At 67.6% G+C, this 359,986-nt stretch carries 325 protein-coding genes, 5 tRNA genes, 3 pseudogenes and 1 riboswitch (1 of these 334 running past the window's edge); of the genes and pseudogenes, 131 read left to right on the top strand and 202 right to left on the bottom strand.

What is annotated here, in order from left to right:
* A partial coding sequence (locus tag B7R24_RS04260) for an HNH endonuclease signature motif containing protein (protein ID WP_147303957.1) occupies positions 1-773 on the top strand: 773 nt, incomplete at its 5' end.
* Positions 774-1,102: 329 nt separating this feature from the next.
* Here the strand turns inward: B7R24_RS04260 and B7R24_RS04255 are convergent.
* The 7 genes from B7R24_RS04255 to B7R24_RS04225 all read right to left on the bottom strand — a co-directional run bounded on the left by B7R24_RS04255 (position 1,103) and on the right by B7R24_RS04225 (position 8,991).
* Entirely contained in the window at positions 1,103-2,551 is a 1,449-nt protein-coding gene (locus B7R24_RS04255) for an FAD-binding oxidoreductase (RefSeq protein WP_253259925.1), read from the bottom strand.
* A complete protein-coding gene (locus B7R24_RS04250; protein ID WP_116417716.1) occupies positions 2,544-5,630 on the bottom strand; it encodes an AAA family ATPase in 3,087 nt (1,028 codons plus the stop codon). The genes B7R24_RS04255 and B7R24_RS04250 overlap by 8 nt, the downstream gene beginning before the upstream one ends.
* 2 nt (positions 5,631-5,632) lie before the next feature.
* Entirely contained in the window at positions 5,633-6,769 is a 1,137-nt protein-coding gene (locus B7R24_RS04245) for an exonuclease SbcCD subunit D (RefSeq protein ID WP_116417715.1), read from the bottom strand.
* A 60-nt stretch (positions 6,770-6,829) separates the two neighbouring features.
* Positions 6,830-7,351 carry a pyridoxamine 5'-phosphate oxidase family protein gene (locus B7R24_RS04240; RefSeq protein ID WP_116417714.1) on the bottom strand — a complete coding sequence of 174 codons (522 nt, stop codon included), beginning with the start codon at positions 7,349-7,351 and terminating at the stop codon, positions 6,830-6,832.
* Between the two features lie 97 nt (positions 7,352-7,448).
* A complete protein-coding gene (locus B7R24_RS04235; RefSeq protein WP_116417713.1) occupies positions 7,449-8,027 on the bottom strand; it encodes a hypothetical protein in 579 nt (192 codons plus the stop codon).
* Positions 8,024-8,332 (bottom strand): DUF7882 family protein, encoded by a 309-nt coding sequence (locus B7R24_RS04230; RefSeq protein ID WP_116417712.1) that lies wholly within the window; start codon positions 8,330-8,332, stop codon positions 8,024-8,026. The genes B7R24_RS04235 and B7R24_RS04230 overlap by 4 nt, the downstream gene beginning before the upstream one ends.
* A 56-nt stretch (positions 8,333-8,388) precedes the next feature.
* The gene (locus tag B7R24_RS04225; protein ID WP_116417711.1) at positions 8,389-8,991 is read right to left on the bottom strand and encodes a hypothetical protein; all 603 of its coding nucleotides are present in this window, start codon (positions 8,989-8,991) and stop codon (positions 8,389-8,391) included.
* Between the two features lie 89 nt (positions 8,992-9,080).
* Here B7R24_RS04225 and B7R24_RS04220 point away from each other — a divergent pair, with 89 nt between their 5' ends.
* Entirely contained in the window at positions 9,081-9,278 is a 198-nt protein-coding gene (locus B7R24_RS04220; protein WP_116417710.1) for a hypothetical protein, read from the top strand.
* Between the two features lie 47 nt (positions 9,279-9,325).
* Here the strand turns inward: B7R24_RS04220 and B7R24_RS04215 are convergent, their stop codons facing one another.
* The 6 genes from B7R24_RS04215 to B7R24_RS04190 form a co-directional block, all read right to left on the bottom strand.
* Positions 9,326-10,201 carry a PfkB family carbohydrate kinase gene (locus tag B7R24_RS04215; RefSeq protein WP_116417709.1) on the bottom strand — a complete coding sequence of 292 codons (876 nt, stop codon included), beginning with the start codon at positions 10,199-10,201 and terminating at the stop codon, positions 9,326-9,328.
* A gap of 55 nt (positions 10,202-10,256) precedes the next feature.
* Complete coding sequence (locus B7R24_RS04210) at positions 10,257-10,709, bottom strand: nuclear transport factor 2 family protein (protein WP_116417708.1); 453 nt, start codon at positions 10,707-10,709, stop codon at positions 10,257-10,259.
* An 11-nt stretch (positions 10,710-10,720) separates the two neighbouring features.
* Complete coding sequence (locus B7R24_RS04205) at positions 10,721-11,476, bottom strand: YidC/Oxa1 family membrane protein insertase (protein WP_116417707.1); 756 nt, start codon at positions 11,474-11,476, stop codon at positions 10,721-10,723.
* A gap of 77 nt (positions 11,477-11,553) precedes the next feature.
* Positions 11,554-11,916 (bottom strand): DUF6412 domain-containing protein, encoded by a 363-nt coding sequence (locus B7R24_RS04200; RefSeq protein WP_116417706.1) that lies wholly within the window; start codon positions 11,914-11,916, stop codon positions 11,554-11,556.
* A complete protein-coding gene (locus tag B7R24_RS04195) occupies positions 11,913-15,536 on the bottom strand; it encodes a TM0106 family RecB-like putative nuclease (RefSeq protein ID WP_253259262.1) in 3,624 nt (1,207 codons plus the stop codon). Before B7R24_RS04195 ends, B7R24_RS04200 begins: the two co-directional genes overlap by 4 nt.
* A gap of 98 nt (positions 15,537-15,634) precedes the next feature.
* A complete protein-coding gene (locus B7R24_RS04190; RefSeq protein ID WP_116417704.1) occupies positions 15,635-16,072 on the bottom strand; it encodes a VOC family protein in 438 nt (145 codons plus the stop codon).
* Between the two features lie 109 nt (positions 16,073-16,181).
* Here B7R24_RS04190 and B7R24_RS04185 point away from each other — a divergent pair, with 109 nt between their 5' ends.
* Positions 16,182-18,008 carry a thiamine pyrophosphate-requiring protein gene (locus tag B7R24_RS04185; protein WP_116417703.1) on the top strand — a complete coding sequence of 609 codons (1,827 nt, stop codon included), beginning with the start codon at positions 16,182-16,184 and terminating at the stop codon, positions 18,006-18,008.
* A 58-nt stretch (positions 18,009-18,066) separates the two neighbouring features.
* Here the strand turns inward: B7R24_RS04185 and B7R24_RS04180 are convergent, their stop codons facing one another.
* Both B7R24_RS04180 and B7R24_RS04175 read right to left on the bottom strand, forming a co-directional pair.
* Positions 18,067-18,969, bottom strand: a complete 903-nt coding sequence (locus tag B7R24_RS04180; RefSeq protein WP_116417702.1) for an NAD(P)-dependent oxidoreductase — start codon at positions 18,967-18,969, stop codon at positions 18,067-18,069.
* Positions 18,970-19,071: 102 nt separating this feature from the next.
* Positions 19,072-20,475 carry a dihydrolipoyl dehydrogenase family protein gene (locus tag B7R24_RS04175; protein WP_116417701.1) on the bottom strand — a complete coding sequence of 468 codons (1,404 nt, stop codon included), beginning with the start codon at positions 20,473-20,475 and terminating at the stop codon, positions 19,072-19,074.
* Between the two features lie 111 nt (positions 20,476-20,586).
* On the opposite strand from B7R24_RS04175, the gene B7R24_RS04170 reads away from it, so the two are divergent.
* Together B7R24_RS04170 and B7R24_RS04165 are read left to right on the top strand one after the other, a co-directional pair.
* Positions 20,587-21,216: an RNase H family protein gene (locus B7R24_RS04170; RefSeq protein ID WP_116417700.1), complete on the top strand. Its 630-nt coding sequence runs from the start codon at positions 20,587-20,589 to the stop codon at positions 21,214-21,216.
* 393 nt (positions 21,217-21,609) lie between these two features.
* Positions 21,610-23,211 carry an HNH endonuclease signature motif containing protein gene (locus B7R24_RS04165; RefSeq protein WP_172582697.1) on the top strand — a complete coding sequence of 534 codons (1,602 nt, stop codon included), beginning with the start codon at positions 21,610-21,612 and terminating at the stop codon, positions 23,209-23,211.
* A 755-nt stretch (positions 23,212-23,966) separates the two neighbouring features.
* On the opposite strand, the gene B7R24_RS04160 is transcribed toward B7R24_RS04165, so the two are convergent.
* On the bottom strand, positions 23,967-24,689 hold the full coding sequence (locus B7R24_RS04160) for an SDR family NAD(P)-dependent oxidoreductase (RefSeq protein ID WP_116417698.1): 723 nt from the start codon (positions 24,687-24,689) through the stop codon (positions 23,967-23,969).
* Positions 24,690-24,832: 143 nt separating this feature from the next.
* Here B7R24_RS04160 and B7R24_RS17520 point away from each other — a divergent pair, with 143 nt between their 5' ends.
* From B7R24_RS17520 to B7R24_RS17975, 6 genes and pseudogenes are all read left to right on the top strand, one after another.
* Positions 24,833-25,843 carry a helix-turn-helix domain-containing protein gene (locus B7R24_RS17520; RefSeq protein WP_172582696.1) on the top strand — a complete coding sequence of 337 codons (1,011 nt, stop codon included), beginning with the start codon at positions 24,833-24,835 and terminating at the stop codon, positions 25,841-25,843.
* 297 nt (positions 25,844-26,140) lie between these two features.
* Complete coding sequence (locus B7R24_RS04145; RefSeq protein WP_116417696.1) at positions 26,141-26,911, top strand: ABC transporter permease; 771 nt, start codon at positions 26,141-26,143, stop codon at positions 26,909-26,911.
* Positions 26,908-27,078 (top strand): hypothetical protein, encoded by a 171-nt coding sequence (locus B7R24_RS17515; protein WP_172582695.1) that lies wholly within the window; start codon positions 26,908-26,910, stop codon positions 27,076-27,078. The genes B7R24_RS04145 and B7R24_RS17515 overlap by 4 nt, the downstream gene beginning before the upstream one ends.
* Before the next feature lie 2 nt (positions 27,079-27,080).
* Entirely contained in the window at positions 27,081-27,857 is a 777-nt protein-coding gene (locus B7R24_RS04140) for an ABC transporter permease (RefSeq protein ID WP_147303956.1), read from the top strand.
* Between the two features lie 37 nt (positions 27,858-27,894).
* Positions 27,895-29,013 carry an ABC transporter substrate-binding protein gene (locus tag B7R24_RS17980; protein WP_253259260.1) on the top strand — a complete coding sequence of 373 codons (1,119 nt, stop codon included), beginning with the start codon at positions 27,895-27,897 and terminating at the stop codon, positions 29,011-29,013.
* A gap of 14 nt (positions 29,014-29,027) precedes the next feature.
* A pseudogene (locus tag B7R24_RS17975) lies at positions 29,028-29,813 on the top strand (ATP-binding cassette domain-containing protein); the annotation flags it as partial.
* 21 nt (positions 29,814-29,834) lie between these two features.
* Here B7R24_RS17975 and B7R24_RS04125 read toward each other — a convergent pair.
* Together B7R24_RS04125 and B7R24_RS04120 are read right to left on the bottom strand one after the other, a co-directional pair.
* Positions 29,835-31,859 carry an ABC1 kinase family protein gene (locus tag B7R24_RS04125; protein ID WP_116417692.1) on the bottom strand — a complete coding sequence of 675 codons (2,025 nt, stop codon included), beginning with the start codon at positions 31,857-31,859 and terminating at the stop codon, positions 29,835-29,837.
* A gap of 123 nt (positions 31,860-31,982) precedes the next feature.
* Positions 31,983-32,252 (bottom strand): GlsB/YeaQ/YmgE family stress response membrane protein, encoded by a 270-nt coding sequence (locus B7R24_RS04120; RefSeq protein WP_116417691.1) that lies wholly within the window; start codon positions 32,250-32,252, stop codon positions 31,983-31,985.
* A 394-nt stretch (positions 32,253-32,646) separates the two neighbouring features.
* Between B7R24_RS04120 and B7R24_RS04115 the strand changes: the two genes are divergently transcribed.
* Both B7R24_RS04115 and B7R24_RS04110 read left to right on the top strand, forming a co-directional pair.
* Positions 32,647-32,844, top strand: a complete 198-nt coding sequence (locus tag B7R24_RS04115) for a hypothetical protein (RefSeq protein ID WP_116417690.1) — start codon at positions 32,647-32,649, stop codon at positions 32,842-32,844.
* Between the two features lie 36 nt (positions 32,845-32,880).
* Positions 32,881-33,963, top strand: a complete 1,083-nt coding sequence (locus B7R24_RS04110; protein ID WP_116417689.1) for a dipeptidase — start codon at positions 32,881-32,883, stop codon at positions 33,961-33,963.
* A 140-nt stretch (positions 33,964-34,103) separates the two neighbouring features.
* On the opposite strand, the gene B7R24_RS18275 is transcribed toward B7R24_RS04110, so the two are convergent.
* The 8 genes from B7R24_RS18275 to B7R24_RS18270 form a co-directional block, all read right to left on the bottom strand.
* The gene (locus B7R24_RS18275; RefSeq protein WP_116417688.1) at positions 34,104-34,886 is read right to left on the bottom strand and encodes an ABC transporter ATP-binding protein; all 783 of its coding nucleotides are present in this window, start codon (positions 34,884-34,886) and stop codon (positions 34,104-34,106) included.
* Positions 34,886-35,806, bottom strand: coding sequence for an ABC transporter ATP-binding protein (locus B7R24_RS04100; RefSeq protein WP_116417687.1), 921 nt, complete (start codon positions 35,804-35,806; stop codon positions 34,886-34,888). Before B7R24_RS04100 ends, B7R24_RS18275 begins: the two co-directional genes overlap by 1 nt.
* Entirely contained in the window at positions 35,806-36,819 is a 1,014-nt protein-coding gene (locus B7R24_RS04095; RefSeq protein ID WP_216363605.1) for an ABC transporter permease, read from the bottom strand. The genes B7R24_RS04100 and B7R24_RS04095 overlap by 1 nt, the downstream gene beginning before the upstream one ends.
* Positions 36,820-36,821: 2 nt before the next feature.
* A complete protein-coding gene (locus B7R24_RS04090) occupies positions 36,822-37,820 on the bottom strand; it encodes an ABC transporter permease (RefSeq protein WP_301182457.1) in 999 nt (332 codons plus the stop codon).
* Positions 37,821-37,946: 126 nt separating this feature from the next.
* Positions 37,947-39,554 (bottom strand): ABC transporter substrate-binding protein, encoded by a 1,608-nt coding sequence (locus B7R24_RS04085; RefSeq protein WP_116417685.1) that lies wholly within the window; start codon positions 39,552-39,554, stop codon positions 37,947-37,949.
* Positions 39,555-39,625: 71 nt separating this feature from the next.
* On the bottom strand, positions 39,626-42,034 hold the full coding sequence (locus B7R24_RS04080) for a transglycosylase domain-containing protein (protein ID WP_116417684.1): 2,409 nt from the start codon (positions 42,032-42,034) through the stop codon (positions 39,626-39,628).
* Positions 42,035-42,131: 97 nt separating this feature from the next.
* Positions 42,132-42,554: a hypothetical protein gene (locus tag B7R24_RS04075; protein ID WP_116417683.1), complete on the bottom strand. Its 423-nt coding sequence runs from the start codon at positions 42,552-42,554 to the stop codon at positions 42,132-42,134.
* Positions 42,555-42,634: 80 nt separating this feature from the next.
* The gene (locus B7R24_RS18270) at positions 42,635-42,757 is read right to left on the bottom strand and encodes a hypothetical protein (protein ID WP_301182456.1); all 123 of its coding nucleotides are present in this window, start codon (positions 42,755-42,757) and stop codon (positions 42,635-42,637) included.
* A 115-nt stretch (positions 42,758-42,872) separates the two neighbouring features.
* On the opposite strand from B7R24_RS18270, the gene B7R24_RS04070 reads away from it, so the two are divergent.
* A complete protein-coding gene (locus B7R24_RS04070) occupies positions 42,873-43,982 on the top strand; it encodes an SGNH/GDSL hydrolase family protein (RefSeq protein WP_147303955.1) in 1,110 nt (369 codons plus the stop codon).
* A 22-nt stretch (positions 43,983-44,004) separates the two neighbouring features.
* Here the strand turns inward: B7R24_RS04070 and B7R24_RS04065 are convergent, their stop codons facing one another.
* On the bottom strand, positions 44,005-44,271 hold the full coding sequence (locus B7R24_RS04065; RefSeq protein ID WP_116417681.1) for a hypothetical protein: 267 nt from the start codon (positions 44,269-44,271) through the stop codon (positions 44,005-44,007).
* 70 nt (positions 44,272-44,341) lie between these two features.
* Here B7R24_RS04065 and B7R24_RS04060 point away from each other — a divergent pair, with 70 nt between their 5' ends.
* On the top strand, positions 44,342-45,637 hold the full coding sequence (locus B7R24_RS04060) for a GNAT family N-acetyltransferase (RefSeq protein ID WP_116417680.1): 1,296 nt from the start codon (positions 44,342-44,344) through the stop codon (positions 45,635-45,637).
* Between the two features lie 35 nt (positions 45,638-45,672).
* Here B7R24_RS04060 and B7R24_RS04055 read toward each other — a convergent pair whose 3' ends face one another.
* Positions 45,673-47,001, bottom strand: coding sequence for a hypothetical protein (locus B7R24_RS04055; protein WP_147303954.1), 1,329 nt, complete (start codon positions 46,999-47,001; stop codon positions 45,673-45,675).
* A 488-nt stretch (positions 47,002-47,489) separates the two neighbouring features.
* Here B7R24_RS04055 and B7R24_RS17505 point away from each other — a divergent pair, with 488 nt between their 5' ends.
* Positions 47,490-47,654, top strand: coding sequence for a hypothetical protein (locus tag B7R24_RS17505; protein ID WP_172582992.1), 165 nt, complete (start codon positions 47,490-47,492; stop codon positions 47,652-47,654).
* A gap of 195 nt (positions 47,655-47,849) precedes the next feature.
* On the opposite strand, the gene B7R24_RS04050 is transcribed toward B7R24_RS17505, so the two are convergent.
* The 3 genes from B7R24_RS04050 to B7R24_RS04040 form a co-directional block, all read right to left on the bottom strand.
* Entirely contained in the window at positions 47,850-48,347 is a 498-nt protein-coding gene (locus tag B7R24_RS04050; RefSeq protein ID WP_116417678.1) for a hypothetical protein, read from the bottom strand.
* Positions 48,348-48,664: 317 nt separating this feature from the next.
* Entirely contained in the window at positions 48,665-49,630 is a 966-nt protein-coding gene (locus B7R24_RS04045) for a GIY-YIG nuclease family protein (RefSeq protein ID WP_116417677.1), read from the bottom strand.
* Complete coding sequence (locus B7R24_RS04040) at positions 49,623-49,988, bottom strand: hypothetical protein (RefSeq protein WP_116417676.1); 366 nt, start codon at positions 49,986-49,988, stop codon at positions 49,623-49,625. Before B7R24_RS04040 ends, B7R24_RS04045 begins: the two co-directional genes overlap by 8 nt.
* A 93-nt stretch (positions 49,989-50,081) precedes the next feature.
* Between B7R24_RS04040 and B7R24_RS04035 the strand changes: the two genes are divergently transcribed.
* Together B7R24_RS04035 and B7R24_RS04030 are read left to right on the top strand one after the other, a co-directional pair.
* On the top strand, positions 50,082-50,348 hold the full coding sequence (locus tag B7R24_RS04035) for a hypothetical protein (protein ID WP_116417675.1): 267 nt from the start codon (positions 50,082-50,084) through the stop codon (positions 50,346-50,348).
* Positions 50,332-50,667 (top strand): hypothetical protein, encoded by a 336-nt coding sequence (locus B7R24_RS04030; protein ID WP_116417674.1) that lies wholly within the window; start codon positions 50,332-50,334, stop codon positions 50,665-50,667. Before B7R24_RS04035 ends, B7R24_RS04030 begins: the two co-directional genes overlap by 17 nt.
* Before the next feature lie 37 nt (positions 50,668-50,704).
* On the opposite strand, the gene B7R24_RS04025 is transcribed toward B7R24_RS04030, so the two are convergent.
* From B7R24_RS04025 to B7R24_RS04015, 3 genes are all read right to left on the bottom strand, one after another.
* Positions 50,705-51,316, bottom strand: coding sequence for a hypothetical protein (locus B7R24_RS04025; RefSeq protein WP_147303953.1), 612 nt, complete (start codon positions 51,314-51,316; stop codon positions 50,705-50,707).
* 8 nt (positions 51,317-51,324) lie between these two features.
* Complete coding sequence (locus tag B7R24_RS17255; protein ID WP_147303952.1) at positions 51,325-51,948, bottom strand: hypothetical protein; 624 nt, start codon at positions 51,946-51,948, stop codon at positions 51,325-51,327.
* A 179-nt stretch (positions 51,949-52,127) separates the two neighbouring features.
* On the bottom strand, positions 52,128-54,110 hold the full coding sequence (locus B7R24_RS04015) for a S53 family peptidase (protein WP_253259258.1): 1,983 nt from the start codon (positions 54,108-54,110) through the stop codon (positions 52,128-52,130).
* Positions 54,111-54,270: 160 nt separating this feature from the next.
* Between B7R24_RS04015 and B7R24_RS04010 the strand changes: the two genes are divergently transcribed.
* Positions 54,271-55,155: a 1,4-dihydroxy-2-naphthoyl-CoA synthase gene (locus tag B7R24_RS04010; protein WP_116417671.1), complete on the top strand. Its 885-nt coding sequence runs from the start codon at positions 54,271-54,273 to the stop codon at positions 55,153-55,155.
* A 7-nt stretch (positions 55,156-55,162) separates the two neighbouring features.
* On the opposite strand, the gene B7R24_RS04005 is transcribed toward B7R24_RS04010, so the two are convergent.
* Complete coding sequence (locus B7R24_RS04005; RefSeq protein ID WP_116417754.1) at positions 55,163-55,519, bottom strand: PRC-barrel domain-containing protein; 357 nt, start codon at positions 55,517-55,519, stop codon at positions 55,163-55,165.
* Positions 55,520-55,634: 115 nt separating this feature from the next.
* On the opposite strand from B7R24_RS04005, the gene B7R24_RS04000 reads away from it, so the two are divergent.
* The 5 genes from B7R24_RS04000 to B7R24_RS03980 are packed head-to-tail and all read left to right on the top strand — an operon-like array spanning position 55,635 to position 60,556.
* Positions 55,635-57,065: a flavin monoamine oxidase family protein gene (locus B7R24_RS04000; RefSeq protein WP_116417670.1), complete on the top strand. Its 1,431-nt coding sequence runs from the start codon at positions 55,635-55,637 to the stop codon at positions 57,063-57,065.
* Positions 57,062-58,444, top strand: a complete 1,383-nt coding sequence (locus B7R24_RS03995; protein WP_116417669.1) for an NAD-dependent succinate-semialdehyde dehydrogenase — start codon at positions 57,062-57,064, stop codon at positions 58,442-58,444. The genes B7R24_RS04000 and B7R24_RS03995 overlap by 4 nt, the downstream gene beginning before the upstream one ends.
* A gap of 56 nt (positions 58,445-58,500) precedes the next feature.
* Positions 58,501-59,211: a histidine phosphatase family protein gene (locus tag B7R24_RS03990; protein WP_116417668.1), complete on the top strand. Its 711-nt coding sequence runs from the start codon at positions 58,501-58,503 to the stop codon at positions 59,209-59,211.
* Between the two features lie 20 nt (positions 59,212-59,231).
* Positions 59,232-59,786: a DUF3090 domain-containing protein gene (locus B7R24_RS03985; protein ID WP_116417667.1), complete on the top strand. Its 555-nt coding sequence runs from the start codon at positions 59,232-59,234 to the stop codon at positions 59,784-59,786.
* A complete protein-coding gene (locus B7R24_RS03980; RefSeq protein ID WP_116417666.1) occupies positions 59,786-60,556 on the top strand; it encodes an SCO1664 family protein in 771 nt (256 codons plus the stop codon). Before B7R24_RS03985 ends, B7R24_RS03980 begins: the two co-directional genes overlap by 1 nt.
* Here B7R24_RS03980 and B7R24_RS03975 read toward each other — a convergent pair.
* From B7R24_RS03975 to B7R24_RS03955, 5 genes are all read right to left on the bottom strand, one after another.
* A complete protein-coding gene (locus B7R24_RS03975) occupies positions 60,553-62,613 on the bottom strand; it encodes a vWA domain-containing protein (RefSeq protein ID WP_116417665.1) in 2,061 nt (686 codons plus the stop codon). The genes B7R24_RS03980 and B7R24_RS03975 overlap by 4 nt on opposite strands.
* Complete coding sequence (locus B7R24_RS03970; RefSeq protein ID WP_116417664.1) at positions 62,606-64,006, bottom strand: AAA family ATPase; 1,401 nt, start codon at positions 64,004-64,006, stop codon at positions 62,606-62,608. The genes B7R24_RS03975 and B7R24_RS03970 overlap by 8 nt, the downstream gene beginning before the upstream one ends.
* A 116-nt stretch (positions 64,007-64,122) precedes the next feature.
* Positions 64,123-64,905 carry an SDR family oxidoreductase gene (locus B7R24_RS03965; RefSeq protein WP_116417663.1) on the bottom strand — a complete coding sequence of 261 codons (783 nt, stop codon included), beginning with the start codon at positions 64,903-64,905 and terminating at the stop codon, positions 64,123-64,125.
* Positions 64,902-65,354: a MaoC family dehydratase gene (locus B7R24_RS03960; protein ID WP_116417662.1), complete on the bottom strand. Its 453-nt coding sequence runs from the start codon at positions 65,352-65,354 to the stop codon at positions 64,902-64,904. The genes B7R24_RS03965 and B7R24_RS03960 overlap by 4 nt, the downstream gene beginning before the upstream one ends.
* Positions 65,354-66,502, bottom strand: a complete 1,149-nt coding sequence (locus tag B7R24_RS03955) for a thiolase family protein (protein WP_116417661.1) — start codon at positions 66,500-66,502, stop codon at positions 65,354-65,356. The genes B7R24_RS03960 and B7R24_RS03955 overlap by 1 nt, the downstream gene beginning before the upstream one ends.
* A 147-nt stretch (positions 66,503-66,649) precedes the next feature.
* Between B7R24_RS03955 and B7R24_RS03950 the strand changes: the two genes are divergently transcribed.
* The 5 genes from B7R24_RS03950 to B7R24_RS03930 all read left to right on the top strand — a co-directional run bounded on the left by B7R24_RS03950 (position 66,650) and on the right by B7R24_RS03930 (position 72,536).
* Positions 66,650-67,951 (top strand): ABC transporter substrate-binding protein, encoded by a 1,302-nt coding sequence (locus B7R24_RS03950; protein WP_116417660.1) that lies wholly within the window; start codon positions 66,650-66,652, stop codon positions 67,949-67,951.
* Positions 67,951-68,934, top strand: coding sequence for a carbohydrate ABC transporter permease (locus B7R24_RS03945; RefSeq protein ID WP_116417659.1), 984 nt, complete (start codon positions 67,951-67,953; stop codon positions 68,932-68,934). The genes B7R24_RS03950 and B7R24_RS03945 overlap by 1 nt, the downstream gene beginning before the upstream one ends.
* The gene (locus B7R24_RS03940) at positions 68,934-69,824 is read left to right on the top strand and encodes a carbohydrate ABC transporter permease (protein WP_253259257.1); all 891 of its coding nucleotides are present in this window, start codon (positions 68,934-68,936) and stop codon (positions 69,822-69,824) included. The genes B7R24_RS03945 and B7R24_RS03940 overlap by 1 nt, the downstream gene beginning before the upstream one ends.
* 69 nt (positions 69,825-69,893) lie before the next feature.
* Positions 69,894-70,826 carry a helix-turn-helix domain-containing protein gene (locus tag B7R24_RS03935; RefSeq protein ID WP_116417658.1) on the top strand — a complete coding sequence of 311 codons (933 nt, stop codon included), beginning with the start codon at positions 69,894-69,896 and terminating at the stop codon, positions 70,824-70,826.
* 87 nt (positions 70,827-70,913) lie between these two features.
* Positions 70,914-72,536 carry a hypothetical protein gene (locus B7R24_RS03930; protein WP_147303951.1) on the top strand — a complete coding sequence of 541 codons (1,623 nt, stop codon included), beginning with the start codon at positions 70,914-70,916 and terminating at the stop codon, positions 72,534-72,536.
* Positions 72,537-72,560: 24 nt separating this feature from the next.
* Here B7R24_RS03930 and B7R24_RS03925 read toward each other — a convergent pair whose 3' ends face one another.
* The 4 genes from B7R24_RS03925 to B7R24_RS03915 all read right to left on the bottom strand — a co-directional run bounded on the left by B7R24_RS03925 (position 72,561) and on the right by B7R24_RS03915 (position 75,066).
* Entirely contained in the window at positions 72,561-73,964 is a 1,404-nt protein-coding gene (locus tag B7R24_RS03925) for a protein kinase domain-containing protein (protein ID WP_253259256.1), read from the bottom strand.
* Position 73,965: 1 nt separating this feature from the next.
* A complete protein-coding gene (locus B7R24_RS03920) occupies positions 73,966-74,223 on the bottom strand; it encodes a DUF6458 family protein (protein WP_116417656.1) in 258 nt (85 codons plus the stop codon).
* Between the two features lie 54 nt (positions 74,224-74,277).
* A complete protein-coding gene (locus B7R24_RS17500; protein WP_172582694.1) occupies positions 74,278-74,442 on the bottom strand; it encodes a hypothetical protein in 165 nt (54 codons plus the stop codon).
* A gap of 90 nt (positions 74,443-74,532) precedes the next feature.
* Positions 74,533-75,066, bottom strand: coding sequence for a MarR family winged helix-turn-helix transcriptional regulator (locus tag B7R24_RS03915; protein ID WP_253259255.1), 534 nt, complete (start codon positions 75,064-75,066; stop codon positions 74,533-74,535).
* 89 nt (positions 75,067-75,155) lie between these two features.
* Between B7R24_RS03915 and B7R24_RS18265 the strand changes: the two genes are divergently transcribed.
* The 3 genes from B7R24_RS18265 (at position 75,156) to B7R24_RS03900 (ending at position 78,234) form a co-directional block, all read left to right on the top strand.
* Entirely contained in the window at positions 75,156-76,742 is a 1,587-nt protein-coding gene (locus B7R24_RS18265) for a serine/threonine-protein kinase (RefSeq protein ID WP_116417655.1), read from the top strand.
* Positions 76,743-76,814: 72 nt separating this feature from the next.
* Positions 76,815-77,669 carry an alpha/beta fold hydrolase gene (locus tag B7R24_RS03905; protein ID WP_116417654.1) on the top strand — a complete coding sequence of 285 codons (855 nt, stop codon included), beginning with the start codon at positions 76,815-76,817 and terminating at the stop codon, positions 77,667-77,669.
* Positions 77,662-78,234: a TetR/AcrR family transcriptional regulator gene (locus B7R24_RS03900; RefSeq protein WP_116417653.1), complete on the top strand. Its 573-nt coding sequence runs from the start codon at positions 77,662-77,664 to the stop codon at positions 78,232-78,234. Before B7R24_RS03905 ends, B7R24_RS03900 begins: the two co-directional genes overlap by 8 nt.
* A gap of 25 nt (positions 78,235-78,259) precedes the next feature.
* Here the strand turns inward: B7R24_RS03900 and B7R24_RS03895 are convergent, their stop codons facing one another.
* Genes B7R24_RS03895 through B7R24_RS03885 form a run of 3 tightly spaced genes read right to left on the bottom strand, consistent with a single transcriptional unit; the run spans position 78,260 to position 81,863 of the window.
* Positions 78,260-79,300, bottom strand: coding sequence for an ABC transporter ATP-binding protein (locus tag B7R24_RS03895; protein WP_216363604.1), 1,041 nt, complete (start codon positions 79,298-79,300; stop codon positions 78,260-78,262).
* Positions 79,300-80,820 (bottom strand): ABC transporter permease, encoded by a 1,521-nt coding sequence (locus B7R24_RS03890; RefSeq protein WP_116417651.1) that lies wholly within the window; start codon positions 80,818-80,820, stop codon positions 79,300-79,302. Before B7R24_RS03890 ends, B7R24_RS03895 begins: the two co-directional genes overlap by 1 nt.
* Positions 80,820-81,863, bottom strand: coding sequence for an iron ABC transporter substrate-binding protein (locus B7R24_RS03885; protein WP_116417650.1), 1,044 nt, complete (start codon positions 81,861-81,863; stop codon positions 80,820-80,822). The genes B7R24_RS03890 and B7R24_RS03885 overlap by 1 nt, the downstream gene beginning before the upstream one ends.
* Positions 81,864-81,956: 93 nt before the next feature.
* Between B7R24_RS03885 and B7R24_RS03880 the strand changes: the two genes are divergently transcribed.
* The 7 genes from B7R24_RS03880 (at position 81,957) to B7R24_RS03850 (ending at position 88,409) form a co-directional block, all read left to right on the top strand.
* Entirely contained in the window at positions 81,957-83,162 is a 1,206-nt protein-coding gene (locus tag B7R24_RS03880; RefSeq protein WP_116417649.1) for a sensor histidine kinase, read from the top strand.
* Entirely contained in the window at positions 83,159-83,827 is a 669-nt protein-coding gene (locus tag B7R24_RS03875) for a response regulator (protein ID WP_116417648.1), read from the top strand. Before B7R24_RS03880 ends, B7R24_RS03875 begins: the two co-directional genes overlap by 4 nt.
* A gap of 112 nt (positions 83,828-83,939) precedes the next feature.
* A complete protein-coding gene (locus tag B7R24_RS03870) occupies positions 83,940-84,695 on the top strand; it encodes an ABC transporter ATP-binding protein (protein ID WP_116417647.1) in 756 nt (251 codons plus the stop codon).
* Positions 84,692-86,116: an FtsX-like permease family protein gene (locus B7R24_RS03865; protein WP_116417646.1), complete on the top strand. Its 1,425-nt coding sequence runs from the start codon at positions 84,692-84,694 to the stop codon at positions 86,114-86,116. The genes B7R24_RS03870 and B7R24_RS03865 overlap by 4 nt, the downstream gene beginning before the upstream one ends.
* Positions 86,113-86,727 carry a VTT domain-containing protein gene (locus B7R24_RS03860; RefSeq protein WP_253259254.1) on the top strand — a complete coding sequence of 205 codons (615 nt, stop codon included), beginning with the start codon at positions 86,113-86,115 and terminating at the stop codon, positions 86,725-86,727. Before B7R24_RS03865 ends, B7R24_RS03860 begins: the two co-directional genes overlap by 4 nt.
* Positions 86,728-86,734: 7 nt before the next feature.
* Entirely contained in the window at positions 86,735-87,511 is a 777-nt protein-coding gene (locus tag B7R24_RS03855) for an ABC transporter permease (RefSeq protein ID WP_116417645.1), read from the top strand.
* A gap of 61 nt (positions 87,512-87,572) precedes the next feature.
* On the top strand, positions 87,573-88,409 hold the full coding sequence (locus tag B7R24_RS03850) for an undecaprenyl-diphosphate phosphatase (protein ID WP_116417644.1): 837 nt from the start codon (positions 87,573-87,575) through the stop codon (positions 88,407-88,409).
* Positions 88,410-88,461: 52 nt separating this feature from the next.
* On the opposite strand, the gene B7R24_RS03845 is transcribed toward B7R24_RS03850, so the two are convergent.
* The 3 genes from B7R24_RS03845 to B7R24_RS03835 all read right to left on the bottom strand — a co-directional run bounded on the left by B7R24_RS03845 (position 88,462) and on the right by B7R24_RS03835 (position 90,786).
* A complete protein-coding gene (locus tag B7R24_RS03845) occupies positions 88,462-89,229 on the bottom strand; it encodes a class I SAM-dependent methyltransferase (protein WP_116417643.1) in 768 nt (255 codons plus the stop codon).
* 109 nt (positions 89,230-89,338) lie between these two features.
* The gene (locus B7R24_RS03840) at positions 89,339-90,421 is read right to left on the bottom strand and encodes a cation diffusion facilitator family transporter (RefSeq protein WP_437123502.1); all 1,083 of its coding nucleotides are present in this window, start codon (positions 90,419-90,421) and stop codon (positions 89,339-89,341) included.
* Positions 90,418-90,786: an ArsR/SmtB family transcription factor gene (locus B7R24_RS03835; RefSeq protein WP_116417641.1), complete on the bottom strand. Its 369-nt coding sequence runs from the start codon at positions 90,784-90,786 to the stop codon at positions 90,418-90,420. Before B7R24_RS03835 ends, B7R24_RS03840 begins: the two co-directional genes overlap by 4 nt.
* 329 nt (positions 90,787-91,115) lie before the next feature.
* Here B7R24_RS03835 and B7R24_RS17495 point away from each other — a divergent pair, with 329 nt between their 5' ends.
* Together B7R24_RS17495 and B7R24_RS03830 are read left to right on the top strand one after the other, a co-directional pair.
* Positions 91,116-91,262, top strand: coding sequence for a hypothetical protein (locus B7R24_RS17495; RefSeq protein ID WP_172582693.1), 147 nt, complete (start codon positions 91,116-91,118; stop codon positions 91,260-91,262).
* 107 nt (positions 91,263-91,369) lie between these two features.
* Positions 91,370-92,257 (top strand): alpha/beta fold hydrolase, encoded by an 888-nt coding sequence (locus tag B7R24_RS03830; protein WP_116417640.1) that lies wholly within the window; start codon positions 91,370-91,372, stop codon positions 92,255-92,257.
* Here B7R24_RS03830 and B7R24_RS03825 read toward each other — a convergent pair.
* The 8 genes from B7R24_RS03825 to B7R24_RS03790 form a co-directional block, all read right to left on the bottom strand.
* Positions 92,232-92,990, bottom strand: coding sequence for an SDR family oxidoreductase (locus B7R24_RS03825; protein ID WP_172582692.1), 759 nt, complete (start codon positions 92,988-92,990; stop codon positions 92,232-92,234). The genes B7R24_RS03830 and B7R24_RS03825 overlap by 26 nt on opposite strands.
* Complete coding sequence (locus tag B7R24_RS03820; RefSeq protein WP_116417749.1) at positions 92,987-93,979, bottom strand: alpha/beta fold hydrolase; 993 nt, start codon at positions 93,977-93,979, stop codon at positions 92,987-92,989. The genes B7R24_RS03825 and B7R24_RS03820 overlap by 4 nt, the downstream gene beginning before the upstream one ends.
* Before the next feature lie 34 nt (positions 93,980-94,013).
* Entirely contained in the window at positions 94,014-94,772 is a 759-nt protein-coding gene (locus tag B7R24_RS03815) for an SDR family NAD(P)-dependent oxidoreductase (protein ID WP_116417638.1), read from the bottom strand.
* Positions 94,773-96,086, bottom strand: a complete 1,314-nt coding sequence (hisD, locus tag B7R24_RS03810; RefSeq protein ID WP_116417637.1) for a histidinol dehydrogenase — start codon at positions 96,084-96,086, stop codon at positions 94,773-94,775.
* A complete protein-coding gene (locus B7R24_RS03805) occupies positions 96,083-97,450 on the bottom strand; it encodes an MFS transporter (protein WP_116417636.1) in 1,368 nt (455 codons plus the stop codon). Before B7R24_RS03805 ends, hisD begins: the two co-directional genes overlap by 4 nt.
* Before the next feature lie 115 nt (positions 97,451-97,565).
* Entirely contained in the window at positions 97,566-99,047 is a 1,482-nt protein-coding gene (locus B7R24_RS03800) for an aldehyde dehydrogenase family protein (protein ID WP_116417635.1), read from the bottom strand.
* A complete protein-coding gene (locus B7R24_RS03795; RefSeq protein WP_116417634.1) occupies positions 99,044-100,009 on the bottom strand; it encodes an amidohydrolase family protein in 966 nt (321 codons plus the stop codon). Before B7R24_RS03795 ends, B7R24_RS03800 begins: the two co-directional genes overlap by 4 nt.
* Positions 100,006-101,604, bottom strand: coding sequence for an FAD-dependent monooxygenase (locus B7R24_RS03790; RefSeq protein ID WP_116417633.1), 1,599 nt, complete (start codon positions 101,602-101,604; stop codon positions 100,006-100,008). The genes B7R24_RS03795 and B7R24_RS03790 overlap by 4 nt, the downstream gene beginning before the upstream one ends.
* A gap of 104 nt (positions 101,605-101,708) precedes the next feature.
* On the opposite strand from B7R24_RS03790, the gene B7R24_RS03785 reads away from it, so the two are divergent.
* Positions 101,709-102,488, top strand: coding sequence for an IclR family transcriptional regulator (locus B7R24_RS03785; RefSeq protein ID WP_116417632.1), 780 nt, complete (start codon positions 101,709-101,711; stop codon positions 102,486-102,488).
* Between the two features lie 112 nt (positions 102,489-102,600).
* Positions 102,601-103,209 carry a VOC family protein gene (locus B7R24_RS03780; RefSeq protein ID WP_116417631.1) on the top strand — a complete coding sequence of 203 codons (609 nt, stop codon included), beginning with the start codon at positions 102,601-102,603 and terminating at the stop codon, positions 103,207-103,209.
* Between the two features lie 21 nt (positions 103,210-103,230).
* On the opposite strand, the gene B7R24_RS03775 is transcribed toward B7R24_RS03780, so the two are convergent.
* Together B7R24_RS03775 and B7R24_RS03770 are read right to left on the bottom strand one after the other, a co-directional pair.
* On the bottom strand, positions 103,231-104,307 hold the full coding sequence (locus B7R24_RS03775) for an amidohydrolase family protein (protein ID WP_116417630.1): 1,077 nt from the start codon (positions 104,305-104,307) through the stop codon (positions 103,231-103,233).
* 27 nt (positions 104,308-104,334) lie between these two features.
* Entirely contained in the window at positions 104,335-106,740 is a 2,406-nt protein-coding gene (locus B7R24_RS03770) for a transketolase-like TK C-terminal-containing protein (RefSeq protein ID WP_116417629.1), read from the bottom strand.
* Between the two features lie 88 nt (positions 106,741-106,828).
* Here B7R24_RS03770 and B7R24_RS03765 point away from each other — a divergent pair, with 88 nt between their 5' ends.
* Positions 106,829-107,377: an Lrp/AsnC family transcriptional regulator gene (locus B7R24_RS03765; protein ID WP_253259253.1), complete on the top strand. Its 549-nt coding sequence runs from the start codon at positions 106,829-106,831 to the stop codon at positions 107,375-107,377.
* Here B7R24_RS03765 and B7R24_RS03760 read toward each other — a convergent pair.
* The 3 genes from B7R24_RS03760 to B7R24_RS03750 form a co-directional block, all read right to left on the bottom strand.
* Positions 107,350-107,832, bottom strand: coding sequence for a hypothetical protein (locus B7R24_RS03760; RefSeq protein WP_216363603.1), 483 nt, complete (start codon positions 107,830-107,832; stop codon positions 107,350-107,352). The two genes, B7R24_RS03765 and B7R24_RS03760, sit on opposite strands and share 28 nt — an antisense overlap.
* Positions 107,829-108,677, bottom strand: coding sequence for a fumarylacetoacetate hydrolase family protein (locus B7R24_RS03755; protein WP_116417628.1), 849 nt, complete (start codon positions 108,675-108,677; stop codon positions 107,829-107,831). Before B7R24_RS03755 ends, B7R24_RS03760 begins: the two co-directional genes overlap by 4 nt.
* An 85-nt stretch (positions 108,678-108,762) precedes the next feature.
* The gene (locus B7R24_RS03750) at positions 108,763-109,470 is read right to left on the bottom strand and encodes a GntR family transcriptional regulator (RefSeq protein WP_116417627.1); all 708 of its coding nucleotides are present in this window, start codon (positions 109,468-109,470) and stop codon (positions 108,763-108,765) included.
* A gap of 113 nt (positions 109,471-109,583) precedes the next feature.
* Here B7R24_RS03750 and B7R24_RS03745 point away from each other — a divergent pair, with 113 nt between their 5' ends.
* From B7R24_RS03745 to B7R24_RS03735, 3 genes are all read left to right on the top strand, one after another.
* Entirely contained in the window at positions 109,584-110,195 is a 612-nt protein-coding gene (locus B7R24_RS03745) for a VOC family protein (protein WP_116417626.1), read from the top strand.
* A gap of 153 nt (positions 110,196-110,348) precedes the next feature.
* The gene (locus B7R24_RS03740) at positions 110,349-111,617 is read left to right on the top strand and encodes an MFS transporter (RefSeq protein ID WP_116417625.1); all 1,269 of its coding nucleotides are present in this window, start codon (positions 110,349-110,351) and stop codon (positions 111,615-111,617) included.
* 44 nt (positions 111,618-111,661) lie between these two features.
* Entirely contained in the window at positions 111,662-111,994 is a 333-nt protein-coding gene (locus B7R24_RS03735) for an NIPSNAP family protein (protein ID WP_116417624.1), read from the top strand.
* A 125-nt stretch (positions 111,995-112,119) separates the two neighbouring features.
* Here the strand turns inward: B7R24_RS03735 and B7R24_RS03730 are convergent.
* A tRNA-Glu gene (locus tag B7R24_RS03730) sits at positions 112,120-112,192 on the bottom strand.
* Between the two features lie 80 nt (positions 112,193-112,272).
* Here B7R24_RS03730 and B7R24_RS03725 point away from each other — a divergent pair.
* Positions 112,273-112,710, top strand: a complete 438-nt coding sequence (locus tag B7R24_RS03725; protein WP_116417623.1) for a hypothetical protein — start codon at positions 112,273-112,275, stop codon at positions 112,708-112,710.
* 46 nt (positions 112,711-112,756) lie between these two features.
* Here the strand turns inward: B7R24_RS03725 and B7R24_RS03720 are convergent, their stop codons facing one another.
* Positions 112,757-114,220 carry a CitMHS family transporter gene (locus B7R24_RS03720; protein WP_116417622.1) on the bottom strand — a complete coding sequence of 488 codons (1,464 nt, stop codon included), beginning with the start codon at positions 114,218-114,220 and terminating at the stop codon, positions 112,757-112,759.
* Between the two features lie 117 nt (positions 114,221-114,337).
* Here B7R24_RS03720 and B7R24_RS03715 point away from each other — a divergent pair, with 117 nt between their 5' ends.
* The 3 genes from B7R24_RS03715 to B7R24_RS03705 all read left to right on the top strand — a co-directional run bounded on the left by B7R24_RS03715 (position 114,338) and on the right by B7R24_RS03705 (position 117,752).
* Positions 114,338-116,242 (top strand): sensor histidine kinase, encoded by a 1,905-nt coding sequence (locus tag B7R24_RS03715; RefSeq protein ID WP_116417621.1) that lies wholly within the window; start codon positions 114,338-114,340, stop codon positions 116,240-116,242.
* Positions 116,239-116,988 (top strand): response regulator, encoded by a 750-nt coding sequence (locus B7R24_RS03710; RefSeq protein WP_116417620.1) that lies wholly within the window; start codon positions 116,239-116,241, stop codon positions 116,986-116,988. The genes B7R24_RS03715 and B7R24_RS03710 overlap by 4 nt, the downstream gene beginning before the upstream one ends.
* A 176-nt stretch (positions 116,989-117,164) precedes the next feature.
* Positions 117,165-117,752 carry a DoxX family membrane protein gene (locus tag B7R24_RS03705; protein ID WP_116417619.1) on the top strand — a complete coding sequence of 196 codons (588 nt, stop codon included), beginning with the start codon at positions 117,165-117,167 and terminating at the stop codon, positions 117,750-117,752.
* Here B7R24_RS03705 and B7R24_RS03700 read toward each other — a convergent pair.
* Positions 117,653-118,195, bottom strand: a complete 543-nt coding sequence (locus B7R24_RS03700; RefSeq protein WP_116417618.1) for a MarR family winged helix-turn-helix transcriptional regulator — start codon at positions 118,193-118,195, stop codon at positions 117,653-117,655. The genes B7R24_RS03705 and B7R24_RS03700 overlap by 100 nt on opposite strands.
* A gap of 66 nt (positions 118,196-118,261) precedes the next feature.
* Here B7R24_RS03700 and B7R24_RS03695 point away from each other — a divergent pair, with 66 nt between their 5' ends.
* Entirely contained in the window at positions 118,262-118,630 is a 369-nt protein-coding gene (locus tag B7R24_RS03695; protein WP_116417617.1) for a VOC family protein, read from the top strand.
* A gap of 25 nt (positions 118,631-118,655) precedes the next feature.
* On the opposite strand, the gene B7R24_RS03690 is transcribed toward B7R24_RS03695, so the two are convergent.
* Positions 118,656-119,564 carry a diacylglycerol kinase family protein gene (locus B7R24_RS03690; RefSeq protein WP_116417616.1) on the bottom strand — a complete coding sequence of 303 codons (909 nt, stop codon included), beginning with the start codon at positions 119,562-119,564 and terminating at the stop codon, positions 118,656-118,658.
* A gap of 74 nt (positions 119,565-119,638) precedes the next feature.
* Here B7R24_RS03690 and B7R24_RS03685 point away from each other — a divergent pair, with 74 nt between their 5' ends.
* From B7R24_RS03685 to B7R24_RS17955, 4 genes are all read left to right on the top strand, one after another.
* Positions 119,639-120,277: an MBL fold metallo-hydrolase gene (locus B7R24_RS03685; RefSeq protein ID WP_116417615.1), complete on the top strand. Its 639-nt coding sequence runs from the start codon at positions 119,639-119,641 to the stop codon at positions 120,275-120,277.
* 101 nt (positions 120,278-120,378) lie between these two features.
* Positions 120,379-120,702: a DUF4190 domain-containing protein gene (locus tag B7R24_RS03680; protein ID WP_116417614.1), complete on the top strand. Its 324-nt coding sequence runs from the start codon at positions 120,379-120,381 to the stop codon at positions 120,700-120,702.
* A 101-nt stretch (positions 120,703-120,803) separates the two neighbouring features.
* Entirely contained in the window at positions 120,804-121,676 is an 873-nt protein-coding gene (locus B7R24_RS03675) for an META domain-containing protein (protein WP_147303950.1), read from the top strand.
* Positions 121,677-121,748: 72 nt separating this feature from the next.
* On the top strand, positions 121,749-122,444 hold the full coding sequence (locus tag B7R24_RS17955; RefSeq protein ID WP_253259252.1) for a lytic transglycosylase domain-containing protein: 696 nt from the start codon (positions 121,749-121,751) through the stop codon (positions 122,442-122,444).
* A gap of 61 nt (positions 122,445-122,505) precedes the next feature.
* Here B7R24_RS17955 and B7R24_RS03660 read toward each other — a convergent pair whose 3' ends face one another.
* The 5 genes from B7R24_RS03660 to B7R24_RS03635 form a co-directional block, all read right to left on the bottom strand.
* Positions 122,506-123,165 carry a histidine phosphatase family protein gene (locus tag B7R24_RS03660; RefSeq protein WP_116417612.1) on the bottom strand — a complete coding sequence of 220 codons (660 nt, stop codon included), beginning with the start codon at positions 123,163-123,165 and terminating at the stop codon, positions 122,506-122,508.
* 131 nt (positions 123,166-123,296) lie between these two features.
* Positions 123,297-123,368 (bottom strand) — tRNA-Gln (locus tag B7R24_RS03655).
* 421 nt (positions 123,369-123,789) lie between these two features.
* Complete coding sequence (locus tag B7R24_RS03645; RefSeq protein WP_116417746.1) at positions 123,790-125,019, bottom strand: NAD(P)/FAD-dependent oxidoreductase; 1,230 nt, start codon at positions 125,017-125,019, stop codon at positions 123,790-123,792.
* 50 nt (positions 125,020-125,069) lie between these two features.
* Positions 125,070-126,671: a glutamate--tRNA ligase gene (gene gltX, locus B7R24_RS03640; protein WP_116417611.1), complete on the bottom strand. Its 1,602-nt coding sequence runs from the start codon at positions 126,669-126,671 to the stop codon at positions 125,070-125,072.
* Between the two features lie 124 nt (positions 126,672-126,795).
* Entirely contained in the window at positions 126,796-127,548 is a 753-nt protein-coding gene (locus tag B7R24_RS03635; RefSeq protein WP_253259251.1) for a TetR/AcrR family transcriptional regulator, read from the bottom strand.
* Between the two features lie 125 nt (positions 127,549-127,673).
* On the opposite strand from B7R24_RS03635, the gene B7R24_RS03630 reads away from it, so the two are divergent.
* Positions 127,674-128,051, top strand: a complete 378-nt coding sequence (locus B7R24_RS03630; RefSeq protein ID WP_116417609.1) for a VOC family protein — start codon at positions 127,674-127,676, stop codon at positions 128,049-128,051.
* 153 nt (positions 128,052-128,204) lie between these two features.
* Here B7R24_RS03630 and B7R24_RS03625 read toward each other — a convergent pair whose 3' ends face one another.
* The 4 genes from B7R24_RS03625 to B7R24_RS03610 are packed head-to-tail and all read right to left on the bottom strand — an operon-like array spanning position 128,205 to position 132,831.
* Positions 128,205-128,963, bottom strand: coding sequence for a fumarylacetoacetate hydrolase family protein (locus tag B7R24_RS03625; RefSeq protein WP_116417608.1), 759 nt, complete (start codon positions 128,961-128,963; stop codon positions 128,205-128,207).
* Positions 128,964-129,019: 56 nt separating this feature from the next.
* Positions 129,020-130,129: a branched-chain amino acid aminotransferase gene (locus B7R24_RS03620; RefSeq protein ID WP_116417607.1), complete on the bottom strand. Its 1,110-nt coding sequence runs from the start codon at positions 130,127-130,129 to the stop codon at positions 129,020-129,022.
* On the bottom strand, positions 130,126-131,232 hold the full coding sequence (locus B7R24_RS03615; RefSeq protein WP_116417606.1) for a 3-isopropylmalate dehydrogenase: 1,107 nt from the start codon (positions 131,230-131,232) through the stop codon (positions 130,126-130,128). The genes B7R24_RS03620 and B7R24_RS03615 overlap by 4 nt, the downstream gene beginning before the upstream one ends.
* Before the next feature lie 51 nt (positions 131,233-131,283).
* Positions 131,284-132,831 (bottom strand): MFS transporter, encoded by a 1,548-nt coding sequence (locus B7R24_RS03610; RefSeq protein ID WP_148667364.1) that lies wholly within the window; start codon positions 132,829-132,831, stop codon positions 131,284-131,286.
* Between the two features lie 131 nt (positions 132,832-132,962).
* Between B7R24_RS03610 and B7R24_RS03605 the strand changes: the two genes are divergently transcribed.
* Entirely contained in the window at positions 132,963-133,556 is a 594-nt protein-coding gene (locus tag B7R24_RS03605; protein ID WP_116417744.1) for a TetR/AcrR family transcriptional regulator, read from the top strand.
* Between the two features lie 44 nt (positions 133,557-133,600).
* On the opposite strand, the gene serA is transcribed toward B7R24_RS03605, so the two are convergent.
* Positions 133,601-135,190 carry a phosphoglycerate dehydrogenase gene (serA, locus tag B7R24_RS03600; RefSeq protein ID WP_116417605.1) on the bottom strand — a complete coding sequence of 530 codons (1,590 nt, stop codon included), beginning with the start codon at positions 135,188-135,190 and terminating at the stop codon, positions 133,601-133,603.
* 84 nt (positions 135,191-135,274) lie between these two features.
* Between serA and B7R24_RS03595 the strand changes: the two genes are divergently transcribed.
* Together B7R24_RS03595 and B7R24_RS17250 are read left to right on the top strand one after the other, a co-directional pair.
* Positions 135,275-135,673, top strand: coding sequence for a DoxX family protein (locus B7R24_RS03595; RefSeq protein ID WP_116417604.1), 399 nt, complete (start codon positions 135,275-135,277; stop codon positions 135,671-135,673).
* A gap of 14 nt (positions 135,674-135,687) precedes the next feature.
* A complete protein-coding gene (locus tag B7R24_RS17250) occupies positions 135,688-135,915 on the top strand; it encodes a hypothetical protein (RefSeq protein WP_147303949.1) in 228 nt (75 codons plus the stop codon).
* On the opposite strand, the gene B7R24_RS03590 is transcribed toward B7R24_RS17250, so the two are convergent.
* Positions 135,879-136,268, bottom strand: a complete 390-nt coding sequence (locus B7R24_RS03590; protein WP_116417603.1) for a hypothetical protein — start codon at positions 136,266-136,268, stop codon at positions 135,879-135,881. The genes B7R24_RS17250 and B7R24_RS03590 overlap by 37 nt on opposite strands.
* Positions 136,269-136,272: 4 nt before the next feature.
* Positions 136,273-137,160 (bottom strand): hypothetical protein, encoded by an 888-nt coding sequence (locus B7R24_RS03585; protein WP_116417602.1) that lies wholly within the window; start codon positions 137,158-137,160, stop codon positions 136,273-136,275.
* Positions 137,161-137,228: 68 nt separating this feature from the next.
* Between B7R24_RS03585 and B7R24_RS03580 the strand changes: the two genes are divergently transcribed.
* Complete coding sequence (locus B7R24_RS03580) at positions 137,229-137,606, top strand: hypothetical protein (protein ID WP_116417601.1); 378 nt, start codon at positions 137,229-137,231, stop codon at positions 137,604-137,606.
* 834 nt (positions 137,607-138,440) lie between these two features.
* Here the strand turns inward: B7R24_RS03580 and ilvC are convergent.
* The 6 genes from ilvC to otsA form a co-directional block, all read right to left on the bottom strand.
* Positions 138,441-139,466 (bottom strand): ketol-acid reductoisomerase, encoded by a 1,026-nt coding sequence (ilvC, locus tag B7R24_RS03570; RefSeq protein ID WP_116417599.1) that lies wholly within the window; start codon positions 139,464-139,466, stop codon positions 138,441-138,443.
* Between the two features lie 99 nt (positions 139,467-139,565).
* A complete protein-coding gene (ilvN, locus tag B7R24_RS03565; RefSeq protein WP_172582691.1) occupies positions 139,566-140,072 on the bottom strand; it encodes an acetolactate synthase small subunit in 507 nt (168 codons plus the stop codon).
* Between the two features lie 4 nt (positions 140,073-140,076).
* Positions 140,077-141,900 carry an acetolactate synthase large subunit gene (locus B7R24_RS03560; RefSeq protein ID WP_116417597.1) on the bottom strand — a complete coding sequence of 608 codons (1,824 nt, stop codon included), beginning with the start codon at positions 141,898-141,900 and terminating at the stop codon, positions 140,077-140,079.
* A gap of 75 nt (positions 141,901-141,975) precedes the next feature.
* Positions 141,976-143,670, bottom strand: coding sequence for a dihydroxy-acid dehydratase (gene ilvD, locus B7R24_RS03555; RefSeq protein ID WP_116417596.1), 1,695 nt, complete (start codon positions 143,668-143,670; stop codon positions 141,976-141,978).
* A gap of 29 nt (positions 143,671-143,699) precedes the next feature.
* Positions 143,700-144,539, bottom strand: coding sequence for a trehalose-phosphatase (gene otsB, locus B7R24_RS03550; RefSeq protein ID WP_253259250.1), 840 nt, complete (start codon positions 144,537-144,539; stop codon positions 143,700-143,702).
* Positions 144,536-146,071 (bottom strand): alpha,alpha-trehalose-phosphate synthase (UDP-forming), encoded by a 1,536-nt coding sequence (otsA, locus tag B7R24_RS03545; RefSeq protein WP_116417595.1) that lies wholly within the window; start codon positions 146,069-146,071, stop codon positions 144,536-144,538. The genes otsB and otsA overlap by 4 nt, the downstream gene beginning before the upstream one ends.
* A 124-nt stretch (positions 146,072-146,195) precedes the next feature.
* Between otsA and B7R24_RS03540 the strand changes: the two genes are divergently transcribed.
* On the top strand, positions 146,196-147,071 hold the full coding sequence (locus B7R24_RS03540) for a sugar phosphate isomerase/epimerase family protein (RefSeq protein WP_116417594.1): 876 nt from the start codon (positions 146,196-146,198) through the stop codon (positions 147,069-147,071).
* 76 nt (positions 147,072-147,147) lie between these two features.
* Positions 147,148-147,342, top strand: a complete 195-nt coding sequence (locus B7R24_RS03535) for a hypothetical protein (protein WP_116417593.1) — start codon at positions 147,148-147,150, stop codon at positions 147,340-147,342.
* A 29-nt stretch (positions 147,343-147,371) separates the two neighbouring features.
* Here B7R24_RS03535 and B7R24_RS03530 read toward each other — a convergent pair whose 3' ends face one another.
* From B7R24_RS03530 to B7R24_RS03510, 5 genes are read right to left on the bottom strand one after another with little or no spacing between them, the layout of a single operon-like run.
* Positions 147,372-148,190, bottom strand: a complete 819-nt coding sequence (locus B7R24_RS03530; protein ID WP_116417592.1) for a FadR/GntR family transcriptional regulator — start codon at positions 148,188-148,190, stop codon at positions 147,372-147,374.
* A gap of 9 nt (positions 148,191-148,199) precedes the next feature.
* Positions 148,200-148,973, bottom strand: a complete 774-nt coding sequence (locus B7R24_RS03525; protein WP_253259268.1) for a 3-oxoacyl-ACP reductase — start codon at positions 148,971-148,973, stop codon at positions 148,200-148,202.
* A gap of 46 nt (positions 148,974-149,019) precedes the next feature.
* A complete protein-coding gene (locus tag B7R24_RS03520) occupies positions 149,020-150,393 on the bottom strand; it encodes an aldehyde dehydrogenase family protein (protein WP_116417590.1) in 1,374 nt (457 codons plus the stop codon).
* Positions 150,390-151,187: a gamma-glutamyl-gamma-aminobutyrate hydrolase family protein gene (locus tag B7R24_RS03515; protein WP_116417589.1), complete on the bottom strand. Its 798-nt coding sequence runs from the start codon at positions 151,185-151,187 to the stop codon at positions 150,390-150,392. Before B7R24_RS03515 ends, B7R24_RS03520 begins: the two co-directional genes overlap by 4 nt.
* Positions 151,174-152,541: a glutamine synthetase family protein gene (locus B7R24_RS03510; protein ID WP_116417588.1), complete on the bottom strand. Its 1,368-nt coding sequence runs from the start codon at positions 152,539-152,541 to the stop codon at positions 151,174-151,176. Before B7R24_RS03510 ends, B7R24_RS03515 begins: the two co-directional genes overlap by 14 nt.
* Before the next feature lie 98 nt (positions 152,542-152,639).
* Between B7R24_RS03510 and B7R24_RS03505 the strand changes: the two genes are divergently transcribed.
* Positions 152,640-154,169 (top strand): amino acid permease, encoded by a 1,530-nt coding sequence (locus B7R24_RS03505; protein WP_116417742.1) that lies wholly within the window; start codon positions 152,640-152,642, stop codon positions 154,167-154,169.
* Between the two features lie 135 nt (positions 154,170-154,304).
* Positions 154,305-155,036, top strand: a complete 732-nt coding sequence (locus B7R24_RS03500) for a hypothetical protein (RefSeq protein ID WP_116417587.1) — start codon at positions 154,305-154,307, stop codon at positions 155,034-155,036.
* A gap of 216 nt (positions 155,037-155,252) precedes the next feature.
* On the opposite strand, the gene B7R24_RS03495 is transcribed toward B7R24_RS03500, so the two are convergent.
* From B7R24_RS03495 to B7R24_RS03440, 13 genes are all read right to left on the bottom strand, one after another.
* Positions 155,253-156,626 (bottom strand): glucose-6-phosphate dehydrogenase, encoded by a 1,374-nt coding sequence (locus B7R24_RS03495; RefSeq protein ID WP_116417586.1) that lies wholly within the window; start codon positions 156,624-156,626, stop codon positions 155,253-155,255.
* Positions 156,627-156,700: 74 nt separating this feature from the next.
* Positions 156,701-157,402: a hypothetical protein gene (locus B7R24_RS03490; RefSeq protein WP_116417585.1), complete on the bottom strand. Its 702-nt coding sequence runs from the start codon at positions 157,400-157,402 to the stop codon at positions 156,701-156,703.
* Positions 157,403-157,599: 197 nt separating this feature from the next.
* Complete coding sequence (locus B7R24_RS03485) at positions 157,600-159,051, bottom strand: GH1 family beta-glucosidase (protein WP_116417584.1); 1,452 nt, start codon at positions 159,049-159,051, stop codon at positions 157,600-157,602.
* Positions 159,044-161,311, bottom strand: coding sequence for an alpha-xylosidase (gene yicI, locus B7R24_RS03480; RefSeq protein ID WP_116417583.1), 2,268 nt, complete (start codon positions 161,309-161,311; stop codon positions 159,044-159,046). The genes B7R24_RS03485 and yicI overlap by 8 nt, the downstream gene beginning before the upstream one ends.
* 31 nt (positions 161,312-161,342) lie before the next feature.
* A complete protein-coding gene (locus tag B7R24_RS03475; protein WP_116417582.1) occupies positions 161,343-162,257 on the bottom strand; it encodes a carbohydrate ABC transporter permease in 915 nt (304 codons plus the stop codon).
* The gene (locus tag B7R24_RS03470) at positions 162,257-163,168 is read right to left on the bottom strand and encodes a carbohydrate ABC transporter permease (RefSeq protein WP_437123504.1); all 912 of its coding nucleotides are present in this window, start codon (positions 163,166-163,168) and stop codon (positions 162,257-162,259) included. The genes B7R24_RS03475 and B7R24_RS03470 overlap by 1 nt, the downstream gene beginning before the upstream one ends.
* Positions 163,169-163,265: 97 nt before the next feature.
* Positions 163,266-164,594, bottom strand: coding sequence for an ABC transporter substrate-binding protein (locus B7R24_RS03465; RefSeq protein WP_116417581.1), 1,329 nt, complete (start codon positions 164,592-164,594; stop codon positions 163,266-163,268).
* 112 nt (positions 164,595-164,706) lie between these two features.
* Positions 164,707-165,912: an ROK family transcriptional regulator gene (locus B7R24_RS03460; protein WP_116417580.1), complete on the bottom strand. Its 1,206-nt coding sequence runs from the start codon at positions 165,910-165,912 to the stop codon at positions 164,707-164,709.
* A gap of 90 nt (positions 165,913-166,002) precedes the next feature.
* Positions 166,003-166,131 carry a hypothetical protein gene (locus B7R24_RS18260; RefSeq protein ID WP_301182455.1) on the bottom strand — a complete coding sequence of 43 codons (129 nt, stop codon included), beginning with the start codon at positions 166,129-166,131 and terminating at the stop codon, positions 166,003-166,005.
* Positions 166,132-166,183: 52 nt separating this feature from the next.
* Positions 166,184-166,930, bottom strand: a complete 747-nt coding sequence (locus B7R24_RS03455; RefSeq protein ID WP_116417740.1) for a GAF and ANTAR domain-containing protein — start codon at positions 166,928-166,930, stop codon at positions 166,184-166,186.
* Between the two features lie 61 nt (positions 166,931-166,991).
* Positions 166,992-167,717 carry an ANTAR domain-containing protein gene (locus B7R24_RS03450; RefSeq protein ID WP_116417579.1) on the bottom strand — a complete coding sequence of 242 codons (726 nt, stop codon included), beginning with the start codon at positions 167,715-167,717 and terminating at the stop codon, positions 166,992-166,994.
* A gap of 127 nt (positions 167,718-167,844) precedes the next feature.
* Entirely contained in the window at positions 167,845-168,099 is a 255-nt protein-coding gene (locus B7R24_RS03445) for a DUF7882 family protein (protein ID WP_116417578.1), read from the bottom strand.
* 142 nt (positions 168,100-168,241) lie between these two features.
* Positions 168,242-168,317, bottom strand: a tRNA-Lys gene (locus B7R24_RS03440).
* 96 nt (positions 168,318-168,413) lie between these two features.
* On the opposite strand from B7R24_RS03440, the gene bcp reads away from it, so the two are divergent.
* Positions 168,414-168,896, top strand: a complete 483-nt coding sequence (bcp, locus tag B7R24_RS03435; protein WP_116417739.1) for a thioredoxin-dependent thiol peroxidase — start codon at positions 168,414-168,416, stop codon at positions 168,894-168,896.
* Between the two features lie 11 nt (positions 168,897-168,907).
* Here the strand turns inward: bcp and B7R24_RS03430 are convergent, their stop codons facing one another.
* Complete coding sequence (locus B7R24_RS03430; protein ID WP_216363602.1) at positions 168,908-169,345, bottom strand: hypothetical protein; 438 nt, start codon at positions 169,343-169,345, stop codon at positions 168,908-168,910.
* Between the two features lie 236 nt (positions 169,346-169,581).
* Here B7R24_RS03430 and B7R24_RS03425 point away from each other — a divergent pair, with 236 nt between their 5' ends.
* Positions 169,582-169,830, top strand: coding sequence for a WhiB family transcriptional regulator (locus B7R24_RS03425; RefSeq protein ID WP_104242899.1), 249 nt, complete (start codon positions 169,582-169,584; stop codon positions 169,828-169,830).
* Here B7R24_RS03425 and B7R24_RS03420 read toward each other — a convergent pair.
* On the bottom strand, positions 169,827-171,320 hold the full coding sequence (locus B7R24_RS03420) for a sensor histidine kinase (protein WP_116417577.1): 1,494 nt from the start codon (positions 171,318-171,320) through the stop codon (positions 169,827-169,829). The genes B7R24_RS03425 and B7R24_RS03420 overlap by 4 nt on opposite strands.
* Before the next feature lie 228 nt (positions 171,321-171,548).
* Here B7R24_RS03420 and B7R24_RS03415 point away from each other — a divergent pair, with 228 nt between their 5' ends.
* Complete coding sequence (locus B7R24_RS03415) at positions 171,549-171,956, top strand: Rv3235 family protein (RefSeq protein ID WP_116417576.1); 408 nt, start codon at positions 171,549-171,551, stop codon at positions 171,954-171,956.
* 175 nt (positions 171,957-172,131) lie between these two features.
* Here B7R24_RS03415 and secA read toward each other — a convergent pair whose 3' ends face one another.
* From secA to mtrA, 6 genes are all read right to left on the bottom strand, one after another.
* Positions 172,132-174,996, bottom strand: coding sequence for a preprotein translocase subunit SecA (gene secA / locus B7R24_RS03410; RefSeq protein ID WP_116417575.1), 2,865 nt, complete (start codon positions 174,994-174,996; stop codon positions 172,132-172,134).
* Between the two features lie 135 nt (positions 174,997-175,131).
* Positions 175,132-175,860 (bottom strand): ribosome hibernation-promoting factor, HPF/YfiA family, encoded by a 729-nt coding sequence (hpf, locus tag B7R24_RS03405; protein WP_116417574.1) that lies wholly within the window; start codon positions 175,858-175,860, stop codon positions 175,132-175,134.
* A gap of 64 nt (positions 175,861-175,924) precedes the next feature.
* Positions 175,925-176,881, bottom strand: coding sequence for a ComF family protein (locus B7R24_RS03400; protein ID WP_147303948.1), 957 nt, complete (start codon positions 176,879-176,881; stop codon positions 175,925-175,927).
* A 100-nt stretch (positions 176,882-176,981) separates the two neighbouring features.
* The gene (locus B7R24_RS03395) at positions 176,982-178,658 is read right to left on the bottom strand and encodes a GerMN domain-containing protein (RefSeq protein WP_116417572.1); all 1,677 of its coding nucleotides are present in this window, start codon (positions 178,656-178,658) and stop codon (positions 176,982-176,984) included.
* Entirely contained in the window at positions 178,655-180,328 is a 1,674-nt protein-coding gene (mtrB, locus tag B7R24_RS03390; RefSeq protein WP_116417737.1) for an MtrAB system histidine kinase MtrB, read from the bottom strand. Before mtrB ends, B7R24_RS03395 begins: the two co-directional genes overlap by 4 nt.
* Positions 180,329-180,513: 185 nt before the next feature.
* On the bottom strand, positions 180,514-181,200 hold the full coding sequence (mtrA, locus tag B7R24_RS03385) for an MtrAB system response regulator MtrA (protein ID WP_116417571.1): 687 nt from the start codon (positions 181,198-181,200) through the stop codon (positions 180,514-180,516).
* Positions 181,201-181,401: 201 nt separating this feature from the next.
* On the opposite strand from mtrA, the gene B7R24_RS03380 reads away from it, so the two are divergent.
* From B7R24_RS03380 to B7R24_RS03360, 5 genes are all read left to right on the top strand, one after another.
* A complete protein-coding gene (locus tag B7R24_RS03380) occupies positions 181,402-182,601 on the top strand; it encodes a hypothetical protein (protein ID WP_116417570.1) in 1,200 nt (399 codons plus the stop codon).
* A gap of 16 nt (positions 182,602-182,617) precedes the next feature.
* Positions 182,618-183,277, top strand: coding sequence for a DUF4129 domain-containing protein (locus tag B7R24_RS03375; protein WP_116417569.1), 660 nt, complete (start codon positions 182,618-182,620; stop codon positions 183,275-183,277).
* A complete protein-coding gene (locus B7R24_RS03370) occupies positions 183,274-184,596 on the top strand; it encodes a DUF4350 domain-containing protein (RefSeq protein ID WP_172582689.1) in 1,323 nt (440 codons plus the stop codon). Before B7R24_RS03375 ends, B7R24_RS03370 begins: the two co-directional genes overlap by 4 nt.
* 75 nt (positions 184,597-184,671) lie before the next feature.
* Positions 184,672-185,739 (top strand): AAA family ATPase, encoded by a 1,068-nt coding sequence (locus B7R24_RS03365; protein WP_116417567.1) that lies wholly within the window; start codon positions 184,672-184,674, stop codon positions 185,737-185,739.
* Positions 185,740-186,019: 280 nt separating this feature from the next.
* A complete protein-coding gene (locus tag B7R24_RS03360) occupies positions 186,020-187,327 on the top strand; it encodes a DUF58 domain-containing protein (protein ID WP_116417566.1) in 1,308 nt (435 codons plus the stop codon).
* A gap of 277 nt (positions 187,328-187,604) precedes the next feature.
* On the opposite strand, the gene B7R24_RS03355 is transcribed toward B7R24_RS03360, so the two are convergent.
* The gene (locus B7R24_RS03355; RefSeq protein ID WP_116417565.1) at positions 187,605-188,600 is read right to left on the bottom strand and encodes a stage II sporulation protein M; all 996 of its coding nucleotides are present in this window, start codon (positions 188,598-188,600) and stop codon (positions 187,605-187,607) included.
* Between the two features lie 17 nt (positions 188,601-188,617).
* On the opposite strand from B7R24_RS03355, the gene B7R24_RS03350 reads away from it, so the two are divergent.
* Complete coding sequence (locus B7R24_RS03350; protein ID WP_116417564.1) at positions 188,618-189,481, top strand: RDD family protein; 864 nt, start codon at positions 188,618-188,620, stop codon at positions 189,479-189,481.
* A gap of 127 nt (positions 189,482-189,608) precedes the next feature.
* Positions 189,609-191,150, top strand: a complete 1,542-nt coding sequence (locus B7R24_RS03345) for a YncE family protein (RefSeq protein ID WP_116417563.1) — start codon at positions 189,609-189,611, stop codon at positions 191,148-191,150.
* 436 nt (positions 191,151-191,586) lie between these two features.
* Here the strand turns inward: B7R24_RS03345 and ahcY are convergent, their stop codons facing one another.
* Together ahcY and B7R24_RS03335 are read right to left on the bottom strand one after the other, a co-directional pair.
* A complete protein-coding gene (gene ahcY / locus B7R24_RS03340) occupies positions 191,587-193,089 on the bottom strand; it encodes an adenosylhomocysteinase (RefSeq protein ID WP_116417562.1) in 1,503 nt (500 codons plus the stop codon).
* A gap of 109 nt (positions 193,090-193,198) precedes the next feature.
* The gene (locus B7R24_RS03335; RefSeq protein WP_116417561.1) at positions 193,199-193,411 is read right to left on the bottom strand and encodes a DUF3499 family protein; all 213 of its coding nucleotides are present in this window, start codon (positions 193,409-193,411) and stop codon (positions 193,199-193,201) included.
* Between the two features lie 61 nt (positions 193,412-193,472).
* Here B7R24_RS03335 and B7R24_RS03330 point away from each other — a divergent pair, with 61 nt between their 5' ends.
* Positions 193,473-193,913 (top strand): metallopeptidase family protein, encoded by a 441-nt coding sequence (locus tag B7R24_RS03330; RefSeq protein ID WP_116417560.1) that lies wholly within the window; start codon positions 193,473-193,475, stop codon positions 193,911-193,913.
* Between the two features lie 94 nt (positions 193,914-194,007).
* Here the strand turns inward: B7R24_RS03330 and B7R24_RS03325 are convergent, their stop codons facing one another.
* The 4 genes from B7R24_RS03325 to manA form a co-directional block, all read right to left on the bottom strand.
* Entirely contained in the window at positions 194,008-195,435 is a 1,428-nt protein-coding gene (locus B7R24_RS03325; protein ID WP_116417559.1) for a DUF5719 family protein, read from the bottom strand.
* Entirely contained in the window at positions 195,425-198,505 is a 3,081-nt protein-coding gene (locus B7R24_RS03320) for a glycosyltransferase (protein WP_116417558.1), read from the bottom strand. The genes B7R24_RS03325 and B7R24_RS03320 overlap by 11 nt, the downstream gene beginning before the upstream one ends.
* Before the next feature lie 106 nt (positions 198,506-198,611).
* Positions 198,612-198,980, bottom strand: a complete 369-nt coding sequence (locus B7R24_RS03315; RefSeq protein ID WP_116417557.1) for a WhiB family transcriptional regulator — start codon at positions 198,978-198,980, stop codon at positions 198,612-198,614.
* A gap of 199 nt (positions 198,981-199,179) precedes the next feature.
* Positions 199,180-200,418: a mannose-6-phosphate isomerase, class I gene (gene manA / locus B7R24_RS03310; RefSeq protein ID WP_116417556.1), complete on the bottom strand. Its 1,239-nt coding sequence runs from the start codon at positions 200,416-200,418 to the stop codon at positions 199,180-199,182.
* 212 nt (positions 200,419-200,630) lie between these two features.
* On the opposite strand from manA, the gene B7R24_RS03305 reads away from it, so the two are divergent.
* Together B7R24_RS03305 and B7R24_RS03300 are read left to right on the top strand one after the other, a co-directional pair.
* Positions 200,631-201,815 carry an acyl-CoA dehydrogenase family protein gene (locus tag B7R24_RS03305; protein WP_116417736.1) on the top strand — a complete coding sequence of 395 codons (1,185 nt, stop codon included), beginning with the start codon at positions 200,631-200,633 and terminating at the stop codon, positions 201,813-201,815.
* 89 nt (positions 201,816-201,904) lie between these two features.
* Positions 201,905-203,338 carry an O-antigen ligase family protein gene (locus tag B7R24_RS03300; protein WP_116417555.1) on the top strand — a complete coding sequence of 478 codons (1,434 nt, stop codon included), beginning with the start codon at positions 201,905-201,907 and terminating at the stop codon, positions 203,336-203,338.
* A gap of 22 nt (positions 203,339-203,360) precedes the next feature.
* On the opposite strand, the pseudogene B7R24_RS03295 reads toward B7R24_RS03300, so the two are convergent.
* From B7R24_RS03295 to B7R24_RS03260, 8 genes and pseudogenes are all read right to left on the bottom strand, one after another.
* Positions 203,361-204,104, bottom strand: a pseudogene (locus B7R24_RS03295) (ABC transporter ATP-binding protein); the annotation flags it as partial.
* On the bottom strand, positions 204,104-205,048 hold the full coding sequence (locus tag B7R24_RS03290) for an ABC transporter permease (RefSeq protein WP_116417553.1): 945 nt from the start codon (positions 205,046-205,048) through the stop codon (positions 204,104-204,106). The pseudogene B7R24_RS03295 and the gene B7R24_RS03290, both read right to left, overlap by 1 nt.
* 81 nt (positions 205,049-205,129) lie before the next feature.
* Positions 205,130-206,578 carry a glycosyltransferase gene (locus B7R24_RS03285; RefSeq protein WP_172582688.1) on the bottom strand — a complete coding sequence of 483 codons (1,449 nt, stop codon included), beginning with the start codon at positions 206,576-206,578 and terminating at the stop codon, positions 205,130-205,132.
* Complete coding sequence (locus tag B7R24_RS03280) at positions 206,575-208,206, bottom strand: glycosyltransferase (RefSeq protein WP_116417552.1); 1,632 nt, start codon at positions 208,204-208,206, stop codon at positions 206,575-206,577. Before B7R24_RS03280 ends, B7R24_RS03285 begins: the two co-directional genes overlap by 4 nt.
* Positions 208,203-208,472, bottom strand: coding sequence for a hypothetical protein (locus B7R24_RS03275; RefSeq protein ID WP_116417551.1), 270 nt, complete (start codon positions 208,470-208,472; stop codon positions 208,203-208,205). Before B7R24_RS03275 ends, B7R24_RS03280 begins: the two co-directional genes overlap by 4 nt.
* Before the next feature lie 7 nt (positions 208,473-208,479).
* The gene (locus B7R24_RS03270) at positions 208,480-209,067 is read right to left on the bottom strand and encodes a GtrA family protein (protein WP_116417550.1); all 588 of its coding nucleotides are present in this window, start codon (positions 209,065-209,067) and stop codon (positions 208,480-208,482) included.
* Between the two features lie 110 nt (positions 209,068-209,177).
* On the bottom strand, positions 209,178-211,001 hold the full coding sequence (locus B7R24_RS03265; protein ID WP_116417549.1) for a DUF4012 domain-containing protein: 1,824 nt from the start codon (positions 210,999-211,001) through the stop codon (positions 209,178-209,180).
* 87 nt (positions 211,002-211,088) lie between these two features.
* Positions 211,089-213,017 carry a glycosyltransferase gene (locus B7R24_RS03260; RefSeq protein WP_147303947.1) on the bottom strand — a complete coding sequence of 643 codons (1,929 nt, stop codon included), beginning with the start codon at positions 213,015-213,017 and terminating at the stop codon, positions 211,089-211,091.
* A gap of 110 nt (positions 213,018-213,127) precedes the next feature.
* Between B7R24_RS03260 and B7R24_RS03255 the strand changes: the two genes are divergently transcribed.
* The 11 genes from B7R24_RS03255 (at position 213,128) to B7R24_RS03205 (ending at position 226,928) form a co-directional block, all read left to right on the top strand.
* Positions 213,128-214,114, top strand: a complete 987-nt coding sequence (locus tag B7R24_RS03255) for a GDP-mannose 4,6-dehydratase (RefSeq protein WP_116417547.1) — start codon at positions 213,128-213,130, stop codon at positions 214,112-214,114.
* Positions 214,115-214,119: 5 nt separating this feature from the next.
* Complete coding sequence (locus B7R24_RS03250; protein WP_116417546.1) at positions 214,120-215,085, top strand: GDP-mannose 4,6-dehydratase; 966 nt, start codon at positions 214,120-214,122, stop codon at positions 215,083-215,085.
* Positions 215,086-215,120: 35 nt separating this feature from the next.
* The gene (locus B7R24_RS03245; protein ID WP_253259952.1) at positions 215,121-216,428 is read left to right on the top strand and encodes a glycosyltransferase family 4 protein; all 1,308 of its coding nucleotides are present in this window, start codon (positions 215,121-215,123) and stop codon (positions 216,426-216,428) included.
* Positions 216,425-217,282 (top strand): glycosyltransferase family 2 protein, encoded by an 858-nt coding sequence (locus B7R24_RS03240; protein ID WP_216363601.1) that lies wholly within the window; start codon positions 216,425-216,427, stop codon positions 217,280-217,282. The genes B7R24_RS03245 and B7R24_RS03240 overlap by 4 nt, the downstream gene beginning before the upstream one ends.
* On the top strand, positions 217,279-218,811 hold the full coding sequence (locus tag B7R24_RS03235; protein ID WP_116417545.1) for an ArnT family glycosyltransferase: 1,533 nt from the start codon (positions 217,279-217,281) through the stop codon (positions 218,809-218,811). Before B7R24_RS03240 ends, B7R24_RS03235 begins: the two co-directional genes overlap by 4 nt.
* Before the next feature lie 109 nt (positions 218,812-218,920).
* Entirely contained in the window at positions 218,921-220,132 is a 1,212-nt protein-coding gene (locus B7R24_RS03230; RefSeq protein WP_116417544.1) for a glycosyltransferase family 2 protein, read from the top strand.
* Complete coding sequence (locus B7R24_RS03225) at positions 220,119-221,594, top strand: hypothetical protein (RefSeq protein WP_116417543.1); 1,476 nt, start codon at positions 220,119-220,121, stop codon at positions 221,592-221,594. The genes B7R24_RS03230 and B7R24_RS03225 overlap by 14 nt, the downstream gene beginning before the upstream one ends.
* 11 nt (positions 221,595-221,605) lie before the next feature.
* Positions 221,606-223,501, top strand: coding sequence for a glycosyltransferase (locus B7R24_RS03220; RefSeq protein WP_147303946.1), 1,896 nt, complete (start codon positions 221,606-221,608; stop codon positions 223,499-223,501).
* The gene (locus B7R24_RS03215; RefSeq protein WP_116417541.1) at positions 223,494-223,748 is read left to right on the top strand and encodes a hypothetical protein; all 255 of its coding nucleotides are present in this window, start codon (positions 223,494-223,496) and stop codon (positions 223,746-223,748) included. Before B7R24_RS03220 ends, B7R24_RS03215 begins: the two co-directional genes overlap by 8 nt.
* Complete coding sequence (locus tag B7R24_RS17490; RefSeq protein WP_172582687.1) at positions 223,745-225,754, top strand: hypothetical protein; 2,010 nt, start codon at positions 223,745-223,747, stop codon at positions 225,752-225,754. The genes B7R24_RS03215 and B7R24_RS17490 overlap by 4 nt, the downstream gene beginning before the upstream one ends.
* On the top strand, positions 225,747-226,928 hold the full coding sequence (locus tag B7R24_RS03205) for a glycosyltransferase (RefSeq protein WP_172582686.1): 1,182 nt from the start codon (positions 225,747-225,749) through the stop codon (positions 226,926-226,928). The genes B7R24_RS17490 and B7R24_RS03205 overlap by 8 nt, the downstream gene beginning before the upstream one ends.
* 57 nt (positions 226,929-226,985) lie before the next feature.
* On the opposite strand, the gene B7R24_RS03200 is transcribed toward B7R24_RS03205, so the two are convergent.
* From B7R24_RS03200 to B7R24_RS03165, 8 genes are all read right to left on the bottom strand, one after another.
* Positions 226,986-227,306 carry a hypothetical protein gene (locus tag B7R24_RS03200; RefSeq protein ID WP_116417539.1) on the bottom strand — a complete coding sequence of 107 codons (321 nt, stop codon included), beginning with the start codon at positions 227,304-227,306 and terminating at the stop codon, positions 226,986-226,988.
* Positions 227,303-228,034 (bottom strand): glycosyltransferase family 2 protein, encoded by a 732-nt coding sequence (locus B7R24_RS03195; RefSeq protein ID WP_172582685.1) that lies wholly within the window; start codon positions 228,032-228,034, stop codon positions 227,303-227,305. Before B7R24_RS03195 ends, B7R24_RS03200 begins: the two co-directional genes overlap by 4 nt.
* Positions 228,031-228,684, bottom strand: a complete 654-nt coding sequence (locus B7R24_RS03190) for an HAD family hydrolase (RefSeq protein ID WP_116417537.1) — start codon at positions 228,682-228,684, stop codon at positions 228,031-228,033. Before B7R24_RS03190 ends, B7R24_RS03195 begins: the two co-directional genes overlap by 4 nt.
* Positions 228,681-229,301, bottom strand: a complete 621-nt coding sequence (locus B7R24_RS03185; RefSeq protein WP_116417536.1) for a phosphodiesterase — start codon at positions 229,299-229,301, stop codon at positions 228,681-228,683. The genes B7R24_RS03190 and B7R24_RS03185 overlap by 4 nt, the downstream gene beginning before the upstream one ends.
* Positions 229,288-230,055, bottom strand: a complete 768-nt coding sequence (locus B7R24_RS03180) for a glycosyltransferase family 2 protein (RefSeq protein WP_116417535.1) — start codon at positions 230,053-230,055, stop codon at positions 229,288-229,290. The genes B7R24_RS03185 and B7R24_RS03180 overlap by 14 nt, the downstream gene beginning before the upstream one ends.
* A gap of 26 nt (positions 230,056-230,081) precedes the next feature.
* The gene (locus tag B7R24_RS03175) at positions 230,082-232,226 is read right to left on the bottom strand and encodes a carbohydrate binding domain-containing protein (RefSeq protein ID WP_116417534.1); all 2,145 of its coding nucleotides are present in this window, start codon (positions 232,224-232,226) and stop codon (positions 230,082-230,084) included.
* Positions 232,223-232,813, bottom strand: a complete 591-nt coding sequence (locus tag B7R24_RS03170) for a hypothetical protein (RefSeq protein WP_116422246.1) — start codon at positions 232,811-232,813, stop codon at positions 232,223-232,225. The genes B7R24_RS03175 and B7R24_RS03170 overlap by 4 nt, the downstream gene beginning before the upstream one ends.
* Positions 232,814-232,968: 155 nt before the next feature.
* On the bottom strand, positions 232,969-234,771 hold the full coding sequence (locus B7R24_RS03165) for a hypothetical protein (RefSeq protein ID WP_116417532.1): 1,803 nt from the start codon (positions 234,769-234,771) through the stop codon (positions 232,969-232,971).
* 171 nt (positions 234,772-234,942) lie between these two features.
* On the opposite strand from B7R24_RS03165, the gene B7R24_RS03160 reads away from it, so the two are divergent.
* Together B7R24_RS03160 and B7R24_RS03155 are read left to right on the top strand one after the other, a co-directional pair.
* The gene (locus B7R24_RS03160; protein ID WP_116417531.1) at positions 234,943-235,881 is read left to right on the top strand and encodes an NAD-dependent epimerase/dehydratase family protein; all 939 of its coding nucleotides are present in this window, start codon (positions 234,943-234,945) and stop codon (positions 235,879-235,881) included.
* Between the two features lie 58 nt (positions 235,882-235,939).
* Positions 235,940-236,662 (top strand): glycosyltransferase family 2 protein, encoded by a 723-nt coding sequence (locus B7R24_RS03155; protein ID WP_116417732.1) that lies wholly within the window; start codon positions 235,940-235,942, stop codon positions 236,660-236,662.
* Between the two features lie 138 nt (positions 236,663-236,800).
* Here B7R24_RS03155 and rfbA read toward each other — a convergent pair whose 3' ends face one another.
* Both rfbA and B7R24_RS03145 read right to left on the bottom strand, forming a co-directional pair.
* A complete protein-coding gene (gene rfbA, locus B7R24_RS03150) occupies positions 236,801-237,664 on the bottom strand; it encodes a glucose-1-phosphate thymidylyltransferase RfbA (RefSeq protein ID WP_116417530.1) in 864 nt (287 codons plus the stop codon).
* 1 nt (position 237,665) lies between these two features.
* Positions 237,666-238,319 carry a dTDP-4-dehydrorhamnose 3,5-epimerase family protein gene (locus B7R24_RS03145; RefSeq protein WP_116417529.1) on the bottom strand — a complete coding sequence of 218 codons (654 nt, stop codon included), beginning with the start codon at positions 238,317-238,319 and terminating at the stop codon, positions 237,666-237,668.
* Positions 238,320-238,361: 42 nt separating this feature from the next.
* Between B7R24_RS03145 and rfbB the strand changes: the two genes are divergently transcribed.
* The 3 genes from rfbB to B7R24_RS03130 are packed head-to-tail and all read left to right on the top strand — an operon-like array spanning position 238,362 to position 241,468.
* Positions 238,362-239,351 carry a dTDP-glucose 4,6-dehydratase gene (gene rfbB / locus B7R24_RS03140; protein ID WP_116417528.1) on the top strand — a complete coding sequence of 330 codons (990 nt, stop codon included), beginning with the start codon at positions 238,362-238,364 and terminating at the stop codon, positions 239,349-239,351.
* Between the two features lie 37 nt (positions 239,352-239,388).
* The gene (rfbD, locus tag B7R24_RS03135) at positions 239,389-240,354 is read left to right on the top strand and encodes a dTDP-4-dehydrorhamnose reductase (protein WP_116417527.1); all 966 of its coding nucleotides are present in this window, start codon (positions 239,389-239,391) and stop codon (positions 240,352-240,354) included.
* Entirely contained in the window at positions 240,329-241,468 is a 1,140-nt protein-coding gene (locus B7R24_RS03130; RefSeq protein ID WP_116417526.1) for a glycosyltransferase family 4 protein, read from the top strand. The genes rfbD and B7R24_RS03130 overlap by 26 nt, the downstream gene beginning before the upstream one ends.
* Before the next feature lie 113 nt (positions 241,469-241,581).
* Here B7R24_RS03130 and purE read toward each other — a convergent pair whose 3' ends face one another.
* On the bottom strand, positions 241,582-242,094 hold the full coding sequence (purE, locus tag B7R24_RS03125; RefSeq protein WP_116417525.1) for a 5-(carboxyamino)imidazole ribonucleotide mutase: 513 nt from the start codon (positions 242,092-242,094) through the stop codon (positions 241,582-241,584).
* Between the two features lie 208 nt (positions 242,095-242,302).
* Positions 242,303-243,874: an acyl-CoA carboxylase subunit beta gene (locus B7R24_RS03120; RefSeq protein ID WP_116417524.1), complete on the bottom strand. Its 1,572-nt coding sequence runs from the start codon at positions 243,872-243,874 to the stop codon at positions 242,303-242,305.
* A gap of 139 nt (positions 243,875-244,013) precedes the next feature.
* Here B7R24_RS03120 and B7R24_RS03115 point away from each other — a divergent pair, with 139 nt between their 5' ends.
* Together B7R24_RS03115 and B7R24_RS03110 are read left to right on the top strand one after the other, a co-directional pair.
* On the top strand, positions 244,014-244,859 hold the full coding sequence (locus B7R24_RS03115; RefSeq protein ID WP_116417523.1) for a biotin--[acetyl-CoA-carboxylase] ligase: 846 nt from the start codon (positions 244,014-244,016) through the stop codon (positions 244,857-244,859).
* Between the two features lie 7 nt (positions 244,860-244,866).
* A complete protein-coding gene (locus tag B7R24_RS03110; protein ID WP_116417522.1) occupies positions 244,867-245,379 on the top strand; it encodes a PH domain-containing protein in 513 nt (170 codons plus the stop codon).
* 84 nt (positions 245,380-245,463) lie between these two features.
* On the opposite strand, the gene B7R24_RS03105 is transcribed toward B7R24_RS03110, so the two are convergent.
* Positions 245,464-245,991, bottom strand: a complete 528-nt coding sequence (locus B7R24_RS03105; protein WP_116417521.1) for a GtrA family protein — start codon at positions 245,989-245,991, stop codon at positions 245,464-245,466.
* A gap of 186 nt (positions 245,992-246,177) precedes the next feature.
* Between B7R24_RS03105 and B7R24_RS03100 the strand changes: the two genes are divergently transcribed.
* Positions 246,178-247,341 (top strand): 5-(carboxyamino)imidazole ribonucleotide synthase, encoded by a 1,164-nt coding sequence (locus tag B7R24_RS03100; protein WP_172582684.1) that lies wholly within the window; start codon positions 246,178-246,180, stop codon positions 247,339-247,341.
* Positions 247,338-247,574 carry an acyl-CoA carboxylase subunit epsilon gene (locus tag B7R24_RS03095; RefSeq protein ID WP_116417520.1) on the top strand — a complete coding sequence of 79 codons (237 nt, stop codon included), beginning with the start codon at positions 247,338-247,340 and terminating at the stop codon, positions 247,572-247,574. The genes B7R24_RS03100 and B7R24_RS03095 overlap by 4 nt, the downstream gene beginning before the upstream one ends.
* A 288-nt stretch (positions 247,575-247,862) precedes the next feature.
* On the opposite strand, the gene B7R24_RS03090 is transcribed toward B7R24_RS03095, so the two are convergent.
* The 4 genes from B7R24_RS03090 to B7R24_RS03075 are packed head-to-tail and all read right to left on the bottom strand — an operon-like array spanning position 247,863 to position 252,091.
* Positions 247,863-248,891: a hypothetical protein gene (locus tag B7R24_RS03090; protein ID WP_116417519.1), complete on the bottom strand. Its 1,029-nt coding sequence runs from the start codon at positions 248,889-248,891 to the stop codon at positions 247,863-247,865.
* The gene (locus B7R24_RS03085) at positions 248,888-250,126 is read right to left on the bottom strand and encodes a sensor histidine kinase (RefSeq protein WP_116417518.1); all 1,239 of its coding nucleotides are present in this window, start codon (positions 250,124-250,126) and stop codon (positions 248,888-248,890) included. Before B7R24_RS03085 ends, B7R24_RS03090 begins: the two co-directional genes overlap by 4 nt.
* Positions 250,113-250,784, bottom strand: coding sequence for a response regulator transcription factor (locus B7R24_RS03080; RefSeq protein WP_116417517.1), 672 nt, complete (start codon positions 250,782-250,784; stop codon positions 250,113-250,115). Before B7R24_RS03080 ends, B7R24_RS03085 begins: the two co-directional genes overlap by 14 nt.
* A gap of 41 nt (positions 250,785-250,825) precedes the next feature.
* Complete coding sequence (locus tag B7R24_RS03075) at positions 250,826-252,091, bottom strand: class I SAM-dependent RNA methyltransferase (RefSeq protein ID WP_116417516.1); 1,266 nt, start codon at positions 252,089-252,091, stop codon at positions 250,826-250,828.
* Positions 252,092-252,205: 114 nt separating this feature from the next.
* Here B7R24_RS03075 and B7R24_RS03070 point away from each other — a divergent pair, with 114 nt between their 5' ends.
* The 3 genes from B7R24_RS03070 to B7R24_RS03055 all read left to right on the top strand — a co-directional run bounded on the left by B7R24_RS03070 (position 252,206) and on the right by B7R24_RS03055 (position 259,360).
* Complete coding sequence (locus B7R24_RS03070) at positions 252,206-252,934, top strand: Maf family protein (protein ID WP_116417730.1); 729 nt, start codon at positions 252,206-252,208, stop codon at positions 252,932-252,934.
* Between the two features lie 79 nt (positions 252,935-253,013).
* Positions 253,014-254,813 carry an acetyl/propionyl/methylcrotonyl-CoA carboxylase subunit alpha gene (locus B7R24_RS03065; RefSeq protein ID WP_116417515.1) on the top strand — a complete coding sequence of 600 codons (1,800 nt, stop codon included), beginning with the start codon at positions 253,014-253,016 and terminating at the stop codon, positions 254,811-254,813.
* A gap of 395 nt (positions 254,814-255,208) precedes the next feature.
* The gene (locus tag B7R24_RS03055) at positions 255,209-259,360 is read left to right on the top strand and encodes a DEAD/DEAH box helicase (RefSeq protein WP_253259248.1); all 4,152 of its coding nucleotides are present in this window, start codon (positions 255,209-255,211) and stop codon (positions 259,358-259,360) included.
* Positions 259,361-259,434: 74 nt separating this feature from the next.
* Here the strand turns inward: B7R24_RS03055 and B7R24_RS03050 are convergent, their stop codons facing one another.
* Positions 259,435-260,754 carry a Vgb family protein gene (locus B7R24_RS03050; RefSeq protein WP_116417513.1) on the bottom strand — a complete coding sequence of 440 codons (1,320 nt, stop codon included), beginning with the start codon at positions 260,752-260,754 and terminating at the stop codon, positions 259,435-259,437.
* A 150-nt stretch (positions 260,755-260,904) separates the two neighbouring features.
* On the bottom strand, positions 260,905-262,338 hold the full coding sequence (locus tag B7R24_RS03045; RefSeq protein ID WP_116417512.1) for an NAD(P)H-quinone dehydrogenase: 1,434 nt from the start codon (positions 262,336-262,338) through the stop codon (positions 260,905-260,907).
* A gap of 94 nt (positions 262,339-262,432) precedes the next feature.
* Between B7R24_RS03045 and B7R24_RS03040 the strand changes: the two genes are divergently transcribed.
* From B7R24_RS03040 to B7R24_RS03030, 3 genes are read left to right on the top strand one after another with little or no spacing between them, the layout of a single operon-like run.
* Positions 262,433-263,269, top strand: a complete 837-nt coding sequence (locus B7R24_RS03040; RefSeq protein ID WP_116417511.1) for a purine-nucleoside phosphorylase — start codon at positions 262,433-262,435, stop codon at positions 263,267-263,269.
* Entirely contained in the window at positions 263,266-265,035 is a 1,770-nt protein-coding gene (locus B7R24_RS03035; RefSeq protein ID WP_116417510.1) for a phospho-sugar mutase, read from the top strand. The genes B7R24_RS03040 and B7R24_RS03035 overlap by 4 nt, the downstream gene beginning before the upstream one ends.
* Positions 265,032-265,901 (top strand): IclR family transcriptional regulator, encoded by an 870-nt coding sequence (locus B7R24_RS03030; RefSeq protein ID WP_116417509.1) that lies wholly within the window; start codon positions 265,032-265,034, stop codon positions 265,899-265,901. The genes B7R24_RS03035 and B7R24_RS03030 overlap by 4 nt, the downstream gene beginning before the upstream one ends.
* A 13-nt stretch (positions 265,902-265,914) precedes the next feature.
* Here the strand turns inward: B7R24_RS03030 and B7R24_RS03025 are convergent, their stop codons facing one another.
* The 5 genes from B7R24_RS03025 to B7R24_RS03005 all read right to left on the bottom strand — a co-directional run bounded on the left by B7R24_RS03025 (position 265,915) and on the right by B7R24_RS03005 (position 269,851).
* A complete protein-coding gene (locus tag B7R24_RS03025; protein ID WP_116417508.1) occupies positions 265,915-266,187 on the bottom strand; it encodes a PTS sugar transporter subunit IIB in 273 nt (90 codons plus the stop codon).
* A gap of 42 nt (positions 266,188-266,229) precedes the next feature.
* Complete coding sequence (locus B7R24_RS03020) at positions 266,230-266,670, bottom strand: PTS sugar transporter subunit IIA (protein WP_116417507.1); 441 nt, start codon at positions 266,668-266,670, stop codon at positions 266,230-266,232.
* 5 nt (positions 266,671-266,675) lie between these two features.
* Entirely contained in the window at positions 266,676-267,797 is a 1,122-nt protein-coding gene (locus B7R24_RS03015; RefSeq protein ID WP_116417506.1) for an adenosine deaminase, read from the bottom strand.
* A 108-nt stretch (positions 267,798-267,905) separates the two neighbouring features.
* Positions 267,906-268,646 carry an IclR family transcriptional regulator gene (locus tag B7R24_RS03010; protein WP_116417505.1) on the bottom strand — a complete coding sequence of 247 codons (741 nt, stop codon included), beginning with the start codon at positions 268,644-268,646 and terminating at the stop codon, positions 267,906-267,908.
* 8 nt (positions 268,647-268,654) lie between these two features.
* Positions 268,655-269,851, bottom strand: a complete 1,197-nt coding sequence (locus tag B7R24_RS03005; protein ID WP_116417728.1) for an adenosylhomocysteinase — start codon at positions 269,849-269,851, stop codon at positions 268,655-268,657.
* A gap of 79 nt (positions 269,852-269,930) precedes the next feature.
* On the opposite strand from B7R24_RS03005, the gene B7R24_RS03000 reads away from it, so the two are divergent.
* The gene (locus B7R24_RS03000) at positions 269,931-270,878 is read left to right on the top strand and encodes a nucleoside hydrolase (protein ID WP_116417504.1); all 948 of its coding nucleotides are present in this window, start codon (positions 269,931-269,933) and stop codon (positions 270,876-270,878) included.
* A gap of 141 nt (positions 270,879-271,019) precedes the next feature.
* Here B7R24_RS03000 and B7R24_RS02995 read toward each other — a convergent pair whose 3' ends face one another.
* From B7R24_RS02995 to B7R24_RS02960, 8 genes are all read right to left on the bottom strand, one after another.
* Positions 271,020-272,318 (bottom strand): thymidine phosphorylase, encoded by a 1,299-nt coding sequence (locus B7R24_RS02995; RefSeq protein WP_116417503.1) that lies wholly within the window; start codon positions 272,316-272,318, stop codon positions 271,020-271,022.
* Positions 272,315-272,746 (bottom strand): cytidine deaminase, encoded by a 432-nt coding sequence (locus B7R24_RS02990; protein ID WP_116417502.1) that lies wholly within the window; start codon positions 272,744-272,746, stop codon positions 272,315-272,317. The genes B7R24_RS02995 and B7R24_RS02990 overlap by 4 nt, the downstream gene beginning before the upstream one ends.
* Before the next feature lie 10 nt (positions 272,747-272,756).
* Positions 272,757-274,175: an ABC transporter permease gene (locus B7R24_RS02985; RefSeq protein ID WP_116417501.1), complete on the bottom strand. Its 1,419-nt coding sequence runs from the start codon at positions 274,173-274,175 to the stop codon at positions 272,757-272,759.
* On the bottom strand, positions 274,172-275,467 hold the full coding sequence (locus B7R24_RS02980; protein ID WP_172582683.1) for an ABC transporter permease: 1,296 nt from the start codon (positions 275,465-275,467) through the stop codon (positions 274,172-274,174). The genes B7R24_RS02985 and B7R24_RS02980 overlap by 4 nt, the downstream gene beginning before the upstream one ends.
* Entirely contained in the window at positions 275,464-277,011 is a 1,548-nt protein-coding gene (locus tag B7R24_RS02975) for an ABC transporter ATP-binding protein (RefSeq protein ID WP_116417500.1), read from the bottom strand. The genes B7R24_RS02980 and B7R24_RS02975 overlap by 4 nt, the downstream gene beginning before the upstream one ends.
* A 92-nt stretch (positions 277,012-277,103) precedes the next feature.
* Positions 277,104-278,216, bottom strand: a complete 1,113-nt coding sequence (locus B7R24_RS02970) for a BMP family lipoprotein (protein ID WP_116417499.1) — start codon at positions 278,214-278,216, stop codon at positions 277,104-277,106.
* A gap of 207 nt (positions 278,217-278,423) precedes the next feature.
* Positions 278,424-279,488: a BMP family lipoprotein gene (locus B7R24_RS02965; RefSeq protein ID WP_116417498.1), complete on the bottom strand. Its 1,065-nt coding sequence runs from the start codon at positions 279,486-279,488 to the stop codon at positions 278,424-278,426.
* An 87-nt stretch (positions 279,489-279,575) separates the two neighbouring features.
* Complete coding sequence (locus B7R24_RS02960; protein ID WP_116417726.1) at positions 279,576-280,697, bottom strand: mannose-1-phosphate guanylyltransferase; 1,122 nt, start codon at positions 280,695-280,697, stop codon at positions 279,576-279,578.
* An 88-nt stretch (positions 280,698-280,785) separates the two neighbouring features.
* On the opposite strand from B7R24_RS02960, the gene B7R24_RS02955 reads away from it, so the two are divergent.
* The 9 genes from B7R24_RS02955 (at position 280,786) to B7R24_RS02915 (ending at position 289,945) form a co-directional block, all read left to right on the top strand.
* The gene (locus tag B7R24_RS02955; RefSeq protein ID WP_116417497.1) at positions 280,786-281,937 is read left to right on the top strand and encodes a glycosyltransferase family 4 protein; all 1,152 of its coding nucleotides are present in this window, start codon (positions 280,786-280,788) and stop codon (positions 281,935-281,937) included.
* Positions 281,938-282,040: 103 nt separating this feature from the next.
* Positions 282,041-282,466 carry a succinate dehydrogenase, cytochrome b556 subunit gene (sdhC, locus tag B7R24_RS02950; protein WP_116417725.1) on the top strand — a complete coding sequence of 142 codons (426 nt, stop codon included), beginning with the start codon at positions 282,041-282,043 and terminating at the stop codon, positions 282,464-282,466.
* Positions 282,466-282,915: a succinate dehydrogenase hydrophobic membrane anchor subunit gene (locus B7R24_RS02945; RefSeq protein ID WP_116417496.1), complete on the top strand. Its 450-nt coding sequence runs from the start codon at positions 282,466-282,468 to the stop codon at positions 282,913-282,915. The genes sdhC and B7R24_RS02945 overlap by 1 nt, the downstream gene beginning before the upstream one ends.
* 25 nt (positions 282,916-282,940) lie before the next feature.
* The gene (sdhA, locus tag B7R24_RS02940) at positions 282,941-284,740 is read left to right on the top strand and encodes a succinate dehydrogenase flavoprotein subunit (RefSeq protein WP_116417495.1); all 1,800 of its coding nucleotides are present in this window, start codon (positions 282,941-282,943) and stop codon (positions 284,738-284,740) included.
* A gap of 3 nt (positions 284,741-284,743) precedes the next feature.
* Positions 284,744-285,502 (top strand): succinate dehydrogenase iron-sulfur subunit, encoded by a 759-nt coding sequence (locus B7R24_RS02935; RefSeq protein WP_116417494.1) that lies wholly within the window; start codon positions 284,744-284,746, stop codon positions 285,500-285,502.
* A gap of 38 nt (positions 285,503-285,540) precedes the next feature.
* Positions 285,541-286,731, top strand: coding sequence for a YihY/virulence factor BrkB family protein (locus tag B7R24_RS02930; RefSeq protein WP_116417493.1), 1,191 nt, complete (start codon positions 285,541-285,543; stop codon positions 286,729-286,731).
* 85 nt (positions 286,732-286,816) lie between these two features.
* Positions 286,817-287,683, top strand: coding sequence for an exodeoxyribonuclease III (locus B7R24_RS02925; RefSeq protein WP_116417492.1), 867 nt, complete (start codon positions 286,817-286,819; stop codon positions 287,681-287,683).
* Positions 287,684-287,850: 167 nt separating this feature from the next.
* The gene (trpS, locus tag B7R24_RS02920; RefSeq protein WP_116417491.1) at positions 287,851-288,870 is read left to right on the top strand and encodes a tryptophan--tRNA ligase; all 1,020 of its coding nucleotides are present in this window, start codon (positions 287,851-287,853) and stop codon (positions 288,868-288,870) included.
* 229 nt (positions 288,871-289,099) lie between these two features.
* Positions 289,100-289,945 carry a cytochrome c oxidase assembly protein gene (locus B7R24_RS02915; protein WP_116417490.1) on the top strand — a complete coding sequence of 282 codons (846 nt, stop codon included), beginning with the start codon at positions 289,100-289,102 and terminating at the stop codon, positions 289,943-289,945.
* 136 nt (positions 289,946-290,081) lie between these two features.
* Here the strand turns inward: B7R24_RS02915 and B7R24_RS02910 are convergent, their stop codons facing one another.
* The gene (locus B7R24_RS02910; protein ID WP_253259245.1) at positions 290,082-291,230 is read right to left on the bottom strand and encodes an FUSC family protein; all 1,149 of its coding nucleotides are present in this window, start codon (positions 291,228-291,230) and stop codon (positions 290,082-290,084) included.
* 123 nt (positions 291,231-291,353) lie between these two features.
* Here B7R24_RS02910 and B7R24_RS02905 point away from each other — a divergent pair, with 123 nt between their 5' ends.
* The 7 genes from B7R24_RS02905 to B7R24_RS02875 all read left to right on the top strand — a co-directional run bounded on the left by B7R24_RS02905 (position 291,354) and on the right by B7R24_RS02875 (position 299,555).
* Positions 291,354-292,115: a polyprenol monophosphomannose synthase gene (locus B7R24_RS02905; protein WP_253259244.1), complete on the top strand. Its 762-nt coding sequence runs from the start codon at positions 291,354-291,356 to the stop codon at positions 292,113-292,115.
* A 50-nt stretch (positions 292,116-292,165) separates the two neighbouring features.
* A riboswitch (FMN riboswitch) is annotated at positions 292,166-292,340 on the top strand.
* Between the two features lie 74 nt (positions 292,341-292,414).
* Positions 292,415-293,530 (top strand): bifunctional diaminohydroxyphosphoribosylaminopyrimidine deaminase/5-amino-6-(5-phosphoribosylamino)uracil reductase RibD, encoded by a 1,116-nt coding sequence (gene ribD / locus B7R24_RS02900; RefSeq protein WP_253259243.1) that lies wholly within the window; start codon positions 292,415-292,417, stop codon positions 293,528-293,530.
* The gene (locus tag B7R24_RS02895) at positions 293,511-294,146 is read left to right on the top strand and encodes a riboflavin synthase (protein WP_116417487.1); all 636 of its coding nucleotides are present in this window, start codon (positions 293,511-293,513) and stop codon (positions 294,144-294,146) included. The genes ribD and B7R24_RS02895 overlap by 20 nt, the downstream gene beginning before the upstream one ends.
* Positions 294,143-295,372: a GTP cyclohydrolase II gene (gene ribA, locus B7R24_RS02890; RefSeq protein ID WP_116417486.1), complete on the top strand. Its 1,230-nt coding sequence runs from the start codon at positions 294,143-294,145 to the stop codon at positions 295,370-295,372. Before B7R24_RS02895 ends, ribA begins: the two co-directional genes overlap by 4 nt.
* A gap of 25 nt (positions 295,373-295,397) precedes the next feature.
* Positions 295,398-295,919 (top strand): 6,7-dimethyl-8-ribityllumazine synthase, encoded by a 522-nt coding sequence (gene ribH, locus B7R24_RS02885; RefSeq protein ID WP_116417485.1) that lies wholly within the window; start codon positions 295,398-295,400, stop codon positions 295,917-295,919.
* A 162-nt stretch (positions 295,920-296,081) separates the two neighbouring features.
* A complete protein-coding gene (locus B7R24_RS02880; RefSeq protein WP_116417484.1) occupies positions 296,082-297,422 on the top strand; it encodes an MFS transporter in 1,341 nt (446 codons plus the stop codon).
* 144 nt (positions 297,423-297,566) lie between these two features.
* On the top strand, positions 297,567-299,555 hold the full coding sequence (locus B7R24_RS02875) for an ABC transporter ATP-binding protein (protein WP_116417483.1): 1,989 nt from the start codon (positions 297,567-297,569) through the stop codon (positions 299,553-299,555).
* 113 nt (positions 299,556-299,668) lie between these two features.
* Here the strand turns inward: B7R24_RS02875 and folD are convergent, their stop codons facing one another.
* From folD to topA, 12 genes are all read right to left on the bottom strand, one after another.
* Positions 299,669-300,532 (bottom strand): bifunctional methylenetetrahydrofolate dehydrogenase/methenyltetrahydrofolate cyclohydrolase FolD, encoded by an 864-nt coding sequence (gene folD / locus B7R24_RS02870; protein WP_116417482.1) that lies wholly within the window; start codon positions 300,530-300,532, stop codon positions 299,669-299,671.
* 68 nt (positions 300,533-300,600) lie between these two features.
* A complete protein-coding gene (gene purU, locus B7R24_RS02865; protein WP_116417481.1) occupies positions 300,601-301,506 on the bottom strand; it encodes a formyltetrahydrofolate deformylase in 906 nt (301 codons plus the stop codon).
* A gap of 94 nt (positions 301,507-301,600) precedes the next feature.
* Entirely contained in the window at positions 301,601-302,425 is an 825-nt protein-coding gene (locus B7R24_RS02860) for a TrmH family RNA methyltransferase (RefSeq protein WP_116417723.1), read from the bottom strand.
* Between the two features lie 107 nt (positions 302,426-302,532).
* Positions 302,533-303,129: an isochorismatase family protein gene (locus B7R24_RS02855; protein WP_116417480.1), complete on the bottom strand. Its 597-nt coding sequence runs from the start codon at positions 303,127-303,129 to the stop codon at positions 302,533-302,535.
* 94 nt (positions 303,130-303,223) lie between these two features.
* Positions 303,224-304,660, bottom strand: coding sequence for a D-alanyl-D-alanine carboxypeptidase/D-alanyl-D-alanine-endopeptidase (locus tag B7R24_RS02850; RefSeq protein WP_116417479.1), 1,437 nt, complete (start codon positions 304,658-304,660; stop codon positions 303,224-303,226).
* A 127-nt stretch (positions 304,661-304,787) separates the two neighbouring features.
* A complete protein-coding gene (locus B7R24_RS02845) occupies positions 304,788-305,771 on the bottom strand; it encodes a Gfo/Idh/MocA family protein (RefSeq protein ID WP_116417478.1) in 984 nt (327 codons plus the stop codon).
* Between the two features lie 76 nt (positions 305,772-305,847).
* Positions 305,848-305,920: transfer RNA gene (locus tag B7R24_RS02840), tRNA-Thr, on the bottom strand.
* A 35-nt stretch (positions 305,921-305,955) separates the two neighbouring features.
* Positions 305,956-306,654 carry a TetR/AcrR family transcriptional regulator gene (locus tag B7R24_RS02835; RefSeq protein WP_216363600.1) on the bottom strand — a complete coding sequence of 233 codons (699 nt, stop codon included), beginning with the start codon at positions 306,652-306,654 and terminating at the stop codon, positions 305,956-305,958.
* Positions 306,655-306,708: 54 nt separating this feature from the next.
* The gene (locus tag B7R24_RS02830) at positions 306,709-308,325 is read right to left on the bottom strand and encodes an alpha/beta hydrolase (protein ID WP_253259242.1); all 1,617 of its coding nucleotides are present in this window, start codon (positions 308,323-308,325) and stop codon (positions 306,709-306,711) included.
* Positions 308,322-309,485 (bottom strand): DNA polymerase III subunit delta', encoded by a 1,164-nt coding sequence (locus tag B7R24_RS02825; protein ID WP_116417476.1) that lies wholly within the window; start codon positions 309,483-309,485, stop codon positions 308,322-308,324. Before B7R24_RS02825 ends, B7R24_RS02830 begins: the two co-directional genes overlap by 4 nt.
* Before the next feature lie 9 nt (positions 309,486-309,494).
* Positions 309,495-310,154, bottom strand: coding sequence for a dTMP kinase (gene tmk / locus B7R24_RS02820; RefSeq protein WP_116417475.1), 660 nt, complete (start codon positions 310,152-310,154; stop codon positions 309,495-309,497).
* Positions 310,151-313,060, bottom strand: coding sequence for a type I DNA topoisomerase (topA, locus tag B7R24_RS02815; RefSeq protein WP_116417721.1), 2,910 nt, complete (start codon positions 313,058-313,060; stop codon positions 310,151-310,153). The genes tmk and topA overlap by 4 nt, the downstream gene beginning before the upstream one ends.
* Before the next feature lie 249 nt (positions 313,061-313,309).
* Between topA and B7R24_RS02810 the strand changes: the two genes are divergently transcribed.
* Complete coding sequence (locus B7R24_RS02810; protein ID WP_253259241.1) at positions 313,310-313,555, top strand: hypothetical protein; 246 nt, start codon at positions 313,310-313,312, stop codon at positions 313,553-313,555.
* A gap of 114 nt (positions 313,556-313,669) precedes the next feature.
* Here the strand turns inward: B7R24_RS02810 and B7R24_RS18365 are convergent.
* The 5 genes and pseudogenes from B7R24_RS18365 to B7R24_RS02785 all read right to left on the bottom strand — a co-directional run.
* Positions 313,670-314,089: pseudogene (locus B7R24_RS18365) on the bottom strand (Rv3654c family TadE-like protein); the annotation flags it as partial.
* Positions 314,086-314,439, bottom strand: coding sequence for a TadE family type IV pilus minor pilin (locus B7R24_RS02800; protein ID WP_116417474.1), 354 nt, complete (start codon positions 314,437-314,439; stop codon positions 314,086-314,088). The gene B7R24_RS02800 and the pseudogene B7R24_RS18365, both read right to left, overlap by 4 nt.
* An 11-nt stretch (positions 314,440-314,450) precedes the next feature.
* Positions 314,451-314,648, bottom strand: coding sequence for a DUF4244 domain-containing protein (locus B7R24_RS02795; protein WP_253259924.1), 198 nt, complete (start codon positions 314,646-314,648; stop codon positions 314,451-314,453).
* A gap of 249 nt (positions 314,649-314,897) precedes the next feature.
* On the bottom strand, positions 314,898-315,917 hold the full coding sequence (locus tag B7R24_RS02790) for a type II secretion system F family protein (RefSeq protein WP_172582682.1): 1,020 nt from the start codon (positions 315,915-315,917) through the stop codon (positions 314,898-314,900).
* Positions 315,910-317,076, bottom strand: coding sequence for a TadA family conjugal transfer-associated ATPase (locus B7R24_RS02785; protein WP_437123503.1), 1,167 nt, complete (start codon positions 317,074-317,076; stop codon positions 315,910-315,912). Before B7R24_RS02785 ends, B7R24_RS02790 begins: the two co-directional genes overlap by 8 nt.
* Before the next feature lie 453 nt (positions 317,077-317,529).
* Between B7R24_RS02785 and acs the strand changes: the two genes are divergently transcribed.
* Positions 317,530-319,524, top strand: coding sequence for an acetate--CoA ligase (gene acs / locus B7R24_RS02780; protein ID WP_116417470.1), 1,995 nt, complete (start codon positions 317,530-317,532; stop codon positions 319,522-319,524).
* A 144-nt stretch (positions 319,525-319,668) separates the two neighbouring features.
* Here acs and B7R24_RS02775 read toward each other — a convergent pair whose 3' ends face one another.
* Entirely contained in the window at positions 319,669-320,139 is a 471-nt protein-coding gene (locus tag B7R24_RS02775) for a RidA family protein (protein ID WP_116417469.1), read from the bottom strand.
* Positions 320,136-320,441 carry a hypothetical protein gene (locus B7R24_RS18500; protein WP_437123501.1) on the bottom strand — a complete coding sequence of 102 codons (306 nt, stop codon included), beginning with the start codon at positions 320,439-320,441 and terminating at the stop codon, positions 320,136-320,138. The genes B7R24_RS02775 and B7R24_RS18500 overlap by 4 nt, the downstream gene beginning before the upstream one ends.
* 110 nt (positions 320,442-320,551) lie before the next feature.
* Here B7R24_RS18500 and B7R24_RS02765 point away from each other — a divergent pair, with 110 nt between their 5' ends.
* The 3 genes from B7R24_RS02765 to B7R24_RS02755 all read left to right on the top strand — a co-directional run bounded on the left by B7R24_RS02765 (position 320,552) and on the right by B7R24_RS02755 (position 324,121).
* Positions 320,552-323,014, top strand: a complete 2,463-nt coding sequence (locus tag B7R24_RS02765; RefSeq protein ID WP_172582681.1) for a transglycosylase domain-containing protein — start codon at positions 320,552-320,554, stop codon at positions 323,012-323,014.
* Positions 323,015-323,021: 7 nt separating this feature from the next.
* The gene (locus tag B7R24_RS02760) at positions 323,022-323,990 is read left to right on the top strand and encodes a metallophosphoesterase (RefSeq protein WP_116417467.1); all 969 of its coding nucleotides are present in this window, start codon (positions 323,022-323,024) and stop codon (positions 323,988-323,990) included.
* Positions 323,991-324,047: 57 nt separating this feature from the next.
* Positions 324,048-324,121, top strand: a tRNA-Pro gene (locus B7R24_RS02755).
* Positions 324,122-324,249: 128 nt separating this feature from the next.
* Here the strand turns inward: B7R24_RS02755 and B7R24_RS02750 are convergent.
* From B7R24_RS02750 to B7R24_RS02730, 5 genes are all read right to left on the bottom strand, one after another.
* On the bottom strand, positions 324,250-324,867 hold the full coding sequence (locus tag B7R24_RS02750; RefSeq protein WP_116417466.1) for a thymidine kinase: 618 nt from the start codon (positions 324,865-324,867) through the stop codon (positions 324,250-324,252).
* 22 nt (positions 324,868-324,889) lie between these two features.
* On the bottom strand, positions 324,890-326,023 hold the full coding sequence (locus B7R24_RS02745) for an Rv2578c family radical SAM protein (protein ID WP_116417465.1): 1,134 nt from the start codon (positions 326,021-326,023) through the stop codon (positions 324,890-324,892).
* 160 nt (positions 326,024-326,183) lie between these two features.
* Positions 326,184-326,900 (bottom strand): copper resistance CopC family protein, encoded by a 717-nt coding sequence (locus tag B7R24_RS02740; RefSeq protein ID WP_116417464.1) that lies wholly within the window; start codon positions 326,898-326,900, stop codon positions 326,184-326,186.
* On the bottom strand, positions 326,897-327,685 hold the full coding sequence (locus B7R24_RS02735) for a YcnI family copper-binding membrane protein (RefSeq protein ID WP_116417463.1): 789 nt from the start codon (positions 327,683-327,685) through the stop codon (positions 326,897-326,899). Before B7R24_RS02735 ends, B7R24_RS02740 begins: the two co-directional genes overlap by 4 nt.
* 56 nt (positions 327,686-327,741) lie before the next feature.
* Complete coding sequence (locus tag B7R24_RS02730) at positions 327,742-328,356, bottom strand: hypothetical protein (protein WP_116417462.1); 615 nt, start codon at positions 328,354-328,356, stop codon at positions 327,742-327,744.
* A 255-nt stretch (positions 328,357-328,611) separates the two neighbouring features.
* Between B7R24_RS02730 and B7R24_RS02725 the strand changes: the two genes are divergently transcribed.
* Genes B7R24_RS02725 through B7R24_RS02715 form a run of 3 tightly spaced genes read left to right on the top strand, consistent with a single transcriptional unit; the run spans position 328,612 to position 334,397 of the window.
* Positions 328,612-330,717 carry a hypothetical protein gene (locus B7R24_RS02725; RefSeq protein ID WP_116417461.1) on the top strand — a complete coding sequence of 702 codons (2,106 nt, stop codon included), beginning with the start codon at positions 328,612-328,614 and terminating at the stop codon, positions 330,715-330,717.
* Positions 330,718-330,726: 9 nt separating this feature from the next.
* On the top strand, positions 330,727-332,448 hold the full coding sequence (locus tag B7R24_RS02720; protein ID WP_116417460.1) for a hypothetical protein: 1,722 nt from the start codon (positions 330,727-330,729) through the stop codon (positions 332,446-332,448).
* A gap of 2 nt (positions 332,449-332,450) precedes the next feature.
* Entirely contained in the window at positions 332,451-334,397 is a 1,947-nt protein-coding gene (locus B7R24_RS02715; RefSeq protein ID WP_116417459.1) for a glycosyltransferase, read from the top strand.
* Positions 334,398-334,491: 94 nt separating this feature from the next.
* Here the strand turns inward: B7R24_RS02715 and B7R24_RS02710 are convergent, their stop codons facing one another.
* The 4 genes from B7R24_RS02710 to B7R24_RS02695 all read right to left on the bottom strand — a co-directional run bounded on the left by B7R24_RS02710 (position 334,492) and on the right by B7R24_RS02695 (position 338,195).
* The gene (locus B7R24_RS02710) at positions 334,492-335,106 is read right to left on the bottom strand and encodes an endonuclease domain-containing protein (RefSeq protein ID WP_172582680.1); all 615 of its coding nucleotides are present in this window, start codon (positions 335,104-335,106) and stop codon (positions 334,492-334,494) included.
* 531 nt (positions 335,107-335,637) lie between these two features.
* The gene (locus B7R24_RS02705) at positions 335,638-336,438 is read right to left on the bottom strand and encodes an SDR family NAD(P)-dependent oxidoreductase (protein WP_116417457.1); all 801 of its coding nucleotides are present in this window, start codon (positions 336,436-336,438) and stop codon (positions 335,638-335,640) included.
* The gene (locus B7R24_RS02700) at positions 336,439-337,782 is read right to left on the bottom strand and encodes an FAD-binding oxidoreductase (protein ID WP_116417456.1); all 1,344 of its coding nucleotides are present in this window, start codon (positions 337,780-337,782) and stop codon (positions 336,439-336,441) included.
* Positions 337,779-338,195, bottom strand: coding sequence for a GtrA family protein (locus tag B7R24_RS02695; protein WP_116417455.1), 417 nt, complete (start codon positions 338,193-338,195; stop codon positions 337,779-337,781). The genes B7R24_RS02700 and B7R24_RS02695 overlap by 4 nt, the downstream gene beginning before the upstream one ends.
* A gap of 146 nt (positions 338,196-338,341) precedes the next feature.
* Here B7R24_RS02695 and B7R24_RS02690 point away from each other — a divergent pair, with 146 nt between their 5' ends.
* Positions 338,342-339,265: a decaprenyl-phosphate phosphoribosyltransferase gene (locus tag B7R24_RS02690; protein WP_216363599.1), complete on the top strand. Its 924-nt coding sequence runs from the start codon at positions 338,342-338,344 to the stop codon at positions 339,263-339,265.
* Between the two features lie 13 nt (positions 339,266-339,278).
* On the opposite strand, the gene B7R24_RS02685 is transcribed toward B7R24_RS02690, so the two are convergent.
* The 9 genes from B7R24_RS02685 to B7R24_RS02645 all read right to left on the bottom strand — a co-directional run bounded on the left by B7R24_RS02685 (position 339,279) and on the right by B7R24_RS02645 (position 349,339).
* Positions 339,279-339,851 carry a phosphatase PAP2 family protein gene (locus B7R24_RS02685; protein ID WP_116417453.1) on the bottom strand — a complete coding sequence of 191 codons (573 nt, stop codon included), beginning with the start codon at positions 339,849-339,851 and terminating at the stop codon, positions 339,279-339,281.
* Complete coding sequence (locus B7R24_RS02680; protein WP_147303945.1) at positions 339,848-340,876, bottom strand: GGDEF domain-containing protein; 1,029 nt, start codon at positions 340,874-340,876, stop codon at positions 339,848-339,850. Before B7R24_RS02680 ends, B7R24_RS02685 begins: the two co-directional genes overlap by 4 nt.
* A gap of 36 nt (positions 340,877-340,912) precedes the next feature.
* The gene (locus B7R24_RS18255; protein ID WP_116417451.1) at positions 340,913-342,067 is read right to left on the bottom strand and encodes a right-handed parallel beta-helix repeat-containing protein; all 1,155 of its coding nucleotides are present in this window, start codon (positions 342,065-342,067) and stop codon (positions 340,913-340,915) included.
* Positions 342,068-342,128: 61 nt separating this feature from the next.
* Positions 342,129-343,994, bottom strand: a complete 1,866-nt coding sequence (locus B7R24_RS02670; RefSeq protein WP_116417450.1) for an EAL domain-containing protein — start codon at positions 343,992-343,994, stop codon at positions 342,129-342,131.
* Positions 343,995-344,034: 40 nt separating this feature from the next.
* A complete protein-coding gene (locus B7R24_RS02665; RefSeq protein WP_116417449.1) occupies positions 344,035-344,280 on the bottom strand; it encodes a hypothetical protein in 246 nt (81 codons plus the stop codon).
* A gap of 121 nt (positions 344,281-344,401) precedes the next feature.
* Positions 344,402-345,709 carry an alpha/beta hydrolase gene (locus B7R24_RS02660; protein ID WP_116417448.1) on the bottom strand — a complete coding sequence of 436 codons (1,308 nt, stop codon included), beginning with the start codon at positions 345,707-345,709 and terminating at the stop codon, positions 344,402-344,404.
* A 10-nt stretch (positions 345,710-345,719) separates the two neighbouring features.
* Complete coding sequence (locus tag B7R24_RS02655; protein WP_116417447.1) at positions 345,720-346,322, bottom strand: helix-turn-helix transcriptional regulator; 603 nt, start codon at positions 346,320-346,322, stop codon at positions 345,720-345,722.
* Between the two features lie 159 nt (positions 346,323-346,481).
* Positions 346,482-347,963 (bottom strand): malate:quinone oxidoreductase, encoded by a 1,482-nt coding sequence (locus tag B7R24_RS02650; protein WP_116417446.1) that lies wholly within the window; start codon positions 347,961-347,963, stop codon positions 346,482-346,484.
* A gap of 65 nt (positions 347,964-348,028) precedes the next feature.
* Positions 348,029-349,339: a UDP-glucose dehydrogenase family protein gene (locus B7R24_RS02645; protein ID WP_116417445.1), complete on the bottom strand. Its 1,311-nt coding sequence runs from the start codon at positions 349,337-349,339 to the stop codon at positions 348,029-348,031.
* 865 nt (positions 349,340-350,204) lie between these two features.
* On the opposite strand from B7R24_RS02645, the gene B7R24_RS02640 reads away from it, so the two are divergent.
* Positions 350,205-351,074, top strand: a complete 870-nt coding sequence (locus B7R24_RS02640; RefSeq protein WP_116417444.1) for a polysaccharide lyase — start codon at positions 350,205-350,207, stop codon at positions 351,072-351,074.
* A gap of 18 nt (positions 351,075-351,092) precedes the next feature.
* Here B7R24_RS02640 and B7R24_RS17245 read toward each other — a convergent pair whose 3' ends face one another.
* The 6 genes from B7R24_RS17245 to B7R24_RS02610 all read right to left on the bottom strand — a co-directional run.
* Positions 351,093-354,149 carry a fibronectin type III domain-containing protein gene (locus B7R24_RS17245; RefSeq protein WP_147303943.1) on the bottom strand — a complete coding sequence of 1,019 codons (3,057 nt, stop codon included), beginning with the start codon at positions 354,147-354,149 and terminating at the stop codon, positions 351,093-351,095.
* A gap of 253 nt (positions 354,150-354,402) precedes the next feature.
* Positions 354,403-355,473, bottom strand: a complete 1,071-nt coding sequence (locus B7R24_RS02630; protein WP_172582679.1) for an acyltransferase family protein — start codon at positions 355,471-355,473, stop codon at positions 354,403-354,405.
* Positions 355,474-355,527: 54 nt separating this feature from the next.
* Positions 355,528-356,991, bottom strand: a complete 1,464-nt coding sequence (locus tag B7R24_RS02625; RefSeq protein WP_116417441.1) for a lipopolysaccharide biosynthesis protein — start codon at positions 356,989-356,991, stop codon at positions 355,528-355,530.
* Entirely contained in the window at positions 356,988-358,421 is a 1,434-nt protein-coding gene (locus B7R24_RS02620; RefSeq protein WP_172582678.1) for an O-antigen ligase family protein, read from the bottom strand. The genes B7R24_RS02625 and B7R24_RS02620 overlap by 4 nt, the downstream gene beginning before the upstream one ends.
* Position 358,422: 1 nt before the next feature.
* Positions 358,423-359,175 carry a putative nucleotide-diphospho-sugar transferase gene (locus B7R24_RS02615; protein ID WP_116417439.1) on the bottom strand — a complete coding sequence of 251 codons (753 nt, stop codon included), beginning with the start codon at positions 359,173-359,175 and terminating at the stop codon, positions 358,423-358,425.
* Positions 359,176-359,194: 19 nt separating this feature from the next.
* Positions 359,195-359,986, bottom strand: partial view of a glycosyltransferase gene (locus tag B7R24_RS02610; RefSeq protein ID WP_116417438.1) — the 3' portion only. It continues 264 nt past the right edge of the window; only the last 792 of its 1,056 coding nucleotides appear in the window; its start codon lies beyond the right edge, outside the window — the gene reads right to left on this strand; the stop codon is at positions 359,195-359,197.

Below are 359,986 nucleotides of genomic sequence, written 5' to 3'. Positions count from 1 at the left end.
TGACCTTGGTCACGGAGAAGACCGGGATGACGAAACTCACCGGCCTCCTCCCACCGACCGCCGCAGGTCATTTGCGGGCAGCCCTTGAGCCGTTCACGAGCCCCCGCATCCCCACCTTCACCGACCCTACCGACGATGATGCCGATGACCAGACAGACCCGCTGCTACGCGACGACCGCACTCGGGGTCAGAAGCTCGCCGACGGCCTCCTGCAACTCGTCACCACCGCGGCCGGCCTTCCGTCGATGCCGCGCCTGAACGGGGCCGCCCCCACCGTGAACGTGCACGCCACCCTCGACGACGTCATCTCCGGTCGCGGTATCGGTTGGATCGATGGTCTCACCGAACCCCTCCCCGCGAGCACGATCGAAACCCTCCTCTGCCACTCCGATGTCATCACGACCCTGTTCGGTGAGCACGGGCAGGTCATCCAACACGGCAAAACCCGCCGCCTGTTCACCGCCGCACAAAACCGCGCGCTGGCCGCCCGAGACGGCGGCTGCGTCTGGCCCTCCTGCGAAGCACCACCGTCCTGGTGCGAGTCACACCACGTCGAAGGGTGGCAAACGAAAACCCACCAACCCGGCCGCACCGACCTCGACAACGGCGCCCTCCTCTGCCACTTCCACCACTCCCATGTGCACAAGACGAAGTGGAAGCTGGTGATGCGAAACGGAACCCCACACCTCATCCCCCCCGACTGGCTCGACTGGCGACAAACCCCCCGACCCTGCCAACAAAACCGCGCCCGCCCACTCCCACAAACCGGGTAACCCGCAGCGCACACCAGGTCATTCGCAGCACACCGGCTCGCCCTCCTCCGTGCACCGGGCATCACCCTGCCGCGCACCGGACATCCCTCCGTCACACGCGCAGGAATCTGTCAGCGCGCACTCCCGGCCATCCAATCCAGCCACCTCCCGGACACCCAGAGCGCGACCGTCCAGCCACTGACCCAGCCATCCGCCCAACCCGCCCCATCCATCCCCGGCAAGCCCACAGGGCGCGGCAGCCCGAGCCTCCCGCCCACCGCACCCACCACATCCGATCCGCCCGCCGAGCCTGCAGGCAGCGAAGCAACCCGCAGCACTGCGCGGAACAGCTACGCCTCGTGGAACACCTTCCCCGGGTTGAGGAGGTTCTGCGGATCGAACAGCCGCTTCACCGATCGCTGCAGTTCGTATTGCACGTCACCGAGTTCCCGGCGCAGCCAACGCCGTTTGAGAATCCCGATGCCGTGCTCTCCGGTGATGGTTCCGCCGAGTTCGAGCGCTGTGGCGACCAGTGCGTCGGCCGCCGCCCATGCCCGTGGCGGGAGCTGTCCGTCGGCGTCGAGCTCACTGGTCGGGATGCGGAGGTTGGCATGTATGTTGCCGTCACCGATGTGCGCCAGGATCGTGATGACCACGCCGAACTCGGCGCTGATCGACTCGATGCGCCTCACCATCTCGACGAGCCTGTGTCGCGGCACCGCCAGGTCTTCGTTCAGTGTGATTTCTGGCCGCGGCGCCTGGTCCTGCGAGGTCCACCGGCGAATGTCGAGCATTTCCTGCTCACGCGCCGTGTCAGCGGTGACCTCGACATCACTGCCGGCCTGGGAGAGCACGTCGATCAGCAGCTGCGCCTCCGTCTCGGCAGCGAGCCCGTCGGTCTGCACGAGGAGCAGGCCAGCGCCTCTCGACCGGAATGTCGTACCGCGCCACTCGTCTATTCGTGCCAGGTGCACTCCGTCGATCAGCTCGAGCATGCTGGGGCGCACGCCGGTGCTGAACAGGGCCACACTGGCGGCCGTGGCCGCATCCGCTGTGGGGAAGAACGCAGCGACGGTTCGCGGCACCCCGAGCGGAACCGGCAGTAACCTCAGCGTCGCACCGACGACCACGCCGAGGGTGCCCTCCGACCCGACGAACAGCGCTGTGAGATCGTACCCGCTGACACCTTTGATCGAGCGGTGCCCGGTGTGGATGAGCTCCCCGCTTGCCAATACGACGTCGAGCGCGAGCACCGAGTCCCGCGTGACCCCGTACTTCACACAGCACAGGCCGCCGGCGTTCGTCGCGATGTTGCCTCCGATCGTCGAGATCGCGGCACTAGCCGGGTCGGGGGCGTACCTCAGGCCGAGCGGCCGTGCCGCCAGCGAGATGTCGGCAGTGACCACACCGGCCTCCACCTCGCAGACACCGCTTTCGGCATCGATCGAACGGATGCCCGTGAACCTCTCGAGCGACAGGATGATCGCGCCCGCTGTGGCGGTCGCTCCCCCCGCGTACCCGCTGCCACCGCCCCGGGCGATTACGGGAACACCGAACTCCGTGGCGACGCGGCAGACCTGCTGCACGTCGGACACCGTCGAGGCGATCACCACCGCGAACTCCACGTCACCGGGCAGGTGCCCTGAGCGGTCACGCGCGTAGGGCGCGACGTCTGCCGGGTCAGTGAGCACGACGGCGGCCGAGCCTGCATCCTGCTGCACCGCCCGCAGGTGAGCAACCGCACGCTCGAGCACGGCGCCGGCGCTGCCGCCGGGTTCCGCCGCACCTCCCTCAGACACGCTCCCGCACCTCCTCGATCTCGCTGTACCCCGCCGGGGTCACCGTGATGCGCAGCTTGGCGGTGATCTGCTCCTTCATCGAGTCGACGTGACTGATGAGGCCGATCGTGCGACCGCCCGTCCTCAGGCTGTCGAGCGTACTCATGGCGATCTCGAGCGTCTCGGCGTCGAGCGAACCGAACCCTTCATCGACGAAGAGCGTGTCGAGAGCGATGCCGCCGGCCTGGTTCGAGACAACCTCGGCCAGTCCGAGCGCGAGTGCCAGCGACGCCAGGAACGTCTCACCACCCGACAGGGAGTGGGTGGGCCGCGCCCGCCCGGTGTGCTCGTCGCGGATGCTCAGCCCGAGCCCCGATTCCACGTTGCGATACTGCAGCGAATCGTCGAGCTCGAGCGAATACCGGCCACCCGTCATCGTGCCGAGCCGAGAGTTGGCCGCCGCGATGATCTGCTCGAGCTGCGCCGCAAGAACATATGTCTCGAGGCGCATACGTTTGGTGTTCGACCCGGAGCCGGCCACCAGCTCGGCCAGCTCCCGCACGCGCCCCTGCTCCTCGATCAGGCCGGCGGATGCTCGGAAGAGCTCGCGCGCCTCCGTCACCTGCGCGCCCAGCTGCTTTCGCTCTGCAGCCAGCGCGCTCCGAACCGAGGCTGTCTCATCGCGGGAACCGGCTGCGGCGGCGAGGGCGGATTCGGTCGGCGCAAGGTCGATGCGCGCATCCGGCACCCCGCTGAGGTCGGGATCGGAGAGAACCCCGCCCGCCGCCGCTCGTTCGTCGCGATGCTTCTGCACGACGGACTCTCGCCTCGTCACCTCGCGGGCCGGGAGACGCGACGAGTCGACCGCGGCGTCGTCGGCGAACTGCAGTTGCGCGAGCTGGGCGGCCTCGGCGGCTCGGGCGCGGTCGAGCTGTTCCCGTCGATCCTCTGTGGCCTTCAGCGCCCGTTCCAGCGTGCGGGCCGCGTCGAGCTGCGCGTCGATCGCACGCACCCGGGCGGCCACAGACTCGAACGCGCCCTGCAGTTCGCTGACACGCAGGGCGATCAGGGCACGGTTCGTCTCGGTGGCCGTGAAGTCGGCCTGCGCAGCCGCGAGCTGGGCGCGCAGCTCGATGGTCTGTTCATCGGCCGCATCCCGTTCCGCCAGCAGCGTGGCTCGAGCGGCCTCATACCGATCGCGAAGCGCAGCCGCACTCTCGGCAGCGCGGACGAGGTCGTCGGCCTCCGCCAACTCCGCACGAAGCGCAGCCGCCGACCGGCCACCGGCCTCTTCACGGGCTGTGGCGAGCTGTTGCCGAAGCCTCGCAACCTCGGCATCGGCCGCCGCCAGCTCAGCCTGCCGTTCGCTTCTCCGCTCCTGCGCCTCATCGGTATCCCGTTCGGTGACGGGTTCGGCGTCGCTGGTGGCCGGCTCCGGATGCTCGACCGAACCGCAGACAGAGCAGGGCTCCCCCGCGACGAGCTGTGCGGCGAGCTCGACGGCGTGCCCGCTGAGTCGCCGGGCCAGAAGCTCGTCGACGAGTCGAGCGGCCCCGAGGTGCGCCGAACTGGCGGATTTCTGCGCGAGGAGCGCCTCCGTGAGTGCAGCCTGCTCCCGGTCGGCGCGAGCCGCGGCTTCGGCGGCGACGCTGACCGTCATGCGCCGGTCGATCGCCGCGGGGAGTGCGGCGGCGGAGAGCTGCGCTTCGGACAACCGGTCGGCCAGCTCGTCGAGCTCGGCGGGCAGGGCACGGAGCCGTTCACCGACGCGGTCAAGCAGAGCGGAGACTCTCTCACGCCGTCGGGTGTGGGCCTCGAGCTCGGTCGCGAGCAACGGAATGCGCTTCTCGTCGGCGACCGCGGAGTCGAGCGCACCCCGCTGAGCGACGAGCTCCTCCACCACGATGCGGAGACCCGGCGCGGTGGGCTGCGCCGTGGGCAGCACGGTGTGCGGCACTGTGGGCTGCGCGGTGGGCTGCGCCGGTGCGGCCTCCGCAGCCGTGTCGGCGAAGGGCACCCACGCCGCCCGGGCGGCGGTCTCTGCGGCCTCCGATTCGGCAAGACTCTGCTCGGCGGAACGTCGGGCCTCCACCTGCGGCCAGACCTGGGCGGCGCGGTTCGCGTCGGCGACGCTGACGGCGACCGCCTCGATGGCCTCTGACTCGAGGGCGAGCGCGGCCAGCACCTCAACAGCTGCGTCGCGCTTCAGCTGGCGACGCAGCAGGTCCTGGCGGGCTGCGTGGGCGAGCGCGGCTTCGGCAGCGACAAGCGACGCCGCATCCGCACGCTGGGCGGCCTCGAGATACCCGTCTTCGAGCTGCGCCTCGAGGGCGACGAACCACTCCAGGGTCGGTTCGAGAGGCACTTCGGCAGCAGCGGGCGCCTCTTCGCCACCGCCGACCAGCGCTGCTGCGTGACGGGCCCGCAGCAGGATGCTCTGCCGGGCATCCGCGACCTGCGTCGTCAGTGTGCGGCTCTGGTCGGCGAGGGACTTCTCGAATGCCTCGAAACGCGACGTTCCGAACAGCGTTCGCAACAGCGCGCGCCGCTCATCGGTTTTGGCGAGGAGGAACTGCTGGAACCGATTCTGCGCCAGCAGGATCACCTGGAGGAACTGGTCGGCTTTCAGCGGCAGGATGTCGGCGAGGTAACGCCCCACATCGACGGGCCGGGCCGCCACGCCGCGCCACCCCGCGCCTGCACCAGCGCCTGCATCAGCGCCAGACACCACCCCGCTCTCCCTGATCTCCAACCGCGCCTCGGGCGCCGCGAGGGTCGTGCCGGACCGACCCTTCTTCGGCCGGAGGTACGACGGGGTGCGATAGAGACGGTAGTCGTTGCCCCCGATGCCGAAGACGAGTTCGACGAAGGTCGGGTCGGTGGCTTCGGCGTGATCGCTCCGCAGCTGCGATTCACGGCCGTCGTACCGGGGAACGGAGGCGTAGAGGGCGAAGCAGATGGCATCGAGGATGCTCGACTTGCCGGCCCCGGTCTTACCGGTGATGAGAAAGATGCCGTCGTCGTCGAACAGCTCGAAGTCGACGGACTGCTCGTCTTTATACGGCCCGAACCCGGCGAGTCTGAGGTGCTTGATCTTCATGGCTAGGTATCGAGGGCGACGAGCGTCTCAGAGACCAGCTGCCGCTCGAAGTCGCTCGGTCCCGAACCGTTGCGCACGAACTCGACGAACCCGGAGACGATCTGCTGGTCGGACTTCTGCGTGACGCGCTCCGCGTAGGTCTCGGCGCCGGCGTCGTGCGTCACGGCCGGTCGGTGTTCGAGAGCGACGCAGTGAACGAAGCGCTGCTGGAGCCTGCGCATGCCATCGAGGGGCCTGACCTCGTCGGTCAGGACAGCCTTGATCCAGTGGCCTTCGTACGGCGCGAGCGACGCGTCGCCCAACAGGTCGTCGAGCGTGCCGGTGAGCTCGCGAGCGGCCCGAGGCACGGGGAAGTCGACCCAGGTCGTGTCGGTGAGCCCTGCGGCATCCAGCTCCACCAACCATCCGCCCCTCACACTGCTGCCCTCAGAGAAGGAGTAGTGCAGCGGGGCCCCGGAGTACCGCACCCGCTCGCTCAGCGTCGACCGCGAATGGATGTGGCCGAGCGCGACGTAGTCGGGGCCGTCGAAGACGCCGAGCGGCACGAGGTCGAGCCCGCCCGAGGTGATGTCGCGCTCGACAGTGCTCGCCTGCACACCCACGGCGAAGCAGTGCGCCAGCACCACCGACCGGCCCCCGCGGGCCTCCTGGTCTGCCCTGATGCGACCCATTGCGAAGCCGAGCGCCTGCTCGTGCGTTCGCAGGAGGTGGTCGGGGTAGTGGTGCCTGATGAGGCTCGGTTCGAGGTACGGGATGCCGTAGAAGTGCACCGGCCCGAACACGTCGCCGAGGGTGACGGGTTCGTGCAGCGCCTGGTGGCGGGTGATCACGTGTACGCCGGCGACCGCGGCCCACTCCGACTGGAAGCCGAGCCGGGTGGCGGAGTCGTGGTTGCCGCTGGTGACCACCACTTTCGCGCCGGTGGCCCGAAGCCCCCGGAGCGCCCGCGTCAGCACCTCGTACGACTCAGCCGACGGAACCGCCGAGTCGAACACGTCTCCGGCGACGACGACGACATCGACCCGCTGCTCACGCACGATGTCGGCCATCGCCTCGGCCACGCGCTCGAAGTGCGCCAGCGTCGAGTGCGCGTGGAACGTGCGCCCGATGTGCCAGTCCGACGTGTGCAGGATCTTCATGCCTTCGACGTTAGCCCTGCCCACCGACACGGGGCCGCGCGACGCCCGGACGAACCGCTTCTAGAGCTCGACCTTCTCGTTCTCTCCGCCGTCGAACGCCGTTCCGGTGACCTTCGACTTCACGAGGCTGAACACCGTCGCGACGCGTCCGCCGGGCGTGTCCCAGTACTCGGCGCCATCGCTGATGAACTTGATCAACGTCACGTTGGGGTCTTCGGGGCCGTTCGGGAACCAGGCCCCGACGGCCGTGTTCCACAGTTCCTTCACCTTCGCGTCGTCGTCGACCTGCTCGGCTACCCCCGAGACAGAGACCCAGGTGTCGTTCGAGGCGAACGAGACGTTCACGACCGGGTCAGCCGTGATCTCGGCGATCTCGTGCGAGTCCTTGGCCACAATGAACCACAGGTCGCCGTCGAATTCGACGTCCTGCACGGTCATCGGCCGGGCGACGAGCTTTCCATCGGCCGAGGTCGACGTGAGCATGGCAAAGCGGAAGCCCTTGATCAGTTCGGCGACCTTGGCGACGCCAGCAGCGTTGTCGGTCGAGCGCGCGGACGAGGTGTCGCTGGTGAGGTCGGTCATCGGAGTTCTCCTTCGAGGTTCATGCCTCCACTCTGCGCCCCGACACAGCCGCTGAACAGCCCCTTGACGCCGGCGCCAGCCCGCCGGTACCGGGCCCTCAGCGAATTCTGTCTGCGAGGGCCGGCAGATCGATCTCACGGAGGGCGAGCATCCGTCCCTCCCTCTCGGCCTCGTACTCGGTTGCGTCGCTCGGATCGACCGTCTCTGCGAGACGGCTCCGGATGACCGTGCCGAGTTCGGACCAGGCCCACTTCTGTGAAGACTCCACCGCCTCCTGCACAAAACCGTGATCGCCCTGCAGGCGACTGAGTTCAGACGAGAGGGCAGAGTAGACGACCCGTCGCTGCACGAGCAGGTGGTGGTCGCTGATGGTCTTCGACTTCGCCAGGCTCGGTGGAAACTCGACCATCAGCCGGCGCATGTGGGCGGCGAGGGCGGCCTGTTCGAGGGTGAGCTGCTGGAGCTCGCCCTGCACGAAGGCGGTGACCTCAGCGGGGTCGTAATGCCGGTTCAGCCGCACAGCGCCGACGATGATGTGGTTCATGGTGGCCATCGTGAGGGCGGTACGGCTCATCAGCACGCCCTCCTCGACGGCGCGTGCCACGAGTCCGGCATCGACCGGGAAGATGAGGGCCCTGCTGCGGGGAACGCGGGCAGGGGTGCGTTTCGGTGTCACACCCGGCTGGGAATGCTCGGTTCCGGGAGCAGGCGCAGGCCCGATCCGCTGTTCGCCACCGAGGTGAGCGCTTCGACCCAGGTGCGGTTCAGCGAAATCCCACCGCTCGTCTCGAACTCGAACTGCAGGGGAATGGCCGGATGGAGCCAGATGGTGTGGCTTCTGCCGGTGAGCTCGTCGTCCCACGACATCGCGAACTTCTCGTCGCGGCGCAGCTTGGCCAGCACGACGACGCGCACGTGCGCCAGGGTGCGATCGTCGAGCGGAATGTCGACTCCCGGTGACCCGTAGGTGAGAAGGCCCATGATTGTGTCCTGACTGAACACACGGGGTCTGGTGCGTCCGCGAGAAGTGTACTCGATCAGCGCGTTCGAACCCCGGCGCTTCGCAACTCGAGGTCGGCGAGTATCCGCACCACCAGCGGGTCGCCCGCGCGCCAGCCTGCGACCGGATCCGGCCCCACCGCCAGAACGACCGCGGACTTCTGCCCGGCGAGCGCTCGAAGCGCGAGGAGGTCGAGGCCCGCAGCGGTCGCCGAGAGGGAACGAACGGATGCCGCGTGCCGGGCGAATCGCAGCCTCGGCCTCAGCCACACCAGGAGAATCAGCAGCACCGGCAGCCCGGCGACGACGAGCCCCACGATCACGGCGGCGTTGCCCACCAGGTCCTGCTGCTGCTGGCCCGCGGCCGCCAACTGCTCGCCGGCCGTGCTCGCCGATTGGAACGAAGAACTCGCAGTCGCCCCGATGAGCGGCACGTCGCCCAGGGTGCGCGCCGCATCCGCCATGGTGTCGGCGAACCCGGTGCCGGCCTCCTGGATCTGCTGGCCGAGCGCGGCGAGCGAAGCGACGAGGGAGCCCGCGGCGATGCCGAGGGAGATGAAGGCCGCGATGGCTGCCAGTGCGACGATGTCGGCGACGATCTGCCACGCGCGTACCAGCGGGTAGTCGGAGTAGGGCTGCATGGGTCTACTCTCGCGCGGATCGCGTGCGGGTCTTGTCAAGGCGTGCGGTGGGGCGCGCGCCCATCAGAGGTGCGCAGTAGGGTTTTCGCATGACAGATCAGAGCAATCCCGCCAACGAGTATCCCGACTACGCCGGTTATCCCGACGGGCAGGGCATCGTCGGCAACGGTCCCACCACCGATGCGCCGCCCTCGGGCGTCGACCCGACCGTGGCAGACGAGCCCGAAACCGATTCTGCGTCGACCGACGAGTCGGCAGACGGCGACTCCGAGGTGAACGACGGCTGATTCGGCGCGGGCTGATTCGGCTGGGCTGGCCGGGCGGGCCGGGTCGGCTACCGCCCGCTGAGCGCCGACACCCGCGCGCCGTCGATGAAGGCGGCCGCGTCGGCGTTGGCCCGAACGACGGCCGCACGGATGTCGCTGCCGCTCTGCAGGCCGACCGCGAGCGCCGCGCTGAAGACGTCGCCGGCCCCGATGACGCTCCCGACCCCGCGGCGGTCGAGGGGATGTGCGTCCACCGCGGTGCGAACGCCCGCCTGAAAGTATGACGCGCCCCTGCGGTTCTCCGTCACGACGATGATGGTGCGGGGGAACTCGATCGACCAGCGCCCGGCGACCTCGAGCGCGTCATCCATGTCTTCGTCGGAGAAGACCGCGACATCGAACCGGGGCACGATGTTTGCGTACTCGTCGAACCGGCGTTTGCCCACCGACCCGTCGGCGGAGACCGAGCGCAGATAACCCTGGACGAGCAGCATCTTCAGGGCCTTCGCCGGGGCGAGCACGCTGTCGACGTAGTCGACGCCGAAGTTCGCGAGCAGCGGGCACACGACCACGATGTCGGCCCGCCCGAGCTCAGCCGCGAACCGCCCATCGATCGGCACCGGCCGGGCGTTCCAGGCGTTGAAGCACTCCTGCATCCGGATGTCGCCGTCGATGTGGTTGCGGTACAACAGCGTCGCACCGGCGCTCGCACCGTTCAGCAGCGGGAGTGCCGCGTCGACCTCGAGAAAGTCCGATCCGTGCGGAGCGATGACGGCGACGTCCACCCCCGCTACCGCCTGCAGCTGCCGGTTCATGAAGAAGGCCGGTGAACCGGGCACTCGCCGCGAGGGTCCCGACTCGCCGGTACCCGTGTTCTCGTCGATGCACACGTGACCGACGAGCACGACCGACCGCGCGGGGGGTTCGGCGGCGGGCGGGTTCACCAGCTCAACTTTATCAAGCCTCCGGCGCACCGGCGGCCACGATCGGGCTCCGGAGTCAGACGGTTGCAGGCGCGGGAACCGCTCCCTGCTCGGGCAGCCAGTGCTCGGCCGTGACGTCTTCGTGGTTGTGAACCAGGCGCCAACGGTCGGCGTCCCGGCGCCAGACGCTCGTGTTGCGCACCGACTGTGCGGGTGATCCAGTGCCCGGGTCGACGTCGAGGTGGTGCAGCAGCACGGCGGTGTCGCCGAAGATGCGCACTTCGGGCGCGATCGCCTCAATGCTCACGACGGGGTCGGCGGGGGTGCGGGGCGGGCGGGCATCCCGAATCGCGTCGAGCTCGGCTCTGCCGTGGATGAGGGGCAGGGCGTCACTGTCCCACATCGTGGCGTCGGGCGAGATGTTCGCGTCGCTGGCCGCGCGGTCGTCGTCGATGTACCCGGAGTAGATGGCGCGCATCGCCTGCCAGATGGAGTGCTCGTCGGTGCCGGGGGCGAAGTGTTCGGTCATGGTTGTCGATTCTAGGCAGCGCGCGGCGTGCGGATGACGCGGCGGAGCGCGGCGCGTTCGCCGAGTGTGAACGCGGCACTCGTGACGAGGTACAGCGCGGCCGCGAGCGGCGCGATCGCGGCGAACACCACGGTGACGAACGGGAGGATGCGGGCGAGAATCGCCATGCCCGGTGCGGACTGCGGCTGGCCCGTGAAATGCACCGCCGGAACGCCCGCCCACCTCGCATTCGCGCGTCGCGTCAGCTCCACCACTACCGCGAGCAGCACCAGCAGCGCCACAAAGGCCAGACCGTACGGGAAGGTCGCGCCCAGCGCCGCGAACAGGTTCGAGCCGAGCGGGATGCCGAGGAACGTCTGCCCGAGCAGTGCATTGGTGTGTCCGGCGAGCTGCGGGTGCACGAACAGGGCGTACACCGCCGACAGAACCGGTGCCTGGGCGAGCGTCGGCAGAACGCCCGCGATCGGTGACACTTTCTCGCTGGTGTACAACCGTGTCAGCGCCTTCTGCAGCGCCTCAGGCTTGTGTGCATACTTCGCTCGCAGCGCGGCGACTGCGGGCGCGAGCCGTCGCCGAGTGACTTCCGCCCGCACCTGCGACACCGAGACGGGAACGAGCACGAGGCGAACGAGGATGGTGAGCAGAACGATCGCCAGCATCGACGATGAGGCGCCGGCGAAGGGCTGCATGAGGTCGCCGAGGCCGACGACGAGCGCAGAGAGGCCGTTGAGCACGGCCGCGAACGGGGTGAATGTGGAGATGTCCATGAGACAGAGGAAACCTTTCGGGCAGAGCGGTCAGGGGAAGGGGAGTTCCGTCTGGCCGCCACGATGCCCGATGGGAGTCAGGCGGCCGGAAGCACGTCTCCCGGCGCCCGGGAGCGCACGTGCCCTGCCGCATCGGGGTGGCTCTGAGCGACGAGGGTGCTGAGATCGACATTGCGGGGCGCCGCGCGCCGTGCACGGGCTTCCCGCTCCGGAGCTGCGCCGGCACCCTGCGTCACCAGCACGATCGCGATCGCAATCGCGGCAGTCGCTGCGGCCCCGATGAACGCGCCGACCAGCAGTGCCGCGGTGCCGCCGCCGAACGCACTGCTGCCGGTGGCGCCCAGGATGCCTGACAGGCCGGCGAGCCCGGCGATGCCCGCCGCACAGAACCCGATGACCGCGCTGACGTACCGTGTCACGGCTGCCCTCTCGGCGATCATGACTCGACGCTACCATTCACCGGCCGCCTCTCGGCGGGCCGGGGCTCAGCGGCACCCGGCGCAGCGGCACCCGGCTCGACGAGGTCGATGAAGGCGCTCAGCTGGGTCAGGCCCGCCACCGATCCGGGCAGGTATTCGGTGAGCGCCGGGGAGAAGACGAGGTAGGAGGCCCACTGCGCGCGGGAGATCGCGACGTTCAGCCGGTTCGCCAGCAGCAGGAACTCGAGTCCGCGCGGCACATCGTCGGCACCCGAGGCGGCGAGGGAGATGATCGCGATGGCTGCTTCCTGCCCCTGAAAACGGTCGACGGTTCCCACGGGCACGTCGGGGTGTCCGGCAGCAGCGAGAGCCAGCCCGATCAGCTCCACCTGGGCGTTGTAGGGAGCGACCACGATGAGGTCTCTCTCGCCGAGCGGCCGGGTGACGCCCTCAGCGCTCCATGCCGACCCGAGGAGCCCGTCGATGAGCTCCACGACGGCCGCCGTCTCCTCGATCGACGCCGTCGAGTTGCCCCGGTGAGCGATCGGAAGCACGTGCAGCCCGGGGTCGACGCCCATGAGCATCCGGTCGGAGTCGTGCGAGAACAGCCTGCCCTCGTACGACAGCCTCGACACCGGGGCGCAGAGCGCCGGGTGCATGCGCCAGCTCGTGTCGAGGAAGTACCCGAACGGCTCGGGCAGCACCCCGTGCCCCGACGCGAGCCAGCCCAGGGCCGAGACGTCGACGGGCTCCGGATGCGTGCCCTGGCTGACCTGCGGAAGCTGCTGCGGGTCACCCAGCAGCAGTAGCCGCGACGCGGCGACCGACGAAGCAATGGTGCTCGCGAGCGAGAACTGTCCCGCCTCATCGATCACCAGCAGGTCGAGCGAACCGCGAGGGACGGTGTTGGCGTTCGCGAAGGTCCACTGCGTGCCGCCGAAGACATACCCGTTCGACTGCCCGACGAACCCGGCGACCTCGCCTGCGGTCAGCGCCGTGAACGAGCCCGGTCGTGCGTCGGAGTCCTTCAGCTTCTTACCCACCAGCTTCGGGTCGAGCCCCGCCGCGACGATCGCCTCGAGCATGTTCTCGACGGCGGAGTGCGACTGCGCGACCACCCCGACCTTCCACCCGTGGTTCGCCACGAGGTCGGCGATCACGTGCGAGCCGGTGTAGGTCTTGCCGGTCCCCGGCGGACCCTGCACGGCGATGTACGAACGGTGCAGGTCGAGCAGCGAGCTCCGGATGCTCGCGATGGTGCTCTCGCCCCGGACGAGCCCGGGCAGCGAGACCAGGCGCGGCGGTTCGCGGCGCAGAATGTCGAGCGCGGCATCCGGAATCATCGTCGCAGGAGTTCGTGGGTCTCCCGGCAGCAGCCCGCCCGGCAGCAACCCGCCCGGCCGCAGCCCCGCTAGCACCTCCCGGCCCCACTCCGCGATCGCTTCGGCGAGCTTGGCCGCACCGGGCGGCGACGCCGGTGTGACGGCAAGCGGCACCTCGTCGTAGGTCTCGCCGTCGGAGCTGAGCTTCTCGGTGAGGCTGTAGGTGCCGTCTCCCCGGTCGCGGAACGTGACGCGGGAGTGCGCCAGGCGGGTGCCCGGTTCGAACCGGCCCACCAGCGGCGGGAACGGCGGGTCGAACAGCACGAACGGCGAGTCACCACCGGTGAACCGGCTGCCGGGGGCAGCGGTACCCGTGACGACGAATTCCCGCGACAGGTTCCGCGCCCTCGGCCCCTCGAGCGACCAGTCCCGAACGACCCGGGCGGAGTCGATGACGAAGACGCCCCGGGTGTCGGCCCACTCGTCGACGGGGCTGCGCAGGCGGTCGAAGTGCTCCCACCAGAACGACTTGGCCTCGCGACGGTGGTAGTCGATCGCCGCCGATGCGAGGGCGATGGCCGTCTCGTCGGGGCCTCGCTCCGCGCCCAGGCCGCCCGCCCCATCGGCACCGCCGCCCGTGGCTTGGAGATATCCCATCAGCGCGGTGTAGACCGGATCGGGCTCCCGCAGCGGCATCGCCGCCAGCATCTCGACGGCCAGCGCGTCGTCGACCGCGGGTGTCACGCCCACCTCGGATGCCCGGGCCAGCAACCAGTCTCGGAGCCTCAGCGTCGAGACGCAGTCGTAGGTGTTGTACTGCTCGATGTCTGCCCGAACCGCTGCAGCGGCATCCGCCTCGCCCGTCGCCAGGAACTCGGTGTACCTCACATACTCGCTGATGGAGTCGGCCGCGTTGGCCGTGCCGTCGCGGCCCTCCTCCATGTAGAGCGGCTCGAGCTTCTTGAGCGAATAGCTGTGACTGCCGATGCGCAACCCCTGCCGAACGATCGGGTAGAGGTCGACGAGCACGGTATTGCGCAGCAGGTCGTCGATCTCCTCCTCCCCGACCCCGTGCCGGGCCGCAAGGGTGAGCAGGTGGGTGCGTTCGTAGGAGGCGTAGTGGTAGATGTGCATGCCGGGGTGCGCCGCCCGTCGTTCCCGCACGAACTCGAGGAACCGCACGAGCGCAACCTTCTCCTCGGCCAGGCTGTCGGCCCAGAAGGCGGTGAAGACAGCGTCGGTGTCGACCATTCCGAAGAGGTAGTCGAGCCCCCAGAGCTGCTGTTCCTCGTGCAGCGGGTCGCCCTCGAAGTCGAAGAACACGTCACCCGCATCGGGAGCGGGAAGCGCCGTCAGGGCGATCGGGTTCACGACCCGCCACGGCGGCGCCGACCCGGCGTCAACCTGCGCCGCCTCAACCTGCGCCGCCTGAACCTGCATCGACGCCTGGTCGCGGAGTGCGGCGAGGGTCGCATCCGACATTCCCTGCACCGGTTCGACGCGCACGGCCAGCTGCTCGGTCGTCAGCACCCCGGCCGCCCGCAGTTTGGCTCGCTGCGTCAACCGCATGCCCGCCACCTGCAGCACGTCGTGCGTGCGCTCCACCTGCTCGGCGCAGGCGTCGCAGCGGCCGCACGCCGAGTACCGCGGATCGCCCCACTTTGTTGCGCCCGAATCGGTGACCCGGTCATCCAGGATCTGCTGCAGGCGTGCGCGGCGCTTGTGATAGACCGGCAGGATGTCGGCGAGCCGGTGCGTGCTGATCTCGCCGGTGCCGAGCCAGAGGTGCACGTTCTCGCCGACCTCGAAGCCCAGCGCCTGAAGCTGGTCGCTGTAGGCCGCGAGCTGCAGCAGGGCGGTGATCTTCGCCTTGCGTGCGAGCTTCGTGTCGTAGACCTCGTAGAGCCCGTTCTCGCCCAGGATGACGAAGTCGGAGTAGCCGAGAAAACGCCCGTCGAAGAACGCCCCCTGGAAGACCACGTCGGCCCGCGCGTTCAGTGCCGCGATCGTGTCGGCGGTCGCCGATCGGATGCCCGCGAACGACCCGTCGCGAATGCCCGAGTCTTCGGGCCGCTCGATCTCGGCCACGGTGCGGGTCAGCTTCAGCGAATCGAGCACCTTCTTCTCGTGCAGGTCACCCAGACGCCCGGCACGTTTCAGCATGTCGTCTTCGACGAACGGCGGCTTCTCGATGCGACCGAGCATCCAGTCGAGTTTGCGCAACAGCGCCCACTCGCACGCCGAGGCCGCGCTCAGGTCGGTCGCCGAGTAGATGACGGTGGAGCTGCCTCCTGAGGCCGTGCCGCCTGCGAGTTGCACCGGTGCTCCTGTCGCTGTATCGCCCGACGCCTGTCGAGGTGCCGCAACACTAGCGCGACCCGCCGACATCCCGTGCGGAGTTATCCACAGGCCGGGCTTCACTCCTCCAGCACGAAGATGCAGAACGGATGCCCGGCCGGGTCGGCGAAGATCACGATCGCCTCCTCGGGATCGTCCGTGCTGTCTTCGAGCACGCTCGCCCCGAGCGACACGGCCAGCGCGTGCTGCTCCCGCAGATCATCCACGTTCTCTGCGACGAAGTCGAGATGCATCATCTGCGGCCTGGGGCCCTCCGGCCAGGTCGGCGGCAGCATCGACGCGACCCGCTGGAACGCGAGCACGCGAGCACCGGAGCCGTCGACGAGCACGAGCCAGTCGGGTGCGTCGGTTCCGCCCGCGGCACCCGGCTCGCCGCCCTCGATGTATCCCAGCCCGAGCAGCTGCCGGTAGAACTCAGCCAGCCCGAGCGCGTCCTCGGCGTCGAGCACCACCTGTCGGAGTCGTGGTGTGGATGATCGTTCCGGCGTTTCGCTCATGGCTTCAGTCTGGCGAAGCAGCGCCTGAGCGTCGAGCGCCGTCTGCCACCGTCCCGAACGCCGCGTCAAGGCCTCACGCCGGTGAGCGCGCCAGCGATTGAATGGACCCATGACTTCAGTGAGCGATTTTGTGATCCGGCGTGTGAAGGAATGGGGCGTCACCCGCATCTTCGGGTACCCGGGCGACGGCATCGGTGAATTCGATGGGGCACTCGGCAGAGCGGAGCGCCACGGCGATGGCATCCAGTACATCCGCCCCACCCACGAGGAGATCTGCTCGCTCATGGCGACCGCCCACGCGAAGTTCACCGGCGAGGTGGGCGTCTGCGTCGCGACTTCCAGCCCCGGCGCGTTCCACCTGATCAATGGCCTCTACGACGCCGCGATGGACAACCAACCTGTCGTTGCGATCGTCGGGCAGCAGGGCCTGGCCTCGCTCGGCACCTTCGTCATGCAGGAGTCGAACCTCGAACGCGTCTTCGCAGATGTCGCCTGCTACGTGCAGACGGTCGTCTCACCCGACCAGGTGCAGGCCGTCGTCGACACGGCGTTCCGCACAGCTCAGCTGCGCCTGCAGCCGGCCGTGATCATCCTTCCCCACGACGTGCAGGGGATGGACTGGTCGGAACCCTCACCCGCCAACTGGGTCGCACGATCGAGCTCCGCCGGACCCTCGACCGCCATCGTTCCACCCGAGAGCGAGTTGCAGAAGGCCGCCGACATCATCAACGCCGGAAAGAGGGTCACCTTCCTGGTCGGGGCCGGTGCGGCCGGCGCCACCGACGAAGTCATCGAGGCCGCCGGTCTCGCGGGGGCGGGCATCATCACCGCTCTCCGCGGCAAGCACGTCGTGCCGTCGGATGTTCCCCACCACACCCAGCAGCTCGGACTGCTCGGCTCGCTGCCGAGCCAGCACCAGGCCGAGAACTGCGACACCATCGTCTTCCTCGGCACCAATTACCCGTATGGCCAGTTCCTTCCGAAGACCGGCCAGGCCCGCGGCATCCAGATCGACCTGAAGCCCGAGCAACTCGGCGTGCGCTACCCGAACGAGCTGAACCTCTGGGGCGATGTGAAGATGACGCTCGAAGCCCTCATTCCGCTGCTCGATCCGAAGTCAGACCTCAGCTGGCAGGAGAAGATCGCCGGCGAGATGGCCGACTGGGAGCGCGAGATGGAGAAGCAGGCGATGCTGGTCTACCCCGACGGAGGCAACCCGCGGCGCGTCATCCACGAACTCAACAAGCGCCTGCCCGACGGCGTGATCGTCACCTGCGACGCCGGAACGACGGCGGACTGGTACGGCCACCACATCCGCCTGCGACGCGGCATGATGGGTGATCTCTCGGGTCGGCTCGCGACCATGCTTGCTGCAATGCCCTATGCGGTCGCGGCGAAGTTCGCCTACTCCGACAGACCGGTCGTCTGCACCATCGGCGACGGCGCCTTTCAGATGCTCGGGATGAATGAACTCATCACCATCAAGAAGTACCTCTCGACGTGGAAGTCGAAGACATTCGTGATCGTCGTGATGCACAACGACGATCTCACCCAGGTGTCGTGGGAGATGCGCACGGAGGACGGCAATCCGCTGTGGAACGCCGCCCAGGATGTCGAGTCCGTCGATTACGCGGGCTGGGCGCGCCTTCTCGGCTTCCGTGGCGTGACGCTCACGCGGGACGAGGATGCCGGCGCCGCCTTCGATGAGGCGTTCGCCCACGACGGGGTGACGCTGATCGACGCACACGTGTCGAAGAACGTGCCGCCGCTGCCGCCGCACATCACCCTCGAGTATGCCGCCAACACCGCGAAGGCACTGCTCACGGGCAACCCCTCCGAGCTCGGGGTCATCGTCGACTCCGCTGAGGCGTTCGCGTCCGAGCAGGTCGAGCGGGTGAAGGGCGCCCTGCACCTCGGCGATCGCGGGAAGGGCTGACGGCGGGGTGCGCGGGTCAGCGGGCGCGGGTCAGCGGGCGCGGGTCAGCGGGCGCGGGTCAGTGCGCTGAGTCGCCGAGTGCCGTGATCACGGCAGCGATGTCGTCACCCCCGTGGCCCGCCGCACTCGCCTGCGCGAACACCTCCCGCAGCGGCTCCAGGAGCGCCGTCGAAACATCCACACCCGACGCTGCGTCGAGCATCAGGGTGAGGTCCTTCTCCAATCCGTCGACCGCGAACGACGTCGTATAGTCGCCCGCGAGCATCATCCCGCCCTTCAGCTGCGCATACGGGGTGTTCGACGGGCCGCCGTCGATCGCACTCAGGAAGAGTTCGGGATCGACGCCGAGCGCCCGGCACAGCTGGATCGACTGTGCCGTCGCCGCGGTCAACGAAGCCACCCAGGCGTTGCAGGCCAGCTTCAGAGCGCTCGCCGCCCCGGGGCGTTCCCCCGCATCGACGGTCTTGGACCCGATGGCGTCGAGCACGGGCGCCAGGCCCCGGATGACCAGCGGATCACCGGCGACCAACACAACGAGCATCCCCTCTTCTGCAGGCTTCTTCGTGCCGACCATGGGGGCATCGACGAACGTCACCCCGTGCCGGTTCGCGAGGTCGGCCAGACGTTCGAGCCCCGCGACGCCGACCGTGGCGCTCTGCATCCACACCGCTCCGTCGCGCATCGCCCCGAGGAACTCCCGGGCCGTCTCTGCGACGGCCTCTTCGTCGAACAGAACGGTCAGCACGACGTCGGCCCCGGAAACTGCCTCGGCCGCTGTCCCGGTGACGGTCGCGCCGTCAGCGGCCAGGGGTTCGGCCCGCTCGCGGTGACGATTCCATGCGGTCACCTCGATGCCGGCGCGCAGCAGCGAGCGGGCGACACCAGCGCCCATGGTTCCGGTTCCCAGAACGGCTACGTGCATGGAGCTTCTCCTTGTGGGGATTGAGTGACGGGGGTTCATTCCCGGGCGGCGTGACGCCACCCCAGTCAACGCCCGCTAGCCCCTCGCCGTCACGGGCTTGACCCCGGGGCGGGAATGCGACAGCTGCCGGTCGGCGCGGGGCTACCGCGCAGAAGGCCCCGACGCCAGCAGGGAGCGGGCCGCCGCCCCGATCACGGCACTGTAGGTGGGGTACGCGAACCGCACGCTGGCGAGGGTCGAGACATCCACTCCCGCCGCCATCGCCGTGGTGACCGACTGGATCACCTCGACGGCGTTCTCGCCGACCGCGTGCGCACCGAGGATGAGCTCTCGGCGCCGGTCGGAGATCAGCTTGAGAAAACCGAGTTCTCGCCCATCGATCACGGCCCGTTCGAGCTGCGTGTAGGGCACCGAAGCCACAACGCACAACTCGTCGTGCCCGCGCGCCTGCTCCTCGGTCAGACCGACTCCCGCATAGTCGGGGTCGGTGAAGCCACCCGCGGGCAGAAGGTGGTGCGGAGTGCGACGGTTCGCACCCAGCACCGCATTCTCGGCGGCCGCTTCGCCCTCGAACTGGGCGGCCTGCACGAGCATGTCGCGGCCGTTCGAGTCACCGACAGCGAAGATGTGCGGCACGATCGTGCGAAAGTACTGGTCGGCGGGGATGGCCGACCGCACGACCTCGATGCCGGCGTTGCCCAGCCCGAGGTCTTCGACGTCGGCCGGCCAGCCGGTCGCCATGATGACGGCATCGACGTCGACGGTCTTCGAAGCTCCGGATGCTTGCCAGGCCACTCCGATGGAACCGTCTGCCCGGCGGGTGAGGCTCTCGACAGTCTCGATCCCGACCTGCACGTCGACACCCTGGTGCGCGAAGGCGGCGGAGACGACCTCGGAGATCGACGCGTCGGAGGCCATCAGCACCCGGGGCGCGACATCCAGCAGGGTGACCTGCGACCCGAACGAACTGAAGACGGTCACGAGTTGCGCTCCGGTGTTTCCCGCGCCGATCACGGCGACCCTGCGGGGGATTTCGGCGAGACTCAGCACGTGCTCCGGCACTGTCGCGAGCTCGGCGCCCGGGATGGGAAGGCGCCTGGAGTGACCTCCGACGCAGATGAGGATCGAGGTCGCCCTGATCAACCGACCGCTGTCGAGGACGAGGGTGGAATCATCCTGGAACCGGGCACGGCCCTCGCGGATGAGCGTGACGCCAGCCTCCTCGAAGCGCCCGATCTCCCGCTTGATGGAGCGCACGGCGTCGACGCGTTCGTTCACGCGCGCGACCGTCGCGGGCCAGTCGATCGTGGGGGTGCCCACGCTGACGCCGAAGAGGTCGGCGTGGTGCGCATCGCGGAGGAGGCGCGCGGTCTTCGCGAGCACCCGTGTAGGAACGCAGCCGGTGTTGACGCAGGTTCCTCCGACGCGGTCGGCTTCGAGCACGACCACGCGAGCGCCGAGCTCGGCGGCGCGCAGGGCGGCGGCGGTTCCGGCGGGGCCTGCGCCGATGATGGCGACGTCATAGGTGTCGGGTTCGTCGTTCATGGGTGCCTCTTCGTTCGGGGTCTGGGTGTTCGTGTGCTGGGGTGTTCGTGTGCGGCTAGCCGGAGTTTAACCGAGACGACTGACGATGGCCCGCCCGCTACCCTTGAAGCAATGACTATCACTGCATCCGCCGACGGCTCCGCGCTCGGCAACCCGGGGCCCGCCGGCTGGGCCTGGTACATCGACGACAACACCTGGGGCGCCGGCGGCTGGCCGCACGGAACCAACAACATGGGCGAACTGAAGGCCGTGCTCGAGCTCTTCCGGGCGACGGCGCACGTCGATGACGACCTGCACATCCTCTGCGACAGCCAGTACGTCATCAACACCGTGACCAAATGGATGCCCGGCTGGAAGCGCAAGGGCTGGCGCAAGGGCGACGGCAAACCGGTCATGAACCTCGACCTCATCAAGGAGATCGATGCGGCCATCGTCGGCCGCCGCTACCGTTTCGAATGGGTGAAGGGCCACGTCGGCCACGAGCTCAACGAGGCGGCGGATACCCGCGCACGAGGTGCCGCGGAGGCGTTCGCCCGCGGGCGCGCGCCCGAGGTCGGGCCGGGGTACCCGGGTGGGGTGAGTGGTTCGGCGGGAGCCGGTGCTGGTGGTGGTGGTGCGGGTGGTGCGCCCGTTGTGGCTTCTCTCGCGGCGCCTGTCGCGGCGCCGGGTTCCGGACGAGCCGCTGAGCGAGTTTCGACGTCGGCGGTATCGACGGCATCGACGGCAGAGACCCTCTTCTAGAGTCTTCGTCCTCTCCTCCACAACCTGCTGGTTCGACGGTTTGTCCACCGATTCCGGCAGTCTCCTTCGGGTGTCGGATGCCCGTGGTTGACTGTCTGCATGACCCGAGAATTGCTCACTGAACGACCGTTGGTCGGCGCTTCCACCCCGCCGCGGTTCGTCGACTCCGTCCCGACGCCGCCTCGGGCGGAGCTGCCGTCGAGGCCGGGCACGAGTGCACTGGGGTCGCCGTCGGGATCGCACGAGTCGCCGTCGGGATCGCCCGAGTCGCCGTCGGGATCGCACAGATCGCAGTCTGGATCGCACGAATTGCACGGATCGCACGAATCTCACGAATCTCAGCCTGGGTTATCAGAGTCGCGGCGCGAGCGTTTTGCAGCGGCGGTGACCGCGGTGCTGCAGAGTCACCGCCTGCTGGCTGCGGCGCAGGCGGAGCACGCGGCGCTGGTCGAGGAGGCCCGACTGGCGGGTGTGGGTCTGCACTCGCAGGACACGTTCCGTGGCGGCCCGCAGTGGTCGAGCCAGATGGTCGCAGAGCGCGAGGTCACCACCGAGCTCGCTGTCGCCCTGCACCTGAGCGAGGGCGACGCCCGCCGACTCCTGCACACCAGCGAGGGCCTCACCGGCGTGTTCAGCTCGACGATGACCGCCCTCCGATCAGGCACCATCTCCTACCGCCACGCTGAGAAGATCGTCGAATGCTCCCGAACCCTGCCCGCCGACTGCCTGCCCGCCTACGAGGCCGAACTCCTTCCCGCCGCCCGGAACGTTTCCGTGCAACGCCTCGAGAGGCTCGCGCGCTCAGCGGTCGAGCACGCGCAACCCGACACCGCGATCCAACGCCACACCGACGCCGCAGCCTGCCGCCGTCTCTACCTCGAACCCGCCTCAGACGGAATGGCATACCTCTCCCTCTACCTCCCGGCGGTCGAAGCGGTCGCGATCTACAATCGCGCCACAGAACTGGGCCGGTCAGCGAAGAACTCGGGCGACCCCCGCACCCTGACCCAGTTGCGCGTGGACACCCTCACCGACCTGATGCTCAACGCCGAGACCCAGATCCCCACCGTCACCCCCGGCATCCGCGCCCGAGTGAACATCACCGTCCCGGTCCTTGCCCTCCTCCCGGCCCTGCCGGGGCACCCCACGGCGTCAGAGGGCTGCCCTCCGATTCCGCCCGCCACACCGACAGCTGTCCTCGCCACATCGACAGCCGCGCCCACCGCACCGACATCCACGCCCGCCGCACCTCGAGCCACCCTCGCCACTCCGACATCCGCGCCCACCGCACCTCGAGCCACCCTCGCCACACCAACAGCCGCGGCCACCGCACCTCGAGCCACCCCCGCCACACAGACATCCACGCCCACCGCACCTCGAGCCACCCCCGCCACGCCGCCGACTACCACCGCCTCATCGACCACTGCTGACCCTCCCCCTGACGATCACGAGATCGACGGGCGGTTCGTGGCGCTTGTCGCCGGTCTCGACACCGGACGATGGGCGGAGCTGGAGGGCTACGGGCCCATCGACCAGCACACCGCACTCATACTCACCCGCGACGCACCCTCGCTCCGGCGGATCCTGACCGACCCGATCACCGGAATTCCACTCGCCTACAGACGAGAACGCTACAGACCCCCGGCTGACCTCGACGAGCTCATCCGCCTCACTCATACCGAATGCACCTTCCCCCTGGACTGCACTCCCTCCACCACCGCAGACCTCGACCACACCATCGCCTGGGAGGACGGCGGCACAACCGACCTCCTCAACCTGAGCCCACTCTGTACCAGCCACCACAAAGTCAAACACCACACCACCTGGACCATCGAGCAGACCCCCACCGGCACCATCACCTGGACGTCTCCCGCCGGCTTCGAGTACCACGTAGAACCCACACCCCCCACCCCACCGCGCCCCAGCTCGGCTGTACGACCCACCCCGCGCTTCACTACGCGCCACGAGGTCCGCGACACCACTCCACCCTTCTGACGACGGGAGGCCTTCTGACGCCGCTAGGCCTTCTGACGCCGCGAGGCCCTGTGGACACCCTCGACCCCTCACGGTCCAGCGACCCCTTTATGCGCGCTTCCGACTCCCTCGACTCCCCGCGGTCGCTCATCATCCGAGTGGATGTGAGAGCGGGTGGAGGCGGGAGGGTGGAGGTGGGTTCGTGGAGGTGGGAGAGTGGAGGGCGGAAAGTGGAGGGCGATGCACCTCACGACAGTTCGGCTGCTGCTCATACGAATCGCACCCGCGCTCGCTCGCCGGATCACTTCGGGCGAGTGGCCGGTTCCGTCGACCCGGATCGTTTCAGAGAGCGACCTATCCGCGGGCGACCGCGCTGGGTCGACGTCACGGCGCGACGGTGGCGGAGGCAGAAACCGACCTCGGAAACAGTGCTTCCCAGCGGGTGCTCTCGAAGGCGGGCCTGGTCCAAGTGCGGCGAGGAAATCACCTACCGCCGTTCACTCTGACGGAGCCGGGCCCTGGGGAGGCCGGGCCGGCCAGAGCGTGCGCCTCACGCAGGGCGTGCGCCTCCCGCAGAGGGCGCCGCCAGCAACAGCCCCAGCCCCAACCCCAGCCCGGCCCTCAGCTCCAGCCCGGCCCTCAGCTCCAGCCTGACCCCGGCCCCATCCCCAGCCTGGCCCTCAGCCCCGGCCCTCAGCCCCAGCCTGGCCCCAGCCCGAGCCCGGCGCCAAGCCCCCCGAAGCTACAGTCCCCCGAAGCCCGAGTCGGCCGGCCGCTCAGAACGCCGCGACGCCGGCGCGGTCGATGAAGGTGCCGGTGGGGCCGGTTCCGCCGCGGGTCGCGAGGTCGACGATGGCGTCGGTGCCCTCGGTGACGGTCTGGGGGCCGCTGTTCCCGTTGAGGTCGGTGGCGGTGTAGCCGGGGTCGGCGGCATTGATCCGCAGTTCGGGGAACGCCTTCGCGTACTGCACGGTGAGCATTGTGACGGCCGACTTCGATGCCTGGTAGAGCGGAGCGACGATCTGCGATTCGACTCGCTCCGGATCGAGCACTGAGGAGAAGGAGCCCATACCGCTCGTGACGTTCACGATGGTGGGTGCGGCCGAGGTCCGCAGCAGCGGCAGGAACGCCGACGTCATGCGCACGATGCTCACGACGTTGGTGTCGAACACCTCCAGAGCGTCGGCGCCAGTGAGGTCGGCGGGCGCGGCATGCGTCCCGGTGATGCCGGCGTTGTTCACGAGCACGTCGAGTCCGCCCGACGCGGCGATCGTTCGGGCCGCGGCAGCCACGGAGGCGTCATCGGTCACGTCGAGCTGCACGAAACGGCCGCCGAGGGCGTCGGCGGCAGCGCGTCCGCGGGCCTCGTCGCGAGCGCCCATCCAGACGGTGTGGCCTGCTGCGATCAGGCGGCGGGCGGTCTCGTAGCCGAGACCCTTGTTGGCCCCGGAGATGAGGGTGACGGATGAAGCGGATGTGGTGGAGGGTGAAATGGTCATGGCCCCAGTCTCGACCCGGCCGCCGGCACTGTCGTGGCCCGGCCGAGCGTGAGGTCGGCCCAGCGTGAGGTGCACCCAGCGTAGGGACTGGCGGTACCACCCAGAACCCGCCATTCCCGCCCGCGCACTGTCAAACTGAGGCGATGCAGGATGACCGGCACGGCGATCTGGGGGCGCTCCTGCGTTCCTGGCGCGACCGTCTCTCCCCGCTCGACGTGGGGCTGCCCGCCGGCGATTCCCGCCGGGCAGCGGGCCTGCGCCGGGAGGAGCTCGCCGCGCTGGCCGGCCTGAGCGTGGACTATGTCGTGCGCCTCGAGCAGGGTCGCGCCCGGCGTCCCTCCGCCCAGGTCGCCGCTGCCCTGGCGCGGGCGCTGCAGCTGAACGATGCCGAACGGGATCACCTCTTCGTGGTGTCGGGGCTGCTTCCACCCTCACCGCGCGAGGTCCCGTCGCACATCCCGCCCGGCGTGCAGCGACTCGTCGCCCGACTCGGCGAGACCCCTGTGGCGGTGTTCACCGCTGCGTGGGACCTCATCTCGTGGAGCCCGCTCTGGGCCGCGCTGCTCGGTGAGCCCGTTCGCCCCGCGACGGGCCGCCCCAACCTCGTGCGCTCGATGTTCACGGGCGAAGCCCTGCACAGAGACGCCGACGAGACCGGCATGGGCACCGGCATAGGCGCAGGCACAGGCACGGCCGCAGTCGCTGCCACCAGCCCAGCCGCAGGCACCAGCACAGCCACCGGCACAGGCACCGGCACCGGCACAGGCACAGCCACAGGCACCGGCGAATCCCGCATCGTGAGCCGCTCCGGAAGCCTCGACGCCTTCGGCGCCTCGCTCGTCGCCGACCTCCGCCGCGTGCAGGGTCGCTACCCCGACGACCGCAGGGTGAACGCGCTGGTGGCCGAGTTGCGGAGCGCGAGCGAGCGGTTCCGCGACCTGTGGGAGAGCGGTGCGGTCGGCGAGCACCAGTCCGAGCGCAAGGTCGTTCGAAGCCCCCTCGTCGGCGATCTCGAACTCGACTGCGATGTCTTCAGCGTCGCCGGAACCGACCTCCGCATCGTCGCCTACACCGCCGCCACGGGCTCGGAGGCGGCCGCGAAGCTCGACTTCCTGCGCGTGTCTGCGGTCAAGGCGGCCTTCCCGACCGTCTGACGGGTGGCGTATATCGACCCGGGGCCGTTCATCGACCGGCCTCCGGGGTGCGCAATCCAAAGGTTACCTCGCCGATATTCATGGGCTACACCGCGAACGTATGGTTCATCTCAGCACCCACCCGACTGCTGAGAGGCCCCTCGCGAATGCTCCGATTCATCAGCTCGAGACTGGTGCGAACCGCACTCACGATCTCATCGTGCTCTCGTTCGCATTCGTTCTCGCCCGCCTGACGGGGGACCCCGTTCGTCCGATGCTGCCGAACGACGCGACGCGACGCCACAGGATGTCGCCGACATGCGCACCTCCCTCGGGTTGAACGACTCGCTGGCCGGGCAGTACGGCCGCTTCCTGGTCGATGCGGTGCACGGCGACCTCGGCAACTCGATCCGGCAGTCGACCTCGTCGCTCGCTCTGGTGCTGCAGCGGCTCCCCGCCGCCCTGCAGCTCGCGTTCATCTCGTTCGCGGTGGGCTTCGTGCTCGCGATCGTCCTGGCCGTCGCCGGAGAACTGAGCACCCGGCCCCGGGTGCGTACCGCCATGCTCTCGATCGCGACCGTGCGCCAGGCCATCCCGCCGTACCTCTTCGGCATCCTGCTCATCCTCGTCTTCTCAGTCTGGGCGGGGCTGCTGCCGGCCCTCGGGATGAACTCTGCCCTCAGCTTCGTGCTCCCGGTCGCCACCGTCTCGACCTTCGAGATCGCCCTCTACCTGCGGCTGTTCAACGCCTCGTTCGCCGAGAGCCGCCGCTCCGACTACGTGCGCACGGCCCTTGCCAAGGGCGTGCCGCACTCGCGCGTGGTCATCCGCCATCAGCTGCCGAACGCGCTGCTGCCCATCATCACCGTCGCCGGCATCAACCTCGGCGTGCTCGTCGGCGGGCTCGTCGTGATCGAGATGGTTTTCAACTGGCCGGGGCTCGGTCGTCTGATCATCGAGGGCGTCACCCAGCGCGACTACCCGATCGTGCAGGCCGGCGTGGTCGTCATCGCGGTCGTCTTCATCGTCATCAACTTCATCGTCGACCTGCTGTACGCGGTTCTCGATCCCCGAGTGAGGCTCGCATGACCCAGACCACCCCCGTACAACAAGCGGTCGGAACGCCGACCCCGGAGAAGCTCGGCGTGCTCGGCGTGCTCGGCGTGCTCGGCGTGCTCGGCGTCGACGCAGCGATCTCGGGCGACAGGCCTCCCTCGAAGCGGGGCCGCTTCAGCGTCTCGTTCACGATCGCGTGATCATGCTCGCGATCGTCGCCGTGCTGGTGCTCGTCGTACCGTTCCTGCCCGGTTTCGACACCGACACCCAGGATCTCGGCGACAACCTGCTTGCACCCTTACAGAACCCCGCGCACCTTCTCGGCACGGATGCCCTGGGTCGCGACATCCTGAGCCGCCTGTCGGTGGCGGTGCGGGTCTCCCTGCTCGTGGCCTTCGGTGCCGTACTGATCAGTGCGCTCGTCGGAACGAGTGTGGGGCTGACCGCCGGGTACTTCCGCGGGCGGATCGACACCGTGCTCATGTCGATCGGGGACATCCAGCTCGCCATCCCGGTGGTGCTGCTGCTCATCGTTCTGGTTGCGACGCTCGGTTCGAGACCGTTGCTGCTCGTGGTGCTGCTCGGGCTCACGGACTGGGTCGGCTACGGCCGGGTCGTGCGGTCGATGGTCGTGTCGCTGCGGGAGCAGGAGTTCGTTCAGGCCGCACGGTCGGCCGGGGCATCCGGATTCTGGGTCATTCGCAAGCACCTGCTGCCGAATGTGCTCTCGCAGGTCGTCATTCTCGCGGCCTTCGAGATCGGCGTCGTCGTCACGATCGAGTCGTCGCTCAGCTTCATCGGCCTCGGCATCCAGCCACCCACGCCGAGCCTCGGTCTGATGATCAATGAGGGCCAGCGTTACCTGCAGTCCAACCCGTCACTCGTCTTCGTGCCGGCGCTGGCCATCTTCCTGGTCATCGGCGGCATCCAGTTCCTCTCCCAGAACGTGGGCGTCAGACGCTCACGTTCGACCACCTGACTCACCCGCACCCTTACCCGCACCCCCGGAGGCATTCATGAACACCACACCCCGCTCGCGCTTCAGGCAGAGATCGCTCGGCCTCGCGGCCGTCGTCGTCACGGCCGCCCTCGCCCTGGCCGGATGCGCCTCGTCATCGGGGGATTCAGCATCCGGTGACGCCGCGTCGTCGACCGTGACCGTCGCCCTGACCGACGAACCGTCGTCGCTCGACCCCCTTTTCGACACCAACCTGCCCGCGCTGAACGTCTTCTACAATGTGTTCGACCAGCTCGCCACGACCGACGCGACCGGCGCCGTCGTACCCCGCCTCTCCACGGCGTGGACCAAGAGCTACGACCTGAAGACATGGGTCCTCACCCTCCGTGACGACGCGAAGTTCTCCGACGCGACCGTCACCGGGCGACCGTACACCCTGACCCGCAACGACAGCTACTGGGGCACCAAGGGCGAGTTTCAGACCGTGGTGTTCACCCCGGTTCCGGATGAGACCACCCGTGCCAACTCGGTGCAGTCGGGCGACCTCGACATTGCGCTGCTCGGGCCGTCGCAGGTCAGATCGGTGAAGGCCTCCGGCACCGTCGACGTGGTGGAGCAGCAGAGCAACCGCGTTCTCTACACCGGCTTCAATGCCAAGGCCAAGGCCAAGTGGCTCGACGACCCGAACATCCGCACCTTCGGCTTCGACCACACCAACGCGGCCACGACGTTCGACCTCGCCCAGGCCAAGAGCCTGATCGCGGCATCCGGATACGACGGCTCGGCCATCCCGCTCTCGTACCCCACCACCGGCCTGCCCCAGATCGACCAGATCGCCCAGGCGATCGGCGGCTACCTCACAGCGGCCGGCCTGAACGTCACCCTCGACGGCGAGGAGTCGAGCACCTACAGCGGGGCCCGGTTCTCGGCCTCGCTGCCCGGCATCTTTCTCTTCGCCTTCGCTCCGTCGGTGATGGATGCCGACCTGCCGCTCACGATACTGCTCAAGACCGGCGGGCAGGGCTACATCTCCGACGCCGAGATCGACCGGCTGCTGACGGAGCAGGTCGGCGATGCAGACAACACGTCGCGCGCCGCCGACATCGCCTCGATCTCGAAGATCGTCAACGAGAACACGTACTACGCGCCGAACGCGACGGTCTCACGTCGGCGGTGATCGGCGTCGGCAACGTCGTCGAGCTGCGGGGTGTCACCAAGAAGTTCCCGGTGCGCTCGGCCCCGTTCCGGAAGGCTGAGCCGTTCACCGCCGTCTCCGACGCGACGTTCTCCCTGCCGCGGGGCAAGACCGTTGCCGTCGTCGGCGAGTCGGGATCGGGCAAGTCGACCACCGCACGCATGGTGCTGAAGCTCGAAGACCCCACCCGTGGCCAGGTGGTCTTCGACGGCGTCGATCTGGCGACGCTCGACCGCCGCGAGCTCTTCGAGTTCAGGCGCAGGGTGCAGCCCGTCTTCCAGAACCCCTACGGCTCACTCGACGCGCGGTACACCGTGGGCCGCAGCATTGCCGAGCCGCTGCAGCTGCACCGGATCGGCACGCGGGCGACCCAGGATGCCCGGGTGAACGAGCTGCTCGACCAGGTCGCTCTGCCGACCGCGCTGGCCAGCCGTCTGCCGCACGAACTCTCGGGCGGGCAGCGCCAGCGTGTGGCGATCGCCCGGGCCCTCGCGCTCAGCCCCGAGCTCGTGGTGCTCGACGAGGCGGTGTCGGCCCTCGACGTGATCGTGCAGGCGCAGATCCTCGAGCTGCTCGCCGAGCTGCAGGCCGAACTCGGGCTCAGCTACCTGTTCATCAGCCACGACCTCGCCGTGGTGCGGATGATCTCGCACGAGGTACACGTCATGCAGCACGGGCGCATCGTCGAGAGCGGCACCCCCGACACGATCTTCGATCAGCCGCAGCAGGAGTACACGCGGGCCCTGCTGGCGGCGATCCCCGGGTCGGAGATCGCGCGGTAGCGCCGGGCGGTCGGTGCCTGGCTACGGATGCCCGCCGGTGCGCCGCACCAGCGCGTTTCGCACCACCCGCATGACCCCGAGGAATCCGAAGAAGCCGATCGCTGCCCCGAGCAGGTCGAACAGGTGCAGGTTCGCCGCGAGGAGCGGCCCGCCGCCCGCCACCACGAGCACGATCGCGACGACGATGGCAGCGATCGACACGAATGCACCGACCACCTCGCCCACGATGCCGTCGATGAAGGAGCGGTCGGGGTCCGACGCGAAATGCCGCAGCCGCACCCCCAGGGTGCCGTGTTCGAGCTGCGTGAGCAGCGAATCGACCCGGCGCGGCAGGGTTCGGGCGTAGGCCGCCGTGTTCGACGCCTGTGCCTGGGCCGTCAGGGCGAGCCGCTTCGCGCTGAGCATCCGACCGAGGAGAGTGGGCACGCGATCGAGCGCGCTGCCCATCATGTCGAAGTCGCTCACCAGCACATGCAGGCAGCCCTCGAGCGTCGCGAAACTGCGGAACGCCGACGCCAGGGTAGAGGGAAGCGCGATGTGGTGCTGCCGGATGACGTCGAGCATCAGCGTGAAGATCGATCCCCCGGCGCCGCCTCCGCGGTGGTGCACGGTGGTGAGCACGATACCGATGTCGTGACGGAACGAGTCGATGTCGGCACCGGGTGGCACATCGACGATGAGCAGCAGAGCATCCGTCGCCGCCACGTCGTCTTCGTTCGACGCGGCGAGCAACAGGGTCGCGAGTCGCTCGCGCTGGCTGCGCTCGATCACGCCGATCGCTCCGAAATCGATGAGGCCGAGCGACCCGTCTTCGCGGAGGATGACGTTTCCGGGGTGCAGATCGGCGTGGAAGACTCCGTAGACCAGGATCTGCTCGAGTACCGTGTCCATCAGCCCCACGGCGAGGGCGTGGCGAGCGCCTGACGAAAGCAGGCCGAGACGGTCGGATGCACGGCTGAGCGGCACGCCGTCGACGAGGTCCATCGTGATCATCCGTTTGCTGCTCGCGTCGGCATAGACCGTGGGAACCGTGATGCTCGGGGCGCCCGAGCCCCCGCCCGAGTGCTCCGATATACGGCGGAGGGTCGAGCGGATCATCTCCGTGTTGTTGTACTCGATCGTGTAGTCGAGCTCATCGAGCAGCGTCGTCGTGAAGCCGCGCGCCACCGACTCCGCGCGGAGGTCGCGGCCCTGTTGCGTCTGCTCCTCGGCACGCCGGGCGAGACGGAGGATGATGTCGACATCGGCCTGCACCTGCGCACGCGCCGTCGGGCGCTGCACCTTCACGACCACCTCCGAGCCGTCGAGCAGGGTGGCCCTGTGGACCTGCGCCACCGATGCAGCGGCGAGCGGGGTGGGCTCGATTGCCGCGAACACCCCCTCGATCGGCCGGCCGAGTTCGCTCTGGATCGTCTGGCGGATCTCGGCCCGGGGCAGAGTGGTCGCCCCCGACTGCAGCGACGCGAGCGCACTGAGATACGGCTCCGGAATGAGGTCGCGCCTCGTCGAGAGCACCTGCCCGATCTTCACGAAGGTGACGCCCGACGCGTTGATCGTCGCGACGACCGCGTTGGCGCGCTGCTCTGCCGAACTGAGATCGGATGATCGGCGAGTACGGCCCGAGAAAACGAACCCTGCGCCGTGCCGCGACGCGATCTCGAGAATCTGGAAGTACCGGGCGGTGCGGCGGCGCTGGGCGATCGCGCCCCGGATCACGTCGACCGGGTTGGCGAGGGGCCGCGTCGGCAGCAGAACCTCCAGGCCCACCAGCACGGCCACACCGAGGGCGAACACCCAGGCCACACTCAGCACGATGACCAGGATGCCGACCAGCGAGGAGGTCTCGAAGGTGTGCGCGTCACCGGACACCGTTCCGCTCTGTTCGCCCACCCAGAGGGCGAACGGCAGACCGCAGAGAAAGACGAGGATGCCGACGATGATGCTCCGGGGCCAGCCGACCGGGCCGCCCAGCACACGCCTGCTGACCAGCCCGACGAGCACCGCCGAGACGATGCCGACGATGACCAGAACGACATCTGCGAGCATGCGCTCCTCCCCTCTACAGACCACAGCTTAACGAACGAAGGAACCGGGCCGATGCCCCGCGTGATGCGGAGGGCGCCGGCCCGGCTCCCGTCGTTCGAAGCGGCAGAGTGCCGCCGGAGACTGCTAGGCGCGACGGCCCTTCACGCGGGTGTAGATGAATAGCACGACGATGGCACCGATGATGGAGCCGATGATGCCGGCGGGCTGGAAGAAGCCGTCCATCGGGTCATGCTGGAAGATCAAGAACCCGAGAAAACCACCGACGAACGAGCCGACGATGCCCAGAACGATGGTCATGAGGATGGACATGCTCTGCTTGCCCGGGATGATGAGGCGCGCGAGTGCACCGGCGATCAGTCCGATGACGATGAGGCTGATGATGAGGCCGATCATGGCGTGAATCCTTTGCTGTGGTGTGGTGCTTCGATGCGGCACCCCTCGATGGAGGAGTGCCCTCAGGCCATCCCGTCTGGGGGTGACTGCGACCCCAAGCTTAGGATGTGCTGTCGATTTGGCTGACGGGGGTAGCGCCCAGCCCGGGAACGTGCAAGGTGCGGGTTCTGTGGGGCCGGTCATCCCCCTCGACCGGGGGTGACCCTTATGGGTGATGGCCTACGCTGTACACATTCGAGCGGCCTATCTTTGTGGCCGTGTCCCGGTGTCCGTTTCCTCGCAGTGGTTGACGTCCCCGTTTGTGAATGACTGGCCCACTGGGCCGTTCTGTCCCGTTTGTGAATGACTGGCCCACTAGGCCGTTCTGTGCGTTCTGCGCACGCGAGAGGAAACGATGAACATGCCCCACTGCGCTGTCTGCTCCTGCGCCGACCTCCCCGGCGATCAACTAATCGTCGCCCTCGGAGGCGGTCTCGGGCTCGCTGCAGTATGCGAGACCCATGGGGAGGCGATCCGGAGCGGTGCACTGCGAGCGCGTCCCGTGGGGTCGGAGCTGCAGTTCGTCGAGCTCGAACTGCTGCCTGCCGCCTGAACATCGCGGTACCGGCGGTTGCCGTAGCGTTGAACCATGACTGACAGCGACGCGCGCGCGACCGCCGCCTTGGCCCTGGACCTCTCCCCCGTCATCGACGGGCACAACGACTGGGCCTGGGAGTGCCGCCTCAACCGCGGGTACTCGGTCGACGGGCTCGAGGGCGGGCTCAGGAGCGACACCGACATCGCCCGTCTCCGCGCCGGCCGCGTCGGGGCGCAGTTCTGGTCGGTCTACGTCGAAGACACGCTGCCCGGCGCTGACGCTGTGCAGGCGACGCTGGAGCAGATCGACTGGGTGTACCGCCTCATCGCCCGGTACCCCGACGACTTCCACCTCGCCCGCACCGCCGGCGAGGTGGAGTCGGCCCAGGCCTCCGGCCGTATCGCCTCCCTGCTGGGCGCGGAGGGCGCGCACAGCCTCAACGACTCCCCCGCCGTGCTGCGCATGCTCGCACGCCTCGGGGTTCGCTACCTCACACTCACCCACGTGCACAACACGTCCTGGGCCGATTCGGGCACCGACGTTCCGCTGCACGACGGGCTCACCGAGCGGGGGGTGTCGTACATCCACGAGCTGAACCGCCTCGGGGTGCTCGTCGACCTGTCGCATGTCTCACCGGCGACGATGCACGCGGCCTTGGATGCGACATCCGCCCCTGTCATCTTCAGTCACAGCTCGTGCCGGGCGCTCGCTCCGCACCTGCGCAACGTTCCGGACGATGTCCTCGCACGGCTGGAGAGCAACGGCGGTGTGCTCATGGTGACCTTTGTGCCGCAGTTCCTCAGCGCGGCGTACTCGGACTGGTTCGACGGACCCCGCACCACTCCCGCTCCCCCCGTGACGGTCTCGGATGTCGCGGACCACGTCGAGCACGCCCGCGCGGTCGCGGGTGTCGCCCACATCGGCCTCGGGGGCGACTTCGACGGCACCGACGAGTTCCCCGCGGGGCTCGAGGGTGTGGACGGCTACCCGGTGCTCTTCGAAGAGCTCGCCCGCCGCGGTTGGAGCGCGCCCGACCTCGCCGCGCTCGCCGGCGGCAACGTGCTGCGTGTGCTCCGGGCGACCGACGCCGCCTACCTCGGCTCGTCCGCCACCCCGCCCGCCCTCGAGCTGTAGCGCCCAGGAACGGACACAGAATCCATGATCCGCGGGCCTATTCGAAGAGGCTTCGGGGAATCGTGTCGATCAGGTGGCCCCGGTGTCGGGGCAGGGGGGAGGCGGGGGTGGGCGGCGGGCGCGGAGCGGGGGTGGCGGGGTCAGGCGGCGGGGAGGCGGCCGAGGCCGTCGGCCGTCGGGATGGCGGCGAGGAGGCGACGGGTGTAGGGGTCGGTGGGGGCGTTCCAGACGGCGGCGACCGGGCCGGTTTCGACGATGCGGCCGGCCTGCATGACGGCGACGCGATCGGCGACGACGCGCACGACCGAGAGGTCGTGGCTGATGAACAGCAGCGAGGCGCCGTTCTTCAGGGCGACATCACGCATGAGGGTGGCGACCTTGGCCTGCAGCGAGGCGTCGAGCGACGCGATCGGTTCATCGCCCACGAGCACGTCGGGCCGCGCCCCCATGGCGCGGGCGATGGCGATGCGCTGGCGCTGTCCGCCCGAGAACTGGTGCGGAAAGAGATTCGCCGCCCCCCGGTCGAGTTCGACGTCGTCGAGCAGACGGTCGACGGATGACCGTTCCGACGGTGGAGCGATGGCCAGGGCGTCCTCGATCTGGTCTCCGACGCGTCGCCTCGGGTTCAGGGAGCTGTACGGGTTCTGAAAAACCATCTGGATGCGCAGCAGGTGCCCCGGCCGCTTGCGGAGCCCAAGCGCTACGACGGGCTGCCCGTCGAACTCGACGGTGCCCGCTGCGAGCGGCTCGAGGCCGCAGATGGTGCGAGCGAGGGTGGACTTTCCACAGCCCGACTCCCCTACGAGCCCCAGCACCTCGCCGGGAGCGAGGTCGAAGCTCACGCCGTCGACGGCCGCGAGCTGGCGCCGCCCGGGCAGCTTGTAGACGACGTGGACGTCGCGCACGGTGAGGTGGCCGGCCATCAGCGGAGATCCGTTCGGGTCGGGGTGGGAGGGAGGGCGCCGGGCGCAGGGGTGGAGCCCTCCTCCGCCGGGGGATGCGGCAGGGCGTCGATGAGCGCGCGGGTGTACTCGCTCCGCGGCTCGCGGATGACCTGGTAGCGGGTGCCGTGCTCGACGACCTCGCCGTAGCGCATGACGGTGACGGTGTCGGCGAGGGCCGACATCACACCGAGGTCGTGCGTCACGAGCAGAACGGCGAGGTCGAGGCTGTCACAGAGCTCCCGCAGCAGGCGCAGGATGCCCGCCTGCACGGTCACGTCGAGAGCCGTCGTGGGTTCGTCGGCGATGAGAACGCTCGGCTCCGACGACAGGGCGATCGCGATCGAGATACGCTGCAGCTGCCCGCCCGAGAACTGGTGCGGGTACTTCTTCAGCGCCGTCGCAGGCTCGGGCACCTTCACGCGCTCGAGCAGCGCGAGGGCGCGCGAGCGCGCCTCGGTCCGGCTCACCTTCAGGTGGTGCCGCATTCCGTCGGTGAGTTGCCCCTCGATGGTCATCATCGGGTGCAGGCTCGCGGTCGGGTCCTGGAAGATCATCGCCACCTCGCGCCCGCGCAGGGCGTTCATGGCACGGGGCTTCAGGGCGAGCAGGTTCGGGGCCGATCCGCGCGGCCCGGTGTACGAGATGGTGCCGCCGAGGCGGGATCCCGCGGGCTGGAGTCCGCAGATCGCCAGGCCCGTCATGGTCTTCCCCGAGCCCGACTCGCCGGCGAGTCCGGTGATCGAGCCGGCCGGGATGTCGAGGTCGATGCCGCGCAGGATCTGCTTCGCGGCGCCCTTGGCTCCGAGTTCGAGGGTGAGGCCACGCAACCGGAGGCCGCGCGCATCCGGTGCCACCGGTGGCACCTCGCGTGGCTGCGTGTCGGCAGAGTACTCGGCCATCAGATCTTCACTCCCTGCACAGCGCCCGCGGTGCGCGGGTCGAGCGAGTCGCGCAGGGCGTCGCCCACGAGGTTGAACGCGACCACGACGGTGAAGATCGCGAGGCCGGGGAAGGCCGCGAGCCACCAGTCGCTGAACTGCTGCACCCCGTCGGCGACCATGGCGCCCCACTCCGGAGTCGGCGGCGTCGCGCCGAGGCCGAGGAACGACAGCCCCGACAGCAGAAGGATGGCGTTGCCGAAGTCGAGCGTCGCCAGCACGAGCACCGGCGCCGCCACGTTCGGCAGGATGTCGCGGCGGAGCGACGTGAACGGGCTGAACCCGAGCAGCCGACCGGCCACCACGTATTCGCGCGAGCGCGCGCCGAGCACCATCGACCGCATCACGCGGGCGTAGCTGGGCCACGAGACAAGCAACAGTGCGATGACCGCGTTCGTCAGGCTCGGCCCGAGCGCAGCCGTCACGATCATGGCAAGGATGATCGTGGGGAACGCGAACACCAGGTCACTGAAGCGCATGATGATCTCGTCGACCGCGCGGCCGAAGTAGCCCGCGACGGCGCCGAGCACCGATCCGATGATGGCCGAGGCGACCACGAGGATCAGCGCGAGCGGCAGCGAGATGCGGGCTCCGTACAGCGTGCGGCTGAGCACATCGCGCCCGAGCGAGTCGGTTCCGAACCAGTTGACGGCGTTCGGTGCCTGCAGCCTGTCGAACTGCTGCGCCAGGGGGTCGTAGGGCGCTATCCAGGGCACGAAGATCGCGACCAGGAACCACAGCACGATGATCGACATGCCGATGATCGCCATGGGACGCCGGAAGGTCGGGGGCAGACGGAGCCGGTTGCGCAGCGCGCTGAAGCTCACACCGGAAGCACCGGAGCCGCCAGGACCGGCAGAGCCGCCGGAACCCCCGGCACGATCATCCTGGACCTCGTCGTACACCGCGGTCGCCGCGGCATCCGCTTCGAGCTCGAGCCGCGAATCGCTTGCACCGCCAGGCGGTTTCGCCATACTCACTGCACACGCACCCGGGGATCGATGACGCCGTACACGACGTCGATGATGAAGTTGGTCAGGATGTACACGACCCCGACCACGAGCCCGACACCCATGACGGCCGGAAGGTCGAGGGTCGTCGCCGACTTGTAGGCGTACTGTCCGATACCGCCCCAGCCGAACACCTGCTCGGTGAGCACGGTGCCCGAGAGGAGCGATCCGAAAGCGAGGCCGACGATCGTGAGGATGGGCAGGGAAGCCCCCCGCAGCACGTAACGGAACACCACCCGGGACGGACTCAACCCCTTCGCACGGGCCGCCAGCACGTACTCCTGGTTCAGCACGTCGAGCACGGCCGAGCGGGAGAACCGCACGAGCAGGCCGACCGTGTACAGGATGAGCACCAGCCCGGGCAGGATGAGGTGCGAGAGTGCGTTGAAGAAGGTCGTGTACTGGCCGGCGACGAGCGCATCGACCGTGTACAGACCGGTGACCCTGGGCGGGGCCTGCAGCGAGGCGCTCAGCCGCCCGGTGCCCGGCGCGAGGCGGAGCTGGTAGAAGAACACGTAGAACGCGGCGAGGGCGAGCCAGAACGTCGGGATCGAGATGCCCACGAGGCTCAGCACCCGGAACAGCTGGTCGGAGAACCGGTTCTGGCGGAGGGCGGCCCATGTTCCGAGCCCCACGCCGATGATGATCGAGAAGACGATCACGAAGAGAGCGAGTTCGGCGGTGGCCGGGAACGCGACCGAGAGGTCCTGCGACACCGGGTTGTGCGACTGGGTCGACGTGCCGAGGTTGCCCTGGAACAGGTGCCCGATGTACACGAGGTACTGGGTCACGACCGGCTTGTCGAGCCCCTGCGCCTCGCGGAACGCAGCCACGATGGCCGGGTCGGAGGCGGCACGCTCACCGAGCGCGGCCTGCGCCGGGTCGGCAGGCACCAGGTTCGCCAGGGTGAAGGTGACGAGCGTCACGCCGAAGATCAGCAGGATGCTGATACCGAAGCGGATCAGGATGTAGCGGGCCAGCGGCCCCAGGTGCGGTCCACGCCGAAGCGTGACCGCGACCCGGGAGCCGCTGGGTGTGGTGCTGGCGTCACCCGGAGGCTTCGCCGTTTCGGTGGTGCTGATGGCTCTGACCTACTTGATGTCGGCGATGTCGACGGTCCAGACCGGATTGAGATCGAGCTGCGTGATCTCCGAGGTCGAGACCGCGTACTGGCCGGGCTGGATGACCGGGATGAACGGACCCGAGGCATTGGCCGCATTCTGCCAGGCCTCGTAGGCCGTCTTCCGTGCGTCGTCGCCGCTTGCCGCAGCCGCGGCATCCGCTGCGGCCGTCACGGTGGGGTCACTGCCCGCGGCCCAGCCGGCACGCTTGCCGAGCGACTCACCCGGGTTGAAGACCAGGTAGTCGGCGGGGTCGGGGTAGTCGGGGCCCCAGTACATGATGCCCGACTGCAGAGTGCCTGCACGGAACGCGTCGAGGAAGGTGGAGATCGGCGACGGAGCCAGGGTCAGCGTGATGCCGACGTCTTTCAGCTGTGACTGGATCGCCTCGGCGGGGGTCTGCATCTGCAGGCCGTTCACCGTGATGTCGTTCGGGTACGAGAACGTGACGGGCTGGCCGGAGTATCCGGATGCCGCGAGCGACGCCTTGGCCTTGTCGAGGTCGAAGACGTTGGCCGGGTCGCTCTCGATAGCGCCGAGGAACATCGACGGAACCATGCCGCCGGGCTGGGTGGAACCCTCGCCCGCGATCGACAGCAGCTTGCTGTAGTCGATGCCCTGGCGAACGGCCTTCACGAAGTCGGCGTTGTCGGTCACGCCGCCCGAGACGGCCGGGTCCTGGTTGTACCAGCTGTAGATCAGGTACGGCGAGGCGTTCTTGGTGATCTTCACCGAGCTGTCCATGCCCTGCACCTGGTCGGCATTGAGGTCGAGCGCGATCTGCGTCGAACCGGCCTGAACGTTGATCTTCTGGGTCGGACCCTCGACGTTCTCGAGCACGACGCGGCCGTAGGCCGGCTTGTCGCCCGCGTAGTTCGGGTTCAGCGCGAAGGCGACCTTCGTCGTCACGTCGTACGACTCGAGCTGGTAGGGGCCGGAACCCGCGGAGGTCTTGTTGAGGAAGGCCTCTGCTTGGTCATCCGCACCCGTCGTACCACCGTTCGCCATCAGCACCTTCGAGTTCAGGATGCCCAGCGACGGGTTCGGCAGAATGAACGGCAGTGCCGGGTTCGAGGTCGCGCTGGTCAGCGTGACGGTGGTGTCGCTGGTCTTGGCGACGGTCACGCCGTCGAGCAGGAACGACGGGTTGCCCGCGATGCCCTGAACGCGCTGCAGCGAGAAGACGATGTCGTCGGCCGTGACCGGAGAGCCGTCGGAGAAGGTGTGCGTTCCCGTCATGGTGAGCGTGAGAACGGTGTTGTCGGCGTTCTCCTCGAACGTCGCGATACCGGGCTGCACCTTGGTGACGTCGCTGCCGTCGAAGTCGAGAACCGTCTCGTAGATCGCCTTGTCGACGATGCTGCCGGTGAGCTCGAAGGCCCGGGCCGGGTCACTCGTCTTGAGGTCGAACGACTTGTCGATCACGAGGGTCTTGTCGGCCGCCGACGTCGAGGAGGTCGACTGCGAGTTGTCGGTGCATCCCGCCACGACCAGCACGGAGGCCAGTCCGATGGCCACCAGCCCGGTGATCCGTAGGCCGGCCCGGGTCGAGCCTGCCCCACTGTTGAAAATTCTCATGCTTGCGCCTCTCGTGCATCTTGCTGCTGTACCAGCATTTATACGCGATAGACATTTCGGGCTTATTTCGCTCAGTTGAGAGGGGCGGGGCCCACAACCGCTCCCGGGATGGTCGGCGCAGCCGGAGCCCCCGGAGAGGGCGCCGCCGGCTGCGGCACACGGCTGCCGTCGCTCGGGTAGACCGTGACGACCGCACCGCGGGAGGCTGAACCACTCGGATCGGTGCGGGCGACCGCGCCGGCCCTCTGGTCGGAGGCCACGGCGCGGCCGTCTGCGACCTCGAACCCGGCGCCGGTGAGCGCCGAACGAGCCGCCGAGACGGACAGCCCCGTGACCTGCGGAATCGACACCTGCACACCCTGAACCAGGGCTCGATCGGGTGCAGGAAAGGCCTCCCCGCCGTACTTTCCATCGGCGGCGGTCATGTAGTCCTTCCAGACGAGGTGCCGCAGGCTGGCTCCGTTGACTCCTTCGATCGAGGAGTTGCGAAGCGACACACCGCCCACGACGTTGCCGACCCAGACGGCGGTCGAGAGCTCGGTGGTCGAGCCGACGAACCACGTGTCCTTCTCCGAGTCGGTCGTTCCCGTCTTGCCGAAGTGCGGGATGCCGTTCCGAGGGTTGGAGGCTGTGGCCGTTCCATTGGTCACGACACCGGTGAGTGCGTAAGCCATGGTCGCGGCGACCTCCGGTGAGACGGCGGCCGCGCAGGTCGAAGCGGGCACCGGAAGCTCAGCACCCGCCGAGTCGACGATGCGCGCGATCGCGATGGGCGAGCAGTACACACCCTCGTTCGCCACGGCGGCGAAGGCGCCGGCCATCGCGAGCGGAGCGATCTCGTTGGTGCCGAGCACGTCTGACGGGTACGACGTCAGCTGGTCGCCATCGGCCCGGGCCACGCCGAACGCCTCTGCCGTCGTGCGGATCGCGCACTGGTCGAGCCGCTGGGCCATCGCGAGGTAGGCATTGTTCACCGAAGACGCCGTCGCGTTCAGCACGCTGATGGTGCCGGGGTTCGATCCGCCATCGTTCTTCGACGAATACGTGCCGACGCCTTCGCCCTCGCAGGAGTTCCTGAAGCTGCCGATGTCGAACGTGCGCTGGTTGCCGTTCAGACGGTCGTTCAGCGCGTTGCTCTGTTCCAGCCACTCGGCCAGCGTGAAGATCTTGTACGTCGAGCCGACCTGGAAGCCGGTCGACCCGCCATAGTCGAACGACGTGCCGTAATTGACGGCGGTACTCTCGGGAGTCGCGGCATCCGGATCGGCGTTGTAGGTCTTGTTCTGGGCCATCGCGAGGATCTTGCCGGTGCCGGGCTCCACCGTCACGAGCGACGCGCCGAGGTCGAGAACCGAGCTCGAGGCGGGAACGTGCGCGTCGAGCTTGGCGTGCGCGGCCGTCTGCAGGTCGACGTCGAGCGTCGTGAAGACGTCGTACCCGCCGCGGCTGAGGCTCTTCGGAGCCCCGGTCTCGTCGAGACCGAGCACCGCCTGGTTCTGGATGACGCGCCCGACGTAGTCGCAGAAGAACCCCGCGCCGATGCCGTTCGCCGTCGAGCATCCGGTCGACGCCTGCGTGATCTGCGGGGTCACCGGAGTCGCCAGGGCCTCCTCGTACTGACCCTGGGTGATCGTGTTGGCCTTCAGCATCGAGGGCAGGATGTCGAGGTCGCGGCGGGCCTGGTTCGCGGCGATGTTGTCGGGGTCGTCGATGCGCAGCCCGTTGGGCTCGTTCACGGTGGCAATCAGGCTCGCGGCCTGCGCGAGGGTCAGGTTCGCGGCATCCACCCCGTAGTAGTACCTCGACGCCGACTGGATGCCGTAGGTCACCCCGCCGAACGAGGCGATGTTGAGGTAGCCGAGCAGGATGTCGCTCTTGCTGAACTGCTTCTCCAGCCCGATCGCGAGCTTCATCTCCTTCAGCTTGCGGTCGATCGAGGTCTGCGTTGCCTCCTCGTAGGCGAGCTGCCGCTCGGCGGGATCGGTGATTGCCTCGGCCCGCTGCACCAGGATGTTCTTCACGTACTGCATCGAGATCGTCGACGCCCCCGACTCCACTCCCCCCGATGCCGCGTTGCCGAGAGCCGCGCGCGCGGTCGCCGCGATGTCGACCCCGCCGTGCACGTAGAACCGTGGATCCTCGGTCGAGATCACCGCGTCCTTCGCGAACTGCGAGATCTGGTTCCAGGCGACCTCCTCGCGGTCCTGCTCGAAGACGGAGGCGAGCAGCACCGGCGAGCCGTCGTTGTTCACCGCATAGATGTTCGTCTTCTCGGCGAGTTTGTCGGGTTCTATGTACTCCGGCAGGTTGCTGAACACGCCCAAAGTGCTCGTCGCCGTCACCCCCGTCACCGCCACGATCGGTGTCACCATCGCGGTGACGAGCACCCCGGCGATGGCGCTGAGCCCGACGAGCCCGAGAAGGGCACCGGCTCCCTGGGCGAGGGATGTTCGAATCGTCTGGTCGGTTGTTCTAGGCAAGGCTGTGCTCTCTCCGGTGCGGGGGGGGGGGTGTGGATGCGGCCGGCGCGGTCGGCGCCAGCCGTTTTCTGGCCGCAGGGCGGCCCACACGGGAGATCTAGGTGCGGTTGATCGACAGCAGAAGAAGCAGTACCCGGCCGGTGAACGGGGCTCTGGATGACCGGGGTTGCCCGGCCTCGCCGCCCGGGGTGGGGGCGGCGGGGCTCACAGCGGGCGCCGGAAGTGCGCCGGGCACGATGGAGACCGAGCGGTGCCGGGCATCCGCGTACCCGACAGGATGCGGCGCCTCTGTGTCTGCGGCGACCGCGGATGCACCCACCGCGGGGTCATCGACCGACGAAGCGGCGTACGACGACACCGGCGTCGAGACCGACGCGGCGTCGGCAGCAGTCGATCCGGCGAAGACGAGACCCAGCACGACGATGACCCCGGCGAGCGCGGTGAGCACAGCGTGCAGGCCCGACAGGGGCCCGGGCAGAGCCCCGACCCAGGGCGAGACACGAAGGCTGGCGGCGTTCACTTCTCTCCCCTCGGTGCAGAAGCGGCGGATCGGACACCCCAGCAAAGCACCCCAACATGAGAAACCGGTGCCAGACCCGCTCAGAGACCCGCCAGAACACGCGCGACGCGCAGGGCCTCGTTCGCGAGGTCGAGACGCAACCACCACTCGCTCGGGTCGGGCATTTCGAACGGCACCCTCGCCGTCGCCGGCGGGAGATCCACCGAGACACGGTGAGGCCGACCTTGCGTATTTCGAACAGCGAACATTTTCGGGGCTTACGGCCGCGCGCCCACTATCCTGAGCCGACGGCACGAATTCTCAGGGAACGGTAGGGGTATGCACACCACGATGTCAGGTCGGATCAGGGCGAACACAGCACGGATTGTCGCCGTGCTGGGATTGGTGGGCTTCGCCACACTCGCCGTGGGCACACCGGCCGGCGCGGCGACGGCGGTCGCAGCATCCGGAACCGCCTCATCGGCCACCACCTCCGTCGGCGCCACGTACGGTGGCGGTGGCAATGGCGGTGGCAATGGCAATGGCGGTGGCGGTGGCGGTGGCGATTGGAAGGTGGACTACGTCGCCCTGGGCGATTCGTATTCCTCGGGTATCGGCCTCACGCCCGCCAGCGGTGTCACCGGCTGCGACCAGTCCTCCTCGAACTACCCGCACAAGCTCGCGCAGGCCCTGAAGCTCAACCTGACCGACGTGAGCTGCGCCGGAGCAGCGGCCGACAACGTGTGGAAGACTCCGCAGACGCTCGCGAACGGATCGACGGTACCCGTGCAGACCGCGGCCCTGTCGGCCAAGACCGCGATCGTCACCATCACGGTGGGCGGTAACGGGCTGAAGTTCACCGACATCGCGAAGGTGTGTGCCGCGAAGTCGGCCACCGGGCCGCTCTACCTGCCCGCGCTCTCGTCGTTCCCGAACTGCCAGAGCTATTTCGCCTTCACGAAGAACGACCTCGCGGCCACCATCAGCGGCCCCGTCGCCACCGATCTGGCCGCGACCTACGCCGCGGTCAAGGCGGCGGCACCGAACGCCAAGGTGTTCGTGCTCGGCTACCCCAGCATCGCCCCGGCCACCGCGAGCGGGAGCTGCTTCACACCGCTCGGCAGCGCGAACAGCTTTCCGTTCACCGACTCAGACACTCCCTACCTGCACGGCATCGAGACCCTGCTCGCCTCGACGGTGAAGAGCCAGGCCCAGGCCGCGGGGTTCACCTACGTTCCCACCTTCGAGGGCTCGGTGACGCACAGCGTCTGCTCGAAGAAGCCCTACGTCAACGGCGTGGTGCTCGACCCCACCACGTTCATCTCGGAGCTGTCGCTGCACCCGAACAGCGACGGCATGCAGTACCTCGCCGTCGCAGCCCTGCCGGGCGTCGCGACCCGTGAAGCGTGCGTGCTTCTGAACCTCAGCAACTTCAGGTTCTGCAAGTGAGGTGGGGCGTGGAGGGCCGGGCCTAGACGACGACGCGGCGGAGGGCGTCGCGCCAGTCGGGCGCGTGCACGTTGCGGCCGCGGTCGATCGGCGACGCCACCCACTCCGAGCCACGCACGTCGAGCGTGTGCGTCATCTGCGGAGTCGACTTCTCGAGGCAGAAGAGGTACCAGACGTCAGCGCGGTGGTTCAGCAGCGTGTACTGGCGATGGCTGGTCCAGAAGTCGACCCTCCCGTCGATGTCGGAGGGCAGGTCGATGTCGGCAAGCGAAGGATTCCCGTTCAGCACACTGCCGAACCTAGGCCGCCCAGGCGAACGGCGGGTGACCGGCAGCCAGACGGCGGGCTACCGTTGAGTCATGGGCTCCCCCGACGACTACCACTTCCGCACCTTTCCCGCCGCTGTCATCGAGGGCGGCGACCAAGCACAGGCCGAGCCGGCGACCGGCGCCTGGATCCAGGCCGAGCGCCGCGGCTTCCACGACGACCGCGCAACCCCTGAGCAGCTCGCCCGCACCGCCGGCAACCTCGCTCAAGACGCGCGACAGCTGACCGGGGTGTATCTGCGTACCGCAGACGCCGCATCCGACCCGGTCGCCACCTTCGCGTCGTACCCGAGCACGCTGAACGTCGGCGGCCCCGCGCTCATTCCGGTGCATCTTGTGTCGAACGTCACCGTCAGCCCCACCCATCGCCGCAACGGGCTGCTCCGCCGCATGATGACCGACAACCTCAGCGCTGCGGCGGCCGCAGGCATCCCGGTTGCGGCACTCACGGTCTCAGAGGCGACTATCTATCGACGCTTCGGTTTCGGGGTTGCGACCTGGGTCAGTCACTCCGCGCTGCGTACCGATTCGCGGTTCCGGATGCTCGCTGAGCCGACCGGGCGAACGGAACTGGTCGAGGCGGCCGACCTGGTCACCCTCGGTCCGTCGGTCTTCGCGGCCTTCCACGCCGCACATCCCGGTTCTGTGGACCGGCATGCTGCGACCTGGAGCCGCATCTCCGGCGGGGCGACCGAGAAGGCCGAGGCGAACCTCGGGGTCTATGCCGCGGTGCACTACTCCGAGGCCGGAACGCTCGACGGTTACGTCTCGTACGTGTTCAAGGGGTGGGACTCCGATCCGCAGACGCTCGAGGTGCTCGACCTCGTCGCCGCAGACGACAATGCCTACCTCGGTCTGTGGGCCTTTCTCGCATCCGTCGACCTCATCGATCGCGTCGTCTGCGAGACAGCGCCCGCCGACGACCCCCTGCGCTGGGCCATCGCCGACTGGCGCGCGCTCACACACACCGGCGTCGAGGACTGGCTCTGGATCCGCGTACTCGATGTCGTCGCCGCCTTCGAGGCGCGGGGCTACGCAGCCGCGGCCGCAGGCAGGATCACGCTCGCCGTCACCGACCCGCTGGGGTTCGCGGAGGGGACCTTCCGCTTGCAGATCGCGGACGGCCGGGCCACCGTCACCCGCGACGACGCGGCCGCCCCCGACGTCGCGCTCGACGCGCCCGCCCTGGGCTCGCTCTACCTCGGCGGGGTCGACCCCCTCACCCTCGCGGCCGCCGCCCAGCTCACCGAACTCACCCCCGGCGCGGCGCTCCGCCTCCGCAGCCTCCTGGCGCCGACCGCCCCCGTCTACGGCACCACCCACTTCTAGGAGGCCGCTCCCCCGGCCGATGACGTGGATGCTCTCTAGTCGGCGGCCGCGGGTGCAATCGGATCCGTCTGGTACGACGTCTCCGTCAGGCCCGTGTAGCCCGTCTTGCGGGCGGAGACGGTGACCGAGAGGCCGTAGCCGACATCCGCCCGCGTGACAGTGTGGCGCGAGCGGGTATCGCCGGCGATCGGGATGCCGTTGCGCAGCCACTGGTACGAGATCGCGGCTCCGGCCACGTTCAGGTTCGGAGTGGGAACGAAGAGCGTCTGGCCGAGTGCCGCAGTACCGAAGAGCAAGCCCAGATCACCGGTGATGACCTTCGCCGCGACGGCCGCCGTGGGCTGCGACAGGAGGGTGGCACTCGTGCCGCTCGGGGTACGTCCGGTGACGCTCACGGTGATCGTGGCGGCGGCATCGTCGGGCACCAGCGTGTACTGCCCGGAGGTCGCGCCCGCGATGGGTGTGCCGTTGCGGTTCCACTGGTAGCTGAACGACACCGGCAGCGGCTTCCAGGTTCCCGCCCGGGCGGTCAGCACCGATCCGACGAGGGGCGTACCGACGATGGTCGGCGCGGGCGTCTGGGTGAAGGGTGCGCCGCTGCTGGCGGGCCCGGTGGTTGCCGTCGTCGAGAAGAAGCGCGAGTCGGAGTCGACGCTCTCACCCGTCACGAGGAGCGACCCCGTGACTGTCGCCCCGAATCCGGCACTGACCGTGACACTGCCCACCGCATCGACGGGCCTGTACTGCCCGGTCACGCTGTCGGTGAACTCGAACGTCGCGCGCTGCCCGTGAAGGATCGAGCGCACATCCCACGAGAACGTGACGGCATCGCCCGCGACGACCGTCTTCAGCTGGTAGTCGAAGTCGATGTTGCCGAAGACGTACATGCTGACCGGTGCGCTCGGAGCGCTGTCGTAGACCCTGCCGCCGATGACCGCACGCGCCTTGAGCCGGATGGTGTTGACCTGGCCGTCCACGATTCCGTCGCGAGCGAGGATGGAGAATTCGGTCGCTCCGGGCGACACCGGGATGACCGGCTTTCGCCACACGTTGTCGTCGTTCAGGTCGTAGACGTAGCTGACCTGCTCGGGCTTCGCGCTGCCGTACGAACCGGCCTGCACCGTCTCGAGGAAGATCTCGCTGTCGCGGCCCGGGAACATCGCGGTGTAGAGCACCGTGGGCGGGCCCGGCGGCACGACGGCCACGGCGGTGACGCTGCTGCGTAGCGGGCTGCCGCCCAGGGCGACCTGGCTCGCGGACGGGGCCGCCGACGCCGAGACGGCTCCCGTCAGCCCGAGTGCTGCAGCCGTGATGCAGCCCGCCGCGACCATGAAGACGCGCCTGTGGATGTTGTTCCTTTGCACGATGAAATCCCCCTTGAATTCGTTCGTGATGTCGCTGCACACCGATGTGCCGACTCTCCCGAGCATGCGTGTCGCAGGCCCGGGAGTCAAGTCGCGGGCGTTAAACGACGGATGCTGCGGGTGGAGTGCTACTTCACCGCGCCCGAGGCGATCGCCTTGTTCACGTCGATGCTGCCGATACCAGTGACATCGTCATACCCCTGCGGGCGGTTCCGCGGCGACTGCGGGTCTGGCCATCGCGAGCGCAGGAGCGTTGACGATCGCCGCGCCGCTCGTTCTCATGGCAGTCGCGGTCGGTGTTAGCGCTTATGCCGATCACTAGCGCCAGCAGTCCATCGAACGCATCAGGAACTACTCGAACAATTGCATAAAGAAAAGCTCGACGACGAGCGCCGTGCCCTCATTGGATGCCGTGATGCGATCGAGATGGCAACCTCGATCCTCCTCCACCAGGGCCGGCTCGGGCTTTCGCTAGGCTCAAGCGCCGGGTGTTGGCGCTGCAAGCCGTCGAGCACGCTCAGATCGACAGTGCCAGATGTCCGTTGAGAGCTTTCATCTCCAGCCTGCAGGAAGACGAGCGGCGGGTGGATGAGCTCGAATCTGGCCTCTCATCGCTCATGCTGCGCCTTTTGAATCTCGAGCTGAAGCCCTGAGGGGCATTGCAGAGCCCGGTGTACCCAACTGGCGAAGTCAATGGCCTCTTCAAAACCGCTCACCGCCTCCGCTCCCTCGCCGACGACACCGGTCTCGGGAGCTCCGCCTTAGTTGTCTCTATCGAGATAGTACGAAAACGCGACGGAAGCCTCTTTGTGTCACCCTGCGATCGCAGTCTGACTACCAGGTAGGCATTAATTTCCTGCCGAGTGGTACCGGTGACGCCCCGCGAACCACAGACCGGTTTGCGCCGACCTTCGAAACGTGCCGAGAAAACCAACCGGTTTTACGAAAACGTCGACTTTCCAGGAGTGCGTTCCGATCATCTTGAGATCAGTTGCCTTGGCCGACAGATCCGTGTACCAAGCGTCCATCGTCGACGTTATGAATGCGCCACTTGTTTTCGAAATTCCGTCGCGAAAGAGCCGGGAGTTGACGTCCGGGCTGCCCGTCTCGCCGAGGTGGCCGCTCAGGTGAAGCGGATCCCATCCGCCGGACAGCGCAAAATCGTGGAACGACCCGGCGTCCGCCGATGACTGAAAGCGGTCCAACCAAACTTCCCATTCCCGGGGCACAGCCGAACTGGCTGATGAATCTGCCCAAGTAACACGGGGCTTCTTCAGATCAAAGGCGAACTGGTTCTGTAAGAGCCACGCTAGGTAGATATCCAACGCACCGTCAGCATCCCACACCTCTGCAACAAGCCCCAGGGTGGGATCGTCTTTCGGTTTCCCGTTCTCATACCACCACCTGAGACCCCGATCGGGGCGGGACCACCCGAGCCTTCGCAGCAGGATCTAGTGCAGCGCACCCCAGTATCCGAGCGACTGTTCGTGTGGGTGGCCGCTCACAGGTAGCGCTGGCACCGCCTCCCCCGATGAAGGTGAAGCCAGAGCGCGAAAAACACCCGGTACGGCCCAGAACCACTCGAGTTGTCCACCCAGCGCGTCGGGCCTTCCGATGGAGTGGGAGCCGAAGGACGATCGCGAGAGGGTGAACGAGGCGGGATTCATTGCAGCCCCCTGCGAGACGCACGATCCAGAAGGATTTGACCGAAGGGCCCATCGTGAAACCGCCGGTAGCGGTTCTTCCCCTGCCTCATCATCTGAGTATTGAGCCGATATGCGGCTTCTGCGATCGTCGGCTCACGAATGAGGTGCTCGAAAGCAGACCAGGATTCCAGACGAACTGTAGTCACGAGAGCCTGTCCATACTGGACCTCGGCGACATCCACGATGCCGAACGTCTCAGACTCGTCGCTATCCTCCTCCTCGTTCTCATCACCGATCTCATTGCTGGATGCAAGATTCAGGGAGACCGTGACGACAGGCTTGCCATTCTCCACATCGTCAGCAGCCCACATCGCCTCGAGTCCACCGCAGTTGAGGGTGACTACTCGCCCACCGCTTGTTCGCGGAAGAACTGAAATCGACCAGAGAACCCCCGCCGTGCGATTCGGGTCGGGAATTGTCTCGTCGATATAGACGGCCAAGGCCTGGGTGAGCTGCTCGTAGTCATCGCGCTGACGCAAACGCGAGAGCTTCGGCGAACGACCGGCTTTGCCCAACACCGGCTCGGCGCGGCGTCTCACAGACCGCAGCCACGGTAGCGCCGCAGAGACCCCTTCGCGCACTTCGATCTCGATGGTGTCTTTTCCCCCGGGCAAGGAGGTGAGCAACTTGTTCCGAAGATCGAACGTTGCCTCCTGCGCCCGGATCGTCTGGCGTTCGAAAAAGTCCAGATCGACTTTCGAACACGGAGCGAAGTTGATGGCGACGACATCCCCGTGGCGCCGAACATGCGTCGCGCTGCGCGAAATGATGTTGACCGTCTTACCGACGTACCGAAAGCCGTTTCCGAACTCGAGAATGTAGATACCGGTCAGCGCGGTCGGGTCAGTGAACAGCAGCGACGGAACGCCGAGCTCCGACACATCGAACCGAGTGAACCGGAGCTGAGGTCCTGTCTCACTCATATTGCGCTCCTGCCACAGACCGGTCGAAGCCGGTGGCGGCACCGGGTACAAATTCCGGCGCCATCGCGAATGCTGCCATGTCACCGAGTGCGTTCGGGTTGTTCCCATGGCCCGTTTCGACGAGCCATGCGGCGACCTCGTGCGCGTCAAACAGCTCTGCTCCCCCGCGTTCGGCGACGGGAAGGGGAAACCGTGCGCCTGAGGAATAGTTGGATGCGCGAGTGCGCCACACCGAGACGACCGGTCGCTGCACTCCCGCAAGAGCCGCGATGCCGGGGAGCGAGATGCGAAGCCGGGGAGGCGCGCCCGTGGTGCGCGCGCTGCTCCTGTCGGCGGTCTGCCGCTCGGCCGTGGTCATGAGGCAACAGTACTGATCTGGCCGGGCAGAGTCTGTCTTTTACCGATACGAGGGTCTATCAAGAGTCAACACAGATCGAGAGGCACAGGCATCGTGAAGCTGTTCACCTTCGCCACAACCGCAGCGGGCGGAGGAGACGACATCATCGCCCTACCCCGGGGAGCGACGGCCGCAATCTTGACCGTGACCGCGACCGCGACCTACAAGGGTGAGGGCACCTTCGCCGTCCCCGTTCTCGACTCCGCCAACGGGTCGACCGGGGAACTGCTGGTCAACACGATCGAGTCGTATTCGGGCACGACGGCCTTCGGCTTTCTCTCTCTCCGAAGGAGTGAATCTGCAAGTGCAGGCGAGCGGTGACTGGTCGATCACTGTCGTGCCCGACTCGCCTTCGGCGCCCCTTGCGCCGACCGGAGACGGCGACAGCCTGTTCCTCTCCGACGGCAAGGCCGGCGAGCTCAGCGCCACGACCGATGGATCGGGGAACTTCGCCATCATTGAGGAGACGGGCAAAGCGTTCGACTACGGCCTCCTCGTGGACGCGATCGGCGCCTATTCGGGGACCGTCCCCCCTTTCTTCTGGTCCGTCGGTCATCACCGTGACGGCGAACCGTTCGTGGGCCCTCACTGCACGGTGACAAGGCGAGACAGGCCCTCCGAAGACAGACTCCCGTCCTGAGGACCGCGAGAGTCTGTCATTTTGCAGCAGTGGAGCCTTATTCCGGCGAAGGGAGCCTCAGCGAGAAGGTGCTGTCGAAAGTCTCGGGTGGGCCGGCGATCGTCACAATGAGGCTGTGCTCGAGCGGAGGAAGCAGCGCGAAGCGCTCCCCGAGATGATCGAACATTTGCACCTCGATGGGCTTACCGCCGAGCAGGATCAGTGCCGCGAACACCGGAGTTGCGAGGAGCGCATCACTCAACTCTTCCCTCTCGGCCAGGAATCCTGCTCTTCCCGTCATCGGCTCCCACGAGGGGTGAGTATTGCAGATATGCGCGGTGGCGTGCGCAAGGAGCTGGACGCGAGCTCGACGTTCACGTTCGTCTGAGTGAGAGCCATCCGGAACAAAGCCGGTCCGCACAGATGAACTTGACACGTGGGGCAGAAACTCCTGCCATTGCCTGGGGCAATAGGCCGCATCGATGAGATCGGGGGTTCCATCCACAGACTCGATCGAGTACCCCCTCAGTCGCAGAACGTCGGAGTCGATATGCCCCACTGGACGCCCCAGCTTCAGCACCTCTGCCTCGTTGAACGGTGGCGTGAAGAAGGGCGTGTAAGGAGCCGACCGGCCCTGGTGGAAGGTACCCATCATTGTGGCTTCAGCCATGATGCTCCTCAATACACGATCGAGTCGGTCGGGCTAGCAGCGACACACTCGCCCAGAACCGTTGTGGTTGTTCCACCAGCGACGCCCGAGAGGAGCTGGCCCGAAAGAGCTTGCACGTCGATGTCTCGTTCACCCTGCCACCCCTGGCTCAGTGGCGGAGCCGCGCCGTCCAGATTGAACGATGCCGCGTCGATGCTCGAATGCACTGCGACGTGCCAGGTGTGGCTGAGGGCGAAACCCCACTGCGGAAAGATGACATAGCTCGTCGTGAAGTGCGACTTCGAGGTAAAGGTCAGGCTAGCCGTGCCGCAGTCGCCCGTGACGGTCACATCCGCGGCGCCTTCATGAACTGCTGCGGTCGGCGCCGGGGGCGTCGCGCCCCTCATGCTGCCCTTCGGAGTACCCGCGGGAACGGCATACGCGTAACCGTCGTCATCCGTTCTCACCTCATAACCGTGGGCCGCTGCAATCACCGGGTCATAACGGAAGGTCATTCGCGCAACCTGTGGTGGTGTCGTGGCTGGCTGAGTGGAGGCGTCAGCTGAACTCGATGCCGATACCGGCATCGAGTTCGCCGCCGCTACCAGCGCGACAATCGCCGCTACTGAATATGCCTGCTTGCTCTCGAACATGGGTTTCTCCTTCGCTCATAAGCGATGTTTATTCATGTTCCCCTCGTTCTGGTCTACTCCGTTCGCGCTCCCCTGTCAAAGAACCTCTAGCGCGGGCGGGCGTTAACGACGGATTCCCGCGGGCTCCAGAGGCCCCGCGGGAATCCGTCGTGCGATGCTGCGATGCTGCGGGTGGAGTGCTACTTCACCGCGCCCGAGGCGATCGCCTTGTTCACGTCGATGCTGCCGATACCGGTGACGTCGTCATACCCCTTCGCGGTCTTCAGCGAGGTGTCGGTGTCGAGCGTGATGAGCCGCGTGATGCCGGTCGAGGGGCTCGTGAACACGAGCGCCTTCTGCGGATTCTGCGGAACGATGTCACGGAACACCTGCGGGTTGGACTTGTTGACCGAGTACAGCAGCGGGTTCGCGAACCCGATCGTCGTCTTGGTGCCCGCCTGAACGAGCGCCATCTGCGCGGCGAAGACCGGTGACGCCAGGGAGGTCCCACCGATCGAGGAATTCTCGAACGGGCCGGTCGCCAGCGTGGTGTCGTCGGTGATGGGACGCAGGCCGATGAGGAACCCGGTGTACGGGTCAGCGACGGCCGCGACATCCGGAGACACTCGCATACCCTTCGCCAGCGCGGTCGGAACCGTGCCCTTCTGGTACGCCGGCTGCTTGAACAGGGCGCTCACGCCACCACCGGCGCCGAAGCGGAAGGTGCCGGGGAGCGGCTGTGCCAGCGAGAGCTTGCCGTTGGTGTTGAGGATCTGGTCACCCGTGCTGCCCCATCCGGTCTCGAACAGGTACGAGCCGTCTTTCGCGACCGCGAGGCTGGTTCCGCCGACGCTCGTGACGAGCGGGGAGGAGGCCGAGTAGTCGGGCGAGGCGTAACCGAGGGCTGCGACCTCGTCACCGTTGTCACCGCTGGAGAAGTAGAGGCCGATACCCTCGCCGGCGGCCTGCGTGAAGATGTTCTCCTCGCCGCGCACCAGGTCGGGCGAGACAGCCTCGCCGATGTTGCCGTAGCTGTTGCTCACGATGGTGGCGAGCTTGTTGTCGAGGATCTTCGACATGGCGACGTCGATGCCGGCGTCGCAGTTCGTTCCACCCACGTAGACGATGTTCGCCCGCGGAGCGACACCGTGCACGGCTTCGACGTCGAGCGTCTGCTCGCCCTGCCAGTTGGCGGGGCCGGCGCACAGGTCGATGTCGGTGAACTCGCTGGGGTCGGGTACGACCTGCGTGAACAGTCCGGCGAGCGAGGGCTCCCCGAGCTGGGCCGAGTAGGTGTTCGCATCCTCACGGATGGTCGGCGAGGCGTACGCGTCGATGATGGCGACGGTCTGGCCGGCACCGGTGTTGACGTTCGGCGTCAGGCCGTAGGCCGAGCGGATCTGTCGGGGCGTGTAACCGCAGTTCGCCGTGGGGAACTGGGTCTGGCCGTAGGCCGCGGGGGCGGTGACGGTGAACTGTGCCCAGTAGTTCGAGCAGGGCGTCACGATGGCCGGGGTCGCCGCCGGCGCGACCAGCTTCGACTGCGCCTGGCTGCTGCTGCCCGCCGGCTCACTGTCGGGCTTGACCAGATCGGGGTGGTTGAGGGTTCGGCCCTGGTCGATGCTCACCGCCGAGACCTGCGAGGCGAGGGAGGCCGGGAGGGAGGGTGCCGTCGACGGGGCGACGAGGGTCGCGCCGGCGATGGAGTAGCTGTGCAGCTCGGTGCCGAACGCCGCGTCGACCTGCGCGACGTTCGCACGGAACACGACGTACTGGCGGCTGTCGGGAACAGCGGTGATGGATGCCCCGGCTGCCTTCAGATAGGCGACGACCGCATCCGAGGTGGCCTGGGTCGGCGAGTACTTCGCGATCCACTGCTGGGGGGTGAGGAACTGCTTGTACGTCGGCGAGGTCGGCGTCGATACCGCGGTTGCGAGAGCGGCCGCTCCCGCAGCATCCCGCAGCGGCAGGAAGATCTCGCCCTCCACACTCGTGTCTGCGGCCGCGGCACCGGCATCATTCGCGGAGACGGCCCAGGCGGGGACGGCTCCGTCGAAGTCCACGCGGTCGGCGGCAGAGGCGGTGTTCGTTCCCACCAGCGACAGCCCGACCAGGCAGACAGCGGCTGTGACCGCGCCCGCGATGTGACGCGGGCGGATGGCCCGCCCCGAAGAGTTCAACATGCAATTCCTCCCTTATCGGCTCCCGCAATGGAGCCCACATAGGGACGATATGTTTCTTCTGAGGATTGTCTAAGCATTCTGTACGCATCCTCAGAGGCTCGCTTATTTTCCAGCTTGCACTCAGCCTTCGGTGCACGCCGACGCGATCTAAGCTGAAGGCATGACTGCGATCTCCGAGCTCTTCGACGAGTCGGTCTGGGTGCCGGTCGACGGCTTCACCGACCTGACAGACGTCACCTACCACCACGACACCGCCGGTCGCGTGGCCCGGGTGGCCTTCGACCGGCCGGAGGTTCTGAACGCGTTTCGCCCCCAGACGGTCGACGAGCTCTTCCGGGTGCTCGAGGATGCCCGCCAGAACACTCGCATCGGCGTCGTTCTGCTGACGGGCAACGGGCCGAGCGCGAAGGGCAACCGGTCGTTCTGCTCGGGGGGCGACCAGCGCATCCGGGGCCGTGACGGCTACCAGTACGCCGACGGCTCGCACGCGACGGGGCGCCTGCACATCCTCGAGGTGCAGCGGCTCATCCGGTTCATGCCCAAGGTCGTCATCGCGGTCGTTCCGGGCTGGGCGGCGGGCGGCGGCCATTCGCTGCACGTGGTCTGCGACCTCACGATCGCGAGCGCCGAGCACGGGCGGTTCAAGCAGACCGACGCGAACGTCGGCTCCTTCGACGGCGGGTACGGCAGTGCCTACCTCGCCCGCCAGGTGGGTCAGAAGGTGGCGCGCGAAATCTTCTTCCTGGCCGAGGAGTACAGCGCCCAGCGAGCGTACGAGATGGGTGCGGTCAACGCCGCCGTACCGCACGCCGAGCTCGAGACCACCGCCTACGCCTGGGCGAACACGATCCTCACGAAGTCACCGACAGCCATCCGGATGCTCAAATTCTCGTTCAACGCGCTCGACGACGGGCTCGTGGGGCAGCAGATCTTCGCGGGCGAAGCGACCAGGCTGGCGTACGGCACCGACGAGGCCGTCGAGGGTCGCGATGCGTTCCTCGAGAAGCGGGAGCCCGACTGGGGGCCCTACCCCTGGCAGTTCTGAGCCGACGTCAGCGACGGCCGAGGCGACGCTCGCCGTTCGAGCCCGTCTCGTGTGCGAGGCCGTAGTGGGCGAACACGGCGGGCTCTGAAGCCGCATCGAGGGCGCCGTCTGTCGCGATGAAGGGCGCATCCTTCACCAGCTTCTTGTCGTACTGCACCTTCAGGTGCTTCGGGGCGACGACCGCACCGGCGAGGGGTACGAAGACGAGCTTCTGGCCACCCAGGATGCCGATGTGCACCGTGGCGAAGGTCGGAACGTCGCTGGCGGTGTCGAAGTACAGGCTCTCCAGCGTGCCGATCTTGTCGCCGTTCTGGTCGACGACCGGCAACCCGATCCACTCGCGTACGTTCTCTGCCTCGAACATGCTGACTCCGTTCCCGGCCGGAACCGTCCCGGCGCTCTGCACCTGAGATTATCGCCAAACCGGCCGGGGCCCGTCGTTGAATAGGATGTCACCAGACGCCTTGACGAGGAGAACCATGCTGAAGTCGGAATGCGATGTCGTCGTGATCGGTGCGGGGGCGACCGGCCTCACCGCCGCAACCCGCCTGAGGTCCGCCGGTCTGAGCGTGCTCGTTCTGGAGGCACGCGACCGGGTGGGCGGCCGCCTTCTGACAGACCACATCGACGGCCAGCTGTACGAGGTCGGCGGGCAGTGGGTCTCGCCCGACCAGACCGCGCTCATCCAGACGCTCGACGATCTCGGGCTCTCCACCTACTCCCGGTACCGGGAGGGCGAGAGTGTCTACGTCGGTCCCGACGGGGTCGCCGAACGGTTCACCGGCGACATCTTCCCGGCAAGTGAACACACGAAGGCCGAGCTGGAACGCCTCATCGCGGTGCTCGATGTGCTGGTCGCCGAGACCGACCCGGCTGCGCCCTGGCTGCACCCCCGGGCAACAGAATACGACCGGGTGTCGTTCAGCAGCTGGCTCGAGCAGCAGAGCGACGACGAGGAGGCGCGCGACAACATCGCACTGTTCATCGCCGACGCTATGCTCACCAAGCCCGCGCATTCGTTCTCGCTGCTGCAGGCCCTGCTGATGGCCGCGAGCGCCGGCAGTTTCAGCCACCTGGTCGACGCCGACTTCATCCTCGACAAGCGCGTGGTCGGCGGTCTGCAGCAGGTGCCGCTGCGGCTCGCCGAGGCACTCGGTGACGACGTCGTGCTGTCGCAGCCGGTCACCCGCATCGAGTGGAGCGAGGGCGCCGGAGGCCCGACTGGGGGCGTTCGCGTGCACACCGCCGACAGTGTCGTCACGGCCCGCGCCGCCCTGGTCGCGGTGCCCCCGAACCTGTACTCCCGCATCGGGTACGAGCCGCCGCTGCCGAGACTCCGCCAGCAGCAGCTGCAGCACCAGTCGCTCGGGCTCGTCATCAAGGTGCATGCCACCTACGAGACGCCGTTCTGGCGTGCCGACGGCCTGTCGGGCACCGCGTTCAGCCCGTACCAGACCGTGCACGAGGCCTACGACAATTCCAACCACGGCGAGAGCCGGGGCACGCTGGTCGGGTTCGTCTCCGACGAGAAGGCCGACGCGCTGTTGACCCTCCCGGCCGACGAGCGGCGCGCGGCGATCCTCTCGTCGCTCGCAACCTACTACGGGCCCGCCGCACTGGCGCCGAGCGTGTACTACGAGAGCGACTGGGCCGCCGAGGAGTGGACGCAGGGCGCCTACGCCACGAGCTTCGACCTGGGCGGACTGACCCGTTACGGCGCCATGCAGCTCGAGCCCGTCGGGCCGATGTGGTTCGGTTCGAGTGACCTCGCCGCGCACGGGTACCAGCACGTCGACGGGGCGATCCGGGTGGGCTGGCGCCTGGCCGAGGAGATCGGCGCCGCGCTGGGAAGCGTCGAGGCCTCGGCCGCGACATCCACCACCATCACCACCGAGGGAGTCCCCGCATGAGCCACTACGCCGTCATCAACCCCGCCACGGGCGAGACCGTGCGCGAGTACCCGACGATCACGCCGGCCGACCTCGACGCGGCCATCGGGTCGGCGTCGAGCGCCTACGAAGAGTGGTCGCGAACGGTCGGGGTGGATGCCCGGGCCGCCCTCATCGCGCGTGTCGCCGCCCTGCACCTCGAACGCCGCGACGAGCTCGCCCGGATCATCGTGCAAGAGATGGGCAAGCCGCTCGACCAGGCCCAGGGTGAGGTGGAGTTCGCGGCAGCGATCTACCAGTACTACGCCGACAACGGCCAGGCGTTCCTGGCGGACGAGGCGATCGCGCTCGAAGACGGCACCGGTTCGGCGTTCATCCGTCGCTCAGGCCTCGGCGTGCTGCTCGGCATCATGCCGTGGAACTTCCCGTACTACCAGGTCGCCCGGTTCGCCGGCCCGAACATCGTGGTGGGCAACACCATCCTGCTGAAACATGCCCCGCAGTGCCCGGAGTCTGCGGCGGCCATCGCCCGGATCTTCGACGACGCCATCGCCGAACTCGGCGGGCACTCCGGCGTGTACGTGAACATCTACGCCGACAACGAGCAGGTCGAGACCGTCATCGCCGACCCGCGCGTGCAGGGCGTCTCTGTCACCGGCTCCGAACGCGCCGGCGCCGCGGTCGCGCAGCTCGCCGGCACGCACCTGAAGAAGGTCGTGCTCGAGCTCGGCGGCTCCGACCCGTTCATCCTGCTGTCGACCGACGATCTGGATGCCACGGTTCAGGATGCCGTCAACGCCCGCCTCGACAACAACGGGCAGTCGTGCAACGCCGCGAAGCGGTTCATCGTCATCGACGACCTCTACGACGCCTTCGCGGCGAAGTTCACCGAGGTGTTCACGGCCGCACAGCCCGCCGACCCGCTGGCTGCGGGCACGCTTCTGGGCCCGCTCTCGTCAGCTGCCGCCACCGGCCGGCTCACCGAGCAGCTCGACCGGGCTGTGAGCCAGGGCGCGACCGTTCTCGCGAGCGGAACGCCCTCGGGCAACTTCTTCCCGCCCGCGGTACTCGAAGGCGTCACGCCCGAGATGGACGCCTACCGCGAGGAGTTCTTCGGCCCGGTGGCCGCGATCTACCGCGTCTCGAACGAGAAGGAGGCCGTCGAGCTGGCGAACGACACGCCCTTCGGGCTCGGCAGCTACGTCTACACAACGGACCCCGAGCAGGCCCTGCGGGTCGCCGACGGCATCGACGCGGGGATGGTCTGGGTCAACATCGTGCTGGGCGACGCGGCCGAGCTGCCGTTCGGCGGCGTCAAGCGCTCGGGCTCGGGCCGGGAGATGGGCCGATTCGCGCTCGAGGAGTTCGCGAACAAGAAGCTCATCCGCATCGCGGGCTGACGCGCGCCCGGGCCGTCCGGCAGGGAGGCGGGGCTCGGGCTGCGTAGGCTATAGGCATGGCCACTGTCATTCTCGTGCGGCACGGCCGCACCACCGCGAACCAGGCCGGTGTGCTGGCGGGGCGTACCCCGGGCGTGAGGCTCGACAGCGTCGGGCGGGACCAGGCGGCGCGAACCGGCGCGAGGCTTGCCCCGGTGCCGCTGGTGGGCGTGGTGGTCAGCCCGCTGGAGCGGTGCCGGCAGACGGCGCGCTACATCCTCGAGGCTCAAGCGAGCGAGCGGGATGCCCCCAGCACACTCATCGAGAAGGCCATCACCGAGTGCGACTACGGCGAGTGGCAGGGCCGGTCGCTGAAGGAGCTGTCGAAGGAGGCGCTCTGGTCGGTGGTTCAGGGCCAGCCCTCTGCCGCACACTTTCCGGGGGGCGAGTCCCTCGGCGCGATGCAGGCGCGGTCGGTCGCGGCGATCAGGCGGCACGATGCCGCATTCGAGGCAGAGCACGGCCCGGGGGCCGTCTGGGTCGCGGTGAGCCACGGCGACATCATCAAGTCGGTTCTGGCGGATGCGCTCGGAATGCACCTCGACCTCTTCCAGCGCATCAGCGTCGGTCCGGCATCCGTCTCCATCGTGCGCTACGGCACCAACCGGCCCGATGTGGTCTCCACCAACACCGATTCGGGCGATCTGTCGTGGCTGCGGGCCGCATCGCCGACGCCCGATGCCCAGGTCGGCGGCGGAGCAGGGCATGAGGCGCCCGCCACCCTCTGACGCACTTGTAAAATAGAGGTATGACCACAATCGTCCATAAGTTCGCCTGGCCCGACCGCGTCGTCGTGGGCACCATCGGGCAGCCGGGGTCGCGATCGTTCTACCTCCAGGTGCGAAACGGCGCCCAGCTCGTGAGCGTCGGTCTCGAGAAGGAGCAGTCGGCCCTGCTCGCCGAGAAGATCGACGAGATCCTCGACGAGCTGAAGACGGCGGAGGGCAATCCGTTCAGCATCCCCGAGACGACCCCGATCGAACTCGTCGACAACGATCCGCTCGAGCCTGTCGACGAGCAGTTCCGTACCGGGGCGATGAGCCTCGGCTGGGATCCGTCGACGGTGCAGGTCGTCATCGAGGCGTATCCGCTGACCGACACGGAAGACGACAGCGCCGTTGACGCCGAGCCGAGCGAGGTGGAACCCGCCGAGCTGCTCGTGGTGCGCATCCCGGTCGGCACCGCACGCGCCTTCGCCAAGCGCACCCGGGAGATCGTGGGCGCCGGCCGGCCGATGTGCCCGTTCTGCGGCATGCCGATGGAACCCGGCCGCCACGTCTGCGAACTGCCCGACGGTCTCTGATGCCGCTCGCGCCCGACGCCGACGAGCAGCAGCTGGAGATCACCGGGCGCATCACCACGGCCTCGAACGGCACCTATCTCGCCCAGCTCGGCGAGACGGCCGTGGTGTACAAGCCGATCTCGGGCGAGCGACCGCTCTGGGACTTCCCCGATGGCAATCTCGCCCACCGCGAGGCGGCCGCGTATCTCGTCTCCGAGGCCTTCGGCTGGAACGTGGTGCCGCTCACGTGGCTTCGTGACGGGCCCCTGGGCCGCGGCATGGTGCAACTCTGGCAGGACATCGACCCCGATCAGGATGCCGTCGACCTTGTTGCTGCCGACGAGGTACCCGAGAGGGGCTGGCGTCACGTGTTCGACGGGCACGATGAGCACAACCGTCCGGTCGCGCTCATCCACGAAGACACAGCCGTGCTCCGGCGCATGGCCGTCTTCGACACCGTGGTGAACAACGCCGACCGCAAGGGCGCCCACGTGCTCGAGATGCCGGACGGCCACCGCCACGGCGTCGACCACGGCCTGACCTTCCACGTCGAGCACAAGCTCCGCACCGTGCTCTGGGGCTGGATCGACGAAGACCTCGACGCGTCTGAACTCGCCGGGCTCGACCGCGTGAGCACCGCGCTCACCGGCGACCTCGGCGAGGCTCTCGCTCCGCTGCTCACCCGCGCCGAGATCGTCGCCCTCGCCGGCCGCTGCCGGCGTCTGTCGAGCGCGGGCCGCTTCCCGTCCCCCCGCGGCCAGATGCCCGCCGTACCCTGGCCCCTCTTCTAACCGGCCCAGCGGCCCCAGCCGCGGCCGAACATGTCGTCGAATCCGCCGCCCCCACCACCGGCCGCGGGGCCGCCACGGGAGCCGAGATACGAGCTCACCACGGCCGCACCGAGGTCGTCGGCTTCGGGCGCCACCACCGAGCCACCGACGCGCCGCGCCATGGAGTCGATGAAACGGGCAAGGCCCGGGTCGTCGCCGAGACGGAAGAACGACGTCTGTGCCCCGAGGCGCATCGAGGTGTCGAGTTCGCGAACGGCGTGCGCCACGGTGAGCGGATGCGGCGGGTAGCTGAAGAACACCTCACCGTTCGGCTCGAGGTGGGAGGTCGGTTCGCCGTCGGTGACGATCAGCAGCACAGGCTGGGCGTTCGGGTGCTTCCGAAAGTGCCGGTTCGCCAGCAGCAGTGCATGGTGCAGATTGGTGCCCTTGTCCCACATGGCGTCGAGGCCCACGATCTGGTCGATGTCCATCACCTCGGCGTGACGACCGAAGCCGATCAACTGCAGCTCGTCACCGCGGAAACGGCTCGTGATCAGGGTGTGCAGCGCCAGGGCGGTGCGCTTCATCGGTACCCAGCGGCCATCCATCGCCATGGAGAACGAGGTGTCGACGAGCAGTGCCACGCAGGCCTGGGTGCGCGCCTCGGTCTCCTGCACCTCGACGTCGCCGATCTCGATGCGCACGCCCGGGCCCCGCGGGCCCGCACCGCCGAGGCCCGCCGTGCGCGTGATTGCATTCGTGATCGTGCGCGTCACATCCCACGGCTCCGTGTCGCCGAAGGCCCACTCGCGCGTGGCGCCGCTGCGCTCCCCCGCCGCACCCGCCTGGCGCAGGTCGCGGTTGCCCTGGCGGCCCGACATCTTCTCGGCCACGTCGCGCAGCAGAGCCTTCCCGAGTTGGCGCATCGCCTTGGGCGTGAGCTTGAGCGAGCCATCGGACGCGCGCTTCATGGTGCCGGAGTCGCGCAGGGCCCTCTCGAGCTGCTGGAGGGTGCGCGCGTCCACCGCAGCCTGCTCACCGAGCTGGCGGCTGAGGGTTTCGAGGTCGAGGTCGTCGATGCGTGAGCCGTTGTAGCCCTGCGACAGCTGCTCCGAGAGTGCATCGAGGTCGGCCAGGTCTTGGAACACCCCGGTACCGTCTCCGAGGCCGAGGCCCTGCTCGCCGTTCATCCCCTCCGATCCATCCCAGTTCTCGCCCGGGCGGAGCGACTGCAGGTTGCCGTCGAGTTCGGCGAGTGATTCCATGAGCTCGGGTGAACCGAAGGCCTCCTGCGCGAGGGCGTCGAGCTCGTCGCGCTGCTCCTGGGTCATCGAGTTGCGCATGCGCTGGGCAGCGGCGGCGCGCTGGGCGAGCGTGTCGAGCAGCTCGTCGATGGTGCTGGGGTTCTCGGGGAAGAAACCGCTGTGCTTCGCCATGAACTCGTCGAACTGTTCGGGGGTGTCCTCGCCGCGCTTGTGGGCATCGAGCAGGGTGTTGAGATCGCCGAGCATCGCCGTGATGGCGGCGCGGTCTTCGTCGGACGCATTCTCGAGCGCCTGTTTCATCCCGGCGAAACGCTGGTCGAGCATCTCGCGGCCCAGCAGGTCTTTGATCTTCTCGAAATCGGCGTGGGCGTCACTGCTCTTCCAGTCGTAGCCGTTCAGCTCGCTGACCGCGGCCGCGGGTGAGGGCGAGAGATTGTCGAGCTGCATCTCGGAGAGGGCCCTGTCGCCCTCGTCCATCAGCGCGTCGCGGGCGAGCTGCTTGCGCTCGGCGAGCACGGCCCGATCGAGCAGCTGCCTGATCTCCTGCAGGGTGCCGTCGAGGTTGTGCTTCGAGGCCAGCTCCCGGCGCCGCTCGGCGACCTGCCGCGCGAGGTCGTCGAGCCCTGCCCGTTCGGCACCGCCCCGGCGAAGGAATTCGCGGAGCGCCTGCTCGGGCGACGAACCCGCCATCACGTCTTCGCCGATCGCATCGAGCGCCTCGGCCAGGTCGACCGGTGGCGCGAGCGGATCGGGCCCGTCGACGTACTTGCCGTACCGTGAGTCGCGCGTCAGCCGACGGTTCGTTCTAGCCATAGATCGTCTCGCCCCCGCCGCTCTCCTTGCTGATCTTGCGCGAGAGGTAGAGCCCTTCGAGGGCCAGCTCAATTGCTCCCGCGCGCTGGCCATCGTTCACCTCGGCGCCCGAACCTGCACCGAGCCGGTCGCAGATCTGGTCGTAGAGCTCCGACTCCCCGAGCACCGGCAACCCGGTGAGAAAATCGCGGGCCGTCACCTGCTCGCCGGTGGTGATCATGATGCCTCGCTCGACGGCATCCACCAGGGGGGTGAAGTCGAGCCCACGGAAGTGGGCGCGCACCGTCTCGGCCGTCGCCGTTCGCAGCAGGTGGTCGAGGATCTCGTCTTCGCGACCCTCCTCGCCCGACTCGAACTCGATCTTGCCACCGAGCACGTCGACCGCCGTCTCGAGGTCGACCGGCCGGGCCACGGCCGCGTCTTCACCCTGCCGCGTCGCGCGGTGCAGGGCCGCAGCGGCAATCGTCTCGGCACCAGCGATGGCGAACCGGGCGCTGACACCGCTTCGCTGGTCGACGGCACTGGATGCTCGCAGGGCGCGGGTGAAGCGCGCGAGGATCTCGACGAGGTAGTCGGGCACACTGGCGACCAGCTCGGCCTCCTGGCGGATGACCGCCACCTCATCGTCGAGCTCGGTCGGATAGTGCGTGCGGATCTCCGCCCCGAACCGGTCTTTCAGCGGAGTGATGATGCGCCCGCGGTTCGTGTAGTCTTCGGGGTTCGCACTCGCCATCACCAGCACATCGAGCGGCAGCCGCAGCACGTAGCCGCGGATCTGGATGTCGCGCTCCTCCATCACGTTCAGCATGGCGACCTGAATGCGCTCGGCGAGGTCGGGCAGCTCGTTGATCGCGACGATGCCCCGGTGGCTGCGCGGGATGAGGCCGAAGTGGATGGTCTCGGGGTCTCCGAGGCTCCGCCCCTCCGCCACCTTCATCGGGTCGACGTCGCCGATGAGGTCGGCCACACTCGTGTCGGGCGTGGCCAGTTTCTCGAAGTAGCGCTCGTCGCGGCTGCGCCAGGCGACGGGCAGGTCGTCGCCCAGCTCTGCCGCGCGCCGCTGGCTGCCGGTGACGATGGGTTCGTAGGGGTGCTCGCCGAGCTCCGAGCCCTCGATGACCGGGGACCATTCGTCGAGCAGCCCCGACATCGTGCGGAGCAGCCTGGTCTTACCCTGCCCGCGCTCACCGAGCAGCACGATGTCGTGCCCGGCGATGAGCGCGCGTTCGAGCTGCGGGATGACCGTGGTCTCGAAGCCGTGCAGCCCCGGCCACGGGTCGCGGCCCTCGCGGAGGGCGGCGAGGAGGTTGTCGCGGATCTCGACCCGGAGGGTCTTCTGCAGGTGCCCCGATGCGCGGAGCTCGCCGACTGTTGCAATGGTTGGGCGCGTCATCTTCGCAATGCTACGCCGCGAAAACGGATGCTCGACCCCCCGTTGCGAACCTGTGGAGAACTCTCGCAGAACAGCGCCGAAGCCTGTGGAGAACCACCCTCAGAACACGCCCGGGGTCAGGCGGAACCTCCGGCGACGAGCAGCCCGCCGTCGACGTTCAACACCTGGCCGGTGATCCACGCGGCGTCATCCGAGGCCAGGAACGCGACCGCCCCCGCGACATCGGCGGGCACACCCAGCCTCCCGAGCGGGTAGTCGGCCGACACCTCCGCCTCGCGACCCTCGTAGAGGGCGGCAGCGAACACCGTCTTGACCACCGCCGGCGCGACCGCGTTCACCCGGATGCCCGGCGCGAGTTCCACGGCGAGGGTTCGGGTGAGGTGATCGAGTGCGGCCTTGGTGACTCCGTAGAAACCGATCCCCGCCGAGGGTGTCTGGCCGGTCACCGACGTGACGTTGACGATCGTCCCGCCCGCGCGGGCGAACCCGGCGGATTCGTGCCGCAGGGCATCCTGAACCCACGCCAGGGTGCCGATGACGTTCACCTCGCTCATCTTGCGTGCCGCGTCGAGGTCGAGCTCGGCGAGCGGGCCGAGGTCGGGGTTGATCCCCACGTTGTTGACGAGGATGTCGAGGCGCCCGAACCTTTCAGCGACGGTATCGAGAACCTGCCGCCGGTGCTCGGGGTCGTGCGACCGACCAGCGACCGGGATGACCGATTCAGCTGGAAACAGCCCTGCGGCCGCCGCGAGCGCCTCCCCGCCGCGCGCGGTGATACAGACCCGCGCCCCCTCCGACACGAGTCGTTCCGCGATGCCGAGCCCGATGCCGCGGCTCGCGCCCGTGACGATGGCGACCCGGCCGTCGAGCCTGCCGCCCGGCCCCCCGCCCTGCCTCACCGCAGGTACCGCACGATCTGCTCGAGCACGCAGACCGGTTTGGCGCCGCCCGGCACGGTCATCGTCAGTTGAACGCGCACCTCGGCGCCGCCCGGTTTCTCCTCGTAACCGCTCAGGATGCCCCTGGCCGACACCGCCGAGCCGCTCGGCACCGGCGCGGGAAAGCGCACGCTGCCCAACCCGTAGTTGATGGCCGCGCTCACCCCCTCGACGGTCAGCAACTCGGCCAGGAACGCCGAGGCGAGAGACAGCGTGAGAAAACCGTGCGCGATGGTCGTACCGTAGGGGCCGTCTGCCGCGCGCTCGGGATCGACATGGATCCACTGTTCATCGTGCGTGACGCGGGCGAACGTGTCGATGTCGTTCTGGCTGATCGTGATCGGCCCGGCCGTTCCGAGGTCGGAGCCGACCGCTCCGGCCAGCGCCTCGAGCGACGCGAAGACCGCCATCAGAGCAGCCGCAGCAGCGTCGCGTTGGCCTGGCCGCCGCCCTCGCACATCACCTGCAGGCCGTACTGCAGGTCGTTCTCCCTCATGTGGTTCAGCATCGTGGTCATGATGCGCGCCCCACTGGCACCGAGCGGGTGCCCGAGCGCGATCGCTCCGCCGTTCGGGTTGAGGCGCGACTCGTCGGCCTTCGTGTCGTGCAGCCACGCCAGAACGACGGAGGCGAAGGCCTCGTTCACCTCGAAGGTACCGATGTCGTCGATGGAGATGCCCTTGCGGGCCAGCAGCTTCTCGGTCGCCGGGATCGGACCGGTCAACATCGGCATCGGCGCGCTGCCGACCACGGCGACGGTGTCGATCGCAGCGATCGGCGTGAGGCCCAGCTCGGCGGCCGTGTCGGAGCCCATCAGCATCAGGGCCGCCGATCCGTCGCTGATCTGGGAGGCGTTACCGGCCGTCACGACACCGTCGGGGGTGAAGGCTGGCGCGAGCGAGGCCAGCTTCTCGAGCGTGCCGCCGCGACGCACGCCCTGGTCGGCATCCACCACCCCGTCGGCCGTCGTGACGGGAACGATCTGGCTGGCGAAGGCACCGCGGTCGATCGCAGCAGCGGCCTTCGCGTGCGAGGCGAGCGCGAACTCGTCGAGGGCGGTGCGCGAGATCTTCCACTCAGCGGCGATCTGCTCGGCACCGATGCCCTGGTTGGGAAACTCGGGGCCGTACCGCGCGGTGTAGAGCGCGCCGAGCGGCGAGCCGCCGGCGGTCGTGCTCGACCCCATCGGCACGCGCGACATGCTCTCGACGCCGCCGGCCACGACGATGTCGTAGTGACCGGCGAGGATGCTCGCCGCCGCGAAGTTCACGGCCTGCTGCGACGACCCGCACTGCCGGTCGACGGTCGTTCCGGGCACGTGCTCGGGCCAGCCGGCCGACAGCACCGCTGTGCGGGCAATGTCGAAACTCTGCTCGCCGATCTGGCCGACGCAGCCCCACATCACGTCTTCGACCAGGCCCGGGTCGATGCCGGTGCGGGCGGCCAGCGCCTGCAGCACGTACGCGCTCAGGTCGGCCGGATGCACCCCGGCCAGCAATCCGCCCCGCTTGCCGAGGGGTGTTCGTACCGCTTCGACAATCACCGCTTCGCGACTCATCGCCCAGCCTCTCTGTTCACCACGCTGTGTGCGGGCTCGCCGGTGGCGGCCGCTCGCACAACGGTACGCCCGATTGGTCTTGCGCAAGCCCCTGTCGTGCATTGCTCGGTTTTTGTAAGGATGATGTTTCGCTCGGAAGGAAATTTGATGGAACTGAACCGCCGAACATTCTTGCTGGGGGCCGGGGCGGCCTCGCTGCCTCTCCTGCTGGCCGGCTGTGGCTTCGCGCCGCCCGCGGCCGATTCGACCGCCGCGACCGGAACGCTGACGTTCACCACCTGGGGCACCGACGCCGAACTCGCCGGCTTCAAGGCCGCCATCGACCGGTTCCAGAAGGCCAACTCCGGCGCCACGGTGAACCTGAACGCCGTGCCCTACGGCCAGATGTTCACCAACATCGACGCACAGCTGCAGGCGGGCAACCCGCCCGACGTCTTCCGCGTTCCTTACTACACGTTCGGCAGCTACGCCGGCCGCGGCCAGCTGCTCGACCTCAGCACCCAGCTCGAGCAGGGCTTCAGCGACAACTTCACGCCCCAGGCGTGGGCCGCCGTACAGAACTCTGGGAAGCCCTACGGCGTTCCCCACCACACCGATACCTCGGTCATCCTCTACAACAAGGACGCCCTGACGGCGGCGGGCATCACGAACATCCCGACCACGCTCGACACGGCCTGGAGCTGGGACGAGTTCGAGCAGGTCATGAAGACCCTGCGCGGTTCGCTGCCCGCCGAGAAGTACCCGTTCGCCTACAACTGGCAGGGCAACGGTGTGACCCGTTGGCTCAGCTGGTTGTTCGAGTCGAACGGCCGCTTCCTGTCGGAGGACCTCCTCACCCCGGCCATCGACTCCCCCGCCGGGACCGCGGCCGTCGACTTCACGAAGAACTTCTTCACGGCCGGCTACGTGCCCCAGAACAACTCGGTCAAGTCGACGACTCTCGCCGCGGACACGTGGTATGCCCAGACTTCGGCGATGACCTCGGGCGGGGCGTTCCTGATTCCGGATGCGACCAGCACGCTCGACTTCGAATGGGGGGCCACCTTCTCACCCCGCAATGAACGCTCCGCAGGCGACTTCGGCGGCAACGCGCTCGTCGCGACGGCCGCGACGACCCAGCCGGAGCTGGCGACCAAGTTCCTCGCCTTCATGACAGAGCAGGAGGAGATGTCCCAGTTCTGCGCCAGCGCCTCGCTGCTGCCGACCCGCGCCGACCTCATCCAGTCGGGCATCGACTTCGCGGTGCGCCCGGAGCTCTCGCCGATCTTCGTCGGGCAGGCCAGCTCGGTGCAGGCCCAGGACTCCAGCCAGGTCGCCTCGCCCAACATGTCGAAGATCATCACGGTGCTGCAGAACCAGCTCGAGGAGGCGTTCGTCGGCGGCCAGAGCACGGCCGACACGCTGGCGAACATGACCAGCGGCATCGCCGCAGCCACGGCTCCGGCCTGATGAGCACCGCTTCGGCGTCGGCCACCGCGTCAATTCCCGGTTCGGTCTCGGCGGCCGCGCCCAGCGCCACCGCGCGGACGGTCGCCTCCTCGGGCCGGGGCGGCCGGCGGCGGCGGCTCTGGCGGGCCAACCTCGCGGGATACGCGTTCCTGACGCCGAACCTCGTTCTGCTGGGCCTGTTCGTTCTCTTTCCGCTGGTGTCTGCCGTGGTCATCAGCTTCGAGAAGACGAACGGGTTCGGCTCGGGTACCTTTGCCGGCCTCGACAACTATGCGCGCCTCGCCACAGATCCGGTCTTCTGGCGTTCCACCTTCAACACGGCACTCTTCACCGCGCTGGTCACCCCGCTGTCGATGCTGCTCGGGCTGGGAGCTGCCGTCCTGCTGAATTCGGTGCTGCCGGCGCGTGGGCTCTTCCGCAGCATCCTGATTCTGCCGATGGCGATCTCGGGGGTGGCGACGGCGTTGATCGGCGTGCTGGTGTTCGACCAGAACAACGGCATCCTCGACAAACTGCTGCGCTTCGCGGGACTGCAGACCATCCCGTGGCAGTCCGGCGGCGCGGCCGCGTTCACCTCTGTCGTGCTGGTGACCCTGTGGTGGCGGGTCGGATTCAACATGCTGATCTACCTGGCGGGCCTGCAGAGCATCAGCCCCGAGCTGTACGAGGCGGCTAGGCTCGACGGCGCCGGTGGCTGGCAGCGCTTTCGCTTTCTCACGGTTCCGCTGGTCGGTCCCTCCTCGTTCTTCCTGCTCATCATGAACGTCATCTACTCATTCCAGGTCTTCGACATCGTCTTCGTGCTGACCGGCGGCGGGCCGCAGAACGCCACCTCGGTGCTCGTGACCTACGCCTACAACAACGGCTTCGTCACGCGCGACCAGGGCTACGCGGCGGCCATCGGCGTCGTGCTGCTGCTCATCACCCTCGTCTTCACTGCGGTGCAGTGGCGTGCGAGCCGAACCCGGGACCTGGTCGACTGATGGCTACCGAACTGCTGCCCACCCGTCGGGCGCTCACCCCGAGCCTCCCGGAGCGGAACGCCGCGAAGAAGACGTCCGACTTCCGCTGGCGGATGCTGCGGCTCCTGCTCGCGATCGTCGTCTCCGTGATCATCCTGTTCCCGCTGTACTGGATGCTCGTGGTCGCGTTCTCGACCCGCTCCGACCTGCTCAGCGGGGCGGTGCGGCTCTGGCCCGGCACCTTCACGACCTCGAACTTCGAACGCGTCTTCAACGGATTCCCCGTGGTGACCTGGTTCGGCAACTCGGCTGCCATTGCCGTCACCGTTGCGCTGATCACCGTCAGCGTGAACCTCCTCGGCGGCTACGCGCTGGCGCACCTGAAGTTCCGGGGATCGAGCGTGCTGTTCCTGATCGCGCTGTCGACGCTGATGATCCCGGTGCAGGTGATCATGGTGCCCCTGTTCAACCTCGTCACGGGGCTGGGGCTCTACGGCAGCTACTGGGCCGTCATCCTGCCGACCGCCGCTTCGGCGTTCGGGCTCTTCCTGGCCCGCCAGTTCATCCTCGCCATCCCGACCGACCTCATCGAGGCCGCGCGCATCGACGGTGCGGGCAACTGGCGGGTGTTCACCCGCATCATCCTGCCCCTGTCGAAGCCGCTGATCGCGGTGCTGTTCTTCATGAGCCTGCTGCAGACCTGGAACGACTTCGCTTGGCCGCTCATCGCCCTGAAGCAGAACGCGCTCTTCACGCTGCCGATCGGGCTGCTGTACCTGCAGGGCCAGTTCGGCTCGGACTACGGCGGCACGATGGCGTTCGCGCTGCTGAACGTCGCCCCGATGGTCATCCTGTTCCTGGTCTTCCAGCGGTACTTCGTGCAAGGATTCGCCCGGAGCGGTATCCGATAGATCGTGTGCTGCTCATGACCCCAGTTGCCATGACTGCCGCGCCGCTGTGCGTCGGGAGAGAGGCTGGCCATGCCAGAGGTGAACGACTCTCAGCTCGAATTCAGCACGACCATGCCCGTCGAGCTTTCAGGGCCTGAAGGCCTCGCCTCTCTCGGCCCGTCCGTTCAGGCACAGGATGCCCCGGAATTCGCCGTCCGCGGAACCCGCTGCACCTTCGGCCGTTCGACGATCGCCGACCTGACGCTCACGTCATTCGACCACGATGCGGCGATCGGCGTCCCCGTCGGGTTTCCGAACCCGGCATCCCTATCACTGGTGTTCGTCGTGGAGGGAATGGCCGAGGTCGTCACCGAGGGATCGCGGTACTTCTACACCGCGGGTTCGGCCGCCGTCCAGCCGGCCCACACGACCCCCCGGGTGATCTGCCGCCAGAGCACCCGACTGCTCTCGGTCAGCTTCGACGCCGGGAGCTCCGACTTCGACGGGATGCTGCCGGAGCGATTCACCGCGATCTCGGCGAGCGTGGTGCGCACCCATCCTGCGGTGCCTTTCTTCCTCGCGCTGGCCACCGTGATGAAGACGCATCCGATCAGAACAGAGCCGGCGGCGACCATCCTCACACGCCTGGTGGCCGGGCTGCTCAGCGCAGACCAGGATTGGCACACCCGCCCCGATCGCCCCGTGCTCAGCCACATCCTCGACCTCATCGCCGAGCATCACACCGACCCCAGCTTCGACCGAAAATCGCTGGCCCGGCAGAACAAGACCACCGCTCGTGCACTCGATGAAATGCTGCAGCAGACCGGCTGGAAGACCGCCGAAGAGCTGATCACCGAGCGCCGGTTGATCACCGCGGTGCCGCTGCTTCGTCCCGGCACCCTCCCCGAGGTCGAGTCCATCGCCGAGCGCTGCGGCTTTCCCTCGAGGGAGGCCTTCGAAACCATCGTCGAGCGCGTCTACGGCGTGAATGCCTCTGCCCTCCTCACCCTGAACCAGCCCTAGCGCGGCCACCGCAGCTTCCGCCTGACGATGGGCGCGCCGGGCGCGGGTGTGGCAGGATCTCGAAAGGTACGCAAACGGGGGAGAACCATGCCACGACAGTTGTTCCGCTCAGCCGCTCTGGGTGCGGTCGCCGCATCGACGATGCTGGTGCTCGCGATGGGGGCCGCCCCGTCGGCGCAGGCAGCGGTGCCAGCTCTGGCAGCCGTCACGGCACCGATCGTGAACCTCACGTCGCTCTACTCCTCCGGCGATCCGTCGGCGGCAGTAGTCGGATCGGCCGATTCGGGTGCCGCGACGCTTCGGGCGACCTCATCGCTGAAGAACGGCGTTGCCGTCTCCGTTCCTGGGGCGACCGCCGCGACCTCCTCCGTCATCGAAGTGGTGCCGCCGAGCGGCCAGCTGCTCGCGCCGGGCCGCTATCCGGCGCTGAGTTCCACCGCAGCCGACGACGCGAAGCCGCGACTGACCGTGACGGTCGGCAACACCTCCTACCCCGTGGTGGCGGGCGAGGTCGACGTGCTCGACATCGCGGCCAACGCGGACGGCACCATCAAGCGCTTCGACATCGTCTTTCGCACGGGCGACCGCGCACCCACCACCGTGCTCTTCGGCGAGCTGCGCCTGGGACAGCCGGATGACACGACACCCGTTCTCGCCACCCGCCACGTCGAATGGCCGCAGACTCCCGTACGATCCACGCCCATCGTCGTGACGGAACGGATGCACAACACCTCCTCCTCAGCCGTGACCATCGGTGCCGTGGCTGTCACCGCGGGCGCCCGCGCCGACTACACGATCTCCGGTGACCAGTGCAGCAACCGGCCACTGGCATCCGGAGCCAGCTGCTCGCTGAAGATCGGATTCTCGCCCACCGCCTCGGGTCCCCGGGTCGCAACGCTCTCGCTTCCCGTGGGATCGAGCACCCAGACCGTGTCGCTGGCCGGCACTTCCCCGCTCGGCACCAATTCGCTCGTCATTTCGGGCCGGGACTACGTCGACGGCGGAACGACCCACACCCTCGGTGGCAGCGCCTTCACCGTCACCGGTATGGCGAACCTGTCCACCGTCGGCGGGTTCTCCTTCACGCCTCTCGCGCCCAACGGCGCTGACCCGGGCACAGCGATGGCGAGGTTCTCCACCGCGGGCGGCGGAAGCGCCGCGCTCCCGGTGGGGACGTACCCCGCCGCGAGTTTCCAGGCGAGCACCCACCCCTCCGCGACGGCCAAGCCGTATGGGGTCACCGTCTCGGGCTTCGGTCGCGGCTGCGGTGACAACACCGGCACCCTCACCGTGCGGCAGTTCGTGCTGAACCCCGACGGCTCTCCTGCACTCGTCGACCTGTCGTTCACGCAGAAGTGCGCGAGCGAGTCGGCCGTAATGACGGGAACACTGCAGTACCACAACCGCACCGACGTGACCCCGCCGGCCTCCGTCACCGGGGTCAGCGTCAGCGGCGGCACCGGCGCGGCCACCCGCACGGCGACCTGGAAGGCGTCGACCGCGTCTGACACCGCGTTCACCGTCTCTCGGCTGGTAGCCGGAACCGGCGCGGATGCGACTCCGACCAGCGGATTCGCCCTGGGCGCCAACACGCTCACCTCAACTCCACTGCCGCAGCTGATCGCGGGCCAGAAGTACACGGTTGTCGTGTTCGCCGTCGACACGGCCGGCAACTACAGCAGCCCTGCCTCGCTGGCGATCACGGGCTGACCGGGCGCCTCGGCGCGGCAACGGTCACGGGAAGGCCTGCCGCCCCACCCCGGGTGCGGTCATCTCGACCGTCGGCTGAAGGCTGAGCTGGCGCAGTTCGAGCTGGCTGACGACGAGCGCAGCCAGGTCTTCCAGGTTCGCGACCTCGGCCGCGCTGACGGTTCCGGGAATGAAATCGAGAACGCTGAGGGTTCCGATCACCGCTCCGTTGCTGCGACGCAACGGTACGCCGACATAGAACCGGAGCTGCAGCGGGCCGGTGACCAGCGGATGATCCCGGGCACGATCATCCGTTCGCCCATCTTCGATCACGATCGGCTCGTCGCTCGGCGAGAGCGCAGCCGTCAGATCGATCTGGCGGGCGATCTCGTCGACGGCGTCACCGTAATGCGACCGGAACCATGTGCGATCGTGGTCGACGACGCTGACGATCGCGATCGGGGCAGAGAAGAGCCTGGCCGCCATGGCGGTCACCCGGTCGAGCGCCTCGCTCGGGAGGGTGTCGAGGATGGCGGAGTGGTAGCGCGGCGTCGACCCGGCCGGCGCCCCCGGTATGAACAGCGGCTCAGCCACATCCATCTTGTGGCGGCCGCTCTCGGCGATCACCACCTGTCGCAGGGCGGCGACGAGCTCGTGGCGCTGCGGTCGCAGAGAGGGGTTGCGCGCGGTCATCGCCGTCAGCAGCTCGCGCCAGAGCGGCGAGAGACTGTCGGGGATGACCGGATCCCGCTCGAGGCGTGCGATGGCCGACTCGACCATGCTGCCCGCGAACTCCAGACGCCGGGTGAAGCACTCGAGCAGAACCAGACCGAGGGAGTAGACGTCGGTCGCCGCAGACACGTCCCGGCCGGCGGCCTGCTCCGGGCTGAGGTAGGCGGCGGTTCCCGTGGTGGCACCCTCGGCGGTGAGGCGCTCCGACCCATCGGCGAGCGCGATACCGAAATCGGTCAGTTTGGCGCGGGCACGCGTCGAACCGTCGCGATAGTCGACGAGGAGGATGTTCGAGGGTTTCAGATCGCGATGAACGACGTTCCGCGCGTGGATGTAGTCCAGAGCCTCAGCGACGTCGTACCCGATCTCGGAGATGTGCCGGGCGGAGAGCCGGGAACCACTCGCGAGGCGCTGGTGCAGGTCGGTTCCGCCCACCAGCGCCATGACGAGGTACCGGTTGGTGCGCCCGAACCCGTCGGGCTCGGCTCCGGCGTCGAACAGCTGAACCAGGGCGTGGTGGTCGATGGTCGCAAGCACGGTGAGCTCGGCGTCGATGCGGCCGGATGACGACTCGCTCGTGTGGAAGAGCTTGACGGCGACATCCCGACCCAGCGCCTCGTCACGCGCCCGGAACACCGTCGACATACCACCGTGCCCGATGGGTTCGATGAGTCGGTAGCGGCCGCCGAGGGTCTTGTCGATCGGCGGCCCCGACACGTCAGACGAGAGGGTCGTTGCGGTCTACCGTACGACGCGAGACGCTCTCGCCGCTGACCGGGTCGACCGCTGAACGGGTGGTCATGGAGGTCTGTCGACGGCGCGTGATAAGCACGATTCCGAGGATGATGCCGACCACGCCGGCCGCCATGAGGATGTACCCCACGACCTGCAGGTCGACCCACGACACCTGGATGTCGACAGCGAAGGCGAGGATGGCGCCGATGACGAAAAGGACGATTCCTGATCCGAGACTCATGATGGTGCTCCTTCTTTCAGAGGTGAGGGGTTTGTCCGAAACGGACGCGCCGCGTCAGACGCGGCTGCGGCCCGAGATGAAGCGGAGCAGAAAGACGATGAGGGCGATGACGAGCAGAACGACACCGACCCAGATCAGGAAGCTCAGCGACTGGGTGACCCCGCCGGTGATGAGAAGGACGACGGCCACGATGGCAATGATTGCAACGAGAATATTCATGATGTGAACTTAGCAACTAGTTCAGTGGTCTAGCAATCTCTTGACAAGCGTGTCCGCCGGCGTGTAGTGCACACCGTCGCGGAGCGCGGTTCAGGCACCGATCTGGTCGACCGTGGCCCGCATCATCGTGAGGAACTGCGCCACCGTGCGAGCCTCCTCGGCAGAGAGCGTCTGCGTGGCCGCCGCCATGTGGTTCTGCGCCATCGCGAGCATGGGCCCGGTGTCGCCCTCGGCCGCCGGCGTCGGCACGATCTCGCTGGACCGGCGATCGGAGCTGTTCTCCCGCCGCTCGATGAACCCGCCCGCCTCGAGTCGGCGCAACAGCACTGTGGTCGAGGCGCTCGAGATGCCGAGGTACCTCGTCACGTCCTTCGACGCGATCGGATGACCGGCTGCCCTCTGGTTGAGAATGAACCGCAGCGCGAGCAGGTCGTTCTCGCCGAGCCCCATGGCCGAGCCGGTGCGGCGACGCATCGCAGCTTCGGCCGCGCGGAACATGTGCAGCGCTTCGAGTACATTCGTGTCATCCGCTGTTCGATCATCCGCGCCGCCTGCGTGGCCCGTGGCGCTCGCCTCGGCCGCGTCTTCCCGCACGAGGTCGCTGTAGTCGAATGAATCCGTCACACTGTCTAGTGTGCGGCACCGTTAGTTAGTTTGACTAGCGAACCGCGACATCCCCAGCAACATCCCACGCGACGGGCACGAAAGGGAACATGGCCTCCGACGACACCGGATGGATCGGCAGAACCCTCGCCGACCGGTACACCATCACCGGGCGCATCGGAGCGGGCGGTATGTCGACGGTCTACGAGGCGCGCGACAAGCAGCTCGGGCGGGCCGTCGCGCTCAAACTCTTCAACCCCGGCGAAGCCCGTGACGACGACCGGCGCCGCAGCGAGGTCGATGTGCTCGCCCGCCTGAACCACCCCACACTCGTCACGATGTATGACGCGCACCTCGCCTCGGGTGACAGCGCCGTGCCCAGCTTTCTCGTGATGGAGCTCGTTCCCGGGCCCGACCTCCGCTCGACGCTCGACCACGGACCGCTCCGCGGGGCGATCGCCGCCCAGATCGCGACCGACATCGCCGAGGGCCTTGCGGCCATGCACTCCCAGGGCATCGTTCACCGCGATCTGAAACCGGCGAACATCCTGCTCTCCCCCACCGGCCTGCCGGCGCCCACCCACCGCGCCAAACTCGCCGACTTCGGTATCGCCCACCTCGTCGGCAACGATCGCATGACGACGGTCGGCATGATCGTCGGCACCGCCTCCTATCTCAGCCCCGAACAGGCCTCCGGCGCCTACCCGGGGCCCGAGGCAGACGTGTATGCGCTCGGACTCGTCGTTCTCGAGGGCCTCACCGGCCGCCGCGAATATCCGGGAACCGTCGTGGAGTCGATGAGCGCCCGCGCCTCGCGCGACCCGGTCGTCGGCGACGATCTGCCGGCGAGTTGGGTGTCGCTGCTGACGCAGATGACGGCGCGCGACCCCGCGGCCCGGCCCACCGCACTCGAGGTCGCGGTGCGTTCGCGCGACATCGCGCGCGATCTCGTCACCTGGGAGGCTGGTGCTGGTGCTGGTGCTGAGGCTGGGGCTGGGGCTGGTGCCGCGGCCGCCACCGCACTGCTGGCGACTTCTGCGCTGCCTGCGTCTGCCCGGCCGCCCCAGGATGCGCCGACCGTTGCGCTGCCGTCCCAGGATGCGCCCACTGCCGCAACCGTCGCCCTTCACCCCGCAGACTCACCCACCGCCCCGACGGTCGCGCTTCACCGCTCTGCGGCGCCCGCCGTCGCAGCCGCAGCCGCGGCCGCCCCTCCGGGCCGTGTCGACACTCCCCTCGGCGACCCCGCAGAGCCCGAACGCCCGAAACGTCGCAGAGGTGCGCTCATCGGCGCCCTCGTCGGCGCCGTCGTTCTGGCCGGCGCCATCTGGGTCGGTGGCACCCTCCTGACTCCGGCCTCCAACTCCGCCCCGGCCGGCCCCGCCCCCGCCACCACCCAGACACCTGCGCCCAGCACCGAGCCGGTCGTCGAAACGGCCGCTCCGGCCGACGGAAACTCCTCCGCCCCCGAAGACACCGCCGCCCCGACCGACGACAGCACGACCCCCGCCACCACCCCGCCGACCACGGCCCCCGCCTCCCCGGCTCCCGAGTCCCCCGCCCCGGCACCGTCAGCCTCCGCGCCTGCGCCCGCTCCCGCCCCCTCGCCGTCGCCCTCGGCGACCACAGGCAACAACGGCAACGGGAACGGCAACAATGGGAAGGGAAAGGGCAACGGCGGCAACGCCAAAGGCTGACTCGGTCTCCTTGACAGCATCGGCTAACCGTATTAGCTTTAAGCTACGAACATTAGCCAAAAGGAGACCGATATGACCGAGTACCTCACCCTCGACGAGGGAACCATCGCTTACGACCTGACCGGGGCAGGGCCTCTCGTGGTGCTCGCGCACGGCATGGGCGACAGCCGGCACTCCTACCGCTTCGTCGCACCGGTCCTCGCGGCCGCCGGCTACCGCGTGGCCAGTGTCGACATCCGTGGCTGCGGCGACTCGAGCACAGGGTGGAAGGGCTACAGCCGCACCGACATCGCCAGCGACCTGGTCGCCCTCGTTCGTCACCTCGGCGGCCCCGCGGTCATCGTCGGCCAGTCGATCAGCGGTGGAGCCGCAACCATCGCAGCCGCCACTGCACCCGACCTGATCGTCGGCCTCGCCGAACTGGCGCCCTTCACACGCAAGCAGTCCATGGATCTCGGAGGCCTCCTCCGCGTCAAGAACCACCGGGCGGGCACCGTGCAGCTCGCGAAGGTCATGATGACGGGAAGCCTCACGGCGTGGCTGGCCTACCTCGACCTCGCGATCTCCGCCAAGCCCACCGACTGGGGCACCGAACGCTCGCGCATCCAGGCCACCCTGAGCCAGCCCGAGTACGGGCGGGTGCTGCAGGCGATGACGAAGACCACCCCCGCCGATGCTGGCGCCCAACTGGCGAACGTACGATGCCCGGTGCTCATCGTCGAGGGCAGCGCCGACCCCGACTGGGCCGACCCGCGCGCCGAGGGCGAGCGCATCCTCGCCGACCTCCCCGCCGGCCTGGGCGAGCTCGCGGTCATCGACGGCGCCGGCCACTACCCGCACGCCGAGACACCCCGTGAGCTTCTCGACCTGCTCCTGCCGTTCCTCGGCAGAACGCTCGCTCCGGCCACGCAGCCCCGCAATGCCTAGGGCGGGACTCGACGCCAGGGCGGTCGTCGAGGCCGGAGCCGCCCTGGCCGACGAGGTCGGTCTCGACCAGCTCAGTATGAGCGTCGTCGCAGAACGCCTCGGAGTGAAGACACCCTCCCTGTACAAACACGTCGACGGCCTCGCCGCCCTCACCCACGGCATCGCCGTGCTCGGCGCAACCGAGGTGGGCGACACGGTCCGCGACGCCACCCAGGGCCGCGCGGGCGTCGAAGCCCTCGCCGCCGCGGCCCAGGCCCTGCGCAACTACGTCAAACAGCATCCGGGTCGGTACGCGGCGACGACAGGGGTCGGCCCCACCGGTGCCGACGATCCGCTCGGCCCCGCAATCGAACGGACCCTCGCCTCACTCTCCGCCGTTCTGCACGGTTACCGGCTCGCTGACCACGACCACATACACGCCCTGCGGATGCTGCGGAGCATGCTGCATGGTTTTGCAACCCTCGAGGCGGCAGACGGCTTCCAGCTCAGTGCCGACATCGATGAGAGCTTCGCCTGGATGATCGACTTCCTCGATCGTGGCCTGCGGGGTACGAAGCGGTCGTGATCGTGTCCGTGACGCTCACGGACCGTCAGCCCGGGTAGACCACCACCCCGCCGACGACATCCACTCGAACCGCCTGACCTGTCCTGTAACGCTCAGGGACGGCGGTGACGAACGGCAGGCGGACCACATCCCTGCTCGGCCTCACCTCGAGGAGCACGTCGAGCTTCGCGCCGACCGTCTGAACGTCGATGATTGTGGCGTTGGGTGAGGCGCTCCCGCCGTCGATGGTGAACTGCGCGGGCCTGACCAGGGCCTTCTGGCCCTCCCCCGGCGCGCTGTGGTCGTGCGTGATGGCGAGCGATCCCAGTACCGTGTGCGCACCGCCGTCGCGCACGGAGCAGGCCAGGAAGATCGCGTCTCCGAGGAACCGCGCGATGTCCTCCGTGTGCGGGTCGTCGAAGACCGCAGCCGGCGGTCCGGCCTGCGAGATCCGGCCGCCGGCAATGATCGCGACCTGGTCACCGAACGACAGGGCCTCATCCTGGTCGTGAGTGACGAGGATCGTGGTGACGCCGCTCTGTTCGAGGGCCTCGATGACCGCTCTCCGGGTGGATGCCCGCAGCCCCGTGTCGAGCGCGCTGAACGGTTCGTCGAGCAACACGACCTCGGGTTCGGGCGCCAGTGCGCGGGCCAGGGCGACCCGCTGCTGCTGGCCTCCGGAGAGCTCGTGCGGATACCGGCCGAGCAGGGTGCTGCCGATGGCCACCAGGGCAGCGACCTCGGCCACCCGTGCCGAGCGCTGTGCCCTTCGGGGCAGTCCGAAGCGGATGTTCTGCTCGACCGTGAGGTGCGGGAACAGGGCCCCATCCTGCGCGACATACCCCACCCCCCTGCGGTGCGCGGGAACAGACGAGTCCCCGCCCGCCAGAACGGCGCCGCCGAGGCTGATCTGTCCGGCATCCGGAGCATCGAACCCGGCGATGAGACGGAGCAGGGTGCTCTTGCCGCTGCCTGACGCTCCGACGACGGATGTTCGTGAGCCGCTCGGTACGGTCAGGGTCACGTTCTGCAGAACCGGCTGCCCGCCCAGGTGCTTCGTGATGCCGGTGAGAACGAGTGTTGACATCAGCGAACACGCTTTCGGGTCTGCAGGAAGAGAATGGCCACCGAGGGAAGCGACAGCACGATGAGCAGCAGCGCGTAGGGGGCTGCGTCGGAGTAGGCGACCGACGTGCTGGCCGACCAGAACTGGGTGGCGAGGGTTCTCGTACCGCTGGGGGCGAGCAGAAGTGTCGCGGTGAGTTCGTTGGCGGCCCCGAGCCCCACCAGCGCAGCCCCTGCGCCGAGGGCGGGGAGAATGAGGGGCAGGGTCACCTGAGCGCGAGCCACGAGGGGTGAGCGGCCGAGCGACCGGGCGGCCTCTTCGAGGGAGACCGGCGCCTGGGCGATGCCGGCACGGAGGCTCACGAGCGCGCGCGGCAGGAAGATGATGACGTAGGCGAGCACCACGGTGAACACGGACTGGTACAGCGCCGGAACGACCCGGATGGTGATCGTGACGAGGCCCAGCGCGATGATGATGGCCGGCAGGCTGCTGGCGAGAGAGGAGGCGCCTTCCAGAAATCGGGGAAGACGACCCGGGTGACGAACGGTCAGCCAGGCGATGGGGAGGGCCACGAGCACCGTCGCGACGGCACCGATCGCGGCCAGGCCCGCCGTCTGCACGATGGCCCCCGGCAGTTCGCGCTGCGACCAGGGGTCGCCGATGCTGAGCCAGCGCACGAGGCTGGCGGCGGGAACGCCGATCGCTGCGACCAGCAGCACCACCAGCCCGGCGAGGGCGACGGGCGTCGCCCGACCGAGTCTCTGCGGCACCGCGGGTCTCGCCGCACCCGATCCGACCCGGGAATACCGCGCCCCGCCGCGCGTCGCCGATTCGCCGAAGAGCAGGATGAGACAGAGCCCGGCGAGCACGATGCCGAGCGCGCTGGCGGCGGGGCCGGCGAAGGTGGACTGGTACTGCACGACGATCGCGGTGGTGAAGGTGTCGAAACGGATGAGCGCGAACGCGCCGTACTCCGAGAGCAGGTGCAGGGCGACGACGAGGCCGCCGCCCCAGACGGCAAGTCTCAGCTGGGGCAGAACGACGCGCGCAAAGACCCTCCAGGGCCCCAGCCCGAGTGCCCGGGCGGACTCCTCGAGCGCGGGGTCAAGCCGGCGGAGCGTGGCGACCGCGGGCAGGTAGACCAGGGGGTAGTAGGCGAGAGTCGCGACGAGCAGGCCCCCGCCGATGCCGCCGATGGAGGGGATGGCGCTGACCCAGCCGTAGCTGCTCACGAATGCCGGGACGGCCAGCGGTGCAGCCAGAAGCACGGCCCAGACCCGTCGGCCGGGGAGGGTCGTGCGTTCGACGAGCCACGCGCCGCCCACCCCGAGCAGGATCGTCACGGGTACGCCGAGAACGACGAGCAGCACGGTGTTCACCAGCAGTTCGCCGACCTTCGGCCGGAACACCAGAGGAGCAAGCGTCGGCCAGCCGACCTGGAACCCGATGGCGACCACGTAGCCGACGGGCAGCAGCATGATGACGGCCAGTACCGCCACCGTGACGAGCAGGAGTGACGGCCTCAGCCGCCCTGCGGCCATCAGATGAGGCCGGCCTGCGTCATGAGGTCGGTGACCTCGGTGCTGTTCAGCGTCGAGGGGTCGATGGCGGGGGCATCGAGGGTGTCGAGAGCGGGCAACGCCGTGTTCGGGGTGACATCGCTGGCCACGGGGTATTCGAAGCTCGTACCGGTCTGCAGGATCGTCTGGCCGGCGGTACCGGTGATGAACGCGAGGAACGCCTGCGCAGCGGCCTGTTTCTTGCTCGAGGCAAGCACTCCCCCACCCGAGATGCTGACGAATGCGCCCGGGTCCTGGTTCTTGAAGTAGTACAGCTTCGTGTTGCCGCTGTTCTCCTTCGTGCCGGCCTGGTCGATCGCCCAGTAGTAGTGGTAGATCACACCGGCCGGAACCTGGCCGGCGTTGACGGCCTTCATGACCGTGCTGTTGCCCTTGTAGTCGACGTAGTTCGTCTTCATCGACGTCAGCCACGCCAGGGTCGCGTCAGAACCCTTCAGGTCGAGGTAGGCCGAGACGATCGCCTGGAAGTCGGCTCCGCCCGGAGATGCGGCCCAGCGACCTTTCCACGCCGGGTCGGCGAGGTCGCTGAGGGATGCGGGCAGGTCTGCCTCCGGCAGCAGGGAGGGGTTGTAGACCAGCACCGTGGAGCGGGCCGCGATGCCGGTCCACTTCGCGGTCGACGGCCGGTAGGCATCCGGAACCTGCGCCAGCGTCGACGCGTCGACATCGGCGAACAGGCCCGCGTTCTCGACCAGCGACATCGCCGGCGAGTTCTCGGTCAGGAACACGTCGGCGGGAGACGCAGCGCCTTCGGCCACGAGCTGGTTCGACAGTTCGGAGTCGTCGCCGTTGCGGAGAGTCACCGTGACACCGGTCTCGGCCGTGAAGGCATCGGCCCAGGCCTGGGTGAGCTCTTCGTGCTGGGCGTTGTAGACCGTGATCGACGTCCCCGCGAGAGACGAGGGGTCAGCGGGCGTGGCGGGGGTCGAGGCTGAACCGGCACAGGCCGAGAGGGCTAGGGCGACTGTCGCCGAGACGGCGACGATGACGGGGAGGCGTTTCATGGATCCTTCGGGCTTTCACACACATTGTTCGGGCAAGGTAAGGCTACCCTCACTCTCAGGGGTGCGGCACCACGCAGGGTTAGAGTTGCCCGTGTGTTGATCTGGTTCGAGAGGCGCCCGCGCATCACCGATGCGAGCGTCGCCGTCGCGGCGTTCGTGCTGTTCGGCGCCGCAGATTTCGTGCGCGATGGTGTCGCCGGAATGCTGATCGACATCGTTCTGGCCCTCTCCCTCGCCTTCTGGCGACGGATGCCCGGCCTCGGTCTTGCGATCGCCTGGGTCGGTGCGCTGGTGCAGGTCGCGACGGTCGACGGCCTGCTGGTCGGGGACATCCTGATCCTCGCCGCCGTCTTCACGACCGGATTGGCGGAGAGCCGCCTCGTGCGATGGGCGGGGCTTTCCTCGAGTGTGATCGGGGGCGGCATTGCCGGCGCCCGTCTCATCCTGTTCGCTCCCCCGACCGGAGACGGCGCCCTCATCCCGACCGACCCGGTGTCGCGCGGCGTCTACTCCGTCATCGTGAGCGGCGTGATCGCGGCGGCTCTCGCCCTGTTCTGGGCGCTCGGTGTTCTGGTGCGAAACCGCCGGGCGTCGGCCGCGGCGCGGGCCGACCGTGACCGCGACCGGATCCTGGCGGAGGCTCGCCTCACCCAGGAGCGCGAACGCGCCCTGCTCAGCCGCGAGATGCACGACCTCATCGGCCACGCGCTCGCCGTGGTCATCGCCCAGTCCGACGGGGCACGCTACGCGAAAGCGAGCGACCCCCTCGCTGAGACGACGGCCCTCGAGACGATCAACCGCACTGCACGCTCCGCCCTCGATGACGTGCACGAGTTGCTCAGCGTGCTGCGTGAACCCGGAGACGCGACGACCGCCGGCATCAGCACCGGCGACCTCGACGTGCTCGTCACCAGTGTCCGGCAGGCCGGCCTCGACGTGAGTGTGAGCGAGACGGGCATCCGGATGCCGCTGACCGCGGCCCACGACCTGACGATGTTCCGCGTGCTCCAGGAATCGCTCACGAATGCCATCAAGCACGGCGGCCGGGGAACAGCGGCGACCGTGCGTCTCGACTGGGGCCCGAACGACGTGTGCTTCGGCGTCGAGACGGTGGAGACATCCGATTCGCCCCCGCAGGCCCCCGGCCGGGTCGTGCTTCCCGGCCAGGGACTGATCGGCATGCGCGAGCGGATGCGGCTCCTCGACGGAACCGTCGAGGCCGGCCGCCGTACCGACGGTCCGCCCGGGTTCCGGGTCGATGCCCGCCTGCCCTACCGGGTCACGGGAACACTGCAGTGAGCAGCTCGATCCGGGTGGGATTGGCGGATGACCAGCCACTGTTCCGCGCCGGAATCGCGATGGTCGTGAACTCCCAGCACGACCTCACCGTCGAGTGGGAGGCCTCGAACGGCCATGAAGCCGTCGAGCTCGTCGCTTCGACGCCCGTCGACGTCGTGCTGATGGATCTCGAGATGCCCCGGATGGGCGGCATCGAGGCCATCACCCGCGTGCTGGCCGAGCCGCCGGGTGCCGGGCCACGGCCGCGGTTCATCGTGCTCACCACCTTCGACCTCGACGACCGCACCTTCGATGCGATCAACGCCGGGGCGAGCGGTTTTCTCCTGAAGTCCACCGACCCGGAATTCCTGCTCGCGGCCATCCGTACCGTGCACTCCGGCAGCGCCGTGCTGGCACCGAGTGCGACCACGAACCTCATCCGGCGCTTCGCCGCTCCGCACACCGCGAACCGTTCCCAGTCGCTCGAAGCCCTCACCCCGCGGGAGCTCGACCTCTTCGACCTCATCGCCTCGGGGCTGAGCAATGCCGAGATCGCGGCATCCCTCCACCTCAGCGACACCACCGTCAAGACCCATGTCAGCCGCATTCTCGGCAAACTCGGGTTGCGTGACCGGGTGCAGCTGGTGATCTTCGCCTACGAGAACGGCCTCATCGGCTCCGACTGACGCTGACGGTCCCGTCATCACAGCGATGTACGGCCAAGATGCTCCGCTCGGCCGATTCGCAGGGGTGGGACCTCTTCGTAGCGTGGAATGACCCACGAGAAGGAGTTTTCTGATGAGCAACGCATCCGCCAGGGTTGCCGCCGCTGCAATCGGCGTCAGCAAGGTCTACGGCAGCGGCACCAGTGCGACCACTGCGCTGGATGCCGTCGACCTCGAGATCACCAGCGGTAGCCTCACGGCGATCATGGGCCCCAGCGGTTCGGGCAAATCGACCCTCATGCACGTGTTCGCCGGGCTCGATACCGCCACCAGCGGGCAGGTCAGCATCGGCGACACCGACATCACCCACCTCGACGACAATGCCCTGACCCTTCTCCGGCGCCGGAACCTGGGCTTCGTCTTTCAGGCCTTCAACCTCGTGCCGACGCTGAGCGTGCTCGGCAATGTCACCCTCCCGTTCGAACTCGACGGGCGAAAGCCCACCACCGACGAGCTGGCCTGGGTGCGCCTGCTGCTCGGCCGCCTCGGTATCGGAACGCTCGAAGCGCGTCGCCCGCACGAGCTCTCCGGCGGGCAGCAGCAGCGCGTGGCGATCGCCCGCGCCCTCGCCATGCGCCCGCAGCTGGTGTTCGCCGACGAACCGACCGGCAACCTCGACTCCCGCTCGAGCCGTGAGGTGCTGGGGCTGCTGGGCGACCTCACCGCCGAGTTCCAGCAGACCGTCGTTCTCGTGACCCACGATGCCGTTGCCGCCTCGCACGCCGACCGGGTGATCTTCATCGCCGACGGCCGTGTGGTTCGGGATGTCGCGAAGAGCGACGCGAAGACCCTCTCCGACATCATCCTGAGCCTCGAGGTCGCGACGTGATCGCCCTTGCCCTGCGGGAGCTCGTGCACGGCGGCCGCCAGCACACGTCGAGCGTGCTCGTCGCCTTCATCACCTCTGTCTTCGCGACGATGATGATCGAGATGGACATCGTGCTGCGGGTGCAGTCCATCGGCGGCCAGTTCATCAAGCACGGCTACGTCGTTGCGCTGCTCGACGTGCTCGACCTGCTGTTCTTCTTCATCGCGGTGTTCGTGGCCTGCATCGTCACCGCGAACACGTTCGGCATCATCATGGCCGGGCGCGCCAGACACATCGCCCTGATGCGGCTGCTCGGTGCGTCGGCCCGTACCCTCCGCGGTGCCATCGCCATCGAGGGTGCCGTCGTCGGCCTCGCCGGTTCGGTTGCAGGCCTCGTCGTGGGGCTCCTCGTCACCCAGCTCGCATACGGCGCCCTCGTCACCTCGGGAACCTTCGTCGACGTCTCGATCGACACGCTCTCACCCCTGCTCTTCGCCCCGGTTCTCGTCGGGGTGCTGAGCACGACGGGTGCGGCGTGGTTCGGTTCCCGCCGGATTCTCGCCGTCTCTCCCATCGAGGCCACCGGTGCGAGCCAGGAGCCTAAGGTCGTCACCGCCGCCGAGATGCCCGGGCGCCGCCGCACCCTGGTGATCGCAGCGTTCGTCGGCGGCATCGTGCTTCTCGTCGCGGGCGTCGCCGTCGGGTTGAAGACCCCGCTCGGGCTGCTGATCGCGGCTCCCGGTGGCGCGCTGAGCTTCGTCGGGTTCGTGCTCGGCTCGAGCTTCTTCATTCCGGCCATGCTGCGGGCCGCCGGGCGGCTCACCGGCTCATCGACGCCGAGCGTGCTCGCCAGCGCGAACGCGCTGCGCTACCCCGCCAGATCCTCCCGCTCGACGATCGGACTGGTCATCGGCGTCACCCTGGTCACGATGTTCTCGGTCGCCGGGCAGTCCTTCCTCGCCCAGACGGGACCGGTGGCCGCAGGCGCAGAAGCCGCCGACGCTGAGGGAGACCAGGCCTTCCTGCAGCTGACCATGGGCATCCTGGCGGTGCTCATCGGGTTCTCACTCGTGATCGCCGCCGTCGGGTTGGTCAACTCGCTGTCGCTCAGCGTGATCCAGCGACGCCGTGAGATCGGGCTTCTGCGGGCACTCGGCTTCACGAAACAGCAGGTTCGCACGATGATCCTGGCCGAGAGCATCCAGCTCACCGTGGTCGGCGGGGCCACGGGCCTCGTTCTCGGCGTCTTCTACGGGTGGGCGGGTGTGCTCGCCGCGATCGCCAGCGACCATCACATCGGCGGGTTCTTCGCACCCACCATCCCGCCGTGGATCATCATCAGCATCGTCGCCGGCGCCGTCATTCTCGCCGTCGTCGCCTCCGCCGTTCCCGCCCGTTCCGCCGTACGGGTCTCCCCCGTCAGAGCATTGGCCATCGAGTGATCCACGTACACACCGCCAGCCTTCTCGACCCCACGCCGCTCCTGGAGGGCGTGGGACCCTGGGCGCTGGTCGTCGTCATGGCGATCGTGTTCATCGAGACCGGGTTGCTGTTCCCGTTCCTGCCCGGCGACACGCTCGTCTTCACGGCCGCGCTGCTCGCCGGCCCGCTCGGGCTTCCCCTGCCGCTGCTGGTGGCCGGTACGGCTGCCGCCGCCATCCTCGGCGACCAGACCGGGTACCACATCGGCAAACGGTTCGGGCCGAGACTGTTCACAGACGACGCACGCCTGTTCAAGATGAAGTACCGCGACCAGGCAGACGAGTTCTTCACCCGCTATGGCGGCCGAGCCCTCGTGCTGGCGCGCTTCGTGCCGCTCGTTCGCACATTCGTGCCGCCGATCGTGGGAATGTCCAAGATGCCGTTCCGCTCGTTCTTGGTCTGGAACGGCATCGGCGGCATCGCCTGGGCGCTGATCCTCACCCTCGCCGGGTACTTCCTCGGCGGCATCCCGTTCGTCAAAGACAACATCGAAGTCATCGCGGTGCTGATTGTCATCGTCTCGGTGCTGCCGATCGTGATCGACATCCTCCGTCGCCGGCGAAAGGCCTGACGACCGCGTGGACGTTCTGGCCGGGTTGGTACCGACCCTCGTCGCGGTGCTCCTCCTCGCCGCGATCGCCCTCTTCGGTCTCACTGCGGCGCGTGTGCCCCAGGCTTCCGCTCCGCTCTGGGCGATCCTCCGCGGCGCCGCGCAACTCGCCGCCCTGAGCCTGGTGCTGGCCGGAATCCTGGGCAACCCGCTCCTCGTCGCGGCGGGACTGGTGGTCATGTTCGCTGCGGCCGTGTACACCGTCGCCCGCCGAATCCGTGCCGACCGCCGGCAGACCGCGGCCATCGGTGCGGCGATGATCGCCGGCAACCTTGCGGTACTGATCATTGTCTTCAGCACCGGTGCGATCGAGTTCTCGCCGCGCTACGCCCTCGCGATCGGCGGCATCGTCATCGGCAACACCATGAGCATCGCAACGCTGACGGGACGCACCTTCCACACCTCGGTGCGTGACCATTGGGACGAGGTCGAAGGGTGGCTCGCGCTCGGCGCCACCCCGCTCGAATCCACCCGTCTGCTTGCCCGCACCGCCATCCACTCCGCGCTGGTTCCCTCGATCGACCAGACCAAGACCACCGGCGTGGTCGTTCTCCCCGGGGCATTCGTCGGCGCGATCTTCGGGGGTGCCTCTCCGCTGGAGGCGGGCCGATTCCAGATCGTCGTGCTCGCCAGCATCCTGGCGGCCGGCACCATCACCGCGACCCTCCTCCTGCGCCTCATCGGCGCCGTCTCTCAGAAGCCCGCCCCCGAGATCTTCGCCACACGGAAAGTCCGCACCGCATGACCCCTCTCAGCCGCGTCTTTCTCGAGCATCCCGCCGACCCGACCCCAGAATCGAGCCCCCTGTGAACCTGCTGTACGCGATCATCCTCGGCGTTGTGGAGGGACTCACCGAGTTTCTCCCCGTCTCGAGCACCGGCCACCTCACCCTCGTCGAGAAGCTCCTGGGGTTCCAGATCGACGATCCGGGCGTCACGGCGTTCACCGCGATCATCCAGTTCGGGGCGATCGTCGCCGTGATCATCTACTTCCGCTCCGACATCGGCCGCCTTCTCAGCGCCTGGTGGCGAGGCCTCTTCTCCGCTGATGCCCGTCGTAACCGGGACTACCGGTTCGCCTGGTACGTCATCGCCGGGTCACTGCCCATCGGCATCGTCGGGTTCGCGGCGAAAGACCTCGTCTCGGGCGCCCTCCGCAATCTCTGGGTCGTCGTGGCCGGGCTCATCCTGTGGAGTGCCGTCATGTTCGTCGCCGAACGGATCGGCCGGAAGTCCCGTCCCGAGGAGAGCCTGACGCTGAAGGACGCGCTCATCATCGGCCTGTTCCAGTGCATCGCCCTCATCCCGGGGGTCTCCCGCTCGGGTGCGACGATCAGCGCCGGCCTGCTCCGCAACCTCGACCGCGTGGCAGCGACCAGGCTCTCGTTCTTCCTCGCCATCCCGGCCCTGATCGGCGCCGGCGCCTACGAGAGTGCCAGCCAGGCCTCCGCGGTCAGCGCGACCGTGGGCTGGGGAGCCACAGCCATCGGAACCATCGTCAGCTTCATCGTCGCCTACGCGTCGATCGCCTGGCTCCTCCGACTGGTGGCACGGCATCCGATCACCGTGTTCATCTGGTATCGCGTCGCGCTCGGACTCGTCGTCGCGGTGCTGCTGGCAACCGGTGTGATCGCCGCCACGTGACAGCCGTGGCGGCACGGCCCGCCGCCACGGTGGTGCCCGTCGAAATCGGGTTCTACTCCGGCTTTCGACCGACGACTGTCCAGGCGGTCGCTCGAATGGTGAAAGGACCATCGGGAAGGAGCTCAGCTGCCTGATGCCGGAGCCTCTCCCGTCGTGGCGCGTCCAGGGCCGCCACGTAGGCTCCGGCCGGGCCGATTCCGAGCGTGAACGGATCCCACCAGTCAGCAAAAGACGGGAACAGAACACTGACGGTCAGTTCGCCCGCCGCACTGTCGGTGAGACCCGCGTCGGCGAAGACCGCAGCAAGATCCCCGTCAGCGGTGCCCTTCGTGATCTCGGTGATCGGCGCCGACGGGTCCAGATCGAGCACGGCCCGATCGAATACCCCCAGGGGTCCCCGCGTGCCCGAGAAGTCCCAGACGTTCGCAGCGATCGTTCCGCCTGGCCGCGTGACTCGCGCCATCTCGCGGATGCCGGCCACAGGATCGGTCATGAAGTGCACGACGAGTTGTGCGAGCGTCAGATCGAAGGTGTGATCCGGGAAGGGGAGGGAATCCGCCGCGGCAACCCGGATGTCGACACCGGGGAACCGCGATCGTGCCGCCTGCACGAAGGGTTCTGACGGGTCGACCGCACTGACCCGGTCAGCGCCCAGGGCGTCGACGAGTTCTCCCGTCACAGCACCGGGGCCGCAGCCGACATCCAGCGCCGACCCACCGAGCGCGGGGGCGACCAGGTCGATGAATCGCTTCGCCAACGGCACGGAGAAGCGGCCCATGAAGCGGTCATACGATTCGGCGTTCGCGAAGAATTCGGCCATGCCCCATTGTGAACCGTCACGGTACCGGCGGAACAGGTGCGAGGAGAAGAATGAGAACCGACTGCGGCGCCCGAGGGGCGGGAAACCCTCCCATCCGGATCCTGCTCTGTCAGGTGTGGTGCGTGGGCGGTGAGGTGACCGCGCGGAGGGTGAAGTCGTCGAGGTTCGGCAGGGCGCGCTCCGTGTTGTGTTCGGCGTCGTGGAGAGTGCGTTCGACGTCTGAGAGTGGGGCGTCGGCGACCTGGAGTGTTGCCGCTCCCTGCAGGCGGTGCCCGACCCAGCGGAGTTGGATGCGAATCACGGCGAGAACCCCGGGGGTGCTTTCGAGTGCGTCGCGGGCTCGGTCGACGAGGTCGGGTTCGATGCCGTCCATCAGACGCCGACCGATGCTCTTGACGGTGCCCCAGAGCAGAACGATGATCGCGGCCGAGATGATGATGCCGATGATGGGGTCGGCAAGAGGAAAGCCGAGCATCACCCCGACCGCGCCGAGAACGACGGCGAGGGACGTGAAACCGTCGAGGCGTGCGTGCACACCGTCTGCCACGAGGGCTGCTGAGCCGATGTTCTGACCGACCCGGATGCGGTAGACGGCGACGATCTCGTTGCCCGCGAAGCCGATCAGGCCGGCGGCGGCAACGAACCAGAGGTTCCGGAGGTCGTGCGGGTCGAACAGGCGGTTGATGGACTCCCACGCAGCAACGACCGCTGACAGCGCAACGACCGCGACGATGAAGAGGCCTGCGAGGTCTTCGGCACGCCCGAAACCGTAGGTGTAGTGGCGAGTTGCGAGGCGTCGACCGAGGATGAAGGCGATCCACAGCGGTACAGCAGTCAGGGCGTCGGAGAAGTTGTGGATCGTGTCGGCCAGCAGCGCAACGGAGCCACTGATGAGGAAGACCAGGAACTGGAGGACCGTGGTGCCGAGAAGGATGAAGAGACTGATCTTCAGTGCCCGGACACCGTGGGCGCTGGCTTCGAGGGCGTCGTCGATGGAATCGGCGGCGTCATGGGTGTGTGGGACGAAGAGGCCGTAGAAGAAGCCTCTGACACCCGTCGGGTGGGAGTGCCCGTGTTCATCGTGCTCGTGTTCGTGCGGATGAGGGTGGTCGTGGGGGTGGTCGTGGGGGTGGTCGTGGGTGTGATGATCGTCAGCTGGGGAGTCGTGCCGATGCTCGTGGTGCATGTTCATTCAGTGTCCTTGCGGTCGAGCGCGTGGTGGTGCCGAGGGGATCCGCCGAGGCTGTGCTCGGCCTGGAAGATGGCATCGCTCACCAGCTGGATGGCGTGCTCGTCGGCGAGACTGTAGAAGACCCGGGTACCGTCCTGCCTGGTCGACACGATTCGCGCCAGGCGAAGTTTTGCGAGGTGCTGGGACACCGACGCAGGACTCTTGTCGAGGATGTCGGCGAGATGGTTCACCGACAGTTCCTGATCCCGGAGGGCGAGGATTATCCGTACCCGCGTTGCATCGGCGAGCATTCCGAAGATCTCGACGGTCAGCTCCACATACTGGCTGTCGGGGCTTCGACCGCAAATCTGTTTATCTGCATCCATACGCAGATTATTCCACAGAACAGAGCCGACGGAGTGCACCGCGGCCGACCCGATGACAGTGGCGGCGACATCCGGCGCGTTGGTCACATCGGCCGAGACCGCCCGCAGGCGGGGCGCCGTGAGGGACTAGTCGCCGGGCTTCCGCGTGACGGCCGTGGCCCCGTCGCCCGCTGCGAGAGACTGCCGCACAACGGAGCGGCCGGTCGGTCCATTGGCCCCAAAAACAGTGATCTCCATGCTGATTCTCCATTCGGATGCATCGGGCCACATCAAACCAAACGCAAACTCACCCGAAGGGCAAGCGGAAGCGGGATGAAAATCACTGTGGGATGCGCAGTCAAACGGAGGCGTTAGCCAAGCACCACGGCCTCTTCGACGCCATCCGCGCCGGCAGCAACCGCCTGGCCGAATCCATCGCCTTCACGCACATCGAGAAGCGGCGCGCGCCCTCCCTCGCGATGCTCACGGGTTTGTGATGGTCGGGCATGACGAGATTTCAAAAATGATATATCGTAGCGGATAGCAGGAATTCTCACGACCGTCGGGTCGGGATGGCGGCTTGCACCCAACCGAAAGGACAACGATGTCTACCCCGTTCACCCACACCACACAGGACGCCCGCACGTTCACCGGTCGCACGAACGGCGTGAAACCGGCCGCGGGTGTGCCGCTCGTCGTCGCCCTCCACGGTGGCACCTACTCTTCGATGTACTTCGACATCCCGGGATACTCCCTGCTCGAGCGGGGCGCCGGGGCAGGTGTTCCGATCATCGCACTCGACCGCCCCAACTACGAAGGCTCCAGCCCGCTCGAGAGCGACGACTCGATCATCCTGGCGAACGCCGAGGTTCTGGATGCCGCGATCGGGGAGATCTGGGCCCAGTACGGCGGTGAGGCATCCGGAGTGGTGCTGGTCGGCCACTCCATCGGCGGCGCCATCGCGACGGCCATCGCCGCGAATCGGCCCGTCTGGCCGCTGCAGGGGCTTGCGACATCCGGGTGCCTCGTGCGGGTGCCCGCCGAGTCGGCGGGTGCATGGGCAGCCCTGCCTCCGATCCCGATGATCGACCTGCCGGTGCCGCTGAAGGATCAGCTCATGTTCGGCCCGGTCGGAACCTACGCCGACGACATGCCCGCTGCGAGCCACCCCTCGAACACGCTCGTACCCAAGGCCGAGCTGCTCGACATCACGGGCGGATGGATCGATCGGCGCGGGGAGACCTGCGGCCGCATCACCGTACCCGTCTTCCACCGCCAGGGCGAGTTCGACAACCTCTGGGTCACGAACCAGAACGAGATCGACGAGTACCGGGCGGGCTTCACGTCGGCTGCCTCACTCGACATCGAGCTGGTGCCCGGCAGCGGCCACTGCATCGACTTCCACACGCCGAGTAAAGGGTTCGAAGACGCCGAGCTCGCCTTCGCGAAATCGGTCGCCGCGCCCGTCAGCGACCGACAGTCGGGTTCATGAGGTCGTTGAACCGGCGGGTGATCCCGATGTCATCGGTGCGCTGCGCATCCCGGCGCTCGCGCGCGCGGACCACATAGGCCTCGGGCTCACCGGCTTCGAGGGCCTGCAGCGTCTCGGCAAGGAACTCGTCGAGCGGCATGGCGCCGGGGTCGGTGAGGTTCACCGCCTGGAGCGCCGTTCGTGTGAGCGGCGGTGCTATCTCGATGATCTCGGGGCCCTCCCCGTGCAGCCGGTACCGCAGCGAGAGAGTGTACGAGTGCATGGCCGCCTTGGTCGCAGAGTAGAGCGACGACCGGGCGAGCGGGGCGTAGCCGAGCATCGACGTGATGTTGACGATCGCGCTGTCGGGTACTTCGCGCAGATGCTCGATGAAGGCGGAGATCATGCGGATCGGGCCGAGCAGGTTGGTGCCCATCACCACCACCAGCTCCCCCTCGTCGACGGGGGCCGTCGGGTCGTCGTCGATCATCACTCCGGCGCAGTTGATGAGAACGTCGAGTTCGGGATGCGTCGACAGCACCTCTTTCGCGCAGGCCGCGATGCTCGCAACATCTGTCACATCCACCAGCACAGTCCCGATGCCGGGGTTCGCTACAGCCACGTCGGCCAGCAGGTCGGCACGGTGACCGGCGACGATGACGGTGTTGCCTCGCTCGACCAGTGCCTCGGCGAGCCCGCGGCCGATGCCCGATCCCCCACCGGTGATGAGCACGGTACTGCCGGTGAGTCTCACGCTCGACCTGCCGATGCGACCGCGGGGTGGGCCGTAGCCGCCCACTCGATGACGGTCTCGGCGAAGAGCCGGGGATCCGATCGGTGCATCGCGTGCCCCATGTCGGGAAACGAGAGGTAGCTGACCGGCTGGCCGGCCTGCCGCACCAGCTCCTGCACGCGCTGGGCCTGGAAGTCGGTCATCGCCCCCGTCAGACGACCCGTGTGTTCATCGACCTGGCGAAAGTGGTGGGTGATCAGCACCGGAACTTTGACGTTCGAGAGCATATTCTCATGGTCGCAGGATGCCGTCGCCGAACCCGAGGCGAAGGCCCCGCCCCACTCGGGGTCGTACTCCTTCATGTTCTGCGGCGGGTCGGCCGGGCGCTCCCCGAGAGGCATCGGGAACATGCGCGCCAGGCCCTGGAGCGTCGAACGGGGCATCACCCGCGGAATCGCCCGTTGCATGCCGGCCCAGTCGCCGACCGACCACTGGTCGCCGAGATAGGTGTTCCACAGTTCGAACGTCAGGCCCATTCCCTGGTGCACCGACGGCCCGCACGCGGGTTGTGACTCAGAGGCGAAGAAGGGCGCGTCTTCCCAGACGCCGCCGAGAACCTGGCCGGGTTTCGCGAAGGCGCACAGCCAAGCAGCGATCGTGCCGCCCGACGAGAGCCCGCTCACCAGCGTAGGTCGTTCGATGACGAGATCGATGAATCGCACGAGGTCGGCACCGAAGGTGTCGAGGGTGTACCGACCCGGCGTCCACGTCGAGCGGCCCTGGCCCCGCAGGTCGACGGCGAACACCTGGAAGTGTTCGGCGAGAGCCGGTATCGCCTGTTCATAGCCCCACCACGACTCGCTCTGCGACGGGATGAGCAGCAGGGCGGGCGACGCGGGATCACCGACGACCGCGTAGTTCATTCGGATCTCCCCCAGATCGACGACGTGTTCCTCGAAGGAATGAGGAACGAAGAGGTCTGCGTGGGAGTCGGCTTCGATGTAGTTCATGTTCTCTCCTGTGATCGACTGACTGTGGATGTACTCATTGCGCGGTCCAGCCGGCATCGAGCATCAGGGACGAACCCGTCATGAGGCTCGACGCATCTCCGGCAAGAAAGACGACGGCGCCCATGACTTCCTCGACGGTGCCGACCCGGCCGAGGGCGTTGCGTTCCGACACCCATTTCCGAAATCCCGGGGAGCCCAGCATGTGCTTGGTCATCTCGGTTTCGATGAACGTCGGGCAGATCGTGTTCACGCGCACGTTGTTCATGCCGACCTCCCAGGCGAGAGACTTGGCCAGACCCTCCAGCGCGTGCTTCGTGGCCGAGTACACCGTTCGACGCGGGCTCCCGACGTGGCCCATCTGAGACGAGATCAGAATGATCGAACCTCCGCCGAGCTCTTTCATCCCGCGCGTCGCCGCTCGCGCGACAACGAAAGCCGACCGCACGTTCACGGCTATCATGTCGTCGAGGTCGGCGTCGTGCAGGTCGACGAGTTCGACGGGCCGGTTGATGCCGACGCTGTGGACCACGATCTCGAACGGCCCGAAGTCCACAAAAGCCGCGTCGACCGCGCGCGAATCGGTCACGTCCAGCGCCACCGCGGTCGCCAACCGCCCAGCAGCGCGAAGCTCGGCGCAGAACGAATCCAGCTCCGACGTCGAACGCGCTGCGACGAACACCTCGGCCCCGGCCTCGGACAGGGCAGCGGCCGAGGCGAGTCCGATGCCTCGGCTCGCACCGACGATGAAGGCCCGGCGGCCATCCAGCCGGAACGTGGGAGTGACGGGCAGCATCTAGGCGTCAGCGCTGACGGGTTCGTACCACGGCAGGCCGGGCTGATTGCCGTAGCGCCGCACGCGGATGTTCGCCTGTTCGCCGTGACCCACGAAGTGTTCGAGGTGCGCCAGCCGCGAGCCGTAGGCACCGATCTCTGCACTCGCCGCATCGGTGATCACGCGCTGGTAGGTGCAGGTCTTCAAGAATTTTCCGACCCAGAGCCCCCCGGTGTACCGTGCCGCTCGCTTTGTCGGCAGTGTGTGGTTCGTGCCGATGACCTTGTCGCCGAACGCGACGTTCGTGCGTGGCCCGAGGAACATCGCGCCGAAGTTGCGCAGCCCGGCGAGAAAGAAATCGGGATCGTTCGTCATCACCTGCACATGCTCGAACGCGAGGTCGTTCGCGACGCCCAGCATCTCCTCGTCGGTCTCACACACGATGACCTGGCCGAAATCTGCCCAGCTCACGGACGCGATGGCTGCTGTCGGCAGGATCGTCAGCTGTCGTTCCACCTCGGCGATGGTGGCTTCTGCGAGCTTCCTGCTGGTGGTCAGCAGGATGCTCGGGCTGGTCGGCCCGTGTTCGGCCTGCCCGAGCAGGTCGACGGCGCACAACTCGGCGTCGACGGTGTCGTCGGCGATGATCAGCGTCTCGGTCGGGCCGGCGAAGAGGTCGATGCCGACACGGCCGAACAACTGGCGCTTGGCTTCCGCGACGTAGGCGTTGCCGGGCCCGACCAGCATGTCGACGGCAGCGATGCTCTCGGTGCCGATCGCCATGGCCGCAACCGCCTGCGTGCCGCCGAGAGCCAAAATCTCGTCGGCCCCGGCGAGGTGCATCGCCGCGACGATGGCCGGGTGTGGAGAGCCGTCGAAGGGCGGCGCCGAGGCGACGACCCGCTGGACTCCGGCGACCTTGGCGGTGATGACGCTCATGTGCGCCGAAGCAAGAAGTGGATACTTCCCACCCGGCACGTAGCACCCCACGGCATCGACAGGGATATGCCTGTGACCGAGGATCACCCCGGGATAGGTCTCCACCTCGACATCGTGCAGGGACTCCCGCTGGATCTGCGCGAAGTTGCGGATCTGGCTCTGCGCGAAGAGGATGTCGTCGATCTGCCCTCGCGAGAGGTGTCCGAGAGCGTCGGCTACGTCGTCATCGGTCAGCCTGAAGCTCGCCGGCGACCAATGGTCGAAGCGGGAGCTGTACTCCCGTACGGCCTGGTCACCGCCGGTTTCGATAGCAGCGATGATCTCTTCGACCGTTGTGCGCACCGCTCGTTCGTCGTCGGCGTTCGAGCGACGCGCTGACTTCAGCTGGATGATCATCGGGCGACACTGCCGATTCCCGGGGCCTGGGCGTTCACCGTGGTCGGCGCGACCGAACGCTTCACCGGGCTCGCTCCGCCCGTGCCGCGCAGCGCGATCACGGCGATCCCCCCGAGCACCAGCGGCACGGCGAAGAGCAGGTACAGCGATGGTGCGCTCCATCCGCCGTCGATCAGCACCCCGGCGAGAATTGGGGAGATGATGGCGCCGATCCGGCCCAGCATGACGGCGAAGCCGACACCGGTCGTACGCACCGAGGTGGGGAACAGCTCCGGCGAGATGGTGAACAACCCGGTTGCGCAGGCCTGGATGAGCGCACCGACCGCGAGGGCGAGGAACAGCGTCCACCCGAGGCTGCCGAACGAGAGGCCCATCGTGAGGAATGCGATGGCGGCGCCGGCGAACGCGATGATGGTCAGGGTTCTGTTCCTGAAGAGGATCGCGAGCACGGCGAAGATGATCGCGGCAAGGGCGCCGCCGACGTTCAGCAGCACTCCCGCCCCGATGCTCTGCTGTGGCGTCATGCCTGCCTGCAGCAGCAGACGTGGCGTCCAGCCGTTCGCGAAGTAGAACGCGCCCATCATGACGAAGAAGGCGAACCCGATCAGTGCCGTCTTCCGTCCATTCCGGCCCTTGAAGAGTTCGCTGACGACCACATTCTTCGGTCGTGGATCGGGCTCGGGGAGCACGCTGATCGCCGCCACCTGCATTCTGGCGAGCGTGCGGTTGATCGTCTCCAGTGCGCCTTTCGGCCGCTTCACCAGCAGAAAGTCGATCGACTCCGGCAGCACGAGGAGAACGACGAAGAACACGATCACGGTGAAGACCGCGCCGACGACGAAGCTCGCCCGCCACCCGAAGGTACCCAGCACGATGGATGCGACAAACCCTCCGACGACGCCACCGATCGGCAGGCCGGCGGTACCCAGGGCGATCATGGTCGCCCTGCGTCGCTGCGGAGCGAACTCGGCGATCACGACCGGCAGCCCTGCGACGAGGCCACCGACACCGACGCCCGTGATCACCCGGGTGACCGCGAGTCCGACCATGTCGGTCGTCAGCGCAGACGCAGCCATGGACACGCTGACGATCGCGAGGCTGAGCAGGGTCATCCGGCGCCTGCCGATACGGTCGGCGAGAGGCGAGATGAACGCCGAACCGAACACCAGGCCGATGCCGACGGCGCTGAGCAGCACCCCGATCTGCGTGGCGTTCAGCTTCCAGTCGGCGGCGACGGCTGAGGCCGAAAACGCCATCAGCAGAAGGTCGTAGCCTTCGATCAGAACGATCAGAAGGCAGAGGGAGATCACCAGGACCTGGTACCGGCTGAGCGGTGCGCGGTCGATGGATTCGCGGATGGACATGTGTGACACCCTTTCTGTGCGCGACAGTATGGCGGCTCCTGTGCCGCCTCTCGCGATCGGTGTTGCTGTAGCCGAACGTCGTCGTCGACGCCGGCGAATACCCCGGTGGATCCTGTTAGAAGGGGTACCTCCCGGGTTCGCTGCTCAGAGTGGTCAGTCGAACCTCGGTGAAGTCTTCGATGGCGTAGTAGCCGGACCGGCCCCAGCCGCTGTCTTTGACGCCGCCCACCGGCAGGGCCGCCTCGCTGGCCATGGTCGGCGCGTTGATGTGGATGATGCCAGTGTCGAAACGGGCGGCCAGGTCGAGACCGCGGGCGCGGTCCCGCGTCATGATCGACGCACTGAGCCCGAAGGGTGTGTTCTGCGAGGCTCGGAACGCGGCCTCGGCATCGTCGAATGCTTCGATGACCAGGAGCGGCCCGAACGTCTCATCGGCACCGGTAGCGCAGATCGCATCCGCCGGCACGTGGGTGAGGATCGTCGGCGGGTAGAGTCGGCCGTTTGCTCTGCCGCCCGTGACCAGCGTCGCGCCGCGGTCGAGCGCATCCTGAACCCGCACCTGGATCTGCTCGACAGCGCGGTCGTCGATCAGCGGCCCGATGATCACCCCCGGGTCCCTCGGGTCACCGATCTTCAGCCCCTCGACCCGGGCGGTGAGCCCCGACACGAAGTCGTCGTGCAGCGAGCTGTGCACGTAGACCTTCCGTGAGTTCATGCAGACCTGGCCCTGGTGCAGGAACGCCCCGAAGGTCACGGCCCTGATCGATTCCTCGAGGTCGGCATCGTCGAGGATGATGACCGGGTTGAACCCGCCGAGCTCGAGAACCATGCGCTTCAACGCCCGGCCCGCCTGGGCGCCGAGGATGCGCGCGGTCTTGTCGGAGCCCGTGAAGTTGATGCAGCGCACCGCCGGGCTTTCGAAGAACACCTCGGCGATCTCGGCCGCGGCCCCCGGAGCATGCGTGATCACGTTGAAGGTTCCGGCCGGAAATCCGGCTTCCTCGAGAATTTCGGCGTGAACGAGCCCGGCTGAGCGCGGCGCCAGTTCCGACGGCTTGATGACGGTCGTGTTGCCGAACGCCATCGGCAAAAGGAACGTTCGCCAGGCGAGGTAGAAGGCACCGTTCCACGGGGTGAATCCGGCGACCACACCGAGCGGCTTGCGGGTGACGGTCGCCGTTCGGCCCGGCACATCGCTTCGGAGAATATCGCCGGCCGGGAGGTAGCCCCAGCCGGCGGCCTGGCGGAGCATCGCGGCCGACAGGCGGATCTGGAACGCCGAGAAGGCCCGACTCGCGCCCCCTTCGACGGCCATCAGCTCGACGAGCTCCTCAGTTCGACGCTCGACGATGTCGGCTGCCTTCAGGAAGAGCATCTGCCTTGCCCCGGGAGCCAGGTTCGCCCACGCCGGGAAGGCTGCGGCTGCGGCTGCGACCGCGGCCTTCGCCTCGATAGCACCACCCGCGGCCGACTCGGAGACGATCTCGCCGTCGAGAGGGTTGAAGACCGGGAATGTCGGCCCACCGACATCCGTCCATCTGCCATCAATGAAATGGGTGGTGATCGTCGTGCGTTCTGCAGCAACGGAGAGGGTCATGATCGTCCTTCGATTCGGAGGAGGGCTTCTGCATTGCCGTGGGCGATCTTCTCCAGGTCGCCCGGTTTCAGCCGCGCAGAAAGGAGGAAATCGGTCGCCTTCCCACTGGGGGCGAAGGGATGATCGACCGAGAAGATGATGCGATCGACACCGAAAGCGGCGATCGCACACTGCAGGGGTATCTCGGAGTTGTAGCCCGAGGTGGTGAGGTGGAGGTTTCGGCGGAGCGTCTCGGCCACGCTCAGCGAGTGACCGGTGACCACCGGGTTCAGCATGTCTTCGATGCGGTCGATGTGGAAGGGCAGCCCTTCGCCCATGTGACCGAGGATGACCTTCAGCTCTGGCAGGTGCTCGAACACACCCTGGGCGACCATCCGCAGCACATGCATCGCGGTCTCGGAGTGCCACCCCCAACCCGACGTCGAGAGGCAGGCCGCCACTTCGGGCGGCAGACCCGAGTAGTACGTGTCGACGATGCGGGCGGGCGGCGGCGCGGGGTGGAGGTAGAGGGGCACATCCAGCCGGGTCGCGGCCTCAAGCACGGGCCGCGCCGCCACGTCGTCGAGGAACATCCCGTTCGTCTGGCCGTGGATCATCGCCCCCAAAAACCCCAGCTCTTCGACGCACCGCGTGAGCTCATCGGCGGCCCCGGTGGGGTCGCTCATGGGCAGCGCGGCGAACGCCTGGAACCGATCGGGCCTGTTCGCCACGATCTCGGCCAGCCGGTCGTTGATCCTGCGGTTGACATCGACGGCCCGCTGCGGTTCGAGCCCCTGCACGAAGTAGCTGAGCGCCGACAGCACCTGTACGTCGATGCCCGCGTCATCCATCACCCGGAGTCTCGCCTCACCCACCTCGTCGAGTTCGGCGGCACGTTTTCCGGCACGCAGGCCGAGATCGACCCCGGCGGCTTCGATGACGTCTCTCGGCAGCATGTGTTCTTCGATGGCGATGATTCTCATACGAGTGCTCCTTCGGCTCTCACGGGCGCGGCAGCAGCGCCGGCCACGGCAGCGAACCCGCTGATGGCACGCTGGAGTACGTCGCCCCAGTCCGCAGACGAACCGCCGACCCAGGCGATGTGCTGGTCGGGTCTGACCAGCACGACACCCGGCTCCGCCGTCTCGAGATGTGCGAGCGGGATGCCGCGTCGGTCGGCCTCGGCGAGAAGGGGTGACACCTCAGCTGCTGTGCCGATCGCCGTGAACCACTCGCCCAGCAGATCGTAGATCGCGTGGCCGTGCACGACTCTGTGAGGCAGTCTGTTGCCGGCCTCGACGCGGGGTTCGTAGTCGGCCGGGGTGGCCGCCTGCTGCCGGGAGGTCGGCCCGTAGCCGTACCCCAGCACCAGCCCGGAACTCAGGAATTCCGGGGATTTCAGTCGTCGGATGACCGGCCCGAGTTCAGCGCGCGCGGCCTCGAATGCCGCTCCTGACGCCATCAGCAGCGGGTTGCTGAGGTCGACGGAGAGCGAGGCCATATTCGACGCCGCCAACTCGATCGTCTGGCCCTCGATGGGGCGCCGCTCGACCCCGTAACTGTCGAGCAGCGCGTCGGGCGCCCATCCGCCGAGCACCGCGGCGAGCTTCCAACCCAGGTTGACTGCGTCACCGACCCCGGTATTGAAGCCGTGGCCACCCCACGGAGGATTCTGGTGGGCGGCATCACCGACGATGAAGAGCCTGCCGGTGCGGTACCGGTCGGCGAGAAGCATGCGCGCCTGCCACGGGTCGGTTGCGAGCACCTCGACATCGACGTCTGCGCCGAGAAGGGATCGCACGATGCGTGCGGCGTGCGCAGCATCGTCGACGTGGGTGGTTCCGGTCGAGATCGCCCAGTAGGTGCCGGCGTGATCGAGAGGCCCGACCACGCCGGGGGCGTCGGGATTCAGCACCCAGTAGTGGATCGACGGTGCGTGGGGGATCAGGCCGGCGAGTTCGCTCGACCGGAAGGTGATGTTGACGTTCGGCCGACCGGCGACGGAACCCTCGTACCGGGCGCCCATCGCCGAGCGCACGACGCTGCGGGGCCCGTCTGCGCCGACGACATAGAGCGCGGACACAGTGCGTCGCTCGCCCTCCCCGTTGCTGAGGACGACCCGCGCGTGATCCGGGCCGTCCTCCACCGAGACGGCGTGCCAGCCGAACAGCAGCTCGACCCCGGCTTTCTGAGCGAGATCGGCGCGCATCACCTCTTCGACGAGAGGCTGGGTCACCTGCTGGGCCGGCTCCGGGGTGAGGTCGGGGCCGGCATCGAGGCCCAGACACCCCTCAACAGAGGTGATCTCCTGCCCCGTGACGGTCTGCACGAAGGTCACACGCTGCGACCAGGTTCTGCTGAGGGGAGCCACCCGGCGCAGGTGATCGGCGATGCCCCAGCGGCGAAAGTGTTCCATCGAGCGCACTGACGTCGTCTTCGCCCGGGGCCGGGAGTGTTCGACCACCGCGCGTGGTTCCACCACGATCACCGGCACACGGTGCAGGCTCAACTCTTCGGCGAGCGCCAACCCGACGGGGCCACCGCCGACGATCAGTACGGGCACGACGTCATCAGTCATGGGTGAACTCCTGAGCTGGGCACTGTCTTCTTCGACACGTCTGATAGTGCCCCATACACAGGCCGAGCCTTGCCCGGACTTTCAATGGATGGCACTATCGCAGTATGACCACCACCCCGCGGCGCGGCGGGCGTCCCGCCTCCGGGGAGCCGCTGCTCGATCGAGCCTTCCGGCTCCTCGACGTCTTCTCCGACGACGAGACAGCCCTGACCCTGACGCGGTTGAGCGAGCGGGCTCGCATCCCCCTCAGCTCGACCCTGCGGCTCGCGCAGCACCTCGTCCGCCTGGGTGCCCTCGAGCGACAGGGCGACGGCACCTTCACCATCGGTCTCCGGATGCTCGAATATGCCGCGCTCGCCCCGCGCGGGCATGGCCTCCGAGCCATCGCCCTGCCGTATATGGAAGACCTCCACCGCGCGACCCGCCAGCACGTGCAACTCGCGGTCAGGGAGAACGACGAGGCCGTCATCGTCGAGCGGCTCTCCGCCCCCGGCGCCGGTAGGGTGCTCTACCATGTCGGCGGGCGCGTGCCGCTGCACGGAACCGGCCTCGGCCACGTTCTGCTCGGGTACAGCCGGCCCGAGTTCCAGGAGGCGTATCTGAGGCGGGAGCTCTTTCTCGAACCGGAACACACCCGAATGGACTCCGCGACGCTGCGGTCGCAGCTCGACGTGGCGCAGAAAACGGGTGTCGCCTACATGACTCGGCTGCTGCCGGAGCCCGCCGCGTCTGTCGCGGCACCGATCCTCGATCGCGCAGGCCACTGCGTGGCAGCGATCTCTGCGCTCGGTGCCGACGGCTCACTCGACACCCGGGCGCTGGAGCCCGCCGTCGTCGCGATCGCTCGCGCCATCTCGCGCGATGTGCAGCGGAGCGGTCGATAGGGTCTCAGCTTCCGACCATTGGCAGGCCGCTGTGTGCCGCTGCGGTTGTTCGGCTACACAAGACCTCAGTCGAATGCGCCATCCGCGTTCGATACTCGAGGAGGAGAACCCCATGACCGCGAACCGCAATCGTCGCCGGCCGATCATTCGACCCGTGTTCCACCACACCACGTTCGCGACGCTGAAGCTCGACGAGATGGTCGAGTTCTACGAAGCCATCGCCGGGCTGGAGCCGGTCTACCACGGCACCGAGGGTGCCTGGTTGTCCAATGACGAGGCCAACCACCGTATCGCGCTGCTCGCTCTGCCCGATCTGAAGCCATCCGTCGACAAGGGCCACACCGTGGGGTTGCACCACACCGCCTTCGAGTACGGGACCTTCGACGTCTGGCTCGACAACTACGAGCGGCTCGCGGAACGCGGCATCCGACCGTTCGTCTGCCTCGACCACGGCATGACCATGTCGATGTACTACCAGGATCCGGAAGGCAACGGAGTGGAGATCCAGTTCGACACCTTCGGCAGCTGGAACAGATCGAAGGAATGGATGTGGGAGTCGGAGGAGTTCAGCCTGAACCCCGTCGGGAAGTTCTTCGATCCCGAGCAGATCGTTGCAGCACGAAAGGCCGGGCAGGGCGGCGAGGAGATTCACCGTCGTGCGCGGAATGACGGGTTCCTGCCGGCGGTGATCCCCGACGTGCACCTGCCCGACCTCTGGTGAAGCAGCCGGTCGCCGTGACGGTCAGGAGACGCGCCGGCCCGCGAGCCAGACACCCCTGATGTCACCGACGGCGGCGATGTCTGCGGTCGGGTCGCCGTTCACGAGCAGGAGGTCGGCGACGCTGCCGGGCCGGATGACACCCCGGTTCTCGAATCCGTACAGCTCGGCACTCGTGCTTGTCGCGGCCCGCAGCGCCTCGACGGGGCTGAGGCCGGCGTCGACGAGCAGACCGGTCTCATCGCGCGCTCCCGTGCCGTGGAAGACGGCCGCCGGCGACCCCGGTGCGCTGTTGGCGTCACTGCCCGCCACGATGACGACGCCCGCGTCGTGGATGGCCGTGGCGAACGCCCTCGCGTTCGCATACGCCTGCGGCACACCCCGGGCTTCGGCGACCGTGCGCATCATGATGAGGGTCGGCACCACGACGATGCCCTGCTCCACGATCCGTGCGATCGTCTCTGCTGCCACCGTGCCGTCGAGCGGCGCATGGGTCAGGATGTCGACGCCGATCTCCACGGCCAGTGCGATGGCACCGACCGAACTGGCGTGGGCGACGACGCGCAGCCCCGCTGCATGCGCAGCTTCGACCGCAGCGCGCGCTGCATCGGGTTCGGGGCCGCCGCGGCCCTCTGCCTCGAGCACGAGTTTGATGTAGTCGACGCCCTGGGCGACGCGGATCGCGACCTCCCGTCTCGCGGCCTCCGGCGAGTCGATCACCGCTTCGCTGAGGCCCGGCATGTGCGAGTGCGGCCCGGCCGGCCCGATGAGCGGTGCCCCGGGGGTGGTGAAGACGATGCCGCCGCTTCGCGATCGGAGGTCCGCCAGGTGTTCGGGCGGCCAGCTCGCCATATCGGCGGCGCTTGTCACACCGCCGGCGAGAAGCGCCGAGAAGTCGACCGGCTGCTGAAAGTGCACGTGCCCGTCGATGAGCCCCGGGAGCAGCGTTGCTCCGGCAGCGTCGACGACCGCTCCGCTGGGCGCGACCGCTCCGGCCGGGGTCACGGCTGTGACCGTTCCCCCGTCGACACGAACGTCGTGACGACCTGCGAGGAGGTCGTCTCCGTCGAACACGGCGGTGTCTGTGATGGTGAAAGTCATGGGTTGATCCTCTGCCGCCGGTGTCGTTCAGGCGATGACGTCGAGTGTTGCACGAATGATGCTTTCGGTGTCGATGCCGTGGTACGCGTAGACGTCGGTCACGTCTCCAGCCTGCCCGAAGCGGCTGACGCCGAGGTTGCGCATCGGCACCCGGTTGACTGCGCCGAGGAACGCGAGTGTGTGCGGATGACCGTCGAGTACCGTCACCAGGGGCACCGCCTTCTCTCGGGGGAACAGCTGGTCGAGGATCCACGTCTCGGCGTGTGCGTCCTGCCCGTTCCGGCCCTGCAGCGCCTCGTAGAGTAGGCCCGGGCTCGTGATGCAGACGACCTCGATTCGGGAGCCCTGCGCTTCGATGCGGTCGGCGGCGGTCAGGGCATCCGGAACCATCGCGCCCATCGTCACGATCGTGGCATCCGGATGCTCCCGGGCCCTCAGCACGTAACCGCCGGCGATCACCTGCCGACGACGGCGCTCGCGTGCCGCCGGGTCGTCGGGAACCGCCGCGAGCTGCTGATCGATCGGCTTCGTCGACAGACGCAGGTACGCCGACGTTCCGTCAGGGCGGCCGAGCCGACCGAGGCTGGCCAGCAGGGTCCACTCCGTATCGAGAGCGAACGCCGGCTCGTAGCTGATGCAGCCGGGCTGCTCGAGCCCGATCGAGGGGGTCTTGATCGACTGGTGCGCACCACCCTCGGGAGCGAGGGTCACCCCCGAAGGAGTCCCGACCAGAATCGACTGGCCGCCGGCGTAGATGCCGTACGACCACGGCTCCAGCGCCCGTTCGACGAAAGGGTCGTAGAGCACGCCGATGGGGAACAGCGGTTGGCTCCACCGGCTCCAGGTGGCTCCCAACTCGCCGAGCAGGCTCACCAGGTTGACCTCGGCGATGCCCAGTTCGATGTGCTGGCCGGCCGGCTTCTCACGCCAGTGCATGATGGTCTCGGCGTCGTCGCTGAACCAGTCCTGGCGCTCGTTCGCACTCCACACGCCCACCTTGTTCAGCCAGCCGGCGAGGTTGGTGCTCGACGAGACGTCGGGGCTCACCGTCACCACCGCCACCGCTGCCTCCGGAGCGGCGCGCGTCAGGTCGAGCAGTGCCCGGCCGAGTGCGGCCTGGGTCGTGGCGGTGCCCGACGGGGTTCTGCCGAAGTCCGTCGGAACGGCCGGCGGCGGCACGATGGGCTGCGGCTCGCGTTCCAGTCGCGCAGCCGTCTCGGCGCAGAGGCGACCCGCCTCGCTGTCGGGCGCGAACCGCGAGAACGGCGCATCCGGATTCTCCCCGAGGTGCGCGCCGAGCGTCTGGAACTGCTCCAGGCTCAACAGCGACGAGTGGTTCTGCGGGTGGCCCTCCGTCGGCAGCCGGTTGCCCTTGATCGTGTAGGCGATGATCACCGTCGGCCTCGTGTCGTCGATCTCGGCATACGCGTCGCGCAGCGATTCGAGATCGTGGCCGCCGAGGTTGCGGATGGCCCGCAGCAGCGTGTCGTCGTCGAGGGTGCCGACCAGGGCTCCGATCGCGGGGGCGTCGTCACCCGCTCCCGGCAACCGGTTACGCACCTCCTCGGCCGCACAGCGCAGCAGACGCTGGTACTCCGGGTTCGACATGTCGACGAGGCGCCGCCGCAGGGCATCCCCACCGGGCCGGTTCAGGATGCTCTCCAGCAGGTGCCCGAAGCGCACCGTGATGACCTGCCAGCCGGCGGCATCGAACATACGCTCGATCTTGCCCGCGGCGATGTTCGGCACGACCCGGTCGAGCGACTGGCGGTTGAGGTCGACGATCCAGACGATCTCGCCGAGTTCGGGGGTGGCGGAGTCGAGCACAGCCTCCCACACCGCGCCTTCGTCGAGTTCGGCGTCGCCGACGAGCGAGTACTGGCGGCCCATCGTCGGCTTGCCACTCACCTTTCCGGCGTACCGGCGCGACACCGCGCCCCAGATCGGAGCGGTCGCACCGATGCCGACCGACCCGGTGGAGTAGTCCACCCGGTCGGGGTCTTTCGCCCGGCTCGGGTAGCTCTGCAGGCCGCCGAACTCCCGGAGCCGCGTGAGGTAGCTCTCATCGAGGCCGCCCAGCAGGTAGTTGATGCCGTGCAGCACCGGGGAGGCGTGCGGTTTGACCGACACCCGGTCTTCGGGGCGCAGCTGCCCGAACCAGAGCGACGTCATGATGGTGGCGAGCGATGCGCTCGAGGCCTGGTGGCCGCCGACCTTGATGCCCGACGCATTCACACGCACCCGGTTGGCGTGGTGAATGATGGCGGTCGAGAGCCAGAGCACCCGCTCCTCCACGTCGGCCAGCACCTGCAGCTGCGGATCGGAGTACTGCGGGGCGAACCTCGCCGACGGGTCGTGCCCGAACGCGCCGGGGTCTGCCGCGCCGGGCTGATCGGCCGTGACGGGCTGGTCGGTGAGCGTGATCTGGTTCATGGGTTACATCCTCGTAGACCGGTTGGTGCGCAAAACGTGCCTCCAGTGCACCACTGGGCGGTGGACTGCGCAAGTGAATGGTGCGAATATGATCACAATGATCATCCGTGGTTCACGGCTGCGACAGGAGACGAGCATTATGGGCACACCGTACAGGGCCGACGCCGTCGATGCCACGCTTCTTCTGGCGATGAACAGGGCTCCGGATGCCACGACCGTCGCCCTCGCCGAGACGACCGGGTTGGCCAGGAACACGGTGCGCGCCCGCCAGCAGCGATACGCGCACGAGATGTCGCTGCGTTCGTTCGAACGGCGGATCGACCCGGCCTTCCTCGGCTACCCCCTCCGCGCCTTCGTCGTGACGACGGTGAAGCAGCGAAAGCTGGCCGCGGTGGGGCAGTCGCTGTCGGAGATTCCCGAGGTGCTCGAAGTGCAGGGGCTCTCGGGCGTCGCCGACCTGCTCATCCAGGTCGCGGCGCGCGACGCCGACGATCTGTACCGCATCGCGGGCGTCATCCTGAACATCGACGGCGTCAAGCGCACGAACACCGGCCTCGTGATGCGCGACCTGGTGTCATATCGCATCACGCCTCTCGTCGAGCGGGTCGCCTACCGGCCCGCGAGTGCCGCTCGGTAGGCAGAGCGCACCAGCGGCACGAGCGTGAGAGCTCCGGCGCGATCGAGACGCTCGGCGCGGAGGTTCACGATGTTGCCGCCGCGGCGCTCGGCCGGAACATCCTCTCCGCGCGCCGCGACGAGCACATGGAAGTGCGCGTACGATTCACCGAAGTTCATCGAGTACGTCGCGAGCGCACCGGTGGCCTCGGCGACAGCGCCAGTGAGGTCTTTCAGGTGCTGGCCGAGGGAGTCGAGCTCGTCGGGTGTGAGTTCCTGCCAGCCGAGCGCGTGGCGACGAACGCGCAGGAAGAACCATCCGGGCACCTCGTACCCCGTCGGAAGCTCGCAGGACCACAGCTCGTCACGGAAGACGATCGCCTCCCCGTCGACGCTCTCCAGCCGGCAGATCAGGCAGTCGGCCGCATCGACGACCGTGTGCGGCGGAAACCGCTGGGCCGACGTCGTATCACTCATCGGGCGGCCACAACGGTGCGCAGTGTGCCGATGCCCTCGATCGTCGTCTCGAGCACGTCGCCCGGCGCGAGCAGCTCTTTCGGGGTGCGCCCCCACCCGATGCCGGAGGGCGTTCCGGTGAAGATGATGTCGCCGGCCTTCAGCTCGACGCGCTTCGACAGGTACGACACGAGAGTGGGCACGTCGAAGATGAGATTCGAGGTGTTCGACGACTGTTTCGTCTCACCGTTCAGCGTGCACGAGATGTCGAGCGCGAGGGTCTCCAGGGCGAACTCATCGACAGACACGAGCCACGGCCCGATCGGGCCGAAGCCGGGGGCAGACTTTCCGAGACCGAACTGAGGGTTCGCTCCGCCCTCGAACTGAACGACCCGGTCGCTGATGTCCTGCCCGACCGTCAACGCGGCCACGACCGACCAGGCATCGTCGACCTCAACGTCGAAGCAGTCGACGCCGATGACGACCACGAGCTCCGCCTCCCAGTCGACCGTCTCCGAGGAGAGGCGGAGTACGGCGTCGGGCCCGACGATCGAGCTCGAGAACTTCGGGAAGACCAGGGGCGCGGCGGGAAGGTCGAGTCCTGACTCTTCGGCGTGGTCTGCATAGTTGAGGCCGATTCCGAAGGCTTGGACCGGCATCGGCTGGGGCAGCTGCATCGCCGATTCGTCGGCTTCGGGCATCCCGGTCAAGGCGATACCACTGCCCGCCAGGGCGGACAGGGCCGCCCACTGGTCGAACATCCGTATCGGGTCGGCCGATAGGTCGCCCCGACTGGCCTCCTCGACATCGACGATGCGGTTCTCGATGATGAGGCTGGTTCGGGAGTTGACGACGGCGATCTTCATTGATGCTCCTCTTTTCGCTATTCGCTACGCTATAGCACCATGCTCGCACGACTTCGGGTTGCGAACAACCGCGCGACTCAGAGGATCAGCCCGCCGACCGCTCGGCCTCGACGCGCTCGAGGTACGCGATGTGCTCCCTGATCTCGTCTTCATTGCGCGCCAGGTGGTCGTGCAGCTCCTTCTTCAGGCCCTGTCCGTCTGCCTGCACCACGAATGCCAACAGTCGGGCATGGCGGTCATAGCGACGCTGTCGCTCCTCGTCGGTGATCGTGGTCGGGTCGAAGACGAGGTGCGAGTACCGGTCGGCGGCCACCCACAGCGTTCCGAGAATCCTCAGATCCCACTCGGTCGCCGTGGGCTCGACCAGTGCGACGTGAAAATCGTGGTGGGCCTGCCAGGCTGTCTCCGGATCTTCGGCCCGGCTCAGTTCGAGGAGTCCCTCCAGACGCCGCACCTCTGCGGCACCCTGGTGCGGCACCGACTCGCGCGCGATCTCGGGCTCGATCCGGAGCCGGAGGGAGTAGATCGACTCCATGTCGTGGGTCGACAGAGACGACACCGCGGCACTCCTGGCCTGCTTCAGCACGACGAGGCCCTGGGTCTCGAGCCGGCGGAGCGCTTCCCTGATCGGGATGTGACTCACCCCGAGCTGGCGGGCGAGATCACGGATGGAGAACTGCTCACCCGCCGGAAGCGCGCCCGTGAGGATCGACCGTCGGATCTCCGCCGTGACAAGATCGACCGCGGAGCTGTTCTGCTGGGCGATCGAGCGGACAGCTGGCTCACTGGTCATGACGAACGCTCCCGTACTGGTGTTCGATCAATATACCGTATACCGGTGTTGCCCCGTCCGAGGCGAGGATATAGCATAGCGAATAGCGCCTCATCCGAACCAAGGAGACAACGATGTCAGAGAACAAGGCCACCGGTCGGCCGATCAACCCCCCGAAGCTCCACCACACCACCTTCACGACCATGCAGCTCGACAACATGGTCGCATGGTACGAACTCGCCGTCGGACTGATCCCCGCGTTCCACAACGACGAGGCTGCGTGGCTGACGAACGACGAGGCCAACCACCGCATCGCGTTCCTCTCCCCTCCGGGGCTGAAGAGGCCCGCCGACAAGAGCCACGAGACAGGCGTCCACCACACCGCGTTCGAGTACGCGACCTTCGACGAGTGGCTCGACAACTACATCCGCCTGCGCAACCACGGCATCCTGCCGTTCCTCACGCTCGACCACGGCATCACGATGTCGATCTACTATCAGGACCCCGACGGCAACGGCGTCGAGATCCAGGTCGACGCCTTCGGCGACTGGGCCCAGTCGAAGCAGTGGATCTCCTCGGCGCTGGAGTTCGCATCGAACCCGATCGGCACCTACTTCGACCCGGAGAAGCTGGTCACCGCCCGCGAGTCCGGGCTCAGCTTCGAACAGATCCACGCGAACGCCCGTGCCGGCGAGTACGTGCCCGACACTATTCCGGCAGACATCTTCTTGCCCGAGCTGTACTGACCGTTCATCCCGCGGCAGCAGTCTGGGGTTCGACGAGACACGCACTCCTTCGTCGTATCTGCGCATCCGATACCTGCTATAGCCGATGACGACTTCCCCGGGCCCGTCGAAAGACGGAGGGTTGGCATAACCCCACCTGAGAGGCGTTCAACGATGAGCGAAAGAACCGCGACGACAGACAGGCTCGATGACAGCGAGGCCGGGATCGACCCGATAACCGGCCGATCTGCGACAACCCTGCAAGGCACGCTGCTGCTGATCTGCAGCTGTCTTCCCGTGCTGGGAGCAGTGCTTCTGGCTCCCATCCTCCCCACCCTGAGCCAGGTGTTCGCGTCGACGGCGGGCGCCGACGCTCTTGTACCGCTGGTACTCACCGTTCCCGCGCTGATGATCGCGATCATCGCGCCCTTCGCCGGGTCGATCGTCGACCGGATGGGCCGCAAGAGACTCCTGGTCGGTGCGTTGGTGATCTACGCGGTTCTCGGAACCGCACCGCTTTATCTCGACACTCTGGGCGCCATCCTGCTCAGCCGTGTCGGCGTCGGAATCGCCGAGGCCGCCATCATCACGTGTTGCACGACCCTGCTCGCCGACTACTTCCGAGGCCGCCGACGAGATCGTTACTTCGGCATGCAGACGGTTGTCACGTCTCTCGCGGCGACCCTCTTCATCGTCGTGGGCGGCATCCTCGGATCGGGCGGCTGGCGCACACCGTTCTGGATCTACGCGATCAGCCTGCTCATCGCCATTCCCGTTGCGCTGCTGGTCTGGGCGCCGAAGCCCGCTCACTCGACCAACCCCGTGCGGGTGAAGCTGTCGCCCATCCCGTGGCGGCTGTTGGCGCTGCCCTGCGCCGTGACGGTCTTCGGCGGCATCGTGTTCTACTCGCTCATCGTCGAGCTGCCCTACGTGCTCGCCGGGTTGGGCGTCTCTGATCCTGCCGTCATCGGCCTGGGTTCAGCCGTGGTCTCGCTCGCCACCGCGGCCGGCGCGATCAGCTTCCGCTGGCTCGCACGGCGCGGTGTCAGAACCCTGCTGTGTCTCGCCTTCGGGCTGGCCGCCGTGGGGCTCGTCATCGTGTGGTTCGCCTCGTCGGTGCCGATCGCCATCATCGGATCCATGGTCACATCGCTCGGAACGGGCATCCTGTTGCCCACTCTGCTGACCTGGGCCGTCTCCCACCTGTCTTTCGAACAGCGCGGACGCGGCACCGGTCGGTGGACCGCCTGCCTCTTCTTCGGCCAGTTCGCATCCCCTCTCATCCTGCTCGCCATCGGAGCCCAGGCGGGCGGGCTCCAGCCGGCTCTGGGCATCCTCGGCGTGGCCAGCGCCGTCGTTGCGATCGCCGTGGGCCTCGTACTCGCACGCAGCGCCACCGCTTCCGCTCGAACCACCGCCGATGCATCCGCTGCGGCGCACTGAACCCCGAACGCTGCCGTTCACACGACGAAGACGAGAGACGACCGATGAAGACCTACGAACTCCGCACCTACTGGCTGAGCACCCCGGAGGCCGCGCAGGCGTACGTCGACACCCACTGGCCCCGTCACATCCCGAGCCTGTCGAAGTTCGGCATCACGACCCGGGGCATCTGGCTCGCCGCGGCCACAGAGTATGACCCGTCGAATCGGGTGGTCGCGCTCGTATCGTATGCCGACGGCATCGACCCGGCGGCAGCGTCGGCCGACTTCATGGGCAGTGCCGACTTTCGAGAAGACATGGCGGGGTTCTCGCCCGCCGACATCCTCAGGGTCGAGGCTGTCGCGCTCGAGCCGGCTGCGGCGTCGCCGCTGGCGTGAGCATTGGTCGCCGGCAGAAAGCACGCCGGCGGAGAAAGCAGAAGCCCGGTTCCGCCTGCGTGCAGGTGAACCGGGCTTCGTCGGCTGATGCTTCGCCAGCTACTACTTCGTCAGCTACTACAGTGTGACCCCAACCGGATTCGAACCGGTGTTACCGCCGTGAGAGGGCGATGTCCTAGGCCGCTAAACGATGGGGCCGAATAGACAACTCAACGAGTATGCCATACGTTCAACACGTCTGCCAATTCGGGCGGTGGGCGAGCGGTGGGAGGGTCGGCATGAGCATCCATGGGGCGCGTTCTGCGGCAGCGAGTGCGGTCGTGCTGGCGGTCGTGCTGGCGGTCTCCGGATGCACGATCACCGGTGGCTCGTCGAATGACGGTTCGGGCGGCGTCACGGGCCGCACCGGCAACGGCGGCAGCAGCACCGCGGGTGTGGTCTCCCCGGTCATCGTCGACCTCGGGTCGATCGACGGATCGACCGTCGAGGTTCCGGTCGACAACGTCGTCGTGCTCGACTCGGGCGACGTGAAGGTCACGGTCTGGACGGCGACCGTCGCCGACCCGAAGGTGGCCGAGTTCATTTCCGGCACCGACGACGGCAGCGCCGCCTTCAACCCCGGCCTCAAGCCGCTCGCCGCCGGCGAGACCACCGTGACCCTCACGAACTCCGACACCGGCAACGAGACCACCTTCGAGCTGAGGGTCACCCCGTAGCACCCGTCCCGCCCCGGCCCGCCCCGGCCCGCCATGGGGCACCGGCTCAGAGCGACCAGGGGATCGCCGTCGTCACCACACCCACGACGAGCATCGTGAGCGACACCACGACGGCCCGCCACAGCACCTTCCTGTGGTGGTCGCCGAGGTTCACGTTCGCGAGTGACACGAGTAAAAGGATGGCCGGCACGAGCGGGCTCTGCAGGTGCACAGGCTGGCCGATGACGGATGCTCGTGCCATCTCCACCGGCGAGATACCGAACGCGGCAGCACTCTCCGTGAGCACCGGGAGGATGCCGAAGTAGAACGCATCGTTGCTCATGAAGAACGTCATCGGGATACTCAGCACACCGGTGATGACCGCGAGCGACCCACCGAGCGACGACGGAATCACGGAGACCAGCCACTCGGCCATTGCGTCGACCATGCCGGTTCCGTTGAGCACACCGATCAGCACGGCGGCCGCCAGCACCATCGAGATCACGGCGACAATACTCGACGAATGCGCCACAATGCGCTCGGACTGCTGCTTGAGCTTCGGAAAGTTGATGATCAGGGCCACGGCCGAGCCGACCATGAACACGTAGGCGAGCGGCACCAGGTCGAGCACCAGCAGCACGAGCACCACGACGGTGAGCCCGAGGTTCACCCAGAAGAGCTTCGGCCGGAGCGTCGCGCGGTCGGGGTCGAGCATGGTGTCGGTGAGATTCGCCGGGATCTCCTTCAGCACCGAGACGGTGCCGGTGGGCGTCGAGGTGACGCGGCTGCCCGCGCCGCCCGGAGTGAACGACGACAGACCGGCCAGCCCGCGAGCGCCCGTGTCCCGACCGCGACCGAAGAGGCCCGCGCCGGGGGTCGCCACCTGCCGCGTGCCGTTGCCGTCGAACGCGGCTGCGGCGGCGAGGCGGTTGCGCTCCCCCACCCCCAGGAACCACGCGAAGCCCAGCACGATCGCCAGCCCGGCGATCAGCGACGGAACCAGCGGTACGAAGATGTCGGTCGGCGAGACCCCCAGCGACGCGGCAGCGCGGGCGGTCGGGCCGCCCCAGGGCACGATGTTCAGCGTTCCGTTCGCCAAGCCCGCCACGCAGGTGAGCACCACCGGGCTCATCCCGAGCTTGAGGTACAGCGGCAGCATCGCGGCTGTCGTGATGATGAAGGTGGTCGATCCGTCGCCGTCGAGCGAGACAGCACCGGCGAGCACCGCGGTTCCGACGACGATCTTCGCCGGGTCACCGCCCGCCAGGCGCTGGATGCCCCGAACCAGCGGATCGAACAGCCCCACGTCGATCATCAACCCGAAGTACACGATCGCGAACATCAGCAGCGCGACCGTCGGCGCGAGCGACTTCAGCGATTCGAGCACCATGTCGCCGATGCCGAGCCCGGCCCCGGCGAACAGCCCGAAAATGGTGGGCACGAGAATGAGTGCGACCATCGGCGTGAGCCGTTTGGTCATGATGAGCGTCATGAAGACGATCACCATGGCGAAACCGAGAAAAACAAGCATGTCGACTCCTTTGTCTGAGGACTACACGGTAGATCGACCGATACAGACGCCCCGGGTTTAGCCGCCTTAATGCGCAGAACTGCTTAAAAGAATGGTTCTGCGCATTATTCTCAAGGCATGGCCCGCACCCGAGCAGTGACTTTCGCCCGGCAGATGCTGCTCGTGCAGCTCGCCGTCGTCGTGGCCGTCGTCGTGCTGACCACCGTGACCTACGGTGTTCTCGCCACCATCTCCACCCGCGAAGATGCGCAGCAGACTGCGCTGGCGATCGCCCGCAGCACCGCCGCGAACGCCGGGTTGAGTGAGGCGGTCGCGGCCGAGTCTGCTGACCCCGCCACCGGCGGCAGCGCCCAGCTCGCCGCCGGCCCGGTGCAGTCGATCGCCGAGGCCGTGCGCGCACGAACGTCTGCGCTCTTCGTGGTGGTGACGGATGATCGGGGTCTCCGTCTCGCGCATCCCAACCCCGCGCTGCTCGGCGAACGGGTCAGCACCGATCCGACCGCCGCGCTCGGGGGCCAGGAGTCCACGTCGTGGGAGTCCGGAACGCTCGGGGACTCGGCACGGGCGAAGGTACCGGTCACAGCGGCCGACGGGCGGGTCGTCGGTGAGGTGAGCGTCGGCATCCCGGCCGCCAGCGTCTTCGAGGCGAGCACCTCCGACGTGGCGGTGATCGCCGTGGTCGCCGCGATCGCGCTGGCGATCGGCGGCCTCGCCGCGACGCTGCTCAGCCGGCGCCTGCGCCGCCAGACGCTCGGACTGCAGCCCGCCGAGCTCGCGGGCATGGTGCTCGACCAGTCCGCCGTCATCAGCGGCATCGGTGAGGGCGTCGTGGGTATCACGGCCGCGGGGGTCGTCTCGGTCTGCAACAGTCGGGCATCCGCCCTGCTGGGGGTGACGGATGCCGTAGGCCGCGACATCGCCGACCTCGCGTTGCCGGGTGAGCTGATGCGGGCGGTGGATGATCGGCTGCGGCCGCGCGGCGCGTGGGCGACGGGGCGGGGAGCCGGAGCGGCTGATCGGGCGGCCGCCCAGGGTGCGGCTGATCGGGCGGGCGACGCCGACCCCGCCTCGCTGCGGTTTGCCGTGGACGACCGGCTGCTCTACGTCGACGTCGCTCGCGTCACCCGGTCTGACGTCGAGCTCGGGGTGGTCGTCGTGCTGCGCGACGAGACGGATCTGGCGTCGATGACCCATCGCCTCGAGGCCGTGGAGGCGTCGTCGCGAGCGCTGCGGGTGCAGCGGCACGAGTTCGCGAACCGGCTGCACGTGATCTCGGGCCTGGTCTCGACCGGGCGGAGTGACGATGCGAGCAGCTACCTGGCGGGCATCCTGGAGCACGGGCCCGTCAACTTTCCGGTCGAGAAGGCCGAACTGCTCACAGAGCCCTACCTGCAGGCCTTCCTCGGAGCGAAATCGATCGAGGCGGCAGAACGCGGCGTAACGGTGCAGATCGGGCCCGAGACCGCGGTGTCGAGCGCCCTCTCCCGACCCGAGGAGGTCACGACCGTGCTCGGCAACCTCTTCGACAACGCGGTCTCGGCCGCCGCGCTCGGTTCGCGCGAGCCGCGCTGGGTGCAGGTCGAGGCGCTCGACGACGGTCCCGACCTGCACCTCGCGGTCAGCGACTCGGGCGACGGGGTCGGTGAGGAGGGGGTGCGGATGCTCTTCCGTCCGCGCTCGGCGCTGGGGGCCCCAGGTGCCAGCACCCAGTCCGGCGCCACCGCGAGCGCGGGGTCCGCCGCGTCGGGTTCTGCACGAACCGGCGCTGCTGAGCATCCGGAGCCCGCCTTCGACCGCGTGCACGGACTCGGCGTCGGGCTCACCCTCAGCCGCGACATCGCCCGGCGCGACGGCGGCGACCTGTGGCTGGCATCAGCGTCATCGCGCAATGCCGGGGCCGTGTTCTGTGCTCGGCTGGTGAATGTGCTCTCGAGCGACCCTGCCGCCGACCCGGAGACCCGAGACCTCAGCACTGGCCGACCCGCTGCGAGCGACCCCGCGAAAGGACTCCCCACCCCGTGACCGACCTCAGCGCTCTCGTCGTCGACGACGACTTCCACATCGCCGACCTGCACGCGCGGCTCGTCGCGGGTGCGCCCGGGTTCCGATGCGTCGGAACGGCCGGGACCGCCCGGGGCGCCCTGTCGCTCATCGACTCCGCCCGGCCCGACCTCGTGCTGCTCGACGCCTACCTGCCCGACGGCAGTGGGATCGAACTCATCCGGCGCATCGAGCCCGACGTCATCGCCCTCACGGCGGCGAACGATTCAGACACCGTGCGCCGGGCCATCCGATCGGGAGCTTTCGGCTTTCTGATCAAGCCTTTCGAACCGCATCTGCTCGCCGAGAAGCTGGTCTCGTACGCCGCCTACGCCGAGGCCGTGGCTGCACCGCGCGCCCTGAACCAGGCATCCGTCGACCGTCTGTTCGGGATGCTGCGGCCCGACGTCAAGGCCCGCACCCGTACCGCGACCGAGCAGGCGGTGCTCACCTGCATCGCGGACTCGGGCAGGGAACTCTCGGCCCCCGACATCGCCGAGCGCGTCGGAGTCTCCCGGGCCACCGCCCAGCGCTACCTCGGCGCCCTGGCCACGGAGCGCCTCATCACCGTGCAACTGAAGTACGGCGCGACCGGCCGCCCCGAGCACCGCTACCGCCTCGCCGCGTCCCCGCCCCCGGGCTCGACCCCGCCCGCCGCACCCAACCCGCCCGGGCGGCCGCCTGCGGGCACTCCGCTGGCGCCCGGGCCCGGGGTGGCGTCGGACTGATCGAGCCACGGGAGAGCATTCCCAGCGGTCCGTCCACCGATTGGACACGATTCCGGCCATCCACCGCTCCCAGCGGCGACGAAGACCGAGATCGTGTCCGTTCGCGCTAGCGTGGGGTGCGCCCGCCGCGACGGAGCCCGGCCAGGCGTACCCGTTCGCCCATCAGGAGGTTCACCATGTCGAAGTCCACCGTCACACCCGCCGCTGTCGTCGCGCAGACCGTCTTCCGGGTCGCGCTGGGATCGGTGCTCATTGCCCACGGGTCACAGAAGCTGTTCGGCTGGTTCGGCGGCGGCGGGGTCGAGGGTACGGCGCAGGGGATGGAGTCGATGGGGTTCCGTCCCGCCAGGCAGCACGCGGTGCTGGCCGGGGTGGGCGAGGCCGGGGCCGGCGCGGCACTCGCGCTCGGGCTGGCCACGCCGGCCGCAGGGGCCGCCGCAGCCATCACGATGGGCGTCGCAGCGAGCGTGCACACGCCGAACGGATTCTTCGCCTCACAGGGCGGCCTCGAGTACCCCGCAGTGCTCGGGCTGGCCGCTGCCGCCTTCAGCCAGGCGGGGGCCGGTGCGGTCTCACTCGATTCCGCGACGCGCAACGTCTTCAACCAGCCGTGGATGCGCGTGGTCGCGCTGACCGCGATCCCGGTGGCGATCGGGGTGCAGGTCTACCGTCGTCGAAAGGCGCTGGCCGCTGATGTCGCTGCATCGCCCGAGGTCGACTCCGTGGAGGATGCCGCCGCCGACGCTGCGCCCGACGAAGCGTAGGCGGCGGAGAGCGCCCCCGCGCATGCCCGGAGCCCACTCCGCAGCTGCCCCTCCGCCTCGCGATCGAGCCCCCCGAGCATCCTCTCCTCCACAGCCCGTACGGCAGCACTGGCGGTGACCCGCAGCGCCGCCCCCGCGGGTGTGAGCTGAACCGGCAGCACCCGCCCGACCGGAGCCTGGCCGGGACGGGAGACGAGGTCATCGCCCTCCAGCGACTGCAGGAGCACGTTCATCGACTGGCGCGAGACGAACGCGCCCCGCGCGAGCTCTGAACTCGAGAGTCCGGGTCGCTGCGCGAGCAGTTCGAGGCACGAGTACTGCGTGATGTTCAGGCCCAGGGGGCGGAGGACCGCATCCATCGCTGCGTGCAGTGCGCTTGCCGCCTGCTTGAGCAGGTAGCCGATCGAGGTGTCGAGATCGATGTCCGGGGCAGCTTGACTCATGTCAGTATTCTGACATAGGCTGAGGCATGTCAGGTACCTGACATCATCGACGAAAGAGATCACACCATGCCCGCCACCGGCCCCAGCTTCATCTCCCTCCAGGTTCGCGACCTCGAAACGAGTGCAGCGTTCTATGAGAAGCACCTCGGTCTGACCCGCTCCCCCGCCGGCCCGCCGCACGCTGTCGTGTTCGACACGAAGCCCGTGAGCTTCGCGGTACGTGACACTCTGCCCGGGGTCGACCTCGACCAGATCGCGCAGCCCGGCCAGGGCATGGCGCTGTGGATGCACGCCGCCGACGCCGAATCCATCCACGACCAGCTCGCCGCGATCGGCACCACCATCGTCACGGCGCCGTTCGACGGTCCGTTCGGCCGCACCTTCACCTTCGTCGACCCCGACGGATACCAGGTCACTCTGCACGACCGCGCCTGAGACGACCGGCCGCGCGGGGAACGCCCTACGCCAGCACCCGCAGCGCACCCGCCCGCACCGACACCGTCACGGGCAGCGGCCCCACCCGCTCCCCGTCGGCGTACGCGACGATGTCGCCCGAATTTACGGCCACCGTCACCTCCCGCACCCGCGAGAGCGACACGATCGGCAGCCCCGCGTGCGTTCCCTTGAACACCTTCGGAAAGAGACGCAGAAACCGCACCCGCGAGATCGGATCGACGATGAACAGATCCAGCAGTCCATCGTCGAGCCGGGCATCCGGAGCGATCATCATGCCGCCGCCGATCGACGAATTGTTCGCAACCGCCAGCAGTACCGAATCGACCGTGCGCCGCACGCCGTCGACCTCGAGCGTGTACCGCCTCGGGCGCAGCCGCAACAGCTCCACGAGCAGTGCGATCGTGTAACGCGACGCCCCGCGCGGCCGCTTCATGTGGTTCGCCCGCTCGTTCACACGCGCATCGAACCCGGCCGAGAGCGCCGACGCGAACCACATCTCCCCGCCCGCGTGGGTGAGGTAGCCGAGGTCGATCGTGCGCGGCCCCCGCTCGAACGCAGATCGTAGTGCGGCCATCGACGCGTCGAACTCGAACGGGATGCCGAGCCCCCGCGCCGAGTCGTTGCCGGTGCCGGTCGGCACGATGCCCAGCGGAACCGACGTTCCCCCCACGATGTTCACGCCGAGGCTCACCATGCCGTCGCCGCCCACCACGACGAGGGCATCCGGATGATCGGCCACGGCCGCGCGCGCCGCCGCTGCCAGCGCGCGAAAATCGGTGGCGCGCAACTCTGTGACGGCGTGCCCGTCGAACCGCAGCCGCTCGACCACCCGTGCTCCGGCCCCGCTCGTGCTCCCGAACGACGCCGTCGGGTTGATCGCGACCACCAGTCGCAGGGGTGGGGATGCTGGCACCCCCCGATTATGACCCACCACGCCCGAAGAACATCGACTTGCAGCAACGACCTCGAAGGTGTTGGCTCGGACCTATGAGACTCACGAAGCTTGCCCATGCCGCCCTCGTTCTCGAGGAATCCGGAAAGAAACTGATCGTCGACCCGGGCGTCTTCACCGCCGACCCCATCGACGCCGCGGGTGCTGTCGCCATCGTGGTCACCCACGAGCACGGCGACCACTGGACCTCCGACCAGCTGACGGCCGTGCTCAAGCAGGCCCCGGGCATCCCGATCTTCGCGCCCGAAGGCGTCGCCGCAGCAGCCACCGGCTTCGACATCACCGTCGTCACCGAGGGCGAGGAGATCACGGTCGGGCCTTTCACCCTGAAGTTCTTCGGCGAGAAGCACGCGGTCATCCACGAGTCGGTCCCGACCGTCGACAACGTCGGTGTGCTCATCAACGACACGCTGTACTACCCGGGCGACTCGTACACGGTTCCCGAGGGCGTCTCGGTCGACGTGCTCGCTGCCCCGGTCGGTGCGCCCTGGCTGAAGATCGGCGAAGCGATCGACTTCGTGCTCGCCGTCGCCCCGAAGCGCGTCTTCGCGACGCACGACATGACGCTGTCGGATGCAGGCCGCGGCATGGGCAGCGAACGCCTGGGCTGGGCCGCCGAGCAGGGTGGTGGCGAGTTCCTCGAGCTCACGCCGGGCGACTCGGTCGAGCTGTAGGTTCGCCGGGCGCGCCCGCGACGGGTGGCCGGCGGATGCCGTCGGTCACCCCGATCGCCCGCCGTCATCCTCCCGACACCTCCACCCGGTAGGGTCTCGGCGTGACCTCTGCCACCCCGTCGATCCTCGTGCTCGTGCTGTGCCTCGCCGTACTGGCCCCGCTCGCCTTTCTCGGATTCCGGCAGAGCCGGCGTGCGGCGGCCGCCAGTGACGAGAGCGTCGGATCGAACTTCCTGGCCGGTATGGCGTTCCTGTTCGCGTTTCTGGCGTCGCCCATCGGAATTCTGTTCTCGCACCTGTCGCTGCGGCAGATCACCCGAACGGGCGCATCCGGAGTGCGCCTCGCCATCGCCGGCTTCTACATCTCGTACGCGCTGACGGTGGTGCAGCTCGTCGTTCTGTTCGCGATCTCGGTGCCGCGCTGAGTCGACAGGCGACGCCTCGCTCGTTACGCGAAGTCAACCATGGTCGCCCACAGGCCGCGTTCAGTACTCTGGGAGGCGTACTCCGTGAATGGAAGAGATCTGTGTCGACCTTGAGAATGCTCGCTGTGGCCATTGTGGGCATCGTGGCCCTCGCGATGACAGGATGCACCGCCTCGGCGACGCCGGCGCCGAACGCTCCCCAGTACACCCCCGCGACGACGAACACCCTGCCCGGCACCTGGATCGTCGCCGACACCTACAGCTCCCCCGACATGCCGTTCCTGACCTTCGCGCGTGACGGCTCGTGGACGGGCTCCGACGGGTGCAACGACGCCACCGGCACCTGGTCGATGGACACAGCGGGGGTGCTCACGACGACCTCCGGTCCGCAGACACGCATCTACTGCGATGGGGCGCAGTTGCCCCTCTTCCTCATCGATGCCGTCTCGGCCCGCTTCGACGGCACCGACCTCACCCTCGTCGGGCACGACGGCAGCGAACTCGTGAAGTTGCGCAAACCCTCCTCGAGCGAGAAGGCCGTCGCCCGCGGCACGTCCGTGGTCGTGGGACTGTGGACCAACACCGAACCGGGCCGCGACCGGCTGCTGAAGCTGACGATGCTCGATGACGGAACGGTGGCGGGCAGCGACGGCTGCAACGACTTCACGAGCACCTGGCGGTTCGCCGAAGACGGATCGGTGTCCTTCGGTAAGCTCGCCATCACCGGCCGAACCTGCCAGGGCGTCGTCACCTGGCTCAACCTGGCGTCGTCGGCGGTGCTCGACGGAACGACGATGGTCATCCGGTCGATGTACGGAGCGCAACTCGGCACGCTCCTCTATATCGACGCGGCCCCCGGCGAGACCAGCCTGCCGATCACCGGTGCGACAGGGGCGCCGACGGGGGCGCCGACGGCCGTGCCGACGGCCGTGCCGACGGCCGCGCCGAGCGCGAGTCCCACCCCCACAGGCTGAGCCCGTTGAGTCTGGCGGCCAAGCCATGTAGTGTCGTTACGCATTCGTGATCGAAACGGAACGGACAACTGGATGAGTTTGTTGAACGGAACCCTACGGCGTCGCCTGGTACAGGCCCTCGCCGTGAGTTGCGCACTGGGCCTTGCCGGCACGGTCGCTATCCCTTTCGCAAACGCCTCCACCATGGGAAACGCCTCGTTCTCCTTTGCTCCGACGCAGAATGCCATGGCCGTGGGCCAGAGCTATGACTCGCAGGCCGCCGGGGCCGTGACCGCGACGCGCGACAGCTACGTCGCCACAGATCCGGCCGTTCTCGCCGCCCAGAAGGCCGCCGAAGCCGCCGCAGCAGCCGCCGCCGCCGCGAAGGCCGCGGCTGAGCTGGCCGCGAAGACGGCAGCGCAGAACGCCTCGTCGGCATCCTCGTCGGGCGGCAGCTACACCCCGCCGACCGCCGCCGTGCCAAACGCCGGTTCGGCGCAGTCCATCGCCCAGCAGATGCTTGCCGACCGCGGCATGGGCGCCGATCAGTATTCGTGCCTCGTCTCGTTGTGGAACCGCGAATCGGGCTGGCGCGTCAACGCCTACAACGCCTCATCCGGCGCCCAGGGCATCCCGCAGGCCCTCCCCGGCAGCAAGATGGCCAGCGCAGGAGCCGACTGGGAGACCAACCCTGCCACGCAGATCACGTGGGGCCTCGGCTACATCACGGGCCGCTACGGCACCCCGTGCGGCGCCTGGGCGCACAGCGAATCGGCCGGCTGGTACTAGTCTGCGGCGCAGATCGGCCAGAGGTTCTGCCCTCGCCCGGTGGGCGGCTGGGCCGTTCGAGTCAGGCGAGCGCCTCTGACGTCGGGTCTGGTGCCGTCTCGTCATCGAGCTGGTAGCCACCGACAGGCTCCGAGCCCCACGATGTCGTGCGCCAACCCTCTTCGGGCGTGCCTTCGAGCACGATCATCGCCGTGTTCTCGAGCGGATGCGACCGGCTGAACTCGGGGTCGATGTTTGTGCTCGCGTACGACGCCCAGGCCCGCATGGCTGCCCCGTGGCTGACGACGGCAACCGTCTCCTCGCGGTGCGCACTCGCAATCCCTGCGACGGCCTGCTCGAACCGGGCATAGAACTCGTGGCCGTCTTCACCACCCGGAATGCGACCGTCGAGGCTCTGCCACCACGAGAAGATCGTGCGCATGTACAGGTGCGTCGCCTCTTCGTCGGAACGCCCCTCCAAATCACCGGAGGTGATCTCCCGCAGCCCGTCGAGCACCTGCGGCTCGAGGTTCCGATCGGCGGCGAGCGCAGCCGCGGTCTGCTGCGTGCGAACCATCGTCGACACATAGATCGCGGCGATCTCCTCCGAGGCCAGCGCGGCGGGGATCGCGGCCGCCTGCCTCTGCCCCAGTGCCGTCAGTCCCGGCCCCGGAACCACGGCTCCGAGCACCCCGTGCACATTGTCGATCGTCTGGCCGTGTCGTATGAGGAGGAGTCGCATCCCTCCCATTTTAGGACGGTGGCACGCACTGCTCCGCCACGCGGCCCGCGGCGCTCGTACCGTACGCGTCACGAAACGAAAAAGGCCCGCGTGACCGGGCCTTTCACTGCGCGATGCGCGTAACGCTCAAGCTGGGGTACCTGGACTCGAACCAAGAACAAGAGAATCAGAATCTCCCGTGTTGCCAATTACACCATACCCCAAGGGCACAGACCCGATCTCGGGCCGACGGTCTACTTTAGCCTACGTTCGCCGTGCTCCAAAACCAGCGGCGCCGTACGGACCCTCGCGCGCACGGGCGCGGCTATCAGGACGGGTGCGCTCCGTCGGTATTCACGAGCCCGTTGCCCCGAACCGGTCGGTGCATACACCGAACTGGTCGCCCCACGGCGCAACCATCAGCGGCGCCGTCACGCTGCCGCCGTCGCCCACAGCGCCTGCCGGTACCGCGTCAGCTCGGCCTCCTTTCGTCGGGGCCGCCCGACATCGAGACCGAGAGGTCGTCGCCTGGCCCGCTCAAGGCACCCACCGACGGACACGGATTCGGGCATCACCTCTGGATATGCCGAAGGTGTCGCGAGAACATGTCCGTTCCGTGTCTGGCGGCATGCGTGACGGCTCCCGTCAGAGCAGGCCGATCAGGTGCCGGTTGATCGTGGAGGCGACGCGCGCGCCATCCCCCGCCGCGACCACGAGCTGCTGGGCGCCGGGCGGCGTCGAATCCCCCGCCGCGAAGACGCCGGGCACGGTCGTGCGGCCCGAGGCATCCGTCACCAAGAGGTCGTCGTCGTCGGTCTGCACCCCGAGCAGGGCGCCGTAGTCGAGCGCCGGCGTCCACTTCGGGCGGATGAATCCACCACTTCTCAGAATGACCGTTCCATCCTCGAGCGAGACGCCGGACATGCCCTCCCGATCGCCCTCGATGTCTGCGATCGGGCGTCGCTCCACTCCGATTCCCCGGGCATCCAGGGCACTCTCCTCCTGCTCGGAGAGCTCTGCGACGCCATTCGTGAAGACAATGAGGTCGTTCGACCACTGCGTGATCAGCAGCGCGCGCTCGGCGAGGTCGTCGGTCTCGCCGATGAGGGCCAGCGGTGCGTCGGACTTGTTGTAACCGTCGCACTCGACACAGCTGTGCAGGTCGGTGCCATAGTAGGTGCGGATGCTCGGCAGCGCCGGCAGCGTCTCAGTGAGCCCCGTCGCGATCAGCACGGAGCGCGCCGTAGCGATGCGGTCACCCGACCCACGGATGCCCTTCGACCGCACGACAAAGAGCGGGCTCGTGCGGGGTGGAGGGGCGGCGCCTGCTCGTGTGTCTGCGTCTGCGTCTGCGTCTGCGCCTACGCCTGCGCCTACGCCTGGAGCGGGCTCGTCGACGCGGTCGATGGCCGTCACCAGCGCCTGGTGGAAGGTCGCCTCGGGGTAGCGCTCGAATTCCGCGCGCCCGAGCTGGCGCAGTTCCAGCGGTGAGACACCGTCCCGCGTCAGGAAGCCGTGGGACACGAGGGTCGCCGAATGCCGCGGACGATTGCTGTCGAGCATCAGCACCCTCCGCCGGGCGCGCACGAGGTTGAGCCCCGCGCTGAGCCCCGCCGGCCCGGCACCGATGATGACCACGTCGAACACGTCTCTGGGATCGGGCTCGCCACCCTCCGCCCCACCCGGTTGCGCCGCCGACGCACGCTCGGGAAGCAGCCCCGAGGCGGGCCCGCGGCTACGAGCCCCCTTCGCCGGCCCGAAGGTGACCACCGGCGCCGCAGAGGTCGCTGCGCTGGTCGGCACCCCTCCGTCGGCTGCCGATGCACCGGACGCCTCTGCGTGTGCGCGTGCCGCCGCGAGGGCCTCTGTCGTCATGGCGCCGACGGCTGCAGCGACCGCGTCAGACCGGATGAGCCTGCCCATCGCTAGGAGGCGGCAGCCGCGGACGAGCCGCCCGCACCCACGCCCGCGTCCGCGCCCACGGACGAGTCGGCCGCGGTCTGACCAGCACCCGCGTGCAACGCGGACAGCCGAGCAAGGCGAGCGATTGTCTCCTCCTTGCCGAGGATCTGCATCGACTCGAACAGTGGAGGCGAGACCTTCCGGCCCGAGAGCGCTACGCGCAGTGGCCCGTAGGCGATGCGCGGCTTGAGCCCGAGTCCCTCGATCAGCGCCGCTGCGAGGTCGTCTTTGATGCGTTCGTGCGTGAACTCCTGGAGCTCGACCAGTTCGAGCGCGCCTACGGCCGCCGCCAGGATGACGCCGGTGTTGTCGGGGAGGGTGGCCAGGGCATCCGCCTGGTATTCGACTTCGTCGGCCGTCTGGAACAGGAACCCGAGCATCGCCGGCGCCTCGCCGAGCAGTGCCATGCGCTCCTGCACGAGCGGGGCCGCCTCGGCGAGGGTGGCGAGCTGGGCATCCGTCGCCGGAAGCGTCAGAACGCCCTCGGCCTCGAGGTACGGAAGCGTGCGGGCGGCGAAGTCGTCGACGGTGAGCAGCCGGATGTGGTCGCCATTGATCGACACGGCCTTCTTCAGGTCGAAGCGCGCCGGGTTGGGATTCACGTCGACCACGTCGAACGCCGCGACCATCTCCTCGATCGAGAACACGTCTCTGTCGTGGGTGAGCGACCAGCCCAGAAGCGCGAGGTAGTTCACGAGACCCTCGGGAATGAACCCGCTCTCGCGGTGGTGAAAGAGGTTCGCCTCGGGGTCTCGCTTGCTCAGCTTCTTGTTGCCCTCACCCATGACGTAGGGCAGGTGGCCGAAGCGCGGGATGAACGTGGTGACACCGATCTCGACCAGTGCACTGTAGAGCGCGATCTGCCGGGGTGTGGAGGAGAGGAGGTCTTCGCCCCGCAGCACATGCGTGATGCCCATGAGGGCGTCGTCGACCGGGTTCACGAAGGTGTACAGCGGTGCTCCGTTCGGGCGCACGACAACGAAGTCGACGAACGAACCGGCCGGGAACGTGATCTCGCCGCGCACGAGGTCGTCGAAGCTGAGGTCGGTGTCGGGCACGCGCAGGCGGAGGGCGGGCAGGCGCCCCTCATCGCGGAAGGCCTGGCGCTGCAGGGCCGTGAGGTCGCGGTCGAAGTTGTCGTAGCCGAGCTGCTTCGGACGACCGGCCGCGGCGTTGCGCTCGTCGATCTCGTCAGCCGTCGAGAAGCTCTCGTAGAGGTGCCCGCTCGCCGTCAGTCGCTCGATGAGGTCGACGTAGATGTCGGAGCGCTGGGACTGGCGATAGGGGCCGTTCGGGCCACCGACGTCGATGCCCTCGTCCCAGTCGATGCGCAGCCAGCGCAGCCCGTCGAGCAGCTGCTCGTAGCTCTCCTCGGAGTCACGGGCTGCATCGGTGTCTTCGATACGGAAGATCAGTTTGCCGCCGTTGTGCCTGGCATAGGCCCAGTTGAAGAGCGCAGTGCGGATCAACCCGACGTGCGGGGTTCCGGTTGGCGACGGGCAGAATCGCACGCGAACGTCAGCGCCCGTGGCGCTCGAGAAGGGGGGTAGCTGTGTAGTCGTCATCCTGCCCCAATTCTACGACCCGGCGCCTGAACGTCTGCGAGTTATCCACAGGCTGAGTGCGGTGCCGGATGCTCGGCAGGGGCTGAGGGCGGATGCTCGGCAGTCGGTGAGGGCGGATGCTCGGCTAGAGCCCGCGCTCGACCATGTCGAGCACCCGAACGGTGGCGCCATCGACCATCTGGGCGTTGAGTCCGCGCAGCGGACCGTCGATCACGAGCATCCCGAGCCCGTGAACTGCTGACCATGCGAACAGCTCGGCGTTCGCGCGACGTTCCGGGGGCAGGATGCCGGCGGCGGCCCACAGGTCGAGCGCCGCCCCGAGAATCTGGAACGGGGTGCGCCCACCCGCACCGGCCTTCGCCCCGTCACCACTGTTGTCCAGGTGGTCGGGAACCGAGAACGCCGCACGGAACAGCCCCGGCTCGTCGCGCGCGAACCCGAGGTACCCGGTGCCGACCGCCCGCAGCATCAGCCGCGCCTCATCAGCACCGTCGACTGTCGTGCCGCCGGGAGAAGCACCCGCGAAAGCACCCCCGGCACGCCCCTCAGCGGCACTCCCAGCACCGGCACTTCGAGCTGCAGCAGCCTCGACCTCGCGCTCCATCGCGTCCGCCGCGAGCCCCTGCGCCACGTCTGACACCGCCCGCAGCAGCGCACCACGGTCGGCGAAGTGCCGGTAGGCCGCGTTCGGCGTGACCCCGGCCCGGCGGGTGGCCTCGCGGAGCACGACGGCATCCGGCCCGCCATGCCGCGCCATCTCGACGCCGGCCGTGAGGAGCGCCTCGCGCAGATCACCGTGCCGGTAGGTCCCGCGCCCTGCCAGAGGGACGGACGCACCGGTCGAGGTCTGGGCCCCCGGCTTTCGTTCACCGCTCACTGCGTGATCTCCCTGTGGAGGACTGGACATCACGCCTCTGGCGTGTGATTGTAGACATTGTATACATGGGGCGCGTGCGACGAAGCGGTCGAGCGTGACACAAACGTGAACTCACAGGGAGCAAAATGTTCAGTACGCAAGGTGCCTTCAGCGGATTCTCTGTCAATGACATCGCCGCAGCACGCCAATTCTATGGCGAGACCCTCGGACTGTCGGTGACCGACAACTCAATGGGCTTCATCGAGCTGCACCTGCCGAGCGGTGGCACCGTGCTCGCCTACCCGAAGCCGAACCACGAACCGGCCTCTTACACGATGCTGAACTTTCCGGTCGCCGACATCGATGCTGCAGTGGATGATCTGCGGAGCCGCGGCGTCGACACCAACATCTACGCCGGCGGCCAGATGCCCGTCGACGAGAAGGGCATCATGCGTGGCAACGGCCCGGACATCGCCTGGTTCCGCGACCCGGCCGGCAACGTCCTCGCAGTCATCCAGGAGTAGCACCCACCAGCCTGCCCGCCCACCCGCCCACCCACCCGCCCGCCCACCCGCCCGGCCAGCGCGTTCCACGCCCGTTTGTCCGTTCCGCGCCTGCGCGCGCACCCGCGAAAGGGACAAACACCGGCGGAACCCTCCACCGAGGGGGGGGTGGGGTCAGCGCGCGACGTTCGTGAGCGTGCCGAGGCCCGCGATCGAAACCTCCACCGTCTGGCCGCTGGTGAACGGCCCCACCCCGGCCGGCGTACCGGTCAGGATGACGTCGCCCGGCAGCAGCGTGAACGCCCGCGAGGCGTAGGCCACGATCTCGGGAACGCCGAAGATCATGTCCGACAGGTTGCCGTGCTGCTTGAGCACTCCGTCGACGCGAGCTTCGATGAGCGCGTCGCTTACGTCGAATTCGGTCTCGATGAAGGGTCCGAGCGGGCAGAACGTGTCGAACCCCTTCGCCCTGGCCCACTGCCCGTCGAGCGCCTGCAGGTCTCGCGCGGTCACATCGTTCGCGATCGTGTAGCCGAAGACCACCTCGGCGTAATCTTCTGCCCGAACGTTCTTGGCCAAGCTGCCGATCACGATCGCCAGCTCCGCCTCATGCTCGACCCGCTGGCTGTCAGGCGGCAGCACGATCGTGTCGCCCGGCCCGACCACCGACGTGTTCGGCTTCAGGAAGAGCAGTGGCCGCTCGGGCACGACCCCGCCCATCTCGGCGGCATGGTCGGCATAGTTCTTGCCGACCGCCACGACCTTGGAACGCGGGATGACCGGGGCCAACAGCTTCGCCGAGGCGAGCGGAACACGCTCCTCGGTCGTGATGAAGCCCTGGAACATGGGGTCGCCCTGCAGTACCACCAGATCGTCGCCGTCGATGATTCCGTACTGGGGGTCTGCGCCTGTGCTGAAGCGTGCGATTCTCACGCTCCAACACTACCGCCGCGGCATCCGGAGCCCGCTGCCGCGCCCCGCGACGCCCCCTACGCGTCGAGCCGCGTCAGCCAGCCGTGCCGGTCGGCCACCCGGCCGTACTGGATGTCGGTCAGCTCCTGCCGGAGCGACATCGTCAGCTCGCCCGCGGGCGCACCCGCGTCGCCCAGCGCGAAGTCGTCTGCGAGCAGCTGCGCCACCGGCGTGATGACCGCGGCAGTTCCGCAGGCGAACACCTCGACGATGTCACCGGATGCCGCGCCGGCCTTCCATTCGTCGATCGAGACCTTGCGAATCTGCACGTCGTGCCCGCGGTCGCGCGCCAGCGTCATGATGCTGTCCCGCGTGATGCCGGCGAGGATGCTGTCGGACTCGGGCGTGACCAGCGTGCCGTCCCTGTAGACCAGGAACAGGTTCATCCCTCCGAGCTCCTCGAGGTACTTTCCCTCCTGCGCATCGAGGAAGAGCACCTGCGCGCAGCCCTTCTCGTACGCCAGCTCCTGCGGCAACAGCGATGACGCGTAGTTGCCACCGGTCTTCGCGGCGCCCATGCCGCCGCGGCCCGCACGGTTGTAGTCGGTCGACAGCCAGATGTTCACGGGCGAGACGCCGTTCGCGAAGTATGCTCCAGCGGGCGACGCGATGACGTAGTAGCCGACCTTCTGCGCCGAACGCACCCCGAGGAAGCTCTCGGTGGCGATCATGAACGGCCTGATGTACAGACTGGTCTCCGCGGCATCCGGAACCCACTGCGCGTCGACCGAGACGAGCTGTCTGAGCGACTCGACGAAGTCCTCGGTCGAGAGTTCGGGCAGGGCGAGCCGCCTCGCTGAGCGCTGCAGCCGGGCCGCGTTCGCCTCGGGCCGGAAGCTGTGGATCGAGCCGTCGGCGTGCCGGTACGCCTTCAGCCCCTCGAAGATCTCCTGCGCATAGTGCAGAACGGATGCTGCGGGGTCGAGCGAGAGCGGACCGTAGGGCAGCACGTTGGCATCGTGCCAGCCCCCGTCGAGAGTCCATTCGATGGAGACCATGTGGTCGGTGAAGTGCTTACCGAAGCCCGGATCGGCGAGGATCGCTTCGCGCTCGGCCTCGGCACGGGCATCCGTCGACGGCGTGAGGGCGAACGAGAGGGGGAACGCGGTGGGTGTCGTGAGGGTCATGAGGGTGTCTCTGTCTCTTGGAGAACGGGGTCGGATGCGAGCAGGGCGACGACCGCGTCGCCAACCTCGGCGGTCGTGCGGGAGGGAGCGGCGGTGCCACGTGTGGGGATGCGGCCGGCGAGATCGCTGGTGACGGCGGTGCGGATCTTCGTCGCCGCCTCGGGCAGGCCCTGCTGGTCGAGGAGGAGGGCGACGGAGAGGATCGCGGCCGTCGGGTCGGCGATCTGCTGGCCTGCGATGTCGGGAGCGGAACCGTGAACCGGCTCGAACATGCTGGGGAAGGCGCCCGTCGGGTTGATGTTGCCCGAGGAGGCCAGGCCGATGCCGCCGCTGATTGCGCCGGCCAGATCGGTCAGGATGTCGCCGAAGAGGTTGTCCGTGACGATGGTGTCGAATCTAGCAGGGTTCGTGACGAAGAAGATCGTGGCGGCGTCGACGTGCAGGTAGTCGACTGCCACGTCGGGGAACTCGGTGGCGACGGCGGTGACCGTGCGCATCCAGAGATTGCCGCTGAAGACCAGAACGTTGTTCTTGTGTACGAGCGTCAACTTCCTGCGCGGCCTGCTGTTCGCCAGCTCGAACGCGAACCGCACGACACGTTCGACGCCGAAAGCCGTGTTGACCGACACTTCGTTCGCGATCTCGTGCGGGGTTCCGACGCGGATCGCGCCTCCGTTGCCCACGTACGGCCCCTCGGTACCCTCGCGCACGACGACGAAGTCGACCTCGCCCGGGTTCGAGAGCGGGCTGGTGACACCGGGGAAGATCGTGGTCGGCCGCAGGTTCACGTAGTGGTCGAGCGCGAAGCGCAGCTTGAGCAGCAGCCCGCGCTCGATGTTCGCGTCTTTCAGGCGCGGGTCGCCGGGCACACCGCCGACCGCCCCGAGCAGAATCGCGTCGTGCGGGGCGATGGATGCAAGGTCATCGTCGGTCAGAACATCACCGGTGGCAAGGAATCGGGCCGCACCCAGTTCGAACGACGTCTTCTCGACGGTCAGGTCGGCGCCGGGTGCGACCGCATCGAGCACCTTGAGAGCCTCGGCGACGACCTCGGGGCCGATCCCGTCTCCGGGAATGACGGCGAGACGTAGACGGCGAGACATGGCGGCTCCAGCACGGGATCGGGACAGGTGCCTCCAGCGTACAACCGACGGCTAGCCGCGGGCCTTCCGCAGGGTGACCAGTGCCAGCACGGTCGCCGCCACCATCAGCACCGCACCGATTCCCGACGTCACGACCACCCCGCTGTCGAACGCCTCGCGCGCCGAGCGCAGCAGTGCCTGGCCGAGGCTCCACGGCAGTTCGCCGGCCACGCTCACCGCCCCGCCGAGGGTCTCTGTCGCAGCGGTCGCCTGCGTCTCGGTCAAACCGACGGGCAGCGTCAGGCTCGACCGGTAGAAGGCGGTCAGGATGCTCCCCAGCACGGCGGTGCCGAGCACCGCCCCGAGCTCGTAGGCCGTCTCAGACACGGCCGAAGCCGCGCCCGCTTTGTGCTCCGGAACCACCGAGATGATGAGGTCGTTCGAGATGGTCTCGGCGGCACCGATGCCGATCGCGAGCACCACGAAAGCGATGGAGAGCGTCAGCGCCGTCGCACTCTGCCCCGTCAGCATGACGATGACGTAGGCGACCGCCGACAGCACCAGCCCGCCGGCCACCACCACGTTCGGGCGCACCGAGCGAACGAGCGGCACGACAGCGAGGCCGGCCACGACCATCACGATCAGGCCCGGTACCAGGGCGAGTGCGGCATCCATCGGCTGCAGGGCCAGCACCAGCTGGAGGTGCTGCGAGACGAAGAACAGAAAGCCGACCAGCGAGACCACGCTCAGCAGGTTCACGAGCACGGCGCCGCTGAAGGCGCCAACCCGGAACAACCGCATGTCGAGCATCGGGTTCGGCGAGGCCAGCTGGCGACGAACGAACAGGATGCCCGCGGCGACGCTCAGCGCGAGCAGACCGAGATCGGCCCATGAAGCGCCCTCGGTGGCGACCGACTTGATGGCGAACACCACCGGAACCAGCATGACCATCGACAGGCCGATGCTGACGTAGTCGAACCGGCCCGGGTTCGGGTCTTTCGACTCGGGGATGAGGAACGGCCCCAGAATCAGCAGCGGTATCAGCACCGGAACGGCGATCAGGAAGACGCTCCCCCACCAGAAGTGCTGCAGCAGCAGCCCGCCCACGATCGGGCCGAGAGCGGCGCCGGCCGCGAATCCGGCCGACCAGATGGCGATGGCGAGGCGACGCTGCCGGCGGTCGGCGAAGATGCTGCGCAACAGGGAGAGCGTCGAAGGCATGAGCATGGCCCCGAAGAAGGCGAGCGCTCCACGGCAGACGATGAGCGCCTCGGCGGTCGGCGCGAAGGCCGCGACGATCGAGAGTACGCCGAACCCGATCGCACCGATCATGAGCAGCTTGCGCCGGCCGACCCGGTCGCCGAGGTTGCCCATGGCGACGAGCAGTCCGGCGAGCACCAGGGGGTAAGTGTCGATGATCCACAGCTGGGCGGCGGCACTCGGCTTCAACGTCTCGGAGATCACCGGCAGCGCGAAGCTCAGCACGGTGTTGTCGACCGAGATGAGAAGCACCGGGAGCATCAGCACGGCGAGCGCGAGCCAGCCGCGCTTGCCGACGCGCAGGTCGGGCGCGCCGGCGTCACGGGAGGGAAGGTCGATGGGGCGGGTGTAGCTGGACATGATTCGTTTCTGGTTCAGGCGTGTTCGACATGGTGATGTCGCAGATCCAGTATACCGTCCAGCCGGTACAGTGGCAAGCGGGACTTCGGATGCTCGCGGTTCCCCTCTGGCGCGCTGGGTACGATGGGCGCATGCCATCCGCGCCCCCTCCGTCAGCGCAGCGCCCGTCCGCGCCACACCCCTCGGCTCGCGACCGGGTGCTCGACGCGTTCGAGCAGATCCTGATCACGCAGGGTGAACGTGCAGCCACGCTCGAGGCCACGGCGACCGAGGCCGGCGTGAGCAAGGGCGGGCTGCTCTACCACTTCGGCTCGAAGGATGCCCTCGTCGAGGGCCTCCTGCTGCGCCTGGTCGGTCTCGTCGACATCGATGTGGAGCGCATCCGCACGGCCGAGACCGGCCCGATCGACTACTTCCTGCGCAGCTCACTCAACCTGCAGAGCGACCTCGACCGGGCGATCATCGCGACGACCCGACTGGCGCAGGGCTCGCATCCGCAGGCCCGCGACGCGCTCAAGGCGATGCAGGTCGCGTGGTACGACGTGATCGTCGAGGTCGTGGGCGACCGGGCCCTCGCCCGCACCATCATGCTGATCGGCGACGGCCTCTACTACAACTCGGCGCTACTGCCTGGCGGCCTCGGCGAAATCGACCCCCGAAGCGACGACATGAACGAGGTCATCGCCCTCGTCACCACCCTCGTCGAGGCGCGCGCCCGCGCCTGACCCGCCCGCCCGCGCTGCACCCCGTCGCCAGCGGCGCGCGGGGCTCAGTCGGTGATGTCGATCTCGGTCAGCACGTCGGCGGCGATCGCGGTGCGTACGCGGTCGAGCAGCTCCTCGGGGGCGGGCGAGTCGATCGTCAGCACGCTCAGCGCCTTGCCGCCCGCTGCCGTGCGCGCGATCTGCATGCCCGCGATGTTGATCGACGCCTCGCCGAACTCCTTGCCGTAGACCGCGACGATGCCGGGGCGGTCGTCGTACATCATCACCAGAAGGTGCTGGGCGAACGGAACCTCGACGTCGTACCCGTTGATCTCGACGATCTTCTCGATCTGCTTCGTACCGGTCAGCGTGCCCGCCACGGAGATCTGCGACCCGTCGCTGAGCGCGCCGGAGAGCTGGATGATGTTGCGGTACTCCTCGGAGACCGGATCGGTGATCAACCGAACCGTCACCCCGCGCTGTTCCGCGAGCAGCGGGGCGTTCACGTACGACACCGTCTCGCTCACCACATTGGTGAAGATGCCCTTCAGCGCAGCGAGCTTCAGGACGCTCACGTCGAACCCGGCGATCTCGCCGCGAACGACGACGTCCACGCTGGTCAGCGGGCTGCCCGCGAGACCGGAGAACACCTGCCCGAGCTTCTCGACGAGGGCGATACCCGGCCGTACGCTCGGGTCGATGACTCCGCCTGCGACGTTGACGGCATCCGGAACCAGCTCGCCCGACAGCGCCAGGCGCACCGACTTGGCCACCGAGACGCCGGCCTTCTCCTGCGCTTCGTCGGTCGACGCTCCGAGGTGGGGCGTCACGACGACGTTCTCGAGCCCGAGCAGCCTGTGGTCGGTGGGCGGCTCGCTGACGAAGACGTCGAGGCCCGCTCCCGCGATGACGCCCGTGGTGAGCGCGCGGACCAGCGCATCCTCGTCGATGAGCCCACCGCGAGCGACGTTCACGATGAACGCGGTCGGCTTCATCAGAGCGAGCTGGTCGTCACTGATCATGCCGGTCGTCTCGGGCGTCTTCGGCATGTGGATCGTGATGAAGTCGCTCTGGGCGAGCAGCTCGTCGAGGCTGAGCAGCGTGACGCCGAGCTGCTGCGCGCGCGCCGACGTGATGTAGGGGTCGTAGGCGACGACGTTGGTGCCGAACGCCTGCATGCGGGCCGTAATGAGCGCGCCGATGCGCCCGAGGCCGATGATGCCGATCGTCTTCTCGTAGAGCTCGACGCCGGTGTACTTCGACCGCTTCCACTGCCCCTGGGCGAGCGCACTGTGCGCCGCGGGAATGTGACGTGCCAGGCTCAGGATGTGGCCGACCGTCAGTTCGGCGGCCGAGATGATGTTCGACGTGGGGGCGTTGACGACCATCACGCCGGCAGTGGTCGCGGCCTTGATGTCGACATTGTCGAGCCCGACGCCCGCACGCGCGACCACCTTGAGGTTCGGGGCGGCGGCGATCGCCTCTTCATCGACCTTCGTGGCCGAGCGCACCAGGATGGCGTCGGCCGTCGCCAGGGCCGACAGGAGAGCGGGCCGGTCGGTTCCGTCGACGTTCACGACGTCGAAGTCGGGGCCGAGGGCCTCGACGGTGGCGGGGGAAAGTTCTTCTGCGATCAGCACGACCGGTTTTGACACGAAGCGATTCCTTACGGTGAAGCGCCGGCGGCGGGGTCGCGGGCGACGTAGCCCCTCAACTTTAGTGCCCCGCACAATGGGAGCATGAACCCTGAGACTCCTCACGTCATCCACGCTGCCGTGACGGTTGCCCTGGCCGCGCTGTTCGTCTTCATGGGCGTGAACCACTTCGTGCCGAAGTCGGCCCGAACGATGGCCGCGATGATTCCGCCGTCGATGCGGTTCACGGGCATCCTGAGCCCTCGCACCCTCGTGTTCCTGACGGGGCTGTGCGAAGTGGCGGGCGGGGTGGGACTTCTGGTGCCGGCGCTCCGGCTCGCAGCGGCGTTCGCGCTGGCGGTGTTCCTCGTGGCGGTGTTCCCGGCGAACGCCTACGCCGCCGGCAAGCGTGAGCGCTTCGGTGCCGTGGCTGTGCCGCTCGTGCCGCGCACTGTCGGGCAGCTGGTGCTCATCGCTCTGCTGCTGTTCGTGGCGCGGGGCTGACAGGCGGGCTCCGGATGCTCGGCGGGGCCTCCGCCGCGGGCCGCGCCGCGCGGGCGGGTACGGCACCGGATGCTCGGCAGGGCCTCCGCGGCGGGCCGCGCCGCGCGGGCGGGTACGGCACCGGATGCTCGGCAGGGCCTCCGCGGCGGGCCGCGCCGCGCGGGCGGGTACGGCTCCGGATGCTCGGCGGGGCCTCCGCCGCGGGTCAGACCGGGATGATGAACGGAACGATGCTGCGGTAGAGACTCTGCAGGTCGAGCGTGATGACCGCCACCACCGCGAACCCCACGAGGTACACCAGCACGGCCGAGACGGTGCGCGCGCGGCGCGTTCCCCAGAGCACCAGCGCGAAGACGAGGATGGGCGCCGCAATGAGGCCGATGAGGGCGATCAGGGCATTGCCGGGCATCACGACACCGACGGTCGAGAACGACTGGGTGAGCCCGATGAAGTTCGACAGCCCCTGGAACGCGGCCAGCGCGTACAGGAACGCGAAGACGACAGCGACGATCCAGCCGGCGCGGCCGCGCACGTGCTTGATCGGTCGGGGTGCGGGCAGAGAGTCGGCCGAGGGGGCGGCTGAGGCAGAGGTCATGGCGTCAATATCCTGTCAGGAAGGGCCAGGGCAGCAGCACGGCGATTCCGATTGCCAGCCAGACGATCCGCACCGACACCTTCCGCCGCGCCGCGACCAGCAGGGTCACGATGAACCAGAGCGCCGGGGCCGCGATCGCGAGGATGCCCTGTGCGTTCTGCACGATGCCGGCGAGACCCGACGGGTCGACCGGGTTGCGGATGAACGTCACCAGCCACCCCACCGTGTACAGCAGGAAGATTCCACCGATGATGCTGAACGTGATGAGTGCGGCGGAACCGAGCTGCTGCGTCTCCCGTTCGGCGTCGGCGAGTTCGTGCTCTGCCGCGGCATCGGTGTCATCCATGGCGCTGGACGCGTTCGTGCTGGCGGCGTACGAGCCGGTCCCGGTGCCCGCGGTGGCGCGGTCGGCCACCTTCGGGTAGCTGTTGGCGGGTTCCGCGGAACGCCTGGCGGCTGACGTTGACGGGGCCGGGGCCGGGGCCGCAGCGTCGCGACCGCGCTGCGGCGCGCCGACCGTGCTGCTGGGTGAGGCGTCGTGCGCATCCGGAGCCTGCTGCTCTGGCACGCCGACCGTGCTCTCGGGCGAGGCGCCGTGCGCATCCGAAGCCTGCCGCTCTGGCACGCCGACCGTGCTCTCGGGCGAGGCGCTGTGCGCATCCGGAGCCTGCTGCGTTTCACGGATCGACGCCGACGCGGGCGCGACGCTCGCGTCTGGAGCGGGGGCCTGCGGTGGGAGGGGCGGCGCGAGAGCGGCCGAACTGAAGGGGTCGACGACGGGGATGTCCTCTTCGAGGTCGTCTTCGTCGAGTGCGGCCGGATGGGCGGCGACATACGTGGGGTCGTTCTCGTCGCCCCAGCTGAGAGCGTCGTCGTCGGGGTCGCGTGCCATGGGTTCAGGGTATCCGGTCGCCCGGGTATTCCGAGGCGGTGGCGTCAGCGGTTCACTACGATGGCCGCATGAGCGCTGTCGACTACTTCATCACCGGCGACCACGATGCGGCGCGGGCCGTGCTCGCGGCGGCCCTGCGATCGCAGGGGTTCGAGGTGTCGACGTCTGCGATCGGGGGCTGGGATGTGACGCGCGGGAACGCGACGACCACCATGCTGCTCGGGGCTTTCGCCGGCCGCGACAGGCAACGCCTGGAGTACCGGATGGAGTTCTTCGACCTCGAGGGCCAGCTCGTGGCGCGACTCGGCCGCAGCAGCGGTGCAGGAGCACTCGGCGGCGTCATCGGGGTCTCCCGCTCGGCCGAGGTCTTCACCGAACTCGACCAGGCCGTGGGTACCGCACTCACCACCCGCGGCATCCTCACCAACGCGATCCACCACCCCTGACCCGCCGCGGAACGCCGCGGAGCGCCGCCGGCCCTCCGCCGTGGAGCGCCGCCGGCCCGCGCTCCGGCCCGCACCGCTCCGCTCCACTTCATGCGGTGGGCCCTGTTCTGCGGGCCGCCCCCCACCCCACGGTCACGAACCGACCCGTTTTCGGCGATCCGCGCCCCGGAGCGCGTCGGAGGACCGATTGCGTGTCCGTTCGGAGTGCGCAGGCGCGTCTGGTGCGTGCGCGGTGCACTGGCCCGAGTCGAAGTGCATCCGGTAGCGACCGGCGGCGCCCCAGCTGGCGGCATCCGACGGTCGACGGCGTTCCGACTGAGTGCACTGCGGTCCACGGTGCCCAGCTGGCCGCACGTCGACCGGCGGCACCACGACCGGCGGCGCCACAGCTGGCCGCACGCCGACCGGCTTTACTACCACCGGCGGCGCCACAGCTGGCGGCACCCCGACCGGTCGGTGGACAGCGGCTGGGCGGCCTGCCGTCCCACTCGGACGGAGTTGACGCACATCGGTGCCGCATACGGGTCGCATCGGCTAAGTTCCGTCCGAGTGGGAGGCCCCGCGCTTCGCGGCCCCGCGCTCCACGCCCCCACGCCGTTGACTGCGGGCGGCCCCGCGCTTCGCGGCCCCGCGCTCCACGCCCCCACGCCGTAAACGACGGCTGCGCCGCGCTTCGCGCCCCGCGCCCCCACGCCGTTGGCTGCGGGCGGCCCCGCGCTTCGCGGCCCCGCGCTTCGCGGCCCACGCCCCCCGCGCCCGGCGCCCCGCGCCGTGAACGACGGATGCCCCGCCACACAGAGTGGGCGAGGCATCCGGGACCAGAGGGCCGGAGGGTCAGCGCGCAGCTGATCCTTCGGTGTAGTCGGCGTCGGTCTGCTTCCAGGCGAACAGCGCGCGGAGCTCGCGGCCGGTCTCCTCGATGGGGTGGTGGGCACCCTTCTCGCGGAGCGCCAGGAACTCGGGGGCTCCGGCATCCTGGTCGGCGATGAAGCGGGCCGCGAACGCACCGGACTGGATGTCGGCGAGAACGGCCTTCATGTTCTCTTTCACGTCGGGCGTGATGACGCGGGGGCCTGAGACATAGTCGCCGTACTCGGCCGTGTCGGAGATGCTCCAGCGCTGCTTGGCGATGCCGCCCTCCCACATGAGGTCGACGATGAGCTTCAGCTCGTGCAGCACCTCGAAGTAGGCGATCTGCGGCTGGTAGCCCGCCTCGATGAGGGTCTCGAAGCCGTATTGCACCAGTTGCGAGGTTCCGCCGCAGAGAACGGCCTGCTCGCCGAACAGGTCGGTCTCGGTCTCCTCGGTGAAGGTGGTCTTGATGCCGCCGGCGCGGAGTCCGCCGATGGCGCGGGCGTACGACCAGGCGAGCGCCCAGGCCGAACCCGAGGCATCCTCTTCGACGGCGACGATGACGGGGACGCCCCGGCCGGCCTCGAACTCGCGGCGCACGGTGTGACCCGGGCCCTTGGGGGCGACGAGCAGGATGTCGGTGCCCTCGGGCGCCTGGATGTAGCCGAAGCGGATGTTGAAGCCGTGACCGAAGACCAGTGCGGTACCGGGCTTGAGGTTCGGGGCGATGTCATTCGCGTAGATCCCGCGCTGGTGCTGGTCGGGAGCGAGGATGACGACGACGTCGGCCCACGTGGTGGCGTCGGCCACCGAGAGCACCTGGAAGCCGGCCTCTTCGGCCTTGGCCTTCGACGTCGAGCCCTCCTTGAGGGCGACGACGACCTCGACACCGGAGTCGCGCAGGTTCAGCGCGTGGGCGTGGCCCTGCGAGCCGTAGCCGACAACGGCGACCTTCTTCGCCTGGATGAGCGACAGATCGGCGTCTGCGTCGTAGAAGATTTCAGTCACGTGGGTTCATGCTCCTTGGTTGTTAGTGGGTGGTTCGAACGTTGGGTTCAGGATGCCCGGCAGCTGCGATTCATTCGATGCGGCCGCGCGAGCGGGCGATCAGTTCTTGTAGACGCGCTCGGTGATCGATTTGCTGCCGCGCCCGATCGCGAGGAGGCCGGACTGCGCCAGCTCCTTGATACCGTACGGCTCCACCACACGGAGGAACGCATTCGTCTTACCGGAGTCGCCGGTCACCTCGATGACGAGGGCGTCGCTCGCGACATCCACCACCCGTGCACGGAACAGGTTCACGGCCTCGAGAACGTGCGACCGCGTCGAATTGTCGACCTTGACCTTGACGAGCAAGTGCTCGCGCTGAACCGACTGGTTCGGGTCGAGTTCGACGATCTTGATGACGTTGACCAGCTTGTTGAGTTGCTTCGTGACCTGCTCGAGCGGCAGCTCCTCGACATCGACGACGACCGTGATGCGGGAGAGCCCGTCGATCTCGCTGGATCCGACGGCGAGGGATTCGATGTTGAACCCGCGGCGGGCGAACAGCCCCGCGACACGGGTGAGCAGCCCCGGCTTGTCTTCGACGAGCAGGGAGAGAACGTGACTCACGGGTCTACTCCTCTTCCCACTCGGGAGCGTGCGCGCGGGCATACTGAACCGCGGAGTTGCCGACCCCCTGGGGCACCATCGGCCACACCATCGAGTCGCGGCTCACCACGAAGTCGATGACGACGGGCCGGTCGTTGGTCTCGATCGCCAGCTTGATCGCAGCGTCGACGTCTTCTTTGCGGGTCACCCGGATGCCGAGGGCACCATAGGCATCGGCCATCTTCACGAAGTCGGGAATCATGATGGTTCCGTCGCCCGTGTTCAGGTCGGTGAACGAGTGCCGGCCGTCGTAGAACAGCGATTGCCACTGGCGCACCATGCCGAGCGAGGAGTTGTTGATGATGGCGACCTTGATCGGGATCTTGTTGATGGTGCAGGTCGCGAGCTCCTGGTTGGTCATCTGGAAGCAGCCGTCGCCGTCGATCGCCCAGACCGTGCGGTCGGGGTTCGCGACCTTCGCACCCATGGCCGCGGGCACGCCGTAGCCCATGGTTCCGGCGCCACCGGAGTTGAGCCAGGCGTTCGGGCGCTCGTACTTGATGAACTGCGCCGCCCACATCTGGTGCTGCCCGACTCCCGAGGCGTAGATACCCTCGGGGCCGGTGATCTGGCCGATGCGCTCGATCACGTACTGAGGTGCGAGCAGGCCGTCGTCGGGCTCGTCGTAGCCGAGCGGGAACTCGGTCTTGAGCCCGTTGAGGCGTGCCCACCACTCGGCGATGTCGGGTGTGGCGTCGGCCGCAGCCACGGCATCCGCGTACGCGGCGGTCAGGTCGACGATCACGTCGCGCGCGTCGCCCACGATCGGTACGTCGGCGATGCGGATCTTCGAGATCTCGGCGGGGTCGATGTCGACGTGCACGACCTTCGCGTCGGGCGCGAACTCACTCACCTTGCCGGTGACGCGGTCATCGAAGCGGGCCCCGAGGGAGATGAGCAGGTCGCTCTCCTGCAGCGCCAGCACCGCGGGCACGGTGCCGTGCATTCCGGGCATGCCGAGCGCCTGCGGATGAGAGTCGGGAAAGGCTCCGCGGGCCATCAGGGTGGTGACGACCGGCGCGCCCGTGAGTTCGGCGAGCTTCAGCAGCTCTGCCGAGGCGGATGCCCGGATCACGCCTCCGCCGACGTAGAAGACCGGGCGCTGAGCTTCGACGAGCAGCGCCGCAGCGGCCTGGATCTGCTTGCCGTGTGCCTTGACGACCGGACGGTAGCCCGGCAGCTCGACCTTCGACGGCCAGACGAACGGCGCCGTGTTCTGCTGCGCGTCTTTGGTGATGTCGACGAGAACGGGGCCGGGGCGACCCGTCGACGCGATGAGGTACGCGGCGGCGAGCGTGGCGGGGATGTCTTCGGGCTTCGTCACGAGGAACGAGTGCTTGGTGATCGGCATCGTGATGCCGACGATGTCGACCTCCTGAAAACCGTCGGTGCCCATCAGGTGCGAGAAGATCTGGCCGGTGATGCACAGCAGCGGCACGGAATCCATGTAGGCGTCGGCGATCGCGGTGACGAGGTTCGTCGCTCCCGGGCCCGAGGTCGCGATGGCGACCCCGACCTTGCCCGTCGACGACGCATAGCCCTCAGCCGCGTGCCCGGCACCCTGCTCGTGCCGCACCAGGATGTGACGGATGGCCGTCGAGGCCATCAGTTCGTCGTAGAACGGGATGATGGCGCCGCCGGGCAGGCCGAAGACGTCTTTCACGCCGAGCAGTTCGAGCGAGCGCAGGATGGCGCCCGATCCGGTGAGCAGCTCGGGTTCGCTCTCGCGGGCCGAGGGCCTGGAGGCTGTACGGACGTTCGAGGGTATGGGAAGTGATTCCGTGGTCATGAGGGGGCTTTCCTTTGACGATGGTGTTGCCGCAGCCGCGCCCGGCGAGGCCGGAGCGCAGAGACGAGCGGGGGCCTAGCCCGTGATCGCGCCTTCTGCAGCAGAATGCACGAGCTTGGAGTATTTGGCCAGAACGCCACGGGTATAGCGCGGAGGGAGCGGAGCCCAGCCTTCACGGCGGGCTGCTAGCTCTGCCGGATCGACAAGTAGGTCGAGCGAGCGAGCTGCGATATCGACCCGAATCAGATCACCATCGCGCACGAAGGCGATCGGTCCTGCGTCGACCGCTTCGGGTGCTATGTGGCCGATACACAGTCCGGTTGTGCCGCCTGAGAATCTGCCGTCTGTCAAGAGTAGTACATCTTTGCCGAGGCCCGCGCCCTTGATGGCGGCGGTGATCGCGAGCATCTCGCGCATGCCGGGCCCACCCTTCGGGCCCTCGTAGCGGATGACCACCACGTCGCCGTGCTGGATCTCACCGTTCGTTAGGGCATCCATGGCGGCGCGCTCGCGCTCGAACACCTTCGCCGGCCCCTTGAACACGGATGCGTCGAAACCGGCCGTCTTGACGACACCGCCCTCGGGTGCCAGCGAACCCTTGAGCACGGTGAGGCCCCCCGTGGGGTGGATCGGGTTCTCGAGCGTGCGGAGCACTTTTCCGTCGAGCGCGGGCGGGTCGATCTCGGCGAGGTTCTCGGCGAGGGTCTTGCCGGTCACGGTCAGCGCATCGCCGTGCATCAGGCCGGCGTCGAGCAGCGCCTTCATGAGCACGGGCAGACCACCGCGGCGATCGAGGTCGTTCATGACGTACTGGCCGAACGGCTTCATGTCGGCGAGGTGCGGAATGGTGTCGCCGATGCGGTTGAAGTCGTCGATGGTGAGATCGACCTCGGCCTCGTAGGCGATGGCGAGCAGGTGCAGGATGACGTTGGTCGAGCCGCCGAGCGCCATGGCGACGGCGATCGCGTTCTCGAAGGCGTCTTTGGTGAGGATGTCGCGGGTGGTGATCCCGAGGCGCAACAGGTTGACGACGGCCTCGCCCGAGCGGTGCGCGAAGTAGTCACGGCGACGGTCGGCAGAGGCGGGGGATGCGCTGCCGGGCAGGCTCATACCGAGGGCTTCGGCGACGGAGGCCATGGTGTTGGCCGTGTACATGCCGCCGCAGGCACCCTCCCCCGGAGCGAACGCGCACTCGATGCGCGTGGCGTCCTCCTGGCTCATCGTGCCGGCCTTGACGCCGCCGACGGCCTCGAAGGAGTCGATGATCGTGATGTCCTTCTCCGTGCCGTCGCTGAGCCGCACCCAGCCCGGAGCGATCGAGCCCGCGTACAGGAAGACACTCGCGAGGTCGAGCCGGGCAGCAGCCATCAGCATGCCGGGCAGCGACTTGTCGCATCCGGCCAGCAGCACGCTGCCGTCGAGGCGCTCGGCCTGCATGACGGTCTCGACGCTGTCGGCGATGACCTCGCGCGAGACGAGGGAGAAGTGCATGCCCTCATGGCCCATCGAGATGCCGTCACTGACGGAGATGGTGCCGAACTGCAGGGGGTAGCCGCCGCCCGAGTGCACCCCTTCTTTGGAGGCCTGGGCGAGCCTGTCGAGGGACAGGTTGCAGGGGGTGATCTCGTTCCACGAGCTCGCGATGCCGATCTGCGGCTTCTCCCAGTCGGCGTCGCCCATACCCACCGCGCGGAGCATTCCGCGGGAGGTGGTGGCTTCGATTCCGTCGGTGACGACGCGACTTCGCGGCTTCATGTCTATTTCGGGCATGTTACGAGTTTAGAACCTCACGGGGCCGCTTATCGGTCGGTGCCGGCGCGCAGATCGGCGAGCAGCGCGAGCACTCCAGCCACCTCCCGCGGATCGGCCACGCGGAACTCGGCGATCGTCGTGCCGGGCCCGCTCTTCAGCCCGAAATCACGTGGCCCCAGTACCGCGAAACCGTCCTCGTCGGTGACGTCGTCGCCGGCGTAGAGCACGGCGGTGGCCTTCGCGTATTCCTTCAGGTGCAGCAGGGCCTCGCCCTTGGTGGCGTTGCGCACAGAGAACTCGATCACATTCTTGCCCTCGCGAACCGTCAGCCCCTCGATCTCGGCCTGCGTCTCACTCAGCGCCTGCAGGTGCGCGCGGCGCGAATCCCTCTCGGTGGCCAACCGCGTGTGCAGCGCGAACCCCGCCGGCTTCGTCTCGACCCAGACCTGGTCGAGCCCCGCCGCGACGTCTTCGAGCACCTCGCTCAGCACCTCGACCTGCTCGAGCTCCACCGTGTCGAGGCTGAGGGTCACATCGGGGCTGTCGAGCCTGAACTCCACTCCGTGCGACCCAACGAGCAGCACGGAGTCGGGGAGGTTCACGACCTGCTCGAGACTCTCCATGGCACGCCCCGAGATGAGTGCCACCCGCGTACCGGGCAGGTCGTTGAGCCGCAGCACGGCGGCCCGGGCCTCGGGCAGGGCTCGGGCGCGCTCGGGGTCGTCCACCTCGGGAGCGAGGGTGCCGTCGAAGTCGAGCGCGACGAGCAGGCGGTCGGTCGACGCCAGGGCCCGCAGTCTCTCGACCAACTCGTCGGCGTCGTCAGCAGCAGCGCCGCCGTGCGAGGACCCACGGATGCCCGGGGCCCCCACCACCGAATCACTCACTGTTCGCTCCCGCCCTCCGCCTGGTCGACTTCACGGGTTCCCACCTGCTTGTTCGCCAACTCGTCCAGGAACGACTTCGACCAGCGGGCGACGTCGTAGTCGATCACGCGTTTGCGGAGGGCGCGCATGCGGCGGGAACGCTCGCTCTGCGGCATCGCCATCGCTTTCAGAATGGCTTCCTTGAGGCCTTCGATGTCGTGCGGGTTGACCAGCAGGGCCTGCTTCAGCTCGTCGGCGGCCCCCGCGAACTCGCTGAGCACCAGTACGCCGTCGTTGTCGAACCGCGACGCGACATACTCTTTAGCCACCAGGTTCATGCCGTCGCGAAGCGCCGTCACGAGCATCACATCGGCCGCGAGGTAGAGGGCCGCCATCTCTTCGCGGGGCCGCCCCTGGTGCAGGTAGCTGATGGCCGCGTGGCTGATCGTCGAGAAGTCGCCGTTGATGCGCCCGACGGTGAGCTCGATCTCGTCGCGCAGCTGCATGTAGGTCTTGACCCGCTCACGACTGGGGCTGGCGACCTGGATGAGGCTGGCGTGCGACACGTCGATCTTGCCGTCTTCGAGCAGCTCGCCGTAGGCCTTCAGCCGGTGGCCGATGCCCTTGGTGTAGTCGAGCCGGTCGACACCGAGCATCACGACGTCTGGGTCGCCCAGCTCATGGCGGATCTCGGCGGCCCGGGCCTGGATGTCGGGGCGGTGGGCGAGCTCGACGAAACTCTCGGTGTCGATCGAGATGGGAAAGGCACGCGCCGTCACGGTGCGAACCAGCTGGCCGCGCCTCGAGGTGCGCGACCGATGCGGTCGACCAGCCACCTCTGCGGCGTCTTCGATCGGCACCTCGATGGTCTGGCCCTTGGTGGTGAGCCCGAGCAACCGCCGCACGGCCCGGGTGAAGTTGCCCGCGTCGGCGACCCGTTGGAATCCGATGACGTCGGCCCCCAGCAGGCCCTCGATGATCTGCAGACGCCACGGAAGCTGCGAGAAGATGCCGTATGCCGGAAACGGAATGTGATTGAAGAACCCGATCACGAGATCGGGGCGGATCTCCCGCAGCATCTTCGGTACGAGCTGCAGCTGGTAGTCCTGCACCCAGACGGTGGCCCCGGTGGCCGCCGAGGCGGCGGCCTGGTCGGCGAAGCGCTGGTTGACCTCGACGTAGGCATCCCACCAGTCGCGGTGATAGGTAGGCGGCGCGATGACGTCGTGGTACAGCGGCCACAGCGTGTCATTCGAGAATCCCTCATAGTAGAGCTCGACCTCGTCAGAACTGAGGGTGACAGGAACGATGGAGATGCCATCGTTCCTGAAAGGCTCGGAATGATCATCCGGGACCCCTGCCCAGCCCACCCAGGCACCGTCGCTCGCGCGCATGACCGGCTCGAGGGCGGTCACGAGGCCGCCGGGCGAGGAACGCCAGCTCGGGGTTCCGTCATCGGAGACGACCTTGTCGACGGGCAGGCGGTTCGACACCACGACCAGCGAGTACTGGCCGGGCTCGGGCGCCTCAGTGGCAGTGGAGATGGGGTCCATCCGTTTCGCACTCGGCGGGGAGATGCCCCGGTTGACTACTCCTCACGGTACCAGCCGGCGCGCTCTGTCAACGGGTCGCCCAAAACATACGCGTCATTCAGGTAGGGCGATTAGGGTCGGTGAGATGATGCGAATCGGCATGAGCACCTCGTGCGTCTATCCGCTGGGGGTCGAAGAGGGTTTTCGTTACGCGAGTCTCGCGGGCTATGACGGTGTCGAGGTGATGGTCACCCGCGACGAGGCCACCCAGACACCCGAGTCGCTGCTGGCACTGAGCGAGAAGTACGCGATTCCGATTCTCTCCATCCACGCGCCCGTGCTCCTGCTGACGCATTTCGTCTGGGGCCGCGATCCGCAGGTGAAGCTCGAGAAGTCGGCCGACCTGGCACGGGCCGTCGGGGCGACTGCTGTGGTCGTGCATCCGCCCTTCCGCTGGCAGTCGGGCTATGCCGAGAACTTCCTGCGCATCGTTCGGGAGACGACCGAGACGTACGGGGTCGAGATCGCGGTCGAGAACATGTTCCCGTGGAAGGTCAAGGGCTCGAGCCTCGCGGCCTACTCCCCCGGGTGGGACCCGGTGGTGATGGACTGCGACGCCGTCACCCTCGACTTCTCGCACGCGGCGCTCTCGGGGCGCGACTCGCTCGAGATGACGGAGGCGCTCGGATCGCGGCTGCGGCACGTTCACCTCTGCGACGGCTCCGGGTCGCTCGATGAGGGGCGGGTGTTCGACGAACACCTCCTCCCCGGCTATGGCGGGCAACCTGTGCGCGAGGTTCTGGCGCACCTGTCGGCGACCGGCTGGAACGGCAACGTCGTCGCCGAGGTCAACACCCGCAAGGCCAAGACCGAGGAGGAGCGGCTGCGGCTGCTGCGCGAGACGCTCGCCTTCGGCCGGCAGGAGGAGTGGCAGCAGACCGTGAAGCCGCTGAAGAAGCGCAAGCAGAAGAAGGCCGACCGGGCCGCGGGCAGAGCGGCCGTCAAGGCAGGGCTCGGCTGATTCCGCAAGGGTCGGGCCGCGGTGCGACCGATGCCCTAACGTTGACCTCACACCACACCAGACCTGAAGGGTTGCGATGCGCAAGTTCATCTTCAACAGCAGCATCATCGGCGCGATCGCCAGCGGTTTCGCTGTCATCCAGACGTCGCGCAAGGGCCCTCACGACTGGCGCCTGGTGCTCATGTGGATCAGCTGGGCCCTCACCGTGGCACTCGCTGTCGGGAGCGTGCAGCAGGATGACCGTGAGGCCCGCGAACTGAACGCGAAGTAGTCGCAGGGAGCCCAGTGCGGGCGCGGCCGTCAGGCGAGGAAGCCGCGGAGGAGTGTCTCCGTTCCGGCGAGGTGCTCCTCCATCGCCTGCGCGGCGGCCTCGCTGTCGCCCGCGATGATCGCCGCGGCGATCCGCTCGTGCTGGCGGTTGGAGTGCGTGATGTTGCGCGGCAGCAGGGGAATCTCGTCGAGGAGTTCGTTGACCCGGGTGCGGCTGTCGGCCAGCTGGGAGACGAGTGACGGGGAGCCGGCCAGCTCGCCGAAGAGCAGATGCAGCCGCGAATCGAGTCGGCGGTAGTCGCCCGCAGCCGCCTCGTCGACGGCTCGGAGCACCGCCAGCAGATCGGCCCGCTCATCGGCGCTGAGAGTGCGGTTTGCGGCACGGCGCACGGCCCCGACCTCGAGAACAGCACGGAGGATGAGCACATCGTCGATGTGGGCCCGGCGTGAGACGTCGTCGTGGCTGGCCGCAGGGACGGCGGCAGCTGCGGAGGGGGCGACTGCGGAACCGGCCGTTGCGGAGCCGGCGGCGGCGGCGGATGAGCTGGCAGAGAACGGGGTCGCCGGGAGGGGGTCGCAGACGAAGGTGCCGCCGTACCGGCCGCGCCGCGCGACCAGGTAGCCCGCCTCACTGAGCGAGCGGATCGCGTCACGCACCGTGTCGCGACTCACCGAGAGCATCGTCGCGAGTTCCCGCTCGGGTGGGAGCCGACCGCCCGGCTCGATCACCCCGAGCCGCACGGTCTGCAGCAGCCGCGAGACGGTCTCCTCGAAGGCGTTGCCCGAGCGGACGGGCCGAAGCATGGTGGCCGCGGCGAGGGCGCCGGGCAGTGACGGATCCCCGATCATCCGGAGCTCCTAGATCGGGGTGACGTAGGCGGCGCTGATTCCCCCGTCGACCATGAACGTGGAGGCGGTGATGAACGAGGCGTCGTCGCTGGCGAGGAAGGCGACCGCGGCGGCGAGCTCACTCGGCTCGGCGAACCGCCCCGTGGGCACGTGGATGAGGCGGCGGGCGGCACGCTCGGGGTCGGCGGCGAAGAGCTCCTGCAGCAGCGGGGTGTTGACCGGGCCCGGGCAGAGCGCGTTGACCCGGATGCCCTGCCGGGCGAACTGCACCCCGAGCTCACGGGTCATGGCGAGCACGCCTCCCTTCGACGCGGTGTAGGAGATCTGGGAGGTGGCCGACCCGAGCACGGCGACGAAAGAGGCCGTGTTGATGATCGAGCCGCGCTGCTGGGCCACCATGTGCCGAAGCGCCGCACGCGAGCAGAGGTACACCGACTTGAGGTTGACGTCCTGCACCTTCTCCCAGGCCGGCAGCTCCGTCGTCTCGATCGAATCGTCGTCGGGCGGCGAGATTCCGGCATTGTTGAAGGCGATGTCGACCGACCCGAACGTCTCGTTCGTGAGGTCGAACAGGTGGTCGACCTGGGCTTCGTCGGTCACATCGACGGGGATGAACAGCCCGCCCACCTCCTCGGCGGCGGCGGCGCCCGCCCGCTCGTCGCGGTCGGCGATGACGACGGTCGCTCCCTCCGCCCTGAAGCGGCGCGCGGTGGCCAGGCCGATACCGCTGCCGGCGCCGGTGATGACAGCGACCCTGTTCGACAGGCGTTGGGTGAGATCGATGGGGGTGAGAGCGGTCACGGTGCGGTGGTCCTTTTCGTGCGGTGGATCAGGAGGCGTCGGGAATGGCGAGAAAGACGTTCTTCGTCTCGGTGAAGGCGAGCGGGGCATCCGGACCCAGCTCCCGGCCGAGGCCAGACTGCTTGAACCCGCCGAACGGTGTCGAGTACCGTACCGACGAATTCGAGTTGACCGAGAGATTGCCCGCCTCGACCGCCCGGGAGACGCGGATGGCGCGGCCGAGGTCGTTCGTCCACAGCGACCCGCTCAGGCCGTAGCTCGTCGCGTTGGCCAGGGCGATCGCGTCGGCCTCGTCGTCGAACGGCAGCACGGAGACCACCGGACCGAAGATCTCGTCGGTGACCGCCCTGTCGGTGCGGTCGGGCGTGAGCACCGTGGGCGCGAACCAGAAGCCCGGGCCGTCGGGCGCTGTGCCCCGGAAGGCAAGAGTCGCGTCTGAGGCGCCGGGCAGGTAGCCCTCGACCTTCGCCAGGTGCGCCGCCGAGACGAGCGGCCCCATCTCGGTGGACTCCTGGGCCGGGTCGCCGACCCGGTAGCCCCGCACAGCGGGTTCGAGCAGCTCGAGGAAGCGGTCGTATACCGTCCGTTCGACGAGGATGCGCGAGCGCGCGCAGCAGTCCTGACCGGCGTTCTCGAAGACGGCCCCCGGTGCGGCCAGCGCCGCGGCCTCCAGGTCTGCGTCGGCGAAGACGATGTTCGCGCTCTTGCCGCCGAGCTCGAGGGTGACCCGTTTGACCTGCCGCGAGCACCCCGCCATGATCTGCTTGCCCACCGCGGTCGACCCCGTGAAGACGATCTTCCTGACGGTCTCGTTGGTGACGAACCGGTCGCCGACCACGGGGCCGGTTCCCGGCAGCACCTGGAACAGCCCCTCGGGCAGCCCTGCCGAGAGTCCCAGCTCGGCCAGGCGCAGGGAGGTGAGCGGCGTCCACTCCGCCGGCTTCAGCACGACGGCGTTGCCCGCGGCGAGCGCCGGGGCGAACCCCCACGACGCGATGGTCATCGGAAAGTTCCACGGTGTGATGATGCCGACGACGCCGAGCGGCTCGTGGAAGGTCACGTCTATTCCGCCCGCGACGGGAATCTGTACCCCGAGCATCCGTTCGGGCGCAGCCGAGTAGTACGTGAGCACGTCTCGCACATGCCCCGCCTCCCAGCGCGACTGCGACACCGGATGCCCGGAGTTGCGTGTCTCGAGCTGGGCCAGGTTCTCGCGGTCGGCGTCGACCGCGCTCGCGAACGCCCGCAGCACGTCGGCACGTTCGGCCGGCGAGAATCCCGCCCACCGCTTCTGGGCGGCCGCTGCGCGGGCGATCGCATCGTCGACCTGCTCGATGCCGAGATGCTCGACGGTCTCGAAGACGGTCGCGTCGGCCGGGTTCACCAGTTCGAACGTACTCATGACGCGGCCTCCTGACGGGGGTGAGGGCGGGCTCGGGCGTAGGTGCCGGCTGCCTCGACGAGGCCCGCGAACAGGCGGAGGTCTTCGCGCGACTCCTCGGGGTGCCACTGCACGGCGAGGGCGAAGGCCGCACCCTCGAGCTCGACGGCCTCGATCACGCCATCGTCGGTCGAGGCCGTGACCCGGAGGCCTGCGCCGAGCCTGTCGATGGCCTGGTGGTGGTAGACCGGAACGTCGAGCGTCTGCGGCTCGTCGCCGCCACCCGGCGCGTCGAGGAGCCCCGCGAGCTTCGAACCGGCCGCGACCGCGACCCCGACCGAGGCGAACTCCCCGCCGCCCAGCTGGTAGCGGCGGGTGCCGAGAACGTCGGGAAGGTGCTGGTGCAACGACCCGCCGAGGGTCACGTTGAGCACCTGCGCTCCGCGGCAGATGCCGAGGAAGGGCAGCTGCCGCTGCAGGGCGCCCGTGAGCAGAGCCGTCTCCCACGCATCCCGGTCGGGGCGGGGAACGTCGGTCTCGTCATGGGGCTGCTGCCCGTAGAGCGCGGGGTCGAGGTCTTTGCCTCCCGTGACGATCAGCCCGTCGAGTGATTCGAGAACGCGCTCCACGATCATCCCGCTCACCGGCTGCGGAGGGAGCAGCACCGCGATGCCGCCGCACCGGGTGACGGCGTCGAAGTAGACCTGCGGCAGGAAGGAGGCCGGAACGTCCCAGACCCCTGTCTTCGACTGTTCGAGGTAGGTGGTCAGCCCGATGACGGGTGGCGGAGCGAAAGGCGCCTCAGAGTCGCTCAAACCCGCGCACCCTCTCCCAGTCGGTCACGGCAGCATCGTAGGCGGCCAACTCCACCCGCGCGTTGTTGACGTAGTGGTCGACGACCTCGTCACCGAACGCCTCCCGCGCGATCGTCGACTCGGCGAACAGCCCAGCGGCCTCCCGCAGCGTCGACGGCACGCGGGAGGCGTCGCCCGTGTAGGCGTTGCCGCTGGTGAGCGGCTCGAGTTCGAGTTCGTTCTCGATTCCGTAGAGGCCCGCCGCGATCAGGGCAGCGACGGCGAGGTACTGGTTGACGTCGCCGCCCGGCACCCGGTTCTCCACACGCATTCCGAGGCCCCTGCCCACCACGCGCAGCGAGCAGGTGCGGTTGTCGAGTCCCCACGCGACCGCGGTGGGCGCGAAACTGCCGTCGACGTAGCGCTTGTAGGAGTTGATGTTCGGGGCGAAGAGCAGGGTCAGCTCGCGCATCGCGGCGAGCTGGCCGGCGAGGAAGTGTTCGAACAGCGTCGACATGCCGTGCTCGCGCGCGGGGTCGGCGAAGACAGCCGACCCATCGGCGCCCCGCAGGCTGATGTGGATGTGGCAGGAATTGCCCTCCCGCTCGTTGAACTTCGCCATGAAGGTCAGCGACTTGCCGTGGCGATCGGCGATCTCCTTGGCCCCGTTCTTATAGATCGAGTGGTTGTCGCAGGTCACCAGGGCGTCGTCGTACCGAAAGGCGATCTCCTGCTGGCCGAAGTTGCACTCACCCTTCACCCCCTCGCAGTACAGACCCGCGCCATCCATCGACACCCGGATGTCGCGCAGCAGAGGCTCCATGCGCGCCGACGCGAGCAGCGCGTAGTCGATGTTGTAGTCGCTCGCGGGGGTGAGGCCGGTGTAACCCTTCTGCCAGGCCTCGCGGTAGGTGTCGTCGAAGACGATGAACTCGAGTTCGGTGCCGACGAACGGACTCAGGCCGCGCTCGGCGAGCCGCGTCATCTGGTCCTTCAGAATCTGGCGGGGCGACTGGATGACCGGCCGCTCATCGAGCCAGTGCAGGTCTGCGGTGACCATCGCTGTGCCCGGCTGCCACGGCACGAGCCGCAGCGTGTCGAAGTCGGGAATCATCGCCATGTCACCGTAGCCGCGCTCCCAACTTGAGATCTGGTAGCCCTCGACGGTGTTCATCTCGACGTCGACCGCGAGCAGGTAGTTGCAGCACTCAGCGCCGTGGCTGGCGACGTCTTCGACGAAGAGGCGAGCCGAGACCCGCTTGCCGATGAGGCGGCCCTGCATGTCGGTGAAGGCGACGATGACGGTGTCGATCGACTTCTCCCCGACCAGCTCCGTCAGGGAGTCGAGTGTCAGGTAACCCGTTGGTGACGACATTGGTCTCCTCAGCTCACGGCGGACGGGGTGAGGGAATTTACTCACCAGTAACATCCAAAGGTAGACATAGCATACCTATGGGCCGCTATGGTTTCGCCATGACTCATTCGCAGAGCGTTTCCGGTGTGACCTACACGAAGGCCACCGACGGCTATTTCGAAAAGCGCAGCCTCAAGCGCACCGCCGGTTTCTGGGGCCTCTGGGGCGTGGGTGTCGCCGCCGTGATCTCCGGCGACTTCTCCGGCTGGAACTTCGGGCTCGCGTCGGCCGGTTTCGGCGGCATGCTCATCGCGTTCGCGATCGTGGTGGTCATGTACTTCACCATGCTGTTCAGCATCGGCGAAATGTCGGCCGCCATGCCGCACACCGGCGGCGCGTACTCCTTCGCGCGTGCGGCGATGGGCCCCTGGGGCGGCTTCATCACCGGGCTCGCGGAGTCCATCGAATACGTCGCGACGACAGCGGTGATCGTGTACTTCTCGGCCTCGTACGCGAACGGCATCACCTCGGTGCTCTTCGGGCTGGAGCTGCCCACCTGGCTCTGGTGGATCATCCTCTACGCCGTCTTCATCGCTCTGAACGCTGCGGGCGCGGCTCTCTCGTTCCGCATCGCGCTCATCGTCGCCTTCCTGTCGATCGCGATTCTCGTGGTGTTCGCCGTGATCGCCGTCTTCTCCGGCGCCTGGAGCGCCGACAAGCTGTTCGATGTCGCACCGGATGCCGGCCAGACGTCGTTCCTGCCGCATGGGGTCCTGCCCATCCTGTTCGCGCTGCCCTTCGCCATGTGGTTCTTCCTCGGAATCGAAGAGCTGCCGCTCGCCGCCGAGGAGGCGCACGACCCGAGCCGCGACATCCCGAAAGCCGGCGTCTGGGGCATGGTGACGCTCGTCATCTTCGGGGCGATCATCCTGGTGCTGAACCCGGGGTTGACCGGGTCCGATGCGCTCGGAACCTCCGGTGAGCCTCTGCTCGACGGGTTCCGGGCCATGCTCCCCGACGGCCTGGCGGCGGTGCTCTCGGCGTTCGCGCTGATCGGGCTGCTGGCCTCGCTGCAGGGCATCATGTTCGCCTACGGGCGCAACATGTACTCGCTCTCGCGGGCGGGGTACTACCCGAAGTTCCTCTCGCTCACCGGCAAGCGGCAGACGCCGTGGGTCGCGTTGGTCGTCGGCGGGGCGATCGGATTCGTCGCCCTCGTCGTGGTCGATGCGACGGGCGGAGCGGCCGGCGGCGGTGGAGCGATCGTGCTGAACATCGCCGTCTGGGGCGCGGTGCTGGCCTACATTCTGCAGATGATCTCGTTCGTCGTGCTGCGGCGTAAGTTCCCGAACGCGAAGCGGCCGTTCGTCAGCCCGACGGGCGTCTGGGGTGCGGTCGTCGCCGGGGTCATCGCGCTGGCCATCTTCCTCGGGTTTCTGATCAATCCGACGTTCGGCCCCGCCATCATCGCGATCGGTATCGTCTTCGTCATCGGACTCGTCATCTTCGCCGTCTGGGGTCGGAGCCGACTGGTGCTCTCGCCGGAAGAGGAGTACGCCCTCAGCGGCGGTCTGCACTCCGACCCTGAGCTCGAGGGCTACGGCGGGGCCGTCGAAGACGAGATCATCGGCCAGCAGCAGAACCGTTAGGGGTGTGCGGCGTGTCCTGACGGGCAATCATCGGGCGGGCAGCCACTATTGGTGACAACGGTGCTGTGAGAAGGGCTCATGATGATTGGTTGGCGACGCAAGGCCAAAGCGGAGCGGGCTCGTGCTGAGAACCCGATGTCGGCAGAGCACCTCTACGATCTGGTCAACCAGACCCTGCTGGCGAACTTCGGGCCCCTCGGTTCGTATGCGATCACGCGTCGCGAGCGGGGCGACAGCGACGACATCTTCCACACGATGCTCGCCTCCTCGGTCGCCCACAACATCGTCGGCAACCTGATCAACCACAGCGCCATCCCGCTGCAGCCGCAGCCGGCCCTCGGCGGCTCCTTCGTCGCGGCCACCAGCGCCTTCGCGGCGTCGCACGCCCTCCCCTCGGAGCCGCTGCCCGCCTCCGATCTGCCCCCGCTCCGCGAGGGTATGCACGCCGGCCCTGCCGCTGCGGCACCCGAGCGGGCCGTCTCGACCCTGCGCAGCGAAGCTCCTGCGCCCGTCTCCGCCGCCGCTGCGCCGGCGACCGCCGTACACGCGCCCGTGGCCGCTGCCGTGCCGGTGGCCTCCTCTGCTGTGCCGGTTGACGCTTCGCAGGGTGCCGTGCCCACCTTCACGGCCCCGATCATCCCGTTCCCCATCGCAGCGGTCACCGCTCCAGCGGGCGGACCGGCCTCGCTCGCCCCGATCGTGGCCGTGCCTGTCTCGGCAGACCTCGCCCAGGCCCTCACAGCGCTCGACCAGACCGGCCCCATCGGAGTCGCCGGCCCGCAGTTGCCGGCCCCCCGCCCGGCCGTCGCCCTGGCCGACACCGCTCCAGGCACCGCCGACCGGCCCCTGGTCTCCACCGAGCGCTAGGCCTACAGCCCCCGGCTGACCGAAGCGTGCCGCCGCTGTTCAGGCAGCTCGCACCATCAGCCACCCCGCATCGGCGAGAGCCCTCCCTGCCTGAATTGTGCACTGGGCACACGGCGCCGGGCGTGGTGACATAGTGCCGGGCGGCGGCGGACTCGGCGTCGGCACTCCGCAGGCGGTGCCGCCCCGCCTCGGTGGGCGCGGCTTCGCGCGGGCGCGCTAGATGCGAGGCCAGAAGGTGGGGCCCTCCGAGCCGGCGCGGTAGTCGTCGATGGGTACTTCGTCGCGCTTCCAGGCGTCGACGATCGGTGCCACGATGCGCCAGCCCTCCACGGCGGAATCCCCCCGCACCGACAGCGACGAGTCGCCGTCGAGGATGCCCGCCAGCACCTCCCGGTACGCCAGCAGCTGTCCGTCACCGAAGTGCGCGTCGAGCGAGATGCGCTCCAGCTCGTAGGGGTCGCCCGGACCGTTGATGTTGATCTCGAGCGACATCTCGTCAGGAGCCAGGAATACGCGAAGCACCGTCGGATCGTTGTGGCCCTTCAGGCCGACCGGCAACTGCCGGGCCGGCCGGAACGTGATGACGATCTCACGTCGCCGCTCCGCCAGCGCCTTGCCCGATCGCAGGGTGAACGGGATGCCCGCCCACCGCCATGTGTTGATCTCGAACGTGACCTCGGCGAGCGTCTCGGTCTCGCGGCTCGGGTCGACGCCGCTCTCGTCGACGTACGACGGCAGCTGGCGACCCTGCACCTCACCCGCTGTGTACCGGGCCCGCCGCGACGACGCGATGGGATCGCCCTGCCAGGCCTGGGTGGCCCTCAGCACCAGCTGCTTGGCGTCTCGCAGGTCTTCGGACTTCAGCGTCGACGGCGGCTCCATAGCCACGACCGCCATTACCTGCAGCAGGTGGCTCTGGATCATGTCGACCAGGGCCCCCGCCTTGTCGTAGTACCGCGCCCGGCCCTCCAGCGCGAGCTGCTCATCGTAGATGATCTCGATCTTCTCGATGTGCTCCGCGTTCCAGACCGGCTCGAAGATGCGGTTCGCGAAGCGGAGTCCGAGCAGGTTGAGCACCGTCGATCGCCCGAGGAAGTGGTCGACCCGGTGGATCTGCTCCTCGGGAACCAGCTTCAGAAGCAGCTCGTTGAGCGCGATGGCGCTCTGCTCGTCGGTGCCGAACGGCTTCTCGAGCGCGAGGGTGAGCCCGTCGGGGCGTTTCACCGTCTCGAGCGCGGCGCAGGCAGCAGCGGCGACAGCGGGCGGCAGCGCGAAATAGATCGCCGGCACACCGTCGCATGCATCGAGCAACTTCTGCAGGTCATCCGGTTTCGTCACATCGGCCTGGAAGTAGTGCGAGCCCTTGAGGATGGCAGCCACCGTCTCGCCCGAGGCGTTCACCTCGGCGAAGGAGGTGGTGATGACCTTGTGCCAGTCTTCGTCGGTCCACTGTTCGACCCCCGCCCCGATGAGGGTGAGCGTGCGGTCGGGCTCCCCCGTCAGCAATTGTGCGAGGCCGGGTAGGAGAAGGCGGGCAGACAGGTCTCCGGATGCTCCGAGAATGACGAGGGTGCCGATCATCTGACTCATAAGCTCACCCTAGAACACGCGCGACGCCGTTCGAGGCAGAATCGGGCAGTTCAGGATGCCGCGGCGGGCGATCGCTAGGAGGCCGACGCCGGTGCGGTGGGAGCGGGCTCGGGTGCCGCCGTGGTGACGGGGGCGGGAGCCGAGACGGGAGGGTCGACCGGCGCGGGATCGACCGGTGCCGGGTCGCTCGGCACGGGGTCGGGGGCGGGATCGACCGGGGTGGGATCGACCGGCACCGGGTCGGGCACGGGGTCGATCGGGATCGGGTCGACCGGCGCGGGATCGACCGGAGCGGGATCGACGGGTGCCGGGTCAGCCGGGGCCGGGTCGGAGGGCGCAGGGTCGGCCGGGGCCGGATCGGCCGGCGCCGGATCGACGATAACCGTCGACCCACCGCCCGAACCGTCACCGGAGCCGGAACCCGAACCGTCGGAGGAGGCGGAACCAGAATCGGAGGACGAACCACCGGACGACGAACCGCCCGACGAGCCGGAACCGCTCGACGACGGCTCGTACCCCGAGTCCGATCCCGAGAAGTCGAGCACGGAGAACCCTGTCGAGCTGTCGACGCCCGGCGTCGCCGCCGGTGCCGCGGCCGGGTCGACTGCAGCGGGGGCTGAGACGGCGACCGGCGCGACGGTCTGCACCGCGGTCGGCAGCGGGCCCGCCTCGGGCGCCGGAAGGGAGATGACGTGGGGCGCGGTGCGCTCCAGCGCGACACCGATCAGCGTGAAGACGCCGGCCACCGCGATCACCATTCCGGCAATGATCGGCACCGCGCGAGGCATCTTACGTAGTGCGCGCATGACGTGCCCCCGAGCACTCTTTTTGGTCTCCACGGCCTGAGCATACGTCAGAGTGTCGCGTGTGGCCCGAAATGGTTACAAATGCGTTACTTTCGCCACTCCAGTCACACCAGTCACACGAAAGACGCCATCCTGGCGGCCCGAACCGGCCGCCGGGAGCCGCCCTCTCAGGCAGGCAGCACGTGTGACGCGGCCAGCTCGGCGTACCAGAGCGCGCTGTCTTTCGGCAGTCGCTCGAGGGTGTCGTAGTCGACCCGTACGATGCCGAAGCGCTTCGAGTACCCGAAGCTCCATTCGAAGTTGTCCATCAGCGACCAGACGAAGTAGCCGCGAAGGTCGACCCCGGCGTCGATCGCCCGGTGGGCCGCGGTGATGTGGCGCCGCAGGTAGTCGACGCGCTCGACATCGTGCACCGCACCGTCGATGACCTCGTCGGCGAACGCAGCGCCGTTCTCGGTGATCATCATCGGCTGGTCGGGGAACTCGTCGCGGAGTGCCGTCAGAAGGTCGAACAGCCCCGATGGGTCGATGTTCCAGCCCATCTCGGTGTACGGGCCCGGCTGCACCAGGAACTCGATGCGCCCGGCACCGGGCCAGGGTGACCCGCCCACGTTGCTGTGACCGTCGGCGTTCTGGCGCTCGCTCACTCCGTCCCACACCCGAACCCGCGTGGTGGAGTAGTAGTTGACCCCCAGTACATCGATGGGCTGGTTGATGGCCTCGAGGTCACCCTCGAGCACGAACGACCAGTCGGTGACCGACGCGGTGTCGCTGATCAGGTCGGCCGGATACGCGCCCTTCAGCAGCGGCCCGGTGAAGGCTCGGTTCGCGAGCGCATCGATCTGCCGCACCGCCTCGGGGCCGGTCGGCCCGTCGCCGCGGATCTCGTGGAGGTTCAGGGTGATGGAGAACTGCGGGTCGTTGGTGACGACGGCGCGCAGCGCCGCAACGGCCAGCCCGTGCGCCAGGTTGAGGTGGTGAACGGCCTGCAGCGCCCCCTCGGGCGACATGATGCCGGGCGCGTGCGCCCCCGAACCGTACCCGAGGTACGCCGAGCACCACGGCTCGTTGAGCGTGGTCCAGGTGTGGATGCGGTCGCCGAACGCCTCCCCCACGATGCGGGCGTACTCTTCGAACGCGAGTGCGGTCGAACGCACCGTCCACCCGCCCTCGTCTTCGAGCGCCTGCGGCAGGTCCCAGTGGTAGAGCGTCGCCACCGGCCTGATGCCGCGCTCGATCAGCCCGTCGATCAGCCGGGAGTAGAAGTCGAGCCCGGCCTGGTTGGCGGCACCCCGACCGGTCGGCTGGATGCGCGGCCACGCGATGGAGAAGCGGTACGCCTCGAGGTTCAGCGACTTCATCAGGTCGAGGTCTTCGTCGAGCCGGTGGTAGTGGTCGTCGGCCACGTCGCCGGTGTCGCCCTCGAACACGTTGCCGGGGGTCTTGCTGAAGGTGTCCCAGATGCTCGCACCACGACCGTCTTCGTCGAACGCGCCCTCGATCTGGTACGACGCCGTCGCCGAGCCGAACGTGAAGTCGGCGGGGAACACGAGCCCGGCGTCGCGGTAGTCCGCGCTGCCCCGAACGATGGTGCTGCCCGAATTGTTGCTGTCAGTCACAGTGAAATACTGCCTCTCCGTTGATGGCCTCGACGAGCTGGCCGTGCTCTACGACCTTAATGCTCCACGGCTTCGGGGAGGTGGACGTGACGCGCACCTGTGCAGAACTGCGCGAAACGGTGAACTGTGCAGAACTGCCGTCGGGGTTGGTCACGGTCACCGACTGCTCCGGATGATCGGCAGCAGAGCTTGCGAAGACGTGCAGCGTGAGGCCGTCGAGGTAGTCGTAGTCCGGCCGGTCATCCCGGGCACCGATGGGCAGCACCGTCCCGTCGCGCACGTACACCGGAGCGGTGAGGAACCCGTGCTGCTCCGTGCGCCACACCGGCCCGACCACGGTGGAACCGTCGAACCAGTTCGTCCAGGTGCCCGCCGGCAGGTAGAACGTCACCGACCCGTCGGCGGTGAACACGGGCGCGACGAGCACCGACGACCCCAGAAGGTATTGGGTCTCGAGGTGACCGGTGCCCGGGTCGGCCGGGAACTCCAGCTGCATCGGCCGCAGCACCGGCGTGCCGACCGCCGATGCGGTGAGTCCCGCCGAATAGAGATAGGGCATCAGGGAGAGCTTCAGCTTCGTGAAGACCCGGGTCACGTCGACGGCCTCCTCGTCGAACGCCCACGGCACCCGGTACGAGTCCGACCCGTGGAAGCGGCTGTGCGACGAGAGGAGCCCGAACGCGGTCCAGCGCTTGAAGACACCCGCGTCGGGCGTGCCCTCGAATCCGCCGATGTCGTGGCTCCAGAACCCGAAGCCGCTGAACGCGAGCGACAGCCCGCCGCGCAGCGTCTCGGCCATCGACTCGTAGGTCGAGGTCGAGTCACCGCCCCAGTGCACGGGCAGCTGCTGCCCGCCGGCGGTGGCCGAACGGGCGAACAGCACCGCATCACCCTCGCCCCGGGCATCCTGGAGCACGTCGAAGACGGCCTGGTTGTAGAGCTGCGTGTAGTGGTTGTGCATGCGCTCGGGCGAGGAGCCGTCGAAGTAGTCGACCTCGAGCGGGATACGCTCACCGAAGTCGGTCTTGAACGCATCGACACCCTGGTCGAGCAGCACGCGCAGCTTCGACTGGTACCACGCGGTCGCGTCGGGGTTCGTGAAGTCGACCAGGGCCATACCGGCCTGCCAGAGATCCCACTGCCAGACGCTGCCATCGGGCCGCTTCACCAGGTAGCCCAGGGCCGCGCCCTCGGCGAACAGGGCGGATCGCTGGGCGATGTACGGGTTGATCCACACGCACACGTGCAGGTCGCGCTCGTGCAACCGCGCGAGCATGCCGGTCGGGTCGGGGAAGACCCGGGCATCCCACTCGAAGTCGCTCCAGTTGAACTCCCGCATCCAGAAGCAGTCGAAGTGGAAGACGCTCAGCGGCAGGTCGCGGGACGCCATGGCATCGATGAAGCTCGTCACCGTCTCTTCGTCGTAGTTCGTGGTGAAGGAGGTCGACAGCCAGAGCCCGTACGACCAGGCGGGCACGTGTGCCGGCCGGCCGGTCAGCGCCGTGTACCGCTCGAGGATCTCGGCCGGCGTCGAACCGGCGATCACGTAGTACTCCAGGCTCTCGCCCGGCACCGAGAACTGCACGCGCTCCACCGACTCGGAGCCGATCTCGTACGAGACATGCCCTGGGTAGTTGACGAAGACGCCGTACCCGCGGTTCGTCAGATAGAACGGGACGTTCTTGTAGGCCTGCTCGCTCGACGTCCCGCCGTCGGCGTTCCAGATGTCGACCACCTGGCCGTTCTTCACGACCGGGCCGAACCGCTCGCCGAGCCCGTAGACGAGCTCGCCCACACCGAGTGCCAACTGTTCGTGAACGAAGGTGCCCGTGCCCGCGACATCCAGGTAGCCCACCGACTTGGCCCCACCCGAGGTGAGCACACGCCCACCCGCCGAGAAGGTCAGGCTCCAGGGCGCACCACGGGTCACCGTCGCCGTCAGGTCTCCCGAGCTCAGGATGCCCCGATCATCCTGGATCGACACCTCACCGTGCCCGGGCTCGGCTCCCACGAGGTCGAAACCGTCGAAGGGCAGCGCGCCCTGGAAGTGCTCGATGCGCACCCCCACGATGTTCGGCAGCGGCGAGGTGAGCGTCACGGTGAGGAGGGCCCGGTTGAGGGTGTCGCCCCGGGAATGGATGACACGGGTCGGCGCCGAGACGACGAGAGAGTTCTCACCCGCCGACAGGTCGTACGCCTCCTCGGCATAGAGGGGTGTGACGCCCGCGCGCATCTGCCAGAAGCCGTCGCTGAATTTCATAGAGGTGGTAGCCGTTTCGAGAGGAGCGGAATCACTTCACCGCGCCGGCAGTGATGCCGCGGGTGAGGGTGCGCTGGAAGATGAGGAAGAAGACGAGCGTGGGAATGAGGCCGAGCAGGGCCGACGCACTGGTGGTCGTGACATCCATCAGGCGATCGCCCTGCAGCACCGCGATCGCCACGGGCACCGTCTGGTTCGCGTTGCTCACCAGGAACGTCAGCGGAATGAGGAACTCGTTCCAGGTCCAGATGAAGAAGAAGATCACGATGACAGCGAGCGTGGGGCGCGAGATCGGCACGATGACCCGCCAGAGGATCTGCCAGCGGCTCGCCCCGTCGAGCGCGGCGGCCTCGAGGATCTCCCTCGGGAAGGTTCCGTACACACTCGACAGCAGATAGGTGCCGAAAGCGCTCTGGATGACCGTGAAGATGATGATCACCGACCACACGTTGTCGTAGAGCCCGACCTGCTTGAACATGTTGTAGAGCGGGTAGAGCAGAGCCTCCTGCGGCAGCACGTTCGCGAGCAGGAAGAGCACGACGATCCAGGTGCGGCCGCGCACGCGACCGATGCCGATGGCGTAGGCGTTGAGCACAGAGATGACGACCGCGAAGATGGCGACGAGCCCCGAGATGAAGAAGCTGTTCCAGAGCTTCTGGGGAAAGCTGACCCGGTTCCAGAAGTTCACGATGCCGTCGAAGTTCAGGGCGGCGGGCCACTGCAGCGGCCCGCCCGAGGCATAGTCGGCCGGCGATTTGAAGGAGTTCACCAGAATCAGGTAGAACGGGATGGCGATGGCGACGCCGATGAGGATGGCGACGACCAGCAGCACCCAGTCCGAGGCCCTGCGCTTCGTCTTCTGCTTGGCGAGCGCCGGGGCAGCGCCGCCCTGAGTCTTCGGCCCGGTGGGCAGCACCGCGGGGCGGTCGTTCGTGACGGTGGCCATCAGCGCCCACTCTCGGCTCGTTCGGCCCGGTTCTGGGCCTTGATGAAGAAGATCGCGACCACGATCGTCACGATCGTCAGGGCTGTCGCGATGGTCGCGCCGTAGCCCACCTGCTGGGTCTGGAAGAATTCGCTGTAGGAGTAGTAGCTCGGCACGATGGTCGATGTTCCGGGCCCGCCGCGGGTCAGCGTGTAGATCGGACCGAACACCTTCAACGCCGCGATCGTGCTCGTGAGGGTCACCACGAAGATCTCGGGCCGGATGATCGTGACGGTGATCGAGCGGAACCTCTGGAACCAGTTGGCGCCATCGAGTTCGGCCGCCTCGTAGAGTTCGGGATCGACCCGCTGCAGCGCCGCCATGAAGATCACCACGGGGTAGCCGAGCTGCACCCACACCATCACGAACATGATGCAGAGCAGGGCGGTGTCGGGGCTGCCGAGCCAGTTGTGTTCGAGACCGCCGAGGCCGATCGCCCCGAGCACCTGGTTCAGGGCCCCATTGTCGGGCCGCAGGATCCAGCCGATGACGATGGCCGCGATGGCGACCGGCAGGATCTGCGGCAGGTAGTACGTCGCCCGCAGGAAGCTGGCGACTCGGCCGCCGAACTTCTTGCCCACGAGGTCGAACAGCATCGCGGCCAGCACGAGCCCGAGCAGTGTCGGAACGATGACCATGGCGATGATCATCGCGATGCTGTTGCCGAAGCTGGTCCAGAACTTCGTGTCACCCATCAACTGGATCCAGTTGTCGAGCCCGATGAACTTCGGCGGCTTGATGCCTCGGTAGGAGGTGAAGCTCAGGTAGACGTTCCAGACGAGCGGGATGATCACAATGACGGTGAGCAGCACGAAGCCCGGTATCAGGTAGAGCCAGAAACCGCCTCGGCCCGCGCCGCTGTTGGGCAGCAGGGACTCTTCGCGGGCCCGGGGGGTCCGGGGCGCCTTTCGCGCCCCGGACGTCCGAGCTGTGCCGGGAGCATCCGGCGTCAGGGTTGCCACGAGCAGGTCAGCCCTTGGTGATCGTGTCGACGCCGCTCTGGTACTGGCCGCCGATCTGGGTGAGGAAGTCGTCGGGGTTCTTCGTTCCGTTGACGAGCTCCTGCAGGCCGGCGTTCAGTTCGTCGTAGAACGTGGGCGTGGGCCAGTCGGGGTAGAACGCCAGGCCGTCGCGGGCCGTCAGAGTGTTGAAGTTGTCGATCAGCTCCTTGCTCTTCGGGTCGGTGATGTCGGCCGAGTTCGCCGCCACCGGGATGCCGCCGTTGTTTCCGATCAGGGCCTGGATGGGCGCGCTCATGGTGATGTCGATGAACTTGTACGCGAGATCTTTGTTCTTCGAGTTCTCGGGCACGACCCAGAGGTTGCCCGAGGAGCCGGGTGCCATGGTGGACCCGGGGAACAGGAACGACGACCACTGGAAGTTCGTGATCTCGGTCTGGAACCTTCCGTACCACCAGCTGCCGGAGTAGAAGATCGGGTTGGTCCCTGCCTCGAACGCCGTGCCGGCGTCTTCGGCTTTCTGGCCCGTGACGTCTTTCGAGATGTAGCCCTTGTCGACCCAGTCCTTGAGCGTGTCGGCCGCGAAGGTGAAGTCCTCGTCGTGGAAGTCGACCGTACCGGTGTACTGCTGGTAGTTCGTGACCCACTCGCGCGTGGCCTTGCTCAGAGCGAGCTGGTAGAACAGCTGGCCGAGCGGGTATTCGGCGGCCGACTCTGCCAGCGGCGTGATGCCGTTGTCCTTGAAGGTCGCAAGTGCCGCCTCGAACTCCTCGAAGGTCGTCGGCACCGCGATGTTGTACTTCGCGAACATGTCCTTGTTGTAGTAGACGTCGACGAATTCACCGTAGTTGGGGATCCCGTAGTAGCTCCCCGAGCCCATGATGCCCTTCTCGTCGTACTTCGCGGTCGTCTGCAGTGACGGCGCGAGCTTCTTGTCCCAGCCGTAGGCGGCGACAGCAGCGTCCATGTTGCTGAGCAGGCCCTGGCTGGCGAGCAGGCCGGCGGTGGCGTTGCCCTTGTTGTATTCGAGGATGTCGGGCGCAGCATCCGAATTCAGAACCTGGCTGGCGGTCGAACGGATGCCCTCGAAGCTCTTGGGCTCGTAGTTCACCGTCGCACCGGTCTCCTTCTCGAACTCGGCGATGGCCGCCTTCCAGGCGATCCCCATCGCGCTGGTGTCGCTCTCGAAATCCCACAGGGTGATGGATTTGCCATCTCCCGCCGGGGATGTGTTGATCGCGTCGCTGCTGGTGTCGCTGCCCGAGCCGCCCGAGCAGCCGGCGAGCAGCATCGCACTGGCCGCCAGAATGGCGCCCGTTGCGAGAAGTCTCTTGCGCATCACTTACCTCCTTGTAGAGGAGTGGGTGCTCTGGTGCAGGCAGCCACTCCGATGCCGTTTGTTGACATCCACAACATACCTGCCGGTGCGACCCATGCGCAAGTGAGAGCGGTTACATGAATCCCGCAACAGGATCGAAGAGCCCCTCCGTGAAGACCAGCTCCCCGGCACCGAGCAGCAGCTGGTCGGCTCCGAGCTGGGCCGAGACGATGCGCAGACCTTCGAGCGACGCCGTGATCGACCCGTCGGCGAGGGAGGCGAAACCGTCGGAGTCGTCGGCGAACAGTGCGGCCAGGAACCCGCTCACCACCATGAGGCTCGGGTTGAAGAGGTTCACGGCGTTCTTCACCGCGATGCGCGTCAGCGCGCGATACTCCTCCACCAGCGCGACGACGGCGGGATCGGTCGTTCGGGCGAGACGCTCGGCGAGCTGTGCCGCGCCAGAGGGTGGCAGCCCGACCGCCTCGAGCAGCACCTCCTGGCGCACCTCGGCCTCGAAACACCCGTGCGCACCGCAGGGGCAGCTCGCGCCGTTCGACTTCACGAAGGTGTGCCCGAACTCCGACGCGTACCCGTCGGCTCCGACCAGCAGCCTGCCGCCGGTGATGACGCCGCCGCCGATACCGCTCGCACCACCGATGAGGTAGACGAGATCATCCACCCCTCTGCCGGCGCCGAAGACACCCTCGGCGCGCATCCCGAGCTGGGCGGCGTTCGCGGCCGACACCTTCAGACCCGTCGCCGCCTGAACCATCTCGGCCAGGGGCTCGTTGAACCACCCCATGTGGTCGGCCACACGCACCTGGCCGTCGGCGAGGCGCACCAGCCCGGGCACGGCGAGCCCGACGCCGACCACGGTTAGACCGGCGGCGGTGTCGAGCAGCCCCGAGATCGCGTCGCGCGTCAGCTCGACGGCATCACGCGAGCTCGGAACCCCGTGGGTCTCGATGCGCATCCGCTCCAGCACGCGGCCACCCAGGGCCACGAGACCGACGTGGATGGCGTCGACCTCGGGGTTCACCGCCACCGCCACAACAGACGACGAGGGATGCACAATGGGGCTCGGGCGGCCCGCAGGGTTGGTGCCGCTCTTCGTGTCGGGCAGCGTCTCGGTGACGAGGCCCAGGTCGCGAAGCTCCCCCACCAGGGTTCCGATGGTGGAGCGGTTCAGGGCGGTGAGCCGCGTCAGCTCCGCGCGCGAGAGGGCACCCTCCCGGTGGATGAAGCCCAGGATGCGCGCCAGGTTGCTGCGCCGCAGCTCCTCGGTCGTACCGCCTGCAGCGCCCGCGCGTGGGACCAGTTCGGGTGCTGTCGACATGGGGAAACCCTAGTGCGCCGGGGGAGCGCCGCGAGTGCGCCGACAGCGGCGCCGGGGGTGCGCCGGCAGCGGCGAGGATCCGGTCGGCCCTCAGCGCACGAAAGCGACGACCACCAGAACGGCGGTGGCCGCGCCCAGCAAGGAGAGGCCGCCGAGCGCGATCGCCCGGCGGAGGGTTGCGTAGGGTTCGGTTGACGTGGTGATCTCTGACTGCGTCATCTCGGTCTCCTTCGACCGTCGAATGGTGCTGTTTACAAGGCGATGGAGCCCACTATAGGTTCGCTCCGCCCGGGCGGGACGCAACGCCACTCGGTTTCAGTTCCAGCGTTCCGTCGATGACCATCTGGGCGTCGTTCAGCAGGCGATTGTTGTTCGCACGAGCGTGTGCGCGAATCAGGTCGAATGCTTCATCGGGGGTGATGTCGGCCCGTGCGGCGAGCATCCCTTTCGCCTGCTCGATCAGAACACGGTTGTTCAAAGCGGCCTGCAGCTGGTCGGCGAGCACACTCTTCTCGGCGATGCTTCGATCCTGCAGCAGACTGATCGTCGCCATGTCGGCGAGCGCCTGGCCCAGGGCGATGTCGGGTTCCGTCATCAGGGTGGTGTCGTCGGAGCAGAGGTTCATTGCCCCGATGACGTGGCCGCGCAGGCGAAGCGGCAGCGCATGGGTCGACTTCACTCCCGCCTCGGCCGCGACGACGACGAAGCGCGGCCATCGATCCTTCGCCTCGCTGATCGTCTGGTTCAGCACGGGCTCACCGCTGTGGAAGCAGTCCAGGCACGGCCCTTCGTTGATCTGCAGCTCGAAGAGTTCGAGATTGTGGATGCGTTCGGACGACGAGGCGGCGAGTTTGAGTCCGCCGCGCAGGTCGGAGAGCATGATGCCGGCCGCATCGATTCCGAGCAGTTCGACGCAGGCGTCTGCCAGATAGTGCAGCAGGTCTGTCGCGTCGAAGTCGTCGGTGAGGGTGTCGGCGAGGGTGATGAAGACTTCCGCCAGGCGAGCTTCTCGGTTCATGCGCATTCCTTGTCGTCGGAGTCTGAGGGGATCGTGGGTGCGTGCGGTCGCGCTGGTGTGGTCAGGTGATGAAGAGCCGACGAGCGACGACGGACCGCGCGATGCTGTCGATCGACGCATCGGCGCTGTAGGCATGCGCCCTGATCAGCGAGAGAGCGGCGCTGAGATCGATACCGAGTTGCACGGCCAACATGCCGGTCGCCTGGTGTACCTCCGCCTGCAGGGCGAAGGGGTCTTCGAGCACGGCGGGCAGGTCTTCGGGATGCTCGCCCGACCCCGACCCCGACCCCGACCCCGACCCCGACCCCGAGTCGAGCAGCAGCGCCGTGGCGGCGGCGGTGTACGCCAGCGCGCTGCCCAGCTGTTCGTCCGACAGCGATCCGGGTACGGCACGGTAGAGGGTGAGAACTCCGAGGTTGATCGCGCCCAGCCGGAGGGGGAAGGCGAAGACGGCTCGCACCCCCAGCCGCAGTGCTTCGGGACTGAACCCGGCCCACTCCGCCCTTCCGTCGTCGAGGAGCGGGCGGAGGATGATGCGGTTGGTCGAGACGGAACTGCTCTGCGGGCTCTCGCCGACGACGAACGACAGTTGCTCGAGCGTCATCCCGACCCCGGGGGTCGCGGCGATGGTCAGGGGCGCAGCCCCCGCCGCGCACCAGGTCAGCGACGTACCGACGGCACCGGCCGCCGCGCAGCAGTCGACCACAAGACGATCGGCCGGCGCTCCGCCCGCACGGGTGTCGTGGATCTCACGGAGGATCTGCGCAGTCTGCTGCTCAACACTCATGGGGTTCGGTCGATTCAGATCATCACTCGTGAGATGGATGCGCCAGCGGCCGAAGTCTGGGGCAACTGGGGCTGAGTCTACGACCGTTTCGGCGAGCGCGGACCCCGCAGCATCCCATCGTGGCAAGTTAGGCCGACTCGGTGAGTTCGGCGAGCCAGACAGGATTGAGGGAAGGCACCCGGCTGCCGTCGAACCGGAAGCGGATGGGAATCGAGGGGTGCAGCCAGATGGAGGCCCGCCCGCTGCCGACCTCTGCCGAGTAGGCCCACGACATCGTGAAGCACTCCGTTCGCCGGAGCTTCTGCACGATCACGATATGGAGGTGCGTGAGGATGCGATCATCCATCTCGATGTCAGTGCCGTCGTACGTGATGTACCCCATGAGAAACCTCTTCGATCCGGCCGGTGATGTGAGCCGCCGAGCCCGGGAGCAGCATCAGCAGAATACGCCCCCGATCGGGGGACGGGCCGTGTAGCAGAAAATCGTTATCTGCCGGAAATACGGGTTCAGGGGTGTTGAGAGGTGGTGCACCCCCCCGGACTTGAACCGGGAACCCACTGATTAAGAGTCAGTTGCTCTGCCAATTGAGCTAGAGGTGCGAAGCTTCAGGATGCGTAACCCGAGCCGAGGATAAACATTAGCATGAGTCTGACGGGCTCGCGAACGAGCCCCCGAAGCAGAAGAGAGTGCAGCGCGTGAGCGACACCGCAGAACGATTGACCGTCGGCCAGCAGGCACCCGGATTCACCATGCGCGACGAGAACGACAGAGACGTCTCGCTCTCGGACTACCTCGGGCAGAAGGTCGTCGTGTACTTCTACCCGGCCGCGAACACCCCGGGCTGCACCACGGAGGCCTGCGACTTTCGCGACAACATCAACTCATTGAAGGGCGCCGGCTACCAGGTGCTCGGCGTGTCGAAAGATACTCCGGATGTTCTGAAGGGCTTTGCCGAGGCGCAGGGGCTCAACTTCCCGCTGCTCTCCGACCCTGACTTCGCCGTACACCGGGCGTACGGGGCCTACGGCGAGAAATCGCTCTACGGAAAGACCGTCACCGGGGTGCTGCGCTCGACCTTCGTGGTCGATGAGGGTGGCATGATCAGCCAGGCGCTCTACAACGTGAAGGCAACGGGCCACGTGGCGTCGCTGCGCAAGAAGCTGAAGATCGACGCGTAGGGCTGGGTGGTTCAGATGCGTCGGGTGACGGCGACCACCGACGGCGCGAGCAGCAGCACGATGCCGAGCAGCGAGACCAGCAGGAGCGGCCAGCCGTCGACCGCGTCGGCGAACAGCCCCTGGAAGATGCAGATCGCCACAATGACCTGCAGAACCTGCCACGTCAGGGCCGCTCCGCGCGTCCACGGCCGCAGGCGATAGGTGCCCACCGCGATGAACAGCACCCAGACACCGGCGGCGAGTACGAGCACGATGAGGGCGATCGCGGTAGCGTACGACTCGGGCGTCGTGAGCACCAGTTCGGCGACCAGGGCGACCCCGATGGCCAGCACGGCCAGCGCCTCCACGAGCAGCAGCAGGGCGAGGAGAACAAGCAGAACAGGCCTCCGGAGAGGACCGTCAGAACGCTCGGGGGAGCCCGTTTCGTGCGTGCCAGCCTGATCGTCCATATCTCCACACACCAGAAAAACCTTGATTTGCCAGTACCAGTATGCGACCATACTTGAGGTCGATTGTTGCTCACAATGTCGTGGGGGTGCGACGTGAGAGTAATCCCTATGCACCCGATGCTGGTCTTGATGTGCGCTGTACTGCAGTCGCGCGTCGGTCTCAGCTGATCGTCGCCTGAACCCGAATCTTAGGTCGTTCGACCGAGGCATACGCAATACCCAAAGGAGTACCCCGCATGGATTGGCGCGACAAGGCCGCCTGCCTGACTGCAGACCCCGAGCTCTTCTTCCCGGTCGGCAACACTGGTCCCGCAGTAGACCAGATCGACAAGGCGAAGACCGTCTGCGCACGATGCACGGTCACCGAGGTCTGCCTGCAGTACGCGCTCGAGACCGGCCAGGACTCCGGCGTCTGGGGTGGCCTCAGCGAAGACGAGCGCCGCGCCCTGAAGCGCCGCGCCGCCCGCGCACGCCGCGCCTCCTAGCGCTTCTTCAGCCAGCGGAACGGAATCTCGATCGTCACGACGGTTCCGCTGCCCACCATCGTGTGCCAGTCGATGATGCCACCCAGTTCGCCCTGGATGAGCGTCCGCACGATCTGAGTGCCGAGCCCCGAGCCGACCTTGCCTTCCGGCAAACCCGATCCGGTGTCCCGCACCTCGACCGTGAGCGTCTCCTCGGAGTGCGAGGCGACGATCTCGACCTGACCCTCCTGGCCGGCAAGTCCGTGCTCCACCGCGTTCGTCACGAGTTCGGTGAGAGCCAGGGCGAGCGGCGTGGCGTATTCGCTCGGCAGCACGCCGAAGCTGCCGCTGAACTTCGGATGCACGGTCGTGTTGTGGGCAGAGGCAACCTCGGTGACGAGCATCAGAACCCGCTCGAACACCACATCGAAGTCGACCTTCTGGCTGAGACCCTCCGAGAGCGTGTCGTGCACGACCGCGATGGCGGCGACCCGGCGCATGGCCTGGGAGAGCGCATCCTTCGCGTCGTCGGAGTGTGTTCGGCGGGCCTGGATGCGAAGCAGCGACGCCACCGTCTGGAGGTTGTTCTTGACGCGGTGGTGGATCTCGCGGATGGTCGCGTCTTTGGTGATCAGTTCGCGCTCGTCGTGACGCAGCTCGGTGACGTCGCGGCAGAGCACGATCGCGCCGAAGCGCTGTCCACGGGTGCGGAGTGGAATAGCCCGAAGCGACACCGTGACGCCCTTCGCATCGATGTCGGTGCGCCAGGGCGCACGGCCTGTGACGACCAGCGGCAATGACTCGTCGACGACGAGTGTCCCGTTGAGCAACTGCGTCGTGACCTCAGCGAGTGACTGGCCCTCGAGTTCCTCGCTGTACCCCATCCGGTTGAAGGCAGAGAGGCCGTTCGGGCTGGCAAAGGTGACCGTTCCGTCGGCATCGAGGCGAATGAGCCCGTCGTTCGCTCGCGGAGCGCCCCTGCGCGGCCCCGTGGGGGCTCCCAGGTCGGGAAAGTCGCCCGCCGCGATCATGGCGAAGAGATCGTTTGCACACTCGTTGAACGTGAGCTCCTGGCGGCTCGGGGTGCGTGCCTCACTGAGGTTGGTGTGCCGGGTGACGACCGCGATGGGCCTGTCGGTGGTCTTCATGTCGGTCTGGGAGAGCCGGCGAAGCACCGGCACCGCCCGCACACGGGTCGGTGTCTCTTCGTACCAGTCGGGCGCGGCCGTATCGACGATCTGCGCACTCTCGTAGGCGTCGGTGACCTGCTTGCGCCACTCGGCCTTCACCGCCTGCCCGACGAAGTCACGGTAGAACAGCGTGGCAGAACTGGAGGGCCGGGCGTGCGCCACCGCGACGAAGCTGCCATCGTTCGACGGCACCCACAACACGATGTCGGCGAACGCCAGGTCGGCGAGGAGTTGCCAGTCGCCGACCAGCAGGTGAAGCCATTCGATGTCGGCTTCGGTGGAATTGCCCTGCGCCAGGACCAGATCGCTCAATGTTGACACGACCTCTAGCCTACGACCCCCGACCGGGTGCCCTGTGGCAGCCCCCCCTCCCCCACAGTGCGGCAGCGTCGAGCTTTCTCTCCACAGGACGAACCCGCTCTGGACACCCGCAACGCCACCTGCTTTCATGGCAGCACCCGAACCTGAGAATCTGTTCAGTTCTGTTCGTGCACGGCCGCAGACCCGGCGACCGTGGGCGAACCGGCCCCATCACCGGAGATCAGCACCATGAGCTTTCCCCTCCCTGTCACCGAGTGTCCCCGACCGACACTCCGCCTCGTCGGCCCCACCGAACCCGGGGATTCGACCGAGAGCTTTCTCGAGAGCCTGACACTCTGCGTGCTGGAGGTGCTCGCCGGGGTGCGCGATCTCGACCAGCTCGCCCGCTGGGTCTCCGACGATGTGTACCGGGTACTCTCCCAGCGCGTGGTGCTGTCGGCGAGGGCCCGCCAGGTGACGGGCGAACGCTCCATCAGGCCGACGTTCACCATCGGGCGAACGCTGCACAGCGAACCGTTGCCCGGGGTGGTCGAGGGTGTGGTGATCGTGCACGGTAAGGCGCGTACCCGCGCCGTGGCGCTCCGCCTCGAACGGCTCGAGACGAGGTGGCGGGCCAGCGCGATCAACGTGCTCTGACCCGCTCGGCACACCTGGGGCGCTGCCCGCAGCGACACCCCGCCACGAGCCCGGCGGCCCAGCCGCGAACGAAGGCCCCCGCAACACTGTGGATGGGGGGCGGGGGCCTTCGGCGGGTGGCTTCCGCTCTGCCGGGCTGCGGCGGGCTACGTCTTCCTGGCCAGGTTCGGGTGGGCTACTTCTTCTTGGCCTGGTTGCGGCGGTCGGCGCGGTTCACGGCGGGCGGCGCGCCTGCCGGGGTCTTCTGGCCGAAGGCGCCCGTCGTGACCGGCGCGTTGCGGCCGGCCGGGGCAGAGGGGTTGCGGGCCGTGTTCCGTGCCGCGGGCGGAACGGGCGGTGCTGCTGCCACGCTCGGGTCGCTCTCGTTCTGCGCCTGCTGCGCCAGGGCCGTCGCAGCCTGCTCGAGCTGGCCGCGCTGGTTGCGCACCTCCACGCCACCCGAGTCGCTCGGGGCGGTGTAGCTGAGCTGCTCGACACCGGCGCTGCCGCTCTCGAGGCCCTTGGCCTGCACGCTCGGTGCGTCCACGGAGCCCGCCGGAGTGTTGACCTCCACCTCGAGATTGAACAGGAAGCCCACCGCCTCTTCGCGGATCTGGCCCATCATCTGCTGGAAGAGGGCGAAACCCTCGCGCTGGTACTCGACGAGCGGGTCGCGCTGCGCCATCGCCCGCAGGCCGATGCCGTCTTTGAGGTAGTCCATCTCGTAGAGGTGGTCACGCCAGCGCCGGTCGATGACCGTCAGCACGACGCGGCGCTCGAGCTCGCGCATAGCGGGCTCGCCGAGTGTCTCCTCGCGCTTCTGGTACGCGATCTGCGCATCGGAGAGAACCTCGCGCGCCACGAACTCGCGACTGATCTTGCCGCGGCTTCCCGCCTCGGCGATGACTTCGTCGATGGAGATCGACACCGGGTAGAGCGTCTTCAGCTCCGTCCACATGGCGTCGAAGTCCCAGTCGTCGCCGTTGCCCTCACCCGCGTGGGTCTCGAGCACGTCTTCGACGACGTCTTTCAGGAACTTCTGGGCGCGCTCGTGGAGGTCGTCTCCCTCGAGGATGTGGCGGCGGTCGCCGTAGATCGCCTCACGCTGGCGATTCAGTACGTCGTCGTACTTCAGCACGTTCTTACGGATCTCGGCGTTGCGGCCCTCGACCTGCGACTGCGCACTACGGATGGCGCGGGAGACGACCTTCGACTCGATCGCCAGGTCGTCGGGAACGTTGCCGCGGCCCATCAGGCTCTCAGCGGCTCCGGCATTGAACAGGCGCATGAGGTCGTCGGTCAGCGACAGGTAGAAGCGGCTCTCGCCGGGGTCGCCCTGGCGACCGCTCCGACCGCGCAGCTGATTGTCGATGCGGCGTGACTCGTGTCGCTCGGTGCCGAGAACGTAGAGACCACCGGCATCCACGACCTTCTCGGCCTCCTCCTCGACGCCCGACTTGACCTCGGCGAACACGTCGTCCCAGGCCTCCTCGTACTCGTCGGGAGTGTCGACGGGGCTGAGACCGCGGGTGTTCATCTCGGAGACGGCGAGGAACTCGGAGTTGCCGCCGAGCATGATGTCGGTTCCTCGACCGGCCATGTTGGTGGCCACGGTCACGGCGCCGAGACGGCCGGCCTGCGCGATGATCGCGGCTTCACGCGCATGGTTCTTCGCGTTCAGCACCTCATGGCGCACGCCCTTCTTGGCGAGCATGCGCGAGAGGTACTCGCTCTTCTCGACGCTCGTCGTACCGACCAGAACCGGCTGCCCGGTGGCATGGCGCTCGACGATGTCTTCGACGACCTGCTCGAACTTCGCCTGCTCGTTCTTGTAGACGAGGTCGGATTGGTCTTTGCGCTGCATGGGGCGGTTCGTCGGGATGGCGACCACGCCGAGCTTGTACGTGCTCATGAACTCGGCGGCCTCGGTCTCGGCCGTACCGGTCATGCCCGCGAGCTTCTCGTAGAGCCGGAAGTAGTTCTGCAGGGTGACCGTCGCGAGGGTCTGGTTCTCGGCCTTGACGACCACACCCTCCTTGGCCTCGATGGCCTGGTGGATTCCCTCGTTGTAGCGGCGGCCGGCGAGGATGCGACCGGTGTGCTCGTCGACGATGAGCACCTCGCCGTTCATGACGACGTAGTCCTTGTCTTTCTTGAACAGCGCTGAAGCCTTGAGCGAATTGTTCAGGAACGAGATGAGCGGGGTGTTGGCCGACTCGTAGAGGTTGTCGATGCCGAGGTAGTCTTCGACCTTCTCGATTCCGGGTTCGAGGATGCCGACCGTGCGCTTCTTCTCGTCGATCTCGTAGTCTTCGTCAGCGACGAGCCGGGTGGCTATCGAGGCGAACTCGGTGAACCACCGGTTGGCCTCTCCCGAGGCGGGACCCGAGATGATCAGCGGGGTGCGAGCCTCGTCGATCAGGATGCTGTCGACCTCGTCGACGATGGCGAAGTTGTGGCCGCGCTGCACCATGTCGCTCGCCTGCCAGGCCATGTTGTCGCGCAGGTAGTCGAACCCGAACTCGTTGTTCGTGCCGTAGGTGATGTCGGCGGCGTACTGTTCGCGGCGCTCGGGCGGGGCCTGGCCCGACAGGATGACACCCGTCGTCATGCCGAGGGCGCGGAACACCCGGCCCATGAGCTCGCTCTGGTAGTTCGCGAGATAGTCGTTCACCGTGACGATGTGCACACCACGGCCGGCGATGGCGTTGAGGTAGGCGGGCAGGGTGGCCACCAGAGTCTTGCCCTCACCGGTCTTCATCTCGGCGATGTTGCCGAGGTGAAGCGCGGCACCACCCATGAGCTGAACATCGAAGTGCCGGAGGCCGAGGGTGCGGCGGGAAGCTTCCCGCACGGCGGCGAAGGCTTCGGGGAGCAGGTGGTCGAGGCTCTCGCCGTCTTCGAACCGCTCGCGGAGCCTGGGCGTCTCCTCTTTCAGCTCATCGTCGGAGAGGTGAGTGAAGTCCTCCTCGAGCGCGTTGATCGCCTTCGCATAGTTTTCGAGGCGGCGAAGCACGCGGCCCTCGCCGACACGAAGAACCTTTTCCAGAACTGAAGCCACAGTGAATCTCCTACCGAACCAGCCATGATCCAGCCGGTGATCCTACAAATACTAGTTGCCCTAGCTGAGGGTCTTCCAAATGGACGCTGAGGACGCGGCGCTCACGCGCCACGCCCCCAGCATCACGTTTTTCATCTACGACGCCGGGGAGAGAACCCGCTCTGCCTCCCGCGCCTCGTCGACGAGCGGCGAAGCGCTGTCGTCGAGACCGATGACGCCGTAGTCCCAGCCCTTGCGCCGGTAGACCACACTCGGCCGGTGGGTCTCGGCGTCGATGAAGAGGTAGAAGTCATGCCCCACCAGCTCCATCAGGTAGAGCGCGTCGTCGACCGTCATCGGAGCCGCGGCGAACACCTTCTTGCGGATGACGACCGGCGACCAGGCCTCCTCGATCTCGTCGACCCCGGAGCCGGCCGCGGCGAGCCCCGCCTCGGCGGTCTCAGGCGCCGGCCCGCCCGCCGTGGCACGTTCCAGCACCTCGGACTCGGCGGGCTTGAGGTCGGTCACCGTGAAGTCGGCGGCTGCCGCTTCCCGCAGGGAGACCGGGCGGTGCTGCCCACGATGCACCTTCTTGCGGTCTTTGGCGCGCCGGATGCGCTCGAGCAGCTTGGCGATGGCGAGATCGAAGGCGACGTACTTGTCGCTGCCCGCACTCTCCGCCCGCACGATCGGGCCGGGCCCGATCAGGGTCAGCTCGACGCGGTCGTCACCACCCGACGTGTTCGCGGAACTGTGCCTGCAGACCTTGACCTCGAGGGCGAGCGCACGATCGGCGAGGTGCGACACCTTCTCGGCCTTCTCGGTGGCGTAGCTCCGGAATCGGTCAGTGATTCCTAGGTTTCGGCCCGTGATGTTGATCTCCATGGCAATCTCCTAGTCTCAAAAAGACGAGCCGCCTTGGGACCAGGGCGAGTTCTTCCACGCCTTTTCACCCACCGTAGTCCGCTGCTGCTGTCGTGTCATCTGTTGCCCGGATGTGCACTGGGGGTTCACTGCTCGGATGGACGGACGACGTTCCGATGTGCTTCATGGCGAAGGAGAGGGTTGCCGCACCCCAAACCGTTGCACCAGCGCTCTCCAGTGCCCTCCGGCACTCAATCAGCGTCGAACCAGTCGTCACGACATCATCGATCAGCAGGAAATGCCGGCCACTCAGTCGCGAACGGAGGTGGGGATGAACGGCGAGCGAGCCGCTGAGGTTCGCCCGGCGCTCCACGACACCGAGGCCGGCCTGGTCCTTGGCGCGCCGCGCGAAGCGCAGCGTGGGCACCACGGTATTGCGGGCCCGGACCCGCCGGGCCAGCAACGCGACGGGGTCATAGCCGCGCGTGCGGAAGGCCCGCGCCGACGAGGGAGCGACGGTGTGCTCCAGTACGGCACCCGCGGGCAGGGCGGGCACGATTGCGTCATGCGCATCCTGTACCGCGATCCCGAGCACCGACGCGAGCGCGCCCGCGACGTCTGTGCGGCCGGCCTCCTTGAACGCCGACAGGGCCGACGTCAGAACCGGGCCGTACACCGCGGCGGCCCAGACGGGCAGCGGCGGGTCTCGCCCGGTCTCGATGACCAGAGCCACAGCACGGGCACCGGGCGCCCCGCCGGGAGGGCCGGGAGGGCGGGGAGGGCCGGGAGGGCCGGTGGACGAACCGGCGGGAGAACCAGAAAGGCCGGCGGGAGCACCCGGAACGCCGGCTGACGGCCGGACGGACGGCACGGTGGGTGGCACGGTGGATGGCCCGATCGAGCTCGCGCACGTCGCACAGAGCGGCACGTCGCGCTGGCCGCAGCCCACGCACTCGGTCGGTAGTACGACCGCGAGCGCAGCCAGAAGCGACCGGATGAGTGCCTCGACGAGCGACCGAGTGGAGGAGGGAAAAGAGGTCATGTCCCCACCCTGCCGCCCGCCCGGGCGGGGCATCGCCTGCGGAACCGCATCTGTGGAGAACACGCTTCACAGGCCGGCTGTGGAGGAGCCGAGCAGGGCCTTACGTCTGCGTGGCCAGCAGCGAGATCGCCTTCGCGGTCGTCTGCCACCCGCTGCCGCGCTGCTGCTGCAGCTCCCCCGTCGAAGTGAGCAGCCAGAGTCCGCTGATGTCGTTCGAGCCCGACAGCGCGATCGCATTCGTCGGCACCCCGAGCGTCGTGCTCACCCCGCCGATCTCCTGCACGATGACCCGGTTGTCGCCGCCCGCCGTCACCGTGAGCGAGGCGACGTTCGACGCGTCGACCCAGGTCGCATCCAGAGGTGTTCCCGTTCCCGATGCCAGCGTCACCGGGTCGCCGAGCCGCTCGGGCGCGCCGTCTTTGTCGCGGATGATCGCCGCCACGATGAGTCGTGGCACCCCGTCGGCCACGGTGAAGGCGAGTGCACGCGTTCCATCCCGAGACACATCGAAAGACACGATTCCTGAAGCGCCTTCCCAGTCGGCGGCAACCGGATGCACGGTTCCGTCGCTCCCGTAGGCCTGGATCGCCGAGGGCGAGCTGGCCGGCACCGTCCATACGTACCCCGAGGGGTCGAGCGTGGGTGCCACGAGCCCCGCACGACTGTCGACCAGCACCGGGGCATCCGCCGCGGGTTGCACCACCGAGACACCCGTCGCCGTACCGACCGCCAGCACGTTCGGCGACGCGGTCACCGACAGAGGCCCGAGGGCCTGCACCCTGTCGCTCACCGACGGCACGGGCACGAGGGAGTTGCTGGTCAGATAGCCGAAGGCACCCGACTGGTCGACGAGCGGCCGCGAATCCACACGAGGCGGTGTGTAGCTGTTCGCCCCCGCCGGAATCGAGACCGGATTCTGATTCACCGTGATGGCGACGGCCGCCACAGACGCCACAGATCCGAGCGAGGTGTCGAGCTGCGCCTGCATGCGCTGCAGAGCCTCGGGCGTCTGCGTCAGCACCTGGTTCGAGAGATCGACGTTCGCCGTGCCCGAATCGACCACCACCGACGAGGTGTCTGTGCCATCCGGGAATGCCGTCACGACCGCGCCCTGCCCGAGCCACGGCGTCGGCCCCGCGAGCAGGGCCTTCACCACGCGCGTACTGGTCGTCTCGTCACGAGGGAACCACCGCACATCCGGAACCAGGTAGGTGTAAGTCGGATCGAAGAAGTACAGCGAGTGCGAGCTGAAGACCTGGCTGAAACGCAGTTGCTCGAGAATGATGCCGGGGTTTGCGGCGTTGATGCGCCACTGGCCATCCTCCTGCGTGAACTGGAAGGGAATGGTGAGTGAGGTCGTCGAATCGTTCTCCTGGTACTCCCCCGTCGCATCCACTTCGGCCTGGGGAGTCACGCTCACGCTCATGGCGGTGGGCGAGACAATGTTGAACTGCAGCTGGCCGGCGTCGATGAGCACGCCGGCGTTCGGGTCCCACTGCTTCTGGAAGCCTTTCGAGAGAAAGCTGCGCGCGACCTCGTAGTCGTTCTGCGGGCTCGCTGCGGCCTGCAGGAAGCCGTTCAGGATCTGGGTCTGGTTCGCATCCTGCACCGGCCCGGGCGGCAGCAGGATCACGTCGATGTCGTCGGGCGTCGAGCTGGCCGGTTGCGAGTTCACACTGCCCGAGCTCGGGATGCCCGTGCATCCGGTGATCGCGAGAAGCGCGGCGACGGCCGCCGTCAGCAGGGAACCCGCACGGCGGCTGGAGCGCCGGTTCACCGGTCCACCTCGCGGCGGGGAACCCCACCCGGCTCGAGCGCTGGCAAAGCCGCATCCCCGTCGACCTCGGCGAACGGCAGCCCCGCGTCATCCGGCGGCAGCGGCAGTGGCGAGGTGCCGGCGGAGTGGCCGTGGATGCGGGGAAGGGTGAGCCGGAAGCAACTGCCCGCACCGCTGGCCGACCACACCTCGAGCACGCCCCTGTGCAGGGTCGCGTCTTCGAGCGAGATGGCCAGGCCCAGGCCAGTGCCTCCGATGGTGCGCTTGCGCGACGGGTCGGCGCGCCAGAAACGCTCGAACACGCGCTCGGCATCGACCTCGCTCATTCCGATGCCGTAGTCGCGAACGGCCACGGCGATGGAGGAGACGTTGCTGTCGACCGAGACCACGATCGGACGGCCCTCACCGTGCTCGATCGCATTGCCGAGAAGGTTGGTCAGGATGCGACGGATGCGGCGGGCGTCCACCTCCACCTCCACATACCCGCCGGGTGCGAACACACGGATCTCAGATCCGGCCGATGCGGCGAGCGGCTGCATCTGGTCGACCGCCACCTCGGTGAGCCGCACGAGGTTCGTCGCCTCGACGTTGAGATCGGCAGAACCGGCGTCGAACCGGCTGATCTCGAGGAGATCGTTCAGAAGGGATTCGAACCGAACGGTCTGCGTGTGCAGCAACTCGGCGGTACGGCCGATCGCCGGTTCGAACGTGTCGCGTTGGTCGTAGAGAACGTCGCCGGCCAGCCGGATCGTGGTGAGGGGTGTGCGCAACTCGTGCGAGACATCCGACACGAAGCGTTGCTGCAACTGGGAGAGCTCGGCGAGCTGCGTGATCTGGCCCTGCATGCTGTCGGCCATGCCGTTGAACGAGCGCGCCAGCGTTGCGATGATGTCGTCGCCCTTCTCGGGAATGCGCACTTCGAGCTGCCCTGCGGCGAGTTTCTCGCTCGTTTCTGCGGTGACCCTGATGGGCTCGATCACCAGGCGCACGATCACCCAGGCCACCACGGCGATGAGGAGGGTGAGGAGGAGGCCGGCGATCCAGAGCGTCTGTTGCACGAAGCTCAGGGTCTGGCCGGAGTCGGCGAGGTTGTAGCCGAGGTAGAGCTGGTATTGGCCGGCGCTCGGGATGGTGAGCGGGGTGCCCACGATGATGCCCGGATCGGTTCCCCCGTTGCCATTGGGCAGCGCGACGGACTGCCAGTACTGGTTCGACGAGCCGGCGCCGCCCGTCACCTCGTCCTTCAGTTGGACGGTGATGAGGTTCTTCGTGGTGAGCGCGGGGCTGGCGAAAGGGAGGAACGAGGTGGTGCCTTGGTCGTTGCCGGGGGCGGCATAGATGGCGATGAGCCGCGACGACGATGACGACGTGATCTTGGTCTGCGCGGAGTTGAGGAGGGTGCTGACGGATGTCTCGCTGGTGGAGTCGGAGGCGTCGAAGATCGTCTGTGCGGCGGTCGCCGCCTGGTTCGAGTCGGCGAGAACCTGGTTGAGGCGGGAGTGGAAGAGGTCGTTGCCGATGCTGACCGAGGTGTAGATTCCGGCGCCCAGCAGGGCGATCGTCGTGAGGGCGATGGTGATGACGATGGTGCGGAACTGCAGAGAGAGGCGCCACCAGCCGCGCAGCTGCCGTGGCCAGGCGCGCCACTCGCGGGCGAGGAAGGGGCCGATGTGGCTGCGGCCGGGGCGGGGCGGGGTGCGGTTGGGGGTGCGGGCCGGAAGGGTGCGGGTCGGGGCGTTGCGGGCAGAGGTGCGGGCGGGCGTGCGGGCAGGAGTGCCTCGCGCCGGGGTGCGGTCGGGCACACCGGGCCGGGAGGGGGTCGCTGAGGCTGCTGCCACGTCTGTCGCTCCGGCCCTCAGACGACGGCGCCGGCCCGATAACCGACGCCCCGCACGGTCATCACGATGCGCGGGTTGTCGGGGTCTTCCTCGACCTTGGCGCGCAGGCGCTGCACGTGCACGTTGACCAGCCGGGTGTCGGCCTTGTAGTGGTAGCCCCAGACCTGCTCGAGCAGCATCTCGCGGGTGAAGACCTGCTGCGGCTTCGAGGAGAGGGCCTGGAGCAGGTCGAACTCCAGCGGAGTGAGGTTGATGCGGGCGGTTCCGCGCCGCACCTCGTGGCCCTCGACGTCGAGTTCGAGGTCGCCGATGCGCAACAGTCCGCTGCTGGATGCGACGACGGGCGTCGGGCGCAGGCGGGTGCGGATGCGCGCCACCAGCTCCTTCGGATTGAACGGCTTGACGATGTAGTCGTCGGCGCCCGACTCGAGCCCTTTGACGACATCCGTCGTGTCGGACTTCGCGGTCAGCATGATGATCGGGGTGCCGGATTCGGCGCGGATCTGCGCACACACCTCGATGCCGTCGAGCCCCGGCAGCATCAGGTCGAGCAGCACCAGGTCGGGGTTCGCCTCCTGGAAGGCCCCGAGCGCCTCCGAGCCGTCAGCGCAGAAGATCGGCTCGAAACCCTCGGCCCGCAGCACGATACCGATCATCTCGGCGAGCGCGGGATCGTCGTCGACCACCAGTATGCGAGCATCCATAGCCCTCAGCGTACTTGCCCGGCCCTGCCCTGAGGCTGCGTGTCCGCCTGTGGAATCAGGCGGGATGCCCGGGGTTCATGTGAGTGTCGGCGGGGTGTGCGAGCATGGTGACGTTCAACTGCCGTCAGGCAGGGCGAGGTGGGGCGCTTCGACGATCGGCCGCGTGTCGCAGGCTGAGTTACACGGAATAGAGGAACACCGGTGACGGACGACCACAAGTTCAGGGGTGCGGGGGTGCCGCCGGTGGTGCCGCATGCCGGTGGGGACGCACCGCAGTACGTTCCGCCGCCGCCGCCGCCCGTCGGCCCGCCCGCGCCGCAGTACGGGCAGTACGCTCCGCCGCCGCCCGGGGCGGGGCAACAGCCGTGGACGCCTCCGGTCAAGCCGGGGCTGATCCCGCTGCGGCCGCTGGGGTTCGGAACGCTGCTCGGGGCACCGTTCCAGGTTCTGCGCCGAAACCCGGGCCCGACGCTCGGCAGCGCCCTGATCATCCAGTTCGCCATCGGCATCGTCACCGCTCTGATCGTGGGCGCCGCCGTTCTGCTCGCGGTCACCCGGCTCGACTCGGCGTCGGCCGCCGACCGTGACTCGATCCAGGCCGGGTCGGTCGCGATCATCCTGCTCAGCACGCTGATCCCGCTCGCGGTGGCGCTCGTCACGAGCGCGCTCCTGCAGGCCATCCTGGTCATCGAGGTCTCGCGCGAAATCCTCGGTGAGAAACGGCGGCTCGGTGAACTGTGGCTAGCCGCCGGCAAGCGCATCTGGCCGCTCGCGCTGTGGACGCTGCTGCAGGCTGCTGTGGCGGTCGTCGTTCTCGGCGTGGTCGTCGGTATCGTCGCCCTGCTCGCCACGCTCGGAACCACCGGCGTCGTGTTCGCGGTGATCGTCGGCATCCTGGCGTTCCTCGGGCTCGTGGTCGCGAGCGCGTGGCTGACGACGAAACTGTCGCTGGTGCCGTGTGTCATCGTACTTGAACGCGCTGGCGTGCGAGCCGCCATCGTACGGTCGTGGCGCCTCACCGACCGGTCGTTCTGGCGCACGCTGGGCACCGAGTGGCTGGTCGCGACCATCGTCTCGGTCGCCGCGCAGGTGGTCGTTCAGCCGATCAGCTTCCTGTTCGGGCTCGGCATGGGGGTCTTCGCGCCGAATGGCACGAATTCGTCAGGCTCACCGACGGAATGGCTGCTCTTCGGCGGCGTATACCTGCTGGTCGGTGCGATTCAGCTGGTGTTCGGTGCGATCAGTTCGGTCGTGCAGGCGGCGACGGTGTCGGTCATCTACGTCGACCTGCGCATTCGCAAGGAGGGGCTCGACCTCGAGCTGATCCGCTTCGTCGAAGACCGTGAGAGCGGCCGGACGACGCCCGACGACGACCCGTTCCGGGTCACCGGCCGGGTGTGACGAGCGGCCGACCGCGATGCGCCTCCTTCTCGACGTTCCCGTCGATCCCACGGCGCCGGAAGCCCGGCAATGGGTGATCGACGAACTCAGCAAGCCCGAATACCAGGCCGCGAAGCCCACCTGGCTCGACCTGGCGGCCGAGGCTGTTCAGAACTGGCTCGCCGGACTGGTGCTGCCCTCGGGCGGTGACTTCGGCGGCGTGCTCCCGGTGCTGGCGGCCGTGGTGGTCGTCGCGCTGATCATCGTGGCGTTCATCCTGTTCGGGCGACCGCGGCGCAACCGGTCGGCGGTCGCCCGACTCGACGCTCTCTTCGGGTCGGATGACCGGCGGAGCTCGGCGCAACTGCGGTCGTCCGCTGCGGCGGCCGCGCGCTCGGGCGACTACCGCACCGCGATCGAGGAGCTGTACCGGGCGCTGGCGCGGCGGCAGTCCGAACGCACGGTGCTGAGGGTCGACCCCGGCACGACCGCGCAGGAGTTCGCCGTGCGGGCCGCGCAGTCGTACCCGCCGGAGAGCGGCCGGCTGGCAGCGGCGGCGCGGGTGTTCGATGAGGTGCGATACCTGGGTGCCCCCGGCAGCCGGGAGCAGTACGACGCGCTCGAGGGCCTCGAAGCGGCGATCCGCGATGCAGCGCCGGCCCGGCGCGAGCCCGTGGCGGCGGCGGGGTCCCGGTGAGCGGGGTGCGGGCGCCGGGCAGCGCGGGGGCGGTGCGGGCGGGCGCGGTCTCGAGCACGCCGACCGTGCGCGCGTTCTTTCGGCGTTGGTCGTTCTGGGTGGGTGCGGGAGTCTTCGTTTTGCTCGCGAGCCTGGTGCTGCTGCTCATCCGTGGGGCCGGCTCCACCGGTGGGTCTGAGCTGTCGACCACCAGTGCGGCGCCCAACGGCGCGAAGGCGATCGCCGAGGTGCTGAGGCAGCAGGGCGTGACGGTCACGGCCGTCGACTCGCTCGACGCCGCCATGGAGGCCGTTCGCTCGGCAGGCGGGCCGCGTACAGGTGGGGGCGGTACGGGCGGAGCGACCGTGCTGGTGTACGACCCGTCGGCATTCCTTCCGATCGATCGCGCCAGCGACCTCGCAGCACTCGGGGACGACCTCGTGCTGGTCGAGCCCGACATCTTCACCCTCGACGCCCTCGCGCCCGGTGTCGCCGTCACCGGCCAGGTCGAGCAGCCCCACGTCGTCGACGCCGGATGCTCGGAGCCGAGTGCAGCGCGCGCCGGATCCATCTCGACCTCCGGCTCCGCCTACCGCGCGACGGAGGCGGGAGCCGGATCGACCGAATGCTTCGGGGCCACCGCCGATGGGTTCTCACTCGTGCGCATTCAGGGCGACGGGTCTGCAGTGACGGTGCTGGGAGCATCCGCAATCCTGACGAACGAGCACACCATCGAAGCGGGTAACGCGGCGCTGGCCCTGGGGCTGTTGGGCGCGCACGACACCCTGGTCTGGTATACCCCGAGCGAGGCGGATGTGACGGCTTCAGGCCCGCCGAGCCTGGCCGCGTTGACGCCGGGCTGGGTGACTCCGCTGCTGGTGTTGCTCGCAGTGGTGTTCCTCGCGGCGGCCGTCTGGCGCGGGCGGCGCCTCGGACCTGTCGTGGTCGAGAATCTGCCGGTGATCGTACGGGGCAGCGAGACCGTCGCCGGGCGTGCGCGGCTCTACGCCCGGTCGAGTGCGAGGGCCCGGGCCCTCGATGCACTGCGGATCGGTACCGTCACCCGCGTCGCGGGGCTGCTCGGCCTGCCCCGGTCGGCAGCACTGCCCGAGGTGATTGCAGCGGTCACCGCCGTCACCGGGGTGCCGGCGGTCGAGGTCGCAGCGGTTCTGGTGAACCGGGAGCCGCGCTCCGAGGCCGACCTGCTGGCGCTGTCGCAACAGCTCGCCGCCATCGAACGGCGCGTGCAGATCGCCGTCGGGCGTGCTGGCCCTCGCCCCGCACACCCGGCGCCACCGTCGGCAGACCCCGATCCCCCCTCGACGGGCCTGCCCCGGTGACCCCGCTGCACCCCGACCACTTCACCCCTAATCCCCCGCACCACGACCTACGACCCACGACCCAGAGAGCCGGCCATGAGCGACACCTCCCCGCCGAACCACGATCCGCACGCAACCGCAGGCGTCGGCACCGATGCGCACGGTGGCGACCTGCGCGCGGCTGAGCCCCGTGCATCCGCCCCCCGCCCGTCAGACGACGAGCTGCGGCTCGCCCTGTCGCGGGTGCGCACCGAGGTGGGCAAGGCCGTCGTCGGGCAGGACGGCGCCGTCACCGGGATGATGGTCGCGCTGCTCGCCCGCGGGCACGTGCTGCTCGAGGGGGTGCCGGGGGTGGCGAAGACGCTGCTCGTGCGAAGCCTCGCCGCCGCCCTCAGCCTCGACACGAAGCGGGTGCAGTTCACGCCCGACCTGATGCCGGGAGACGTCACCGGTTCGCTGATCTACGACGGACGATCGGGCGAGTTCCAGTTTCGGGAGGGTCCGGTGTTCACGAACATCCTGCTCGCCGACGAGATCAACCGCACTCCCCCGAAGACCCAGTCGGCGCTGCTCGAAGCGATGGAGGAGCGGCAGGTCAGTGTCGACGGGCTGAGCCGGCCGCTGCCCGATCCGTTCCTCGTCGCGGCGACGATGAACCCGATCGAGTACGAGGGCACCTACATGCTGCCCGAGGCGCAGCTCGACCGCTTCCTGCTGAAGCTGACCCTCGACGTGCCGGAGCGCGATGTCGAGATCGCGGTGCTCGCCCGGCACGCGGCAGGGTTCAACCCGCGCGACCTGGAGGCGGCGGGCGTGAGGGCGGTGCTCGGTGCGACCGAACTGCACCAGGCGCAGGCCGCGGTCGCGGCGGTCGGTGCGGCTCCGGATGTTCTGGCCTACGCCGTCGACCTCGCCCGTGCGACGCGGCAGAGCCCCTCGGTCAAGCTCGGGGTGAGCCCGCGTGGCAGCACGGCGCTGCTCGCCTCGGCGAAGGCGTGGGCCTGGCTGAACGGATTCACCTCGATCACCCCCGATCACGTGCAGGCGATGGTGCTGCCGGTGCTGCGGCATCGCATCCAGCTGCGTCCGGAAGCGGAACTCGAGGGGGTGTCGGTCGACTCGATCCTGCGTGGCATCCTGTCGCAGGTGCAGGTGCCGATCTGATGGCGGCTGCTGCTGTCGGCGCCGTTGTGGAGCATCCGGGCCTGTTCGAACCGGTGCGGATGCTCCCAACAGGCGCGCTTGCACGGCCGGCGAGGACGCGCCGTGCCGAGGCGGTGCGTGCAGAGGCGGTGCGTGCAGAGGCGGTGCGTACCGAGGCGGTGCGTACCGAGGCGGTGCGCACACGGGCAGGACGCGCCGGCGCTCGGATCGCGCGCGTCGTGGCTCGCAACCTGGGCACGGGTCTCGGCGCGCGTGCCGGCTGGCGGGACGGGGTGCGCTGATGGCGGTGTCGGGGCGGTTCGTACTGCTCGTGGCGCTCGGGGCGCTGCCGGTCATCCTGTTCGGCCAGGCCTACGGGCTCGCGTTCGAGACACTCGGGGGGTGGCTGGCGTTTGCGGTACTGCTGGGCATCCTGGACCTGCTGCTCGCCGGGTCACCGCGGCGGGTCAGCATCGAGCGCGATCTGCCGCTGCGGGTGCGGCTCGGTGAGCCCGTTCGCGGCGACCTCTACCTGACGAACGGGGGGCGGCGCGCGCTGAACGGCGTGGTGCGGGATGCCTGGCAGCCGTCGGCGGGCGCGGCCAGCACGCGGTTCCCGGTGCGCATCCCGGCCGGCGAACGGCGCCGGGTGAGTGTCGAGCTGTGCCCCTTCAGACGGGGCGAACGGCGGGTGGAGGAGGTGGCCATCCGTTCGTTCGGGCCCCTCGGACTCTGGGCGCGGCAGGCCAGCCTCGTCGCGCCCGGCCGTCTTCGCGTGCTGCCGCCGTTCAACTCGCGTCGGCATCTGCCCTCGCGGCTGGCGCGGCTGCGGGAGCTCGACGGGCGGACGAGCGTGATGATCCGCGGGCAGGGAACGGAGTTCGATTCGCTCCGCGAGTACGTGCGGGGCGACGATGTGCGCTCGATCGACTGGCGCGCGACGGCACGGCGCGACGAGGTCGTGGTGCGCACCTGGCGTCCCGAGCGGGATCGTCGTGTGGTGATCGTGATCGACACGGGGCGAACGAGCGCGGCCCGCATCGACAACGAACCGCGCCTCGACACCGCCTTCGAGTCGGCGCTGCTTCTCTCGGCGCTCGCCTCCCGGGCCGGTGACCGCATCGATCTGATCGCCTACGATCGGCGGGTGCGCGCCCGTGTGCAGGGAACGACGGGGCCCGAACTGCTGTCGCGCATGGTCGATGTGCTGGCGCCCGTGGATCCGGAGCTGCTCGAGACGGACTGGTCAGCCGTGCCCGCGGAGGTGCGCCGGGTCACGAACCAGCGCGCGCTCGTGGTGCTGCTGACCTCGCTCGAGACCCCCGGAGCCTCGCGGGGGCTGCTCGCGGTGCTGCCGCAGCTGACCCAGCGGCACACGGTGATGATCGCGTCGGTGACCGATCCGGCGACGTTCGCCGCCGTGGGGCTTCGGGATGATCGGGAGCAGACCTACACGGCGGCCGCGGCCGAGCGTGCCCTCCTCGACGTGGCGCGCGTGTCGGCGGCGGCCCGGCAACAGGGCGCAGAGGTCGTGACAGGGTCACCGGCCGATCTCCCGCCCGCGGTCGCGGACCGCTACCTCGCGCTGAAGGCCGCCGGCCGGCTGTAGCGCGCCCGCCCCCGCCCGGCGCCCGGTGCTGCGGTGCTGCGGTGCTGCGGGCGCAACCGACACCAGTTCGGGGTTCCGGCGCGGTATACGGCGCGGATCGCCGAAATCGTGTCGACTCGGTCGCCCTCCATTGCCCTGACCGCCGGTCCGAGCTCGCGGCGGCACGAGCGCTGGCCCGAGCTCGCGGCGGCACGAGCGCTGGGTGGCGCGAGCGGTGCGAACGGCGTAAGCGGCGCCGACGCGCGAGGCACCGGGGACCGGGGGAGGGCAGCGCCAGTCAGGTGGCGACGAGCCGGCGGGCGCCCGCGTCGAACTCCGCGAGGTCGCCGGTCTCCCCCGCGCGGTACGCCCGGCCGCCCACGAACAGCATGTAGAACACGAACGCCCCGAGCGCCACGGCTCCGATGCCGATCTTCACGGGCCAGGGCAGCGGCGACGGCGTCACAAACCCCTCGATGATGCCGGAGGCCAGCAGCACGAACACGAGCCCGATCGCGACGGTGAACAGCGCGCGGCCGTCCTCGGCGAGCGCTTGCGAGCGGGTTCGCGCACCGGGCGCGATCCAGGCCCAGAAGATGCGCATCCCCGCGGCCGCAGCGACGAAGATCGCCGTCAGTTCGAGCATCCCGTGCGGCAGGATGTACTGGAAGAACACGTCGGCATGCCCGAAGTGAAAGAGCACCGCCGCATTCACCCCCAGGTTGAGAGCGTTCTGCAGCAGGAGGTAGGGCACGTAGATTCCCACGATGCCGAATGCCACGCACTGGGCAGCGAGCCAGGCGTTGTTCGTCCAGACCTGGCCCGTGAACGACGCCGAGGGGTTCTCGGAGTAGTAGCCGACGAAGTCCTGCTCTGCGATCTTCTTCAGGTCGGCGTCGGTACCGAAGTTGGCCAGCACGCGCGGGTCGTTCAGCGCCCAGATCGCATAGAGCGCGCTCACCACGATGGTCGCCAGGGCCACTACAAGCACGATCCACCGCAGTCGATACAGGGCAGCGGGCAGCTGTAAGGCGAAGAACGCCGGAATCTGGCGGAGCGCATTGCCGCTCGACCCGGTGAAACGGAGCCTCGCGCGGGAGAGCCCGACCGAGAGCCGGTCGCCCGCGACCGTGGATCCGGCGGCCGTCTTGATCGCCGACAGCTCACTGGCGCCCGACTGGTACCGCTCGATCAGCTCGTCGGCCTCGGCTCCAGTGAAGTTGCGGCGTCGACCGAGGTCATCGAGGCGATCCCATTCGGCTCGATGGGCGGCAGTGTAGGCGTCGAGGTCCATCTGCTTAGATGATAGCCATGGCCGCGCCGATTATCGCACCCAGTGCCCAGCCGCACTCCCTGGAGTACAACGACGAGCTCCTGGTCACCGGCGAGGCCGTGGCGCTCGATGTGAGGCCGGCGAGCTTCATCCTGCGCGCTGCCGGTGCGCTGATCGATGTGGCGGCGACGGCGCTGCTCATTCTGCTGGCCGTGACGCTCGTCAACCTCTGGCAGGGAGCGTCGGGCGCGGATGCCGCGATCTCGCAGGCGATCATCCTGGGCAGCATCGTCTTCTGCATCGTGATCGTGCCGACAACGGTCGAGACCCTGACGCACGGTCGTTCCCTCGGAAAGCTCGCGATCGGAGCCCGCGTGGTGCGCGACGACGGCGGATCGATTTCGCTGCGTCACGCCCTCATCCGCTCGCTGACGGCGGTGCTCGAGATCTACACCACGTTCGGCGGGCTCGCGATCCTCGTGTCGCTGCTGAATCCGCGGGCGAAACGCCTCGGCGACCTCCTTGCGGGAACGTACAGCCAGCACGAGCGGGTGCCGCGCATCGTGTCGACCGCGCAGCCGCTGCCCTACGGGCTCGAGTCGTGGGCGGCGGTCGCCGACGTGGCGCGGCTGCCCGACCGACTGTCCCGGCGCATCGCGCAGTTCCTTGCGGAGGCACCGACCATGACACCGGATGCTCGCGCCCGCCACTCCGCGCACCTCGCCGCCGAGGCAGCTCCCTACGTGTCGCCCGTGCCGCCGGTTCATCCGGAGCTGTTGTTGCTCGGCATCGCGGCACTGCGGAGGGATCGCGAGGCCCGCGCCCTCGCGCTGGAGGCATCGCGGCTCGCCCGTCTTGCCCCGGCCCTGACGGGCCTCCCCCACGGCTTCCCCGAGCGCTGAGACCGGGTTGCCTGGCGCATTCAGGCACGACCTGATAGTGAGACTTGCTCAGGCAAGGCGAGTCGGGGTATCCTCGAGCGTGCTCATATCTCGAAGAAAAGTCATTTTCACCGTCAAATGCGGCCTTGTGATCGGCGCGGTGGGGCTCATCGCCCTCCTCCCTGCGGTCGCGGCCGAGGCGGCCACCACACCTGTCATCACCGGCGGTCTCCCGATCGGCATCGCCGTGAACGAGAGCAACCACCGGGTGATCGTTGCCGACGGTCTCTCGTTCTTCGTCACCATCTTCGACGGCTCCGAGGCGGCGCCCGCAAAGAAGTCGGTCAACGTGGGGGCGTATCCATCGGGTGTCGCCGTCGACACAGGCACGCAATTGGCCTATGTGACCCTGCCCGCTCTCGACAAAGTGGCGGTCATCGACCTCGGTGCCGCGACGCCGGTGCTGCTCCGCACGGTCGCCGTCGGCACCCTGCCCACCTCGGTGGCAGTCGATCCGATTCTGCACAACGTCTACGTGGCGAACATCGGGTCTGCGAGTGTGTCGCGCTTTGCGGGCGACGATGTCACACCGACCGTCTCGACGATCGGCGTCGGATCTCGACCCGAGGGGATCGCTGTCGATACGGTCAACCACGCCGTCTTCGTCGCAAGCCAGACGACCGGCACCATCGCGCGGTTCATCGGGAACGATGCGACGCCGGCCGCCACGACCATCAGCGGCGTGCCGCACGCAGGTTCTCTTTCGGTCGACAGCCGCACCCACACGGCCTACTCCGTCGATCTCGACGACAACCTCCTCCACCATTTCAGCACCAGTATCGCCGCTCCGACTCTCAGTGCCATCAGCGTTCCGGGCACGCCGTCTGCCGTTCTCGCCGATTCCACGACCGGCGAGGTGTACGTCACGACGAAAGCGGATATGAAGGTCGTGGTCCTCGACGTCACCCGCCCCGGTGCGCCCGTGACGACCTCTCAGCCCGTGGGAACGAACCCCATCGGACTGGCCATCGACACATCTCTGGCGAGCCGAACGGTCTACGTCGCCAACCGCGGGTCGAGTTCCGTCAGTCGTGTCAACGGGGTTCTGCCCGCGGCACCGGTGATCACCTCCGGCGCGCCGCCCGCCGCCACCGTCGGTGTACCGTACTCGTTCACCTTCACGGCCACCGGCCATCCGGCACCCATCTTCGCCGCCTCCCTCCCCGCGGGTGGGCAGTTCTCCTTCACCGACGACGGAACGATCAGCGGCACCCCTACGGCACCCGGTCCCGTCACGTTCACACTCACCGCACGGAACGGTGTCGACCCGTTCACCGCAACGCAGACCGTCACCATCCGGGTCGATGCGGCGCCCACTCCGACACCCACACCGACCCCGGCCACCACGACCACCACCGCACCGACCTCGACCGCGACCCCGGGTACCACCACCGGCGGGACCACCGGGAGCGGATCGGGCGGCAGCGGGGGGAGCGGCAGTGGCAGCGGCGGCTCAGCCAGCACAGGTGGGGGCAGCGGCGGCAGCAGCAGCAGCAGCAGCTCCCTTGCGCACACCGGTCAATCGCTTGAGGCTGTTGCGCCGTTTGGTCTAGCGGGGTTGCTCCTGATAGCGATCGGCGCCGGCGTCGCTGCCAACCGCAGCACGCGAGGAGCCCGCAAACGCTCCTAGCCCGGTGCGCTCCTCCGTCTGGGTTCACGTCTCCCCGCGCCCGCAGCTCCGAGGCTCTGGTGTCTCGAGGCTCCAGGCTCCAGGCTCCAGGCTCCAGGCTCCAGGCTCCAGGCTCCAGGCTCCAGGCTCCAGGGCCTTGGCCCGCTGCTTCCACGGGCCTCACCCAAGTCCTTCCTCAGCTCCGAGACCCTGGCAATCGGCCCGCACGATCGCCGCTCAGCCCGCCAGACCACAGCGTAAACGAGGACATCGGGCGGGACACGTACCGGCAAGGACCGCGGGGCGGTAGCGCAAAAGAGGATGTCGGGCCCCGACACGGTACTGGTGAGTACTGCGGGGCCCGACATCCTCTTTTACGCACTGGTGGCACGCTGCGTGCGGTGTCGCGGAGGCTGCAGCCGAGGCGGCGACCGCCGCCCCGGATGAGCCGGGCGGATCAGTAGCGGTAGTGGTCTACCTTGTAGGGGCCCTCGACGGGGACGCCGATGTAGGCGGCCTGGGCGGGGGTGAGTTCGGTGAGCTCCACTCCGAGGGCGTCGAGGTGCAGGCGGGCGACCTTCTCGTCGAGGAACTTGGGGAGAACGTAGACACCGATCGGGTACTTCTCGGGTGAGACCCAGAGCTCGATCTGCGCAAGCACCTGGTTCGCGAAAGAGTTGCTCATCACGAAGCTCGGGTGCCCGGTGGCGTTGCCGAGGTTCATCAGGCGACCCTCGGAGAGCACGAGCACCGAACGGCCGGTGGGCAGGCGCCACTCGTGCACCTGCGGCTTGATCTCGACCTTCGTGGCGCCCGTGACCCGCTCGAGGCCGGCGATGTCGATCTCGTCGTCGAAGTGACCGACGTTCGAGACGATGGCGAGGTGCTTCATACCGAGGATGTGGTCGACCGTGATGACGTGCTGGTTGCCGGTGGTGGTCACGAAGATGTCGACCGTGTCGAGCACCGACTCGATGCGCGCGACCTGGAAGCCGTCCATGGCGGCCTGCAGGGCATTGATCGGGTCGATCTCGCTGACGATCACGCGGGCTCCCTGGCCCTTGAGCGCTTCGGCCGCACCCTTGCCGACGTCACCGTAGCCGACGACGAAGACGACCTTGCCGCCAATCAGCACGTCAGTCGCGCGGTTGAGACCGTCGGGCAGCGAGTGCCGGATGCCGTACTTGTTGTCGAACTTCGATTTCGTGACGGAGTCGTTCACGTTGATGGCCGGGAAGAGAAGGCTACCGGCGGCGGCGAGCTCGTACAGGCGGTGCACGCCGGTGGTCGTCTCCTCCGTCACGCCCTGGATGTCGGCCGCGATGGTGGTCCACCGGTCAGACGACGATTCGAGCGAGCGTCGGAGCAGGTCGAGCACAACCGTGTACTCGTACGTGTCGGTGGACTGGGCATCCGGAACCGCCCCCGCCAGCTCGAACTCGCGACCCTTGTGCACGAGCATGGTGGCGTCGCCACCGTCGTCGAGGATCATGTTGGGCCCGGTGAAGTCGGCACCGGATGCCGCGGCCTCGGCCCGCCAGTCGAACGCCTGGTCGGTGCACCACCAGTACTCCTCGAGGCTTTCGCCCTTCCATGCGAAGACCGGGACGCCCGCCGGGGCATCGACCGTTCCCGTGCGGCCCACGACGATGGCCGCGGCCGCCTCGTCCTGCGTGGAGAAGATGTTGCAGCTGACCCAGCGCACCTGGGCGCCAAGGTCTACGAGAGTCTCGATGAGCACGGCGGTCTGCACGGTCATGTGCAGCGAGCCCATGACTCTGGCGCCGGCGAGCGGCTTGGTCTCGCCGAACTCCGCGCGCAGGGCCATCAGCCCGGGCATCTCGTTCTCGGCGAGGCGGATCTGGTGGCGGCCGGACTCGGCGAGCGAGAGATCGCGCACCTTGAACGGCAGGGCGGTGACGGCGGGAGAAGCGGGCGCAGCAGAAAGAACGGAAGTCATGCCTCCATTATCGCCTGCCGACGGCGCCCCGACCCGAAATCGGCCTCAAGTCCCAGGCGGCCAGGGACGGCTTGACACCGCGACGACACGGGCCGGGGGGTACCCGACCTCAGTACTCGGAGCCCACCGAGACGTAGCGTACGACCTGCCAGCCGCGCGGCGCCGACATCGACTGCGTGTGGCGCGGGCAGAGGTCGTAGCTGCCGGGCTCATGCTCCAGGCTCAACGGTCCGAGCACCGCCATCGAATCGGCGTAGACATAGGTGAGGGTGGAGACGGGTTCGCTCTCGCAGGTCGCACGCGAGCAGGTTCTGGTGTTCATCCCTGTCAGGGTAAGCCGAAGCACGGCCCACACCCCGGGTGCCGCGCCGTAAGCTGGAGGCATGCCACGTTCACGGCGCTCCGGCTCAGCGAAGACCTCCTCGGCACGATTCCGCAACCGCCACGGTCGAACCCTGCGCTCGTCGGTGACCGGCCCGCATCTGCCTCCCCTCCGCACTCGTATCGACCTGTTCGAGATGACGGTCGCGTCAACGGCCGACTACCTCAAGGGTGTCTGGCCGGAGGAGTTGGCAGACGTGCGGTTCGAGATCGGCGCGATTCCGCTCGGGATGCCCGTCGAGGGTGCCGCCGTGGCGCGCTGGAGTGTGATCGGGCGACGCATCATCCTCTTTCGGCTGCCCATCCAGCGCATGTCGAAGCTGCACCGCGATGACGAGCTGCACAAGCGCATGGTCATCGAGAGCTGCGTCTTCCGCGCGGTCGCGGAGCTGCTGGGCAAAGACCCGTGGGATCTGTCGCCCGACAGGTTCCGGCACTTCTAGAGACGAACGACGCGCGACAGACGAGCCACGCACGACATTCGCCGCCCGACACTGCGGCGCCCGACACGCAGCGCTCAGGCGCACGAACCCGCCGCTATCCCCCGGGGTACACCGTCACCGGCGCGGCCAGCGGGCTCGGCGGGCTGATGCTGTACGCCGAGATCAACCCGTCGCCCAGAAACCCGACCGCGGCCGACAGGGGCTGGCTGGTGGTGACGGTGTACACCATCGTCGCCGAGATCGGGATGCCCGCCGCCGAGTTGCCCGCAACGGTTGCCGTGATCGGCTCCCCGGCGGCCGGTGTCAGCGTGACCGCCGCATCGGAGCCCTGTGAGTTGGCGAGCATCAACCGCGGACTCGGGCCGATCGGGGTCGTGAACAGAAACGTTCCGCCGATCGCCGGGCTCGCCTGGTACCACGCGAAGTCGGTGCCGCCGCTGACCACCGACGACCGCGCACCCACCACGACCGGCTGATCGGACGCGACCGTGATGCTGTAGTCGTCGTCGGGCAGCGAGGGGAACGGAAAGTCGGTGACGACCCCCGCCAGGGCGCTGTAGCTCGCAGTGACATCGGGCACGCCGAGGGTCTCGCTCTTCAGCGTGACCGACAGGGTCGCGCCGGCGGCCCCGGGCACGTAGACCCGCAGCGCGGCGGGCAGGTCGCTCGACGCCGCGTCGGTGGCGCGCTCGGCGATCGCGCTGGTGCTCACGATCTGCACTCCCGGGATGGTGTGCGTGAGCGCCGGGCCCTCAGTGGGGCCCGCGACATCCACCCCGCCCGGGTCGAGGCTTCGGATGACGCTCTGCTGCAGGGTGGCCAGCACCCGCCCGCCCGTCGCGGTGACGTGGATGACCGGCGACACGGCATCCGGAGCAAGACCCGCGAGCGTGAGCACCTTCTGACTGTTCGCGGGAACGATGATGCCATTGGCGCCCGGCGCCTGCACCAACCCGGCCTCGGTGTAGATCGTGAGGGAGACGGTGGTGCTGACCGCGGTGGGGTTGCTCAGCACCACGGTGCTCGAGCGGCCGGTGGTGGTCGATCCGCTGACGAGCCAGCTCTCCGCGGTGGCCTCGGCGCACGCTGAGGAGGCGAGACCGGTGAGGTCGGCTTCGTCGAGCTGCTGAGACTGGCTGCCCGCGATCAGCACGCCGTCGGCGCCCGTCGCCGTGATCTTCTGCGGCTTCTCGGTGGAGTCGGGGGTATCGGGTGTCGCGAGCTCACCGCTGAGGAGGGCCGTACCGGTCGGCGAAGCCGCCGAGATGCCTGCCGTGCCACCGATCGACGCGAGGGTCGGGGTGGAGGTCGATCCGTCGGTTGCGACGGCGAGCAGCGGGCCGGAGCAGACCCGCGTCTGATCCGACGCGACCGGCGTGACGAGCACGCTGGGCACACCCGAGGTGACAGACGGCCACGGCACGGATGCTGCCGCCGTGACAGCCACCACACCGGCGGCCAGCACGACGACGCTCGTCAGGATGCGAACACCCGTGCGGGCGATGGAGGTCCTACTCGGCACGGGTAGACCCCTCGCTGCTTCGATCGACGGGCGTGGTCACGAGGTCTCCGCGGCGCGTGTCGTCGAGGCCGGACGCGGAACTGCCGCCGGATTCGGCCTCGGAGCCGGACTCGGAGCTGGCGCCGGCACCTCCCGGCCCATCGGCCCCGAGCCTGTCGGCCTCACGCTCGGCGCGCTCCCGGGCATTACGCTCCTCGAGCCTCGCAAGCTCCTCCTCGTCGACGAACACCGGCTCAGGAACCTCGTCGACGGCGGTGGCGGCCTTGGGCCCGTGAGCCTCGAGCCGGCCCGCGGGGAGCGCGAGCAGCAGTGCCAGGCCGAAGACGATCGCCTGCACGATGAGGATGAGCAGCCCGAGCGACGTTCCCGTGTTGGTCGGATTCGGCGCTGGCAGGGCCGAGAACCCGTCGGAGCCGGTGATCTGCCAGAGCCCACCCGCGAAGGTCTCACCGATCGGTGTCAGCGACGCGTTGGCATCGAGCGAACTGGCGGCGCGTGCGACAACCGCGTTCGCATCCCCCGAGGCGTTGGTGCCCGTGGGCGGCGAGAGCACGATGAACTCGACGCCGAGCTGGCTCAGCTCGACGCTGGCATCGGTGCCGCTCCGCGAGGCGAGGTTGCCCACCAGGTCGGCCAGTTGCGCGTCGCTGGGGCTCAGGGTGGGCAGGGTCGCGTCGAGTGTCGACTGCGTGTCGAGCGTGGCCCCTGTTCCGTGCACGACGGCGGCCTGCAGGGCTCCTGTCGCAAGCGGGGTCAGTACCAGCGTTCCGACGCGGGGGTTGCCCGCTGCTTCAGCCGTCACGAAGGCGGGGAGCGACGCACCGGTCGACGGCCGCACCTCGCTCGTACCCGCGAGCGTCGAGGTGGCGACGGGCACGGCGAGCACGGCGATGGCCAGGGTCGCAACCAGGGCCGGGATGCTCGCCAGCCGGGTGAAGGTCGAGAGCCCCACCGTGGCAGCCCCGACGAGGCCGAGCCAGTAGAGGCTCTGGCCGGGCGCGGGCCAGATCGACACGGCCTCTGCCCCGGTGGAGGAGACGGTGAAGAGAGTCGCGGCGAAGGCGGTAGCGAAGCCGAGCACGGCGATCGCGCCGGCCACCGCCGCCCGACCCGGGCGGGGCAGGAAAAGCGCGACGAGCGCGATGAGGCCGAGCGGCAGAATCAGGATGACCGACACGAGCTCGATCATCGAGGGGTCGATGCCCACCGACGAACCGAGCGTCGACCAGCCGGCGAAGCCCGACTCGGGCATGCCCAGCAGCAGATCGACGAGGCTGACTGGTCCGTGGGCGTTCGGCAACCCGGGATCGGCGAAGAACGCGAACGGGGTACCGCGAACGAACTGCCCGTAGGCGAGCGGCAGGGCGAGCACGAGGGCCGGCAGCGGAATTCCGATGTACCGGGCCACAGCCCGGCGCGAGAAGACCACGGCCCCGAGCCACATCACCAGCAGGGCCGGCCAGAGCGACGGCGAGACCGAGACCAGAGCGGCGAAGACCAGCGAGGCGATGGCCGAGGCCGACCACGAGCGCGCGGCCGAGAGGGCGGCGAGCAGCAACCAGGGCAGCAGCAGGTGGGCCAGGATGGCGCCGAGCTGGCCGGCGTCGAGCGAGCCGAGGAAGGGCGGTGCGATGGTCCAGAGCACGACGGCGAACACTCGGAGGCCGGCACGCGTGGTGAGCTTTGCGGCGCAGAACCACGCCGCAAGAGCGGCCAGAGGCAAAGCGAGCAGGTAGAGCGCGACGAGGGCGATGCTGGGCGACCAGAAGGTGACCGAGCCGAGAATCGAGAGCACGTAGGTGAAGGGGTCGGATGCTCCCACGAAGCCGAGGCCGAGGTCACGCCAGCCGTAGCCGACGTTCGCCCAGAGCCCGCCCGGGGTGTTCGACAGGGGCAGGAAGGAACCCCCGACCAGGGCCTGCGAGCGCACCAGCGGGAAGAAGAGCACGGCGCTCACGACGGCGGCGGTCGCGACGAGGGCGAGACCGCCGCCGGAGAAGAACTGCAGCTCCTCGTGGGCGCCCCGCGCACCTCGGGCCCGGGAGAGCGCGAGTTCGCGCAGGAGGGCATTGCGTCGGCGCACCTCGGCGCTGGGCACCCGAAGCGGGGCGATCGCTCCCCAACCGACCTTCTTCGTCGTTCGGATCTTGCGCCGCGCATCGCCGATGTGGCCGCTGAAGGCGGTGCGGAACGCTGCGGCGAACTCGCCCGCTACCGCGCCGGGCTGCTTGCGCAGCACCTGGAAGAAGGTGCGGGCGACCGCGAGCGGAACGAGCGAGAGCCAGTGGAACAGGACGGCGATCGCCGGCGCGTAGACGAGTCGGCGGTGCAACTGCGCAGCCCGGCGAACGGACTGCCGGCGACGACGGTCGCCACCCTTGATCGAGGTGCCGGGCCCGGCATACCCGTCGCCGCTCGTCTGAACCCGGGCAGAGGGAACGGCGATGACCCGGTGACCGGCGAGACGCACCCGAATCGAGAAGTCGAGAGCATTGTCGGCGGTCGGCAGCGCGGGGTCGAAGCCGCCGAGTTCGTTGAAGACCGTGTGGCGCACCAGCAGCCCGGCCGCGCCCACACCGAGAACGTCGCTCATGCGGTCGTGCTGAGCCTGGTCGAGCTCTCGTTCGACGAGCTGCACGCTGGCGCCGAAGCGGGTGATCGATTCGCCGAAACCGGCGATGAAGCCGGGCTCGTCCCACTCCGTCTGCTTGGGTGCCGCCATCGCGACGGAGGGGTTGACCTCGACTGCGCCGAGCAGGGCGGCGAGCGCGTCGGGCTCGGGAGCGCTGTCGTGGGCGAGCAGCCAGAGCCACTCGTCTTCGGACTGCGGCGGGCTCACGACGCCCAGGGCGTGCGAAACGGCCGTTCCGAAGGAGAGACGGGTGGATGCCGACAGAAAGCCGTTCGGCTGCATCGCCGTGAGACGGCCCGCCGAATCATCCGTCGACGCCACGTCGACCACGATCAGCGAATCGGGCTGCCGAATCTGGCCTCGCAGCGCATCAAGGGTGCGCGGAAGCCTGTCGCCTCCGTTGTGGACGACGAGAACGGCAGTTACTCGGGCTTGCATCCCTTAGACACTAGGGACAGCTCCCGGCCAAACCGGCTGCACCATCGGCGCGCCTCGAAATAGGGGGGTGAGCCTGAACGGGCTCTGCGAGAGGGCTGACAGGCCCTCAGCCGGCCTGCTTGCGCAGTTTGCGGCGCTCACGCTCTGACAGACCGCCCCAGATACCGAAGCGCTCGTCGTTCTGGAGCGCGTACTCGAGGCACTGTGCCTTGACCTCGCAGGTCTGGCAGATGCGCTTCGCGTCGCGGGTCGAGCCGCCCTTCTCCGGGAAGAAGGCTTCGGGGTCGGTCTGCGCGCAGAGCGAGTCTGTCTGCCACGAGAGCGGATTGTCGTCAGCCGGGCGAACCCCGGGAACGCCGGGAACACCGAGCAGCACCGGATCGACGAACCAGTCGTCGGGCACCCCACTCGGGCGCTTCAACCCTGCGAAGGGGTCTGCCCCCGTACGATCTGAGCGGAACTCTGCTTGCGCCATATCACGCTCTCCTTTCTGACAGACCCCGACCTGCCGGGCCTAGCCGAAAAACCCCTAGCCATAATTACACCGGTGTAGTTCGCCCACGTCAAGTCGCAGATGGTAAACCCTCAACCGCTGATTAAGAGTCTTGGCGCGCCCGGCGTGTCTGACCCCAGTTGGGGAGGCAACCCGGCCCCCGTCCCCTTCCCGTTCTGCGTCAGGCGCTGGCGCCCGGCGCCGCGAGGAACAGCTCGCCGGCCCCGCTGAACGTCAGCTCACCCTCGTCCGGCGTGATGTAGAGCGACGCGCCGCGCGGCACGACGGCGCTGCCCACCGCCGACGAGACCGTGACGCTGCCGGCGGTGGTGATGACGATGGCCGGCCCCAGGGGCAGGTAGCGGGCATCCGGAGCCCCATCATCGACGGCCACCCGCACCAGCACGAAGTCGGTGACGTCGGGCTGGAACTCCTCGACGCCGACAGACGGATGCCCGGGTTCGAGATACGGCACGGGGAGCGACTCGAACTGCAGAACGTGCAGGAGCTCGGGAACGTCGATGTACTTCGGCGTGAGCCCGCCCCGCAGAACGTTGTCGGAGGCCGCCATCAGCTCGACGCCCAGACCCTTCAGGTAGGCGTGGATGTTGCCGGCCGGGAGGAACAGCGCCTCCCCCCGCTTCAGCGTCACCCTGTTCAGCAGCAGGGAGATCACCACCCCGGGGTCGCCCGGGTACACCGCGGCGAGGTCGCGCACCGTCGTGAGGGCGAGACCGTACTCCCCGCCCAGCAGGTCGGCAGCGGCCTCGCTCCCGGTCACGAGCGACGTGACCCGCCCGACGAGTTCCGTGACCTCGTCGGCACCCGAGAGGAGCCACTCCACACTCGTCGACAGTGCCTCCTCGGTGGTGCCGTCGAGCCGTGAGGCCAACGCGTCGAAGAGTTCGGGTGCGGGAGCGCTCTGCCGGTCATCCGCAGCCCTGAGCACGGAAAGGATGCTGCGGATCTCACGGAGCGAACGAAAGCCGCAGAGCGCGTCGAACGTGTCGCTGAGCGCGTAGATCACCTCGGGCTTGTGCAGCGGGTCTTTGTAGTTGCGGTTCGGCGCGTCGGCCGCGAGGCCCGCGGCGTTCTCTCGCGCGAACCCCTCCTTCGCCATCGCGAGCGTGGGGTGGGCCTGCAGCGAGAGCGGGGCGCCGGCGCTGAGGATCTTCAGCAGGTAGGGCAATTGGCCGTGGGCTCCGGATGCCCCGCTCGGGTCAGCGGCGATCCATTCGGCCAGGTTCGCGGCACCGCCCACCTCGGCGGGGTCGTCGATCACGCTGGGGGACGACGGGTGCGCACCCAGCCAGAGCTCGGCCTGCGGCCGGCCGGTCGGGGCGGTTCCGAGCAGGTCGCTGATGTCGCTCTCAGAACCCCACGCATAGTCGCGGGGGGCGTTGGAGATGGGGACGAACATGGCGGTGTCCTGACGATCGGGCCCGGGTGGGCGGCGGAGCGGGCGCAGGGGCGCGGGGGTTATGAGCGTTCTACAACGGGTCGAACCACAGTTCGCACCCTCTTGGACCAAACTACCAACTGGGTGTGAAGACCCGGGCGGGAGACGTAGGCTGGCGGCGGATTTCACGCAGCCGTGACGCTGCACGTCGAACACGAATGGATGATCACACGATGACTTTCGAGCCTCTGGCCAGCGACTTCTTCGGCTACTCCGACCTCCTCACCGGCGAGGAGAAGGAACGCCTCGCCGCGCTCCGCGAGTACCTCGAGGCAGAGGTCAAGCCGATCGTGAACGACCTCTGGGAGAAAGCGGAGTTCCCGCACCAGGTGATCAAGAAGCTCGCCGAGCTCGGTCTCTACGAGTTCGCCTGGAAGGAGACGAAGACCTTCGAGAACTCGGCCGTGTTCCGCGGTTTCGTCGCCCTAGAGCTGGCGCGCATCGATGCCTCGGTCGCCACCCACGTCGGCGTGCACAACGGGCTCGCCATGGGTTCGATCAGCGTGGGCGGGTCTGAAGCGCAGAAGGCCGAGTGGCTGCCGAAGATGGCGACCGGAGACGTGGTGGGTGCCTTCGGCCTCACCGAACCCGATTCGGGGTCGGACTCGGCCCAGGGCCTCCGAACGGTCGCCACGCGCGACGAGGCGACCGGCGACTGGATCCTGAACGGCTCCAAGCGCTGGATCGGCAACGCGACCTTCAGCGACATCACCATCATCTGGGCGAAGTCGGCCGAAGACGGGCAGGTGAAGGGCTTCATCGTCGAGACCTCCAGCCCCGGCTACACCGCGACGAAGATCGAGGGCAAGCAGTCCTTGCGCATCGTGCAGAACGCCGACATCACGCTCGAGAACGTGCGGGTGCCGGAGTCGATGCGCCTGCACAACGCCAACAGCTTCCGCGACACGGCGAAGGTGCTGCGACTGACCCGGGCCGAGGTGGCGTGGGCTGCGGTCGGCAACTCGATCGGCGCCTACGACGCCGCCGTGCGCTACACGAAGCAGCGCGTGCAGTTCGGCAAGCCGATCGCCTCACATCAGCTCGTTCAGGACCTGCTCGTGAAGAGCCTCGGCAACATCACCGCGAGCCTGGGCATGGTGGTGCAGGTGTCGAAGATGCTCGACGCGGGAACGCAGCGCGATGAGCACTCCGCTCTCACGAAGGCGTATGCCACAGCGCGCATGCGCGAGACCGTGGCGTGGTGCCGCGAGGCGCTGGGCGGCAACGGCATCGTGCTCGAGTACGACGTCGCGCGGCATTTCGCCGACGCCGAGGCGCTCTACTCCTACGAGGGCACGCGCGAGATGAACACGCTCATCGTCGGCCGCAGCATCACGGGGTTCGCGGCCTTCGTATAACGATTCGTACGCTGGTCGGTAACGATTGGCGAACCGGGCGGTCATTTTCAGGAGTTTGTCGGCGACGCCCTGCGTAGCCTGAAGCCCTGATGACCACCCCCGACGACCCCCTGCTCACGACCCCGACACGGAGTGTGCCGGTTCAGGTCCCCACCGGCCCCTCCACGCGCCGCGGGCGTGCGGAGCCTCTGGCCGGCGTGGGCCCAGCTGAGCATCGACCGGCGGGCCGCATCCGTCTGGCGGGGTTCGTGCTGTTCACGGCGCTCGGGGCGGATGCCTGGCAGAGCCTTCTCGGCTGGCCGGCGTTCATCGTGCTGGTCACCGGCCTGTCGGTCGCCGCGGGCGTCGTTCTCGTTCAGAACGTGAGGCGCCTGCGGCTGCCCTGGATGCGCTACTCCAAACCGCTCGCCGCCTTCGTCGTGCTGTGTGCCGGCAGCTTCGTGTGGTCGCAGTACAACAGTGCGACCCTGCTCGGGGTGGGTGCGCAGCTGCTGGCGAGCGTCGCCGGGGTCTTCATCGCCCTCACGCTCACCTGGTCTGAGATCCTCACCGCCCTCGGTACGGCGCTCCGCTGGCTGCTCGGCCTCTCCCTCGTGTTCGAGCTGTTCACGGCCGTCTTCGTCGGGCATCCGGTCGGCGCCGTCTGGCTGTTCTCAGGCGGGCAGGGTGTGCCGCCCGACTACCAGTGGAGCACGGCGTCGCTGCTCGACGGCGGTCCGATCGAGGGCATCGTGGGCAACCGCAACCTGCTGGCGTTCCTGGTGCTGCTGGCGCTCATCGTCTTCGCTGTCGAGTGGGCTTCGAAGACGCGTGGGCCGATCTCGAGCGGAGCGTGGATCGGTCTTGCGCTGCTCGAGCACGGCCTCACCCGGTCGGCCACCGTGCTGATGGCGACCATGGCGGTGGGTTTCGTGCTGGTCGTCGCGCTGGCGATCAGGCGCGTTCCCGTCGCGCGCCGACTGTCGATCTATCCGTTCGGCATCGCCGGTGTCGTGGGGCTTGCCGTGCTGAGCGTGGAGCTCGCCGACCGGTTCTTTCCGCTGCTCGGGAGGAGCGATGACCTCACCGGCCGTCTCGCGATCTGGAACACGGTCATCGACCTGGCCTGGCAGCATCCGTTTCTCGGCTGGGGCTGGATCAGCTACTGGGCGCCGTGGGTCGAGCCCTTCAAGAGCCTGATCGTCATCGACGGCACGGTCTATCTGCAGGCGCACAACGCCTGGATCGACATCTTCCTGCAGCTCGGCGTGGTCGGCGTGTTCGTGTTCGGCTGCCTGATCGCCGCGACGGCGGTGCGCAGCTGGTGGATGGCCGTCGACCCGACACCCACGCCCGGGCCGACGGCCGGCGGCCGCCTGCACTACCGGGCGATCGCCCTGCTGCCACTGCTGCTGCTGACGGCGCTCGTCATCCAGAGTCTCACCGAGAGCCGGTTGCTCATCGAGGGCAACTTCCTGCTGCTTGTGCTGCTGGCGACGAAGGTCAAGTTCGACCCGCTGCCCGAGCCGCTGCCCGAGCGCTGAGCGCAGCTGCCCCCGGTCAGTGTTCGAACGACTCGCGGAGCGCGAGGATGCCCTCTGCAGCGGCCCCGTCGAACACCACATGCCCGTGGGAGAGCACCACGACCCGGTCGCACAGATCTTCGACCTGGCTCGCCGAGTGGCTGACGAGGATGATCGTTCGCCCCTCCTGCTGGAATTCCCGGATCTTCGCCATGCACTTCTCCTGGAACGGCTCGTCGCCCACGGCGAGAACCTCGTCGACCAGGAGGATGTCGGGGTCGACGTGCACCGCGATCGCGAACGCGAGCCGCACGTACATGCCCGAGGAGTAGAACTTCACCTGCGTGTCGATGAACTCCTCGATCTCGCTGAAGTCGACGATCGACTGGAAGTACTCGTCGGTCTGCTTGCGGCTGAGCCCGAGGATCGAGGAGTTCAGGTACACGTTCTCGCGCCCCGTGAGGTCGGGGTGGAAGCCCGCGCCGAGCTCGAGCAGGGCCGCGAGCCGGCCGCGCCGCTCGACCTTTCCGTCATTGGGCTGAATGATGCCGCCGAGCACCTTCAGCAGGGTGCTCTTGCCTGACCCGTTCGCCCCGACCAGGCCGATCGTGGTGCCGGCGGTGATGTCGAACGACACATCGCGAAGCGCCCAGAAGTCGTCTTTGTGCTTCTGCGAGCGCCCGAAGTTGACGATGCGCTCCTTGAGCGACTTCTCCTTGCGGATGACGAAGCGCTTCGACACGTTCGTCGCTCGCACCACCGTGGGTGCGTTGTGAAGGGCCGGCATCAGATCTCCTGGGCGAAGTTGCCCTGCAGGCGCGCGAAGATGCGCTGGGCGATGAACATAACGACGAGCCCGACGACGGCGGCCACCACGAGCCGCAGCTCCATGGAGGCGGGCCAGTCCTGCGGGGGGATCGTCTTGCCGTCGATGACCCGGGTCTGGTTGCCCGCCTGCCAGAGGCCCCGCTGGAAGGCGAGCATGGCGAGGGAGATCGGGTTGAGCAGGTACACGTCAAGCAGCCAGGTGTGCTGTTTCACCGCGGTCACGACGAAGCTCCACGAGTAGACGATCGGCGAGGCCCAGAACAGCAGCAGCATGACGACCTCGACGAGGTACTGGATGTCGCGGAGGTACACGTTGAGCGCCGAGAGCAGCACGGCGAATGCCACGCCCCAGATGAGCACGACCGCGATCGAGGCGGGCACGTACAGCAGGTTCAGCGAGACCGGGAACTGGCCGAGCACCAGGATGGCGGCGATCAGCACCAGCATCTGCACGAGGAAGTTGAAGATCGCCGAGCCGGTGGCCGCGAGCGGGAAGATCTCCCGCGGCAGGTAGACCTTCTTGATCAGCCCGCCGTTCGACACGATCGAGGCGGTTCCCGTCGAGATGGTCTCGCTGTAGAGACCCCAGAGCGTGAGGCCGGCGAAGACGAAGATGGCGAAGTCGGCGACGTTCCGTGCGGCGCCCAGCACCTGGCCGATGAACACGTAGTAGATGATCAGCTGCACGAGCGGCTTGATCAGGCTCCACAGGAATCCCAGGGCCGAGTCTTTGTAGCGTGACTTCAGCTCCCGCCTGATGAGCAGGTCGAGCAGTTCCCGGTGGGAGAAGATCTCCCTGACGGAGGTGACGAACCCGCCGACAGACCTGGGGCCAGCACTCGCCGACGCTTCAAAGGGAAGCTCGGCCAGACGCGCAGCCCTCACCTCGGCTTGAGTCGCCATACATCTCCTCGATACCAAACCACAGGACGCCAGGGCGCGTCCAACGCTAAATACTACGCGGTCGGGGCTGTGCGTCAGCCTCTACGCTCGCGTGGGGGCCTTCTCGAAGTAGTCCCAGAGTTCGGCCGCATAGTCGGCCCAGCCGCGGGCCGGGAGGTGCGCCGCCTCGGCGACGAGCCGGGCGTGCAGCTCGTCGTCGGTGAGGCCGGCGCGAAGCCCCCGGTACAGGTCGTCGTCGTCACGCGGGTCGACGAAGATCGCCCCGCCGAAGCCGGCGATCTCCTTCATGCTGCCGAAGTTCGAGGTCACCACCGGGGTTCCGGCCGAGAGCGACTCCCCCACCGGCAACCCGAAGCCCTCGTTCAGCGACGGGAACACGGTGACCCGGGCGAGCCGGTAGGCGCTCCAGAGCAGCGGATCGGAGATGGCCGAGATCGCGCGCACCGGCCGCCCCTCCGCCACCAGGCGATCGAGCTCCGCCCGGAACTCGTCGCCGTGCCACCCGTTGCCTCCGATGAAGACCAGCTGGAACACGACGCCCTCCCGCCAGAGCCGCTCCGCGGCGTAGAGCACCGCGAGATGGTTCTTTCGCGGCTCGTGGCTTCCGACGCAGACGACGAGCGGCGCATCGCCTCGAACCAGCTCGGCGCGAGCGAGGTCGAAGTCGGCCGGCGCCACCTCCTCGGCGACGCTCGGCAACAGGAGCGGCTCGATCTCCGGGCCTTCGAGACCGGCGCCGCTGAGCATCCTGCGCCAGCCCCGGTATTCGGTCGCTGCGGCGCCGGAGATCGTCGAGACCCGGTCGAAATGGGCGATGGCGGCGAGGTTGCGGGCAAAAGCTGCCGACATGCCGTCGCCGACCGTCTCAGAGGAGGTGAGCGGCACGCAGTCGAAGCCGATGACGCAGGTCTTGTTGCCCGAGAACTCGGCCAGGCACGAGATGCGGCCCGTGCGTTCACTCTCGATCGCGAGTTCGGGAAGGATGTACGTGCTCTGGAACGGGATCGTCAGTACCCGGTTCTTCGAGCGGGGAATGTTCGGCACCGAGCCGTAGAGCGCGTTCTGGCGCTCGGGGGCCGAGAGCCGGCGGAGGCCCAGGAAGCGCGGGTCCCAGCCCACGAGTTCGATCTCGCGGCCCTTGGACCACTCGACGATGGTCTGCCGCACGACGCGCTGGATGCCCGTGGCGAGCCCCGTTCGCGCGGTGTGGTGAACGTCGACAATCACGCTGTCGCGCACGATGCGCACGGTGACGTTGCGGTTCGGCGCGAGCGGCCGCTTCGCGCGCGCGACCACCTCGTCGAGCGCCGCCCGGGTGCCGATCAGCCTCGCCGCCCGCCGGAACTGTTCGAACGACGTCGACTCGGGGAGCTCGGCCGCGATCGTCGCCTGCGCGAGCCACAGCAGGGCGGTGTCGGTACCGAGTGCCGGCGCGAGACGGTCGAGATGTTCGGTGATGCCCGATGCCCCCTCCAGCCCGAGGGTGTCGGCCAGGGTGGCGAGTCGTGCCAGAAGAGCGGATGTGCTCATGATGTCTCTTTCAAAGGCTCGAGGAGTTCGTTCCAGAGGTCGCTGGCGTAGTCGTCCCAGCTGCGCGGCACGCGGGCGCGGGCTTCGGCGGCGAGTCGTTCCCGCTCGGCGGGGTCGCCGAGCAGCCGGCGCATGCCCCTGATGATGGACTGGTCGTCTCGCGGATCGACGGTGAGGCATCCCCCGCCGTCGGCGATCTGCTGGGTGCTGCCGAAGTCGGAGGTGATCGACGGAACGCCCATGGCGAGGGACTCGGCGACCGGCAGGCCGAAGCCTTCGTGGGTGGAGGGGAAGACGGTGAAGTACGCGTCGCGGTACGACCGGGCGAGCACCTCGTCACCGGCGCCGCGCAGCACCTCGACCGCGAAGCCCGCCCGCCGTAGGCGGCGGCACTCCCGGTCGATGATGCGGGTGTAGTCGGGGCGGCCGCCGCCGATCATCCGGAGCCGGAAGGAGACGCCCTCACGCCAGAGGGTCTCGGCGGCGAAGAGCACGGCGAGCAGGTTCTTGCGCGGCTCCTGGTTGCCGACGATGAGCACGAGGGGGGCCGGATGCGCGTCGTCAGCACCCGCGGAGCCGGCGGCCGGGTCGCGTGCCGCCCCGGGCGCGGGCAGCCTCTGCCCCGGGCTCTCGACCGCGAGCGTGACGCAGCCCACGTGCGGCCCGGTCACGCCCTGCGCCGACACCGCACCGACGAAGCCCCGGAATTCGTCTGCCGCCGATGCACTGATCGCGGCGATGCGCGTGGCGTTCTTGACCACCGTCAGGTATTTCGCGAACTTCTCGCTCTCGATCGGCATGATCGCGTCGGCACTGCCGATCGGAATGGTGTCGTAACCGATCATCGCGACCCTCGAGCCCGAGAACCGGGCGAGTGAGGCGAGCGGCGCCCAGAGCCCTGCGTGAGCGACCTCCGGCAGGATGACGGTCGTGTGCCAGGGCACGACGAGCGTCGGGCGGGCGGGCGGGGTGCCGGTCGGAGCATCGGGGCTCGGTGAGCGTCGGGCGGAAGGACCCTCTGCGCGATAGGCGTTCCAGTCGACCACACGGCGTCGCTCAAGCGGGGTCAGTTCCCGGAACGCGTCGTCGCCCTCGCTCCAGCAGGCGAACCGCACATCGTGCACACCGTTCCAGCGCGACATGGTCTCACGCACGACGCGCTGGATGCCCGTGTTGTGGTCGTAGCGGGCGCAGAAGTCCACATCGGCCACCGCCGACACGCTCTCGACGGTGAGGTCGTAGCCGAGCGACTCGAGGCGCTCGGGAGACTGGTACACGGCCTCGAGGACGGCCGCGAGGGCGAACTCGGGCGAGGCCACCCCGAGTGCGCGGCGGGCCCGCAGCACGAGGTCGGTGTGGGGAAACGAGGCGGTGAGGGCCACGAGCAGCAGCCACAGCTCGTCTTCACAGCGGTTCTGCCGCACTCGGCGCGCGAGCACATCGGCGACGACGCCCGAGCCGCGGGCGATGAGCGCGGCGGTCGCGTCCGACGCCTTGTGTGCACCCGGTGCCGCGCGCGCGCTGTCGCCGAGCAGCACCTCGGCCACCACGCCCAGTCGGCGCCCGAGTGCCTCCCGCAGGGCTTCGGATGCCCGTTCCGGCACCACCGGCGAGAAGAGCTCCGTCACGGAGTGCTGCCCCGACGCCCGCTCGATCCGGGCCGGTTGAGCTGCGCCTCGCGCACCGCACGGAGGGGCTTCGTCACCTTCCACGACAGCGTCTGCTGCATCGACTCGACGGCGTGCGACTCGTACACCTCGACGGAGAGCCAGCGATCCAGCGCGCGGTTCGCGATCTGGTCGAGTTCTTTCTGGAGCCTGAGGCGTTCGGCCTCGAGCGCGCCGATGCGGTTCGTCAGGTCGGTCGGGAACGATTCAGCGGGATCTTCTGGCACCGCACAATTATAGGCGGCGCTTCTTCGCCGCCACGTCGGCCGCAGCGTAGTCGTCGTCTTCGAAAATCGCTGCGGCGCCGGCCTCGGCCTGCTCTTCGGCACCGACCACGGTGTTCGAACGGTGGTGTCCGAAGACCCAGTAGCGGTAGAGCAGAAAGCGGAAGAGGGTCGCGAGCGCCGTGCCGATGAACTGGCCCGAGATGTTGTCGGCGAGCAGCGACGTGAAGCCCAGCACGTAGTGCGAGATCCACAGGCAGAGCAGATTGATGAGCAGGCCGGAAACGGCGACGACCGCGAACTCGAACAGTTCGCGGAGGTAGTTCTTGCGCCGGTGCTCCCTGAACGTCCAGTAGCGGTTGCCGAACCAGGTGACGATGGTCGCGACCGCCACGGCTGCGACCTTCGCCCCGATCGGGCCCGAGAGCAGGTGCGCCTCGCCCAGTCCGCCCACCCGGAGCCAGTTGAAGATCGCGAAGTCGACGACGAAGCCGACGCCGCCGACGACCCCGAACTTCAGCGCGTAGCGCAACAGCTTGTCCCAGAAGGCCGACGCGAGGTTCGAGAGCCGGGAGGGTTCGGAGGTGCGATCAGCCATGGCTCCGCTCCTGCCTCTCGGTCTTCTGCCCACCGTCGACCCGGCGGGCTGTAGTCATGTTAGCCGCCGACCGGCGCAGCCGGCGAAAAGAGAGGGGTCGGCGGATGCGCTCACTTGCACCCGGCGGCATCGACGGCGACCGCCGTCTGGTTGATCATGGGCGTGGTCTGCAGCACCGGCGTGCCGTAGCTGCCGGCCGCTCCGCTGTATGTGAAGGTGACGGTGTTCGTCTCGCCGGGCGCCAGATCGACAATGGCCCGGCCGACGGGGCGACCGAGATCTTCTGCAGAGGAACGGCTCGAACCTCCCACGCTCGAATCCCCCACCGTGGTCGACGTGATGCTCGCGCCGACCGGCCCGTAACCGTAGACCTCAGTGCTGAACTTTCGGCCCTTGAAGTTCTGGCCGACCACGTAGAGGGGCAGGTTCTGGGCCTCTTCCTGGGTGATCGTCGAGTGCAGGATGATGGTCTCGGTGAAGGTCGGGTTGTTCGGGTTCGTGCAGACGTCGGTCGAGAGATTCACCTTCGTCTCGAGGTAGAAGTCGGTCTTCGAGACGGTGACGTCCCTGAAATAGGCGCCCACCAGCGTCTGCTTCGCGTTGTCGGTCGGCAGCACTCCCTCGAGCTTCGTTCCCTTGAGCAGCGCCTCCTCGTCGGCGTTGGCACTCCAGGCCATCAGATTGCCGGTGTTGATGCTCTTCTCGACCGCGGCCAAGAGCTTCGTCGGGTCGGTGTTGGTGGTGACCAGTCCGGTGAAGATGCTCTTCGCGGCGCTGGCGAAGAAGAGGTCGGTCTCATCGCCGATCTGGCTGTTCGGGTAGCGCAGGTAGACGTCGTGCAGCAGCAGCGCCACGGCGTTGTCGGCCGAGATCTGATCGTCGGGCATCCCGTCTGTTCCCGGGATGGTGATCGGACCGGTCGCCCCGAGCACGTCGGCGAGCGCGAGCGGATCGACCGAGATGACGCCGTCGATCGTGTCGGGGGTCTTGTACGTGTTCCAGAAGGCCTTGATCGTGAGTGCGGCCGTGGGAAAGTCGGGGCGGCTGGTCGACCAGTTCAGCGTCGACACCACACCCGGGGCGAAGATGTTCTTGATGTTCTGGTCGATGTCCCTGACCGGTCCGTCGGTGATCGGGAAGTCCTGGCTCGAGGCCTGGTCGGTGATGGCGAACGAGCCGTTGTCGACGGTGAGCATCGAGATCGAGGCCGGCCCACCGCCCAGCGCTGTGGTCTCGGCGTTGTTGAGGAACGCCAGCAGGTAGTGCCTCGGGCCGTTCATGCCCACGATGCCTTCGACGGTGGCGACCGTGCCGCGCACCTTCACGATCTGGTCGTGCGCCTTGGCAAGCGCGTTCACCATCGTGGTCTTCGCCGATCCGACCTGGCCGATCGTGTCGGCCGTGTCGATCGTCTGCAGGCTGCCGGTCGTGACGACGATGGCGGTGTCAGCGGCCTGCAGGGTGGCGTCGCCGGTGCGCAGCAGCTCGACGTTCAGCTTTCCGTCGACGGGCTTGAGAGCATCCGGAGTCAGCGTCTTCGAGAAGTCGACCACCGGCAGCAGGGCCTGGGTGCTGAGGTCGTCGAGCGAGTCGGTGAGCTGCCTCACCGCGGTGAGGTTCGGCCCCACCGAGGGCACGTTCTCGGCGAGCTTGTAGAGCGGGTCGTTCGTATGGCTGCGCGCATCGCTGACATTCGCCGCGAAGGCGTTCGCCGAGGCCGTGAGCGCGCGCACATCGAGGGAGGTCAGATTGGCCTGGATGTCGCTGACCGAGCCCTGGGCCTTCTCCAGGGAGTCCTTCGCCTGTACGGCCTGGTAGGCGACCCAGCCGATGATGCAGGCCAGAGCCACCAGCAGGCTGATGACGACGATGATGACGATGGCGACGACGCGACGACGGGTCGACCAGGGCTTCCGTCGTCGGCGCGGGCGCACCTCAGTGGGAGTCAGTGAGGCGTCGATGTGGTCACTCCTGGTGCTCGGTTTTCGAAGATCATCACTGTAGCAACCCGAAACCGGGAATCAGCTTCCAACCAGTCGGCGTCTGACGACTTTCCATGCCGCCTGCGAGGCCGGGCCGACGCCCATCTCACGCGAGCGGGCGACGAAGAAGCGTGCGAGGGGCACGACCTTCTTCGCCTGGCTGATTCGGGAGTTCTCTTTCGCGTAGGCGGTGGCGATGTCGGCACGGGCGGCCTGGAACCAGGTGTCGAGCGCGAGCTGCAGGGTGGCGGAGGGTACGGGCTCGGCTGGTGCAGGGGGCTCCGGATGCTCGGCGGCGGCCGCAGCATCCGCCCCCAGCGCCTGCTGCACCGGCACCACCAGATCGCTCCAGAGCTCGGCCGCGTAGTCGTTCCAGGTGCGGAACGATCGCCTCTCGGCCTCCGCCCGCAGCCGGGAGTACAGCTCGTCGTCGGTGAGCAACCGCTCCATCGCGAAACGCACCGCCTCGTCGTCACGGGCATCGACCGTGAGACAGCCGCCGCCCTCCGCCGCCTCCTGGAGACTGCCGTGGTTCGACGTGATGACGGGCACGCCGAGGGCGAGCGACTCGGCGACCGGAAGGCCGAAACCCTCGTGCAGTGACGGAAAGACGGTGAAGCGAGCCTCGCGGTACGAGTCGAGCAGAACGGCATCGCTCGTCCCGCGCAGCACCTCGATGGCGACACCCTTCTTCTGCAGTGGTCGCAGCTCGGCATCGAACGCCGCGATGCCCGGGCCACTGCCGCCTCCGATGAACCGCAGGCGAAACCGGATGCCGGCTTCCCACAGCTGCCCGGCAGCGAACACGATGGCGCTGTGGTTCTTGCGCGGCTCCTGGCTGCCGACCACCAGCACGAGAGGCCATCCCTCTGTGGCCGTGCCGACAGACGAACGCACCGCCGCACGCACCGCCGGACGCGCCGGAAGCGCGGTGGGCGGGTTCATCGCCAGCGGAACGGCCGTGACGGCGGGGCCGGGCAGGCCCTGGGCGCGCACGGCATCGACGAACCCGGCGTACTCGGTCGCCGCCGATGCGCTGACGCCGGCGACGCGGGCGGAGTGCTTCACCACGGTGAGGAAACGGGCGAAGCGCTCGATCTCCCCCGGATCCTGGCTCTGGGCGCTCACGATGGGAATGGCGTCGTGCCCCACGATCGCGACCCCGTTTCCCGACACCGCCGCGAGCGCGGCGAGCGGGGCGGCCGTCGCCAGCTGGGCGACCTCGATCTCGACGACCACGCTCGACACCGGAACCACGACGACCTCGCGCACGTCGCCGTGGAACGCCCGCTCCACGCGCTCGGCGCCGCTGAGGCTCGAGTAGTTCGCCCAGTCGACGACCCGGTCGACCTCCCGGCCGGCCAGGCGACGCATCGCGGTGCCCTCCTCGTTCCAGCAGACCAGAGTGAGCTCCCGGTCGGCGTTCCAGCGCGATGCGGTCTCACGCAGCACCCGTTGCACCCCGGTGTTGTGATCCGAGCGACCGCTGAAGGTGGCATCGATGACGACGGCGTTCGCCACGACCTCGATACGGGCCTCCGGAGCCGGTGACCGGCGGATGATCGGAGCCAGGCCCTCCAGCAGGGCAGCGAGCACACCGAGGGTGTCTGCCGGGTCGGACCGGGAGAGGCTGCGGCGCACGGCGGCGTGTTCGTCGATCGTCGGGAACACCGCGGTGAAGCCCACGATGGCGAGCCAGAGGTCGGCGTCGCGCCTCGACTGGCGCACCGTCGAGGCGATGTGGGCAGCGAGCCCGCCGGCCGCCGGAGGGTGCGCCGGGGACCCCCCGGAACCGCCCGCCGACCCCCGGGAACCGCCCGCCGACCCCTCGGAGCCGGCACTCTCGACGGCGACCCCGAGGTGCGGGGCGATCTGTCGCAGACGGGCTTCGAGCCCTACCGTCTGGGCGCTTCGGGGCACCGATCGGCCAGTGCTGGCGGGCCTGTCGGCCTCGGTCGGAGCATCCACCATGGAATACTAGTTGATCGACCCCCGCGCTATCATGGGCTGTCGTTGGCGCCCGGGCTCCGGCCCGACCCCGCTTCGACACCGAGGTCAGCTTCGACGATAAGGAAACCATGCCCCGCGCTCTCATCACCGGAATAACCGGCCAGGACGGCCTCTACCTGGGAGAACTGCTCCTGGCGAAGGGGTATGAGGTGTACGGCCTGATCCGCGGCCAGAACAACCCCAAGCGTGCTCTCGTCGAGGCCACCCTGCCCGGTGTGAAGATCCTCACCGGCGACCTCACCGACCTCTCGAGCCTGATCCGCGCGCTCGAGGCCTCGAAGCCCGATGAGTTCTACAACCTCGGCGCCATCTCCTTCGTCGCCTACTCATGGGAGAACGCGAGCCTCACGACCGAGGTCACCGCCAAGGGCGTGCTGAACGCCCTCGAAGCCGTGCGTCTCTACTCGGGTGACAACCCCCGCAAGGTCCGCTTCTACCAGGCCTCCTCGAGCGAGATGTTCGGCAAGGTGCAGCAGGTCCCCCAAGACGAAGACACCCTGCTCTGGCCGCGCTCGCCCTATGGCGTGGCAAAGGTCTTCGGCCACTACATGACCATCAACTACCGCGAGTCGTACGGCATGCACGCCTCCTCCGGGGTGCTGTTCAACCACGAGTCGCCGCGCCGCGGCCCCGAGTTCGTCACCCGCAAGGTGTCGCAGGCGGTCGCCCGCATCTCCCTGGGCCTGCAGGAGAACATCGTGCTGGGCAACCTCGACGCGCGCCGCGACTGGGGCTTCGCCGGCGACTACGTCGAGGCGATGTGGCTAATGCTGCAGCAGGAGGAGGCCGACGACTACGTCATCTCCACCGGCGAGACGCACTCCATCAGGGAGCTGCTCGAGAAGGCGTTCGCCGTGGTGGGCATCACCGACTGGCAGAAGCACGTCGTGCAGAACCCCGAGTTCATGCGACCCGCCGAGGTCGACCTGCTCATCGGGTCGAGCGCCAAGGCGACCGCGAAGCTCGGCTGGAGCCCGAAGGTCGACTTCGAACAGCTCGTCACGATGATGGTCGAGAACGACGTCATCGAGCAAAAAGCCCTCGCCAGGCTGTAGAGCCCGTGCCAGTCGCCCTCGTCACCGGTATCTCCGGGCAAGACGGCTCCTACCTCGCCGAATCGCTCCTCGCTGACGGCTACGAGGTGCACGGTGTCGTTAGGAACGCCACCGAAGAGAACCTGCGCACGCTCGGCGACCCGTCGAACCTCACGCTCCACAGCACCGAGCTGCTCGCTCCGGATGCTCTGGAGAACCTCGTGCGTGAGGTGAGGCCCGACGAGCTGTACTCCCTCGCGGCCGTTTCGTCGGTCGCTGCCTCGTGGAGTTCGCCCGTCGAGACCGGGGCCATCAACGGGCAGGTCGTCGTGCGGCTGCTCGACGCAGCATTCCGCCTGCAGGAGGACGGGCATCCGGTGCGCGTGCTGCACGCCTCCAGCGCCGAGATCTTCGGCCAGGCCGCCGAGACCCCGCAGGTCGAGACCACGGCGATCAGCCCCTCATCGCCGTACGGCGCTTCGAAGGCCTACGCGCACCTCTCCGTCGGCGTCTTCCGCCAGCGCGGGCTGCACGCCTCGAACACGGTCCTGTACAACCACGAGTCGCCGCGTCGGCCCGAGAACTTCGTCACCCGCAAGATCACCGCCAGCGTGGCGCGCATCAGCCGCGGGCTGCAGCACGGCATCGAGCTCGGAAACCTCGACGCTCGGCGCGACTGGGGCTGGGCGCCCGACTACGTGAACGCCATGCGACTGGCGGTGGCGGCGCCCGAGGCTGGTGACTTCATCGTGGCCAGCGGGGTCTCGCACACGATCTCCGACTTTCTCGCCGCCGCCTTCGGACATGTCGGCATCACCGACTGGGAGGGCCTTGTGAGCGTGAACCCCGAGTTCGTCAGGCCGGTCGACCCCGCCGAACAGCTGGGCGATGCGTCGAAGGCCCGCCGGGAGCTCGGCTGGCAGCCGACGGTCGACTTCGAGACCCTGGTGGCGCGCATGGTCGAGCACGACCTCGAGCTGCTGGGCGGGTGAGCGCGGGCCGCGTGGCACCGGGCGAGCACCTCAGGGTGCCGACCCCGACGGGCGAGCACCTCCGGGTGCCGACCCCGACGGGCGAGCACCTCAGGGTGCCGACCCCGACGGGCGAGCACCTCAGGGTGCCGACCCCGACGGGCGAGCACCTCAGGGTGCTCTTCGACGCGACCGCCATTCCCGCCGACCGCGGCGGGGTGGGGCGCTACGTCGAGAGTGTCGTCGCCGAGCTGGTGCTCGCCGGGGTTCCGCTGGCCGTCGTCTGCCAGCCGCGCGACCGCGCCTGGTTCGAGGCCGCGGGGGTCACGCGGGTGATCGAGATCGCGGGCTGGGGTGGCCGGGCATCCGGTCGCCTGCTCTGGGAACAGCTCGCGCTGCCCGGAATCGCCCGCCGCGCCGGGGCCCGCGCCATCCATTCGCCCCACTACACCTTTCCCGTCTTCACCCGCCGCGCGCGCATCGTGACCGTGCACGACCTCACCTTCTTCAGCGCACCCGAGGTGCACGGCCTGATGAAGCGGGTCTTCTTCCGCAGCTGGATCCGCGCGGCGAAGCTCGCCCGCGCCACCGTCGTCACCCCGAGCCAGACCACAGCAGACGAATACGTGCGGGTGACCGGTGCGCCCGCGACCCGGGTGTTCGCCGCGCCGCTCGGCTACGACTCCAGCGTCTTCCACCCGCCGACCCCGGCCGAGGTCGAGAGGTTCGAGGCCTCTCTCGAGCGCCCGGTTCCGGCGGGCTGGATCGCGTTCCTCGGCACCCTCGAACCCCGGAAAAACGTCTCCGCGCTGGTTCGCGGTTACGTCGGGGCGACGAAAGCCCGTCCGCCCGCCGAACGCCCGGCCCTGTTGATCGCGGGCGGCGCGGGGTGGGACGAGACGGTGGCCGGCACGGTCTCCGAGGCGCTCGAGGCCGGCTTCGACATCCGGATGCTCGGGTACCTTCCCCTCGAGAAGGTGCGCTCCCTGCTCGGCGGCTCGCTGCTCACCGCCTATCCGAGTCTCGGCGAGGGCTTTGGCCTGCCCGTGCTGGAGGCGATGGCCTGCGGATCGTGCGTGCTCACCACACGGCGCCTCTCGCTGCCCGAGGTGGGCGGGGCGGCTGTCAGCTACACCGATGTCGACTCGGCTAGCATTGCCGAGGCTCTGGCGCGGCTTCTCGACAGCCCGTCGGAGCGGGCGGAGCTGGGCCTCGCCGGCCGGTCGCGGGCCGCACGGTTCACCTGGGCCGCCTGCGCTGCCCGGCACGTGCTCGCCTACCGCAGCGCGCTGGGGCTGCCCGGTTCCGCAACCGCGAGCGATACCCCCGGGATGGCCGGCGACAGCCGAGAGGAGACAGCGTGAACGGCACCGCAACACTGGTCGTGGTGAGCTATTTCTCCCGCCACGATGTGGTCGCCTGCCTCCGTTCGGTGCCCTTCGCGAGCATCCGGCCCCCGCAGGTGCTCGTTGTGAACAACGCAGCGACGGATGACCTGCAGGGCGTTCTCGAACCGTTCGGTGACACGACTCTGCTGGAGCCCGGCGCGAACCTCGGTTACGGCGGGGCGGTCAATTATGCCGCCGCCCGGCTGACCGATGACACCGAGTGGATTCTCGTCACGAACCCCGACGTGGAGTTCAGCGCCGGCAGCATCGACGAACTGCTGGCCGTCGCGCAGAGCGATGATCGCATCGGAGTCGTCGGCCCGCGCATCACGAACGACGACGGCACGATCTACCCCTCGGCCCGAGACCTGCCCTCGCTCACCGTCGGCGCCGGCCACGCGGCGCTTCACCGGGTCTGGCCCGAGAACCCGTGGTCGAAGAGGTACCTGCGGGCCGACAAGTCGAAGACTCCCGGCACCCAGCCGCTCGCCTCGGGCTGGCTCTCGGGTGCCTGCCTGCTCGTGCGGCGCACGGCCTTCGAGCAGGTCGGCGGCTTCGACGACCGCTTCTTCATGTACTTCGAAGACGTCGACCTCGGCGAGCGCCTCGGCAACGCCGGGTGGAGGGTGCTCTACGTGCCGAGCGCGAGCGTGCACCACGCCGGCGGAACGTCGACCCGCGACCACTCCGCTGCCATGCAGCGCGCGCACCACCGCAGCGCCTACCAGTACCTCGCCAAGCGCTACCACCAGTGGTACTACCTCCCGGTTCGGGTGGCACTGCGGGTTGGCCTCGCGGCCCGGGCCGCCGCTAGCCTGAGGGCATCATGACCGCTGCCCCGACGACGAGTGTCGCACCGCGCCAGACGAGCCGCCTGCGGGCCGTCGAACACCGGGCATCCACCTTCGCCTTCTGGGTACTGCTCGCGGTCGGGCTGGCGCTTCGTATCGTGCTGCTGTTCACGAACAGCTTTCGCGTCGACTCCGACAATGCGGTCGTCTATCTCATTGCGAAGCACTTCTCCGAGGGTGACGTCGCATGGTTCTTCTGGGGCCAGACCTACGGCGGAACCCTGCTCGAAATGGTCGCGGGCGCCGCGATGGTCGTCTTCGGCACCCACGTCGAGGTGCTCTCGATCGTCGGAGCCCTCTTCTTCGTCGTCGCCACCCTGCTGGTGCGGCAGATCGCGACGGAGGCGTTCGGCCGTCGGCTCGTGGGCAACGTGGCCGGCGTACTGTTCTGGTTTCCCGGCTACTGGATGCAGCGGGTCGGCACCAGCGAGCCCGGTTTCTACGGCCCCAGCCTGATGCTCGGCCTCCTGACGATCTGGCTGGTACTGCGGGGCGACCGGCGGAAGAGCCATCTGCAGTGGGCGCTGATCGGCCTCGCCGCGGGCCTCGCCCTCTGGCAGTCGCCGATGGGTATCGCGATCGCCGCCCCGGCCGCGCTCGTCGCGGTGATCCGGCAGTTCTCCCCCACGAGGTACCTGGTCGGAATCGCCGCTGCCGTGCTCGGCGCCCTGCCCTGGATCATCGTCTTCCTCACCACGGCGACCGCGGTCAAGCCGCAGCGGGACACCCCCATCGCGCTGGTGAACTTCGTCGCCTTCTTCTCGCGCATGCTGCCCGGGGTGCTGTCGTTCACGCACACCCCGTCGGCGCCCGGCCCGGGCTCGACGTCGAGCGCGATCGTGCGGTACCCCGTGGCGATCATCGCGGTCGCGCTCATCGTGATGCTCCTTGTGCTGGCTATCACGAAGCGCAGTTGGTGGCTCGGCACACTGGTCGCCTCGACCGTCACCGTGGTGGTCGTGGTCGTGCTCGGCACCGGGCTCATCCTCGAGGTCGACTCCGTGCGATACGCGATCTTCGTGCTGCCGGCGATCACCATCGGCATCGCGTACGTCGTCACTCTCGTGCCTCTGGCGGGCCTCGGGGCGATGGCGGTCGCCGTCGCGTTCACGGTCGCACAGGTGCTGATCATCTTTCCCGACCTCAGGGTCAGCCGTGCCGAATCGTTCATCGTGGGCAACATCTCGGTGCTCGGCGACTACCTCGAGGCGAACGACATCACGGGTGCGTATGCCGACTACTGGGTGTCGTACTCGGTGACCGCCGAGACCGGCGAGCGGGCCGAGGTCGCCGCGCTGTCGGGGCCGCGCCGGTACGCACCCTACGAAGACACCGCCCAGGCCGCTCCCAGGGCGACGGTGATCGTGCTGCGCGACAACGACAACGACCGGATGCTGCAGACCGACGCGTCGCTGCCGCCCAGCGTTCGCACCGAGGTCGGCGACTACGCCGTCTACTCGTTCGCCCAGCCCTTCGACGCCTACAGTTACGCATGGGCGCTGTACTGAGCGCCCAAGCGGTGATGGGCACCGCAGCCGCACCGCCGCCCGCAGCCGCACCGCCGCCCGCAGCAGCACCGCCCCCCGCAGCATCCGCCGCACCGAGAGGATCCCGCGAATGACCCGCATCGACTTCGAGGCCGTCGACCAGCCGACCTGCAGCATCGTCATCCTCGCGTGGCGTCTGACCGACATCCTGCTCGACTGCCTCGCCTCCATCCGGGCCTCTGAGGGGGCGCCCTCCTACGAGGTGGTCATCGTGCTGAACGGCGCCGACCCGGCTGTGCGCGACACCGTCGCCCGGGAAGTGTCGGGAGCGGTCATCGTCGACCTGCCCCACAACGTCGGCTTCGGTGGCGGGTGCAACGCCGGGGCAGCAGATGCCCGGGGAGAGTCCCTCGTCTTTCTCAACGACGACACCGTGGTCGACCCGCACTGGCTCGCGCGCCTGCACGGGGCGGCGGGTGAAGCGCCTCGCGCCGTTGCGAGTCTGCTCCTGAACGTCGACGGAACCGTGCAGGAGGCCGGCTCACGGGTGCTCAGCGACGCCGTCACCGTGCAGCTCGGCCGCGACCTCCCACTCGTCGAGGCCCGCGACACGGGCCTGCTCGAGCAGCGCTCCGTCGACTACGGGTCGGCCGCCGCACTGCTGGTTCCGGCCGACGCCTTCAGGGCGGCCGCCGGTTTCGACCCCGCCTTCGAACCGGCCTACTTCGAAGACGTCGACCTGCAGTTCCGTCTCAGGGCGGCCGGCCTCGACGTGGTGTTCGAGCCCGCCGCTCGCGTGACGCACCTCTCGGGAGCGTCCACCTCCGCCTCGCATGCCTTTCGCGACTGGGCCTACGCGCACGCACTGCCGGTCTTCGTCTCCCGGTGGTCGACCGTGCTGGCCAATGCACCGGCCGAGGATGCCCCCCTCGAGGCGCTCTGCCCCATACCCCTCGACGCCGCTCTGGCGAACGGCGGCCGTACCCTGCCCACCGCCGAGCAGATCAGGAGCGGCGCGGCCGACACCGCCCTGGCGATCGCCCGCGGCTTCGGCTTAGACACCGGGCTCCGCTACGACACACTGATCGCCGACTACCAGCGGGTCGAGGCGCTGTACCTCGCGACAGAGGCCCGTTACGGCGAGCAGGTCGCCGAACTCAGCAGGCACCTCACTGCCCATGTGAACCGGGTCGCGCAGCTCGAGTCCGAGCTCGGCTCCCTGCAGGGTGAGACCGGCCGGCTCAACGCGCGGTTGCACGACCTCGACAGCCGCGGTCCGGTCGGGCTCGCTCGATGGCAGGCGGGAAAGATCCTCGCGAAACGCGGCCATGGGCAGGCATAACGACACTCCGCGCTGGAACATCTCGACAGTTCTGTTCTGGGGCCTGTTCGCCCTGGGGTTCGCCTATCGGGTGCTGCTGCTGTTCACCACCGACTACGCGATCAACTCCGACAACGCGGTCGTGCTGCTCATCGCGAAACAGTTCTCCGAGGGCCGGGTCAGCCTGTTCTTCTGGGGCCAGAACTACGGCGGCACCCTGGTGTCTCTCGTCGCCGGAGCCCTGATGGTGCCGTTCGGCTACCATCCGGAGGTTCTGGCCATCACCAGCATCGCCTTCTTCGCCGTGGTCACGCTGCTGGTGCGGAGCATCGCCACGCACGCTTTCGGCCGACCCGCAGGCGATGTGGCGGGCATCCTGTCGTGGTTCAGTGGTGTGTGGGTGATGCTTCTGAGCATCAGCGAGCTGGGCTTCTACGGGCCGAGCCTGGCGCTCGGGCTCGGTACCATCTGGCTGGCGCTCCGCGGCGAGCGGCAGAAGAGCTACCTGCAGTGGGCGCTGATCGGCCTGGTCGCGGGCCTCGCGCTCTGGCAGTCGCCCGCCGGCATCGCTCTGGCGGCCCCGGGCGTGATCGCCCTGCTGATACGGGATGCCCGGCCGCTCCGCTGGCTCGTGGGCGTCGCCGCGGCGGCGCTCGGCGCTCTGCCGTGGCTGTGGCTGTTCGCCACGGCCGACAGCCCACTGAAGCCGCAGAGCACGGGATCGGGCATCCACTGGGAGAGCTTCGTCACTGTATTCACCGAGGTCGTACCGGCGGAGTTCAGCGTGACTTCGCATCTGCTGCGGGTGACGATCGGAGTGCTCGCCGTCGCCCTCCTGGTGCTGCTCGTGGTGTCGGCGGTGACGCGCCGAAGCTGGTGGCTGGGTACGCTCGCCGCCAGCTCGGTGTTCGTCATCGTGGTGACGGTCGTGGGCCCGGCAGTCGTGCTGCGGGCGGATTCCGTGCGCTACACCGCCTTCCTCGTTCCCTACCTCGCCGTGATGCTCGGCTGGCTCGTGACCCGGGTGCGTTTCGCCGGCTGGGCGGCCATGGTGCTGGCGGCCACGGCCACGATCACGCAGACCATCGTCACCGAGCCCGCCGGCCCGTTCGAATTCCAGACCCGCGACCGCTACATCGTCGGGCCGATCGAAGACCTCGGTGACTACCTCGAGTCGGCGAACGTGAGTGCTGCCTACGCCGACTACTGGATCTCGTTCTCGCTGGCGGCCGCCACCGCCGAGCGGGTGACTGCCGGGCCCATCCCGAACTCCGCCCCGACCCGCTTCGAGCCCTACCAGCTGGCGGCCGCGGCAGCCTCGAAGACCACCTTCGTCGTCATTCTCGGGCACGAAAACGACACCATGCTGCAGGCCCAGGCGGCCCTGCCCGCCCACACCCGCACAGAGGTCGCGAACTACTACGCCGTGTACACCTTCGACGCACCCTTCGACCCTCAGGGTCTCAGTTGGCAGGTGTACTAACGTTGGGTTCCGTGCCTGCGAACCTTCACGACGACCGTTCGAGCGACGCGACCAGCGAAGCCGCCGCGACGAACGAGCAGCTCATCCTCCGGGTGCGCATGCTGGGTCGGCGCCTCGAGCGGGCAGAGAACGAAGCCCGCGACCTCCGTCGTTCGGGTGGCGGCGGCGGTTCGCCCACCTCAGACGGCCGTGCCGACGCCCTGCAGCGCCGCATCGACGAACTCGAGAGCAGCACCTCCTGGCGGGTGGCGAAGTACCTGCGCGAAGCGAAGACCCTCTCAGCCAGGGCCCGCCCGGTCGCGGCACGCCTGGCACGCGGGCGCCTGTCGGCGGGCTCGGACGGCGCTGCCGCCGGCGCGACGGATGCCTCGCCCGCACCCGCCCCGACCGCGGGGCTCCGAACGGGCGGCGCCTTCAACTACTTCTCGAGGGAGGCCGACGAGGCCCTTCTGCAGAGCCGACTGCGCGTGGTCGCCGCGGGGCTCGGTCTCGCTGTCGCGCACTCCGACGACACCAGCCCGGTGACCCCCGAGGAGCGCCTCGAGGCCGAGGCGCCACGCACGCGGTCGGCGTGGTGGCTCATCGCGGTGGGCTACCTCGGCTCACTCCCCTCCGACGATCTGCTCGAACTGCTGCTCGACGACGCGGAGGCCGGCCGGCTGGAGCTCGCATTCGCCCGGCTCCGCTCCGCGCGGGCGCAGTCGACCGGGCAGTGGCAGGTGACTGCACCGCTCCGGCTCGTCGAAGGCCCCCTCATCGATGCGACCTTCGCCGCCACGACAGCCCTCCACACCGGCGTGCAGCGGGTCGTGCGCAACACCGTCCCCGTCTGGGTGCAGCGTGCGGGTGACGCGACGCTTGCCGTTCTCGACCCCGCCGCCCGGGCCTGGCGTGCGCCCACCGGCGCCGAACGGCACCGTCTGCTCGAGTGGGACGACTCCCTGCTCGGCCGCGAACCGGCCGGTGACGACGCGTTGCCGAGCGAAGTGCTCGTACCGTGGCGCACCGTGGTCGTCATTCCCGAGCTGAAGCCGAAGGGCGACCTCGAATCCCTCCGCGCGATGGCGTCCAGCGGCGCCAATGAACTCGCAGCCATCGTCTACGACCTCATCCCGGTCTCGGCGGGCGAGTTCGTCCCCGAGGGCGTCACGGCGAGCTTCGGCACCTACATCTCGATGATCAAGTACTCCACCCGCGTCTCGGCGATCTCCGAGAGTGCGGCCGTGGAATTCGAAGCGATGGATGCCGTCTTCCAGGCCCAGGGCATCCGGGGCCCGCTCGTGCGAGCCCACCAGCTGCCCCTCGTGCCGCCGCCGCCCGCGACAGACCCGGGCCGAATCACGGCTCTCCGCCGCAGTCCCGATGTTCCGCTCGTGCTGCAGGTCGGATCGATCGGCCCCCACAAGAACCAGCGCGCAACCCTCGCCGCGGCCACCGCGCTCTGGGATGCGGGAACGGAGTTCGAGGTCATCTTCGTCGCCCCCAACTCCTGGGACTCGGGTGACTTCGCCCTGGGCATCCGGGAGCAGCAGGAGGCCGGCCGGGCCGTCTCGGCGGTCAACGGCATCAGCGAAGAGCAGCTCTGGGCGCTCTACCGTGCGGCGCACGTCGTGGTGCTGCCCTCCTACGTCGAGGGGTACGGGCTACCGATCGCCGAGGCGCTCTCGGTGGGAACGCCCGTGATCACCAGCGACTTCGGCAGCATGGCCGAGATCGCCCGCGGCAACGGATCGCTGCTCGTGGCTCCCCGCGATCATCAGGCCCTCGCCGCGGCGCTCTCCACGGTGTTGACCGACACCGCCGCGTACGCCCGGCTGAAGAGCGAGGCAGAGGGCGTGGTGCCCTCGAGCTGGAGCGCGTACGCGGATGCGGTGTGGGCGTGGCTGTCGAGAGGCGAGGATGACTGACCCGACGGGTTCCCCGGCCGCGAAGGCCCACGGGCTTTCGGACGATACCGCACTGCAGCGGGAGCACAGGCGCGCGGTGGCGGCCGAGGCGGCCCTCGCCGAGCTGCGCCGCCGCTTCGCGGTGCTGGAGCTCCGCAACCGGGAGCTGTCGGGCATCCTCGACGCCCTCAGCCGCCGCGGGCGCCTCGAAAGCTCCGAGACGCCGGTGGCGCCCGAAACACCCGCCGCAGAGGAGCACGCAGAGTGACCGACTTCCTCAGCCCCGACGAGCTCTCGTTCATCGACACCGCCCACCTCAACTACTGGGTCGGCGAGACCGCTCCCCTTCCCGGATTCGTCACCTCACGCGACGTCGTCGACCTGAACCGTGACTTCCGCGTCGACTCCGACCTGCACGGCACCTTCGACGGCGTCTTCTACGTCGAGCACGACCTCGGCGACGTGAAGCAGTGGCGGCAGGTGCTCGACGAGCTGCTGCATCTGCTGAACGGCAGCGGCACCCTCGTGCTCAGGTACACCCCGTTCCCTTACTTCGGCACCCACGAACTGATGAACGCGATCCGGGCGTTCACGGGCGGTGCGGTCGAGGTGCTCTTCGCCCGGCAGTGGCCCGGGCATCCGTCGAAGGTGATCGGGCTGACGCTGTCGGCACCGGCCAGGCGGCGCTCGCTCGACCTCTTCACGTTCGGGCTCATCGTCGACGGCCGCTTTCCCGAGCGCCTGACCCGGTTCGTCGACAGCGTGCTGGCCATCGACGGGCTCGACACGATCGACTACGAGATCCTGGTCTGCGGCCCCGCCGGCAGCACCGACCACATCGACACCCGGCTCGCCAACATCCGACTCGTCGAACAGGATGCCAGATTCAGCACCCTGGGGTGGATCACCCGCAAGAAGAACCTGCTCGTGGCCGAAGCCCGGGGCGATCTCATCCTGCTCGCGCACGACCGGTACTCGGTGCGCTCCGACTTCCTCACCGCGCTCCGCGAGTACGGGCCCGACGTCGACGTGCTCGTACCGACCCAGCTGACGAGCGACGGTTTCACGTATCCGTCGAGGGTCGCGACATCCGGAACCTGGGACCTGCGGAGCCTCGGCGAACTCGAGGTGGGCGACTACACCCCGACCATGTACATCAACGGCGGCGTGCTGATCGCCAGCGTCGACGTTCTACGCGCCACGCCCTACAACGAACTGCTGTTCTGGGCCGAGGCCGAAGACGTCGAGCTCACGCGGCGACTCGAGGCCGCCGGCGTCGTGCCACGGTTCTCCCAGAACGTCGTGGTGATCACCGACCTGACCCGGGGCGACCAGGTCTCGGTCTTCCAGCGCCTGCCGTTCGAGTCGTCGTACGTCTCGCCGACCGAGCGCGGGCCGCGGTACGCGCCGGGCTCGGGGTTGGCGTTCGGGCAGTCGACCGACCCCGCCGTCTTCGCCCGGCGCGGCGTCGCGTTTCCGCACTACTGGTCGCGAAGCGGTGCGGGCCTGGTCTGGTCGGCCGACCACGCCCCCGAGTTCGTCATCCGCCCGGAGGTGCCCGAGAGTCGCGGCAATCGCCGATGGACGCTGACGCTGGGGTTCAGCGCCGGCCCCGGCGGCGCCGGTTCGGGGTGGGCCGAGGTGCTCGTGAACGGTCGCCGCGCCCCTCTGGCAGCCGTCGACTCGAGCAGCGGCGCTTCGCTTGCCGAGCTCACCTTCGACGTTCCCGAAGACATCGGCATCGACGGGCGCAACTTCGCCGTGCAGCTGGCGAGCGGGATGCCGCACGGCGTCGCCCTGCGGTCGCTGCGGCTCGATGTCGACACACCGACCCCCGAGCTGCCGCTCACCCTCGATCTGGGCGCCGAGGTGTCACGTACCGACGCGACCTTCTCGGGCTGGGGCGAGCCGGAGAACTGGGGACGATGGTCGTCGGGCCGCTCCTGCTCCATCCACATCCCCATCCGGGCCAGGCGTCCGGGCGCGACCCTGGTCGTCTCGTGCGATCTGCAGGCGTACATCCCGCTCCGCACCGGCGAGCAGCGCGTCATCGTGAAGATCGCCGGCATCCCGCTCGACATCTGGAGCATGACCTCGGGCGAATTCCGGTGGCACTCGGTGCGCATTCCGGCGGCGAGGCTCACCCGCGACTGGGTCGACCTCACCTTCGAGGTCGCCTTCCCGACCTCCCCCCACGAGGAGACCGGAGAAGGAGATGTCCGGCGCCTGGGTGTCGGCATCCGTACGCTCTCGATCAAGGAGGCCCGTGGCTGAGCAGGGCACCGACCCGCGGCGCGCACTGCTTGTCGTCGAGCCGCGCTTCGCCGTGGAGCACGTAGGCGTGCGGCGGGTGATCGCGGACTACTGGCAGAGACTTCTCACCCGCGGCTACACGGTCGACCTCGGCGTCGTCTCGGCCGGGCACCTGCACCGGGTCTCCGGCCCGGCCGCCGACGAGACCCTCGCCGCGATCACGACGCGGCACGGCGAGAAGACGGCCCGCACCGGCGTGCTCGACTTGGCGGAGGCGCTCGAGCTGCGCATCGACACCGCGGGGTACGACGTGTCGATGCTGACCAACCCGTGGCTCTGCGACCAGCTGATGCCGCACCTGCGCTTCACGCACGGGGTGGTCTACGACCTCGTGCCGAACCTCCTCGCCGCGCAGGCCCTCGACTTCGGAACACCGAACTGGGTAGCCGCCGGGTTCGCCCACTCGCACCACCGCGGGTTCCAGTTCTTTCTCGACAGCGTCGAGACCATTCTCTGCATCAGCCAGAGCACGCGCTCCGACTTTCTGCGCTACTACACCCCCGACGACGTGGCGAGTGTGGTGGTCGACATCCCGTTCGACGTCGATCGGTACCTGGCTGAGCAGGGCGAGACGTCTCCGGATGCCGGCGCACCGCCCGCGGCTCCGGATGACCGAACCGACGTCACCCGTGTGCTGCTCGTCAACGTGCTCGACCCGCGCAAGAACATTGCCCAAGTGTCGAAGGCGCTGGCCGAGGTCAGTGCGCGCATGCCGCTCGTGATCGACATCGTCGGCAGCAACCGGTTGCCCCCCGAGCTCTCACCGAAGCAGTTCCTGAAGCAGCTCGCGTCGGGCGGAGCCACGGTGACGTGGCACGAGAACGCTCCCGATGATCTGCTCACTGCGCTCTATCAGAGCTCTGACGTTCTGCTCTTCCCGTCTCTCTACGAAGGGCTCGGGCTCCCCATCCTCGAGGCCCAGTCGTTCGGCACTCCGTGCATCTCGTCGAGCGGGTCATCGCTCGGCGAGGTCAACCTGAACCCCGCCCTGTACGTCGACCCACGCGACCCCGGCGACATCGCCCGGGTGCTGGCCGCGTTCATCGCCGGCGAGTCCCGTGTCACGCGCGGCGAGTCCCTCGCTGACCTGACCCGCACGTTCCTCGCCGCCAACCGCGGCTTCGACCCGCGCTGAGCGCCGGACAGGACCGAGGTGCCGAGCCGATGCCGGGCCGTGGCGCCGGGCTTCTGCTCAGACCAGGTACTTGTCCCCGAGCGCCCCCGGCGTCTTCACCACGACGTTCACCGCATCCGTCAGCGCTTCGAAGTCGGTCGCCTCCCCGGGCTCCAGCACGATGATGTCGCCCGCGCCGAACTCCGCCCCGGCCATCCGCACCCGCCCCGACAGCACGAGGGTCACCTCGGTCGCCACCCTGTGCAGGTGCTTGGCCTCGTAGGTTCCGGCCGTGTACGACTTCACCGCGACCTCGGCGTTCTGGGTCGACAGCGCGGTGGGCGTGAACCCGCCGACGAACCATCCGCCGGTCATGTCTTCCAAACGTGAGTGCTTCATTCGCCTGCCGGCCTCTCGAGTGAGTTGCTGTAGCTGTCGACCTGGCGTTCGGTCTTCAGCGGGTGGTAGTCGCGCGCTGCGAACGCGAACGACCCGACCGGCAGTCCGCGCAGGATCAGATCGTTCAGCGAGGGGCAGATGTAGTACAGGCCCTCGACCGCATCGCGATTGCGGATCTGGTTCTTCGCCGCGGCCACGAAGTCGCTGCCGTGCTCGAACCAGTAGACGCCCGCGGTCGCGTGGCGGCTGATCGGACGCTTCTCGGCGGCCTCGATGACCATTCCGTCGCTGTCGAGACGCACGTAGGAATACCGCGGATGCACCGACGGAAAGGTGAGCGTACCCGCCGCGTAGCCCGCGGCGCGGAACCCGTCGAGCACCGGACCGAGCGGAACGTCGACCAGCTCGTCGCCGTTCACGATGAGCAGCTCTTCGTCGCCGTCGATGTGGTCGATCGCCAGCAGCGCGGTGCAGGTCGCGCCGAACGTGTCGTTCTCGACCCGGATGATCTTGGCCTCGTTGTCGATCAGCCTGATGATGTTGTCGAGGTGGAACTTGCTCAGTTCGCTCGAGCGCAGAGCGACGTGCAGGGAGGGGTTGCCGAGCGACTTCATGCGCTCGAGCAGGCTCTCGATCAGGGGCTGCCTGCCGAACTCGGCGAGCCAGACAGGGTAGGAGTCGGTGACGTTCGGGTCGCGCCGCCCGGCGGCGAGGATCAGGACCTTCATGCGTGCACTCCCTCGGTCTCGATCCCGGCTTCGATCTCTGCAATGCGCTTGTGGATGTTCTCGAGGTTCACCTCGTGGGTGTCCTCGACCTCGAGCACGTGGCATCCCGCAGCCTTCGCAGCAGCGATACCGTTCTGGTTGTCTTCGACGACGAGCACCTCCGCCGACGTGAGGCCGAGCCGGCTTACCGCCTCGAGGTAGATGTCGGGGTCGGGCTTCGGCAGCTTCACATCGGTGGCTCCGAGCAGCACGTCGAGGTACTGCGACAGGGCAGTCTTCTGCATCATCAGCTCGACGCTCTCGCGGATCGAGTTCGATGCGACGCCGATCAGCATGCCCTCGCGCTTGAGGTGCGCCAGAGCGAACTGGTGGGCGAAGGTCGGCCGACACCGGGTGTGGATCATCTCCATCGTGTACGACTGCTTCATCTCGTTGATGAAACGGTGAAGGCCCGCGGGCAGCCCGCGCTCTGCGGTGAGGATCTCGAGCTTGCGCTTGGTGGGCAGGCCGTCGAAGGTCTCGACGTGCTCGGTGCGCTGGATGGTGTAGCCGAACAGCCCGAGGGCGAGGTTCAGCGCCTCGTAGTGCCACTCCTTGGCGTCGACGAGTACGCCGTCCATGTCGAAGACGACGGCCTTGATCTCACTCACGGGTTCACTCCAAAAAAGGTCGCCGCATGAAGCGGCAGGTCGGTGCAGATCGAGAGCTGCGGATGCCCGGCCAGGGGCGCCAGCAGCTCCCACGTCTCGGGGTGCGGGCGCCCGTGCAGTTCTGGCGACACGACGCACACCGAGACGGAGTCGAGCAGCTTCTCGACCAGGTCACGGTCGTACCAGGTGCCCTCGAAGGCGTCGAGCCAGACGCCCGCCGAACGGGAGAGCCAGGCCGGCTGCTGCTCGACCTCCGACATGCGGGTGTACACCGGTACGCCCGCCGCGAAGTAGGCCAGGGTGTCGGGCACAGCCATGTCGAACACGAAGGCCTGGGAGGCGCCGGCCTTCTCGATCAGGTCGCGAACGGCCACGGCCTGCCCGTCGGCCTTGATGTTCAGGGCGAGCGGCAGCGCGGCAGCACCCTCGAGAGCGAGGAACTCCGCCGCGGTCATCTCTGCACCCGAGGGCATGTCGTGCGAGATGACGATCGAGCCCAGCACATCGCGGAGGTCGGTCTCGGTGCCGAAACCGCCGGCGAAGGATCGCTCGAACGCGGCGAGGGTGTTCTTCTCCCCCTGTTCGAGCCAGTGACCGCGGTGACTAAGAACCCGCATGCGTCTTCAGCAGGATCGCGTCGCTCACGGGCAGGCTCTCGAACAGCTCGAGGTCGGCGGGGATGCCGAGTCCGTACATACCATCGGCCTCGGAGCCGATGTTGTCGATACCGATGCGGGCGCCCTCGGCAATCAGGTCGTTGTACGCGGGGGCGACGTAGAACTCGCCCTTCGACCGCTCGTCGCGCTCGATCATCGCTTGCGCGGCGCGTACGAAGTCCGACCCGCGGGCGAAGTTGTAGATGCCCACGGTGGCCTCGTCGGAGATGACTACCTTCTCGACCACGCTGGTGACCTGCCCGCCCTCGCCCAGCCCGACGAACGACCACTTGGGATCATCCGCCGTCATCGTCATGATGAGCCCGTCGAGGTGTTCCTCGTCGATCTTCGCCAGGTAGGCGTCGATGTCGACCGTCACGTACTGGTCGCTGTTCGCGATCATCAGCTGGTCGTCGGTGTCGATGAGCTCACGGGCGACGAGCACGGTGGCTGCGGCACCCGCGGTCAGACCGTCGACGCTCAGCACGACCGAGCCGGGGGCCCAGGCGGTGAGCTTGGCCTCGAGATCATAGGCGGCGACGTGCTCGCGCTGGCAGATGAAGATGAACCTGTGCTCGGACGACGGGGCCAGGTTGTCTATGACGACGCGGATCATCTCGACCCCGCGCACGCGGATCAGCGGCTTGGGATCGACGAAGCCCGCCGCAGCGAACCTGCTTCCCGCTCCGGCCATGGGAATGACGATGTTCAGCATCTTCAGTGTGTGCGTCTCTCTCGGGCCTAGAAGACCTGGGCCTCATCGACATACAGCGTAACGGGTTCGGTTGTCTGCTCGTAGAGTTCGAACTTCACCGAGGAATGACCCGCGCGAGTGATTGGCAGATCGACTCCGACCTTCGTCCAGGTGCTGCCCACCGTGAAGGCCTTTTGGGAACTCTCGGTCTGGCCGCCGAGCGCCCAGAGCGCGAGAACGCCCGTGAACTTGGCTGACGGGTCGGAAGATCGCACCCACACGCTCGCGCTGTAGACGTCGCCCACCACGGTCGTCACGACGAGGGTCTGGGCGAGGGAATTGCCCGCGACCTTCGTGTTCGTGGCGGCGAAGAAGTTACCGTCGTGCGCCTGCACCCCGGCCGTGCGTGAGTCGTACACGGCCTGGTTGATGGTGCCGTTGCCCGCACCCCAGCCGGCGAAGGTGCCGCCCTCGAACGACCCGGACTGCAGGATGTTCTTACCAAGCGATCCGTCGTCGGCCCACAGCGTATTGCTGGTCGACGTCATGTAGATCTCGGGTTTGAGCTGGGTGATGCCGCTCTGGGTCATATCGGTGGTCACCGTCACCTTCGTCCAGGTTGCGCCGACCGTGAAATTCGTGCCGTTCTGCACCGGCGTGGCGCCGCCGAGGCCCCACAGCACGAGGCGACCCGACATCTTGCGCGAGGGATCGGGGTCTTCCGTTCGGAGCCAGATCGAGAGGGAGTACTCGTCGCCCGCCGCCGGTGTCACATCGATCACCTGGGCGAGGGAGCGCCCCGCGACATCCGTGTTCATCGCTGCGTACCAGCTGCCGGAGTGCGCGTTCTGCGCGTTGTTGTAGACCGTGCGGTTGACGAACCCGTTGCCCGGACCCCAGGGGCCGAGGGCGCCTTCGAACGAGGGCACGACGAGCTGGTTCTGCAGGGGCGGTGCCTGGCCGAACCGGAGGCTCGCCGCGTCGACGAAGAGGGTGCCGTCGGTCGAGAGCTCGTAGAGCTCCAACCGCACGCTGTCGTGTGCGGATGCCCGCAGCGGAAGCGTCACACTGATCTGCTGCCACGTGCCGTTCGCGGTGAACGGGGTGGCGGCCTGCTCGGTGATGCCGCCGAGCCCCCACACGGCGAGACTGCCGACGAAGGGTCTGCCGCTCTCGGAGCGCACCCAGACCGAGGCGGAGAGCTGGTCGCCGACCTTCGTCGTCTGGGCAACATCCTGCGAGATCGAGCGGCCGGCGACCGGGGTGTTCGTGGCGAAGTACCACGAACCGCTCTTGGCCACACCCGGGTCGCGGTAGGCCACGTGGTTCACGAACCCGTTGCCTTCGCCCCAGTAGGCGTCGCCGCCCTCGAACGAGGCGTTGCGCAGCCCTCCCGCGAGCGGATCGCCGAACCAGGTGTTGTAGTAGACCCAGAAATTGCGGTTGCCGTAGGCCGAACATCCGTCGCCCTGCCCACCGAGATTCGCCAGGGCAGCGGCATTGGGCTGGTACGGCGTGTAGATGTACAGGTTGGCCGTGGCCTGGTTCTGGATGAAGACGGGGCTCGAACCGCAGGAGGCGTTCGGGTTGTAGAGGATGTTGTTGAACCGGCCGGGCTGGTAACTCCACGACGAACTGTTCTTTGTGTAGCTCTGGAACTGGGCGGAGGCGGCGTAGACCTGGTTGAAGAAGCCGTAATAGGTCGAATCGCAGGCGGCGGTGTCGGGGCAGCCGTAACCCAGCGCGGAACGGTACATGTAAGCGGTCGTCGACGACGCATCCACCAGCCCCTGTTCCTTCTGGAGCATGACGAGCAGCACCTGCGGGTTGATGCCGCACGCGACTCCGACGTCGACGATGATCTTGGCGGCGGTCTGGCCGGCTCCGCCGGTGTAGGTCTGGCAGTACCTCGTCGCCGCGCGGGTGGGGGTGACCTGCGAGAAGTCCTTCAGGCAGGGCAGCGCCGCGGTGCCCCGGCACGACGAACCGTGCGAGTCGAGGAACGACTGCACGTCTGACGTTCCCATGGTCGAGGAGTCGAAGAACGCGGCGTCGCTGATGATGTTGCCGGCGTCGAACGACGAGCCGCTGAGCGCGCTCGCCTGTGGTGCCGTCGCCGTCTGGGCCACGGTGAGGCCCGTCACCGTGAGGGTGAGGGCGAGGGCTGCGGCCGCCAGTCTGCGGATGCTCACGGGATCACCACCGGAAAGGCATTCGAGGAGCCCACAGACGTCGGGGACGAGTAGTCCACGACGACGTTCCAGGTGCCGGTCGTGAACTCGAGCCAGGCGAGGGAGTTGGTACCGCAGTCGGTACTGGCCGCCGAAGCACTGGCCTGGTACGAATCGCTGATGGTCAGGTCTCCCATGCTCGCGGTGATGGTGCAGGTGCCGTCTGTCTCGGTGATGCCGGGAACGTTGGCGCTCACCGAGATGGCACCGGCCGCGGCATCCCAACCGGCACTCACGATGAAGGGGGTGACCGAGGCGACCGGAGGGGCTGGCGGCGTGGTCGGGGCCGGGGCCGGGGTCGGCGTGGGGGTCGGCGTGGGCGTGGGCGTCGCAGTGGGGGTCAAGGTCGGCCTCGGCGAGGCGGTCGGCGTCGGCGTCGCGGTCTGGGTCTTCGTGGGGGTCGCAGACGCTGTCGGGGGGGCCGTCGCCGGGCCCGCAGTGTTCTTTAGACCGGGGCCGAGCAGCAGCCACGCGGCTCCGGCCAGCAGGATGACCAGCAGCACGCCGCCGAGCACCCAGATCCACCACGTTCTGCGCTGGGGGTTCATCTTCGGAGGCCTTCCACTCGCTCTGCCCCGAACGGGGCACAGCACCGACAACTCCGAGCGAGCCTAAGGGGCGGGCGGCCCCCGACCGGTTCGCCCGCCCGGTGAGTTGTGGAATGCCCCTGCCCACAGATCGGTGGTCGTTCGCCGGAGTGCGATCAGGTGGAAAGGTCGAAGACGAGGTACCTGTCGTCCGACGTCAGAGAGGGATGGTCGGGGTCTTGCCCGGCCGCTTCGATCCACGGCTGCCACGGCGCGGGTGCGGCAGCACCGGGTGGCCCCGGCGCATACGCCGCAGTGTCGACCACGATCGAGCAGGCATCCGTGCCGCCCAGTGCCGATGCGAACTCCGTCGGTGTCGAGACACCCTGCCAGAAGTCGCCGCTGTGGGTGCCGTCGACAGCTCCGTAGCTCCAGCGCAGGTCACCGCCCGATCCGCCGGCGATGTAGGGAAGTGCCTCGTCGTAGTCGCCCATCCCGCCGATCGGCCCGGTCTCGGGAAAACCTTTGAGGGGCAGCACCACGATGCCGCAGTCGGCGGCCGCATGCGCCTCGAGGTTCGACGTGAACTGTCGCAGAGCCACATCGGTCACCGCATCGATGGGTACGACCGAAGCCACCCGGGGAACCTGGTCGAGTATCGCCACCGCCGAGATGGTCAGCAGCGCGCCGAGGAAGAGGCGGCGACGTCGAAGCAGCCGCTCGAGAACTGTGGCGAGCACGCCGAGCGCGAACATGCTCACCACGATCGACATTCGCGACCACCCTCTGATCTCCGGGCTGACGAAGAAGGCGAGAACCGTTCCGAGGCCCGAGGTGATGAAGAAGAGGAAGGCGATGAGGAAACCGGCGAGTAGAACACCGATCCGGGGATCCGACAGCACGCTGTTCGAGGCTCCCGTCAGCCGTACCAGCAGCAGACTGAAGCACAGCACGATGGCGACCGCTGCGACGACGGCTGTGAAGGCGCTCTCCGAGGTGCGGAGGATGCCCGTCGTCGCCTGGTAGAACTCAGCCCGATGTGCGAGCGGCGCGATGCCGCTCAGCCGCGAGGGCAGCAGAAGATCGATCATCTTTCCGCCATAGGCCTCCGATTCGGCGAAAGAGCGGCTGCCGAAGTACTTCTCGTACCGGTCACCCAGGTTGAGCGAGAGCACCGCGAGTTCTGCGCCGACCAGCACGACCAGCGCGCCCATCGTCACGGTCGGCCACGCCAGCTCCCGCACCCTGTCGCGTCTCAGGCCCGCGGCGATGACGCGCACCACCCATACCCCGCCCACGATCAGCACGGCGAAGACGAAGTAGTACGACTGGGTGAAGGCCACCGCGGGTGCGAGCACCACGATCGGAACGAGGCGACGCGCCAGCCGCAGGCGCGCCGAGGATGCCCGGCCCACCCAGCCCGCGAAGGGATCGGTGGGCTCACCCGCCGTCATCAGGGCGAGGATCCCTATCAGGGGTACCGCCCAGTAGTTCGAGAGGAACGGATGCCCCATCGTGAGTTGGGCGAAGTGAAAGGGCACGGTGGCGAACAGCACCCCGAAGACCACCGCGGTGATTCGGCGGAGCTTCAAAGCGCGAAAGAAGACGTACGACGTGAGCCCCACGCTGAGGAAGCTGCCGAGGTTGTAGAGGTTGAGCGCCCAGAACCCGTCGGGGACGACTGCGGCCGTGCCCCAGACCACGACGGCCGACCAGAGGTCGAACAACGGAGCGAAGAAGAGGTTCTGTGCTTCGGGAAAACCGAGTCGGTCGTTCGGAAGGAACGGGAAGGTGTGCTCGGCACTTGCGAAGATCTCGTAGTGCAAGACCTGGTCGGCACCCCCGGTCTTCCAGCGCAGGCCAAGGCTCGTCGGGCTCACCCGGAGGGCGGCCAGCGCGACGCCGAGCGAGAACACCGCCGTGAGCATGGCGGCGAGGAGCTCTCCGACGACGAACTTCGGGTTCGCAAAGCCTCTCACTGCTGCTCCATTCTTCGAGCATACCTCATAACTAGGCGCGGGCGGGGTCGGTGCCACTCCTAGTGGGGGGCGCCCGTGCCGCCCCCGCCACGGGCTCGGAGAGCGCAGGATGGTAGTCTTTACGCGCTCTGTGCTCGCTCGGGCCAAGTGAAAGAGGAGATCGTTGTCAGCATGGCAAAAACCGCTCTAGTGGCCGGGGGCGCCGGATTCGTCGGCTCCCACCTCAGCGAACGACTCCTCGACGACGGCTACCGGGTCATCGCGGTCGACAACTACATCACCGGCAATCGTTCGAACGTCGAGCACCTGCTGGCGAACGAGAACTTCACGCTGCTCGAGATCGACGCCGAGACCGCTGAGACGATCGACGAGACATTCGACCTGGTGCTGCACTTCGCGAGCCCCGCCTCTCCCCCGCGCTACCTCGCCCACCCGATCGAGACACTGCACGCCGGCTCGAACGTGACGGAGGCCCTTCTGAACGTCGCCCGCCGCGACGGTGCGCGTTTCATCGTCGCCTCGACGTCTGAGGTGTACGGAGACCCCCACGTGCATCCGCAGGTCGAGGAGTACTGGGGCAACGTCAGCTCGACGGGCCCGCGGAGCGTCTACGACGAGGCCAAGCGCTACGCCGAAGCAATCACCTTCGCCTACCGTCGCTACTTCGAGACGAACACCGGCGTCGTGCGCCTGTTCAACACCTACGGCCCCCGCATGGACCTCGACGACGGCCGCGCCATCCCCGCCTTCGCGAAGGCAGCGCTCGTCAATGCACCGATCCCGCTGCACGGCGACGGCAGCCAGACCCGCTCGCTCTGCTACATCGACGACCAGGTCGCCGGCATCCTGAAGATGGCCGCGAGCGATGAGCCCGGTCCCATCAACATCGGCAACCCGCACGAACAGACCCTGCTCGAGATCGCCGAGGCGGTCATCCGGCTGAGCAACTCCACCTCCACCATCGAGCTGCACCCGCGCCCGGTCGACGACCCCGAGCGCCGCCAGCCCGACATCACCAAAGCCACCGAGCGTCTCGGCTGGGTTCCGAAGGTCGGCGTCGAAGAGGGCCTCGCCAAGACCATCGACTGGTTCCGAACCCATTCGTCCTAGCTCCCCCATCCCTTTACCCCTCGACAGAACCCCCGCAAGGTGCGGCCGAAAGGTGACCGTGAAACTCTCCGTTCTCATGCCCGTCTACAACGAACAGGCGACGCTCCAGAAAGTGCTCGACAAGGTGCTCGCCATCTCCTGGCAGCCCGAGGTCGAGGTGGAGTTCGTGATCGTCAACGACGGCAGCGTCGACGACACGGCGGCCATTCTCGACGGGCTGCAGGATGACCGGGTCACCGTCTTCCACCAGCCCAAGAACCAGGGCAAGGGCGCTGCGATCCGCAAGGCCGCGACCCTGGCGACGGGTGAGTACCTCATCATCTGCGACGCCGACGAAGAGTACCGCCCGTCGGAGATCCCCGGGCTGCTGCAGCCCATCCTCGACGGCGACGCCAAGATCGTCTACGGCACCCGCACCTTCGGCAGCCACACCTCGTACTCGTACTGGTACGTCATCGGCAACCGCGGCGTGAATCTCTTCACGAACATCATGTTCAACGCCTATGTCAGCGACGTCGAGACCTGCTACAAGCTCATGCCCACCTCGCTCTACCGCTCGCTCTCCATCACGTCGAACGGCTTCGGCATGGAGGCCGAGATCACCGGCAAGCTCCTCGCCCGCGGCTACCGCCCCTACGAGGTCGCGATCTCGTACAAGGCACGCACCCGCGCCGAGGGCAAGAAGATCACGGCGTGGGACGGCGTCGAAGCGCTGTGGATCCTGCTGAAGATCCGCCTCAAGGAGGGTTCGCGCAAGCAGCCCCCCGTCTCGATGCCGTAGGCCCCCGCCCCGCCACCTGCGCCGCGCGCTCGCGGCCGTCGTGCGCCCGCAGGCTGCGCACAGGACGGTCGTGTTTTGCGCAAAAGCACCCACAACCTCCGGTTCGGGTGCTTTTGCGCAAAACGCGACGGTGCAGCGCTAGCGGTCGAGCAGCCCCAGCAGGTAACGCCCGTAGCCGCTCTTCAGCAGCGGACCGGCGAGGCGCTCGAGGTCGGCGTCGGTGATCCACCCCTCGCTCCACGCCACCTCTTCGATGCAGCCGATCTTGTAGCCCTGGCGGTCTTCGACCACCCGCACGAACTCCGTCGCCTGCAGCATCGACTCGAAGGTTCCGGTGTCGAGCCAGGCCGTTCCCCGGTCGAGCACCTGCACGCGCAGCGCTCCGGCGGCGAGGTAGTGCTCGTTCACCGTCGTGATCTCGAGTTCGCCCCGGGCGCTCGGGGTGATCCCCCGGGCGATCTCGACGATGGAGTTGTCGTAGAAGTACAGCCCCGGCACCGCGAAACTCGACTTCGGATGCTCGGGCTTCTCCTCGATCGACACTGCGACGTTCGAGGAGTCGAACTCCACCACGCCGTACGCCTGCGGGTTGGACACATGCGCCGCGAAGATGAGCGCACCGTCGACGTCGGTGTGTTCGCGCATCGACTCGCCGAAACCCTGCCCGTAGAAGATGTTGTCGCCGAGCACGAGCGCCACGCTCTCGTCGCCGATGAACTCCTCACCGATGAGAAAGGCCTGCGCGAGCCCGTCGGGCGAGGACTGCACGGCGTACTCGAGGCGGATGCCGAGCTCACTGCCGTCGCCCAGCAGCGACCGGAACTGGTCGGAGTACTCCGGTGTCGTGATGATGAGGATCTCGCGGATACCCGCCAGCATCAGCGTCGAGAGGGGGTAGTAGATCATCGGCTTGTCGTAGATCGGCATGAGCTGCTTGCTGATGCCTCGGGTGATCGGCCAGAGCCTGGTTCCGGAGCCGCCGGCGAGAATGACGCCGCGCATGTCAGGCCACCTCGGTGTCGGGGCTCGTCACGGCCGCACGGGCTGCCACCGCAGCATCCGTCAGCGACGCGTAGTGTGCGCGCGCGTCGTCGTACGAGGTCAGCAGCCCCGACGACGCCGCCTCGGCGAGCGAGGGTGCGCCCGTGTCTTTGGGCGACAGCACGAGCTCGCCGGCCTCGGGCGGGAACGCCAGGGCGATGTCGGGGTCGAGCGGGTTGATCGCGTGCTCCCGGGTGGCGTTGAAGGTGTCGGTGACGAGGTAGCTGACCGTGGCGTCGTCGGTCAGCGCGACGAAGGCGTGCCCCAACCCCTCGGCGATGTAGACCGAACGGTGGTGTTCAGAATCGAGCAGCACGGCATCCCACCGCCCGAAGGTCGGCGATCCGACGCGCAGGTCGATCACGTAGTCGAGCACCGAACCGTGCGTGGCGGTCACGAACTTCGCCTGGCCGAGCGGGATGTCGGCGAAGTGGATGCCGCGAACCACCCCCCGGCGCGACACCGACACGTTCGCCTGCCGCAGGGCGAGCGGGTGCCCGATGACCTCCTCGAGCCGGTCGAACCGGTACCACTCGAAGAACAGCCCCCGGTCGTCTGCATGCTGCACGGGGGTGAGTTCGTAGGAATCGGGGATGCTCAGCTCTCGGATCTGCACCTTGGAATTCTACTGGCGGGGCGCTGCCATAAACTGTTCGTCGTGAAGATACTGGTAACCGGCGGTGCGGGGTTCATCGGCTCGAACTTCGTTCGGCGTGTTCTGCAAGACAGCTATCCGGGGCTGGAGGGGGCCGACGTCGTCGTGCTCGACGCGCTGACCTACTCGGGCAACCTCGAGAACCTGGCATCTGTCGCCGACTCTCCCCGCTACACCTTCGTGCAGGGCGACATCCGCGACGCCGAGCTGCTCGACACCCTCTTTCCGCTGGTGGATGCCGTCGTGCACTTCGCCGCAGAATCGCACGTCGACCGCTCGGTCGACAACGCGTCGATCTTCGTCGAGACGAACGTACTCGGCACCCAGCAGCTGCTCGACGCCGGCCTCCGCAGCGGGTTGAAGCGCTTCGTACACGTCTCGACCGACGAGGTCTACGGAACCATTCCCGAAGGGTCCTGGAGCGAGGACCACGAGCTCGAGCCGAACTCGCCCTACTCGGCGTCGAAAGCCGGCAGCGACCTGCTCGTGCGCTCCTACCATCGCACGCACGGCATGAACGTGTCGATCACGCGCTGCTCGAACAACTACGGCCCGTACCACTTCCCCGAGAAGGTCATCCCGCTCTTCGTCACAAACCTCATCGACGGGGCGCACGTGCCGCTCTACGGCAACGGCCAGAACGTGCGCGACTGGCTGCACGTCGACGACCACACCCGTGCCATCGCCCTGGTGCTGGTAAGCGGGCGCCCCGGTGAGATCTACAACATCGGTGGGGGAACCGAGCTGTCGAACGTCGAACTGACGAACCTGCTGCTCGACGCCACCGGCAGAGACTGGTCGTACGTCGAACACGTCGAAGACCGCAAGGGTCACGACCTCCGCTACTCCGTGGACTGCACGAAGATCGGCCGGGAACTCGGCTACGAACCGCTGGTGCCCTTCGAACAGGGCCTCGGCGATGTCGTGGCCTGGTACCGCAACAACCGCGCCTGGTGGGAGCCGCTGAAGGAGCGGGCGGCGCTCGAGCGATGAGGGGTCAGGCTCGCTGCCGCGTCGCCGGGGCCGTTCGGTGACCCGGTACCTCGTCACCGGGGCGGGCGGGATGCTCGGCCACGACCTCGTCGGGGTGCTCCGTGAGCGCGGGTCCGACGTGACGGCCCTCGGCCGCGCCGACCTCGACGTGACCGACCTCGCCGCAGTTCAGGGCGCGGTGGCCGGTCACGACGTGGTCTTCAACCTCGCCGCCTACACGAAGGTCGATGACGCCGAATCCTTCGAAGACGAGGCCTTCGCCGTCAACGCGACGGGCGCGGGGAATGCAGCGGTGGCTGCCCGCGAGGCGGGGGCCACGATCATCCACGTGTCGACCGACTACGTGTTCGACGGTTCGTCGACGGCGCCGTACGCCGAAGACACTCCCTACGCACCCCTGTCGGCGTACGGCCGCACAAAGGCCGAGGGTGAGCGCCGCGTTCTGGCCGAGCATCCGACGGGTGGGTACGTCGTTCGCACGGCCTGGTTGTACGGCGAGCACGGGCCGAACTTCCCCAAGACCATGCTGAAGGCGATCGCAGGGCGCGACACCGTGAGCGTGGTCGATGACCAGCGCGGCCAGCCCACCTGGACCGCCGACCTCGCCCAGCAGCTGGTGCGGCTCGCGGATGCCGCTGGTGCCGGTGGTGCTGGGGGTGCTGGCGCCGGTGGTTCTGCTGGTGCTGGCGCCGATGCCGACGCTGGCGGTTCGCGCCCGGCCGCCGCCCCGGGCATCTACCATGCGACGAATGCGGGTGAGACGACCTGGTTCGGCTTCACACAGGCTCTGTTCACGGAACACGGAATCGATCCTGATAGGGTTCTGCCGACAGACAGTGCGCAGTTTGTTCGTCCTGCCCCGCGTCCCGCGTATTCCGTACTCGGGCACGACGCGTGGTCCCGAGCGGGAATCGAGCCCATGCGCGACTGGCGTGAGGCGCTGCACGATGCGGCGCAATCGGGGATTTTGGAGACACATGGCAACGCTTCGGGTCGTCGTTGACCAGATCCTGAGCCCTGTTCCCGGCGGAATCGGCCGCTACACCGAAGAGCTGACCCGGGCGATGATCACCTCGGCCCCCCGCGACTGCTTCGTCGAGGGCATCGTCTCGGCCCAGCCGCCGGCGAAGCTCGACGAGCTGAAGACGCGACTGCCTGGACTCCAGTCGGTCAGCAAGACGACACTTCGGCGCCGCGAACTCTCGGCGGCCTGGCAGCACGGGCTCTTCACCACGCAGAGCCATGGCATGGTGCACGCGACCTCCCTGCTCGCGCCGCTCACCAAGCACGATCAGCTGCACCAGCCCGGCGACCAGATCGCAGTGACGATCCACGATGTCGTGCCGTGGACGCATCCGCAGACCCTCACCCCGCACGGTGTCGCATGGCACAAGGCCATGGCGCGGCGTGCCCGTCGGTACGCCGACGCCGTCGTGGTTCCGACCCACGCCGTCGCCCAGGAACTCGCGCGCTACGTGAACTTCGGCGAGCGCGTGCGGGTCATCGGCGGGGCGGTGTCGTCGTCGCTGAAGATTCCGGTCGATGCGGATGCCCGTGCCGCCGCTCTCGGCCTGCCCGGCTCCTATGTGCTCGCCGTCGGTACGCTCGAGCCGCGCAAGGGCCTGTCCTCGCTCATGGAGGCTCTCGCCCGTGACGATGCCCCCGACCTTCCGCTCGTCATCGCGGGCCCGCAGGGCTGGGGCGATCTCGACGTCTTCGCGGCCGCCGCCGCCGCGGGGCTGCCCGAGAACCGGATGCACGTTCTAGGCTTCGTCAGCGACGAAGACCTCGCGCTCGTGATCTCCCGGGCCACCGTCTTCGTCTACCCGAGCATGGCGGAGGGGTTTGGCCTGCCGATCATCGAGGCCCTGCACTTCGGCACCCCGGTCATCCACACCGACGTCCCCGCGCTGATGGAGGTGGCCGACGATGCGAGCATCGTCGTGCCGCGCGATGACGCCGCGGGCCTGCCGGCGCGCCTGGCGTCGGCGATCGATCGCGTGGTGACGGATGACGCCCTCGCCGCACGCCTCCGCATCACGGGCCTCGACCGCGCCCGCGCCTTCAGCTGGCGTGACTCCGCCGAGAAGGTCTGGCAGCTCCACGCCGACCTCTGACGCCCGCGCGCCTTCCCTCTGTCGTCACGCTGCTGTTTGTCGCATTCGCCGGTGCGCGCGCAGGCGCGAGTGCGACAAACCACAGCGGATGTCTCCGCTGTGGCGGCGCGGGGCTAGAGACGGGCCTGGAGAGCGGTGTTCTTGAGCTCGACCGAGGCGGTGAGGGTCTCGCGGTAGGCGTCGAGGCGGGCCGCGAGGTTGGCGCCGCCGGTGGTGTCTGCTGAGGCGAGGATCGACACGGCGAGCAGGGCGGCGTTTGTGGCGCCGCCGATCGACACCGTCGCGACGGGGATGCCCGCGGGCATCTGCACGATCGACAGCAGGGAGTCGAGCCCGTCGAGCCGCGCGAGCGGAACCGGAACCCCGATGACGGGCAGCGTCGTGACCGCCGCGAGCATACCGGGCAGATGCGCCGCGCCGCCCGCCCCGGCGATGATCACGCGAAGGCCGCGCTCCCTGGCCGTTCGCCCGTACTCGATCATCTTCTCGGGCGTGCGGTGAGCCGAGACCACCTGAACTTCGTGCGCCACATCGAAGTCGTTCAACACGGCCACGGCGTCGCTCATCACGGAGAGGTCGGAGTCCGACCCCATGACGACGCCCACGATGACAGGTTCGGTGCTCATGGCTCAACAGTACCGACACACCCCCGGCGACGCGATCCGGGCCGCCCACCCAGCCCCCCGGCAGAGCCCTTCGGCAGAATGGGCACTCTTTCACGCCTCCTCGCCGCAGAGCACAGCGGGATGCCGAAATCGTGTCGATTCGTGCCGCGGCGGGAAAGCCGGGCGGGCAGCGTGCTCCCGCACCACGACCGCACCCCGCGGCGCGCGCCTAGAGCGGGATGTTGCCGTGCTTCTTCGCCGGCAGCGACGCCCGCTTCGTACGGAGCGCCCGCAGTCCCTTCACGATCGCGACCCGCGTGGCCGCCGGCTCGATGACCCCGTCGAGCTCGCCGCGCTCCGCCGCGAGGAACGGCGACGCCACGTTGTACGTGTACTCGTTCGCCAGCTTCGTGCGCACCGCCGCGACATCCTCGCCCGCCTCCTCGGCACGCTTGATCTCGGGACGGTACAGGATGTTCACCGCACCCTGCCCGCCCATGACCGCGATCTCGGCGGTCGGCCAGGCGAGGTTGAGGTCGGCGCCGAGCTGCTTCGAACCCATCACGATGTATGCACCGCCATAGGCCTTCCGCACGATCACGGTGATGAGCGGCACGGTCGCCTCGGCGTACGCGTAGAGCAGCTTCGCACCGCGGCGGATGACCCCGGTCCACTCCTGGTCGGTTCCCGGGAGGTACCCCGGAACATCCACCAGGGTGACGATCGGAATCGAGAACGCGTCGCAGAAGCGCACGAACCGTGCCGCCTTCTCGCCCGCCTCGATGTTCAGCGTTCCGGCCATCGCGTTCGGCTGGTTCGCGATGATACCGACCGAGCGGCCTTCGATGCGACCGAATCCGATGAGGATGTTCGGGGCGTACAGCGGCTGCACCTCGAGGAAGTCGGCGTGGTCGACGACGTGCTCGATGATCGTGTGCATGTCGTAGGGCTGGTTGGGGCTGTCGGGGATGATCGTGTTGAGCTTGTGGTCGGCATCCGTGATCTCGAGCTCAGCCGTCGACTCATACACCGGCAGCTCGGCCATGTTGTTGTCGGGGAGAAAGCCGAGCAGCGTGCGAACGTAGTCGAGGGCATCGTCTTCATCGCTAGCGAGGTAGTGCGAGACACCCGAGATGGTGTTGTGCGTGAGCGCACCGCCCAGCTCCTCCATACCAACGTCTTCGCCGGTGACGGTCTTGATCACGTCGGGGCCGGTGACGAACATCTGGCTGGTCTTGTCGACCATGATCACGAAGTCGGTGAGGGCGGGCGAGTACACGGCGCCGCCCGCCGCCGGGCCCATGATGATGGAGATCTGCGGGATGACGCCCGAGGCCTGGGTGTTGCGCCGGAAGATCTCGCCGTACTTGCCGAGCGCCACGACACCCTCCTGGATGCGCGCACCACCCGAGTCGAGCATCCCGATGATCGGGACGCCGGTCTTCAGTGCCAGGTCCATCACCTTGATGATCTTCTCGCCGGCGACCTCGCCGAGGGAACCGCCGAAGATGGTGAAGTCCTGGGCGTAGACGGCGACTTGCCGGCCGTGGATCGTGCCGGTTCCGGTGACGACGGCGTCGCCGTAGGGGCGCTTGTTCTCCATGCCGAACGCGTGGGTGCGGTGGCGCACGAACTCGTCGAGCTCGACGAAGGAACCGTGGTCGAGCAGCTGCTCGATGCGCTCGCGCGCAGTCTTCTTACCCTTGGCGTGCTGTTTCGCGATGGCGGCCTCACCCGACTGCGTCACGGCTTCGTGGTAGCGGTTCTTGAGGTCGGTCAATTTGCCTGCAGTGGTGTACATGTCGGGCCCCGAAGCTGTTTCTTCACTCACGGGAGTTCACTCTACCGGCCAGGGCTTTGGCCCACCCGTTGACGGAATCCTCCACATTCTCAAGGTGTTGCCAGAGGTTCCACACGGCAGTCGGCCCTAGGGTCGAGGTATGCAAGCCCCACAGAGCCGCGCGCTGGTTCCCCGCCTCGACTGGCTGAGCGAGGCCGGGTCGACGAACGCCGTACTGGTCGCTGCCGCGGGCGGGCCGGATGCCGCGGGCTGGCCCGACCTGTCCGTTGTCGTCACCGACAACCAGACCGCGGGTCGCGGGCGGCTCGGCCGCGTCTGGAGCGCCCCGGCGGGGGCGTCGCTCGCCATCTCGGTGCTGCTCCGACCGCCGCTGATGGGCGGCGAAGCGCTGCCGATCGAGGCGCTGGGCTGGCTGCCACTCATCGGCGGGGCGGCGATGGCTCGGGCGGTGAACGGTGTGCTCGGGCGGGGTGCCGCGAGCGCCGCAGGCGCGGGCACCGGCGGCGCGGGCACGCCGCGGGCGGCCGTGAAGTGGCCCAACGACGTGCTCATCGATGGCGCCAAGGTCTGCGGGGTGCTCTCCGAGCTCCTCCCCGGCGCCACCGGTGTGGTCGTCGGCGCGGGCGTGAACCTCTTTCTGACCCGCGAACAGCTTCCGGTGGCCACCGCCACCTCCCTGGCCCTCGCCGTTGCGAGCGGATTCACCGCCGACGACGTTCTCGCGGGCTACCTCGTCGAGTTCACCCGGCTCTATCGTTCGTTCCTCGCGGCCGGGGGCGATGCGGCCGAGAGCGGCGTGGCATCCGTCGTCTCGGAGCTCTGCGATACCCTCGGCAGGCGTGTGCGTGTGGAGCTGCCGACCGGCGATGTCGTCATGGGGCAGGCCGATGCGCTCGATGCGGCGGGCCGCCTCAGGGTGACCCGCGACGACGGCACGGGCGAGCTCGTCGTCTCTGCCGGCGACGTGACCCACCTGAGGTACTGAGCGCCCCATGCCCCCCTCAGATGCGCACCAGCCCGGCTTCACGTCGGTGTTCAGGCCTGAGCTGCCGCCCGAGCAGATCGTGGCCCGGTATCGCGCGCACGGTCGGCAGCTGTTCTGGCCCACGGTTGCGCTCGTCGCCATCGCTGCGATGAGCGGCTACTTCCTCGGCCGGTTCGCCGAGGAGTGGCAGAACTCCGCGGCCATCGTCGTCGCAGCGGTGCTCGTGCTGCTGTTCTGGCTGGTGCCGACGCTCCGCTGGCTGACTGCGCGCTGCACCATCACCACGCGACGGGTGATCAGCGTGCGGGGCCTTCTGCAGCGCGAGCGGCAGGAGGCGTCGCTCCTCCGCGGACACGACGTGACACTGACGCGCCGCGGATTGCAACCGCTCTTCCGCTCCGGTGACGTCACGGTGCATTCGGGCTCCGAGCATCCGCTGGTCATTCGGGACGTACCCCACGCCGGACTGGTCGTCGCGGCCCTCGCCGAACTCGGTGACGAGGCCTACGGCCGCGCCTGAGCCACGAGCGGTGCCCGTTTTGCGCAAAACGCGGGGTCAGTGCGGCGGGCGTGGGCGGGCGCGTCGGCTGCCCACGAGTGCGCGTCAGCTGCCGACGAGTGCGCCCTCGCGCTCACGCTCCGCCGCAAGCGCGGCGAGGTTGTGCAGCCCGTCGCTGCGCTGCTTGCCGTAGACCCAGTACCGGTAGAGCACGAAGCGGAAAGCGGTGCCGAGCACGAGGCCCACACCGTTCGCGGCGATGTTCGTCGCCAGCACACTTGTCAGGCCGAGCACGTGGTGCGTGAACCAGATGCACCCCTCGGCGATGATGAGGCCGCCGATCGACACCAGTCCGTACTCGACGAGCTCGAGGCCGACGTTCTTGCGCCGGTTCTCGCGAAAGGTCCAGTAGCGGTTGCCGACCCAGTTGAAGACGATGGCCACGGTCGTCGAGATGAGTTTCGCACCGATGGCCGTGGAGTAGAAATGCCCGGTGCCGAATGCGCCGAGGAACAGCAGGTTGAAGAGACCGATGTCGATGATGAAGCCAGCGAAGCCGACGACGCCGAACTTCAGAGCGTAGGTGAGGAAGCCGCTCCAGGCGCGCTCTGCCAACCGTTTCAACCCGTTCAAACCCAGTGCCTTCTTGCGGAGCCCTGTCGGAATGGGAACGGCCCGCTGTTTCGTCGGAATAGTTATGTCGTATGCACTATAAGGGGTTCGTTTCGGGATTCCCTGTGTTGCGGCCCTCCCCCCGTGTCACGCCCGGGAGGCTTGATAGACACGTCGCGGGCACATCGCCGTGAGTACAGTGGATGGGTGACAGTGCGCATCGGAGTGATTGGTGGAGGCCAGCTGGCCCGGATGATGATCCCGGCGGCGGTGAATCTGGGGCTCGAACTGGAGGTTCTGGCCGAGAACGAGGGTTCGTCGGCCCATCTGGCGGCCACAGTCGTCGGCGACTACCGCGACCCCCGGACGGTACTGGCGTTCGCCCAGACCGTCGACGTGGTCACGTTCGACCACGAACACGTTCCTGAGACCATTCTCAGACAGCTCGTCGCGGCCGGCCACTCGGTGCAGCCCGGTCCGGATGCCCTGCGCTTCGCGCAGGACAAGCTCGCCATGCGCCGTCGACTCGGCGAGCTGGGCGTTCCGATGCCCGACTGGGCCGAGGTGTCGAACGAAGACGAGCTCGAGGCATTCCTCGCCGACCACGGTGGCGAAGCCGTCATCAAGACCTCCCGCGGCGGCTATGACGGCAAAGGAGTGCGCCTGGTGACGAGAGCGGCTGAGGCCGCCGACTGGTTCACCGCCCTGAACGAAGACGGCCGGGGCGGGGCGCTGCTCGCCGAGGAGCGGGTGGAGTTCCGCCGCGAGTTGGCGCAGCTGATCGCCCGCCGCCCCTCCGGTGGCACGGCGCTCTGGCCGGTCGTCGAGACCGTGCAGCGGCGGGGCGTCTGCAGCGAAGTGTTCGCGCCGGCCCCGGGCATCAACCCCCGGGTCTGGGAGCTGGCCGCATCCATCGCCACTCGCATCGCCACCGAGCTCGGCGTGACGGGCGTTCTCGCCGTCGAGCTCTTCGAGACCACGGATGACCGGCTGCTGGTCAACGAACTGGCGATGCGCCCCCACAACAGTGGGCACTGGAGCATCGAGGGTTCGGTCACCAGCCAGTTCGAGCAGCACCTTCGCGCGGTGCTCGACCTCCCCCTCGGGGCGACGGATGCCCGTGCTCCCGTCACGGTCATGGTCAACGTTCTCGGCGGGCCGGCGACCGGCAGCCTCGCCGACCAGTATCCGCACGCACTGGCCGACCAGCCGACGGCGAAGATCCACAACTACGGCAAAGATCCGAGGCCGGGTCGGAAGGTCGGGCACGTGACGGTGACCGGCGACGATCTCGACACCGTGGTGTTCCAGGCGCGAGCCGCGGCAGCCCTGCTGGGTGCCGATCTGAGCGAAGGCGCGGAAGACGCATGAGCGACGTCCAGCAGGGCGAACCGGCGGAGTCCTCGTCGGTGCCCGTCGTGGTCACCAGCCGCAACGTCAGCGCCTCCGAGCTCGCCGCCGTGTCGGCCGTCGTGCAGGGGCTGCTGGCGGAGGAGGGCGATGCTCGGCGCGCGGCAGAGTCGCGCGGCCAGTCGGCCTGGCAGCGCAGCCAGCGCTCGCTGCGCGGCACGGTCGAACCCGGGCCGGGTCGCTGGAACGGCTGAGAACACCGACCAGGCGGGGTGTCGGCGGGGGTGTCCCCCAAAGTGCCGACTATTCCTTTGCTGAACATAGGCGCAGTATTACTAGTGCTTGGTGTCTCTCTTTTGAGTTTCACCGCCAAATGCTCGCTGTCTAGGGTAAGTAGGCGAGTGTTTGGGGGCGAGTCACGGTCGTATTCGGGTTACGGTCATGGTTCGAAAAAAATTGCTGGGGGTTGGCGTTTCGCCGGCCCCCAGTATTTTTACGCCGGCGCCGGGGGGCGCTTGCGGGGCGGGGCGTCGCAGCGCCCCTCACCCCGGCGATGCTTCTTTAGGAATCTCGAGCCATTCGGCGACCTCATCGTCGTCGCCACCCGCGCCGAGAACCGAAGCTCCCGGATCATCGCCGACCTTCAACCCGACCACCGTCACCGCCGCCGTGCTGCTGTCGACACCGGTGCGCACGATCAGCCGGTCGGAGCGTGACCTCGAGATGGTGCGGGCGATGCGCGACTGGATCCTGTCGCGTGCACGCTCGGAGAGATCATCCAGCCCCCCGTCGTCGAGGAGCGTGACTTCGATACCCCGCCGACGGGCAGCGAGTACTTCGGTGCGCACGTCTTCGTTCAGCAGGTACCGGCCCCGGATCTCGTCGCGGATCGCGCCCTCGAGATGCAGGCACTCCTCGCGCTCTTCGGCGCTGATGTCGCCGCCGAGGTCGACGATGCGGTGCAGCATCGGGCCAGCGACGCGGTTCATGTTGTCGAGCCGGTACCGCCCCTCGGTGAGCTGCGCCTCCTGCGTGGCACGCCACGCTGCGGCGTCGAGTTCTGCCCGGGCGAAGAGCTGCGTGTCGCGGGAGGCCTGGGCAAGGGCCCGGCTCAGGGCGTGTGCCACCGCGACCCAGACTGCACTTCCGATCACTCCGGTCGTCGTCAGCGCGAGTGGGTTCGCCCACACCACGACGCACACGGCCAGCCCGATCACACCCAACCAGGCGAAGACCGCCCGGTGCCGCACGGCGGTGATCGTCATGAGGGTTCCGACGGCGGCCACCGACCAGGTCGCGTAGCCGTTGGCGATGCGGCCGTCGAGCTGCGAGAAGACCAGAATCGACATCACGATGCTGACGGCCACGTTGAGCGCGGCCAGCCACACGGGCATGGTGAGCGGGCTCCTCGGCCAGAGGCTCATGACGGAGACCACCGCGTAGAGGATCATTGCGGCGAACACCGGCCAGGGCGACGACGGGGTACCGATCGAGTAGACCGCCAGAACCAGGTGATACGCCGAGAAGAGGCCCGCCAGGGCGAGCACGATGGCGCGGGTCGGGGCGATCACCCCTGGCCTCCCCACTCCAGGATGACGGATGTTCCGCCCCCCGGTACCGACTGCACCCGCACACGGCCGCCCACCGACTCCACGCGTTCGCGGATGGAGACGCGCAGTCCCAGCCGGGCGCGCGGAACGTCGGCGACATCGAAGCCCCGGCCCGTGTCGGAGACCTGAACGGTGAACCCACCCCCGGGCTCGCCCCGCACGAGGAGGGTGCGCACGACATCGTCGCCCAGGTCGCCGGCGTGCTGCAGGCTGTTGATCAGCGCCTGCTGCGCGGCCGTGAAGACCGCCTCGGCCACTCGGCCCGGAACCCGGCCCGAACCCGCCTGGACGGGCGGGAAGACGATGCGCGGGCTGAGCAGCTGGGCGGCATCGGCGAGCCGGTTCGAGAGCTCAGACAGGCTCACCTCCACGGCGGGGTCGAACGCGTCGGGCGCCTCCTGGAGGGTCTCGAGCGCGGCCGCGCTCAAGGCGACCGCCAGTTCGCGCTCGCCGGGTGTCTCGGCCCGGGCGGCGAAGATCAGGGTGCTGAGCACCGTATCGTGCACCAGCGAATCCACCTTGAGCCGCTCCAGCTCTGCGGCGTGGTTGCGGGCCGCCCCGGCGTACTGCTCCATCGCCGTGGACTGCGCCGCATCGACCCGGTCTGCCGCCGCCCGCAGCGCCGTGATGAAGGCCAGCGAGAACGCACCGAGCAGCACCACGTAGAAGCCATCGATCAGGGCCAGGCTGACGTGGGCGGCGCCGCCGGCGGGCTGGGTGCGGATGAAGACGTACACCGCCGAACTGAAGACGATGTACCAGACGGCCCAGCCGAGCGAGAAGGTCATGGCAGCGAACGTCATGGCGATGGTGATCAGATACCAGAGCCAGGGCTGGTCGGCGACCGAACCGGCCCCGCGCAACAGTCCGACCGGCCAGAAGGCCAGGGCGAGAAGGTAGACCACCGTGAAGATGCTCATGGCGATGTGCGTGATGGCGAGCCTGCGGCGGAACACCACACTCGTGACGAGGATGACGAACATCAGCCCGTACAGCACGATCACGATGACGGCCGCATAGGTCGGGTGCAGGTACACCGAGGATGCAGCGACAGACGGAATGGTCTGCACAGCGAAGACGAGGCAGAACAGCGCCGAGGCCTGGGTGAGGATGCGCTCGACCCGCGCACGGCTGATCGCGCCGCGCAGGCGCATCAGGGTTGACTCGATGGCCGGGCCCCGGCTAACGGCCGACATTGCTGACATCGTCGATGGCGAGGATGCCGTCTTCGACCGCCCGACGCAGCAGGTCGACCTTCGTGGGCGCGGGCCGGCCCACCTCGACGTATTTCGCGCGCACCCGGTCGAGGTACTCCCGGGCCGTCGAAGGCGCGATCCCGAGCTCTGCTGCGACGGCTTTCAGAGGCAGCCCCGACGCGTAGAGGTGCAGCACATCCTGCTCGCGTCGCCCCAGTTGCGCTTTCGCGAACTCCTGGTCGGCGTCGATGGCGCTGGCCCACTCGAGATTGTTCAGCACGTCGCCGCGCGCCACGCTGGCGATGGCCGCCATGACGATGCGGGTGGCACTGGTCTTCGGAATCACCCCGGCCGCACCCGCCGCCAGGGCCTCCCGGATGCTCGTAGTGCGATCGGCGATGCTGTGCACCAGCACGGCCGCACCCGTCTTTCGCAGGCGCAGAACGTTGTCGGTCACCGTCGACCCGTCGCCGAGACTCAGATCCATCACGATGACATTGGCCGGGCGCCCGCCGAGGCTCTCGAGCAGGGCGTCCACCGTTCCGCCGTAGCCGACGACCTCGTACCCCGCTTCCAGACACGCGGCTCGGATGCCCAGCAGCACCGATTCGTGGTCGTCGACAATGCCCACCAGAACCCGGGGAGTCTGATCGGTCATCGTCCATCCCCCTTCGAATACGGTATTCCCATAGTAAACAGTCAGCTGGCCGGAGTGAGAACGGCGAGCGCCTCGACGTGGTGGGTGTGCGGAAAGAGGTCGAAGGCCCGAAGGCTCCGCAGCTCGTACCCGCCGGCCGTCAGCTGGGCCAGGTCGCGGGAGAAGGCGACCGGGTCACAGGCCACATAGACCAGCTGGGCGGGACGCATCTGTAGAAGGCTCGAAACGACCTGCTTGCCGGCACCGGCACGGGGAGGGTCGAGAATGACCGACGCCCGGGTGAGGCCCTGCCGGTCATCCGGAGCCTGGTTCTTCAGCCGCTGGGAGAGGTAGCGGTCGACACGGGCCGTGACGGCGGATGCCCGGGCGAAGTCGCGCAGGTTGTGAGCGGCATTCGCTGTGGCATGCCGGTCGCTCTCGACCGTCTCGACCCGGGTCAGGGCACCGAAGCGGTCACCCATCGCCGCTGCGAGCAGCCCGACGCCGCCGTAGAGATCGAGGTTCGGGGCCTCGGGGTCGAAGGCGTCGGCGATCATCTGCTGCTGGACGGCCGAGGTCAGCGTCTCGGCCGCACCATGGTGCACCTGCCAGAAACCGAGTTCTTCGAGCCGGAACTCCCGGTCACCGACGCGCTCGGTGATCTGCGGACCCGCTTTCGCTGCCCGGCCTTCACCGCGCACCACGACGCGGGCGCCGCGGCGGCCGTCGGAGACGACGTCGACGCGCTCGGAGCCGACCAGCCGTTCGTCGAGGGGTGAGGCGTACTCCACCGCCTGGGTGGCCAGTGGGAGGGTGTCGACGGCGACCACGCGGTGCGACCGCGCGGCATAGGGCCCGACAATTCCGTCGTCGTCGACGTGCAGGCTCACGCGGGTGCGCCAGCCCAGGCCGTTCGCCTCCTCGTCTCCGGCGACCGGTTCCACCTCGACGGATCGCGCAGGGTGGTGCTCGGCCAGCTTTCCGAAGCGCCCGAGCGAGTCGACGAGCACCTGGCGTTTGAGTTCACGCTGCCAGGCGAGCTCGATGTGACCGAACTCGGCGCCACCCGCACGGCGGTCGGGGGTGCGCTCGAGCGCGGCATCGGCCCAGATGTGCGGGCGGCGGTGCGGCGAGGCCTCGACGACCGAGACAGTCTCGGCGCGCCAGAAAGAGGAGTGATCATCGGCCGAGACCCGGGCGCGCACCCGCTCACCGGGCAGGCTGTCTGCCACGAACACCACCCGGCCGTCGAGGCGCGCCACCGCGACACCCCCGTGGGCGACGTTGGTGACATCGAGTTCGACGTCGACGTTCTCTGAATCGGTCATGAATCAAGCGTCACACACAACGCCCGGCCGCCGCGCAGCGTCGCTCTGTCTGTGGAGAACGCCTCGCTGCCGCCGGTTGTGGAGGAGGACTCGGGCACGCTCTACGCTCGTTCCATGCGCCTCTACCTCGCGTCGACGTCACCCGCGCGTCTCGCGCTCCTCCGCCAGATCGGCATCGAGCCCATCGTCGTCCCCTCCTCGGTCGATGAGGAGGCTGCGGTCAGGGCGAAGGAGGAGACATCCGGAACCCTCAGCGGCCCGTCACTGGTGCAGCTTCTCGCCCGGCTGAAGGCAGAGGCTGTCGTCGATGCCCTGCCCGACGGCGCACCGATCGACGGGTTCATTCTGGGCGGCGACTCGGCGTTCGAGTTCGACCGTGTCATCTACGGCAAGCCGCACCTGCCGGCCGTCGCCCGGGAAAGGTGGCTGCGCCAGCGCGGGCGCGCGGGGGTGCTGCACAGCGGGCACTGGTTGATCGACCACCGGCTGGGTGCAGGGTCGTCTCCTGCGGGGTCCGGGGCACTGGCGGAGGCTGGGGCGGAGGCTTCTGCCGGGGCCGGGGCCGGGGCCGGGGTCGGGGCCGGGGCGGTCACGTCGGCGACCGTCGAATTCGCGGCCGATATCACCGAGGCCGAGATCGACGCCTACATCGCCACCGGCGAGCCCCTCGAGGTGGCCGGCGCGTTCACCGTCGACGGGTTGGCGGCGCCGTTCATCCGCAGTGTCTCGGGCGCTCCGTCGACGGTGATCGGGATGTCGCTGCCCACCATCCGCGACCTGCTGAACGGCTTCGGGGTGAGCCTCACCGAGTTCTGGACGCCAACCACTCCCGTGCATTTGTAGGGTTTCGCGCCGTTCGCCGAGGGATTTTTGTGCGCACGTACCAAAAGACGTGTGCCCGCGGCGAATAGGCTGGGGAACTATGCCTCGTATATCCAAAGTCCTAGTTGCCAACCGCGGCGAGATCGCGGTGCGGGTGATCCGGGCGGCGAGAGACAGCGCCATCGGCTCCGTGGCCGTGTACGCCGATCAGGACAGAGACGCCCTGCACGTTCAGCTGGCCGACGAGGCGTACGCGCTCGGCGGCTCGACCAGCGCCGAGACCTACCTCGTCATCGACAAGATCCTCTCGATCGCCAAGCGCTCGGGTGCTGACGCAGTGCACCCCGGCTACGGCTTCCTCGCCGAGAACGCCACCTTCGCCCAGGCCGTCATCGACGCCGGGCTCACCTGGATCGGCCCTTCGCCCTCGGCCATCGAACTGCTCGGCGACAAAGTCTCGGCGCGGCACATCGCCGAGCGCGTCGGCGCGCCCCTCGCCCCGGGCACGATCGACCCGGTCTCCGGTGCCGACGAGGTGCTCGACTTCGTGGCCCAGCACGGGCTCCCCGTCGCGATCAAGGCGGCCTTCGGCGGAGGCGGCCGCGGCCTGAAGGTGGCCCGCACCGTCGAGGAGATCCCCGAGCTGTTCGAGTCCGCGACCCGTGAGGCCATCGCCGCCTTCGGCCGGGGCGAATGCTTCGTCGAGAAGTACCTCGACCGCCCGCGCCACGTCGAGACCCAGTGCCTCGCCGACGAGCACGGCAACGTCGTCGTCGTGTCGACCCGCGACTGCTCGCTGCAGCGTCGGCACCAGAAGCTCGTCGAGGAGGCGCCCGCGCCCTTCCTCACCGAGGCGCAGAACACCGAGCTCTACCGGGCATCGAAGGCGATCCTGAAAGAGGTCGGCTACGTCGGGGCCGGTACGTGCGAGTTCCTCGTCGCCGTCGACGGAACCGTCTCGTTCCTGGAGGTGAACACGCGGCTGCAGGTGGAGCATCCGGTGTCCGAGGAGGTCACCGGCATCGACCTGGTGCGCGAGCAGTTCCGGCTCGCCGCGGGCGGGGTGCTCGGGTACGACGATCCCGCGCCGCGCGGGCACTCGTTCGAGTTCCGTATCAACGGCGAAGACGCCGGCCGCAACTTCCTGCCGAGCCCCGGCCCGGTGCACGTGTTCAAGGCGCCGGGGGGGCCGGGCATCCGTGTCGACACCGGAGTGCACGCGGGCGACGTCATCTCGGGCGCCTTCGACTCGCTGCTTGCGAAGCTGATCGTCACGGGCGCCACCCGCGAGGAGGCTCTCGAGCGCTCGCGCCGGGCCCTCGACGAGTTCGAGGTCGCCGGGCTGCCGACTGTGCTGCCGTTCCACCGCGCAATCGTGCGCGACCCGGCCTTCGCGCCGGAGGCCGGCCGGCCGTTCAGCATCTACACCCGATGGATCGAGACCGAGTTCGACAACACCATCGAGCCCTGGAGCGGATCGTTGGACGACGCGGCTCCGGCCCCGACCTTCAACACCGTCGTGGTCGAGGTCGACGGAAAGCGCATCGAGGTCGTTCTGCCCGAACGCCTGATGGCGGCGGCAGCGGGCGGCGGGCGGGCCGGCGGGCCCGGCCAGACGCTCGGGGTCGCTCCACGGCGTCGTTCAGGCGGCGGCGCTGCCGGCGGGCGGTCGACCGGCAACGCCGTGAAGGCTCCCATGCAGGCCACCGTCGTGAAGCTCGCGGTGGCCGAGGGCGACAAGGTCGTCAAGGGCGACCTCATCCTGGTGCTCGAGGCGATGAAGATGGAGCAGCCGATCCAGGCTCACAAAGACGGCATCGTGTCGTCGATCGACGCAGCGGTCGGGGCGACGGTCTCGTCGGGCCACCTCCTCCTCGAGATCGCGGACCACGCGGCCTGAGCCGGCGACTGGGGCATTCCAGTCGTCAGGATCGACGGATCGACACGAATCCGGCGATCCTCGGCACTGAACGCGGAGGATGCCCGGATCCGTGTCGATTCGGGGCGGCGGGAACGGCATGAGCGCCGACGGATGGCCCGACCACGCCGATGGCGACCGGGTCGCGTCGGAACCAGCCGCTGGTTCGCGTCGGGGCCCCGGGCCTTCGGCCGCGCCGGTGGCCGCATCGGGGCCCCGGGCCTTCGGCCGCGTCGGTGGCCGCGCCGGTGGCCGCGTCGGTGGCCGCGCCGGTGGCCGCGTCGGTCGCCGCATCGGTGGCGGCGTGGGTCGCCGCGTGGCGCCGCATCGGTGGCCTCGACGGTGGCCGCGTCGGTGGGTCGTGAGAGCATGATGGTATGCCGTCTTCCGCCTTCCCGCTGGTCGACGCTGCCGACATCGTGCGGCTGGTCGGCCGGGCTGCGTACGAACGTGGGCGCGAGTACGCGCGGGCCGATTCGGTGCTCGACCTGCTGTGGAAGCCGGATGCTCTCACCACCTCTGCCGGGGCCGGGGCCGTCGACAGCGATGGCGGTGGCGACAGCGATGGCGGTGGCGATCGCGGTGGCGACAGCGATGGCGGCCGCAATCGCGACCGCAACGGGTACGTGCCTGTCGGGTCGTCGGGGGCGCTCTCCGGCCAGATCAGGGGCAGCTCAGCGGCGCCTTACTCCTGCCGGGTGCGGCTCACCCGCATGGGGAACGGATTCTGGCTGCCCCTCAGCTCCACCTGCACGTGCCCGGTGCTCTCCAACTGCAAACATGTCGCGGCCGCACTGCTGAGCGGCAATGCAGCGCAGCTCCGACACCTCGGCGAGAGCGAGGGCGGCGTGCTGGCGGCTCCCCGCGCGCACCTGCCCGCCGGCGTCGGACTGGGTGGCGGCGTACGGCTCCGCGCGCTCGACGGCGTCGAGGGCCGTGCAGATGCGTCTGCCACAGCCGGCGTCACAGCCGGCGTCATGGCGGACGTTGAGGCCACCTCCGGCGCCGACCCCGCGGGTTCAGCTCTCGCCGGCGCCGATCTCACCGGCGAAGCTCCCGGCGGCGTCGACCTCACCGGCAGAGCCCGCGGCTCCGAACCCGTCCCCGGCGCGGACCCCGACACCGGGTACGACGCCGGGTACGGAATCGGCAGCACCGAAGCGGAGGCGGCTCGGGCCTGGGAGAGCGAGACGCCGTGGTATCCGAGCCTGGCTCTGCCGAGCATCCGAAAGCCTGAGGCGAGGCCTGACGACTGGCGCTCGATCGTGGCCCCGGATGCCGCGGAGGAATCTTCCCGGCGAGGGAGACCCGCGGGCGCGGCAGGCGGACGCAGCACCCAGCGCGAGCCCAGGGCGCCGACACGAATGGGGCTGCAGTTCGAGGTGCGCGAGTTCGTTCCACGGTCGCGGGAGCAGTGGCGCGGGCCCGCCTCGCGCCCGGCCCAGGTGCCGAAGGCCCGCGACGACACCCTCGCCACACCGCCCCGGCGGCTCGGGGTGCGGCCGGTCATCCGTTCGGGAACGGGCGGCTACATCAAGGCGAACGTGACGTGGTCGTCGTTCACCCACCAGGTCAACCGGCTGAATCTCGATCCGGAGCACCTGCGCTGGTTCACGCAGTTCGCAGCCCTGCATCGCGCGACGCGCGAGCTGTACACCGGCCACGACACCGACTGGCTGTACCTCGACGAGTTCATGAGCCCCCTGCTGTGGCACCTGCTCGACGAGGCGAAACGGCTGGGCATCCCACTGCTCGGAACGAAGAAGAACGTCGACGTCACGCTCGCCGACTCGGGCGAGGTGCGGTTGGCCGCGACCCGTTCGGGCGACGGAGCGCTGCAGTTGGCGCCCGTCGTTGTGGTCGACGGTTCTGAATACGCCCGGGATGCCGCCGGGGCGATCGGCGACCACGGGGTCTACGCCTACGAGCTGGCGCCGAGGCTGCGGGTCTCGTTCGCTCCCGTCGCGGGCGGGCTCACTGCGCAGACGCTGTCGTTCCTCGAACGTCGAACCGACGTGATCGTGCCGGAGGCGGAGGTCGAGGAGTTCTTCGACGAGTTCTTTCCGCGCCTGAGTCGCTCGATCGAGGTACGCAGCCCCGACGCCTCGGTGACTCTGCCCGAGATCGTGCCGCCGACGCTCGTGCTGGGGGCACGGTTCCGGGCCAAGAACGTGCTGTCGCTCGACTGGACGTGGGAGTACCAGCACGCCGGGAGAGCGGTGCGGATGCCGCTGTACGCCGACGGCGCAGGGGTTTCGGCCGGGAGCACAGTCAGCGCCGAGAGCGCCAAGAGCGCCGGGGCCTCGGGCGGGGGCGGGGGCGCCGCCACCGACCACCTCGCTGTCCCCCGCGACACCACCACCGAGTTCGACACCCTCCGCCGAGTGGCCGAGACGCTCTCCGTCGAACCCGACGGAGCCTCGATCGAAGCCCTCGACGCATTCGGCGACCTCGACACCGCTCTCGCTGACGGCCAGCCCCTCACCCCGAGCCTTGCGCTGCAGGGCTACGACGCCGCACTGTTCACCGACAAGACGCTCCCCCGCATCGAAGCGCTGGCAGGAGTGCGAGTCGACGTCTCGGGCGCCCGCCCCGACTACCGTGAGCTCGACGGCGAGCCCGAACTGACCTTCACCACCGTCGAGAGCGACCGACGCGACTGGTTCGACCTCGGCGTCGTCGTCAACGTGAACGGCTACCAGGTTCCGTTCGGGCCGCTCTTCAAGGCCCTGGCGAAGAATCAGAAAAGGCTGCTGATGGTCGACAAGACCTACCTGCGGCTCGATCATCCCGTGTTCGACCGGCTGCGCGAGCTGCTCGACGAGGCCAGCACCCTCGACGAATGGGAGACCGGCGTTCGCATCAGTCGGTACCAGGCGAGCCTGTGGTCGGAGTTCGAGGAGCTCGCCGAAGACACCGTGCAGGCAGACGCCTGGCGCCAGGCGGTCTCGGGTCTGAACGAGCTCACGGGCATCCCGAAGCAGCCGTTACCCGCCTCTGTGCTCGCGGAGCTTCGCCCGTACCAGCTCGAGGGGTTCCAGTGGCTCGCGTTCCTGCACGCCCACCAGCTCGGCGGGGTTCTGGCCGACGACATGGGCCTCGGCAAGACGCTTCAGACGCTCGCTCTCCTGGCGCACGCCCGTGAGGCGCACGGACTGCCGACAGCTCCGGATGCGGCGCCCGCCGCGCGCACCGACGTTCCGGCCGGCGGCGCCCGGGCCGGCGGCGCCCGGGCCGGCGGCGACTCCGTTCGGCCCGCCGGCGACTCCGTTCGGGTGGCCGGCAGCGCCCCGGCGCCCTTCCTCGTCGTCGCTCCCACCTCCGTCGTCTCGAACTGGCTCTCGGAGGCCGCACGGTTCACCCCCAGCCTCGTGGTGCGCGGAGTCACCGCCACGCAGGCGAAGAGCCGCCGCACCCTTGCCGCAGCCACCGCGGGCGCCGATGTCGTCGTCACGAGTTACGCGCTGTTCCGGCTCGACTTCGCCGCCTACCAGGGCATTGCGTGGTCTGGTCTGGTGCTCGATGAGGCGCAGTTCGTGAAGAACCACACCTCGAAACTTCACGAATGCGCGAAAGAGCTCGACGTCTCGTTCAAGCTCGCCATCACCGGAACACCGCTCGAGAACAACCTCATCGAACTCTGGTCGCTCTTCGACATCGTCGCTCCGGGATTGTTTGCCTCGGCCAGTGCCTTCACCGAGGGGTACGTGCGACCGATCGAACGGATGCTGGACGAGAGCCTCATGCCGAAGCTCCGCCGTCGCATCCGGCCCCTGATGATGCGCCGCACCAAGGAGCTGGTCGCCCCCGAGCTGCCCGCCAAGCAGGAGCAGGTGCTGCAGATCGCGCTGGCTCCCGAACACCGCCGGCTCTACGACACCTTCTTTCAGAAGGAACGCCAGAAGCTCCTCGGGCTCGTCGACGATCTCGACAAGAACCGGTTCATCGTGTTCCGTTCGCTGACACTACTGCGGATGCTGAGCCTCGACGCCTCCCTGATCGACGAGAAGTACAGCTCCATCCCGTCGAGCAAGCTCGATGCGCTGCTCGAACACCTCGACGACATCGTCGCGGAGGGCCACCGTGCCCTCATCTTCAGCCAGTTCACCTCCTTCCTCGGTCTTGCGGCCGCTCGCCTCACCGCGCAGGGAATCGCCTTCGAATACCTCGACGGCTCGACCCGCAAGCGAGGCGCGGTGATCGACTCCTTCAAGAACGGCACGGCGCCCGTCTTTCTCATCAGCCTCAAAGCGGGCGGCTTCGGGCTCAATCTGACCGAGGCCGACTACGTCTTCATGCTCGACCCCTGGTGGAACCCCGCCTCGGAGTCACAGGCGATCGACCGCACCCACCGCATCGGCCAGACCAAGAGCGTCAACGTCTACCGCCTCGTGGCGCAGGACACGATCGAGGAGAAGGTGATGGCGCTCAAGGAGCAGAAGTCGAAGCTCTTCGACGCCGTCATGGACGACGACGCCGTCTTCAGCAGCGCCCTGACTGCCGCCGACATCCGCGGACTCCTTGAGTAGCGCCGGGCGACCCAGCCGTGCCAGGCTGCCGCCCCCGCTGGCGGTAGACAATGATCGCCTCCAGCCGACGGCGGCTACAGCCCGCAGGCCTCGTGCCAGAACCAGCATCCCGTGCTCCCCAGCGCCGGATCGACGGTGAGCGTCACGGTCTCGAAAGCCTGCCCGGCGGCGTTCGACACGGCGATGTCGAACGTGAAGGTTCCGGTGGTGGTCGGTGTTCCGGAGAGAACACCCGTGGTGGCATCGATGGCCAGCCCCGGTGGCGTGAGCCCGACGATCCCGTAGACAATTCGATCAAGTCCGGTCGCCGAGGCAGTTGCGGAATAAACGTCACCCACTCGCGCCGACGAGGGCAGCGCGCCCGAGGTGATGACCGGTGCGAGCCCGAACCTGCTCACCGTGCTCGACAGTGCGTTCGCGGTGTAGAGCTGCCCGGCCTGGCTGACCGCGGCCGCCTCAGGCGTTTCGCTGCTCGACAGCTGTGCCACAACCGATGTGAACCGGCCATCCGGCTCGAACATCGAGACCGATGCAGTGCCCAGGTTGGTGACGAAGACATTGCCCTGCCCGTCTGCCGTAACATCGTAAGGGTAGGAGTCGGTCGGCATCAGGGTGGTCACTGCGGCTGCAGAGCCCGCGGGCTTCGATAGATCCACCGTGCTGACGGTGTTGTTTCCCGAGTTGGCCGTATAGAGCAGCCCGGGCCCATCTGTCGCGAGGGAGATTGGCATCGACCCGGAGCCCAGTTCGGCGTATCGCTCTGACAAGGTCACAGCGCCCGCACCGTCGAACTCGAGGCGCGAGATGGAGTCGTCCGCCGCATTCGCGGTGTAGACCGAACCGAACGAGTCCGTGGTGAGGTCGACAGGACCTGACCCGACGGCAAGCGGATACCTCCCGACCACATCGCCGGTGGGCGCGATCTTGACGACCGCCTCCGGTGAGTGCGTCGCTACGAAGATGTTGCCGAAGAGATCGACCGTCACCGACTCGGGCAGTTCCCCGGCGAGCTCCGTCCCGAGGTTCGCCTCGAACCCTGAGTCGACATCACCCGTTGCCTCATCGACCCGCCAGACCGTGCTGGCGAGGTAACTCGAGACGTAGAGCGACCCTCGTCCATTCGATACGAACGAGTTCGGCTGCGAGAACGACGGGAACTCCGCGTGGAATGACGCGTCGAACGTGCCGTCGGGATGGATCTTGCTGATCGACTCGTTCCCCGTGTTCAGCGTGAAGATGTCACCGCTGCCGTTCACCAGGATGTGAGATGGCTCCGACCCCGCCGCGAGCGTGGCGAACGGGTTTGTCACATCGGGCACCGCCTGCGCGGGCAGGGCACCCGCAACAACCATCAGGGCGGCGAGGGGCAGGGCGGCGAGAAGCCGGTATCTCATGGGCGGTGGTTCCTTCGTTCGACGCAGAAGGCCGTCGAACGGCGACGACACCCGCCCCCGAAATGAGGCTAACTCGTTCGGAGACGTCGCGCACCCCTGTGGAGAACCACGGGCATCCGGAGCCCTTGTGCACGAAAGGACGAACGACCGCTACAGGACGATGTGCATCGCCCGGGCGGCGTCGGTGATCGAGCCGGTGAGCGACGGGTACACCGTGAACGCCCGCGAGACCTGGTCGACCGTGAGGCGGTGCTCCACGGCGAGGGCGATCGGGAAGATCAGCTCCGAGGCCTTCGGTGCCACGACGACGCCGCCGATCACGGTGCCCGATCCGGTGCGCGCGAACAGCTTGACGAAACCGTCCTTGATGCCCATCATCTTCGCCCGCGGGTTCTCCGACAGCGGCAGCTTGTAGATGTCGCCCTGCGCCAGGCCCTCTTCGATCTGCCGCTGCGTCCAGCCGACCGTTGCGATCTCGGGCTGCGTGAAGATGTTCGAGGCGACGTTGCGGATCTCGGTGGGGTTCACCGCATCGCCCATCGCGTGGAACATCGCCGTGCGTCCCTGCATCGAGGCGACGGATGCCAGGGGCAGGAAGGTCGTGCAGTCCCCGGCCGCGTAGATGCTCGGCACGCTGGTGCGCGCGACGCGGTTGACCCTGATGTGGCCCGATTCGGTGAGCTGGATGCCGGCCTCTTCGAGCCCGATACCCTTCGTGTTCGGAACAGCGCCCACCGCCATCAGACAGTGCGTCCCCTCCACGGTTCGCCCGTCGGACAGTGTCGCGATGACCCCGTTCTCCGTACGGACGACAGAATCGGCCCGCGACTTGGAGAGCACGGTCATCCCGTTGCGGCGGAAGACGTTCTCGATGACGGCCGCGGCATCGGCGTCTTCGCCGGGCAGAACCTGGTCACGGCTCGAGATGAGCGTCACCTTCGAACCCAGGGCGGTGTAGGCCGAAGCGAACTCGGCCCCGGTGACACCCGAGCCGACCACGATCAGGTGCTCGGGAATCGACTGGAGGTTGTAGAGCTGCGTCCAGGTGAAGATGCGTTCACCATCGGGCACGGCGCTGGCGAGAATGCGGGGGCTGGCACCGACCGAGATGACGGTCGTGTCACCCTCGATGCGGTCGAAGTCGACACCGTCCCGGCCCCCCGTCGAGACGATCACGGCATCGGTGCCGTCGAGGCGGCCCTCGCCCTGCACAATGCGCACACCCGAACGGATCAGCGTCGACTTCATGTCTTCGGACTGCTGGCGTGCAAGCCCCAGCAACCGCTTGTTGACGGCAGCGATGTTCACCGCGACATCCGGCCGGACCGGTCGGCCCGTGTCGGTGCGGTTGTAGAACTGAACGCCGAGGTCTGCGGCGTCGCCGATGGCGCTTGCGGCCTCGGCCGTCGCGATGAGGGTCTTCGAGGGGACGACGTCGGTGAGCACGGCCGATCCGCCGACCCCGACACGCTCGACGAGCGTTACCTCGCCACCCAGCTGCGCACCGGCTATCGCTGCTTCGTACCCGCCGGGGCCTCCGCCAAGAACGGTGATTCTCTGCTTGCGCTCGAACTCATAGGCCATGCGTCTATTCTTCCCCAGCGGCTCAGCTGCCGACAAACTCCACAGGTTGCCGAAGGGCGCGGGAGATGACGATTGTGTTAACTACAGTAAAGGCATGTCAACAGTCCCCACCCCGAATCCCCTCGACCAGCTCGGCGTCAGCCCCTTCGACATCGCCCGCGAAGCCGCGGAGCAGATCGCCGAGAGGAGTGGCGTCTCCCACCACGACATCGCCCTCACCCTGGGTAGCGGGTGGGCGCGCGCGGCCGATCTCATCGGCGAGACGGTCGCGACCATCCCCGCGACCGAGATCGTGGGGTTCAGTGCGCCGGCCGTCGTCGGCCACGTCGGGTCGCTCCGCTCTGTGCTACTGCCGAACGGCAAACACGCGCTCGTCATCGGCGCCCGCACCCACTACTACGAGAGCCACGGCGTGCGCCGGGTGGTGCACAGCGTCCGCACGGCGGCCGCTACGGGCGCCTCCGTCATGATCCTCACGAACGGGGCCGGCGGCATCCGCGAGACCTGGAAGCCGGGGAGCCCCGTGCTCATCAGCGACCACATCAACCTCACCGCAGACTCCCCGCTCGAAGGCGCGACCTTCATCGACCTCACCGACCTGTACGCGAAGCGACTGCGCGACATCGCCCGCGAAGTGGATGCCCAGCTCGACGAGGGCGTCTACGTGCAGTTCCGCGGTCCGCACTACGAGACTCCCGCCGAGGTGCAGATGGCCAAGGCCATCGGCGGTCACATCGTCGGCATGTCGACCGCGCTGGAGGCCATCGCGGCCCGCGAGGCAGGCATGGAGGTGCTCGGGATGTCGCTGATCACCAACCTGGCCGCCGGCATCCAGAAGACGCCCCTGTCGCACAGGGAGGTCATCGAGGCCGGCCAGCAGGCCGAGCCCGTCATCAGCGCCCTGCTCGCGCGCATCGTGGCGGCCCTGTGAGCGCGCGCGGCGAACTGAGCACCGCCGCCCACGACTGGATCGCCCAAGACCCCGACGAGGAGACGCGAGCAGAGCTGACCGCGCTCGTCGCCGCGGCCGAGGGCGACGACGAACAGGCCGTGAGCGAACTGGCCGACCGCTTCGACGGGCGGCTGACCTTCGGCACGGCCGGCCTCCGCGGCGCAATCGCTGCCGGGCCCAACCGCATGAACAGGGTGCTGGTGGCGCAGGCCGCACGGGGGCTCGCAGAGTACCTGCTCGAGCGGGCCGCGCCCGGCGAGACCCCCTCCGTCGTGATCGGCTACGACGGCCGAAAGAATTCCGACGTGTTCGCCCGCGACTCTGCCGAGCTGTTCGCCGGCGCAGGTCTGCGCGCCGTGCTGCTGCCCCGCATGCTGCCCACACCGCTCGTCGCCTTCGCCGTGCGCCACCTCGACGCGACGGCCGGCGTGATGGTCACCGCATCGCACAATCCCCCGAACGACAACGGGTACAAGGTCTATCTCGGGGGCGCCGACCGGGGCTCGCAGATCGTCTCGCCGGTCGACGAGGAGATCGAGGCGCACATCCTCCGGGTCGCAGCCCGGGGCTCTGTCGCCGAACTGACGCGGTCGGAGGGGTACGAGCTCGCCCCCGAATCCGTCTTCGAGGCCTACGTCGCCGAGACGGCCGCGGTGTGCTGGCTGCCCGCGGCAGAGATCGGAGCACAGCCGCGCACCGTCTACACGGCGATGCACGGGGTGGGCTGGGAGACGCTGGCCCGCGTGCTGGGCCGGGCCGGCTTCATCGAGCCCGACGTGGTCGCCTCGCAGATCATGCCCGATGCCCGGTTCCCCACCGTGTCGTTCCCGAACCCCGAAGAGCCCGGCGCTCTCGACCTCGCCTTCGCCGAAGCACGATCCGGCGGTGCGCAGCTCGTCATCGCGAACGACCCCGACGCCGACCGCCTCGCCATCGCCGTACCCGACAGCGGCAGCGCGTCAGGCTTTCGGCGGTTGAGCGGCAACGAGGTGGGCGCCCTGCTGGGCTGGCGGGTGGCCGAGGCCCATGCAGCCAGGATGCGAGACGGCGAGCGGGATACCCGGCGAGCCGGGCCCGCAACCGCCGGCTCTCGCGCCGTCCCCTCAGCTGCACCACCCGCGACCCTCGCCACCTCCTGCGTCTCGTCCCCCGCCCTGGCGGCCGTCGCCGCGGCCTACGGTCTCCGCTTCCAGGAGACGCTGACCGGCTTCAAGTGGGTCTCCCGGGTCCCTGGCCTCATCTTCGGCTACGAAGAGGCTCTCGGCTACCTGGTGAACCCCGACACCGTGCGCGACAAGGACGGCATCTCGGCCGCGGTCGCGCTGCTCACCCTCGCGAGCGACCTCGCCGTCGACGGCTACACCCTGCTCGACCAGCTCGACCGCTTCAGCGAACGGTTCGGCCACTTCGGCTCCGTGCAGATCGCCCTGCGGGTCACCGACCTCAGCCTGATCGACACCGTCATGAAGAGACTCCGGTCCACACCCCCCACCAACATCGGCGGGGTGCAGGTGGCCGGCATCGACGACCTCGCGGGCGGTTCCGCCGAACTGCCGCCCAGCGACATCCTCCGCATCCGGATGGCAGACGGGTCGCGCATCATGGTGCGCCCGAGCGGCACGGAGCCGAAGCTCAAGGTCTACCTCGACGCCTCGAGTTCGGCCGGCAAGCTCGACAAGCGAAAGAAGACGGTCGCCGCCCGGCTGGCTGCGCTCGAGGCCGGAATGCGCGAGCTGGTGTCATGACGAACGACGGGCCGGTCGGCACCACGAACCGCCCGACCCCCGATGCCGCCCCGGATGCCGCCGCCGGTTCCCTGTCCAACGACCTGCCCGGGCCGAGCAGCGGGTTCGTGCAGTCACTCGCCCGGGGGCTGAGCGTCATCCGCGTCTTCGGAGCCGACCAGCCGCTGATGACGCTGAGCGACATCGCGCGGGCCACCGGGCTGACGCGCGCGACCACCCGTCGTTTCCTGATGACCCTCATCGAGCTGGGGTATGTGCGAAGCGACGGCCGCAACTTCGCCCTCACCGCGAAGGTGCTCGAACTCGGCTTCAGCTACCTTTCCGGCATCACCCTGCCGGAGGTGGCGCAGCCACATCTCGAAGAGCTCTCCCACTCCATCGGCGAGGCGACGTCGGCTGCCATCCTCGACGGTTCCGACATCGTCTACATCGTGCGGGTTCCGACGCACCGCATCATGTCGGTGGGCATCAACCTCGGCACCCGGCTGCCCGCCTACGCGACATCCATGGGCCGCGTGCTGCTCGCCGGGCTGGCTCCGGATGCCCTGTCGAGCTATCTGCACGACGTCAAACTCCAGGCGCTGACTGAGCGCACGGTGGTGTCAGAGGGTGCGCTCATCGCCGAACTCGACGCGGTGCGCAGCCACGGCTGGGCCGTCGTCGACCAGGAGCTCGAGCCGGGGCTGCGCTCCATCGCGGCGCCCCTCCGCGATGGCAGCGGAGCCGTCGTCGCGGCGATCAACATCTCCACGGCAGCGTCGTCCGGCACCAGCGAGTCCATCCGTGAGAGGTTTCTGCCGTCCCTGCAACAGACCGCCGCCGACATCTCGGCAGACCTCGCACTGGCCGACCGGGCGGGCCGCTAGAGGCGAGCCCCGCTCATCCCAGTGCGCCCTCGAGCTTCGCCGTCAGCTCATCGACATCGAAGTAATTCTGCACGACGATCACATCGGCATTCGTCTTGCCGAGCCGCTCGACGAACTCCGGCGACGTCAGGATGACCTGCGCATCCGCTGCGGCGATCGCGACACTGCCCACGTCGGCAGCCGTCACCTCGGCCTCGATATCGAGCCGCGCGAGCGCCCGCTCGGCATTCACCTTCAGGATGCCCGACGTTCCGACGCCTGCTCCGCAGATGGCCACGATCTTCATTTCACACTCCTGCCGGGTCGCTCCGCTGCTGACGATACTCGCCTACTCGCTGCCACGGAACAGCGCCCTCACATCGGCGATCGACCCGGCGTTCGCGAGTCGCTCGATCGCGGTCGGGTCGTTGAACACATTCGCCAGCTCGGCGATACCGCCGACATGCTCATCGGCAGTGATGACGGCCAGACCGATCACGACCGACACCGGATCGTTGTACGGATGCCCGAACACGACCGGCTCGGCCAAGGTCACCACCGCCATACCGGAGTGCAGAACATCGGGCCCCGGCCGCGCGTGCGCAAGCGCCAACCCCGGCGCGATCACGATGTAGGCGCCGAACTCCTCCACCATCGACACCATGCGCGGACCGTACTCCGGCTCCGTCAGGCCGGCGGCCTCGAGCGCCTCACCCGCCAGCAGCACCGCACCCCGCCAGTCGCGCGCATCGCGGCCGAGCAGAATCGCGGAATCGGGCAGGGTGAGCATGAGCGCTAGGCCTCGTCGAAGCCCTCGGAGATGACGTCGGCGAGCTCCTCCCGGTCTTCCAACGGAAGGAAGGTCGCTGCCGCAGCATTCAATTGGAAGGTTTCGAGGTCGGTGAGGTCGTAGTCAAAGACGTCAGACAGCAGGGCGAGCTCGCGACTGACGGTGGTGTTGCTCATCAGCCGATTGTCGGTGTTCACCGTGACCTTGAAGCCGAGCTGGTAGAGCAGGTCGAACGGATGATCGGCGAGCTGGTCGCCCCACCGCTCGACCGCACCCGTCTGGAGGTTCGACGACGGCGACAGTTCGAGCGTGATCTCGCGGTCCTTCACCCACTGCGACAGCCCCCCGAGGGTCACGTAGGTGCTTTCGTCGTCCTGGCGCTCGATCGTGATGTCTTCGGCGAGGCGCACACCGTGTCCAAGGCGCAGCGCGCGGCCGTCGAACAGGGCGCCCCGGATGCTGTCGAGCCCGTCGGCCTCCCCCGCATGAACCGTGACCGGAAAGTACTCGTGCGCCAGGTAGTCGAACGCCCCCCGGTGATTGCCCGCCGGAAAGCCGAGCTCGGCCCCGGCGATGTCGAAGCCGACGACGCCGCGGTCGCGGTGCCGAACGGCCAGCTCCGCGATCTCCATTGCACGGTCGGCGTGTCGCATGGCCGTCACGAGCTGCCCGACACGGATGACGCGCCCCCCGGCGAGCGCATCGTCGATACCCTGCTCGATACCCGCCTGCACCGCCTCGACCGTCTCGTCGAGGGTCAGCCCGGCGGTGAGGTGCTGCTCGGGCGCCCAGCGCACTTCGCCATAGATGACGCCGTCGAGTGCCAGGTCTTGCACGAACTCGCGGGCGACGCGGGTCAGGCCCTCACGGTTCTGCATCACCGCTGTCGTCACGTCGAAGGTCTTCAGGTATGCCACGAGCGACCCAGAATCGGCGCTGGTCTCGAACCATTCGCCGAGTTCGTCAGCGGTCGCCGCCGGCAGCTCGAACCCGATCGATTCCGCCAGCTCGACGATGGTCCCGGGCCGCAGGCCACCGTCGAGGTGATCGTGCAGCGACACCTTCGGCAGGGCGCTGATGCTGATGTCTGTACCGCTCAGAAAGTACTCTTCGCCTCGATCTGACATGTGCTCTCCTCAGAATGCGAGGCCGACAGCCTCATTGCGTCCCGGCATCCACCGAGCAACACACAATCTATCGCCAACCGATGACGACCGCGTTTCGGCGGGCCCGATTCATGGCCTGGCACCGAGCAGACGCTCAGCAATCTCGCCGGCTGCAACCGCGGCGTGCTCGCGCACGGAATCGCTGGTGCGTTCGCTGAAACTCGTGGCGACATACGGCACCGTCAGCACGGCGATCGCGCGATCGGTCAGGCTCGCGGATGATCGGCGGGGCTCCAGCACGGGAAACACGATGTCGGTGACACCCGGTTGCAGGGCATCCGGTTGCTCGAGAAAACCGCGGGCGACGATCGCGGCGAGGTCGGAGCGCGAGGGGCGCCCCGCGCCCGCACCAGCGCCCGCAAACGCCAGCTGCACCAGTCCCGAAGCCGTCGTCTCGACGTCGAACAGCGCTCCCACCCGCACCTGGAACCCGAAGTCGCTCGGGCTCACCACCTGCGCGACCACCCGCATCCGGCCCGCATCGAGCACGCTGAGGTTGCACGACGACCGGGTCTGCTCGGCGAGCGCCCGCATCGGCGGGTGTGCGGCCGCGATGAGGGAGCGCAGCGGCTCCTGCCGGTGCGCGAGGTCGAACAGCCGCGTCGACAGCCGGTAGACGCCCGACTGCCGATCGCGAAAGAGGTACCCGCGGCGCTCGAGCGTCGTCAGCACGCGGAAGATCTGCGTGGCGCTCCGCCCGATTCCACCGGCGATCTCGGCCTGCGTCAGCCCCGCATCGCTGTCGGCGAGCAACTCGAGAACATCGAGCGCCTTGTCGAGGGCGGGTACGGCATAGTCGGGAGCGGGCATCCGAAAGACTATTCCGAGGCCGACATCGCCGAGAGCATGCGCCGGGCGATGAGCCGCTCGATGTCCTCGGGCACCGGTTGCGCACCGGGCGCGAGCGTGCCGCGCGGGGCCTCGAGGGCGACCCGCTCGAGCGAGAGCACCTGCAGGAGAAAACCGAGATCCATCGACTGGATCGAGTTGCCCTTCGGCGACCGGCCGGCCAGATTGAACATGCGCCCTTGCGCGAGCAGCACGAGGTGTCGGCCGTCGGGCAGTTCGATGCGGTCGATCGCCTCGTCGACGGCACGGCTCGAGGTCGCGGAGGCGAGCAGTGCGGGAACGTCGATCTCCCACGGGAAGTGGCCGCAGTTCGCGAGGATGGCGCCGTCGTGCATCCGCTCGAAGACGTCGGCGCCGACCACGCCGGGCCGCCCCGTCGCCGTGATGATCACATCGGCCCACGAGGCGAGGTCGAGTACAGACGAGACCCGGAATCCGTCGAGCGCCGCCTCGAACGCCTTCAGCTCGTCGATCTCGGCGACCGCGACCTTGCCTCCGAGTGAGCGGAGGTAGTGCGCCACCCCGCGACCGCACCAGCCGTAGCCGACCACGACGAACCGCGTACCCGGAACCATCAGGTTCGTGATGCGCATGAAGCTCTCGGCGACAGACTGCCCCACCGCATGCTTGTTCTCACCGATCTGCTTGAGCAGGCTGTCGTTGATCACGATGACCGGAAACGGCACCTGACCGGCCAGTTCGGTGCGCAGCCTGTCGCCGCCCGAGGTCGTCTCCTCGGTTCCGCCCAGGATGCTGTCGGTCGCGCCGCGCGACACGACTCCTGCCACGAGGTCGCCGCCGTTGTCGAGCAGGATGCTCGGCTCGGCATCGAGCACGGCTGCGACGTTCGCGTGGTGCTGCTGGAGGTCGTCATCGCGGCGACCGAAGATGGTCATGCCGCTCTGGTTCAGGTAGGCGACCACGTCGTCCTGCGTCGATCCGTGGTTGCCGGTACCCACGATCTCGGCGCCACCCGCCGCGAGAGTCTCGACCAGCACCGCGGTCTTCGGCTCCACGTGCAGCGACATACCGATGCGGTGCCCCGCGAAGGGCCGGGTGCGGGCAAAGTCCTCGCGGGCCTGGGCGAGCAGTGGCATGCGCGAACGGATCCATTCGACCCGTCGGGCTCCGGATGCTGCATCAGCGGTGTTCTGCGTCTCGATCATGCCGAGCATCCTTTCATATATGAACATGATTTTCATATAGAATTCTTCTGTCGACCTCCCCCGGACCTGAAAGGCACCCATGCCGCGCAAGATCATTCTCGACTGCGACCCCGGGCACGACGACGCCATCGCCCTGCTCCTGGCACACGGCAATCCCGACGTCGAACTCGTTGCTGTGACGACGGTCGTCGGCAACCAGACGCTCGAGAAAGTCACGCGCAATGCTTTGGCGGTGGCGCGCGTCGCGGGAATCACGCGTGTTCCGTTCGCGGCAGGGGCTGCCCGGCCGCTCGTGCGCAAGGTCGAGGTCGCCGAGAGCATCCACGGCGAATCCGGGCTCGACGGGCCGGTGCTGCCCGAGCCCACCATCACCCTCGACCCGCGTCACGCGATCGACCTCATCATCGACACAGTCATGGCGCACGAGCCCGGCGAGATCACTCTCGTGGCGACCGCAGGGCTGACCAATATCGCCATGGCGGTGCGCAGGGAGCCGCGCCTCGCGTCGCGGGTGCGCGAGATCGTGCTGATGGGCGGTGCCTACGCGGGCGGCAACTGGAGTGCGACCAGCGAGTTCAACATCATCATCGACCCGGAGGCCGCGCACATCGTCTTCAACGAATCGTGGCCGCTGACGATGGTGGGGCTCGACCTGACGCACCAGGCGCTCGCAACCCCTGCCGTCGCCGCAGAGATCGCGGCCATCGACACTGCGCCCGCTCGGTTCGTCGGCGAGCTGCTCGAGTTCTTCGGCGAGACCTACCGCGAGCACCAGGGCTTCGACTCCCCTCCGGTGCACGACCCGTGCGCCGTCGCCTACGTGATTGACCCGACCATCATGACCACGCGACGCGTTCCGCTCGACATCGAACTCACGGGAACGCTGACGCTCGGGATGACGGTGGCCGACTTCCGCGCCCCCGCCCCCGCCGACTGCACCACCCAGGTCGCCGTCACCCTCGACCACGCCCGCTTCTGGGCCCTCGTGACCGACGCACTCCGCCGCATCGGCGACCCCACCCTCTAACCCGCACTCGCACCGGCGCGCCTGCGCGTGCAACCTCACCGCCCCTGCTGCTGGACACGATTTCGCGTCTCCGCAGCGAATAGCGGCACGGATGTGCGGTTCTGTGTCCATTCCGCTGCGCCCGTGTGGCCGGGGCGATGGTCAGCGCGGGGCGATCCGCTCCGCCACGAGGGGGCCGCGCGGCACGTACTCCGAGGCGGCGCCGATCGCGTAGGCGCCGTCGAGGGCCTCCAGGGCACGCTCGAAGCGCGAGGGCTCGTCAGCGCTCAGCGTGAAGAGAGGCTGCCCGGCCACCACCGTGTCGCCCGCCTTCGCGTGCAGGTCGATGCCCGCGGCGTGCTGTACCGGGTCCTCGGCCCGAGCCCGGCCGGCCCCGAGACGCCACGCCGCGATCCCGAACGGCAGTGCGAGCTGCTCGAGCAGCACACCCGAGGTCTGCGCCAGCACGGTGTGCGTCTCGCGAGCGACGGGCAACGCAGCATCCGGATCGCCGCCCTGCGCACGGATGACGGCCCGCCAGCTGTCCATCGCCTGCCCCGACGCGAGCGCCCCCGCCACATCGGCGTCGGGCTGACCGGCGAGCGCCAGCATCTCTGAGGCCAGCGCCAGCGTGAGCGCCACCACGTCGGCCGGCCCGCCTCCCGCGAGCACCTCGACCGACTCCCGCACCTCGTTCGCGTTGCCGATCGCGAGCCCGAGCGGGCGGTGCATGTCGGTCAGCAGCGCCGACGTGAGCACGCCGGCGTCGTTGCCCAGGTCGACCATCGTCTGCGCCAGCTCGCGCGACTGCTCGATGTTCTGCATGAAGGCACCCGAGCCGAACTTCACGTCGAGCACCAGCGCTGCAGTGCCCTCGGCGATCTTCTTGCTCATGATCGATGACGCGATCAACGGAATCGACTCGACGGTACCCGTGATGTCGCGAAGAGCGTAGAGCTTCTTGTCGGCCGGCGCGAGCCCGCTGCCCGCGGCGCAGATCACCCCTCCAGCATCCCGCAGTTGCGCGAACATCTCCTCGTTCGACAGGGATGCCCGCCAGCCCGGGATGCTCTCCAGCTTGTCGAGCGTGCCACCCGTGTGCCCGAGCCCCCGCCCGGAGAGCTGCGGCACCGCGACGCCGAACGACGCGACCAGCGGCATCAGCGGCAGGGTGATCTTGTCGCCCACTCCGCCCGTGGAGTGCTTGTCGACGGTCGTCTTGCCGAGCCCTGCGAAACTCATCGTTTCGCCGCTCGCGATCATCGCCAGCGTCAGGTCGCGGATCTCGGGCCGCCCCATGCCGTTCAGCAGGATCGCCATCGCCATCGCCGCCATCTGCGCATCCTCGATGTATTCGCGGGTGTAGGCATCGACCATCCAGTCGATCTGCGAAGTACTGAGCACCCCGCCGTCACGCTTGGTGCGGATCAGGTCGATGACGTCGTGGGCTTCGACGCTCATGAGGCGGCCGGCGTCGACGCGCTGTACTCCACCAGCGTGCGCGGCCCGAACGCATCGGGCAGCACTTCGTCGATCGTGCGGATGCCCGACACCGTCTCGAGCAGCATCCCCTCGGCGGAGTGTTCGTACAGCAGCTGCCGGCACCGCCCGCAGGGCATCAGCGCGCCGCCCTGGCCGTCGACGCAGGTGAACGCCACGAGCTTGCCGCCGCCCGTCATGTGCAGCGACGACACGAGCGCGCACTCCGCGCAGAGGGTCAGACCATAGGAGGCGTTCTCGACGTTGGCTCCCGAGATGATGCGCCCGTCGTCGACGATCGCCGCCACCCCGACCGGGAACTTCGAGTACGGCACATAGGCGTGCGTGGCGGCTTCGTTCGCGATGGCACGCAGGGCGTCCCAATCGACGGCGGGCGATGAATCGGTCATAGAACTGTCCTCACGACTTGATGTACGGTCTGCCGGAGGCCGCGGGGCCTCTCGAACGCCCCACCAGCCCGGCGACCGCGAAGATGGTCAGCACATACGGCAGCATGAGCATGAACTCGCTCGGCACCGGTGAACCGATGATGCCCAGCACGTTCTGCAGGTTGGAGGCGAAACCGAAGAGCAGCGCTGCGAGCGTCGCTCTGATGGGATCCCACTGTCCGAAGATGACTGCCGCCAGCGCGATATAACCGAGGCCCGCCGTCATCTCCCGGTTGAAGCTCGGCACCGAGACCAGGGTGAAGTACGCCCCACCGAATCCGGTGATGGCACCCGCCAGCAGCACGTTGCGAAAACGGGTGCTGTTGACGTTGATGCCGACGGTGTCGGCGGCCTGCGGATGCTCGCCCACGGCCCGCACGCGGAGCCCCCACTTCGTGTGGAACAGCCCGAAGTACACCGCGGCCACCGCGATGTACATGAGGTACACCACGATGGTCTGGCGGAAGAGCGTCGGACCGATGATCGGAATCTCGCTCAGCACCGGGATGGCGATGCGGTCGAAGCGCGGCGGGGTGTTCAGCAGCTCGGCATTCTTCGACAGCACCTGCGAGTAGAGAAAGTTGGTGAGGCCGACGACCAGCACGTTCAGCACCACCCCGACGATCACCTGGTCGACGAAGTACTTGATGGCGAAGGCCGCCAGCACGAACGAGACCAGCATGCCCGCGACCATCGCCGCGATGAGGCCGACGTAGGGCGAGCCCGTGATGGTCGCGACGACCGCCGACGCGAACGCACCGGCCAGCAGCTGGCCCTCGATCGCGACGTTCACCACACCGACCCGCTCGGAGATGACGCCGCCCATCGCGCCGAAGATCAGAGGCACCGAGAGCGACACCGTTCCGACGAGCAGGCCGGGAACCGGCAGTGTCTGCCCCGCCGCGGCCCAGGCCAGGAAGCCGAAGAGGAAGAGCACACCGAAGATGCTCGTCAGCCAGAGCGGAACGCGACGGTTGGCCCGCACGCGGAGCCACGCCAGCACGGTGATGGCAGCCAGCAGGATGGTCGTGATGACCCCGGCGAGGCGGGTGGGTGTCTCCACCACCGGCAGCTGGATGAGATCGTTGCTGTTCGAGAGCTGGAACGTCGATATGCCGTCGCGACCGAGCACGATGAACAGCACCAGCGCTATCAGGGTGAAGATGCCGAAGGCGATCGGCGCCTTCCAGGACTTCACGATGGTGCGCGCGAGCCCGTTCGACGAGTCGGGCCTGTCGTGTTGCGTCGCCGACGACACGGTCGCCGGGTCGGAGACCTCGACCGCGAGATTGCCGGCACCCGCGAGATTGCCGGCACCGGCGAGGTTGCCGTCACCCGCGAGGTCGGTGGCACCCGCCGTGCTGCCCGGGCCGGAGAGTTGAGAACTCATTTCGCTGCTACCGCCTTCGCCAGTCTGACCGGCTTCTTCTTACCAGTGACGCCCGGCGTCGGAAGCCGGAACACGGCCCGCACCAGCGGAGGCGCCGCGATGAACAGCACGATGAGCGACTGCACGACGAGCACGATGTCGACGGGGATGCCTTCACCGGCCTGCATGGAGAACCCACCGGCCTTGAACGCGCCGAACAGGATGCCGGCCACGAAGATGCCCCAGGGCCTCGACCGGCCGAGCAGTGCCACGGTGATGGCGTCGAACCCGATGCCGGCGTCGATGCCCGACGAAAAGCCCGAGGTGACGGTTCCGAGCACCTGGGCCACCGCGGCGAGGCCGACCAGGCCACCCGAGATCAGCATCACGGTGACGTACGAGCGCTTCACGTCGATGCCCGCGACCCGGGCAGCGTTCGGGTTGACCCCGACCGCCCGGAACTTGAACCCGAGGCTCGAGCGCGACAGCAGCCACCACACGAAGACCGTCGCCGCGACGGACACGAGCAGCCCCGCGTGCAGGTTGTACGACGACCCCAGCAGGTCGGGGTAGACCGCCGTCGGCAGCATCGCCGGAGTCTTGGGGTTGTTCGAGCCCGGCGCCTGCAGCAGGCCGGGGGTACGCAGCATGTAGGAGACGAGGTACACCGCCACGTAGTTCAGCATGATCGTGACGATCACCTCGTGCGCCCCGGTGCGCGCCTTCAACAGGCCGACGATCCCACCCCAGAGAGCGCCACCGGCGATACCGGCGAGCACGGCCAGAACGAGGTGGATGCCGTAGGGCAGGGGAAACGAGTACCCCACCCAGCCGGCGGCTGCGGCCGCGATGAGCATCTGCCCCTGGCCGCCGATGTTGAACATGCCCGCGCGGAACGCCAGCCCCACACCGAGACCGGCCGCAATGAGCGGCGTCGCGAACGTCAGCGTGTCGGTGAGCGGCTTGATGCCCTTCGCGAAGTCGACCGCTCCGAAGTTGTACACCGAGCCCTGGAAGAGGGCGCTGTAGGCACCCGACACCGCAATCCAGATGGCCTGCAGCGTGTCGCCGGGCCGCGAGAAGAAGTATCCCGACGCGGTCTGCACGTCTTCGTCGGTCAGGGCGATCAGGATGCCGCCCGCCACGAGGGCCAGCACGACCGCCAGGATCGAGATGACGACACTGCCGCCCAGGATGTCGCGGAGGATCTGGTTCGACCGGGGCGCCGGGGCCACCGGGGTGCCGGCCGGTGCCGGGGTCGACGATCCGCCCGACGGGGACTGCGGCGTGGCCGCAACTGCAGTGTCGCTCACAGAAGCGCTCCTTCTATCTGGTCGGCCCTGACGGTGGTGATCACGTCGGGCACTTCGCCGGCCATCATGAGACCGAGTACGTCTCGGGAGGTGTTGCCCGGCACGATGCCGACGATGCTGCCCCGGTACATCACCGCGATGCGGTCGGCCAGGGCGGTGACCTCGTCGAGTTCGGTCGAGACGACGATGACCGGAACACCGGCATCCCGCGTCTCGACGATGCGCTTGTGCACGAACTCGATGGAACCGACGTCGATGCCCCGGGTCGGTTGCGCGGCAACGAACAGTCGCAGGTCGCGGCTCAGCTCCCGGGCCAGCACGACCTTCTGCTGGTTACCGCCGGAGAGGCGGCCGACGGGAGTCTGAATGCCCTGCGAACGCACATCGAACTCCCTCGTCTTCTCCTCGGCGAACTGGTTGAGGTATGCGAGCTGCAGAGTGCCGCGCTTGACGAAGGGGGCCGTGTTGGAGCGGTCGAGCATCAGGTTCTCGGCGATGGTGAACTCACCGACCAGCCCGTCGTGGTTGCGGTCTTCGGGAACGAAGCCGACCCCCGCCTCGAGCACCCGGCTGACGCTCATGCCCACCAGCGACTGGCCGTCGAGCGTGATCGAGCCGAGCACCTTCTCCTGCAGCCCGATGATGGCCTCGCTGAGCTCGGTCTGGCCGTTGCCCTGCACCCCCGCGATGGCGAGTACCTCGCCGCGCCGCACTTCGAAACTCACGTTGTTCACCACGAGCTGGCCGAGCGCGTCGATGACCGACAGGTCGCGCACGACGAGGGCCTCATCGCCCGGCTTCGCCAGCTCCTTGTGCACGGTCAGCTCGACGGATCGGCCGACCATCAGGGAGGCGAGTTCGGCGTTCGATGCGGTGGGGGCGGCCTCGCCGACGACCCTGCCGAGCCGGATGATCGTGATGCGGTCGGCGATCTCCCTCACCTCGCGCAGTTTGTGTGTGATGAAGACGATCGACGTTCCCGCATCGCGCAGCTGGCCCATGATGACCATCAGCTCGTCGGTCTCCTGGGGCGTGAGAACGGCGGTCGGCTCGTCGAAGACCAGTACCTTCGCGTCGCGGGAGAGGGCCTTGATGATCTCGACCCGCTGCTGCACGCCCACGGGCAGATCGTCGACCAGCGCATCCGGATCGAGATCGAAACCGAACCGGGCGCTGATCTCGCGCACGCGAGCACGGGCAGCGGCCAGGTCGAGCCGGCCACCGGCTTTTGTCTGCTCGTTGCCGAGCATCACGTTCTCGGCCACCGTGAAGACGGGAATGAGCATGAAGTGCTGGTGCACCATGCCGATGCCCGCAGCCATCGCGTCGCCCGGGCCAGCGAAGTGCTGCGCCTTCTCGTCGAGGAGGATCTCGCCCTCGTCGGCCTGGTAGAGGCCGTAGAGCACGTTCATCAGCGTCGACTTGCCGGCGCCGTTCTCCCCGAGGAGGGCATGGATCTCGCCGGGCCTCACGACCAGGTCGATGTGGTCGTTCGCTGTGAGCGACCCGAAACGTTTCGTGATGCCGCGCAGTTCGAGCTTCATGGATTCAATCTACCTGTGGGGTCGAAGACTTAAAAGAGGTGTGGGGAAACCGGACGAATCCGGTTCCCCCACCCTGGTGTTTCAGCTGCTGGCTACTTCTTGAGGTACGAGGTCACCGGGATGGAGCCCGAGATGATGCTCGCCTTGATGGTGTCGAGCTCGCCCTGGAGGCCCGAATCGACCTTGCTCTCGAAGTTGTGGAACGGCGCGATGCCGACGCCGTCGTTCTCGAGGGTTCCGATGTAGGCGGTGGTGTCGAAGGTGCTGCCGGTGGCAGAAGCCTTCACGACGTCGCTCGTGGCCTGCTTGATGCCCTTCAGCACCGAGGTGAAGTAGAGGTCGTCGTAGGTCGGGAAGGTGTCGAACACGTCAGCGTCGGCACCGAGCAGCGCGACATCCTTGCCGGAGTCGGTGATCGCGGCACCGGCGCTCTGGAAGATGGGGCCACCGACGGGCAGCAGAACGTCTGCACCCTGGTCGATGAAGTTCTGCGCGGTGGTCTTCGCGGTGTCGTTCGCCTCGAAGCCGCCGGTGAACGTCGCCGCGTCGGGGTTGGCCGTGTCGTAACCGAGCACCTGCACCGACTTGGACTTCTGGGTGTTGTAGTACGCGACGCCCTGGGCGAAGCCGTCCATGAAGATGGTGACGGTCGGGAAGTTCATGCCGCCGTAGGTGGCGACCTTGCCGGCCTTGCTGTAGCTCGCCGATGCGTAGCCCGCGAGGAATGCCGCCTGGGCGGTGTCGAACAGGATCGGCTTGATGTTCGGGGCGTCGGTCTGGCCGTTGAAGTCGTTGTCGGCCGCGTCGTCGATGATCGCGAAGTCGACGTCGGGGTTCGCCAGCGCTGCGGTGACCGTGGCGGCCGAGAGCGCGAAGCCGACCGTGACGATCAGCGTGCAGTTCTGGGAGATCAGGCTGTCGATGTTCGGCGCGTAGTCGGTCTCCGCGTTGGACTGCACCTCGATGGGCTTCACACCCACTGCCGCAGCGCCGTCCTTCAGGCCCTCGTCGCCCAGCTGGTTGAACGACTTGTCGTCGAAACCACCGAGGTCGGAGACCATGCAGGGCTTGAAGTTCGCCGACGCTGAGGCGGTCGGAGCGCTGCTGGTCGAGGTGGTGGGGGCCGATGCGCAACCGGCGAGCAGGGCCGCGGTTGCGAGGGTGGCCAGGCCACCGAAGGCGACGCGACGGGTGGTGTTCCTCAAAATGTCCTCCAAAAGGTTGCCCCGGGACAGGGCGCAGGTGCTTTGGGGTAACACGTTACCCACAGTTGCGTTCGCAGTTGTGCCCGGCCGGGTGTTTGCGGCACAAGCGTTACAAAGACGTGGCGACCCGTTAACTCAACCGAAATGTTCACGCCCGGATCACGCGAACGGCGCAATGATCGGGCGTGGTACCCGCCCTGACGCTGATTACTGGGGTGCGCTGGGCGACGACACAACAACCTTGCCCGAGACGATGTCGGCCTTCAGGGCGGTGATCTCGTCGGCCAGACCGGCGGGCAGGCTCGATTCCAGGTCATGGTACGAGGCCAGGTCGACCCCGCCGTTGGCCAGCGTGCCGATGTACGACGAGTTGTCGAACGTGCCCTTCGAGTCGTCGCCGACGATCTTCTCGACGGCGTCACCGGTCTTCTTCATCACGCTCGTGAGCAGAATCGGCTTGTATTCGGCCGGCAGTGTGTCGTAGCCGTCGTTGTCGACCCAGATGACCTTGGCCGTGCCCGACTCCAGGGCCGCCGCCGCGGTGCCCTCGCCGACCTGGCCGGCCACCGGCATGATCACGTCGGCACCCTGGTCGATGAAGGCCTGCGTGACGGTCTTGCCCTTGTTCACGTCTTCGAAGTCGCCCGTGAAGACGCCGTTCTGCGCGGCCTTGTCCCACCCCAATGCCTGCACGCTCGTGCCGTGGGCCGTGTTGTAGGCGGCGACACCGTCGACGAAACCGTCCATGAAGAGGGTGACGGGCGGCTGGTTGCCCCCGCCGAAGGTGGCCACCTTGCCGGTCTTCGAGACCCCCGCGGCGAGGTACCCCGCGAGGTAGGAGGCCTGTGCCGTGTCGAAGAGGATCGACTTGACGTTGGGCGCTGTGACCTGCTCGTCGACGATGGCGAAGTGGGTCGACGGATGCGACGCGGCCTGCGCGGTCGTGGCGTCGGCCAGTTCGTAACCGACCGTCAGAACGAAGCCGCAGCCACTGCCGACGGCCTGCTCGACGTTGGGCGCGAGGTCGGTCTCGTTCGTCGACACCAGCACCTGGGCCCCGATCCCGAGATCGGCCTCGGCCTTCTGCAGGCCCTCCCAGCTGGACTGGTTGAACGACCGGTCGTCGATGCCGCCCGAGTTCGTCACCATCCGGGCGCAGTACGCGCTGGCAGACGTCGTCGACTGCGCGGGCGCCGGCGAGCATCCCGCCAGCACCAGGGAGACGGCAGCCGCGGCTGCAAGAACGGAAACGGCGCGGAGGGTCGATTTCATAGGCACAAATCTAGCGGGGCCGACCGACCCCATCCGCCGTCGTTGCCGAATCGAAACATCGGCAGGGGCGCTCAGCCCCGAGCGTTGCTACAGGACGTCGCCCGAGCCCGAGAGCCGCAGGGCGTCGACCACGGCCTTCACGCGCTGTGCGTGGGCGCTCGTCGTCACCAGCAGGGCATCGGGGGTGTCGACGACCACGATGTCCTCCACCCCGATGAGGCTGATCACGCGGTCGCTGTGGGACACGACGACCCCGCTCGACGAGTCGGACAGGATGCGCGCATTCTTGCCGAGGATGGCGAGTTCGCTCTTGCGGCCGCCCGAGTGCAGCTTGGCGATCGAGGCGAAGTCGCCCACATCGTCCCAGCTGAAGGTTCCGGGAACGACGGCGAGCTTGCCCTCGAGCGCGCTCGGCTCGGCCACCGTGTAGTCGATGGCGATCTTCTCGAGCTCGGGCCAGACATTGTCGACGACGAGGCCGCGGCGCGGGGTGTCCCACGCCTCGGCGAGCTCCATCAGGCCGGCGAGCAACTCGGGTCGCGACCGGCCGATCTGCTCCAGCAGCACATCGGCCCGCGAGATGAACATGCCCGCGTTCCAGAAGTACGCCCCCGACTCGACATAGGCCTCGGCGGTCTCCAGGTCGGGCTTCTCGACGAAGCTGTCGACGAACATCGCATCGGCAGCACCCTCGACCCCGAGCGGCTTGGTGGCGTGGATGTAGCCGAACCCGATCGACGGCTCGTCGGGCATGATGCCGATGGTGGTGATGTACCCCGCGTCGGCGGTGATCATGGCCTCGCGCACGGTCTGGCGAAAACGCTCGGGCTGGCCGATCACATGGTCGGCCGCGAACGAACCGATGATCACACCGGGCTCACGCCGGTTCAGGATGGCCGCCGCCAACCCGATCGCCGCAGTGGACTCCCGGGGCTCGCTCTCGAGCACGACGTTCGAGTCTTCGAGCGCGGGCAGCTGGCGTTCGACCGCAGCCCGATGCGCCCTGCCGGTGACGACCATGATGCGCTGCTCGCCGGCGAGCGGAACGAGGCGATCCCACGTGTCGCGCAACAGGCTCTGGCCCGAACCACTGAGGTCGTGCAAGAACTTGGGGGCATCCGCCCGCGACAGCGGCCAGAGCCTCGAACCGATTCCGCCGGCCGGGATGACGCTGTAGAACCGCCCGAGCAGGTCGTTGTGTGCACTCATGGGCCCCACCTTACCGATAGCCACCTGTGCACCCTGCGGCCACTCGCCATTCACACCCGTGCCACATTCGCTTCCTACCGTCAGGGATATGAGAGTCGCAATCGTCACCGAAAGCTTTCTCCCCACGGTCAACGGAGTCACCAACAGCGTCTGCAAGGTTCTCGATCACCTGCACGCGAACGGGCACGATGCCATCGTGATCTGCCCTGCGGCGAACGCCCCGAGCCACTACCTCGGCTACCCCGTCTTCGAGGTGCCGGCCGCCCGCTACCGCAGCTTTCCCGTAGGGTTGCCGAACCCATCGGTGCAGCGTCTGCTCGCCGCCTTCGAACCCGATGTGCTGCACGCCGCCTCTCCGTTCTTCTTGGGGGCAGGGGCGATCGCTGCGGCAAACCGTCTCGGCGTGCCCTCGGTGGCCATCTTCCAGACCGACATGGCCGGCTACGCCAAGCGAAACCACCTGGGCCCTGCCGCACGCCTGACGTGGAAGTTCGTGCGGTGGGTACACGAGGGCGCCTCCCTCACTCTGGTGCCGTCGAGCGCGTCGATGGATGACCTGCAGAAGATGGGCGTGCCGAGACTGAAGCGGTGGGCCCGCGGCGTCGACCTCGAAGCGTTCCACCCGAACAACCGCCAGAGCGCTCTCGCTGCAGCGCTGCGGTCCAGACTCAGCCCGAACGGCGAGATCGTCGTGGGATACGTCGGGCGGCTCGCGCCGGAGAAGCAGGTGGAACGCCTCGCCGCCCTTCGGGGAATGCCGGGCATCCGGCTCGCCGTCGTCGGCGACGGACCGTCGGCTGCCTCGATCGAGCGGGCGACGGAGGGGATGCCCATCGACTTTCTCGGGCGACTCAGCGGCAGAGAGCTCTCTGCCGCCTATGCCAGCTTCGACATCTTTCTGCACACCGGTACAGAGGAGACCTTCGGGCAGACGCTGCAGGAGGCCCACGCCGCCGGACTCCCCGTCATCGCTCCCCGCGCCGGCGGCCCCATCGATCTCGTCGCCGACGGAGAGAACGGGTACCTCTACGATCCGGCTGACGCAGGAGAGCTGCGCGACCTCGTCGGTGACCTGACCGCCAGCGAGACGCTGCGCTCGCGCTTCGGGGAAGCCGGCCGCAGAGCGGTGCTCGGGCGCACCTGGACGAACGTCTGCGACGAGCTCGTCAAGCACTACGAATCGGTGATCGACGTGCCTACACTGGATGAAACAGCACGTCGTCGGGTAAGGCTTCCCTAACAAGACATTTCACGATGCGAACATTATGCTGAGACAGAATTCGTGCGTCTGAGAAGTTCATCGCCGGCGCTACGAACCCATCCTTAACCAAAGGGGGTTGCTCGTGCCCAATGAAGCGGTATCGACGCTAGCCACAGCCCGGAGTTCTTCGAAACGCCCGGCCGGTACCTTGTACCGAGGCAACACAGGAATGTGGTCGTGGGTGCTGCACCGCATCACCGGTGTGGCCATCTATTTCTTCCTTCTCGTGCACGTGCTCGACACGGCGATGATCCGGGTGTCGCCAGATGCCTACGACGCCGTCATGAGCACGTACAAGAACCCGATCATGGGCCTCGGTGAGACCGCGCTGGTCATCGCGATCATGTTCCACGCGTTCAACGGGCTCCGCATCATCCTCATCGACTTCTGGAGCAAGGGCGCGAAGTACCAGCGCCTCATGTTCTGGGTCGTCATCGGCCTCTGGATCGTCGGCACCGCAGGGTTCGCTCCGATCCATCTCTACAACGTCTTTACGGAGCCCCACTGATGTCGGCGATCATCGAGTCCCCCCGCCAGCCGCAGCAGCGCGCGAGCAAGGGCAGGGTCAACTGGGAGAAGTACGGCTGGCTCTACATGCGCGCGTCGGGCGTGCTGCTGATCATCCTGATCTTCGGTCACCTCTTCGTGAACCTGGTTCAGGGCGAGGGCATCAAGGCGATCGACTTCGCCTTCGTCGCCGGCAAGTACGCCACCCCGTTCTGGCAGATCTGGGACGTCGTCATGCTCTGGCTGGCCATGATCCACGGCTCGAACGGCATGCGCACCATCGTCAACGACTATGCGTCGAACCCGCTCGTGCGTCGCATCCTGCTCGGCGCGCTGTTCGTCGCGGCCGTCGTTCTCATCGTGCTCGGCACGCTCGTGGTCTTCACCTTCGACCCCTGCAGCACACTGATTCCCGCAGACCAGGCGCTGTCTTTCTGCCCGGCTCCGTAACACTTTCGATCGAAGAGGCACAGCAGTGACTGAATACGCAGACGGCACCGTCGTCGACGGCGTGACCTACCACCAGCACGACGTCATCATCGTCGGCGCGGGTGGGGCGGGCATGCGCGCCGCTATCGAGGCCGGGCCCAAGGCGAACACCGCCGTCATCTCCAAGCTCTACCCCACCCGCTCGCACACCGGTGCCGCCCAGGGCGGCATGGCCGCGGCGCTCGCCAACGTCGAAGAGGACAACTGGGAGTGGCACACGTTCGACACCGTCAAGGGCGGTGACTACCTGGTCGACCAGGATGCCGCCGAGATCCTGGCGAAAGAGGCGATCGACGCGATCTACGACCTCGAGAACATGGGTCTGCCGTTCAACCGCACGCCCGAGGGCAAAATCGACCAGCGCCGGTTCGGCGGTCACACCCGCGACCACGGCAAGGCCCCCGTTCGCCGTGCCTGCTATGCGGCCGACCGCACCGGCCACATGATCCTCCAGACGCTCTACCAGAACTGCGTCAAGCACGGCATCAACTTCTTCAACGAGTACTACGTGCTCGACCTGGTCATGGTCGAGGTCGACGGGGTCAACCGTCCCGCCGGCGTCGTGGCCTACGAGCTCGCAACGGGAGACCTGCACGTCTTCCAGGGCAAGTCGATCGTCTTCGCCACCGGCGGCTTCGGCAAGATCTACAAGACCACCTCGAACGCCCACACCCTCACGGGCGACGGCGTCGGTATCGTCTGGCGCAAGGGTCTGCCGCTCGAAGACATGGAGTTCTACCAGTTCCACCCGACCGGCCTCGCAGGCCTCGGCATCCTGCTCTCGGAGGCAGCCCGCGGTGAGGGCGCGATTCTCCGCAACAGCGAGGGTGAGCGCTTCATGGAGCGCTACGCTCCCACCATCAAAGACCTGGCGCCCCGCGACATCGTGGCGCGCTGCATGGCGACCGAGATCCGCGAGGGCCGGGGCGGTGGCCCCAACAAGGACTGGGTCTACCTCGACATCACCCACCTCGAACCGGCCGTCATCGACGCGAAGCTGCCCGACATCACGGAGTTCGCCCGCACCTACCTCGGTGTCGAGCCCTACACCGAGCCCGTGCCCGTGCTGCCGACCGCGCACTACGCAATGGGCGGCATCCCGACGAACATCAGGGCCGAGGTTCTCTCCGACAACACGACCGTCGTGCCCGGCCTCTACGCCGCCGGCGAGTGCGCCTGCGTCTCGGTGCACGGATCGAACCGTCTCGGCACCAACTCTCTGCTCGACATCAACGTCTTCGGCAAGCGCGCAGGCAACTTCGCGGTCGAGTACGCGGCGACGGCGGAGTTCATCCCGCTGCCCGACGATCCGGCCAAGCCGATCCGCGAACTGGTGCAGATGCTCCGCACCAGCCAGGGCACCGAGCGCATGTCCGACATGCGCAAGGAGCTGCAGGACTCGATGGACCGCAACGCCCAGGTGTTCCGCACCGAGAAGTCGTTGACCGAGGTCACGAAGGTGATCGGCGGGCTTCGCGACCGCTACCGCAATGTGATGGTGCAGGACAAGGGCAAGCGGTTCAACACCGACCTGCTCGAGGCCATCGAACTCGGCTTCCTGCTCGACCTGGCCGAGGTCACGGTCTACTCCGCGCTCTACCGCAAGGAGAGCCGCGGCGGACACTTCCGTGAGGACTACCCCAAGCGGGACGACGAGAACTACATGGTGCACACCATGGCGTACCTCTCGGGCGACGCTCACTCTGCCGACGCCGGTGACCACATCAGGCTCGACACGAAGCCGGTCGTGGTCACCCGCTACCAGCCCATGGAGAGGAAGTACTAGAAAATGAGTACCGCAACACTGGACTCTCCCCCGGCACCCGCCGAGGCACCGATCCCCACGTTCACCGTCACGATGATGGTGCGTCGCTTCAACCCGGAGGTCGACGAGGAGCCGCACTGGGAGGACTTCGACGTCGAGCTCTACCCGACTGACCGGGTGCTCGACGCCCTGCACAAGATCAAGTGGGAGCAGGACGGATCGCTCACCTTCCGTCGCTCCTGTGCGCACGGCGTCTGTGGATCGGATGCGATGCGCATCAACGGCCGCAACCGTCTGGCCTGCAAGACGCTGATGAAAGACCTCGACATCACGAAACCCGTGTACGTCGAGGCGATCAAGGGCCTGCCGCTGGAAAAGGACCTGGTCGTCGATATGGAGCCGTTCTTCGCCTCCTACCGCGAAGTGCAGCCCTTCCTGCAGGCCTCATCGAAGCCCGACAAGGAGCGCCTGCAGTCGGCCGCCGAGCGTGCGCGCTTCGACGACACGACCAAGTGCATCCTCTGCGCCGCGTGCACCTCGTCGTGCCCTGTCTTCTGGACCGATGGGCAGTACTTCGGCCCGGCCGCGATCGTGAATGCGCACCGTTTCATCTTCGACTCGCGCGATGAGGCCTCCTCGGTTCGCCTCGACATCCTGAACGACAAAGAGGGCGTGTGGCGCTGCCGTACGACCTTCAACTGCACGGATGCCTGCCCCCGCGGCATCCAGGTCACCCAGGCCATCGCCGAGGTCAAGCAGGCCATCATGTTCGGCAAGCGCTAGCCCCTGCCCGTCTCGGGATTTCGCCCTAGGCTCTGATCGTGACCCCAACGACCACAGACGCAAAACCCAGTGACGCTGTCGAAGACGCCACAGACGATGCCGCCCATCGCTCGAAGGAGCCGCAGGGCGGCATCGCCGGTCTGATCGCGAAGATCGTCGCCTCGAAGCCGGTGCGCGTCTTCACGAACTACGGCACCAACGGTGGTCCACTGCTCGCCTCGGGCATGAGCTACCAGGCCGTCTTCGCGATCTTCGCGGCACTCGCCGTGGTGTTCTCGGTGTTCGGCATCGTCTTCGCGTCGAACCAGGCCCTGCAGGATGCCCTGATCGCCCAGCTCAACGCGAGCGTTCCCGGGCTCATCGGCGAGAACGGGGCCATCAAGCCCGACGCACTGACCTCGGCGGCCCCCACCCTCGGCTGGACGGGGATCGTCGCTGCCGCCGGGTTGATCTTCACCGCCATCGGTTTCATCGGGTCGATGCGCAGCGGCATCCGCCTCATCTTCAACGTTCCCGGGCCCACCACGAACTTCGCGCTGCTCAAGCTGAAAGACCTCGGCACCGCCCTCGTCTTCGTGGTGGTGCTGCTGATCTCGATGGCGATGACCGTGGCCTCGACCGCGGCGATCAGCTTCGTCTACGACGTGGTCGGACTCGACCACGCCTCGCCGTTCGCGCTGGTCGTCGGCCACATCATCGGGCTCGTCGTGGTCTTCTTCTTCGACACGCTGGTGCTGGCCGGAACGTACCGCCTGCTCTCGGGCGTGCCCATTCCACCGCGGCAGCTGCTGCCGGGTGCAGCCCTGGCGGCCGTGGTGATGGGCATTCTCAAGGCGCTCGGTTCGACGCTGCTCGGCGGGGCCACTTCGAACCCGCTGCTCGCCTCGTTCGCCGTCATCATCGGCATCCTCATCTGGTTCAACCTCATCTGCCAGGTCGTTCTCATCTTCGCCTCGTGGATCACCGTGAGCCTCAGCGATGCGGGAATCGACGCCCGGCAGCTCACGCCCGAACAGAAGGAGGCGGAAGCGCTGCAGACCGAGGCCGACGCCCACCGCCATGTGCTCGAGGCGCAGCATGCGCAGCTCTCCGACGAGCTCCAGGATGCCCGGGGCCTGCGTAGGGGGAACCTGGCCCGTCAGCTCAAGCGCATCGACAGGGAACTCGCGGTGGAGAAGAGCGCGCCGGCGATCGACCCAGCCGTTGCCACTCCGCCCCGGAAGCCCTAGGGCGCTCATTCGAGTCGGATGCCCCGGGGCTGCGGCTCTGCGGCCCTGCACCTCGGTGTCGGGGGGCTTCGCTAGGGTTGTGGGCATGAGTTCTGGCACCACCAATCTGCGTATCGCGTCGATCAACACCAACGGCATCCGGGCAGCCTTCCGCAAGGGAATGGGGGCCTGGCTCGATGCTCGCGAGGTCGACATCCTGGCCATCCAGGAGGTGCGGGCGTCGACCGAAGACATCGAGGGGCTGCTCGGGCCCGAGTGGAGCATCCTGCACGACGCCGCCACGGCGAAGGGGCGGGCGGGGGTCGCGCTGGCTTCGCGCACCGGGTCGCACGCCCGGCCGAGCATCCACCGCGTCTCGATCGGCGACGATGAGTTCGACAGTGCGGGCCGGTGGCTCGAGGCCGACTACGAGGTGAACGGCCAGATCGTCACGGTCGTGAGCGCCTACGTGCATTCGGGTGAAGACGGCACGCCCAAGCAGGTGGAGAAGTACCGGTTCCTCGACGGCATGGAGGCGCGCCTGCCCGAGCTCGAGGCGCATTCGCCGCTCGCGGTGGTGGTCGGCGACCTGAACGTCGGGCACAGGCCGCTCGACATCAAGAACTGGAAGGGCAATGTGAAGCGCGCCGGCTTCCTGCCCCGCGAGCGGGCCTACTTCGACCGGTTCCTCGGCCAGGCAGGCGCCGAGGTCGAGGGCGTCGACGGCTCGTCAGGTCCCGGCCTCGGCTGGGTCGACGTGGGTCGGCAGCACGCGGGCGAGGTCGACGGCCCCTACACCTGGTGGTCGTGGCGCGGCCAGGCCTTCGACAATGACAGCGGCTGGCGCATCGACTACCAACTTGCCACTCCCGCCCTCGCGGCCCGCGTCACCGGCTACCGGGTCGACCGCGCCGCCTCCCACGACGAACGCTGGTCCGACCACACCCCCGTCGTGGTCGACTATTCCCTCTAGCGCGCCGCCGCCCCTGCGGCGCACAGCCGGCAGGGCACTCGCCACCACCCGATGACGCCGCGAACGCGGAAAGCGCCCTCGAGGCCGCCTCTTTCCGCCGAGCTCGCTTCAGCGGGCGGGCCGGTCTGGTTAACTCATAGTCCCACCTCTTTTTAGGAACTGAACCCATGGCACCCAAGCCCCGCCTGCTCTCGGGCATGCAGCCGTCAGCCGAATCGCTGCACCTCGGCAACTACACCGGGGCGCTGCTGAGCTGGCTCGCCCTGCAGGACTCACACGAGGCCTTCTACATGCTCGCCGACCTGCACGCCATCACCGTGCCGCAAGACCCCGCGGAGCTGCGCGAGAACACGCGCCGCACGGTGGCACAGTACATCGCGGCCGGAATCGACCCCGCGCGTTCCACTCTCTTCGTGCAGTCGCATGTGCCCGCGCACGCCGAGCTCGCCTGGGTACTCAACACGATCACCGGGTTCGGCGAGGCCGCCCGCATGACGCAGTTCAAAGACAAGTCGGCCAAGAACGCCGATTCCACCTCGGTCGGCCTGTTCACCTACCCCATCCTGCAGGCCGGTGACATCCTGCTCTATCAGGCGGCCGAGGTTCCGGTGGGCGAAGACCAGCGCCAGCACATCGAGCTCACCCGCGACCTCGCGAACCGGTTCAATTCGCGGTTCGGTGACACGTTCGCGGTGCCCGAGCCATACATCCTGAAGTCGACGGCGAAGCTCTACGACCTGCAGAACCCCGGCGCGAAGATGTCGAAGTCGGCCGAGTCGAAGGCCGGTGTGATCTGGATGCTCGACGAGCCCTCGGTGACGAAGAAGAAGATCATGCGTGCCGTGACCGACGCCGACGGGGGTATCGTCTACGACCCCGAGAACAAGCCCGGGGTCTCGAACCTGCTGACGATCTTCTCGGTGCTCGGCGGGCAGACGATCCCCGCACTCGAGGCGGAGTTCGTCGGCCGCGGCTACGGCGACCTCAAGAAGGCCCTCGTGGAGGTGGTGGTCGAGACGGTCGCGCCCATCCGCGAGCGCACCCTCGAGCTGCTGGGCGACCCCGCCGAGCTCGACCGCATCCTCGACGCCGCTGCCGCCCGGGCGAACGAGGTCGCGGAGCAGACGCTCGACACGGTCTACGACCGCGTCGGCTTCCTCCGCCGCCGTCGCATACGCCTCGTCTGACCCCACCCCGCAACCCCGCTCCGCGCGTACCGGCACGTACCGCAACTCAGGCAGGGGTCGGCGCCATCGACGCCATGGGGCTGCCGGGGCACCCCTCCTGAGTTACGTCGCGGGAGGCGGGATCGAGCGTCCGCGCCGGAGCGCATAATGTAAGTGACCCCGAGGAGTAGCCACGCCTGACATCGCCGCACTGCTGACGACCTGGCAGCCCGATGCGCTGGGGATCGTCGTGATCGTCATCGCTGCGGGGCTGTACGGGGCGGGCATCCTGAGCCTGAGACGGCGTGGACTGCACTGGTCCCTGAAGCGGACGGCGGGCTTCTACCTGCTCGGTCTCGGATCGTTCGCTGTGATCGAGTTCGGTTTTCTCGGTGTCTACAGCCAGGAGCTGCGGTTCGCCTTCACCACCCGTATCGCGCTGCTGCTGTTCGCGGTGCCTGCGCTCGTCGCCACCGGCAAACCCGTCGCCCTGGCACGCGAAGCACTCTCGACGAGCCCGCGGGGCGCAGCACTGCTCGAACGCGTGATCGAGAGCCGCGTCATCGGAGTCATGGGCAATGCCGTCTTCGGCCCGGTGTTCGCTCTGGTCGCGTTCTCCGTCTTCCTGACGCCGATCGCCGGGAGCCTCCGGGGCTCGACCGTGGCACAGGATGTCATCACGGTGGTGGTTCCGCTCGTCGGGCTGGTGCTCGTGCTTCCGCTGACCGAGCTCGTCGTCGTGCGCACCAGCCTCTTCATCGTCGCCGAGTTCATGCTCGCCTTCGTCGAGCTCGTCGTGGACGCCATCCCGGGCATCCTGTTGCGACTGAACGACCAGATCCTCGACCATGCGGCGCCGTTCGTGGGAGCGACGCCGGTCTGGTTCCCGAGCCCGCTCCGCGATCAGCAGCTCTCCGGCGACCTGCTGTGGTTCATCGCCGAGATTGCCGACATCCCCATCCTGATCCTGCTGTTCGTGCGCTGGTCGAAACACGACCGCACCGAGGCGAAGAGCCTCGACGACCTGACCGACGACGAGATGGCGGCCCTCACGAAGGCACACCTCGACTCCTTCACCCAGCGCCCGCCCGACTGACCCCGGCCAGGGTCCGCGCGTCAGCGTGCCGGCGCGGTGGTCTGTCGCAACCGCGGTGGTTGGTCGCAACCGCGGCCGGGCGCGCAGGCGCGGGTGTCCCGAACTGCCGCAGGTACCGCAGCGACCACGGGCGGCGTCAGCGCGGCGCGTCCGTCGCCTCGACGATCTCCTCGTGGATGCGCCGGAGGTCTTCGAGCAGGAACCCCAGCAGCACCCAGTGCTCAGAACTCGGCACCGTCACGCGGAGCGGTGCGGTCAGGGCCGGCAGATCATCCGGTACCGCCTGCAGAACCGCCGCACCCGGCAGGTCGGCGTTCAGGATGACCAGCCGGAGGTCGTGCGAGGCGCGCTGCATCTCCGACACGATCTCCGAGACCAGGGGTTCGTCGAGCAGGTCGTCGTCATAGTGGTCGACGACTCCGCGCGCCATGCCGGTCACCCGCGTCACCAGGATGCTCAGCATGGCCAGCAGCATGGCATCCGTTTCGAGCAGATCGCGGTGCACCGAGCGCCTGGGGTTGTACTTCAGACTCTCCTCCCCCGCCGCGAGCGCGGCCGCCGCCTTCGCCCGCATCGGCGTCAGCAGTCTCGCCTCCACCAGCATCGCCGTGCGGTCGGCGGCCGAGGTCGGTGTGCTCAGAGTGCGGGCGAGCGAGTCCAGGATGCTGCCCAGCTCGTTGCCGAGGCGGGCGACGGCCTCGTGCACGGGCTGCAGCGCCACCGGCGGAACGATGAGCAGGTTCACCGCCACACCGATCAACGCCCCGACGATCGTCTCCAGGATGCGGTTGAAGGCGTACCCCGGGGTCGTCGCCCCGAGCGACAGCACCAGCATCGCGCTGATCGGAATCTGCACTGACGACGTCGGCCCCAGGCGGAGCGCCCAGCCGAGCAGCAGCGCAATGATCACTGCGACCGGCACGATCCACGACGTACCGCCGAAGACCAGCCCCACCAGATAGGCCAGGACGACCCCGATGATCACGCCCACGCATCGCTCGAGCGCCTTGCCGAACGACTGGTTCACGCTCGGCTGCACCACGAGAATGGCGGCGATCACCGCGAAGAGGGGAATCTGGCCCTGCAGCAGGGGCGCGGTGACGATCCACGCGACGATGGCCGCGACGCTCGTCTTCACGACCTGAAGGAACGGAACGCGCGAGGTGGAGAGGATCAGCCGGGCATACCGCTGGGGCGAGAGCGTGGCCGCGTTCATCCGATGCGCACCGAGCCACCGCGCTGCTCTGAGGTTGCCTCGCACTTGCTGGGAGTTGTCGGGCTTCACACCACCACCCTAGAAGGCCGTACCGTATATTGGAGGGCCCCGCGATTTTCGGCACCGGTGCCGGTGGCGTTACTGTGGGGAGGTTGCCCTGCAGAACGCGGGGCACGTACGAAAGGTAGCCCATTGGCTCGAGCTGTCGTCGTCATGCCGACCTATCGCGAGAAAGACACGATTTCGGCGATCATCGACCGCGTTCTTGCCTCAGACTCCGATGTGAGCATTCTCGTCGTCGACGACAACAGCCCCGACGGCACCGGTGACATCGTCGACGCCATCGCCTCTTCGAACCCGCGCGTCAACATCATGCACCGCCCCGGCAAGAACGGCCTCGGCACCGCTTACGTCGCCGGCTTCGGCTGGGCACTGCAGCACGGCTACGACTACATCATCGAGATGGACGCCGACGGATCGCACCAGCCCGAAGAACTCCCCCGACTGCTGAAACTGCTCGACGGGGGCGCGAACCTCGGTATCGGCGCCCGTTGGATCGCCGGGGGCAAGACCGAGAACTGGCCGTGGTACCGCAAGCTCATCTCCCGTTCGGGTACGACCTACGCCCGCATCATGCTCTCGTCGAAGCTGCACGACATCACCTCGGGCTACCGTGGTTTCAGCGCAGCGACGCTTCGTGACCTCGACCTCTCGCGCCTCGACAGCGCCGGCTACTGCTTCCAGATCGAGCTCGCCTGGCTTGTCGAGCGCTCGGGCGGGGTCGTTCGCGAGTTCCCCATCACGTTCGTCGAACGCCTTGAGGGCCAGTCGAAGATGACGAGCGGCATCGTGGTGGAGGCCCTCGCGAAAGTGACCTCCTGGGGCATTGCCTCCCGGCTCGGCCGCATTCCGAAGTCGCAGGCGCTGGCACCGCCGAAAGACGCGACGCTGTAACAGTCCGGCGCCCCCGACCCGGGTGCATCTGCAGCGGGTACACTGGCGGGATCGTGCCCGGGGTCGGTGAGAATCCGAACCGGCGGTGAGAGTCCGCGAGCTGCGCCCGACTTCACAACCGTGGAGAAGAGCGTGGCTGACTCGGTGGAATTCCGAGACCGACGGTCATGGCGTGGCAGGTCTTCGGGCCTGCTCGGCCAGGAGTCCGGATGAGAGGTGCACGCGTGCAGTCCCGCGTCGCCGTGGGGGTGCGCGGGCGTTTTGCGCTACCCGGGTGCCGTCATGGGCGAGGATTCCGGATGCATGCAGCGAGCGAGAAGGCAGCCGAGGCTGTTCAGGCCGTGCAGATCGCTGCGGCGATGGCCCGGGCCGTCGAGCTGTCTCAAAACGGGCCCGCCTGGGGTGTCAACCCGCAGGTCGGCTGCGTCATTCTCGGCCCGGACGGCAGCATTCTCGCCGAAGGCTGGCACCGTGGCAGCGGAACACCGCATGCCGAGCAGGATGCTCTCTCCCGCCTCGCCTCACCCGCGCTCGCCCGGGGTGCGACCGTCGTCGTCACCCTCGAACCCTGCAACCACCGGGGCCGGACGGGTCCGTGCAGCGAGGCACTGGTCGCTGCGGGGGTCGGTGAGGTGTACTTCGGTGTCGACGATCCGGGGGTGGAGTCCGCTGGGGGCGCGAGACGCCTCGACGCGGCGGGAGTGCCGGTGCAGGGAGGCATCGCGGCCAACGACGTGGAGCAGAGCATCCGGCCCTGGCTCACCGCGGTGCGCGCGGGGCGGCCGCACGTGACACTGAAGTGGGCATCGAGCCTCGACGGGCGCGCGGCCGCGGCCGACGGGTCGAGCCGCTGGATCACAGGCCCGGATGCCCGCCTCGACGTGCATGCGCGCCGGAGCCGTGTCGACGCGATCGTCGTGGGAACGGGTACCGTTCTGACCGACGACCCCGCTCTGACGGCTCGCGGCGCAGACGGCGACCCGTTCGCGCACCAGCCGGTGCCCGTGGTGATCGGTCTGCGCGGAGCGCCTCTGGATCGGGCGGTGTGGCAGCATCCTGAGCGTGTGCGTGAGTACCGTACGCACGACGTCGCCGCCGTACTGGCCGACCTGTTCGCCGCGGGAGTGCGGTCGGTGTACGTCGAGGGCGGCCCGACGCTCGCCAGTGCCTTCATCGAAGCCGACCTGGTCGACGAGCTGGTCGTCTACCTCGCCCCCGCACTGCTCGGCGGGCCGATACTCGCCCTCGGTGACCTCGGTGTTGCGTCGATCGGGGAGGCCCGCCGCCTGTCGATCACGTCGATCGACCTGCTGGATGCGGATGTGCGCATCGTTGCGCATCCCGCGCCCGTTCGTGTCCCACCCACCATCGCGACAACCATGAAGGAGACCGACAGTGTTCACCGGAATCATTGAAGAGCGGGGCGAGGTTCTCGCCCTGGAGCCCAGCGCCGACGTCATGCGGCTCACCCTGCGTGCGCCGCTGGCCGTTCAGGGCGCCAAGCACGGAGACTCCATTTCGGTGAGCGGTGTCTGCCTCACCGTCGTCGCCCAGACCGACGACAGCTTCACGGCAGATGTGATGCAGCAGACCCTCGACATGTCGACGATCGGCACCCTGCGGCCGGGCGATGCGGTCAACCTCGAGCGCGCCGCCCTCGTCGGCGACCGGCTCGGCGGGCACATCGTGCAGGGCCACATCGACGGAACGAGCACCGTTCTGGCCGTGACTCCCGGTGAGGCGTGGAGCGTGCTGCGTTTCAGCCTCGACGACGACCTGGCTGCCCTCGTGGTCGACAAGGGCTCGATCGCGGTGGCGGGGGTGTCTCTGACGGTGTCGAACGTCGACGGCTCCCCCGGGCATCCGGAGCCCGCTACAGGCGAAGGGCACTGGTTCGAGGTCTCGCTCATTCCCGAGACGCTCGCCGCCACGACACTGGGTTCGCTCGCCGCGGGCGACACCGTGAACATCGAGACGGACATCCTGGCCCGGCACGTGGAGCGACTGCTGTCGTTTCGGAGCAGATCATGAGCCTGGCGAGCATTCCCGAGGTTCTCGAGGCCCTGAGGGCGGGCCGGCCCGTGATCGTGGCCGATGCCGAGAATCGCGAGAACGAGGGCGACGCGATCCTGGCGGCCGAGCTGGCCTCGCCGGAGTGGATCGCCTGGATGGTGCGGCACACCTCGGGTTTCCTCTGCGCACCCATGACGGCCTCGCGCGCCGCCGAGCTGGAGTTGCCGCCGATGGTCGTGCGCAACGAGGATTCGCTGCGCACGGCCTACACGGTCACTGTCGACGCGTCGACGGGCGTGACCACGGGCATCAGCGCGAGCGACCGGGCCCACACCCTGCGCACGCTCGCATCGGGCACGGCTTCGCCGTCGAGCTTCATCCGGCCCGGGCATGTCCTCCCGGTGGTCGCGGTCGAGGGTGGGGTTCGGCAGCGAGCCGGGCATACCGAGGCGACGGTGGACCTTCTGAAACTGGCGGGGCTGGTGCCGGTGGGCGTGATCGGCGAGGTCGTGGCCGACGATGGATCGATGGAGCGGCTTCCCGGGCTGCTCGCGCTGGGTGAGCGTGAAGGACTGCCGGTGACGACGATCGAGGCGCTGCTGACGTGGTTGTCGGAGCTCGACGCGCCCCGAGCGGCCGTCGAACCCTCACCCCGCGTCACCTTCGAGGTCGAGACCCGGGTGCCGACCATCCACGGGTCGTTCGAGTTTCGGGCGTACCACGACCAGGTCACCGGGGCCGACCATCTGGCGATCGTCTCGGGTGACCCGTCGGTCGCCGGAGCGCTGGTGCGCGTGCACTCCGAGTGTCTCACCGGCGAAGCTTTCGGTTCGCTGAAGTGCGAGTGCGGACCGCAGTTGGATGCCGCGCTCGACCTCATCGCCGAACATGGTGGTGTCGTCGTATACCTCCGCGGGCATGAAGGGCGGGGCATCGGGCTGCTCAACAAACTGCGCGCCTACCGGCTGCAGGAAGACGGGCTCGACACCATCGATGCCAACACCGCGCTGGAGCTGCCGGTCGATGCGCGGGACTACGGTTCCGCAGCAGCGATCCTCCGCGACCTGGGACTCGGGAACATCCACCTGCTCACGAACAACCCCGAGAAGGTTCGGCAGTTGCAGGCGCACGGCATCGGCGTCTCGACACAGGAGGCGCTCATCGTGGGCCGCACCCCAGCCAACGAACGCTACCTCGACACGAAACGCGACCGGATGGGCCACCTGCTGCCCTCCGGGCTCTGACCACACCATCAAAAGGAATGACACCATGAGCGGCTCCGGCATCCCCAGCCCCACCACCCTCGACGGCACCGGCCTGAGGGTGACCATCGTCGCCGGCCGCTGGCATGACGTCATCACCGAAGGGCTGCTCGCTGGCGCCCGCCGGGCACTGGAGGCGGCGAACGTCGAGTTCGTCGAGATCCGCGTGCCCGGCAGCTTCGAACTGCCGGTCGTGAGTCGGGCAGCACTCGAGGCAGGGGCGGATGCGGTGGTCGCGCTGGGCGTGATCATTCGCGGTGGCACGCCGCACTTCGAGTACGTCGCAGACGCCGCCACTAGCGGTCTGACCCAGGTCAGCATCCTGACCGGCAAACCCGTGGGGTTCGGCGTGCTCACCCTCGACGATGAGGCGCAGGGCCTGGACCGGGCGGGCCTGCCGGGCTCGAAGGAAGACAAGGGTCGCGAGGCTGCAGAGGCAGCGGTGGCGACCGCTCTGGCGCTCCGTTCCCTCCGGGTACCAAAAGGGCAACCGGAACGGCGGCCGGAGGACGGCATCGCCGCGGCCTGAGGAGCGGATTCAGACGGCCCGGCCATCCGGGCGTAACCGCGGTATGGTATTGGAGCGGTCCACAGGCCGCTTCTCGTCACACCGTGGTCGATGCTGCGCCCGATCGACGCTCCGTCACCGTGAACCTCTGGTACGACCGTACCCTTCTGTCTGAAAGCCGCCATGTCTTCGCCCCAGCTCGCCGCCCCACCTGTCGCTGCCGCCAACACCCGCTCGAGGGTCATCCTCGCAAGCCTCATCGGCACATCGATCGAGTTCTATGACTTCTACGTCTACGGAACCGCCGCCGTGCTCGTCTTTCCCAAACTCTTCTTCCCCGACAACACCAACCCGACCGTCTCGCTGCTGTCGTCGTTCCTGATCTTCGGCATCGCCTTCATCGCACGGCCGATCGGTTCGATCATCTTCGGGCACTTCGGCGACCGCATCGGGCGCAAGAAGACCCTGGTCGCGTCTCTGCTGACGATGGGTATCGCCACCGTTCTCATCGGCTTCCTGCCGACATATGCACAGATCGGCATATGGGCTCCGCTTCTGCTCACCGTGTTCCGTTTCGCCCAGGGCCTCGGCCTCGGCGGCGAGTGGAGTGGCGCGGCTCTGCTCGCGACCGAGAACGCCCCCCGCGGCAAGCGCGCCATCTACGGCACCTTTCCGCAGATGGGTGCCCCGATCGGCTTCATCCTCGCGAACGGTATCTTCCTGGTGCTGAGCCTCGCGATGTCGGCAGACGCCTTCGCCGCCTGGGGGTGGCGCGTGCCGTTCATCATCAGCGCCGTGCTGGTGATCGTCGGTCTGTATGTGCGATTCAAGCTCGTCGAGACCCTCGCCTTCCAGAAGGTCGTCGAGCGCGGCGAGGTCGCCAAGGTTCCGGTTGTGCGTGTTTTCAAATCGAGCTGGCGCCCGCTCATCCTGGGCACGTTCATCATGCTCGCGACCTACACGCTCTTCTACCTGATGACGACCTACACGCTGACCTACGGAACGACGGCCACCACTGCCGCCACCCCGGGCCTCGGCTTCTCGCGCACCGACTTCCTCATCATGCTCATCGTCGGCGTCGTCTTCTTCGGCATCTTCACGCTCGTCTCCGGGCCACTCGCCGAGAAGTACGGCCGACGCCTCACCCTGATCGTCACGACCATCGGCATCCTCGTCTTCGGGCTGCTCTTCGTTCCGCTCTTCGGCGGCGGCTTCATCGGTACGATGGCCCTGCTGATCATCGGGTTCACCCTGATGGGGCTGACCTTCGGCCCGATGGCCTCCGTGCTGCCGGAGCTGTTCCCGGCCAACGTGCGCTACACCGGTTCGGCGATCAGCTACAACTTCGCCTCCATCCTCGGTGCCGCCGTCGCTCCCTTCGTCGCCGTCGCCCTCTGGGCCGCGGCCGGTGGCAGCCCCGTGCTGGTCGGCGTGTACCTGTCGGTGATGGCGGCGATCACCCTCGTGGCGCTGTTCCTCAGCAAGGAGACCCGCGACGTGGAGTACGACAACAACCTCAGCTGACCGCCTGCAGGGCCTGACACCGCCCGGCAGCCACGCCCTTCGAGAGTGGGTGCAGAGGGTTCGGGTCACGCGAGGCGTCAGCCGGACATCCGTCGCCCGGGCCGTTTCGCGCGACCTAAACTTGTTGTGACCACGAAAGCAGCCATGACGAATACTGCAGCACCCCGCGGCCGCCGCCGACGTGGAGGCACAGAGCCCGAAGGCCCCCGGGCACGCTTCAGCGACCTGCTGCCCTACCTCCTCGAGCACAAGAAGGTACTCGTGTTCGTGACCGTGCTGAGCGTGCTGGGCGCGGCCGCCAGCCTCGCGCAGCCGCTACTCGTCAGCCAGGTCATCACCCTCGTCACCGACGGAAAGAGCCTGAGCGGGCTGGTCTGGGGACTCGTCGCCCTCGTCGTCGTCTCGGGCCTCATCAGTGGTTTTCAGCACTACCTCCTGCAGCGCACCGGCGAGGGCGTGGTGCTGTCGTCGCGCCGCAGACTGGTGGGCCGGATGCTCAACCTCCCCATTCGCGAATTCGATGTTCGCCGCACCGGCGATCTCGTCTCGCGGGTGGGTTCGGACACCACACTGCTTCGCGCGGTGCTCACGCAGGGACTCGTCGAGGCGATCGGCGGCTCGGTCACCTTCGTCGGAGCGCTCATCGCGATGTTCATCATCGACCCCGTGCTGCTCGGCCTGACCGTTCTGGTCGTCGGGGTGTCGATCGTGGTCGTGGTGTTGCTGTCGGCCCGTATCCGCGTGGCCAGCCGTAAGGCGCAAGAGAAGGTGGGCGACCTCGCTGCGAGCGTCGAACGGGCCATCACTGCCGTGCGTACCGTTCGCGCGGCGAACGCGACCGAGCGCGAGGTGGCCGCTGTGGAGAAAGACGCCGAGGGCGCGTGGCTGATGGGCATCCAGGTCGCGAAGATCTCGGCGCTCGTGGTTCCGGTGGCGGGTATCGCGCTGCAGGTTGCGTTTCTCACCGTGATCGGCGTCGGCGGCTACCGGGTGGCGAGCGGGTCGATCACGATCGCGTCGCTGGTGTCGTTCATCCTGTTCCTCTTCCTGATGATTCTGCCGCTGGGGCAGGCGTTCGGGGCCTTCACATCGGTGAACTCGGCGCTCGGGGCGCTCGGGCGCATCCAGGAGATCATAGATCTGCCCGGGGAGGGACAGAATGATCGTGACTTCTCGCCGCTGGGCGAGGGGGGCGCGGTCGGTGCAGCAGCGGTCGGGGCCGCGACGGGAAGCGGTGCCGCGACCGGCGTCGGGGTGGCTTCCACCCGAGACGACATCGCTGTCGAGTTCGACGGGGTCGAGTTCGCCTACGCCGAGGCTCCTGTGCCGCGGGGTGAGGGTGCGGAGCCGCGTGGTCGAGGTGCGGAGCCGCGCGGTGGGGCAGATGGTGTTCGCGATGACCCGTCGGCGGCGGGTGCGACATCCGGGGCCGATCAGCCGGGCATCCTGAGTACAACCGTGCTGCGCGGGGTGAGTTTCAGCGTGCCCCGCGGTAAACGCGTCGCCCTGGTGGGACCCTCGGGAGCGGGCAAGAGCACCACTCTGGCGCTCATCGAGCGGTTCTACGATGTGACCGCGGGCGCGATCAGGGTCGGTGGCGTCGACATCCGCGCGCTCGACCGGAAGGAACTGCGGTCGCAGATCGGCTACGTCGAGCAGGATGCCCCGGTGCTGGCGGGGAGCATCCGCTCGAATCTGCTGCTCGCGACGCCCGACGCAACCGACGAACAGTGCGTGGCGGTGCTTGGCGCCGTCAACCTGCTCGAAGTGCTCGACCGCTCGCCGCAGGGGCTGGATGCCCCGGTCGGCGAAGAGGGTGTGATGCTGTCGGGCGGCGAACGCCAGCGCCTCGCGATCGCGCGGGCGCTGCTGGCCGCTCCCCCCATTCTGCTGCTCGACGAATCGACCTCCAGCCTCGACGGGCTCAACGAGCAGATGCTGCGGGAGGCCATCGACGCGGTCGCCGAGAATCGCACGCTGATCGTGATCGCGCACCGCCTGTCGACCGTGGTGGATTCCGACCAGATCATCGTGCTCGACCACGGCGCGGTGGTGGGCGTCGGAACGCACTCCGAGCTCGTCGTGTCGACGCCGCTCTACCGCGAGCTCGCGAAGCGCCAGCTGCTCGTCTGAGGCGTCGCGCGCAGTGCGCGGCGGTTACCCTGCGGCGGCCCGCCACCGCGCCGGCCCCCCAACGCACCCGCCCGCCAGCGCGCCGGCCCGCCACGGTGTGGGCCCGCGGGCGGTCAGCCGGTGAGCGTGTGCTGCAGTTCCGCCGCGCGGAGCGTGTTCGCGAGCAGCATCGCGATGGTCATCGGCCCGACACCGCCCGGCACCGGAGTGATCAGGCTCGCCACCGGCGACACCGCCGCGAAGTCCACATCGCCGCTCAGGCCGTCGGGCCCGCGGTGGATTCCCACGTCGATCACCACGGCGCCCGGCTTGACGAAGTCGGCATTGACCAGCCCCTTCACTCCGACCGCAGCCACGATCACATCCGCCGATCTGCATATCCCGGCCAGGTCCTTCGTGCGGGAGTGCGCGATCGTCACTGTCGCATTGCGGTTCACCAGCAGCTGCGCCACCGGTCGCCCGACCAGCTCTGAACGCCCGATCACCACGACGTTCGCGCCCTCGATCGGCACGTCGTAGGCATCGAGCAGCTCGATCACACCCGACGGCGTGCACGGCCGCAGCCCCTTCTTACCCTGGGCGAGCAGCCCCACGCTCATCGTCGTGAGGCCGTCGACGTCTTTCTCGAACGGAATCAGCTCGATCAGCGAAGCGGCATCGAGATGTGCGGGAACCGGCAGTTGCAACAGGATGCCCGACACCGCCGGGCTCGCAGCGAGCTCCCTCAGCAGGCCTTCGACCTCCTGCTGCGTCGCGTCTTCGGGCAGATGCTGGTGCAGGTCGGCCATTCCCGCCGCCACCGACGACTTGCGCTTGCTCGCCACGTAGACCTCGGATGCGGGGTCGCCCCCGACGAGCACGGTTGCGAGGCCGGGTTGAACGCCCGTTCGCGCCACGAACTGCGCGACGTCGCCCTTCAGCTGTTCACGAACGCGGGCGGCGACCGCTTTACCGTCGATGATGCCGGCTTCAGCCATGCTCTTCTCCTTCACAGTCACGCTCTTTTTAGAACTCTCCACAGATAACGAAGTGGCCGCCGAAGCGACTAGAGGATGGTGGTGGAATTCCCGTATGTCATCACACGATCTTCGCAATGCCACTTCACCGCACGGGCGAGCACGCTGCGCTCGACTTCCGCACCCCGCCGTTCGAGCTCGCCGACACTCTCGCGGTGGCTGACGCGAACCACGTCCTGTTCGATGATCGGTCCCTCGTCGAGGTTCGCTGTGGCGTAGTGCGCTGTGGCCCCGATGAGTTTGACGCCACGCTCCTTCGCCTTGAGGTAGGGACCGGCGCCGGCGAAGGCCGGGAGAAAGGAGTGGTGGATGTTGATCACCGGGCAGCCGACGCTGTCGAGAAAGTCGGCGGAGAGAATCTGCATGTACCGCGCCATCACGACCAAGTCGACCTTGCCGGCCAGCAGTTCGAGCTGCTCCGCCTCGGCCTCGGCCTTGGTCGCCCGCGACACCGGAATGTGCACGAACGGAACACCGAAACCCGCCACATCGGCAGCGAGGTCACCGTGATTCGAGATCACCAGGGTCACGTCCATGTCGAGGTCGCCACGCTTGTTGCGCCACAGAAGTTCGAGCAGGCAGTGATCGTACTTCGAGACCATGATGGCCACGCGCTTCGGCGACGCCACGCTGGTGAAGGTGTAGGTCATACCGAAGCGGCGCCCGACCTGCCGGGCGAAGTCACGATCGAGATCGCCGAGGCGCGCCGCCAGGTCATCGCAGTGAAAGACGGTGCGCTGAAAGAACTCGCCGTTCTCCGAGTCGGTCGAGAACTGGCCGAGTTCGACGATGTTGGCGCCGTGCTCAGCGAGAAACCCGGCCACGGCTGCCACGATCCCCGGCTGGTCGGAGCACTGGATGCTCAGCCGGCCCATGTCAGAGGGAGGAGGGGTCGCGGGTCGGGCGTCGGCGAACGCGGGCTGTTCGGGCACCATGTGCGGGCGATCTCCTCGGTAGAAATGTGTCGATACAACGGTAACGGGTCTGGAGGGCCTCCCCTGACCCGCGATGGCTGTGGCGACTCGGGCGTCAACCCGACAGGGCCCAGAGCGCCACCGCACTGGCCGCTGCCACGTTCAGGGAGTCGATTCCGTGCGCCATCGGGATGCTCACGACCGTGTCTGCCGCAGCGAGCGCCTCCGGGGTGAGCCCATCTCCCTCAGCACCGAGCACCAGAGCGAGCCGGTCGGGTCGGGCATCCCTGGCTTGAAACTCACGCAGTGAGACGGCGTCGGGGCTCAGGGCGAGCGCGGCGATGTGGAAGCCCGCCCCCTGGAGGGTCGGGCCGAGTTCTGACCAGTCACCGGTGCGCGTCCACGGAACCTGCAGCACAGTGCCCATGCTGACCCTGATCGCGCGTCGATAGAACGGATCGGAGCAGCGCGGCGTCACCAGCACGGCATCCGCGCCGATCGCGGCGACGGAACGGAAGATCGCACCCACGTTGGTCGGGTCGGCGACGTTCTCGAGCACGACGACGAGACGGGCATCCGCCAGCAGGTCGTCGACCGTGGCGAGGGCCGGTCGGTTCATGGCAGCGACGATGCCACGGTGCAGAATGTAGCCGGTGAGTTCAGCGAGCAGTTCTCCGGGGCCGACGAAGATCGGAGTAGATGCGGCGTGGTCACCGAGAGCAGCCACGGCGTCATCGACCGAGCCCCCGAGCGCCAGCACAGAGCGCGGCACGTGCCCCGCACGCACGGCGCGCTCGAGTACGAGGGCAGACTCGGCGAGGTAGACCCCGTGCTCAGAACTGCGAGCCTTGCGCAGCGCCACATCGGTGAGGTGGGAGTAGTCCGCCAGCCGCGGGTCACTCAGCTCATCGATCTCTAGGAGGTGTGCTCCTCCCCCCATGCCGGGTTCAGCGCTCAGCTGCACGCTGCCCACGCCAGGCTCAGCGCTCAGCTGCGCGCCCGCGCCCAGGCTCACGCCTGCGCCGGGCCCCGGGATGAGCGGGTCGCTCACTCCGCGTCGACCGAAGCCGAGACGATCAGCTCTGCGCCTGCGTGCCCCAATTCGGCGAGCGCGGCCTGGCTCGACGCGGGGTCGACACCCGCCACCAGGTCGGTCAGAATGCGCACCCGGCGGCCGTGCTCGATCGCATCGAGAGCCGACGCCCGAACGCAGTAGTCGGTTGCCAGGCCCGCGACATCCACCTCGGCCACGCCGTGCTCATCGAGCAGCTGGTGAACGGTGCTGCCCTCTTCGGTCGTGCCCTCGTAGATGGAGTAGGCGGGCTCACCCTGCCCCTTCCGCACATGGAACGTGACCGCCTCGGCCGTGAGAGCGTCGTGGTATTCGGCACCGTTGGTTCCGGCGACGCAGTGCACGGGCCAGGTCGTGATGAAGTCGGGCGCCTCGCCGGTGGCGAAGTGACCCCCGTTGTCGTTCTCGGCGCTGTGCCAGTCGCGGGAGGCGAAGACCACGTCGTAGGTGTGCGGATGCTCGGCCAGCAGTGTCGAGATGCCCCGAGCGACCGCAGCACCCCCCTCGACCCCCAGGGCGCCGCCCTCGGTGAAGTCGTTCTGCACGTCGATGATGAACAGGGCTTTCGCCACGGCGGGCTCCTCCTCGGTGGGGCACGCACAGGGTTCCAGCGTGCCAGTGATGAACCCCACAATTCTACGACGCACCCCTCCGCCCGGGCCTGCGTCAGTTATTCGACAGTGCGTTCCCGCAGTTGTACACACCCACTGTGAGTGCGTCCAGTGCCTCCCGGCCCGAACCGATCTGACTGTCGAGCGCGAAGAACGCGAATGTCAGCACCGTGCCGTCGGCCGCGTGCACCACCCCGGCGAGGGTGTTCGCGGAATCGATCGACCCCGTCTTGGCGAACACTTTCCCGTCCACCACGGAATTCGATCCGGTGAAGCGGTAGGAGAGTGTGCCCGTCTGGTCGGCGATCGGCAATCCGTCGAGCAGCACGCCGAGGTTGCCCACCCGGGCGTCCACCCGGTCGAACAGTGCCGTGATGAACAGCGCCGACACAGCATCGTTGTCGCTGAGACCCGATCCGTCGACGATGACGAGGCCGTCGACGTTCAGACCGTAGGAGTCGTGCAACGCCGCCGGAATCGCCGTCTGGAGCGCCGAGAACGACGACCCCGCACCGAGCGCGATCGCCGTGAGCCGCGCGAGCATCTCGGCTTCGTTGTTGTCGGAGCGAAGCACGGCCTCCTGCACCATCGTCGAAACCGGCGCGGACTGCACGGCCCCGAGCACGGTGGCACCCGCCGGTGCGACCCCCGCCTGCAGCCGCGCGCCGGAGGCCACCGAACCGAGCGCCGACCGCAGCGCCTGCCCCGCCCGCCCGACCGGGTCGGTGCTTCGCGGGGAGGTGTCGGCCGATGGATTCGCTCGATCGCCGTCGACCATCAGAGCCGTCACCTCGGCGGTGGATCCCTCGGTCTGTTCGACCCGGCTCCATGAGGGCTGCCACGTGTCCCCGGAGAACAGCGACGAGTCGAGCACGATCGACGTGATCTCCCCACCTCCGGCCGACGGATCTGCTGCCCACGCCGCCTTCACCTGCGCGGCCAGGTCGAGAATCGACGCACTGTCGTTGTAGATGTTCGACGATCCGCTCGCCAGCGTGACATCACCGCCGCCGACCAGCACCACCTGCCCCGCCTCAGCGCCCCGCACCACGCTGGTCGTCACTGGGTGGTCAGGTCCGAGCACGGCGAGCGCCGCAGACGAGGTGAGCACCTTCATCACACTCGCCGTGCGTGAGAACTGGTCACCCGATCGGTCGAACAGGATGCTGCCGGTCGCCGCATCGCGCACGACGCCCTGAAAGGTGCCGAGCCCCGCCGCTGACGCCAGCGCACTGACCGAACAGGTGCGGATGATCGTGGCCGGTGCCGCAACAGCGGGTTGGGGCCGTCTCTCCGGCACGGCGACCGTCGAGATCGGTGCGGGAACGGCGGTCGCGGTGGCGGTGAGCTCCGCGGGCGGTGCCGCCTGGGCCGAGGCGAAAGCCGCTCCTCCAGCGAGCGACCCTGCCGCCAGCAGGCCGACGACCACCCAGGCCGCCGCTAGCCGCACACCGCGCCACGAGCGTTTCTGCGGGGCGGAGTGGGCGGGCATCCGGTCAATGTACCAGCCGACCCTGCACGGGCTCGAAGCGCCCGAACCGTCGGTTGCAGCTCCCAGCCGCAGCCCGCCCGAACCGTCGGTTGCAGCTCCCAGCCGCAGCCTGCCCGAAGCGCCGAACCTACTCGCCCGGGTAGACCAGCCCGATCTGCCGCCGCACCTCGTCGAGCACACCCATGATGGCGACGCTCTCAGCGACCGGGAGCAGGGGGCTCTCGTGCTCGCCCGACGCGACGACACGCTCGAACTCCCAGGCCTGGTACTGCATGCCCCGGGAGACGACCGGGTGATCGAACTCTTCGATCACGTTCTGCTGAGAGTCGATCACCCGGAACGTCGTCGGTGCATACCAGATGCGATCGATGTCGATTCGGCCTTCTGTTCCGAGAACCGAGGCCGCGGTGGGGCCTGCCGTATCGAGCGCCGTGTGCAGTACAGACTGGCGGCCGCCGTCGTGCTCGAGCACGATCGCGGTCTGCCGATCGACACCCGTCTCGGTGGGCGACGACGTCGCGATCACCCGTGTCGGCAGACCGAGCACGTCGACGGCGAAGGAGACGGGGTAGATGCCCAGGTCGAGCAGCGCCCCGCCACCGAGCTCGGGTGCGTTGATGCGGTGCGCCGGGTCGGAGGGGAGCTTCTGGGTGTGGTCGGCAATGACGGTGCGCACGTCACCCAGGGTGCCCGCCGCGATGATCTCCCGGATGCGCACCATGTGCGGCAAGAACCTCGTCCACATGGCCTCGAGAACGACGACACCTGCCGCGGCGGCCGCATCGGCGATCGCCTGGGCTTCACGCTCATTGACCGTGAACGACTTCTCGACGAGCACGTGCTTGCCCGACCGGATGGCCAGCAGAGCGTTCTGTTCATGGAACGGATGCGGCGTGGCGACGTAGACCACGTCGACATCCGGATCGCTGGCCAGGGCCTCGTAGCTCGCGTGGGCGGTCGGACTGCCGAACCGCCCCGCGAACTCATCGGCGGAGACCTGCGAACGAGAGCCCACAGCGGTGAGTTGCAACCCGTTCGCCAGGAGATCTGCCGCGAACGAAGCCGCAATGCCACCCGTTCCGAGAATTCCCCATCGAAGTCCCTGTGGCATCTGTGCTCCCTCGCATGTGTGGCCCGACTCACCGTCAGACAGAAAAAAGGCCCGGATCTCCCGGGCCTTCAGATCGGGCCGCCTATCAGAATCGAACTGATGACCTATTCATTACGAGTGAATCGCTCTACCGACTGAGCTAAGGCGGCCTGGCCGGCAAGAGTCACCGGCACAGCAAGCAATCTTATAGGAGTGTTTGCAGCTCGCGGAACGAATGCGTCAACAGCGTCGACATCGACTGGGTCTCCGCCGCGGCCGCCCACCTCGCCCAGGCGTGCCGCATCGTGGCGATGGAGACCATGGCAATGAGACGGGCGCGTTCGCTGATCACCGCCTGATCGGGTATTTCGGTACCGGATGCTCCCTGCCGCGCATCCGTCACCAGCCGCTCTTCGATCGCTCCGGTGAGCTCGAGCTCGAATTCGTGCATGCTGGTAATTCTCTGCACGAGCAGGTGGGGGTAGTCGCGTACGACCATCTTGCGCAACTGGTGCATCTCCAGGTCATGGTCGTCGGTCTCGGCCATGGAGCGCATGATGACAAGGAGCCCGTCGAAGATCGGCTGCCCGGGCCCGGCGGCGATGAAGGTCTGCACATCGGCGGATTTCAAGGAGAACGGGGACTCACCGAGAACCGCAGACTCTTTCGAGGAGAAGTAGTTGAAGAAGGTGCGCGGCGACACGTCTGCCCGGCGGCTGATCTCGTCGACAGTGACGTTGTCGAGGCCCTTGTCGCGGCTCAACTCCAGAACGGCGCGCTGGATGCTACGGCTGGTGGCGCGGCGTTTGCGCTCGCGCAGCCCCACATCGGGAAGCTCTTCCGGGCCCCCGTCGGAGGCCGGGGCCGATGGGGCTCCAGCTGCAGTGCTGATAGCGGTACTCACGATGTCAATTGTTGCAGACACCGCAAGAATGTGACAGGACCGTGCCCGCAATCATCACCGGGTGCACCGCGGGTCTGAACTGGGAGCGTCGCCGGTGAGGAAGTACTCGTCGACGAGCGAATGCACGCACGACGATGTTCCGTAGGCGGTGTGACCCTCGCCGACGTAGGTGATCAACTGCGAGCCGGTCAGCTGCTTCGACACCGCGACCGCGTCTTCGTACGGCGTAGCCGGATCATCGGTCGTTCCGACGACGAGGATGGTCGGGGCACCCGTATCGCTCACCGGAGCGGGCGTGCGCGTCGCCGGCACGGGCCAGTTCGCGCAGCCGATGTCTCCGTAGGTCCACCACGGGCCGAAGGTGGGAGCAGCGGCGATGAGCTCGGCATTCTGCTGGGCGATGGTCGCGGCATCCGTCACCGCCGGGTAGTCGAGACAGTTGATGGCCGTGAAGGCTTCGGTCTGATTGTTCTGATAGCTGCCGTCTGCGTTGCGACCGTTGTAGGCGTCTGCCAGTTGAAAGGCCAACTCGGCATTGCCCTGCTTCACCTGGGCGATCATCTGTGAGAGGTAGGGCCAGCTGCTCTGGGTGTACAGCGGGTAGAAGATCGCTGTGAGCAGGCTGGCCGACCCGAGCTTGCGGCCATCCGATGCGGTGATCGGTGTGGTGTCGACGGCGTTCAGGAGGGTCTGAACCTGCATCGTGGCATTGTCCACGGAGCCCGAGAACGGGCATCCGGAACCCTGCAGACAGTCGGTGAGGTAGGCCTTGAGGGCGCCCTCGAAACCCTTCGCCTGGCCGATGCTCGACGCGAAGCCAGTCGACGTGGGATCGACCACGCCGTCGATCGTCATGCGGCGAACCTTGTCGGGGAAGAGCGTCGCGTACTCGCCGCCGATGAACGTGCCGTAGGAGTACCCGAGGTAGTTGAGGCCGGTGTCGCCGACGGATGCACGCAGGGCGTCGAGATCGCGAACGGTGCTCTCGGTGTCGATGGTACCGAGCAGGGCACCCGTTCCTGACTTACAGCCGTCACCGAACGCTTTCGCGCTGGCGTTCGCTGCGGTCAGCCACTCGGCCGAGCCACGCTTGCCGGGGATGATGTCGTAGAGGTAGGCGTCCATCTGGGCCGACGTCACACAGGTGACAGCCGACGATGCACCGACACCCCGCGGGTCGAACCCCACGATGTCGTACTGCTGCTGAACAGAGGGGTCGACGGCGAAATCGACGCTGTCTTTGACGAAATCGAGAGCAGAGACGCCGGGGCCGCCGGGATTGACGAAGAGGGTGCCCTGGCGCGTGCCGCTCTTGGCCGGCTGCTTGATGAGGGCGAGAGTGATGGTGTCGCCGGTCGGCGCGCTCCAGTCGAGCGGTACCACAGCCGTCGTGCACTCGAAGCCGTTGTCACAGTCCGTCCAGGCGAGGGTCTGGTCGTAGAACGGCTTGAGGTCGGCTGCAACGTTCTCGCCCGTGGGGGTCGAGGTGCCTGCGGGCGCACCCGTGGACTGGCCGGAACCCGAGGCCGCGCCGCTGCCGCTGCCGCCCGATGCGAACCAGGTCGTGCAGCCCGAGAGAGCGAGAACGGCGATCGCGGCCATTCCGACGCCACCGAGAACCCGGCGACGCATGCGGGTCGGTGGCCGTTCGGTGCGGTGCTGTTCTGTCACGGAAGGACCTTTCGTGGTGCGGTGCGCGGCAGAGCCACGGTGATGAGCATGGCCTCGAGGGCTAGGGCGGGGGTGACATTCGCGGCGATGCGGCGTCGGGCGTCGGAGATCGCATCCATGATGGCCAGGGTGTCGGCCGGTTCGCCCTGCTGCGCGAGGGCATCGACCTTCGACTGGATGGCGGCGTTGATGGGTTCGAGGCTGGCAGCGAGTTGCTGCAGCAGCACGTCGCGGTAGAGCGAGAGCAGGTCGACGAGAATGCGGTCGATACCGTCGCGGAGGCTGCGCGTCGAACGACGCTTCTGGTCGTCTTCGAGCGCCTTCACCTGTGAGCGCAGTGCCATCGGTACGGCCTGGCCCGGCTCGACGCCGAGCGTTCGCAGGGTGTTCTCGCGCTCGTGGGCGTCGCGCTCCTCGGTGATCGCCTGGGCGTCGTCTTTCGCGAGCTCGAGCAGCCGAGCTGCGGCCATGACCGCCTCCGGCACACTCCGGATGCCCAGGGCCACCGAGAGCGTCTCATCCCGTCGCGCTCGGGCCTCCGCGTTCGTGGCCAGACGGTGGGCCATGCCGATGTGGCTCTGCGCCTCACGCGCCGCGCGCCGCGCGGTCTCGGGGTCGACACCGTCTCGACGCTCGAGCAGCCGGGCGACGTCGTCGACGGCCGGAACGCGAAGCCGCACGGAACGCACCCTCGATCGGATCGTCGGGAGGAGGTCGGCTTCGCTGGGCGCGCAGAGAATCCAGACGGTTCGCTCGGGCGGCTCTTCGAGGGCCTTCAGCAGCACGTTGGAGGTTCGCTCCACCATCCGGTCGGCGTCTTCGATGACCATCACGCGGTAGCGCGAGACCGAGGGCGAGAACTGTGAACTCGACACCAGCGAACGCACCTCCTCGATGGAGATGATCACCCGGTCGGTGCTGAGCACGGCGAGGTCGGGGTGAGTGCGGGCCGCGACCTGCCGGCAGTCACGACAGTGGCCGCATCCGCCGTCACGGCAGAGCAGGGCAGATGCGAAAGCGTAGGCGAGGTTCGAGCGACCCGAGCCGGGAGGCCCGGTGATCAGCCACGAATGGGTCATGGCGCCGCCGACGTTGCCGGCGGCATCCTTGAAGAGGTCGATCGCCTCTGACTGGCCGGTCAGCTCGCTCCACACGCTCATACGCACAACCTACCGGGCAGGGCTGACGAGAAGCGGTGTGAGACGGTGTCGAATGCGGGCCGAGATCTCGGCCGGCGAGAGCGCCCCGTCGACGACGACGAACCGCTCGGGCTCGGCCTTGGCAATTGAGAGAAACGACTCGCGAACACGCCGGTGAAACTCGTTCTTCTCGGCCTCCAGCCTGTCGAAACGCTTCTGTGCACTGTTCAGCCGTTCGCGCGCGAGAGATTCGTCGAGATCGATGAGCACCGTGAGGTCGGGAACCAGATCTTCGGTCGCCCATTCGGAGAGCCGCCGGATCTCAGCCCCGTCGAGCACCCGGCCGGCACCCTGGTAGGCGACCGATGAGTCGATGTAGCGATCCTGGATCACCACCTCGCCTCTGTCGAGAGCGGGCCTGACCTTCGTGGCGATGTGCTGGGCGCGGTCGGCCGCGTACAGCAGCGCCTCGGCGCGCGGCGTGATGTGGCCACGGCTGTGCAGCACGATCTCGCGCACCTCGAGCCCGAAGTCGGTTCCACCGGGTTCGCGGGTGCGCACGACCGTGCGACCGGAGGCGACCAGCCACTCCTCGAGCAGGGCGGCCTGGGTGGACTTGCCTGCGCCGTCACCGCCCTCGATGGTCACGAAGAGGCCGGGTTCGACCGATTGCCCAGCTCGACCGGTCACTTTTTGGGAGCAGCCTTTCGAGCGGGAGCCTTTCGGGTGGTCGCGGCAGTCGCGCGCTTCGCTGGAGTGCGCGGCTTCGCCGGGCCCTTCGCACGCTTGTCGGCAAGAAGCTGCACGGCCCGGTCGAAGTCGATCTCCTCGATCGTCTCTGCCTTGGGAATGGTGGCGTTCGTCACTCCGTCGGTGACGTAGGCGCCGAAACGACCGTCTTTGATCTTGATGGCCTTACCGCTCTCGGGGTCGGGCTCGTCAAAGTCTTTCAGAGCACTGGATGCACGGCGAGCGCCGTACTTCGGCTGGGCGAACAGCTCCAGCGCCCCGGGAAGGTCGATCTCGAAGATCAGGTCTTCGTTGTCGAGTGAGCGGGTGTCGGTTCCGCGTTTCAGATAGGGGCCGAACTTGCCGTTCTGCGCGGTGATCGTCTCCGAGAGTTCGGGGTCTTCGCCGACGGTTCGCGGCAGTGCCAGCAGCTTGAGAGCCGTATCGATGTCGATGGCGGCGAGATCCATCGACTTGAACAGCGACGCAGTGCGCGGCTTGACGGCGGCAGCCTTGGCGGGGGCCTTTTTCGCCGCCGGCTTCTTGGCCGCGGGCTTCTTCACTGCCTTGGTGGCCGTGGTGGCCGTAGTGGCGCCCGTGCCCGTGGCAGCGCCGGCGGCAGCGGTCGCTGCCTCGGCCGGAGGCTCGACCAGGAGTGCGGCTGCGGCGAGCAGGGCTGCGGCGGCCTCGGCCTCCTGCTCGGCCGTGAGTTCGGGGTCGACCTCGGTCACGTAGGGGCCGAACCGGCCATCCTTCGCGACGATGTTCTTGCCGTTCTCGGGGTTGACCCCGATCACGCGGTCGACGACGACGGGTGCCTCGATCAGCTCGACGGCCTTCGTGAGGGTCAACTCGTCGGGAGCCAGCTCGGGCGGGATGTTGACCCGACGGGGAGGCTTGACCTCGCCTGTGGCGAGATCGACCTCGGCCTCCTCGGCGACCTCGAGGTAGGGGCCGTACTTTCCGATGCGGAGGGTTATCTCATCGGAGAGCGGGATCGAGTTGATCGCCTTCGCGTCGATGTCGCCCAGATTGTCGATGACGCTTCGGAGACCCCGGTGGCCCTCGTTGCCGAAGTAGAACCCGTTCAGCCAGTCGACGCGATCTTCTTCACCGCCGGCGATCTTGTCGAGGTCGGACTCCAGTTCGGCCGTGAACTCGTAGTTCACGAGCTCGGAGAAGAACTCCTCGAGCAGACGGATGACCGAGAACGCGATCCAGTTCGGAACGAGCGCCTGCCCGCGCGGCGTCACGTAGCCACGATCGATGATGGTCGAAATGATGGAGGCGTAGGTCGACGGGCGGCCGATTCCGAGCTCGTCGAGCGTCTTGACCAGGCTCGCCTCGGTATAGCGCGGGGGCGGGCTCGTCTCGTGACCGGCTGCCTCGACCTCCACTGCGCGGAGCTTCTGGCCCGTGGTGAGGGGGGGCAGTTTCGACTCGGTCGGATCGGTCGACGCGTTGCGGTCTTCGTCGAGGCTCTCCTCGTAGGCGAGCATGAAGCCCCGGAACGTGATGACGGTGCCACTCGCGGAGAACTCCGCGACGGTCGTGGCGGTGAGGCCGTCGACCGGGGTGGGGCCAGCGGTGATCGTCACAGAGGCCGTGGAACCCTTGGCGTCAGCCATCTGCGAGGCGACGGTGCGCTTCCATATGAGTTCGTAGAGCTTGAAATCGTTGCCGCGGAGTGCAGACGCGACCTGCGACGGGGTGCGGAAGGTCTCGCCGGCTGGGCGGATGGCCTCGTGGGCCTCCTGCGCGTTCTTTCCCTTGCCCGAGTAGAGCCGGGGCTTGTCGGGCACTGTCTCAGCGCCGTAGAGCGACGTGGCCTGGCTGCGGGCCGCATTCAGGGCCTGCTGCGACAGCGACGGAGAGTCGGTACGCATGTAGGTGATGTAGCCGTTCTCGTAGAGCGACTGCGCAACGCTCATCGTCTGTCGGGCCGAGAAGCGCAGCTTGCGCGCCGCCTCCTGCTGCAGAGTCGATGTGGTGAACGGCGCCGCCGGGCGCCGTGTGTAGGGCTTTGACTCCACGTTGGCGACCTGGATGCCGACGCTCGGGTCTTTCAACGCAGCGGCGAGCGAGTGCGCCTGCGATTCGCTGAGCATGCTCGCTGTGCTCTTCAGCTTTCCGGACTCGTCGAAGTCGCGACCGGTCGCGATACGCTCGCCGTTCACCCTCACCAAGCGCGCAGCGAACTGCTGGGCATCCGACCCCTTCTGCACGGCGTCGGCGAGAGTGGCGTTCAGGTCCCAGTAGCCGGCGGCCGTGAAGGCGAGGCGTTCACGCTCGCGTTCGACGACCAGACGGGTGGCTGCCGACTGCACCCGACCCGCGGAGAGGCCGGGGCCGACCTTCCGCCACAGAACGGGCGAGATCTCGTAGCCGTAGAGCCGGTCGAGAATGCGGCGCGTCTCCTGTGCGTCGACGAGGGCCTCATCGATGTCGCGGGTGTTGTCCCTCGCGTGCTCGATGGCCTCTTTGGTGATCTCGTGGAACACCATGCGGCGCACGGGCACCTTGGGCTTCAGCACCTCGAGCAGGTGCCATGCAATGGCTTCGCCCTCGCGGTCTTCATCAGTTGCCAGGTAGAGCTCGTCGGCGTTGGCCAGGGCTTTCTTCAGTTCTGCGACGGTCTTGCGCTTCTCGGCCGAGACGACGTAGTAGGGAGCGAAACCGTTTTCGACGTCGACGGAGAACTTGCCGAGGGAGCCCTTCTTGAGCTCCGGGGGCAGGTTCTTGGGCTCGACGAGGTCGCGGATGTGCCCAACCGAGGCCTGAACCTCATAGCCGTCGCCGAGGTACTGGGCGATGGACTTCACCTTGGTTGGTGACTCGACGATGACGAGCTTTCTCGGGCCTGACACGGGCGCTCCCTGAACACTGGATGTGATGTGGTGACTGCCGCCTGGAATCTCGAAGAAGATCTCTGACAAGAAGGAGCGGCGAACCTGACGGGCGCTGGGCCCATCAGGGTCACCATACACACCATCAGATGACGTTAACCTCATTTGGCCGTGGGCTAAGCGCTCAGCGAACGAAGGGTTCACCCCTTGCGGGTTCGGCAATCGCGAGGATGATGGTGGACGAAACTCAATGGAGAGGAGTAGACCACCATGTCTATGACCCGATTCGGAACGTATACGGCGAAGCTCGTCGACGGACCACTCGAAGGCAAGACCATCAGCACCGGGTTCAGCGACGGGGGTGAGCCGCAGCCGCGGATGAGCATCCCCACCGACTCGCCGACGAAGCACTACCTCTATATCAGGGGAAGCGGCATCGAGTTCGCGGAGGGCTCGGGCGCGACGGATCGCCCGAGTGCGATCGAGTACCGCTTCGTGCAGGCGGTGTTCGAGTAACTCTCCGACGCTGTGCCGAGGGGCCGGGTTCGCAGCTGCGGGCTCGGCCCCTGGCGCGAGGGTGTGCCGCATGGTGCCCGACGGGGGCGGGCCCGACGCGGGCGGGCCCGCCCGCGCCCCGATCGACAGCGAAAGGCCCGCGATAGTGCGGCTGACGCTGACCTCCGCTGTCGACTCCGAGAGGGAGCACCGGTCGAGATGATCTCCGGCCAGTTCGGCCGCTCGCGCTGCCGCCTCACAGGGGGAACCCGCAACCAGGCCTGACGCCACGTCGGCCGCGGCCAGCGCTGCCGCATCGGCGGCCGCAGCGAGCGCGCGTTTCTCGCCGAGCGCCACCGTCAGGGTGAGCACGACAGCGGTGAACATCAGCACTGCCGCGACCAGCGCGAGCGCCAGCACCGACCCCGAGCCGCGGTCGTCACCGAACGCCCGCCGCAGGCCACGTGCAGCGGCCCCGGCGCCAGAACCGCCACTGCGGCCGGCCACATGACCCACGGTTCCCTCGCCGCGCCCACGCGCACGCAGGCCGGTCATGGGCCGTCACCGAGAGCGCACGAGCGAGCAGTCGCCTCCAGCCCGGCCAGACCGAGACTCCCGAAGGACATCGGCGCCGACACCGTGGCGCACACGAAGTCACCCTCGTGGGTGCTTGAGAGCGAGTGGGCGCCGACGAGCAGGTTCACCGCCCCGTCTGCGTCGGAGTCGCCCCGCGCCAGGGTTCGCGCCGCAACGGCGGCTGCGTCGACCACCCGAACCTGAAGGGTCGATGCCTGCAGCGCTGCGAGGGCGAGCACCAGCACGATCATCACTGCCGGAAGACCGGCGGCGAACTCCGCCGTGATGCTCCCCCGGTCATCCTGCACCGCTCGACGAACCCCCACCATGAACTTCACGATCAGCCCGCAACAGTAAGGGCCCGGTGTATGAGGTCGGTGAGCATCGACCTCACCTCATCACCGCGCAGGATGACGACCAGAAGCCCCGCAAAGCCGACGGCGGCCATCGTGGCGATCGCGTACTCAGCCGTCGCCGATCCGGTGTCGTCGGCCAGCACCCCGACCCATGCGGACCGTCGGCGGCCCGCACCGCGCACCGTGGGTCTCAGCCCTGTTGGGTGCTGAACCATCGATCGCGGCGCACCCCCTTGCCTGCATCCGGCGGAGCGGGATTCCACCGACGGATCGGCATGATTTCGGATCGGGGCGGGTATGCGCATGAGGTTCTTTCTGTGGTGGGTTGTGGATCGAGCGGGACGGGCCCTCGCGCTCCGGTGGGCCTACCGACAATGCTGTGCCGCTGCGCCGCACGTTCCGCTGCAGAACGTGCGATCTGTGTACAACGGTCACCAGGAGCCGAATGTGGAGGAGATGACAGAAAGGAGGAGAGGGGCGACTCCGAGCACCATGAAGGCCGGGAGTACGCAGAGCCCCAGGGGGAGCATGAGCTTCACCGAGAGGGCCGCTGACACCTTCTGGCTCACTGCGAAGGCTTCACGTCGTGCCTGGTGGCCCTCGCTGCGGAGCAGTTCTGCGGCGGGTACACCGGCGCGAGTGGCGAGGTCGACGACGGAACTGGCCAGCTGCAGACCGCGCGGCTCGAGGAGGTCATAGGTCTCGAGCGCGGTCTGGGTGAGGCGGCGGGCACGGGCGACGGATGCTCCGCCCTCCATGGCCACCGCCATCAGCTCGAGTGACAGGCCGGTGACCGTGGCCTTCGGAGTCGCTGAGCGTACGAGGCGCCCGTTCCAGATTCGCGAGAGCAGGAGTAGGCCGGCCCCCGCCAGAAGACAGATGATGCCCGGGGGCGTTGCCGTCAGGGTGTGGAGGGTATCGAAGCCCAGGATGGCGCCGAAGCCGAGCGCGGCGAGGGGAAGCACGGTCATCAATCGGGCTGTGGCGACGGGCGCGGCGAGCGCGACAGCGATTGCGCGCTGATTGTCACCGATCTCGCGCAGTGCCGTCGCCACCTCGCGGAGGCAGAGGGCGATGGGGGCTCCGGATTCGGACGCCACCGCCCAGACGGCCGCGACCGACCGCCAGGCGCGGGCAGACCGTGCGTCTGAGGCGCGGCAGGCCGCATCGATCGCCTGGTCGCTCGAGACACCGAGGTTCACCGCCCGGGCGATCAGGCGAACCACCTCTCGGTGCCGTGCGCCCGGGTCGCGTCGCGGCGGGGCGACCCGCCGTCGGCGTGCCGTGGTTTCCGTGGCGGCTCCTGGTGGCCCGGTACCACCGTCTGCGGGTTCAGCCAGGTAGACCCAGGCGTTCTGTGGGACGACTCCTGCCTCGAGGAGCACTGCCAGGCGCTGGATGGTCCCGGCGATGGCGTCGATCTGGGCTGTGGAGGTCGCTGCGCTAGGCATGCTTGCCCGCCGCCACACCGGTCGCGCGCGCCGCAGGTGGGTTGGCCGCCGCATCGCGCGTCGCGAGCAGACCGGTTGCGTGCTCGCGCACCTCGAGCCGGCCGCGGCCGTCGAGCGCGAAGACGCCGAGGCCGGCGAGGCGGCGGTAGGGGCCGCGGCGCTCGATGTGCACGATGAGGTTGATCGCACTGACAGTCTGACGCGCGATGGCCTCGGGGCCCAGACCGGCCAGGGTTCCGAGCGCTTCCAGGCGGGCGGGTACGTCGGCGAGGGAGTTGGCGTGCAAGGTGCCGGCGCCGCCATCGTGGCCGGTGTTGAGGGCTGACAGGAGCTCGCGAATCTCCGCGCCGCGGCACTCGCCGAGCACGAGCCTGTCGGGGCGCATCCGGAGAGCTTCGCGAAGGAGGCGTTCGAGAGAGATGCCACCGGCGCCCTCGAGGTTGGGTTGCCGTGCCTCGAGTGAGACGAAGTGCGGATGCTCGACCCGGAGCTCGGCGACGTCTTCGATCGCGACGATCCGTTCGTCGGCCGGGGCGGAGGAGAGGAGGGCCGAGAGGAAGGTGGTCTTGCCCGAACCGCCGGCGCCGGTCACCAGGACATTCGAGCGTTCACAGACTGCGGTCTCGATGACGGAGCGGTACGCGGTCTCGGAACCGTCGGACTCAGCGAAGAACCCACCGCGGTCGAGATCGTCGAATTTCAGGAAGCCCATTCGGGGCAGGCGAACCGACACCAGCGTGCCGTGCGGCGAGACGGGCGGCAGAACGGCGTGCAGGCGGATTCCGTCGCCTATCCGTACGTCGACGCACGGCGTGGCCTCGTCGATGTGACGCCCGCCGAGCGCGATGAGTCGCACGGCCAATTCGCGCAGATGGCTCTCGCTGGGGCACGACCAGTCGGGCACGTGCGCCAACCCGCTCCCGCGGTCGACCCAGAGGTCGTTCGGACCGTTGATGAAGATGTCGGTGACGCCGGGCTCGACGACGAACCGTTCGAGCGGGCCGAAGCCTGTCGCGTCACGCGCCCCGACGGCGGCCGGCGGCGGTAGGGCCGGAGCACACGCAGAAGCCGGCGCGGGAGCAGGTGTCGGTGCGGCCACCGCAAGGGTGAACGGAGAAGGGCTCGCACCGCGCCTCGCCGCCACATACCGTCCGTCGATCACTGTCATGCGGCGAGCCTAGAAAGTGCGTCGGCGCAAGCATCGACCGGGACAACGATCTGTGGACAACACGATCACCCCGGCGCCTGTGGAGGAGCGACCACGCACCACCAGACCGCACACCACCAGACCGCGCACCACTCGACCGCCCACCAGCCGACCGAAAAGCCCACCGGGCAAGCGGCCACTCGAGCATCTGAGCCGTTAAATGAAGGGGGCGGCACCTATTGGGGGAAAAGGTGCCGCCGTAGCAGCGCATGATTGGGGGGAATCATGATTGCGCTGCATCCAAGCCAAAATCGACTTGGTAGTGAAGAGTTTACCTACCAGAAACATGGACGCAAACCGATACAGAATATTCCCAGCATCGGTTACACTGCGTGCCGTTCATCCGACAGAATCGAGGGGGCCTCGGCCCGAACGTCGGCGGATCGCCTGGAGCAAAGGAGCACCATGAACAACAGCATCGACAACCTCCTGCACGAGACCAGGCGTTTCGAGCCGAGTGCGGAGTTCCGCGCTACCGCGGTGGCCTCCGCAGACCTCTACGCCCGGGCATCCGAAGACCGGCCGGCCTTCTGGGGCGAGCAGTCGGCCGAGCTGCTGCACTGGCACAAGCCCTTCACCAAGACGCTCGACTGGAGCCGTGCCCCGTTCGCGACCTGGTTCGAAGACGGCGAACTGAATGTGGCTTACAACTGCCTCGATCGTCATGTCGAAGCGGGCAACGGTGACCGCATTGCTCTCAATTGGGAGGGTGAACCCGGCGACAGCCGCACGTTCACGTACGCCGAGCTGACGGCGGAGGTCAAGCGGGCCGCGAACGTGCTGATCGGCCTCGGCATCGGCGAGGGCGACCGCGTGGCCATCTACCTCCCCATGATTCCCGAGGCGGTCATCTCGATGCTCGCCGTCGCACGAATCGGTGCCGTGCATTCCGTCGTCTTCGGCGGCTTCAGTGCCGACAGTCTCCGCGCTCGCATCGACGATGCCCAGGCGCGGCTGGTGATCACGGCCGACGGCGGTTGGCGTAGAGGAAAGGTCTCGGCCCTCAAGCCGGCCGTGGATGCTGCGCTCGCCATCGGCGCAACCCTGAACGAGCACGGCGAGCCGGGCCCCACCACCTCGAGCGTCGAGAGCGTTCTCGTCGTCAGGCGCGGGGAGAACGAGGTCGACTGGTTTCCCGAGCGCGACCTCTGGTGGCACGACGAGATGGCAGCGGCGGGCGAGCACCACGAAGCGCAGCCCTTCCCGGCCGAAAGCCCCCTGTTCATCCTGTACACGAGCGGAACGACAGGCAAACCGAAGGGAATCCTGCACACCAGCGGCGGGTACCTCACGCAGGCCGCCTTCACGCACAAGAACGTGTTCGACCTGAAGCCTGAGACCGACGTGTACTGGTCGACGGCCGATGTCGGCTGGATCACCGGCCACACCTACGTCGTCTACGGCCCGCTCGCGAACGGTGCCACCCAGGTCATCTACGAAGGCACGCCCGATGCACCGCACCCCGGCAGGTGGTGGGAGATCATCCAGAAGTACCGGGTGAGCATCCTGTATGCCGCACCCACTGCCATCCGTACATTCATGAAGCTCGGGCGGCAGATTCCTGACGCTTACGATCTTTCGAGCCTGCGCCTGCTCGGTTCGGTCGGCGAGCCGATCAATCCGGAGGCCTGGATCTGGTACCGCGACGTGATCGGCGCCGGAACGACGCCGATCGTCGACACGTGGTGGCAGACCGAGACCGGCGCCATGATGATCTCGGCGCTGCCGGGGGTCACGACGCTGAAGCCCGGCTCGGCGCAGGTTCCGCTTCCCGGTCTGAAGATCGAGGTTCTGGATGATGCGGGCACCCCTGTGGGCAAGAACGCCGGTGGGCTGCTGGTCGTGTCGGAGCCGTGGCCCGCAATGCTGCGCGGAATCTGGGGGGACCCCGACCGTTACGTCGAGACCTACTGGAGCACCTTTCCGGGCAAGTACTTCGCCGGCGATGGAGCCCGACTCGACCGGGACGGTGACATCTGGTTGCTCGGGCGTGTGGACGATGTGATGAACGTGTCGGGGCACCGCCTTTCGACGGCCGAGATCGAGTCGTCGCTGGTGTCGCATCCGCGGGTCGCCGAGGCGGCCGTGGTCGGCGCCGCCGACGAGACCACCGGTCAGGCTGTCGTCGCGTTCGTCATCGTGCGCGTCGAGCAGGCGGGCGACCTCCGGCAGGAGGCGGATGCCCTCGCGGCTGAACTGCGCACGCACGTTGCCGGCCAGATCGGAGCGATCGCGCGGCCGAAGCAGGTGTTCATCGTGGCCGAGCTGCCGAAGACCCGCTCGGGCAAGATCATGCGGCGACTGCTCCGCGACCTGGCCGAGGGCCGCGAGATCGGCGATACCACGACGCTCGCCGACACTCAGGTGATGAGCATCATCAGCACGAACATCAAGGCCTGAGCCGCAATGGGTGGCGGCCCTGATTCGGGCACAGGCCGCTGGGCGGACGCCGTACGGAGGATGGGGGCGGGCGCTGGGTCTGCAGGAACCTCGGCTCCACCCCCGATCCTTTATGACGAACGGTTGGCGGCGGCTCCGGGTCCGCTAGACGAACGAGACGATGAGCTCCACCTCGACGGGCGAGTCGAGCGGCAGAACGGCGACGCCCACGGCCGAGCGGGCGTGCAGACCGGCGTCACCGAACACCTCGCCGAACAGCTCGGAGGCCCCGTTGATCACACCGGGCTGGCCGGTGAACGCGGGGTCGGATGCCACGAACCCGACGACCTTGACGACCTGCGTCACGCGATCGAGGCTTCCGAGCACGCTCTGCACGGCAGCCAGCGCGTTGATGGCCGCCAGCCGCGCAAAGGCCTTCGCATCGACGGGAGAAACCAGCGACGGCCCGTCGCCGACCTTGCCGGTCTGGCCGAGCTTCCCGTCGACGAAGGGCAGCTGACCGGCGGTGAACACGAGGTCACCGTGGATGATCGCCGGAACATAGGCGCCGGCAGGAGGCGAGACCGCCGGAACCTCGATGCCGAGAGCTGCAAGCCGTTCGGCTACCGCGCTCATCGAGCATCCCCGGCAGCACCGGTCACCGTATCGGTCCCGTCCTGCCCGGGCTCGGCCCTGACCCCCGTGCCGTCGGGCCCCGCCGCCGCCCCGTCGTTCCACGAACCGGCCGCGGCCGCGGCCGAAGCTGCAGCGGCAGCCGGCTCGGAGCCCTGCAGCGGACGCTTCAGATAGGCGACGATGCCGCCCTGCTCGTTCGTGACGATCTGCACCAGCTCCCACCCATCGGAGCCCCAATTGTTGAGAATTGCGGCCGTGTTGTGGATCATCAGCGGCGTGGTCACGTACTCCCATGAGGTCACGGGGTTCTCCTTAGGCTCGTTTTTCAGGTTTGTGACTTAGGCTCGTGAGCATGTCTGCCCCAAAACGTAAGGTTAGCGGCGCGGTCGGAGCCATCCTTGGCCTTGTGGGCATGAGCGCAATTGCAGGCGTCTTGGTCACAGCCATGGTCACTCCGGCTCTCGCGGTGACCGGTCTCGCTGCCAACAATTCTATCGGCGTGTTCGAGAACCTCCCCAGTTACATCAAGCCCGACGCTCTCTCACAGACGTCGAGTGTCTACGCCAAGAACCCCGACGGTTCCGACGTTCTGCTCGCCTCGTTCTACGAGCAGAACCGCCAGACCGTGGGCTGGGATGCGATCTCCCAGTACGCGAAAGACGCTCTGGTCTCGACCGAAGACCCGCGGTTCTACGTTCACGGCGGCGTCGATGTGCAGTCGACCTTCCGCGCGCTCGTCGGCAACGTCGTGTCGGGCGGCATCAGCTCCGGTGCGTCCACCATCTCGCAGCAGTACGTGAAGAACATCCTCGTGCAGCGCGCCGAAGCGATCACCGACCCCACCCAGGAGGCAGCGGCATACGCCGAGGCCACCGCGCAGACCACCGACCGCAAGCTCAAGGAGGCCAAGCTCGCCATCGGTCTCGAGAAGGAATACACCAAGGACGACATTCTTCTCGGCTACATGAATATCGCCCTGTTCGGCGGTCGTGTCTATGGCATTCAGGCCGCATCCGAGTACTACTTCGGTGTGGCCGCGAAAGACCTGACCCTGCCCCAGGCCGCGAGCCTCATCGCGATCGTGAACGAGCCTGAGGCGCTGCGCATCGACATCGATGCCGAGCACACCGCGGCGAACAAGGCCCGGCGCGACAAAGACGTTCTCGCCTCCATGCTCAAAGAGCACACGATCACCCAGCAGCAGTTCACCGACGCCGTCGCCACCGAGGTGACGCCGAAGATCACGGAGCCGTCGACCGGCTGCCAGACCGCCGTCTACGGCGCGGGTTTCTTCTGCGACTACGTCAAGCGCATCATCGAACAGGATCCGACGTTCGGTGCGAGTGATGAAGAGCGCCAGCACAACCTCAACACCGGCGGCTACAAGATCTACACCACACTCGACATGCAGTTGCAGGCGAAAGCCTTCGATGTCGTGAACAACTATGTGCCGTACTCGAGCGACAAACTCGACATAGGTGGAACGTTCACCACCGTGCAGCCCGGCACCGGCAAGGTGCTCGCGATGGCGCAAAACAAGACGTACAGCGAAGACCCGGAATCCGACCCGGCGACGTCTACAGCTATCAACTACAACACTGATTTCGCCTTCGGCGGCTCCACTGGTTTCCAACCGGGTTCGTCGTTCAAGCTCTTCACGTTGATCAATTGGCTGCAGACCGGTCACTCGCTCGGCGACATCGTGAACGGCGCAAACAACCAGCACTTCACCGCGTCGAACTTCACGAACAGTTGCGGTGGCACAGTTGGTGAGGCAGGGTATACGGCGGGTAACGACGCCGGAGAAACGGGAGCACGAGCTTCAGTTCTCACCCAGTTCGAAGAGTCGGTGAACAACGCGTTCATTTCGATGGCCTCGAAGCTCGATCTCTGCGACATCACCAACGTCGCCAAGTCGCTGGGCGTGCATCGCGCCGATGACACTCCCCTCGTGAACGGCCCCTACGGAATTGTGCTCGGCGGTAACGAGGTCGCCCCACTCACGATGGCCGCAGCCTACGCTGGCGTGGCCAACAAGGGCATGTACTGCTCGCCGGTAGCCATCACGAACATCACCGACGCGAATGGTGCTGACGTTCCCGCTCCGCAGACCACCTGCACGCAGGCCATCGACCCCGCCATCGCTTCGGCAGCGCTGTACGCCATGCAGGGCGTCGTCCAGTCAGGGACTGCAACCCCAGCGAACCCCTACGACGGAACGCCCCACTTCGGCAAGACCGGCACCAGTGAGAACGAGAAGGACGTCTGGCTGATCGGTGGCACGACCAAACTCGTCTCAGCATCCTGGGTCGGCAATGTGGTCGGCGATGTCTCGATCAGAAAGACCTCGGTCGCCGGAGCCGGCAGCGGCAACGTCGGCAGCGGGCTGTCGCGACTGTACATGTGGAAGGACTTCTACAAGCAGGTCGGTGACTCCTACGGTGGAGACGCATTCCCGGCACCGTCGCGCAGTCTGAGCAGCGGGCAGTCGGTGACGGTTCCGGATGTTTCGGGGCTGACCATCAGCCAGGCCTTCAACAAGCTCGAGAATGCCGGCTTCACGGCGAACGATGCGGGCGACGAAGACTCCAGCAAACCGGCCGGACAGGTGTCATCGACCAATCCGGCCGGCGGCTCGAGTGCTACGAAGGGCTCCGAAGTCGACGTCTTCACCAGCAACGGCAAGCTGATCAAGCTGCCGGATGTCACGGGCCGCTCCCCGGGCAGTGCCCTGTCACTGCTCAACGGGTGGAACGTGACGACGACGCTCAGCACCGACGCCGGGTGCAAGAACAACACCGTGCTGAGCCAGGATCCGGCGACGGGCGACTACAACCAGTCGACGACGTCAGTGGCGCTCGTCGTCTGCAAGTAGGGCGCGAGTGAGCACCAGCACGTCACGTGCCGTCTGGACGACCCTCGCGGCCACGGCCGCCGCGGGGGCAGGAGCCCTCGCGTGGGGCACCCTGGTGGAGCGCAAGCTGTTCACGCTGCGGCGGGTGAGCGTGCCCGTGCTTCCCGCCGGGGCCACGCCGATCACCGTGCTGCACCTCTCCGACATGCACCTCGCACCGTTCCAGCACCGCAAACAGCGTTGGGTCAGGGCTCTCGCACGGCTGAAGCCCGATCTCATCGTCGACACCGGCGACAACGTCGGTCACCGGGACGCGTTCGAGTCGCTGGAGCACACGCTCGAGCCCTTCCGCGGCGTTCCGGGTGTCTTCGTGAACGGGTCGAACGACTACTGGGCGCCCTCGTTCCGCAACCCGCTGCGCTACTTCCTCGGGCCGACGAACAACCCTGTCGTCGCCGAGAAACTCGACATCGATCGCGAGCACGCGCTGTTCTCGTCGCTCGGGTGGAAGGACATCGACAACGGCGCGATCACCTTCGAGGTGAACGGTACGCAGATCGAGTTCTTCGGAGTCGACGACCCGCACAGACGCTACGACGAGCTCGAGACCGTTTCGAGCGCACTCGACGAGCTGCGGTCGGAGAGCAGCGACGACACGGTTCCCGGCAGCGGGTCGAACGGACGGCGCACGACGCTTTCGATCGGGGTGGCCCACGCACCGTACCAGCGCATCCTGAACTCGTTCGTGACGAACGGCGCCCAGCTCATCTTCGCGGGGCACACCCACGGCGGGCAGGTCTGCGTGCCGGGATATGGGGCGCTCGTGACGAACTGCGACATTCCCCGCACCCAGGTGAAGGGCCTCAGCACGTGGCGGCGCGGGGCGCGCGTGGCGTTCCTGCACGTTTCGGCGGGGCTCGGCACCTCCATCTATGCCCCTGTGCGGTTCGCCTGCCTACCCGAGGCGACGCTGCTGACACTGGTACCCGCGAGCTGAAAGTCGGCTATTCTGGGTAGGTTGTTCAAGCCGGTTCACGCCGGTGAGAACGAAGATCGGGGTATGGCGCAGCTTGGTAGCGCGCGTCGTTCGGGACGACGAGGTCGCAGGTTCAAATCCTGTTACCCCGACTGTGTTTGCTGAACAGTGAAAAGAAGGTCACCTGCCGGTGGCCTTCTTTTCATTTACGGTTTGTTGAACAGTGAAAAGAAGGTCACCTGCCGGTGGCCTTCTTTTCATGTACGCGGCGAACGAATCGTTAGGCGGTGGCGGCGCTCAGTTGGCCGTCGCTCTCTTCGAGGTAGCAGCGGCCGCAGAGGGCCTCGTAGGTGACCTCGTCGCCGTCGATGGCGACCTGGGCGCCGTCGAAGACGAAGGCGCCGTTGACCTTCCGCGGGTTGAAGATGGCCTTCCGGCCACAGCGGCAGATCGTCTTCAACTCTTCGAGGCTGTGCGCCACCTCGAGCAGCCGGCCGCTGCCCGGGAAGGCCGCGGTGAGAAAGTCGGTGCGGATTCCGTAGGCCAACACGGGCACGTCGTCGATGAGGGCGATGCGCAGCGCGTCGTCGACCTGCCGCGCCGTGAGGAACTGCGCCTCGTCGACGAGAAGACAGCTCACCTCGCCGGCTCCGGATGCTCGCACAGCCTCACGCTCGGCCAGAAAGACGTCGCGCAGGCTCTGGTCGGGGCCCACGAGGAAGTCGACGTCGCGAACGACGCCCAGGCGAGACATGATGGAGCGCTCGCCCTTGGTGTCGGTGGACGGCTTCGCGATCAGCACGTGGTGCCCACGCTCTTCGTAGTTGTAGGCCGCCTGCAGCAGGGCCGTGCTCTTGCCGCTGTTCATCGCGCCGTACCGGAAGTAGAGTTTTGCCACCAGACAACCTTAGGTGCAGCAGTCAGAAGAGCGTCGGCGGCAGAGCGGCGACCGCACCCGCTCGCCCGGTCGCGGGCGCCCGGGCACCTGCGGTTCGCCGGAATGTCGGCGCGCCGGGAGCGGTGAAGGTGCGCTCGTCATCCATCAGCGGCAACAACCCGAGCGCGCTCGACTTCACGCCCCCGGTCGACGGGTCTTCCTCCCCGCGGGTGAGCCCGTGTCGCGCGATGAGCGGACGGATGCGCCTGCCCAGCCAGGCCCGGTACTCCTTGGGCGCGTAGGTCGAGGCACCGAAGTACATCGACCGGTACGACTCCACAAGCTCAGGATGTTCGCGCTCCAGCCACTGCATGAACCAGGGCTTGACGCCCGGCCTCAGGTGCAGAGCCGAGTACAGCACGCTGGTCGCGCCGGACTCCTTTATGAGGGCGAGCGCATCGTCGAGGTGCGTCGTGGTGTCGGTGAGGTGGGGAAGGATCGGCATCATGAAGACGGAGCAGTCGAGCCCCGCATCCCGAACCGCCCGCACCGTCGCCAGCCGTGCCTTCGCGGTGGGCGTACCGTGCTCGACCGATTGCTGCAGGTCGTCGTCGAACACGGCGATCGACATCGCCACGTCGACGCTCACGGTGCGGGCGGCTTCGACGAGCAGCGGAAGGTCGCGGCGTAGCAGGGTGCCCTTGGTGAGGATGGAGAACGGCGTCTTCGAACCGGCGAGCGCCTCGATGATGCCGGGCATGAGCCGGTAGCGCCCCTCAGCCCGCTGGTAGGGGTCGGTGTTCGTGCCGAGGGCCACAGGCATCCGTTGCCAGGAGGGCTTCGCGAGCTCGCGCGTGAGCACCTCGGCGACGTTGACCTTGACGATGATCTGGTTGTCGAAGTCGGCGCCCGAGTCGAGCTCGAGGTAGGTGTGCGTCGGCCGCGCGAAGCAGTACGTGCAGGCGTGGGAACAGCCCCGGTAGGGATTGATCGTGTAGCTGAACGGCATCGTGCTCGCCCCCGGCACATGGTTGATCGCCGACTTCGCCAGAACCTCGTGAAAGGTGATGCCCGCGAATTCGGGAGTCGTGACCGAGCGCACCAGGTTGCTCAGGCGGGCGAGCCCGGGCAGCGCGGAATCGTCTCGGGTGTCGAGTTGCTGACCGTTCCATCGCATGCAGACAGTCGAACATATGTTCGATTGTTCCGCAAGAGCGCGTCGGGTATCCGGCCGAGCAACGGGCCGTTAACGAAACCAAGCGCCCTCTGCGGTGAGGGGTGTCGACCGCAGAAAACGCTTGGCTTCTGGATATGTGGAGCCACGACTTCCATCGCAGTTAGAAGTCGTGTGTGGCTCTACAATCATCATTCGGAACCCCGGGCAAACCGGATTGCCCGGATTCAGATCTTTTTTGCGCAACTTTCCCACCGACTCTGCGCCGGCCTGAAAGCACCAGAACGATGGCCCCCGCAATGACCGCGAGCAGCACGATGCCGCCCGCGACGCCGAGGATGACCCAGCCGGCCGCACCGTCGCCGGCACTCGTTCCGTCGGCCGGAATCACCCCCGGCCCGGTCGCCCCGGCTCGCCCGCAGGCGGGTGCGGTCGCACTTCCGGCCGCCGCGACCGTGCCCGCCGCCGGGGCGTAATGGAACGTCAGCGAACTGCTCACGGGATGCCCGTCAGACGACACGATCTGCCAGCTCACCACGTAGTCTCCCGGCCCGCCGGGAGCGGTCGGCGCGCTCACAGTGTGACTCAGGATGCTCGCACAGCCCGTCTCGAAATGGGTGGTCAAGGCATCCGGCCCTGTCACCTCGACGATCGCCGACGAACTGTCGTGTGAGAGATCGAGCACGAGGTCGTTGAAGGTCAGGCTGACCTCGGAGGGCGCTGACGTGACGGTGGAACCGGCGGCCGGAGAACTCGAGACGAGGTAGTCGTGGGCGCTCGCGGTACTCGCCGGCACCAGCGCGAGCGCCGCTGCCACGATGACGACCGTCGCGGCGCCGATCATCCGCCGCCGCTTCGAGGTACCGAGGAGGCGACTCATGCGCGCCCCTGCCCTGAACGACGGGTCACGGCCACGACCGACACGACGAGGGCGATCGCAGCCAGCACGAGGGCGGCGATCGCGACGATGACAGAAACCGTGCTGCTCGATGAGTCCACCACCGCCGTTCCCTGGGTCACGACCGCTCCGCCAGACGAGTCGGAACCTGCGCCCGGAGAGACGGTCGCAGTGCCCGAAGTGCCCGCAGCGCCCTCCTCGCTGACCGGCGGCGCATCCGTGATGTAGAGCACCGGAGCCGGGTGCTCGGGCTCTGCACCCGAGGCGAGCGGGGCATCCACCCAGTCCACCACCGACCCGTCGGAATAGGTCTGGTGGGTCGGCAGCGCGATGCTCCCGGTGTCGGGAATGGGTCCGGCCGAGATCGAGAACAGCTCGAACTGGCCCGGGGCGATACCGGTCGCCGCGCCCGCGGTGGCCGCATCCGCTGTCCAGATGATCTGTGTGGGAGCCTCGGTGACCGTGCTGTCATCGGTGGTGACGGGGGTTGCGAGGGTACCCTCGACGACCTGCACCGACCAGCCTGCGACCGGTTGGTACGAGACGCTGCCGAAGGGGGTGTCGGTGGGGAGGTCGACCTCGAGCCTGACGGTGCTGGCGGTTGCGCTCTCGGTGGGAACCTTGAACGTGAGGGTGGAGTACGAACCGGGGGCAGCCCGGTCGGGGTCGACATGCACATGGGCGCTGGCGGCCAGGGGGGCTGCGAGGGTGAGGGCGAGGGCGATGCCCGACGATGCGGCGGCGCGCGCGATCGTGCTCTTCTTCATGGGGTGTTCCTTCTCTCGGCCGGGGTGGCCCGGCCGTGCTTCGTGTGTGTGGGGAGTCAGCTCGCGATTCGCACACACACGGGAGGGCCGCGATGACGCAGCCTTCCGAGAAAGATTCCCAGGTCACGAGGGTGATCGGGTTCGAGCGAGAACCGGCTGCGATCGGGCCGCAGTACGGGTCGCGGTTCGACGAACAGAGGCCGCACCAGCCGCGTGAACCGCCGGCCGGCGAGACTCACCAGGCCCCAGAACGCGCCTTCGCCGCGTCGCAGGGCGAGAACCGTCACGACGGCCGCGAGTACGTGGGCGACCCACATCCACGAGCAGAACGTCGCGGCTGCGGCAGCCGTGCCTTCGGAGATCGAGACGAGCATGGAGCCGTGGTGCCCCATCCCGCTCACCGTGAGTGTTGCGTCACCCGCGTTCGCACCCACACTGAACAGCGCATGCAGCACGAGCTGGCTCAGGGCAACAGACGCCGACAACCGGATGATCGAGAGCGACTTTCCCGCAAGCCCGACGCACACCACCGCGGAGAACGCCAGCGCCAGCACGAGACCGACGGTTCCGGGTGCGGTGCCGCCGCCCGCGACGTGGGAGAACGATGCGACGAACACCGCGAAGAGCGCAGCCGCCAGCCCACGGATGACGCGGGCCGGCCTGGTGTTCACGCAGCCAGTCTATTTTGCGCAGAAGCACGCACACGCTGCCCGGTGGGTGCTTTTGCGCAAGACGCGCGGGGGCCGGGGCTGCACCGAGGGCGACTGACCCGCGAACGGGGCACAGCGGGCTGAGATTTCCCCTAGGATCGCACTGACGGCGGTGGCAACATCTACACCCCGCCCGCCCGTCGACGCAATCACCCTCGTAATGCAGTGAACTTGTCAGCGTGGCGCCCCCGTGGCGCCTTTTCTATCGGATGGTCAATGAGCGTCTTCTCTCCCTGGACTCTGCGAGCACTCACCCTGACGGGGGCCGTAGCCGTGCTGATGTCAGCACCCCTGGCGGCGAGCGCGGCGCAGACCACCCACGCAGTGACCACGCAGGCGCAGCAGGCCCGGCAGGTCACCGATGCACCCGGTACCCTCTCGGCGCCGGCGATCGACACGATCACCGATGACTCGGCTCCCGTGTTCGTCACGGTGAACATCCCCGCGGGCCTCTCCCCCGCGAGCGCCTCCGCGACACTCGCCCCGCAGACTCCGAGTTCGACGGGCATACCCGGTTCAGTGCAGGTCAGCGTCAAGGGCGAGGTGCGCCAGAGCATCGACCCGACCGCGCCAGCCGCGGTGAGCATCCCGCTCTCGGCCTCCGACGTCGTCGACGGCCAGGTCGCCATTGGGTTCACGTACCTCCCCGCTACCCCGACCTCGTCGTCGACCGGCAACGCTGCCTGCCTGCTACCGTCGGGTGCCACCGTCTCCCTCAGCGCCGTGACCGTGGCCGTGACGGGTGAGGCCACCGCTCCGACGACCGTAGGCGATTTCTTCTCCCCCGCCCTGAATGCCGTCTCCGTGGTGGTTCCGGATGCTCCTACAGCCGCCCTCAAACAGGCCGGCCTTGCCGCTGTGGGGTCGCTGGCGCACGCCTTCCCCTCGAGCGTCGCGATCACTCTCAGCACGGCCGGCGACACCGGGAGCGCAACACGTGTCGAGCCCGAACGCGGGCGCGTCGTGGCCATCGTCGCATCCGGAGACACCGTCACGACCCAGCTCTCCACCGGAGCCGCGGGCGTACCCACGCTCACCATCTCGGGCCCGGAGGCCGAGCTCGCCGCAGCGGGAGCCGCGCTCGGCAGCGACTACCTCGCGCTGGCAGATGCCGGCGACGTTTCGGGGCTGACCCAGACCGGCCAGGTGCCGGCGAACCTCGTGCAGTCCCTGCAGAGCCTCGGGGCCGGCAACGAACTCTCGCTGTCCGGCTACGGGCAGACCGGTTCTGTGGTGAACGTCGACCAGTCCGCGTTCGGCGGGCCGGTCAGCGAGGCGAGCGTGCACCTCCTCGGCATGCACTCCGACATTCCCGACACCGTCACCGCGACTATGAACGTGTACTGGAACAGCTACCTCATTGGGTCGAGCGTTCTCGGCCACACACCCGCGTTCGACGTGACGCTGCCGGTCGCGGCCACCCGGCTGACGGCATCCAATGCCCTGCGCGTCTCGCTCAGCGCCGAATCGGTCACGGGCGAGTGCTCGTCGACACTGCGGTCGATTCCGATCGAGCTGTTCGTCGACAACAAGGCCTCCACCGTCACCGCGACGCGGGGGCAGAGCCTCGACGCCGGGTTCCAGCGCTTTCCCCAGGCGCTCGGCGGCACGCTTCCCGTCGCGTTCGGCGCCGGGCTGGCGGACTCGGCAGCAGTGGCGGCGGCCGGTGACCTCGTCGCCTCTCTGCAGCGCAACTCGAGCATCCAGCTCGCTGTGACGGTCATGTCGGCCGCAGACTTCGCCGGCTCGTCCCAGCCCGGGCTCATCGTCGGGGCCACAACAGACGACTCGTCGTCGCTGAAGGCGCCCCTGCGGCTCGACTCGTTCAAAGCGATCGACTCGTCTGCGGTGAGCTTCGGCGTCGGGTCGACCTCTCCCTTTGCCGCCCTGGAGTCGTTCGAGTCCAGCGGCCGCAACATCGTGATGCTCGGCGGCTGGGCCCCCGACGGGTCGACCAGCAGTGCGACAGAGCAGCTGCAGCGACAGGCCGCCGACTATGCGGTCAGCAACCCGGGCGCCTGGTTCGGCCTGTCGGGCGACGTCATCATCGCCCAGCCGGGACTCGCCGACCCGGTTGCCCTGTCGAGCAACGCCATCGTGCCGCAGGCGGCGGTGACGAGCGAGTACAACCGTTACGCGATCTGGGCGGTCGTCATCATCGTCGTTCTCGTGTTCGCCGCAGCGATCGGCGAGTTCACGCGTCGCCGACGCCGCGCGAAACTCAAGAAGTATGTGGATGCCCAGCTCGTAGCCGACAGGGAACGAACGGATGCCGCGGCCGCACCTGCCGCGATCGCGAACCCCGACCGGCTCCCGGAGTAGCGGCACACCGTGAGCGCGCTGACGTCGGAGCACCGCGGCACCCCCGCCACGCCCGGCGAGAGCGCGCCCGCGGCACCGGCACCCGCACCCACACCCTCGCGCTTCCAGACCTGGCTGCTCGATCGCTGGGCCTCGCTCGCCGCCCCCGCCGCGGGCCGGCGTGTACCGGGAACCATGGTCGTCGCCGTGGCCGCCCTGGCCGTGGGCATCGTCGCCGTCTACGTGACGACCTCCTCCGGGATCAACATCGCCTACGCCGACTCGCAGAGCCATCTCACCATCTCCCGGCGCATCTTCGACAGCAAGGCACCCGGCTTCACTCAGCTGGGCACCGTCTGGCTGCCCGTGCCCAGCCTCATCCTCGTGCCGTTCGTGCAGAACCTCTGGCTCTGGCACACGGGCCTGGCAGCCGGGCTGCTCGGCCTCGTCTGCCTGATGGGTACGGCCTGCGGCGTCTACCGCGTGGCAGCCCGCGTCGGGCTGGGGCGTTCGGCACGCATCGTCGGCGTTCTGTTGATCATCGCCAATCCGAGCATCCTGTATCTGTACACGACGGCGCTCACCGAGCCCGTGCTCATCCTCTGCATGATGGGGTGTTTCGCCGGGCTCGCCCACTGGGTCACCTCGAGGCGAAACCTGAGTGCTGGCGAGATGATGGTCTTCACCGGGCTGCCTGCCGCCGGCGCCACCCTGTCCCGTTACGAGGGCTGGGTGCTCGTGGTGGGGGGCAGCCTCGTCGTGCTCATCGCGGCCTGGCGGCGCAAGCAGGAACTCCGGTACGCCATCAAGATGGCCGCCGCCTTCGCCACTCTGCCCGCCGTGGCGATCGCGTGGTGGCTCGCCTACAACTTCGCGGTCTACAGCAACCCGCTCGAGTTTCTGAACGGCCAGTATTCGGCCGCGAACCTGCAGAAAGCCACGGCCGACGCGGGGCTGCTCGCCTACACGCACAACGCCGGCCTGACGCTCTGGACCTACAACTGGTCGGTACTCGAGACCGCGGGCCTCGTGACGGTGCTGCTCGGAATCGCCGGCGCCATCGTGCTCGCCTGGCGCTGGGGGCTCTCGAACAAGGCCCTGCTGGTCTGGGTGATGGGGGTCGCCTACGGCTTCTCGCTGCTGAGCCTGTTCCTCGGCCAGACGCACATGAACAACGACCACTCGCTGCCCGAGAACTGGTGGAATTCGCGGTACGCCCTGGCGGTCATCCCGTGGCTCGCCGTGCTCGCGGCCGTCTTCGTCGATTCCCTGACGCGCGTGCCCCGCGTCGCTCCGGGGCTCGTCGCGCTGGTGGGCCTGGCGTTGGTGCTGCAGACGGCGTGGTGGGCGACCGACCCGGCACGATCATCCGTCATCGCTGAAGCCGACGGCTACGTACAGCTCAAGGCGGCCAGCGGGGCGACCGACGCCGCACGGTTCCTGCACGACAACTACGACGGCGGGCAGGTGCTGATGGATGAATCGGCGGCCGGTAGCGCGCTGCTGCCCGAGATCGGCATTCCGCTCGTCGACTACTACAACCGATCGACGGGCGACCTGTTCACCGCGGCGATCGCCAGCCCCGCCACCCACGCAAAGTGGGTTTTCGTGTCGACCGCAGACGCGCCCGAGCTCAGCCAGACCGGCGTGGCCGACCTCGTCTACGACAAGATCAAGAACCAGTCCTCGTTCCAGACCGCCTACCGGGTCGTCTTCGAAAAGGGCGACTACCGAATCTACGAGCGGATCTGACGGTGACCGACATCCAACGCGCCCCCCGCCGCGTGGGCGAGATCCTGCTCGAGGCCGGCCTCGTCTCTGAGGTCGAGTTGCAGGACGCCCTGGCCCGCCAGTCGCTCGAGGGCGGCCTGCTGGGGCGGCAGTTGATCCTCTCGGGCGCGGTGACCCGGCGCGAGATGTACGAAGCTCTCGCGGTGCAGTGGGACGCCCCCCTCGTCGATCTCCTCGAGAACCCGCCGCAGGCCGGTCTGTTCTCGACCGACGAGCCCGAGAAGTACATCGAGGCGGGCTGGGTTCCGTGGAAGCGGGACGGCAACGCGGCCGTCATCGCGACCACGGTGCCACCCACCGAAGACGTGCTGTACGCCGCCCGCCGCATGCTCGGGGTGCGCAGCATCCGCGTGCGGACGACCACCGACTGGGACCTGAACCAGGCCGTCGAGGCGGCGTGCCGCACGCGCCTGCTGTTCGGTGCCTCCGATGCGCTGGCGACTGAGAGTTCTGATGAATCGGCCAAGGAGGGCCTTCGTCGCTGGCAGATCGTGGTGCCTGGAATCATCGTCGCCATCATCGTGGTGGGCTGTCTGATCAACCTGACCACCACTCTCGTGATCGTGCTCACGCTCGCCAACTGCATCTTCCTGATGAACATCACGTTCAAGGCGGTGGCGGGCTTTCGCGCGCCCTTCAACCTGCGCGACAAGGAACGCTGGGCCACAGAGGTCTCGCTCGAGCGGGTACGGCGAGGGCTGAAGCCGCTGCCCTCGCGCATTCCCGACAATGAGCTGCCGATCTACACGATCCTCGTTCCCGCCTACAAAGAGGCGAACATCATCAGCAAGCTGCTCGTCAACCTCGGCGCCATCGACTATCCCAAGGCGAAGCTCGAGGTCATGGTGCTGCTCGAGGCCGACGACGACGAGACGATCTCGGCGGTTCGCACCATGCGCCCGCCGGAGTATGTGCGCATGGTGATCGTGCCGCCCGGGGGCCCGCAGACGAAGCCCCGCGCCTGCAACTACGGCCTGTCGTTCGCCCGCGGCGAGTTCGTGGTGATCTACGACGCCGAAGACCGCCCCAACCCGTCCCAGCTGCGCGACACCGTCGCCGCCTTCCGGCAGGACGAGTTCGAGCGACGCTACGTCGATCCCGACCAGAAGAAACTGGTCTGCCTGCAGGGAGCCCTGGTCTACTTCAATGCGGACTACAACGTGCTGACCCGCCTGTTCGCCGTCGAGTACGCGCACTGGTTCGACTCGATGCTGCCGGGCCTCGACCAGTCGCACCTCCCCATCCCGCTCGGGGGCACGTCGAACCACTTCGACACCGCGGTACTCCGCCAGCTCGGCGCCTGGGATCCGTACAACGTGACAGAGGATGCCGACCTGGGCCTCCGCGTCGCAGCGCACGGGTACCGAGTGGGTGTCGTGGATGCCTCGACCGGCGAAGAGGCGTGCGCCGAGGTGGGCGCGTGGATCCGCCAGCGAACCCGGTGGATCAAGGGCTACATCATGACGGCCGCCGTGAACACCCGGCACCCTGTGCGGTGGTTCCGGGTGAACGGCGTTCTCGGCGCCCTGTCGCTGGTCGCCCTCATCCTGGGCACGCCGCTGGCCTTCCTGCTGTACCCGCTTGTGCTCGGATTCACGATCTTCACCTACCTCGGGGTGCAGTTCATCGGGCTCGACCTGCCGGAGTGGCTGATCGTGGCGGGAACGACGAACATGCTCCTCTCGAACGGGCTGATGATCATCGTCTCCGGCCTGGCGGCGTGGAAGCGGTACAACTGGCGGGTCGCGATGTTCGCGCTGCTGAACCCCGCGTACTGGATCCTGCACTCCATCTCCGCCTGGCGCGCAGCCTGGCAGATCGTCTTCAGCCCCCACCACTGGGAGAAGACCCCCCACGGCCTCACCGAGGACTACGAAGACTCCGCCTTCGAGGGCAACGCCGCCGCCTGACCCCGCGCGTCCGCCCCCGCCCCCGCCTCCCCGCCTCCCGCGCGTTTTGCGCAAAAGCACCCAAGGCCGCAGGTGTGGGTGCTTTTGCGCAAAGTCAGGGGGCACGCCACCCGGCTCGGGCGAGGGCCTCGCGCACGAGGGCTTGCGTGCCGTGCGGGTCGGCGAACAGGCCGTGCTTTCGGATGCGGATGACATCCCAGTTGTCCCTCGTAAACTGCTCCACCCTCCACATGTCTTTCTCGTATTGCGTGGTGTCTGTTCTGTGCTGGTCGCCGTCGTACTCCACGATCACCCTCCAGCGCGGGTGGACGAGGTCGGCTCGACCGATCCGGTAGCCCGCGCTGTGCCAGATCTCGGGGTTGACCTCCGGCTCCGGAAGACCAGCCGCATGGAGAAGCAAGCGGAGAAGGGTTTCGGGACGGGACTCGGCCCCCTGCCTCAGCATTCCGACGGCGCGTCGTGCCGCCGAGCATCCGGGGCCCTTGTATTCGAGCGAACGACGTCTCAATTCGTCGATCGATGTGTATGGCCGGTGCTCGACGCCGTCAGGCACCTTGGGCTCCAACACCAAGTGGTCGCCGACGGCCACGAGGTCGCCGAGGCTCAGTTCGCGGGAGAGTTGCAGCCAGGTGGTCGCCGCTCCGGCCACGGGGAGCCCGAACCGCTGCGTGACGTCGATGGGCAACTCGACGGCCTGGTGCCCTCGCACGCCGCGACCTCTGGCCGCGACGACCGGTGCTACGGCGGTGACGTCAAGTCCGTCAGACGTTCGGTGCGATTGAGCGAGCGGGGAGTTCCAGAGGCGGGCGGCGGTCAGATGACTGAAATGCTCGCCCCGCCGCAGCCGAGGGAGGTAGGCCCGACAGTGAGCGACGACAGATTCGATCGAGCCCGCTTCGGCGCGCACACCGTGAAACGGTCGATCGAGGTCGCGACCGCGCATGCGGCCCCGCCGAAACCCCGCCTCACGGGCATGAGCGACCGAAAACGGCTGTCGCAAAAGGGAGTCTGGTAGAACCACAAGTCGGGGCATGCGCCGAGTATGACCGCACACCGGCCTCCGTCGCTCGAGTTATCCACAGGCCGCGCACCGGCCTCCACGCCCTGCGCGCCCCCCACAGCCCACCAGAACCCACCAGAGCCCACCCATTTCGCGCAAAAGCACCCAACGCTCGGCGGATGGGTGCTTTTGCGCAAAATGCGCGGCGTGGGGCGGGCGGGGCCGGCGGGCGGGGGGGCGTCAGAAGTTGAGTTTGTGGAAGATGGGGCGGGGGATCGCCCGCACCACCGCCATGATGAGCTTCCACTTCAGGGGGGCGTACACGACGGGGGTGCCCGCGTTCACACCCTTCACGATCTCGGCCGCCACCGACGACACCGAGGCGAGCGAGGAGGCGTCGAGATGTGCCGTCATCGGGGTCGCCGTCGGCCCGGGCTTGACCAGCACCACGCGAAGCGGCGAGCCCGCCAGGCGGTGCTGCAGGCCCTCGGCCATCTTCTCGATCAGGCCTTTCGACGCACCGTAGATGTAGTTCGTCTTGCGGCCCCGGTCGCCGGCGACCGAGCCGAGCACCGCGATCGTGCCGGCGGTCATGGTGTCGGCGCACGCCTCCATCCAGAGCGAGGGCGAGACCCCCGTGACCTGCAGCACCTGGGCGGCCTTCTCGAGGTCGGCCTGCGACTCGGCCTGGTCGGTCATCGATCCGTGGGCGATCAGCACGGTGAGACCCGATCCAGCAGCCGCCCCCGGTGTGCCGGCACCCGCGAACCCGGCCACAGCCGCCGTGATCGACGCCGTGTTCACCAAGTCGGTCTCCGAGATCGTAATGACCGCCGACGGGAAGCGCACCCCGAGGTCGGTCTGGATGCGCGCCAGCTTCGCCCCGTCACGCCCGATGAGCAGGGCGCGGGATGCCCCACCCTCCAGCCAGAGCTGCGTGCAGTTCTCGGCGATGGCCGACGTGGCACCCACGATGACGAGATCGGTCGGCCAGCCGGCCGGAGACGGCGCAGATGAGGGACGGGTTGCAGAGGTCGGCATCTAGCTTCCTAACAGTCGGCGCGACATCTCCGAGCTGATGCCCGGGTCGCGGTAGGTCACGAATTCGTCGAGGCGCGGATACCCCGCCTCGAACAGGGAGACGGGCATGCGCGCGTCTTTGGCGAGGTACAGCCGGCCGCCGGCCGCCGCGACCACGGTGTCGAGCGACGACAGCAGCGCGAGGGTCGAGGCACCGAGGTTCGGAAAGTCGATCGTCAGGTTCACTCCGGGCCGGGCGAAGCTGAGCATCCCGATCGGCTCGCGGTCACCGAGCGTCTTCAGCACGCCGAGGAACGACCCCTGGCCCGACCGCGCGACCAGCGCCAGGATCTCCTCCACCGCCGCCATGCCGACGTCGCGGGGCAGCACGCACTGGTACTGGTAGAAGCCACGCGGGCCGTACGCCCGGTTCCACTCCTGGATGGCGTCGAGAGGGTAGAAGAACGGCTTGTAGTGCACGACACTCGAGCCGACTCCCGCCCGCTTGAGCCGGTAGTAGGCGCGGTTCAGCGCCGGCAGCGTCAGCCGGTTGACGAGTGACACGGGAGGCACCAGCGGAAATGTGATGCCCCCGCGGGCCGCGCCCAGCCCGGTGGCCGACGCCGGTGGCTCGCGGTGCGGAGACGGGACCGAGTTGGCGCGCGAGAGGATTCCGCGGCGACCGCCGTCGGTGGTGATGTCGATCCACGACACCACATGCTCGAACTCCGCTTCAGACGAGTCCGACAGCTCGAAGAACTCGGGCAGGGACTGGTACGCCACGTCTTCGGCCAGAAGCCAGGGCCCCGGTACCCGCTTCAGGCGCAGCGACGCCTCGACGATGAGCCCGGTGAGCCCCAGCCCACCACAGGTGGCCTCGAACCACTCGCGTCGGCTCGACTCCTCGCCCGGGCCCGTTCCCGGCCCGCACACGATGACCTCGCCATCCGTTCGCACCAGCGTGATCGACGTGACATGGTCGGCGAAGGTGCCCCGCGTGGCATGGTTCTTGCCGTGCACATCGTTCGCGATGGCGCCCGCCACGGTCACGATCTCACTGCCGGGCGTGACGGCGAGCATCCAGCCCTGCCTGCTGAAGGTGGCCTGGATGTCACGAAGCAGTACACCCGGTTCGCAGCTCAGGATGCCCGTCTCGGCGTCGAAGGCCAGAAAACGGTTCATCGACCGGGTGTCCCACAGGGTTCCGCCGCTGTTCAGCGCGACGTCGCCGTAGCTGCGTTCCATGCCGCGGGCGACACCGGGTGCGGTGGCAGCCAGCACCCCGGCAGCCGAAGCCGCCGACGAGATCGCGACCACCTCGTGATCGGCGTCGGAGAGCCTGCCCCAGGAGGATACCTTGCTCACAGTGTGTTCACTCCGGTCGTGTCGGCCTTGAAGGTGATGTTCTTGTCGAGCTGGTACTTGATGAGGTAGCCGAGCGCCAGGCCGATCACTGCCCCAGAATACTTGGCCAGGTCGGTGCCGAAGAGGTAGAAGGCCCCGAACTCGAAGGCCCAGAAGACGAGCGTCGTTACCCCGCTCATCAGCGTATAGAGACCGAGCGTACGCGCCTGGTGTTTTATGCTCTTCACTTCGAAACGGAAGATGAAGCGTTTGTCGAGGAGGTACTTCGTGACGACGCCCACGCCGGTGCCCACGATGACGGCCACGACGAGCGCAAAGGGCCCGGTGTAGAGGTGCTGCACAATGACCTGCGAGCCGAGGTTGGTGACCGTGGAGAGGGCCGCGAAGACGACGTAGAGCACTCCGGTTCTCACAGCGATCGGTGCACCTTTCAGGTGAGACTCTCAGGCCCTTAGACTGAGCCACATACCCCGTGAACAGGGGGTGCATCCCAAGTTTGCCACGGCTGGCTCGCTCTGGATGACAGCCCGGCTGACCGTCGGGGAATCGGGGGTAGACAGTGACGAGTGTCAAGGTGCAAGCTGCTCCGAGAGGCCCGGCCGCGCTGCGGGCGATGCGGCCGAAACAGTGGCTGAAGAATGTGCTCCTCGCCCTCGCGCCCCTCTCGGCCGGTGTGATTCTCGAGCCCGGGGTCATTCCCGAGGTCGTGCTCGCGATCATCGCGTTCAGCCTCACCTCCTCGGGCGGGTACATGCTGAACGACCTCCTCGACATCGAGAGTGATCGACTGCACCCGAAGAAGCGGTTCCGGCCGATCCCCTCGGGCGAGTTCCCGTCGCGGGTGGCCTGGCCGACCTCGATCGTGCTGTTGATCGCGCCGGCCGCGATCGCCCTGCTGCTCGGGTACGCGACGTTCGGCGTGGTGCTCGCCGCCTACGTTGTCATCCAGGTCTCCTACTGCATCTGGCTCAAGCACCAGCCCGTCATCGACATCATCGTCGTCGCCAGCGGATTCGTGCTGCGGGCCATCGCCGGGGCCGCGGTGGTCGGCGTGCCGGTGACCCAGTGGTTCCTGCTGGTGATCTCCTCGGGTTCGCTCTTCATGGTGGCTGGCAAAAGGTACTCCGAGAAGGTGAGCAGCGAGGGCAATGAGGCAGCCCACACGCGAAAGACCCTCGACCTGTACTCGCTCGGCTACCTGCGTTTCGTCTGGACCGTCGCCGCCACCCTCACGATGCTCTCCTATGCGATGTGGGCGTTCGACCTGAACGGTGGCACGTCGATCGGGTCGATCGCATCCATCGTCCCTTTCGGGGTCGCATTGCTGCTGTATGCGTTCGACATCGAGCGCGGCGAGGCTGCGGCGCCCGAGGAAGTGGTGTTCAAAGATCTCAAGCTCTTCGCGGTCGGCGGCATCTGGGCAGCGCTGTTCCTCGTCTCCGTGCTGGCCCGGCAGTACGGCTGGGAGCTCCCCACGCTGTGACCGCGGCGGGGTGTCAGGCGAGCAGCAGAACGGTCGGCAGGCCCACGATCAGACCGATGGCGAAGCCGGCGAGCACGTCGGTCACGAAGTGCATGCCCAGGATGATGCGGCTGTAGCCCATGGCGAGAACGACCAGCACGGCGACCGGCCACAGCGCGGGAACGAGCGCGGTGTAGACGATCGCTGCAGCCATAGTCGACGAAGCATGGGAGCTCGGAAAGCTGAGCTTGCTCGGCGCCTTCGCGTAGACGATCACCGGGCCGCTGCTGTCGGGCCGGTACGCCCTACCGCCGGGACCGGCCCCGTCGGCGCCGCTCGGGGCCGCCGAACCCGGCCTGGGCCGTCGCACGAACCGCTTGATGACGACCGACAATCCGTGGGCGACGATGACCGCCCCCACGCTGACAAGCCACGGCATCACGCGCTGCAGGTCGAGCACGGCGCCGATCAGCCCCAGCACGATCCAGCCTGCCGCGTGCTCACCGAACAGGCTGAGCGCCTTGCCCACCGGAACAGCCGCTCGGGCGAAGGTCGTGCCCTGCACTCTGACGATGACGTCGATCTCGCGGGCTCGAAGAGTCGTCATGACGAGGGCCAATCGATCTGGATGAGGTTGCGGCCGGCCGATTTGGCCTGGTAGAGCGCCCGGTCTGCCTGGCGGAGGAACAGGTCGGTGCCGACCACAGGCGACCGGGGTGAGAGGGCCCGATCCAGCACCGAACCTCCGACGCTCGCGGTCATCGACGGCTCGGTCGGCATGTCGGCGATCGCTTGGCGCAGCCGTTCGGCGATGCGCTGCAGGTCATCCCGATCGCTCACGATCGTGAACACCGAGAACTCGTCGCCACCGATGCGCACGCACAGGTCGCTCTCCCGCGTGCCCTGCCGCAGCGCCTCGGCGACCGCGCAGAGGATCTCGTCGCCGACGTGGTGCCCGTAGGTGTCGTTCACTGCTTTGAAGTGGTCGAGGTCGAGCAAGAGGGAACCGAGGTACTGGCCGGTGCGATCGGCGAGGGCACTCATCAGCGGCACATTCACCTCCATGCTGCGGCGGTTCGCGAGACCGGTGAGGGAATCGGTCAGCGATAGCGCGATCGCCTCGTCGCGCGCCCGCTGGAGGCTCTGCCGCAGCACGATCACCACCATTGTGCAGATCGTCATGAGCGCAAGGAAGATGATGATGGCTACCACGGGGATCGAGGATCGCATCGAAATGACGAACACTCCGAACGCCGTGCAGAGCACGCTGATCACCAGGGCGGTGTCGACCCTCAGAAAAGCAGACGATCCCACGGCCACGCCCAGAAAGACGAAGGCAGACAGCGTTCCGATCGCCTGGGGCTGGATGCTGAGCCCGATCACGAGGGTGAGAACCATCGTCGAGACCACGATCGCCGTCAGGAACTGGCGGGTCACCCAGTCCGTGATCCGCGCCACGACGACGATCGCGAGACCGGCCACCACGCCACCGTAGGCGACCGATCGAACCCACTGCGGATTGAACTCTCCCGCGAACGCCAACACTGCCAGAAACAGCGCTCCGGGCAGGAACACGATCTGAAGAGCGATTGCGCGGATCTCTCTCGGAGTTCGATTGGCGAAGATCTTCACAGGGAACACCAGCCGTTCCGTGGCGGAGAGACTGAGTCAGGTCGTCTTGATGGCATTGTCCGCATGGTTTCCGATGACCTCCGTATTGGCGCAGGTGAGAAATCGGCAGGGCTGAACGGCCATGTGGCCCTCCCGCCACTGGTTGCCCACGGCCGAGATGGCGCGAGCGAACTGGGCCTCGACGACGTAGGTCCACCCGGCGCCGGCGTCGTCACACGCGAAGGTGTTGCCCGTGATGGAGAACCCCTCGGTGCGGGCGGCGCTCGAGACGCCGATGATCGAGATCGCGGGGTAGACGTTCTGGGCGAGCTTGCCGCCGTTCGAGAATGTGTTGCCGTTGATCTGTATCTGGGGCTTGTCGGAGCTCATCCAGGAGGGCATCGTGTAGACGATCGACTGTTTGCGGGAACCCTCGAGGATGTTGTCGGCGACCACGATGCGCTTGTTCCCTCTGAACTCGATGTTGTAGGTCGGCGACCCGTCGAGGTGGTTGCCGAGAACACGCACCGGCCCACCCTCGAGAGAGAGGTCGGCGTAGCTCGCCCCGATGTTGTTGTTGATGATCCACGAGTCGTAGAAGCGATACCCGGTGCGGATGCCGGTTCCCGTGTTCTGCTGGATGTTGCACCGGTCGATGACATTCAGCAGCCCGCCCACATCGGCGAACGTTCCGTCGTTGACGGTGATGCCGTACCCGTTCCAGTTCAGGAGCCACAGTCGCTCGAGGTGTGTCTTGTCGAGGTGGGCAGAGATGCAGGGCGAACCCATGCCGTTCCCGTCGAGCACGAGGTTGACGACGGTGCAGAGGTACCAGAGCCCGGTCAGGATGGGGGCGTTCGTCGCCGCCCTGATGGTCGCGACCTGCGACCCGGCGCCCGCGAGAGTGATGCTCGTGAATCCCCGGCCCGTGTCACCGATCGCTGCAGAGATGGAGTAGACACCGACGGGAAACCACACCGTGCCGCCGCCGTCTGCCACCGCGGCAGCGATCGCCGCTTTGATGGCCGGCAGATCATCCTGAACCCCGTCTCCGACAGCGCCGTAGTCGCTCACGTTGAAGACGAGCTGCTCGGGCACCGCGACGCTCTGCCGGGGAGCTCCCGTCATCATGCCGGGCGCGGCCGCACCCGACACGGCGCCCGTCAGAAGTGCTCTGCGCGTGAGTTCTGCGGCAATCAGTTCTACGACCATGGTGCTCTACCCCTCGTACTGCTTCGACCTGCTCTGGGTGATGCGTGGGCCTTCGACGAACTCACGTTTCGACACGGAGCCCGCTCGCGGACAGCCTCGCGAGCGTGTCACCGGCCGTGGCCGGTCGCCCGTAGAGGTAGCCCTGGGCGAAGCCGATACCGAGATCCCGCGCCGTGTCGTGCCCCGATCTCGTCTCGACCCCCTCGACGACCGCCTCCATGCGCAGGGCGGTGATGAGGTGCGAGAACGAGCCGAGAATGATGCGGTGCCTGGTGTTGGTCTCGTCGGCGAGGAAGATCTTGTCGATCTTCACCGATGACACCGGCAGCCGGAGCAGAGCCGCCGCGTCGGCCTGATCCTGTCCGTAGTCGTCGAGCGCGAAGACGAACCCCTCTTCGGTGAGCACCTTCATGTGGTTCAGCGCCTCGTCGTCGAAGTGGGTGAGCGACGCCTCGGTGAACTCCAGTCGCAGGGCGACCATCGGATGCTCACGCCGCAGTTCACGCAGGCCGTCGAAGAGCGATTGCACGTGTATCTGCGGCCCCTCGACGTTCAGGTGCAGCGCCCTGGCCTGGGGCTCAAGCCGCATGAAGGCGGCCATGTCGGCGAACGCACGGGTGGCGATCTGAAGGGTGAGCTCGTCGAGCAGGCCGAGCTGGCGCGCGATCGCGATGAGCGTCGGCGGGCTGACGGGCGCACCGAGCCGATCGGTGAAGCGTGCCAGCGCCTCATAGCCCATGATCTGGCCCCGCTGCAGATCGACGATCGGCTGATAGGCCACCGTGACCGAATGGTTTCGAACGCCTTCCCGTACCTCGGCGATGAGACTCGCTTCGGCACCGGGTTCGGCAACCATCGGGGTGTCGTCCTTTCGCAGCTGAGAACTGGATTGGATTCGAATGGTATCCCGGCCGGCGCGTTTCGCGTCGTACAACAGTCGATCTGCCCGCCGGAACAGCGTCGACAGATCTGAAGGGGTAGCGGCTCTCCCGACCGATCCACCGATGCTGGCGGTCACCGCAGGAATGGGTTCGGGCGCCCTGGCCCCGGCGATCGCACTGGCTCGGAGCGCAGCGTGCAGCCGGTTCGCCAGCCGGGCGAGCTCCAGTTCGTCATTCACGAGGGCGAAGACCGCGAACTCCTCTCCCCCCGTTCGCACGACGATATCGGGAGTGCGAACCTGATCGTTGAGCAGCTTCGCGGCTCGAATCAGCACGAGATCGCCGACATGGTGCCCGAAGCTGTCGTTGATGCTCTTGAAGTGATCGAGGTCGAGAACGAGGCACCCGATGCGCTTGCCGAGCGCGTTCGCCTCGCTGTCGAGCTCCGGCACCCGCGTCTCCATCCCGCGCCGGTTCAGCAGACCCGTGAGCGAATCGGAATTGGCCTGCGAGACGGCCTGGTCACGGGCTAGCTCGAGAAACTGCCGCAGCCGCAGAATGAGGAAGGAGCCCGTGACGAAGAGCCCCACGTAGATGAGGACGACCGCGAGCGGACTGGTGCTGCGCGCCACGGCGACGAAGACGGCCAGCGAGGTTCCGATCAGACCGACGACCACACCGGCGCGGTAGGAGTCGAGAGTGATCGACGAGAGCGTGAGTCCGAGCAGCGAGAACGAGGTGATGACCGCCAGATCGGAGGTGGTGACGGCGAGCGACAGTGCGGTCACGACGAACATGGAGGCGACGATCAGAACCCGACCGGGAAGGTGCGAGACGGGATTGGCCCGGCGAACCAGAACAGCGACGATGACCGCCATCACGGCGATCACGGCGAGGCTGACCCGCACCCAGACGGGCTGGATATCGACGAAGAACGAGAAGACGCCGTATCGCACGGCCGTCTCGATGGCGAGAACCTGGATGACCCGGGTACGAAAATCGAGCTCCCCGTCCATCGCGGCGGTGCCTCCGAAGGTGCCGGTCACCCTCCTCCTCCGATGGCCGAGGGGTGCCTGGTCGGCGATCTCAAGCGCTCTGGGATGACTCGGGCTCGTCGGACCGGCCGAGATACCCTCGCGCGGCAGCGGTGGGACGGGGTTCGATCACGCCCCAGTCAATGTCGTGGGCGTGCTCGACGCAGACGGCGAACCGGGAGAGTTGGCCCCGTGAGGCCACCGAGACCTCGTTCGTCGGGAGTTCGTCGCAACGGTTGATCATGCAGCGCACGTCGGAATCGGCGTCTGACGCAGGGGGCACGAGGTTGACTGGCACTGGTCGGGCTCTTTCGCTGGATGCGAGCAGATCGGATATATGCAAAACGTTTGAAGTTGGCTTGACCTGACTGTAGCGCGTCCCCCATTTATGGGACAAGTCGCGTTCGTTCACTGGACAGTCAGGTCGTGGGTGCGATAAGCCCCCACCGCGGAAAGAGCACGTCGTAGGCCGTGCTCAGGCCACCGTCGAGGGCGACGTTGTCATGCCCTCCGCCCGGGATGACGGTGAAACTGGCCATGATGCCCGCAGCCACCGCCGCGTCGTAGTTCTTCTTCACACCGGCAGTGGCCTCCGTGTCGGACTCACCGACCGTGAAAACCCCCACCGAGTCGGGATAGGTCGTCTTCGACATGATCGTCGTGGGCCAGACCGCCTCGTACGCCGCCTGGTCTCCCTGGAAGACGCGGCTGAGGGTGGAGCGGTCGTCGACACCCTGGTATTCGTCGCCCGAGAGGTCGACGAAGTTGCCGAACACCTGCGGGTACTTCGCACCGAAGTACGACGCACACATTCCACCGTTCGAAAAGCCGAGGATGGTCCAGTCCTTCGGGTTGTCGGAGACCGCGAAGTGCGACTTCACCCACGGCACGACGTCTTTCATGATGTAGGTCTCGACATTGCCCATCGAGGTGTCGAGGCAGAGCGGGTCTTTGCTGTCGTCACCGAGCTGGTCGGGGTTCACCACGATCGGGCCCAGACCGTTGTGCTCGGCAGCGAGCTTGTCGAGAATGACCTTCGGGTCGTCCAGGCCCGGGCTGCCGGGCTGGCCGTTGAGCTGGATGATCACCGGCAGTTTCGGCTTGTTGTCGACCAGGCCCGCCGGTGGCACATAGGCGAGCGGGGTGCGCGCCAGGAAGCCCGACTCGGTGTTCGGAATCGAGACGGTGCCGAGGCTGCCGGTGGCCGGCATGTCGGCCGGAGCCTTCCACGTGGAATACAGGGGAGCATTCGGGTCGATGTTCGGGTCGGCTGTCGGCGAGTTCGTGTTGCTGCCGATGTCAAGCGGCTTCTCGTTCGTGACGCCGAAGAACGCCGCCACCGTCTTGTTGAGACCGAAAGCCGCGTTGACCCCCAGCGTTCCGGTCAGTCCGATCACCACGATACCGATCACCGCGATCAGCTTTCGCCACCAGCTCGACAGCCACAGGTTCGCGATGGCGACAGCGACCCCGGTGAAGGTCAGGATGATCCACACATCCACCACCGGCGACAGTCGGGTGCCGAACAGATCGAGCACGTTCACCGTGATGAGGATTGTGAGGGCACCCGCGAGTGCACCGCCCACCAGCGCGAGGGCCGCCGTGAGCACCCACCGCGTCGTGGGCCGCCTGATCAGCAGATAGAGCACGAGAGCGATGCTCAACGCGCTCATTGTGACGATCAACGGCGCATTGGTGATGTTCAGGCTCAGGATGGCGTCGTTCATGCAGATCAGATTATTGGAGTATCCAGCCGTCGTGGATCATGCGGCGCCGAAGTTCCATCTTGGTGATGGGCTCCCCGCCTGAGGCGTACTTGCGCCGGGCGTGGGAGATGTGGGTGCGAACAGTCTCGGCCGAGAGACCGAACTGGGCCGCCGTCTCAGGAACCGAGGAACCGGAGCCCGAGAGGTAGGCGCTCACGATCTCGAGTTCCCTGAGCGTGAGCTGCGGAACGGCCTCGGCAGTGTCGTCGGCGAGGAGCTTCTGAACCTCGCCCGAGATGAACTCTTCGTTGCGGAAGGCCGCCGCGACCGCTGCCGCGATGACGTCCGTCGGCTCGGTGAGAAGCACATACGAGTGTGCCCCCGCATCCAGTACCCGGCGAATGGCCGGCGCGTAGGTCGTCGAGCCCAGCACCACGATGCCCGTACCCTGCGGCGCGAGCGCGCTCACCTTCGCCGGGGTGGGTGAGCCGTTGCCGAGCTCGTTGTAGAGAATGACGACGTCGGCGACGCTCTGGTCGCGATTCGTGTACACGTGCCACGACTTGGTCCAACCGTCGACCGACGACCCGGGGAGCAGGGTCTTCAGCTTGACGCTGATTGCCTCGGCGAGCATCCTGCTCTCATGGACGACATGAATGCGGATGCGACGGGGTCGTGCAGGTGCCACCGGTGACCGCCCCTCGCTGAATGAGTAGCGTCAGCGTAGCCGGACACTCCCCCCGACTGCGGTTCGTGTCGCCCGAGGGCGTCGGGGGCTCGAAGTCGTCGCGGGTCAGGCCGAGATGTTGAGCACCTCGGCCGTCGCAGAGATCTCCTTCTTCGCCTTCGCGGGCGACTCGTTGAGCCTCGTGCCGAGCGAAGGAATCATCTTCTTCAGCTGCGGCACCCACGTGGGGTACTCGCTCGGAAAGCAGCGCTCGATGAGGTCGAGCATGATAGGAACCGCGGTCGAGGCCCCGGGGGATGCCCCGAGCAGACCTGCGATGCTGCCGTCTTTCGCCGTGATGACCTCGGTGCCGAACTGCAGCACTCCACCCTTCTTGGCGTCTTTCTTCATGACCTGCACGCGCTGGCCGGCCGTGATGAGGTACCAGTCCTTCGGGTCGGCGGTGGGCATGAACTCCTTCAGCGCCTCCATCTTCTTGGCGCGGCTGGCGAAAACCTCGCCGATGAGGTACTTCATGAGGTCGAGGTTGTCGCGGGCGACAGCGAGCATGGGACCGAGATTGTGCAACCGGATGCTGCGGGGAAGGTCGAGCCACGAACCGGACTTCAGGAACTTCGGGCTGAACCCCGCATACGGGCCGAACAGCAGCGATGCCTCACCGTCGACGACGCGCTTGTCGAGGTGCGGAACCGACATGGGCGGTGCCCCCACGGAGGCCTTGCCGTAGACCTTGGCCTGGTGCTCCCTGACCACGGCGGGGTTGTCAGTGCGCAGGAACTCGCCGCTGATCGGAAAGCCGCCGAAGCCCTTGATCTCGCTGATGCCTGCCTTCTGCAGCAGGTTCAACGCACCGCCGCCGGCACCCACGAAGACGAAACGCGCATTGACAATGGTCGGCGTACCACCGACCAGGTGCTTCATCGCGATCTTCCAGGTGCCGTCTTTCTGCTTCTTCAGCCCCGTGACGTTGTGCTCGGTGTTCAGAGTCGCGCCGTTGGCCGTGATGTAGTCGAAGAGCTGCTTCGTGAGAGACCCGAAGTCGACGTCGGTGCCGGCGGGCACGCGGGTCGCCGCAACGACCTCGTCTTTCTGGCGGTCGCGCATGAGCAGCGGAGACCACCCGTAAATCACGCGCGGGTCGTCGCTGAACTCGATGCCGGCGAAGAGCGGTTCGTGAGACAGCGCTTCGTAACGCTTCCGCAGGTACTCGACGTTGTCGGCGCCCTTGACGAAGGTCATGTGCGGAGTGGAGTTGATGAAGCTCTCGGGGTCTTTGATGAGCCCTTTCGAGATGAGGAACGACCACAGCTGCCGGCTCACCTGGAACTGCTCGTTGATGGCCACGGCCTTCGACGTCTCGACCGAACCATCGGGCGCCTGCGGCATGTAGTTCAGCTCGCAGAGGGCCGCATGACCCGTTCCCGCGTTGTTCCACGGGTTCGAACTCTCGAGCGCGACCCGCCCCAGTTTCTCGTAGACCGCGATCGACCATTCGGGCTGCAGCAGCTTGATGAGGGCCCCGAGGGTCGCGCTCATGATGCCGCCGCCGATCAGAACGACGTCTACAGGTTTCGGTGAGTCAGTCACCGTTCCAGCTTAATATCCTGAAGGGCTCCGGATGACCGTTCCGAGCGTTTTCGCGGCAGCCCGATCTATGGCCGGCCGAGGCCCTGGTAGGTCCATCCGGCTTCACGCCAGGCGGCAGGGTCGAGGCAGTTTCGGCCATCGATGACGTAGGGCCGCGAGACGAGCGTCGCGACACGGGCGGGATCGAGCTGGCGGAACGCCTTCCACTCTGTGACCACGACGACCGCGTCGGCACCCTGCAGGGCCGCATCGACGTCGGTCGTGAAGTCGAGCTGCGGATGCGTACGCTTCGCGTTCTCGATGGCCTCGGGGTCGGTCGCGATGACGTCGGCGCCCAGGCCCTTCAACCGCGCGGCAACATCCAGGGCCGGCGAGTCACGGATGTCGTCGGAATCGGGCTTGAAGGCGAGCCCGAGAACAGCGACCTTCTTACCGAAGATCTGCCCGTCGAAGCTCGCGACCACCAGGTCGACGACCTTTTGGCGACGGCGCAGGTTGATCGAGTCGACCTCCTTCAGGAAGGCGACCGACTCGCCGCGGCCGAGCTCCTCGGCCCGGGCGGTGAAGGCCCGAATGTCCTTCGGCAGGCATCCGCCGCCGAAGCCGACCCCGGCGTTCAGGAACCGGCGGCCGATGCGCGCATCGAAACCAATGGCATCCGCCAACTGCGTGACGTCGGCACCCGTCGTCTCGGCGATCTCGGCCATGGCATTGATGAAGGAGATCTTCGTGGCGAGAAAAGCATTCGCCGAGACCTTCACGAGCTCAGCCGTCGCGTAGTCGGTGACGACGAGCGGGGTCTCCTTCGAGAGCGCGACCGCGTAGACCTCGTCGAGCGCGGCCTTCGTCGCCTCGTGGGCGTCACCCGAGGGCAGCCCGTACACGAGACGATCGGGGCTGATTGTGTCCTCCACGGCGAAACCCTCCCGCAGGAACTCGGGGTTCCAGGCAAGCTGGGCACCCGACCCGGCCGTGACCTTGGCCGCCAGGCGCGCCGCGGTGCCGACCGGCACGGTCGACTTGCCGGCCACGAGGTCCCCGTCGGAGAGGTGCGGGATGAGCGCGTCGATCGCCGCATCGACATAGGTCAGGTCGGCGGCGTTCTCCCCCTTGCGCTGCGGCGTACCGACCGCGACGAAATGCACCTTCGCGCCCTGCACAGCGGCCATGTCGGTCGAGAACGACAGGCGCCCCGAGGCGATACCGCTCGCCAGAATCTCGGGCAGGCCCGGCTCGAAGAACGGCGCCTTACCGGCGGCCAACATCGCGACCTTGTTCGGGTCGACGTCGATACCGACGACCTCATGCCCCAGTTCGGCCATAGCCGCAGCGTGAACCGCCCCGAGATAGCCGCAGCCGATGACCGAGATTTTCATGCAGTGCCCTTTCGCGCCGACCGGGATGCAAGCTGCCCCCCAGAGTCTGGTCATTTGTACCAGCAATTTGTTGCGGCAATGTGAACCAGAGGTTCTCGCCGCGATCAAGATACCCCCGAACAGGGGTCAACGAGTACCACGGGGGTTCGCCTGACACAGACCTGACGACTTCACCGGTCGTCATCTGCACGACCGTCAGACCCCGCTAGTACTGTGGATTTCATTGATGACCATCGCGGAGGGAGCGAGAGAGGTGTCTGATCAGTCGAACGCGTCGAAGCGACCGCGCCGTCGCTGGTCCCCGACGGTTCGGTGGTTCGTCCTCGGTGGAGCAGTTTTGCTGGTCGTCCTAATTACTCTCGGCTCGGGAGTCGCAAACCGACGCGACTCGCCCTCACAAAAATCGGCTACGGATACGACCTCAGCAGAGCAAGCCATATCGCAGCAGGCGGCAATGCTTTCACAACTGCAGAACGCCAGCAAAGCAGACTCGAGCCAGCAGTATGCGACGTCGGCCCAGAGTGCTGCTTGGGCTAATCTGTTGGCCAAAATGCGCGGTTCGTCCGTGTCCTCGCTGCAGGATCTTCAAAACCAGGTTGCCTGCCGCAATCCAGCACACATAGACCGAGCCTTCACGCTGAACCCGAAAACCGGGTTTCAAATACCTCCTCGCCTAACAGGAATAGCTGAAGGACCCGTGTCCGTGGTATTCGACCCCACGGGGGCTGTGACAGCAGCCACGGGCATTTGGATTGAAGCCTCCCCGTCTAGTTCCTCGACGAATGGCCAACCTGCAACTGACTTTCACATCCGTGCATGTTGGACTGAGCCGAATACAGCCAAACCGCTCGTTCTCGAACGAGTCGTGACCCTAGCAAACGACGTGACCGGGGCAGATCATTCACTGTTGAAGATGAACGTCTCCAAGGCCTTGTTAAATGTTGATTTCAATCGCGCCCCCGTCGGGACATACTTGCAATCTGAGGCCAAGGACGAATGGAAAAGCGACGGCGGAGCGCTTCAGGGTTTCACGGTCAGACCTGCCGGTTCACTGGTTATTGCGGACGATCAGAGCAACAGGTTTCTCCAGAAGACGTTCCCGGCCGGGAAGTACAACAGCCAGGATGCGGAAAAGGATGACCGGGTTCTCCTCCAGTGGTCCCTCAAGACTCCTCAAAACGCTCTGTACTTCGCCTATCGTGTCCGCACATCGGGCGACTTCGACCCCGCAAAGGGAGGCAAGCTCCCGGGGTTGTGCGGAGGCATCTGTCCCATCGGAGGCGAGAGCACAACGGATGCCCCTCACTCATCGTCCGGCCAGAACGACCCAAATGGGACCGCCATCGGGTGGAGTGCACGGGGAATGTGGCGATCCAATGGCTACCTGGTTCAATACCCATATACGCCCGATCAGACAACGCAGTACGCTCCGGACCTGCGTTACAACCTCAATGGGAGCGACGTTTACCTGAACGATGGAGCCTGGCACACCATCGAAAGCTATGTGAGCATGAATACGCCCGGTCAACACAACGGCATCCTCAAGGCATGGTATGACGGTCAACTCGTGCTCGATCAGAAGGATGTCCGTTTCAGAGACGACCTCTCCTACTCCATAGACACTATTAAATTCACTAGCTACTACGGTGGCCACGATTCCAGTTGGGCGCCCCTCACCGACTCAAGAATTGATTACGACGATGTGGTGCTCAGCACCGACCCGATCACGCACTGAGAACGGTCACCCGCGCGCTTACTTCTGACACGTCACGTTGGTCAACACAGACCCAGACACCAAGACCGAATTCGTGCAGTCAACGACGTTGCCCGCATTCGTTCCAACATAGATCCCCGTGCTGCCTTTCGGCACGCTCACTGTGTTGCGAGCGAACGAATTGTTGCGACCGTAACCCGCGACTTCGGTTTCGGCACTGAAGAACCCCACGTCAGCCTTGCCGTTCGTCCCAACATTGTCTGCTACGAAATACTGTTTTCCCTTTATCGCCATGATCGTCGAGACATCGATGAGAGCAGTACCGTCAACGTGGTTACCCCGTATTACGCCTCCGCTAGTTCCTGGCTTCGCCTCTATCGGGTCAGCAGTCGTACCGCTGATTGTGTTGTCTATGACCCAGTTCCGATCGCTCATATCGGCTTTACAGGCGTAGACATCGCACCAATCCTTTGGAGAAGTCCCGATGTATACGCCTTCTCCATAGACACTGTCGACAAGTCCAGTTTTCGAGATGACATTGCCGATGACAATTGAGTCGACTGTGCCGTAGCGGAGCTTTATGGCTTCGTTGCCGACATTGTTGATAGCCAGGTCTGCCACTGAGATATGGCTTGCCGACGAGAGCACGACACCCTTACGAAAGTTCTGAATACTAAATCCGGCCAGATTCACGTAAGAAGCGGTATTGATGAAGACTCCGTTTGCAGAAGCTACGTTGAAATTGTCGAAGATTGCTGTTCGCGGGCCACAGATCCAGATCGGGTTTGCCGATGTGCCGCTGGTCGTAACGGTTATGCCGCCGCGGTAGGTGCCCGGAGCTAGTTTGATGACCGAACCGGGCCCTGCATTGACCAAAGCGGTTCGCAGCTGCGTGATGTTGGCGACGGCCACCCCTCCGGCCGGGCAGTCCGCAGCCCGAACGGATGGCGCCGAGAACGTGGGCTGTTGCATCGAGACGATCTTTCCCTTGATCGATTCGTTTCCGCTGGAGTCGACCACCCCGACGGCGAACCGGTAGGTCGCCCCTTCACTGAGCCCGATGTCGGTGAACTGTGTCGTCGTGAGCAGGGACGACCCGCTGACTACAAGCAGCGCGCCCGAACCCAATGCGCGGTAGACACGGTAGCCAGCCACGTCACCTGCAGAGCTCGCGTTCCAGGACACGAGCAAGCCGCTTGTCTGAGGTGAAACCGCCAGATTGCTGGCACTGGGCGGTGCGATCGTATCCGAGACAACAAACGCATCCACGGTGATGTCATTCCCCGATGACGCTGAATTTTTTGTTCCCGTTCGCACAACTCGCAACTTATGGCCAGTGCCCGAGAGCGAATGGCTCGAGTAGACCTTCTGCTGAAATGTCTGAGAAGGAGAGTAGAGATCAACCGTAGCGACCTTGACGTCATCCAGAAAAACATCCGCAAGCCCGAGAGACGGTCCAGTTCGCGAAACCCAGTCGATTCCGGTTTGGTTGAATGCGATCTGCGCAGAACTGCCTGCCACCTTCCCAGCCCGGCTAGTTCCCCCGCTATCTGAACTATTGGACTGGGCGGCCCACGTGCCACTCCACCCAATCGCTGTCGAGCCGTCTTCATAGCGAGAGGAGGCGACGGTGGTCGTCGTTGACACAGCTACTGGCGACGACGATACTGCGCCCGAAGTATTGCCGCTGGAATCGAATGCCGAAACTGTGTACTTCAGGTCCACTCCGGTGGGCGCGGAAAAATCAGCGACAGTGGTATTGCCAGCCTGAACACGGCTAAGCACAGATTGCTCTGTACCGACGACCCTGTTCACGTCGTAACCAGAGACATCGGGTGAGGTTGAGGCAGTCCAGCTGACGTTCACTACTGAGCCTGAGATCTGTGCTGTGACTCCCGAAACCGGGGCCGGGGCCTCGACGTCCAGGACGTCGAACGCATCGAGGACAATATCCTTGCCTGTCGAGGCGCTCGATTGGACGCCCGATCGAACCACTTGAATGGTGTGTATACCACTGGCCAACGGCTGGCTTGCAAAGACACGTTGGTTGTAGGCGGCAGCTGGGCTGTAGAGATCGACATCGGCAACTTTAATCGCATCGATGAACACAGCTGCGACCCCAAGATAGGGGCCAGTCCGGGCAATCCACTGCACCGCGCTTCCACTGAACGCTAGCTCGACATAGTCGCCAGTGATCTTTCCAGCCGAACTATTGCCGCCGCTGTCATTGCTTGAAGGTGCGGACAGCTGCCAGGTCCCTTCAGAGTGAATCAGTCCCGACGTGTTCTCCTGCCTTCCCGATGTGGCGACCGAATCGGTTGACACGGAGATCGACACCCCAGAGCTCGGCTGGCCCTCGTTCCCGCTTGAGTCCACGGCAGTCACTTGGTATTGGTAGGTCAACCCGGGGAGAACACCCGCATCAGCCCAGGATGTCGCGGGCGCCGCTAGTTCCCGGACAACAGCTGACGTTCCCGAGTTGGTCTTCCGATACACCCTGTACGAAGCCACGTCTTGCGCTTCACTTGCGGCCCAGGAGGTTTGCACAACCGACTGGGCCTGCGTCGCTGTCAATCCAGCTACGCTCGCCGGAGCCACCGAGTCCACAACATCGATTGCGTCCAAGACCACGTCGTTGCCCGTCGACGAGGAGCTGTGCTTCCCCTGGCGCTCGATCTTGATGACGTGTGTGGCGTCAGCGAGGCCTGAACTCGAGTAGACGACCTGCTGGTATGACTGGGTGGCCGAATATAAATCGACATCTTTGACCTTGACTCCATCCATGTAGACAGATGCCAAGCCCAAAGATGGGCCTGTTCGAGCCAACCACTTCACGCCAGTCGAGTTGAAGGCGAGCTCTACGAAATCGCCAGCGGCCTTGGCTGCCGCACTGTTTCCGCCACTGTCTTTACTCGAAGGCGACGATAGTTGCCACGTGCCTGAGAAGTTAAGTTGGGACGAACTGTTCTCGATACGCCCTGGCCCGACGGCGGTTAAAGCGAAAGCGGGGCTAGCCGGTAGAACCGCTGTGACGAGAAGAGCGGCCGAAACCGCACCGAGGGTCAGCTTCGCTTTGTTCGTTCGGACTGTCGGCACGATGCTCCCAAACCGGCGATGCGAACAACCCCGATGAGAGTTCGCAGTCACCACCCCCAAAGAGGGGGCTATCTCTCCGGAGTATATGGACATGTCGTGATATTCGCTAGCGATTCAACAACTCCGCGGCGTGGCGGGAGGGCTTTTAACCCGAAGGATGCAGTTGCTCACCGGCCTCTGGATCATCGACGCTCTCGACCGCCTCCGACTTCGCAGTTCGGGCATCGGTGCAATTGGCCTCTTCGAAGCCCGACTACGCCGGCCAGGATTGCTCGTGGATACGTCGACTCGAGGGAAGGCGCCTGAGCCGCAGGGCGGGCTTTTCAACGACGAACCATGACGCTAGCGCAAGCGGCATGGTCAGCCCCAAGGAAAGCGCCACGAAGACCGGAATCGGCACTGACAGATCCGAGAGGCTCATCGCGAGCAATTGCTGAATCGGGAATCCATAAATATAAATTCCGTACGAAATATCGTTTGGTACGCCAATCCGGTGGAACGGAAGCGTCGAACCCAGATAGAGCAAAAGATAGGCAACGGGCAAACCAGCCAGTGCTTGAAACACTCCGAGATACATCGTCACTGCAGTGAGACCGGCCGCGCATGCGGCAAGGAGACCTGTGAGGGGTACGGCTCCACGGAAGAAGTACAGCGTCGCGCCTGCTGCAAAAAAGCCTCCAAGCCGCAAGCCGCGCGCGAACAACAATGGCAAGTTTACGGCGTCTATCGCCTGTGGGATCGTGACAGCGACACATAAGACCAAAACCCAAATCACCACCCACCGCACGTGACGACGCGGCAGGAACGAGACAAGTACTCCGACCACTACGTAGCAAGCCGCCTCGTAGGACAGAGTCCACAATGGGGAATTCCAGGCCTCATCAAATGGCATCCCGGTGAGCGTATTACCAATGTCCCGCTGAAATATGAATAAACCGAGGTTCTTTAGGACGTAAGTGATGCCATCCACGATTTGGTACGAGCCGTTTGAATTGATTAATCCTGCTACCGGTGCCGCCACGAAGGCAACCACAAGAAGGGCCGCGAGAAAGCCTGGGTAGATTCGAAGAAATCGCTTCCAGTAGTAGCTTCGGGCAGAACTCGATGCAAGTCGGCTGCCAGTGATGAGAAACCCCGAGATGGTAAAGAATCCGGCGACGGCCCAATCCCCAATGTCCTGGTCGCCAAGAAAGGGTGTCGAGCCGTATCCGCCGACCGGCCATGTGTGAGCGATAACTACCAGCCCGGCCAAAGTGAGCCTGATGAAATTGAGACTATTTCTCCTCGCGTCGAAACGCTCTGCGATTGACTGCCGGTTCCCCATGAAGCGAACGCTAGCCCACGTCGCTTCCGTCCGCATAACGTGAACACCGCGGGTTCACAATTTTTTTCGAACGATCCTCATTACGTCGTGGTAGACCGTCTTGTTGATCAGCCAAGTACCAATTCCGAACACGATTAGGGCCCAACCTGCATGTACTAGAAGAAAGGCGAAGGGCACTGAAACAAGCTGTGGGAATAATGAGCCCAGCAGAATGGACCCTCCGACGGCCACCAGGGACACCAAGAATGGTCGGAACCACTGGGACCAATACTTCTTTGGGTCTACACCGACGTTCTTTTTCAAAATATAGAGCCGCAGAGGCCAGTAGATGTACTGGCGGAGGGTGACCCCTAGTGCTACCGCGACCACGCCGTAGGGCAGAGCAATGAGCACCAGCACTACACCCAACAGGCTCTGCCCGAGCGTCAAGAACAGCGCGGACCTGGCTCGCCCCACTGCAATTAGAACGCTTCGGTCGTAGTAAGCCACGGCGTTGAGGGCCCCGAGGAAACAGAGGACCCTCATGATGATTACGCTTTGTTCCCATTGTTCGCCGAATACGAGGGGAATCAGCACGGGAGCCGTGATCGCACCAAGAGCGAAGAATGGAATCGCGAATGTGCTGCTGAGACTGGTGAGCTTGTAGAACCATGCGAGCAGCCGCGGTCTGTCGTGTTGGAGCCGTGAGAACGTCGTAAGCGATACACCCGAGAAGACAGACGAAAATAGCTCCACCATGATCGAAACCAGACGCACGGAGAGGTAGTAATAGCCAAGCGCCTCGGCGCTCAGAACGGCCCCGATGAGCAGCCGATCGGCCTGGGAATTCACCAGTCCGATCAGCTCCATACCGATAATAGAGCCGCCCACGCTCCAGAGGTCTTTGAGGGCGGAGTAGCTGAACTCAAAATTTGGGCGCCACCTGCTCTCCACCCAGAGCGTGACGAGCCCGACGATGGATGCGAGGAGGGTCTGGATCACGAGGCTCCATACCCCGAAGCCTGCAAAGGCGGAAACGATTGCCGCAATGCCACCGACCATTGTTCCCGAAAATCGTCGGATTGCGAGAGAGCGAAATTTGAAGTCCCTCTCAAGTAACGCAGCTGGAACGGAAGACAAGGCGTTAAGGACGAGGCCGACCGAAAGCCATCGGATGATTGGAGTCAGGGACTCTCCGTCCCCAAAAAGCTCCGCCAGCTGCGGCGCCAGCAGGAAGGAAATCAACGCGAGAGCGCCCGAGGAAATGACTGAAGTCCAGAAGGCCGTATTGGTGTAAATCCTCGAGAGTTCTGCCCGTTGGACGAGTCCGCGACCAAATCCCTGGTCGACAAAGACGTTGGCAAACGCCATAAACGCGCTAGCAAGCGCAACCAATCCGAAGTCGGCCGGAGACAGCAGGCGACCCAGAACCGTCAGGACCACTAGCCCCATCAGACGGTTGCTCCACTTGTCGGCAGCTACCCACTTGACTCCGGTCAAGGCCTTGTTGCGGAACGCTGTGTCATCCGCCTGAGTCATCTCGATCTCGCCCCCACCGCATTGTTCGTAGGGGCAGTCCTCATGGACAGGGCACCGACCGGTGGTTTCATGGGGTCATTTTCTCCAATTTCGATTGGCCGATCACGCCAAGCCATGAGGAGGGCAAATCCCAGCAAGAGAATGGTCGGCCTGCTCGACTCGAGAACATTGAAGAACCCTACTGAGACGGCATACGCCGCAAGGCATCCAAGGCCTGCATAGGCGTTGTACTTGATCGCCGTAAGTACCCCACCGGCAATAAGAAGCGCGAACAAAAGCAATCCAGGGATACCGACGCTGATCAAAAGCTGAAGGTAGGCACTCTCAATGATTACGCCACGCGGGTTGAGCGGTGCGGCCGCACTCACCGAGGACCCAGGGCCAGAACCGATCCAGTGAGACGCCTGAGCTACTTGAAAAGCCAAGTCCACGATGACGCCACGCGCGTTGGTTGAACCCTGTGCTTCATCTGAATCGAGGCGATCTTGAAATGCGGAGGCCTGTGTGATGCCGAACACTCCACCCACAACCGCAGCCGCCAAGGCGATCTTTGCTGGAGGGCTCAGCGATGAACGTCGGAACAAGTTCGGGAGAATAATCACTCCCGCAGCGATCGCGACTGCTCCGAGGCTGTTTCGTGAAACCGTGGTAAGTACGCCCAGCATGCTTATTCCGGCAACCAGGAGGTATTTGTTGCTGCCACCTTCAAGGCGCTTCCCAAAGGCTACGCCGAACGCCATGGAGAAAAAAAGACCTGCGTAGAGCGGGTGGCCTAAAGAACCCGACGCTCGGTAAACCGACCAATGCTGGGCGGGCACGATGTTCAGTGCGGCGTAAATCGGGTCGAATAGAAAATTACGTTGTACTAAGAACTCAACGGAGCAATATGCAGCCATAAGAACCGCCGCCCACAGGAATGTGCGCTGCAGGTTCGCGATGGCGTTTGCAGGCACCGGAACGAGCACGATGAGGAGGCCGAGCACAGCAAGGTCGAGACACCACGCCAGACTCGTTTGTAAAAGGCCGTTCGTAAACACGCTGGCGGCGAGCCACGCGAGCAGTGCGCCAGCGATGAGCTTGTAGGCGACGCCGACGCGGCTTTTCACTGCAGCGAACTCTGGTCTCGGCGCGAAAATCGACCGTGCGTACCAAACAACCAGAATGATGAACGATGGCGTAATGGTATTGAGGAAGTCATTTTCGGACAACGCGACGCGAGGCACAACAAGAAAAATGGCAAGAGCCGCTGAGGGCAGCCAGTCCTTCGGCAAGCAGCACAACGCTACAACGACCGCGCCCCCGACGATCAAGACGAAAGAATTTGTAGAACCAAGACGAGAAGTCAAAGTCAACGCACCGAAAATCAGCGCAGCAGCGAGCATCGCCAAGAGCAAGCATGTACCGGCGACACGCACAGTTGGAAGCTTCACCTCAGGCCTCGGATCTTGATCGGGCCGTAAGAGTTGGGAAGGCGGCGACGCTCGCATTCTCAACACGCTTCAGGGCCTGCGCAAAGTCGCTGTCCCTAGACTCTGGTTGGCTCTGGAACTTCGACAGCTGGCGGGCTCCAACCCTCTTGAGAACCTGGTATTGAACCTCCCGAAAGAGGGAACGTTTCAACAGTGGGCGCAGGTTACCGGTATAATGACGCACGTTGTCGCTCAACTCTGGGTCGATTGTGTTGTTCCACACCGACGGAATGACGGCCACTCCGCCTGATGTTCTTGCAACGAAGATGACGTTTCCGTTCTCGTACTTCAGCGTCAGTCTGTCCTCCCCAGGAATGCTCTCCGTCATGCTATCGAGCACCCGGCGAAAGAAAGCGACAGATCTGTCAGATCGTCTAGCCATCATGACTCCCGAGTTGAGTCGACCTGATCGACCGAGGGCCATGAAGACGTCATCCTCGAGATCGGCGAGTTCGTGCCGAAAGTCTGGGGCGGTGCTCTTCACCTCGCAATCGGCGTCAATATAGACGACCCAGTCGTACCCGGACTCGAGCGCATTGATCATCAAAGGGATCTTCAGCCAGGCGCTCAGCGCGGTGTCTTCGATGCGCTTCGGCTTATTGACTGATACATACTCGGCCCCCAAACGTTTCGCGTAGGCCCTCTGACTTGCGATACACGACAAAAATGCCGTGTCGTATCCGTTTTGCGCGATTGTGTAAATGAGGGTTCTCAAGAGTCTGAATCCTTTCGTTTCACTTTCGGGCGGCGGGTCTGGCCGAGCCCAGCGCCTGAAGATAGGCAAGATAGTGCAGCTCGCCCAGATGCACCCAACTACGGGAACTGAGATCCGGACGACGTGAAGGGTTCTTCTCGGACCATTGTCTCGCCCGATGGGCGGCAGATTCGATTATCTCTGCAGTCAAGGGACCTTCATATTGCACCACCCAGTCCAGACCAACTTCGTCAGCCAGGATTTGATTTGACTTGCTCTGTGGCACTAGTACCGGCCGAGCAAGCGACAACGCCGCGAGAAGAGCACCCGAGTTGTGCATGTCGCGGTAGGGGAGCACGACTAGAGCGCTCTGTCCGATTTCAGAAACCAGGGTGGAATCGTCGACAAATTCCAGTCTCGATGAGATACGCGTGTCGGTTAACGAGGCGGATCTGACGAGATCTGACAGAGCTTCGCCCTTAGGACTGCCCACAATCCGCAGGCTGAGATCAGTTCTTGTGCTGGCGCGGAATGCGGAGAGGAGGCTGTCCAGCCCCTTATATGCGCGTACATGGCCGAAGTAGAGCAGACGACCTGGAACTGGCTCTGGACAAGGGTATGACCCATACGTTTCGATATATCCGCCATGTGGGATGGTGACGACACTCGCTCCATCCGCCACCGGAGTAGCCGAGTTGAGCCGAATGAAAAGGTCGGTACGACGGTCGAACAACTGCAACAGCATCTGTTCGATACGGGTACTTTTCTCGTGCGGCACCACGTTATGCAGAGTGCGAACGATCGGAATTCCGCGCAGACCCAGACAGACCAT

Source organism: Subtercola boreus, from assembly GCF_003399645.1.
Classification (GTDB): Bacteria; Actinomycetota; Actinomycetes; order Actinomycetales; family Microbacteriaceae; genus Subtercola; species Subtercola boreus_A.
This window is presented reverse-complemented; position numbering and strand designations above follow the sequence as displayed.

What these genes read in the sequence shown, in the direction of transcription:
- B7R24_RS04250 (WP_116417716.1), bottom strand. Translation starts at nt 5,630, where the DNA reads ATGAAGATCAAGCACCTCAGACTCGCCGGGTTCGGGCCGTATAAAGAC.
- B7R24_RS04245 (WP_116417715.1), bottom strand. Translation starts at nt 6,769, where the DNA reads ATGAAGATCCTGCACACGTCGGACTGGCACATCGGGCGCACGTTCCAC.
- B7R24_RS04240 (WP_116417714.1), bottom strand. Translation starts at nt 7,351, where the DNA reads ATGACCGACCTCACCAGCGACACCTCGTCCGCGCGCTCGACCGACAAC.
- B7R24_RS04230 (WP_116417712.1), bottom strand. Translation starts at nt 8,332, where the DNA reads ATGGGCCTTCTCACCTACGGGTCACCGGGAGTCGACATTCCGCTCGAC.
- B7R24_RS04225 (WP_116417711.1), bottom strand. Translation starts at nt 8,991, where the DNA reads ATGCAGCCCTACTCCGACTACCCGCTGGTACGCGCGTGGCAGATCGTC.
- B7R24_RS04220 (WP_116417710.1), top strand. Translation starts at nt 9,081, where the DNA reads ATGACAGATCAGAGCAATCCCGCCAACGAGTATCCCGACTACGCCGGT.
- B7R24_RS04210 (WP_116417708.1), bottom strand. Translation starts at nt 10,709, where the DNA reads ATGACCGAACACTTCGCCCCCGGCACCGACGAGCACTCCATCTGGCAG.
- B7R24_RS04205 (WP_116417707.1), bottom strand. Translation starts at nt 11,476, where the DNA reads ATGGACATCTCCACATTCACCCCGTTCGCGGCCGTGCTCAACGGCCTC.
- B7R24_RS04200 (WP_116417706.1), bottom strand. Translation starts at nt 11,916, where the DNA reads ATGATCGCCGAGAGGGCAGCCGTGACACGGTACGTCAGCGCGGTCATC.
- B7R24_RS04190 (WP_116417704.1), bottom strand. Translation starts at nt 16,072, where the DNA reads ATGAGCGAAACGCCGGAACGATCATCCACACCACGACTCCGACAGGTG.
- B7R24_RS04185 (WP_116417703.1), top strand. Translation starts at nt 16,182, where the DNA reads ATGACTTCAGTGAGCGATTTTGTGATCCGGCGTGTGAAGGAATGGGGC.
- B7R24_RS04180 (WP_116417702.1), bottom strand. Translation starts at nt 18,969, where the DNA reads ATGAACCCCCGTCACTCAATCCCCACAAGGAGAAGCTCCATGCACGTA.
- B7R24_RS04175 (WP_116417701.1), bottom strand. Translation starts at nt 20,475, where the DNA reads ATGAACGACGAACCCGACACCTATGACGTCGCCATCATCGGCGCAGGC.
- B7R24_RS04170 (WP_116417700.1), top strand. Translation starts at nt 20,587, where the DNA reads ATGACTATCACTGCATCCGCCGACGGCTCCGCGCTCGGCAACCCGGGG.
- B7R24_RS04160 (WP_116417698.1), bottom strand. Translation starts at nt 24,689, where the DNA reads ATGACCATTTCACCCTCCACCACATCCGCTTCATCCGTCACCCTCATC.
- B7R24_RS17520 (WP_172582696.1), top strand. Translation starts at nt 24,833, where the DNA reads ATGCAGGATGACCGGCACGGCGATCTGGGGGCGCTCCTGCGTTCCTGG.
- B7R24_RS04145 (WP_116417696.1), top strand. Translation starts at nt 26,141, where the DNA reads ATGCGCACCTCCCTCGGGTTGAACGACTCGCTGGCCGGGCAGTACGGC.
- B7R24_RS17515 (WP_172582695.1), top strand. Translation starts at nt 26,908, where the DNA reads ATGACCCAGACCACCCCCGTACAACAAGCGGTCGGAACGCCGACCCCG.
- B7R24_RS04140 (WP_147303956.1), top strand. Translation starts at nt 27,081, where the DNA reads ATGCTCGCGATCGTCGCCGTGCTGGTGCTCGTCGTACCGTTCCTGCCC.
- B7R24_RS17980 (WP_253259260.1), top strand. Translation starts at nt 27,895, where the DNA reads ATGAACACCACACCCCGCTCGCGCTTCAGGCAGAGATCGCTCGGCCTC.
- B7R24_RS04125 (WP_116417692.1), bottom strand. Translation starts at nt 31,859, where the DNA reads ATGCTCGCAGATGTCGTTCTGGTCATCGTCGGCATCGTCTCGGCGGTG.
- B7R24_RS04120 (WP_116417691.1), bottom strand. Translation starts at nt 32,252, where the DNA reads ATGATCGGCCTCATCATCAGCCTCATCGTCATCGGACTGATCGCCGGT.
- B7R24_RS04115 (WP_116417690.1), top strand. Translation starts at nt 32,647, where the DNA reads ATGAACATGCCCCACTGCGCTGTCTGCTCCTGCGCCGACCTCCCCGGC.
- B7R24_RS04110 (WP_116417689.1), top strand. Translation starts at nt 32,881, where the DNA reads ATGACTGACAGCGACGCGCGCGCGACCGCCGCCTTGGCCCTGGACCTC.
- B7R24_RS18275 (WP_116417688.1), bottom strand. Translation starts at nt 34,886, where the DNA reads ATGGCCGGCCACCTCACCGTGCGCGACGTCCACGTCGTCTACAAGCTG.
- B7R24_RS04100 (WP_116417687.1), bottom strand. Translation starts at nt 35,806, where the DNA reads ATGGCCGAGTACTCTGCCGACACGCAGCCACGCGAGGTGCCACCGGTG.
- B7R24_RS04095 (WP_216363605.1), bottom strand. Translation starts at nt 36,819, where the DNA reads ATGGCGAAACCGCCTGGCGGTGCAAGCGATTCGCGGCTCGAGCTCGAA.
- B7R24_RS04085 (WP_116417685.1), bottom strand. Translation starts at nt 39,554, where the DNA reads ATGAGAATTTTCAACAGTGGGGCAGGCTCGACCCGGGCCGGCCTACGG.
- B7R24_RS04070 (WP_147303955.1), top strand. Translation starts at nt 42,873, where the DNA reads ATGCACACCACGATGTCAGGTCGGATCAGGGCGAACACAGCACGGATT.
- B7R24_RS04060 (WP_116417680.1), top strand. Translation starts at nt 44,342, where the DNA reads ATGGGCTCCCCCGACGACTACCACTTCCGCACCTTTCCCGCCGCTGTC.
- B7R24_RS04045 (WP_116417677.1), bottom strand. Translation starts at nt 49,630, where the DNA reads ATGAGTGAGACAGGACCTCAGCTCCGGTTCACTCGGTTCGATGTGTCG.
- B7R24_RS04040 (WP_116417676.1), bottom strand. Translation starts at nt 49,988, where the DNA reads ATGACCACGGCCGAGCGGCAGACCGCCGACAGGAGCAGCGCGCGCACC.
- B7R24_RS04025 (WP_147303953.1), bottom strand. Translation starts at nt 51,316, where the DNA reads ATGGCTGAAGCCACAATGATGGGTACCTTCCACCAGGGCCGGTCGGCT.
- B7R24_RS17255 (WP_147303952.1), bottom strand. Translation starts at nt 51,948, where the DNA reads ATGTTCGAGAGCAAGCAGGCATATTCAGTAGCGGCGATTGTCGCGCTG.
- B7R24_RS04015 (WP_253259258.1), bottom strand. Translation starts at nt 54,110, where the DNA reads ATGTTGAACTCTTCGGGGCGGGCCATCCGCCCGCGTCACATCGCGGGC.
- B7R24_RS04010 (WP_116417671.1), top strand. Translation starts at nt 54,271, where the DNA reads ATGACTGCGATCTCCGAGCTCTTCGACGAGTCGGTCTGGGTGCCGGTC.
- B7R24_RS04005 (WP_116417754.1), bottom strand. Translation starts at nt 55,519, where the DNA reads ATGTTCGAGGCAGAGAACGTACGCGAGTGGATCGGGTTGCCGGTCGTC.
- B7R24_RS04000 (WP_116417670.1), top strand. Translation starts at nt 55,635, where the DNA reads ATGCTGAAGTCGGAATGCGATGTCGTCGTGATCGGTGCGGGGGCGACC.
- B7R24_RS03995 (WP_116417669.1), top strand. Translation starts at nt 57,062, where the DNA reads ATGAGCCACTACGCCGTCATCAACCCCGCCACGGGCGAGACCGTGCGC.
- B7R24_RS03990 (WP_116417668.1), top strand. Translation starts at nt 58,501, where the DNA reads ATGGCCACTGTCATTCTCGTGCGGCACGGCCGCACCACCGCGAACCAG.
- B7R24_RS03985 (WP_116417667.1), top strand. Translation starts at nt 59,232, where the DNA reads ATGACCACAATCGTCCATAAGTTCGCCTGGCCCGACCGCGTCGTCGTG.
- B7R24_RS03980 (WP_116417666.1), top strand. Translation starts at nt 59,786, where the DNA reads ATGCCGCTCGCGCCCGACGCCGACGAGCAGCAGCTGGAGATCACCGGG.
- B7R24_RS03975 (WP_116417665.1), bottom strand. Translation starts at nt 62,613, where the DNA reads ATGGCTAGAACGAACCGTCGGCTGACGCGCGACTCACGGTACGGCAAG.
- B7R24_RS03970 (WP_116417664.1), bottom strand. Translation starts at nt 64,006, where the DNA reads ATGACGCGCCCAACCATTGCAACAGTCGGCGAGCTCCGCGCATCGGGG.
- B7R24_RS03960 (WP_116417662.1), bottom strand. Translation starts at nt 65,354, where the DNA reads ATGGCGGTCTTCGCGTCGCTCGAGGCGCTGGCCGGAGCGGTCGGCTCC.
- B7R24_RS03955 (WP_116417661.1), bottom strand. Translation starts at nt 66,502, where the DNA reads ATGAGTCGCGAAGCGGTGATTGTCGAAGCGGTACGAACACCCCTCGGC.
- B7R24_RS03950 (WP_116417660.1), top strand. Translation starts at nt 66,650, where the DNA reads ATGGAACTGAACCGCCGAACATTCTTGCTGGGGGCCGGGGCGGCCTCG.
- B7R24_RS03945 (WP_116417659.1), top strand. Translation starts at nt 67,951, where the DNA reads ATGAGCACCGCTTCGGCGTCGGCCACCGCGTCAATTCCCGGTTCGGTC.
- B7R24_RS03940 (WP_253259257.1), top strand. Translation starts at nt 68,934, where the DNA reads ATGGCTACCGAACTGCTGCCCACCCGTCGGGCGCTCACCCCGAGCCTC.
- B7R24_RS03935 (WP_116417658.1), top strand. Translation starts at nt 69,894, where the DNA reads ATGCCAGAGGTGAACGACTCTCAGCTCGAATTCAGCACGACCATGCCC.
- B7R24_RS03930 (WP_147303951.1), top strand. Translation starts at nt 70,914, where the DNA reads ATGCCACGACAGTTGTTCCGCTCAGCCGCTCTGGGTGCGGTCGCCGCA.
- B7R24_RS03920 (WP_116417656.1), bottom strand. Translation starts at nt 74,223, where the DNA reads ATGAGTCTCGGATCAGGAATCGTCCTTTTCGTCATCGGCGCCATCCTC.
- B7R24_RS17500 (WP_172582694.1), bottom strand. Translation starts at nt 74,442, where the DNA reads ATGAATATTCTCGTTGCAATCATTGCCATCGTGGCCGTCGTCCTTCTC.
- B7R24_RS18265 (WP_116417655.1), top strand. Translation starts at nt 75,156, where the DNA reads ATGGCCTCCGACGACACCGGATGGATCGGCAGAACCCTCGCCGACCGG.
- B7R24_RS03905 (WP_116417654.1), top strand. Translation starts at nt 76,815, where the DNA reads ATGACCGAGTACCTCACCCTCGACGAGGGAACCATCGCTTACGACCTG.
- B7R24_RS03900 (WP_116417653.1), top strand. Translation starts at nt 77,662, where the DNA reads ATGCCTAGGGCGGGACTCGACGCCAGGGCGGTCGTCGAGGCCGGAGCC.
- B7R24_RS03895 (WP_216363604.1), bottom strand. Translation starts at nt 79,300, where the DNA reads ATGTCAACACTCGTTCTCACCGGCATCACGAAGCACCTGGGCGGGCAG.
- B7R24_RS03890 (WP_116417651.1), bottom strand. Translation starts at nt 80,820, where the DNA reads ATGGCCGCAGGGCGGCTGAGGCCGTCACTCCTGCTCGTCACGGTGGCG.
- B7R24_RS03885 (WP_116417650.1), bottom strand. Translation starts at nt 81,863, where the DNA reads ATGAAACGCCTCCCCGTCATCGTCGCCGTCTCGGCGACAGTCGCCCTA.
- B7R24_RS03870 (WP_116417647.1), top strand. Translation starts at nt 83,940, where the DNA reads ATGAGCAACGCATCCGCCAGGGTTGCCGCCGCTGCAATCGGCGTCAGC.
- B7R24_RS03845 (WP_116417643.1), bottom strand. Translation starts at nt 89,229, where the DNA reads ATGGCCGAATTCTTCGCGAACGCCGAATCGTATGACCGCTTCATGGGC.
- B7R24_RS03840 (WP_437123502.1), bottom strand. Translation starts at nt 90,421, where the DNA reads ATGAACATGCACCACGAGCATCGGCACGACTCCCCAGCTGACGATCAT.
- B7R24_RS03835 (WP_116417641.1), bottom strand. Translation starts at nt 90,786, where the DNA reads ATGGATGCAGATAAACAGATTTGCGGTCGAAGCCCCGACAGCCAGTAT.
- B7R24_RS17495 (WP_172582693.1), top strand. Translation starts at nt 91,116, where the DNA reads ATGCGCAGTCAAACGGAGGCGTTAGCCAAGCACCACGGCCTCTTCGAC.
- B7R24_RS03830 (WP_116417640.1), top strand. Translation starts at nt 91,370, where the DNA reads ATGTCTACCCCGTTCACCCACACCACACAGGACGCCCGCACGTTCACC.
- B7R24_RS03820 (WP_116417749.1), bottom strand. Translation starts at nt 93,979, where the DNA reads ATGAACTACATCGAAGCCGACTCCCACGCAGACCTCTTCGTTCCTCAT.
- B7R24_RS03815 (WP_116417638.1), bottom strand. Translation starts at nt 94,772, where the DNA reads ATGCTGCCCGTCACTCCCACGTTCCGGCTGGATGGCCGCCGGGCCTTC.
- hisD (WP_116417637.1), bottom strand. Translation starts at nt 96,086, where the DNA reads ATGATCATCCAGCTGAAGTCAGCGCGTCGCTCGAACGCCGACGACGAA.
- B7R24_RS03805 (WP_116417636.1), bottom strand. Translation starts at nt 97,450, where the DNA reads ATGTCCATCCGCGAATCCATCGACCGCGCACCGCTCAGCCGGTACCAG.
- B7R24_RS03800 (WP_116417635.1), bottom strand. Translation starts at nt 99,047, where the DNA reads ATGACCCTCTCCGTTGCTGCAGAACGCACGACGATCACCACCCATTTC.
- B7R24_RS03795 (WP_116417634.1), bottom strand. Translation starts at nt 100,009, where the DNA reads ATGAGAATCATCGCCATCGAAGAACACATGCTGCCGAGAGACGTCATC.
- B7R24_RS03790 (WP_116417633.1), bottom strand. Translation starts at nt 101,604, where the DNA reads ATGACTGATGACGTCGTGCCCGTACTGATCGTCGGCGGTGGCCCCGTC.
- B7R24_RS03785 (WP_116417632.1), top strand. Translation starts at nt 101,709, where the DNA reads ATGACCACCACCCCGCGGCGCGGCGGGCGTCCCGCCTCCGGGGAGCCG.
- B7R24_RS03780 (WP_116417631.1), top strand. Translation starts at nt 102,601, where the DNA reads ATGACCGCGAACCGCAATCGTCGCCGGCCGATCATTCGACCCGTGTTC.
- B7R24_RS03775 (WP_116417630.1), bottom strand. Translation starts at nt 104,307, where the DNA reads ATGACTTTCACCATCACAGACACCGCCGTGTTCGACGGAGACGACCTC.
- B7R24_RS03770 (WP_116417629.1), bottom strand. Translation starts at nt 106,740, where the DNA reads ATGAACCAGATCACGCTCACCGACCAGCCCGTCACGGCCGATCAGCCC.
- B7R24_RS03765 (WP_253259253.1), top strand. Translation starts at nt 106,829, where the DNA reads ATGATCACAATGATCATCCGTGGTTCACGGCTGCGACAGGAGACGAGC.
- B7R24_RS03760 (WP_216363603.1), bottom strand. Translation starts at nt 107,832, where the DNA reads ATGAGTGATACGACGTCGGCCCAGCGGTTTCCGCCGCACACGGTCGTC.
- B7R24_RS03755 (WP_116417628.1), bottom strand. Translation starts at nt 108,677, where the DNA reads ATGAAGATCGCCGTCGTCAACTCCCGAACCAGCCTCATCATCGAGAAC.
- B7R24_RS03750 (WP_116417627.1), bottom strand. Translation starts at nt 109,470, where the DNA reads ATGACCAGTGAGCCAGCTGTCCGCTCGATCGCCCAGCAGAACAGCTCC.
- B7R24_RS03745 (WP_116417626.1), top strand. Translation starts at nt 109,584, where the DNA reads ATGTCAGAGAACAAGGCCACCGGTCGGCCGATCAACCCCCCGAAGCTC.
- B7R24_RS03740 (WP_116417625.1), top strand. Translation starts at nt 110,349, where the DNA reads ATGAGCGAAAGAACCGCGACGACAGACAGGCTCGATGACAGCGAGGCC.
- B7R24_RS03735 (WP_116417624.1), top strand. Translation starts at nt 111,662, where the DNA reads ATGAAGACCTACGAACTCCGCACCTACTGGCTGAGCACCCCGGAGGCC.
- B7R24_RS03725 (WP_116417623.1), top strand. Translation starts at nt 112,273, where the DNA reads ATGAGCATCCATGGGGCGCGTTCTGCGGCAGCGAGTGCGGTCGTGCTG.
- B7R24_RS03720 (WP_116417622.1), bottom strand. Translation starts at nt 114,220, where the DNA reads ATGCTTGTTTTTCTCGGTTTCGCCATGGTGATCGTCTTCATGACGCTC.
- B7R24_RS03715 (WP_116417621.1), top strand. Translation starts at nt 114,338, where the DNA reads ATGGCCCGCACCCGAGCAGTGACTTTCGCCCGGCAGATGCTGCTCGTG.
- B7R24_RS03705 (WP_116417619.1), top strand. Translation starts at nt 117,165, where the DNA reads ATGTCGAAGTCCACCGTCACACCCGCCGCTGTCGTCGCGCAGACCGTC.
- B7R24_RS03700 (WP_116417618.1), bottom strand. Translation starts at nt 118,195, where the DNA reads ATGAGTCAAGCTGCCCCGGACATCGATCTCGACACCTCGATCGGCTAC.
- B7R24_RS03695 (WP_116417617.1), top strand. Translation starts at nt 118,262, where the DNA reads ATGCCCGCCACCGGCCCCAGCTTCATCTCCCTCCAGGTTCGCGACCTC.
- B7R24_RS03685 (WP_116417615.1), top strand. Translation starts at nt 119,639, where the DNA reads ATGAGACTCACGAAGCTTGCCCATGCCGCCCTCGTTCTCGAGGAATCC.
- B7R24_RS17955 (WP_253259252.1), top strand. Translation starts at nt 121,749, where the DNA reads ATGAGTTTGTTGAACGGAACCCTACGGCGTCGCCTGGTACAGGCCCTC.
- B7R24_RS03660 (WP_116417612.1), bottom strand. Translation starts at nt 123,165, where the DNA reads ATGCGACTCCTCCTCATACGACACGGCCAGACGATCGACAATGTGCAC.
- B7R24_RS03645 (WP_116417746.1), bottom strand. Translation starts at nt 125,019, where the DNA reads ATGACGACAGAGGCCCTCGCGGCGGCACGCGCACACGCAGAGGCGTCC.
- gltX (WP_116417611.1), bottom strand. Translation starts at nt 126,671, where the DNA reads ATGACGACTACACAGCTACCCCCCTTCTCGAGCGCCACGGGCGCTGAC.
- B7R24_RS03630 (WP_116417609.1), top strand. Translation starts at nt 127,674, where the DNA reads ATGTTCAGTACGCAAGGTGCCTTCAGCGGATTCTCTGTCAATGACATC.
- B7R24_RS03620 (WP_116417607.1), bottom strand. Translation starts at nt 130,129, where the DNA reads ATGACCCTCACGACACCCACCGCGTTCCCCCTCTCGTTCGCCCTCACG.
- B7R24_RS03615 (WP_116417606.1), bottom strand. Translation starts at nt 131,232, where the DNA reads ATGTCTCGCCGTCTACGTCTCGCCGTCATTCCCGGAGACGGGATCGGC.
- B7R24_RS03610 (WP_148667364.1), bottom strand. Translation starts at nt 132,831, where the DNA reads ATGTCCAGCTACACCCGCCCCATCGACCTTCCCTCCCGTGACGCCGGC.
- B7R24_RS03605 (WP_116417744.1), top strand. Translation starts at nt 132,963, where the DNA reads ATGCCATCCGCGCCCCCTCCGTCAGCGCAGCGCCCGTCCGCGCCACAC.
- B7R24_RS03595 (WP_116417604.1), top strand. Translation starts at nt 135,275, where the DNA reads ATGAACCCTGAGACTCCTCACGTCATCCACGCTGCCGTGACGGTTGCC.
- B7R24_RS17250 (WP_147303949.1), top strand. Translation starts at nt 135,688, where the DNA reads ATGCTCGGCGGGGCCTCCGCCGCGGGCCGCGCCGCGCGGGCGGGTACG.
- B7R24_RS03590 (WP_116417603.1), bottom strand. Translation starts at nt 136,268, where the DNA reads ATGACCTCTGCCTCAGCCGCCCCCTCGGCCGACTCTCTGCCCGCACCC.
- B7R24_RS03585 (WP_116417602.1), bottom strand. Translation starts at nt 137,160, where the DNA reads ATGGCACGCGACCCCGACGACGACGCTCTCAGCTGGGGCGACGAGAAC.
- B7R24_RS03580 (WP_116417601.1), top strand. Translation starts at nt 137,229, where the DNA reads ATGAGCGCTGTCGACTACTTCATCACCGGCGACCACGATGCGGCGCGG.
- B7R24_RS03560 (WP_116417597.1), bottom strand. Translation starts at nt 141,900, where the DNA reads ATGACCACGGAATCACTTCCCATACCCTCGAACGTCCGTACAGCCTCC.
- ilvD (WP_116417596.1), bottom strand. Translation starts at nt 143,670, where the DNA reads ATGCCCGAAATAGACATGAAGCCGCGAAGTCGCGTCGTCACCGACGGA.
- otsA (WP_116417595.1), bottom strand. Translation starts at nt 146,071, where the DNA reads ATGGACCCCATCTCCACTGCCACTGAGGCGCCCGAGCCCGGCCAGTAC.
- B7R24_RS03540 (WP_116417594.1), top strand. Translation starts at nt 146,196, where the DNA reads ATGATGCGAATCGGCATGAGCACCTCGTGCGTCTATCCGCTGGGGGTC.
- B7R24_RS03535 (WP_116417593.1), top strand. Translation starts at nt 147,148, where the DNA reads ATGCGCAAGTTCATCTTCAACAGCAGCATCATCGGCGCGATCGCCAGC.
- B7R24_RS03530 (WP_116417592.1), bottom strand. Translation starts at nt 148,190, where the DNA reads ATGATCGGGGATCCGTCACTGCCCGGCGCCCTCGCCGCGGCCACCATG.
- B7R24_RS03520 (WP_116417590.1), bottom strand. Translation starts at nt 150,393, where the DNA reads ATGAGTACGTTCGAACTGGTGAACCCGGCCGACGCGACCGTCTTCGAG.
- B7R24_RS03510 (WP_116417588.1), bottom strand. Translation starts at nt 152,541, where the DNA reads ATGTCGTCACCAACGGGTTACCTGACACTCGACTCCCTGACGGAGCTG.
- B7R24_RS03505 (WP_116417742.1), top strand. Translation starts at nt 152,640, where the DNA reads ATGACTCATTCGCAGAGCGTTTCCGGTGTGACCTACACGAAGGCCACC.
- B7R24_RS03500 (WP_116417587.1), top strand. Translation starts at nt 154,305, where the DNA reads ATGTCGGCAGAGCACCTCTACGATCTGGTCAACCAGACCCTGCTGGCG.
- B7R24_RS03495 (WP_116417586.1), bottom strand. Translation starts at nt 156,626, where the DNA reads ATGAGTCAGATGATCGGCACCCTCGTCATTCTCGGAGCATCCGGAGAC.
- yicI (WP_116417583.1), bottom strand. Translation starts at nt 161,311, where the DNA reads ATGAAATTCAGCGACGGCTTCTGGCAGATGCGCGCGGGCGTCACACCC.
- B7R24_RS03475 (WP_116417582.1), bottom strand. Translation starts at nt 162,257, where the DNA reads ATGGCCACCGTCACGAACGACCGCCCCGCGGTGCTGCCCACCGGGCCG.
- B7R24_RS03465 (WP_116417581.1), bottom strand. Translation starts at nt 164,594, where the DNA reads ATGCGCAAGAGACTTCTCGCAACGGGCGCCATTCTGGCGGCCAGTGCG.
- B7R24_RS03460 (WP_116417580.1), bottom strand. Translation starts at nt 165,912, where the DNA reads ATGTCGACAGCACCCGAACTGGTCCCACGCGCGGGCGCTGCAGGCGGT.
- B7R24_RS18260 (WP_301182455.1), bottom strand. Translation starts at nt 166,131, where the DNA reads ATGACGCAGTCAGAGATCACCACGTCAACCGAACCCTACGCAACCCTC.
- B7R24_RS03455 (WP_116417740.1), bottom strand. Translation starts at nt 166,930, where the DNA reads ATGAACCGAGAAGCTCGCCTGGCGGAAGTCTTCATCACCCTCGCCGAC.
- B7R24_RS03450 (WP_116417579.1), bottom strand. Translation starts at nt 167,717, where the DNA reads ATGAGTGTTGAGCAGCAGACTGCGCAGATCCTCCGTGAGATCCACGAC.
- B7R24_RS03445 (WP_116417578.1), bottom strand. Translation starts at nt 168,099, where the DNA reads ATGGGGTACATCACGTACGACGGCACTGACATCGAGATGGATGATCGC.
- B7R24_RS03430 (WP_216363602.1), bottom strand. Translation starts at nt 169,345, where the DNA reads ATGGACGATCAGGCTGGCACGCACGAAACGGGCTCCCCCGAGCGTTCT.
- B7R24_RS03425 (WP_104242899.1), top strand. Translation starts at nt 169,582, where the DNA reads ATGGATTGGCGCGACAAGGCCGCCTGCCTGACTGCAGACCCCGAGCTC.
- B7R24_RS03415 (WP_116417576.1), top strand. Translation starts at nt 171,549, where the DNA reads ATGAGCTTTCCCCTCCCTGTCACCGAGTGTCCCCGACCGACACTCCGC.
- hpf (WP_116417574.1), bottom strand. Translation starts at nt 175,860, where the DNA reads ATGGAGATCAACATCACGGGCCGAAACCTAGGAATCACTGACCGATTC.
- B7R24_RS03400 (WP_147303948.1), bottom strand. Translation starts at nt 176,881, where the DNA reads ATGACCTCTTTTCCCTCCTCCACTCGGTCGCTCGTCGAGGCACTCATC.
- mtrA (WP_116417571.1), bottom strand. Translation starts at nt 181,200, where the DNA reads ATGGATGCTCGCATACTGGTGGTCGACGACGATCCCGCGCTCGCCGAG.
- B7R24_RS03375 (WP_116417569.1), top strand. Translation starts at nt 182,618, where the DNA reads ATGCGCCTCCTTCTCGACGTTCCCGTCGATCCCACGGCGCCGGAAGCC.
- B7R24_RS03365 (WP_116417567.1), top strand. Translation starts at nt 184,672, where the DNA reads ATGAGCGACACCTCCCCGCCGAACCACGATCCGCACGCAACCGCAGGC.
- B7R24_RS03360 (WP_116417566.1), top strand. Translation starts at nt 186,020, where the DNA reads ATGGCGGTGTCGGGGCGGTTCGTACTGCTCGTGGCGCTCGGGGCGCTG.
- B7R24_RS03355 (WP_116417565.1), bottom strand. Translation starts at nt 188,600, where the DNA reads ATGGACCTCGACGCCTACACTGCCGCCCATCGAGCCGAATGGGATCGC.
- B7R24_RS03350 (WP_116417564.1), top strand. Translation starts at nt 188,618, where the DNA reads ATGGCCGCGCCGATTATCGCACCCAGTGCCCAGCCGCACTCCCTGGAG.
- ahcY (WP_116417562.1), bottom strand. Translation starts at nt 193,089, where the DNA reads ATGACTTCCGTTCTTTCTGCTGCGCCCGCTTCTCCCGCCGTCACCGCC.
- B7R24_RS03335 (WP_116417561.1), bottom strand. Translation starts at nt 193,411, where the DNA reads ATGAACACCAGAACCTGCTCGCGTGCGACCTGCGAGAGCGAACCCGTC.
- B7R24_RS03330 (WP_116417560.1), top strand. Translation starts at nt 193,473, where the DNA reads ATGCCACGTTCACGGCGCTCCGGCTCAGCGAAGACCTCCTCGGCACGA.
- B7R24_RS03320 (WP_116417558.1), bottom strand. Translation starts at nt 198,505, where the DNA reads ATGCAAGCCCGAGTAACTGCCGTTCTCGTCGTCCACAACGGAGGCGAC.
- B7R24_RS03315 (WP_116417557.1), bottom strand. Translation starts at nt 198,980, where the DNA reads ATGGCGCAAGCAGAGTTCCGCTCAGATCGTACGGGGGCAGACCCCTTC.
- manA (WP_116417556.1), bottom strand. Translation starts at nt 200,418, where the DNA reads ATGTTCGTCCCCATCTCCAACGCCCCCCGCGACTATGCGTGGGGTTCT.
- B7R24_RS03305 (WP_116417736.1), top strand. Translation starts at nt 200,631, where the DNA reads ATGACTTTCGAGCCTCTGGCCAGCGACTTCTTCGGCTACTCCGACCTC.
- B7R24_RS03300 (WP_116417555.1), top strand. Translation starts at nt 201,905, where the DNA reads ATGACCACCCCCGACGACCCCCTGCTCACGACCCCGACACGGAGTGTG.
- B7R24_RS03290 (WP_116417553.1), bottom strand. Translation starts at nt 205,048, where the DNA reads ATGGCGACTCAAGCCGAGGTGAGGGCTGCGCGTCTGGCCGAGCTTCCC.
- B7R24_RS03285 (WP_172582688.1), bottom strand. Translation starts at nt 206,578, where the DNA reads ATGAGCACATCCGCTCTTCTGGCACGACTCGCCACCCTGGCCGACACC.
- B7R24_RS03270 (WP_116417550.1), bottom strand. Translation starts at nt 209,067, where the DNA reads ATGGCTGATCGCACCTCCGAACCCTCCCGGCTCTCGAACCTCGCGTCG.
- B7R24_RS03255 (WP_116417547.1), top strand. Translation starts at nt 213,128, where the DNA reads ATGCCCCGCGCTCTCATCACCGGAATAACCGGCCAGGACGGCCTCTAC.
- B7R24_RS03235 (WP_116417545.1), top strand. Translation starts at nt 217,279, where the DNA reads ATGACCGCTGCCCCGACGACGAGTGTCGCACCGCGCCAGACGAGCCGC.
- B7R24_RS03230 (WP_116417544.1), top strand. Translation starts at nt 218,921, where the DNA reads ATGACCCGCATCGACTTCGAGGCCGTCGACCAGCCGACCTGCAGCATC.
- B7R24_RS03225 (WP_116417543.1), top strand. Translation starts at nt 220,119, where the DNA reads ATGGGCAGGCATAACGACACTCCGCGCTGGAACATCTCGACAGTTCTG.
- B7R24_RS03215 (WP_116417541.1), top strand. Translation starts at nt 223,494, where the DNA reads ATGACTGACCCGACGGGTTCCCCGGCCGCGAAGGCCCACGGGCTTTCG.
- B7R24_RS03200 (WP_116417539.1), bottom strand. Translation starts at nt 227,306, where the DNA reads ATGAAGCACTCACGTTTGGAAGACATGACCGGCGGATGGTTCGTCGGC.
- B7R24_RS03195 (WP_172582685.1), bottom strand. Translation starts at nt 228,034, where the DNA reads ATGAAGGTCCTGATCCTCGCCGCCGGGCGGCGCGACCCGAACGTCACC.
- B7R24_RS03185 (WP_116417536.1), bottom strand. Translation starts at nt 229,301, where the DNA reads ATGCGGGTTCTTAGTCACCGCGGTCACTGGCTCGAACAGGGGGAGAAG.
- B7R24_RS03180 (WP_116417535.1), bottom strand. Translation starts at nt 230,055, where the DNA reads ATGCTGAACATCGTCATTCCCATGGCCGGAGCGGGAAGCAGGTTCGCT.
- B7R24_RS03170 (WP_116422246.1), bottom strand. Translation starts at nt 232,813, where the DNA reads ATGAACCCCCAGCGCAGAACGTGGTGGATCTGGGTGCTCGGCGGCGTG.
- B7R24_RS03160 (WP_116417531.1), top strand. Translation starts at nt 234,943, where the DNA reads ATGGCAAAAACCGCTCTAGTGGCCGGGGGCGCCGGATTCGTCGGCTCC.
- rfbA (WP_116417530.1), bottom strand. Translation starts at nt 237,664, where the DNA reads ATGCGCGGCGTCATTCTCGCCGGCGGCTCCGGAACCAGGCTCTGGCCG.
- B7R24_RS03130 (WP_116417526.1), top strand. Translation starts at nt 240,329, where the DNA reads ATGGCAACGCTTCGGGTCGTCGTTGACCAGATCCTGAGCCCTGTTCCC.
- purE (WP_116417525.1), bottom strand. Translation starts at nt 242,094, where the DNA reads ATGAGCACCGAACCTGTCATCGTGGGCGTCGTCATGGGGTCGGACTCC.
- B7R24_RS03120 (WP_116417524.1), bottom strand. Translation starts at nt 243,874, where the DNA reads ATGTACACCACTGCAGGCAAATTGACCGACCTCAAGAACCGCTACCAC.
- B7R24_RS03115 (WP_116417523.1), top strand. Translation starts at nt 244,014, where the DNA reads ATGCAAGCCCCACAGAGCCGCGCGCTGGTTCCCCGCCTCGACTGGCTG.
- B7R24_RS03110 (WP_116417522.1), top strand. Translation starts at nt 244,867, where the DNA reads ATGCCCCCCTCAGATGCGCACCAGCCCGGCTTCACGTCGGTGTTCAGG.
- B7R24_RS03095 (WP_116417520.1), top strand. Translation starts at nt 247,338, where the DNA reads ATGAGCGACGTCCAGCAGGGCGAACCGGCGGAGTCCTCGTCGGTGCCC.
- B7R24_RS03085 (WP_116417518.1), bottom strand. Translation starts at nt 250,126, where the DNA reads ATGTCGGCCGTTAGCCGGGGCCCGGCCATCGAGTCAACCCTGATGCGC.
- B7R24_RS03080 (WP_116417517.1), bottom strand. Translation starts at nt 250,784, where the DNA reads ATGACCGATCAGACTCCCCGGGTTCTGGTGGGCATTGTCGACGACCAC.
- B7R24_RS03075 (WP_116417516.1), bottom strand. Translation starts at nt 252,091, where the DNA reads ATGACCGATTCAGAGAACGTCGACGTCGAACTCGATGTCACCAACGTC.
- B7R24_RS03070 (WP_116417730.1), top strand. Translation starts at nt 252,206, where the DNA reads ATGCGCCTCTACCTCGCGTCGACGTCACCCGCGCGTCTCGCGCTCCTC.
- B7R24_RS03065 (WP_116417515.1), top strand. Translation starts at nt 253,014, where the DNA reads ATGCCTCGTATATCCAAAGTCCTAGTTGCCAACCGCGGCGAGATCGCG.
- B7R24_RS03055 (WP_253259248.1), top strand. Translation starts at nt 255,209, where the DNA reads ATGCCGTCTTCCGCCTTCCCGCTGGTCGACGCTGCCGACATCGTGCGG.
- B7R24_RS03050 (WP_116417513.1), bottom strand. Translation starts at nt 260,754, where the DNA reads ATGAGATACCGGCTTCTCGCCGCCCTGCCCCTCGCCGCCCTGATGGTT.
- B7R24_RS03045 (WP_116417512.1), bottom strand. Translation starts at nt 262,338, where the DNA reads ATGGCCTATGAGTTCGAGCGCAAGCAGAGAATCACCGTTCTTGGCGGA.
- B7R24_RS03040 (WP_116417511.1), top strand. Translation starts at nt 262,433, where the DNA reads ATGTCAACAGTCCCCACCCCGAATCCCCTCGACCAGCTCGGCGTCAGC.
- B7R24_RS03030 (WP_116417509.1), top strand. Translation starts at nt 265,032, where the DNA reads ATGACGAACGACGGGCCGGTCGGCACCACGAACCGCCCGACCCCCGAT.
- B7R24_RS03025 (WP_116417508.1), bottom strand. Translation starts at nt 266,187, where the DNA reads ATGAAGATCGTGGCCATCTGCGGAGCAGGCGTCGGAACGTCGGGCATC.
- B7R24_RS03020 (WP_116417507.1), bottom strand. Translation starts at nt 266,670, where the DNA reads ATGCTCACCCTGCCCGATTCCGCGATTCTGCTCGGCCGCGATGCGCGC.
- B7R24_RS03015 (WP_116417506.1), bottom strand. Translation starts at nt 267,797, where the DNA reads ATGTCAGATCGAGGCGAAGAGTACTTTCTGAGCGGTACAGACATCAGC.
- B7R24_RS03010 (WP_116417505.1), bottom strand. Translation starts at nt 268,646, where the DNA reads ATGCCCGCTCCCGACTATGCCGTACCCGCCCTCGACAAGGCGCTCGAT.
- B7R24_RS03005 (WP_116417728.1), bottom strand. Translation starts at nt 269,851, where the DNA reads ATGATCGAGACGCAGAACACCGCTGATGCAGCATCCGGAGCCCGACGG.
- B7R24_RS03000 (WP_116417504.1), top strand. Translation starts at nt 269,931, where the DNA reads ATGCCGCGCAAGATCATTCTCGACTGCGACCCCGGGCACGACGACGCC.
- B7R24_RS02995 (WP_116417503.1), bottom strand. Translation starts at nt 272,318, where the DNA reads ATGAGCGTCGAAGCCCACGACGTCATCGACCTGATCCGCACCAAGCGT.
- B7R24_RS02990 (WP_116417502.1), bottom strand. Translation starts at nt 272,746, where the DNA reads ATGACCGATTCATCGCCCGCCGTCGATTGGGACGCCCTGCGTGCCATC.
- B7R24_RS02985 (WP_116417501.1), bottom strand. Translation starts at nt 274,175, where the DNA reads ATGAGTTCTCAACTCTCCGGCCCGGGCAGCACGGCGGGTGCCACCGAC.
- B7R24_RS02975 (WP_116417500.1), bottom strand. Translation starts at nt 277,011, where the DNA reads ATGAAGCTCGAACTGCGCGGCATCACGAAACGTTTCGGGTCGCTCACA.
- B7R24_RS02965 (WP_116417498.1), bottom strand. Translation starts at nt 279,488, where the DNA reads ATGAAATCGACCCTCCGCGCCGTTTCCGTTCTTGCAGCCGCGGCTGCC.
- B7R24_RS02960 (WP_116417726.1), bottom strand. Translation starts at nt 280,697, where the DNA reads ATGAGTGCACACAACGACCTGCTCGGGCGGTTCTACAGCGTCATCCCG.
- B7R24_RS02955 (WP_116417497.1), top strand. Translation starts at nt 280,786, where the DNA reads ATGAGAGTCGCAATCGTCACCGAAAGCTTTCTCCCCACGGTCAACGGA.
- B7R24_RS02945 (WP_116417496.1), top strand. Translation starts at nt 282,466, where the DNA reads ATGTCGGCGATCATCGAGTCCCCCCGCCAGCCGCAGCAGCGCGCGAGC.
- B7R24_RS02935 (WP_116417494.1), top strand. Translation starts at nt 284,744, where the DNA reads ATGAGTACCGCAACACTGGACTCTCCCCCGGCACCCGCCGAGGCACCG.
- B7R24_RS02925 (WP_116417492.1), top strand. Translation starts at nt 286,817, where the DNA reads ATGAGTTCTGGCACCACCAATCTGCGTATCGCGTCGATCAACACCAAC.
- trpS (WP_116417491.1), top strand. Translation starts at nt 287,851, where the DNA reads ATGGCACCCAAGCCCCGCCTGCTCTCGGGCATGCAGCCGTCAGCCGAA.
- ribD (WP_253259243.1), top strand. Translation starts at nt 292,415, where the DNA reads ATGCATGCAGCGAGCGAGAAGGCAGCCGAGGCTGTTCAGGCCGTGCAG.
- ribA (WP_116417486.1), top strand. Translation starts at nt 294,143, where the DNA reads ATGAGCCTGGCGAGCATTCCCGAGGTTCTCGAGGCCCTGAGGGCGGGC.
- ribH (WP_116417485.1), top strand. Translation starts at nt 295,398, where the DNA reads ATGAGCGGCTCCGGCATCCCCAGCCCCACCACCCTCGACGGCACCGGC.
- B7R24_RS02880 (WP_116417484.1), top strand. Translation starts at nt 296,082, where the DNA reads ATGTCTTCGCCCCAGCTCGCCGCCCCACCTGTCGCTGCCGCCAACACC.
- B7R24_RS02875 (WP_116417483.1), top strand. Translation starts at nt 297,567, where the DNA reads ATGACGAATACTGCAGCACCCCGCGGCCGCCGCCGACGTGGAGGCACA.
- folD (WP_116417482.1), bottom strand. Translation starts at nt 300,532, where the DNA reads ATGGCTGAAGCCGGCATCATCGACGGTAAAGCGGTCGCCGCCCGCGTT.
- purU (WP_116417481.1), bottom strand. Translation starts at nt 301,506, where the DNA reads ATGGTGCCCGAACAGCCCGCGTTCGCCGACGCCCGACCCGCGACCCCT.
- B7R24_RS02860 (WP_116417723.1), bottom strand. Translation starts at nt 302,425, where the DNA reads ATGGGGGGAGGAGCACACCTCCTAGAGATCGATGAGCTGAGTGACCCG.
- B7R24_RS02850 (WP_116417479.1), bottom strand. Translation starts at nt 304,660, where the DNA reads ATGCCCGCCCACTCCGCCCCGCAGAAACGCTCGTGGCGCGGTGTGCGG.
- B7R24_RS02845 (WP_116417478.1), bottom strand. Translation starts at nt 305,771, where the DNA reads ATGCCACAGGGACTTCGATGGGGAATTCTCGGAACGGGTGGCATTGCG.
- B7R24_RS02825 (WP_116417476.1), bottom strand. Translation starts at nt 309,485, where the DNA reads ATGAGCGTGTGGAGCGAGCTGACCGGCCAGTCAGAGGCGATCGACCTC.
- B7R24_RS02810 (WP_253259241.1), top strand. Translation starts at nt 313,310, where the DNA reads ATGTCTATGACCCGATTCGGAACGTATACGGCGAAGCTCGTCGACGGA.
- B7R24_RS02800 (WP_116417474.1), bottom strand. Translation starts at nt 314,439, where the DNA reads ATGGTGGGGGTTCGTCGAGCGGTGCAGGATGACCGGGGGAGCATCACG.
- B7R24_RS02790 (WP_172582682.1), bottom strand. Translation starts at nt 315,917, where the DNA reads ATGCCTAGCGCAGCGACCTCCACAGCCCAGATCGACGCCATCGCCGGG.
- acs (WP_116417470.1), top strand. Translation starts at nt 317,530, where the DNA reads ATGAACAACAGCATCGACAACCTCCTGCACGAGACCAGGCGTTTCGAG.
- B7R24_RS02775 (WP_116417469.1), bottom strand. Translation starts at nt 320,139, where the DNA reads ATGAGCGCGGTAGCCGAACGGCTTGCAGCTCTCGGCATCGAGGTTCCG.
- B7R24_RS02765 (WP_172582681.1), top strand. Translation starts at nt 320,552, where the DNA reads ATGAGCGCAATTGCAGGCGTCTTGGTCACAGCCATGGTCACTCCGGCT.
- B7R24_RS02745 (WP_116417465.1), bottom strand. Translation starts at nt 326,023, where the DNA reads ATGCGATGGAACGGTCAGCAACTCGACACCCGAGACGATTCCGCGCTG.
- B7R24_RS02740 (WP_116417464.1), bottom strand. Translation starts at nt 326,900, where the DNA reads ATGAGTCGCCTCCTCGGTACCTCGAAGCGGCGGCGGATGATCGGCGCC.
- B7R24_RS02735 (WP_116417463.1), bottom strand. Translation starts at nt 327,685, where the DNA reads ATGAAGAAGAGCACGATCGCGCGCGCCGCCGCATCGTCGGGCATCGCC.
- B7R24_RS02725 (WP_116417461.1), top strand. Translation starts at nt 328,612, where the DNA reads ATGAGCGTCTTCTCTCCCTGGACTCTGCGAGCACTCACCCTGACGGGG.
- B7R24_RS02705 (WP_116417457.1), bottom strand. Translation starts at nt 336,438, where the DNA reads ATGCCGACCTCTGCAACCCGTCCCTCATCTGCGCCGTCTCCGGCCGGC.
- B7R24_RS02685 (WP_116417453.1), bottom strand. Translation starts at nt 339,851, where the DNA reads ATGACGACTCTTCGAGCCCGCGAGATCGACGTCATCGTCAGAGTGCAG.
- B7R24_RS18255 (WP_116417451.1), bottom strand. Translation starts at nt 342,067, where the DNA reads ATGGTCGTAGAACTGATTGCCGCAGAACTCACGCGCAGAGCACTTCTG.
- B7R24_RS02660 (WP_116417448.1), bottom strand. Translation starts at nt 345,709, where the DNA reads ATGAACGACGCCATCCTGAGCCTGAACATCACCAATGCGCCGTTGATC.
- B7R24_RS02655 (WP_116417447.1), bottom strand. Translation starts at nt 346,322, where the DNA reads ATGCTCGCCGAGGCAATCAGCGTCAAGCTGAAGACCCTGCTCCCCGGG.
- B7R24_RS02645 (WP_116417445.1), bottom strand. Translation starts at nt 349,339, where the DNA reads ATGAAAATCTCGGTCATCGGCTGCGGCTATCTCGGGGCGGTTCACGCT.
- B7R24_RS02630 (WP_172582679.1), bottom strand. Translation starts at nt 355,473, where the DNA reads ATGGGGAACCGGCAGTCAATCGCAGAGCGTTTCGACGCGAGGAGAAAT.
- B7R24_RS02625 (WP_116417441.1), bottom strand. Translation starts at nt 356,991, where the DNA reads ATGACTCAGGCGGATGACACAGCGTTCCGCAACAAGGCCTTGACCGGA.